The organism is Candidatus Berkiella aquae (genome assembly GCF_001431295.2).
Classification (GTDB): domain Bacteria; phylum Pseudomonadota; class Gammaproteobacteria; order Berkiellales; family Berkiellaceae; genus Berkiella; species Berkiella aquae.
Genome location: NZ_LKAJ02000001.1, coordinates 1383420 through 1844792, shown reverse-complemented (window position 1 = coordinate 1844792; position 461373 = coordinate 1383420). Strand labels below are relative to the sequence as shown.

Here is a 461373-nt window from a genome sequence, read left to right as displayed (position 1 = left end):
AATCCAATATGGTTGCAGTATTCAATCAATTGGAACGACGCTTAAAAACGCACAGTGTCTCTTCAGCCTCACATCTTTCCAGTTCTGCTAAAGCGCAAACCAAAGCAGAAGCATCAGTGCTTCAATTGCTCTCGGAATAAACTTTGTTAACCAACTAATAATTAAAAAATCCTCGAATAAATTAAGCTTGTAAATTGACATTAGTAAGCAAGTAAGATTAAGATTTGGCCAATTTTAATTATCCATCAAAAGGTAAGTTATATGGCTAAGTCTAAAGGACGTAAGCGTACGGCAACAAAGCGTACGGTTCCTGCACCCGTGGCAACCACTTCTGGGGCTTCAACACCTGTCACACCAAATGCTCCCACCCAGGAGGGCCGCATTGCGTGGCTTCGCCAACAATTGGGATTAACCGCTTTAATCAAAGCAACCATTACTTTAGGTATTTTAGGATTTATTCCCGGCGCCTGGATCGTTGGGTTACCTGTATTATGCGTTTATGGTCTTATCAAACGCGAAAAAGTGACACAAAATATTCGTCGCTTTTTTAGTTTTCGCTCTGAACTTGAACAGCAAAATAATGCTGCGCAGAGTTTAGGTGAGAGAACGGCTGATTTCATTATTACTTATTACGCAGGGCTTCTGCGTTGGTTTGCGACTGCAATTATGTTTTTTACCATGCCAATTGGTTTTGGGTTAATAGCAGGTTATGGTTTATTGCGTTTTACTACCACTGAATGGTTAGAGCTTTTTGAAAAGCGTGCTCGTGATATTTACGATTTTATCATTAGAGGGGCCAATCGCTTTTTAGAAGATACCTCTATACGCGCTAAATTTGTTTTAGGCGCGACAGTCGCACTGCTATTAGGCACATCGATTTTGCTATCTGGCTTTGGTGTTTTAGTTACCTATAGTATTACTGTTTGCCAAGTCGCTGCGGTATTAGTGGGCTGCAGCGCGCTTATCAGAGATCTGGACTATGCCATGCATAATCCTGGGCGTGCCTTAACGGCGAATGCAGGAAAAATGGCAGGTACATTTTGGGGATATTCGCTTGCTTCTCAAAGAGTGCTTTTTTCGCGCCTTGCCTTTTTTACGAATATTTTCCTGCCACAAAGTATGCAAATCCAAGGTTATTTTTACGGTATTGCAACGCCGTTACCCATGATTAGCATGATGTTATTAGGTTGTTTAGCGGGTTATGCGGTTGAAAAATTTGTCGATAGCTTATGTAACGAAGTGGCTGCTGATAGTGTGATCGTTACCGATGCTTCAGCACGAAATGCGGCGATGACTAATAATCGATTTTTAGATGCGGTATATCGCTCAAGATGGGGCTTAGCGTTTATTACCGGTGCAACACCAATCATCGTAAACGCTAATGTAACTGGTTCAATCATGTTAGAGTTGGCGGGTGGTAGTTTAGTCGGGGCGAGTGCATTGACGGTTGCTGGGCTAGCCATTGGCATGGTAGCAATGTACGGCGTAGGCATGGGGTTGAGAAGCTTATGGATGAAAGCGAGCAATGCGCCTGAGGCTCCTAAGCAACCAGCGCAACCAAGCGTAGCACCTAGCAAGACACAAAAACCTAAAGCAGTGGATAAGCCTGCTCAAACCTTTACACCTGCCCATACCAAGGCTAAAGCAGCAACCAAAGCTAAAGCTAAAACGGGTGCGAATAAGCCTGCAGATCGACGCACAAGCCCAAGACTACAAAGGGCAGCTGTTGCACGGTAGTGATAAGTAGGGGACGGCCTCTGTGCCGTCCCAAATCTAGTCTATTATGCAGATCAAACAGGACTCATCAATTTCGCTAGCAGTTTATTCAATAACATAGAAAAACTGCTAGTGATTTTCTCCGTTAATTTTTGCTTCTCTTCATAACCAATTTCAAACACATCATGAGTTTTAATTTTCTCTAAAATGTAATCATCACTGGTTCGAACCTCATCGACGAAACCTAAATTCAAGGCCTCTGTGCCTACTCATGTTCGTCGGGCCTAACAAATCATTTCTTCGAACGAAATTTAAATTAAAATAATTTAACAATTAATCTATATAAAAACCGGTTAAGATAATTATTTATTCTTGCAATGAACACTCATAATCATTAGGCTTCCTGATTATTTTTTATAGTGAGCATTTTATGAAACGTGGATCGCCTACTTCTTTAGATCAGATTGATAATATAAAACGTCAAAAAAATAGCGATGATAAAAATAAACATAAATGTTCGACTGTAGAGTTGAATGAAGCCTTATTTAAAGCGATTTCAAGTAATGAAATCGATAGAGTAAACGATTTGCTTAAAGCGGGGGCCGATGTTAATGCTAAAGATAGTGAGGGTAGCACTGCGCTGCATTTTGCGGCTTCGAATGACCAGGTTGCAGCAATGGAGCTGTTACTTGCAAAAGGCGCGGATATTGAGGCTAAAGATATTGATGAAAGAACTGCGTTGCATGATGCTACGATGAATGGTCAGATTTCAGCGATGGGGCTGTTGCTTGCTAATGGCGCTGATATTGATGCGCAAGATATCGATGGTAAGACGCCGCTGCACGATGCTATATCAAATGGTCCAATTGTAACGATGGAGCTCTTAAAGCTCGCAAAGAACATCGATATTCAAACGAAAGATATCAATGGGAAAACGCCATTACACTATGCTGCTGAGTTTGGCTTGATCGATGTGATGAAGATATTGTATGCAAAAGGCGCAACTATTGAGGCGAAAGATGATGATGGCAGCACCCCATTGCATCTTGCTGCTGCAAATGGCCAGATTGAAGCGATGGAGTGGTTGCTTACAAAAGGCGCAGATATTGATGCAAAAGATCATGATGGTAGCACGCTACTGCATCTTGCAGCTATAAATGGCAAGATTGGGGTGATGGAGATGTTGTTTGCAAAAGGCGCAGATATTGAAGCGAATGATATCGATGGGAGAACGCCGCTGCATGATGCTGCTGCAAATGGCCAGATTGCAGCGATGGAATGGTTGCTTGCAAAAGGCGCGGCTATTGATGCAAAAGAAGATGATGGCAGCCTCCCACTGCATCTTGCTGCTGCAAATGTCCAAATTGAAGCGTTGCAGCTATTGCTCGAGAAAGGAGCAGCAATTGATGCGGCTGATAGCAAGCATAGAACTTCATTGCACGATGCGGTTGTAAATGGCTGTGTTGCTTTGACTAAAATCTTGCTAGCAAAGGGAGCCAGAGTGAGTGTTGCCGATGATTTAGGCAATACGCCATTGCATGATGCTGCATCGTGCGGGAACAAAGATATTATTGCAACGCTAGCAACCGAGGCAACAGAGGGTCTTAAAGATAATCGATTTTTTAGTAGAATAGAGCCCAATCGCCATAATAGTTCTGCGCTCAATTTTTTGAAGAGGCATCATGAACTTTTGCGCTTTAATCATGATGCGCGTAACTGGGAAGGCGAATTAGTTTCTGATCGCAGACAAGATTTAAGAAATAATGCTTTATATTATTTGTTAGGCAAACTTGACTCTCGATTACATGCAAAAGGAGAAAGCTTAGTGGAAAAGGCCGAATGGCGTGATGAACCGACAGATGTTGCTTGTAAGAAAGGACTTGGGGTGTTTTTTCAATTAGGTAGAGAAGGATTCCCGGAATTGCAAAAGATGATGATGAAGCATCTTAAATCAGGGCCTCTTACTTACACGACTAAAGAAGATGAAAAAGCACTAAGAATTGCTGAGCGCGCTGTAGGTTCTGAGCAGTTGTTTAATAAGCCTTAGTAATAATCCAATATTTCAAAACTCGCCAAAAGCGATAAAATCCCCAGAAAATTAAATTTTCTGGGGATTCCTCAATTAGGTTAAGGGGTTAATCAGTTTCGCTAATAATTTATTCAATAACATTGAAAAACTGCTAGTGATTTTTTCCGTTAATTTTTGCTTTTCTTCATAACCAATTTCAAACACATCATGCGTCTTTATTTTAGCTAAAATATAATCATCACTGGTTTGTATCTCATCCACCAGACGTAAATTCAGCGCGTCGGTGCCATACCAATGCTCACCGGTTGCCACTTCTTGAATTGGAACAATCGGACGATGTTGTTCAATATAACTTTTGAATAATCGATGGGTTTCTTCCAATTCTTCTTGGAATTTTTGTCGGCCTTTGTCAGTATTTTTACCTAGCATGGTGAGCGTGCGTTTGTATTCGCCAGCGGTATGTTGTTCAATGTCGATATTATGTTTTTCTAACAACCGGTTAAAATTGGGTAATTGTCCCACAACGCCAATCGAACCGACGATGGCAAAAGGAGCTGATAGAATTTTATTCGCCACACAAGCCATCAGGTAGCCACCACTAGCAGCGACTTTATCAATAGCGGCGGTGAGCATAATATTACGTGCTCGCAGCCGTTGTAACTGCGATGCAGCTAAGCCGTAACTATGAACAAAGCCACCGGGGCTTTCTAGCACAACCAATACTTCATCATCCGTTTTCGCAATTTCAACAATGGCAGAAATTGTTTCTCTTAATCCATGTACGGCAGATGCGCGCATGTCTCCTTCAAAACGTACGACAAATAATCTCGGCAGGAACTTTTCTGTTTTAGTATTTTTGTGCTTTTTCTTTTCTGCTTTTTGCAGTTTTTTTTGTTCTTTTTTCCATTGGCTTATTGCATGCTTGGGCAGTGTTTCTTCTTGTAAACTGTCCCGTATATCCGTCATTTTTTCATTCACATTTTCGATGGTAATGGAGCCATCAGCACTTTTTTTAGACCGTGCAAGAATGCCGACGATGCCTGCTAAGGTAACAAGAATAGCGATAACAAAAGTTAGTGTTTTGGCTAAAAACAACCCGTACTGGGCAAGAAATTCCATCATTTAAAGGCACCTTTGGATATTAAACTCATCTACATTTCCGATTATAAAACAAAATCCTTTTGATGGGGGGAGCATTAACCTATAATTAGCGTGCATTCAGCACGTATAAGTTAGAAATAGAGCTATTTTTAAATGACACTAGTGATCAAAAACCTGAGCCAAAGCAAAGGGCAAAGCACCTTGTTTCGCCATCTCTGCTTTGCTTTAGAGAAAGGTCGACAAGTGCTGGTTCAAGGAGCCAATGGTGCTGGTAAATCGACACTACTTAAAATCATTGCCGGATTACAATCACCTGATAAAGGTGAAATCACATGGCAAGGTCATCCGCTGTTCTCTGATAAGGCACAATATTTCTCCCACATGAGCTATCTGGGACATCAAAATGGGCTTAAACGCTCATTAACGCCCAGAGAAAATATCGAAGAATTGCTGTGCTTGGCAAATGCCAATGCAACCTGTGAAAAAATTGAGAGGGTATTTGAGGATTTTGCCTTAACCGAACACGCTAACCAACGCTGCGAAACCTTATCTGCAGGGGAATGTCGTAAAGTGGCTTTGGCAGCAGTTATTTTAAAAAATAAACCGCTTTGGCTTTTAGATGAGCCTTTTAATTCACTCGATAAAGCAAGTTATCAGAGAATGCAAACTTCTTGTCAGCAACATTTGGCCAGTGGTGGCATGATCATCTTATCAACCCATCAAGGCTCGCATCATTACGATAACAGCCAAATAATTTGTCTGTCATAGGAAGAGAGTGTGTTAAAGGTCTTTTTTTCCTGTATCAAGAATGATTTGAAAACTTTACAGCGAAAACGCGCTGATTGGATCCACCCTATTATTTTCTTTTTAGTGTTTATTTCTTTATTTGGGATAGGGCTTGGGTTTGAGAATCAACAATTGATTGCTGCCAGCCCTGCTATTATTTGGATCACCTTTTTACTGATTAGTTTAACGACGATTGATAATTTATTTAAACGCGAACAAGAAGAAGGCACGCTAACCCAATTAGTGTTAAGTCCCTATCCACTTTGGTGGTTATTACTAGCGAAGGCGGTGGTCTTTTGGTTAGTTGCTTGTTTACCTTTAATTCTATTGATGCCTTTATTTGGCTTCATCATGCAATTAGAGGGGAGCGCTATCGGGGGGTTATGGTTGAGCTTGCTGGTGGGCTCACCGGCCTTAACCTTATTAGGGATGGTGGGGGCTACCTTAACCACCGCTATGCCGCGTTCTGGGATTTTTTTAGCCTTATTGTTACTACCCTTATATGTTCCTATTTTGATTCTGGGCGAAAGCGTTGTGGTACAGCTTTTGGCAACAGAAAGTATTTCTTTTCAACTGGCTTTATTAAGCGCACTTTCAGTCTTTGCCTTAATTGGCGCGCCGCATGCGGCGGCTGGGGCATTAAAGGCCGCTTTGGACGAATGATATGATAATACAGTATTTGACCAGTTTGGGAACGCCGCGGCGTTTCTATCAATTTTGCGGTGTGATGCAGCCCTGGTTGTTTATCAGCAGCATTTTGGCACTGGCTTATGGTTTAGTGGCAGGATTGTTTATTGCGCCTGCGGACTATTTGCAGGGTGAAGGTTTTAGAATCATTTATGTCCATGTGCCTTGCGCCATGCTATCCATGCTGCTTTATGTGGTACTTGCGCTTTCAGGGGTGGTTTATCTGATTTGGCGAATTAAAGTTGCCGATTTGATTGCTTATTGTATTGCGCCTATTGGGGCTTTATTTACCTTCTGTGCATTAGTAACCGGCGCTATCTGGGGCAAACCCATGTGGGGAACTTGGTGGATTTGGGATGCGAGGTTAACCTCAGAGCTGATTCTACTTTTCTTATATATCGGTTACATTGGCTTGTATTCAGCGATTAACAATCCAAAATCCGCCGCGAAGATCAGCGCTATTTTTGCCTTAATAGGATTAATTGATATTCCCATTATTCATTATTCGGTTTATTGGTGGAATACGCTTCATCAGGGGGCTACCATTACGCGTTTGGCTAAACCTAGCATTGATAGTTCAATGTTATGGCCATTACTTAGCATGATTGCCGGCATGGCGCTTTATACGGCGGCGATTATGTGTTTGAAATTGCGCACGCAGATTTTAACCAGAGAATCACAGAGCCGTTGGGTTCAATTATTAGTAAGCAATAAGGCATAGCATGGGACAATATACTTGGTATGTTTGGTCATCGGTAGGGCTGGTACTGGCCAGTTTAGCTTGGCTTGCCATCAATGCGCTTTGGCAGCATCGCCAGGTGCGAAAACAGTTGCAACAGGTTAATCCATGTCGCTAGTTCATCAAAAAAGAATTGTCTTAGTCTTAACGATTGTGATTGGGCTAAGTGTCGGGATTGGGTTAGTGCTCTATGCGCTTTCACAAAATATTCATTTATTTTACACACCCAGTCAGTTAGCTACTGATAATGTGTCGCCACAGAAAAAAATCCGGGTAGGCGGCATGGTGATAGTGGGTAGCGTCAAACATCGTGATGACTTGGCAGTTGAATTTACCATTACCGATTTTAAACAAGAAACCAAAATTCGTTATCGCGGCATCATGCCCGATCTGTTTAAAGAAGGTCAGGGGATTGTGGCGCTAGGAAAGTTAAGTACCAATGGGGAATTTGTCGCTGAGCAAGTGTTAGCGAAACACGATGAAAACTATATGCCCCCCGAGATCGCCGATTTGAAAAAGCAAAGTGAAAAAACATGATCCCAGAACTTGGTTTATTTAGTCTGATCTTGGCGCTGGGGTTAGCGTCGATAACCCTGGTTGGGAGTTTTTATCGCCCGTTACAGCTTATGCAGCGGGGCGCAACCCTAGGTTTCATTGCTTTTGTTTTTTTTAGTTTTATTTCATTAGTCTATTGTTTTGTACAAGATGACTTTAGCGTTGCCTACATTGCCCATAATTCGAATACCCATCTGCCCTTTATGTATAAAGTCTGTGCAGTCTGGGGTGGACATGAAGGTTCGCTTTTATTATGGCTCTTTATTTTATCGGCATGGACCTTAGTCGTGACTTTATTGTCGCGTTCTTTACCGGAAAAAGTATTACGTTCACTCCTGGGGGTTTTGGCTGCGATTCATATTGGCTTTTTATTATTATTACTGCATACCTCGAATCCTTTTTTACGATTTTTACCCAATATTCCAACGGATGGGGCCGATCTGAATCCTTTATTACAAGATCCAGGTTTTGTCATGCATCCGCCGTTCTTATATTTGGGATATGTCGGCTTTGCCATCCCCTTTGCCTTTGCGATTGCGGCGATGCTAAATCCACGAGAATCCTTTGCTTGGGCAAAATGGGCAAGACCTTATGCTTTAATGGCATTTAGCTTTTTAACGATTGGTATCAGCCTTGGGAGCTGGTGGGCTTATTATGAACTAGGCTGGGGGGGCTGGTGGTTTTGGGATCCGGTAGAGAATGCTTCTTTTATGCCTTGGTTGGTAGGGGTGGCCTTAGTTCATGCGTTGAAAGTATCCTCGCAAAAACCGTTATTTAGCTCATGGAGCTTATTATTGGCCCTTTGCGCTTTTGCCTTAAGCTTAGTGGGCACGTTCCTGGTTCGCTCAGGCGTCTTATCATCCGTGCATGCGTTTGCTAGCGATCCGGCAAGAGGGGTTTTCATTCTCTACTTTCTTGCGGCCGTGTTGATTAGCTCATTTGGACTCTATCTTTACCATTTACAGCGCAGCGAAGCTGCTGCTCGTATTCAATTCGTTTCCAAAGAATCGTTTATTTTCTTGGGCAATATTATTTTTGTGATTGCCACGGCAACCGTCTTACTGGGCACGTTATATCCGCTGATTATGGAAGTGATTAGCAAAGAAAAAATATCGGTAGGCCCGCCTTATTACACCATGGTTTTTGTGCCTATTATGTTGCCAATGTTAGTGTTAATGAGTTTGGCACCTTATAGTTTTTGGGAGCAAGATCGCTTTAGCCATATCGTAAAGCGAATAAAAACACCCCTGCTATTGGGGGCGACGATATTTGCAGCGGTTTGTTTTTTAGCCTGGCATTCATTACCGGTGATGTCATTGCTGGGGGTGATTTTAGGGATTATGTTGGTTGTTAGCTCTCTTTTTAAATTACGTGGTCCCTGGCAACTTTCCAAGATGGCCATGATTTTGGCACATGTTGGCTTAGGCGTGAGTGTGCTGGGCATTTCCTTAACAACCGCCTTAGAAACCGAGAAAGAGGTGCAATTAGCGGTGGGGCAAACGGTTCACTTGGCACCCTATGATGTGGAGTTTGCAACGCTGCAAGATCAAGAAGGTCCTAACTATTTTGGTAAACAAGGGCACTTTATTATTCAGCAAGATAAAAAAACCTTGGCGCATTTATATCCAGAAAAACGCTTTTTTACGGCCCGTGAAATGATGATGACAGAAACCGCCATTTCAGCGGGGTTGTTCCGAGATTTTTATATTGCGTTAGGTGAACGCTTTCAGGATGGCACCTGGTCGGTGCGGCTTTATATTAAACCTTTTGTTCGTTGGCTATGGCTTGGTGGCTTGATGGTAGCACTAGGCGCTTTTTTAGCAGCGATAACGGCTTTACAGAGGAGAGTGTAAAATGAGTAATCATCGTCGATTTCCTATTACGTTTTGGCAGGCAACCATTGCTGCTTTAGTTGGTGTTTTATTATGGTTTTTATGGAAAGGATTATTTGTTTCTAAAGAAACGATTTTAGTCGACAGTCAAATGGGGCATGCATTCCCTAACTTTACATTACCCACTGTGAATGATGCAGAAAAAACGGTTACGTTAAAAGATCTACGCGGCAAACCGCATATTGTGCATATTTTTGCTTCTTGGTGCGGTGTGTGTGTTGATGAACATAATACCTGGATGAATATTAACAAAAAAATACCTTACCCCATTATTGGCGTGGTTTATCGAGATGAAATCGAACCGGTTAAAGCCTTATTAGAGAAAAAAGGCGATCCCTACAGCATGGTCCTAAATGATGAAGAAGGGAAACTGGGCTTAGATTTAGGCTTGGTTGGTGTTCCTGAAACTTACGTGCTCGATTCCAAAGGCAATATTCGCTTACATCAACTAGGTGCTTTAAGTATGCAGCAATTTGATGCTGAAATATTACCCTTATTAGATAAGTTGAAACAGGACGCTGCGTAGATGATTGGCCGTTTAAAGTTAGGTGCAATGGTACTTTGCTTGTTATTAACAACAGGGCAAGGGATGGCGCAAGAGACACTTACCTTCGAAACCCCGCAGCAAGCGCAAACCTTTCAAGTGCTTGTCAAAGAGTTTCGCTGCGTGACTTGCCCTAACCAAAGTATTGCAGATTCTCATGCCCCGGTTGCAACCGCGATGAGAGAAGATGTTTATCGCAGGCTTCAAGCAGGCGAATCTGCAGATTCGATACGTGCTTATCTTTTAGAGCGTTATGGTGATTATGTGAGTTATCGTCCCAGAATGAAATTGGCAACCTGGTTTTTATGGACCGGGCCATTCATTTTATTGGGGTTTGGGTTGCTGGGATATCGTCAAAGAGTAACCACATCATGATGACATCGCTCACAATAGGTTTAGTGGTTTTAATTATCGTTGCCATTGGTTTTTTGCTATTGCCAATGGCCAAATCAAAAATAAAACCCTCTAAATGGCCTGCGATGGTTGCCATTTTATTGCTGAGCGGTATCAGTATTGGCTTATATTCTTACTGGGGTGCAAGCCAAGGCTTGCGGCATCGACAAGCATTTAATGAGATCGATGATTTTTTCGCTGAATTTGCTAACAATAAAAATCAAACCAAAGAACAAGTTCTGAATAATTTAAGCACCTTAGAAGATAAAGTGGCTTATTCGCATGCGGCGCTGGCCCGATTAGGCAATGTTTACTTGGAATTAGGGATGCATGACAAGGCGATTGATTGTTTTGTGAAAGCGCAAAGCATGGCACCTGAAATTGTTGATTATCAAGTCCAAGCTATTTATAGCTACTCATTGGGTAATCAAGGTCAACTACCCCAAGAATTGCGCTTACAAGCGCAGACTTTGTTAGCGCTGTATCCGCAAAATTTTGTGTTAATGAATTTACTCGCACTAGATTATTATTTCCAGGGTGAATATGCGGATGCCATGTTGTATTGGCAAAAACTGATTGATTATGATCAATCGCTTACCCCTGAACGCAAAACGGTCATCGAAAATGCCATAGCGAAAGCCAAACAATTAGCGCCTGAGCTCAAAGTTGCTAATATTGTGGTTAAAGTAACGGTCTCTCTCGATAAACAGTTGGCAGAGAAAGTCTCGCCAACCGATGTCGTTTATATTTATGTTAAATCCCCCGAGCAGCGTATGCCTTTAGCCGTGCAAAAGCGGATGGCACATGAACTCCCCATAACAGTTGAGCTAACAAACCAACAACAAATGTTACCCAACATGGGGATGAAAGCGGGAGAAAAGGTGGAAGTATTCGCTAAGGTGACGGCATCTGGCGATCCTTTAACGAAAGAGGGCACCTTACGAGGCGAAAGCCAACCGCTCGTGGTAAACTACGGCATTAACCCGGTGGCGATTTGTATTAACCAATCATAGACTAAAAAGAATATTAGAGGGCCTAAAAGTGAGTGATAAATCCAAAAAATCTGATGATAGATTCGACGCTTTCACAGCGGTTTTCTTAATTGCTGTAGCAGTTGGTGGCGTTGTTTATTGGTTATCAGGCTTACCTTCTTAAATCAAAGGGGTCAAGTCCTGATAGGTCCCCACAAAATTTACGAGAACGCATTTGTTATTGCCGTTAGGGTTACGTCATTCGTTGATACAAACCGATGATGAGCGTAGCGAATTAATCGCCCTCTTTGAATAAAAGAGGGCGGCTTGGTGCGACCTGTGGGTCGAGAAGCTTTTTAGAAGAGGGAAGCACCAAGCGGGGGATTTTTATCATAACTCTTATAACTTTAATGATATTTGTCGTTTTATGACATTACAGTTGAATATTAACAATTTGCAACGATGACCAATTTCTTTAGTCCTATTTGTCTTAAGTGCGCGCAGGTAACTATTTAACTTTAGTAATAATGCTTTAGGATAAAAATCCCCCAGAAAGCTTCGCTTTGGGCCCCCTTTTATTCAAAGGGGGCGATTAATTCGCTACGCTCATCTATAGAAAAGATCAACGGAATGACGAAAATATTTCGTGGGGATCCCTCAGGACTCGCCCCCTTCTTAAGAAAACTGACGTAATCTCCCTTTATCTTTACCCAGATTTATCGCAGAACTGCTAGCGGTTAAGCTTCGCTTATGCATCTGATTATTTCGAAGTGGTGTCATCGGTGGCGCCATGGATAATAAATTAAAGCGCTCAACCAAATCATTTACATCATTACCGGTTTTTTTCCCTTCATTTGCTTTTTTCAATAACATAAATTGGGTTTTAAAGGCATCATGCACATCACATTGGATTTTACGCAATAATTCTAAAACCCGATGGAATTGCAAAGGCGATAAAGGATTATGATCGATAAATAATTCACGAAGCTTTGTCAGTTTGTAAAAATCTTCAGGTAATACAGCGATTTGATTGTCGCAAAGGTATAACCAGGTGAGATTTTTTAACTGCTTAATATCAGCAGAAAGCTCTGTTAAATGCATGTGGCTAAAACTAAGCCATTGCAAATTCTTCAGTTTATATAAGGAAGCTGGAATATGCGGCATGCAGCCATTGCTGAAGTATAAAAATTGTATCCCCTGCAATCTTGCAAAACTATCAGGAAGCTTGCGCATTGGATTGTCATATAAATTGAGTGACGTACAGTTTTGGCAAGTATCAATATTGTCAGGAAGTCTCTGCAGTAAATTTTCTTGCAATTCTAGTTTACCGACATTCGCAAAATAATCAGCATGAGCAGCAATCGTTCCCGCAGGTAAGCGAGTAATACATTGTAAACGCAATGAGAACGTACTGGTTGGCAATTGTGCTTCAATAAGCGTTGCATTAATACTTTCAATCAATTCATGAATTGACGCTAAATGTTTGAGATGATCTTCACCCCAAGGATTTAAGCATAATGTTTGTAGCTGTGCGAGTTGTTGGGTGACTTTGCTTTTTTGTTCGGGATGATTTTCTAATAAAGTATTTATTTTTTCAGTATTTTTTGTAAAAAACGCAGTTTCATCTAAGGTGCGCTTAAAAATTTGGCAAAAATGTTGCCTTGTGGGTTCAAGGGTGCAAGAGGGATCTAAGGCTTTAATTCGAGGTAACCAAAAATGGTAATCATTCATGAAATTATTAGCATTTTTGCAAGTACTGCTAAAAATAACTTGATCATAAAGGGGCAGTAAGTCAAGAATTTTAAAGATTAATTCAGCGGGGATCTGAGTTGGGAACATCGTGTTCACCTTTTAGCAGGCAGTTTCCATGTTTTTTTTATACTGCGAAATTGGTACACAATGCAAGGTAGGCAACATTTGTGCCACAAGTGTTAAATTAAGATAGAAATCCCCGCTCGCTTCCGTCTTCGTCCGTCTACGCTAAAAGCTTCGCCGGACTACGCCGGACAAGCCTCCCCTTGTGGGATTTATTCAAATCAATCAGGCCTTTCTTCTCTTTTGCTCGCCAGCATCAAGATACGTGTAACTCCTTAATGATATTTGTTAAAAATAAAAATTATCTTGAAACCTGACTTCTTTTCTTGTATAAAGCAAAACATGTCAGGAAGTTCGAACGATTACTTCAAATAGGCTCCATAGGGCTGATATTGAAAAGTAATAATCGCTTTGCCATTTATGTGTATTTTTAGAGACCACCATTATGCCAAGAAAACCAACGAATCATTTAACGCCAGATCAGTTGCTAAAGAAAATTCGCCAATCAGCTAAGTATGCTGCCAGTGTCGGCCAAACGTGCTATGACAAAGAAATACTCAAGGCGAAAAAGGGTTACACCGATGATCAGGCAGATGTCTATATTGCTGTCTTTAATGAAAATGCAGGAACACCGCAAGAGCAAGCAATCAGAAAAGCGCGTCACGCTGCTCAAATGGCAGCAGGGAAAGGAGCCCTCTGTCTCACAAAAGAAGCGCTTCTAAAAAAGGGTTATTCCGAACAAGCATCAGAGGCTTATTTGGCAGCCTATAAAGAATCCAAAGGTAGTGATGAAGAGCAAGCAATAAGACAAGCGCGCCGTGCCGCTCAATTAGTGGCAATGCATGGAGCTCCCTGTCCGACAAAAGAAGTGCTTCTAAAAAAGGGTTATACGGAGCAAACATCAGAGGCTTATTTGGCTGCTTATAAGAAAACCAACGGAACTGATGAAGATCAAGCAATCAGAAAAGCGCGTCGCGCCGCTCAAGTGGCAGCAGGGCAAGGAACTCCCTGTCCGACAAAAGAAGCGCTTCTAAAAAAAGGTTATTCCGAACAAGCATCAGAGATTTATTTGGCAGCCTATAAAGAGTCCAAAGGTACTGATGAAGAGCAAGCAATAAGAAAAGCGAGTTACGTGGCTCGACTGGCAGTAAGTCGTGGAACTCCCTGTCCAACAAAAGAAGCGCTTCTAAAAAAGGGTTATACGGAGCAAACATCAGAGGCTTATTTGGCAACTTATGAAAAATCAAAAAATGCTAAAAATGCAAGATTAACCAGAGAGCAAGAGCTTCAACAATTGCAAAATCAATTGAATCAAAGCAATGAGAAAAATGATTATTCATGCTTTGCTTCATTGATAGATTCATTGGGCTATCAAGAAGACACATCATCTTCTTTAACAGAGCAAGAAGAGCAATATTTAGCTGAGGTTCTTGAAGAAGAAAGTGCCAATAACCTGTTTTTTAATTTCAATTCAGCAGAAACCACATCACTGACAGCTTCAGGTTTTCTTTCAAGTCTTGATGAAGTGGACAGAAAAGATGCTTCGGTTGAGATATATCATTTGAGGTAACCATTATGCCAAGAAAACCAACGAATCCTTTAACACCAGATCAGTTGCTAAATAAAATTCGCAAATCAGGGAAGCAAGCTGCCCGAGATGGTCGAACATGCCATGACAAAGAAACACTTAAAGTAAAAAGGGGCTACACCGATGAACAGGCAGATGCTTATATTTCAGCTTTTAATGAAACGGCAGGAACTCCGCAAGAGCAAGTTATAAAAAAGGTGCGTAAAGCCGCTCAAGCAGCGGCTGCGCATGGAACCTCTTGTCCGACAAAAGAAGTACTTCTAAAAAAGGGTTACACGGTTCAAGCAGCAGACGCTTATTTATCAGCTTATGAAGCAGCCAAAGGTACTGATGAAAAGCAAACAATAAGAAAGGCTCGTCAAGCTGCTCAAGCAGCGGCAACACACGGAGTTCCCTGTCCGACGAAAGAAGCACTAATAATCAAGGGTTATAATAAACAAACATTAGACACTTATCTATCAGCTTATCAAGCATCAAAAGGTACTGACGAAGAGCAGGCAATAAGAAGAGCTCGTACAGCCGCTCAAGTGGCAGCAGCGAAAGGAGTCTCTTGCATGACAAAAGAAGCGCTAATAAAGAGTGGCTATACTGAGAAAACATCAGACGCTTATTTATCCGCCTATCAAGCAACTAAAGGTACTGATGAGGAGCAAACAATAAGAAAGGCTCGTACAGTTGCTCAAGTGACGGCAGCGCATGGCGCCCCTTGTCTGACAAAAGAAGAACTAATAAAAAAGGGCTACACCGAGCAAGCATCTGAGGTTTATTTCACAACTTATGAAAAATCAAAAAAATCTAAAACAACAAGATTAACCAAAGAGCAAGAGCTTCAATTGCAAAGTCTATTGAATCAAAGCAGTGAGATAAATGATTATTCATGCATTGCTTCATTTTTAGATTCATTAGGATATGAAGAAAGCACATCATTACTTCTAACAGAGCAAGATGAGCAATATTTAGCTGAGCTTCTTGATGAAGAAGTTACAAATAGTAATGGGCTTCTTTTTAATTTCAATTCGGCAGAAACCACATCACTGACAACATCAGGGTTTCTTTCAAGTTTTGATGAAGTAGGCGAAATGGATGCTTCGACTGATATATATAATTTGAGGTAATCATTATGCCAAGAAAGCCAAAGCATTTAACGCCAGAACAGTTACTCAATAAAATTCGCAAATCAGCGAAGGATGCTGCGAGGGTCGGTCAAACGTGCTATGACAAAGAAACACTCAAAGCAAAAAAGGGCTACACCGATAAGCAAGCAGATATCTATATTTCAGTCTTTAATGAAAATGCAGGAACACCGCAAGAGCAAGCAATCAGAAAGGCTCGTAAAGCTGCTCAAACAGCGGCTGCGCATGGAACCGTTTGTCCGACAAAAGAAGTGCTTCTAGAAAGAGGTTATACAGAACAAGCATCAAACGCATATTTATCAGCTTATGAAGCAGCCAAAGGCACTGACGAAAAGCAAGCGATAAGAAAGGCTCGTAAAGTTGCTCAAGTAGCTGCGGGACAAGGAACTCCTTGTCTGACAAAAGAAGCCCTATTAAAAAAGGGCTATACTGAGCAAGCATCAGATGCTTATTTATCAGCCTATCAAGCATCCAAAGGTACTGACGAAGTGCAATCAAAAAGAAAAGCTTGTAAAGCTGCTCAAAAAGCAGCAACACGTGGAACCTCTTGCCCCGCGAAAGAAGTACTAATAGAAAGGGGTTATACGGAGCAGGCATCAGAGGCTTATTTCGCAACTTATAAAAAAACAGAAAAAGCGAAACAAACAAGATTAACTAGCGAGCAAGAGCTTCAATTGCAAAGCCTACTGGATGAAAGCAGTGAGACAAATGATTATTCAAGCATTACTTCCCTTTTTGATTCATTGGGATATCAAGAGGACTCTTCTTTGTCTCTAACAGAGCAAGATGAGCAATATTTAGTTGAGGTTCTTGGAGAAGAAAGTACCAATAGCAATAGGCTGATTTTTAATTTCAATTCGGCAGAAACAACATCGCTTACAACTTCAGGGTTTCTTTCAAGTCTTGATGAATATGAGGTAAAGGATACTGAGGTGGTTTATTCAGCACAGGTATTGAGGTAAGGACTCAAGTCTTTACCTTTTTACTTTACGCTCTTGAGTGTAATTGTAACTTCAGGGCGTGGCCCCCTATGGATAAAAGTTTCCCTCTCATACGTTATCAGCTACCATTTAGAGAGTTTTACAAGTTTTTGTTGGTAGCCGACAAACTAACTATTTATTGGTGCTAAGTTTCATGCTTAAAAAAAAGATTAATTTAAAAACATTTTTGCCAATGGCACTGGCGCCAAACATCGATGAATTATGTCGTCCACTGAAAGAACAACTTAATGTAAAATTTTTCAATTATATTTACTCAGAAAAAAACAACACTCGATTTACTTTGAGTAATCATGAGGCATGGTTTCAACATTATTTTGAAATGAAACATTATGATGATGAAATTATGAATTATTTCAATAAAAAGCCTATCAATTATAATAATATCAGCCTATGGGATGGTTGTCAGAGTAATCACCAATCTTGCAAAATATATAAGACTATTCAAAAAGAGTTAAATATTGGGTATATCTTATTTATTTTTGCCTTTTATAAAAATCATGCAGAATCTTTTGGCTTTGGTTTTGATCATAACATGGAGCATGCTCCCCAATTTATTTTTAATAACTTAGATATTTTAATTCGATTTTCTCAGTATTTTAAAGATGCAGGGCAAAGTGCTATTCAAATTGCTCGTGAGCAAAGTTATCAAGTGATTTTAGAAGAGAAAAAAGAATATTCAAATCCTTTTATTTGGGGACTGGATCATTCTGAAAAGAAAAAAATATTTAAAGATCTTAAAATAGAAAGAATCTACCTTAAAAATGAACATGCCGATGTTTTTATTACCTTACCTGAAGCCGAGGCAGTGCTTTTGACAATACGAGGTTTTACCTATGTCGAAATCGCTAAAATATTAAATGTGTCTCCAAAAACCATTGATTACAGAATGGATAAAGTTCGCAAAAAACTAAATTTGAAGCATCGTAAAGATATTATTAATTTGTTTGTTAAAGAGCGGTATTTAGAGTTAATAGAGTTGTCGATTTGATCTTGCCTATTTGCCGCGGGCAGCTAAAGTGGGTAATCTACATTTGAAGATTCTTTAACTTTTGTGTCAGGGATTTAGCCTTAAAGCTATCGAGTAGGCAACGACAAATTTCTGGTTGATTATTTTGCTGACAGAGGTCCATACACTTTTCATTGAACCAAATCGCTTTGGTATGTTTTGCTCCCTTTGCTTCATTGCCTATCAAACCATTTGATCCAATTCACTACCGCTTTATCCATCCAACGCCAATTACCAAAATCCCCGGTATAGCCTAACCAACCGACATGGCCTCCTCGAGAAGTGATAAGCACATCAAAATCTTTTTTATGCGGTAATTTTAAAAAGGAGCGTCGACTGATAACTGGATCATCTTTGGCATAGAGTAAAAAAGTGGGCAATGTAATATTGTCTATAAAATGTTTAGAGCTTGAGCGCGTGTAATAATCTTTTGCATCGACAAAACCAGAGCGCGGTGCGGTATACAGATCATCAAATTGATAAATATTTAATAATTTGGGAAACGAAGGTTTCGGTAATTCTGGAAAGGTTTCATGTAAGATTTGAATATCCCCTAATAAACCTTTGACGAAAAAATCATTAAATAATCGATTATTTTTATGGATAAGTAATTTAACGCTAGCTTCAAGATCTAAAGGCGGTGAAACCGCAATAACACTATCGAGATTGCCGCTAGGATGTTGGCCATCTTCACCGGCCATTTTTAAGGTAATATTGGCGCCCAGTGAAAAGCCTGCTTGGGTGACTTTGCTGTTGGGAAAGTTGGCTGCTAACCAGCCCAACACCGCACGAGTGTCTTCACTACGCCCACTGTGATAAAGATGTTTTGCGAGCCCATGCCCCAATCCACAACCTCGTAGATTCATCCGCATGACCAGAAATCCTTCGAGGGTCAATTTATGGGCGAGTCTCACCAAATATTTTGAGCGGGCTGAGCCTGTAAGCCCATGAACCAACAAAACAATGCGACCATTATCGGGCCAAACGAGAGGGCGATTTTCAATGAGAACGATTTGATCACCGTCTGGTAATGGCACGGTATGCGTGACATCATCAGAGAGTGTGGGAATATCAGGTAGATACGCTGCTGCAATGGTTTGGCGTTTACCCGTATTGAGTAAAGGCAGTGCTTTAAAGGGCAATAATTGTAGCTTATTAAGGATATTTTGAGGCATTGCACAACATTCAACGACTATAATGTAAGTAATTTAATGATAAAGGGATTGGAGCCATACCAAAAGGGAATTATGATGTTTTAATGTTGGCTGCCCTCTAGCAGATTTATTAATTCAACCTACTACGTACATGGAAGATACAATGAAAGGGAAAAGACTAGGGTTACCGCTATCGACACTGATCTGTCTTACCGGGCTTGTAGGTTGTAATACTGACTATGAAAAGCAATCGCAAACAGCAGCGGATTCACTGGTTGAAGTCAAAGGAAGTCACTTACTTTGTCGCGATTTGATTCAAACCGTTGGCGCAGAATCTGCGTTAGAAATTTGTACCAAAGAAGCGCAATCGGGCGATCCGAATGCGCAAATCGCACTTGCAAATTTGTATCTTGATGGGACGCTTGCCAAAGAAGATTGGCAGCAAGCAATGCCATGGTTTCTCTTAGCCGCAGAACAAGGGCATCCAGAAGCACAAATGCAAGTAGCGCACAGTTTACAGCTGGGTCGTGGCATTGCAAAAAGCGATGAACAGGCTTTCTTCTGGTTACAACAAGCTGCCAAGGGTAATGATCCACAAGCACAGGTAGCTCTAGCTCAATGTTATCTTCAGGGCAAAGGTGTTCCTAAAGATACGGCGCTTGCCATTCAATGGCTAGTTGATTGCGCGAAGAAAGGCAATAATGACGCCATCTATCAATTAGCTCAAATTTACCTAGAGCCCGCTAACCAAAATATCAATGAAGCCCAAAGTCTATTGCATCTTGCTGCACAAAATGGTCATGCATTAGCAATGTTCACGTTGGCAAAGCTTTATCATGAGGGCAATCTCATTGAAAAAGATGATAGCAAAGCACTTTACTGGTATGCCCAGGCCAATGCGAAAGATCATCCTCAAGCGGAATATGAATTAGCGATGTTGCTTTTAAAAGGCACATGGCAAGTGAATGAAAATCCTATTAGCATGCTGCACAAATCCGCTGAGCAAAACTATGCACCCGCACAATTAGCCTTAGCTAAATTGTATCAACAAGGACAAAAAGTAGGTAAAGATGAAAATGCTGCTTTTAATTGGTATTTAGCTGCAGCAAAGGAAGCCGATCCCGAAGCTTATTATCAAATTGGTTTATGCTTCGTTCATGGACAATTAAAGCAACCCAAAAATATTGAACTCGGTATTGATTATTTGAAAAAATCGGCGGAACTAGGTTGGATCCCCGCACAATACACTTTAGCTAGTTTATATTTAGATGGTCATGCAGTATTAGATGATCGCCAACAAGCGATGGATTATTTAATTCAGGCTGCCAATAACGGTTGGATTGATGCCCAGTTAAAATTAGCACAAGCTTTGATTCAATTCTCATTACCACAGTATGATAAAGCGGCTTTTCATTGGGTTCAAAAAGCCTCTAAATATCAACACGCCGATGCTTTATTTCAATTGGCTAGTTGTTACCATGAAGGAATTGGTACTCCCGTCGATTATCAACAAGCATTAACTATTTACCAAGGGTTGGCATCTCGCGATCATTTTCTTGCACAATGCAAATTAGGACAGATGTATTTTGAAGGGCAAGGTGTTGAAAAAAATCCTGACGAAGCAAAAAAATGGCTATTACAAGCCGCAAATCATCGTATTGCAGAAGCATCAGATTGGTTGAAACTCTATTTTAACGAAACAGATGAAACGTTAACCCAACTGAATACCGAGAATGAAATCAATGAATGGTTGTATAGTGAGAGTGGTACTCCTCAAAGTCAATTTGAACATGGAATGAACTATCTCTATGCAAGACAAGGCAAGGAACAAAATATTCCAGCTGGGATAAGTCTTATTCAAGAAGCAGCAGAGAAAGAATATTTACCGGCCCAGCGTGAATTAGCCATTATCTATGAACAAGGGCTTTTTGGGTTACAAAAAGCAGCAAATTACGCTTTGACTTGGTATTTACGCGCTGCCAATAGTGGAGATGAATACTCTCAATATCGGGCAGCGAATATGTATTATACTGGTCAAGGGGCCGCAAAAAATGCAGTACAGGCTTATGCCTTCGCTGATATGGCTGCCGCCAAAGGCTTCAAAGAAGCGGTAATATTGCGCGATGAATTGGCTACTCAGCTAAATGAAAATGAAATGGCTGTCGCAGATATGCTTGCCAGGACACAAAAACCAGAAAACTTATAGTCTTCTGCGAATGGAGATAAAGAGGCAGAATGGGACATTTACTTAGCGTACTGCAGTTTTTGTTTAAATTTTGTTTTTATACTTTCTTAGTAATTTTAGTTTTGTTCGCAATTACTGTGATAATGCTATTTAATTTTGATGTCAACAAACACAAGCTAACGATTGAAGAAACCTTTAAAAATCAAACAGGACTTAAACTTCAGTTAAACGGGGCAATTCAAACAGACCTTTTCCCAACACCTACGGCACATTTTAGTAAAGTAACAATCATCAATGAATCGAACAATACGGTGATGTCATTGTTTGTAAATGATGTGCAAGTCGATCTTGATTTATATTCTATGTTTACTGACGTCGTTAAAATTAATTATTTTAGTGCCAAAGGGGTGAAAATTAAAATTCAAGAAAATAAAAATTCTAAACTTGAATTTAATATTGATTCATTCTCGGGGCAAATATTATCATCCTATCGTGAAATTGTTATGCCCTCATTCTCGCTTAAAGCAAATAATAATGAAGTGACAGGCGATTTTAAACTGATGCTGTTATCGCATATCCCTATTGTGAATGGTAATTTTAATTCTAGGCAGTTTAATTTAAACATTAAAGATGATAAAGAATTATCAACTTTGAAATTGTTTAATAGCGACATCATTGCTTTGGATTGGATTAATGATTTAAATGGACAAATTAATTGGCATTTTAATAATCTCTTTATCGGAAATTTAAGTATTGAAGATAGTGATGTACAAATTTCTTTCAAAGATAAAAAGTTTGAACTGATCCCTCGGGGCAAAATTGCTGGGGGTGATCTTACCGGTAAAATATTCATTCAAAAGCGAGAGAACAATTTACAAGTCAATAGCGAATTTAGCTTAAAAAACAGCATTGCAAGTGGTTTTTTTCAGCTCTTTTGGAAAAATGCAGCTTTGCTCAATGGAAAATTAGATATAACCTTCCAAGGAAAAAGTACGGGAGATAGTTTAGCAGCTTGGATGGCACATCTCTCAGGTCGAAGCGTTATCAGTATTAAAAACATGCAAATTCAAGATAGAGAAATTGATGCTCGTTATATCGATGTTTTTGCAGCGCTTTGGAAGTCTTTGAACCCCTCAAAAACAGGCACCTCATTAGAGTGTGTAGCGATGTTATTAAATGCAACCGATGGACAAGTCACCGCCAAAGAGACCATTGCGATGCAAACAACCGATATCTATGCTTTAGGTGGTGGATCACTTGATTTAAAAAATGAAACGGTTGATTTAACTTTTGATTTTTATCCGCGCAGCCAAATGAATATCGAGATAGGCTCGATGGATCAAGTCATACATGTTAAAGGGAGCTTGTCTCAACCTGAATTAGTGAAAAGTCCTAAAGGTGTTATTAAAGAGGGTGGTACTATTGTTTTAGGCATTGCTACCGGTGGTATCAGTATTTTAGCGGAAAAAATGCTAAAAATAGTCAGTCAAAAGAGCTCGCCTTGTCAGCAAGTTTTGGCCGAAGCTTATGAAGAGACAAATGATTGACTATAGTTAATTGGCCGACCTATAATGAAAGTGATTCAGAGTTATTTGTACTGAAGAGTGCAAACCCTTTAACATTAGGGGAAAATACATGAAACGCACGGTAAGACAAGGTAAAATCCGTCAAGTAAAAGAAGATGGTGTCACCGTAATTGATATCATTGGATTAGACGATCATCCTAAAGCCTTTAAACGTGCTTATCAGCATGTCCAAAAGGACATTCGAAAGAACCGTTATAAATTTATTTCAGCAGGCGAACCTGAGCCGGTTATTAGAGTTACCCATAGTTTCGAAATTCATTGACGTGTTCGGCGTAGCCCGGCGAAGCATCAGCGTAGACGGACGAAGACGGATTACGCTGCCTAGTTTCACTTTGGGCGTTGTTAACTTCGTTCAACTTACAACAGGAGTGTATAGCAATACACTCCTGTTGTTCGTGAACTCGTTGCCTAGCCCAAAAAGAAACTAGTTTGCATAAATTCCTAGCCCAGGCTTGCATGTGGAGACAGGAATAAAATACTTGTTTCTACACCCAATTATTCGAACTTTTTCTGCTTTTTAAGAGTCTATTCCATATAGAGAGGAAATTTATATCCTCCTATAGGAGGACTTATGAAACTCTTGAAAACAGCATCGTTGATGCTCCTATCAGGGTTATTAATCCTGCCTTTTACGGATGCACAAGCACATCGTCACCATCACCATGGACACATCTATTATGGTCCGGGATATCATTATAATTATTATCCAAGACATTATTATAATTACTATCCTCGGCACTATTATGGTGGTTATCGATATTATCCAAGGTACTATAGGCAATATTATCCTGATTATTACTATGGTTATGGCTATTATGGTCAACCTAGAGTGGGGATTTATTTCCGCTTCTAAGATGGCTTAATAGCATTCTACATGCTAATCCTGTGTGATTAGCGTGTAGAATGTTATTAAAGTATTTAATACAAATGTAAAAGGGTATATGTAGGTACAAGCAATTTTAGCCTGTGGGCACAGTTATGCTGTACACCATAATTTAACAGAAGGGTAAATACTCAACTGAGCAATATAAGCATTCTCTAATTTAATGCTTAATATTTCCATGCTCATTTTGATGCCACAGTGTTTTAATGATAGCGAAATAATAGGGATCCCTTCACAGATTTTAGCCAAATCATCAACATCCTTATTGTTGAGTCTCATATTCGATACTTCAACAAGAATGATTGGCAGTCCCTTTAAAGCAAGGCTTAGATGCGACCAATGTACAGCATCTTTATGGATGACTATTTTTTGGGATTCCTTTGCGTTATCGAAATAAGGAATAGCGGTTTGTGAGCCAGAAATTTCTAAATGCGTTATTTTATTTTGTGTGAGATAAGCGCGAAAATTTTGATAGCACCCTTGGTTTACTTCGAGGAGTAATTCATTTTTAACAGATGAACGTAAGCATTCAGCCGATGAATTTGTTTGTATTGGATCACATTTCATGATGATCTTTCCCCAGCGCTTTTTGCAAGCAAACCTTTGGCAACACTAACAGTTGAACAACTCTATGTAAAGAATATCCTTACAATAAGTGATGATTGGTGGTGGTGAACGATTACTGACATAAGTTCGAATATTGCGGTTTATCACCATTGATTAATACATTGCCATAGCCCTAGGCACTTGCTAGACTTATCACGCTATTACACCAACCTGATAGGACGACTTATTGTGATTCTCGCGGTTTAGCTACGCTAACAAGTAAAAATTTTCCCCTTGGGCCTTAGGCTTTCAAAGGGCTTCATCTTTTGTATTACTTGTTTAAAAGAGAGCTAAATCATGAAATCGCGATTACCACATCGATTCTTCCCTATTTTCTTTATTTTATATGAATTTGCCTGCAATCTTTCTAACGATCTCTATTTACCTGCCATGCCTGAAATCGCTGCAACCTTTTCAACCGAGGTTAGCGCGATTGGTTTAACGATTGCTGCTTGGCTAGCCGGAAATGCCTCCTTTCAATGGCTATTGGGGCCATTATCCGATCGCTTTGGTAGACGAACTGTGCTGTTTTCAGGCGGAATATTATTTTTAATGGCCACTTTCTTTTGTGCGATAGCATCGAATCTCGGTTTCATGTTAATTGCACGTTTTGCACAAGGGATTGGGGTTTGCAGCATGATGATTGCAGGTTATGCGAGTATTCATGAATCTTATTCCGATCGCGATGCGGTAAAAATACTCGCTTGGATCACCAGTATTTCCATTATTGCACCCATGGTGGGGCCGTTATTGGGCGGTTTATTGTTACAATGGACAAATTGGCGATGGCTGTTTGGCACCTTGCTTTTGGTGGCAATCATTGCCTTGGCCGGTTTATGGGTTGTGATGCCTTTTTCGCAACACGATGCGGCGGCCTTAAATCCTAAAAGAATGTTTCACGATTATCGGCAACTATTGCAGAATAAGCTTTTTTTATTGCGTTGTGGAACATTAGGACTCATCTATACCTCATTGATTATTTGGATCACTGCATCGCCTGAGATATTAATAGAGCAATACCATTTGTCGACGGTACAATTTGGTTTAAGCCAATGCCCCGTTTTTGGTTGCTATATTATTGGAGCGCAATTAGGGCAAAAGCTTATCGATCGTTATGATGGGCAAATATTAATCCGGCGTGGGATTCAAATCAGTATCTTAGGAGCATTCGGTTTACTCGTCACTGTCATTGGATTTTCATCCTTAGTTTGGGGGATTATTGGTGCAATGAGTATCCTGGTATTGGGGGCAGGCTTGACTTGTGCACCTTTAAATAGAGCTTGTTTTCAAAGTTCTACCTTGAATAAAGGTATTACCTCAGCGATGTTTTATACCATTTTGATGGTGACAGGAACGATGGGAAGCTTGTTAGTCAGCCTTAGTTTCATGGCGAATACATTAAATCTAATGAGCTTGTTAGTGAGTTTCGCAATTGGGATAGCATGGTTCTTTTTTAGAAAGAGCAATGCTTAAAAATGAAGATGACTTGCCAATCTGTCGATTGGCAAGTTTAAAAAGCGCTTAACGTAAAGTAGGGGCTTGAATAGAGAAAGAATCATTAATTAACTTAATAAGAGCTTCCCCTATATCTACCGTGAATATTCTAATCATATTTCAAGAAAAATGGTCAGCATAGTACACAGCATGACCATTTGCTTTTAAGAGGCAGCGATAGCTTGCAAATCATTGGCTAAATTAAGAAACGAATTGATTTGATCTTTCATCGCTTGTTCATCTTGGCTTTCATCGGGTGAGAGATTACTTAAACAAATAACAGAGATTTTGCTTTGTGGCGCATAACTTAACTGCCCTCGAATGCCTTGTATCCAGCCACCATGAAAGTAAATAATGTCATTAGGATTATCATTATTAACAAATAGACCATAACCATACTGAATGGGGCCAAAGAATGACATTTCCCCAGAAATATGTGGGGTTACCATCAATTTAAGTGATTGGGGTGATAATAATTTTCCGCCGAATAATCCTTGAGTCCATTTTAATAAATCTTGTGTCGTTGAAAAGAGAGCGCCACCACCTTGAAGAGGTACTTCTAAATGAAGCTCATTCATTGGTTGGGGTGGGTGTTTAGGGTTGCTGAGATTAGCAATATGGCGAACGATAGGATGTTTACCGGATATCACATTGGCAATATAAGCTCGTTCTTCTTTAAAAGTTGGCAGATACGTATGATTCATCTTTAAAGGTTGAAAAATATGATTGGCTAAAAATAAGCTTAGGCTTTTCTCTGGTGATACCGTTTCGATTATTTCTGATAGTAGCAAATACCCCGTATTATTATATTCAAATTTTTCACCTGCCTTAAAACGAACAGGTTGGTTCTTAATATGAGTGATAATAAATGGAACGAGTTCTTGATCTGAAATAGCAAAGGTGTTTTGCCATTTTTCATCGGAGTAATCGACTAGACCACTGGAATGGGTTAACAGGTGATGAATGGTGATTTCATGTGCCCAATCAGGAACTTTTCCTTGCCAAATCGGATGAGAAGCTTTCAAATAATGGATAATCGGTGTATGTAAATCTAATTTATTTTGTTCTTGTAAGAGTAAAATAGCCGCTGCAGTGAATTGTTTGGTGATGGAGGCAACTGGGAATGGGGTATTGTCTGTAAAAGGTTGTTGAGTGACGTAATTAGCCAAACCGACGTTTTGCTTAAATAAAATATGATCTTCTTTAGCAATTAGAAAAGTAGCACTGGTTAAATAATGTTGATGATAGTCTGAAATCGTTTTTTCAAAATCTGTGGTTGTTGCTGCGTTAATAGATGAAATCATAAAAAGAGATCCTAAAAGTAAAGAGATGATATTCTTCTTCATTTACAAGCTTTTCCTTAAAAAATAGCACATAGAATCTTTCATAAATCCCTTAGAGATATGTTGAATTTCAAAACCCAATTGTTGATAAAACGTGAGTGCTTCCCAGTCCATGGTATTCACCGTTGCAAAAGTGCAGTCTTGGTTTTTACCGTATTCGAGCGCGGCTTGCATCAGCTTCAGACCATAACCTTGGCCTCGTAATGGCTCGCTCACCCATAATTGATCGACATACAGGCAACCATAAAGGCAACTGCCCTTGCAGCCACCGACAAGTTGATTTTCTTCATCACGAATGTAGTAAGCAAATGATTCAATAGGAGGGAGATCTCTTTGCTGCTTAGCATAAGCAGAGATCCCTTGATCGAGGATATCTAAATCAGCTGATTGAGGGTGAGGATCAAAGGTTAATGGGTGGTGCATATAATTCCAAGGTTGTTAACTAAGTTTTAACTATGTAAGCATTTTGCTTATTTTAGCTAAGTCGTAAGCCTAGTTCTATGCTAATTCTGCTATTCGATCACCCCCTTTGAATAAAAGGGGGCAGCTCGCGCTTGTACGGCGTAGTCCGGCGAAGCTTTTAGCGTAGACGGACGAAGACGGGAGCGAGTGGGGGATTTTTATCTTAATTATGCTTAAACAACGCTGCGCTGCTCTTTAATTCCTGGTCACTTTCAATATCGTCTGATGCTTCAATGCTAGGTAAAGCCTGAGCATAGGGTTCTTCAGCTCTTTCAATATGTCTTATAGGCATTAAATACGGATTTCCTTTTATATCTGCAAGCAGTCGTCCAAACAAGAGGGGAGTTGAAGTTAATGTTTGCAATTTCATCGCGTTGGCATATTGATTTTCAATCACAACAGCGGCGTCAGTGTAAGCCTGATCTGTACGCTCCATTACCGCTGTAGCGATATCTTCAATTGTTGTACCTGGAGCCAATGCTAATGCCTCATTCACAAAATCTAACCGTTGAGTTTGGTTTATCTTGTTGAGAATAATGTATAAAATTTCTCTTAGAATGATGGGGTTTATCACTGCTGATAGCTCTATATTTAGCTCGGCACCGTATTCTAAAAGCATTTTGAAATTTTTATAATCGCCATTAAGTGCAGTTTGAGTCAAAGCGGTGAAATCATTAACGTCATATATTTCATTAAGATCAGCTCCATATTTTAATAGCAACTGCAAGAGTTTGGTATTACGCTGTTGCGCAGCCATGTGTAGCGCGTTCGTGCCATACTCTGCTTCATCTTCATATCTTGTAGCATGAACATTGGCTCCTCTCTGTAGTAGCACTTCAACCGCTTTATAACGGGCATTGATCACTGCTAAATGCAGCGGTGTATGATTATCAATATCTTGGGATTCAGTATCTGCATTTTGCTCTACTAGTAATTGTATGATTTCAACATTATCTCTGACAGCTGCCAGATGGAGTGGTGTTCTTTTTCCTTGATTATCTTGAATTTCAATATTTGCTCCATAACTTAATAAAATCTTTGTCATTTGAGGGAGATTATAATATGCAGCAAGGTGTAACGGGGCGTAACCAGTTGAATCTAGTGTATTAAGATCTTCACCTTGCTTTAATAAATAGGGAATAATTTCGCCGTAATTGTGTTTTGTTGCATATCCTAACGGATGTATTTTAGTCAATGGTGCCTTTCCTGCTAACAGATCTTTAACAAAGTTAAAATCTGCTTTTCGGGTTAATAGCTGCGCAATGATATCAGTGAGTCCCATTCTTGCTGCCAAAAAAATAGGCGTTAACCCATCAGCATTTTTAAGATCAGCATGAGCTCCTTTCTCCAATAACAACGAGACGACTGCAGGGTGATTAGCTAAAGTGGCTAAATGTAAAGGCGTATCACCGACATTTGTTTCAACATTGAACGCTGCGCCACGCTCTAATAGTTGCTGAATAATACTAGAATAACCACATGCTGCAGCAATATGTAATGGGGTCATACCACGTTTGTCTCTGGCATGAATATCAATGCCATTTTGAATTAAGCTGGTTAACAGTTCAGCATTTTCTTCCGTGTAAGGTTTTTGGATCAGTTCAAAGAATTTTGTCGTGTTTTCGATTAAATTGGCACCTAAAATCATTGAAGCTCCTTAACCTGTTTAGCAAAAGTGATTCAATAGGTTACGCAATCAGTGTGAGAGAAGTAATAAGAAAATGACTGAGTGATCATCGTCTTGTTAATGATAAGTCGTTGATTTTAGGTGCTTTAATGTTTAAATTGGGAAATAAATTCCGACAAAGATCCTATCACTAGAAGATGAAAGGTGGATTCTCATCCTATTATTCAATAGAAATAATAGATCTATCCCGGCCAAGTGCACGACGTGCACGCAGAGCCAGGGAAAATATGGGATGACAAATTAGTTTATTCTAGCAGTTTTAAGCTTTCGATCAGTGAGTTCATCATCATTATCATCATCTAATGCTGCCACCAGGTCTGAGTCATCTCTTTGCTGTCTTTTCCCCGAAGGTTTTTTTGAAATAAGCAGTGGTGATATTGAATGTGCTAAGAGATCATCATCGGCAACGGGTGACGAGCTAGAGCTAGAGCTAGAGCAGCTATTGGGGTAAGTGATATTTGCGAGTAGTCCTCCAAGCAATGGAGATATATCGGTTTTCTTTAGCGCCATAGCGTTCGCATATTGCCTTTCGAGGATTTTTATTATTGTGTATAGATCATTTCTATGATAGATAGAGTCATCTATTCTATTGAACATATTTCTTGGTGTGTCTATGCCTTCTTTCTTGGCTATTGCTTGACGTTTTTTGTTATCTTTTTTCCAATCATCTTTCAAATCTTCATTCAGTAATGTGATGCAGAAATCCTCTAGTAATTGATCAAAGCATTTTTCTGCCGATATTTTTTTGATGATCAAGTAAAGAAAATCTTTGTATATTTCGAATCTTCTATGAACCTCCGGGAGGGCCTCTATATTACATAGACCTACAAATAGTGGCGTTTTTTCTTCATGATTGGGTGTGTCAATATTGGCACCGTTATTTAATAGCATTTTAATGATTTGGGATTCTAATCGTATAGCAGCCCAATGTAGAGGGGTATCGCCATCCATATTTTGAATATTAACATTCGCTCCATTTTTTAATAGTTCTTGCACAATTTTATTGTAACCATTAATCACAGCGTAATGCAGCGGACTATTTTGACGATAAGGATTTTTTGTTCTTTCTTGAAAAATCTGTAGAGCACCTTCATCTGTAACATGATCTTCTATCCATTTAGCACATTCCTCAGAAAGGAGGACCTGTCCATATTGAGCATCGATATCGATACCTTCATGAATCAAATTGATTAAGAATGCTGTATTTTCCTCAGAATAAGGCTGTTGGACAATCTCAAAAAATTTCAGTGTGTTTTCATGTTTTTTGGCATCAGTTGGCATGGTCGTTCCTACGTTATATTATCTATTGAAAATAACTTCATTCTTTATGACCTTAAAGACAATGCCACGGTGGGTTCGCTGTACTCATCAGTGTCATTTAAATGGCTTAACGGATCTGATGCAATAAGCGTAGGAGTAACCTCAAGGATGTCGTCAGTAAGGGGGGGGCTACCTAAAATACCCAATAAACGTTCAATGCAAGATGATTGTAAGGTGAGTATATTCAGGTATTGATCTTCAATCAGTTTGATTATGGGATGCATTTGATCTTTATCGCATCTCAAAATGCTTCTGATTATTTTGTTGGGACTTGTTCGTGATGTCCAATTTTCGTTTAATAGATCGTAAAAAGCCTCTTGTAGAAAGCTAAATCGCCCTGCTTTATCAATCTTGTTTATGAAGATAGATAAAATTTGTTGTAAGGTATGTCTTCGGTGACGAACCGCTAAGCTAAGTGGCGTCTTGTTATCATTATTTTGAGTATCAATTTTAGCACCATTATCCAATAGTTGCTGAATGATCTCCGTTTCCCCTAATATAACGGCTTTATGTAAAGCAGTTGCATTAGAACTATTTGGCTTATTAATATCAGCCCCTCTTTCTAAGAGCAGCTTAACAATTTCAGGGTTGCCAGATAATACTGCACTATGTAATGGAAACTCACCGTCGTTCGCTTGAGTATGAAAATTGGCTCCTTTTGTTAATAACAGGCGCACAATCTCAGTATTGCCATATAAAACCATCTTATGAAGCAAGGTATAACCATGGGAATCTACAGCATCAGCATCAATACCTTGATGAATTAAATGGATTAATGCTTGTGTCACTTGCTTGGATGGACGATTCAGGAGGATTTCAAAGAATCTTCTTGTATTATCTTCATACCGCTTTGTACCTGAGATCATATCGTACATCCTTTAAACCCTAAGTTAGAGCTTCCAATGTGGCTGCATCTTTATTTTAAAAAAAGCGACACCAAGGCCTAGAAGGAGCTGAATCGGTTTCATCGTCACTGGAATAGGGTGTTTCACTCGATGAAGCCGCAGATGCGCTTGGCGTCTCTGCCTCTTCACATAGGGCGAGTAATTTCCCCAGCAAGGGCGATGGCACTGATGCGTTTAGCGCCACCACATTCGCATATTGTGTTTCAGCAGTTTTAATTGTTTGAAGCATGTCATCATTGTATAACTTGTAATAGAATTCACTGGGCTTTTGTTCTGGTATTCCCAAAGCTTCACATAAGATATCAAAGCGATTAGCCTTATTTATTATTTTTAAAATAGTTCGCAATGTATGAAAGCAATTTGGGTATGCAAATACTAAGGGGCTTTCATTGTTATTATTGAAAATATCAATTTTTGCTCCTTTTGCTAATAGTTGTTGAACAACTTCATAACGGTTATGCTTTGCAGCTAAATGCAATGGAGTATTGCCTTCATTATCTTGAATATCAAGATCTGGCTTTTTATCTAACAATAGCGTAACAATATTCATGTAACCACGTGATGCAGCCCAATGAAGAGGTGTTCTGCCTAGATGATCTTTTATATCAATATTGGTCATGTATGCTAATAATGGCCTAACGATTTTAGCGAAATTCTGTTTTGTCGCTAGATGTAGCGGCGTGTCGCCATTTTCATCACGAAGTTCGCAATTTGCCCCATTTTCTAATAGCAATTGAAGGATCCTCTGATCATGGGATATCTCTCCAATTGGAAAAGATATGAAAAGATCACCAGGACTGCGAAATAATTCACGAATTGGCGAGACTAAATGATGTAACGCAGTTTTGCCATGAATATCTTGCGCATTAATATTGGCGCCGCTCAGTATTAATTGTTGTATAATCTCTCTGTAACCACGTCTGGCTGCCCAGTGAAGTGGGGTATACCCTTCCTCATCTTGCATTTGCATATTGATACCTTCACGCATTAAATACGCTAATGCCTCAGCGTTTTTGCTAGAAGGAGTTTCTTTGACAATTTCAAAAAAGTCTAACGTATTGTAATAATTAGAATATATTTTTTTAAGTCTGTTCACCGCACCTGAAATCATGGGTATTTCCTAATAGGTTCAATATTTTCTTTTGATATGTTACTGAATAACAGATGAGCCCGTAATAAGAAAAAGTCTGAATATTATCGATTGTGCAATAATAACCTATTGGTTCTTAAGGTCTTTGTTTTTTCTACCGGATTAAATCTTCAGATAAAGGCCCTGTAAAATCTTGATGAATGGTATCAGCGCCTGCATCGACACCATGTCCTAAAAGGATTAAAACTGACGTTGTCGCTGCTGCTTTCTTGCTCCCTGCTGGACGAAGCGAAAGAGGGAGTTACGCCGGAAGCAGCAGATGCGCTCGGCATCGTTGCCTCTTCACATAGAGCGAGTAATTGCCCAAGCAAGGGGGAGGGATCCGATGTTCTCAGTGCTATCGTATTAGTATATTGTTCTTCAACGATTTTGATTTTTTTGAGAGCATCTTCACCATAATAACCCATTAATAGATTGAGTAGTTCTTCTGGTGTTTGTGCCGATATTTCTAATGCTTCACACAAATGTTCAAATCGTTGAGCTTCATGTATCTTATTTAATAAGATGCTTAAAATGTCTATTAAACCCCATGGCCAATGCTCATTAGGTTGAAATGAAAATGACATAAACATGAATGGACTTTTACCGTATATATTCAATGTGTCAATTTTAGCTCCTCTTTCTAAAAGCTGCTTTGCGAGAGTATATTTTTGATGGCACATTGTTAAATGAAGCGGCGTGTTGCCATTAAAATCTTGAAGATCAAGTTTTGTCATTTTATTTAATATTTGACTACTGATGGTATGGCGATGCGTGATAGTCATATGCAGCAAAGTCTGTCCGCGATTATTTTGAATATCGGCCGTTTTGACTTGCTCTAATAGTAATAGGAGGGTTGATTCATCAGCTCTATGAAGTGGCGTATCACCATTGTTATTTTGAGTCTCGCAATTAGCACCGTTATGTAATAATAGTTGAATAGCTCGTTGACGGAAAAGCTTTGTGTTTAAAGCAAAGATATTTTGCAGTGAGAACATGGTATTAAAGTTTGCTTCACTATATATTCGCCGTTGCATTTCAGTATCGACGTATGTCGTTGCTAGGTGAAGGGGCGCATTACCTTCATTATTTTGTGCATTAACATTGGCTCCATTGTCTATTAGCAGTTGAATAATTTCAGGATAACCTTGTCTAACTGCCCAATGAAGCGGGGTATTACCTTTATCATCTTGAGCATCGATATCGATGCCATCTGCAATTAAAGTAACTAATGCCTCCATGAATATAGGAGAAGAACGTTTTTTGATTATTTCGAAAAATGCTGAAGTAGTTTTATAATAATATAAACTTTTAAGCTTTTTATAGATACCGGCTAACATATGGCCCCTTCATGTTTCTGCATTTATTTTTGCACCGACTTCAAGACTTTTGTTTATGGCGAAGCGAAGATGTTCGAATGACCATCGCCATACTAGGTTCCATGGAGACATATTGCGTAGCAAGTGGTCTTGCTCTCACTATCTGACTAATTGATCTTGATGCCTTTTTTGCTGGTGGTTGAACAATATAAGGTTTCTCATTGGTGTTGTTTAAATGAGGCGTGTCTAATAACCCTAATAAGCGATCGATTAATGATTGTTGTATAGTTTGAGCATGACGATATTGATCTTCAATTATTTTAATTTTTGCAATTCTCTGTTTTGTACGACTTTTGACAATCATTTTGGCGATTGCCTCTGGCGTTTTTAGTGATTGGTCGCTCTCACCTAACGCTTCACAGAGAATACTAAGCCGATTTTGATGAGCATTGGCTATTTTGTTTATAACAAATGATAACATCTTCTCTAGCATATTTTTAGGATGAAAATCTTTATTATGAGTTACGATTTCTCTCAATGGAGTATGCTTGTCTTTATTTCTAGCATCAAGCTTCGCTCCTTTGTCTATTAACAATGCTGAGGCTTTAATATGACCACTATCCATAGCGAGATGTAGCGGGGTATGCCCAAAAATATCTTGAGCATGAATGTGAATGCCGTCATGAATTAAACCGATTAGCTTATCTTCATCTCTGCCAAGGATCGACTTGTTGGCAATTTTAAAGAATGTATCGGTATTTTTGTTAAGTTTAACTGCACCTGGAATCATTTTATACTCCTAGAATATTCAATTTTATGAAAAAATATGTAATTTATTGGGTTGTTTTATAGCCTGCATTTTGGATGTCGATGTTTTTCTTCGGGTTTAGCGGCGGTCCCTGCTTGAGACGAACTTGAAGGCGAAGAGAATACGATTTGAGAAACGGGGCTTGATAACTCGTGAGCTTCATTAACGGATAGTGTACCCAAATGTTCAGATAAATAACCTAAAGAATAATAGAATTCAATGATGGTGATATAGTGGATTTTTTCTGCTTGGTCGCCACTCATTATTTTTTTTGCGATCATTTTTGGTGTTGGCGCTGATTTTGGGCCTAAATTTTTACGCAAAATTTCGAACTGATCCCATTTTGCTATTTTATCTATCAAGATGAGAAGCAGATTTTCTAAAACGAGATGACTCTCTTTAAGCTTGGGATTATCTGTGATAACACATCCTAACGCTGTTTTGCCAGTATGGTTTTTTATATCTACTTTAGCGCCACCCTGTAACAGTAACGCAGCAATTTCAGGGAGACCTTGTTGCATAGCCAGATGTAGCGCGGTGTCCCCATTGTTATTTCTCTCATCAATCTGTGCTCTTTTTTCAAGTAATAGCGTAACGGTTTTTGGGTGATTCCGCATTGCGGCTATCTGTAGCGGTGTATCACCGCGTCTATTTTTTTCATTAATGTTTATATTTTTGCTTAAAAGTATCTGTATAATTTCAGAATAACCTGAGGCCGCAGCCAAATGCAGTGGCGTCCAACCAGTTGCATCATGTATATTAGGTCGCGCACCGTGATCTAATAACAATCTAACGATGTTAGGTTGATTATATTCTACAGCCCAGTGGAGTAAGGTATAGCCTCTCAGGTAAGGAACATTGATATATTTTTGAATTGAGCCCATTATTGCTTTGGTATGTTCTTCCGAAGGAGCACCTTGGATAATTTCAAAGAGTTTTCGAGGATCCTGCCAGAATCTTGCTGCGTCTGAGATGAAGGGGGAGTGAGAAGCAATATAGTGAGATTCAATCAGTTTAATTAGCTGCAACTGATGGTAGGGATCGCAAGCAATGATTCTTTGCACTATCTGCAAAGGTGTGTCTTCTCGCTTGCATAGCATACCTAAAGATTGGCGTAGCGTATTAAGCTGCCCACCTTCAACAATTTTATTGATGAAAACCAATAAAATTTTATCTACAGCAAAAGGATTATTCATGATCACAGAAAATATTAACGGTGTGTTGCCAACACTATTTTCAATATCAATCCTTGCGCCATGATCTAATAGCAACTGAACGATTGCGGGTGTTTGTTCGGCTGCCAGATGAAGCGGAGTGTCACCACACCAATTTTGACTATCAATCTTTGCATGATGATCGATTAAGAGCTTAACAATGACAGGATGGTTATATCGCACAGCCAGATGCAAAGGCGTCTCGCGATTGTTATTCTCAAGGTCAATCATTGCGCCTTTTGCTAATAGCAACTGCATTACTTCAAGAAGACCTCTTCTTGCAGCCCAATGTAGCAGGGTTTCATTGTTAGTGCTTCGGGCATCGATTGTTGCGCCCAATCCAATTAATAGCTGGATTATTTCAAGGCTACCGTATGTTGCAGCAGCATGCAGTGGCATTATCTGCGAAATAGGAGATGGCTCATTAATATGGATGCCACTGTGAATCAAACGCTTTAATATGGCGGTGTTTTTAGCAGAGTTACCTTGTTGGATTATGTTAAAGAATCGTCTTGTATTTTTAAGTCGGGTTATTTTTGAAGTCATTGTGTTTCTCAATATGTTAGTCTGCGGCAAGTAGGCATTCTCATCGGGGAGGCTATGGTTTGAGTTGTAGTTGAGCGAGGAGTGGGTATCATCATGTTGTGCGAAGTGATGGCTGTTTGCTTAGGTACTTCTATGAATGAATCATCATCAACACACGCCTCATGTGGATCCAAGAGGTTGAGTAAGTGTGTTATGAGTGAAGGCTTGAATAGTTGTGTTTGGCCATACTGGACTTCAACGATTTTGAGCTTTTCATCTTTATCAGTGCAAGCGACAATCTTATCGGTGATTTCTGCGGCAGTTTGCAGTGATTCGTAACCTGCACCTAAGGCGCCACATAAAAGTTCAAGTCGCTGTCCATTGGCTATCGAGTTGATCACTAATAATAAAAATTTCTTAAAAATATCTGGGTTGTTATTAAATCGAGTATGGCAAGTAGCAAATTTTAGAGGGGTATAATCCACAAGATCTTTCTTATCAATCTTTGCGCCTCTTTTTAATAACAATTCTATGATTCTAATACGGCCATAATTAACCGCTTCATGCAATGGGGTTTCGTTAAGACGATTTTGCATATCAATCTTTGCTCTATTGTCCAAGAGCAATTGAACGACTCTCGAACTCCCGTATTTTGCTGCCATATGCAGTGGGGTGAACTTGAAAAGATTTTGAGAATTAATATAGATCCCTTGGCGAATCAAATCGATTAACGCTAAGGTATTTTTATTAGAGCGGGGGTTTTTGATTAGCTTACAAAATTGTTGTGTATTTTGAAGTCGCTGTGCGCCAGAAGTCATGATACTTCCTCAATAGATTCAATTATTGATATGCTACTGAATTACCTTGCGCCAGGTAATCGGAAAAAGTCTTAATGCAGAAAGTCGAGATTGAAAGTTAATCAGATAAATAATGATATTAATAAAGTATGAGTGGCTATAAATCTTGCTTTGACCGCTTTTCAATGTTAATACTCACACCCAAATTGCCAGAAGCAAAGTAGGGTCATATGCAAACAATTAAATGGGTTGATACGCCAGTCCCGCCACCAGCCGCTGCGGCGAGCGTTGAAAAGAAGATTGCTCGTCTTGAAAAGAAGCTCTTACATTATACGGGTAAGGCGATTGGCGATTATGGTATGATTGAACAAGATGACAAAATCTTGGTCTGTGTTTCCGGTGGGAAAGACTCTATCACCATGTTATTGATGCTAGAGGCACTGCGTAAACGAGCGCCCTTAAAGTTTGAAATCATGGCTTTTACGCTTGATCAAGCCCAGCCTGGTTGGAACGATCAAGGTCTTAGGGCCTTCTTTGAAGCCCATGGCATTGCTTATGAAATTATGCGGCAAGATACCTATAGCATTGTCAAAGAAAAAATCCCAGAAAACAGTACTTACTGCAGTTTGTGTTCAAGGCTTAGGCGGGGGATTATCTATCGTTATGCCGAAGAAAAGGGCTTCACGAAAATCGCACTAGGTCATCATCGTGATGACTTAATAACCTCATTATTAATGTCTATTCTTTATAATGGTAATATTCGTTCGATGCCCCCTAAATTGCTGTCAGACAACAAAAAGCATATTGTGATCCGGCCTTTAAGCTACTGCCAGGAAAAAGATATTGCAGAATATGCTAAATTAAAAGAGTTCCCGATTATTCCATGCAACCTATGCGGGTCGCAGGAAAACTTGGCACGTAAGAAGGTGAAACGCCTCATTCATACGTTGGCGCTTGAGAATCCGAAGATCCCAAGCAATATTTTGGGGTCACTGCAGGCAGTTAAAGTCAGCCAGCTAATGGATAAAAGTTTGTGGGATTTTAAAGGGCTCAAAACGGAAACTATGACTGAAGCATAAAATCTGAGTCACATAAGGATCAAGGATGACCACCCTGACTACCGAGCAGGATCTGAAGCTGATTGAAAACCCAGTTCGATTGTCTGAATCGAAATTATGGTTAATCCAACGAAATTATTTTGCGACGATGGGGATCAATGCTTGGAAGGAAGAGGTTCCTTTCTATATCTCTAGTAATGCTTTTATTGGTCATCAATACGCTTTGTTGGTGATTGAATTTATCAAAGATACAAGACGCAATCATCCGCAGACAGAGCACGAAACCTTTTATATTGCAGAATTTGGTTCTGGAACAGGCCTCTTTAGTTTTTACTTTTTAAAGGCCTTTACTGCGCTATTAGAAATCCATGGTATCTCTGAACAAAAATTCTGCTACATTATCACCGATATCGTCGAAAAAAATATTGAGTTTTGCCAAAAGAATAATGATTTTAAACCTTATCTTGACAAGAATCAGCTTGATTTTGCTTCTTTTAACGTAGAAGAAGATCAAGATTTTCATTTACGCATTCGCAAGAAATCGTATTCAGAATTGCAAGGAAATGCACCCTTAGTGCTGATTGCTAATTATGTTTTTGACTGTGTTAAACAAGATGCGTTTGATATTTTCAAAGGGAAATTGCAAGAAGAAAAGATCGGTATACGCAGTCGTTATAAAAATTTCGATATAGAACATGCAAAACATTTAAATGAATTACGTTTTGATTATCAATCTTATGATGTTGATATCGAACATTATTATGAAAATCCGTATATAAAAGAAATTTTACAAGATTATACCGCAAATTTACCCGATGTCTCTATTATGATGCCATTGGGCGCATTTTTGTTTTTCGATCATCTTAAAAAACTCACCAATGGTAATTATTTTATGATCGCTGGTGATAAAGGGTATTCTACGATTAAGCAATTTCCGTTATATCGGAAGAAACAACGCATCAGTTATGATGGCTGTTATTCCTTTTTTGTGAATTTCCATGCTATGGGCGAATATAATAAGAAAATCGGTGGTGATTGTTTATTAACCCAAAACCATAATAATTTTCAAGTTTGTTTATTTAACCATGGTGATTCTTTTACTGAGTTAAAAAATACGACGGCTTGTTTCAAAACCTACCTTGAAAGTCTCGGTCCTGATGAATATTGTTACCTATTTGATGAATATCTGACCAACAGTTATCGATTTTACTTGCGATCGCTGATGTCTTTTTTAAGATTAAGTCACTGGGATCCGATTGCTTATGCTGCTATTCATGAAAGATTAGTTGAATTAGTGCCAGTGTGTGAAAACCATGAATTTGCAGAAGTGCTAACCGATCTAGAGAAAGTACGTAACAATATTTACCATATTAATGTCGGTGAAGATGTTCTTGAACAGTTAGGTGTTTTTTATCAAATAAAAAATATGGATGAAATCGCCTTACAGTTATACGAACAATCCATCCAAACCTTTGGCGATAGAGAGCCATCGTATAATAATTCTGCTCTGATTTATGACAAACAAAAGAACACCTCTAAAGCCTTATACAATTATCAAAAAGCGTATGGAATGAATAAGAAGAATAAGTTCGCTTATAGAAGAATTGCGCAGTTAACCGGTAAGCCCAATTTTTATTCATTTTTGCCGCTTATTAAGCTCACCTTTGTGTTGGCGGTGATGGCAGGTGTGCTTTATTTACTGGGACGGCATTAACCCCTCTAATGACTACATCATTCGATGATAGATATCGTTGATTAAGATAAAAATCCCCCCGCTTGTTTTTCAAACAAGTGGCCCCCTTTTATTCAAAGGGGGCTATGCTGCAAACGCAGCCAGGTGCTATCAAGCCGAACCCTTAAAGCGCTTACGGATCCGAATGTTCAGCATTTCCACCACCACTGAAAACGCCATCGCAAAATAGATATAACCTTTGGGAATATGGAAATTCATCCCTTCGCCCACTAAGGCAACCCCAATTAAGATTAAGAAACTCAGCGCAAGCATTTTGATAGTCGGGTGTTGATCAACAAATTCACCAATCGATTTCGCCGCAAACATCATGACAAAGATTGCAATCACAACGGCAATCACCATGACGGAAACGTTATTAACCATCCCAACTGCAGTAATTACTGAATCTAATGAAAAGACAATATCGATTAAACCAATTTGTACGATTATCCCCAATAGGCTCGATTTGCCAGGCATCACGTTTTCTTCGCTGGGTTTCTCTTCTTCCATACTGTTATGGATTTCATGGGTACTTTTGGCAATTAAAAATAGCCCCCCAACGAACAGGATCACGTCCCTGGCTGAGAAGGTTTTATCCATTAGTGTAAAAAGGGGCGCTGTCAGGTGGGTCAGCCAAACTAACGAGATTAACAGCAATACCCGAGTGGCCAGTGCAAAACCTAGCCCAAGAATACGCCCAAGAGGACGATCTTTAGGAGGAAGGCGCCCAACCAGAATGGTTAAGAAAATAATGTTATCGATACCCAGCACTATCTCAAGTGCGGTCAGTGTTAACAGAGCAATCCATGCTTGAGGATCAGACATCCATGTCATCATCGTTTGAGTCTTCTCTAGGTTAGGTTATTGCCGCTTTAGATTCCTTTGACTCTGGTAGAATAATGTTAAGCAGTAAGCCAACAAGTCCACCAAGACCAATACCACTAATAGCAAAGTTACCATTACCAAGGGTAAGTCCGCCAACTGGAATAATCAGTACGATACCAACGATAGTCATATTACGAGGTGACATTAAATCTTCTTGAGACTGTGTCAATAAATGCAAACCTGTCACGGTAATCGCACCGAATAATAAGATTAAGATCCCGCCCATAACGGGGGTGGGAATACTTTGTAGGAACAGCCCCACTTTACCCACAAACGCTAATGAGATGGCAAACAAGCTTGCCCACGTCATAATGCCTGGGTTGTAAGTTTTGGTAATAGCAACGCCCGCAGTAACCTCGGCGTAAGTGATACTTGGTGGTCCACCGATGCTCGATGCTGCAATACTAGCAAAACCGTCGCCCATTAAGCTGCGATGAATGCCAGGGTAACGTAGATAGTTACGACGCGTAATACCACCGATAGCCATAATGTCGCCAATATGCTCAATCGCAGAAACCGCAGCAATCGGTATCATTAGTAATACTGCATGCCAGTTAACGCTTGGGGTCGTGAAATGAGGAATTTGAAACCAAGGCGCTGCGTCAACTTTGCTTAAATCAACAATGTTCAACCACAAGCTGGCAATATAGCCAAAAGTAATACCGACCAGAATTGGGATAAGCTTTAAACGACCTTTGCCAAAGAGTCGGGTCACAATGGTGGCAACCAGTGAAATGGTTGCGACTAAAAGCGCCGTATTTTGGTTGAATAATTCAATTTCGCCATTGCCGGTTTTACCCATCGCCATATTAATCGCAACAGGCGCTAATACCAGGCCAATATTCATAATGATGGGGCCGGTAATTAACGGTGGAAACATGCGATTGACGAATTCTTGGCCTTTGGTGAGGGTCAGAATGCTCATGAAATGATAGACCAAGCCACAGGCTGCTAAACCAAAGAGGGTGCTGGGTAAGCCCCAAGTTTGTATGCCATAAATTGTGGCAGGGACAAATGCAAAGGAGGAACCTAAGAAAACGGGGATCTGCCCTTTTGTCATTAATTGGAATATTAAAGTACCAATACCTGCGGTAAATAAGGCAACGCTGGGGTCCATGCCGGTGAGCAAAGGAACCATGACGGTTGCACCGATGGCAATAAAGAGGGTTTGGAATCCAAGTAAGCAGTCAGAGATTTTAAAAGAATAGTCTTGAGGATGCTGCTGTTTATTCATAGTAGGTACGATCACCATATATGTATAGTTTGGCGCGTAGCTTATCACGATTATGTGTTAGACACTACCAAACAGTGGGCCAAGCTTAGGTGCGCAATGATAATCGGTAAAGCTGACAAAAGCCAGCGCCCAACAAAAGGGAGGACGTGCAGTGATTAAATTGGCATTCCAACGCTAGGAAAGCTGGAAGAGCATCACAATCAAGCTTAAAAGCCATTGCACCGGAGGAAGCAGAATTTTAGATAAAACCCCCATCACGGCGAGCAAAATCAGGATAATGAAGCCAAAAGGGGTGATTTTATTGAATAAAATATCGAGCTTAGGAGGCAGTAACGCAGATAAAACGCGGCTGCCATCTAAAGGTGGCAAAGGAATGAGATTTAAAACCATTAAAACCAGGTTAATCATAATCCCGGCTTTACCCATTAATGCCATGGGGGTGCCCAGCGTTACTTTATGCGCGATGAGGTAAAGTCCTAATTTCATGACCCCAGCCCAAAAAAGCGCCATTAAAAAGTTTGAAGTAGGGCCAGCCATGGCTACCCATGCAAAGTCGCGACGAGGATGTTTCAGATTTCGACCATCAACGGGGACCGGTTTTGCCCAACCAAAAATAAAATTGGTGGTAAGCATCATGATCAAAGGGATAAGAATGGTCCCTAAGGGATCGATATGTTTTAAAGGATTGGCGCTCACGCGCCCCAGCAGGTAAGCCGTATGATCGCCTAGCTTATGCGCAACATACCCATGAGCTGCCTCATGTAGTGTGATAGCAAACAAAATAGGCAAAGCCCATATACAGATCTGTTGGATGATATCTTGCATGCTCTAATTATATACTCTTTCCATTTTGAATTCATGCTGTGTTGGCTGCATTCACTCAGTCATGCACTATGTGTGCACTCCTTCGTTCACTCACTTACCTGAATTCAAACTGGTTCGAGCAGGATGCTGCGCGGTTTTCTAGAAAAAACGATTTTTGGACGCTGCGATAAATTTATGTTCAAATTCATCATCAAAGTAGAGTTCTTCGGCAGAATCATCTTCAGATTCTTCTTCAGCATCCATTTCATACTTAGTAGCACGATTTTGTAATAGATGATGGTAAACAGTCTCTAACTTTTCGATAGCGCAGTGGAGATATTTTTCTACATGGGGATGTTGTTGTAAATAATGTTGCATGGAAAAGCCCTTGGAGGCTTTCATTTCATTGAGTGCGATTAAAAAGTATGGCATTTCATTACCGAGCACCATCCTAAGTGCCAGCGATGTTGTCAACATGACAGCACAGTCATGTGAATTCTCTCGTCTTTCTAAGAAGTCCGTTAATTCATTATTGTCGGAAAATGACAGTTGAAAGAGCTCAGAGATGTTCATCATAGAATGAACTAATTTGTTGGTAGCTAAAAATTTATTTTTATGAGTTTCTAATCCGGTTAACATCTTGATTCCAGAATTGAAATGTAATTCATGATGTTATCGTATTCTAAAAATAACTAGCATGTCAGACATAAGCTATTTTATGCCGCTTATCACTAACGTGAAATGTTCGAATTATTTCTTTTCATAAATATAAGTGGAACACAGTCCCCAATTCATTTTTTCCATTCCTGCATAATGTTGGATAAAGGCAGTCTCAGGCAGCGTCTTCGAGGTGAGAATAATTTTCGTGGTGGGTTTCAATTGAACAAGCTTAGCCATTAAAGGTTCCCATAAGGCATGAGAAAACCCCGTTGCATTGATAAAAATCAGCGTTGCATCAGAAAAATTAATTTCTAGAAAATCATGGTTGATATAATAGACGTTGGTGATGTCAGGCGGGGTGACAACTTGCGCTAGCCGACACAGTGGTTCTAAACGTTCTATCCCTTTTACCGTTAATGCAGGATACCGTAATTTAGCAGCGATGACGGTTTTACCCGCACCCGAGCCTAAGTCATAAAGAATATCTTGTTGGGTTGGATTGACCTGAGCTAAGAGATCTAAAAAGGCGCAAAGTTCAATTTCACCGTAAGTTAGGTTTTCATCAGCATGCTTAGTTTTTGCGGCTTGCGCAATAAGATAAGGGTTGTGGGGCTGATAAAGCACTGCGATGCGCTGCAAAATTTTACGATAACGGTACTGGCGCAAATATTCTAAAATAAAGGGTCTTAGCAGTTTGTAACCACAAAATAATAAGAGACTTGCGAGTAAAATACCGATAATGAGATGTTGCATCGTATTAACCGTTAAATTGTGACAATTTATAGCCACATAATTCAATCATATTTTGAAAGTTAATGCCTTCAGCATTACTTCTTCCACCTCGAATAAAGACATTTGCGTAAGCACGGACAATATAATTAAACTCTTTGCGCGCTAGAATTTTTAGGATTTTTTGCGCACGTTGCACATCTGTTGGGCTATTGATTTTAAGCGCTTGAAAGAGCACGGCGCCAAGGAGAGCCGCTTTGGTTTTTTGCCGCGCAAAGGTCATGGTCTCAAAATTTTCCATCCAGTCTTCAATGGCACGATCTTTATCCCATTCTAGCCAAGCGCGGTAAAATGTCATGATTTCACCCACTAAGGCGGGGACTTTGGATTGATCAGTGATTTTATCATGCAATAACATATAGAGCATGGTCGGAATCGATGATTCTGCATTGGCCCAAGAACAGTTACCTGTGATTTGGTGCTTTATGGGAAGTTTGGCATAAGGTTCTAGATCTAATATTTTATAAATATCCGATTTCATGCTTTTTTCGGTTTGGCGTTTATAAAGCAAATCAATTAAAAAGTCATGATCTTGTAGTGGACGCTCATTGCCGACAGTATGAATCACAATAGGATCGGTCATTTTAAAGACACCACGGTCGCATTTAGCCAGCATATTGCCATGTTTAATGAAGGTAATCGCGTGTCCTTTATAAGAAACGGGCAGCAGTAATAAGTCGACATCTAATAAGGGATAAATCTCTGATTTTCTGGCCTCAACATCACTGGTAAAATGCTTAAATTCCCTTAATTTATAAGCATTTTTAAACGCCTCAATAATTAATTTGAGCTCAGGCTCATGAATATCCATTCGTCTTGCGACATAACTGTTTATAAATCGTTCTACCGATTCTCGAATGACACTTAAGGTGAGTTCTAAATAAAAACCTTCTAAATCAATAGACAGGTAGAGCCCTGCGGCATTAATAACATCCGTGCTACCCTGCAATTCAAAACGGTGGCCAATTAATTTAGCATTAATAAAATCTTTAGCAAAATCAAGAGAAGCCCCTTTTGCTGTTAAGAGCTTAATTAAAACCGTATTTTTACGTAACAGAGGGTAAAACAGAACCGGTTGGCCATTTTCAGTATAAGCGTTAGGATTGGCACCGTAATAGAGTAATAACTTAGTGATCTCAACGTCATTAACATCAACCGCCCAATGTAAGGGGGTAGAGCCTGTGACATCGACGATATCGACCATGGCATTATTTTTTAGCAATAGTCTTACCACATCAACCCGATGTGTCACAATGGCATGGACGATAGGCGAATAGCCATATTCGTCACTAATGTTGATAGGAGCGCCCGCATTGACGAGCTTTTCTACCTCAGCAAAAGTGCCTTCTAGTATCGTTTTGGAGAGAGACATCGTTTTTATTGTCTCCACTACTGAGAAAGGTAAGCAGCATCCCTGCTATTCCTCAAGCCAGACTTAGTAAGGTCTTGGCTCGATCTTCTTGCCAGGTTTGGGTTGTGGCATTGCTTTGAGTTTCGCTTTAAGGCGATTTTCAACTTCAGCTTTAACTGCATTTTTGAATTGTTCAACAAAAGGTTGTGCCTCTTTTGAATCTGCAGCTTGGGCGCGACGACGTGCATTGTCAACCTTAGGATCCGCTGCTTCGTCGGTGTTTTTCATCCATGATGCTTCTAATAATCGTCTTTGTAGCTCATTACCTACCGCATTTTCCAAACGTTCATCTTTCTTATGAGAAGGTTCCGCTCTTTCTGGATGATGCTTTTGAATAAATTCTTGCACATTGGCATACAAAGTGCTGACTAGCTCATTAATCTGGCCAGAATGCTGCTTCAAACCTTTGCGAATTTGTTTCAATTCATCTTCTGGTTTATTGACGAGCTTTTGTTTAACCACATCATTACCAAAATTCCGAGCAAGATCTAATAAGTTGCTATATTGATCATACGTTTTCTGAGGAAATTGTTTCATCAGTTCATCAAATGCATCTTTTTGTACGTTAGCCATTTTTTGCCTCCAGATAACGCATATTCTTTAATTTGTAGATTAGCTTACTTATAACATATTATACGTTGAATTACCAGGTTTTAGCCGCTAATCGTCGGTAAAATATCGTTATTTGTCAGTAAGTTACAACACGACAGGGTAGTGCTTGGTGCTGATAAAACAAAGGCACTCACCCTGACATTCAATGTCGGTTATTTCTGCGGTTGTACGGTTTCGTACAGCAGCACTTCCTAATTGAGTAATATGGGTATGAGTTAGCGGCCATTCAAGGGCTGGGGCATTTAAAGTGGCTTCATGGAAGGGAAAAAAGGAAATAATGGTTTTGATAGGGGTGTAAATACGCATATTGGCTTTGAGCTTAAAAATCCATTGGTGACCTTCTGGGGTAGGGTTGAGTAAAGTGAGATCGAGCTTATCACTATAACGAGTCACTAAACTTAAATTATAAATAGCATGATCGGCAGAACCACCCAGCGTTCCAAGACAAAGAATTTTTTTGTCAGGAAATCTTAAACAGTATTGTAATGCTTTTTCAAAGTCAGTGGTTTCTTGATCGTCGCTGCGTTGTAATTCGCTATGAGGGAACGAGAGCTCATCCACTCCCAAGGAATCAAAGTCTCCCAAGATAATGTTTGGCGTGATATCAAACTGCCTTAAAGTGATTGCTGCACCATCAGTGCAAACCAAAAGAGAGTAGCCGATATCGCTCCAATCATTTTTGGTTGGAATATTTCCATTGGCAACGATGACGATATCAAACATTTTTTATTTGGCCTGTGAGTCATGTTATGTTGTTAAATGTCATTTTAGCAAAATTCGACCTGTGTCAACATTTCCTTTCTACTCGGACTAGGGTATGTTATTGCATAGCTTTCTTTTCAGAAATGTAAGTTAATTAACTCGAAGGGAGAAAATAATGAAAACTAAACTCGTCGTTGCTGCGCTTGCTTGCTTAGCTTTATCCGCTTGCAATCCATCATCTGATAAAAAGGATGAAAACAAAGCTGCTACTGAACAAACGCAAGGTGCTGCTGAAGGCGTTAAATCAGAAACCATGCAGAAAATTGATCAGCAAGCTAATGAAATGAAACAAGATGTAAACAAAGCTGCTGAAGATTTACATAAAAAGGCCGATGAAGCTGCTCAAGACGCTCATAAAAAAGTAGACGAGATGTCACAAGACGTTACCAAGAAAGTTGATGAGATGAAAAAGGACATGACTGACACTGCATCACAAATGCCTGCAGGTTCAAGCACCGCTCCTGAAAGCACCCCACCAGCGACCCCAGCTCCTGCTGAAGCGCCTAAATCTGAATAAGATTTAGACTCACCGCTTTGACTTTAGAGCGGTGAGTAAGTGACCCCAGGAGTGCACAATCGTGCATGACTGGGGTTAGTGAAAGCTGCGCAGAGTTTAGCCATAGCATTTGGTTAGTAAGTGATATTCATCCGAATCCTTTCTAAGGCGCTTAACCTTTTTCCATTGATTCGCAATATCTTCTATTCCTTTTTGTTCAAGTAGATCACTCAACATATAAAGCGCAACCATATTACCTTGGTCTGCTAAACCTTGAAGGCCGCCTTGTAGACAAAGCTCTAATTGAGAAAGGCCGGAATTGTGATCGCGTTCTGATAATGCGTAGTAATGCGCAAGCAGTAGGCAATGGCCAACAATACGATTTGCTTGCAAGTGAGTCTCGACCTGACATTCTGGATCGCTATCGAAATTGCCTGTATTGAGCGCATCTTCATAATCTTTGGAAATGCCTTGCGCTACCAAATTGTTTTCTTCATTGGCGACGCGATCTAAACCTTGAATAAGGCAATCATCATCAATATTGGTTACTTGGCCACAACTTTCCACGATCCCCAAAACCGTGGCTCGAGAAGGCTCATTGGCTGACTCTGATGTTGCCAGATTGTGAGAATATTTCATCACATTAAAAGCAAAGGCATTTTGCATGCTGCACGCACACAAAAGGGCTAGTCCTGTTAGACGCAATCTATGATACATTAACTCACCTTGCTTAGTTAAAAAACTTTTCTGCCTGGCACCATGGCGCTTATATTCGTTTCCATTGTAAAATGTGCCTAAGAGAAAGTGAGATCCAACATTATAACAACTTCCATGTAAAATTGAATTTCTTTGAGGAGTTGATGCTATGAGTCGTCATGAAACAGAGAATACAAAGCGGGTCGTCATCATTGGGGGCGGGTTTGCGGGTTTAAATGCGGCTAAAGCTTTGCAAAAACATCCTCATCTTAGTATTACCTTAGTGGATAAAACCAATCATCATTTGTTTCAGCCGTTGCTCTATCAGGTGGCAACTGCGGCTTTGTCACCTGGCGATATTGCGATGCCTATCCGTGAAATCTTTCGTGGCCAAAATATCGAAGTTTTGATGGCAACGGTCGAGAAAATTGATAAAGATGACCATAAAGTTATCTTAGACAACCAGCAAGTTTTACCTTTTGATTTTCTTATTATTGCACCGGGCGCAAGGCACGCTTATTTTGGCAAAGATGCATGGGAAACGTATGCGCCGGGTTTAAAGACTCTAAAAGACGCTCTGCATATTCGTGAGCGAGTATTAGCCTCTTTTGAGCTTGCTGAGCGTAAAGAACAGCCTTTCACCGAAGACTTAATGTCTTTTGTGGTGATTGGCGGAGGGCCAACAGGCGTTGAAATGGCTGGCGCCATTGCAGAAATTGCTCACCAAAGTCTAAAAAAGAATTTTAAACATATTGATCCAAGCCATACCAAAATTTATCTGATTGAAGGGGGCAAACAACTGCTTGCGCCTTATCCCGAACATTTGGCAAAAAAAGCCCAAAAAGCATTGGAAAAAATGGGCGTAACAGTGATGTTGAATACACGTGTTACTGATATTAAAGAGGATGAAGTTTTTATTTCTGAAGGCAAAAGTATAAAAGCGCATAATATTATATGGGCAGCAGGAAATCAGGCGGCCCCATTATTACAATCATTACAAGTTCCTTTAGATAAACAAGGTAGAGTGCTTGTTCAAAATGACTTAACCATTGCAGGATATCCTCATATTTTCGTTTTGGGTGATGCAAGCGCTTGCATGGGTAAAAATGAAAATTATTTGCCTGCCATCGCCCCAGTTGCAACGCAGCAAGGGCGATATGTCGGTAAAAGCATCAAAAATGTATTAAAAGGCAAAACGCCTAAGCCATTTCGCTATTGGGATAAAGGGATGATGGCAGCCATTGGACGTTATGATGCGCTAGTGTTATCAGGGCCCTTGCAAGGAAGTGGGTTTATTGCCTGGATTTTGTGGAGTTTTGTCCATATTTATTTCTTGATAGGATTTCGCACCAAATTTATCGTCTTCTTTCAATGGGCTCTTTACTTCTTTAAAGGGCAGCGAAATATTCGCTTGATTTTGAAACCATTAGAATTTTTAAATAAGAAATAGGTTGAAAGTTTCTATGAAATTAAGATTTTTATTCCTTTTTGTCGGCATATTATTTAATGCGCAAGCGAATGCATTGCAAGAGCGGCACATGATTGTGTTAAGGCATGGTGAAAGTGAAGATGTGGTGATGAAGGTTTGTAACTCGAATCCCAAACACGCCCAATATAAGCCTGCATTATTAACCGATAAAGGGCGAGAGCAGGTAAAAAAGGCAGCAGAGCAACTACTTAGTCATGGTTTTGATAATCGTAATATTAAAGCGGTTTATGTTTCAACCTTACCCAGAGCCGTTGAAACAGCCAATCTTTTGGCGCAAATTGGTGTGTTTTCATTAGACAAAATGCATTTAGAAGAAAAATTGAATGAAATTAAAGCAGGAGACAAGGAAGGGCAGCCGCAGTCTGATTTTGTCACAGAAACTTGGTGGGTAGGCGATCAAGATGCCCATGCATTACATGCAGAAAGTAGCACCTTGCTGCGCAAACGTATGCTCGAGCTGTATGATGAAATTGAGAAAAAACATCCAGATGGTCATGTATTGATTGTGACCCACGGCATGCCATCAATGGAATTAATCGATAGTTTAACCAAAACCAAAGTGAAGCTAGAGTTAGCGCAGGCATACATCGTGCCGCTCGCGAATCGTACTGAGCTGGTTTAGTCTTTGCAGCTGGCTCCTGTGCGTTGTTGCCTTCAAAAATCCCCCGCTCGCTTAAAAGCTCGCTGCCCCCTTTTATTCAAAGGGGGCTTTTTTAATTGTGCTATCGATCGCCCCCTTTGAATAAAAGGGGGCAGCTCGTTGTCTGGCGAAGCCAGAACGAGCGGGGGATTTTTCCGTCACAAATAACCTATTGTTTTTACAGTTATTGCTATTCAATTTTGATATTGATACGCTGATTTCACCTTACTTTGAAGGCGGCAATCAAAATGTTGTTAAAAGCAATAAAAGAAGTTGGACGCGTTCTATTCACTTTAGGAAATAGTGCATTATTAGGTACGGTTGCAGGCATTACTTATATTGCTGCAAATGGCTTTAAATGCGTAACATCCAATCTGCAACCGGGTGTCACCTTTGATTTTGGTCAATTAAACTATACCGAACTTTATGAAATGTTTCTGGATCACAACGGTTCTTTTCAGCTACCGATTGAGATTCATCCCTCCTTAAATAATCCAGGTGCTTGCGCAATACCTGTTATTGTTGGCGCAGCGGTTGGTACTGGTACTGGTCTTTTATGGCTCGCTGCACACTATGCAGAAAAACAGCGCAAACAAACGGCTCGCACTCAAGCACATCAATACGATAGCGAGAGAGAAAGGTTTCTTACTATTTGAGTAAAATCACGCGTAGCTGAAGACGGGTAGCCTCTTGCTAACTCGTCCATGGTACAATTCTCCCATCTTAAACCTTACAAATCAGTTTGTAGATGAACTACAAATAGATGTAAACCACTGTCGTAAAGGGATTGTAATGACTGAAAAAGAATCCACTGAACTGCGTGCTGTTGAGAATCAATTGATTGCAATAACCGAGGCTTTTTTAGTAGAACTGGGTAGAGAAAGAGCACAACGTACATTAACTCGAGATGCTTCATTGCAACGTGATTTAACGATCGATAGCTTAGGGAAGGTTGAATTATTTCATCGCATCGAAGCCTTTTACGAAGTTGAGCTTTCCGAAAGTGTGTTAATTCAAGCCGATTCATTAACCGAATTAGCCCAAGCCATTATTGATGCGAAATCAAGTAAGGGACAAGTAAAGCGTAAAGATTTTGTTGCACCAGAGAAAGAAACAGAATTTGATCCTTTGCGAGCCAAAACCTTAGTGGAAGTCTTATTAAAACGAGCCGCAAAAGAGCCTAATCGCGCACATGTTTTTTTACAAGATGATGCCGGCAATGAAAAAACCATTACTTATGGCATGTTATTAGAAAATGCTAAAAAGATAGCGCATGGCTTACAAGAGTGGAATATTGAAGTTGGCGAGACGGTTGCGATTATGCTGCCTACCTCTGAAGATTTCTTTTACACTTTTTTCGGTATTTTATTGATTGGCGCAATTCCCGTTCCTATTTATCCGCCATTTCGACCCGATCGCATTGAAGAATACGCTGTGCGTGCCGCCAATATTTTAAAAAATGCGGAAGTGCGTTTATTAATTACATTTCAAAAAGCGGAAAGATTAAGTGATTTGCTGAAAGTTTTTATTAGTAGTTTGAAAGCTGTGATCACGGTTGATACGCTAAACAAAAACGAAGGTCATTATCACCCCATCCATATTAATGAAAAAATGCCGGGATTAATTCAATATACCTCGGGGAGTACCAGTTTACCGAAAGGGGTTTTGCTCACCCATGAAAATTTATTAGCGAATATTCGTGCCATTGGTCAAGCCATTCATTTAACCTCATCGGATGTTGCAGTAAGTTGGTTACCCTTATACCACGATATGGGGTTGATAGGCTCTTGGCTAAATAGTTTTTATCATGCCAATACCATCGTGATCATGTCACCACTGTCGTTTTTAAGTAGACCTGAGCGTTGGTTGTGGACCATTCATTATCATCGAGCAACGGTAACTGGGGCACCTAATTTTGCCTATGAACTTTGTATCAGGCGCATTTCGGAAAAAAATCTTGCAGGCCTTGATCTCAGTTCATGGCGCTTATCGTTTAATGGCGCAGAAGCCGTTAATCCAAGGACCTTGGAAAACTTCATTAAGAAATTTGCACCCTATGGATTTAAAGAAAAAACGATGTATCCGGTTTATGGGTTAGCAGAATCGAGTGTAGCGTTAACCTTTCCTCCTTTGAATCGTGCACCCAAGATAGATGTGATCGATAGAACACTGTTTCAAACAGAGCAAAAAGCAGTTCCGATAAATGATAAAGGACCTAACAGCTTACAAATTGTTTGTTGTGGCAAGCCCCTTGCGCTGCATGAAGTGAAAATAGTTGATGAAAATTCTCAAGAAGTACCGGAACGAACCGTAGGAAATTTATATTTTAGAGGTCCTTCATCGATGCAGGGTTATTATAATCAGCCTGAAGCAACCAAAGCGATTTATCACGATGGTTGGTGGAATTCAGGTGATTTAGCTTATATAGCGGATGGGGAAGTTTATATTGCTGGCCGTAAGAAAGATGTCATCATCAAAGCAGGTCGCAATTTATATCCCGATGAAATTGAAGAGGCGGCAGGGCAAGTGAACGGCGTTCGCAAAGGTTGTGTGGTTGCTTTTGGTACGCATGATCCCAAATGGGGTACCGAAAAATTAATCATCGTTGCCGAAACCAAAGAGGATTCAAATGCCTTACATAAGAAAATTATTTCAGAGATTACCGATAAAGTGAGCGTTGTTTTAGGTATTTTACCTGATGAAGTATTATTGGTTTCTCCTAAAACCATTGGTAAAACCTCAAGTGGTAAGTTACAGCGTGCAGCTTGTAAACAAGCTTATTTAAATAACGAATTGAAAAAAGCACACTTACCCTTTTCGGTGCAAATTGCCAAACTTTACGTAAAAAGCTTCGCGACAAAATTGTCAAATGGCGTAAAATTTATTTTGAAATCGCTATACAGCTTATACGTTGGCATCTTAGTGGTGTTAAGTGCTTTAGGACTTTGGACGCTCAGTTTAGTAACGAAAGCAAAAACATTTTCTTGGATTTGTCATCATTGGGCTAAAGTTGGCTTAAAATTAATTGGCTGTCCTTTAACCGTTACAGGTGCAGAACATTTAAAAGAACAGGGCACTTGTGTCTATGTCGCCAATCATGCGAGCTACATTGATGCTATTGTTTTGTTAGCCATTTTGCCACCAGGGATTTCTTTTGTTGCAAAAAGAGAATTGCTTAAAGTGGCTTTTTTACGTGGCATCATGAAGAAAACCAATACGATTACGGTAAATCGAACTGATTTTTCTAGCAACGTTTCAGAATCCAACGAAATTGCGGAAATGTTAAGGCAAGGTAAATCGGTTGCGTTATTTCCAGAAGGTGGCTTTAGCTACGCAACGGGATTACGCCCCTTTAAATTGGGGCCTTTTAAAGTGGCTGTAGATGCAAATGCAGCGGTTTGTCCTATTGCATTAGAGGGTACGCGCCATATGATGCGAGGGGATACGCCCTTGCTGACTCCCAAGCACATCAAAGTGACAATTGGTGAAAAATGTTATCCTGAGTCAGGCGAATGGAAGGAAGTGATGCGTCTTCATAATCAAGCAAGGCAAGTGATAGCTGAACATTGTGGAGAGCCGAGTATTGACTATTAAAGTCAAATTGTATGAAGCAACGCATATAGGCAAGCGAGATCAAAATCAAGATTTCTGTGCCTATATGCAAACAGAGCAAGCAAGTTGCTTTGTCGTTGCGGATGGTTTAGGTGGCCATCAACGCGGTGAAATCGCCTCTTCTTTTCTGTGTAAAGCGGTGATGAGTGAAGTACAAGGCTCGTTATCTGTTATTCAGAATAACCCTGAACAGGGCATACAAGATTTTTTATTTAAATCTTATGAGAAGATGCGTAAAAATATTTTAGAAGAATTTGGCCCTTTAGATACGCATACAACCTTCGTTTTGGCGTGGTTCAATGAATCTTTGCTGATTACTGCGCATGTCGGAGATTCGCGTATTTATCGGGTTAATCCTGAAACCATGTTATGGCGAACGCCCGATCATACTCTGGTGCAGGATTTATTTGAACAAGGTTTGATTACCGAAGATGAGATAGGAAAGCATCCTGAACAAAATCAATTACTAAGAACGGTAAATTTACGTGAAAAACCGGATATCGATATCGTTATTCATCCTCCTTTAAACAGGGATGAAACCTTAATATTATGTACCGATGGTTTTTGGACAGATACCTCGATAACAGAGATAGTTAAATTAGCCAACACGCCAGATTTCGAAGCTGCCTTCCAGCAACAAATAGAACGATTGTCGCAAAAACCCTATTCAGATAATATTACCCTACAAGTCATAAAAATAATTTAAAAAACGAGGAGTTTGTCATGCGGGAATTTGTGATAGGCTTGGGAAGCGTTGCGTCTGCTTATGAAGTGGTTATTTCGCTTGTAAAAGCAATGAAAGGTTTTTTCTATCGTTATAATGTCGATGATACTAGCCGATTTGCACCAGATGAGGTTGATAATTATTTTGAAACAAAAGCTGCCGAGCAAGATCATTTGGCCGCTAATGTCGGATTAAATGCTGCTAAAGCACTCACTTATGGCTATTTTGCTTATCGCTTGGTGACAGAGCCTGACATTATGGCTATTAGTGCAGGGTGCATTGCAGCAGCAGATATTGCCAAAGAATATTATGAGAACTCGAAACAAAAGAAGGGTTATTGCTAGCAGAAATCCCCCGCTCGTATTTGCTCGCCGCCCCCTTTTGTTCAAAGGGCGATTGGTTCGCTGCGCTCATCAGGAGTGAGTGGGGAACAAAATCGATTGCCCCCTTTGAATAAAAGGGGGCAGCTTGGTGCGACTTGTCCGGCGAAGCGTTAGCGAAGCCGGGAGCACCAAGCGGGGGATTTTTATCTTAATTCATAAACGAATTACAGAATTTTTAGAAATGACATGGTTTGGGTATTATTTAAAATACCCCTTAACACACTCACCCACATAGGCCACTTGTTCATCCGTCAAATAAGGGTGCATGGGTAAACTTAACACCTGTTCACTGATTCTTTCGGTTACCGCTAATTTTTCACTCGCACGTGGATAATGCGCATAAGCGGGTTGTAAATGAAGTGGTTTGCGGTAGTAAATGTTGCTGGGAACACCACATTCTTGCAAATGTTGCATTAATCCATCTCGTGTTTGCGCTTCACACAAAACAGAGTAAAGTCCCCAAGCATGGGTATAATCCGGTGAAACGCTGGGCGTTTTCACATCGGACGGTAATACTTGAGAATATAAGCAAGCAATGGCTTCTCGGCGCATTCTTTCTTGAGGGAATATCGCTAATTTTTCTAATAAAATAGCGGCTTGCATACTATCTAAACGGCTGTTCATCCCAATATGAATATGATCATAACGGTGTTTACCGCAACCATGGTTACGTAAAGAACGTAGCGTATTGGCGACTTCTTTGTCATTGGTAAAAATCGCACCACCATCGCCATAGCACGCTAAAGGCTTTGATGGAAAGAAGCTCGTTGAGGTCATGACGGCTAAGTTGCCTACTTTTTTATCTTGGTAAGCACCACCAAAACTTTGTGCGGAATCTGCGATGACCCATAAATCATGCTTTTGTGCTATTTCGTGCAACACAGGGTAATTGGCGGGTAAACCAAACAAATCAACCGCAATAATCCCTTTGGGAGTTAATTTTTTATCAAGCGTCTCAATCGCTTGTACTAAACTTTGAGGATCTATATTGAAAGTCGTTGGGCAAACATCAATAAAAACCGGTGTTGCATTGGCTTGTGCGATAACTTCTGCACTGGAAGCAAAGGTAAAAGAAGGAACAAATACTGCGTCACCTGGGCCTACATTTTTTGCCATTAATAGCAAACGAAGCGCATCGGTGCCATCACTACAAGTGATAGTCTCTTGAGCGCCGGTATATTCGGTTAATTGCTGTTCGAGCTGCTGTACTTCTGGACCGAGAATAAAAGCGCCATGTTCAAGAACGCGTTCAAGAACCCCGGGAATGGCATGTTTTAAAGCACGACGTTGTGCATGCAAGTCGATAAACTCAATTTTGGCGATTTTTTCTTTAAGCATAAATTCCTTCAGGGATTGCGGTTCGTTGTTGCTTTTCTTTAAGGGTAATGATTTGCTCGCTGGCAATGGATTGGATTGCTGCAGCTAATACCGTTGTTACATTTAGCGCTTCAGCAGCGCCAGTGAGAGGTTCACTTTGTGTCAATATTGCTTGCAAGAAATGCTCGCATTCATTTTTAAGCGGCTCTGCGGGTAGCAATGGAATTGGGTTTTTTTCAACTTGAAAAGGTTGGGGTAAACCATCGTTCCATGCGCAGGGATAATTCAAAAGTGTCAATTTGTGTTCCCATGGTTGGGTATCGTCTAACATCACTATAGCTTTGCTGCCAGTCACAATGAGTTTTTGCTCTTTAAAAGGGTGTACCCAAGAAGAGATCACACGTGCTTTTTTGTTATCCGCAAAATGTAAATGGATAGTCGTTGTATCTGCTGTTGTATGAGATAAAGGATTCTCTTTGCTAGCGAATACTTTCGTGGGTAATTCCTGCATCAGCCCTAATACCATCGAAATGTCATGTGGCGCATAATCCCACAGGACATTCTGTTCGGTCGGAAACTTGCCAAAATTTAAGCGGGTGGCATGAATAGATTGCAGTTGCCCTAATACACCTTCTGCATTTAATGCTTTCAGTTTCAAAAAGGCAGGGTGATATTGTAAAAGATGGCCCACCATCAAACGAAGGTTGTGTTCAGCAGCAAGTTCTTGCAATTGCAAAATTTGCTCTGGGTGATGTGTTATGGGTTTTTCAATATAAACATGTTTTTTAGCTAATAAGGCTTTACGTGCGAGTTCAAAATGCGTTACCGATGGTGTTGCAATCACAATCGCATCGATTGCTGAATTCAGGAGTTCATCAAAACTGCATGCCCTAATGCGTAAGGATTCTTCAAACTGTGCCATCTTTTGGGGGGATGCATCGCATACTGCATGGAGTGCACCGAGTTCATGATAAACCCGAATAAGATTTTTACCCCAGTTACCGCAGCCAACGACTGCAACCTGGATGGCAGAATAGTTATATTTAACTGACAAAGTTGATCCTATTTTTTTTATTAGATAGGTATTAGTAGCGATTATCGCATATTTTCCTAAGTTGGCTAAGGCCCAAATGCTTGCTTTCGCTAAGCAATTTTCAATATAGGTAGCCAACATACTATTAAAAATTGGCGACATTTTCTTCAAATGCAGTAAAATAGCTCCCTTCGCCTACCAGTCGGGATGATTTTGATTGAAACTTAATAAGCAATATTACTTCATAGTATTGTATTTCATTGGCTTTATGTGTCTTTGCCAATCCTCGATGGCGGCGATTCAAAATTATACAGAGGCTAAATATACAGCCCGTAGAATCTGGCAAGAGCACCGGGAAACATTCTACTGTGGCTGTAAATACAATAAGCACGGGATCATTGATTTTAGTTCTTGCGACTTTAAGCCGAAAAATAGTCGCGGGGCACGTTATATTACGTGGGAGCATGTGGTTCCTGTTTCTTGGTATGGCAAATCGTTACCGTGCTGGCGAGGGGAAGGCTGCACCAAAGGTAAAAGAGGTCGCCAATGTTGTCGGCAAAAAGATAAAAAATTTCGACAAATGGAAGCTGATTTGCATAATTTAGTCCCGGCGGTTGAAGATTTAAATAAAGCGCGACAAAATTACCGATTTACAGATGAAATTGTCAGGCCATCACAACAGTTTCCAGAATGTGGCATGTTAATAGATGATGAATATAAACAGGTCGTACCACCGTTACATCGTAAAGGAATGATAGCGCGTATCCATTTATATATGTCTAAAAAATATGATATTCCCTTAAGCAAAGACGAACGAAAACAATTTTTAGCTTGGCATAAACAATACCCACCCAGCGACTGGGAGAAGAAATGGGATCAAAAAGTAGCTGCCGAGCAAGGTAACCGAAATGAATTTATACGCTACTAACTACAAGGAAATCGCATGAAAATTGGCATTTTATCGCGAGATGCTAAATTGTATTCAACCAAACGTTTAGTTGAAGCAGCTGAACAGCGTGGCCACGAAGTGCAAACGGTCGATGTTTTAAAGTGTTATATGAACATCACAGCGAATCAGCCATCGGTTCATTATAAAAAACAAGTTCTTAAATTTGATGCGATTATTCCGCGTATTGGTGCTTCTGTTACCGCTTACGGGACAGCCGTATTACGGCAATTTGAAGTGGGTGGAGTCTATTCGGTGAATGAATCGATAGCCATATCCCGTTCACGCGATAAATTACGTGCTCATCAATTGCTCGCCCGTAAAGGAGTAGGCATGCCAATTACCGGCTATGCGCACTCAGCTGATGCAACCGATGAATTGATTGCGTTTGTTGGCGGCGCGCCGTTAATTGTAAAATTAATGGAAAGTACCCATGGTCAAGGGATCGTTTTAGCTGAAACTGAAAAAGCCGCAGAAGGGGTTATTAATGCTTTTCGTGGCCTCAATGCCAATTTCTTAGTGCAAGAATACATTAAAGAATCAGGTGGTTCTGATATTCGCTGCTTTGTGGTTGGTGAGCGCGTTGTGGCAGCCATGATGCGTACGGCCAAAGAAGGCGATTTTCGTTCAAACTTACATCGCGGTGGTACTGCCAGCATTGTAAAACTACTACCAGAAGAACGCGCGTTGGCCCTTAAGGCCGCTAAAGTGATGGGCTTGAATGTAGCAGGGGTTGATTTGATTCGTTCTGAACAAGGCCCATTGGTGTTAGAAGTGAATTCATCTCCTGGTTTACAAGGAATTGAACGCGTTACGCGCAAAGATGTCGCCGATATGATTATTGAACATATTGAGAAAGATTGCGTGAAGGGAATTAATAAAACTCGAGGAAAAGGTTAAAAAAGGGGGAAATTGTGATTCCCCCTATTACGTTACTTCATTGCCGATTGAATGGTTTTCTTAATGTCAGCCAAAGTGAAATCATTGTTCATGCTAGATATAACATGAGTAATATTCTCCCTTTGATAATAATTTAAAAAACTAGGTAATTTGCGTTCGCTTCTTAAATCATCCAACGCCTTTGATATTCTTTTATGAACAGTAGAATTAAAATTAGGATGAGAGAATAAAGCAAGTTGCGACATAGGTCGCATGTCCCGATAATCACTAGTAGCTAAGATAGAGGTAAAATCATACGATTTTTTATCTAGGAGATTTTGTAAAGAAGCAGAATCAACATTGCCTTTATCAATTTCAGCTTGCTCTGGTTGGTAATTAAACCGTCCTGAAGTGAGGAGGTACCAAGCAAAGGCTTCTTTTTGTTCATTAGTCCCATCAGTCCCATCAGTCAGGTAATCATTTAATTCTTCGATAATGATATGACAATTTAAGACTTTTACGATATCTTCTGGCAGATCTTTACAGAGGCTATTAAAATGCCATAACTTAGCGGAGAGATTGTTGACGAATAAATTAATTTCTTTTATTAATTTATTCGTTGAATCATTAGAGTTACAATTTGCGAGATTTTTATTGAGTAAGTACAGTTGGCCAGCCAATCTACGAGAAGCTGGAGTTCCATGATTGCATAATAATTCGATTAATGAGTCTGAATCAAGTTCAGGCTCCCACATACCAATGACTCCATGATATTGGCTATTATAGATAAAGTTTTGCAAAAATTCTGGCTTTGCCCGTTCCGCAATCATTACCAACATACACCATGCGGGCAAAGTCATGTTTAACTTAGTATTAAAGGACCAATCTATTTTCAAGTTTGGGTTAGCTATAAACTCATTAAGTACTTTTACTAAAAATATTACATTTTTTTCTGGTAATTTACCTCTAAGCGCATCTTCTAGAAGAACTGGTATCAACATAAACAATGGTAGACCTGAATAAGGATCAAGCGTAAGCGATGTTGTGTGCCAATTAATTTTTTCGATATTTTCCGATATGATCTTTTCAAGTATTTCAAGAACTAAAGTAGCAGATTGAGCACTTACAATCATTTTTTTTGAATTGGTAGCAATAGTTTGTAGAAAATTATTTACATCAAGATGTTCAATGGGCTGTTTTGATAGAAAATGGTTAATTTCATATAGTATTTTATCTCTATTTTCGTCTGTAATGTTTTTTATTGTTGATGCCACTTCATCAAATTGTCGCTGAAGTTCAATTAAATCATATTTTATTTTTTTATGATCATTTTTAAGTTCTGTCGTTGCTCCACGTTTCATAATGCATGCCTTACTCGCGCAAATATGTAGTTATATCGCTTAATTGTTATCCGTTCGAATAGGTTTGTCATGTCAAGAAGTTCTGTGAATGATTAATCACTGCCATTTATCGGGAAGATTCGACGTTGGTGCTGTTGATCATAGTGTTGTAAGGAAAAAACCTATAATATTTGGCGTTTACTGATTTCCAGGTATAGTCAAATTATTGGTGGGCGAGCATATGCACTCAGCGAGTACTTTAAATAAAACCTCATTCTTGCCTGAAAACCATATTTCTTACGAAGCGCAGTCAACGGTTCAAAAGCTTATACAACCCTTACAAGACAAATTAGCCATCACCTACTTTAATTATTCTGTTACCTATCCAGATACTTCTGGATTTACGTTGCACAACAATGCAAAATTTTATGAATCTTGGTTTAAAAATGAATTTCCGATGTGTGAATTGTTTTTTGAACCAGGTTGGTACAGTTGGGAAACCTGTAGCTCAACAAAATTTATTGAAATTTCACAAAAAATGGAACTCTTCAATGGAATCGTTTTGTTCGAACGTCAAAATGATAAAATGATAACAACCGCTTTTGCTACTTCTGTCGAGAATAAGCACGTTTATGACGGCTATTTAAATAATTTGAATTTATTAAAGCGCTTTTCAACTTATTTTGCTGAACAGTGCAAAAGTATAATCGATATTGCACAAAATGAACGGATTATACCATTACCAGAAAAGATTATGCGCGTTGGTGTAACGCCAAACATGCCTAGTACAGAAGAGCTACTCAGCAATGAGCTTTTTTACCCATTTAATTTATTATCAGCGCGCGAACAAGAATGTGTTAAATGGTTAATTAATGGTTATTCAACCGGACTTATCGCTGAAAAGCAGAAGGTCTCAATCAACACGGTTAATGTTTACATTTCGAGAATCAAGCGTAAACTTCAATGCTTTAACAAACAGCAAATTATTAAAAAAGCAAAATCACTTGGTATTATTGATTATTTGCTTGACTAAAAATTTAGCCATATCTCCAAAAATCACGAACCAGGACGTCTTTTACGCTATCTTCAAACGACAGCTTAATGTTTCATTCCGCATTATTTGTGGCTTGGTTACCGTTTGTGTCAGTTCAAATAATCGTTTTAGAGAACTACTGGCTTCGCCATAAATTTCTCGATAACTTGTTGAAACATCAACCATTGTCCCATCTGCTTTGATATCACAGCTCAATCTACCACCATGCGCTTTAATTAACTCAATATTATATCGAATGATTTCATTCAACATGGTTTGCTGAGCTTCCCCAGGTTGAGATAATTCTCGACAAATCTTCATTGCATTATGATATTGATTTGCTGAGTAACAACGCGGCAAATCTATTTTATGTGCGATTGATAGTAATCGATGATAATAATTGCGTATTTTACGTTCATGCTCATTAGGATGGAGGTTGATCTTATCTTCATAATGGGGATTGCCCATATAACGAACGACTTCAGATACTCTCTCTAATTGACGGCTGTCAATATTTGGCTTAGATTTGCTTACAAATTCCATAAAATGTTGACAAGATGCCGCTCTAAATTCATCATATTTTGTTAGGTTTTCACCGGCGCTTATTTCGCTTTCTCTGCCAGTGATACTAAAAGCAGCAGCAACCCGTAACCATTCTATCTCTGTGTCATTCAAAGATTGACAAAAATCTTTAAATTCTTCATCTGCAGCATAGTGAGAGAAGTAATTCGTGATCTGTTCTATGCATAACATAACTCGATAGGTATGTGTTGAATTATGATTAGGGCGTGCTATTTCATAACCCTTTAAATAAATAAGGCAGTTTGCTTCAACATATGCTTTTGACAAATACTTATTAGCTGCAGCGATCGCTAATTCTGACCAATAATTATTTTTGCGCGCTAACATGGGACTGTTTTTAATTTCTGACAGTAAATAAGTAGGTCCTTGTGTGGTTATGACTTGAGTGCCATGTGCAAGAAGCGCCTCTCCTTCGATTTCATTAATGACACATACTCTTGGCGGATTTGCAAGCTTCGTACGAGTTGTTCCTGGCATATTAAAATATGATGCACCTTCTTTATAGACACTAAAGCTCGTTAATGCAGGAAAATGCCAAGGATTTGCCAACCGGGTTGCTATTATTTCTGGCGTTAGTTTTTCACCGCGATCTAAAAGAATTTCTTGAGAGCAATCCATTTTTTCTGGGAAGCTGTCTGCAAGAACGGTAATTTTGTTTGCCGCATCATTTAGGAGGCAGCCTAGAATAAAACAAGCCAACATGTTTTTATCGCTTTCCCTATTTAATATTCTACTATGATCTTGCACAAGTGGCTCGGAACGAAATAATTTATTAATATTGAGGTAGCGTTCAGAAATGTAGTGTTTAATTGCTAGCTGCTGAACCCGAGGAAGCAATTGAACGATGGGATTGTTAAGAGTATCGAGCGTGGTATTCTCTGTTATTAATTCTTTTAACCTCTCACCGAGTCTAGCAATCAGATCTTTCTTGAGAGTAAGCTGGCTCAAATTGGCATTGTTGATTAAAAGGGTTAAATTGATATCACCTTGTTCGGGGAGGGTTAAAATGTAGTGTTCTTGCGCATTAAAAGTAATTAACTGATGACTATCAACCGTTAAGTGACTTATTTGATCGAGGATGGATTCTATCCAAATCGTATTCTCAGATTTAACTAATGGGCCTTCTGTGAATGAGGGCAATGAATTTACCCCTACATCAACGATTGCATTTAATTTTTGACACTGCTCATCGAAACCTTCGGCATTTCTCTCTAATAAATGATTTGTTTTGGCATAACTTGTGACCTGATTAACTGTGTTCAATACCAACTGGTATCGGCAACGTTCTTTACTTAATTCCATTAAAATGACATGAAATAAGTGTTGATGCTGATCAAGCGAAAACCCCGCTTGCTTTAAGGTGCAAAGAGCATAAGTAGCTAATTTGTCATTGGTTATCAATATATTAAAACTAAAATAGTCTGAATAAGGTTTATAATTTATATCGGCTTGAAGAAGAGCAATTAATACTTCGGGAATTTCTTTTGTAATATTAACTTTTGCCAGATAATCTTGATAAGAGAAATTGACTTTCGCGAGTTCGACTATTCCTTCAACTACTTTAATTCCATCGTCGCTTTTAAATGCATTACTCAGCACCTGGTAAAGGGGCTCATTCTTTTCAAAGCCAAATCCAGCATGCTCAAGTTGTATATATGCTTGCGCTAGCTCATTAGCATGAGAGGGGTTACTCATAATCAGCCCCTGGTAAAGTTGTGGATGTTTCCAATAATTAAGCCCAGCATTTGTCAATTGCACAAATGCTTGCACCAGGTTGTTTTGATAATCTTGAGGGTTATCAATAATCACTTGGTAAAGTGATTCATGCCCCAAATATGAGAGGCCAGCATGCTCAAGCTGTATAAATTTGTCCATTAGGTTATCTATATGAAAAGGATTACGACTAAGCGCTTGATAAAGTGGTTCATGATTATCATAAGAAAAATTTGTATTAATAAGTTGCAGAAACCCATGCGCAAGATCCCTGGCTTGAACAGCGTTATTAAATATCGCTTGATAAAGCGGTTTATGACTTTGATAAAAACAATTAGCTTTTGCAAGTGTTACAAAGGCTGACATCAGTTGATTGGCAAAATAAGATTCATCAATAAGCATTTGATAAAGTGGCTCATGAGCCAAATAAGAAAGCCCCTCATTGGCAAGCTCTACAAATCTGTGTGCTAGATTAGTGGCATTGCCGCGTGTATTGATAAGGGCCTGATATAGTGGTTTATGACTCTGATATGAATAATTGTTCTTGGCAAGGATTGCAAATCCTTTTGTTACATCCTCTTTACGGCCAGGTGTATCAATAATCGCCTGATAGAGTGGTTCATGATCTTGAAATGTGAGATTAGCCTTTGCAAGCTTGAGAAAATTGAGGGCTAGATTAGTGGCATTATAAGGTGCATTGATCAGAGCACGATACAGTGGTTTATGGCTTTGATATGCGTAATTGTTCATGGCAAGGATTGTGAATCCTTCGGCTAAATCCTCGTTATCGCCACATGAATCAATTATCGCTTGGTAAAGTGGTTCATGATCTTGAAAAGTAAGATTAGCTTTTGCAAGTTTGACAAATCTTTGCGTGAGTATGTCTGCATAGGATGGCATCTTAAGAATCGATTGATATAGCGCTTTATTTTTCTGATAGAGAAGATTATTCTTAGTGAGTTCTGCAAAATTTCTACATAATTTAACCGCTGCATGGTTTTTACGCAGGATTGTGTGAAGTAGTGTTTTTTCTCGAGAAGTATTGCTACGCAAAAGACTTTTGGTGGCATGATGATACCGACGAAGCGCAAATTTTAATGGTGGCAAGTATCCTTTTTGGGTCGCATCTATAAGTGCTATAATTTGGTATTCATCATTAAACTTATCACCATATACCGATAGTAAACATTCAATAATTTTGGAGTTACCTTTAGCTGCGATTAACAGATTCTGTTGCGCATTTTCTTTGCAAATATCCACCAATTTTGGATGAAAATGACTTTTCGTCATTGTTCTAACCTTGCTTAAATCATTGGATTCAATTGCGGCATAAAGATCATGACCACTATAAGCAAATAATTTTAATAAGTATTCAATCATGTCTATGCCTTCGAACAAGTTACTATTCAAACTATTGAAAAATATGCTAACGTACAAAATCTAGGTGGTCAAATAGAAATGAATATTTTCGAACATTGAATTCAATTTTGTTAAATGTATTTTTGTAAAATTTTCATGCACGATTAAGGGCGATAGTGAGTTTAAACATACCTTTCTGGAAAGATTAAAATAGGTGCATTTCCTTCAAAAAAAATTGATAATTTCACATTTTAAAATGTCTAATTAACAATACCGCTGTTTTGGACAGATAATCATGACTGAACATGTCTCTTTTATTGAAGCATTCGGTAAGATAAAAGAAGCATTTTCTAAGTTTACCCACCTTCAGCTTGCGGATGGATTCAGTAAATTAGCGAGTTTGGGAGGTGATATAATTGCTTTAGGCATTACAGGGTTTGCAGGATTTCTCATCGCTGATGTATTACAAAATGAAAATCTTAAAACGCGGCAGAAAATTTTGCCTGCCTTGGCTTATGGTCTTGGAATGTTCGCAACGATCCCGCTTGCTATTTCAATTATAATTGGTGCTTCTGTTTTAATTCCCCCCTTTATTTTTGCCGCTTCTTGTGTTTCTGCCGTACGCAGCATTGGATTGTATCTTGAAGAACGTGCCGAACGTAAAAATTTACGCAAAGAGATGATTTCAACTGATGACTTGATAAAAAAAATCAATAAAGCAAAGTTGTCGGATGATGATAAGAAAATGTTGGAAGGTTATCTCAAAGCCTGGGATCCTATCTATGATATGCTTTATGCGGCTCGTCAAGATGTCATTACAGACGGTTCATTGAGTGTTAGCAAAAAGAGAGAGAAAGTACTTGCTGTCAACAAAATTATTGAAGATTTTTATTTGGCGAATCAAGCAGAAGGAGAACAACGAGTCTCTCAGTTAGCTGATATTGCAAAAAAAGTTGAGCTTGCAGGTTTGCAGACGGTCAGCAGAAAAATAACTGAATTTAGCGAAATAGGGCAGGCTTTTGAGAAAATGAATTTACCTTCTTCTCTTCGAAAATCGATGTATGCTTATCAATTTACCCATGAAAAAATATTTTCACAAGATCTTCCCGGTGAAATTAAGCAAAAATACATTCAGTTAATTGAAGGAAAGAAAATTGCGGAAGACGATTTGCAATTACTTTATTCCCATATTGGCAATCGTTTTATCAATCAAACGCCATTGCAGCAAGTTGCAATACAAGATGATAATTTTGAAGATAAACTAAAAGCAACGGATCTTAATAAAAACGCCGTTGAGCAGTGTAAAAGGTATTATCTTGAATCTCGTCAGGTTTATGATGAACTCATGAAGTTAAGAGAACAATTACCAACAATATTATTTGCTAATAATGATCGTGAAAAAGTAATGGAGTTGTTTGAGAGTTTCAGAAGATCGTTTATTGAACTTCGTGGTGGCGACGTTGATAAATGGATAGCATTTAAAAATCAAATTCCAGACACGGTATTCTTGAAAGAAATAGAACATGCCATGCAAAAATTAGCAACATCTGAAATTGCTTTTGAGGCAATTAAAATTGACTCGAATCTTAAAAAAATGATTCAAGAATATGACCATGCTACGATGGCGCAATATGCCAATAGTTATCATGCAGAATTTCCGGCTCCTAAGATTAATTTTGATTTCAAAGCAAATGATTTACTCCACCGCAGCGGTCTTAAACCGGGTATAGGTGCTGCGTTTAGCAAGGTAACGGAAGGGGTTAGTAAAATATCTGAAACAATACAAGAAAATGTGATACGCAAAATAGCAGGCGAGAAAACAACAGAAGAAATGGAAGGTCAAGAGCTAAAACAAGAGAAATCGGCCGCCAAAAAAGCGATGCGCAAAGATTTTAAAACAAGGTATGCCGGTGTTTTTAATGTGGTTCAGAAAAAAGAACGACTCAATTTTCTTGAAAAATCGGTTCCAAGGCAACTAGCCAATGTATTTATGAGTATCGGTGTTGCTGCCGCCAGTTTGGTAACGACTATTCTTATTCCTGCTGTTGCTTCTCCTGCTGCACCTGTTGCTGCGGTTGCGGCGACTGTGATTGGTGCATTAAGTGCAACCTTGAGTGTTGCCAGTATTGCTAATAGTGTTGGCTTGGTTTATGAGCAGATTAAAGGAAAAATAAAACTCAGTAAGACCAAAGAAACCGTTTCTAGTGGTGTTGTCCCTGATTTTGAATATGGAAAAAAAGCGAAAGAAAAATATCAAACTGAAATGGAAAAACAAAATAAAAAAGAAGCAAAGCAAGAAGCTAAAATGGCAGCAAAAGAAGAAAAAGCTAAAAATGCGAAAGAACTAAGGGCGAATAAAACGCCTTTTTTTAACCGATTTATGAACGTTCAGTCGGAAGTGAAAAATAATACGCAAGTTAAAGATAAGCCCTCTTCTCAGAATCGTCACAGTAAACCATAATAGGACATCAAGTGAAGTCTTGAATCCATTCTCTTTTTGTTAGAAGGTTTGCTAATCATGCCGCTTCATCCAGTCATCGCTCGCATTGTTCGCCATGCTTATGCCAAAGGGCATGCTTCTTTGCATTTACAATCGCTTGAAGCCGTACGTGAACATTATCGCCAACAATTCCAAGCCCCAAAGGGAACAAGGCAAGGTGAAGAGTTTCAAGCAAAAGGGTGTCGTGTGCGTTTACATAGGCCTTTAGGGCAAGAAAACACAGTTTTACCGTTGATTATCTATTTAAGAGCCAGTGGTTATTCGATTGGGGATCTCAATGATGCGGATTTTTATGCCGAGCGTTTAGCAGATTATACCCAGTGCGCTGTTGCTGCACTTGAACCACGTTTATCACCGGAATATAAGTTTCCGATCCCTATTTTAGATTGTATCGATGGGATAGTTTATTTACATGATAACCATCAAGTTTTGAAAATAAATCCTCAAAAAATAGCCCTTTGGGGAGATAGTTCAGGGGGAACTTATGCTGCAGCCATCGTTCAATTATTGAAAAATGAAAAGATTATTCAGCAACAAATTTTATTTTATCCGATGCTTGATTATTATCACGATTATCCTTCAAAAAAATTATATTCAGAAGGTTATTTATTAGATAAAACGTTATGTGATTGGTTTATTAGCAATTTATGTCATTCAATCAATGATTATCAAGACCCCCGCATTTCGCCCGTATTAGCGGAAGATTTTTCTCATCTGCCACGTACCACCATTATCGGCGCGCAATACGATAGAATGCGTGATGAAGGCATGGCATATTTTGATAAGCTGGTTGCGGCAAAAGTACCGGTCAATGCAGTTTATTTTCCAGGGATGATTCATGGTTTTTTATGGTATAGCGGTGTTATTGATGTACCCAACATGGCATTAAAATATGCAGCGAACCAGGTGGTGGAAGGGTTTAAGTGTTGATGAGCGAAGCGAATCATTCGCCCACTTTGAATAATAGGGGGCCGCAAGCAAAGCTTGCTGGGGGATTTCTATCATAATTCACAAATTGGCGGTTTCGCTTGTTGCAATCCTTGACTAATTTGTTCCTTTGAATGGGAATTAAAATAGGCTTTCCATTGAGTGATGAGGTATTCATTTTGTTGTTTGCTCGGATGAAACGAGGGTTTGAAATAAGCGCAATAAGGTTTCCATAAAGCACGTACTAATCCTTTTTTACCCCAATAATATTGCAACGCACGTTGATAAAAAGATCGACTTTTATGTTTATTATCTTGCTTCATCATAAACCAAATCGGTTTAATATAGAGCAATATAAAAAATAAACTCATGACTAGCATGCCCAATATACGCATAAAATAATTGCCATTAACTGACTGATAAACATCAAAGGCAACCGACTTATGTTCAATTTCTTCAATACAGTGCCAACGCCAAATAGCGCTGTGTTCAGCGGGAACTTGCTCAAACCATTGCGGATCACGCAAGAAAAGATCCGCGGCAATAGCGGTAAAATGTTCTCCTGCAGCAGATAAGGCATAATGAAATGTATTGGAAATTTTATTCAAAATACCGGCTAATCCTCTAAAAAACCACAGTGAATATTGTTTAGGGCAGTCATAATATTGAAAAACCAGTTGTTCACTATAACGATGAAAAGCGCGACCATGGATGGCTTCTTGTGCAACAAGACTTGCTACTTCTGCTCTTAAGGTAGGGCATGTCACGTCACGAAGACCTTTTTTAAGACTGAGTACTAACATTTTTTCAAGTTGCGGTAAAAAAATGGCAAGCGCATTAAAATGATAGGTCTTAACATCAGAACCACTATGCCAATATTTGTCAGGATTTTGAGCAAGCGTAAACTGCAAATGACGTGGTTCAATATTGGGTGAAAACGGTTGCTTCATTTTAATGATAATCCCAGAATGAGAATTGCTTGAGAAATTGATATTCGCTATAGTACGCCAAACCAGATGTACTTCTGTAACTAACTTTTGTGAGACACTTTATGCTAGCGGGTACAACATCAACAGACACTCACTTCACTGACGCTCAAACACTACTTTACATCTTAACCGGACAGCGGCCAGAAAAGACAGTGGGTACGATTGATAAGCTTAGACAAAGAGGTGAGCATCTACGCTTTACTTTTAGCGATCAAAAACAAGATTTTTTTCAGGTTTTGGCAATGCTGAAATTATTAGGAATACCGCATTGTCCAGATTTATATAAAAACGTTGGCAATAAAGAAAACCCCCGTTTTGAATATTATATCTCTGTTGCTCCACAGCAATTTAATATGCTATTCAACTTCGTTAACCCAGACGCCATGCACACTCTGTGCAAAGAGGGAGAGCGTTTACAATTTGATACTTCAGAACTTCCGTTGCTTAATGCTCAATTAAATATTCTTTTCGATAAATCGATTTTAGAAAAAATCAGTGAACGCAATCAAGACAAGTATTCACTAGATGGTTTGATGTATTACATTGCAAAATTAACAATGAATAGCATGCCTTGCTTTGCACATTTAGAAAAGAGTGGCATCCAATTTGAAGCAACGGTCGAACAAAGCGATAATGAAGAAGCTAAAGAGATGTCAGAGCATACGACACCCAAGCTAGTATTGACCCAATTTACGCAAAGCAAAAAACGTCGTGTCACCGAATCATCAGATTCTGCAAATGAGCTTGTTGTTTCTGATGAAGAAGAAGCGGAAGTTGAAGCAAGCAAAGGCGTAAATGCACAACAGGCAAAACGTCCAGTTGCAAAATAATAAGTTAGTAACTAACCCATCTAAAGCTATTTAGATGGGTTGCTTTGCTTGACAATCTCATCGTCGCATGTAACTTTGTAAAGTAACCTGATCGTGAGAGACATCTATGCTAGCAGAGCTTAGTTCCGAGATTGATACCTTTCTTGACTCTTCGAGACAGTACATCGCACCCATGTTGCTGATGATGGCAGGCTTGTGGCTTTTTAATTACATCAATTGGAAAACAGGTGCAAAGCTCAATAAATGGGGCATTCGCCCAAGGCGTGCTAAGGGCTTAATTGGGATCCCAATGGCGCCTTTTTTGCATGGTAATTTTAACCACCTATTATTTAATTCAATGCCTTTATTCGTTTTAGGGCTATTCCTGCTTTCTGAAAACCCTCAAACATTTTTCATTGCTACTATCATCATTACCCTACTAGCTGGTTTGGGGGTATGGCTTGTTGGTCGGCGAGGGATCCATATTGGCGCAAGCGCATTAATTGCAGGGTACTTTGGCTTCATTGTTGTTTCTGCTTATCAACGACCTACTTTTACCACATTTTTCTGTGCTGGGATTGCTATGTATTATTTTGGTGGGATCTTATTCAGCTTGTTTCCAACAGAAGAAACGGTTTCTTGGGAAGGCCATTTATGTGGATTTGTGTCGGGGCTCATCGCCATGTATCTATGCACTTACCATCTCGATTTCTTTACTAAAATGCAGTACCTATTCTAGGTTGCTCCCTTCAAAACATTCTAAGATTTGCTTCAATACAAGCAGGTGTATTTCTACCTTTTTTTATCCTTTTGCCTGATGTGCAACTTCATATGGTTTTACTGTCTAAACTCGTAAGAATAAGCAATTTAATTGCCATTCTAACCAGTGTATATGCCATTTGTTAAGGGCCCATCATGACGCTTTCACACAATACAGTACCCAGTATTGATATTGCTCAACTCGATAGGGTCTGGGGGCAAGCAAAACATCGAACGACTTTATCACGCGAAGAACGTCCCCCTATTGAAAACCTAGTACTAGAAGGGGGTGGGGTAAGAGGGTTTGCCTATCTAGGCGCCTTAGAGGTTTTAGCAGAAAATGGCATTTTACAGAATGTAAAACGCATCGCAGGGAGTTCAGCAGGCGCGATTGTTGGGTTGCTACTCGCACTAGGTTGTGAACCAGCAGAAATAGCAAAAATTATGGAAAAAGATCTGGAACTATCAAAGTTATTAGATCCTAAGTACGCTGTCGATCCCACACGGTTTATTCCGATTGGTGGTATGAAAATTGGATTATCGGATATTGCCAATTTATTCCGAAATAAAGGGTTGTTTAAAGGGGATGCTTTTCTTGAAGTCGCTAAAAAAATCACGGGTCAGATTTTAGCAAGAAAATTAAAAGAAGCGATTAAATCTCGTGATTCAACCATTCTAAGTGAAATGAAAAGCCAAGGTAAAGAACAAGCTCATATTAATCAGTATGTTGAAGAACAATATCAAGAATTGCTTGAACAATACTATTTAGATGAACCAGGTAATATTACTTTTGAACAACTTGAAAAGATAAGAACAGATTTTCCCACATTAGGATTTAGAGAGTTTTTTGTGACAGGAACGCGCTTGTCTAATGGAACCTTGAAGGTATTCAACGCAAGCAGCGATCCCAATATGTCCATTGTTGATGCGGTTAGAATAACAATGAGTTTTCCATTTGCATTTGAGCCTGTGTTATATCAAGGCGAGTATTATGCAGATGGGGGCATCGCTAGTAATTACCCCATGGACATTTTTAACCAAGATCAGTTTCTGACGCATGGGAGAAATGATGCTGGCGTCAATCCATGTACCTTAGGGCTTTTAGTGGATTCTGCAGAAGAAATTGATTCGCGTTGGGGTGTTAAAAAAAGTAAAAAAGCAAAACTAAAAATGGGTGTATTTGTTAAGAATGTAATTGAGGGGTTGCATAATCGGGCAGATGATTTAAAAAATGCTTATAGCATTAATTCTATTCAGATTTATGACCATGATTTACAAACATTAGATTTTAAATTAACAAAAGAAAAAATAAACAAACTCATACTATCTGGGCGCAATGCTTTGCAACAATACATTGATCATTACATGAGTGATGATGTGATCTATAATCAATTGCCAAGCTACGATGGCGTCTATGAAAAATATTATGGTAAAAGACCAGAAGAACTAATAAGAATAATTGAAAAAGATTTATGGCCAACCATTCAAGAAACCAATAATTTTATCGATTTGCTTAAAAAGATAGATTTTCAAAATGAACTATCTGCTCTTGATGAGGCAATGCAAGAATATGCGCAAAATGAAAGAGAGGAGCAGTATAGCCTTTATTTTCAACTCGAGGAAATGGCAGACGAGTTAGATAATTTCAACCAAGAAACGCAGGTGGTGGAAAAGAAACTACGCGCATATCAAATCAAAAAACGTAATCTTATTGCAAGTCTTGATGAGGCTGCTAGAGCAAAAGATAAAAAAAATGTTGCTTCATATCAAAAAACCTTGAATGAAATAATAAAAAAAATAAGCCTTGCAGAGGAGCATAAGCAAAGTATTGAGCATGAAAGAGTCGTGATAAAAGAAAATTATGCGCAAATGAAAAAACTTATTAATCGCGAATTGTTTTTACTTATTGATCAGAAACAAATATTGCAACATGTTTTTGATAATCACATATTGGCTAAGTTAAGAACCACCGAGAGTGCTTTACAAGAACACCTTGATATTGCTTTAGACGCGCTATCGTCTCATCGAAAAGATTATCCTGATCCTCGTGTCAATGAAAAAGTTGAAACACATCTTTTTGAAATAAAAGAAGAATATTTTGCAGCAATGCTCAAGTTTTATCTTGAACAAGAACATCTTGATGAAGAGCAAGCAATTCAAAAGGCTAATGAACGAAGTGAAATATTTGCTGACTTAGTTCAGTTTGGTATAAAAATTCCTAAAGCTCGGGAGTTGATCATTCATTATTTTGATGCTCAACTGTTAATTAAGCGAAATGCTAAACATCCATTATTAGACATGCATGCTGACATGCAAAGACAGCAGTTCCGCCGAAATTTTTTCAAAAGGCTTGTTTATGAGGAGTTAGAGCAACTAAATTTATTAAACCACTTAAATGAACAAGATCTGAATGAAGTAGATGAGTTGTGGAATAGAACGGTTAATGAGTATCTAGCCAAAGATAGTGACATTTCTGAAAGTTATGCTGAATATTTAGCTAAAGAAAAGATACTAAAACGCTGTAAAGAAAAAGTGCTTCGCAAGCAACAACAAGAATATAAAAACTACAAACGTGAGATTAAATCGCAAGTTGATATTGAGTATGCATTGAAATTGCAAGCAATGACTAAAAAATTAGGGCACGGTAAATGGGGGAATGTATTCTTAGCAGAAACACGCAATGATGTAAAACGTAACCTGACAAACACCGATGTGAATGGCACTATTTACGGTTCAAAGTTTTCTGAATTTAATGTCGCAACGATTAACACTAAATCTGGACCTAGAATTCGTCATAAAGCGATAAAAAAATTTTCTAACTTACCTGGAATTGAAGCGCACATCTTAACGCCAGCTAAGGAAAGTTTAAGAAATCCAGTTAAAAAATCCAAAGAATTGATTATCTTATTCAATGAGCCTAAATCTGAAGGTTTTTTAAATAATTTCTCACGTGCTATTAAATATAACGCGCTACGAAGGAAACAGTTTAATCAATACAAAGATGAAATACTTAAAAAAATAATTTGGTCTTTACGACAAATGCAAGAGCAAGATCTAAAACCAGATGATGCAAAGTTTAAAATAACGATTGCAGGTAGAGGCTTGGCAGGGCAGGATGCGCAATATTTGCTAGCAGCAATTATCAATAAGCTTAATAAAAAAGAAATACCTGAATTCAAGAAAGTGAAGAATTTGGAGCTCGTTTTGACCGATCCTGCTAGAGTCAGCGATGTAGTGGCATTAAAAACGGCAAATGATTTACATGAATTAAAAGTAAAAAGACCCGAATTGAAAGTAAGAGGTTATAATGTTGTTCATCAACGCCAGGTCGCTAACCAAAGAGGACGCAAGAAATTAGAAAATTATCTTGGACAAGCCAATGTATTAAGCAAAGTGTCGCCTGACGATGCGCTTGTTATTGCTGATTTTAGAGATACACATGATTCTCGTCATCAACACCGATTGCTGACAAACCAAAATCCAGATTCTGCGCTTGAGAAAGAATTAAACGAAAGTAAATTTATCTATTCTAATTTATTTGTAAGAAATATTAGTGTTTATGCCAAAAAATTGAAAAATGTTGGAAAATTTATTTGCTTTCAGTTTGCACCTAAGTTTTTTAATTTTATAAAGGGAAAAATCATTAATGCACCCAGTATGTTGAAAGATTTGCTGAGTCCTATTTATCGTATTGCCAAGCATTTTAAGAAAAAAGAAATGATAAGCCCTGTGCTACCTAATTGGCAATCTAAAATTCGTTCAAACGAACAGCAACCCATTCAGAAAAAAGAAAGTAATAACCTACCTTTAACCCAATCATTGCAGTCAAAAATTAAATGTTTAATCAATGAGTCTTCGCCTTCCAAAAGATTACAACGAGAGCCGAAACCTCCCATTGAAAATATAGTATTAGAAGGCGGCGGCACCAATGCCTTTGCTTGTTTGGGTGCATTAAAACAGCTTGAGAATGAAGGGTTAATAAATAACTTGCAACGTTTGGCAGGGAGTTCTAGTGGTGGAATAGTGGCTGCATTATATGCAATGGGGTATTCAGCCGATGAATTAATGGATGTTTTTGCCAATAAGATTAATCTTAAAGATTTTTTAGATGAACCTTATCCTATGGCAGGATTAGACACGCTTTTTAAAGTTAACAACATTGACGTTGGAATTGGTGGGATTTTTTCTTTATTTATGAATAAGGGACTTTTTAAAGGGGATAATTTTAAGCGTTTAATTGAAAAATTAATTGATAACAAACTCCAAGCTAATTTGAAGCATATCATTTTTGAACAACTGTCAGCGCAAGAAAAACAATTGTTGCTCAATGTGCCTGCCTTTTTGCCAACCGATGAACGAAATAAGCGGATTGATGATTATTTAGGGTTGAAATTAAATGATCTAAAGAAAAAATACGGCATTTCGCAGTTAGGAAGAATTACGTTCTTACAGGCACAACAACTAGCAAAGGCTTACCCTGCACTCAATATCAAAGAAATTTTTATAACAGGCACAAAGATGTCAGATGCATCACTCAGAGTGTTTTCATCTGAGAGCGAGCCTTCCATGTCCATTGCTGATGCCGTGCGCATTACGATGAGCTTTCCAGGTGGATTCATTCCAGTAAAGTATAAAGATGAATTTTATGTTGATGGAGGGGTGGCGAGTAATTACCCCATGCAGATTTTTGATCAAGAGAAATATTTATCTCATGGCTTGAATGATGCGGCAGTTAATCCCTGTACCTTAGGCATTTTAGTTGATTCAAAAGCGGATATTGAAGCAAGGTGGGGAATGTTACCCACCCAAACAACTGAATTACGATTTTCAACCTTAGTATTTAAAGTATTAGAAGGTATGCATAATCGTCTTGGTATTTTGCGCGACAAATATAGCATTAATTCAGTTCAGGTTTCTGATAATTTAGGCGTCAATGGAACGTACAAATCAAGTCGGAAATTTAATTTCAATTTAACGAAACGTGAAAAGATGCAACTTTATCAAAATGGGCAAGATGCACTGAAATTATATGCAAAACAATATCATGGAACCGATGTGCAATATTCACATCTGGAACATTATAAGAATTTATATGAAAAATATGGCACTAAAACACTACCAGAATTGCAAAGAATTTTAGAATCGGAAGTTGAGCCATTGTTAGCTGAATTTGCCAGGGTGGAACCTTTGCTGCAAGCAGAGCAGTTGCGTTTACAAAGCACGTTACAGCAGGCAGAGATTATATTAGCTAACACAAGCTCTCAAGAAGAGATACTTCAACTGCTGGATAAACAAGAAACGATTCAATACGAACTTGATTTAACGAATAAAAGTAGCTTAGCAAATCAACAAAGTACCCAAGGTGTCGAGGATAAAATAGCAACGATTAATCGGCATAAAAATGAACTATTGCAACCCTATCGACACCATAGCTCACAGGTTCCGCCGGATGTACATGAACGTGTTATGGCTTATGATAAGGAACTTGAAGACCTTGCTGCCAACAGGCGCAGTGAGGCTTTACAGCATGATAGATTAAAATCAAAACAGACCTTTCTGGTAGAAGAACGAAGAAAATTAGAACAACGACTCCATCAATATGATGAATCCATTATTGATAGTGCAATAACGAAAAAACAATGTCAGCAAGAATTAGAAGCCATTGAACAGGCTTTTTGGGGACAAGGTGAGATCTTGCAAGAAAAAAGTATTCTTTTGCGACGAATGCAAGCAAAAGGTGGGAAGCCCCCTTTAGAAGAGGAAGATTATATCTCCAGAGCGAGTCCATTATTGTTGTCTGCAGGAGCTCCCAAGATGATAGCGGCTCCTACATTACAATTAGGAAAAGTGTCCGCAAAGGATATTAAGGATATCGTTTCATATTTCCCATCGCATGAATGGGAACGCTTTAGCAATGGTAATTCACATCATTTTCATCGTAAATCCCATGTCGATGAAATGATTAAAGTAACTTATCAAGCAACTGAACATTTGCAAATTTCAGGTATTCCAACGACTAAACTCGGTCAATTAGCCAATGCTTATGAGGGTAAGCCATGTGCTGTTTTAGTTGAATCTATTGAGCAAGCGAAAGATTTTATCAAAACACTGCATATCAGCGGTTTTGATATTAAACGAATCAATCGGATTGAGGTACAAGGAACGGCCTTAATTGATACTAAAAATTTGATAGCTGAAATTCTTAAAATCTCACTTAAGTCACGCCTTAAACCTCAAAAATAATATTTAAATCATTTTCGTGTATCTCATTTAAGAATGACACTTAGCAAAAGCTTAAAATTTGATTAGAATAACAAGCTTATATTCTATACTATTTTTATTTTATTTAAGCGACTAAATAAGGTTGTTCACATGGCAAGTCTACCGAGTAAAAAAGTAATGGCAATATTGGTTGGCGTTGTGGGGGTAACTTATTTGGTTGCTCGGCAATTTATGTCAGGTCCGCCGCAGGCTCATGGGGCTCCCCATGGCATGGCCATGCCTGTTAGCGTTGCACCTGTCATAACCAAAAATGTTCAACAATGGAATGAATATTCTGGCCGTTTAGTAGCGGTTGATAAAGTGGATGTTCGTCCCAGAGTCTCAGGCATGATTGAGGCCGTTCATTTTAAAAATGGTGTTTTGGTTAAAAAGGGCGATCTGCTATTTACCATCGATCAACGTCCCTACAAAGCAGAAGTTGCACAAGCGCAAGGATTACTGCGCTCTGCGGAAGCTGAGCGCAACTTGGCACAAAGCGAGTTGACCCGCGCTGAAAAATTGATCCAAGAAAAAGTGATCTCGGCGAGCGAGCTTGATAATCGACGAAATAACTTCAGTGTTAACCAAGCACGTTATAAGAGTGCTGAAGCTGCATTTGAAAGTGCAAAGTTAAATTTAGAGTACACCCATATTAAATCGCCAGTCGATGGTCGAATCAGTCGCGCTGAAATCACCGCTGGTAATCTGGTTGAAGCAGGGTTTAATGCGCCTGTTTTAGCTTCTGTGGTTTCCGCTAATCCAATTTATGCTGATTTTGATATTGATGAAAATGCGTTTTTGCAATACATGCAAAAAAACACGCAAGGCAAATTAAGTGTCGATAAAATTCCTGTCTTGATGTCATTGGCAACAGAAGATGCGATGACCCGTAAGGGATATATTGAATCTTTTGATAATCAACTCAATACCCATTCGGGTACGATTCGAGTGCGCGCCGTGTTTCCTAATCCTGAAGGTGTTTTAGTTCCAGGATTATTTGCGCGCATAAAACTGGGCGATCCGCTTAAAACACAAGCATTGCTGATTACTGATCGTGCGGTAGGTACCGATCAAAATAAACGATTCGTTTTTGTTGTCGATAGCGAAAATAAAGTTGTTTATCGTGAAGTGAAGTTAGGTAGTCTCGTTGATGGTATGCGTATTGTTAAAGATGGGTTACAACCCAATGACAATATTATTGTGAATGGTTTGCAACGAGCGAGACCTGGCATAGTAGTAGCCCCTGAATGGGTAGCGATGGACAATAAGGGTTAATATGAATATTTCACGTTTTTTTATCGATAGACCCATTTTTGCTGGTGTACTATCGTTATTGATCTTTATCGCAGGGTTTATTTCCCTTTGGAAGTTACCTGTCTCTGAATATCCTGAGGTTGTGCCACCTTCTATTGTGGTGCATGCAATGTACCCTGGTGCGAACCCCGGCACGATTGCGCAAACGGTTGCTGCACCATTAGAGGAACAGGTTAATGGTGTAGAAGACATGCTTTATATGTTTTCGCAAGGCACCTCCGATGGACAAATGACCTTAACCGTTACCTTTAAAATAGGTACCGATCCGGATAAGGCACAGCAGCTCGTTCAAAATAGGGTTAATCAAGCACTACCCCGATTACCTGATATTGTGCGTCAATTTGGTGTCACCACCATGAAAAGCTCTGCCAATTTGACCATGGTAGTGCATTTAATTTCACCTGATGAACGTTACGATATGTTGTATTTAGGGAATTATGCAGCGCTTAACATTAAAGATCGTTTAAGTCGATTACCAGGTGTTGGCCAAGTGCAAATTTTTGGTGGTAGCGATTATGCCATGCGCTTATGGCTAGATCCCGACAAAATCGCGGCACGTGGTTTGTTGGCCAATGATGTGGTGAATGCAATTCGCGAACAAAATGTTCAAGTTGCCGCAGGCGCTATTGGCGCATCACCTAGCTTGCCTGGTCAAGATATGCAGTTGAACATTACGGCAATGGGTCGTTTGCAAACAGAAGAAGAGTTTGGCGACATCATTATTAAAGCCAGTGATGATGGCAGCATTACCCGTTTGAAAGATGTAGCGAGAATTGAACTCGGCGCATCCCATTATGCTTTACGTTCTTTACTCGATAATAAACCTGCCGTGGCATTAGGGGTTTTCCAGGCGCCTGGCTCAAATACCATCGAAGTTTCTAACGATATTCGCCGCACGATGGATGAAGTGAAGCTCAGCTTCCCTGATGGTGTCGATTATCAAATTGTTTATGATCCTACCACTTTCGTTAAAGATTCGATTGCGGCGGTTATTCATACGCTATTAGAAGCGGTTGCCTTGGTTGTGTTAGTGGTTATCGTCTTTTTACAAACTTGGCGAGCCTCTATCATCCCCTTGTTAGCAGTACCGGTTTCTATTGTAGGAACCTTTGCCTTGCTGTTGTTGTTTGGGTTTTCCATCAATGCACTTTCTTTATTTGGCTTAGTACTAGCCATTGGTATTGTGGTTGACGATGCGATTGTGGTCGTCGAAAACGTTGAGCGGAATATTGCTGCTGGCTTATCGCCCAAGGATGCGACTTACCGCGCGATGCAGGAAGTGAGTGGTCCGATTATTGCGATTAGCTTAACGTTGATAGCCGTTTTCGTTCCCATTGCTTTTATCAATGGTCTTAATGGTGAATTTTATAAACAATTCGCTTTAACCATTGCCATTTCAACGGTGATTTCTGCCATCAATTCGTTAACGTTAAGTCCTGCGATGGCTGCAATATTACTCAAGGGGCATGATGCACCTAAAGATCGTCTGACGCGTTGGATGGATGCAAAGCTGGGTTGGTTCTTTACGCGTTTTAATCATTTCTTCAAGCGAGGCAGTGATAGTTACCACGGTAAAGTTTCAAAAGCGATGAATCGCAAAGCCATGATGATGGGCATTTACCTGCTGCTCATTGGTTTAACCGTGGTTATTTTTAACCGAGTACCCACAGGCTATATTCCGCAGCAAGATAAGCAATATCTTATTGGATTTGCGCAATTGCCAGATGCTTCCTCATTAGAGCGAACGGATGAAGTCGTTCGCCGCATGTCAGACATCATTTTAAAAACACCCGGTGTAGAGCATGCGGTTGAATTTGCAGGTCTATCCATTAATGGTTTTACCGTTTCTTCTAGTGCTGGTATTGTTTTTGTGACCTTAAAACCTTACGCCGAACGTAAAGGCCCAGGTATGTCAGCAGAAGCCATTGCTCAATCCATTAACCAGCAGTTTGGCAGTATTAAAGAAGCTTTCATGATGGTCTTGCCTCCACCGCCGATTATTGGTTTGGGTACGACAGGTGGCTTTAAGCTGCAAATTGAGGATAGAGCCGATTTGGGTGATGAAGCCTTATTTGCTGCGGTTCAAGCTATCCAAGGTAAAGCGTGGCAAACACCACAATTAGCGAATGTTTTTAGTGGCTATCAAATTAACGTGCCACAGTTGTTTGTTGATATTGATAGAACGAAAGTAAAACAATTAGGCATTCCGGTGACAACGGTATTTGATGCATTACAAATTTATTTAGGATCGTTGTACATCAATGATTTCAATAAGTTTGGACGTTTATATCAGGTTATTGCTCAAGCAGATGCTCCATTTCGTGCCAATGCAGAAGATATTGTGAAACTGAAAGTACGCAATAGCAAAGGTGAAATGGTGCCATTGGGTAGTATCCTTGAAGTGACGCAAAGTTATGGTCCTGAACAAGCCATGCGTTATAACGGTTACCGTACCGCCGATATCAATGGTGGTCCTGGGGTGGGCTTTTCTTCGGGACAAGCCCAAGATGCCATTGAAAAAATCGTGAAAGAAATTCTGCCAAAAGGGATGAGTTATGAATGGACAGAATTAACCTACCAACAAATTTTGAGTGGTAATTCTGCTATCTTCGTATTCCCTTTATGTGTGTTGTTAGTATTTTTAGTACTTGCAGCGCAATACGAAAGCTTTACCTTGCCATTAGTGGTGATTTTAATTGTTCCGCTTTGCTTACTTTCTGCGATTACTGGAGTATGGCTAACAGGCGGTGATAACAATATCTTCACGCAAATTGGTTTGTTTGTCTTGATTGGTCTTGCTTGTAAGAATGCGATCTTAATTGTTGAGTTTGCGAGAGAGTTAGAATTTGAAGGTCGAACTCCCTTACAAGCAGCATTAGAATCAGCAAGATTACGCTTACGTCCTATTTTGATGACATCGTTTGCCTTCATTATGGGGGTAATTCCACTTGTCTTCTCAACCGGTGCAGGGGCAGAAATGCGCCATGCAATGGGGATCGCCGTATTCTCAGGCATGTTGGGGGTTACTTTCTTCGGACTGTTCCTAACGCCGGTGTTTTATGTGCTTGTCCGTTCGCTGTTCAGTAAACAGCTAACGCGAGTTAAAGACGAAAAACTGAAAATTGCAGATTCAGCTTCGTTTTAGTTATGATAAAATCCCGAAAGTCTCTTTTATAGAGACTTTCGGAAGGAAACCAAGGTAAGTGATAGTTTACTTAAGCGGCTGCAGCTGCGTGACGTGCTTTAATTTCTGCAATTTTGGCACAATCAGCAGGTGTTAGCAGTTTTTCGTTATGACATTGTTTTACAAAACTTAACAATTGATCTTTAGTTAAATTGCTTTGTTCTTGTTTCAACTTAGCCAATGCAGGGAAGAAACCATTAGGATGTTGATGCATGTAATCCATCGCATTTTTCATCGCTGGCGTAAAGGTTGTAGGAACAGAAACGACCGGCGCTACAGGAGCAGAAACTGCAGGAACGGAATCAAAACCTAATTTATCTTTATTTTGCGTCCATTCTTGTGCTGCTTTAAAGATTTCTTGCCCAATAGGAAGATATTTATTCTTTAAGAGCTCAATATCAGCACTTGAGAAGATTTTGCCAGGTGCCATATCTAACATATGGTGATATTTATCTTCGAGTTTAACCAAATCACGCTTTTTGGCAGCAATAGCGTTTGGATCTTTCTTTGCTAAAGTTTGCATATAAGCAAGGCTATCTTTTGCTAATTGTATTTCTTTTTCAAGATCTTCTTTATCCTCATCAAATTCTGCTTGATCAAAGTAAGCAGCAAAGCCTTGACGCTTAATAACGCTTTGTTCTTTTAAGCGCAAACCAGAAGCAAATTGAATGAAATCAGACATTTTATCCGCTAATGAAGGGCTTAAAATGCCTTTTGCTTTTAACTGTTGAACGATCTCGAGAGAATTTTGCGTTTTGAGGTTGTGATAAAAACCTAAGTTAGTGGCAAACTGTTCAACAAAACGATAGAGCTCACGTTTGATATCGAGCGTTTTACCTAATTCACCGGTGACAAAAATACTTTTGCCTTTTTGAATGTGACTAATAATATCTTCGGACATATAGCTTTTAGCCATATTTTGACGCAATGTTTTACCATTTTGCTCTTTGCGACTAAAATTCTTTTCACGCAAATGAATGAATTTATTATAAAGCGCACGGTTACCATACAAGTAATCCATATTACGACCTAATTTTTTGCCAGCATCATTCGCGGTACGTAATTCGCGTGGACTAAATGGACGATACATTTGGTCGACCCAAAATTGGACTTCATTCGCAATTTTCTTTTTGCCTTCAGCTGTTTTAGCCAATTGTGCATTTTTAGGATCTTTGAGTGCTTTATTAAGTTCGATTTGATATTGCTTTCTTTTGGTATTATTTAATTGCTTTCTATTTTGGGTAAACTTTGCTTGTGAATAGCTAGCAAATTCTTCAGGTGTTGCCAAAAATGGACGACTCCCTTCATAAGGAATTTTATCAAATTCACGATTGGCAATCGCTTGATTTAATAATTCTTGAGCTTGTTCACGCGTTGCATTACGTGCAAAGAAACGTAAATGAGGAGGTGCATTATCTGCTTCGTCCATTCGTAAACCTTTACCACCGATATCAGGATGTTCACCTAATAAGAATAAGCGATCGGAGATGTTTTGCGATAATTGATAAAAATAACTATAATTTTCAACGGTTTTTTCTTCCATTACAATTCCGATTTCTAAATCAGTAATAGGACCTGATTCTTTGCGAGCCAACGAACCTAAGGTGATTACCGTGAACTTACAAGGAGGTTTTCCTAATTTTTTAATTTCATCAGCAATAATGGCATTAACATATTTTTTGGTATCTGTGGAAATATTTTTGGCAACTTGCATATAATCAGGCGAAGCTTTTTGGCTTTCAGCATTGATTTGTAAAAAATGTTGATTGCGCAGTTGATCTAACTTTACTTTATCTGGATTTTCTGCAGATTTAAAGTGGCCTGAAAGGTTATCAAAAGGATTACTAACAAAATTAACAATGCCGGTATAAGCATTATATAAAGCATCTTTAATGGGTTGTACCCAGTTGTTCAGTGTTGAGAGCATGATAATCGTCCCCTATTTTTTGTAAGTGAATAGGGTTGCAAAAAATGCAACCCTATGCGTATTTAAGGTTAAGCTGCGGCAGCGGCACGTCTTGCTTTTATTTGTGCAATTTTCGCGCAATCTTCAGCCGTTAAGAGTTTTTCTTCTTGGCATTTTTTAACAAAGCTAAACAATTGTTCTTTGGTCAAATTGCTTTGCTCTTGTTTCAGTTTTGCCAAAGCAGGGAAAAAGCCTTTAGGATGTTGATGCATGTAATCCATGGCATTCTTCATTGCTGGCGTAAAGCTGGGTGAGGTTGTTGCGACTGCTGCGGTTACAGGCGTGTTTACCGGTGCCACTGTACGCTCAAAGCCCAATTTTTCTTTATTTAAGGTCCAATCTTGTGCTGCTTTAAAAATCTCTTGCGCGATAGGAATGTACTTGGTCTTTAACAATTCAATATCCTTCGCAGAGAAAATTTTACCAGGCGCCATATCTAACATATGGTGATATTTGTCTTCGAGTTTAACGAGATCACGCTTCTTGATAGCAATCAAGCTAGGATCTTGTTTAGCTCTTTCCATATAGGCGATACTGTCTTTCAGCAATTTGATATCTTTTTCCAGATCTTCTTTATCTTCATCAAATTCTGCTTGGTCGAAGTATGAAGCAAAACCCTGGCGTTTAATAACGCTTTGCTCTTTTAAGCGCAATCCAGAAGAAAATTGAATAAAATCGGATAGTTTTTCAGCAAATGCAGGGCTTAAAATGCCTTTTGCTTTTAACTGTTGCACAATATCAAAGGTATTTTGCACTTTGAGCCCATGATAAAAGCCTAAGTTAGTTACGAACTGCTCAACAAAGCGATATAGTTCTCGTTTAATATCGAGTGTTTTACCTAATTCACCTGTGATATAAACGCTTTTACCTTTTTGAATAACATCGCGAACATCTTCTGCCATTTTCGCTTTTGGCATATTTTGTCGTAATGTTTTGCCATTGGCTTCTTTACGTTGGAAGTTCTTTTCACGAAGCGCGATGAATTTATTGTAAAGTGCTTGGTTGCCATTTAGTAATGCCATGTTACGGCCTAAGCGCTTACCTGCATCATTAGCCGTACGTAATTCACGTGCACTAAATGGACGATACATTTGGTTGAGCCAGAAATGGACTTCATTCTCGATTTGCTTGCGACCTTCAGTAGTTTTAGCTAATTTTGCATTTTTAGGATCTTTGAGTGCTTTATTCAGCTCAATTTGATATTGTTCACGACGTGTTTTTGCTAATAGCTTTTTGTTTTGTGTGAAATTAGGATGCGAGTAGCTAGCAAATTCTTCAGGCGTTGCTAAGAAAGGACGGCTACCTTCATAAGGAATTTTGTCAAATTCACGCTTTAAAATAGCTTGGTTTAATAATTCTTGTGCTTGTTCACGGGTTGCATTGCGAGCAAAGAAACGTAGATGCGGTGGTGCATTGTCCGCTTCGTCCATTCGTAAACCTTTGCCACCGATATCAGGATGTTCACCTAATAAGAATAAGCGATCGGAGATGTTTTGCGATAATTGATAAAAATAACAATAATTTTCGATGGTTTTATCTTCCATTAATATGCCGATTTCTAAATCAGTAATAGGACCTGATTCTTTGCGAGCCAACGAACCTAAGGTGATTACCGTGAACTTACAAGGAGGTTTTCCTAATTTTTTAATTTCATCAGCAATAATGGCATTAATGTATTTTTTGGTATCTTCACTAATATTTTTTGCTACTTGCACATAATTAGGATTAACTTTGCTGCCCTCAGAATTGATTTGCGCAAAATGTTGATTGCGTAATTGATCTAATTTTACTTTATCGGGATTCGCTGGCGATTTAAAATAGCCTGTTAAATTTTCAAATGGATTGCGCACAAAATTAAGTACGCCTGTATATGCATTGTATACAGCTTCTTTAATAGGATGTACCCAGCTGCTTAATGTAGATTCTGCCATTTTTATATCCTGAAGTTAGTTGTATAAATATAGAGAGGATAATTTAGGGGATATCCCGGAGGAATTCGAGAAAAATCGAGTTTTTGGAGATAAAAGACCCATTCCTGCTGACTAGGAACAGTGTGGCTTTTATTGTAGCTGCAATTAAGCGTTTGGTTTTACTTCATCTTTTACATTTTTGCCGCAACTGCAACATTTACAGCATTTGCAACATTTAACGCAAAGGTTATAAAAAAACGCGATTAATGCCCCACAAATAAAACCATCAATAAAGGCCCACAAAGCGCCAATGAAAATCCCTTTAAAGGTCACTGCATAGCCTACATAAATAGTACCCGCTAATTTGACCCACTCATGGCCAACATTAAAGTACATTGCTGCAAAGCCAAGTAAGACAACCCAAATTGCACTGAGAAGACCAATTGACAACCCTAATGCACCTACACAGATCCGAGAAGCAGTGCATACCGGTGTGTTTGAACCTTCCATTTTGCACCTCATTTTCAACAGATTACACTTATATTATAGAATTTGCTGATCATGAAGGTAAGCTAGTAAAGTCGTAGGTCATAGAATGAAAATTTCGTTATTCTTTTGTCGTAGAAACACCATCGATTTGATAATTTGCTTTAGATGGGTCTTGTAAAATAGTTATTTGGGTAGGGAAAGGAATATTAACTCTAGATTCAATTAATTTAGCTTGAATTAAATCTAAAATTTCGCTTTTTACACGAAGTACCGTTCTTCTTTCGGGTTTGGTCCACCATCGAAGGCGTACTACCATTGCATTAGGTGCTAAATCCATAAGTAATGCTTCAGGTGCAGGTTGGGCCATGACGCCATCAACACTTTTAATGCCCTCTAAAATTGTCTTACAGGCTGGATGAAGAATTGCATAAGGTCCGATTGTCACATCTTGTTGAGAACGTCTTGAACCATATGTTGTATTAATAACAACAACATTTGTATATATTTCTCCGTTAGGAATGAGAATGCGACGACCGTCAAATGATTTTAAAAATGTATAGCGAGTATCAATGTGCTCAACCTTGCCGTAGTAATCTTTGCTGTGAGTGCTTAAAAAATGTAATTCATCCCCAATTGTAAATGGTTTTTTGAGCAAAATCAGAATACCTGCCAAATAATTATGAAGAATATCCTTAAATGCTAGACCTGCAATAACGCTTACGATTCCCAAACCACCAAGTAAATTTGCAAAGGATAAAGAAGGAAAGATGATAACTAATGTGATAAAAAAGCCAATGAAAATAATTGCCCATTGAGTGAGTCTTGCCAATACTAAGCCCACATTGGCAAAACTTCTTTTAATGGTGATGTGTTTTATAAATTCTTTGACAAGTTTGGCAATGACGAGAAAAATAATAAATACAATACAGGCCAGAATAATCAATGGAAGTATTTGTAATGCCTTTACAAGCATTTCATGAATTTGAGTGACTACAATTTTAAAACTCCCCCCCACGGAAGCAATATCGCCCATATCCTGATTTGGGAGTGAGCTTTTAATGGGAGCATCCAAAGAAGTTATCTTTAATAAATTCACCTATTATTTCCAATCGAAGATTTATAAAGTTTGGTGAGGTACATTATAGACCAGATAACCTAAAGCTGCGATTGTGCGATGCAACTTACACCTAAAAGTGAACATTAAGATGAGCATGTAGTAGGTCATTGAGGCATGGTTAATTAAAGCTTCGAATGTATGATATATATCGCCAAATTCATTAGTATTATCATTTTTTGCTTCAATATATTCAATTTTTCATTCATTCTGCGAAAAAATAATTTTGTATAAGTTTATCAATGTGTATGGGGATGATTTATGAATATATTATCAAACAAAATATTAAATTTTGAACAAACAAGCTTTGCTGAACGTAATATTATTTCTATTCATGGTATGCCATTTTATAAATCATCTGGGCAGAATTCATGCTATTCAGACACATGGTTTCCGTTTTTGGGAGTGCTACAAGAAGATGTTAATATATTTCTTTCTAAAGGCTGGTTTATAAAACCTCAAGAAAGTAACTTGCCTAAAGACGTTAAAGATAAGATGGATGAATTGTTCCCATCATATGGGGCATATCGAGCAGGTCAAGAACTACGTCAAAGGTTTTCTAATATCCCTTGTTTATTACTCTCATCTTATTTAGGTGGTGGATTGTGGGAGAGTAATGAAGGAAAACAATTTAGGCGTTTCTTGTCAGAAAAATACCCTGACTTTTATGAGAAAATGCCTAAGATATCTTTGTTGCCTATTAAAAAATACTGTAGAAATGAAGAAGAAGTAAATCAATGGTTATGTGAAAAGGCTGGAATTTCTAATTATAATGATCTTAAAAATTATATGCCAATGGAGTTGGGCGATATAAAATTTCAAGTGGCACGTCAATCAAATGCAGCGAGAAGAAGAGAAAAAGCACTGGGAACGGTGGTTTTACAACGTCAACAAGAATTAGCCCGTTCACTTGAAAAGACACTTTTAACTAGGTATGCGAAACGTAACACCAAACAAGCCGAAATGGTTGCAATAAGAACTGAGATTGCCATTTATTTTGTATCTAACATTGCACAGCAATTTTTAGCGTATCTAAATACGAAAAACGCATTGGTTGAGCTTATCAATCAATTCACACCCAAGATTGCACAACAATTTGGAGTAGGTATTAAACCTAGCATGCTGGGTGCCTTCGAAAATATGAACTTGCCAACTCAGCGAGCATTTTTGACCAAATTTGCATTACAAAGAGGTCTTTCGCTGAGTTGTGTACCATCTCATGAGCCGGCAAAAATGTGCTGTTAAAAAATAGCTTATGGCTTAGTGATGTTGCGCTGGTTTCAATGCCATATTATTTTGCATTTTTTTGCTATACCAAACCAAGCCTGCGCCTAATAAAGAACAAAGCGGGATCACATAAAGTGCTAAGGTGTAAGCTTCTAACGAATACACTCTAACGCCATCAACCAGTGTGTTGGGATCGAAATAGTCCATGAGCATACCAATTGTGCCATGGAAAAAGGAGCCGCCAAACATATTGATACAATTGAGTAAGGCAATAGTGATCCCCATTAAGTGACTGGGCACCAACTGTGCGCCGGTTGCAAATACCACAACTTGGTAGCAGCATAAAATGCCGGTTAAAAACATCACCGCTTTTATGGCATGGCTTGATAAGTGCGCATTACCCAATAACACGACCATCATTAAGCCTGCCATGCCTAATGCGGCCAATAGAATGACGCTATGATGTGCTTTAAATTTTTCTGCAAAAAATCCTAAAATCGGTCCACCAAAGAGCATACCGATAAAAATATAAGAAGTGATACCCGCTGCTTCGCTTTTGACGATTTGTCTTGCATTCATCAAATAGGAAACACCCCAAACATCGGCGAATCCTTCAAGGGCTCCGACCATCAATAAGTTTGCAAATGCTAAAACAATGAGAGGCTTATAGGTCAGTAGCTGCTTTAAGGAACTGACGACAGGGTAATTATCTTCTTGGGGAGTGCTTTTGCCTCGCACAAAGATAAAGGTCAGGACACCTAACGCTAAAGCCGTGATGCTGAGTAATTTAGCAACTTCTTGCCATCCCATTTGCTCGATCATAAAGCTGATAGGGCGTCCCCCATAAACGGCGCCCATTAAACCAAAGCTAAAGGTTAGCCCAACTAATTGTGCATAGCGATTTTGAGGGAACCACTGAGAAATAATTTTGGATGTCCCAAGAAAGCCGACAACGGATCCAACACCGATGAGCAAGCGGCTGAGCAACGCAACATCCCAAGAGGAGCTTGCGACTAACATCCAATTTGCCAGAGCACACAGGATGGCGCTGACGGTAATAACGATACGAGGTCCAAGTTTGTCGAGCAGCAGTGCAATTGGGATTTGCATGCTGGCATAGCCGAGGTAGTAAAGGGAGGCAAACAACCCATAGTTAGTTGCTGTAATATGATATTTGTCGAAAAACTCAGAAATGACTAACCCTGGAAACAGGCGCAAAATAAACTGAAAGGCAAAGAAAGCAAGTGGAAACACCCACATAAGCCAGGGTAGTAAGCGCGGCATTGAACCTCCTATTTTCATCACACAAAAAAAAACCCCCGGGATTTCTCGCGGGGGTTTTTCTATTACTAAAAAGTTAAGTAAATAGCCCCCGTGCCGTAATAATCGCAATGATAATCACAGAGGCAACGAAATTTTGTTTAAGTTGTGTTACATTTTTCATATTCCCTCAAAGCTAGCACATGGTAGCAAAGTGCACAATAGCTAAAGGACAAACTATATTTAGATAGCGATTATCTAAAAAGTGTATTCACACGGACCCCAAAGGTGGCACAAAGAATGATAACTTACTTATACATTGATCAGAATGGTGTGTTAGTTAAGAATCCAGCCAATGCCACATTAGCTTGGATTGATGTCAATTCCCCAACGTTAGAGGAAAGGACAGCAATCGAAAAGCAAATGAATATTATCTTGCCACAGCATCATGAATTGCATCAATTAGAATACTCTAATCGTTTCTACATGGAGAATGATTCACTGTTTATGTTTGTGAATGTTCTGACGAAAGCGGCTCCTTTACCAGAAACCCACGCTATTACGCTGATTGTGACCCCAAAAGGACTTGTAACACTACGTTACTCTCATCCCAATCCAATTCAATTATTGCTGGATCAGATTGATCAACGTCCTATTGAAGCTAAGAATTATTTAAGTATTTTACCCATGTTGCTGGAAATTTTTGTTGGAAAAATCGCCGATGTGTTCGAATTAGTAGGTGAAACCAGCGATCAAATGGTGATGACATTAATTCGCTCAGTAAATAATAAAATGAAGAAAAATCACAATGAGGCATTAAATAAACTGTTACGTGAAATTAATAGCTTAGAAAACTTATTATCAAAGGGTTACCAAAGCTTATCCAGTATCAATTTATTACTGGGTTTTTATGAACAACATGATAATGAGCATAAAGAAAATTATTATATTGTCAATATGGAAATCATCAAGAAAGACTTAAAATCCTTACTAAAACATGGTGATTATTTAACGCAAAAACTATCATTTCATTTACAATCCACTCTTGGTTTAATCAACATCGAACAAACACAAATTGTTAAAATGTTTACCGTTTTAGCAATGGTATTTTTACCGCCTACCTTGTTAGCTAGTATTTATGGGATGAATTTCAAGTTTATGCCTGAGTTAGATTGGGTTTATGGCTATCCGCTAGCCGTTATTTTAATGATTGGTTCTGCCTTTATTCCTTATCGATATTTCAAGAAGAAAGGATGGATTTAAGGATGAGTGTAGCGAATCAATGTAAGGATGCTTTTAGGATAAAAATCCCCAGAAAGCTGCGCTTTCTGCCCCCTTTTATTCAAAGTGGGTGATTGATTCGCTACGCTCATCTATAGAAAAATACCAACGAATTTCGTAACCCTTACAGCAATGACGATTAAATCCTACTTCTAATCGCTTTTTGAAATGTCTTTGCAGCTTCTTCTATCTTTTGAGATTGCGCCTCTAGTTTAGATTTACCTGAAGGCAACCACGAGAGATCTCCTTTAAGTTGCCCCATAATTTGTTGTTCTGGTTCATCATATTGCGGAAAGCAATCTTGCATACCATTGTTTAATTCACTGGCATTTTCAAAAGCAGCGACGATTCTTTGCAAGTTATTTGGTAACTCCAGCAAAGATTGGGATTCTCGACAAAACAGAATGTCGTCTTTGTATAGCAAAAACCATGCATCAGGTCCTGAGTATTTAACCACACTATCTTTTAAGAGAAGAGGTTTGATTGCATTATATACGTTAGGTAAATTATTCACTAAGGTTCGATACTTAAAGATATCATTGCCACTTTGCTCAAATAATTTTTTAATAAGCTGACCTGCCTGTCTTGCGAAAGGGCTTAGACTTCCAGCACTTTCCAATAACAGCGTTTTAACGTGAGGTTGAAGATAATGTTCGCGTATTGCTTCTTTAACATCTTTTAATTTTTCTTTGGCATCAGGATGCAGATAAAGTTGATATTCTGAAACAACTGCTGCGCCAATAAAATAATTGCTCATAGAGGGGACTTTTAGCCCCCCTGGTAAATTAAAATCGAGTCCTCTACCCGGAAAAATAATGGGTTCTTTAACACGAAGGAACTTAGGCATTTGGCTAAAGTCAAAATCGACATCGCAATCAATATAATTGCTGCAGATATCTAAAAATCTTTCGAGGGAACGAACACAATCGGATGCCGCGGCTAAATTTCCGCCAGTTGTCTTCATTGCATGTGAAAGCTCTTCATCTGCGATTGCATAGATAGCTTCATCGATAGAAGATTTTGCCGCATGTTTTAGATCATTATCAAAATCCACTAAGTAAAGATTCAACTGGGCTGCAAACTTAGCTAATTCTTGATTAGCTTGTTCAGAAAGATAACGAGAGCTATAACCAAAATAAAATGACATTTTAGGGTTACGCTGACGATTTTGAATCAGCCTGAGTTTGTGCGCAGCAGGCATAAATTCATTAGGATTATCACTAAACCAGATAAAACCAATTCGAGAAAGATCGAGTAAATAACCCGATTCACCCAAAAATAATTGACCCATTGCTTCTAGAATGGATTGAATTCCGCTCAGCATAATCACCTACCTATGAATGGTGTTAATTTACTTATTTGGATACTCGCTTTTTCTCTTTATCTTTATCTTTTTCTTTACCCATTGTTTGCGTCTCTAGAGTCTGTATTTTACGAGGAGCGCGTGGGCTTGTGGGGCGTGATGGTAAAAAAGTATTCGACGTTGATAAAACAATTTCTTGACTTTCTTTCTTCGCTTCAAACTCTGCTATTGGTTTGAGTTTTAAGGTCTCGCTTCTTCTTTTTAATTTTTTCTCAGATTTTTCAGAAGGTATTTTTGTTTTTAATTCTAAACTTTTGGTTTTGCCACGCTTTGCCATTTTACGACCAGCCGTTCTTGCCTCTAAAGAGAGGGCAGCTAGTTGTTGAAGCATATCGTCCATTGATTCGGTGCCAAATTGGTCAAGGATATTGCCGCATAAATCACTGACAGTATTGTCTTGACCTAGAAGTTCATAATGATTAGTCATCAACATAGTGCTTGAAAATTCTGCAATGACGGTTTTGGCAAGCAGCCCAGTACACATTTGAAGCCCTTTTTGGGCAACTAAAGGTGCCTTTGAGGCAAAACAGCGTTGGAGTTTATTAAGTAGGTCGTCCTTGGTTAAATTAGCATTGAGCACAATAATAATCGGTGGCTCATAGCAATAAGATTGCCTGTAAGCAGCGGCTTCATCATAGGTTACCTGCTTTAATTTCTCACCAATGGTGACTTGAGAGGAAGCAAGCTTCTGTCTGCCAATCCGTTCTTGTAACTGAATAAAATCATGATTCATTTTGCCATAGAGGAAAATACGCTCGCCAAGACTGTTAAAAGAGATTTTATCTTTATCAGCGGCAATACAATTTATAAAAGGCATGCTTGATGGATTCAATTTAATGTATTGACGAACCTTGGAAAAACCATTAGACATTTGAAATAATTCTTCAAAAGTAGCAAATGTTGCTCGCGATTTTTCATTGATGAGTGTCCATGTTGCTTTTAAACGTGTAACAGGATTTTGGCAAATACCCAGGTAGATAGAATAGGCAGGCGTCAAATGGGGTGTTTTTTCTTTATTATTTAGCAATAAATTAACCGCGGCAATATAAAACTCAATTCTGCGTGCTCTTTCTTCCATATCTTTAACAGAAAGAATATCCAAACAAACCAAATGAGATAATTGACTACTCAGTACAGTGATATTTTTCCACGCGGGTTTATCATCATTGCTTTTCATAATGCTATTGGTCAGCATTGCTTCGGGTGATAGGCTAAGCATAGCTTGACAAAATAAACCGCTTACCTCGGAAACAAAGAATTTAAGTGGTTTTTTCTGTTCCAAGGATTGGCGTTTCAAATCTGGAAGCAGCGCTACCTCATCCACTTCAGAGGCTATGAGTTTATTTGGTAATTTTGACTTATAATATTCAATCAGCGTCGCTTTCAAATGCATCTTCATTTCTGAAGTGACTTCGATTTTATCAAGTAAGTGATAATAAGCATCACTGAATTGATTGGTTACAATCCATTCGCAATGGGTATCTTGATGAATGAATTCTTTTGCCAGATAAAGGCAGGCTAGCTGTTCGTTGGGACCTAGTAAATAATATATTTTTCCTAGTATTTCCAGTACACTGCTTGGGGTGGCTTCTTCAATAATACCGCAGGCAATTTCGCAAAGAAGATTTTGATTAATCGTCATGCCTGTTGGGGAGTCACTGCTTTTAAATAATTGCAACAACCAATCTGAAATCTGCTCTACTGGCTCAATGACAGCAGTATAAGGATGAAAACCACATTCTTTAAAAGCAGTATTTATTTTTTGTTCTTGTGGTTCAGGTTGGATTTTGCTGTCACTCTTGGATTTTTTATAGGTGCCGCTTAGCATGTTATTGAAGCCATCATATTCGAAAAAAAATCAAACCTACTGTATTTTCCTGACTCAGTCAAGAATGTCACCTTACCTGGGTATTTGTTAATGACAATATGTTCGAATGATTTTTGTGATAAATTTTAAATGTTCGAATATGGGTGTTGTTAACACGCGAGAAAAATGATGATGAGCCATATTCATTTGTGTCACCGCTACCGCGGTTTTTTAAGAGGGAGATTTCCTGTTCCCCCCATTACGGCTGACGCCTTCATGGGGGGCTAGCGAATTTCCTCGCTGCCGCGAGGAGAAAATATCTGCGTGGTGGCAGCTGCAAGCCACATTCTTCAATGCTACAAATGTTCGTTTATTTGCTGATATTTTCTCTAGATGAGCGAAGCGAATCAATCGCCCACTTTGTAAAGGGGGCCATTCGTTTGCAAAAACGAATGGGGGGATTTTTTCTGTGGTTCTTGGTCAGATTGCGGCTAACGCCTTCATGGGGGGCTAGCGAATTTCCTCGCTGCCACGAGAAGAAAACATAAAATTCCTGGCTTGATTTCTGAATGGGTAAGCAGCGGTAGCTGCGACATTTGCTAGCCCCCCATGCAAGCATGAAACGGCGTTAGCCGTGAATGCTGAAATGGGGGGGGAATAATCACATAAAATTAAAACTGCGGGAGCAGTGAAACAATCATTGTTCCACTGGAGCCCGTTGGAATAGGGGAAATTCGATAGAGGCTAGCGGATCCCAATATAAATATCGACCACGGCTTGATGAGGATCATGCGCACGTTCATCATAAACTTCAAAATCCGCAAGATAACGGCGTTCACCTCCTAGTGTTTCTTGATTCATTTGCCAAATAGATTGCCAAGCTTGAATGACGACTAGGGGCATAGGGCCAGGCTCAGTCGTAAAACGCTGATATTGACTAGTGGGGATAGAAATTGTTTTTAAATCGTCAGGAACATCTTCCAATGAAGAAACGGCTTCACCGATAAAATAAGTATAGTTCCCATGGTGATCGCTTTCATATTCTGTATAAACAGAATAGGTGATACCGGGGTGAATACGATGTTTAATATGCTGCGCTATTTGGTGGCTAAAGTAATTCGCAACTAGGGGTCCAATTTTAGCTAACGTAGGATCTTGCTCATTAGCATTATTAGTAACAACTGAGAGGCCAACTAACTTAAAATCTGGCTTATGAATGATCTCTTTACGCATAATAAATCCTTTATACCTAATACATCTTGCATATTATATTGAAATAAGTACAACAATCAATAAGAATATTACAATGTTATCTTTTGCTAAAATATGTTTAGCAATTTCACGATGTGAGTTGCTAAGCCTTTTCAGGTCATTGCCATCGAGTCGTTTGCTCAAAATTTTATTTGCTAAAATTTGTTTGGCAATCTCAGTATGTTGTGCGAAAACTCTTGTGTATTCCGCCGGTTGTATTACAACCGACGTATACCTTTTTATATTTGTAGAGGGCTCTAGAAAGGTTTAGGTGTTTTATCTTTTTCTTGCGCTAATTCTTCTTTATGGCGTTGTAAAATAGCGTCATAAATTGAGGCATTTTGAATATGCTCGAGTGTGAGCTCCGCGCTACTGGCACCAATGTACATTTGGGTATCCGTTTCACGTAATATTGTGGCGCATTCTTCATCAGTTAAGGTAATGATGCCACCTGGGCCGTCTGGCATGTCAACTGTAAAGTGAATGTTTGCTCTGGTATAAAAAATAATGGTATGAGCTCTAACGCCAGAACTGCCACTCTCACTGGTTAGAGTAGGTTTATCGGTTTCTCGACTAAGAAAGCAATCATAGGCAGTTAACATTTAGGTTTCCTTATTTGAGTTCTATATTGGCTCTATCAACTTGGCCATTCGCATCAACAACAGTAATGGTATAATAACCGGCTTCTTGCGGTTGCCAGAAAGTTTTTTGTTGCCAGCTGGTGGTTTTAATCGGTTTGCCATCAATTAGCCAGGTATAAGGGCGCTTTCCTCCTGTTACAGTTAAGGGAAGACTCTTATTGTTTTCAAGCTCAATCACGGTATCATCGACCGGAAACATTAAGGTCGGTTGATTTTGATATAAATGCGGCTCTTGATGGTATCGATTCGATAATTTTTTGAGTGACATAGTCACAGGGGCGGGTGATTGAACCTGCGTTGTGTCATCAGGTAACACCTTGATAATTTTTTGTAATAAAGGCACCACCAATTCTCTTGCCGATTGCGCAGCCATCGGTTTGCCATCGGGGATCCCGGTCCAAATGCCAATCACGTAACGCTGATCAAAACCAATCACCCAAACATCTCTATAGCCATAAGACGTGCCGGTTTTAAGTGCAAACGGATGATCTGCATCTAGATTGGCATTTAAAATAGCTGAAACTTGTTTTGCGGCTAATGGTGAAAATAGCGAATGTTCCGTTGCCAGCGACTCATTGGCTAAATACGATAAAGACATGACTTTACCGGTTCGTGCGAGTGAACCATAAAGGGTTACCAATTGCTCTAATGACATACCAAGCCCGCCAAGTGCAATAGCTAGACTTGGGCTTTCAAATGAACGTGGTAATTGTGGTGTCACACCAGCTTCTTTTAGTAAACTTAAAAAGCGCACTACACCGATTTGATTGAGCAAGGTGACCACCGGAATATTCAAAGACATTGCTAGCGCTTCTTCTGCCGTAATCACACCATGAATGTCTTTGTTAAAATTACGCGGATAATAAGCACCAAAGCGTCGACGTTCATCGAGCAAATAAGTATCGGGTTTTAACAAGCCTAAATCAAAACCCAAGCCAAAAATAAATGGTTTTAAGGTCGAACCAGGGGAACGAAAAGCACTAATATAATCGACAAAGCCATTATCATCTTCGGCATAAAAATCACGAGAAGCAATATAAACAACGGGCTTATTCAGTTGATGATCCACAATAAGAATGGCTGAATTGGTTTTTGCTGGCATCGCTGGGCTGTGATTTTTGAGGATCAGCTCGACCTTTTTTTGTAAATCCAAATCAATCGTTGTATCAATTTTGGTGGATTGTGGTAGTTGGCGCTTCAAGCGCCATGCTAAATGGGGAATTTCACGAGGAAATTTGGCTTTATGAGTCGGTAATGGTGCTAAGTGATGAGATTCAGCTAGTTCATCGCTGATTAACTGCTGCTCATGCATAAAGTTTAAAACAGCGGCCCGGGCTCTAGTTGCCTTTTCTGGAAAATGAAAAGGATGAAGGCGAGTGGGGGATTGAACTAAAGCGACCAGTAAGGCAATTTCGCTTGGTTGTAAATATAAGGGCGTTTTTTGAAAATAGCTCATTGCCGCCGCATTGACCCCTTCGATGTTGCCGCCAAAGGGGGCTAAGGTCATGTAGATACTCAAGATGTCATTTTTAGAATAATGCCATTCCAGTTGTAAGGCACGAAAACATTCGATTAATTTTGAAGAAATCTTGCGAGAGCGGGGCTCAAGCAAACGAGCGGTTTGCATGGTAATTGTTGAGCCGCCCGATACCACATGGCCATAGCGCATCCACTGATAGGCTGCTCTTACTAAAGCAAAAGGATTAATTCCAGGATGATAGCGAAAATAGCGATCTTCCTTGGCAATTAAGGTTTTAAGATACAGTGGGTCTACTTCGTCAACATTGGTGCGAATGCGCCATTTTTCATCTTGAGAATGGAAAACATGTACCACTTGCTGCTGCGAATAAATCAATGTTGAATGATCGTTAAAACGCTTCAGGGTTAGCGGATAAAGATTATCCGCTAACAAGAAGCTGGCAAAGGCAACAATGTTAAATGCGACTAGTAACAGCGAAAATCGTAACAACCTTTTCATATCAATCAGAGTGCACTTGTAACTTTTGCTCCTGCGTATAGACAAAAAACCGCGGTTGATACATTGCTTCTATAAAGGAAGCAGGGTAAGTGAAATTGCCGGGAGTGACAGCTCGCACCATGTAAGCAATAGAGAATTCATTCTGTGAAGCGAATTCAAAAGCAGCAACAAAACGATCGTCGCGGCCTTCTTGACGACTGGTACGAGTTCGGGTGTCTAACCAACTTAATGATTCTTCTGCACTGAGTGTCGCTTTCTCGATTTCTAATCCAGCCGGTAATCTATCAACCAGAAGGATATGATGTAATTGATTGTTAAGGCGTCGCCCCTTAATTTGCACCACATAGAGTTCACCGGATTTGAGATTGGCTAAATCAACGGTTTGTCCGTCTAACGTGTAGACACTTTTTTGCAATTCAAATCCACCTTGAGCGAGCTTGGTCACATCTTTGGGCTCTCCGACTAAGGCTCGCGCATAGTAAACAGGCAGATCTCCTTTATTTTCAATCACAGGGGATTTTTTGAGTTCAGAATCGCTAAAGACATGTTCAGTCGGCGCTAAACCAGATATTTCATTGCCATTCACGACTAAATGATAAGCTTTACGTGAATCTTTTAAGGCCGCATCGGCGCGAATTAACCACGCTTTTTCTTGCGTGCTTAAATAAGGCGATAAGCTTGCTTTATCGACTAATTGTTTAGCTAGCGGCAAAATCTTCACGGAATCGTGGGTTGTTTCTGCCATGAGAGCAACTAAAATAGCTTCATCTCTTAAGGCTGAGCCGAATCCGACATAGTATTCACGACTATCGCTGGCCGGTGCTTGAATGGCTTTGTCGAACCATAATGTTGCATTTTGGGCATCACCATAATGCGCAAAGGCCGCAGCAATAAAGGCCAAATCGTCTTTGTCTTTAATGGATTTTGCTTGGTTATCGGTAAAGAATCTTAAAGAACGCAACGACCCCTGGCTTTGTTTCGCCTGCAAATAATGCGCAAAAGCAATGATGCCAACATCAGCAGGTTCACCAATATTGCGTTGTACCGCTTCGCTGGTCCAACGTTTCAGATTAAGGGTGAGTGCTTGCGGCACGGTAAAGCCTTTTTCTTGTGCTATATAGAGCATATCGGCGGCATATAACGTTAACCAAGGCTCGGTGTAACCATTTTGTCCCCATAAAGAAAAGGAACCATCGATTTTTTGTAAGGTTGTTAATTGATTAAAACCTTTTTGCAATGATTCATCGGTTACTTTGTCACTATAAAGCGTGGCAAGCAATCGACTGGTAGTTTGCTCAAGACAATGGTAGGGATACTTCAAGAGATCTTGAATCAACTGTGCACTACCGAGTTCAGGTAAAGAGCCGATAGAAAGCACCACTTGACTATTTTCCCTGAAATTATCGAGTAAATCGCTTGTCAAAGTTAAGGTGCTTTTGGGATCAATTTTGCCATATTGTTGTAAAGAAATAGGCTGTGTCGTTGGCCGTGCATCTAATTCCCATTGACGTTTATATTGGAAATTTTGCGGGCCTTTTAAGAGCACTTCGACCTTTTTTATACCATTATCGTTATATTGCAATGTAAATGGCAGTCTCAACTCTTCGCCTTTCTTCAAGGTTACTTTTTGAATCGATTCTTGTTTATCTGAACGTAGTGTTACCTGATATTCGCCTTCAGGGCCTGAGATATTTTTCAATATCAAAGGAACGGTGGCGGTATCTTGTGGCGCAATAAAGCGAGGCAAAGATAGATAAACATCAATATCGTCACGAACCGTAATATAGCTTTGTGCTTGACCCACGCCATTTTCATTCCAAGCAACTGCCATCACGCGGAGCTTTCCACTATATTCAGGAATGTCAAAGGGGATGCGAATGGGTTGTTTATCTTTTGCTGCTACAATACCCGAAAATAAGGAAACAACTTTATAAGTACGTGCTGGCAGGCGAGTTAAAGCCCCATTTAAAACCGATTCACCGCCGCCAACTTCAAATGAGCCGGGTTTCGCGCCATAAGGATTAATCAGATAGCCATAACTATCACGTAACTCATAAGCCAAGCGCTTTTGTGAAAAGAAATATTCAAACGGATTGGGTGATTCAAACTCCGTTAAGGAAAGTGTGCCTTCATCGACTAATGCAACCGCAACCTGTAATTGCTGTTGTGGTTTTTCAGGTTTTACCACGACTTCAACGGTTTTTGCTCCATTGCTCACTTCAGGATGTTCGAGGATTAGTTTTATTTGATGTTTTTTACTGGTTTGTGGATTCTCAAACCAGGCAACTCCAATCGCTCTTTTGGGAAGCTGTGAAGTTTGTTCATCGCCGGGTCGATAGACGGTGGCGATTAAATAATCTCCTGAAACACTATTTAACGTTTTATTGACGGGAACGGAAATTTTGAGGCCATCTGTTCCGATTTTTCCGGTATAAACAGGTTTAAAGCTGTCTCCTGCCCAGGCAAGAAAAATGTCACCGGCAAATGGACTTTTAATGAAAACAGAAGCTTTGCTTTCTGAAGCAGAAGGTTCTTCTGAAAATGCCATTTCTAACATATCAGGTCTGTCAGGCGCATCGGCTGAATAAAACCAACCTGCTGCAAAACGGACACTTGAAGCAACCCCTGATTTTTCGTCAAGAATTTCAAGGCGGTAAGAGCCGTATTTGACAGGTACTTTAAACGGGGTGGGTGATTTACCTTCTAATTGCAAGGTACCACTGGCAAGCACTTGATCACGCGTAATGACTTCATATTGCCAATTTACCCCTGAACGGAACCAGACATAATCATGTTGTTCCTCATACAAGGTATATCTTAATTTACCCGTGGACTGTAACTCGCCTTGTTGATTGACAGCAATGATGTTAAAGCTAGCATCGCTATTTGAATTAGCAATGTTATCTTTAAATTGTTCTGCTATTCCAATTAAATAAGGCTGATGCCAAAAAGCCGTGATATTTTTACTGGATTGTCCTCGACCACCCACTTCATAGACTGTTGCTGTCGTTTCTAACTGCAAAGGATGGGTTGTTTCTGGTTCGAGATCAATTTTAGTGGTAATGGCCGCTTTACCTTGTTCATCGGTTTGGGTATCCAGATGCTTAAAGCGCTGTTGTGTCCATTGTTCTTCAATGAGGCCAAATTGATAATCTTTCCATTTTGCAAAAGGTGACTGCATGATGGTTAATTGAGATTCAGAGGTCACTTTTAAGTTTGCACCGGGAGGTCCAAAGTAATAAGTTGCTTGCACAGCCAGAGAGTTACTTTGGTGCGGTGCGATTGAAGGTACTGACGATGATGTCTTTACTTCAATACGAGGCGGTACAAAATCATTTACTTCGAATGAAGTGCGTGATAGTTCGTTTGCTTTGGGATCGGTATAAATGGCTGCAGTCCAGACACCCGTTTGTGCTGCGCTATTAATGGTATAATCTAAGGCATAGCTACCATTACCAGCGTCTTGTAGGACGGATTCTTGGGTAATGACACCATCGGGTCTCATGATTTTAAGCGTAATCGGTAATTTGGTGATTGCCTGACCTTTATTATCGCGCAGTAAGCAAAGGTGATGCACCGTTTCACCGGGACGATAAATACCACGTTCGGTATATAAGTAAGCTTCGACAGGGCCTGCGGGAGCGCGACCATCAACACCTCTGTCGCTAAGATCAAAGGCTTCATTCTTTAAGCTAAGCAGGGTGAACTGCTTTCCTTCAATCGAAGCCGTCAAGAAAGCGGGGCGGTTGCCGCCTTTGCCATTAAGTAACTGAGCTGAAAAAGTAGCCTGTCCTTTTTGATCGGTGGTTGTTTTCGCTAATTCACGGTTGTTGCGCGCAATTAAGTGGATAGAGGCGCCAGGAAATACTTTGGCAGTGCTTAATGAGCGAGTAAACACATGTAAACCATCAGGTCCAAGATAAGAACTCATCCCTATATCGCTGATGACTAATGCTTGAGAAGCAAATTCGTTTTCATCGTAGCTTTCTTCATTCATGCGCGCTTCAATCACATAAACGCCAGGTTGTAATTTGCGTCCCATCATTGCATCAATGGGTAAACCTGAGATGGCAGTTTTGTCAGTTTCGATGGGGAAACGATAGGTTCCTTCCCAAACGACTTGACCCTGTTCGTTCTGTAAACGGTCACTATCCCATCTTGTAATTTGGTTGTTAAACCAAATGTTTTCAACGCTTTGAATATTGCGTTCGGGGATATGGATGACCTTAACTTTCACTTGCGCAACATTGACAGCAACAAAAGGAATGACTTGCGGTGCGCCGCTAGCGAGTATGTAACCTTTTTCCCGAAAGCGAATAGCCGCTTTGCGATGGGGAACGTAAATACCTAAAGATTGTGCTTGCGTCAGTTTGGTTCCCGCTTCGCTTGGGAAACCATTTTTAAAGGTTAGTTGATAGTTTTGACCAAAAGTGAGTCCTTCAAGACAAAGTTGCTTACCTTTAGCGATAACGCCCAAATCTTTCACTTTGGGTTCTAAGCTAATAAATTCCTCATAGTGGAAATGACGCGTTTTAACTAAGGAAGCAGTCCATGAAATGCAAGCACTGGCAACATCCGTTCGTTGGGGAATATCGAGGTGGTAAGGGGCAAATTCTTGTGGATAGTTGCTAATCAGTTTATTGACGTGGCTTTCAATGTCATTTTGTGAGGCAAGCTTAAGCGCAGCTTCACGTAATTCTTTAAATGCAAATTTGGTTTGAGAAGCGAGCCAGTCAACCGCTGCTTTATCTAAGGTTGATGTGGCATTTTGATAAGCTTTTGACAGGGCAGCTTGCAGCGCATCATCATAATTTTGATAGGAATCATATTCTTGCAAGGCGATTAAAGTTTTACACAGCAGATACCAAGCTTGAAAATCTTTATCACTATCGGCAAGTACCCGTACGAAACCATAGCGGCTACCATACCAATCTTGCGAATCGAATGCTTGTTTAGCATGCACTTTACGTTCTACCCGCTCAAGCGTGGTTTTTGCAGCAGAAGTATTGGCTTTAATGTTATCGCGATAATAATCATCTGCTAATTTTGTTAATTGTGCCGAAAGAAGAGGATGAGTGGCAGGTGGCTCATCAGCAAGTAGCCCACGATTAAAACAGACTAACAAACCAAGCAAAATAAAGATTTTGGGTATGAATCGAATATGCATATGGGGGACAGCTTTTGATAAAAAGATGGCCCTTTTTTAACACACCTTTTTTTAAAAAAATAGCATTGATGAGGCTTTTTCCTGATTATATTTTTTTATACGCTTCCAAGTACTCTCTCATCCCAGTCATGTACTAAACGTACACTCCTAATTCAATTAGTTTGGGTATAACAGCCTTAATTGAGCAAAAAATAAAGTTTGATAACAAACGTTTTAATGGCGACGAAAGGCAAGATTATCAGGATAAATGAGCAGTGTAATTTGGCGAAGAGTCGGTATGATAGCCCCATCACACAGTCATTGAGATGTGATAAAAATTAGTTAGATAACATATAACGAAGGACGTAATAAAATGATCCGTGAATTAAATCAAAATGAATTATCAACTGTTGCTGGTGGCGCTGATTACACCGAAGGTTATTTTACTTTGCTACAAGGTTATGAAGTTGTAGGTTACTCACAAACGTTGATCGGTTATGACACGGTTTCATGGTCAGAACCTGTTGGTTTGTTCTCAACCAATTTTAGAGAAGTGATGGTTCCACTTTATGATATTCAACCTATTTATGCACCTTTAGTTCCTGTGACAACAACCACAGTAACTTATTACTAATTTTAGATACTTGACCTAGTTCAAACTGGGAAGAGTAGATGACAGGCTCTACTAGAGCCTGTCATAATCTCGCCTATACACCTATTCCTCTTAAGTAAAACTAATGACTTATATTCAGCATTTTGCCCAAAATTCGGGTGATTATCTGCAATACCGACCGGATTATCCTGAGGCATTATTTCAGTTTTTAGCAGACTTATGTGGCGAGCATCAGTTAGCATGGGATTGTGCGACGGGGAATGGTCAAGCGGCATTACCTTTAGCGAAATATTTTAAACAAGTGATTGCGAGCGATATCAATCAGCAACCGTTAAATGTCGCACTCCAGAATGAAAATATTGCTTATTATTGTTGGCCTGCAGAACAAACAGAATTACAACCGCGTTCGGTAGATTTAATTACGGTTGCTCAAGCTTTGCATTGGTTTGATTTGCCCTCATTTTATGAAGAAGTGCGCCGTGTTGCTAAACCCAAGGCAATCATTGCAGCATGGTGTTATTCCCTTGGCAGTGTTTCGCCAGAAGTAGATAGGGTGATCCATAGCTTGTACCATGATATTCTGGGCGACACTTTTTGGCCCAAAGAACGGCGATATATTGACAAAGAGTATAAAACAATCGCTTTCCCATTTAAGAAAAAAGTAACCTCGACATTCCATGCAGAGAAAAATTTTCAATTAGCATCTCTGATTGGCTATTTAAGAACATGGTCAGCGGTTAAAGAATATCAACAGCGCTTAAATCAAGATCCGATTCAGTTGATCTTCAATGATTTAGAACAAGCATGGGGCAAGAGCGAGAAAGTCTATACGATGCAATGGCCTTTACACTTACTGGTTGGACGTATTTAATTAAGAAATCGGAAAATAACATGGCACTCATTAAAATTTTACAGTATCCCGATAAACGTTTAAAACGCCAGAGTGTGCGTGTAGAAACTTTTGACGATACCATTCAAAAAGTCATTGATGATATGTTTGAAACACGTTACACCACAGAAAGTTGTGCCGCATTAGCTGCAACGCAATTAGATTTAGAGATCCCGTGGAGTATTACCGTCATCGATTTGTCTCAAAATAACGATGAGCCGCTTTGCTTGGTGAATCCTGAAATTGTTAGTTATGAAGGCGAACAATTTGAATATGAGGGTTGCATGTCGGTTTACCCTAATTTCATCCAAGAAAAGGTTAAGCGCGCGCAAATCATCACGGTGAAAGCGCAAGATCGCTTTGGTGAGCCTTTTGAATTGAAGGCAGAAGGGTATTTAGCAAAATGTATTCAGCATGAAGTCGATCATTTAAATGGCGGGCTTTATATTGATAGACTGCCTAAAATTAAATTAGAACGTATTTCGCGAAGAGTCAAAAAGCAAGAAAGAATGCAGAAGAAAGGGCCGGGAGAGAAGTAAGATAAAAATCCCCCGCTCGCTTGTGTCTTCGCTACGCTACGCCGGACAAGCGCGAGCTGCCCCCTTTTATTCAAAGGGGGCATATTGAGCCAATAATGAACAGATTCAAGCAGAAAATAGCCCCCTTTGAATAAATGCGGAAGCATTTGATGAGCGGGGGATTTTTATCTTTATTTGCCGTAATTATACATCCCTTGAAAATCCACCACGATAACAGGCTCATCGCCGACAACCCAGGCATCATGTCCTGAGGGTAATAATGAAATATCACCTGCACGACATTCATATTCTTGGCCATCATCCATTTTTACTTTTAAGACACCGGCAATATGGTATTGAAAATGCGGCGCTTCGCAGCTGGTGGTTTTAGCAATCGGCTGCAAAGATTCTGACCAACGCCAACCTGGTTGAAAAGTTGCTCGCCCAATGATAACACCACCAATAGTAATAATTTCCAATTTCCCTTTCGGAAAATCGCGCACTTCGTCTGGACGATTAAAGCTTTTTAATTCTGCTAAATTATGTGGTAAGTGTTGCATGGAACTCATTATGATTCTCTTAAGCTTTTTATTTAAAGCTCAGTATATCTCACTTACCTGCCAATGATCATCCTCATCAAAATTCTCAGTGAGCATTTTAACTTGTGCAATGAAAGACTGATGAGCAAACTATCCTTACCTTGCTCTGTGAGAGTATCGAGTGCGAGGTTCTGTTACACAACGCACTGCTGAGATACTGGCTCTTTTTTTGTTGTATGCGTGAGCGATTGTGCTACTGTAAGCTTCCGGATAAATCGCAAGATTCTCTGGAAAGGCTATCCTGAAAATGGCAGAGTAAGGCAGGCGATAATTCTTGAATTTTACAGGTTCAGCAAGCAAATGTAGTAAAAGTTCATCTGCTTCACTGCGAAAAATATGTTTAATATGTAAAAAAAGCGCCTTTATTATTTTTTCATTATGGAGGCCTTTCGCATTGGTCACCTGATGAAGTGCATGATAGCCAAAATTATTCTCATTCAGTAAATTTTCTCGCAAGATATCTTTATGGATAAGTAATGTCAAAAATTGCTGAACAATTTCAGGGATATTCGTATCTAGCGCCTGCTGTAATGGCATAAAGCCATTGTTCGTTCTATTAAGTAAATTGGCCTTAAAAATATCTTCATTTTTAGTTAAGAATGGGATGAGTTGCAAAAAGATGCTTGGTATGCGTGATTTTAAGGCATCTTGTAGTGGCATAAAACCATCCTCGGTTCTATTCGTTAGATTAGCATTCAGGATGCTTTCATGATCAATCAATAATGTTAGCAGTAGCTCAACTATTTTAGGATTGTTTGTGTTTAGCGCAGTTTGCAGTGGCATAAAGCCAGAGCGTGTTCTATTTTCTAGATTGACAATGAGCGTGGCATCGTCTTGCATTAATGGAATTAACAATTGAACGACTATTAGATTGCCCGTTTTTAGCGCGCAATCTAATGACATAAAACCTGCTTCGGTTCGATTGAGTAAATTAGCCTTAAAAGCTTCTTCATCGTTTTGCAATAGTTGAATGATGAGTTGTACAATTTCAGGATTGCCTGTCGCTAAGGCTTGTTGTAAAGGCATAAAACCATCATGGGTTCTATTGAGTAAATTAGCTTTTAAAGCCTCTCTATTTGCCATCAATAATGGAATTAACTGCTGCACAATTTGAAGGTTACCAGTTGCTAGGGCATGCTGTAATGGCATAAAACCCTCAACCGTTTTATTGGTTAAATTGGTTTGTAAAGCTTCTGTATCTTCAATCAGTAACTCTATTAATGGTGGAATAACTTCTGGATTGCCTGACCTTAAGGCATCTTGTAAGGGCATGAAGCCATCGATAGTTCGATTGGTTAAATTGGCTGTTAAGGCTTTTTTGTTGTTAAGTAGTAAGGGAATCAATTGCTGAACAATAGCAACATCACCTGTCGCTAAAGCTTGCTGAAATGGCATAAAGCCATCGTCGGTTCGACTGTTCAAATTGGCATTGAGAACGTCATTATTGCCAGATATTAAAAGAAGCAATTGCTCTGCCGCTTTTATATTACCAATACTCAGTGCTTGCTGTAGTGGCGTGACACTATCTTTATTTTTTAATTTTAGTAAAGTATTGAGTGCCTCGGGATATTGAACTTGAATACTTGCAACAAAGTTTGATAGTAAGGTTGTCGAAATAACAATTGCCGCCCATTTTTCTCTCTGAATTTTAAAAGGTAAATGCAAGATATCGTGTAGATGGCTAAAATCATTGGTGCTAAGCTCAAGCACAGCGCTGGCGGGTGATTGTTTCAATTGTTCTATAAATTCGCTATTAATCCGTGCTAAATCAGAATCGTTTTTGCTATAGCAAGCCTGCATCACAAGATGATGAATTTTTTTTGCGTGAAAGGAACGATGAAATATCTTCTTAGCGTGTGAGTGACTGGATGTGGATGCCACGCTAGAAGTCGATAATTGAGATGGGCTTGAAGAAGAGGAGCTTCGGTGCATGGCTAACCTTTAAAAAGTGTGTTAGCTTAACACATGAAAACTCCTCTAAAAATAAGAAAAATACTTATAAAACCTGAATTTTACTGAAACTATCACACTCTGGATGCGTATTTTGTTCAATAATCTGATGATCTCGATTTAATAAATACGTGTTTATATGATTCGCTTTTGCCGCATCTAATTCTGCAACTACATCAGATAAAAAAAGCACTTCATTACCTGTTAAGCCAATCGTTTCAAGGATATTTTGATAAGAAGTGGCCTCTTTTTTGCCGCCTATTTCAGTATCAAAATGACCTTTAAACAAATAACGCAGATCACCAAAATCACTGTGACCAAAAAGTAATTGTTGCGCTTTAACCGAGCCTGAAGAATAAATATAAAGCGCAATACCTGCTTGATGCCATTTGACCAAGTTTTCATAAGCATCAGGGTAAACATGACCTGTGAAATGCCCTTGCTCAAAGCCTGTTTGCCAAATATGACCTTGGATCGCTTTTAATGAACCCATTTTAACATCGTGATCAATCCAGCTTAGTAATTGCTGAATAACATCTTCAAGAGTTGCTGTAGGCGTTAATTGCTGGCGAACTTCATTTAAGCTGGGCACAATCATAGGATTATATTCATTTGCCGTGACATATTCTGCCATACGTTCACGAGAGTACGGGAACAGTACCTTATGAACAAAATGAATATCAGTGGTTGTGCCTTCAATATCGGTTACTATTGCTTTAATCATTTTTGATATCGCTTACGAGTGAGTTCGCATTCGACTAGAAATTCTAAGCCTTCCATATGACGCTTAGCTTCATGAACGCTATTTCCCCAGCTATAAAGGCCGTGGCCTCGCACAATTAAGCCTGAAGCTAAATGCGCTTCTTGCCAATTATCCATCAATTGTATAGCCAGCGTGGGAATATGCTGATTATTATCAAACACAAATAAATTGAGTGTTTCTTCGTGTGAATGAAAACCTGCTATCGTTTTTTGCATTTCATAGCCATGAAAACGAATCGCGGATTCATGTGCTTCTAACATAGAAAGCACGGTTACTGGGATAGAGTGGGTATGAAGAACACATTGTGTTTGGGGTGATAGTCGATAAATCATGCCGTGCAATGCAGCTTCTGCACTGGGTTTGCCTTCACCTTCTAACCATTGCGCTTGAAAGTTGCACACTACAAAATCACTGGCTTTTAAGTTTGCTTTATCTTTACCAGAAGCACTCATAAGCATTTTGTCGCCGGATTGGCGAATCGAAAAATTGCCGCCCGTTGCTGGGCAGAGATTGCGTTTAGCAATGTAATCACAGGTTGCCAGTAATTCACTTAGCATAACGCACCACATTCTGATAAGTATTTGGGCGCAAATACGCCAACATCCAGAATAAAACCACTAATAAGTTCAGCAGGGGTCACATCAAAAGAAGGATTGTAAACCTCGCTTTGTGTGGGTGCCCAGGTGATTTTGCCTAAGGCGCCTTTGACCTCATCCGCATTGCGTAATTCAATTTCAATCTCTTTACCGCTGGCACATTTGGGATCAAGTGTGGTGTAAGGGGCAACTACATAAAAAGGGATCCCATGATGCTTGGCTAATACCGCTAAACTATAAGTACCAATTTTATTGGCCGTATCACCATTTTTGGCAATGCGATCGGCTCCCACTAAAATGCCATTGATTTTACCTTGTGCCATCACCATCGCGGCCATGTTGTCACAAATTAAGGTATGGGGAATATTGGCTTTGGATAGTTCCCAAGCGGTTAAACGTCCACCTTGCAGTAAAGGTCGAGTCTCACAAGCGTAAACATGTTTCACATTCTGTTGTAAATAAGCACGCTTTATCACCCCCAAAGCAGTCCCAACGCCAGCGGTTGCTAAGCTGCCTGTATTACAATAAGTCATGATGGTTGCATCACCTGAAATAAGATTTGCACCATGATTTGCAATATTTTCACATAACTCAACATCTTCATGGAACAACGCTTGACCGATTTGTAAGACAACATCAGGATCGGTGGTTAATTGTTGTAAAATTGTATCCATGTAATTTTTGAGATTGACCGCCGTTGGGCGCGTCGCCACTAGTTTTATGGCTGCTGCTTTTACTTCTGCGACAGTTGCACCTTGTTCAACAAATTGCATGAGAGAGAAAACAGCCGCTATCCCAATTAAAGGAGCGCCACGTACTTTTAATGCTTTGATCATGTCACACATGTCATCAATCGTGTGGCAAGCAAGCCATTTTTCTTCTAAAGGCAGTAATTGCTGATCGAGTACAAAGACTTCACCATTTTGATAGCGAAGTGCTAAAGATTCTAAATTTATTTGCATACAACTTTCATCCACGCTTGTACAGTAGGTGATAGGCTCTCAATAGGCGTCATTAAACCGGTTTTAAGACCTTGTTCACTGCATCCTTCAGGGAATAGCATTTGCGTTTGTGGTAATAACTGCTGCATTAAATTAAATGCTTTATGGTTATTATTGCGCATGATTTCAAGAACTTGTTCCAAGGTAACGTGTTCAAGACTATCATTCCAACTATCATAATCGGTCACAAATGACAGTGGGAGGTAGCAAAGTCCCGCTTCGCGCGCTAATGCATATTCAGGATAATTGGTCATGCCGATAATATCGGCTCCTAACATGCGATACATCTTAGATTCTGCTTTAGTAGAAAACGCTGGGCCTTCCATGCAGATATAGGTTTTATCAAAATGCAGCGTAAAATTTTCTGCCGTTAAGAATTCTTTAACGTGTTTTACGAGTTCTAAATCAACCGGGTTAGCCAATGAAACATGGCCGACCGCACCATCGATACAAAAAGTATGGCCACGTAATGATTTGGTTCTATCAATATATTGGGTTGGAATGACACAATCGCCAGGTTTTAATTCTGCTTGCAGGCTGCCTACAGCAGAAAGCGATAGAATTTTAGTTGCACCACATTGCTTTAATGCAAAAATATTAGCACGATAATTGATATTGGAAGGTGTGAACTCATGATGTTTACCATGACGAGAAAGGAATAATACCGTTACATCATTCACTTTGGCTTTAGTAATAGGCGCACTTGGCTTACCAAAGGGGGTAGTAACCTCTATTTCTTCAATAAACTGGAAACTATCAAATTTTTCAAATCCAGAACCACCTAGAACTGCCCACATGATGACACTCTCCCACCGCAACCAAAAAGGTGAGATTATAGCAATGTTAACCATTTATAGTTATAAGTTAATCAACTTATTTTGATGCAGGAGCAACAATGTTAGGGAAGAGAACACTATTCTTGGGCTGTCTTTTAGGTGGGAGTCTTGCTTTCGGCGCAATGGCTGCTGGTACACAGGCGCATTTTCTTTGTGGTAAGACGGAGGTAACAGCCATTTTTCAGGGTGAGAAAGAGTTATCGCTCATGATCCATGGCGTTAAACATGAATTGGTCGCGGTGATGTCAGGTTCTGGCGCAAAATATGAAACCCCTGAAGGAATAAGACCTTCTATTATGTTTTGGAACAAAGGAACGCAAGCGACTATCGAAGTGGCCGGAAAAGCAATGCCACTTTGTCATCAGATGCAAATGGGGATTCTTGAACAAGAATGGCAAGTGGAAGAAATCGAAAATTTCTCTATTAAAAATGCCAAACTAACTATTCGCTTTGATAAAGATGGAAAATTATCAGGTTCTTCAGGTTGTAATCGTTTTGGTGGTAGCTATCAACTAGAAGATGAGAAATTGGCTATCAAAGATTCATTATATTCAACCAGAATGGCTTGCGCGGAAAATGATTTAATGAAACTGGAAACGCATTTCTTATCATTACTGCCAACCATGACTCAGGCTAAATTGAAGAGTAATAGTGAATTATTGTTGTCGAATGAGAAAAAACAAACGATACGATTGGTGCGTTAGGGGTGTTGATTTTTATTTATTAGCGGCGTAGCCGCGTAGGATAATAGCCCCGCGTAAGGAACATTCGCTCTAGCGAATGGGCCGCAACGTGGGGTTTATGAGTCAATCCCCCCCCACACCAAGCCCCGTAGGGGCGCAGGAAAAATTCGACCCCTCGACTTGTAGATACACCTTCCAGACTCGATATATTGCAAGTAAACAAAATAACTTAATTGCTATACAATAATAAGGATAATGACTTGAAATAATCGCTCTGCAGGAGGGTGGATGCTGAACGTTGAGTTCTATAACTATGTGAATGAGCATTGCACCCATAACAAAAAACGAGACGGCACGGTGGTTACGGCGGCGGATGCGCTTGAATATGCGCAAAAAGGCAAAGAATTTTTAAACCGCCTGCAAACCAATTCGCTTACGCAAGAAGATTTAAGGCCACAAGCGCGCGCCGAAAATATGGCGTATCTACAATGGTATTTAATTAAATCTAGCTTTGATGAAGGGAAGCCTTTTGGAAAAGGTACCTTTACGCTTTCATTCGACGATCCTAAGATAACAGAACAACTTTATATCTATTTTAGAAGTGAACGCGATAATTTATTTTCTGCGATCGCCGCGAAAAGTAGTTTGATACGAAGTTTAGAGACTTCTGAAAAAATAGCGTTAGGTGCCTTGTATTCTCCGGTTAATGCCCTACGAAACGCGCTTGATAGAACTGATAAAAATCCAACCTATAGTAGAAGTTCTTCACATTTTAATAAAAAATTGAAATATCCTGAAGATGGTCATTATGGAATTGATGCTAAATTTTCTTCAGTTCCTTTGCCTTGGAAATTCAAAACATCCTGTTTTGGTTTATGTGAGTCTGGGAATGAGACATCATTATATATCAAGCCAGAATCAGAAGGCGCAGATGTGCTGCGAAATTTTGCAGGATCGGTAAAGCATGGATTTAATTTTTTAAAGGTCGTTTTTAGCGAGGCAGACTCGCAAATAGGATTAGAAAGATTTGCAGAGAACAAATTTTCTGATATTGACAAAAAAAGAATTCTCAGAAGGTTAGCGCAAGATGGGATTATATTTGAAAATGAACCAATCAATTTTGATCAAGTAAAAAAGTATTTGGAGAAAAAATGTGCAAACCAAGAAATCAGCAAAGAACAATATCAACAATATAGAAATGAACTACAAGCTTATCTGCTTGAAGAATACCACAATGTAAATCAAGTCGGGAGCGAGCGTAAATTTAATGTTAAAAAAGATGGAGCAATCCATAGCATCATTGCCAACAGAGACAGAAAAAATGCAATGAGCAAGAATCCTTTGAACAAAAAATCTTCAGCGATAAGCAGTGTGGGAACACATCGCTTGAGCAGACTTTCAAAAGAAGAGCAACTAAAAGAAGAACTAATTAAAATTATTGTTAAAACTTTATATACTAAAGACTTTAGCAGCACTCAGGAATTTCTTGACAAATTAAAAAGCAATCATCCAAACCATCCAATGCTAAATGAATTAAAAGTGGATAACAAAGATGATAAATACGGTATTTTAACTTTAACGCTTAAAAATACGCCACCAGCATCTGATGTCGAATTTAGATTAAAGAAAAAGAATGCTTATGGTGGCCCCAAAACCGAAGATTATTTAGATAGAGTTAATTTAAAAATGGATGCGGCGATTGCTCTGGCAAAAGAAAACCCTGTGTTACAATCTAAAATACCTGAATTAGAAGCCCAAAGACGCTATTTTGTTGATCAACTAGAGAAAGATTGTCATCTAGATCATCTTATATTAGGTGAATTGAATAAATATGATCCTCGTGTTAAAGAAGAGTTTGATACAAAACACGAAAAAGCGCTAGCGCATATGGCTGTATTAATGACATTGCTTACAGAAACACTAAAGCAAGAAGATAAATCACCTGAACAAATAAAAGCAGATCTTTACAATAAAGAAAGAAATATGATGTCTCAAAGAAGACCAGAGCGAGTCACTGTACGCAAGCTGGACAGCCAGTATATTGAAGTCAATACCTCTACGCCTGTTAAGAAAGATAAAACCATTTCTAGCGCAAAGAAAGATGAAGTAGGCGTTGCTAATTGGGTGAAGTCAACAAACGAAATTTATTCAAATACTGATGGAGAAATAAATCGTATCCATCAAGATGAGGGATATCGTTCCGCATCGATTATACCTCATGAACTTATTAGCAAAGGTGAATTTACCCGGATATTGGCAATTGAAGTAGCAAGAAGAAATGTTGTAGAAGATATTTTGCCACAACTTGCCGCTGAGCTTATACAAAAAGGAAAAGATGGTAACCCTTTAGTCATTAATTATGAAATGCTTACTTTGTTATCACCTATTCATAAAGTGGTCGATAGGAAGGATACGAATAATCCGGATGCAACACAATTTTCAGCCATTAGAGCCGCTATAAATCATTATGATGGGCGAACATTTAACATCAAATTACCTGATGGCACAACTAAGGAAATAACGTTCAATGGAATATATCATAATTATGGTGCTAATTTAGCTCGTGGCTTTAAAATTGAAAACGCTACTAATAAAAAAGCATATAATCTCATTTTAGATAGAAGTGTGCAAAACTTATTAGCACAGAAGGAATCGGCGCGGTTTCACAATTTTCTCAAGGGTATGCCTGAATTTACTAACAATGAAAAAGAGAAAATAAATGCAAATAAAGCACGACTTAAAGAATTATATGAGCAAATTGAGAGAAAAGAGTTACTACCAGAAGAACATAATAAACTTGTTAGCTTAAATACAAAACGTTTAGAAAGCGGTTTGTCAGAAGCTGAAAATGAAGATTTCGATAAACTATCTGCTCAGTTTAATGAGTACAGAGAGTTTAGAAAATCTTTAATGAAAGAAGCAAGAGCACTGGAAGTAAACACAAGACATATTCATGTTGATCTAGCAAAAAGAAGAGCAAGCCATTGCGAACAAAACTATGAAAACCTTAATGCAAAGCTAAGTGTGATGGAACTAATCAATGATCCAGAGCAAAAGAAAGTTGTTGATCATCTTCGAGCTTTAATTGAGTTCACCCGATTGGCAGAATTAGGCTATGACTCCAAAATTGGCATTACCAAGACACTATTGTCAGGCAAAGATATAAAAGAAACGAATAAACGAAATTATGAAATTCAAAGTTATATTCAGTTGTTGAGTGTTTATAATGATTTCACTTTTCATAAAACGTGTAAAAGTGGAAAAGATCGCACCAATACAGCAGAAGAAAAGTTCAAAGCTAAAACCTATATGCATGTAAAATTGGGTAGAATTCCGAAATATAAAGAGGCGGAGAGTATTAAAAGAGCAGAGCTCAATTCCTATGAGAAAGGCTACTTACAAGGACCTGGCAATGATATTTGTGGCGACAACATGAGGCCAGGTGCGCAGCAAGTGGCGGCTAAAGATGTTGCAACAGATACATTAGATATTAGACCTGTTCAAGCAATGGCTGGTCTACAAAAAGGGATTGATTCACTAAAAGCAAAACCGGAAGATGTTGTAAAAGCCAAATCAGCATTGAAATCATATCGAAATGCCTCAGCAGAAATAGACTCTCGACCAACACAAGAGAAGCCAGCCAGACCACAAAGTCCACGGCCACAACCATTTGTTTCACATTTTAAAGGTCAGACAATTTTACATGCGCCCATGGAGACAGCAAAGCCTACGGTTATTATGAACGTACCACAACTACCTAGCCGGGTGTTGTATGAACAATTAACTTCGTTTAAAGAGATGAATCAATTATCACATTTTGGCATTAAGGACTTTCAATTACTTGATGATCCTAACAAATCAAACTCAGGGTCGCATCATTTAACAATCAACATGTATAGTACAGTGGATAAATCTGCAAATGCCAAAATAACACAAGTGCATGCTGAAGCGGATCTAAATTCAAACGGAATAACTTATAGCATCGATAAAAATCAACCTCCCGATGAAAAGCAACAAACCATTGAGCAAGTATGTAAATTAGCTGTTGCTACCGCAAAGCCGGGCACGGAATTTAAAATCACAACAAAAGAGCCTGAAAGATCGACAACACAAGCCGCGCTAGATATGGCGTTATTAGCTAAATACCCTAATCGTTATGTGCGAGGGGAATTCAAGGTACCCACTACTGAGAACAGTACGCCTAAAGTGGGTATGTAAATCTTACCTTAAAGGGTTAAAAAATAAGTACTTTTACGTGGCTTTACATCCGTGTACACGTAGCTGTATCTCTTAAATATGCCCTCTAAAAGTGCTAAGATATTAAGTAGGGAGTAATAAACAAGAGGAGGGAGAAGAGATGAAACGTTTATTCCTTCTTGTCCCCGACTTAAAAGTAACCAAGGAAATAGTGCATGAATTAGAAGCAATTGGTATTAATGATTCTAATGTGCATGTTATGGGGAATGCTTCAGAAACGTTAAAAAAAGAACATTTACATGAAGCAAATTTAATACAAACAACCGATTTGATCCCATCTTTAAAACGAGGGGCGATGATAGGTATCGCACTCTCCATTGTCATGTGTAGTGTATATGCGTATGCATTAACAACAGACGGCGAGATACACCTTTTAGTTATCGCAATTCTCGTGCTGTTTGGATTACTTTTTGGAGCATGGGCAAGTAGTTTAATTGGTGTGAGTGTCAAAAATCCCATCGTCGAAAAATTTAATGATTACATCAAAAGTGGTCATTACATCATGATGGTTGATACTCCACCCGAGAGAGAAAGCGAATTGAGTTCTCAAATTATCAGCCATCATCATGATGTCAAATTAGTTGCTGTTTAATGGTTGGTAATACATCTTTCCAGCAGAAGCTGGGGATATTGTGTCGTCTTATTCCAACCACTTATCTCTGCTGGGGCATTTAATACAAATAATTTTCACTTAAATCAATAGATTATCCTCTGTGTTGTTCTTTATTTAGGACTTTATCTTATATAAGTTATAAGGCTTATATAATATGATTCCCAAGATATTTTGAAATTGAATGTGACCGGGGATATCTTATGAGCGCAAATGGCGTAACGACTAGACCAGTTGAATTTACCCTTAACGATGAACAAGCCTATTTTAGGTTAACGTTAGAAAGAAATGCAGATGAAACGCTCAAAATTTCCCTTATCACAAAATTCAGTGCCGAAGGATTAGCAGCATTACAGCCCTTCATGAAAGTAAAATGGGGCGGTCAAGAATATTCATTTGAACCCACATCTGATCCTAAAGTGTATGAGATACCTGCATTAACAGCCATCAATGAAACAGAACATAGTGATTTTGAAATTTATTTAAAAGATAAAAATAATGTTTCAAGAACGCTCTATCAGGGGTTAAATTTAGAAGAAATTTCTCGTCCATCCGTTCATGAAATAAAAGCGCTAGCGAATACAGGCGTGCTTCCCGCAGTGACGCAAGATCCATCCAGCATTAGAAGAATACAAGTTGGTGGTAAAGTGGTGGGCAACTTACAAATCAAAACCGATTTGCATAGCCATTTAGCGGCAATTCCTACGGGATTAGAACTACTCAATATTGCAACAGATAATGGAACAAGGCCCTTTTTCTACCCTGCGAGATTATTAACGGATTCGCGGGTAGGAATAAGCAATACCGAACTTAAACAATATGAAGCATTAGCAACAAAGTCTCACGCTTTTCTTCCTGCGAAAATGCATTTAGAAGACGTTAAATCTTTAAAAAAACGGGGGATTGATGCAAATGTAAAAGGTATCGCAAATCAAGAATTTTTGGATACGGCCAAACCAGATGAAGAATATATTGATATTAATTCTCTCACGTCAGAGCATCAAGAAAAGCTGCTTAAATGGCTTTCAATTCCGCCAACGATGCAAATTACTTTTGATGACATGGAAAAGTATTATGATTACCGCGAGCCATTTACAAAAAATTTAGATTTTTTTGCTGATATATTAGAACTAGCCGCTCAAAATTTTGAAAAATCAGGTGTGACCCATGCTTCACTCTCCTTTTCAAAACGAGCTGTTTCACCAGAATGGTTTGCAGTGCTGGATACGGCTCTTCCTCAATTAAAAGCAAAATACGGCGTTACCATGCGATTTCTCGTTGGTATGACACGCTTACTATCAGAAGATGCGCAGCGTGATACCGTAGAAGAATTTAAACGAGTTGCTCATCATCCATATATCGAAGGGATGGACGTATTTGGAAGTGAAATCAATTCAACATGGGCCTTTTATCATGTGCTTGCCGATTTGGCAAAGTGGTGCCATGAAAATAATCTCAGTCATAAAGTTCTGCGAATTCATGCGGGCGAGACTTCCTATCATCCAGAAAACGTAGGTGCAGCCATGCACTTGGCTAAAGAAGGCAATATTCAGGTACGGATTGGGCATGGATTATTTGGAAGCTCAGATGATAAAGAAATCATGGATTTCTATATCCGAAATAATTTATCACACAAAGTTACAATTGAAATCAATCCAGATTCTAACTATGCATTAAATCATATTGATTCACTTCAAAGTTATCAAATGGCTGATCTTGCTCGTCATGGTATTCGCTTAGTTTTGGGTTCAGATGGTCATGGGTTGTATTTAACCGATGCTAAACAACTTTCAGATACGATTGCTCGAATGGATTTGCAAGCCCCATCCCGTGCAGCAGGCTCTCAACATGAATATACTCAAATTAGTGATTTGGTGAGAATATCTGAACGTAGAGAGATTCAAAAAATAAAGAAAGCCATGAGTAAAGATGAGAATGCATTTCATCATCAATTTATAACGTTTATTCAAAACCAATTAGTTACCCTTTTAGGCGAAGAACGTGAGAATGCAGAATGTTTATTAAATGGATACACCATTTCATGTTCATCTTCTAGTTCCTCTTCCAGTAGCGCTTCATCTAGTTCATCATCTTCGCAAGCGTTGGAGAAAATTCGACAACAATGGATCCAAAAGTTTGTCCGGCATCAAGCTACCCAATATCCTGCCTATACGCGATCAAAATCCTATGTTCCAACTGGGAAGCAAGCGCTTGACGAGATAGAGGCAAGAAGAGACGAACTTTATGATTCTTTTGGTGACAATAACACCTATCTTTTAGAAAATGAAGACGATTTTTCAAGATGTATTGCGGGCAAAACACCTATTTTAATCACGGGTGGTTTTGAAAGTGAAGAAGATCTAAGTTTAGCGCAGTTAGAGATAATTCGAGATTCAATTAAGCAATTAATTGAAAATAGTGACCCTGAAAAAGTATGCTTCATTACGACCGGAACTAATTTAGGTCTACAAAAGTACTTACATTCCTTGATTCAGCAACAGACAAAATGGAGAAAACATTTTGATGTGATTGGTCTTGTCGCTAGCAGTGCAAAACCCGATAGTATTTCTCCCGTATTATCGCATGCCATTTTAGGGTACAAAAAGTGGTTTGATATGCATGGATATATTGGAGAAAAGCTAGAACAGAATCCTCATTTAAAAGTCGTTGCTATTGGTGGCAATATGTTAACACGCCATATCATTCAGACTTGTCTAAACGTCAGAAGAAAATGCCAAATGGAAGGAAGGCCTGTAGGTGAGGTGTATTGTGTAAACGATATTCCCGGGGCTTCACAAGATAAGTCTGGCAACTTAGAACCTGGGTTCTCAGTGACTTTGGATGAAATGATTTCTAAGCTTCGATTATTGTCCCCTGAGAATGATGAACATCGTCCTAGAAGATCAAAAAGTTCAGGCACCTTAGGCAGTTCAAGCAGTGCAAGCAGCTCAAGTCATGATTACGAATTATCTGAGAGAATCGTGGATGAACAAGATAAAAAAATAAGAATTTATAGCGAGATCAATGGTCCAATGGGAGCCGTTGACACGGCTGATCAAGCGCTATTTATGGCTCGCTATTTAATTAGTAAGGGTGTGATGGCGGATATTAAGGATTTAGCAGAGACCTTAAAGGAATTTATTGCAAGAAGTCCAGAAATTGCCGCTAAAATGCCTATTATCGACGTGTTTATGCAATTAGAGGTACAAGGCGATATGCATTTCTTAGAAGATTTTAAGAAAAATCTTCTAAGCCTAGGATTTGAGCTTCCTGTAATTTTAGATGATATCCTGAAGGGAAGACGATTTGCTGCTATTGTCGAATCCGCAAAAACATCACAAATTCCTACTGATAGAATGACAGCAGCAGGCAGGGGAGCTAAAGTTGGTCGTGGTGGATCGCTTGACTTAGCGAAGCAAAATCAAGTCGCGAGAAAAGCGCTAGACGAATTTCAAAGTACAAAAGAGAAAATCATCAGTTACGCTGTGATGAGAAGATCCATAGACGAAATGCCATCAACGGTTAGTAAAAATCGTGAAATATTTGAAGCAAAACCTCCTACTACCCCTGTACATGGTCAACGTACCAGATTATTTTCTACGCATGCACAGCTTTCGTCAGAAGACCTTGGTATTCCTTCGCCAAGTCCAGAGATCCGTGACAATGAAGCGACTTCTTTACTACGTGGGCGTAGAAGAAGGACAGGGGTAGGGTAAATTACCGAGAAACGAAGACGCAAGCAGGGTCCGTAGGAAAAGTATGGACATTCTCGTTCTATAATGAGATTTAATCCTAGTTGTTGCACTTTCTTCTAATGATGGTTCGTCTTTGCGAGCAAAAGACGCAGAAAAAGGATGAAAGAAGTGATAAGCATAACGTCTTTTGCGCGGCAATCCATCTTAAAGTCTTTCTTATTGCACGACGTGAACCGGAATTAAAAATAGATTGCTTCGCTACGCTCGCAAAGACGGTAGTGGTCCAGGGCTTGCCCGCGGGATCCAGAATTCCTTACCACCTGTCCTAAACAAAAGTGGGTCGAAAAAGGAAATCATTTAAAAATTGTTCATAATACGGCAAACTGTTAGTTGAGCATAAATAAACCATTAATTTTTTATCGTCCCAAACATCATTAAATAATTGTTCAAAACCATATTCTAATGCTATAAATTTAGTTGCAGGAATATTTGTGGTATTAGGTACAATTACATTTCTTCCAAAAACATGCATTACACCGCCATTAATCGTATCCAATAAATTTTGATCTAATTGATACATTAAACCCCCAATGTTAAAAATATTCATAATCTAAATTATCAAAATAAGTTTCTAAATACATAGTGCATGCATTTTCATTCATAATGAGGAAAAATTGATCAACAGAGCAATTTCCTGTAATGACACGTTGTAGATTGCTATCTATAATATGGTAAGCAATTAAAGGAATATTATCTTGCGGAACAATATAAACCTCACCATTATCAAAAGTGAGGGAGCCACCACTTACTTTCTTCATTTCATTTTGATTTAATATTTTCATAACTTCATTATTTTCCAAAAATTATCTCTGATTTTACCTGTGTCATTTAGAAATCTAACAATATAAATTATGGTAATTATACTGATTAATTCAGGTAAAAAAAATAAGAAGTAAAAATAAAGTTACAATAAGTCAAATTACTGAATGTTCGTATGCAAATGATTGATTTAGAACTTTAGTGTAGGTTTGTGCATGCTCGTCGGTAGGGTTACATCTCATGAGTGACCAATTGCACCTGGTATGATTTGCAAATTCTCAAATCTATCAGGAGGATAGGTTGCGCTTAATCCTCCTGATGCTTCGCTCTTTACAACAATGGCGAAAACTATGCAAATGCCTCAATCGCTGTTAAATATTGCTTCTTTTTATTAGCATCGATAAAACTCGCATGAATGCTATTCTTTGCTAATTGAATAATGTCTTTAGCCGTTAAATCAAGCGCTTTTTGTGCCGCCAAGAAATTATCAACCATATACCCCCCAAAGTAGGCTGGATCATCAGAATTGATGGTCACGCATAATCCCTGTTCGAGTAATTGCTTGAGGTTATGATCTTGCATCTTCTTAAAAACGCATAGTTTGATGTTCGACAATGGGCAAACGGTGAGGGGAATTTGTTTTTCACGTAAAAATGCCACGAGTTCTGCATCTTCAACGCAGCGTACACCATGATCAATGCGTTTAACATCCACTAGATTTAATGCTTGCCAAATATAATCTGCAGGGCCTTCTTCACCGGCATGAGAAACCGTCAGGAAACCTTCTTCGCGTACTTTTTGAAAGACTCGAGCAAATTTTTCAGGGGGATTGCCTGCTTCACCGGAATCTAAGCCAAACGCGCTGATCCAATCACGGTAAGGCAGTGCTTGTTCTAGGGTATTAAAGGCAGATTCTTCACTTAAATGTCGCAAGAAGCAGGGGATCAATTTAAAACTGATACCCAATTTCTTCTCGCCATCTTGCAAGGCGCTATAAATCCCTTGGATAGCAACTTGGAATGGGATCCCGCGGTCGGTATGGGTTTGGGGATCAAAGAAGATTTCCACATGACACACATTATCTGCATGAACACGTTCTAAATAAGCCCAGGTCAAATCATAAAAATCTTGTTCGGTGCAAAGTACATTAGCGCCTTGATAATAGATATCTAAGAAAGATTGTAAATTGGTAAATTCATAAGCTTTCCTAACGGCTTCAGGATCTTTAAAAGGCAATTTTATATTATTGCGCTGCGCCAGTGAAAACATCATTTCAGGTTCAAGGGTACCTTCGATGTGTAAATGTAATTCTGCTTTGGGGATTTCCCGAATAATCTGTTCAATGCTTTTCATAAAATTTTTTGATTACCTGCTATCCTGAATAGTGATGAGGAACGATGTTTTTATATTCAGTTGATTAACATAATTGGATAGTTATGCCACGGACGGCAACACTTAAACAGATAATATTAATTACCTTTAGCTTGTTGCTATCGCATTGTGCTGTGGGCCCCAATTTTCAATCGCCCGATCTGCCACCGGTGGATGATTATACCGAAACCCCCTTACCAAGAGAAACGGTCTCGACGAAGGGAATGCACGGTGGTAAAAAGCAGCATTTTGCTTATGGTGAAGATGTTTGTGCGACTTGGTGGGAACTTTTTCATTCACCTGCCTTAAATGAAATGATTCAGCGAGGCTTTGATAATAGCCCCACTTTAGATGCCGCTAGAGCAGCCTTAGTGCAAGCGCAGCAAAACATGCGCGCGCAGTGGGGCGCATTATTGCTACCCGCATTAAGTGCCCAAGGCAGCGGACAGCGCCAGCAGTTTACCGGCGCATCATTTGGTTCACCGAATAATAATCCTACTATTTTTAATATTTTTAATGCTCAAGTAGATGTCTCTTATACCTTCGATATCTTTGGGGGTTCAAGACGAGAAATTGAAGGGCTATGTGCCCTCATTGATTATCAACGTTTTCAATTAGAAGCAGCCTATTTAACCATTTCAACGAATATTGTTACCTCGGTTATCACCGAGGCATCCTTACGTGATCAAATTCAAGCAACGAAAGATTTAGTCCAGTTTCAAGAGAAAATATTAAATATCACGAAAAAACAATTTGAATTGGGCGCGCAATCACGCACCGCGGTTTTAGCCCAAGAAACACAATTAGCCCAAACCAGTGCCTTATTGCCTCCACTTGAGAAGAGCTTGGCCCAAACACGACATACACTGGCTGTATTGATGGGTGAATTCCCGTGTGAAAACACCGCCCCTTCATTTAATCTAGCCTCATTGACCTTACCTGCAGAACTACCGATAAGCTTACCTTCTGAACTTGTCCGCCAACGCCCGGATATTCGAGCCTCCGAAGCCTTATTACACCAGGCAAGCGCACAAATTGGCGTTGCAACCGCTGCTTTATTTCCGCAAGTGACTTTAACAGGAAATGTAGGCTGGCAAGCGAATCAATTAAACGATCTTATTGGACCACCCACCAATATTTGGAGCATTGCAACCAATATAGTACAACCTATTTTCCAAGGTGGCTCTTTAATTGCAAAACGTCGTTCTGCGATTGCGGCTTACGACCAAGCAGAAGCACAATATAGGCAGGTGGTTTTACAAGCATTCCAAAATGTTGCCGATACGTTACGAGCATTAGAATCCGATGCGCAAGCCTTAAATATCCTAACACAGGCTGAAAATGCGGCACGAGATACTTTAAAACTGACTGAAGAACAGTTTCGTTTAGGTGCCGTTAATTATGTGAATTTATTGGTTGCACAACAGCAAGTACAACAAACGATGCTTAATCGAATTCGAGCACAAGCATTACGCTATTCAGATACAGCAACACTCTATTCCGCATTGGGCGGTGGTTGGTGGAATTTCTAACAAAGAGGACAAACAATGCGTAAGCGCATGTTAATCATGTTAATTGGTCTTGGCATCTTATTCGGTGGTATTTTTGGTTACCATTCGTTTAAAGGCTATATGACTAGAAAATATATGTCATCTATGGGGGCACCACCGGTTGCCGTTGCCACCATGACAGCTAAGAATGAAACTTGGCAGAGTCGAACCCAAGCGACAGGCAGTGTTAGAGCCATTCGCGGCGTTGATGTAACAACCGAAATTGCGGGAATGATTACGTCTATCGAATTTAAACCGGGTACACAAGTTAAAAAGGGTGACTTATTAGTTCGTTTGAACGATGATACAGAGATTGCACAGTTAGAAGCATTACAAGCATCTGAACAACTAGCGCAAATTAATTATGATCGAGATTATGCTCAGCTTGCCTTTCAAGCCGTCAGTCAGTCTACCGTTGATGCCGATATTGCGAATTTAAAGAATTTAAAAGCGCAGGTAGAACAACAAAAAACGATTATTGAAAAGAAACACATTCGTGCTCCTTTTTCTGGAAGATTAGGGATCTGCTATGTTAACCCAGGGCAATATCTGAATCCAGGTGATAAAATTGTCACCTTGCAAACATTAGATCCGATTTATGTTGATTTTTATTTACCTCAACAAACCTTAGTTGCTGTGACAAAAGGACAGAGTATTCAAGCGACATCTGATACTTATCCTGGAAAAACCTTTACCGGCAAAGTGACAACGATTAACCCTTTGATTGATGTGACGACACGTAACGTGCAAATGGAAGCAACAGTTGCTAATCCTAAGAATGAATTAATTCCAGGGATGTTTGCCAATGTTGAGATCACAACGGGTAAACCAACTCCCTATTTAACACTACCCAAAACAGCGATTGCTTTTAATCCTTATGGTGAAATTGCCTATACTATTCAAGAACAAACCGATAAATCAGGTAAAAAAGTCCAAACGGCTCATCAAACCTTTGTGACAGTCGGGCAATCTCGCGGTGATCAAATTGCCGTATTGAGTGGTTTAAAAGAAGGCGATACCGTTGTGGTGAGTGGTCAACATAAGCTGAAAAATGGCAGTGTTGTGATCATTAATAATTCGACCATGCCCAAAAATAATCCTAATCCCAAAACAACCGATGAATAGTTTAAGGACCGTTGCATGCAAATAACGGACATATTTATCAAACGACCTGTGCTAGCAACGGTTGTGAGTTTGATGATTTTGGTTTTGGGCTTACGTTCAATAGGATCATTGCCGATTCGGCAATTTCCCTTTACCGAAAATGCGGTTATTACGGTAACCACCGTTTATACCGGTGCTGATCCGGCGTTAGTGGCGGGGTTTATTTCAACGCCATTAGAGACCTCAATTGCGCAAGCAGAGGGTATCGATTATTTAACCTCCACCAGTACACTTGGGGTTAGTACCATCCAAGCGAACCTGAAATTAAATTACGATCCTAGCAAAGCAATGACGGATATTAATACCAAAGTTAATGCGGTGATTAACCAGCTACCGCAAGAGGCTCAGCAACCGACCATTACCGTTGCGGTGGGTCAAACCATTGATGATATGTATATCGGTTTTTATAGTGATGTTTTACCCGCGAATAAAATAACCGATTATCTCATTCGGGTCGTACAACCAAAATTACAAACCTTAGATGGTGTGCAATTAGCTGAACTTTTAGGACAGCGACAATTTGCATTACGTGCTTGGTTAGATCCCATTAAAATGTCAGCATTGGGGGTTACGGCTGCTGATGTTGCTTTAACGCTCTCGAGAAATGACTTTATCTCTGCAGCAGGGCGCACCGATGGTCAAATGGTGACGGTTAACCTGATTGCTGAAACCGGATTACATTCCGTTGATGAGTTTAAAAATCTAGTCATTAAGGCACAAAATGGCGCCATTGTGCGACTGCAAGACGTTGCCAATGTGACTTTAGGTGCGCAAAATTATGATTCATCGGTTAGTTTTGATGGTAAAGAAGCGGTTTATATCGGTATTAAAGTCGCGCCTGCCGCTAACTTATTAGATGTGACAACGCGGGTAAGAGAAGCCTTTCCTAATATTCAAGCACAATTTCCGGAAGGCTTAAAAGGTAATATTGTTTATGATTCTTCTAAATTTGTGAATAGCTCTATTAATGAAGTGATTCATTCCTTAGCGGAAGCCATTATCATTGTAACGGTCGTTATCTTCTTGTTCTTAGGTTCTTTGCGTTCAGTGCTTATTCCGGTGATAGCGATCCCTTTATCGCTGATTGGTACTTTCTTTATGATGTTAGCATTGGGCTTTTCTATTAACTTGCTAACCCTGCTTGCTTTGGTATTGGCAATTGGCTTGGTAGTCGATGATGCCATTATTGTTGTTGAGAATGTGCAACGGCATATCGAAGAAGGAAAATCTAAACTTGCTGCAGCGATACAGGGAGCTAGAGAACTTGCTAATCCCGTAATAGCGATATCGGTTGTGTTGATTGCTGTTTATGTTCCCATTGGCTTTATGGGAGGATTAACTGGCGCATTATTTACCGAGTTTGCGTTCACGTTAGCAGGATCGGTAGGTATCTCTGCGATTGTGGCGCTCACACTCTCACCCATGATGTGCTCAAAATTTTTAAAATTGCCTGATAAAAATCATGGGGATTTTACGCATTTTATTGATAAGCAATTCGAAAAGCTACAAAAGCGCTATGAAAATCTACTACATGGTAGTTTAAATTATTTACCGGTGGTGGTAGTCTTTGCCGTTGTTATTTTATCAAGTAATTATTTTTTATTTATTACGGCAAAAAGTGAATTAGCACCGCAAGAAGATCAAGGCATTCTGATCTCGATGTTAACAGCAGCTCCTAATGCGAATATTGACCAAACTAAGCTATTTTCTCGTTTGGTTTATGAAGATTTTGCCAAATATCCTGAAACGGATCATATATTCCAACTTGATGGGGTCAATGGTTTAAATTCAAGTATTGCCGGGATGGTATTAAAACCCTGGGATGAACGAAAAAGAACGGCTGATCAATTACAACATTTAGTACAAACCGAATTATCAACCATTGCAGGATTACGCTGTGCGGTATTTCAACCTGCGCCATTGCCTGGCAGCAGTGGTATGCCGGTAGAATTCGTGATTGGGACAACAGAAGATTACAGCTTGTTAAATGAAGTGAAAGAAATGGTGATGGATAAGGCGCTTAAAAGCGGGATGTTTGCCTATCTTGATCCCGATCTGAAAATTGACAAAGCGCAAACCACCATTGAATTAAATCGAGATAAAGCTGCTGAACTAGGTTTAACCATGCAGGATATTGGTAATGTATTAGCCAGTAGTTTAAGTGAAAACTATATCAACTTTTTTAGTCTTTCCGGTCGCTCATATCAAGTGATCCCACAAATGAAGCGCGTTGATAGACTAAATGAAGCACAATTGCTTGATTATTATATCACGGCATCCAATGGTGCTTCTGTGCCACTTTCAACCATTGCCAATATTAAAACCACAGTCGTTCCGGAATCTATTAATCACTTTCAGCAAATTAACTCAACAACCATTTCTGGGGTGCCGATGCCGGGTGTTACGGTGGGTGATGCCTTAGCGATGTTGGAGCGTATTGCAAAAGAAGTTTTACCCAGTGGTTATAATGTGGATTATGCAGGACAATCAAGACAATATAAACAAGAAAGTAGTGCATTAATTGTTACCTTCTTTTTTGCTTTGATTATTATTTTCTTAACACTCGCTGCCTTATTTGAAAGTTTTCGCGATCCACTTATTGTTTTAGTCAGTGTTCCCATGTCAATTTGTGGCGCAATGATCTTTATTAGTTTAGGTGTGGGAGGAGCAAGTCTTAATATTTATACTGAAGTAGGGCTTGTTACCTTGATTGGACTTATCAGTAAACATGGCATTTTAATTGTTCAATTTGCGAATGACTTGCAAATGGAAGGCAAAAAAATGCGTGAAGCCATTGAGTTGGCTGCTGCAATTCGTCTACGTCCGATTCTGATGACGACAGCTGCCATGGTATTAGGTGTTATTCCCTTAATTATTGCAACCGGAGCCGGGGCGGTTAGTCGTTTTAGCATTGGCCTTGTGATTGCCACTGGCATATCCATTGGCACCTTATTTACTTTATTTGTCGTGCCCGCGATGTATTTGCTGATAGCAGAAGATTTGAGTGATAAAGCGGCAGAACTTGCGGCTGAAGGCGTAGCCACGCCGTAGCCTATCAAGGCGAAGGTGGGGAGAGAGTCCAGCGTAAATTTTAAGATCCCCTCACCCTCCGCGCTTTGCGCGTCGACCTCTCCCGGAGGGAGAGGTGATAAGAGATCCCTCGTAACACGGAGTATGACGGGCGAGGGATAGTATTGTGAAAATCCAGCCCTATAAATGAAAAAGGCGGACATCCGGCTTCGCCTAAGGCTACGCCGGACAAGCAAGAATGGAAAAAGTATTAAGCGATGGCGTCGAGATAATATTCAATGATACCTGAATCGTGTGCTTTATGAATTAATGCCTTACGATTTTCGCAATTAAGTTTAGCTTTGATACGATTAATATAAACGTCAACAGTTTTGGTCGATAAGCCTAATTTATGGCTGATCTCAGTATTAGAATACCCTTGAATCAATAAACGATAGCTTTCAGATTCTCTTTCGGATAACAAATTGAAAGGATAACTTAATTCGTTTAAAAACCCTTCAATTAAAGGAAAGCTTTCTTTATTGTAAACGGATTTACGTAATTCAGGATTATCTAAAACCATGCCTGAAGGAGGTAAAATTCTTTGTTTATCCGCAATCTGGATAATATCATCAGCATTTTGTACAAAGTATTGTGAGAAACGCTTTAAGAAATTTAAATTATTCATGTAAAAATCGATAACATGTTTATATTCTGGGCGTGTCGCAAATGAGAATACTTGTGTTCTGTCATGGTGATGTTTTACATGAATGATACCGTTTCCGATATTAAAATCGCGAGCAACATCGATTTGCCCTTGGGGTAAAATGTTATCCCACAGATACCAACCGGTTTCTAAATGGAAACCACAGAATGGAAACTCGTTTTCAAACCAAGATTCATAGAATCCTGAATGTGTATGTAAACTAAAACCTGAGGTATCAGGATAATTTACGCCATAGCAAAAATAGCTAATTGCGCCAAGCTTAGTTAAAGGGGAAAGCAACTTTTTCACATCGGCTTCAGCTTGGTAAGAAATATGATTTTCGTTTAACTGCATATGGCCCTGCTAATTAAGAAATAAAACTGACTCAATTGTATAGAATTACCTATTCCAAAGCAACTGCTTTTAGCTGTTTTTTTGTTATTTTTGGTGTCGTTATACCCCTAAAACCTGGCATATACAACAATAAGGATGTGTTAGCCGATGAATGACGGAATGTATGCAATTTTGAGCGCATTTTAACGCATAAATATGCGTTTTTCTGTCAGGAAAATGATGACGTTGATGAATCATAATAAGCGGAAAAATCACGTTAAGTTACGCATAATTAAGAAACAAATGCATATACAGTAAATACTAGGATTTTTATGGCAGGAAAGTCTTAAGTTATTTGCAATTACATTGTTTTAAATTCATCAAGACAATAGACAATGCTGCAAGTAAATTTGCAGCAAGCTGAAGCGATAGGTGCAATTGAATGAATTACTTTCCGCGAGATTTACGAGGCTTGTCTCGTTGTTCTTTGCGGGTATCACTAACGCGTTTAAGTTCTTCGTCTCTTTTTCTATTTAAGTTGTGGTTATGATCGCCACCCGGTGTATGGTCGCTTTCTTCATGATGTGAATCTGCTGCTTCTTCATGATCAGGTATGTATCGCATAGTAACCCCACTCTAGAAATCTATCACTATGAATATCGGCCAGAAATAAAAGTCCTATATGACAACTTTCTGAGTATATTATCAGTATTTGTGGTAAAAAAAGTAGGAACAGGAAAGCCTACTCGCATCTTTAAGAATAATGTGTATAAATGAGTTTTGGCTGCTGGTGTTGCTAAATATTGAGTTTGGAAACTAATGAAAAAATGGATTTTGTTATTATCTGTTCTTACTAATATCGCAACTGCGGCTCCCGTTGAACGGCCTCCAAAAATTGGTTTGGTGCTCAGTGGTGGTGGTGCAAGAGGTGCTGCTCATATTGGTGTTATTGAAACACTCGAAGAAATGAATGTGCCCATTGATTTTATTGTCGGCACTAGCATGGGAGCCGTGATTGGCGGCCTTTATGCCTCAGGCGTTCCTATCGAACAAATTAAGCGCGATTTTTCAACATTAAAGTGGGATGAAATATTTAGTTACAATATTAGACGGTCGGATTTGTCTTTTCGACGAAAACTCGATACCGATATCTTCTTACTGAAAAATTTTATTAGTTACTCAGACGGAGCAATTCATATCCCAGAAGGCATTATTACCGGGCAAAGTTTATACGAAGTTTTTAATAATTATCTTTTACCTATTCAGCCAATTAACGATTTTAATCAACTTTCTATTCCGTTTAAAGCCGTTGCAACGGATATTGTGACCGGAAAAGCTGTCGTTCTTGAAAATGGCGATATGGCACTTGCTTTATTAGCCAGTATGGCGGTTCCTGGAATCATTTCACCGATTGATCAATGCCAGTATTTATTGGTAGATGGTGGTGTCAGTGCAAACGTTCCGGTTGAAATCGCTAAATCGATGAATCCCGATGTCTTGATTGTGGTCGATGTGAGTACCCCTTTATGGAAAAAATCTGAAATTATTGATTTAGCTGGGGTGTTAGATCAGCTTTCTAATATTCTGACTTATCGTAATATCGAAAAAAGCAAAGCATTATTAACGTCTAAAGATATTCTGATTGAACCGGCGTTAAAAGATATCGATACAACCGATTTTAAAAACTTTGAGCAGGGCGTGATGCCTGGAAGAATTGCGGCTGAAAATCAAGCTTCTCGCTTGCGTCATTTAGCCAGTCTGAGAAGAGAAGGCGTCAAAATGATGCCAGAACGAAATGATTTAGTGACTGTTGATGCCGTTGCTATTAAAAATATCGTTGTCATGGAGCCACAAACGTATTTTGATTATATTTATTTTGATGAAACAATCGTAACGCCTGAAGAAGTCAGCAAAAAAATTGACACACTTTATGGTTTAAGCATTTTCGATAGAATTCATTATACAATCCAAGATATCAGAAATGAGAGAACATTAGTTGTTGAGCCGATTGTTGATCAAGAAAGCCCGATTTATTTTCAGGCAAGTTTACTGTTAGATACCGATTTTCATTTAACCAATACTTTCGGCATTGTGTTTGCGGCGACTAATCCTCGGGCGAATAGCTATTTGGGGGAGTGGCGAATAATAGGGCAAATTGGTCAAGGCGAAGGATTAGCGGCTGAATTTTATCAGCCATTATCAAAAGATTTAGCATGGTTTGTGAATCCGCGAATTAGCATACAACGAACTCCCACCTATTTTTATTATGATTTTGATCTGATTGCAGATTTAGTATCAACAATCGATAAATTTGGTATTTTACTTGGCAGAAATTTTGGGCATTGGGGTCGTTTAAGTGGTTATTGGCAATTCGAATATGACGATATTAAACAAGAGACCGGCTTTCCTATCATTCAAAATCAATATGTCAGAAATGGCGAGGTTGGCTTATTATTTGAGTGGGATACATTAGATAATGTTTTCTTCCCGCGTCATGGTTTAAGAGGAAGAATTTTACTTGCTGATTTTGATCCAGCCTATGGTGGCGATAATAGTTTTTCACAATTCTCTATCCGTAATCTTGCTGCGGTATCAACGGGGAAACATGCGCTTGCTTTAGGGACAACTTATAATCGCACTATCCATAATGTGCCAACCTTTCCTGAAAAATATACATTAGGTGGACTTTTCGAATTAACAGGACTTTCAGCCAATGAACTGCTAGGTGATCAATCGGCATTGGTATCGGCAATTTATTTTTACCAATATAAACAAATTGATTTAATTCCGAATAGACCGGTATCTGTTTATCTTGGCGGTTCGCTTGAAGCCGGTAAAGTTTGGGATAATGTGAATCTTTCAAATGAAAGATGGGTAGGCTCTGGCAGTATCTTTGCAGCAGCGGATACTTTACTGGGGCCTCTGTATCTCGCTTTTGGTATGACGGATAATGGACATCGAGCAGCACACCTTGCATTAAGGCCAGCCTTTAGATAGCCGATATGTACTATAGATAAAAATTTGTATCTTAATAAGGAATATTCGATGTTTAAACCTTTAGGTGTATGTCTGTTAGGGCTGTCAATTTCAGCGGTATCAGTTTTTGCGAAGGAATCAGAAAATCTCACCGAAGAACAAGCTTTAAAATTAGGAACTGAAGTTTATATTTATGGTTATCCTTTGGTGACGATGGATATGACTCGTAAAGTAATGACCAATGTAGAGTCGGTTGAAGCAATGAAAGCTCCCATGGGGCAATTCGTGAACGCAAGAGAATATCCTAATGCTTCTTTTCGTGATGTGACTGCACCAAATGCGGATACCCTGTATTCCTCAGCATGGGTCGATGTCACAGAAGAGCCTTATATTTTGCATGTACCTGAAATGAAAGGGCGTTATTATTTAATGCCAATGTTAACGGGATGGACAGATGTCTTTGCCGATCCGGGTACACGTACAACAGGTGATAAGGCACAAGATTTTGCCATTGTTGGCCCCCATTGGAAAGGCACTTTACCTAAAGGCGTGAAGGAACTTAAATCAGCAACGAATATGGTATGGATCTTAGGTAGAACTTATTGCACTGGTACACCTGAAGATTACAAAGCCGTACATCAGATCCAAGATGAATATAAACTCATGCCATTGAGTGCTTATGGTAAACCTTACACACCTCCTAAAGGCAAGGTTGTCCCCAGCATTAATATGAAAATAGCGGTTCGCGATCAAGTCGATGCCATGACGGCCAATGCATATTTCAATAAGCTGGCAGAACTGATGAAGGATAATCCAGCCAAAAAACAAGATGCTGCAATGGTGGCGAAAATGGCAAAACTCGGTATTACACCGGGAACACCTTATGATTTTAGTAAACAAACTCCTGAAATTAAAAAAGGGTTAGAGCAATCTATTAAAGCAGCGCAAAAAGAGATCTCAGCACATGAAGCAAAAGCGGGTGTATTAAAAAATGGCTGGCTGTTCTCTACTAAAACTGGGGATTATGGTACAGACTATTTGCAACGCGCTTATGTGACCCTCGTAGGACTTGGTGCTAACTTACCCCAAGATGCTATTTATCCTCTAACGACGGTTGATAATAAAGGTGAGCCATTAAATGGCGCACATCGTTACACTATCCATTTTGCAAAAGGGCATCTGCCTCCAGTGAAAGGATTTTGGTCATTGACCATGTATAATGATCAGTATTTCTTTGTAGAGAACCCTCTTAATCGTTATACCGTGAGCCCTCGCAATGATCTTAAGCAAAATAACGATGGTTCTATTGATCTTTATATTCAGCATGAATCACCCGGTAAAGAAAAAGAATCTAATTGGTTACCGGCTCCAAAAGATAAATTTATTTTAATGTTTCGCTTTTACTGGCCAGAAGAAAGTATCATAAAAGGTACTTGGAGCCCACCTGAAGTAACTAAAGTGAATTAGTCAAAGAAAAAGCCGCTTCAAAGCGGCTTTTTTAATTCCCACTTAGATTGGTTGCACAACATACAAGTTTGATAAATAGCAAGACCAAAGATAACGCTTGTCATCAATTCATTGTTGTCGCAAAATTCTCTTTAATCTAAATCAAAGTTTACCCATACAAAGTTTACTATCTAGCTATAAGCGGAGATTATGTTGAAAAGGAAATCAAATATCGTTTTAAACGTGGCTTTAGGCTTGTTAATCGCAGGGCAGGCAAAAGCCGGTGGTGTTATGTTGTACGAAATAGGCTCTGACGATATTGGTCTAGCAGCTGCAGGTTATTCTGCAAGAGCACAAGATCCTTCAACCATTTTGACCAATCCTGCTGGCATGACAAGATTAGAAGGCAATCAGCTCTTTATTGGTGTCCAAGCACTTTATCAAGATGTTCGTTTGACACCCACCAGTGCTTCTCCTTTTTTAGGCACAGAAAATGGCGGTAATCCGGTTGAATGGTTTCCCGGTGGTAGCTTTTTTTATAGCCAAACGATAAATGATTTTATCAAAGCAGGTATCGGTATTTATGGCAATTTTGGCTCTAGTTTATCGTATGATGATGCCTTCGTCGGGCGTTACTCAGTGATTAGCAGCACCTTATTAGGCATGACCGTTCAACCCACAATCGCCTTAGAATTGGAAGGGGGCTTATCGGTTGGTGCAGGCCTTATGATCATGAATGGTTTTTATCGCAATAAAGTTGCCGTTAATAACAGTGCCTTTGCGGGCATACCTTTTCCTGATGGTCTACTTAAATTGTCTGATCATGCTTGGGCTGTTGGAGCAAATGTGGGTTTATTATATGAACCAACCCCTTGCACACGCTTTGGCTTAACTTACCAATCTCCTATTAAATTAGATTTTGCGGCAAGAACACATTACTTAAATACCTATCCTACAGTGAATACCGTGTTATCTAGCGTCGGATTATTAGATGCTAACATTGATATTGGTATTGAAGTGCCGCAAAGTACCATGCTGAGCATGTTCCATCAGATGACGGAACAATGGGCTGTTTTAGTCAGTGCAGGATGGCAAAATTGGAAACGATTTGGTCAAATTGAACTGGGTGTTAGCTCATCCGATGTTACTTCGTTAATCGTCGATCAAAAATATAAAGATAGCTGGCATGGTGCAATTGGTTTACAACATCAATTTCGTGAACGTTGGTTAATCAATATGGGTGTTGGGTATGATAGCAAGTTCCAAAATCCAGATAAAATTCCGGTAAATGTTCCAGTGAATGATGCTTGGCGCTTTGGTTTGGGCACTCGTTATGCCTATCGTAGTGATCTCGATTTTGGCCTTGCTGGAGAATATGTTTATGGTGGTAATTTGAGAGTGGACAACCATGGCTTAATTAAAGGCGATCTGGTTGGTACTTATAAACATGCTGCGGTTTATTTCTTAGGTCTTAATGCGAATTGGAAGTGTGTTTAATGTCAAAAATGGCTGTAGGGGATAAAATCCCCGATCTGACTTTTGAGAGTACAGATCCTAAAATAACCTCTTTTAAAGATCTGAAAGGGCAAAATATTGTTTTGTATTTTTACCCCAAAGACAATACACCTGGGTGTACCTTGGAAGGCAAAGATTTTCGCGATCTGCATGATGCTTTTTTAAAGGAGAATACTCAGGTTATTGGTGTTTCGCGAGATTCCCTAAGCTCTCATGAGAAATTTTGTGGAAAACATAGTCTTCCTTTTACCCTGATATCTGATAAAGATGAAAAAGTATGTAAAGCATTTGGGGTGATTATTGAGAAAAACATGTTTGCTCGGCTTATCTTAGGGATAGAGCGTACGACCTTTTTGATTGATACCCAAGGCGTTATTAAGCAAATTTGGCCCAAAGTAAAAGTGAAAGGGCATGCGCAGGCCGTACTGGATGCAATAAAGGCTGCAAACTAAAGCAGCCTTTTATATTCTATAATTAACATACCCGTGCTAAAGAAGAGCTTGTTAAAAATGGAAATACTGCCTGAAAATGTCAGAAACAACGTAAAGTCTAAAGATCACTGGACAAGAGGGTTTTATCTTGTTTTGTTCTTTTTTATTCTTTATTCCGTTATTTTCTTGCTGTTTTTTATTGGTATCTTTCAGTTCGTCACAAATCTTTTCTTTAACAAATCGAATAAGCATCTGTTAACGTTCGGTCATTCTCTAAGTCTTTATTATCACGATATGATTCAATATATTTCTTATAATTCTGCTAGAAAACCTTTTCCATTTAGCCCGTGGCCTCATGGTGACAAGTAATCACTTATGAATCAAATTGCGTGATCTCATCTCGCATATCATCAATATAAGCATCCAGTGTTTTAAGCCTTTGGGTGCTTGCAATATTAAAAACCGCATCCCCTTCATTTACGACGGGGAGATTGGTTAAGCCAATCACAACCCCATTAAAAGGTGCTTTGATTTTTTGAGGAGGATTTACTTGAAACGGATCATGAATATAAGCTAATGTTTCCCCCTTTTTGACAGCGAATTTTTTAGTAAAATCTTTGCAAAATTGCAGCATACCACTGTCACAAGCACGTACCCAACGAGTATGCTTGGTGATTAATGGCTTTAAAAGCGTCGCTTTACTTAAAAGTGGAGATTCTATCATGCCGAGATAATCAAGTACTTTGGTGATACCGCGTACCCCCATACGAATGCATAATTCATTAAAACGTAGTGCTTCACCTCCTTCATAAACCAAGATCGGAATGTTCATTTCGCTTGCAACCTGACGAAGTGAACCATCTCTGAGTTGTGCATCGATAATGACTGGGGCATCAAAAGCTTTTGCCAGTTTTTTGGTTCCTGGAGTCGATAAATTAACTCTTAACTGAGGAAAATTAATTCTACCATAGGCCCCGGTATGCAAATCGATGCCATATTGACAATGTGAAAAAATCTCGGTTGTTAGCGTATTGGCTAATCTTGCTGCTAAAGAACCTGATTGTGAACCGGGAAAAGAACGATTCAAATCACGTCTATCTGGTAAGTAGCGCGATCGGAGCATAAAACCATAGACATTGATGATGGGAAGGGTAATTAAGGTGCCGTTAATATGTTTCAGCCACCGCTGTGCATGCACACGACGGACAATTTCAACGCTATTGATTTCGTCGCCATGAATGACGCTTGAGATAAAGACTTTTGGGCCCGCACTCTTACCATGAAAAATATGGATGGGAATGCTCATCTCCGTTTGGGTGTAAAGATCGGCTAGAGGAAGCTTAACAATGGCGTGTTTTCCAGGTTCAATATCAACCCCTGCAATGGTAATGGCTTTATTTTTGTTATTCTTCATAACCCACCTATTATGCTTAAGAACAGCTGCATCTATAGGTGGGACAGGTTATTTAAAAAATAGTTTAATCAATAGCTGGGTATATTTTCAGTGATTTGTTTATTTTAATAAAAGCCAGCATTCCGTTACTAATTCTGTTTCAGCCACTTCATGATCAAAGTTGTAATAACAAAATAGACAAGGCATATCACCAAGCTCTTCACCAGAGTGAGGTAGCCATTCACGATATAAGCTATAAATAACCTCGCTAATGTAATCTCGAGATCCTTTATGTTGGATTACCGCATAACGACCCGCCGGTAATCTTTTTTCAATAACAGCACCTTCAAGTTTTAATGATTCAGGAATGGTTATTCCCAGATCAAACCGAAACTCAGCTGCCGGCGTTGTTTTAGGATCATCATAAGCAAAGCCAAAAGCTTCTCCTGCTTTAGGTTTTAAGCTGACTGCTTGTGCCTTAGCCCAAGTGATTAATTGACTCACGCTGCTGCCAATTTTTTGAGGATTGCCGCGATGCTCTATGATGGCCAAACGTCTTGCATTCATGTTTTTAATGGTCACATTCATTTTGAGATTACCTTGTTTAGGCAAACAATAAGGAGGCTTTTCCCATACATGCCAGCTTGCATGGTGGCGGAATTCACTTGGGCTTAAGCCACAGCTTTGTTTAAATGCGCGTGTGAAAGCCTCGTGTGATTCAAATCCTGCATTGATTGCAATGTTAATAATCGATATCTCTTTATCAATAATTAACTGATGTGCCGCACGTTTTAAGCGAAGCCATCGTATATATTGTTGTAAAGATAAACCGGTATAAGCTGTAAACAGGCGATGAAAATGATATTTAGAAAAGCATGAAATATCGCTCAATTGTGCCAGGGTGAGTTTATCATCGAGATGTTTTCCGATAAACTCAATAACCTTATTTAATTGAAGTTCATAATTCATGCTTTCTTGTTACAATCTATCGCCCATTCACTAAAACAAGGTTACCTGATAGATATCTTCTTTATTTGACCATTATTGCTAAGTTTATCAAAAGCTGATTATCTAACTATTAATTACGGCTTCGCAAATATCGTTTTCCAATCGTTTTTCATGCTTATGACAGTCCAATTATTCTTTTTGGCAGCATCTAACGCAACATCAAGCTTGGCTAAGGGGTCATGTCTATCATAGGCCCATTCACGTTCTGCATCATCATGATGAACAATCATGGCAAGAGAGGGTCTATCGCTCCTTAAGGTTGTCCATTCCAGCATTTCAAAATCACCATCTGAATTACCAAAAGCCATAATAGGTTGACGGCCAATATGTCGATGAATACCTTCAGGTTTACCTGTCTTGTCATCAATAAAGAAAATCTCCGGCAAACGCATTAAAATAGGTTTTCCATCTTTCATTTCAAATTTGACTTTAGCACTACTACCAACCACTTGTTGTGGAGGGACACCATAGCTTTTTTCAGTCCAAGCGCGCATGAAATCAACGCCACCACCTGAAACAATAAACGTCACGAACTCGTTTGCACGAAGATATTCAAGTAATTCAATCATGGGTTGATAAACAAGATCTGTATAAGGGACATGCTTTTGCGGATGTTTAGCCGTTTTGATCCATTCTTTAACAATATTATTAAAATCGGTTGTCGTCATGCCAGCATGGGTGACCGCTAAGATCTCTAAAATACCCTTTTGCCCCAGCTTTTCTAAGGTAGCATGATCGTTTTCTAAAATCGCTTTAAAGGGTTGTTGATTATTCCACTCAGGATGCTCTGGAGCCAATGCCTTAATTCTGTCAAAAGCAAAGGCGATTTGAAAGAAGACAGGTTTTTCGGCCCATAAAGTACCATCATTATCAAAAGCCGCGATGCGCTCTTCTGGAGGGACGTAATCGGCGCTATTTTTATCGGTCACTTTTTTTACAAATTGAATAATCCTTTGTTTTGCTTGGGTATCATTCCATGATGGAAGAGGTTCTGTCGCCTGAGAAACGGAAGCAAAGAATAAAATAAAAACGAATATTAAATAATTCAGCTTATATCTCATTGATTAATTCCCTTCAATAAATACAGTTCCATTGGAAACGTTCACATAAATCGTCTAAGTATTTTCTCAATCTCTAATGCAGTTTATGAGATGAAGAGCTAATTCGCTATTTTATTTAGCTTTTTATACTCATGACATGTTGAGCATTGAAAATATAACCAGGTGATATACAGAAAGTAGATTGCAATATTGGTGCGGTGCATGGTTTGTATTTTTCCTGACATAATCAGGCATTGTAAAGCTAAGTTGCCAAACATAACAACTTGTCATTCAAAAAGACAAGTCCTTTCAAATTGTTAATCATTTTGACTGCATTGCAAAATTCAAAAGTGCTGTATATTGCAGTGCATTTTCCACCAAGATTCACGTTTACAAAAGCTGTTATTACCGGTATAAATAAAAGTCATTCAAAATGATTGATTTAAACAGCATCCCAAGGAAGGGTAAGCATGCACGTCATACGTGAAAAAAAAATTCATTTGTCTTCAATGGTCATTGCTTCAACCTTATTTGGTTTCTTCTCAAGTGCAGCTTATTCCTTTACTTCTCTTGATTTATTAGCCAATTTATCAAATTCGAACTTTTACCCACCAACTACCGGGTATAATTATATCTCTCCTTTAGTGACTTTCGATGTGGTTGATGGCGACAATGTGGGCACCACCAATGGCATATCGATTGATAATAACTTTGGTAATAATGCCTTATTATGTTTAGGTACCGGTTGTATCGGAACGGTTTTTAACTTTGATGGTACGACAACTGTAGCAGGCACAGTTGGTGCCACAAACCCCATCGGCACGATAAATTTATTAGGCGCAAGTAAAACCGTCACCTTTCAAGGTGATATTAACGTTAATACTTCTCTGAATTTTGGGGTGGGTTCGAATGCAAGCACAACAATAACACTTGCAAATGGAGTAGATGTTGATGGCGACATTACTACCGCTGTAGCCAATACAGGTACGTTGCAATTGCTAGGCAATAACATCATTACGGAAGGCGTGGGTACGGCCTTACTTCCTTTAAATGCGATTAATCTATCAGGTGGTGCAGGAACTGTTGTTGAGTTCAAAGGCGTAAACAACGAGCCTATTGTCGCAAAAACAATGAATTTTCTGGGAAATGCAACGGTACAAATCGATGCCGCTGTACCCAATCTAACTGCCAATATTGAAACCAATCTTAACAATCAAGGAACGTTAACATATGTTGGAGGGAGTGCACTGAGTGTTTTAAATGGAACAATTGGTGCAAGCTCTGGAAATTCTTTGGCTAATTTGAACCTCAATACAGGTAACGCAGCGATTGCCAATACTTTTGAAGTAACGGGTGCGACATTTAAAGTTGCGAATATCAATCTATTTGATAATGCGGGCGCAGTTCAAACCACCCTCATACTTAATAATCCTAATTTGGCTTTAACCAGTCAAATTACCCCTCAAACAAATAACACCGATATTCTAGATGTCAATAATGCAACGAGCATAACAGGGGGCATAGGGACTGCAACAAATGCCTTTGCTGAAGTTAAAGTAGGCGCGATTAATCCATTGATTATTAATGGTAATATCTATGCAACGAATACCAATTTTTATGGCGATCAAACCTTAACCTTACAAAATGCGAATACTCTGATTAGTGGCAATATTGGTAATGCAACTGGATTGGCAGGAAAGGGAACGCTCTTATTTCAAGGCAGTGGGGAAGTCACTGGAACGATTGGTGCCAATCAATCGCTAAATAGCGTTAATTTAAGCGGTCCTGCTGCGAATGTCATTTTCGATGGGAATGTGACGGCCGTTAATGGTCTCAATTTTGTCGCAGGCGCAACAGCTAACACTACAGCAAGTCTTGCCAATAACGTGACGTTAACAGGGAATATCGATGCGAATGCCGCTAACATTGGTACTTTACAGTTCTTAGGTAATGCCACCGTGACAGGCACGGTAGGTGCTGCGAATACTCTCCATCAAATCAATTTATCTGGCGCAACTGGCCAACAAGTTAATTTTCAAAATGATATAGATACCACCTTGCTAGTTTTTCAAAATAATGCAACAGCAAGCTTAGCGGCAGGCAAAACGCTAACCGGTAATGTTGATTCAACGATGGCTAATTCAGGCGTTTTACAATTCGTTGGTGCGGGTACTGTGACAGGGTCGATTGGTGCCACTAATCCATTAAATTTAATCACTTTAAATTCAGGCGGTGGCGCGAATACGATTGAACTCGATGGTGCAACCATACAGGCATCAACCATTAACATCGAAGGAGCAGGCGGAACAACGTTGCTGCTTAATGATGTGCTAGCCCCCATGCAATTAACTGCTAATATAACAACCAATAATAATGGCATCGATACATTGAATGTATTGAATCCAGGCGGGAATACAACCATAACAGGCAACATTGGTTCTGCAACCAATCTATTTAATTTGGTCAAAATAGGTGCTAATACCGATACAACCGTGGCTGGTGACATTTTTGCTAATAACGTGCAATTTCAAGGTGATCATCTATTAACCATCAACGGTAACATTGATAGCGCTATTACAACGCTTAACAATAATACAGGTTCGTTAATTATTGCTTCATCCAGTACCATCAATTCGCCGATTGGTGGTGTTGGATTTTTGCTAAAAAATGTAACCATTCAAGGCGGGTTAGGGACAACCGTAGACTTAAGCGATAATTTATTCGTTACTGATACCATTGTTAAGTCAGGCAGTAATTTACTAAGTTCTGACAATGTCGCTGTTAACGGCAATTTAACGATACAAGATGCAAACAGTGCCTTGAGTGTAGCCAATAGCACTAATCTTACTGTGAATGGTAATTTTAATTTAGGCGCTGGAACCTTTTACAATTTAGATATGGGAGGTAATAACCTAACAACTGGTTTGTTAACGGTTAATGGGATAGCCACCATTTCACCTAATGCTAAAATTACGATTGCCAATCCTTCGGTTACAGATATAACCCAGACACACACTATTCCTATTATTACAGCAGGATTAGGTAGCAATCTTTCCGTCTTACCAGTGATTAATGCTAGCTTATTTTTTGATATTACATCGCAAGTAACAGGACCTGGAAATACCATATTGCAATTGGTTTTAACACCCAAAGCAAATGCCGGTATGCTGTCTAATCTTCCTGGGGGAACCATTGGTTCAATATTGATTAATATTGGATTAAGTAATCAAGCAACAGGTGAGTTGCAAGCTATCATTGAACAATTATCATCTTACACCACCTTGGCATCACTTAATGCAGCCTTGGCGCAACTTGCTCCTACCGTTGATGGGGGTACTGTGCAAGCAAGCTTTGATGCACAATCATTGGCATTAAATGAGTTTAGCGACCAAATCGATTATAGTACAAGACGTCGAGGTTACGCTGCGGGTGATTGGAATCAATATTCTGGTGCTTGGATCAAACTTTATGGTCAAGAAGCCGATCAGAGCGAGCGTGATTCCGTTGCGGGCTATCATGATGAGATGGTAGGAGTTGCATTAGGCGGCGATGTGTTAATCACCGATGATGCTCTTGCTGGCTTAGGTCTTAGCTTTTCTACTGCAAAAGTTAAGCACGATGTTTCTGCTGGCACCAACACGCAAATTAATAGCTATCAAGCAACCGTTTATGGTCGGTATGAATTTTTCAATCCCCTTTATTTAGATTGGTTTGGTGCAATTACTTATAATACTTATCAGCAACAGAGAAACGTTAGTATTGGTAGTTTCTTTATGTCACCAAGCTCAAACTACGATGGCTGGCAAACGGGTCTTAAAGGTGAGCTGGGTTATGTGTTTGATCAAGATTGTTGGCATATCATTCCTATATTCTCGTTGTATTACTCGCACTTATCATTAGATTCTTATACCGAAACGGGTGGGGGTACTGCGAACCAAAACGTGAATGAACAGTCATATGATTTATTCCAAGCAGGCATTGGCATTAGGGTTGCTTATGATTATTTAACGCCACAAATTACCTGGCAGCCGGAAGTTCATGCAAGAATATTTTATGACTTTGTGGGAGATACGGTAGCAACCACCTCGCAATTTATTGGTGCTGGGCCAAGTTTTGTGACAGAAGGGGCCAAACCTGCTCAAACCAGTTACAACTTAGGCTTAAAATTGACCGCATTTGAGCATGAAAATCTTACTTTAACGGCAAGTTATGACTTCCTGTTCAAAGAAGACTTTACTTCCAATACGGCTTATCTGAAATTCCGTTATGACTGGGACCATTGTGTCAGAATCGTTGATGTCTTGGCACCACTAAAAATGCATAGCCAACGTCCTGAGATCATGGAAGAAAGGGTGGTGAGAACCTTGCCACCATCTTCTGATGCTTACTCGGGGGATTATGATGACAGTGTTTGGCAAGTTCAGGTCGGTGCATTCTCTAATCCTGAGAATGCTAGAGTGATGGTCGACAAACTACGATTGGCAGGATACGCGGTTTATACGGAGCTTAAAAAGCATTCAGGTAGAACGTTAGTTGTGGTATTAGTCGATGATTTACATAGCAGAAATGAAGCTGAAAATGTAAAACAGTTGTTACATAAGCAATTTAATGTGAAAGGGCAAATTGTGCATTAGTTTTCAGCCCCCATGAAGGCGTTAGCTGCACAATGGGGGCAAAGTTTGTCCTTAACAATCAATCATCGAGGTATCAACATAGCCCATTTCATGGGCCCATTGTATAATCTTATTTCTATTAGTAGAACTCAATTGCAGTTTAGATTTGATTCGAGAAATATACGATTCAACTGTTTTAACGGATAGTTTTAATGAATTGCTTATTTCTTCATTAGAAAACCCTTTTAAGATCATACGAAAGCAAGCCGCTTCTCGATCGGAAAAAAAACTAAAAGGCCTGGTGTTTTCTGTGAAAAACTGATTACTTGCAACTGTGTCATGTTGCATTGAGACTCTCATTTCTGGTGTAACAACCATCTTTTTTAAAGGTTTCACCAAGTTCATTTTAGCCTTTGCAATTAACCCTTTTGCATTCTCAATAAAATACATGTTAAATTTTCTCAATAAAACCTGATTATTCATGAAAAAATCGTATACTTCAGCTGTGTTTTCTGAAGTAGTTCCATAGGCAAATATTTCAGTGAAGTTTTCATTCTTTTTAACAAAATAATAGCCATCGCCAATATTTAATTCATCAGCAACTTCCTTTTGTTTTTTAGTGAACGTGTTTTTCCAGCATGTCCATCCATTGGGAAGGTAAAAACCGCATAAAGGAATTTCATAAAAAAACCATGATTCATAATATTTCGCATTTGAATTCAATGTAAAACCGCGCGTGTCCGGATAATTAACACCATAGCAAAAATAGTGAATATCACTGCATCTTGTTAATGGCTTTAGTATCTCTTTAACAATGCTTTCACTTTCATAAATAATATTGTTGGGTTGTAAGCTCATCATGCTCAATTGAATAAAGTAAGTGAGATATGATTTTAAAAGATGTTCTAATAATATGCGAAGGCTTCCATCTTAGGGGTGGTTCATTTTGTCCGGATATTTTTTAAACATACTAGAATTTCCTTACAAAAAACATAAATCCAATAGATTGCATGTAAATGCAACCCTGCATGCTCGAACGCTTGTCAGGATTTGTTATTGAATCATCGCCATTCCATATTAAAAACACTTAAGAAAACGTATAATTTTCACCAGATGCATAACTCAGAGGTTGAATATGTTAAATCCAGAAATTGCCAGTAATTTTAGTGAATCAAATGCAAAACAAGCATTAGATATCATCATGCAATATCCAGAATTAATAGACGTTATTAATCAATATCTGCCAACGATTGCTAAGCAACTAGCAGATGGTTTTAATTTAAACCCACTCACTTTGCCAAGATTTCAAGCACTCAACTTGTCAGAGAAAGCATTATTTTTGACTAAATTTTTAGCAACGCGAGCAGAAATAGCATATAAGCAACAAGCTTTAAGATGGGAATCGGAATTAAAAGAGGATTTAAATAATATACTAGCGATAGATTTTAACGATATTGACCTCAGCAATATGGATTACAATGAAATAAGTACTTTAACAGGAAGCATTCATGGCAAAATCGATAGCTATAACCAAGCTAAAGAATCAAGAAGATATGAATTTAATACTCTTTCAAATGAATTGGATGGTTCAGATGATTCTCCCCCTCAAGCACCGTCATTAGCGCCTGCAACTTCTTCATACGCATTCTATTTAAAAATGGCTGCAGCGACAGCGACCCAACAAGAACAAAGAAGAAAAGAATTGCAAGAACAAAAGCAATTATTTGAATTGGCCTTTGCAAAATGGAACGATTTAATTTATAAAAACCGCAGGTTGCTAGAACGTTGCGAAGAAAAGCAAGCAGCATTAAGACCACGACGAGCCTATGCCTATAGGTAATGCTGACTGCTGAAATAAATAACAGAGTAATATAGAATTGATATTTTATTCTAATCTTATGTATGTAGAAGGTATATTATAAGGTTAGAATAAACACCGCATGCGCCACTCAAAGGGATTTAGCGTGTTTCTACTTATCATGCATGCCGTGAAAATGGGCATCATTGGTGGATTAGGTGCTGTTGTTTATGTCGCTTTGATTGGCATTATTTACAACTTTATCTTCTTAGGCCGCGCTGGACTTGTTTTGCAAGAGTTTGCTTATAGTCCAGCCAGTCGATGGGGAATAGGGATTATCTTAGTCCCCATCCTAGGTGGACTAGCGGTGGTATGGCTTATTAAACACTATGGCGCAAATGAACGTGGCGTCAGAGAGCCCGATATCCTCCATTTTGTTCACCCTGAAGAAGGTAAAAATCGTTACGCGATTGAATTAGCAAAATCTTTAGCTTCTACTATCACGATTGGTACGGGTGGCTCGGCGGGCTGGGAAATTCCCATTACGCAATTAGGAGCCACATTAAGTTATCTATTAGGGGGGATTAAAAACCTTCCAGCGCAACAAAGATTAGTTCTAACCGCGGCGGGCTCTGCGGCGGGTGTTGCTGCCATATTTAATGCACCGTTAACAGGTGTTGTCTTCGCACTCGAAATACTCCTATTTGCTTTTACCCTTTCACATGTTGTGTTGATTGGTATTTCAGCAGTAACTGGCATATTAGTCTGGAAGTTATTTCATGGAGATAAAACTCTATTCCACTTTAAAATATTACCCCCTGACAATATGTTGCTTTATGCTAAACAGCTTCTTTTATATATCCCTTTAGGTATTTTAGTAGGATTAGCTGCCGTGTTATTAATGAGTGGCATAAGCTGGTTTAAAACACTATTTGAGAAAAATATTAAAAATCTCTATTTAAGGCATACCATAGGGCTTGGGTTAGTCGGTATTATGCTGTATTTATTAATGAAGTTCTTTGGGCATTATTATATCGTTGCCATGGGATATGCTGCCATTCAAGACATTATAGATTCTATGCTGCGAAATATAGGGTTAATACTATTGATATTTTTCTGTAAATTATTGGCATTATACTTAACCTTAGGTTCTGGTGCGACAGGCGGCCTTTTTTCTCCTAGCTTGTTTTTAGGGGCAACATTAGGCGGAGCATTTGGGCTTGTTCTTCAATATTGTTTCCCTAGTATGCAAATTAATATCATCTATTTTGTGGTTGGCGGGATGGGGGGTATGCTAGCGAGTGTTACCGGTGCGTTAATTACATCGATTGTTTTCATTCTAGAAATAAGCAAAAATTACTATGTTGCCTTACCTATAATCATAACAACGATTGTTGGAACCTGGATAAGAATCTATTTCTATCCTAAAGGAATTTACACTTTCAAGCTGTATCAGCATGGTTTAATGTTTGAGCGTCACAAGCTGTAGCTTCATATCTAGTTCTTGTTCGAATTAAATTATTCGAACGTCGCTTTGGTAAGATTCATTTTAAAAAAAGTTACTTACCAATATCAGGAATATCTTTATAAAACAACACGTCAGTGTTAGCATGTGTCTACTAGGCATCTAAAACGGTACCCTTCCTAGCAGGAGTAGTAAGATAAGGATTAATAATACCAGACCGATAGTACCGCTAGGATAGTATCCCCATTCTCTGCTATAAGGCCATGCTGGAATGGCTCCTAATAAGAGCAGAACTAATAATATTAATAATAATGTTCCTATCATTTTTTCCTCCTTAACTTATTTATTGAGATTGGCTGTAACACATTTTCGATGACAAAGTAGTCCTAAATGACAACCAATGCTAGAAGCTGCTGCGCCTAAGGTAAATATTAGAAATATTCCAATAATTTCTATGCCCGCCTTTTCTGCAGTTTTAGGTGAAATAGGTACCTCAGCAGTTGCTTTTTGTTGAACTTTAGCTGTATTGGCAGTTTCAGCAACCGCTTGCGGAATACCGAGTGGTATATTAAGAAAGGAAGAATTTAATGAACTCACAGCTGTCGCATGAGATAGAAGAAAGGTAAAAACTAAGCTGATTATAAGATAAAGTGCCCAGGCCAAAAATCCGTGAGTCATCCCATGATAACAACACTTTGTTTTACAAACTTCCATTGGCGCTGAAGCTTGAGCTAAATTTGCATTGAGCTTCTCGTGGCAATATGCAATATCTGAAGGATGTAACTTGATTAATTTCCCTGTTTTCCATCCGGCAATGAATAAAATGATAACGCCTCCAATCAATGACCATATAAAGCCATTAAAAGCAAGATCTCTTACCCCTTGTTCACTGGTGCTGATGATGGTAAGCCCTATGCCTAATGTTAAAAGATTGAACAAAAAAGTTAAACCAAAGGCAATCATTGCTCCTGAAATGACAGCTGACCAATTTATCGTTTTTACCTTATAGTAATGTAAGCAATGATTTTCATAAATAGATCGTTGTGGTTCTTGATTAAGTGACATAATTGTCCTCCTTAAAAACCTACATATTACAATTCGATCGCAATTAGGATTGCAATATTTCAGCACTATATATAAGGAAGATAGTACAATCCAACATCGAAATTGATATTACAAATAACAGTTAACTGTGAAAAATGTCAAATTTACAGACAATATATTTGTCTATACTCATTTAAAACATTCAAAGGAGAGTCTATATGAATGCTATTCAGATTTTACTGACTGATCATAAAAAAATGAAACAACTGTTATTAAAACTTTCTAAAATGAGTGAAAAAAAGGCAGCTGAACGAAAAAAATTATTTAATACGATAAAACACGAGGCTAAATTGCACGAAAAAATGGAAGAACAGCTTTTTTACCCTCATTTAATTGAACTCTCAAAAAGCAGAGCCAATGTACTTGAACATCATGAAGAAGTAGTATTAGTTGAACACATGATTACTAAATTGAGTAGAACTGATCCAAAATCAGAAAAGTGGACTGCTAAATTTACTGTGTTTAAAGAGCTTAATGATCATCATATTGAAGAAGAAGAGGATGAGAAATTCCCTCAAGCCATTAAATTATTGTCACGAAATTTACTCCTTGAAATTGGTGAACAAATGCAAGATTTTAAGAAAAAGCACAAATAACAACTGAATGTCAGATAACCAGTATGTTAATGGTATCAGGCTCATTGCAACACTTTATTAGACTATATTGGTCATTAGGATGAATGTATTTGGGAAGTGCGGTATGAAATATATTATTTTATGGCTCTTAGGTGTGCCACTACCGATATTGTTAGTCATTTATTTGCTTTTTGGTGGGCAATAAACAAGTAGAAGGAAATAAAGCAATGAACGACAATACAATCCCTTTAACCACTGTAAAAGAAAGAACAAAACACATTTATTGGAAAGCCGTTACGGTAGGCACTATCAGCGCTGTTGGTATTACCTTTCTTTTTAATTTTTTAACAATCGCTGTTGGTTTAATACTGTTTAAACGTGGACAAGAAGAAATGCTTGCACTGACTTTTGGTACGGTTGCGTGGATGGTTGTGGGTAGCTACATGACATTGTATGTAGCTGGTTGGATAGGGGGGAGGCAGCTCCATGGAGAGTATTCTTTTAATGTAGCGAATGGTCTATTACATGGCTTTGTGATCTGGTCGCTTTATCTTATTGTCAGCATTGTTTTGCTATCTTTAATGCCTGATGCGGTGGTTTCAACCATTTTAACATTGTTATTTATTCATTTACCGGCAGCGACTGAAGCAGGACAGCATGTATCCACTTCTACCGTTAATAATGCAGGGTATGCAGCCTTGGTGACTTTTTTCATTTTCTTTATGGGGATGGTGGGATGTTGCATTGGTGCCGCATGCGGTATTAAGGAAAGTAAAAAATATTATATACAATAAGCCAATAAAGACAGAGTGCACGCAAACACTCTGTCTTTTATGCTGAAAAAATTCGAACCAAGATAACTCCAATCACATTCGCCTCCTTTCATCTGACAATATCTGCTATTCATATATTTTTGCTACAGCTTCTAAGCTAAAAATAGCTAAAATGATATCAATTTATAAAAATAAAAGATAATTCCTTGCTTAAACAGGAAATTATGAATAATAAAAAATGGGGATAATCATGCTGTTTTCTAATTTCAAAAATGATATCAATATAGATGAACTGCGCAAAAAGCGTGAAGAGATCTTGTCTCAAGGTTCAAATCCTGCCTACCATCAAAGACATATTGCAGCATTGAAACCAGTTGTAGACTGGGATTCAAATACGATTTCAATTCAAAAGCAACATAATAGACTGTTACAAACAAATTATAGTGGATTAAACCCAGACGTTATCATCGATATAGCCAAAACAACTAAAGAAGCTTGGTTAACTGATTTTGTGTGCCCCACGGTCAATAATGCACTAAAACTCAACCTGGCAGCAGATTTGGTTTCGTTTTACAAGATGCCCGTAGAAGATTTAAATGCTGCGGTTCAAATGTTATATCGAAAAATATTAGAAAAAGATACAAGCTTCATAGATAGAATAAATGAGACAATAACGATAAAGCTCATGGAAAAAATTGATTCTGTTTGCGAGTTAGCTACTAATCAATTGAAAAAAGTCTATCCTGATATCAAAGAATCTGATCTTGAATATTCATCTCTTGCAAAAAAATTCATGTTATTAGAAATTTTAAGAGCTAGAAAAGCAATCACGCATGCTGTATTAAAACAAGAACTACAACTTCATTCAGACCTATTTGCCGCACTTGGGATTCAGCCAAAAACTATTTTAGCAAAAGGTGAAAATATTGATTATTCGATTCTTGGCGCGGCAGGAAGCGGAAAGAGTTCAATCACTAAAAAATTAATTCAAGGTGATAAACTCGATTTCGCGATACTCGCAACCGATGATTATCGAGGGGTAATATTAGACGATGCACACGAAAGCATTGTAACTGACCAAGTGCTCACTCGTACACAAGATACAGCCTTTTCAATCAAAGAGCTGGTACAAGATAGGTTAACATCCTTAACGCAGGGTAGACCCAATATTATTTTGGACTGCGTTTCATTAGAAGGGTGGCATCGTACATTATTAGAAAATAATAATAAAACCATTTCGGCGGTAGCCTGTTTGAATGATGCGACGCTTGTTCCTTCTAGAGCTTATAACCGCGCAATTGATCCAACCAGCAGCGTAGCTGATAAAGGACGCCAGGTAAACACTTCTGCTTTATTGAAAGGACATGCTGTCGCAAGTTCACAATTACTAACGAGTATTCCTTATGGTGTTACAACAGATTTATATGACACGAATATTTCTCAAGATCAAGATGCACCAATTCTCGCTCGCGTCATAACCAATAATACTGTACCACAAATTGAAATATTCAACTTAGCAAAGTTAGCAAGTTTTTTATGCAAATCCAATTTAAATCAAGAAGCATTAAAGAATAATGATTTATATTATACCTCTAAAAATGGCTATCAATATGATTCTCAACATCGTGCAGAGCAAATTTTAAAATTGGTTCCTGCCTGTTTGCCCTACAAAAAAGACAATTATGAGTTAATTTTAAGATCAAATAAAAGTGGTATGCCTTATGCAAAGATATACCTAAGTGATAATGGAATAAAATTAGAGATCTTAAACTTAAAAGCACTATTAAAGGTATTAGGTAATCAAAAAATGCATGATGAAGGTTGGATACTAAAAAGTATTATCATGCAGATTCATTATGGTTCAATGGCAGCAGTTAAAGAAAATATTAAAAAATATGGCAGAGAAAAAGTGTTTTACTTAGCTTGCAGGCATATTCTTCCTAAGATTAGAATTGCAAAACCTAAAGATTCCAAGGTTAAACCCCTGACACCTATTTATGACACTCAAATCAGGGTTGGTAAGCGGTGCCCAGGAGTTAATTATAATCATACTGAAAAGTTCCTTGCGAGCTTACATAAAAAAAGGCGATTAGTCTGCTAAATGATTGGCCTTTTTGTTTATATGACAAGTCCTATCGCAATCCCAATCATGATACATCCCATCAGCGTATCCAATATTTGCCAAGCGCGTGGATTTTTAAACAATGGGCTAAGTTTGCTAGCACCATAGGTCAAAGAGAAAAACCAGGTAGCAGAAGCCGCAATCGCACCGATCATAAAAAAGATCTGCTCATGAGGCTCTTGCTCAGCACCAATGGTGCCAAGCAGCAAAAAAGTATCTACATAAGTGTGAGGGTTTAAGAATGTGAAGCCAAGTAATGCAAGCAAAGTTGCCATCTTGGTAGATTTACCCGGTGATTCAAGAGATGCAACTAGAATATGGGGATGAAAAACACTCCAGAATGAACGCAGTCCATAGCCTACCAAAAACAATGCGCCTCCCCATTGTAAAATTTGGGTGAGGACCGGGTAGTCGTTGGTTAAGACTTCAATCCCTAAAACACCCATAACAATCAACAAAGAATCGCATAACGAGCAAGTGAAAGCCGTCAGGAATAAATGTTGGCGTTTTAAGCCTTGTTTAAGGACAAAGGCATTTTGTACGCCAATTGCCATGATTAAACTGATACTTGCTAAATAACCGGTCAGTAAACCGCTCAAATCGATGTTCATGAATGAATGACTTATATAGTAACAAACTAACTTTAAAACTCAGTGGCTCAATAAATAAAAGAGATGCTTATCATAATACTGCCAAGACTATTCAGCTATTAGCATTCGGGTTTCTATTAATAATGGAGCCTGGGCCGATGAGAGACTACATTCTATCACCCATAATTGCATAGAACAGTTATTCTATGCAATTTGATATTTGGGTAAATTTTATTTAAATGCGCATCTTTTCTTTATTTGCGGTTGCCCCAACAGCGGATTGTCTACGCTATTGTCTTTGTCAATGTCACCGAGCTTTATGCGCTTGCTATTCACTTGATTCATACGATGGCTGCGCTTGAATGGATTGTTCGTTTCGTTTGCTCTGATGTTAAATTGAGGTGTAAGCCGTGGGAAAATATTGCAACACCATCTAGTGGCCAACACTAAGTTACACTAAATGTAACCTAGTGTTGACTTAATGCATGTATATACATTTATTAAGGCCAAGTATGCCTTTAGCCACCTTGGCAACCACATGATTTTTTAGACTTGTGATGATGTTTGTGAGATTGTTTTTTATGTTTTTTATGATGGTGTTTATGATGATGTTTGTGATGGTGCTTATGATACGCTTTGTGACGAACATTTTCCTGCTTTGCTTTACAGCATCCTCCATCGCGCGTGGGTTCACCTTCATAGGAGTAATCTGCAAAAGAGGCAGCTAATTGGAGCTGGGTATTTTGTGGCACACTCTCATTGGCATGAGATAAGGGTATAAATGATGATAAGCTTAAAATGGCACTTACACTCATTATTTGGATGTATTTTTTCACAGTTTATTGCTCCCAAACAGATTAACCAATCCAATCTTAGATTAAACTGGAAAAATTTGTGAAACAGAGTTCCGTAAGAAATATATTCACATGGATTGCTTCGCTTCAGCCGTGTAATTTTGGTGTTTTTTCAACCTATTACAGCGGCTTCTGCTCGCAATGACGATACTATCTAGTAATATTTCGTGGGGATACCCCAGCAGGTATACCTGCCCCCTTTTCCTTCACATTCTCATTTTTTCTTTTTTTCCATATTCCATATTTTCCAGCCACGATATCGATTGCTCCCTAACGTTTTTAAAGCCTTCTTGTGCTTTGTAAAGTCCTTTAAACGTATTATACAAAGGTTGTTTTTGATTTTTATCATTAACTAACCAAAAGCCAGCTTGTTGATTTTTTTCAATTTCATTATTGTACATTTGCCAATAGAGTATATAAGGAACACCACTCTTTAAAAATTTGACTGCAATCTTACGGTTAACTTCTTCGTGCTTTATAGGATCAAAGTTAACATCTCTTGCAGGCGCGCCAAATTCACCGACAAATACTCGGGGACCGTTAATCCCAGGTTTGGGGAGTAATTTTTCCTCAATATATTTTATCGACTTATTAATGGTGTTTTGGGATTCATATTGCACGTCATAGCTAGAATATGACACACAATCTACATTGGTCTTTGGTATTACAGAATTTACCAGTCTATTCATCCCTTTATCCATGGCGTCTCTGACACGGTTTACTTCTGTGTAGTGATAAACTTTCGATAAGCTCTTAGAACCAAAATCTCTACGAGCATCATCTACCGCCTTTTGTCTGACATTTAACCAATCAATCATACCTTGAATTCTTTCAGGGCTTGGATTTTTACTTGCATCATAATCTGGCAATAGGTACCAATCCCCTTCCCAATGACCTATATAGAAAGTCTTTTCGTCTTTCGCATTCTTGAGAAGTAATTCTTTTACAAAGTTATAAGTTGCATCATATTCTGCTTTCTTATCATTCTCAGATAAATTGACTTTATTGCTATCGGAACGCCACCACATGAAGTAAGTAGAAAAAGGCATCTCTTGTAATTTTTCTAGCTGCTTTTTATCATCCACAGAAAATTTGACTATCTTAGAGCCCATCTCTAACATTAGTTTTGCTTGTTCAATAACGGGATCATCGTTAGTAAAATGATACTTAGCACCAATAGCTTGAGTGCCTATGATTTGTTGATTTGAAACCGTTTGTGGTGATGGTGTTTTACTACCTATAGAGGATGGTAAATAGTTATTTTGCATGAGTGGTTGAAATGCATGGCTATTTTTGAGTGCTTTAAACACAGAAGCAATATTTTCCAAATCTCCACTACCTGGTCGTGTTAATGTATGTAGATTATTTACAAGCTCATTTAACGTGTCTTTCGACATACCATTAGGGATCTTCTTTAATTCAATTTTACCATCGTTATCGATTGAAAGCGTTCCTTCGCCTAATACTTTTGAAAACATGGTATATAAGGTCATACCTAAACCATATCTATCCGTTTCTTTATTCACTGGAACTATCATAGGATCGCCGCCAGAGGTATTTTTAGGGCGTGCCTTGTCATAGGCTCGTTGTGGCAAAAAGTTTGGTTTTCCCCAAATTTCTAACTCTTGAGTCTCTGGTTCCATATATTTGCATTTTTCAAAGTCAACGAAATGGAGCATTTTGCTTTGAGGACAAATCATGACATTGCCGGCATGTAAATCAGCATGAATAAAATTAGCTTTATGCAATTTTAATAATTTCTCAGTGGCTAGTTGTGCATAGCGCAATGCATCACTGAAATCACCGATTTCATTTGCTTTGGCTTTTTCTAAATCAACACCATCAATATAAGGCATATAAACATGCAATTCATTTGCATTAACTTTATACGTTCCTCGATTCATATCGAGAATATTTAAAACTGTTTGTTCAATTTCGATCTGTTTAGTATCATCGACATGATAGCTTTCTTTAGCACGAGATTTGTCATACTTTTTAACGGCTAAGAATTCACCAGTTGTCAGATTTTGAGCTAAGAAAATGGATGCATTTTGGCCTTCCCCTAGAGGGCATCTTTTTGCATGTGCCATCGTACCCATATTCGTTTTATAAGTATTATCAGCATTGATTATTTTCGAATGTTCTAATGTGTAACCTTTAGATTTCGCTAATTCTTCAGCACGGGCATTTGTCTTTGGGCTTGTAATCATGGTTATTTCCTAACGGTACAAATTATAGAATTGCCGTTAGTGTCTATTTTTTTGCCCCTTAAAGTCTAACCAATCCTTACGCTTGTAGGAATTTTCCTGACATGCGGTATAAGTTCGAACAGAATGGATTCATGCTAAGCGAATTGTTCGAATGATATAAGTATACCGATGGCCGAACTTTAGCCTGAAAGCATTTCAACAATACTATTTTAATACCTGCCCCTGCCCCTTTTCCTTTTAAAGCTTTATTTTAGGCAGGCTCGTATCAACACCGATTCTAGTACTCGTGCTTTTTGGCAACAGCAACGCTCCCCAATCTTTTTGTGTTTCAAGCTTGAATTGAGGTGTTATTGGTTTGGGTGCTTTTGTAGTTGCTTTAGATAGTTTATCGCAAAGCTTGTGCATTGAATCTTTAAAATCTTTGATTTCTTGATAGAGTTCATCTAGCTGGGCTTCTTCCAAAACGTCTTTTGAAAAACGCTTTTCTAGTCTTTTGACATCTTCGGCATAATCTTCTAATTCAAGCAAATGAAAATTATCACCATCAAAAGGTTGCTTTGCTTGAATTTTCTTTTTAGTAGCTTCTAAAAAAGACCGCAGCTCTTTTACTTTCTTTTTAAATACCGCTTTATCGGTAAAATACGTTTTGGGTTGTGTTGGGGTAGTGAATGCCTGATAGAGTGATTTTGCCCAATATAACAGTACTGCCCCAAGTGCGATATTGCCACCTAGGTTTTCAAAAGGTCGCTCTCGGAGCTTGGGAGTCAACACAACGGTGGATTTCTCGCCTGGGCAAACAACAGAAGGTTTACCATAATAATCTACAGGACGACATTGATTAAAATGATAATTATCCCCTGCCATATCAGGATGTTCCCCATTAGGAAACACAAAGGATTGAAAACTATCGCCTTGGCAAAATAAAAAAGGAGGTTCTGCGTCATCGAGCTGTGGTGTACAAAATGCATATAATCGACTTTGTTCTTTTTGATCTTGATCAAAAGCCTGAACAGTCATCTGATTTTGTTTGCTTTCAATCCTGGTAGATATACGCACTAAAGAGGATAATGCTTCTTCTGTTGGTTTATCATGAGATGAAATTAATTTCCCAGCAATATTATATTGTGGTGGAGACATTCGTTGCCAAGCACCTGTATAGGGTATCGATGTTCCATCGGTTGATGAGGTATAATCCATTGAAAATGTTGGTGTAGCTGGTATAGCGTGTTCAACATAACTTCTTTGATGTTGGGCTGTTTTTATCAGTTTCTGATGTGATTGGTCGGCCATTTGAATATAGTCAGTTTCAAGCAATTGAATCAAATCGTCTAAAATGCTTTTTGGATATTCTCCTTGAGCGGCAAGACTTGATGCAGCAACTTTAGCTTTGATCGTGGTTAATTCATTTTTTAGGGTATGATAAGGTTTGCTCACCACCGCATCGCGTGCTAATGCGAGAATACGTTTTACAGTATCATGTATGTTTCCCTGAGGAATATTAGACTTTAACTTAATAATAAGTTTTTTGTTGCTTTGGATAACTCCCATAGAATGGTGCTCAAGGCTAAAATAAACATCGGGGGCGATGATATTGCCATGTTGTTCAACCGCAACATTTACCCCAACAACAGCGTTTGGTTTAGGCGTGACAATCAATTCTTGATCGCGAGTAGGATTTTGGATCTGTTGAATATATTGGTGTACTTTTTTGAATTCAGCAACATTATTAATAATAAGTCGTTCACTACTTAAACGAGGATCTAGTTTTTGTATTGCATTATCAGCACCAATTCCAATCGTAAATATTTTAGGCGGATTGATTTCCCTTTCTTTGAATTTTGTTTGAATAGCCAAAATGTTATCGATTTTATCAGAATAGTTTCTTGAAGACTCTTGCCCATCTGTTACTAAAAGAATAGCGGTGTTGTCCCCTATTGCTGCATCTTTCAATAAGTTATCAAATTCAGCTTTTAAGGCTTGATATAGATAGGTTTGGCCGTTGGGTTTTAAGCTTTTCACAAAGTTTGTAATTGCTGGTAAATCATGGGCTAAAAATGCTTGTCTAGGACCAATGGTATCATCAAAAAATAAAATATTGACTCGCGTATTGGGTTCCAGCTTTTCAATGAACCCCAACACTTTGGTGGTGAGCTCCTCAAAACACCCTTTCATGCTACCGCTGCGATCAATGATGATAGAGACTTTGGTTTGTCGACGCACATGAGTTGTTGTATCTAAGTATAGGGGCGTTGCAACGGGTCCCTGATCTGTTTGAAAAATACGCCATAACATATCACTATGGAGTTCTTGACGAAGATAATCTAATAATTGCGCTTTATGTATGACAATCTGATTGGTTTTAAGCGCAGTATTGATAAGGGGCGCACTCACGACTTTGCTTTTACTCGCAAGTTCAGGAACAAAGAGATCTTGCCATAGTTGACGAAAATTAAAAAAAACGCTTACTTTATTATCTGCACTTTTCTGCAAACCAAAATTTTGTTTTACAATGTCGGTATAGTCTATGTCATCTTGAGTTTTTGCAAGATCAAGGCGAGAAATGGGAGATTTATCTTTCCATTTTTCTCTTAAAGCTTCTTTAGAAATTGGTTTTAAGTCTGCAATCAGTGCATTGATAGCATCAGTCCATACAGAAATGGTTCTTTGACTGTAAGTTGCTTTGGAATAAAGTACTCCATCTTTAACTTGGGCACCTCTTTTTATATTAAAAAGTTCGTCTGGATTAATGGTGAGATCGGTAAAACGCTCATCGCCTAACAGTGCTTTAAAGGTCGACATGGCTTCTGGAACCGTTTCTACCAGTGGAGCTGCCTCAACGGTATAAGGTAGTACGCTACTGAGATCATTAAAAGCTTTTTCTAGTTGACTGTTAATTAACGTTAAATTTTCAGGAGAGGCTTCAATTGCAATATGATTGTCTGAAGCCTCAAGCCTATATTCAACATTAAGTTCGCCAAGTAACGTATCAAGTAGGGAATACCAATTAATATCCTTCATTTGCAGCATCTTTATCTCCCGACAATACAACTGGTAAATAAAATGATGAAAATTTTATCATGAGCTGATGCTTGCACAATAGGATAAATGCTGACTTGGTTAATTAGAACGCTGCTTGTCGCAGCATCGATTGATGAAATATGGATCCCGCAGCCAAGCCGCGGGAAGTAGAAAAGACGATGTGCCACAGACCAAAATGCTACAGCCTGTAATAGGCTACATCAAAATACAAGGAAAAAAACTTCTCTGCGGTATCACAGAATCTGCAACAAACGGCTTGTTTAGCGGAAAATTCACTTCTGATAATTTAAAAATTGCTCTAACGATATTAAGAGATAATTTATTTTCGTATAGCTTCCCTTTTAAATGCACTCGGTTTTCTGGAAGTGCATCGTCTATCATTTGCCGAACAATATGTTTCGTTGTGGGTAAACTAAAAATGTCACATTGTCGTTTAACAAGATTTAAAAAAGCATCATCAGGTAAATCATTAAATGCTTGATTAGCTAAAATATCCTGCAAAATAGACAAAATCACTGCTGGTTGCGCTATAATAATTTCAGTTAGCTCATCCTCATCTAGCAACTCTCTTAATTCTTCATCAGATAAAATTAAATGGGCAACATCTGCATGAGCGACGCCTAATGCTTGCAGTTGACTAGACTCTAATGCATCGATTAATTCATCCGTTTTCATCAGTTTTAATGCAATCGCTTGATGTTTTTCCGCAATTAAAACGATATCTAAGTCCACTTTACCTTGTAAATAACGCTCAAATACCAAATATGCAATTTCAATGTCAGCAATTGCTAAGGTGCAAAGCTGTTCGCCAGATAGTTTTTTGCACAGTGCATTATCGGCAACGATTTCTCTTGCAATCATTATATTATTGTTAGCGATTTCTCTAATTTGTTCATCCGTAGCAGTACTTCGTAATGAATCACTTTGCCAAATACCAAGGGCAATGGCTTCATGGATACTTAATTCAAATAGTTCATCCATGCTTAATTCTTTGATTAATGCTTCATTTTCCCAAATCTGATTGGCAATTTTTTCGTGAGCGATACCTAGGAGAGCAAGAGACTTTTTGCGTAACGCAGGTTTTTCTTTTACAATGGCCTCAGCGATACAGAGGTGTCTTTCACCTAATGCCATTTGCTGTTCATCCGTTAATTGACTCAGCAATTGCTTGTTGTTCCAAACACTTCGTGCAATTCGTTCATGAGATAAACCTAATGAGACCAGGTCGTCAACTTCTAATGTTTCTTGGAAGTAAATATTAGACCAGATTTCTATGTCAATTTCCGGATGAGAATGCATAACGGTACGTAATAATGCACGTTTTTCATCCTTTCCTTCAATAGAACGGACTGTTGCTAACTGTTTTCTCGCAATTTCAATATGCGCTGTTATGAGAGAACTTTGTTGCGCAGCACTAAGGTCAGCGAATAGATCATGAGCAATTTCAGCATGGGCAAGACTAATAGTCATTAAATGTTCATTGCCAAGGCGTTCCTTTAAACTGTGACTTTCCCAAATAGCTCTAGCCGCATCTAAATGAGCAGCTCCGATGATGGCTAACGATTTTCCATTTAGCGTGGCGTTTAAAACAGGATTAGCTAAGACGTATGTTGCAATTTTTGAATGGGCAACACATAATTTTCGTAAAGCTGAGGAAGCGTTGGTTAACGTAAGCATTAAGTGTGGATCGGCCAAAATACGTTTAGTTATTTCAAGATGTGCGCTACCGAGTGCTAATAACTCTTGAGTCGTGAGGTTTTGGCGAACAATATCGTCTTTAAACAGTTTTTTTGCAAGGTGCAAATGGTGAATTGCAGCATAATACATAAATAAAGAATCACTATAATCCTCACCATAACGATAAATTTCTTCTGCAACTTCTTTATGTTCACACAGTAAAGGCAAATATTTTATAATTTCAGTGACGTTGCTCCCATTGATCTGAGCACTTTTCCAAATGGCATGTGCAAATTCTTTATGGCGAAAAGCAACCTTAAATATCTCGGATATTCGCAAATGAGAGCGAGTTTTTTTATCTGATAATATAAAAATGGCATTGGTTAAGTTTTGTTGGCAATCCTTAAGCACACTCGTAGCCTTTCTGCCTTTTCGAGCAAATTTCTCACCCGTAACAGCAAGATTAAAAGCTGGATTCCAAGCCTTGCAGACGGTCATTAAAGAGTGTGAGCCTACAAAGCGGGCTTCACCAACATGTTCGAATATATGCCCTAATATTTCGGGCGGAACTCTGACGCCGTTTAAGATAATGTCGGGTGATTCTTCAATGTCTATACCTGGCTTCATTTAACACTCTTGAGATGAGACTTTACAAAAGGAAAGCAGACTAACAAATAGATAATTCAAAGTAAATCATTCATTTGTTTTAAAACAATAGAAATGGGTGGTATACCCTACAAAACAATGTTAGCATACACGCTTTCGTTGTAACAAATCAGGCAACTTACTTTTGATGTATCGTATACTTAAATTATCAATTGCTAAAAATAAAAGACTATTACAAGAAGCCATTTCAAATGCTGAGGAACTAAAAAAAACGGCTATAGATTTTGATTTAGAGTCTAATTTAGGTGATGAGGAAAATTTAGCTTTTTATACCGATCTATGTGATTTCCTTGTTTCCTTAAAATCAGAACCAAGGATACCTCATTTATCCTTTTTTGAAATTTATGATAAATATGCTGCAGAATTTTCCATTATAAAGGATTTATTAGATCGTTTTTCTGTAGCATATTGCGCGAAGCATGTTAACTACTATGACCAATATAGACGAAAAGCATTAGCAAATACATTTCATTTTAGAGTGCAATCGACAAAACCAAAAGAAATTCTGCCAGAGGAAACAGCGGAAGTTAAAAAAATTACCGTTTCATTTAAATAATATCGCTCGAGTCATTGCTCCAATCCCCCTGCTTACGCAGGGGTAAGTTTTAACGACTAATCTGTTAAGCCGCAGTATAAAGTCATCTTTAAGGATAATTGGTTCGGATCTAAACCGTCATCAATTAATGCTTGCAGAAATTGTGAGGCATCAAACGTACCTTGTTCAATTGAAGTAAGATAATTAAGAAAAATATTTAAATGAACAAGTGGTGCTTGCATTTCGAAAATTTCTTGACATTTCCCACCTGAAACCTGTACGAGCGAATCCAAACTTAATTGTTGCATAATGTTACTTCCATATTGCATCGTGTCAAACACATAATGTATCTGATATAAGTGAGATTCAGCAAGAACTAGATGGTATGTTTCGCATGCGGATCCCATTTGGAAATATATTGCGGAGCAGTTTTTGTTAGTAGCAAAAATTGGAGTCCAATATGTTGCTCCCTATTTATCGCAAATGAATCTTCACGATATTGATGCTCATACGGAAATATCATTATTGCGGTCGATGAAAGAACAATATGGCTTCCAAACTAAGTTAATGATAGCGAGTATCCAAAGCATAAGCGATGTCACTCATGCTGCTAATATCGGCGTCAGTGCTGCTACCCTCTCGCCTTCTTGTTTAAAGGAATGGTTATCAGGACATGAATTAACCCAAAAAATTACAGACATCTTTGCAGAGCATTTTTCTTCATTTGCTCAAAACCATGGCTGCGATTTGTTTGCTACTTTGGCCTAATATGCTTATCTTGATACTCCTCAACCATTTTTTTAACCTTACCGCTCGAAGAGGTGTGACTCGAGGGTTGCGAGGAAGAGGCTTGAGAATGGGTAAATTGAGTCGCAATCGGTGACGGTAGGTTTGATATGGTAGGTTCTTCAATTGGGTGTGCTTCTTGGGTTGAGGTGCTTGCTAATTGATTAAGTCTCTTTAGTAAGGATTTTGCATCCTTTTCGTCTTGTTTCATCTTGCTCTTTAATAAATTTTCAACATCTAATGAGGTATTAACCTGCAATGCTGACGTTTTAAATGCTCGAATAAATCGGGTGTCTGCTAACTGCTCGTCATAAGAAGGTTGAAACCTTTTAACATAAGCTTCATGACAGGCACCTGTCATTTTATAGACAAGAGCTTGGGTTACTTTATTAATAAGTGCATTATCGACACCTTCGGTCCCAACTCTTTTTTGCCAAAATTGAATCCACGCTGGATTACTATCAATATCTTTAACAATCGAATCAATAATGCCGTCAACCTTGGTAATATCTTTGGTTTTTAACATATCAGCAAAATTTTCAAGCATCTCTTCAGAAACGAAATTATATTTTTTAGCATTATTCGTGCTAAATTCCTTGTTAGCTTTTTCCATAATATTTTTGCTTTCATCTTTTTGTACAAAGCAAGAAAGGTTATAAAATAATCTACCTGATATCATGTTGGGTTGGCTGTCATCTTGATAACCATTTAATGCCGCAGCAAGAAGTGGATAGACGGCTGCCTGGTTATGGGATTTTTTCTGGAAAAATTTCTCTATTTCTACGATATGTTGTATGGCACTTTTGACGGCTTGTGATGCGGGAACTAAATCGTAACTTTTTCGTCCCATTTGATGAATTTCTTGTAATCGGCGTTTTTTATCTTCACTACTACCCGTTATCATGTTATGTACACCTACTTCAAATTCAACGATTCAATACTACATATGTAGTCTAAATTACATTGTTGAAGTAATCAGGTGATTGCAAAGCCCTCACCAACAGCTATCCTGAAAAAGTAGATAGTATTAATGAGGGCTTTGTATTAATGAAGTCGTGCAGCTTTTTTAGATTCAATTTTTGAAGCTTCTAAGGCATGTCGTTCACGCCAATATGAACCCTCTTCATTTTTGGGTTCGATTTTCACATCAACCAAATCAATCAAAGCTTTTTTATTAGATGCATTTCTTTTTTGATACCAATAATAACCGCCTGCTAGTGCAGCAGTGGCAGTTACAGCACCTGCAATAGCAGCTGTTGTGGCCAAGAAATAGGGATTAAATTCACTGCCAACTTCTTTATAGCCAGCAAATTCAGAATATTCTTGAAATTGTTGCTTGGCTGTACAACGATTCCCTGTTTCCTTAATGACTTCTTCACAAACCAATCCAAACCAACTACAGTTTTTAATGGTTTCTAAAATGGGCTTACAAACAGTTGTAACAGATGGAATTTGAACAGTCTTATAAATAGGTTCTAGTATAGGAGTAAAAGCAATACTCTTTACAAAATCATAAATTGAATTAAGCATAAAATCATCCTCTCATAAAAAAAATTAATTTTAAAGAGGATGAAAATGAAACTCAAATGAGTTTGTTCTATAGACGACCAAATAGATTTAGATCAAGATGAGTGTCAGTTATTAGAACAAAATAGCTTTATTTAATGTGGATTATTAAATATTATCCAGCTTGAGTTTCGAATAAAAACCAAATGCGACGCTCTGTTTCATCAATGAATACTTCTAAAATACTGGTTGTTGCAACATCATGATGATCGCTGCAAATTTTATGTGTTTGGCGCATATGAGATAATAATGATTTATTATCATTCATTAAGCGTCTAATCATCTCTTTTGCTTCGACAAAGGTATCATCATCATCGTTTATACTGGTTAATTGGTTTATATGCCCAATTGAACGAATGGTAGTACCCCCTAACTTGCGGACACGCTCAGCCAATACATCCGTCATTGCAAAAATTTGCTCTGCGTGTTCATCAAACAGTAAATGGTAATCACGGTAATGACTACCTGATACATGCCAATGGAAATTTTTAGTTTTAACATATAATGCAAAAATATCAGCAATTAAAGGATTCAAACTTTTGGAAATGGCCGTACGTGACTTTTCCCCCAAATCGGTGGGTGTCGCTAAGGCATTACTCTTTTCACTGCGCTTTGCACTTTTAATATGTTTTACATTTCGCATGCTAATGACCCCTTTTATTCTCAATCTGTTTGATAGTCATAGACCTTATTTATAAGCCATTCAAGAAAATCTCTATTTATCTATATTTATATTCAGTTATCATTCAATTTTGTGGTGATGATTATTTTTGACGTCAACGTACGATGCACAGGACATTTATTAGCAATTTCAAGTAATTTTTCACGCTGTTCTTGTGAAAGATTACCCGTTAAGGTAATACTTCGTTCAATATGGTCGATTTTAGCTGTGCTATTCTCACACTCAGCACAATCGGTTGCATACTTTTTTTCGTGTTGTAGTTTGACTGAGACTTTTTCTAGTGGGATTTTCTTAAGATCGGCAAACATTCGTAAAGTCATTGAGGTACAAGTACCCAAGGCGGCAAGTAAATAATCATAGGGAGAGGGGCCTAAATCATTTCCCCCAACTGCAACAGGTTCATCACCTACCAGTAAGTGTTGCCCAATAATGATATCCTGAGCATATTTTCCTTTTTCAGAACTACTCACCGTTATTGTTGCATTATCTGTTTTATTATCCATCTTCAACCCAGAATCAAAGCTTATGTTATATTCATAATAGCATTATGAACGATGGAAAACTGACATGAGCGATCTCTACCTCAAATGCCAACTCTCTGATTCAAAAGATTGTCCGCCATTGCCTCATCAACCCATTGAGCAATTATTGCCAACACGTAATGCAACGCTCGGTGACAATTTAATGATAAGACGTGCCTTGCCTCACAGACAAAGGCGAATGATTGGCGCTTGGTGCTTTATCGACCATTTTGGCCCTTTAAATTTAAATCAGAGTAAAGGAATGAATGTAGGGCCTCATCCTCATATTGGATTGCAAACCGTGACTTGGTTAATTGAAGGAAAAATTACTCATCGAGACAGCCTAGGCAGTGAGCAAATCATTAATCCGGGTCAATTAAATTTAATGACGGCAGGTAACGGTATTGTTCATTCAGAAGAATCGATTATCGATACTCATAAAACCTTGCATGGTGCTCAGCTATGGTTAGCCTTACCAGATATGGTGAGACAAATGGACCCAGGTTTTGCCCATTATGAATTTCTTCCTGTTATGGAACATGATGGAATAACTATTACCGTATTAGCAGGCGAGTTGTTTGGCAAAGTAGCACCAACCAACACTTATTCCCCTACCATGGCACTTGATATCCGCACAGTTGCCGCAGCAAAGACCATCTTACCACTTAACCCCGATTTTGAATATGGCGTTTTAGTGTTAAAAGAAAGCGCCATTATTGAAAATTCGATCATTGATATTAATAATCTTTTATATCTAGGATATGGCAGAGATAAGTTATCTATCAATTTGCCGCAAAATGCGCATTTGCTCATTCTGGGGGGAGAGCCCTTTAAAGAGGAAGTATTGATTTGGTGGAATTTTGTTGCTCGAACGGAAGCTGAAATCAAAGAAGCAGCAGAAAATTGGCAGACATTTAAGTATTTTGGAGAAATTCCAGGTAATTTAATTCCCAGAATGAATGCCCCAGATTTGCCTGCTGCCCATTTCAAATAAGATAAGGCAATCTCTCTTTATCTTTTCTTAGGACTGGTCGGCTTTGCATTTTGCTCCTCTATTTTACGTTCATATTCTTGTGCCATTTGTTTTACACGTCCGATTCTCGTTGGCTTAGTTTCTGGCACGCTAGGTGATTGTGAACGGATAGATGGTTGTGAACTGCTAGTTAACGATGTGGTCCTAGCGGGTAGTGCTAAATAGGCTGGCGCTCGACGTTGCCTTGGTCCCTCTTCATTTTGTGGCTGTATCGCTGGTTCAATAGATGGCACATCAGGTGTTGCAAAACTTGGGACCGACGTTGTTGTTCGTTTTGCTTCTGTAATAGGCGCTAATGGTGTCACTGTTTTCGCAGCTTCATTAAGGGCATTAACAAAATTCCTTGCCGTTCGTTGAGCTTCTACAGGAACATCATTTTTAGCCAGATAGCTTTGATAGCAATCTCCCATCATCTTGTAGACTAAAGACTGAAGTACTTTGGTTTGTAACTCAACATCAACACCTTCTAGTCCTATTCTTTCTTGCCAGAAATGAATCCAAGCAGGGTTATTCTCGATATCATGAACCACCGAGTTAAGTATTTCATCTATTTGTGATGGATCTCTGTTTTTGATCAAAGCATCCATTTTTTTTACGATGCTTTCAGAAACAAAGTTGTACTTTTTTTCGCCATTTGGTTTTTTTTCTCTTGCTGCAACATCTTTTAACTCTCTTTGATCAATACCTTTTTCGAGATCTTGTCTAATGAAACAATTCGTCTCATGAAATAACCTACCTGATATCATCGCTGGTTGACCATCCAGTTGCTTACCTTGCAAATTATGCCAAAGCAAAGGGTAAATCGGGATCTGGCCGTGGGATTTTTCTGAAAAGAAGTTTTCTATTTCTTTCATATAGGCAATAGCACTTTTCACTGCATCACTTGCTGGCAAAAGGTCGCGTCCTTTCCCTTTTGTTTTGCCAATTTCAGCCAGTTTTTTCTTATGTCCACCCATAACTTACCCTTTTATCATGACACTACACAAATTCTTGGAACTTATAGCGCTTAGAGTCTGCTCTAACTTGAAAAAGTTTCATTGCATTTTCAGGAAATAGATGATGTACACTGATGATGAATTAAAAGATAAAATTCAAAAAATAGCCTCCCTTGAAGAACTATTTGAGTTGTTATCATTACCAGAGGCTAGCAGCTTATATATTTCGATTGGCTATCAACGTACAGCTAAGAGACATCTTAACGCGTTTATTGAGGATAAAAGTAAATTATCCGAAGCTGATTTTGTTGATCGATTTATTCCTGAAGAATTTGATATACGTGAGAAATTTTATACCCTGAATCAATCAAGAAAGAATCAAGAGAAATCGCCAGCAAGCTCAAGTATTAAAGAAACCTTCACAATATCCCCAACAGACTCTCTGGAAACCTTGTTGGAACAAATGGATAAATTAAAAGGGCATGGTATCCATGGTGATGATGTAGATTATTATATAGAAATTCTCAAGATTATGATGCGCAATCCTGCAACCATGCAAAAAATAATGAATAAAGACATCAACTTGGCATCCAAATTTGGCCCTGAAAAATATGGATTGCACGCGGCAATTTATCATCTGGCTAGCGTTACTGCCAAAAAAAATCAAGACCGCTTAATGCAAGAGATTGCGAATGCTGAATCGATTGAAGATCTAAAGAATATATTTGATAGAAATGGCTTATTGATAGATGCTTTAGGGAATTTAGGCAGTTCAAATGCAGTGATATCTGAACTGTTTAAATTATCACGAATGCCTGAAGATATCTTAGCAATTTATGAAGGAAAATTTCAAAACTGGGAACAGTATCCATCCTTAGCAGGTCCTTTGTTACAAGATACGATCGTTAAATTAGTCATTAGCGATGAGCATAAACGCCGAGAAGCGTTTCAACGCAGTGTTACTGAAGCCGTTACCCTAGATGAACTATTAAAGGCTATTAGCTTATATCCAGGAATCGCCGATCGCTTTAGTCTCATTGAAAATATCGAAATTTTCTCTAAAAATAAGAAAAATGCTAAATATGTTGCCGAAGGCGGCGAAGTTGACTGGGACAAATTTGGCATTATTGAGGATTATGGCATAAAGGACAAATTGATTGGACTCATCCAATCAACGTATCTCGCCCGACCTGTCCAAGATCCAAATGCTAAAATAATGCAGGTTAGTGCTGCGGAATGGCACAAAGCAGAGGAAATATTTGAACAAAATGCTGATTTATCGAAACTGGATAAAAAGAAATTTGGGCTAGATCATTCCTTTATCAAAATTGGTTCAGAAATCTATGCCATGCAAAATGGTCATTATTTGGGTGAAGGAAATTATGGTCTTGTAAAACTTATCATGAATAAGCAAGGTGAGCACTATGCCGTCAAAATTGAAGGCGTAGGAGCGAATGCAGAAAATAAGGCTGAAACGGAGATTATGAAAATAGTTGGGCACTATATTGGTGAGGCTCAACGTGAGTATGGGAAAGATTTTAAAGGTCGCCCTTCTGAACATAAACTTTATACTGTCATGAAACTCTTAGAAGGTGAAGAACTGCATGATCGTCTTTATTTTGGTCAACGGTTAGTCAAAAAAGAATTAGATAAAACAGAGAGTATTGTCATCGCAATTAAAGCTGCAGAGGCTATCGCTTTTTTGCATGAGAACCGCATACTGCACTGCGACATTAAGCCGGAAAATTTTATGATGAATATTGAAGGAGCTCAGATTACCATTAGCTCCTTTGATTTCGGGTTTTCACTCCAATTACCTCCCGGCGAAACATCAATTACAGCCGATCCAAAAGGAACAGAATTCTATTTAGCACCAGAAATTTTAGCTGCAAAATATAGCGATGATAAAGAAGCGAAAGCAAAATTCTCTTTTGCATCCGATGTATATGCATTAGGAACCATGTTTCAACATGACTTAGAATTAGGAATGCCTTTTATAAACCAAATGTTAGCGGATAAAGCTAAAGATAGAATCTCACTTGCCTCAGCAATTCACCATTTGTATATGTCTTTATCTCAACGTGCCGACAAAACTCCCGAGATGGATGCGATGTTAGCAGATTATTTTAGTCAGCAAAGCAGCAAGAGAGCAAAACCTGTTACGCATACGCATCGTCGTCAACAATCTCAGAATGATATAAAGCTTTCGGATGCTCCAACACCTACCAAGCCAACCACTCAAAAGCAAAAAAAGTTTCGTAGCACGTAGCTTGATCGTTTTTAATATTCACTGAGATCTTATTCAGCAATAGTTAAGAAGTGGAAGGTATTCGTCAAGACTTTAAGCAAAAAACAGAAATGGCTGAATAGAACAATGGCAAATATCCTACAAGCTGGATAGAAAGTGAATGAGGTTGAGGCATAAAAAAACCGCGTTATATCAAAGACATAACGCGGTTTTTAAGAGGAATAATTAAGCAGCTTTCGCTTTCTTAACTGTTCTTCTTTTACGAGCCTTTGCTACCTTTTTCGCTGCTGGTTTCTTTTTAGCAGCTACTTTTCTTTTAGCGGTTTTTCTTTTTGCCGCTGGCTTCTTAGCTGCTACTTTCTTTTTAGCAGTTTTTCTTTTAGCTGCTGGCTTCTTAGCTGCTACTTTCTTCTTCGCACCAGCTGCTTTTTTCACCGTGCGTTTTTTTGCTGTTTTGCGTGCTTTAGGAGCAGCAACTTTAGCAGCAACTTTAGCAGCAACTTTACGCTTTTTGGTGGTTTTAGCCTTGGTAGCCTTCTTCGTTGCAGACTTTTTACGAACTGTCATTTAGGTTCTCCTCAGTACTAGGGTAACTATCCAAAATCTAGCACAGAAGTTTAGAAAAATAAAATAAATATACAGACTGGATCCCTTTTCTACTTTAATTTTCACATCCTTTTGCGCGTCGTCCATGTTTTGCTTTCTTGTTTAAATCGAAAAAATTTTCGATTTTGCAAGGACTTAGCGATACTCATGTGCCGCTTATGCTAAGCGTAACATGAGGCAAAAAATTTTTAATTTTTTTTAAATTTTTTTTTGCAAACATCACTTTTTTAGAAAAATGGTGTCTCTTGCTTAAGAAAAATTGAGTATACCCGACTGTTCTTAATAGTAACAAGACGATTTAAAAAACAAAAATTAGAACCTGCATCGCTTTAGCGAAGATGGGTTAAAGTGCATGCAAAACAGAAAGTAATAACCATGGAAATTGGCTATAAAAAGTGTACAGTTTTCATTATTCATCAATTATCGTATTTTTATCGTTTCAAAAACTGAATTGAAAGCATGAAATCATCGCCGCCGAAGTTGGCGAATCAGAAAATAGGCATTTCATTTGTAAGCATTTGACGATCGTCAGCTCTGATACCGTCATGATTTGAGTTGTTTTATTACGTTTTGTATCTTTCCAACTGAATAATGTTTCAGATAAAAACCACGATATATCATAGGTATATCGTGGCTTGTCTTCTTAGAGGACTTCTCTAAACTCGGTAGGCTTGTTTTTGTTGTTGAGTAGGACCGATCTTTGTATTGTTTTCTAAGGTCGATGAGCTTGAGGTATTTGGACTATATGAAGTTGCCCCCCTCATCCTTAAAACCTGTGTTGGCGTCAGATCAACCTCAGCTTGCGATTCTGCCTTCTGAGCAAGGTTGTTAAGCTTAACAAAATAGGTTTGCTTAAATCGAGGTTCCTTGGTCTCAACCGGGATTGTTTCAATATCCGCATGAGAGGTTAATGTTAATTCATTATTCATAATGATTTTGGCTATCGCGATTTTAAACATGGCTTCAGCAAAACCAAATGAAGCTGGGCAAACCCGCGGCCCCGTTGAAAATGGGGTTAATGGAAACTCATTAAGTCGTCGACTGCCCGCTTCATGCCGACTTGGATCAAAGATCTCTGGATGAGACCATTGTTTTGGATCATGCATGACTCGACGCAGTGGGATAAACAGATATGAACGTGCAGGGATGTGGACGCCATTGATAGTACCCGCTTTTGAAGCATATCGTGCCATTGGAGGCGAGGGTGAATAATAGCGTAAGGTTTCAAGATAAACTTGATGTAACAGTGGCAGTTCTTTGAGCTTTTGATAGCCTTCAGGGCTTCCTATATCGAAATTGATGGATTTGATTTCTTCACGTAATCGATTTTGTAATTCTTGATTGGTCGCAATCTGTAACAAAGCTCCGGTGACAACGGTAGTAATATTACCTTCAACAACAAGTCCTGCTAATGCATTCAGATCAGCAAGCCTTTTTTTACCACGTGCTTCTTGAAGATAGGTAAGATAGCTCTCCCCTTTTCTAATATTTTCTTCTTGCTCTGAAATGACACGATCATTCAAGTCCTTAATTTGCTGGCGCAAGTTTTCAAAGTCTTGGTCGCTGACTTTATCTCGATTAAAAACATAATACTCAGCCGTTTTTAATAAAGGGATTAATTCTTCTGGCACTTCATCAAGATTGTACCAAGCTTTTGCAATAATTTGCGTGCATGCATAGCAGATAATATGGTTAAGTGATTTCTCTTCAGCCCAATTGCTGAGCATTCTATCAAAGACATTTGCCGCCGCACTAACGGCCCTTGCTTGCGACAGATTATTTTTTATTCCAAAACGTTCAGCTTTTACTTCTTTGCCATTCATATTAACGATGGCTGGATCACCTAAAAATTCCTTAACAGGGTCAAACAGAGACCGAGCTTTGGCATCAAATTTTCCTGGAAATTTTTCGCTATATTCCCCATAAGAGACTGCTTCTTTTACAAAATTTTCACCCGTAAAAATATGAAAATGGTAAAGAGATAAAAATGGTAGCCCTAAATAAGTTGAAGAATGTCCTTGTTGACTTGCTACAGCACGATCGGCCAACTCAGTGAACATGAATTTTTCCCCGTCACGTATGATTTTACCAGAATCACCCATATAGTAAGTTAATCCTGTGCCAATTTTGCGTAACGGATTTAAAACCGTTTGTATCATTGATGATAATAACTGCTTGGGTCCTGTGAGCATGTTCTCCTCCGTGTGTATATGCACTAATTACCATATTCACTATAGGTCATCTTTTAAAACGATAGCAAATTTAGAATAAAGATCTAATTATTAGTTATTTAAATACCCTAATAGATGTGTGTTGTTGGCAGCGTTTAACGTTTTGATATAATTACTCAGAATCTATGCGAGATGTTTAAATGAAAAAGCCTTCAATTTACATATTTTTAGAACAATTTTATCAATTGACAGCCACCTGCTTGTCAACACAAGATGCAGCGCTTCTGTCTTATATTGACTCTATTGCTCCTAACAATGAAGTAGCGCGTCATCAATTTTTTAAGGAATTTTTAAATGGTGCTTACGTCTTTATTCCTGACAAAGGCCAAAGTTATGACACCTTTAGCAATCTCGCTCAAGATCATTTAATTAACCGTGACAATTCTTCTAGCCATGCCTCCCTTGATACGCAATATGCTTTTAGAAGCAATGTACTCGGCGAGTGTTTATTTGGAACCCATGAAATCAACTCGCAAAAAGGCAGCTGGATCCAACTTGAAGCTTATCATACCAATTATGCTCAATTACCTGCTCATATGATGACTTATGCATGGTATGTGATGACCGGAGAAAATTCGGGTCCAATGGGAACTTCTGCTTTTACAGAAGCGAAACCCTTAATTTTAACGCACTTGCTTGAAGTGGAAATTCCAGTCGAACTTAACCTACAACCTATTTGCACGGTAGAACCCTTAGTCATTTCAGATATATTATTCGATTCAGATAGTTTATCGCCGATGTATCCATTGCAAATTGATAATGAAAATCACACTCAAACAACATCGACGCCAGAAATAACGCCACCCATGGCTACCTCTGTTGTCATATCCGATCATGCTGTTTTACAGCAAATATTATTGCAAACGACACAAACAATAGAATTTATTTAGATATATGTTTCACAACTAACACACAAAGTAAAGACTTTGTTCGACCATCTGTCTGTTTGTGTTTGCCATTCATCCTGCCATGCGCAAAGTCGCTTGATAGTTTTTCTGAGGCTTGTTACTTTGGCACCGTCTGAACAACTTAGACTTTTGTATTAAAAATTAAGGGGATTAATTATGCGTCAATTAACAACAACTGAATTAAACACCATTTCTGGCGGTAACGATGCATTGTTACTTGGTGTTGGTCTTGGCTTAGGTGCAATGACTCTTGGTATTCTGGCTTCTTACCCTACTTATTACTCTTATCCTTCATACCCAGTGTATGCAGCGCCTGTTTGCCAACAAGTGGTAACACCTGTATTTGACCCCTACACCGGTATGTACATGGGCGATATGGTTGATACCTATTGTTATTAATCTAAACCCTTATTAGGAGAGCGCTATTATGGCAATCAGTAGAACAACACTCGCGGGGATTGGATTAGCCACTTTTGGCGCCTCTTTACTCCTTGCAAGCGGCCCATTTGGGGTTGCTTTTGGCTTAGCTTTTTTATACAGCCTCGTAGCTGCAGCAACGTTTGCTAGCTTGATTCACTTTACAGCCGGATCAAATGTAACTGTTGGTTTTTGGCCAAGTATTTATCGACCCTTTACAGGTCTTTGGCCAACCCACTCACGTACCTTTGTTCCAGGTGGTGTACATCGTCCAACACATACCAGTACGTTTGTACCAGGTGGTGTAAGAACGCCTACTGCGCCATCACATACCAGTACTTTCGTACCAGGTGGTGTCTCTCGTACGTTTACGCCTACAAGAACACATACGGCTGCGCCATCGCATACCCGTACATTTGTTCCTACAAGAACACCTTCTTTTGCGCCAACGCATACTCGTACGTTTATTCCTCGCCGTTAATTCTCCCTTGTGTGCTCAGTTGATTAAAATCACTGAGCACATTTTCACCTCTGCGTAATTACATTATCTGCCGAAAAAACATAAAGACCATTAATGAAACAAGGTTAGTCATTTGAAGACACCTATTACAATGTTATTAATTTGTTTATGTTTTTGCTTATCTAGCTGTGCTGTAAGTGGGGTTGCTTCTTATAGCGAACGTGCAGGATTTGTATCAGGAACACGTTAATTATATTGTTCGTTGTGTATGCACTGAAACTGTTTCATTTTTGTCTATGTTTGTAGATGTCTTTTAAGGAGGGACACGGAATGAAACATTTAATTAAATTGATACCTGTTGTTGCGATGGTTTCACTTGTAGGCTGTTCTAATATGACGCAATCAGAACAAAGCATTTTAAGTGGTGCGGCAATTGGTACCGTTGGTGGTGCTGCTATTGGTGCTATTTCAGGCCATGCAGGTGAAGGCGCTTTAATTGGTGCTGGTGTCGGTGCATTAGGTGGCGCTATTTACGATAGCTCACAACGTGGTTATGACAACTACTAATATGCAATAGCTATTAACTAACGTTACCCATATCGCAGGTTAAATATGGGTAACGAAAGTTTCTAAAGCAGGTTTTTGTAAGCGAAAAGTCATAAATTCGGTTAGCGCACGCGCTCCGATATGTTCATAAAAAGCAAAAGCTTCTTGATTATTTTGTTCAACCCACCATTCCAATCGATTGCAATTGTGTTTCAGGGCGATACTGCCAATATATTGAAACATTCCCTTGCCTATTCCTTGATTGCGATTTTCAGGTAAAACATAAAGCTCATCGATATACATCGCATAACCATCATGATAAAGGCGATTATTTTTCAATAAGGTATACATCGCAAAGGCAACCACTTTTCCTTCTTGTTCCGCAACGATTGTTTGGGTTGCTTCTGTGAGATCGGTAAGCATCGTTTGTAAACTTTGCAGTGTTAAGCAGAAGCGATGAAGCAACTCTTGCATTTTGGCTAGTTCATAAGCCATATCGTAAATTACTTGGCAGTCAGTCAACTTTGCAGATCGGATAGAGATATTATGATTCATTATTACTATGGCCAGTGTTAGTTGATGATTAAATTAAAAAGTAGCTAAACTAAAAAACAGTTTAAAATCAAAAGGCCTATCATCCTTATGTCGCACTCAATCGTCAATAGCCTCTATCTGCCTCATCAAGGTGATAATCCCTCTCTGGATAAAACATTACAAGGTAGCCTGCGTCGTAAAGGGCGATTAGCGGAGCCTCCTTCCTTTGATAGCAGCTTGCCTGCATGGTCTGCCGCCTTATATGGCCTACCGCATAGTAAGCTTTTTCAACAATTAGATGAGACAAAACAACACCAGATTGTAAAATCGTGCAACAATTTTGTCTTAACCGAATCTTATTTTATCGAAAAAGCGGGACTTGCCTATTGTGCTAAGATGATTACCCTGGGAGAAACAACCGAAATCAGGCAAATGTATGGACTGATTGCTAGCGATGAAGCAGTACATTTATCATGGCTTGCCCCCTACCTTGATGTTACGCAACGAGTCACTCCACAAGGCAAGTTTATTCAACATATTTCTAATATGATAGAAGTTTGTGATGTGAATACGCTGTATTTTCTGATTCAAACCGTATTAGAAGGCTGGGGGATCGCATACTACAAAACGCTGGGTAAAAGCTGCCAATGGGGAAGCTTAAAAGCCACTTTATTGAATATTCTGAAAGATGAAGCTATTCATCACAATACGGGTGTGGCTTTATTTTCGCCCGAGCGTTTAACCAAGCAAAGCGAATTGGCTATTTATGATGGCATAAAAAGCTATTTAGATATTTTGCGCGTGGGCGCACAAAATATCGTTGCTTGCTGTGAGCAACAGTTGGGGCCCTTGTCATTTGATGCGCTTGTTGCTTTATTTACCGCCATGGAAACAGAACGTTCTTCTGCGATTAAATTGCATATTTTAAAAAATATTATGCTACAGCCGGCTACCGCCAAATGGCTAGCTCAATTAGAAATAGAAGGTTATTTTGAGCCTTATTCGCCGGTTGAGTGTGCGAAAATATATAGAGAGCAATCACAGCACACAGCAGTGGCATCTTGTGTCGCCGCTACCGCGGCTCTCTAGGGGATAACTTCTTCCCCCCCATGTAAGTATGAAACGGCGTTAGCCGTGAATGCTTACATGGGGGGAGGAAATAATTCACATTACCTAAAACTGCGGAAGCAGTGTAACAAAATAATATATCATTCCGCAAAATACCGATTAATGAACGCTATTTTCTTAGACTTTCTTAAATAATCAAACCCATACGCAATCGCTGCTGCAATAGCAACTGCGGCAAGCATAAAGTAAGGAAGATCAAATAATTCACAAATAGCGTAAATTAAATACCAACAAGTTAAAAAAATAAAATAGGAAAACATTTTGTTAAAAATAACCTTGTTAACATAATAACAAGGCATCAAAACAAAAAATATCATAATCACAAGCAAAGCACCTAATATCGTAACGTACATAGTAAGCCTCTATTGTTTTTGATAGGTACCAATCATTTCAGTTTTAGCAATCACATGATTTTCCATGGCTGCAAGAAGCGCTTCTTTACTCGGATTTTTCAAATCGGGTAACACAATATCAAGCGCATAAAGCTTGTGAAAATAACGATGCCGGCCAATCGGGGGGCAAGGTCCGCCATAGCTGGTTTTGTTCCAATTGGTAAGCCCTGGTGATGCACCATGAGGGATGCTGGTATGTTCATTGAGTCCTTTGCTTTTGGGATCCAGGTTATAAAGTATCCAATGAACCCAGGTTAGCTTAGGAGCAGCAGGATCTGGAGCATCGGGATCGTCCACAATTAAGACTAAGCTTTTAGCTTCATTTGGGATATCTTCCCAACTAAGTGGTGGGGAGATATCATCTCCTTCACAAGTATATTTAGTTGGAATGGGCTCATTATGCTTGAAAACAGGTGAATAAATTTTCACGTAGGCTATCCCTTAATACAAATGATCTGTTTTAGTTGATAGAGCACTTCTACCAAATCACTTTGGTTTTCCATCACCGTATCAATATTCTTATAAGCAGAAGGTATTTCGTCAAGTACTTGTTTGTCTTTGCGACATTCTACGCCCTTTGTTTGGGCAATCAGATCTTTGGTTTGAAAACGCCTTCGTGCCTCATTACGGCTTAAAAGACGCCCTGCCCCATGCGCACAAGAATGAAAAGCCGTTTTATTCCCCTTGCCCCTCACAATATAGGAACAAGCCCCCATGCTACCTGGAATGATACCTAAATCTCCTTTCTCTGCGCGAATAGCCCCTTTGCGAGTCACATAGACCGATTCACCAAAGTGGGTTTCAATGGCAACATAATTGTGGTGGCAATTGATGGCTTCTTTTTCAATCGCAAAGGGAGGCAAATGACCCCGAAGTACCTCTAAAATAATATTCATCATTTCTTGGCGATTAGCATAGGCATAATCTTGTGCCCATTGGACGGCTGTTACATAGTCTTGAAAGTGCTGGGTACCTTCTTGCAAATAAGCCAGATCTTTATCGGGTAGATCTTTTAGGTGAATGCCCATGTCTTTTTTGGCTAAATCGATAAAATAAGTGCCAATGGCATTACCAATACCACGACTGCCTGAATGGAGCATGACCCAGACATGTTGCTGTTCATCTAAGCATAATTCAATGAAGTGGTTCCCGCCGCCCAGCGTACCAAGCTGGTTCATCCATTTTTTATCAATGTTCTTAGCAATTTTGAGCAATTGGGGGTGGGTTTCTAATATGGCATCTATCCCTTTTTTAAACGGCATACACGCGTTAATGCGAATATCATCACTGCCATGAGCATCAAAGCCAACCGGGACTTTTTCTTCAATGGCTAAACGCAGATTTTTTAAATTATTAGGTAATTGATAAGCTTTTAGGGATAAACGAATTGCTTGCATACCACAGCCAATATCAACCCCAACCGCGGCTGGAATAATCGCCTTTTTAGTGGGAATAACGGAACCGACGGTTGCACCAATACCACAATGCACATCAGGCATTGCAGCTACATGAGAATGGATTATATCTAATTGCGAAATATTGCATAATTGCCGGTAGGCTGAATCATCAATCTCATCGGTATAAATTTTAACGGGTACTTTACCCTCGTTTATTATTTTTTTGACTGGCATGGAAATGACCAAAATATAAATTGATTGTTAATAATTAAATTTAAGGTAGAAGTATACCATATAAATATTAGAGGGCACTTACCTATCTTTTAACCCAGTTACTTTTCTTAAAATACTGTCATTGTACATAGTCAACATAAAAAGTTCCTTCTCATTTAAACTTTTTTCAAAACAGTGTCGATTATTTGACATGTAAGGCCGTCATGCCATTTTAAAGGAATTACTATGCGTAGACAGACAACAATAATCGCTTGCTTTCTGGTAGCCATGTTTAGCTTGGTTGGCTCAACCGTCGCTAGCGCGACAGTGAAAGGAATTTATATTAATCAAGGTACGCTAGAAAACACTGCGAAGCTTAATGAGCTGATCCAGCAGTCTAAAGCCGTTGGCATTAATACCTTTGTGGTCGATTTGCAGAAAGTAACACGCAACTATCAAAAAAATATTAACCTCATAAAACAAAATGGCATTCGTTATGTTGTCAGAATTGTTGTTTTTCCAGATGGTGGCCGTGCGCAGCAAATAAAATCTAAAGAGTACTGGCAAAATAGAGCCAAACTCATTGATACCGCGGTGAGTATGGGCGCTGATGAGATTCAATTGGATTATATCCGCTACTCCAGCAAGCAATCACCTTCTGCACAAAATGCCAAAGATGTGAAAGAAGTGATTAAATTCTTTAAACAAAGAGCAGATTCACACAAAGTACCGTTGCAAATCGATATTTTTGGTGAGGTAAGCTTTAAAGAATCACCTCGTATTGGTCAAAATATTGAATTATTTGCGGATACGATTGATGGTGCTTGCCCAATGGTTTATCCATCACACTATCACCCTTATCAAACACACTCTAAACAACCTTATGAGACCGTTTACAAGTCTTTGAAGGCGTTAAAGAGCAAGTTTGACAATAATTCAACACCTTTTAAGCTGATCCCTTATGTTGAAGCTTCAAATTATCACTATCGCATGTCTTCTGCGCAAAAATCACGCTATGTGTTAGCGCAAATCAAAGCAGCTGAAGATGCAAAAGCAGATGGTTGGTATGTCTGGAGCCCAACGAATGCATATGGTAGTTTATTCGATGCATTGAAAGGCCGAGGCAACAGTACAACCGCGTCAACGGTTCCAGCCAAAGCCAAAGAAAAAGCAACGATTGTTAATTAAGATGTTCTCCCCTCGTAGTTAAGTTAAACACACATAAAAAACCCAGCTAATGCTGGGTTTTTTATTATCGGCATGCATGCACTTACACTGTTTTATTTCTCATTCTTTCCTGACACATGACCACTCTCTCTAGAGAAGACTCATTATAAACGATACTATTTAAAGTACATCGCACTGTATTTTTCAGGAGAAATAATGAAGATGAATTTGGCACAAAGATTGCTAATAGCATTATTTCAGTTAAATGTTATCGATAAATACATACAATCAGAAGATGGGGCTCAAGCACTACATGATATCCGGGGAATTATTAGAGAATTACCTGAGTCAAGTCAAGAAATGCTAGAAATAGAATCTCAAATACAAATGGTCGATCGTGAAAATTATCATACTATTGACGAACAAAAACTTGCCGATTACAAGCGTTACAATTTGCAACTTGGCCATTTGCAACAACAAATCGAAAGCATTTTGTTTCATGAAATAGATAAGATAATTAAGAGCGAAACGTTAAGAAATAAATTAAAACACAAATTTATCAAACAACTTTCAAGCATTCAAAAGAGTACAGATTTTGCAGCAGATTTTGCTAATTATCAGCAAAATTTTACTGCTGGCTGCGACAACATTGCCTCATATAGAGAAAGAAATCAAGCTATCATTTCGTTACATAAAGAAAAGTTTGCATTTTATAAAAGCATGATTGCCATTTTTTTTGAACAAGATTTTGAACAAAGTGGTGTCACTATCGATCTTTTCACAAAAATACACAGTGACTTGATTGACATTGATGAAAAAATCAAACTAGCTGAAAATCATGAACAGCAAGGCGATCCCTCTAGATTTATGGAAGTTATCAAAGAACTTTCTAAACAACTTGATTCAGAACTCGCTAATCTTTTAAGAGGAATAGCGTGTTTGAACCCACGAATAAAGCCAACCTTCATCATGAATGAAGTAACCTCGCTTGAACCTGCTGTCACAAAATTGAGCGAATTATCGCAATATCGTCAAGCACTCATTAATGTCACAACCAAAATTCAAAATGATCTTGCGACAGGTATTTACAAGGCTGGCCAGGAATTAGTTGACACTATTTCATCTGAGAAACAAGCTGGTGCAATGTGGTCACTGAGAGATATCCTGAATGATTTTAAAGAAGGCGATTTTATTTATGGTTTGAGTCAAGGGAGATCTCATTTGGTGGGAATTCTTGATCCTAATCACGACAATATGACTATTTCTGATACAGGAGATCTCAATGTTTCACAGTTGTTAATGATTGATGATTTAAATCATGGATTTTTAGGAACAGGACATTATAGAATGTTGCAAGATCATCTTGCAAAAGGGGTTGGAGAATTTTACAACCCCAACATCAGTCAAAGTCAACCGGGTTTAATCAGGCAATTTCATGAATTTCTCGTTTCTCAAAATAGAAATATTGGAGACACTGCTGGCCCAGAATACTCCCAAGATAGAATCAAATTTGCTTGTAAGAAAGGGGTATATTTTGTCACTAAAGAATTAAAAAACAATATTCATTTTATTTTAGATGGCATTGATATGAATATGGTGGCGAATAAAACAGGGCCAAGAGATCGTGTGATTGATCCTGTAACAGGCAAGCCAAACCGCGATATTACAGGCGCCGAACTACGTTTTATTTTTCGTAATCAAAATGATTTTGAGATGATGAGTCATGTTAAATTTTGGCATAAGGGTAAACTTGTGCCGCCACCATGGGAAACTCAACCAGAAATTTGGACAAATTATCGGCTCAAGCATAACATTGGGCCTATAGCTGAAAAAATGATAGACAAACAAATAGAAAAAATCCAACTTCATTTACAAGCATCGGCTCATTCGGCTGCGGCTACCTTGAAGTTAAATTATAAAATAAGACAATATCAAAATTTAAAAATGAAAGTACAAAATGCAGTTAGAAAAAATAAAGATGATGTTGATATATTAAATTTATTTAAAAATTATCCCAAGCTTGCCGCTGAATTAGAGAACAAACTAAATAGAAATCGTGATTTGGCTATTATTGCAAGAAATCAAGAAAATTTGACGCCAGTTAGCATCGAAGATATTAAAACCAGCATAAATTCACTCATAACACCTCCAGCAAAAAAAGAAGAACCACTTGCCTCAAGCATAGCCGCTTCATCATCTGAGCACCGAGCCCGCCCTGTCATTCTAAAACGTGAAAAAAGAAAAATCGTAGAAGAAAAACCAAGAAAATCATCAAGGCAATCCAGGAAACCACGTAGCAATCTATGAGGATTAAGAAAACAATGTTTTCAGCCTTTCTTGCATCAAATTCGAATATCTCTCTTTTAGCGACTGCTTTAAAAAGCTTCTGGCTATTAGCTCATACCACCCGTCGATTGCTTGTTCAATCATTTCAAGTTTTTCATCAATAATGACGGGGGGGAGTTTTAAAAGCTGAACCGCGTAATAATCGATAAAATCTTTACGCCGTAAATTGTTTTTCCTTCCATTTAAAGTCAAAGCTATTTCTTCTTTAGGATTTTTAAGGGCAATGGTCGAGTTAATAAAGTCATACGCTGGCGCTAACGTCGTCATGTTTTCACGAGTAATTAAGGCATAATTTTTAAGATGCATATCTTCATTGCCAATAATATAGTTAAACAATACTCTTAAAAACAATTCTGCTTTTTGAATGGCAGGAAAGGTCGTGTATTGGTCGATGATATTAACCAATTTTTCCATCGAATAACGATACTTGGTTTCTCTATCATGCCCAGAAAGTTGAGCAAAATCCTCTAAGGCAATCTTTTGTTTGCGGCTTTTGCGATCAAAGCGTTTAATAAAATAGGTAAAACTTTCATCTTTAGAATACACCAAACCATGTAATGGCACTTCAATACCCAATCGCTTTGCCATCCTCATGGAAAGATCTTCATTTTCAGGTGCTTGCTCGTATAATGCGCTTTGCGGTTTTAGAATATAAAGCCCCCCATTATCAACGACTTGGAAGGTATTATGGTTTGAATCTAAAATGGCACTTAATTTAGGTTGTACCCCTTGAATCGACATTTTATCCGCCCTAGCTAATGCTTCATTTTGCAGTTCGCTGGCAGAGAACGGTAAATTTTCCAAGGATGTTAATTTAGGAGAAAGCAATTTTAAACCACGCTTTGAATAACGTTCATTGGTTAAAAGCGGTTCATAGGTAATAGGACAATAGGAACTCATACACTCCCCTCCACCGTCACAGAGCCTACTAAATCCTTACCAACGGTAATCAATTGCAAGAAATAATCTTTTCTATCGATTTTCGCACTTTTTAATAGCGCTTCTAATAACATGCCTTCCGGTAATAGCCCATCAAAAAAAGGCGGAAATTGCGAGTAACTAAACTCTTTTTTAGCAACAGGCATTGTCAGTGAAACCGGCGGGCCATTATATTGATCATCATAAACAAACTGGTACTGATTCTGCTCGATTTCAATTAATTTGCCGGCATAGTGTCCATAATTAAACACACGTGCTTCACGCATCATAAGATCCTTTTGCTATTAAAGGACTAATAAATTCAATTTGAATATTTAATACGGATAATACTTTGAGTAAGGTATTTAATTGTATGGTTTCTTTAGCATGTTCAATATCGTAAATAACCGTTTTACCCACTCCAGCATATTTCGCTAAGGTTTGTTGGCTTAAGCCTGCTTGTTTTCGGTGTTGGCGTATGATACTGGCTAAATGGGTAAAGAAGCTTGTTTCCATGAATATGACACCTATTTATTACCGCCATAACAGTAATATAGGCGCAACAATGTCAGAATGTCAATAAAATTACAAATTATTACTGCTTTGGCAGTAATAATTGGTGTTTTTCATAAAAAACTGATGAAAATTGTGTGATATTACTGTTTTAGCAGTAATAAAAGTCTCAACAGTCCCACTAGTCTAATATTTAGGTTTTATTGGCTTAGAAGGCGTTTTAATGTCCTCTGATGGCGCAGTTGTATTATTATTGATTGAAAGATTTGCTTGACCGAAACTGAGAGAATGACGTCTTCTTTCAGGCACACTGGATTGGCTGCTTGATGCTGCGAGCGTGCTTTGTGGTTGTGAAGAAATGAAGTCTTTATAACAATCGTTTGCTGCTGGTAGGTCATAATGCAAGAAAAAGTCTAATAGCGTTTTAGCAAAATTCTCAAATTCAGCAGATTGTCCTATTGCCTTATTATTGGTTAGTGTGACCATATTTTTAACATCGTTGAGCAAATGATGATATGCGTCTGTCAAGTCATCTGCTTGTAAAATATTTGCATCTTTAATCATTTGAGCAATATGTTGCTGATTTGGATGATGCTCGCAACGTAAGTAAACTAATGCCAATGTTTTTGGCTCAAGTCGCAGCTGTGATGATTGCTTAAGCGATAAATACTGCTGAATCAAATATGTTAAATCTTCAGCGATAAAGGCCTGATGGATCTGCATTGAGCCTTCAATAGCTTTAGTTATTGCCAGTTGTTCACTTAGACCTATCTTAAGACCTAACTGGTAGAGTCTTGCGTATACGGTTGATAAGTGCATCATTTCAGCACAACTAGACCAGGTGCAATTTTCAGCAGTTTGCGGAGTCATGGGAATAAAGCCAACATCCACTAAACCTAAATTCTCTGTTACATATTGTTCATATTCATCATCTTTAACGCTCATGTAGTCAGTATTTGATCTGACTAATTCATCGGCGATTTTATCTTTGTTTTCAGGTTTGGTGATTTTGCAGATCCGAACGCCAGAAGGTGAATCAGTACCCGAACGACTACGATCTGCGAGTAAGCAAAAATCATCAAAAAAGCAGCAATTAACAGCATGCCATGGAAATTGAGAGTTATCTACCGTTTCTAGACTAACAGGAACATTAACGATACGGTTTGCCGACTGTGCAAGAGCGATGGTTTGCGCACTATCATTAATGCGTACAGCGTTTAGATCATCATTAATCTCATGAGCGAGCGTTGAGCTATCAATGGGTTGTTGATAAATATTAAAAAGGATCTCATCTAGCTGCGAAGGATTAGCGTAGAATATATTTTGAATAATATTCAATTGACTAATCATGTCAAACTGGAAACCACCTTCGACTCTAATAGGAATTTCTCCCACTAGTCGTTCGCCTGTTAAGCCTAATCTGTGACTAATTTGGTGCTCAAGTTTTAATCCTTTAATCAACTGCGCGGCTTGTATTGTATTTGCTGTACCAAGGATTTCAAGGAAATTAACCGCAGAATCAGCAAAATCGTGAATAGCTAGAACCTTTAGTACATTTTGTGTGTGGGGATCTGTAATATTAATATTGACACCGGTATTTCTTAACCATGATAAGTGTTCAAATGCAATTTCATCACCCATAATTAGTTTAAATGCAGGATAATCCCTGCTGTCTGATATCAAAGATAGTTCATAGGGTGGAATATGTAGGCTTTCATAGATTTTTATACGAAAATCTGGATGATAATGATAACCATTTTTCGCGTTAAAATTTTCTTTGTGAATTCTAAGTAACGCTTCGGTTAAGACTTGGAAAGTACCTATTTTATTGTTCTGCTGGAGATAGTGAAACAATGCATCTCGTTCATTAGCTTTAAAATCAATGTTAGCTAGCAATAGGTTGAAATTACCGACTTGAAATGATTGATGTACTAGATTATTTATAATAGAGATAATTTCTGCAAAATGCTGATGATCAGCGTTTTCGTAAGCATGTTCTAAATGTGCCTCCACATGAGCATTCCATAATTGGTTATCAAGTCGAGAAACCTGTGGTTGCATAATAAGCGCTTCCCCCTGCTCTGCTATCAAAAAAGTCCGACACAGCAGTAAACCTTTAGGAGCTTGTAATAATGTTGCGTGAGCTTGTTGTTTAAACTTTTGGACCTTATCGTTATCTATACCAAATAACAAGCCAAGCAACTCAAGATTTTGACTTTGAATAATCTTGAAAAATTCAAGATTTGTAAAAGCGTTTTGATCAAATGGTAATCCGGGATGGTTTTGTACAAGCTGAATCAATTCGACATAATCTCTGTCGAGATTGAATTGCTCAATAACAAAATCGTTTCTGCGTAACTCTACAGCTTTATGTGCCATACGAGCATAGAGCTTGATCATTTCGACAAACATAGTATGATCATTGTTAATAAAAGCGTTTCTTATCATCATTTTGCATTCATAACATAAGGTTTTTAAAGCTCTTTCATTTTGGTCATTTAATGCATCAAAAATTAGCTTTTCTAATTTATTGGTACTGCTAAATAAATTTTGAGTTTGAACGCTCAAATTAGTTTGAATGTTTGATCTTAAATCAGCTTTAGCGTCTTGGTCTCCGATATGACGAAAGATATTTTCTTGGTTGATATCATTGATATAAGCCAACTTAAGTAAATTAACTCTATCTTCTGCAAAACACTGATTGATAATATCATCATTAACTTCATGTAACTTTAGTATGTTATTTGCCAAATCTAAACGACCAGCTTCATAAGCATGTTGAGCAAGTGAAATAATAGCATCAATTGTTCTTGCCGCACCTAATGAATCGTTTGAATAAATAGCTTGTTTTAACATCCCTTCCAATTCTATAATAAAATATTTCAAATCATCAATTTCTTCAACATCGATTGCCCTTCGTGCATCTGCTATTATTGCTGTTCTGTCACGAAAACACCTTTTTAGCTTTATCTGTAAGTTTTGATAAACTTGATTAATGAATGGCGCTATTTCAGCATGTTTTTTTAGACCTGTTTGGCAGAACTTGTCTAATTCATGTTGTTGAACGGTACGCCATTCTAAATATGGTCGATTGGTACTATTCATCAACTTGATAGATGTTTTAATATCATCATGATCAATGGCTAAAACAACAGACAATCCTCGAATATTATGATATTTAACACATCCATCACGATATTTAATTAATAGCCTAATTACATCGCTATAGCCGATTACATCATTTTCTCTAAAACATTTTTGTAATTTAAGCTTGACTTGATTGTTAAATTCAAGGGTATCTTTAGCGTCAAATGAACGACTTAGATCATCAACTCGAGATAACCAATAGTTGATGAAATTAGGGTGCTCGTGAAATGCTTCACTTTGATTATTGGTTTGAATATTGAGTTCAGGCATTTCATCAATCTTGAGCTTTGCAAATGCTCTTTTCTTAAAGTCACTCAGCTGTTGATGCAATGCGTATTTGAAATTTTGGTGAAATTGCATATCATTTTCAAGCAAGATAGCAACGCATAAATTACGTTCGCCTTGTTGTAAATAATACAAAAATGATTCTCTTTTAGCTTTGGGTAGCTGTAGTGACATCATTAATGTGGAAATATCATTTTCCATAAGCATAGAATAGATATCTACGCTCTTAAAGAGAATGTCTAGATATTCATCAACGTTATTTTGTTGAAATGCGTTTTGCAAGGATTGTGAAATTTTAATCTCAACATAATATAGGTTTTGCGTAGTGGGATTTTGTAAAGCTGTAGCAATAATCTCATTCATTTGTTCTTGATTGACAGTTAATTCATTGGGCTTCGCAAAGTAGGAATATAATGCTTTTCTAAACTCTACAGCACGAGCCGCATCAGAACCATCTAGATGGGTTGAATAATCAAATGCATGATTTTCGATATTTTCATTTTGAATAAGAAAGTATCGAATAGCATTGATATCATTCATCTGTAATAACACAACGAGTTCATCTAAATCCTCATTACCAATATCAAGAAACTTTGTAATGATTTCAAGATCGCCCTGATTATAGAAAAATTTTACTCTCTCACATAGGGTATCTATCCCTTCTGCAAAACTTGCCACATCATTATCTAAATAGCTCTGAACAAGATTGCCAAAACCTTCAACATCAATTCTACGAAGTGCATTCTCATCTTGTCTTGCCATTGATGAATCTAATTCACTGGCTAATTGCCTAATCGGTTTTAATGGTTTTTCATTCCCCATGTTTGTTAAAACTGCTTGCTTAAACGCTTGTACTTCGCTATTTTCATGATGCATTTCTTTAGCATAGGATTCTAGCTTTAGATCATCGACAAGTAACCAACTAATAAGTGCTTTTGCCTTATTTTGATAACAAGCATAAAGATCTTCAATTTCATCTTTGTCTAAATGGAATATAGCTACCATAAGTTCGTATTGGCCCAACTGCAGGCCTTTTTCGATTAAAGGTAATACCCCTTTCAGTAACGCTGCAACACGTTGAGGTTCATTACGTTGAAATGCTTGTTTGATATTAAGCTTAAATAATCTAGAGTATAGGTGTAATTTCCGTAAATCGTTTCTTTGACTACTATCATTTAGATTCATAAGTAGAGATTTTACTTCAGCAAGAGGCTTGTGATTATCAAGACCTATCTCTTGTGCTACGTTATGTAAAAACGGTTGTATTTCTTTGCTGCTTCTTTTGGTTTGGGTTAGATCGTGGTGTTGGAGTATATTCCATATTAACCCATCTCCACCTTCTTCAAGATAATAGCTAGCTACGTCCATATCCGTATTTTTTATCTCAAAAAGACTTGCCAAAATATCTAGACGATTATTTTTTCGTTGTTCTACATAATCCAAGGCAGTTTGAATAACTTTGGCATAGCTTTGAGCGTCATTTATTTCATAGTAATGCTTTAATAAAGATTTAGTTAATTTTTTTATTTCAACTAGCCTTTCAATGTTTTGTTGCTCTGACTCCTTAATGGCTCTGAGGCATAATTGCTGTAACCCACTTATGTCTGGCATAGTATCCTCCCAGGAAGGTATACATATTGTTGTATTTGCAAATTTATTAAATGATTCATCGTAAGCTATATGAATTTTAGCTATTTTCACCATTAGGCAATGGTTTCTAGCGTTAAGTTCATGAATTTGCAAAGTTATGCTGGCCTTTAAAGGGGCTTAAAAATTGGTGAGTGAATTTAATGGTAAAACAGCAAGCAAAGCGCTGCATAAGCATACAGATAACTCATTTCTTACTCTGCAAGTAGTTTATTTATCGGATTATCAGTAAAGCGTTGGCCTTCTTCAATGTAGCCATAGACCGTCCCTTCGTGGCGCCAACGTCCGTGATGCATAATCGCCGTTAATGAAACGCCTTTTTTGCTCGCCATGGTGGCAAAACCGCGACGTAAACTATGGGCACTATAGCGGTCGGGATCGGGCAAATTAGCTTCGCGCGCGACTCTTTTCAGAATATGATTAATGCTTAAGGGCGTTAAACAGTCTTGCTGTATTTGTTGGTGTTTATTGATAGCACGAAATACAGGCCCACTTGATAAGCCCACTGCTTGCTGCCAATGCTGCAATGCATTAACCGGACAAATGTCACCTTTAACATAGGGAATCGCACAAATTTGGCCTTCGCCTGTTTGATCGGTTTTAGAACGTGGGATGAGGATGGTCATCCCCTCCTCTAAAAATTGAATTTGTTCCCATTGAAGCTTTGCTAGTTCACTGCGACGAAATGCGCCAAAGAACCCAATAAGAATTAAAGCAATATCGCGATGATCACGTAAGCTTTTTCTATTATGTAAGAATGACGCCACCGTTTTAAGATCATGAATAGATAAAGCCGCTGCTTTTTCAACGGGTTTGCCATGAATTCGAGCAATACCTCTTAGTGTTTTGCGGATCATGGGGTGCAAGGTGGGATCGGCAAAACCTTGATAAATATGCCAATGTTTAATGGCCGTTAATCTTCGTTGTAAGGTTTCAGATTTCAAAGCACCTGCTTGATTTTGCAAATACTGCAGCAGGTTGCCAGTATTGGACGGAAGCAACCCTCCATTCGCCATAAAATGGCGGATATCTTGCTGATAAGCTTTTCGCGTATTGTCGCTGGTTGCCGCTTTGATATAAACATTGTCCAATGCAATCTTATCTAAGAAAACGTCATTTTTTAATGTTATATCTGTTTTATTGGGCACCATGTTGTCTTGCCTATTTAATCGAATGAATGCAGTATTTTAAAATGCATTCATTCATTTGTCACGACATCCTTGGCTTATTATCTGGGAAAATAAGATAAAATGTAGTTTTTAGCCATTGTTGGAATATCTAAACTTTTTTGACAAAATGCATTAGCCGTTTCTTTGAGATAATGTGTAAAACCAAGAAAGTAAGCACTATTATTCACGGTGGAAGCTGGTGATTTGTAATTAGGATCATACTTTGCTTTTGTTTTATGGATAAATTGTAAAATTTCATCTTCTAAATTCTTTAACGCAGATAATTGATTAATGAGTTTTAAAATAATTTTATCTAAAGTACAGCGTTCTTGCGGGTTAAGACATATCATATCGGCAAATATTTGCTTTGGTAACTTAAAATCAAGAATAAACATCTGACCTAACGCATAAATATCTGAGCTAAATGAAAATTTAGCATTAACCGGTAGCCGAATAGCGGCAGCAATTTCAGGTGCCATATAATCTAATGTTCCTTTCCAACCATCGGTAACATAATCTTTATTTTTAGGTAATATGATTGAAAAATCATAATCAACGGTATCGACATGAATGTTATTACCTTTAACATCAGCAATCATGTTATTCGCTTTTATATCAGCATGGATAACACGTTTATCATGAACCTCTAAGAGTGCCTCACAGGCTTTAATTGCTGTTATTAATTTTTGTTTGTAATTCAACTGTGAAATAACTTGTGAAAGTTCTTTCCCTTTTCGTAAGCTTAGGGCAGTATAGCGTTTAGATGAAATGTCATTTCCTTTGAAATTCTTAATCGTAGGTAAAGTTCTTGAGGTTTCAGCTAAATAATATTGTAGCTTTCTCATTACTTGAATTTCTTGAGTATTCGGCCTTCTTTTGGTGCCTCCTTCAATTTTAATCGCGCAATTTTCTCCTGTCTGACACTGCCCTGCGACAACAACACCAAATGCGCCTTCGCCTAAAGTACCCTCCATTGCTTTATTCGCTAAAGCAATGATTTCATTATCAAATCGAATAAAGGAATGCCCTAGGCTTCGATTTTTTTTCGACATTTTAGTTTCATTACGGTGAGTTTTAAAAAAATGATTTGCCTTATGCCAGTCATTTTGTGTCACATTGAGTAAATTCGATTGTACGCAAGCCCTTTTTGAAATAAAGGAAGACTTGGAAGTTCTCTGTCGTTTTATACTGTCACTATTTTCTGAGGTCAGCTTTCTCTTCTTTGAATTACTATCGGGTCCAGTCATCATAATGATTTCCTCATTTATAATTTCGAACACAGAATACTAACTCACATAAAATGAGTTTCCATTGATTATGGATGAAAGCGATAAGGCAACAGATTAATGGCGGTTTAATGCCAATATTCTATTTTGTGATTACGTGTTTTGTTTTGCTTTGGGTTGTAAAACACTTTTTCTGTCTTTTTTATCAATCATTTCGCTCACGAGGCTCTAGCAATAACAGGAATTCCGTTATGAGCCGCATCAAAATCAAATAATATTTTTCCCCTTTCATGGCTGATTGATTGGGAACGATCAGTGATTTTTATGCTTTAACTATCGATAAGCATCCTTATCGATAGTTAATATTTGTATTTCTATATCGCAAATTTGAATTTTAAAGTAATAGATTACATAATACGTAATATGTTACGAATATAAAAAATACTAAAAAAGGACATCCAAAAATGGGACGAATCGGGGTAAGTTTTGAGGAAGTTGCTAATGCTGCCTTCAAATTACAAGGATCTGGAAAAGCACCTACCGTTGATGCCGTGCGAGAAATACTAGGCACCGGGAGCAAAACAACCATCAATCAACACTTAAAAGAATGGAAAGCAACTCAAACAGAAAATACTCCCTCACTCCCTCCTGCGCTGGCTCAATTGGTAACAGGCTTATGGGAGCGCCTACAGGCTGAAGCAGAAGAAAAAATTGCCGTCCTGAGCGCAACGCATGCTGCTGAATGCGAAACTTTTCAATCAACGATTGTTAGCACGGAACAAGCTCTCAATGGCGCGTTGCAGCAATTAAATGCCATGACAGAGCGCTATCAAACAGAATGTAAGCGTGCTCTGCAGCTTGAAGTGGATTACCGGCAAATAAAGCAGGCTTTTGCTCAGCTTCAAGAGCGCCATGAGGCGGCGAATGCTCAACTCGCTGACAGCAAAGCAGAAAACTCGCGACTGCATCAATTAGCCAATCAGATCCAAACCAATTTAGAGCACTACCAGCAAGCGATTGAACGATTAAGGATTGAGCAACAACTTGAAAATGAAACACGGCAAGCTGAACATCAGCACCAACTCATGATGCTGCGTGAAGAAAATAAGCATTTATTGAATGAGCAAGCCAAACAAAATCTGGCATTGCTTGATTCTCAACAAAGCCTCGCGAACGCCGCTATGCAGCATGAGCAGGCACAGTGTTTATTAACCGAGAAAAACCTGCACCTTGAACAATCGCTACAGGCAAAAATCGAAACTGAGCAAAGGACTGAGAAACGGATGTTTCTGTTAGAGCAGCAAATAGGTGCTCTTCTCCATCAGAATCAGGCTCTTCAACTAAACGGCGAACAAATGACAAAAACCCAAGCAACACTTCAACAAGAAATAAAGGCTTTAATGACAGAAAATCATCAGTTGCAATTGTCACTGAGTCAATGTAAGGCACAAGAGCAACAAACGGTTGAGCAAGCTATATCAAGATAAAGACGCGCTTTTAGATTATCATCGCCCGTAATGCTGTAAATCCTAGTTTTAGACAGGCAACCAAACCAAATAATTTGGTTTGGTTTTTAACATTATTTCTTACTCGAATTTAATTCAATCAACTGCAGTGCTTTTGCTTTAGCGATTGCCTCAACATTCTTTAACTGGGTTTCGTTAATGGCCGTTTTGCCAATAATAGTCATCACGACAATGATAATTTCCCCGTTTACATAAATATGATTGGTTAAATCGGTAATAACCCCCTCGGGTTTTTGATCGTTAATATTCGCATGTTCAATCGTCCTGACAACTAAAACATATGATGGTTCTGCAACAACATCATTTTTGATAACCGTTTTTACTTTACCGTCTTTTTTTTCTACCACATTATCAGGTTTGCTCTTATAATCTTCAATCAAAGCATTTTTAGCAGAATCCCATGCCGCTTGCGTTAAAGATTCGGGTTTGTTTTGATAGGTTGCATAGATAATAATTTGCGGCAACCCAGATGCCACCTGCTCTTTTTCTTTTGCAATAACATAAAAAGCTTGTATCTGTTCTTTATTGGCGCTAGAAAATAGCTCTGAAAACACCTTGAATTGCTTTGATTCTTTATCGCCAACAAAATGATACCCTTCATAATCAGGCAGAATAATTTTTTTCTCGCCGAAGATTATTGTATTATTAGCAAAACTGCTTATACAATAAAAACTAAGTAAAAAAATCCATATTAATTTAGTTTTCATTAAATGCTCTCTCTTATAATTGCAATAGATTGACTGTATGATTTGCAATCACCCATTCTTCATCTGTTGGTATGACCATCACAGAAGGATGCCCAAGCCAATCAAGACTATCAGATACCGCTTCCCGGATAGTTGAGGCATTTTCTCCAATGCCCCCAGTAAAAATAAGTAAATCTAGGCCTTCTAACGCGGCTGCTAGCGATCCTATTTCTCTTTTAATTCGATAAATAAATAATTCAATCGCCTCTTTGGCTTCTTTGGAATGATTTTCGAGCAATACTTGCATATTATTGCTAATGCCAGAGACGCCTAATAAACCAGATTCCTTATAAAGTATTTTTTCAATTGCCGCTGCATCCAATTTTTTAAATTGCATAAGATAAAGTAAAACACCCGGATCAATAGAACCACAACGTGTGCCCATCAGTAATCCTTCGAGGGTAGAAAACCCCATCGTTGAAGCAATGCTGACGCCGTCTTTAATTGCGCAAAGGCTTGCCCCATTTCCCAAATGAGCCACAATAATTCGTTGTCGAAATTTTTCAGGGAAAGTCGTTTTTACTTTGGAAATAATGTACTCATAAGACAAACCATGGAACCCATAACGTCTTACGCCTTCCTCTGTTAAGGCACGGGGGATCCCAAATTGAACAGCCAAATGTCCTTGGGAATGATGAAAAGCGGTATCAAAACAAGCAACCTGTTCTATTTCAGGATGCTTTTTCAGTATGGTTTCAATTGCTGCGACATTATAAGGCTGATGCAATGGCGCAAAAGGAATCAACGATTTTAAATACTCAACAACATCACTTGATATTTTTACAGGCTGATAATACCGTCTTCCACCGTGCACTACGCGATGTCCCACAGCCATAATGGGTGAACCTAACTCTGCCAACTTTGTTAATAGCAGCTCATAAAAAAACTCATAATCGTGCTTAGGATCATAATGTTCTTGAAAAACGATTTGTTTATGGTGATTACGGATCTTAAAAATGGGATCTGTTTTAATATTCTCTATAGAGCCATCATGGATTTTTTGCAGTGAATTTGAAACAGAATAAGTTGCAAATTTAATACTGGATGATCCTGCATTCAGTGTAAGCAACACTTTATTACCCATATTAAGTTACCTTTTGTCCTTTTCTGCCGCTATATAAATAGCATAAGTTGTTTTACAGCATTTTTCTTAGAAGGAAATACGTATGGTATTTAATCCAGTAACCGATAATCGTTGGGTCTATGAAATTGCTGACGCATATCTTAATGCTATACACCCTATTTCAGATTATTCGCACGATCTATCCAAACAATTAATTCGTATATCGGATAGTTTAAATATTCCTTATAAAATTCCTCATATGAATCCTGACTTGATGGCAAAATTATTTAAAAACCACAAATACTTACTACGTGGAATGGCGGGATCTTTATATGTTTATCATATGTTGATTGACACCTATCATAAACCTGAATTTGGAATCAACGGCGTCAAAATAGGTGATGACTATTATGACGTAATAGAAGAAATCGTTAAAAAAAGAAACTTTTGTGATTTATTGCATTTTAAAAAATTAAGATATAACAAAGAACAACCTAAAATGTTACTCGTTGCGCCTATGTCAGGCCATTATGCAACGCTCTTAAGGGGAACAGTAACCGATATGTTACCCCACTATGATATTTATATTACCGACTGGAAAAATGCCAGAGACGTTCCTTTATCTGAAGGGGCATTTGATTTTAACGATTTTGTGCAATATATGATCACTTTCATGCAACATTTAGGTCCTGATCTACATGTTACTGCCGTCTGCCAACCAACCGTGCCAGTTTTGGCTGCTGCAGCTGTCATGTCTGCCAATGAAGAACCCCATTTGCCCAGTTCATTGACACTGATTGGTGGTCCTGTGGATACGAATGAAGCCCCAACAGCCGTCAATGACTTAGCAACTTCACGTAGTGATGAATGGTTTAAGCAAAATGCTATCTCAATCGTTCCAAGTCGCTATCCTGGTTATATGCGTTTAGTCTACCCCGGATTTATGCAGCTTTCAGGTTTTATGAGTATGAACCTTGATCGACATATGAAATCTCTCACCGAAGCAATAAAGCATTACGCTGAAGGTGACAGAGTCAATGCTTTAAAAACCATCAAATTTTATAGTGAATACTTGGCAACCATGGATTTAACAGCTGAGTTTTATATACAAACGATGAATACCGTCTTTCAAGAAAAATTGTTGCAACAAGGCCGAATCAAATTACGCGGGAAATATGCGCAATTAAGAGATATCAAACATATTGCCTTACTCGCGATTGAGGGGGGCAAAGATGATATTACAGGTGTTGGACAAACTAAATCAGCATTGACACTCTGTAAAAATGTCCCAGATTCAATGAAACATTATTACTTAGCCGAAGAAGTTGGGCATTATGGTTTATTTAATGGCAGCAAATTTAGAAAAGCTATCTTGCCTGAAATTTTAAAATTCACCGGCAGTATTAAAAAGCCCTTACACTAAAGGATAAAAGTATGCATAAGAAGTTACTCGATATCCAACAGTTACAAGATGATTATATTGCACGTTGCAATAAAATGGAGAAAATTTCGATTGCCGTTGTGCATCCTTGTAGTGCAGATGCTTTAAATGGCGTCATTGAATCCGTGAATGCAGGCTTAATTGACCCTGTTTTAATAGGGCCGGAACATAAAATAAATGCCGTTGCCAATGAAATCAATGCAGATATTTCTTCTTTTAAATTACTCGATGTTCCACATAGTAATGCTGCCGCTGAAACTGCTGTTAAATTGGTACATCAGGGCAAAGTCGAAGCAATAATGAAAGGAAGTCTTCATACCGATGAGCTGATGAAAGAAGTTGTTAAACGTGACGGTGGTTTACGCACAGAGCGAAGAATTAGTCATATTTTTTTGATGGCACGAGAAACTTATCATAAGCCTTTTATTATCACTGATGCGGCGATAAATATCACGCCTGATTTAATGACCAAAAGAGATATAGTGCAAAATGCCATTGATTTAATGAGAGTCGTTAATCCTGAGATTACACCAAAAGTGGGTATTCTCTCTGCTGTAGAAACTATTACCCCTGCTATTCAATCAACCATCGATGCTGCCTGTTTGTGTAAAATGGCCGATCGCGGGCAAATTACAGGTGCAATTGTCGACGGTCCTTTTGCTTATGATAACGTCATCAGTGCACAAGCGGCAAAAGTAAAGAAGATCAAATCAAAAGTCATTGGTGATGTTGATATTTATCTGGTGCCCAATTTAGAGGCCGGCAACATGCTTGCCAAACAGTTAGCTTTTCTAACGAATGCTTTCAGCGCGGGAATGATTTTAGGCGCTAAAGTACCTATCGTCTTAACCAGTCGCTCTGATGGCGTAAAATCAAGAATCAGTTCTTGTGCGATTGCGGTTATGATGGTTTATGCTAAAAAGCATTGTGTAGAGGAAGAAGAATAGCGCGTATAAAGTGAAGTTATTATTATTTTATGATTAAATGAATTCGCTTTTTATCTAATGTTTCTATGCCACAAAGAAACCAAACCTACAAATCAAAAATCACTCGAACATTAAAACAAACTAATGCAATTTGCGTGTTCTAACTTCCCTGATTTATTATCTCACTATTAAGCTATCCATTCTTTTGCGCGGGCCATATGTGAAGCTTCGCAAACTGCTTTAGCATAATCTGTAGGTGGATACTTTCCTGGAAATCGTTCTTATATTGAGCAGAAATAGTGATGTCAAAAATAGCCTCATATAGGCTGTGTTTTACGTAAAAACGTCGAAAAGATGGCTACAGATATTTTAGAAAATATTAACTATTTAATTGAAAAAAAATATCAGAAAATCCTCGGCGTTACATTAAATTTTGACAAACCAAGGAAGATGGCTGAAAAAGACATTGATTTACTCAAAAAAAAAATAATTTTAATATTTCATCTAATCCATTTGATGCATTATAGTCTGTTCGAGCATGCATAATTATTCAAGTACATTTTTTATTGCTTCAACTCACTTTAAAATATAGAATGTTTACATATTAATTTATATGTAGTTATTTCATTATGCATAAAGGTCCACATTGTTCAAACAAAACCCAGTTTTCATCAACTGAAATTAACCATTTTTATGCGGCACTCAATGATGCCCGCATCAATAACTTAAATGGTTTTAATGATGTTCGAAGAGCTCTTGAGCGTAATCCACAAATAGTTTTTGAAAGAAGCAGAGAGGGAGATACCTCTCTTATTATTGTATTAATCAAATACGAACATGAGAATAAAATAAATTCGTCATTATTTAAGCTGATTCTGTCAGCAATAAAAGAAAATTCTGATTTAAATGCTATTCATACTATCTTAACTCATCCTTCAAAAGCAGGATTTATGCCATTACAATCTGCTTTAAAATCTGGAAATCCTGAAATTACTAATAGATTGTTTGATATATTGGAAAAGCACCCAAAAATTCTTGCTGAGAATTTATCCAATATAACTAAAGATGGATTTATGCCATTACAATCTGCTTTAAAATCTGGAAAACCTGAAATTACTAATGGATTGTTTGATATATTGGAAAAGCACCCAAAAATTCTTGCTGAGAATTTATCCAATATAACTAAAGATGGATTTATGCCATTACAATCTGCTTTAAAATCTGGAAATCCTGAAATTACTAATAGATTGTTTGATATATTGGAAAAGCACCCAAAAACTCTTGCTGAGAATTTATCCAATATAACTAAAGATGGATTTACGTCATTAGAACAAGCCTTAAGATCTGGAAATCTTGAAATTACAAATCGACTGCTTGATATATTAGAAAATCATCCAGGAATTCTTGTTAAGAATTTATTAAATCTAAAAAAAGATGGATTTATGCCATTACAACACGCCTTAAGATCTGGAAATCTTGAAATTACAAATCGACTGCTTGATATATTAGAAATGCATCCAGAAATTCTTATTGCAAATTTACGCAATAGTACAAAAGATGGGTTTATGTCTTTGCAACATGCTTTGGCTTCTAGTAACCCCCTAATTGTAAATCGATTACTCGAAGTCCTAGAAAAAAACCCCAAAGCCCTTGCTGAAAATTTACACAATAGAACAAAAAATGGGTTTATGTCTTTGCAACATGCTTTGGCTTCTAAGAACTTTGAAGTTACTGATAGGTTACTCAAGATATTATCAAAGCACAAAGAAGCCCTCATTGCTAATTTACGCAATAGAACAAAAGATGGATTTATGCTTTTGCAACAAGCTTTAGCTTCCAACAGCTCACCTGAGATGGTTTATACATTAATTGAACTACTTCGCCATGAACCTAAATCATTAAGAGATAACTTGCTTAACATCACAGAACGTAATCATTCCACATTTAGCACGGCAGCAAGAAACGGCCAGCATCAGATTATTCAATTATATCTTTGGGCATTTAAGTTGGCTTTTAACGACGATGCCAAAATTGAATTTAAAAAAATATACAGTTCTAACAGAGCGCCATTCTTACAGTGGTGTCAAGAACTTATTGATAAAGCCTTGCGAGGTGATTTTCCTGACGCTCCGCAATTAGCGCAGCAAGCAGAGAAAGAGAAACAAAAGAAAATATACGAGATTGACGAAAAGGGAGAAGGCGAGATCACCGAAAAAAATAGCTCCGCCTCAAATAACTATAATGAAGGTTTAGATAATTTATCACCAAAAGATACACAGAAAATCACTGAATTCTTTGAGCGCCTCCCATCTGCCTCTAACAATTCGCATGATTTCGATTGGGTCCAAAAAATGATTAATCGAAACCCTGAAATTGTTTTCGCAAGAAATAGAAATCGAGACACATCTCTTCTTACGGTTTTATTAACAAAAGGCAAACATAATAAGCACAAAGATCAATTAGTAGATCTTATTATTTCAATAATAGAAAAAAGTTCTAACACAGATTCAATTTATCAACTGTTAACGCATTCTTCAAATGCTGGTTTTATGCCTTTGCAACATGGTTTGGCTTCTAGTACCCCCCTAATTGCAAATCGATTACTCGAAGTCCTAGAAAAGCACCCCAAAGCCCTTGCTGACAATTTACACAATAGAACAAAAGATGGATTTATGCTTTTGCAAGGTGCTTTGGCTTCTAAGAACTTTGAAGTTACTGATAGATTACTCAAGATATTATCAAAGGACGAAGAAGCCCTCATTGCTAATTTACGCAATAGAACAAAAGATGGATTTATGTCTTTGCAACATGCTTTGTCTTCTAGTAACCCCCTAGTTGTAAATCGATTACTCAAAGTCCTAGAAAAACACCCCAAAGCCCTTGCTGACAATTTACACAATGGAACAAACCATGGGTTTATGTCTTTGCAACATGCTTTGGCTTCTAAGAACTTTGAAGTTACTGATAGATTACTCAAGATATTATCAAAGGACGAAGAAGCCCTCATTGCTAATTTACGCAATATAACAAAAGATGGATTTATGCCTTTGCAACAAGCTTTGGCTTCTAGTAACCCCCTAATTGTAAATCGATTACTCGAAATCCTAGAAAAGCACCCCAAAGCCTTTGCTAACAATTTACAGAATAGAACAAAAGATGGATTTATGCCTTTGCAACAAGCTTTGGCTTCTAGTAACCCCCTAATTGTAAATAGATTACTCGAAGTCCTAAAAAACCACCCCAAAGCCTTTGCTGACAATTTATCCAATGTTACTAAAGACGGATCTATGCCATTACAATCTGCATTAAAATCTGGAAATCTTGAAATTACAAATCGACTGCTTGATATACTAGAAAACCATCCAGAAATTCTTACTGCAAATTTATGCAAAAGAACAAAATATGGATTTATGCCTTTGCAACATCCTTTTGCTTCTAAGAACATTGAAGTTACTGATAGATTACTCAAGATATTATCAAAGCACAAAGAAGCCCTCTTGGCTAATTTACGCAATCGATCAAAAGATGGATTTATGCCTTTGCAACAAGCTTTCGCTTCCAACTGGTCATCTGAGATGGTTTATAAATTAATTGAACTACTTCGCCATGAACCTAAATTATTAAGAGATAACTTGCTTAACATTACAGAACGTAATCATTCCACATTTAGCACCGCAGCAAGAAACGGCCAGCATGAGATTATTCAGTTATATCTTTGGGCATTTAAGTTGGCTTTTAACGACGATGCCAAAATTGAATTTAAAAAAATATACCGCTCTAACAGAGCGCCATTCTTAGACGAGTGTCAAGAACTTATTAATAAAGCCTTGCGAGGTGATTTTCCTGACGCTCCGCAATTAGCGCAGCAAGCAGAGAAAGAGAAACAAAAGAAAATATACGAGATTGATGAAAAGGGAGAAGGCGAGATCACAGAAAAAGATAACTCCGCCTCAAATAGCTGTTTAGATAATTTATCACCAAAAGATACACAGCAAATCACTGAATTATTTGAGCATCTCCGCGATTCATTAAGTAGCAAATTTCCTGAAAGTATCGAACTAGAATCTAAGAATAATGAACATGAGATTGCAGAAGACGGAATAATTGATGCATTCTTGCCAAAGGAAGCTAAAGGAAAAGAAAAAGTCACGATTACTGAAGAAAATAATGCTCCATTAAACAGTAATAGTAAACACCATGCTGCTTCAATGCTATTAAAAGAGTTGCCAGCTAGTAAAAGAATAAAGTCTATTGAATCTGTACTGAGCAAAGAACTTACTCAAGCCAGACCTACAAATACCATTTATGACAAATCTCGAGAAGCTGAGGAAGAAGAAGTAGTAATTGTGCCTCCCACCGCAGGCATTAATCCTAAATATTTAGATCACGACTACCAACAAAGTTTAGATAAAGGATTTCATCCTGGGTATCACGATAGAAAACCTCACAAGCTAAATTTTAGTTTTATCCATCAATTGCCCCCGCTTTCTTCAAAGGATAATAGAAAACCATTTGAGATCCGTACTCCTAATTTAAAAGCGACCTTTTATACTTGTAGTAATAATATTGTTCCCAAAGACGAAGTGACTTTTATTTGTGCTGGCCGTAAACAAAATGCGCTAATACCGCTAGGAAGTCGGTGCATCGTTGTTTGTACTCAATCTGAATTTGAAGAGTTAAAGCGTTACGGCATTCGTAATTTGTTGATGGTAAAAGAAGTTTACGGCCAGGGCGGCGTATTTCCCACAGATAAAATAACTTCGCGACGTTTGGCTATCTTGTTAGCAGCAAATTATTGGCAACTCAATAATTGCATCATGCTGGATGATAATATCCAATGTGTTGAATTTGTAGGGAATGGCAACGATTGGTTGAGTTTCTATCGACTGCTTGAACATAATTTAGGCTCTGAGCCTTGCCTAACCGTATCTAAGCATTATTCTAATCAAATGCAACCTGGACAATTAGGCTCCAAGCTCTTTATGCTTAATATGGCGAGAATCAAAGAGCAGTTTCCACAAGAGCGAGATTTAACCGTATTGCTCCCCTATTTAAAAAATGTCCATTTCTGGGGAGAAGATTATTATTTTCAGTTGATGCTACACTATGCTTTCAAACCGCACGCTCAAGGCTATCGTATTCTAGATAAAACAATAGCCACTTTTACTCGTGCAATTACGCACCGCAACGCTTTTGCGTTGTCGGGTAACAACCAAACGCGTATTTTAGCAAATACATTTGATACACCATTATTCCCTCAACATAATGGGATGCAAGAATCATGGGTAAGACAGACGATTATATGTCTCAATCAAATTATTGATAGCAATCGGCAAAATTATATATCTAAAAAGGCTCTACCCCCACTGCTGCTTTCTCAGAGCACAGAAATAGTTACTGCCAATGCAGCAACCAATATGCAGGTATCACAATCTAAGTCGATCATGAATAGATTTGAGATACGCTTTAAAAAGAAGTCCCATTTATCTTCTGAAACGACAACAACTTTAACAAGAAATTTACCTAAGCATCCAACCAACAATTATGATAACAAAGAGCCATTAATTTATAGAGATGTCACAAAAGAATTAAAAAATGAAATCGACAACATGCCTACTAGATTACTACGTCATTGCCAAATGAAAGCACTGCGCAGTATTGCTAAGCATTGTGTCATAAATACTCAATTGCAAGTTATTATGGCTACTGGCACTGGTAAAACTAGAGTCCAAGGTATGCTCGCAACGTTAATGTATTCTCATTTGCAAGAAAATGAACATATTGTGATTTCCACTGCCAATATACAATTAGTTTCACAGTTTGCTCAGGCTTTAAAACAAGCCTATCCTCAAGTGGCAGATAATATTGTTTGTATATCAAGTGACCCTCATCATATTTCGGTTAATAAAGGTCTAGCACAAGGTATTTTTTATGGCAAACCTAAATTATTTATTTTTTGCATAGATAGCTTATTAAACCTCATTGAACAAAATCCTAGCTTTACATCCCAAGCTCGATTAATGCTTTGTGACGAATACCATGCCTATGCTGTGGATACTATAAAAATAGCCAATATGACAAAAAATATGATGATAGGATTTTCTGCAACGCCACCAAAATCCTCTACATTAAAAACGGTATACACTTATTCTATAAAACAAGCTATTAAACAAAATGTTTTAGCACCTCTTATCATAGATAGTCTGGAGATCGAATATAATTTATCTAATGTTGAAGCTTTTGAGCGTTGTTTGCCGACTATTTTAAAGCAACAATATCACCCAGGATTCACTCAGAATTTGAGAAATCTTTCTGAATGCAAAGGTGTTATCTATTTACCTTCTATTAAAGCAATAGAAAGAACGAAGAAATTATTAGATAAACATAGCATATCAAGTTATGCTATTCATTCTCAAAATAGTAGCTGCTTTCAAGAATTAGAAAAATTCAAGTGCTCACAACACGGGGTGCTACTTGCTTGTGATATGTGCAAGATCGGTTTCGATGATGAAAATTTAAGCTATGTTATCATTGCGCAAAAACCAGGCTCAAGAAATGCAGAACAAATTGTTGGACGTGCACTACGTAAAAATGGTGATAAAATCGGTTATGTTCTTACTTTTTCTGATGTTGCTGAAAAGTTACAGCGATTTATTAAAGGACAAATGATTAAATTCCCCATTTTTAGTGATTATTTAGAAAATAAAACGAATGCTGTCGCACGAAGTAATGAAGAAAATGGCCATGCCATTCGATTTAGTATTACACCATTTATGCAGCATAAACAAAATGAAATAAATGTAAAAAAATCTCTCCAACTTTCTGATGAGGAAACTCAAAAGATGTTAACTTTTCTTCGTTCACAAGCCTCATCTAGGCGTTTAAAAAGCGAACCCTCTTGGGACACTTTAGACAAAGATAGTAAAACCTTCTTTGATCAATTAGAAAGCAAAGGATTTTTTAATTACGCTATGGAGACAGTAAAGAGAAATGAACGTATTGTTCGTGAAAACACTGCAGGATTAAAAAGAAAAACAATGCGGTGATTAGTAAATCAAATCTATTTGTGAATGATTTTCTGCACACGAACGCTCTAATCTATCTAAAATAGCGGTCCATTCTTTTGTTTTGGGCGGACATTCAATTAAAATTGCTCTCGTGGTAGCTTGATCAGCCAGACGCAAGGATTCATATATTATCTTCGCATATTCAAGCGGATTATTCGGTAATTGCACCCCTTGAGAAAAACGAGATTGATATTCAGGTGAGATATAAATTCCAAAGGTTGTTTCATGCTCATCTTGAATAGTTGCGAAATCATTGATATCTTCGAACAAAAATGCAGGTTTATTCGGCGAATAATGTGACTTTAAGGTACCAGACACTTTGCGACTTTGTGTACCAGGCGCATTAATCGCAATGTTGTTTCTTAAAACAGCTTGTATGGCTTCTTTACTTACCATACCTGGACGTAGGATAGTGCAAGCATCATGACAAGTTGCATCAATAATGGTCGATTCAATCCCAACATCACACATCCCACCATCTAAGATGGAAACCTTATCACCAAATTCAGCCATAACATGTTCAGGATGAGTTGGACTGATTTTACCAAATTGATTAGCTGATGGTGCCGCAAGTGGGCTACCCACTCTTTCGATAAGGGCTAAAGCAGTAGGATGATTGGGCATTCTAATACCAACAGTATCTTGCCCACCGGTGACCCAGTCTCCTACTCGCTCTGATTTGTATAAAACAAAGGTTAAAGGGCCTGGCCAGAAATGATTTGCTAATAAATAGACATAATCTGGGATATGAATAGCATAGGTTTCAAGCTGTGTAATTGCACTAATATGAATGATGAGTGGATGATTTTCGGGACGTCCTTTAAGGCTAAAAATCTGTTTTACAGCCGATTGTTGGCTGATATCCGCCGCTAAGCCATAGACAGTTTCCGTTGGAATAGCCACCACAGAGCCCGCTTTTATTAAGCAAACGGCTTCATCAAGTGGAATTAAGGGATTTTTGCTCACGACTAATTGGGACATTCAACTCTATGAAAATTAGAGAGAGTCTAATGCCTTTGGCTTGAAACATCAACATGCTAGTTATCTAAATATATAACAAAATGCTACTTGCCTCGGCTGTCTGCGGCATCTATCATTTTAAATTCAATAATTTCACAATTTCATCGTAGCTTAATGTTTCTTTTTCTAATAACGTTTTTGCAAGCAAATGGAGTTTATCCATATTCTTTTCAAGAATCGCTTTTGCTTCTTTATAATCGCGATTCATGATTTCTTCCGCACTTGCTTGAAACAGTCCCTCATCATGAAAAACATCATTGACAATCAGGACTTGTTTATCTGCCATGCCATATTTACTTACCATATCTCTTGCAATACGATTGGCATTTTTTAAGTCGCTTGAGGCACCCACGCTAATATTATCTTTACCATAAATCAATTCTTCAGCAACATAACCACCAAAGGATGTGGCAATAACCGCTTCAAGTTCTTTTTTGGTGAGTGAATATTCCTCAGATTGCGGCTGAAAATGGGTTACACCCAATGAGTAATCTCTTAAACCAATCGTTAATTTATGTAACATTCTAGGATGATTCGGATGTAATAAACCAACTAAAGCATGCCCTGCTTCATGATAAGCCGTGCGTTTTTTGTCTTCCTCACTATAAGACAGGCTGTCTTGTTTTACGCCTAATGCCAGCTTATCATTAGCCTCTTCAAAAGAAGCCATATCGACTGATTTCTTATTATTTCGAGTGGCATCGATTGCTGCTTCATTTACTAAATTAGCAAGTTCAGCCCCTGAAAAACCAATCGTCATCTTTGCTAAGGTCTTTACCTCAACATCAGGTGCAAGAACAATATTTTGCAAATGCGACTGAAGAATCGAAGCTCTTTCTTCAATAGTGGGCAGTCTAAAGAAAACTTTGCGATCAAAGCGTCCTGGACGCAACAATGCACTATCAATAATATCTAATCGATTTGTTGCTCCAATAAAGATAATCCCTTCATTAATGTTATTTTGAATATTATCCATTTCATTTAAAAACTGATTGATTGTCTGGTCTCGCCCTGAGGCATCCCCTCCCCCCGTGCGCTGAGGAGCTAAGGCATCAATTTCATCGATGAACACAATGCAAGGCTTATATTTTCGAGCCAATTTAAACAGTTCTTTGACTCTTGCTGCCCCAACCCCAACATAACGTTCATCAAAATCAGCACCGGATACCGCAATAAAATTCGCTTTGGCTTCTCCAGCAATTGCTCTTGCCATTAAGGTTTTACCAGTACCCGGAGGTCCATACATTAAGATCCCATTAGGAGGTTTTGCCCCAAGTCGAGTAAATTTTTTGGGATCTTTCAGAAAATCAACGACTTCTGCCACTTCGCGTTTGGCTTCATTCATGCCACCAATTTCAGATAAATTAGTTTTAAGTTGGCTACTTGCTAAAACTTTGGCAGAAAATTGTGGATTAGCATCTTTTTCATAAGTTGAGACTTTTTTGAATGCTAAATCAAACGATTCGTTATCAACCGCAGACTTGTTATTTTCTGCAGCAAAAATAGCCGCTTCATTCACTAAATTGACAATATCAGCCCCGGTAAATCCTGCACTTTGTATGACTAGATTTCCAATATTTAAATCATTACTGACGACAATTTTTTTAAGCGCTTGTTCAAAGATAGCTTTGCGATCATCATCCAATGGCAGTTTCATTTCTATTTGCCAATCAAAGCGACCAGGGCGCAAAATGGCAGGATCTAAGGCTTCAATGCGATTTGTGGCTGCTAATACCGCAATATCCGCATTTTTTTCCTCGTCTAGATTTTGCATCTCTGAAAGCAACTGATTTAAAGTTTGAATGTGGCTAGGTGAAATTTCAGGCGTATTGCGCGCAGGTGCTAAAGCATCAATTTCATCAATAAAAATGATTGCAGGCTTGTTTTTTCGAGCCAGTTCAAAAAGCTCCCGCACTCTTGCAGCGCCCTTACCGACAAACATTTCTTCAAAAGCGGATCCTGAAACTGAAATAAACGTTCGATTGGCCTCTCCTGCAATCGCTCTTGCTAATAAGGTTTTGCCTGTTCCTGGCGGGCCATAAATTAAGATCCCCTTGGGAGGAATCGCGCCCAATTTAGTAAACTTATCGCTGTTTTTCATAAAACCGAGATATTTTTCTATTTCAGGTTTAGCTTGGCTCATGCCAGCAATATCGCTGAGTTTGGTTTTGATCTTATTGGCAGGAATAACATCGACCGATAAATTATTTTTAGTTTCTTGGTATGATTCATCTGTAGGCTTTTTCTCAATTTCATAGCCCAGCATGCGAATGAATTTCTCGGAATCTTTATGTCCTTGTTGCGCTGCCAGTAAAAACCAATTTAAAGCCTGTAAATTGTCCTTTGGTAAATTTTCACCTAAATAGAAGGCTTTACCTATTTTAAATTGTTGTTCAGGATCAAGATAGGATTGCTTGGTATAAACGGTTTGAGAGCCTTGGGTTGTTTGCCCTTGCGGTGCTACGCTAAATTGAATCAGTTGATAAGCCCCAACAAAGGCAAAACTTACAACTAACGTTAAAATGATTTCTTGCGTTGAAAATTTTTGTTCATCGCTTGATTTAAAGAAATGTCTTTTACAAAAAAACAGCAATCCTGCTAGGAGCAACGCGAATAGTACAGTCGTAAAAAACATTATACTTTTTCCATTTTAAATTTGAGCTGTGTTGGCTGCATTTATCTCTCTTATACCTCTTTGCTTATTTCTCTTACACCCTTCCCCTTGGGAGAGGTAAAAAATTTCTGCATGGGTCTACTTATAGACTGTATCGTCCGCGATTCCTTTCTTGCTAAGCTGTAAATATAAGCGTTACTCATATACTATTTTATAGGATATAAAAAATTAATTTGATAATGGTATAAATGATGCAGGGCTTTATCAGACCAATATTTGAGTCAAACGACTCATTTGATTTTGCAAATTTAATCCAGACTTTAAGCGACACGCCTGGATATAATCACAATAAAGGTCCTAATATGCTTAAAGCATCTAGCGATGCTGAAGCATTGCGTTCTTTTTTAATGGGTTATCAAAATACGTCTCTCACTTATCAAACCTATTTAAAAGAATTAGAACGTTTGGTGTTATGGTGTGCTCATGTGCAAAAAATATCCATTTCCGATATTACCTCCGATGATATTACGGCTTATCAACAATTTTTGATGTTGCCAGAGCCTAAAGCATTATGGTGTGGCAATAAACGTTCCAAGCGCTTAAAAAGCGGAGAAGTGAATCCCGATTGGCGTCCTTTTGCCAGTGAGTTAAGCCCTACTTCTATCAAAAAAACCATGAGCATTTTAGATAGTTTTTTTAACTACCTCGTTCAAACTCAATATCTTAAAGGGAATCCTTTAAGCGTCAATAAACGACGCAAAAAAAGAACACAGCCACAAACGATTGAGCGCTGGCTTGAGAAGACAGAAATCAATACGGTGCTTGAAGCCTTATCTGAAATGACAGAGCCGCAAGCCGATGCCTTTTCAATCATTCGAGCAAAATATATTATTCATACGCTCTTTTATACGGGGTTACGTTTATCAGAGCTTACCAATCATCGTATGGGCGATTTTACCCTAATTGAGGGCGCATGGTATCTTAAAGTTATCGGCAAAGGCGAAAAACCACGCAATATCGTAGTGGTCGATGAATATTTAGATGCATTAACAGAGTTTAGAAAAGCCATTGATTGTCCTGGTTTACCTGCTTTTAATGAAAAAATGCCCCTTATTCCCATGCAAGATAAATTAAATCCCATCAAACAACGACGTATCGATCAGATCCTAAAATGGACCTTTGAAGCAGGCGCCAGACGTTATGAGACTTTAGCCAATCAAGAGATCGAAGAGGGCCCTAAACATTTAAGACGTGCCTCAAAATTAAGAAAAGCTTCAGCTCACTGGCTCAGGCATTCTTATGGTACCTACCTGGTAAAATCCGGCTGTCCTATTGAAAAAGTCAAAACCCTCATGGGACATTCCGATATTTCTACCACTATGATATACGTTCATATCGCAACCAATGATTTATTAGATTCTGCTCAAGGCTTAAGTTTACAAGAAGAAGATTAAATGACGACAAAATCTCCTATTATTGTCTGGTTTAGACAAAATTTACGCTTGCACGATAATCCAGTATTACATGCTGCAGCTACCCTTGGGGCTCCATTAGTATTAATTTATATCGATGATAATACCTCTCATCCTTGGCAAGCCGGCGAAGCGAGTCGTTGGTGGCTCCATGAAAGTCTATTAAGCTTTGAATCAGCTCTGGCGAAAAAATATCAAGCACCACTTCTGATTTACCAAGGCTCTCCGCTTATAATTTTACAAACCTTGTGTCAGCAAACACAGGCCGAGCATGTTTTCTGGGATCGCTGTTATGAGCCTTACACAATTAAACGCGACACGGAAATTAAGGCCATGTTAACGAAGCAGAATATCACCATTAAAAGCTTTAATTGTGCTCTTTTGAAAGAGCCATGGGAATCGTTAAATAAAACGAAGCAACCGTTTAAAGTATTTACCCCCTTTTGGCGTAATTTACAGAAACTGCCAATACGCGATATTTTGCCTCTTCCCAAAAAATTTGAGTCTTTATCTTATTCATCGGATTCAACGATTGCAGACTGCATACCACTCCCGACAATTCATTGGTATGAGGAAATGGCCAAGTTATGGCAACCAGGTGAAACAGGGGCCAAAAATCATTTGGCACATTTTCTAAAAAATGCTTTAAATGATTATAAAACGCAGCGCAATCGCCCTGATCTCAAACAGACCTCTCGTTTATCACCCCACTTACATTTTGGCGAAATCAGCCCAGTCCAGATCTGGCACGCCACACAAAGTTGCCAAGCACCTCAATCTGAGCAAACCTGTTTTCTATCTGAAATTGCTTGGCGCGAGTTTTCTTATCATCTGCTGTATCATTTTCCAGATTTACCTTCATCTCCGTTTAAAGCTTATTTTAAGGATTTTCCTTGGAAAAAAAGCAAAACCTTATTGAAACAGTGGCAACAAGGACAAACCGGTTACCCTATTATTGATGCCGGAATGCGCGAATTATGGCATACCGGTTGGATGCATAACCGTGTTCGTATGGTGGTTGCTTCTTTTTTAATTAAACATTTATTACAACCCTGGCAAGAGGGTGAAAAGTGGTTTTGGGATACCTTAGTCGATGCAGATTTAGCGAATAATGCTGCATCATGGCAATGGGTTGCAGGAAGTGGTGCCGATGCTGCGCCCTATTTTCGGATTTTTAATCCCGTACTTCAAGGCGAAAAATTCGATCCTAACGGTGACTATGTAAAGAAATGGGTTCCAGAAATAGCCAAGCTACCTATTCCATATCTTCATGCCCCCTGGGATGCCCCTGAAGATATTTTGACCAAAGCTGGGGTGCAGTTAGGTAAAACCTACCCACTCCCCATCATAGAGCACACTAAAGCCCGAGAACGAGCTTTAGCGGCATATCAGACAATCAAGCAAACACCTTAGAAACATGGGGTGTTTCTTGCTTTATGATTATGAGTAAGTTCAGGTTTAACTAGGGCTGTAGCAGCCGGTGTAGAGTGCAGATTGAAAGCTGACAACAAGGTTTTTCCTGTTGCTACTTCTATTGATTCCTTCGCAGTTGAACTTAAGTGTGAAGTTAATGCTTTGATGCTCTCTTTATCTTTTTGATCTGCTTTCACTTCAGGTTTTTTTGCCCAACGTGATTTCGCAGCATCGATTACTTTACTACCGCCATTAACAATGGCTTGACCTAGTTTTAATGCTAATTCAGGTACTTCAACAGCAAGACGCGCAGCAACCCCAATTGCGACTGGCAAAATAAAGGGGCTGGCCATCAAAGCAGCTGGCACAGTAATCCCTGCGGTTAACAAAGTAGAAGCAATCGCGGGTGCGCCAACATACAAAGCAGCCCCTGTTGATGCTAATGGCAAACCATTTTTAACCGCATTTTTTGCACTAGGAATATATTGACTGAATCGGCTTTTTACCGGTGTCGCTTTTTCTTCTGCTTTGCTTTCTTGCTCTTTCTTATTGTCATCATTCGCTTTTTCGCTTCTTGGCGCTAATGAAACATTTTTATAAGACTCATCAATGTGATCTAAATAGGCATCGGTGACCTTAAGATCATCTGTCGCAAATTCAAGCGCTTCGATCTCTTCGTCTGTCGACAATGTAATAACCGCTTCTCCACCTGTAATGCTTTCATCGATTTCCACTCTATAAATAGGGAAAAAACGGGTTTCATGGTCATTGTCTAGCGCTATTACTTTTGCATCATCAATATTTTTAACAACCGAAATATGTTTCTTTTTTGTTCTTGCAGCAGATTCCAGTTGTTTTGATGTTACTTCCAACCAACCTTCTTTGCCCTTCATTTTGATGTCTTTATTAACTAAAAAATATTCTGTCATAACCGCACCTTTCATAATGAATAAAATATTAGCCGCTTAAAAAAAAACCCTGCTACCAATATCCATCAATAGCAGGGTTTTAACTAGTTCAAGAAAAATGACAATTAAGGCTTAGGAGCTGGCTTTGGCCCATTGCGCATTTCGTCCATCAATTTTTGACGATCTTCAGCTTTAGCTGCTTTAACCGCTTCTAATTGCTTGTGTTCCCATTGAGCTAAAGCGAGTTTATCGCCGTCTTTCTTGGGTTCATCTTTAGCAAATACGCCTTTTTCGTCGAATTTAGCTTCAGGCGCATCGGATAGAAGTTTATCAAGTCTAACAACAAAAGAGCTGTCTTCTTTCAATTCAAGCTGCTTTTCTAAAGATTTGATTGCTTCAACTTCAGCAGTTAAATCATCAGTATATTTTTCTTTGTTGGTACGGTTAAATTTCTTCCAAGCAGAAGAAATACCGTTAACCGCTGCTTTACCAATCGTCCAAGCTGCAAGGCCAACTGCATAGGTAGCTAAACCAACAACGGCAGGAATTGCAATTTGTGTTGCTAATGAAGCAGCTGGTAATGCTAAACCTAATTTAGCTAAAGCAGCTACAGCAGCAGGAACGCCGCCCGCATACCAGAAACCGGTACCAACAGCAGCAGCAGTAACAACAGGCGCAGCAATTCGTTTCAAACCGTTAACGAAAGAGCTTGAAGTTTCAGCTGTAACTTCTTTTGAGTTAGCAGGAGCGTCTACAAAGCTGACATCTTGCGCTTTATCATCAGCATATTTGAAAGAAGCGTTAATCAATGTGAATTGATTAGCAGGAACGGTGTAAACTTCCATTGTCTTCTTGGATTTTTTATCACCTTCAATAACAAGACTCTTTTTAGGTTTATTTAAACCTTCAATTGATTCGAGCTTGCTATCTAATGTCAAAACAGCGTGTTGCGCTTTATCTTTAGCGTCAACGCCGTATGCTGCCCATTCATTTGCTTCTTCTTCGCTAACAAATACATTGGCATTACCTTTGTCATTACCATCAAATTTCAGCGGTTTTTTTGTGCCCTTAGCAGAGATGCTAGCGTAGATTGCGTCTTTGGAGACTTCAATCAATTCATTTTTGTCATTTTTGTATTCAACTGGAACTGTACTTACATAATAAAACTTCATAGTCAACCTCTTTTATCGAACATCTTGAAACAGCAACTACCAAACATAATTCGTTTAATTTCCATTTATTTTCTGAACCAAACCTCCTTTTTTTAGCCTATTTCTAAACTAAGCTTTTTCTAAGGTTCTCTTAGAAGACCAGTCAATTTGAGTTTGTGGTCTTCTTGCATTACTGTTAGTTGACCAAAGTGGTAATAATATAATGAAGATAACTGCGGAGCTTAATAGCATTGCTGTAAAGAAGCCATGCCAACCCCACACTTCAATCATTTTACCAACAGGATAACCTGCAACAGCTGCACCAAAATAACCTAACGTTCCCGCAAATCCATTAGACGTTGCTGCAGCACGCTTATCGACAAATTCGGCAGCAGCTAAACCAACAATCATTTGCGGACCAAAAACAAAGCCGCCAATTAAGGCTAACAATGTCATATCTAAAACAACATGGTTGGCAGGAACATACTTTAACGCTAATAACGAGAAGATAAGTCCAAGTGCACAAACGACCATTGCTGGCACACGGTTACCTTTCCAGAAATAATCAGATCCCCAACCGGCAGCTATCATACCAATAAAGCCACCTACTTCAAACCAAAACACGCCACTACTTGCCAATAAATCATCCATATTCTTGGCTTCAGTTAAATAAAAGAATGTCCAATCATTAATAGCGGTTCTGACAACATAGATGAAAAAATAGGAAAGGGAGAAAATCCAAACATATTTATTGTTTAATACTTGGTTAAATAATATTTCACGAACTGACAATAAGGGATGCTTAGTTGCCTTGCATTCCTCAATATTTTGTAAAGGCTCATTTCGGTATTCTTCAACTGTTGGTAAACCTAATGTTCGAGGAACATCGCGTAAGCGGTTCATCAAGACAAATCCCATTAAGATGCTACACACCGCAGGGATAAACATAGCAAAGCGCCAACCGAATTGAATCGCACAAAACACGGCAATGATAGGAATCAGCGCTCCCCCTAAATTATGAGAAGTGCTACAAATGCTATACCAAAGACCTCGCTCAGATTGCGCAAACCAATAATTAAGTTGCTTACAACATGCAGGCCAGCCCCAAGCTTGAAACCAACCATTCAATCCCCAAAAAATAGCAAACATCCAAAGCGAAGAAGAAAGACCAAATAAAATATTTAAAATCCCAGTGATAATAAGCCCAACAGCCATGAAATAGCGGGGATTGGAGCGATCGGACATCACGCCACTAATAAATTTACTCACACCATAACTGAGATAAAGTATGGAACCTAACATTCCTAATTCAGATTTGGAGAAACCCAGATCGGCACCAATGTAAGGCATCGCAAAAGTAAAGCTCTTGCGTGTGAAATAGAAAAAAGCATAACCAAGAAAGATGGAATAACAGATGCGCATACGCCAATATCGATAATCTGCTTTGATTTTGGCTTCATCATTCATTACAGGCTGATAAGGCGCGGGTTTTAAAAAATCCAAGCTCATCCAGCTCACTATTCATTCTCCTTTGTAAGGTCATTATTATTATTGTCGTGAATTATTGATAGAAGCGGGTATGTATGTGGCATAGGGGATTTAACACAGCAATGAGAATCGCCAAGATTCTCAGCTAGGATAGAATTACCGTTGATTTGGCTACAAATTAAGTTACTCAATCAAATAAATTTCTATCAGTGTTTGATGGCGCAAAAGATATCACGGACACCCCCAAAGAGCCAACACTAAGATTCAATAAAGTTGTTTAAATGACCGCTATAGCCTCTATTTCGACTAAAGCATCACGAGGTAACCTGGAAACTTCGACCGCTGAACGCGCAGGATAAGGAGTCGCAAAATATTTCTGCATCATTTCATTTAAAACCGTGTAGCTCCCTAAATCTTTTAGGAAGACAGTAACTTTAACAATATGAGAAAAATCTCCCCCAACTGAAGCAAGTACGGCTTTCAAATTACGCAAACATTGCTCCAACTCAGCTAAGATCCCTCCCTCGACCATTTGCATGGTTTGTGGATTAAGACCAATTTGACCTGATAAAAAAACCCAATTACCAGAACGAATGCCTTGAGAGTAACAACCAACTGCCTGGGGTGCTTGTTCGGTTTGAATACGATGTTTTGTTACCATGCCCTATACCTATTGCTTTTGCCGACCTGGGAAAGAAAAAATATTATCGGTACTTGTGCCATGCACTTCCGGAAAACTATTATCCTTCAACATAAAAATCAACATAATGGTATCCGCTCGCAAATAAGTATCGCCTGTATATTGAGGCGCACTATCTTCTCCTTTGCCCAACACGTAAACGGCATCATCTAAAAACCAATAAGTTTTTTCTAAACGGATTGCACAATCCGTTAATTCTCCACGAGTCCAAGCCTCAAGATCGGATTTGGCCATTTGACCACGAAAGACGGTGATCCCGTCCGTGTATTTATTGACCTCAACTTCAACCCAAACTTTTTTTTCTGTGCTTTTAGATTTATTTTTCATCTAACGTGGATCCTGATAATAGTTTTTAAAGCTAACTATTAGATAATACTAAATAATGGGAAGAGTATATACCCATTACACTTCAAGATGCGAAGCATGACTTAAACAATGCTTGCGTATAATAAATTTAGAGTCTCGCCCCCAGTATTGGCCCTGGATTGGGGATTGCAGGAAATCCCGGGGCGGGATTTTGCTCATCGCTAGCTAGTTTTCTAAAGTAAGGAACCAAAGCTTTATTGGCGATACACTGCTTTAATCGAGTGTCTATTAACTGTGTTTGCAAATCACAGGCACTACGATAAATTTTTAATGGCGTATCAAAAAAATGCGGTAAGAAATCTCTCTTATGAGTATCGTCATTTAATCCTGCAGCAACAATCTCTCTCACAACCGTCGAACAATTATTAAAAATTTTGTGAAAATCAAAGCCATCGTCAACGATATCACGCATCGCTTTTAGCATTTTGAGGGGCGAAAGTTCATTACCATATGACATAAATACTCTTTGTGGCACACAGCCAGCAGTCGCCACATCATGATAATACTGTCGGCAAAACTCATTATATTCTCTTGCTAAGACTTTATACCTTTTCATTAAAGGTCGCATTTCATTTTCTAATAGGTATAAACTGCCTCTCACCTGCGCGCAACGCTCTGGCTCCGCAGATTCTTGACATGAAAGCAAAAAATTAAGCCGTAATAGCTTTTCTGATCGTTCCATGAGAGGGATTAATCTCTTTTGAATATGTTGTAAAGCCGTTCTTTTTGCTTTTAACATTTCTGTTAATGCTTGCGCATCTTGATCTTGTCTTGTTGGATGAATAATTTCTTCGATAGGTTGAGGGATAGCTGCCGGTTTGCCGAATATCCAATCATAAAAAGTATCACCGAATATTGATCTTAATTTACCACTGTTTGAAATCATCGTCTTCGTAAAAAAGTCTTTCCATTTTTCATCATAGTTAATATGTAAAGTAGCATTGGCAGAAAAACGATCTTGATATTCTTCTGAAAGCTCTCTTCCTGGCCACCAACTAAAATAAACAACCCAACAGGAATTATTTTGAATTCGATAGTGTGGGATAAGGCTTTTTCCTTTTTGATTACAACAATATTGCTGAATGAGAGCCGCATTTTCAGGATTGCATGGTAACGTGAGTTTTAAGGCTGCGTGACCGACACTACCGCCCCCCCATAAATAATGATAAATGGGAGCATAATAGGGATTTCCCCCCTGTTCCGTGCCCCAGGTTAATATTTCCATACCAATCATCATTTTTTCTCTTATCAACAGATAAATTAGCATTGGGTTATACCATAAAATGCTTTGGGAACCATCTTTTTACCTGCCAAGTCTCAAGAGTGACGAAGAGTCATTTTAGAAGGAGTTGTTTACGCTGAATAAAATAATAGTAGCAACAGCAATACTCTTCACGCTAGCCAACCCACCGAGTATCTTTGCTTCACAATTTGGTAGCCATTTATGTACAAATCCTGATAGAGCTTTCTCCTTTACCTCGCCAAGGCTCCCCTTCTTCAGTCATGGGATATGAGCGATTTGGCTTGGGGCGCCTATGATCCCCAAGACAACTGGATGGCTTAATCAAAACTTTGTTCATGTAGGCGCAACTCAAGTCAAAGTTGTTCCTTAAAAGCCATCATTTGCGCAGGGATGCGTGTAAGCTTTACAGCACACATGAGAATGAGTATCATTTGCGTCCATTTAAAAAACCAGAAGATGCAAAAAAATGAAGTTAAATAACACAGAAATGCTTTCTTTATCAAATGAACAGACGCTCGCGGTAGGTGGCGGATTCTCTTTAACCACTTTATTAATGCTCATCGAGATCCCACATGCGATTTTAATCGCCCGAGAAACAACCAATTATGTTGGAAAACTTTGGGTCGAAGGCTGCGAAGGCATTGCGCAAGATGACTACTTTACGCAGTTTTTCTGCCAGGCGTTTTAACCCTGTATTTTGACTAGATTGCTTCGCTATGCCCGCAATGACAAATTAACTTAAGCGTCATTGCGAGGAGTTTACGACGAAGCAATCTAGGGAATCAATTAGCCTCTGCTGGTGCTTCTGATGACCAACGCGTCAACACATCAATAATCTGCTGTGCTTGATCTCTGCTTGAAATATTGAATTTGGATTTTGCGCGATATTCGTTGTTCTTCTTCTGATAACGACGAATGCTATACTTTTCAGGACCGTAAACTTCTTTTTTCTTGTCCCAATCTTGATACTTAAACATAATCGTTGCCCAAGCACCTTTGGTTAGCACAACTTTATCTAATTCTTTGATAGTGGTTACACCGCCGTCAACGTATTCAATCGTGATTTCATCAACTGTTGATGCCATATTCAATCTCCTTAATCATCACGCGTTGCTTGGCTTCGACGCGACACTAAATAGCAAGTTAGTAATCCAGAAAAAACTGCAAATATAAGGCCACCACGTAAAACAAAAAAGATCACCTCTTTAATGCCAACCGCAGTGCCCTGGGAAAAGAGGGTGATAATAGCGAGTATTGCTAATGGAATAAAGGCACCTATTGCGAATAATTTTCTAAAACGCCATGAAACGGCAGATAGCACGATGAGGCTAACTACGATGGCAAGAATGTTAATAATCACTAATATCGGTGGCATTTAAGGTGTTTTTTTCGTATTGCCTGTTGCATCATAATCTTTAGCAAGAATGGTCTGTGTAATTTTCTCAGCTAACTGTTGCCCCTCAGCTAATTCCTGAGGGCTTAACCGTTCCAATTGCTTATCACGAGCATCCATAATTTCCGCACTTCCCCCAATGGAGGCCACTTTTAGCCAAGCATAAGCTCGTGCTTTATCAACTGCAACCCCTTTGCCATCACGATAGCATAAAGCCAGCTGGTATTGTGCTCCACGATCGCCCGCATTCGCCGCTTCTGAGAACAATGCCGCAGCACGCTTTTCATCTTTAGGGAGCAAGACACCTTGCAAATAAATCATGCCCAATTCGTAAGCAGCAGCAGAATGCTTTTGTTCGGCTGCTTTAGAAAAATAGTCAATGGCTTTTTTCTCATCTTTAATGACCCCCTTGCCCACGCGATACGCCATTGCAAGTTGATATTGAGCATCGGCATTCCCTTGTGCCGCCGATTTATCAAACCATTTCATGGCTTCAACATCATTTACTTCTGTGCCCAGCCCATCAAGATAAATATGCCCAAGCTCATATTGAATTTCAGCAACATTTCCCACGGCATTTTCTTCTAATGCTTTAATAAATAAATCTCTTGCTTTGGCATAATTTTGTTCCCCCCCCAAACCGCTTTTATAACAAGTTCCCAAGGGATAATAGCTTTCTTTTATTTTGTTATCTGCTGCTTTTTGTAGCCATTCACATCCTTTCTTAGGATTCATTTCAATTCCTTTTTCGCCTTTTAAATAAGCATTACCTAAATAAATCATTGCTTCGGGATCATTTTGCGCTAATGCAGACTTTAAAAATTCTTGTGTTTTTGATTGTTGCTTGGTGGTACCGTAACCTTCATTGTAATACTGATAAACCTTAAATTGCGCAGCACCATTACTCAGTGCAGCAGCTTTTTCAAACCATTCCAAGGCTTTTAGCCTATTTTGTGGGTATCCCTTACCATGCTCATAACCCATTCCTATTTGATACATAGCGGGAGCATAATTTTTATCCGCCGCTTTTTTCAATAATTCATTCGCTTTGGGGTAGTTCACGGGGACCCCGACGCCATCTCGATAAGCCACGGCTAAGGCAACGATTCCCTTATTGTCATCCAATTTTGCAGCTCGTTCTAGCCATTTTACATACTCAGCGTTATCTTGCTTAACGTTTCTACCCAGCTTATAAGAATCTGCAATAAAGAAAATTGCTTCGATATTATTTAGATCTGCTGCTTTAACGTAATATTCAAGCCCTTTATTGATATCTTTGGGTACGCCTAATCCATTGTAATAAGCCACACCCAATGCAAATAATGCATAATCATTGTTTAGTTTTCCCGCCTTTTCAAATAATTCAATGGCTTTGGCTTCATCAACAGGATAACCTGCTCCCTTGCTATAGTTAACGCCCAAAGCATACATTGCTGGCGCATAATCTTTAGCAGAAGCTTTTTCAAACCAATCATTGGCAACTTTAAAATTTTTATCAACGCCAACCCCTTGGTTATAAATCACCCCTAGATTATACATTGCCGGCACATTCCCCTTTTCAGCCGCTCTTTCAAACCACATAGCGGCTTGCTTCTTATTGCTCGTCATACCGATTCCCTTTAAGAAGCAGATCCCAAGATTATATTGGGCATCGACATTACCCGCTTCCGCTGCTTTTTTAAACCACATCACGGCCCGAGGGATATCCTTATTGACCATTCGCCCTTCGTAATAGAGCATTCCCAAATAAAATTGGGCATCAGGGTTATCCGCATTGGCCTCGTGTTGAACATCTAAAATATCGGTTTTATCAAAGTTACCTGTTTTAGGTGCTTGAGAGCCAGGCTGAGGTGCTGTTGCCTCGGATTGTTGAGCCGCAGCTGGTTGCGAAGCTGTTGCTGGCTGAGCTGCTGCTGGCTGAGCTGCTGCTGGCTGAGCTGCTGCTGGCTGAGCTGCTGCTGGCTGGGGGGGCAATGATGGCGCTGCGGGTTGTTCTGCGGCAGGCGCTGGCGGCGTCGCAGGATTTTGCTGCGGTGAGTTACTGGTCGCAAATAAGGAACTGCTTACCATTAGTGCATTGATAAAAAGCAACCCTTTTTTGGAAATTCGCATAATAACACCTTATAAGCAACTGATAATGGTATAAATAAAAAGGCTTCTTCGCTAATAGCAAAAATCGGCAGTTCGAGCTATTTATTAAGGAATAGATGGAAATAAACGCCACTGTATGGATTATTCAAGGATGAAAAAAATACAGCTTCTTATCCTGTCGCTCATCATGGCGCCCCAGGTGTTTGCTGATTCTTTAATGGTTTTACCCTGTGATAGAGCAATCTGTACCGATTATTTAAAAGTGGATAGCTGTCGTCTTGAACGGTGCACTTTTCATTTACATGGGCTGAAACCTGTCGATAAATATTTTCTCATTGGCGAAGCCCTATTACCCACCCAAAAATATGAAGGGCGAGAATGGCTAAAAAGTGCTGCAGCCCTTGGCTCAGTGGAAGCCATGTTCTTGTTAGCCCAAGACGATGAACAATCTGGCAATATGAGCTCTGCCTGGTATTGGTATGAGCAAGCCGCCCATAATGGGCATATGTTGGCGCAAGCACGCCTGGGTGATCGCTATTTTTATGGTCAGGGAACATCAGTCAATATTCCTGACGCCATCCATTGGTATAGCGAAGCCGGCAATCAAGGTTACCTACCCGCACAAGTCCGATTAGGCGATATTTACTTTGATGGTATCTATTGCGAACAAAATTTCACCCAAGCAGCCTATTGGTATCACCTGGGAGCGCTTCAAGGTGATGCGCATTCTGCTTATCAATATGGTGCGATGCTCGCTGCTGGCAATGGCGTTGCTCACGATGAAAAAGAAGCGATTAAATGGCTCACGGTTGCGGCAGATCAAGATGTCCTTGAAGCGCAATCCTTACTCGGACGGATCTATTACCAACAACGCCAGTTTGCACAAGCTTTATGCTGGCTAAAAAAAGCGGCGACTAAAGGTGATGTGGCAGCTGTCACAACATTAGGTCGTATGTATCGTTATGGTCACGGTGTAGTACAAGATTTTCGCCAATCCGCGGTTTATTATCGCCGCGCAGCAGAATCAGGCCATACCCAAGCACAAGCGATACTTGGCCTTTATTACAATCAAGGACTCGGTCTTCCTAAAAATTATGCCTTAGCAGCAAGATGGTATGAGCAAGCAGCGATGAAAGGCAATGCACTCGCGCAATTTAATCTTTCTACCCTTTATTTTAATGGTAAAGGGGTCGAATGTGATTACATTCATGCTTATGCTTGGGCCAGTATTGCTGCCGATAATGACTTACATAGCGCCATTGAAGCAAGGCGTTTACTGAGCAATCAAATGACCGGCGCCCAAATCCAACGTGCACAATTACTGGCTAGCCAGTTAGTCAGGTAAAGAATAGGATTGATCTTCTTTTTATATCCGCTTAACATGAAGCCTGCATTGACCTTCGGGCAGTGACAATAAATTTTAACCGCGTTAGTCACAGTAGATGGCTACGAAGACTATAAGGACTTGATCGTATGCGACAGGTACCCTTCACACATTACTTAGTCATCGGCGATGGCCGAATGGCACGTCATTTCTGTCACTATTTATCGTTGCTTAATCTTCCTTTTCACACCTGGAATCGCCGTCAACACGATGAATTTTCATTGCAGCAAGCTTTGCTAAGGGCTAGCCATGTCGTGGTACTCATCAAAGATTCGGCCATAGAAAGTTTTGTAGCGCGTTGGCAACGTCCCGAAAGACTTCAAATATGGGTGCATTTTTCAGGTCAAAAAATCATCCCAGAAGTCTTTGGTTGTCATCCTTTAATGACATTTGCCCATCAATTATACGATTTAGCAACCTATCAATCGGTTCCCTTTATACTGACCGATCATTCGGTGTTATTCAGTGATTTATTGCCTCATTTACCTAATCAAGCACAGGTGATCTCTGCTGATTTAAAAACGTTTTATCATGCTTTGTGTGTCATCAGTGGTAATTTTACTTGTTTAGTTTGGCAAAAGTTTTTTCATGAACTGACTGAAACTTTTCAGATCCCTCATACTATTGCTATCCCCTATTTTAAACAGATCATGCAGAACATCCTGACTGATCCTACAAATTGTTTAACGGGGCCGTTGGTAAGAGGTGACAAGCCAACCATTGACGCACACCTTCAAGCCCTACAAAACGATGATTTTTCACCTATTTACCAAGCAGTACTTCACTATTTTAAGGAAAGAGAAACAGCATGAATATTACAGATTTTAGAAAAATGAAAGCATCTAGCCAGAAAATTAGCATGATCGTTTGTTATGATCATTGGTCAGCACAAATTGTCAATCAAAGCAAAGTCGATTGCATTCTAGTTGGCGATAGTGCTGCGATGGTGATTCATGGTCACAATACGACTTTGCCTGCAACAGTGGATATGATGATTCAACATATTCAAGCGGTGGCTAAAGGCGCTCCGCAAAAATTTATTGTTGGTGATATGCCGTTTTGCTCTTACCGCAAAGGACTCACCGATACCATGGAAACCGTGGATAAAATGATGAAAGCCGGTAGCCATGCCATTAAATTAGAAGGAGCCGATGACAATGCCTCTATTATTACCCATATTGTCAAATCAGGGATCCCAGTCATGGGGCATATTGGTCTTACGCCACAATCTGTTCATTCCTTGGGTGGTTTTAAAGTACAAGGCAGACAACAAGACGCTGCTGATAGAATTCTAGAGCAAGCCCTCACGTTACAAGATGCCGGGTGTTTTTCATTGGTCTTAGAATGCATCCCTTATGAGCTTGCTAAAAGAATTTCTGCTGAACTGACTATCCCAACGATTGGCATTGGCGCAGGTCCCTATACCGATGGCCAAGTCTTAGTGTTACAAGATATGTTAGGGCTACAAACACACAAACCTAAGTTTTTAAAAACTTTTATGGAAGGATTTTCGCTCATTAAAACTACGTTAGATCAATACGATAATGAAGTAAAAAGCAGCACTTTTCCAACGATTAATGAACATAGTTACGAGCATTCCGTATGACCGAACTCATTCATTCTATCGAAAAATGGCAAGCTCTACGTCATACATTCCACCCTCATGACTCGGTTGGCTTTGTGCCAACCATGGGGAATCTTCATCAAGGCCATGCCAGTTTACTCTCCTTAGCAAAAGTGCAAAATAACATTAGCGTACTGAGTATTTTTGTTAATCCAACCCAATTTAACGATCCCCAAGATTTGCAAAAATATCCACGTACCCTAGAAGATGACTTGAAGATGGCAACCGCATTAGGTATCGATTATGTGATTTGCCCCCATGCCGATGAACTTTATCCTGATGATTATCACTATCAAGTCCATGAAACCACGATAAGTCATCTATTAGAAGGAGTCAGTCGTCCCGGTCATTTTACCGGCATGTTGACAGTTGTTTTGAAATTACTGTTACTGGTTAAAGCAACACGAGCCTATTTTGGTGAAAAAGATTACCAGCAGCTTCAGTTAGTAAAGGGAATGGTGAAAGCCTTTTTTATTGAAACTGAAATTATTGCATGCCCAACCATTCGTGAAACCACTGCCCTTGCAATGAGTTCTCGCAACCGTCGTTTAAATGAGGCAGAACGAACACTGGCTGATTGCTTTGCGAAAGGAATGTTGCAATGCCAATCCACCGATTCGCTGAAAGACTTCCTTCAACAACATAACATCCCGTTTGATTATGTCGAAATCTGGCAGAACCGTTTATTAGCGGCGGTACAAATTGGTAATATACGCTTAATTGATAACGTTGAAATTAGTTAGATGTTTTACAAATCAACTATGAACGTTCATTTTTGAGACAAGTTTTAATGAAAAAGGTGTCGAAAAAGCACAGCATAAAAGGTATGTGAGCATTTTGAGATGCGTTTTTCATTTATGTGGCCAAAAAGGGACGTTCTGTTAGGAGGCTTAATGCTTTTATGCTTAGATATTGGTAACTCTCATATCTACGGCGGAATTTTCCAAGGGGAACAGCTTTCCTTTCAATTTCGCTATCCAAGTACGAATCGCTGCACCTCGGATGAATTAGGTTTATTTTTAAAAACGTATTTACGTGAAATGCAAATCCCAATCGAACAAATAGCTGCCGTGGCTTACTGCTCTGTCGTTCCTTCTTTAGACTATTCCGTGCGCTCAGCGTTTGTTAAATATTTTTCAAAAGAGCCTTTTGTTTTGCAAGCGGGCGTTAAAACAGGGTTGCAAATTAAGTATAAAAATCCAACGGAAGTTGGCGCAGACCGAATTGCCAATGCTATTGCTGCCCATCACCTATTCCCGCAAAAAAATATCATTATCGTGGATTTGGGCACAGCGACCAATTTTGAAGTGATTTCAGCCAATGGGAGTTTTCTCGGCGGGGCGATTATGCCTGGGTTGCAAATGCAAATGCGCGCACTCAATGAGCATACCGCTAATTTACCACCGGTACGGATTGTCAAAACCACAACGGCTTTAGGACAAACCACAACCGCTAATATCCAAGCAGGACTCTATTATGGTCATCGTGGCGCTATACGGGAAATCTTAGCGGCTATCAGCCTCGAGATGTTTCCAGATTCACCGCCAATTGTGGTTGGCACCGGCGGTTTCTCGCAACTTTTTGAGAACGATCAACTCTTCGATGCCATTTTTTCCGATCTGGTTTTACAAGGGCTGCGTATCGCTTATTTGAAAAACCACTAACCTTTGCGACCTCTGCTCTTGCGTGAGGGATGCGTGTTTGCAATAAACACCGGTTGCTCATCATCTTCTTCCACTACAATGGGCTCATTTGCAGGATTCGATGTCGTGCCAGTGGCAACGATCGTTGGGGGCAGCGCTGTTGTCGATGTGGCAACAGTAGCTACCATCGGTAGCGCTGCTGTCGATAGGGAAATAGCTGCAGTTGGTATTGGCTCTACTGGCACTTTGCTCCTGACATAAGCTTTAAACCCAGCAAGCGTAAACGCATCTCCTGTTGCTTCCTTATCATAATCTCTAAATAAGTCTCGTTGTTTGATGAAATCATCTGGTGCCGCTTTTGTTACGACTTTGCGAAATTTTGCAATCACATTACTGTCGGTGATGCGATGAACATGGCGAAGACTTGTGACTATCACACGCTCAACATTCATTTGTGCAACAGCAGCGTCTTGTTCAGCCGCTAACAGTGTTTGAAAAGCCCCTGCTTCTTGATAAAGCGATAGTAAATAGTCTCGCTGTTCTGTCGCTGCTTTGGCCGCCACTTTTCTGGTTAAACAACGTTTAACCGATTCCTGTTTCTCTGGTGCAACGGTTTCATCAATTTTATCATTCACCGCGGTTAACAATTCTGCTTGATTCAGCGTTAAACCAAAAGATTGCCACACAAGATACTGTTTATTTTCTTGGCAAAGTGCTTCGGTTTTTGCCGTTAACCAGGCTTGTTTATCTTGATTGCTAGTGATGCTTAATAAATGAGCATCAACAAACTGTTTTAGCTCTTCTAAACGTTCTGCATCAAGCAATGCTTCTGCTAAATCTAGCAATAATTGCTTAGCAACTTCCACTTCTCTTTCTTCAATCGCTCTGACAGCTAATGCTTCGCGGCAAGCTGCTAGATCTTGTTCAAAAAAACTTCTCAACTGCGTAATCGCCGTGATTTGATTGATAATGGAAGCAATTTCACGCGCACGCGCAAGTTCATTTTCAATTTTTTCTTTGAACCAATTTTGTTCTTCACCACTTAATTCAATTAAACGCAGAGAGATAGCTTGAGGATCAAGTCGTTTCAAGGTTTTAATGAGCGTATGCTGATCATTTTCAAAATTTTTAAAGGCATCATCCGTAGCAAAAATATGATTAAAGTGAGCAATTGCCTCTTCACTAATATTTAAGTTGTTTGCAATTATTCGCCAATTTCCTAAAATTTGCTGTATTTGTTCGGGGGTACGGGGATAACGGTGGACTGGGCCTTGACCTGACATAAGCTAAACAACTCACTAATTTTAATTAAAATAGGAAGTTAGATTAGCAACATTTTATATGGAAGGAAAGCTACACCCCCCTTCCGTTTATCTGATTTTAGTCTTCTCAGCTGCCCGTCTTCGCTAATACTGTGCCGGGAAAGGAAACTACGCCGGATCAGTCACTGAGAGACTGAGAGCTAGATGCGACTATATTTTTGCTCAATATAGTGTTCAACAATTTCGATGAATTCTTGAGCAATATTATCACCGCGCAGAATCTTATATTTTTGTCCATCAACAAAAACCGGTGCAGCGGGCGACTCCCCGGTACCAGGCAAGCTAATCCCAATATTGGCATGCTTACTTTCACCTGGGCCATTTACCACGCAGCCCATAACGGCTAGGTTCATGTTTTCAACACCACTATATTTTTCACGCCATACTTGCATGTTATCACGTATATGATGTTGAATTTTTTGCGCTAGTTCTTGGAAAACGCTACTGGTGGTGCGACCACAGCCTGGACATGCAGTTACCATGGGTGAAAAAGCTCGTAATTCCATACTTTGCAAAATTTCTTGGCATACTTGCACTTCTTTGGTGCGGTCGCCACCTGGCACCGGCGTTAAAGAAGCACGAATGGTGTCGCCTATCCCTTGTTGCAATAAAATCGAAAACGCAGCGGCGGTTGCAATAATCCCTTTACTATCCATCCCGGCTTCGGTTAAGCCTAAATGCAAAGCATAATCACTGCGGCGGGCTAATTCTAAATAAAGCGCAACCAGCTCTTGAACCTTGCTCACTTTGCAAGCAAGGATAATCTTATCTTTGGTCATTCCTAATTTTAAGGCTTGCTCAGCACTGGCTAAGGCTGAAATCACTAGCGCTTCACGAGTGATATCGGCAACGGGTTTAGGCTCAGCTAGTTTGGCATTTTCATCCATTAAACGCACAACCAAGTCTTGATCTAAACTGCCCCAATTCACACCAATGCGTACGGGTTTATTGTGCTTGAGTGCAACCTCAATCATGGTTGAAAAGTTGCTATCGTGTTTATCACCAAAGCCAACATTACCTGGGTTGATACGATATTTCGCAAGCAGTGCCGCACAATCTGGAAATTGGGTTAAGAGTTGATGGCCAATGTAATGAAAATCACCAATTAATAAAGGCTCATCCCAGCCCATTAATTGTAATTTCTTGTAGATTTCAGGAACCGCTTTGGCGGCTTCTTTATTGTTAACGGTGATCCGAACTAATTCAGAACCTGCGCGATAAAGTTCAAAACATTGTTTTGCGGTTGCATCGGCATCTGCGGTATCGGTGTTTGTCATCGATTGCACTACAATCGGCGCTCCACCCCCAATCACAACCTTACCAACCTTTACGGGCACCGTACGATGACGCTTTTGTAAAAGGGCCCCTGAAAATGCTGATTCAGTCATGAGATACCTCAGAGTTATTTGAATAAGTAAATTAAAAAAAACCACCTTATTCTAGCACTTTGATTCAAACATGACAGTAAAAATAAACCTAGGTGCTACCCCTTGAGGGTATAAATGTAAACTGGTTCGAGTATGTGTTATTAGACTTAAATCGGATTCTAGACCTACTATTTAGTTAATAGCTAAAGGGTGGCATATGAAGATAAGGAATATCCCATGCATTCTGCTGATCAACAAATGTTAGAAATCCTCAAAGTTTACGAACACCATATCACGCAATTTGATCGCCTCATGCACGTTATTGATACACTCAAATTAGAAAATAAGCGCTTACGGGAATGTTTGATGAACCAAGTGTGCGACAAACAACCCGCTAAACCGCGAGTTGTTTGCCGTCCCTTAGTGTAAAAAGGCGTGGTATTTAGGTTTTAATACGCTTACCCTGAGCTTTAGGTTCATCAGAAACCAAACCATCATTTGAAGCCGCAGCTTTTCTTTTTCCTTTTACTGGCAAATCAGACTTTCCTGCCGAAGCTGCGCGCATTCCTCTTAATTGGTGATACTGACTCGTTACTTCTCGTAGACGATCTTCTGTTTGATTAAGCGCTGTTTCATATTCTTGACGTTGTTGATCGCTTGCTGTGGTCAGCTCACCGAGTCGATCCTGTAATGTGTTTTTTTCTTGTTCATGTTGTCTTTTTAAATTATCGCCATGACGTTGCGCATTCGTTGCAATCACTTCTGCTAAGGGAAACAAAAGTGTCCCTCTTAAGATGAAAGAAGTTAGTACCCCGACAGTTGAGGCAATGGCAGTCGTCACTGCGCCAAGCGCAGCAATGGAAGTAAACCCTTCTAAAGTGCTAAAAAATGCGGGACCCCACTTTAACATACCAAAAAAAGCGGGCATCGTGACGGTACCGGTTAACATGAGGCCTGCACCCACCCCTGTACCTATTGCTAGTCCTAGTGGTAATCCCCACTTAACTAAACTGTACCACCAAGGAAACGTTTCTTTCTCTAAAAATCCAAACATACTACTACCACCTTAATTATTTTATCATTCCTTTACGACTGCACATTGCACTTAGTCTCTACTGATCACCAACTGAATGTAACAGCAGCCTGTAGTCTAATAAACCCTTTCTGACTTGTCGATAAACGATTCATCATCCAGTGTGTAATCTGAATTTAAACACAACCAAGTGGTACAAAATGATGAAAAATTTATATGCCTACAATAAATTTTTACAAGCGCTAGAGAAACGCTCTTCGGGTGGGCTGTTTTTTCATCGAATCAATGAACAAATCTACATTACCGATTTCACCCATAAGCTTCTTGGCATTTGGGATCTCATGGAGGGCACCGTTATTGATTGGCGGCCTCCTAAAGCCAGCAATACATCATGCCGACAATGACTATAGTCGAAACAGTTTTGCGGTTCAGCTAGCGATAGAGGCCTTCGTATATGTACGATAAGTGGAATTTTGGCGCAAAAACCAATCTGAAGGCACGCGCATTGCAATCCAAGGCAGTGGAGGAAAATGCCAGCAATGAGCAGCCTGAATCGACTGAACAACCTTATGAATATCAAAGTGAACCTGTTGACTTAATTGAACAATACTACAAAGAAATTCGTAAAGCCCCATTGCTGAGCAAAGAAGAAGAGATCCATTACACCAGACGCTTGCGTCAGGGTGATGAAGCGGCTCGTCAGCAAATGATCAAATCCAATTTAAGACTCGTGGTTAAAATTGCAAAGCGTTATATCAAGAGTGGGATCCCGATTCTCGATCTGATTGAAGAAGGAAATCTGGGTTTAATGCGTGCAGTTGAAAAATTCGATCCTGAAAAAGGGTTTCGTTTTTCAACCTATGGTGCTTGGTGGATTCAACAAACCATTGAACGCGCCATTATGAACCAATCAAGAACAGTGCGCGTCCCCATTCATGTTGTCAAAAAAGTGAACGCTTGTTTGCGCAAAGGGCGTGAATTAACCAAAACACTTGATCACGAAGCAACCCCCAGTGAAATTGCGATGGCAATGAAACGTGATCCCGAAGAAATTGAAAATATTCTTGCGCTCAATGAAAAAACGGTTTCAATTGATTCCCCTATTTCCGATATTTTTGATAAGCCTTTACTTGAAACCTTAACGGATCAGCAAGAACACGATCCACTCGATAATTTTGCGACACAAGATTTGCAGGAAAATGTTGAAAGATGGTTAGGCAATCTTTCTCCAAAATTACGTGAAGTGGTCATTAGACGTTATGGCTTGCAAGGTCATGATGCAACGACACTAGACCAAACCGGAATGGAAATTGGCTTAACACGTGAACGAGTACGCCAACTGCAAGCGGAAGCGCTCAAACAACTCAAACGTCTCATTGAAAAAGATGGTGAAAACGAACAAACGTTATTGAACTAACCATTTATTTTCACTGCCCTTTTTTCATTTCAAAACGCGACAAAAATTGCTACTATGGGTCACCTTCTTGTCCTTGCGGTCTCTCATAAAAACCATGATAAATTCAGACCTTCTGCTCATGTTAGTAGGCGCAATTCCAACGCTATTGCTCCTCATCTTGCTGCTGCAAATGGCACGTCTTGGCCCTAAAAACCAGACTTTTCAGGAGGCCCTTGAAACACAATTAACTAATCAATGTCAGCAAATTATCCAACGCATTTTAAAAGAGCAAGTTGAACAACAGCAGCGTATGAGTGAGTCGCTCATCAAATTTTCACAACAAAATAGCGAAGCGCAACAACTGAGTTTGCACCATTTACAAACAACACTGCGAGATAACTTTTCTGAGTTGGATAAGCAAATTCACAATGTGTTACAACGAACTACAAACCACCTTTCAGAGCAATTTGATAAACTCAATCAAGGTACATCACAACACTTGCTCAAAATTAGTGAAGCGGTCGAAATTAAATTGAGTAAAGGCTTTGAAAAAACCAATGAAACCTTTACTAATATCGTGCAACGTTTAGCTATCATTGACGATGCACAAAAGAAAATCACGGATTTATCGCAAAATGTCGTCGGCTTACAAACGCTGTTATCTGACAAACGTTCACGAGGCGCTTTTGGTGAAGTCCAACTGAACGTACTGATTAATAACGTTTTGCCTGCGCATTGTTATCGTTTACAACATACCTTATCTAACAATGCTCGCGTCGATTGTTTATTACTCTTACCTGAGCCTACTGGAAAAATTGCAGTTGATGCAAAATTCCCCTTAGAAAACTATCAGAAATATCTTGATCTGACGAATGATGAAACCGTTCGTTTAACTGCTAAACAACAATTTAAAATCGATATCAAAAAGCATATCCAAGATATTAGTCAAAAATATATCATCCCGGGTGAAACCAGCGATGGTGCAATCATGTTTATTCCTGCAGAAGCCATTTTTGCCGAGATCCATACACACCATGCCGATTTAGTCGAATATGCATGGCAAATGCGAGTTTGGTTAGCCTCCCCTTCGACCATGATGGCTATTTTAACGACTGCCAGTAGCGTATTGAAAGACTCTGCCACTCGTCAGCAGGTGCATGTTATTCAAGAACATTTGCGACTACTTGCTCAAGATTTCACGCGCTTCGATAAACGTATGAATCATTTATCACAACACTTACGCCAAGCGAATGAAGATGCAGAGCAGGTTCATATCTCTTCGCAAAAAATCACCAAGCGATTCCAGCAAATTGAAAAAGTGGAGCTTGAACCTCTGCTGGAAACCAATCAACCGCTTGTTTTAGAGGAAAAATAATGAAAAAGGGCCCAACGTCCACACTCAATAGCAACGGTCTGTTTGACGTTATTTTCACGGGTCTAAAGTTAAATGGCTTGAACATAGCTTCTTTAGGGTTATTGTCTCAAGTCTCAAATTTTTATCGCAAACGACTTGAGCAGCAGGAGCTTATTTGGAACGCTTTTTTGCCTGAAGATGAAAGGGGAACCCTTGCCTTAAACCCCAAAGATAAAGTCAAAATTCATACGGCGGTTGAAAATTTAGGTTACGAAATCCCTTGTGCTCAACCTACCAGTACACAAGAGTGGGAGCAAGTTAAAGCCCCTGCTCGCATTATCAAAACAATCCTTAGCGATCTCTATCCACGCGTGGGTCCTGACTTACTCGATTATGTTCGCACCTTGTGTGAGCCTTATTCTAAAGAAATTCATGATTTACAATGTTGGCTAGAGGCTCTGCAAGCACTTTATAACAGTGCGAATGATGAATCCTATCATTTTCACGGTTTATTCCTTAACAATCATAATTTTGCCAGACGCGCTCATCAGCTAGCTAAAGCGACATCCCTCAGCTTTAGCACCATGGCCTTAGAAGTCTGTAGCGAATGTCGATTTAGTTCATTAACCATGAGCTCAGTACAACTGGATGATTTTTTCAAACAGCTTGAAGCCTTTTTTAAAGGGCATAATTATCAACTCGGGATGCGAAAAGAACCGATTACCCACGAAGAAATCAAAACGTTCATCAAAAAAACGTTTTACCCTAAATCCCTGTTGTGGCGTTCAAAGACAATAACCCCTCCTCTCTCTCCAGAAGGGAGTAGTCCCCAAAGCGCACCAGCAACTGAAGAGAATAGTCTCTCTCCTTCTCCTTTTAATTAGGGTATTGAGATTTACGTAGTGTCGTTAGACTAAATCCAAGCATGGCGAGGATCAACCAAATAGCCCAAGGGGCCGGTAACTCCATGAAGGCAAGATAACCAATGGTGGCATTCAGCATAAATTGGCAAATATCAAAAGGCGCCAAAAAACTGACTTCTGCATGAACCAATGCATTGCTCACACAGTAAATAGCTAACGCCGTGAGTAAGCCGGCAAAAACTAACCATGGCCAATGCACCAGAGCCGGTGTTACCCAGTTGAGGGAAGCGGGGATCAAAGAGACTGGTACAATAAATAAGAATAAATAATGGGTTAAGGTTTTAGCCGATTCTCCCAAATTAGCCAGCTGTCTTGTTGCTAATTTGGCAACCGCAAAAGCGCTGGTCGCAACGCATAGAGAAAGTAAACCGAGGGTATTCGATTGATTGCTTAACAAAGCAGAGCCTGGTTTGACGATGAAACAAGCACCGCAAAGACTGAGTAGAATAATAATCGTTCTTAACCAACCAAAACGTTCTTTTAAAAACCATTTAGCGCCCAACACTCCAAGCAGTGGACCAATCACACTTAAGGCAACGGCTTGCGCTAAAGGCATGTATTGAATCGTAAAATACCAGGCCATAATGGCAACAGCCGAAGCGATCACGCGAAACAGATGCAATCCCAGATGTTGCGGAAAAAAAGAGGCCTTAGCCTGAGGCAACATCCAAGGGAGTAAAAACAGCAAAGCAATAAAGTCCTGCCAAAAAACGATGACCGGTACAGGTAAATGATCTTGCAACTGGGTATTGGCGCCACCGGTTAAATAACGCGCTATCGCATTCAAGCCTGCATAACAAGCAAAGCCTGCAACCTTCCAAGATGCGCCATACCACGAGCGATGTTGTATATTCATGCAGCTTTTCCTAGCGGTCATTGCCAATCGCTGGGGATTATACGAAGGCATTGTATGTAAAGCTAGCCTTCTTATCTGTTATTCGACATGATTTAACTGACTGAACTACACTTAATGCAAGATAAGCCTTTTCATTGCCATAGGAACCATTTCATTATGTTTCGTAAGTTAACTCAAGGTATTATCAAATGGTTGACCGATGAGAGAGCCAATAACGAAATACCCCTGTGTGACTTTGAGCGCATTCGTTATGAATTGCGTCCTTGTGATGTCTTACTGATCGAAGGTCGCAGCCGTATCAGCGAAGTGATTAAGCAAATCACGCAAAGCTCTTGGTCGCATGCCTGCATCTATATTGGGCGCTTGCATGATGTTGATAATGTGGCTTTACGAAAAAAATTAGAAAAACAATTTAATGGCGATCCTAATATCCAATTGGTCATTGAAGGTTATCTGGGTAAAGGCACCATCGTTAGCCCACTCGAAAATTACAAGCATGATCATATTCGGATCTGCCGTCCTCGAGGGTTATCACGACAAGATGCCCAACAAGTTACCGCCTTTGCGATTCATAAGTTAGGGACCGATTATGATATGCGCCAGATTTTTGATCTTGCGCGCTTTCTCGTTCCTTGGTCGATTTTGCCACGTCGCTGGCGCTCAAGTTTGTTTGTCCATCACGCAGGACAATCAACAAAAACCGTTTGCTCCACCATGATTGCAGAGGCCTTTGCCTGTATCGATTTTCCGATTTTGCCGGTTATTAAACAACATGAAGAAAGTGGTGTTGAACTTTATGCCCGTAACCCACGCCTTTTCACACCAAGGGATTTTGATTATTCCCCTTATTTTGAAATTATTAAATATCCTTTTGTTTCCTTTTTAGAAAGCCCTTATCGCCACTTGCCTTGGAATAGACAAGGGTTAATGAGTCAAGACGGTGTCAATATCATTGATCCGATGATGGATATGGATAAACCGAAGAAAAAACGCAAATTACGTCTTAAAAATAAAAATGTCAGTACCATCGTTGAGAATCCTGAAATTGAACAAGAGATGCAAGCAGAATTAAAGGCACTCGATCAACAAAGTATTTTAATTGAAACCTCACCTGAATCAAGGACCACCAAAACCACGTTATTCAGTATGATTTTGCATCGTTTTTCGATTGGTTAACTATTTTAAGCAATGGGTACATTAGTAAAAGCGCTCTTGCAAATTATCTTGATTGGGTATGTCCTCGTTGCGTTATTATTTTGGACGCTTTCTGATGGCGTTTTATTTCAACCTCCGAACTTTCAGCCACAAACAATCCCGGGAATGATTCAGATCCCTTTAGCAAATCAGCAAAAGCTAGCCGCTATTTATTTACCCCAGCCAAGCGCACGGTATACTATTTTATTTAGCCATGGTAATGCAGAAGATCTTTCCACGCTCTACCCCTTTTTAAAGTTACTAACTGAACATGGTTTTTCGGTATTTGCTTATGACTATCCTGGGTATGGCCAAAGCACGGGTAAACCAAGCGAAGAAAGTACTTATCAAGCCATCAATGCTGCTTATCAATATATGACAACTGAATTAAATATCCCTGCTAATCATATTCTGGTTTATGGGCGTTCACTGGGTGCGGGTCCTAGCATTGAATTAGCAAGCTACTCTCCTTGCGCTGGCCTTATTTTAGAGAATGCTTTTGTCTCAGCTTATCGCGTTTATACACATTGGCCCCTCATCCCCTTCGATAAATACCGCAATTTGCATAAAATCGCTGCTATTACCGTACCAATCTTGCTGATTCATGGAACCCATGATAGTGTTATTCCAATTTGGCACAGCAAAAAACTATTTGCTCATGCAACATCGCCTAAACAAGCTTATTGGGTAGAAGGTGCCTCACATAACAATGTGCTATCTGTTGCCAAAGCCGCTTATTGGCAAGCTATCAACCGCTTTGTCACGAGCCTGACGAAGACTGGAAAGGAATAACACCTCCATGAATCATTGCCCCTGTGGTTATACCAAACCCTACAGCGAATGCTGTGGTCAATATATTGAAAAAGGCCGTGCGGCTCCTACACCTGAAGCACTGATGCGTTCCCGCTATAGTGCCTTTGTCGTTGGTAACCTTGAATACCTTAATCAAACCATGAAAGGCAAAGCGGCTGAAGAATTCGATATGGAAGAAACGAAGCGCTGGTTAACCAATGTAACCTGGTTATCATTGACCGTCACCTCTGCCAAAATTAAAACACCCAAACTGGGTTTTGTGATTTTTGAGGCACGGTATCAAGCGAATGGTCAATTACATGTCATGCGTGAAAAGAGTGAATTTCATTTTGATGAAGGGCACTGGTACTACGTCGCAGGGAAAGCTTTAAATCCGCATATAGGAACTAAATAGGTTATGCAACGCAATACAACCTTTCTTTTTGATTTTGATAGCACTTTTATTCAAGTTGAATCACTTGAGATTCTCGCTGAGATTGCCTTAGCAAACCATCCCGAAAAAGCAGAACGTCTGCAAGCTATTCAAAGCATCACCGAACAAGCGATGGAAGGCCGTTATTCTTACCAAGAAAGTCTTGCTGAGCGAATGAAGTTACTCGATTTGAATCAAAGTCACCTCACGCAAGCAATCGAATTGCTAAAACAAAAAATCACCCCTTCTATTTTAAGAAATCGTGCCTTCTTTCAAACCCATGCCGATAATATTCACGTTATTACTGGGGCTTTTATTGAACTGGTGTGGCCGGTCGTCAGCCCTTTTGGGATTAAACGGGAAAATGTTCATGCCAATCGTTTCATCTACGATTATGAAGGCGATGTTTTAGGCTATGACCATCATCAATTACTCGCACAAGATCAAGGCAAAGTTAAATTAGTGCAAAAATTAGCACTAAAGGACGATGTGATTATGATTGGCGACGGCTATAACGATTATGAAGTGAAAGCAGCAGGCCTTGCGAGTACCTTTGTTGCCTTTACTGAGAATATCACTCGCAATAATGTGGCAGATGCAGCAGATGCGGTGATTCATGAACTCGAAGGGCTGTTTATTACTTGCCAGCTCCCTTTTACCTCACCAAAATCGCCTAAAAAAGTCTTATTGCTTGAAAATATTCATCCCTTTGTTGAACTATATTTTAAAGAAAACGGCTTCTTGGTTGAATCCTTACCAGGAGCATTGAATGCCAAAGAATTACACAGCAAACTCCATGATGTCAGCATACTGGGGATCCGCTCAAAAACCGAAGTCACCGCTAATATCATTGAAGGTGCAGAAAAATTAGAGGCCTTGGGTGCTTTTTGTATTGGCACCAATCAAATTGATATTAATAAAGCTTGCGAACAAGGGATTGCGGTTTTTAATGCACCATTTAGCAATACCCGCAGTGTGGTCGAATTAGCAATTGCTGAAATTATTTTATTAGCGCGAAATGCAGCCGCCCTTAGCGGCAAATTAGCCAAAGGACAATGGCATAAATCAAGTACAGGTGCTCATGAAGTTCGCGGCAAGACATTGGGTATTATTGGTTATGGTAATATTGGTTCCCAACTTTCGATTATTGCCGAAGCCTTAGGGATGCGTGTCATATTTTATGATATTGCTGATAAATTACCGCTGGGTAATGCCAAACGCTGCCATCATATGGATGAAGTATTAACCCAGGCCGATATTGTTTCTATCCATGTGGATGGTCGCAAAGAAAATCATCATCTGATTGATGCAAAATCTTTTGCCTTAATGAAACCCGGTGTTATCTTCTTGAATTTAAGTCGTGATTTTACCGTCGATTATGAAGCACTCAATGAAGTGATGCGCTCAGGTAAAATGAAAGGTTGTGGTATTGATGTTTTTACCAACGAACCCCATGAGTCAAAAAGTGAATATCAAACGCCATTGCAGCAGTTTGAAAATGTCATTTTAACTCCCCATATTGGTGGTAGCACGGAAGAAGCGCAGCAACATATTGGGGAATATGTTTCGAAGAATCTTTGCTCGTATGTCAACGAAGGCAGTTCAACAGGCAGTGTTAATTTCCCACAACTCTCACTCCCCTCAATGAACTACCCACAGCGGATCATTCATATACATAAGAATGTGCCCGGCATCCTCGCGCAAATTAACCGCTTATTTGCGGAGTCAGGCAGTAACATTGAAGGACAATTCCTTAAAACCAATCAAGAGATTGGGTATGTGATTACCGATATTAATCGTCAATGTGATGATAAATTACTACAACAATTGCAGGCCATACCCCATACTATTAAGGTTAGAGTTTTAGATAAATAGCCCAAAGGGGGCGACTGTAGCAGGGTTGATAGCCCAAACAACGATAACGAAATTGGCCAAAAAGGGATGTTTACATGGAGTATAAGGATTTTTTCTACCAAGCGGCTATCTACTTATTAGCAGCAGTCCTTGCGGTTCCCCTTGCTAAGCGACTTGGTTTTGGCTCAGTTTTAGGTTATCTCATTGCGGGTATCATCATTGGTCCCTTTGTGTTAGGCACCGTTGGGAACACTGAGAGCATCATGCATTTTGCAGAATTTGGTGTGACCCTCATGCTCTTTCTGATTGGTTTAGAATTACGTCCTGCCGCCTTATGGCGCTTAAGAAGCCAAATTTTTGGCTTGGGGCTCATTCAAGTATTAGCAACAACCCTTGCCTTCACCGGCGTTTTTATTCTCTTAGATTTTTCCTTTGTCAGTTCATTCGCGATTGGTATGATCTTTTCGTTATCTTCTACTGCGATTGTGTTACAAATTTTTACTGAAAAAGGCTGGAACCGCTCCCCGGTAGGAGAAGCCACACTATCAGTCTTGTTATTTCAAGATTTAGCCATTATCCCCATTTTGGCTATCTTACCACTGCTCGGCTATCAAGTTCTCATTGAAGATCCTCATACCCTTACCGCTAAACTTAGTGGCTGGCACCAAGCCTTATTCACAATAGGCGTTATCGCCGCGCTTATTATCGCAGGTCGATTTTTACTACGCCCCCTATTTCGCTTTATCGCTAACTCCAATTTAAGAGAAATTTTTACGGCAGCCTCTTTGCTGGTGGTCATTGCCAGCGCCCTGGTGATGCAAGCGTTAGGTTTATCAGCTGCATTAGGGACCTTCTTAGCAGGTGCCGTTTTAGCTGAAAGTGAATATCGCCATGAACTAGAGGCAGATATTGAACCTTTTAAAGGGCTCTTATTGGGGATCTTTTTTATTTCAGTTGGGGCTAATATTAATTTTAGCCTTATCTATCACAACCCCATTTTAATATTAAAGATCGTTACGCTATTGCTCGTCTTCAAAGCAATGATCTTATTCGCCGTCGCTAAAGTCTTTAAAATCAATACGCAAAATTCTCTGTTATTTTCTCTCACATTAGCCCAAGGGGGAGAATTTTGCTTTGTTTTGCTCTCTTTCGCCGCCGGCATTAAAATCTTCTCCAATGAAACAGCAGCCCTACTGATTGCAGCGGTGGCGATTAGTATGCTACTTACCCCATTAATGATCATCTTTTACGAAAAGGTATTGGCACCTTATTTTGTGCGTAGCCAAAAAGATACCGATTTCGACAATATTGAACAACAAAAAAGCACGGTTGTGATGGCAGGTTTTGGTCGTTTTGGCCAAATTATTGGCCGCTTATTAATCGCGAATAAAATAAAAACCACCGTTTTAGATTTAGATGCAGAAGCGATTGCTATTCTTCGCCAATTTGGTTTTAAAGTCTATTATGGTGACGCCTCGCGTATGGATTTGCTCGAAATCGCTGGTATTAAAAATGCTTCTTTGTTTATTATTGCCATTGATGATTCAGAAAAAGCGCTGGAAATTGCTAAACAAGTGAGAAAACACTATCCCGATTTAAAAATCCTTGCCAGAGTACATGGACGCACCCAAGCTTATGATTTTCTTAAAAACGATTTTAACCATGTTTACCGCGAAACCTTTGATTCCTCTTTGGCCATGGGCTTAGATGCCTTACAATCATTGGGTTTTGATCAAGAACAAGCAGAAAGAATGGTTAAATTATTCAAAGAACACGATGAAGCATCCCTTGCACACCTCTCCAAACTTTATAATCGACCCGGTCAACCTGATCAGGCCTACATCAATGAAGCCAGAAAAAGCCGCAAAAATCTAGAAGATGCCATGATGGCCGATAGAGAAAAGCATTCTTCTTAACTTTTTAGCTCCCTGAGAGAACGAATGTTTTCGCTTGTCCACGACATCCATTATAAGTCTGGATTTCGCGGACAATTAACTGACTTTGATCAACGGATAAATGTCTAAACAATAAATGACCACTTATCGCAGATAAGTGTTTCATTCAAAATTAAACCATTACAAATCAAACCCTTTCAGCAATAAAACCCTTATTACTCAGTATTTTTCTTATTACTTATCTCGCTCTCATCGAATAACATATTGCAAACAATACATAAAGCCAACTTAAAAGGTTGCTATGATCTCAGGTACTAAAAATAGTAATGGCGAAACTGCGCTGCATTTAGCCGTAATAAACAACCGTCTTGAAATCGTTCTACTACTATTAAAAAACGGCGCCAATATTGAGGCTAAAAATAGTAATGACGAAACTGCGTTGCATTTAGCCACACGGCGAGGTAATTATAAAATTATTCAACAACTATTAAAGCACGGGGCAAACGTTGAGGCTAGAAATGCAAACGGCGAAACTCCTTTTCATCATGCTAAAAATAAACCTCCAATCATTCAATTGCTATTAGCTAATAAAGCCAAGATTAATGCTAAAGATAATGACGGAAACACAGTGCTGCATAAGACCAGAGGCTACCATACTGAGTTTTTATTAGATAACGGTGCAGATATTACTGTTCAAAATAACGACGGCAAAACCCCACTACAATTAGCAGCAGGTAGTGATTTCACAAGTATTTCCGAACAGTTTTTATCTATCATCATCAAAAAAATTTCTGCATTTGGACGCTTTGATTGTTTACAAGAAGATTTTTATCTCAGTTTCTTGAAAAAAACATTGAGTGCCGATAGTAAAAATTGGCAAGAAGAACTTGCTATTGCTGCAAAAGAAGAATCCATCGACACACCAGCAAGCATGATTAGTAAAATATCAACCTACACGAAAAATGAGGATAAACTCCCAATAATAAAAATCATTGAACGACAGTATGCTAATGCGATGGCATTAGCAAAAACATCCTCATTAACCAGTGGAATACTGCTCCCTAATATAGATTACAAAATACCGCTTTCCAGCATAGAAGAGGGTCTAAAAGCGCTATCTCTCAGTACCACATCAAGCTCTTCACTAGCAGAAGATGCTGTCACGCCATCTCCAACATTACTTTTATGGGGGAATCATCAAGCAAATGAGGCGGCAGCTGCATTAGATGCTAATGAATATTGCAGTGATGATGAATTAACTAGCGGAATTAGTAAAAGCGTTAGAAGATAATTCATATTGTTTCACTGCGACCGCAGTTCTTGAGATAGAGGTCAATCTTCCCCCCCATGTAGGCGCAGCCAAAATGGGGGGCTAGCTAATTTCCTCGCTGCCGCGAGGAGAAAATTCTGCGCATGTATTAAGGCATTTGATTATTTGTCTGATGAGCGAAGCGAATCAATCGCCCACTTTGTAAAGGGGGCCATTCGTTTGTAAAAACGAAAGGGGGCATTTTCCGGTGTCTTCTTGATCAGCGGACAAATGTCAAAACAATAAATGACCACTTATCGAAGATAAGCGTTTCATTTAAAATTAAACCATTATAAATCAAGCCATTTTAGCAAACAAACTCCATTCGTTAAGCATTTTTCTTATTACATATCACTCCGTTATTGAATAATATATTGCAAATTATATACAAAATAACTTACAGGAGATTGCTATGATTTCAGGTATCAGTGATTTAGAGAGAGAATTTAATACTAAAAGATTCTTCGAGATTATCGAAAATTTTCCCTATGATGAAAAAAATAAAACAACCTTAAAAAATTTAATTCTAGAAGGCATTCAGCTAGGCAAGCAAGATAAATTTGGCAGAACGCCACTGCGCGTGGCTGTAGTAAAAAAATATATTGAAATCGCTCAACTGTTATTAGATAGAGGCGCTAATCTTGAAATCGATCAAGTGCCATTACATAGATACTGTTATGTACTCAATAAAGATAGAGACGGTAATGTTCAATTCGATCAAGAGTTTTCAGAACTTCAAGAACCAGAAAATTTTACCCTTGATGATCTTGTGCCATCCCCAACATTGCTTTTATCGGGCAATCATCAAGCAAATGAGGCTGCAGCTGCATTAGATGATAATGAATATAGCAGTGAAGATGAATTAACTAGCGGAATTAGTAAAAGCGCTAGAAGATAATTCATATTGTTTCACTGCTCCCGCAGTTCTTAAGAGAGAAATCATAGCTTCCCCCCATGTAGGCGCAGCCTAATGGGGGCTAACGAACTTCCTCGCTACCGCAAGGAAGAAACATCTCCTCAGCTGCTGCGGTGTCACAAATAGGCAAATCTCATTTTATAAATGCCACAATTTATATGGCCTCATATCGAAAATAATCTCTCGAATCAAAATCAAATACTTATAAATCAAACAACTACCGCAACTAAACCCTTATTACTAAGCATTTTTCTTATTACTTATCTCGCTATCATCGAATAATCTATTGCAAACAATACATAAAGCCAACTTAGGAGTTACGATGAATTTAGCTGAAATAAGCATTTATTCTAAAACAATAGACATTTCCATTCGAGCTGGCTTAGACCGTGCTGCGGAATATAGCATTAAAGCCATACTTCTCCAGTTAATCAATGAAATTATTGCCGCTGGTCGCTTTGACTTTTTGCAGGAAGCACTTCAACTCCATTTCCCTGAAGAATCATTTAATACCCAAGAAGACATAGTTAATACAATACTGGCATCTTCTCTAATAGAGAGACTTAAAATAATAGAAATCATTATACAACAGTGTTCTAACGCTAGAATAATGGCAAAAGCTTGCTCATTAACCAGTGGGATACTGCTTCCTAATATAACAGACGACCACATTATCTCTACTCATACTAGAATTTTGGATAATGAACCATCGAGCATATGCCCTAGCCCCTCAGCTTGTTCTTCGCTTATTGACGATGCTCTCACGCCATCCCCAACATTGCTTTTATCGGAAAATCATCAAACAAATGGAGCTATAACTGCATTAGATGATAGCAATGATGAAGAAATAACTGGCAGAAATAGTAAAATTGCTAGAAGAGCATAATTCAGCGTGATACTTATCTAGATCCTGGCTCTGCGTACACTTCGTGTACTTGACTGGGATGACAGAAACCCTAATTTTGTCATCCCGGTCAAGCTTGCAAAGCAAGGTAGTACCAGGATCTCTACATATACTGCCGGACAGATGTCTGAATAATGAATGACCGCCCATCGCAGATAAGCTTTCCATTCAAAATGAAATACTTATAAATCAACCAATTTCCGCAATGAAACCCTTTTTACTAAGCATTTTTCTTATTACTTATCTTGCGCCCATCGAATAACATATTGCAAACAATGCATAAAACCAACTTAGGAGTAGCGATGATTTCTGGTGCCAATATAGATGAAAATACGCAAAAATTCTTTGAGATTATCCAAAAACCCCACTCTGATGAAAATACAGCCATATTAATAAACTTAATTCAGGCAGGCATTCATATTGAGAAACAAGGCCAATACTGTAGAACTCCACTACATTGGGCTGTAATATTTGGCAATACTGAAATCGTTCGATTACTATTAGATAACCGCGCTGATACTGAGGCTAAAGATATTACTAAAAAAACACCACTGCATTGGGCCGTAATACAGAAACGTCCTGAAATAATTCAACTATTATTAAAAAACGGCGCAAACATTGAGGCTAAAGATAATTTAGGAAAAACACCACTCCATCGGGCTATTTATCTTCATCAAAACTTTCAGTTCTTATTAGATAATGGCGCTGATATTGAAGCCAAAGATAATTCAGGCAGAACACCACTACAGTTTGTATCAACCAGATTTAACCCAAATATTTTTGAAAAATTAATAACAGACCTCATTGACAAAATTGATGATTTTGGACGTTTTGACTGTTTGCGAGAAGATTTTTATCTCAATTTCTTAAAAAAAACATTGAATGCTGATAGTGAAAATTGGGAGCAAAAACTAGCCGACGCTGCAAAAGAAGAATCCATTGACACGCCAGTGAATATGATCAATAAAATATTTTCTTATATGCAAAAAGAGGATAAACTCCAAATAATAAAAATCATTGAACGACAGTATACTAACGGTAGAACATTGGCAAAAGCTTACTCATTAACCGGTGGATTATTGCTTCCTAACATAGTAGATCGCCCTTGCACTTCTGCTCGCATTAGGATTCTGGATAACGGGCCAACGAGCATATGTTCTAGCTCCTCATCTAGCTCTTCACTTATTGATGATGCTCTCACGCCATCCCCAACATTATTTTTATCGGGGAATCATCATCAAGCAAATGCGGCGTCAGCTGTATCAGATGATAACGAAGATAGCAATGATGATGCATTAACTAACCGAATTAGCAAAACAGCTAGTATATAATGCAGCATGGCGTCACTGCTTTCGCAGTTCCTGAATGAGAAGCCATATCTTCCCTCCATTCTGGCTGCGACGGTAGTGGTGTCAAAAAGTGGCAAATCTCATTTTATAAATTCCGCAATTTCTAGTTAATATTTGCCATACTCTCGGCTGCACATAACATGTTAACTAAGGATTTTTAATCCAATTGGCATATGAATGCTCTGAATAATGAATGACCGCCCATCGCAGATGGGCTTTCCATTCAAAATGAAATACTTATAAATCAACCAATTTCCGCAATGAAACCCTTTTTACTAAGCATTTTTCTTATTACTTATCTCGTTCTCATCGAATAACCTATTGCACACAATACATAAAGCCAACTTAGGAGTGACGATGATTTCAGGTGCCAACAAAGCGACCAATACGCTTAAATTCTTGGGCATTATCCAAAAATATACACCTAATGAAAGTACAACGGTATTAAGAAGCTTGATTCTTGACGGCATCCATATTGAAAACAAAGATGGCTTAGGCATGACGCCACTTCATTGGGCGGTTTTGAAAAATAATCCAGATATTGTTGAACTTCTATTAGATAACACAGCAAAAATTGATGCTACAGATGACATTTACCACACACCGCTACACCTCGCAGCAAAGGAAAACAAATATGAAATTGCTGAATTACTACTGCGAAACAAAGCTAATATGGAAGCTAGAAGTATTTGTGGCCAAACGCCATTGCATTGGGCAGCAATTATAAAAAATCCTAAAATGATTCAATTGTTTATAAATTACAAAGCGAATATTGAGGCGACAAATATTCGCGGCCACACTACTCTACATTTGGCTGTGGCAGTATCTGATAATCTTGAAGCCATTCGATTGCTCTTAGATAACAATGCTGACATTCAGGCTGAAGACAAAAATGGCAATACTCCACTCAAATTAGCATTAGAGCATACCGTTAGGTTTGAAAATTTTTTATCTATCATTCTCGATAAAATTGCTGCCGTTGGACGCTTTGACTGTTTACAAGAAGACTTTTATATCAACTTTCTAGAAAAAACATTGAAGAAAAATAATGATGACAAAGGCTGGCAGAGTCAACTCGCTGCCGCTGCAGAAGTCGAGTCTATTGACACACCAGAGAATATGATTGCCAAAATATTAACTTATACACCTGAACAGCAATGTCGCATTATAAAAATCATTGAACAGCAATATGTTAATGCAATGCTAATGGCAAAATCATTAATCGGTGGAATACTGCTTCCTAATATAGACGACAACACACGGCTTTCCAGCATAGAAGAGGGTCTAAAAGTGCTATCCATCAGTGCCGCATCTAGCTCTTCACTAGCAGAAGATACTGTCGTTCCATTCCCAACATTGCTTTTATCGGGCAATCATCAAGCAAATGAGGCTGCAGCTGCATTAGATGATAATGAATATAGCAGTGATGATGAATTAACTAGCGGAATTAGTAAAAGCGTTAGAAGATAATTCATATTGTTTCACTGCTTCCGCAGTTCTTAAGATAGAGGTCATATCTTCCCCCCCATGTAGGCGCAGCCAAAATGGGGGGCTAGCTAATTTCCTCGCTGCCGCGAGGAGAAAATTCTGCGCATGTATTAAGGCATTTGATTATTTGTCTGATGAGCGAAGCGAATCAATCGCCCACTTTGTAAAGGGGGCCATTCGTTTGTAAAAACGAATGGGGGGATTTTTCGGTGTGCACTTTATAATGGACTCGCGAATTTCCTCGCACCGGAGGAGGAAGTATCGGCACGGCGGCAACAGTGTCACATAATTAATATACTCAACTCATTTTTTTGTCATACAAAAACCTAGATATCCTGCAAATCATAGCATTGTCATATTTTTCTTGATATTATTCGGGCTCAAATTATTAGTTAGTTTGAATTCTTTTATTTGAGGAAAAATAATGAAAACCATTACAATTCATGAAATGCAACAAGTTAGCGGCGGCGTTGTCTTATCATTCAGTGGCGCAAACATATATGTTGACACCACAGGCATCCCCCACCAATGCGCTAACGAAATTTCAAATATGACAAATGATATGCTCAGATTGGCTGAAAATCCCAATGCCGCCCCAAGCGCCTTCATGATTGGACTTGCTCCTCATATGGATCGAATGATAGCTTCAGGATGTGATGCATACCTTGATACTTTCAATGCACGCCTACAAACCGCTGTTGTTTACTAAAGAGTTGAAGATTCTTCTTACTTCTCTTACTTAGCGGATTCCTTTAAAATCCCGATTGCACATCTGTGTAACCGGGATTTTTTCTACCCTTTTCTAAAAAAATTGTTCACAATAGCTTAAGTTGATTGAAGGATCTCCATTGTGGCAAATATCATCGTTATTGGGGCAGGGATCGCAGGCTTAAAAGCCGCGCTTGATCTTGCAAAAAACAAACAGTGCGTTACCTTATTAGAAGCAAGAGAGCGTTTGGGTGGTCGCATCTATACGGTGAAAGCAAGCGATCATGCCACTGCAATTGAATTAGGTGCTTCTTATTGGGAAGGTTTGGAATCAAGCCCTCTTTACCAAGATTATTTTTCTACCCAAACCAACGATCCTAGTAAACCTTACACGAAACAATATAAAGAAACAGACTCCATTATCGTTGATCTCAAGGATCCTCATAAAACCCCCCTATCATCCGCTGATATTGCAAACTTCTATGATATGGCGAATGATGCATTACAAAAAGCTTATAGGACGCGTTTAGGTAAAACTTTCGAGCAAGTGATAGCCTCATGCGAATTACCTGCCGACCCCACTCAAGCCTATTGGGTCAAAAAAATACTCGAACTACAATGCATTCATCAATCAACGCCCTTATCTGCCATCGGATTTCCTGATTTTCTCATCCCAAATGATGAAGAAAAATTAAATGCATATAATGAAGCAACCGCCAATTTTTGTTTTGTTGGCAATGGCTATGGTTGTGTGATTAACCAAATAGCAGAACAATGTAAGAATGCCGGTGTCAAACTGATTACAAACTGCCCTGTTACTAAAATAACGACCCAAGAAAATGGTGGTATTGAGATAGAGACCAAACAAGGCAATTTCCACGCCGATAAAGTTATCTGCACTATGCCGCTTGGCGTATTAAAAACCCAAGCGCATACACTTTTTAGCCCTCCACTTTCTCCTGAAAAAATAGAGGCGATTAACGCAATGGGAGTCCATACATCTACGAGAGTGGTACTCGAATTTGAGACACCCTTTTGGGACAATCCACTCGCTCCTTATTTATTATTAAGCGATCCAGCGAGTCAAGGCATGAGAGAATTTCGCAATAATTGGGTCTTACATGGTAAAGCGATTTTGCAGACCCCAAGCTATGCCAATGAAGCGCAACACCTTTCTGATCGCGCTTTAATTGAACTGATACTATCTCACTTGCGTTTGGCCTTTGCACAAGCTGACGTTCCTTCGCCCAAATACGCCATTGTGCACCGATGGAGCGATGATCCCTATGCCCAAGGTGCCTATCCCTACCGTACGCTACAAATGAATGAAGAAAATCATCAAGCATTAGAAAAGCCCGAAGGCAATATTTACTTTGCCGGAGCAGATTTCTCACGCCATGGATTTTCAGTGCAGCATGCTTACGCCAAAGGAAAACAAGTTGCGGCAGAAGTAAATAGTGAATACCCCCCATATAAAATGTTATTTAAATGACTTTACATTGGCGATTTTCATCCCTATACTCATCCCTTTAAAACTATTCATCCGTGTAGATAGATATGATCAAAGCGAAAGCACAACAAGCATCGAAGCAGATTGGTAAAGTGTTAAAACGCTTTTCATATTGGGATTATCTATTAGGCTTGTCCACTCTCTCAACCCCCGCATTTTTAGGGTTACCCTATTATTATTTAGTACTTAGCGCAGCGGCGACTTCAGCTTGCCTTCTGATGCCAAGAAATGCAGGCACCTATCAGCAAAAAAGTGAGCAGGAATCACCAGAATATGTGCGTATCAATCAACTGGTTTCGAAGATCTGCGAAGAAAGAAACTTAAGTAAAATCAATCATATTATCCTTAGGCATAAACCAGGCACACCTGTTGATGTCGTTGCCAATATTGATAAAAATAATCAACAGTTCATCGTAATTTACGGGGATATTCAAAGCTTAACTAATCAGGATTTATCGATTTTATTAGAGCATGAAATAGCGCATTTACATTTTAAAGATTCTAAAGCAAAAAGCTATATTGATAGGCTTTATTACGCATCGGTAGGGCTCTCTTTGCTGGCTATTCCCAACAATCTTATTACTACCTTGATTTTAGGGACGTCAGTCACGCTTATTCGACAAGCCTGCATTCGTTATCGAGAACTCAGAGCCGATCGTTTTGCCATCGCAGATGCGCAAACCAATAAGATTAATCCAGAAAAAACCCAAGCGCTAAAAGAGGTGGTGGCTAAAATCAACCATGTTTCTCTTGATGCCCGTGCAAAAGCAGATAATGAATTTTTCTTTACGAAAGTAAAAACCCATCTAATCAACAGTTACACGCATCCTGAAACCATTTCCGAAAGTCTAACCCATAAACTGCTCGAATTGTGCTCCTCTCATCCAACCGTGCATCAGCGTTATTCATTCAAATAAACGTGATAGCACACCTAAATAACGATAAGCGGTAGTCAGTAGCATCTGAGCACACACACACTAATACCTCAATATTTGGTAATATAACCAACATACAAATATCGAACATTTTTGGGGCTTTATTTCATGATGTCATTTTTTAACGATTACCTTATCGCACCGGTTCAATCCGCCACAACTAATTACATCATTAATCCCACAATTAACTGGGTAACCAATAAAGCAAAAGAGATTTTTACCAAACAAGCTGTTTCTACCCTTTCAAAAAAGGCGGTCAAACCGCTCTTAGATAATGAAATCGATCCTATCGATCCTAATGGGAATGCAATGCATTTTAACCAAAATCCGCTTGAGAGGCTTAACGAACTACCCCAAGACATCAAACGCTTTGGTAAAGGCCTTGCGGTAGAACAAGGCGCTAATGTGGCATTTAAAACCTTGAATTACCTAAATCCAACACCTGGCGCAAAAGCATTAACTTATATAGCGCCAAGAGCCATGCGCCTTAGCAGTACAACCAATGTTCAATCTCCAAGCTTCGCTAAAACCATTTTATGTGGCGCAGGTAGCCATGCCCTTAGCACCCTTGCTCAAGAAAGTACTGACGCATTACTGCCTACATGCGCACCTTATGGCGGTTATGTGGCTTATGGCCTCACAAATGGCATCTCACAAATAGGACTGGAAACCATTTATAACAAAGCAACCGCACGTTTAGCTTAAGTCGTTTTTAAAAAAAGCCAATCATGAGTGATTGGCTTTTCTCATTTTATAAGGGTTATATCATGCTCTCAGGAAGTTCATCTTCAATATCAGAAGATTTCACCCCTTCGGTGACGATTTCAAAAGAAGAAATAACCCAAGCTTATCTACAATATCTGATTGAGCAGCATCAGTCTTATTTCCATACCGTACAAGGCTCTAACCCAGGTGATTCAGCACTTGCTATCATTGAAGCCGATTCACAATTTGAAGCAGAACATGTTAATGGCATGCTGCGCTATCTGATTGGCCAAAGACCTCATTTTGCTAATCAGATTGGTATTTTTCCCGTCTTCAATCAAGATGCTTTCTATCGATTAGCACAAGATCAATTAATCAAAAAAATGTTGAACCATCCTGATTACCAATATCTTGTCAAAGATACCACGCCTTTAATTGAGTTAAGCGATTGTTTAGATTTTCCTGAATTATGGGAAAAACGCAATACTGAAGAAGTACATCGCACTTGGCAAGATCAAGAAGCGATACGAGTGGCAGGAGATATTTTAGACCATCAGGGAACAACCGATGAAGTCATGTTAGAATGGTATTTAGAAAGTATCGCCGCCTCACCGCTTGCCTTTTTGGGTAATATGAATCAACAAGATATGGCTTTTAAGAATTGCTCGCAATTTATCATTCCCTTGCGAATCGATGGGGTACATTATACCGTTGCGATCGTTGACTGTACTGCAGAAGATACTGCCCACATAAAATATTATGATTCGATGGGCCATGATCTACAAGATTATTTAAAGCAACAATTAATCAACTTTTTTGAAAATCATTTTGCCGATGTCACTTATGAATGCGTTTCTAAACATGAGCAAAAAGATGGATATAATTGTGGTATTTTTGCTAGTTTCAAAGCGATAGATTTAATCAATATCAACACCCAACGATCAGAACGTTTATTACCTAATCTTAACACGCAAGAGTATCATGCATTATTTAATTACTTTCGCAATCAAGTCGCCGAAATGTTGAGATTATCCGGCTGTAATATTGAATTAGATCACAAATTAGCAAAAATGATCCAAACCGAACACCAGCAAAGAGAAGAAGCCAGCAAAAAAGCAGCGACACCTTCACTATTAGAAAGCTTCTTTAATGGGTTCTACTCAACAGCTACATCAATACTAGGGATCCATAAACCTGTTCAAAAGAAGGCATCGACTCCCCTATTCGATTTGTTAGGCGATTTACCAGAACATACAACTTACCATCCCAAAACGTCCATTGCACATCGACAGTGGAGCGCGCCTTCGGCTCTTTTCTTTGATTTAAAGAAGAAGAAGGATAAGCAAGATAGTTCTGAAGAATATGGCTGGGAACAAAAATCAAGTGACGACAAAATAGATGAAGGATTATCATCTAGTACACAAAAGAAGAAAACAGACGATAAAAAAAGAGCGCGCAGTAATAAAGCAGAATGCCCTGTTATTATCATTGATAACGATTCAGAAGAAGAGAGCTCTGATTCAATGCCATCTCGACCTGTCAAAAAGCAGTGTAGATAAAACACCGAGGATGCTCTGAGTGAGCATCCTCTCTTTTTGCTACAGCACCTTATCTGGCCGTTTGCATAAATCATATTATTTATCAATGTGTTATAATAAATTCCTCTAAAAATAAGCCTTTTTCTGATACTAAATGTTCGAACAATTTATCATACTAGCTTAATTATAATTGGAACATTTAGGAAAATTATCAAATCATGCTGCTATCGCCCATTTTTTCAAGAACATTTTTATCAGACAATCATCATGGTAACGTTGCTGCCATCCACTATGGTTCTAAAGAATGGCTAAAAGTTAACTCAACCATTGATTGGGCAACTCAGGATAATCGACAATGGATATCTGCAGGCTCATCACATAAGCGCGAACATCTGCTCTTTGATGAAAACAGTGAACTGATCCAAGATATTAAAGACTATGCCGTTTTAAAATGTCGGTCGTCACTTACCCATGATATTCCAGCAATTCTCTCTATAGTTAATGCGGTTGTGAATGAATTAACCACAGAGCCTAATAAAACAGTCCGTGAAGTTGAAGCAGAACTTGATAATAAATTACGTGATTATATCTTAAAGCAAAATACGCCCACAGGTGAACCCATCATCATAACCATGGATGAGTTAATCCGAAATAAACTCCTGGTATGCCGACATAAAGCGCTTTTAGTTGCCAGCATTCTTGGTGAACTTGTCAAACGACAAATTTTACCACCCGGTATTGTTAGACAATATCGTTCAACCCTCGTTAATGATGCAGGTAAAGCCATTGGCGCACATACCTGGGCTGTTTTTCGTGATCAAAAAACCAATGACCTTTGGATCTGTGATCCAAGAGCTCGTTACGTCGAAAACGTTACCACCCATCAAGCCGATGTAGAAGAAAGATTTTATGGCAGATTCGTAATTGAAAGAATGATGCAACGCTTGAATCAGTTAGATGTAACAGAAGATAAAAAGCCAAATGATCATTTTATGGGATACTTTCCCAGGCTTGTTGCCCACTTCAATCTCATGAGCATCCCTGCTCCAAGCCCTTTACGTAGATCTGAGCCACCAATCTCATTTCTGCAAGATAATGTACATTTAGAATATCGACAAATAGAGGCTGGCAATAATCGCACAACCCGTTTCTTTAAACACATCGGTAAAAAATGCTCCTCCAAGGCAGAGACGCGTTTTCATCAACTGATTAGAATGAGCGACCTCTTTAAAAAATTAAGCAATAATACCGAATTACCAAACAGTGAAAAAGCCAAAATTTTATATGCTTATTTACAAACGATTCGTATGAATATTGCTGATGAAAATAATACTTTCTACTCTTCTTTGGCAGAACTTTGTAATTACTATATCAATGAATTATGTTCATTTTCACTTGAGATAGGAGATATCGGTCTATTTACAGAAATAGAACTTAATATTGCAACACGTTTAGAATACAATCAACAAGCAAATGATATGATTAGCGGTAAACTCATCGATATAAACAATATGCGTTTTGGTGGTGAGGTCTCTATGGCGTAAAACACCAGCCATTTACCCCGCACCTCAAGCGCCGTAGGGGCGCAGGATAGGTCACCCGAATGAGGTTCACCTGCAAATACAAGCGACGTCTATCGGGCCATTCATCGCGCCATACAAGAATTATTTTATTATTCATCAAAAACTTATGATTTTAATATTTTTTAAATAAGCCTTTTCCTTATATAAAACATTCTTATAATTAATCACAATAACGTATATTGAGTATGATTAAAGGGGAAATGACGTATGCTAGCACTATTTTCATCACCACATCTTTCGCGCTCCTTTATATCCGATAATAAACATGGCAGTGCACCAACCTATCAATACAATGATAAAGAGTGGTACAAAACGAATTCCAACATCAATTGGGCAAATCATCCTAATCAGCAATGGATATCTCTGGGCTCATCCCATAAGCGTGAACATTTACTCTTTGATGAAGATAGTATCATTATTCAAAATATTAAAAGCTTTGCTATTTTTAAATGTCGCCCCCATACTCATGATATTCCCACTATTCTCGCGACAGTGAATGATATTTTAAATCAATTAACCCAACAACCTGGCAAAACTGATAAAGACGTTGAATCTCAACTGAATGAACAAGTCAATCAATTGATTTGTAAAAAAAAATTAGAAACCTCAGATAGTGAATCCCCTGTTATTTCAATTGATGAGTTAATTACTCGTAAACTATTAGTATGTCGACATAAAGCGCCTTTAGCAGCAAGCATTCTAGGCGAACTTGTTAGACAAAATATTTTACCTCCAGGTATTGTTAGACAATACCGAACATCCTTATTTGATGATACGGGGAAAGTGACAGGTGCTCATGCCTGGGCTACGTTTCGCGATCAAGCAACCAATGAACTTTGGATGTGTGATCCAAGATGGAAGTACGTACAAAATGTCTCAAAAAACGCCAGTGAAGTAATGAAAAGAAAATATGGCGAACTGGCGACAACAATGATGCTTCATCGATTAGACGCGTTAGATGACGCGGAATTCCAATCACAATCAAGCGAATCAAGCAGTTCTGAATCTTGTTCAGTAAGCGCGGTTGAACCTCATATCGAATTTTTAGATGATAATGTTCAGGATCAGTATCAACGCCTAAAACGGGATAGCAGTTTAGCAACGCGTTTTTTAAAAGCGACTGGCAAAAAAATCTCTGCCAAATATGAACGTCGTTTAAATGAACTCACTAGAATACAGGATTTATTTGAAAAAATGCGTCATAACTGGGAAATGCAAAGCTCGGAAAAAGCTAATTTACTCTATGCTTATTTACATAACGTTGAAAGAATGATTGCCGCTGAGCAAAATACTTATCATTCCAATTTGACGACGCTATGCGGTCTCTATAAATATCAATTGTATCGATTATTTAAAGATACGCCAGAACAACTTGATAGCTTTAAAGACATCAAAAGACCAGACTCACCTAGGTGTGTTGAACTTATTCAGCGTGCAAATCAGCTTATTCATGATGAGCAGGCACTGCCAATGAGGTTGATACACGGGTAAGTGAAACACTAGGATGGCAAGCGGCTTCTTACCTTTTTTGTCATTCGTTAATGAATTAAGATAAAAATCCCCCGCTCGGTGCGCCGCACCAAGCTGCCCCCTTTTATTCAAAGGGGGCGTCAAATAGTACATCTGATATAGGGTTGCATACTTTGAACTAGATGAAGGATAGATAGCCCCCTTTGAATAAAAGGGGACAGCTCGCACTTGTCCGGCGTAGTCCGGCGAAGCTTTTAGCGTAGACGGACGAGGACGGCAGCGAGCGGGGGATTTTATCTCTAAAGCCCCTCACAATAGTGCTTACATCCTTGTAACTGTCTGTAGCCCCAAAATGGTTAAGCCTGTCTTTAAAACGTGCGCCGTTAATTCACATAATGCCAAACGTTGATTTTGCTCTGGCACCCCTTCGACACGGCAATCCCTGAAGAAAGCATTAAATTTCTCGGCTAATTGATATAAATATTCGCACAAACGATTCATTAATAAATCATCCGCAATCGACAACAAAATTTCGTCAAATTGGGCTAAATGTAAGCCTAAATTGATTTCACTGGGGTGAACCAGATAAATACTTTCTTTGCTGACTTCACCTTGAATTTTGCGCTTAATGCCTTGAATACGCACAAAGGAATACATTAAAAAAGCTGCGGTATTTCCTTCAAAACGAAGCATGCGATCGTAACTAAAGGTGTAATCATGCGTTCTATTACAAACCAAATCGGAATATTTAACCGCATTAATGCCTAATACTTTAGCAATTTGCTTAATCTCATCGCTACTATAACTTTCTTTCGCTTCTTGATTACGCGCTTGTAAAATTTCTTCGGCTTTAGAGACTGCCGCCGTTAATAAATCAATTAAACGCTCTGTTTCACCGGAACGTGTTTTGAATTTTTTACCGTCAGGCCCTAAGACTAAGCCAAAAGGCACATGATCCACTCTGACCTTGCTAGGATCTAAATAACCTGCCTTTTGCGCAGCAGCAAATAACATCGCAAAATGAGTAGCTTGCCCTGCATCGGTGACATAAATAATGCGACTCGCTTTTTCATCTTGAATACGATGGCGTATCGCTGCCATATCGGTTGTCGCATAATTAAAGCCACCATCTGATTTTTGCAGCATAAAGGGCAATGGTTCGCCTTCGCGGTTATTAAATCCTTCTAAGAAGAGACATTTTGCGCCATCAGAGATTTCAATTAAGCCTTTGCTTTCTAAATCAGCCACAATCTCTGCTAATTGCGGATTATAATAGGATTCTCCCCGCTCAATGAGGTGAATATCAAGCAAATCATAAATCTCTTGATAAGCCTTACGTGAAATTTCGCAAATCACTTGCCACGCTTTTAAGGCTTCATTTTCACCTTGCTGCAATTTAACCACTTCCAGTTGTGATTGCTTTTTAAATTCAGCATCTTCATCAAACTGCTTCTTTGCCGCTTTATAAAATTGCACCAGTGTTGTTAAATCAACTTCTTTTTGATGGGTGATAATCCCTGGCTCATATTGCTTGATATACGCAATGAGCATACCAAAAGCGGTGCCCCAATCACCAATATGATTAAGACGTAATACAGGATAACCTAAATATTCTAATAATCTTGCCAGCGAATCCCCAATAATGGTTGAGCGCAAATGCCCAACATGCATTTCTTTAGCGACATTGGGGGATGAAAAATCAATGACGACTTGCTCATCGGTTTTGTCAGAATCCGGCCTTTTCTGTGTCATTTGTTGGCAATATTGGCTTAAAAAATCAGCCGACAAGGTCATATTAATAAACCCTGGCCCCGCAATTTCAATATGGGCGAAAGACCTATCTTGCTCAATGACAGCCGTTATTTTTTCCGCAATTTGTCTTGGCGGCATTTTTAGTAATTTCGTCAGTTTCATTGCACTATTGCATTGATAATGACCAAATCGCTCATGCGTGCTTGGCGTAATATCAATCGGGGTTACGGCCCAATCCATCTCGGTAAAAACTTGCGAAAAGGCCGCATGTAATTTTTTTTCAATATTTTGTTTTAATGTCATATTAAGATTCATATTTTGCTACTTCAAAATTAAAATAAGTGTCAGGGAATGGTTCGTTTTTCAAGGTAAAATGCCACCACTCTTGCGGGATCCCTTCAAAACCAAATTCTGCCATGAGGTTTTTCAAATGCTGGCGGTTCTCATAGGCTGTTTTAGAAACGGCTTGGTTATCAGGATGTGAAAGTTCATCCATAAAATCAAAAGGAGTACCAAAATCAACCGTTTGATTATTCGCCGTATCGATAATGGTGACATCGACTGTGCTACCACGTGAATGGCTAGAACGACGTGCCAGATAGCCAAGTGCAAAAAAATCTTGCTTGGCGATACGGGGATAATAGGCTTGCTTGGTTTTCTGGCAATCAGATTGACCCCAGGCCCAAAAATCATCGCCTGCCATTAAAGGTCGAAATGCTTCTAAAATGACGAGTTTTGGCTCTTTTACCTTAAAAGCTGCTTTAAAATGTGGATCTTGCAAGGTTTCTTGTATTTTTGCTAAGGCTTGGGCGCATTCTTGGGTCACAATGGCATCACCATCTTCGGCATACCCTGCTATTGGGCGTCCCACAAAATTATCGGATCCGGTATATTTCAAATCGATGACTAAACTGGGGACAGCACGGGATAAGACAACAAAGCCTTCAGGTAAAGTTCGCTTAAACATATTTAGTCACCACACTTATTTAATTCAACCTTTAATGCCTATAATAGTGCCTTTTATCGCCTAAAGGGCAGATTTTTATGTCTGAATTCTATACTATTTCTCCATTCGTACCCATGCGTTTTAACTAGCTATATTGAGGAAATACCGTGAGTTTGGATCCTGCTAAACAAGCTGAGATAGAAATGCAAACCTTATTGGACAGCATTCCTCGTTCCAAATATTTCCCTATGGCCCGTGAAGAAATCGTTGATAGTACGATTGACTCTTATGAGACGACTATTAAACGCCTCAAAGCCTTTGTTCGCTTCATGTCATCGCTGAATCCAATGCAGTATTTGAAATGGATGTTAGAAGCTTTTGCACGGTATGTCCCAAGCAAAACAACCAGCAGCAACGCACCTGCTGAAGCTAGCCTAAGCCAGCAAGCTTCGAAATCGGCAAGCCCCCGTAAAAAGGCACAGAAAGACTCATCGCACAAAGCGACCAAATCTACCCGGCGTCGTCATACCGTGTAAATTATTTGGAGGGCAGATCTGTGCGATCCCCTCAAATATTACTATAGTATCGTCATTGCGAGCAGAAGCCGCTGTTTTGTCTTCAGCCAAGGCGCTATATGTTCGAGCAGCACAGTTTACGTGGAGGTAAATGAGCAGCGCAGAACATATAGCAACGAAGGATCAAGGCAAAAGGACATTTTTTTAGTTGATGTAGCCCTTGATTTGGCGCTGTATGACCTCCGGCCCAATAAACATATCATCCACGTACCAACCTGCTCGTTGCTTAGCCGTGTTTTTAGTCGTTTTTACAAATTGGAATTCTAGCGGTATTTTTTGATCGCCAACCGCCACTTCTCCGAGAAGATATCCCGAGGTTTTATTTGGTCTAGTGACGCTCTTGAGCCATTTTACGTCGGAATATTGTTTGAAATTATATTGATCAACTTGTTGCTTAAAACTTTCTAAATCATGTCGCTGTTTATAATCAACACTAAATATGTCATAGGCGACGGGATAACTGCCTTGCTTGATATTTAATAAAAAACTGGTTCCTAGCATTTCAAAGGCGGGTAATGTTCCAATGACTAAGGAGCCAATGAAGCCTACAATCGCACATCCTATAAAAAAGTAGAGTATTTTCTTCATGGTATCCTCTGATTAAACCTTTTCGGATTCATTATAATGGATATTTATCAAGCCTTCCAAACCTATCCGCCTTCGCTAATCTGCCTTCGCTTTCAGCTACGGCGTGATTATGCTTCGGCGTGACTCTGAGCGGCAAGTCACGCCGTAGCTCATGTTTGGGCGAAGACGGATAGCGGAGAGTAATTACCATCGATGATAGGCAGGATGTCCCGCCTTCACCGCCACAAATAACCCTTCACAGGTTGCACAAAGTTCATCATTTGAAAACAACTTGGCTTCGATCAATGCTCTATTTGCGCTGATCTCTTTTACAGTCGCCTGTAAATCAACCACCTGGCGACTATTCGTAGGACGTTTTAATGTCACATTAAAAAAAGCCGTTACGGTGCAAGGTGGTTTCGACTCTTCCGTCATTTTCATTAAATGATAAGCTGCCGTCCAATTTGAATGGCAATCTAATAACGTGCCAATGATGCCACCATTTAAAACGCCAGGGAAAGCTTCATGAAAGGGCAATGGTTGCCAAGTCGCTACCACGATTTCACCTTTGACAAAACTTTGGAGACCAAGACCTTGAGAGTTAGCAGGCCCACAGCCAAAACAGGCATTATGCGGCGCAAATTGCTTTTGCAGGCAAGTATCCATGAAAAAGATCTCTTATTAGCAGATAATTCATCAACAGGCATTATTTTCTGTTAACGATATCATCTTTAATACCCAAATCAACACAATGTCGACGTAATTGTTTGAGAATTTGCAGTTGGATCTGGCGTACGCGCTCGCGCGTTAAATTCGTGCAATCACCGATGTTATCTAAGGTCATTACCTCACAACCATGGATCCCATAACGGCGCTCAATAATTTCAAGTTCGCGCTTGCTAAGCGTTTTAAGCCAAGACTCTACCATTTCATGGAGATCTTCCGTTTGAATGACATCAACCGGATCTTCACTGTTTTGATCAGCTAAGGTTTCCAGTAAATAAACATCTTGCTCATCATTAATCGTTGCATCAACTGAAACTTCCGGTTTATCAAGACTAATTAAATCATTCAGATTTTTTTCTGAAATGCCCATCTCTTTTGCCAGTTCTTCCAGGTTAGGCTCATCGCCTTTTTGCAACTTTTGCTGCAATACTCGTTGATACTTACGTTGCTTTTTCACAAGGTGAACTGGCAAACGAATCATTTTAACTTGATTCATAATTGCCCTTTCAATCGATTGTCTAATCCACCAAGTAGCATAGGTTGAAAATCTTGCACCATTTTCTGGATCAAATTTCTCAACGGCATGAATTAAACCTAAATTACCCTCTTCAATAAGATCAGGCAAAGATAAGCCTCTATTCATATAACGACGTGCAATACAAACAACCAGTCGTAAGTTAGCCTCAATTAGATGATTCTTCGCTTTTTGACTGCCATTTTGTAATTGAACAGCTAGAGATTTCTCTTGTTCTGGAGAAAGTAATGCAATTTGACCAATTTCATGAAGGTATTGATAGATTGGATCAGGGCGTCCATCTGATGCTGAACTAAATGCCATGATTGACCTCTTACTTCTTTTACAATTACCTGTTGGAACAAAAAGAAGACCTCAAAGTTCAACATAAAAATACTGACAATTCACAACCTAGCATTTTGTACAGCGATAAAAAATTAGGTAACCTTAGGTAAAAAAAGTATCGGGTTGACAGGTTGGCCATTTTGACGAATTTCAAAATGCAATTTAACTTGATCGGTATCGGTTTGTCCCATTTCTGCAATCGCTTGTCCTTGTTTAATCGTATCCCCTTCTTTCACAAATAAACGATGATTATGTGCATAAGCTGATAAAAAGGCTTCATTATGTTTGATAATGATCAGCTGCCCATAACCACGCAAGCCACCGCCGCTGTAAACGACTTTGCCTGATTGCGCCGCTAACACGGGAGCTCCAAGATTGCCAGCGATATCAATCCCTTTATTAAACGCATTTTCTTTGGTACTAAAGGTTTTAACAACTTTTCCTTTAGCGGGCCACTGCCACCCTGATAAGGAAGGCGTCATCGTCGCTACTGTTTTGGCAGGTTGTTTTAACACGGGTGCAACTGTAGCCGATGGTATTGCCACAACCGTTTGCCGAGCGCTTTGTTGCGGTGCTCTCTTTTGCACTTTAATCTGGCCATTCAAGGCAATTTTTTGCCCAGGATAGATGCGATAAGGTGGCGCAATATGATTCACAACCGCTAAATCTCGGTAATCATGACCATATTCCCATGCAATGGCATAAAGTGTTTCTCCTGGTAAAACAGTATGATGGCCTTTGGTAATGGGCTGACGGGCTTCTAATGAAACCACCGGGGCTGCTTCTTGACTCTCAAAAAGGGTGCTACAACCAGTAAAACACGGGAGCAGTGCCATCGTGAGCAATCGCAACTTCATCGCCAATTCCTTCCTTGTTAACAAAACAACCAATATGCTAAACCAGCTAAGACGACTAACAATACCGTTGCCCACCCTATTGCATCAATATAGCGAACAATAACAGGTTCTAAACGTTTTCCAACATAAAGCACAATACCAGCAACCACAAAGAAACGTATACCTCTTCCTAAAATGGAAGCAATCACAAAGGGAAAAAGCGCCATTTGGGTTGCACCCGCGGCTAAAGTAAACATTTTATAAGGGATTGGTGTAAATCCGGCTAATAATACCGCCCAAAATCCATAATGTGCAAACCAGCTAACAATTCGAGCATAACTTTCTTCATAACCAAAAGCTTTGACTAAAGGCTCACCCAGCAATTCAAAGCCATAGTAACCAATGAGATAGCCTAAAATTCCACCAAGAATTGAGCTAATCGTGGTAATGGTTGCAAAATTCCACGCTTTTAATGGTTTACTCAGTACCATTGGAATGAGCATTACATCCGGAGGAATAGGAAAAAATGACGATTCGGCGAAACTGACACCCGCTAAATAATAGGGAGCATGCCGATGATGCGACCAATTAAGAACCTTGTCGTATAAGTGTCGGAATATCCTCACCGTTTGCTATCCTTATATACTTAAATGCGAAGTCCACGTGCTAACAGTTTCTAAAGCAGAGTAATCCGTTAAATCTGTTTTAATCGGCGTAATTGAAATATATCCTTGGTTGACAGCATGAAAATCCGTGCCTTCTCCTGCATCTTGTTCCGCACCTGATGGCCCTATCCAATAAACCGTCTTTCCTTTTGCGTCTTTGGCTTCAATAATATTTTCAGCCATATGACGATGTCCTAAACGCGTTACCTTAATTCCTTTGATACTATCAAAGGGAACATCTGGTACATTCACATTCAATATGGTTTCTTTAGGCAAGGGAATGGCTAATAATTTTTCAAATAATAATGCCGCAACGCGTCCTGCCGTTTCAAAATGATTCCCTTCCGGCAGAGATGAGGCTAATGAAATTGCAATGGCAGGATATCCTAAAAATCGACCTTCCATGGCAGCGGCAACAGTGCCAGAGTAAAGAACATCATCACCTAAATTCGCATTAGCATTAATACCTGAAATAATCATTTCAGGTAATGTGGGTAAATAACCTGTTAAAGCTAAATGCACGGCATCTGCTGGCGTACCATTGACCGCAAAAAAACCATTATCTTGCTTGGTAATTCGCAGCGGCATATCCAGTGTTAAGGAATTACTAACAGCACTTCTATCCCTATCTGGAGCAACAACGGTAATATCGGCTAGAGGCTGCAAGCATTTTGCCAACATCGCTAAACCTTTAGCATTAACCCCATCATCGTTACTTAACAATATTCTCATTCTTCACCATCAACAATACAACAGCGTGAGCAGCAATACCAAGCTTTTGACCAATCGCATCTAAATTTTCATGGGTCGTCGCTTTGACATTCACTTGCTTAATAGAAACCTCTAAATCTTCAGCTAAATTTTCACACATTTTGCTTTTATAATGCGCCAATTTAGGGGCTTGTGCGATAATTGAAATATCGGCATTGCCGACTTGATAACCATTTTCCTTAACTAACTGCATGATATTGCGCAAGAACAAACGACTATTGGTATTTTTGTATTGTACATCGGTATCGGGAAAATGTTGCCCAATATCCCCAAGGGCAAGCGCTCCAAGCAAGGCGTCACACAAGGCATGGATAACCAAGTCACCATCTGAATGGGCTAATAAGCGCTTTTCATAAGGTATTGATACCCCACCTAAAATGAGTGTTGCATCGGTTTTCTCTTCTGCAAAGCGATGAATATCATATCCATGGCCAATTCGTATCACAGCAGTACATCCTCCATTAATTTGCCACTGAGTAAAAATTCAACATATTTTAAATCTGCTGCATAAGTTAGTTTAGGATTAGGAAATTGTGCTTCAACCACGCAAGGCGTATAGCCAAGATATTCAATCGCGCTCGCTTCATCTGTTATCGTATAATCTGAAGCTTTCGCCTTTTCTAAGGCTTTTTTTAACAAATGCACCCGAAACATCTGTGGCGTCTGCGCCAACCAAATTTCATTTCGATTGATTGTTTGTACAATCTGATTTTTTCCATCCACTTTTTTAAGCGTATCTGCTGCGGGGCTTGCTAAAATACCACCGACCGTATCATCACGAAGTTCTAGTAATGCGTAAAGATCTCGTTCATCTAGGCAGGCTCTAGCAGCATCATGCACTAAAACCCAATCATTTTGTGCAGACAAAGGCAAATACGTGAGGGCGTTCATCACCGATTGTGAACGTGTTTCGCCCCCAACTACCCACTTAATCTTATGATGGGTTAAGGAAAGTTGTTTGAAATAAGGATCCGACTCTGCGACAGCAACAATAATCTGTTTGACCCAAGGCTGTTCAACAAATAAATTAAGCGTATGTTCTAATATCGTTTTTCCATGTAAAGACCAATATTGCTTTGGTTTTTCTTGGCCAAAACGGGAACCAAAACCTGCAGCAGGGATCACAATCCAGTATCCTTGGCTGATTTGCTGCATGTTGACTATCCCCTTCTTAAATCATCTGCTGTGGGTATCTCCTGAGATGACGCCGAATGTTGGAAAAAGGTTTCGTTCTTACGAATCATCCCTAAATCAGAGCGCGCCCTTTCTTCCAAAGCACCTAAACGATTTTTTAAATCTTGTACTTCTGCTTCCAAAGTTTGATTGCGCTCTTTTAACGTAGTCACTTTTTCTTGCTCAATACTGATTTCTTGGCGTAAATGGTGCACTTGGGCAAGTGAACCATCCCCACGCCACAACCGAAATTGTAACAGCAATAATAAACCAATTAAAAACACCACAAGGTATTTCATGGTTTGATCCAACGCTCATAGACCGTCTTACCTGCGTAAGAAGCGCCAGTTACTTTAGCAATTCGCAGTAATTGATTATATTTTGCGGTTCTATCGCTGCGGCAAGGAGCGCCGGTTTTAATTTGTCCCGCATTGAGCCCTACTGACAAATCAGCAATGAACGTATCTTCTGTTTCACCAGAGCGATGTGAAACAATGGCGTTATAATTTGCTTGCTTTGCCATTTTTACAGCTTCTAACGTTTCCGTTAACGTTCCGATCTGATTCAGTTTAATCAAAATCGCATTGGCTAAAGAAGCAGCAATTCCTTCTTTAAAAATTTGGGGGTTTGTTACAAAAAGATCATCACCCACTAACTGTACGCGTGAGCCTAATTGCTTGGTTAATTGAGCCCAACCATCCCAATCTTTTTCATCTAAGGCATCTTCAATTGATAAGATAGGATATTTATCAACCCATTGCGCTAGCGTATCGATAAATTGCTGAGAGGTCAGTGATTTATTTTCAGAGGCCAATTGATAGTGACCTTCTTTATAGAATTCACTGGCAGCAACATCTAAACCTAAATAAACGTCTTTACCGGGTGTTAAACCTACTTTTTGAATGGCGGCCATGATCATTTCTAATGCGGCTTCATTAGAAGGTAAATCGGGCGCAAATCCACCTTCATCACCCACATTGGTATTCAAGCCTTTTGCTTTTAAGACGGCTTTGAGACTGTGATAAATCTCAACGCCATAGCGCATTGCTTCTTCAAAATTAGGCGCCCCACAAGGCAATATCATAAACTCTTGGATATCGACGCTGTTATCTGCATGAGCGCCACCATTTAAGATATTTAACATGGGAACAGGCAATGATATCGGGCTTTGTGCCATTTCAGAAAGATAATGAAACAGAGGAAAGCCTTTTACACCAGATGCAGCATGCGCACAAGCAAGCGATACCGCTAATGTCGCATTTGCCCCTAGATTTTGCTTATTCGCGGTGCCATCTAAGGCAATCATGGTTTCATCAATTTCTGCTTGATTTAAGGCATCTTTGCCGGCTAGCGCAGGCAAGATTTTTTCTTCGATATTTTGTATTGCCTTTAAAACCCCTTTGCCCATGTAACGATTGGGATCTTTATCTCGTAATTCTAGTGCTTCGCGAGAGCCAGTTGAAGCGCCACTTGGTACGCAAGAACGACCGAAATGTCCTGATTCTAGCAACACGCCAACTTCAACGGTTGGAAAGCCACGAGAATCTAGGATTTCTCTAGCTGCAATTTGTTTAATTTGTGACATTACTCTTTCCATTTTGAGTTTATACTTTGTTACCTTCGCTTCTCACCCCAGTCACATACCAAAGCGTACGCTCCTGGAGATTCGTTCGCTCGGCGCCTACCCGTCAAAATCATCTGCTGTGAGTCAATTTATAATAAAGCCTGTTTTTTAACAGCGAGATCAATCTCTTTTAATGTTATTAATAAGGCTTCCATTTGATCGAGCGGCCAAGCATTCGGGCCATCACTTAAGGCTTTATCAGGATCAGGATGCGTTTCCATAAAGATCCCCGCAATACCTGCTGCAACAGCAGCTCGAGCTAAAGTGGGTACAAATTCTCTTTGCCCACCAGATCGTTCACCTTGCCCACCTGGTAATTGCACTGAATGGGTTGCATCGTAAACAACAGGACACTGCGTGTTACGCATGATGGCTAATGAACGCATATCAGATACTAGATTGTTATAACCAAAAGAAGCACCGCGTTCACATACCATAATCGATTCATTGCCAACGGCTTTGGCTTTTGCAACCACATGCTGCATATCCCAAGGCGCTAAAAATTGCCCTTTTTTAATGTTGATAGGCAACATGGTTTTAGCCACATTTTGAATGAAATTCGTTTGGCGGCATAAAAATGCAGGCGTTTGTAAAACATCAACCACCGCAGCGACTTCATTTAAAGGCGTGTCTTCATGCACATCCGTGATGACCGGAACACCCACTTCTTTTTTTACTTTTTCAAGAATTTTTAAACCCTCGTTTACCCCTAAACCTCTAAAGCTGTTATGAGATGAACGATTCGCTTTATCAAAAGAAGATTTATAAATAAAAGGAATAGCTAATTTTTCGGTAATGGCTTTCAACATTCCCGCGGTTTCAAGCGCTAGACTTTCGCTTTCAATAACACAAGGGCCTGCAATTAAAAATAAAGGCTTGTCTAAACCAACCTCAAAGTGACACAGCTTCATACAGTCGCTCCTTCAAGTGCTCTTGTTTTTTTTTTTGCCTGATACGCATTTGCCGCTTGGATAAAATGCGAGAATAATGGATGGCCGTCACGAGGAGTCGATGTAAATTCAGGATGGAATTGACACCCAACAAACCAAGGATGATCCGGCAACTCTATCATTTCAACGAGTGATTCATCTGCTGAACGACCGCTCACCACAAGACCCGCGGCTTCTAGTTTACCTAATAATTGGTTATTCACTTCGTAACGATGGCGATGTCGTTCGATAATGGTTGCTTGGCCATAACTTTGTGCTGCCTTAGTTCCGGCAACCAACTTACAAGGCTGCGCACCTAAACGCATCGTGCCACCCATGTCAGATTGCTCTGAGCGAAACTCTTTACCACCTTCTTTTGTGGTCCATTCTGTAATCAAAGCCACCACAGGATAAGGCGTTTCTAAATCAAATTCTGTGCTGTTGGCATTGGTCATACCTGCACGGTGACGAGCAAATTCAATTAAGGCCGTTTGCATCCCTAAGCAAATACCTAAAAAGGGAATTTGTTTCTCTCTGGCATATTTGGCTGCGGCAATTTTACCTTCGATACCTCGCGTACCAAATCCACCGGGAATTAAAATTGCGTCAAGCCCTTCAAGTAAACTCACGCCTTTTCGTTCTAATTCTTCTGATTCAATATAAACAATTTTGACTCGGGTACGGGTATGAATACCAGCATGAATAAGCGCTTCATTCAACGATTTATAAGCATCCGCTAAATTGACATATTTACCAATTAAGCCAACACGCACTTGGGTATTAGGATTATTTAATTTTTCAACAACTTCATCCCAATCGCTTAAATTAGCATCGGCAGCGGTTAAACCTAATTTCTCAATAACAATTTGATCTAAATTTTGTTGATGTAATAATTTTGGAATTTCATAAATCGAATCTAAATCAATTGAGGTAATGACTGCTTTTTCTTCCACGTTCGTAAATAAAGCAATCTTAGCGCGCTCAGATTGTGGCAAGTCTTTTTCACTTCGACAAATAAGAATATCGGGTTGGATACCAATAGAGCGTAATTCTTTCACTGAATGTTGGGTCGGTTTGGTTTTAATTTCACCCGCAGCCGATAAATAAGGCACTAGGGTTAAATGAATGAATAAAGAACGTTGCGCTCCCAATTCTACTCGTAATTGACGAATCGCTTCTAAGAACGGTAAGGATTCAATATCACCCACCGTACCACCAATTTCCACCATCACAATATCCGCGCCATTAGCCACTTTGAGAATACGCGATTTAATTTCATCCGTAATATGAGGAATGACTTGCACGGTTGCGCCTAAATAATCTCCACGACGTTCTTTTTGAATCACTTCAGCATAGATACGCCCCGTGGTCACATTGCTTTTTTGTGACATGGTTCTGCGTACAAACCGCTCATAATGCCCAAGATCAAGATCGGTTTCTGCACCATCTTGCGTCACAAAGACTTCACCATGCTGAAATGGGCTCATGGTACCCGGATCCACATTAATATAGGGATCAAGCTTGAGTAGTGTGACCGAAAGACCACGTGATTCGAGGATAGAAGCTAAAGAAGCAGCGGCAATACCTTTTCCCAAAGAGGAAACCACACCACCAGTAACAAATATAAAGCGAGTCATTGCTTGAACCTTCATTTTTATGAGAATTTATTACTCTTCGCATTCGATTTTTAATCGAGTGGGGCGAGCATATGTCAGCGAATTTGATGCTATAGACGGGAGCGTATTCTAACAGATCTAAAGTGAATAACCAAGGCTTCAACATAGCCAACGAACATTAGTTATTTAACTCGCTCAATGACCCAGCCTAACTCACCCGGATTGCTCACTTGCCACCCTTCGCAAATAAACGCATTACCAACACCTACCAAGCAATTTGCCGCATAAAATAGAGGGATTTGCTGGCGTTGCCAATAGGGGATCCCTTGATTTTGCAAAATCTTTTTCAAAGGGCGACTCAGGGTTTCACCGGCTATTTTACACCGCTCCCCTCCTTGGCGTTTCCTGACCGTTAAACTGCCTTGAGTGAGGCCCGATGCTCGAATTCCCTTACCCAAGGTTTGCTTTGCCCGCCATATTTGTTCGCCAAAATACAAATCCGCATGCAATGCCCATTCTTGCGCGGCTAGATCTGGTACTTCTTGGTTATCTAAAATGACGTAAAGCTTATCTCGATAACGTCGTATACTAACGCCACCAAACTGGATGCATAATTTCGCATCTTGTTTCGCATTTAGTGCTTGCTCACACAGCGTCTGTAAACGACGGGTAGAAGGGCTGCGAATGCTTAAATTAGCAAACCACTGCCGCAAAATGGCTGACTGCTTTGCGCAGTTAAAACTTCTGAGCCTCTGCAGATCTAATGCTCCCTCTTCATCTACACAACTTGCCAAATCAACTTTAATGTAATCATCGAGTAATTGTTGGGTTTGGGCAAAATGCGCCGCGCTTCTTGCAATACACGCGCTCATCCCAGGAAAATGGGCTTGTAAGCGTCCAAATACTTCATGGCGCACAAAATTACGAGCAAAGCGATGGTTTTGGTTAGAGGGATCTTCTACCCAGATAAGCTGATGTGCTCTGGCATAATCTGCAATGGCTTTTCGAGGGACGCTCAATAGTGGCCTCATCAGACGAGCCTGTCCTAACTTTGATGACTCTCCCATCCCCGATAATCCCTTAGGGCCTGCCCCACGAAATAATTGCAACAGGATGGTTTCAGCCTGATCATCTTGCGTATGCGCCGTTAGTAACAAATGACCCGGTTTAAGATTATTTTTAAACGCGGCATAACGCTGCTCTCGAGCGAGCTCTTCCACGCTTTGCCCTTTTGCAGGCTGAAGCTGTAATTCGAGTTCACAAAAGGCTGCGCCCAAGGATTGGGCTTGAAGTTTGCAATGCAATGCCCATTGTTTTGCTTGCGCCTGCAGACCATGATTAATGTGAATCGCACGAAGGGAAAAGGGGTATTGGGTACGTAAACTCGCAAGGGCGTGTAATAAAACGTGAGAATCACGCCCCCCACTATAAGCAACTATCAGTTCAAGTGCTGGCAATGGTTGCTCAAGACTTTTTAACCATTTCACCAGCGTTGCTTGAATATCGTTCTCGCCGCTGAATGTTGCTTTAAGTTTCACCCATCGCCATCCAACGTTTATAACGTTGTTCAACCAAACGATCTTTGGGGATCTTTTTCACAAGATGCAGATTATTGATCAAATGCGTTTTTAAAATGTTCGCCATGCGATCAACATCTCGATGTGCCCCCCCCAGTGGCTCAGGGATAATCGCATCAATAAGCCCTAACGATAATAAGCGATCGGCTGTAATACCCATAATTTCAGCTGCTTCAGGCGCTTTCTCAGCACTCTTGAATAAAATAGTGGCACAACCTTCAGGAGAAATGGTCGCATAATAGCTGTATTGCAGCATTAAGACGCGATCGCCCACTGCCATACCTAAAGCACCACCGGAACAACCTTCACCAATCACAACAGAAATAATGGGGGATTGCAGCTTTGCCATATCGAATAAGTTGCGTGCAATGGCTTCACTTTGGCCACGCGCTTCTGCATCGATACCGGGATAAGCACCCGGGGTATCAATCAAGGTGATGACGGGTAAGGAAAATTTTTCTGCTAATTCCATCAACCGCTTCGCACGTCGATAACCTTCAGGATGCAACATGCCAAAATTTCGTCGCAATTTTTCTTTGGTATCACGGCCTTTTTGTTGACCAATAACCATCACAGGTTCGTTTTCTAAACGCGCAATACCGCCAACAACCGCTTGATCATCGGAGAATGCACGATCACCATGCAATTCTTCAAATTCAGTAAAAATACGCGAAATATAATCAAGGGAATAAGGTCTTAAGGGATGGCGTGCAATTTGGGTAATTTGCCATGCGCTTAAGTTACGGAAAACCGCTTCGGTTAAATCGCGGCTTTTCGCTTTAAGCCGTTCGATTTCATCTCCAATGTTGATCTCACTATCTGAGCCAACTAACCTAAGCTCTTCGATTTTGGATTCTAATTCAGCAATGGGTTGCTCAAATTCAAGGTAATTCGGATTCATCTGTACCTATATTCAATGCATATCTAACTTAATCCTGCAAGGCGCGCATTTTAGCACCCCGACAGCAAGCCAACCAATCAATTTTAATCTTTTTTATCAATTTTTAAAAAATTCCTTTAAAACCTTGTAATTACTAAATTATGTTGTCATATTTGATTTAATGGATGCGACAACAACTTGCTATTCATTGGGTATTATGGATGATATCAAGCCCGCGTTCAGGTTTAGTACTAACTTAAACTCACATTTAGGAGTTCTCTAAATGAAACGGACGTCCAAAACAGCTCTCGCTTTAGCCGCTGCTGCTGCAGCATTATTCGCAACAGGTTGTTCCACCATGTGTGGCGACTCACATGAAGCTCTTGTTAAATGCGCTGGTTCAAACGCATGCAAAGGCTCAAGTGAATGCGCTACCCCAGATAACTCTTGCAAAGCTCGTAACTCTTGCAAAGCAACTGGTTGGTCCTACATGACCAAAGGTGATTGCTCAGCTGCTGGTGGTTCCGTTGTTGACTAATCGTCACTAACGAAATCGCTATCTCTAAGGCAGGAAGCTTGATATAGGTTCTCTGCCTTAGTTTTTTCCCCTTTCTACTATCATATGTGAAACCCCATGAGCAGTTCAGCCAATCATTTACAAAAGAAATTTCCTTATTTAGGTTTTGGTTTAGGTCTTCGTACGCCTCATTATGTTGATATATTGGAAACCAATCCTGCGATAGATTGGTTTGAAATTCTAACTGAAAATTATTTAGTGCCTGGCGGAAAACCCCTTTATTATCTTGATCAAATTAAAGAACGCTACCCCGTTGTTATGCATGGCGTTTCAATGTCATTAGGCAGCACACAAGATCTTGATTGGGATTATCTCAAACAAGTCAAAAATTTAGCAAAACGCATTAATGCTCGATGGATTTCTGATCATGTCTGTTGGACGGGTGTGCATCGCACCAACATGCACGACCTATTACCTTTACCTTATACAAATGAGTGTATTGAGCACATTGTCAATCGTATCAAACAAGTGCAAGACTTTCTTGAACAGCCCATGCTGATTGAAAACGTCTCCAGTTACTTAACCTATACACACTCAGCAATGACGGAATGGGAATTTTTGCGCGAAATTACAGAACAAGCTGATTGTTATTTATTATTAGATGTTAACAATATTTATGTAAGCTCCTTTAACCATCATTTTGATCCAGAAGATTACTTAAAAGGGATCCCGCTCAATAGACCCAAACAAATTCATTTAGCAGGTCATTCGAACAACGGCGATCATATCGTCGATACGCATGATGCATCTGTTATTGATCCCGTCTGGAAGCTTTATGGTAGTGCTTTGCAACGATTTGGCCAAATCTCCACCATGATCGAACGAGATGATCACATTCCTCCCTTAGATGAACTGGTAGCAGAATTAGCTAAAGCCAAACATATTGCAGAAAAAGTACATTTTCCACACTCAACGGCACTTGCAGAATTGACAGGCGTGTAATTATGAAGCTCAGTTATCTCCAGGAATCCTTTCAACAGTATTTAATGCATGGCGATGAGTCGTTAATGTTGCCATCGATTGCCAAGGACGATACGTTTAGCGCGCAGCGTCGTTTAAAAGTCTATTTTGATGCATATCGACTGAGGTTGTGTGAAATATTACAGTTAGACTTCCCTAAAACTTATATCTTAATGGGTGATGAACATTTCTCAGAAGCTTTTATCCAATATTTAAATAAGCATCCTTCACAGCATTTTTCGGTGCGCTATTTTGGGCAATATTTTAGTAACTTTCTTCGTCATACTGCTCCTTATTCTCAATATCCTGCCTTAGCTGAAATGGCGGATTTTGAATGGGCCATTGCATTTACTATTGATGCAGAGGATGCCAGTATTGCGAAAACAGAAGATTTCACTAGCATTTCACCTGAAAATTGGCCCGATCTTGTCTTTAATATCCATCCTGCTGTGGTAAGTCAATATTTTCATTTCGATACACCATTGCTTTGGCAAGTGATTGAAAATGAAGAGCCGATGCGTGCGCCTATCAAGCAACTCAGCCCTGTTCGATGGCTATTTTGGCGTAAAGGGATTAAAAGCTACTTTAAATCTTGTAATGCAGCGCAAGATAAAATGTTTCAAGGCGTTTTAGCAAAGCTGCCCTTTGGCGAACTATGTGAAAACTTATTATCATTTTTACCCGAAAATGAAATTGCCGCTTTTGCTGCACAAACATTATATCAATGGGTACAAGATGAGATGATTTCTAGCATTGAGCTTATTAGAGAAGACGTGCTTTCACTATCTTGCTAGGTTCAGATATTACAGATAAAAGTGCAAGAAAATGAGAACTGTTTTATTAGAAAAAGGCTTTGTCTTGATGTGACTTTTCTTATTAGTCGATTTAAAGGTCAGAAATAAAAGGCTAATAAATAGAAATAAATAAAATAAAAGGATCAGGATCACAAAAATATGATTCATACTAGTAGGTATGACATGAAAAAACATATTTATCGATTTGAGATCCCAAGGGGCAAATGCGAAATAGGCGATCATCGGAAAACAAATGAAAAGCAGCCACCAAGGTGAAGCACCGTAGTCTCTCATCCTTTTTGCGCTTAAAACGAGAAACGAATAGATCCAAATGAAATAGCCAAATATGTAACTAAAGATAGTAAGGAATTTTTCCATAAAAGTGAGAGTTTCGCCGTGATGTCCTCGGACAATACGAAACTGTGGGTGAATCTCGTAATAATAACTCTCGCCACCACTTATCCAATAAGCTAATTTGATACTCAATAAACCGAACAAAAAGGCTATTGTGAAACCTATCAGGAATTGTATCCTGCCAATTCTACCTATTGGTGAAAATAATAAAGAGAATAATTTCATGTTTATATTTTTAAGTGTCCTTCCTGCTAGTTCTTAATAACACACTTTACTTCATTACCATTCCCTAAATACTCTATTCGATCAAAACTGAGATTATTCGCAAAAGCAATGCCACGACCATGATTATCTGTAGAACGCTCAGGATCAAATTCTAAATATTTATTAAAATCGAAGCCATTACCTTCGTCTTTAATATGTAACACAATTTCATCATTACTTTTCAGATAAGATATCGTTACAAATTTATCTTTGTTTTCAGGAAGATTCAATCGGGTCTCGATTTCATCTTGCCATTTACAACTCATATTTAATTCGCTTTTTTTGTCATATGAAATTTGTAAATTTCCATGTTCTATAGCATTGATAAGCATTTCTGATATACCTAATACCACTTTATCAGGTTCAGGAAATAAGTTTGCTAGACTCACGCTGATTAAATTAGCATCTTCTATGCTTCTTATTTTAAAAATGGCTTTATCAACATATTTAAATAAGGTTTTAGTATTGCGAACTTCAGCTGTTAATTCGCGTTGTTTGGTATAAAAATCAATCGCTGATTTTACAATAGAATTTAAAACGGTAGGAGAATAGGGTTTCACTAAGTAGTGATAAACTCCTAATCTAAATCCTTCTAACAGATGCTCAGGTTCGTTAGAAGCTGTTTGCATAATAATCGGAATTTTTTTCAACTCAGGATCTTCATTGACTTTATGGATAAAGTCAATGCCAGACATAATCGGCATCATTCTATCTAGTAATATCAGATCGATTAAATCTTTAAATTTAACTAATTCTTCATAAGCTTCTTGACCATTCCTACATTTTATTAATTCATGTGACGAATTATGACCCAATTTTAAAAAACCTTCAATAATTTCAATATTATTGGGTTCATCGTCCACCACCAAAATTATTCTAGACACATGCCCTCTCAATAAACATTGTAAATTTATGAAGTAGAAAATTCATACAATCAATATTAAACGTATAAGGTCTATTCTTTATAGTATACATAAAATTTACCACACCTATCGTGTTGAAGAGTAATAGGAATTTATCATATGCAAGTAAAAACTTTTCATTATAAAAAGGGAACTGGCTGGTCTTTGAATGACTTTCCAGAAATGAACTCTAGTAATACGTTAATACTTGCCTTTTGTGCACCTGAATATTTTAACAATACTAAACCCTTCGATGAATTAAGAAAAGCTTACCCTACTTCACAAATTGCAGGTTGTTCAACTGCCGGCGAAATCTACAATGAAGAGATAAATGATCACAGTATCAGTGTTGCAATTACAAAATTTGAAAAGAGCACTATTCAGGTTATCACTGAACACATTGAAAACCCACTACAATCTGAGGAAATTGGCATAAAACTAGGTATAAAATTAAACAAAGATAATTTAAAAAGCGTCATCATTTTATCAGATGGTTTAACGGTCAATGGCAGCTCCTTGGTTGAAGGATTAAAATCAACGCTAAAATCATCGGTTATTATCACAGGTGGCTTAGCTGGGGACGGCAGCCAATTTAAAAACACTTGGGTCGTGGCAGAGGGTAAGCCTATAACCAAAAGTATTACTGCCATTGGAATTTATGGCGAACATCTTGAGGTTAACTATGGCTCTAAAGGCGGCTGGGATATTTTTGGACCAGAAAGATTAATTACACGTTCTGAAGGTAATGTTTTATACGAAATTGATGGTGAACCTGCATTGGAAATGTATAAAAAATATTTGGGTGAAAAAGCGAAAGAACTCCCTTCTTCAGGATTATTATTCCCCTTAGCTATACGTGAAAAACCGCTTAGCAGTAACCAAGTTGTCAGAACGATTTTAGCAATCGATGAAAATAAGCAAAGTTTAACATTTGCTGGCGACATTCCCCAAGGGTGGTATGCACAATTAATGAAAGCAAATTTTGACAGGCTGATAGAAGGTGCTTCCATTGCTGGGCAATTGGCTGCTAGTCAAATACAAGTTCCTAATTCATTGAATCTAGCGATAAGTTGTGTTGGAAGACGTTTAGTACTCGGTGAAAGATCGGAAGAAGAAATTGAAGCAACTCTTGACTCTATTGGTAGAGATTCTCCCCTTGTCGGATTTTATTCATATGGTGAAATTTCACCGAGTGGTTTACAAAGTTGTGATTTACATAATCAAACAATGACCTTAACAAGCATTAGCGAAAGATAATCATGAATGAGTATGAATACAATAAACTATTATTAAAACAGCTGAAGCGTTCTGACATCTCATTAGAAAACGATGATCTCCCTCAAAATTTTATTAATTTACTACAACGTGTTAGCAATGCCTATAACGAAGCAGAACAAGGACGTTATATCATTGAACGCTCTATGGAAATATCATCTGAAGAAATGCTGAATTTAAGGGAAATATTACAAAAAGAAAAAGAGATCATGCAATCAGTCATGTCAGAAGGACTATTAGTCATTGATCCATTTTGGAAAATTTCAAATATTAACGTAACAGGTTGCAAATTATTAAGCTCATCCTGCGAAAATCTTATCGGCAAATCATTTTATGATGTTTTTACATTATATGAAACTAAAAAAGATGTTCAATATAAAATTGAACTGGATGAATTAAAAGCTAAATGTAGCGAAGGTAAGATATATCACTGCGATAATGGTGCTTTAAAAACGTTTACAGGCATTCTCTTACCAGTGAGATTTTCAATTAACCCTCTACCACTTATTAATCACTCACATTTTGGTGGTGCTGTTATTATTTTGCAGGATATTACAAAGCGTTTAGAAACCGAACAAGTCTTGTTAAGTTCTTTACAGGCAGCAGAACAATCAAATAAAGCTAAAACACAATTTTTAGCTAATATGAGTCATGAAATTCGTACTCCTATGAATGGGGTATTGGGTATGCTTCAACTATTAATGCATACCGATCTAAATGAAAAGCAAAAAAACTATATCGATAAATGTTACGAAAGCGCCAACTTACTATTAAGAATTCTTGGTGATATATTAGATTTCTCAAAAATTGAAGCGGGAAAAGTTGAGGTTGAAGAAATTGATTTCAAAATAAAGGAAGTTTTCGAATCGATGCTAGCCATATTCAAAGCACAATGTAGAGAAAAATCCATAGATATCAGTATGGATTTTGACCCACAGATCCCGCTGATGGTCAGTGGTGACATTTTTAGAATGAAGCAAATTGTCACCAATCTTATCAATAACGCAATTAAGTTTACGGATCATAATGGCGAAATACATATCGACGTCAAAAAAATTCGCGAACAAGATGAACAAATAACCTTAAGCTTTTCTATTACTGATAACGGCATAGGCATCCCTAAAGTGATGCAAGATAAAATATTTGAAATATTTTCACAAGCAGATGAATCTACCACACGTAAACATGGTGGCACAGGATTAGGTTTAGCTATCTGTAAGCATCTTGTTGAGTTATTGGGTGGAGAAATTCATGTTACATCAGAAGTCAACGAAGGTAGTACCTTTGTTTTTACGCTTAAGTTCAAAAAAATTGAGAAGATACAAGAGCATGCGGTTACCACTGAGGCTAAGTTTATTATCCCACAGTTTAATGCGAATATCCTGCTAGTAGAAGACAATCCTCTCAATCAAAAAGTTGTCAACGATATGCTTAATACCTTGGGATGCAAAATTGATATCGTCGACACAGGAAAAGCAGCAGTAAATGCCTATCAACAACAAAAATATGATTTAATTTTCATGGATTGCCACATGCCCGAGATGGACGGTTTTGATGCAACCAAAAAGATAAGAGAAATTGAAAATGAGAAAGCAATTAATGCAAAAACCGTTATTGTGGCATTAACTGCCAATGCCCTCAAAGGAACCAAAGATAAATGCCTTGCCGTAGGCATGAATGACTATTTAAGCAAGCCCGTTAATTACTCGCAATTATGTATGACCTTAATCAAACATTTGCCTAATTTGCAAGGGCCGTCGCATTAGTCCCTTCTTATATCAATGTGAAACAATCCTTGCTTCACTGCTGCCGCAGTTCTAATGAGAGAGCACTTTTACACCGGGTTCCACTCACTTGCCTTACGGCTCGTTCGTTTTACCCGGGGCTATTAAATATCGCAGCTACCGCTGCTAAGATAGCTTTCCAGACCTGAATGCGACTTGCCAAGGCATCCGCCACATCTATGATATGCTCTCGATCCCACGGATAAGTCCTGATTCCTGCGCCCCTACGGGGCTTGGGTGTGGGGAGATGCGCTCATAACCCCACGTTGCGGCCCATTCGCATCCGTCTTCGCTCTTCGAGCTACGCCGGACAAGCGCGAATGGTCCTGACGCGGGGCTATTATCCTACGCGGCTACGCCGCTAATAAATAAACATCAACAGCCCCATCGGGGCCCCGCGCAAAATTGAGGAGCAAAGCTCATCAATTGCAGCGTGGGGAAATTGTGTATTAGAATCAAATATCACCGTGATGATAAAACCAGCAAGGATGCCATAAGAATGAAAAATTTAAGCAAGTTAGCTTTAACATTAGCTTCAACCTGTTACTTTACAATCGGAACTGCGCATACGCCATTAAACAGCCCCTCTTTAGTAACGATTCCGACACTCACTAAAGCATATGAAATAAGCGCTTCAGCACTTTGGTTGCAACCTTCTAGTTCAAGCCTCGATTATGGTATTCATACACGACCTTTACCGATTGAAAATCCTCATTGGGTTATTCGCTCGATTAACCACAATTATAAATTAGGATTTGATGTGGGCCTTGGTTTTATCTTTCCACAATCTGCAAATAATATGGAATTAACCTGGGCTCATTTAAGCCAAAGCAAGTCTTCTGCTGATAGTGATTCATCGCCTGATTTTATGGGTCCTTTTTTCCAAATCGGCCCCGATGCCAATACCATCCATTCTGTAGAGGGCCATTCCAAATTTAAGTACGATGTCATTAATTTTGAGATAGGCCAATTTGTTAACTTTGGTTGCCGTATGCAAAGCCGATTTTTCACCGGTATTAGCGGAACATCCATCCAACAAAATTTAACTTCTATTTTTGCCGGTGATTCAGTAGATCCGCGTTTTAGCCTGAAAACCGATAATATTTCAAAATTTACAGGCGTTGGCCCACGATTTGGTATTTCCAACCTTTATCATTTTACACCCAGCATTGGCTTAGTCGCTGAGATTGCAGGTAGTGCTTATCTGGGAAGAATGCGCTCCAGCTTGGAAAGCGTCGGTACTGCTACCGTGCTTGCTGCTGCAGGCATTAATGCTAACCCTCAATCTATTAATACCGATAATGCAACACGACTGGTACCTGCTGCAGATGGTAAGCTGGGCTTAAATTATCATTTGGAATTTGATAAAGAAACGCTATTCAAGCTTGAAGCAGGTTATAAATTTGCGGCCTACTTTAATGCTATTAGAGAAGTCTATCCAAGTACGCTTGCTGAAGTCGGCGGAATCATCACCCCTATTCAAACAGGTGGGATTTTTGTAGGCACAATGGGACAAAGTCAAAGCAATTTTGCTGTTAACGGACCTTATTTGAATGGCTCCGTGTCATTTAGCTAATTGCTGATAAAAAAGGTGGTCACTCTCTGTGACCACCCCCCCCTTAAGGTAACCAAAAGTATTTTTTGATTACCTTCTTCCCCTTTTTCTCTGTAATCAGACCTTTCTCAGAAAGTATTTCTATTGTTGTATGCATCTTTTTAATCGATGCATCAATATCAATACTGATATCTAATTCTTTCCATTGCTCGTTGAGTTTCTCAAGTTCAGCACGTGCTTTATCTTCATTACCATTAACAAGATAATTAATGGCACTTGCGTAAGCTGAATACCCACGAACGCGTTCACTATCAGCTTTTGATGGTGATGTTAACATATTTCCCCCTTAGTTTTGTAATTACTTTTTTTCTTTTTTCTTCTTCTCTTTCTCTTTCTCTTTCTCTTTCTCTTTCTTCTTATTCTATTTTTATGGCCACTTTCTTCCCTTTATTTGTTAGAAGCGAGGGCGTATTCTTGCAGAATCACTATGTAGTTTTTGTAATAATTGATAATTCTCTTTGCGAGATGCATTCCTACATTGTGGATGCCAAGTAACGCAAATTGGCTTGTGTGCGAGTGCATCTTTAATTATTTTGTTTTCATTGTTTTGCACTTTAATAGGCAATTTCATTAGTTTTTGCTGACTAGGATAAGGCGGCACCCCTGGAATTTGGAATGCCCAATCAATATCAGGGCCCACCTCATTTTCATTGGGTTGCAAAGATCCTTTTGCTACTTTGCCATTAATAGCCATTCGCAAAGACGTATTGTCGACATGGTCAAAATAAGCATCATGAACGGTTATTTCACCTTTAGCTCCTTTAACTAGCACGATGTTATGATCTTCAGGCAAACACTTTGCAAATTCACTCTGAGTTGTACCATGAGCCATTTTTGTATAAAGGATTTTAGCTTGCTTTTTGGAATCTAATCTCGCATAACCTATATTCAACAACGCAGCAAATGTTGCATTGGTTGCTCGACAATCTGCCGTACCAGCTTTAATCAAAGTATCAGTCGAAACACTTGCATCAGCTTGTGTACCATCTTGTGCTGGCTCATTCGAATACATGGCATTGATTAATCCACCAGTCAAGCCAACATGTTTATAATTTCTTCCTCTTATTCTTTTATCAGTAGCTAGCCAATAATCACTTGAAACATCTGTTTTATTTAGCAATGTTTGTGTTAATTGCTTTACTATGTTTTCTAATTTTTTTTCTTTTTCAGAAATACTTAAGCGTGTATCATCCTTAAGTTGTTGAGAAATGCATTTCACAAGCTCAAGTATTGATAAATTTTCAATATTTGCAAGAAAAATATCATTCTGATTCAAAATAGACATAATTTCATTTAATCGCTGGTTTTTACCATGCATTAATGACAAAGGCATAGATAGTTTAATTTTTAAATTTGGCGCATATCCACCATAGGCAACATTATTATATCCAATTGTTATATTACCTTCTTCAATGTCCTTTACACTTAATGGTGTTGCGCCTGAAAATATTTCATCATCACTAAAGCCTGACAACGCATGTGCAGTCGTATTTAAAAGATCCCCCTTGTTAAATACGAATGGCACATTATCAACAAAAACAGTTGATGCAACATTTCCACTTTGTACAGAAGCTACTTTTTTATTAAGAGAATAGTGATTATCGACATAGGCATTTTTTGCCAAGTTATGTTTCTTTTTATACATTCTGTCAAAAACCAAACCATTATCTGCAAGTTGTTTTACTTCGGCATACATCAATTCTAATGTTGCATCAATATCAATATTGATATCAGACTCTTTCCATTTTTCTTTTAACTTTCCTAACTCTACTCGAGCTTCACTCTCGTCACCATTTAAGAGATGGTTAATTGCTCTTGCGTACGCAGAATATGCACGTACTTGTTTTTTTATTGTTTTTGATGGTGATGAAAGCATTAGCTCCCCCTTGTGTTTTTCTAAATTATGAAGCTATTTTAAAAAAAACAAGGAGAAGAAATAATGTAAAAAAGTTACAGGATTAAAGTAGTTTATCGGAAAAAAATGACCGTTTAAGAGGTTATAGAATCAATGAGATTTGTTTTGTAAGTAATGTATTGGGTATTTGATAGTGGTAACCCAAATCTATGGCACGACCAATGAGTTCTGATTTTGAATCGCAATGTAATTTATATTTCAAATTTTCCACGTGTTCAACAATAGCTCTTTGAGAAACTTTTTGTATCTCAGCTATTTCTTTATACGTTTTTCCTTGAATAAGAAAGAAGAGTGTTTCTTTCTCTTTTCTAGATATTTTATCATTTTGGTGTGTGTCGATGATAATGCTAGATTGATTTTGACCTAAAAGCGGTATTTGTTTTTCAAGCGCTTGAGACATTTTAATGCCAAAATTTTGCATTAGTTCATCATACTGAACAATGATGTGAAATAAGATTGAAGCTTTATTTGTTTCAACATTATTCATTGGCGTTTTGATCAGTCTAATAATTTTCCAATCATTATTGGCTAATTTTACAATATTAAGAAATTGCATCTTCTTATTGCTTTCAAAAACTCGATGATCTTCTTGCCAGAAAATTTCTGCACATTCTGCTGCTTCACAAGGCAAATCGGCCACGGTTTTACCAAGCAAAAGTTCAGGTTTTGAAACGCCAACCAGATTACAATATTCTTGGTTTACATAGGTAAACCTAGATTGCTTATCTACCTCACACCAGATGCCAGGTAATTGATCGTAAATTTGTTTTGCCATAATCTGCCTATTTGCCTTTAAATCATTGTATTTACATTAATAAATACACTCTTCATTGGTCAGCATGCGTTTACCTACCCCATTGGGATCAGGGAAAACCCTTATATTAGAAAGCTATTATGTAATAAAGGCTCTTTGAGGAAAATGTTGTTTATCTTTAATTTCGAACCATTTATCAATGATAGCCAAATGGTACTGAGTTCACATTAATTTGTTCGAATAAATATGCTATAAATAAAGGCATTTAAGAACAGGTGTTCAGCGTTTTTTTTAATGTTAATATTTAACGTTATTTTGATAATAGGATGCAATCATGTCTACTCAAGGCCCTAATGACGTCCTTACAGGACTCTATGAAGATGAAAATCCTGCATTTGATAGTTTAGCAACGGATGTACCGCTGTTATTCAATGATTCCGCTCTTTTACCTAGCTCTCTCGGCTTTTATGAAGCGAGTTTCTCCCCCTTTCCTAGCGAGGGCTTGTATGAGCCAGATACGATGGCGCTATTATTCACTCATACCACTTTTGAAGAAAGCGCACCTGAAAAAAAGCCTGAATACACGACTCAAAGTAGTAGTACGACATTTAACCATGCAACCGTCAATAGCAAAGAATCCTCTGAATATTCAGAAAATTCTGAATATTCAGACTCTGATTCTGACTCTGAAGCCATTGATAGTAGTTATGATCTTGTGAAAATTAGGCAGATCAAAAAGAAAATTCTCAGTGCAAAAAAAGCTATATTAGAATATCAAATAGAGAAAAACGACGCTAACACCATTGAAAATCCATCAGGTCGTAGAAAGGAAATCAATAGAATTTCAGCAGGGATCTCACGCCAGAAAAAGACTATCTTCTCATTGAAGCAAGAACTCAAAATCATGCAGTTGATCAAAGAAAATATTGAGTTAAGGGAACGTGTTGCAAAATTAGAACAAGCGATATCTGCCCCGAATGAAACCATGATAAGCCAGTCTTTATTGTTGCCCCAATATCAAGCGTCTCAATCTCCAAAAACATCGAAGAATATTCCTTTAGTTCCCTCCCCAGCTAAAAAAAGACCTCGATATTCTGGTGGCCATTAAATTTAGTCGCGACGACCACCTTTTAATAAACGACGCTTCTCTATGACGGGAGGCGTTTTTTCTTGGTCATTTGTTGGTTGTTCTTCTGCCGGTAAGTTTTCGGTAACAGCAGATTCAGCTAAGGTAATAATGATTTTTCCTCTTGCTCCTTTTTGGCTACTGCTGCCATTGATTGCATAATAATCAAATTCACCTGGCTGATGGGGAGAAAATAGCCAAAGAACTTTGGCATTAGAAGGAACCGTCAAACTATCTTGAGTGACATTGGCTGCACCTTGCAGATATTGCGTTAAGATGCTTTGTGCAAACTCTCCAAAATACCAACTCGTGCCATGAGGATTGTCATTATCAATGACTAATAAGTAGTCAACGCCCGTTGTAAAACGTAATTCAGTGGTGTCATTAACTCGCAAATCAATCAAACTCGGATTCACAGCATTGGCCTGATTAGCCATACCAAGCATTGTGACTAACAGGACAGTGTTAACCCATCGTGAACCCTTTATATAATAAGGTAGCAACAAACGTAGAATAAACTGGCATTTTAACATAAGGAAACCCATACAACTTATAGAGAATATTACAGACTGTTAAAACGATGATCGCAGGATAGCAGACCGACATAATAGGATTTAAAAATGCCATAATTGCTGCAAATCCTAAGTTAGTAAAGATAACAGTTATTACCATGGTAATAAACATCATCCAACCATAGCTGTAAGATAATTTTTTACCTAAGGATGTATTCATCACTTCGACATGAATAACATCGACAACAGCCACCGCTAAGCTCATCACCGTCGTTAAACATGCAAGGACAATCGCAATATTTGCGACCATGGCTAATTTAGAACCTAAAAGATGTATTGCCAAGGTTGCGAGCACTTGTTCAGGTGCTGTATTTTGTAACGCGGCTGAATGAAGTGCAGCACTGAAACTTAATCCAACATAAACCAATCCGAGCAAACCGCCCCCGACGATACTTGCCCATACATAGGTAGGAATTAATTTTGTTTTGATATCTTTATCATCTTTAATACTGAGTTTTTCTTGTAATAAAAGCCAAATGCTGACAGAAAAAATAATGGAGGCTAATAAATCCATTGTATTATAGCCAACAACTATCCCCTCTTTGATTGCCATGAAGGATGAATAAGGTTCAGAGACCATCGGTCCCCCTTTGGCAATCCCGGTAATCATAATGACGACCAAGCTTAATAACAAAACCGGGCTTAAAAAATAGCCTAAAACAGGTAAAATAAGATTTCTTCTGGCAATCAAAACCAATGTCACCAAACCTGCAATAAGACTAAATATGAAAAGACTCAAATCCGGTAGATATGGTTTAACAGCACCATAAGCGACGATAAAACAGCGAGGCATCACCCCTATCGGTCCAAGTAACGCTAAAATTAACATGACAGCCAAATATCCCGGCAATTGGCCAATTCGATAAAAAAATCGTTTGCAATCACCTTCAAATAACACACTACCTAATAAACCAAGCAATGGTGCGCCGACAGCCGTGATAGTGAGTCCCAATAATGCCCAAGTGATCTGATTACCCGTCTGCGCGCCCAATAACAAAGGAAAGACAACGTTGCCGGAACCAAAAAACATGGAGAAGATTGCAATGCCTGTCGACCAAATGATTGCCAGAGAAGATAATCTCATTATGTCACCTTGAACTTTATTTACGTGGCTTTGTAACGGATAAATACAAAGATGGATCGCAATGAGGGGATTTTATATAACCATTACACCCTAACATGATAATTTAGGGGTGACAATGATTTATTGATAGCCATATTTGTTTGATAGCTTCATTATGCTTTAGGCTGTTTCTGCAGCCCACCTAAAGCCATAAAATTACCCTCGTAATCTTCTTGTCCTTGATGAACCAAATTAATACTTAAATCCGCATAAATATGCCCACCAATGCTTTTATAACGACGGCAGAAGCTGTAATCTTCTGAGTAATATTCACCGTTTTTTCCCACACTTAATTCGAATAAACAATACAACTGTTTTTTAACTTCCTCAGGTAAGTCATTGCCAGGATTTTGTATTTTTAATTCTGGAAACGCTCGGTGCAGCTGTTCAACAGCCTGACGTGAAATCAACATAAATGCAGTTGCAATATGCTCAACTTCAATTAATCCACCTCGCGCTTCACGTGAAGGGCCAAAATTAATTGCGTATTCAACGAGATTCGCTTTTATTTTTTCCCGAAAAGCTTCTGGTGAAAGCGTATCATCCATGACAATATCGCGCACAGCAGGCGTACGAAGTTTATCCCAATAATACTGCTTTTTAGGAAACGTTGCACCAATAATCGGCTTATTCGCAGCAAGGAGTTTTTGAATATCGGTGGGTTCCCACTTCATATCAGAATCAATAAATAAAACATGCGTAATTTGGGGATCAGCCATTGCAAAGGCAATAAAGTGATTTCTTGCCCTAGGAACCAGACTTTCATAAAGAACAAACTTATGTGCAAATTTGACCGTTTGCACTGTTTGAAAATACGTCAAGGTTTTTAATAAAGAAAGCGTATAGCCTGCATGACAAACCCCATTGTAACAGGGCGTTGCAATTAATATCTTCTGGGTTTGCTCCTGTGTCATGATATACAGCTTCCATAGAAAAAGTATCTATAAAAAGTATACACCGTATATACCGCTCGTACTTCTCCCCCTGATAACTCCCTTCGCGTAAAGAAACACTTCAAGTCATGCTTCGCATCTTGAAGTGTACTGAGTATATCTTGCCTAGCTGCTGCGCTTATCATCAAGAGGAAAATCATAATTCTCCCCCTGATAACTTCAACTTTTACTTAATATTTTTTTTTCTGCGCGACACTGTTTGCATTTTCAGGATCGAGACACTGGATTGCTGAGAGTGATGTGTTTTGCCATCAGAAAGACGTTTTTTGTCATACCTTGGTGTAAAACATCGGGATAAACTGCCTCTTATTAGCTTTGTCGCCCCATTCATTTTCGCATCAGGTAATATTTTGGATCCTTTAGGCGATTCTCGATTGGATTTTACACTCTTTTTCGGTTGCTTATTTTGAACTTCAACCGCTTCGCTTGCGGCTGTAATACGCACTGTTCCTAACGTACCATTGCGTTTAACCAATTTCATTGCCTGAAATGGCATCAAACCAATTGGAAAGTAGTTTTGTCGATTCATTCTATCAACAACGCTTTCATGCACTAACGGTAATTCGGCAGATATACCCTCTGCTGTTTTAACAATGACTTTTCTTGCTTCGCGGAGTTTAACAGGAATGTCATGTCGACTTTGATTATGTACTGCGCTGACAATATTACATCTTTTCTGTGCTTCAAGTTTGTCAATAAAGCTTTGTTTAAATTCCAAACCATTTTGGCTTGCACGCTGCACAATATATTGCAAAGGATCATCAGAGACAGTGGGAACATTCGCATAAGGGATCATATGACCACCCCCCACCCCTAAATGGTCACCTGCAAACCAAACTTCTTCTGTTTTTCCTGCCACTATATCCAGTAGCGCTGGTCGATTGACACTATGTACATCATCTAAAGCTACCGCATGATAAGCTTTTGTTTCTTGTGGGATATCTAAACGATAATAGCCACGAGGGTAATAATTCCTCAATGAAAAAGGAGATAAAATTGAAACGGTCACTGGGGTTGATAACTGCACGCTATCTAATAAGTATTCCGCATCTAATCTTACTTTAATGCCATATTTTTTTAATTCATTGGGCATGTTATCAATAAGGCGTTTTTTAATAAATTCCATTCCAAAATGTCTTGCTAAAGAAGCACCTTCACTAAAACCAAATAAAGAAATATCAACCGTGCCATCTCGACTAAGATCATTACTGGTGATCGCGGAGCGAATGCGACGAATCACTTGCTCCAAAACAGAATCTAAAAAGAAAGCATAGCTATGCCCTGAAAAATGCATCGCCAAGCGAAATAAAAAAGGACGAGATTCATTAATCGTTTTTAAATTATAATAAAGGATTGATTGATTTTGATTTGATTGTAAACCTGATTCAATCTGTTTTAGGTTGCTCAACTTTTCAAAATAGTCAATACCCTCAGCACCATTTAACATAACCGCAATACGGAAATTCTTCATACTACACCTCACTATACTCATTTCACTTCCAGATAAGAAACATCACTAGAAATGATAACTACATTAATATGCAATCGTTGCAGCTTGTGCCTCTAATGCCGTATTAATATGCAAGACAAGTTCCTGAGAAGGTTTCACATTCCATTGCTGGCCTAATTTAATTTTTACTTTTGCATTTTGATTTTGATATTCAACATAAATAGGGCAATTACCGCGTTCATAAAATGTTAAACATTCTTTCAACATTTCCAAACTGTTTTCCTTAACATCATTCGAAATCTTAACAATAATTGCCTTTGCATACATTTCTCTTGCAGCATCTAATCCATAAAGATTTTGAGCACGGATCTTACGTGACCCACTCGCTGGATCCACGGTGATGTTGCCTTCAATGATTAAGAGTTGATCTTTTACTAATAAATCTCTGCATGTTTGATAGGTTTGAGGAAAAATTGCCACCTCAAATCGTTCATCGCCTTCATCAAAACCAATGATGGCCATTCTTTCACCATTTTTGGTTTGCATTGTTTTAATCGACAAAACAATACCTGCTATAAGCGATTTTTGTTCCTTCTTATTGATGACGACCTTACTAAATTTGGACACACCAAATTTTTGTAATTCATCTTGAACCAATAATATAGGATGACCAGAGAAATACATGCCTAACGATTCATTCTCAGCTTGTAATTTCTCTTCTTGAGTCCAAGGATTAATATTGGTTGGAATATTTATCTCTTTTGTCTCTTCGATATGTTGGAATAAATCATGCTGGCCATGAGTATTATTCTTTGCTTGTTGAACAGCTTGCAACATTGCAGCATCTAATATTGCCATCATTAAAGAACGTTCTTGCAAGAAACAGTCAAAAGCACCCGATTTGATAAGCGCTTCTAAAACGCGTTTATTCACCTTTTTATTATCAACGCGTTCACAAAGTTCAAATATGTTTTTGAAAGCGCCTTGCTCTCTTACTTCAAGAATATGCAAAATAGCAGCTTCCCCAACCCCTTTTATGGCTCCAAGCCCATAAACAATTTCATTTTGGAAATTGACCGTAAATGCGTAAAAACTTTCATTAATATGAGGGGGTAATACTTTAAGCTGACAATGCTTACATTCTTCAATTAATGTGACAATCTTATCCGTATGGCTCATATCTGCAGAAAGCACTGCCGCCATAAATGCACTAGGGTAATGTGCTTTAAGCCACGCTGTTTGATAGGAGACTAGAGCATACGCTGCGGAGTGAGATTTGTTGAAACCGTAACCTGCAAATTTTTCCATTAAATCGAAAATATAGGTAGCTGTTTTTTCATCAACACCATTTGCCACAGAACCTTCTGTAAAAATGGTCCGTTGCTGCGCCATTTCTTCAGGTTTCTTTTTACCCATTGCTCTTCTCAGTAAATCAGCACCCCCTAGCGTATAGCCCGCTAACGTCTGAGCAATTTGCATTACCTGTTCTTGATATAAAATAACACCGTAGGTTGGTTTCAATATGGGTTCAATGGCAGGATGTGGGTACTCTACCTTCTGGCGTTTATGTTTACGGTTAATGAAGTCATCAACCATCCCTGATTGCAAAGGACCTGGTCTAAATAACGCAACCAAAGCGATAATTTCTTCAAATTGATCAGGCTGCAACCGTTTGATCAATTCTTTCATGCCTCTTGACTCTAACTGAAAAACGGCTGTCGTTGCACAGCGCTTCAATAAATCAAAAGTCATTGCATCATCGAGTCTTATCGATTGAATATCAACATTTGGTTCGCCACGTGCTTGTAAAATTGCATTGGCATTTTTTATCGCCCAATCAATGACTGTTAAAGTTCGCAGGCCTAAAAAGTCAAATTTAATCAAACCAATGGTTTCAACGTCATCTTTGTCAAATTGAATAACAACTTGATTGCTGTTTTTTTCACAATAAAGGGGGGCAAAATCGGTTAACGCCGACGGTGCAATGACGACCCCGCCCGCATGTTTACCGACATTTCGGGTTGTTCCCTCTAACTTGCTAGCAAGATCAATTAAGGTTTTTACTTCTTCCTCTTCTTGATAGCGTTTTTGTAAGGTTTGCTCTTGAGCTAGGGCTTTTTCCAAGGTCATGCCAATTTCAAAGGGAATTAACTTGGCAATTTTATCAACGAATCCATAGGGATGACCCAAAACCCGTCCAACATCTCGTATAACCGCTTTTGCTGCCATCGTGCCAAATGTGGCAATCTGAGACACATTATGGCGTCCATAGCGCTTAGCAACGTACTCAATAACGCGATCGCGATTATCCATGCAGAAATCGATATCAAAGTCAGGCATCGAGACCCGTTCTGGATTTAAGAATCTCTCAAATAGCAACTCATACTCAATAGGATCCAAATCAGTGATTGCTAAGGCATACGCCACTAAAGAACCCGCGCCCGAACCTCGTCCTGGTCCAACGGGGATATGATTTAATTTTGCCCATTGAATAAAATCAGAGACAATTAAAAAATAGCCTGGAAATCCCATGGAGTTAATCACTCGCAATTCAAGGTGCAATCGCTCCAAATAGGTTTGCGTCATTTGCGCTTGCTGATCTTCTGGGATTTGTTTTAAGGCAAATATTTGCACTAAACGTTGATGCAAACCATCTACGGATGCCTTTTCTAAATAAGATTCCTCTGACATCTCCTCGGGCACCGGAAATGAGGGTAAAACGGTCTTATCTAGTGTCAGTGCTAAAGAACAACGTTTAGCAATATTAATCGTATTTTCGATCGCTTGTGGCAAATCAGCGAATAATGCCGTCATTTCTTCGGGCGATTTAAAATACTGTTCGTTAGAATAGCGATTGGATTGTGCTGATTGCTCTAAAGTCGTACCTTCTTGAATACAGACACGCGCCGTGTGAGCTTCAACATCATCTGCTGCAAGAAAAACCACATCATTGGTTGCCACAATCGGGCATTGATGTTGTTCTGCTAAGGCTAAAACATGTTTTTCGTAAATTTGTTCATTTGCACGATTGGTTCGTTGTATTTCAAGATAAAAACGACCCGGAAATGCTTTCATCCAATCATTTAAAAAAGCATTTGCTTTAAAAAGAGAATTTTGCAGTATGGCTTGACCAATATCACCGGCTTTAGCACCTGATAAAGCGATTAAGCCGTCTGCATGCTCAATAATCCACTGCTTTTTGGCTAATGGCACAGAAAGCCTTTCTCCTTCTTGATAGGTTAAGCTAATCAAGCGAGTTAGGTTCCAATACCCTTGCATATTTTGACAGAGCAATATCAGTTTATAATATTCGTTTGGTTGTTCCTCATTTTCAATAGCAATTTCAGCGCCGACAATAGGCTTAATGCCCTGCTGCAAACAACCTTTATAGAATTTAACCATGCAAAACAAATTCGCGACATCGGTGACAGCAACCGCTGGCATGCCATATGCTTTTGCTTTTGCACACAATTCCGGGATTTGTACGATACTATCGACAATCGAATATTCGCTATGCAAACTAAGATGGACGAACGATGTCATGATTAACCCACTTCTAAGCAAAGCGCCTTAACGGGGGCAAAACTTTTTCGATGTAATGGTGTTACACCATGCTTTTGTAAAGCTAATAAATGCTTTTGTGTGCCATAACCTTTGTGCTGACCGAACCCAAAATCTGGATAGGATTTATCGAAATAACTCATAATTTTATCCCGCGCAACCTTTGCAATGATAGACGCTGCGCTGATTTCAGCAATGAGATCATCTCCACCTATAATGGCTTCACTTTTGATAATAAGGTTAGGGCAACGATTTCCATCAATCAATGCCAGTTTTGGCGTAAGACTTAAATTTTCTATTGCTCTTTTCATTGCTAACAATGACGCATTTAAAATATTGACGCTATCAATCTCAGGAACACTTGCAATACCAATAGCCCAACATCTAGCTTGTTGCTTAATGAGATGAGCAAGCTCTTCACGCTTTTTATCGGTCAGTTTTTTAGAGTCGCGTAACCCTTCAATCGGTTTGCGGTTATTCAGAATCACTGCCGCCGCTAATACGGGTCCTGCTAACGGACCCCGACCGACTTCATCAACACCTGCAATGATTGTCATCTGTTTTCCTTGATTACATCTACAATAGCATTAGCAGCAGTTAACCCTGCGTTTTTTCTGAGAGATTGATGAAGGGTCAAAAAATGCTGACTCACTTCTTTTGAAAGCTCAGGGTTTTGTAAATATTCTAAAATAGCACTTCCCATTGCCGCTGGCTTAACCTCATCCTGAATAAATTCTTTCATCAGTAATTTGCCTGCGAGCAAATTGGGTAATGCAATATAAGGTACTTTGATCAATCTTTTGGCTAGGGCAAAACCCCATTTCGACATTTTATAAGCAACAATCGTGGGTCTTTTTACCAGCATTGCTTCTAGTGAAGCTGTGCCCGATACAGTTAATACCACATCAGCCGCTGCCATCACAGTACGCGCATTTCCTTGGTATAATTTGATGGTAATATCGTCATAAGCTTGTAGATATTCTTGAAATTGTGCTTGCGTGTTCTCGTTAGCACTAGGGGAAATAAATTCAATATCAGTAATTTTCTTTTTTAACCACCTGGCTGTTTCGATAAAATCTTTAGCTAAATAGACAAGTTCTTGACGGCGACTACCCGGTAATAGTGCAACTATTTTCTTATCCTGTGCTAAATCAAGCTGACTGCGTGCTTGCGCTTGCGAAAAATGCAACGGTATAACATCGGCCAATGGATGCCCCACACAAGTATTGGGCACCAAATGAGTTTGATAAATTTGGGTTTCAAAGGGAAATAGACATAGCATTCGATTAATCGCTTTTTTAATCTTATGAATTCTTCCTTTGCGCCATGCCCATACGGTTGGGCTTACGTAATGTACAGTGCGAATACCCTGTTTTTTTAGAGAATGCTCAAGCGACAAATTAAAATCAGGAGCGTCAATGCCAATAAAGACAGCAGGTGGTTGTTGTATGAAATATTTCTTTAAATGGCTTCTTATTTTAAGCAGCTCAGGAAGTCTCTTCAGGGGCTCAATAAAGCCCATGACCGAGAGTCTTTCAAGTGGATAAAGACTTTCCATTCCTGCTGCAATCATACGCGCACCACCAATGCCAATAAACGTAGCTTGGGGATATATTTTTTTTAAGGCTAAGATTAAATCTGCGCCTAAGATGTCACCTGATTCTTCACCAGCGACCAATCCAAAGCGGAAACTTTCCTCTTTAGCCTCCATTAGCGAGCTATGCCGCGCTTAGATTTCTTAATAAAATCAACAATAACTTGAATATGTCTGCATTCAGGAATCATTGCTTCAATTTTATGTACCGCTTCTTCCAGCGTTAGACCTTGTCGATACAAAATCTTATAAGCACGTTTTAACACGGTTAGATCATCTGGCGTAAAGCCGCGTCTTTTTAACCCTTCAACATTTAATCCATAGGTTTCTGCAGGATGTCCTGAAACCGTAATAAAGGGTAAAACGTCTTTGACGATAATACTGCCACCTGCACAAAAGCAGTGACTGCCAATATTGCAAAATTGATGAACGCCAACAAAACCACCTAAATTGGCATGATCATCAACCGTAACATGGCCTGCTAATGATGCATTATTAGAAAACGTTGTAAAGTTTCCAACATGACAATCATGCGCTATGTGTACATAAGCCATGAATAAGTTGTCATTACCAATTTTAGTAAGCCCGCCTCCAGAGGTCGTTCCTCTTGAAACCGTCGTACATTCGCGAAAGGTATTGTTATCTCCGACTTCCAATCGAGTGGGCTCGCCCGCGTATTTTTTATCTTGCGGATCTTCTCCAATCGATGAAAATTGAAATATTTTATTGTTGCGACCAATCTTGGTCGGGCCATTGATAACTGTGTGAGGGCCTATCCAAGTTCCTTCGCCTATCTCCACATCAGCTCCGATAATGGAAAAAGGAGAAATTTCGACGTTCGCAGCGATTTTTGCACTCTTATCGATAATTGCTTTATCCGAGATCACTGGCCAACTTCCTCATTGCGCTTAAAATATCTACCGAGCAAACAAGTTTTCCATCAACTTTTGCTTCACCATGGATCTTCCAAAAGTTTCCTTTGTTTCCCACTATTTGCACATCCAAGATTAATTGATCTCCTGGAATGACCATTTGCTTAAATTTAGCGTTATCAATTCCTGCAAGGAAAAATAAGTGTTCTTTTGGGCTACTACCTGTTTTAAGGTAAGCTAAAATAGCACCTGCTTGCGCTAATGCTTCTGTAATTAACACCCCTGGCATAACAGGGTTTTCTGGAAAATGTCCCATGAAACAAGGTTCATTCATGGTGACATTCTTTACGCCCACAAGCGACTCTTCTGTATACTCAAGCACCTTATCAATCATTAAAAAAGGATAACGATGCGGTAACATTTTAATCAGTTCATGGATATTGAGTACTCTACTTTCCAATATCACTTAACTACCCTCCTTTTCTTTTAATTTTTTTTCGATTTCTTTTACACGACCCGCTAATTGATCAAGTCGATGAAATCTCAAGAGGTTTTTCTTCCATTGATGGATATCGGTTGTCGTTATAGCAGAAGCGTACGCTCCTGGAGTCGAAATAGATTGGGCAACGTTTGAACAACCAACAATTTGAACAAAGTCGCCAATATGGATGTGACCGTTAAACCGTGTTCCACCGCCAACCATACAATGTTTGCCTAACGTCGTGCTGCCTGCAATACCCACACAAGCTGCAATTGCTGTGCTATCGCCAATTTTAACGTTATGACCAATTTGAATCAGATTATCTAGGATGACATCATTACCAATTTCAGTATCTTCAATTGCACCTCTATCAATGGTGGTATTGGCGCCAATTTCTACTCTATCGCCAATTTTAACACCACCCACTTGCGGTACTCGTACCCAATGCGCTTTATTTTTAACAAAACCAAAGCCATCACTGCCGATAATAACCCCTGAATGGATAGTGCAGTTTTTGCCAATCTGGCAACCATGATAAATGGTGACACGAGGATACAAAATCGTGTTTTCGTCGATGACCGTATCATTACCAATTGAACAGCCTGCTTGCAAAATGACATTGGCACCAATTCTGACACGATCACCAATCACACAATTTGGGCCTATGTAAGATAAAGGATGTATATCGGTCTCATTACCAATAACAGCACTTTCATGGATTGAAGGCAGAACTGATTGATTGGGATACAAACATTCAACGACTTTAGCAAACACCAATTTGGGATCTTGACAGATAAGCGCATGGGTTTTGCATGCCTCAATATCTTTCTCGGTCAAAATGACGGCTGTTGCTTGTGTTTTCTCAAGCATTGCACGATATTTTGCATCCGCTATAAAGGTAATATCACCTTCTTTTGCATTGGATGTCGTGCCTACACCAGTCACTTCAACGTTCGGATCACCCTTTAGGGTTGCGCCTGTTAACTGTGCCAGAGCGCCCAATGTCATCACATTGGGGCGCATCATTTTTGCTTTATGTTCAATACTATTCATGATTATGCGTTAGGTGCTGTCGCTTTTAATACTTTGTCGGTAATGTCCATTTGTTTAGAAGCAAAAGGTGCCGCTTCACGAACAAATATCAAATCGTATTTTTCTTTTTTCGCGATTTCGTCAATGGCAGCGCTCACTTTATCAATGACTTTCTTCATTTCTTCTTGCTGGCGCATTGCTGCATCTTCGCGATATTCATTTTGCAGACGTTGTAATTCACGTTGTCCTGCCATGACTTCTTTTTCTAGTTTAGCTTTTTCAGCTTCACTCATGACAGCGCTATTTCTTTGTAGTTTTTCAGCTTTTTCTTTTACTGATTTTTCTTGCGCCATGATTTTTTCTTCACGAGCTTTAAATTCGCTCTTCAGTTTTTCCATCGCAGCTTTTGCTTGAGGTGAATTGCTAACAATTACTCGCATATCAATCACACCAATTTTAGCTTCAGTTGCTTGTGCAAGTGGTGCTAAACAAGTTAAACCCAATGCTAATAAAATATGTTTTAATTTTTTCACAATGATGCTCCTTGGCATTTAAAAGACGGTTCCAAAAGTAAACGCAAATTTTTGTATTCTATCACCTTCATGTTCGTTAAGCGGTGTAGCTAAACTAAATACTAACGGTGCAATCGGTGACATCCACGTCAAAGATAATCCAGTTGAGTAACGTAATCCCGTAGGATTTCGTGATTGCGTTGGATACAAGAGACTTTCTCTATTTTCTAAATCATAAACTTGGCCGCCATCTAGAAACCACGCTAACCGCACTGATTTCGTATCCGGCATGAAAAAGTTAGGGAAAATTAAAGCCAAGGTTCCTGTTGCTAGGAAGTTACCACCAAATGGATTCCCTAAGGAATCAGTTGGGCCTAAGCTGCTTTCTTCAAATCCCCTAACGGTTCTTGTACCGCCAGCAAAATAGTTTTTATAAAATGGCAATCCATTGGTTTTGCCATAACCATTACCATATCCTAAGGTTGCCGATGTCATACCAATAAAGCCATGTGATAAGCTTTGGTACTTCTGCAAACTGTAACTCAAACGATAATATTCTAAATGCGATCCAGGTACAGAGAAAGTGGCTCCTGCTGCTTGTTGCAAACCATTTTCTGGAAATACCATCCTATCGAATGTGTTATGTATCCAACCGAACGCCATAGTGACTTCATTGCTCTTTGTGCCATTTTCAGCAACAAAGGCTAAAATCTCGATGGGTACTTGAACACCCCCAATCGCAAGCGTCGTTGATTGGAAACCATAACCGAAAGTGAGTCTGTCATGCGGCGAAATAGGCATACCGTAGCTCATGTTTGCGCCATAAGCATCTGTCGTGTAGTTGGTAATGCTGGTGGATTTACCTAAATCTGTTTCGCTATAGAAGATGTTAAAGCCCCTGCTAATACCATCAATGGTATAGTAAGGGTTGTTATACGACATGTTGTAAGTCGTGTAAGCTTTACTTCGATTGAAATTGAAATCAACGCTTTTACCGGTACCAAGAAAGTTACGATTACTGATATTGGCATTAAACAATAAGCCATCAACGTCAGAATAACCAACACCACCACCTAGCTGCCCAGACGAGGCCTCTTCGACGGTAAACACAATATCAACTTCGTCAGTTGTACCTGAAACAGGACGCGTTTCTACTTTAACATCGGTAAAATAGCCTGTTCTATTTAAACGTAACTTGGAGTCTTCGATAAATTTAGTATTAACCGGCGCGCTTTCCATCTGAATAATTTCACGACGGATCACTTCATCTTTGGTTTTCGTATTGCCTTCAAACATGACTTTACGAACATAGATTTTATTACCTGGCTCAATATAGAACGTTAATTTAACGGTTTTATCAGCCTCTTGAATATCCGGTACTGGATTTACTTTTGCAAAGGCATAGCCTTCTTGGCCCAATCTATCAGACAGTTTTTTCACCACATTGGCCACTTTAGCACGTGAAAAAACTTCGCCGTCTTTTAATTCAACCAAGGATAATAATTCAGCTTCAGGTAAAATAGTATTACCTGCTAACTGAAAACCAGATAGGACAAATTCATCGCCTTCTTCCATGTTAATGGTAATGTAGATGTCTTGTTTATCAGGCGTTATAGCAACTTGTGTTGAGATAATCCGAAAATTCAGATATCCCCTATCTAAATAAAATGTGCGTAAGGCTTCTAAGTCTGCGCTAAGCTTTTGTTTATCGTATTGATCTGCTTGTGAGACCCAACTCATGTAATTCGTTGGTGATAAAGTAAACGACTTAAGCAACTCGCTTGTCGTGAAAGCATGATTACCAACCAAGTTAATAGTTTTTATGCGAGCAGCCTGACCTTCCTCAATTGCAATGCTGACATTGACACGATTATTCGGCTGCTCTTCAACTGTCGCATCTACTTTGACAGCATATTTACCATGACTAAAATATAATCGTTCTAATTCATTACGTACTTGTTCCAGCATGGCACGGTCAAATACATAACCTTCCGCTAAGCCTGCAGTCTTCAAGGTGGATAATAAATTTTCTTCAGTGATTTCTTTATTACCGGAAACAGTGATTTTTCCGATGGTCGGTCTTTCTATGACTTGAACGACCAGCACATTTCCATCGCGTTTTAACTCGATGTCTTGAAAAAAACCGGTTTCAAAAAGTGCTCTTAGGATTTCACCTGTTTTTTCGGGCGCAAGTGATTCACCAACATTCACTGGCAAATAGTTATACACCGTTCCTTCGGTAATTCTTTGTAAACCTTCTATACGAATATCTTTGACAACAAATTGCTCAAAGCCTTGAACAGATACCGCATAGTTTGTAAGCAAACCAGCTGCTAGTGCAGTCAACCAACGACTTTTCATATTTATTTTTATTCTCGCATGCAACTCGCGCATGTTAAACAAGTAGAGGCGCCATACTAACACAGCGGGAAATAAATTGAAGTCTCGAGAAGATTTGTATTTGAAAATTAGAGTGAATGTAGTCGACGATAAGCAGGATCATTTTGATTTAATAAATGACCCTGCTCGGTAGAAAGGAGTTTAATTAACTTATTATTCTTATTCTACCAACGTGATTCGCTGCGTCGACCAGCGCCGCCGCCAGCACCACCAGCAGCTTTACGTTCAAGCGCAAACTTAACAACGACTTTGCGACCTGATAATTCTTGGCCATCAAGCTTGAGGGCAGCTTCAGCACTGCTTGCATCATTGAAAGTAATGAAAGCAAAACCACGTGGACGGCCTGTAACGCGATCCTTCGGGAATGCTAAATCAGTGATTTCACCAAATTCAGCAAACGCTGTACGCAGTGAAGATTCATCAAGAGAGTAACTCAGGTTACCAACATAAATTTTGTTTTGCATAAAAATTTCCAAAGATACAAAGTTATAACTAATGCTAATAAGACGATTGGACCTCAAGCCGCCAAAATAGCGTCCCCATTATACCTGAGTTAATTCCTATTGATATACTAATTATGGTGGACACAGCCGCCCGCCACTACAAACTCATCTGTAACTCTGTGTCGTTCCTTCAAAATATACGGGCTAAATCGTTATAAAACGCAACCGACATTAAGAAAATTAACAATAGCATGCCCAGTTTAAAACCATACAGCTGTACTCTTTCAGAGACCGGTTTTCCTTGAATAGCTTCAATGAGAAAATAAAGTAGGTGGCCACCATCTAAAATAGGAATAGGTAATAAATTCAACACCCCTAAGCTAATGCTGATTAGAGCTAAAAATCCTAGGTAATATTGAATACCAAATGAAGCCGATGCTCCCGCCCCTTCTGCAATTGTTAAAGGTCCACTTAGTGTTTTTAGGCCAACATCGCCCGTAATCATTTTGGCAATGACTCGAAATGTAAGCCGGATATACTCCGCTGTCTTTTTATTCGCTTCAACAAATGCCGCAATAGGACCTAAGCGTTCTTTACGTAGTAGTTCAGGCGGCATTTCTACCGATTTAACGACGATTCCCGCATAACCAATCATTTCGCCCGTATCTGATTCACGAGCACGTGGTTTAAAGGTGATGTCTTGGGTCTCATTTTGACGCTTAACGGTTAAAATCATTGGTTTATTAATGCTTTTAACAACAACGCGGGTAAAATCTTGCCAAGCTGAAATAGGTTCACGATTAACAGCAATAATCACATCCCCTGCGCGAATGCCAGCTTTTGCAGCAGGTTCATCTGGAATCACTTCGTGTACTAAAGGTGGAATAGGAGGTTGATAAGGAATAATACCTAATGCATCAACAAGATCAGGTCTATCTCCTTTTAATTGCCAAGTAGCAAGCTTTAATGACAATGTTTCGTGTTGGCCATCTCTTAATACCTCAATAGATAAGGTTTCTTTATCACCTAAGCGAGCCAGTAATTGATTTGTCACACGTTGCCAACTAGAGGTGGTAATACCATCGACTTTCAGGATCTCGTCTTTAGGCTCTAACCCTGCAACGGCAGCGATTGAATGGGGTTTTAACTCCCCCACGATTGGCGCAAGACCTGTGATGCCAATCATATACATCAACCAATAAGCAATGATGGCAAATAAAAAATTAAAGACCGGGCCTGCAAGTACAATAAGAGTACGAGCCCATAGGGGTTTTTGATTAAAAGCTGCGCTTTTTTCGTGTTCAGCAACCGGACCTTCACGTTCATCCAGCATTTTGACATAACCGCCTAAAGGCAAGGCAGCAATCACATACTCTGTTTTATGACGATCTTGAAAACGCCATAAGGTTTTACCAAATCCTATTGAAAAGCGTAGAACTTTTACCCCTAAAAGACGTGCTAGTGAAAAATGCCCCAATTCATGAAATGTGACCAATAAGCCAATAGCAACGATAAAAGCAATAATCGATGTAAATAATCCGCTCAACTAAGCACCTGCTTGAATTAAATCAAAAGTCCTTTCTCTTGCCAATTTATCGGCTAATAAAATCTCTTCAAGTGAGTTTGCCGCCAAATCATAAAATGTTTGCAGTACCGTCTCAATAATAGAAGGTATCTGTGAAAAACACATTTGTTGCTGTAAGAATGATTGCACCGCAACTTCATTACTGGCGTTAAGCACAGTAGGGGCGGCCTTGCCTAGACAGAGGGCGTTATACGCTAACGATAAGCATTTAAATTTATCAACATCGGGTGGTAGGAAGGTTAGCTCTGCTACTTGCGTTAATGAAAGCCGGGTTGCACCCGATGCAATGCGCTCTGGCCACGCTAAACAATTGGCAATGGGGATCCGCATATCTGGTGTTCCTAATTGCGCTAATTGCGACCCATCATGGTATTCTACTAAAGAATGAATAACACTTTGGGGATGAACCACCACATCAATTTCATCATGATTAAAACAAAATAGTTTGCTTGCCTCAATCACTTCCAATCCTTTGTTCATGAGCGTTGCACAATCAACGGTGATCTTCTTACCCATTTTCCAATTAGGGTGCTGGCAAGCCATTTCAGGGGTAATTTCTTTAAACGCCGATTTAGCTGTTTTTAAGAATGGACCACCCGAAGCCGTTAAAATTAATCGGGAAACTCCTTGAGGGCGACTACCGGTTTGATAACCCGGTGGCATACATTGAAATAAGGCATTATGTTCGCTATCAACGGGTAATAACGTTGCTCCGGTACGTGAAGCGGTGGCTAAAAATAAATCGCCCGCCATAATCAACGCTTCTTTATTTGCCAATAAAATCTGCTTGCCTGCCTTGATTGCATTCAATGTGGGTAGCAATCCGGCAGCCCCGACAATTGCGGCAACCACTTTATCGACTTCAGGTAATGACACCACTTCACATAAATCTTGTAAGCCACATAAGACTTTAGTCGATATACCTTGCTGCGTAAGCTTGCTTTGCAAATTTTTAGCAGCTTGCGGTTCCATTAACACGGCAAAAGCAGGTTTAAAAATGCAACATTGCTCATATAATGTATCAACGGAATTATGCGCTGTTAAAGCGATGACTTTAAAACGCTCTGGATGCAATGCAATCACTGCTAACGTATTTTGCCCAATTGAACCGGTTGAGCCTAATATACAAATACCTGATGGTTTCATAGGCTTCTCTGGATCCAAGACATCGCTAAAGCAAAAAAGGGCGCTGCTGCAATTAAACTATCTAATCTGTCCAATACGCCCCCATGGCCAGGCAATAATTTGCCGCTATCTTTCACTCCCGCTAATCTTTTCATCAAACTTTCAAATAGATCACCGACAACCGCCAGCAAAATGGTACCCAGTACAACCGTTAACCAAATACCCAAGGAATGATGACTCGGCAGCATGTTGGTAAAGAAAGCAATAAAGGCAAGCAACAATGCCCCGATTACCCCACCCCAAAAACCCTCTATTGTCTTTTTCGGGCTGATGAAAGGCGCCAACGGGCGTTTGCCAATGATTCTTCCCGTAAAATAAGCGAAGGTATCTGTTGCCCAGATAATCACTAAGCAAATAATTAACCAAACCGGTCCCTCTTCTGCGCGGTGAATGACATTTAAACCATACCAAGCGCTAGGCAATAACAATAAACCAATGGCCCCTTTGATAAGGGGAGCATTTAACCATTTGACAGGTTTATTTGAATAACGACTCAAGCCAATGGCCGCTATTATCCAAAATATCAAAGCAGCAAAGAGAATATAAGGTTGTTTGAAATAAGATAAGAGGCACAATATTGCAATATAACATCCCAGAAACACTGCTTGCTGAGTGTATTTAGGAAATGGACATAATGCTGTCCATTCATGCGCTCCTATCAGCAAAATAATCGCTGATAGTACGGCAAAGGACGTTGCTTGCAGACTCAAAATCCCCCATAACACGAAAGGAATTAAAATGAGTGCTGTTAAAATCCGCCATTTCAGCATAGTTAACCTAACTGATCACCTGTTAATCCAAAGCGACGTTCACACTTTGCGTAACTTGCAAGTGCTCCCGCCAACTCATCAGAAGTAAAATCCGGCCAAAGTGTGGGTGTAAAGAAAAATTCGGTATAAGCAAGTTCCCACAACATAAAATTACTGATTCGCTGTACACCACCGGTTCTTATAAATAAGTCAGGTTCTGGTAAAGCATGTAAACAGAGATGCTCTGTGAAAGCCGCTTCGGTAATTTCCATGGCATTTGCTTGATGGGTATGACAAACCTTTCTAACAGCCTGGAGTAGATCCCAACGACCACTATAATTAACCGCAATATTTAATACGAGTCCCGTATTATGTGCCGTCATTGCTTCTGCGTCGCTTATCGCATTAATTAGCGCAGGTGCAAATATCGTTCTGTCGCCAATGATACGTAAGCGAATATTGTCCTGGTGAATACGGGCAATATCTTTGCGAAGCACCAGGTAAAAGAGTCGAAATAGATTACGAACTTCTTTGCTAGGCCTTTTCCAGTTTTCCATACCAAAAGCAAATAAGGTTAATACTTTAATATTAAATCGCTGACAGGCTGAGATAATCTCCCTAGCACTTTCAACGCCTTTACGATGACCTAAAGTACGGCTGATATGTCTTGCTTTTGCCCAACGGCCATTCCCATCCATAACGACAGCAATATGATTAGGCAAATTGCTGTCGCTTGCTTTTAACCCTGGGTGGTTTGCATACGAAGTATTAATGGATTAAATCTCCATTAAATCTTTTTCTTTGCGTGCTAAAATAGCATCAGCTTGATGAATATATTGATCGGTTAGTTTTTGCATTGCTTCTTCAGCTTTGCGTTGTTCATCTTCACTAATTGCTTTCTCTTTAAGCAGATCTTTGATTTCTTGATTCGCATCACGACGAATATTGCGCACAGCAACTTTCGCATTCTCAACTTCTGCTTTTACTTTCTTAATGAGTTCTTTACGTCTTTCTTCGCTCAAGGGAGGGAAAGGAACACGAATCACATCACCTGAGGTTGCAGGATTAAGACCTAGATCAGCAGCACGTATCGCCTTTTCAATTTCAGGCACTAAACGCTTTTCAAACGGCTTAACCGCTAGCATTAACGCCCCTTCGACCACAATTTGTGCCATTTGGGTTAACGGGGTATCAGTACCATAATAAGAAACAACGACACCTTCTAAAATGCTAGGATTAGCACGCCCTGCGCGTAATTTTGATAATTCTTCTTCAAGAGAATGAAGACTTTTGGTCATTCTTTCTTTTGCATTTTTTTGAACATCATTAATCATTTGGATTTCCTCGCTCCACAACGGTTCCTTCTGGCTCACCTTGCACGATGCGCACTAATGCCCCTGCGTTATTAATATTAAAAACGCGTATTGGCATATCATGATCGCGACATTGACAAAATGCTGATAAATCCATGATACCTAATTCTTTTTCCAATGCTTTTGCATAGGTAATTCGTTGATACAAAGTTGCATGAGGATCAATAGCAGGATCAGCAGAGTAAATACCATCTACATTCGTCGCTTTGAGTAAAACATCGGCTTGGGTTTCAATTGCTCTTAAGCTGGCAGCAGAATCGGTGGTCACTAAGGGGTTACCGGTGCCGGCAGCAAAAATAACCACTCGACCAAATTGCAAATGATGGATGGCTTTGCGTCTGTCATAGTGGTCTACTAACCCCGTCATGGGGATAGCAGACATAATGCGAGTTGCAAGGCCTGCTCGCTCAAGCGCATCACGCATGGCGATGGCATTCATCACGGTTGCCAACATGCCCATTTGGTCGCCAGAAACGCGACCAAGGCCTGCTTTTGATAGTGATTTACCGCGGCAAAGGTTCCCCCCACCAATCACTATCCCAACTTGAACCCCCAACTTAATGAGTTCGCCAACTTCGTCTGCAATCCTATCGAGCACTTTGGGGTCAATCCCAAATGACTCATCGCCCATTAACGCTTCACCACTTAGCTTTAACAGGATCCGTTGATAGATAGGATCTTGACTCATTGTTTACTCCCACGAGCTTGTTCCATCACTTCTTCTTCAAAACTTTTCTTAATCACTTCAATACCTTCACCCACTTCATATCGAAGCATGGAGATGACGGTTGCATTGAGAGGCTTTAATACAGCTTCAATGGTTTGGTCAGGATCTTTGAAGAAGGGTTGACCCAACAAGCAAATTTCAGCTGCAAATTTTTGCAATTGTCCTTGGACAATTTTTTCTAAGATATTATCAGGTTTACCACTTTGTTTAGCGCGTTCCATAAAGATTTCTTTTTCTTTTGCAACAATGGCTTCTGGAATTTCATTAGGCGCAATAAATTGCGGTTTCATTGCCGCGATATGCATTGCTAATTCTTTAGCAATTTCTTCATTGCCACCTTCGATTAATACCAAAGTACCAATGCGGGCATTATGAATGTAACTACCAATACGCTGTTTAGCTTGTGCTTTATAGGAAGTTAAACGTCGAATTTGGATATTTTCACCAATACGAACGATAATCGCTTTTCGCGCTTCTTCAACACTGGTTGCACCTTCAAAAGGAAGTGCTAATAATGACTCAACATCTTGGCAATCTTTGGCTAAAGCCAGATCGGCAACAGCTTGGCAAAATTGAATAAAGCTATCATCGCGTGCCACAAAATCTGTTTCACAGTTAATTTCTATCATCACTGCGTTGGTATGTGAATTTGCAATGGCAATACGACCTTGCGCTGCGGTACGTGAAGCTGATTTATCTGCTTTTTTGTTACCGGATTTTGCGATGAGATCTTCTGCTACAGCCATATCACCTTTAGCTTCAACTAAAGCTTTTTTGCATTCCATCATGCCTGCGCCAGTGCGCTCACGTAATAATTTAACCATTTCAGCGGTAATTTGTTCTGCCATTAGTTTCTCTCCATCTTCAAAATAAAGGGGGCAACGGCCCCCTTTGTGTCAACTGATATCAAATTATTCTTGATCATTCTCAAGTTCAACATACTCACTAGCTTCTGCTTGTGAATGGCTGAGATTACTTCTTGCTTCTAAAATGACATCCGCAACACTGGAAACATAAAGTTCAATAGAGCGTAATGCATCATCGTTACCAGGAATAATGTAATCAATACCCGCTGGATTGTTATTAGTATCGACGACACCTGCGACAGGGATTCTAAGATTATTTGCTTCTTTAATCGCAATTTTCTCATGGCCCACGTCAATGACAAAAATCGCATCTGGTAGGCTATCCATGTTCTTGATACCGCCCAAACTGCGCTCTAATTTGATCATTTCACGCTCACGCATAAGCGCTTCTTTTTTCACGAGCTTTTCAAAGGTGCCATCATCACGCATTGCTTCAAGTTCGTGTAAACGCTTAATGGACTGCTTAACCGTTTTAAAGTTGGTTAACATACCACCTAACCAGCGATAATTAACGAAAGGCATACCACAGCGCTCTGCTTGTTCTTTGATGATATTGCTTGCGCAAGTTTTAGTACCAACGAATAAAATTTTACCATTGCGTGAAGCTACACGACGAATAAAGCTCAAAGCTTCGTTGAATAAGGGTAAGGTTTTATCCAAATTGATGATGTGAATTTTGTTACGAGCACCATAGATATATGGCTTCATTTTGGGGTCCCAGAATCTGGTTTGGTGACCAAAATGTACGCCCGCTTCTAACATATTACGCATTGTAATTGTTGGCATGAGATTTTCTCCTTTGGGGTTAATCCTCCATGCGTCCCATCCTCCGACTCCAAGCAGTACCCTTACCGTAAGGATTCGAGTATTCTTAAAGCACCCCGGACGATGTGTCGACACATGTGTGTGTTTTATACTAATTACATAACTTAAAATTGTGCCATAATTTGCACAACTTCGGCGCGATTTTATACCATATATGAAGGAGATAGGAAACTAAAAATGGCAGTTACGATCAAAACACCACAAGACATAGAAAAAATGCGCAATGCAGGCCGTTTAGCGGGCGAAGTACTTGATATGATAGGTCCTTATGTCAAAGCAGGGATTAGCACCGATGAACTCAATACCCTTTGCCATAATTATATCGTTAATGTTCAGCAGGCCATTCCTGCCCCTTTGAATTATAAAGGCTTCCCTAAATCTATTTGTACCTCAATTAATCACGTCGTCTGCCATGGGATCCCCAATGAGAAAAAGCTCAAAGACGGCGATATTATCAACATCGATATCACCGTTATTAAAGACGGTTATCATGGTGATACCAGTAAAATGTTTACCATTGGCGAACCTTCCGTCAAAGCGGCTCGCTTAATTAAAATTACGCGCGAATGTATGCTACTTGGGATCCAACAAGTCAAAGCAGGTAATTATCTTGGTGATATTGGCGCAGCTATTCAAGAACATGCACATCAACATCATTTTTCAATTGTACGTGAATATTGCGGACATGGTATTGGCAAAATTTTCCATGAAGAACCTCAAGTATTGCACTACGGCAAAGCTAAAACAGGCTTAAGATTAGAAGAAGGCATGATTTTTACCATTGAGCCTATGCTCAACGTTGGTAAGAAAGAAACGCGTTTACTACCTGACAATTGGACCGTCGTCACCAAAGATCATAGCTTATCTGCTCAGTGGGAACATACCGTACTGGTTACCGCTGACGGGTTTGAAGTATTAACCAAACGCAAGGAAGAAACCGATCTCTAATCCTATTGGCAAGGAGCCACCCTTTCTTTCGCTTTTAGCAGCTTTTAAAGCGCACTCATCGTTTGCCTTGCAAGACTTGGTGCGCTCTATTAAGCAAACCCATGAACAGTATTTGCAATCACTCGATAGCCATCTCGCCCCTCATACTGACATCTTATTATTCTTACAACAACGCGCCACCTGGTTAGATGAGATATTACAACTGAGTTGGCAGCGCGTTGGATTAGCAGGTGAATCTCTCACTTTAATTGCACTAGGAGGTTATGGCTTAGGTCGTATTTTTCCAGGCTCAGATGCCGATATTTTACTCCTTTCTCCAACTCCTTTATCAGAACCATTAGAACAGAAAATTTCGCTTTTTATCTCAACTATTTGGGATTGTGGTATCAAAGTAGGTTCAAGTGTCAGAACACTCAATGATTGCCTAACTGATGCAAAAACCGATCTAAATTTTTATACTAATTTGCTTACCCATCGTTTTATCTGCGGCTCTAACCATCTTTATCAATCCTTCACACCCAGTCTTACCTCACTCTATCACTTTGATCACTTTCTGACGGCTAAAATACAAGAACGTCAAGCACGCTATCAACGATTTGACAATACGGAATATGGATTAGAACCCAACATTAAAGAAAGCCCTGGCGGCTTAAGAGACATTGATTTTATCACATGGATAGCACTTAAAAAATATCAACAAGCTGATTGGCAATTATTATTGACTCATGATGATATCAATCAAATGGAATATCGCAGGCTAACACAAGCAAGTCGTTTATTATGGAAAATTCGTTATTATCTACACTTATATTGTGAGCGCAAAAGTGAACGACTTTATTTTGAATATCAAGCAAAGCTAGCCGATGCTTTTGGCTGTATCGGTGATAATTTAAACAATAAAATTAGTCATTTCATGCAACAATATTATCAAACTGTCAGTGAAATTAGAGAAATAACCGATATTTTATGTCAATATCTCACTGAAAAATCAAACCATCTTCATTCATTACCCAAAGTAACATTGACTCCTTATTGTCATTTAATTCAAAAAACGTTAGATATTTCTGATAGCCATTTCTTACAACAACACCCCGCACATTTACTGCATTTATTTGTGTTGTTTGCTGATAATGATGACATTTTATTTTTTTCAGCCAATTCATTAAGATTCATTCGTGAATTTTCTCAATCATTACCAAGAGAAAAGCTTTATACCCCCCAAGGTCGACGTTATTTTATTGAAATAATTTCACGTTATCGCGGTGTCTTTAAAGCATTGTCGTTAATGCATCGTTTAGGGCTTTTGTCATTATATTTACCTGAAATGACTCCTCTTACTGGGCAAATGCAGTATGATCTTTACCATCTTTATACCGTTGATGCTCATACTTTATTTGTACTTCGCAATTGTGAATGCTTATTTGAAAAAAATGGCCTACACAACTTTGCGTTGGTCTTTTCGGCAAAAGAAGCTATCGCTTCTCCTAGCCTTTTATTTTTAGCTGGACTACTCCATGATATTGGTAAAGGGCAAGGCGGTAATCACAGTGGCAAAGGCGCCATTATTGCAAAACAATTTTGTCTAGAGCATGGTCTTTCTCCTGAAAATGCTGAGATGGTGGCTTGGTTGGTGAATGATCATCTTCTCATGTCAGAAGTCGCACAGCATCAAGACATTTGGGATACAACCGTCATTGCGCGATTTTCTACTACCGTTAAAACATTAAATCGTTTGCATTTTCTGTATTTACTCACTATTGCCGATATTTATGCGACCAATCCCTCACTTTGGAACCATTGGCGAAGTGCGCTATTGAGAGATCTTTATCTTTCAACCAAGCAATCACTAACAGAAAAGCTATTTGACTTGCCAAAATCTGATACAGCTAGTAAGCAAGCTCGAGTGTTGGCACAACTCACCCAAGATAGCAGCCTCGATCCACAGAGTGTGCGCGCATTATGGGAAAAATTTGGCAATCATTATTTTCAATTAGAAAGTATCAGCCATATTGCCTGGCATACTCAGGTGATTTTAAAATCCTTACCTTTGCCAGTGAGTTTTGCCATTAAACCACATCGAAATGAAGCAGGGACCGATGTTTTTATCTATGCCCCCGATGATCCTTATTTATTTGCCAGTGTCTGTGCCACTTTCGAAAAGAACTTTCTCAACATTGTCCAGGCTCGAATTAGCAGAACCACTCATCAATATACTTTACAAAGCTATATTGTCCTTGAACAACAAGGTAACCCTATCAGCAATCCCGAACGCTTATCCGCTATTGAAAAAGCACTGAAGGATTTGTTAGCACCCCTGACACAATCACCTGTAGGCTCCATTGAATTACCTACAGTGAGTCGACACATCACGCGTACCTTAAAGTTCTTTGAAGGTCGGCTCAGCATTGAGATGCAACATATCGATTCACTACAACAAACCATGCTCACCTTACATGCGCCCGATTTTCCAGGATTGCTCGCTCGAGTTGCCAAAGCATTTGTGCAGTGCAATGTTAGAGTGAATAGCGCAATGATTAATACACTTGACGCTAAAGTAGAAGATTTGTTTTACATCACTTTTCAAGATCCGGGACAATCTCTCACACAACAAGAGCAGCAACAGGCTTTGAAAACCGCAATTGTGGATGCTATAAAGGTAGACAAAATCACGCCGAAGCTTTAGCGAAGGCGGACGGCAGCTCTCTCATCAGCCCGCCTTCGCTAAAGCTTCGGCGTGGCACTTGTGCATGCACAAGTGGCTAATCAGCAAAGATATTCCTATACTAGGTCTATAGACCTTTGCTCTTTGAGGCTAGGCTTTACCCTCATTTTATGGGGAGTTACACTTTGGTAAATCATGATCATTATAGAGATGGACATTGTGACAGACGATAACCAAACAGTTTATGTTGCGTATTTAATGGCCCCCGCCCGTACGCCTGGGGCAATGCTGTTTTCGCAACAAGTGTTAGCTCAACAAGAAAAAAGGGTTCGAGATTTTATTAGTCAAAAATCCAACGGAAAATTATTAAAAAACTTTATTGAATCCTGTGAACATCCACGTCACCGCTGGCCAGTACTGGAAGATGCGGTCACTTTTTGTTTAGAAAACCGAGCGACCCTCATTATTGCAGAAATTCGTAATTTCACCAGTAACGATGCATTTGCTAAACAAATATTACGGTTATTAGGTGCGCAACGTTCTCGAAGTGATGCGGCCTTTAGCGATTACCAAGGTGATATTTACTGCTGTGATCAGCCTTTTATTACTAAAGAATCTTTTTCCGCTTTAGCAGAACATGCTAAACAACAAAAGAAGCTACATGGTGAATTAATCAAGGCGGGCTTAAGTCGTACGACGGCTAAATCGGGTAACCCACATGCAAGTGATGTTATCAGCAAAGTTAATAAACCAAAAATTGATAATGCGATTGTCTATGCCTTGATGCTTCAGCCCATTATTTCAGAATATACTGCCAAAGGTTTTTCACAACGAAAAATGGTTTCCACCTTAAATGAAGAAGGTTTTACAGCACCAGAAGGTGGTCAGTGGGTACTTAGCCAATTGCAGAAAGTGATTGAACGTATTCGTATGAACGAAGCGGCTTTAACGCTAGAAAAACGGTTTTTAGAGTATCGTGCTCGTCATTATGATAATGCTAAAATTGCTGATATGCTAAATAGTCTTGATCTTGTCTGCCCTAAAGGTAAAAGTTGGGATGCAGAAATCGTTGAGAAAGTAAGTGAGCGCATCAAACAAATTCATGACATCATTCGTTTTAATGAATTTGTTATTGAATTAATGCCAATATTAGAGAAATATCATATCGATGAACTCACGGCTGATGTATTGATGAATGAAATAGAATCGGCGGGTGTCTCAATCCCCGCTTCAAGCGCAATGAATGAGGACGCATTAAATGACAAAGCAAGCTGACAAAGAAGAACTACTTAATCAAGTCATCGCTTACTTGAATTGTGCTGATCTATGTCAGGATGTTTTCAGCAAGAATCCTAAATATACACCCTATTGCGACGCACAGGCCCAATCTTCTTCAGCGCATGGCCCAGCACTACTTTCTAAACAAATTGCAGTAATTAGCCAAACAGCTGAAAACTTTTTAACCGCAAGTTATAGTGTTGAAAGTAGAAAATCTGCACGTCAAAAGCCATAATCCTGCGTTATTAAGTTGACCATTCTGCAGGAATACGTTTAAATAACGCCGAAATAGGCTGTTATATTATATAAAGACAAGGCCAATACAGGGAATCAGTTATTACTAATCGATGGAGCACGTAGTCCCCTCATGTCTGACTGGCTTAAACGGATCACTTCTATTATTTCGCAACAATCTGACCATGTCATCACTCGCGAAATAAAACGAGCATTTACACCCTTACAAAATGAAAATCAGCCTTTATCGCGTTTTACCACCACCTCGGTGCGAACTGATCCAACTTTTGCCAAACGTCTTCCAACCACAGTGCATGAAAAGTCGACTACGTTACCCGTTGAGGAAAAAGAAAACATGCCAAAAGCACCTATAGACAGCGATGATAACTTAAAAGCCTTAAAGCGATTAAGAGATTTGCCACGCGGTACCAATGTCGACTCGCGAATCGCTGCTATTAAAGATCTTTTAGGTGAAACAGAAATCTTCAAAACACTTAAAATGCTACGTTGGCCACAAGGCGTGGTTTGCCCTCGTTGTCGCTCATCGAATGTTGTTAGACGCGATCCCCCTGCAGATGCCATCGATCAACGGCATTTTTATGTTTGTTTAAATTGTAAAGGTGAAGGCGATCCCAGCGACTTTGATGATTTCACAGGTTTACCCATTGGCTCTATTCATGCATTGCGTCAATGGATTCTTTGTTGGTACTTGATTGGATTTTGTTCCGTCAATCAAATTGCTAAAGTGCTTGGTTTAAGTCTTCAAGAAGTATTACAAATTGCGAGTATCGGCAATGATCTTGCTTCTCTTCCCGATTTGGAAGATAAGCAGAAAAAAGAATTATTTGCACAAAAAGAACGTAAAGCCCAAGAAAAAAGAACCGCCAGAGCAAACGTAGAATTAAACGAAGAATATACGCGTAGCGAAAGTCGCTCACCATTAAAGCCCGGGTATAAATCTAAAAAATAGTGAACGACTCAGCACTTTTGAAGAAGAAAGCATTTACATCCTTGCAGATGAACTTCTTTCTTCTTTAACGGTTGCCTCCATGGCAGCACTAACCGTTTCAAGCATGACTCCCATACTTTTTGCTTGTTGTTTTTGTTCTGCGGCAATCGATGTTTTTAAATGCTGGGACATCACTTCGCTGATATTGTCGATAGTGCGATCTTTATAGGCATAATCTTTTAAGGTTCTGCCATCTTCCATTTTGACATCTTTAAACAATTGAAAAGCCGCTGAATTTTCGGCAGAGATGGGATTGCGCCATTTTCCCACATCGAGCTTGGGAACCTGCATTGCAAAATGTTCAAAATAGGCTTTTTCGGCTTCACTAAATTTGGTATCGGGTGTAATTTTAATGCGTTTCCCAGTATCATCTGAGGCAATGAGTTCTCGACCTTCTAAAATGGCTCTTTTTTTAAATTCCATTAAAATCGCGAGCGATAACTCTGCTTGATTTCCTTGAGAAGGTTGTAAAAAAATCGGATTCTCGCGCGTTCCTTTTTGGTACTCATTTAAAGCAACCGTAACAAAATCCGAAACTTGTGCATTCATTTCAGACAATTGATTTTCTCTGCCAGCAAAGTGTTTTTTAATGCCTTGAAACTTACCCGTTTGCACACCAATAACCGCTTTGCGACTATAGTTAAACTTTCCGGTTACCGTGAGTTTAGGTGGATCATCAGATGAAGTACTATGCTCAATTTTAAGACGTTTTTGATGCCCTTTTATTTCTAAAGAGTCTCCCGTTGCATCAAAGGCAGTAGAGCCTTTTTTATGTTGATGAAACATATTAGGTTTATCTGCACTAAGATGAGGTATAATGGTTTCATTCAAAGAATCCATTAATTCATCTTTTACCTCTTGAGGTATTTCTTGCTTGTCTAATAGCTCTATAATTTTTTCTAATCGTGCTTCGTAGTTTTTTTCAGTATAACGACTTTTATTATTAGCTAAAGCACGTAAACTCTTCAACATGCCTTCAATGGCTTCAAAAGTCTCTAATTTTGCTAATATCTCAGCTTTATCTTCTGGATTTTCAGCGTCTGCCCATGCTTTTTTGGTGCCTTCAATGGCAAAAGTCATCAGTGGTAAAACATTATCAAGGTGATTTTTAAAATTATAGGTTCTACCACGATTAGGTTGATCTTCTACTTGATGGTTTAAAGCGCTGATGAAAGAAGCTAAATTGTTATATGGCATTCCACTAAAGAGCTTATCATAGATGTCCATATCAATTTCATGCGGGGGATAACTAAATTTCCTAGCCGGTTCGACAACATTTTCTGCGGTATTGGTAGCTGTATCGGATTGTCGTTGTTGGTTATACAATACACTGCGTTGAGGTTGTGATGCCACAAAGAGAGTTTCTTCCTGATGGGGTGGTGGTGTCTGCAATTCAGCTAAACTTCCTAGCCCCTCTAAATCATCAAGCAAATCATTAATGTTCGTTTCACTAGACAATCTTTGTCCTTCCTCGCGCGGTTGTCGTTGTTCTTGCTGTTGCTCTTCAAGCCCAACCCTCCCTTCTCTCAGATCTTGCACGACTTCCCTGCCCTCTTTAAGCCTCTGAAGCCTTTGCCCCATGCTCATCGTAAAACCAACTGCTCCACTGGGTTGGATATTTTCAAAACCTTCTTTATAGGCCGCAGGCAAGTTCTTAGCTGCTTCGCTCAGTGCCTCCTTCATTTTAGGAACGACATAAATCACGTCATGTTTAGCATTTTGTCCTTGCTTAACCTCATCAATAAATTTCTGTAGACTTTGCTCATCATTAATCAAGGTGCCTGCTTTTGGCTTGACGGATGTATTGAGTTCCACAAATTTGGGCGTTGGTGGATTCTGTTTTGCATAAGCTTCCATAAACGATTGATTTAGCGATTTTAAGAACGACATATTTTTTTCAAAAAAGGCTTTAATATCAGCATTTCCCTTATCTTCAAGTATCGTTTCTAAATGTGCTGTCCCGCTACCCAGATTTCGTATAGCATCCATAAATTCTAGCGCAAGAGGAATTTTGTACGCACCTTGTCCTCCTGGTCTGCCCTGTAACAATTTGCTAAGTTGTTGAGAAAATTCTGCAACCTTTTGCTCGTGTGGTGAATTCTTAATCCATTGATTATAAAAGCTATTGGGATCGGCGCTTTGTGCAAGCATTTTTCCCATTTCACCCATTGCTTGTGTGACCGGTTTTGTTGTCTGAGCCTTAATGACAGGTGAATCCACTTCGGCTTTTTGAGCTTTGTGATTGATTACTTTCACTCTACCGCTAGAAGTCAGTTTCAGGCCATTTTTCTCAATAACTTCTTGCCAATCACGATAACCTTGGGGTGGTAAATATTTTCCCTTAACGTAGTTTCCTTTAATGCCTGTTAGTTTCTCAATTGTGTTAGTCGCTGCTGCTGAAACACCATCATCGGTATTACGATCATTAAGGGCATAGAAATCATTACCTGGCCAGGAAGCATGGTCCCAGGCAACCACTTTAAATAATTTACAATCTTTAAACTGTTCACCATGTACACTAGGATGTGATAATAAAGGGGGGGCTCTCATAGGATCATCCAAGATAAAAGCAGGTGGTCCATCTACTTTAGATTTAGCTTGACCAGGCCCTGGCGTGCAATAATAGCCTTGAATATTTTGTAGTTTATCTTTATTTTCATTGATAATTTCTTGTAAAATTTCGGGAAAAAGTTTTACCACTTGTGCTTTATAATCCCCAGCGAATTCTCCGCAACCCAAACCGGGTATCGCAAAAAATCCTTTTTCATTATTATCACCACATTCTTTATTGGCATTTAATAGCATGGGTAATAATCTTCTTTCATACAGCGCTTTAAGTGCTTGTTTATCGACCTTACCGTCTTTAACCACTTCCTTATAATCAGGGCAATTTTTATTTTTTAGCAATGCGCCTGGCGTATATAAGATCCCTGCATTAAAAGGTTTTGAATGTGCTGTAGGAGAAAACCAATTACCATTATCATACACTTGGACATTCATAGTGACATTAATATCACCCAATATGCTTAATTCATTTTGATTCCAAGAGCGATTATCACCCGTAACCAACTGAGGACTTTCAGCAAATATTTTGGGTTTCTTAGATTGGATCAGATAATCAAGCAAAGTCTCTTTGGTTAAATCTGCTATTTTGATGTTATTGTTATTTAAGGTTTCTTTTAAGTGCTGTCCTATATTCTCAGGATTGCTTTTAAGCTCTTGTAGGTAAGCTTCAACCTTTTGCTGAGTCACTTCACTTATAATGACGTTATACATGCACATTCCCCTTGGCAAGGGTATCTTCTATCTAATATTGGATGAGACTCTTTGATGAAGGGATTAGTTCAGGCTACTTGCGTGTAGGGACACATAAACGAAATAAACCGAAATTAAAACCAATATAAAGGGCATTGATGACCAAAACACCCATTGCTGCGGTCTGTATTTGAATTCCATACCAGCCTGCTGTGGTATGCAAGAAAATGCAGCCGATAATCGTCATCAAGATTTTAGGGCTATACCGATTAATGCCGACGGCTTTGCTGGCATCCGCTAACCACAAACGATTTTGATTTGCTTCTGGTGAGGGGTACAGTGCCCCCGATAGAAAAAGATGGGTATCCTTTATCGATTTAAATGTCATTAGGAATGCAACGAGTGTTATGATAGCCAGCAACAACATCAGTATTGAATTCCATACTGCGGGTAGTTGATACGAAATGGCAAGTGGATGGGACGCGAAATAAAACCAACCCATAACAAGCAGTAAAGGCACTGCATACAAGCCCAACACCATCTCTCTAGCCGTTCTGCCTTTGGAGATCTTGGCAAAATAAGAACCCGCTAGTGGTGTCCATAACAACCACCAACCCCAATATAAAGCAGCTAATCGTGATTCTGCGGGCACATTCGCAAAATAGTTACCACATTGCTTACAAATAACAGCAGATTGCAATTCTGGACGACGTGCTAACATCACAACCCCAGTAAAAGCAGCTAGAACAATAATAGGAACCATTAAGGCAATGCTGAGCATAACAACTCGATTGAGGGTTGCATTAGCACGCCCCGATAATCGTCGAAAAATTTTACGGCCAAAACTGAGCGAGGCCAATGGGCCGATAAATGACAGTAAAATGACCGTCATCACTGGCATCGTAAAATGAAAGCGCTGGACATAAAATTCAACAGAATAAGAAAATAATAAAATAATCGCGAAAACAAGCAATGAAATAACCGTCATGGTTGCTCCAGAGGTTGTCGATTCAACATAGGTTTTTAGCATGGGTTCAATCTTTTTGGGGAAAAAGCGTTTCGCGATTTGATAAAGATAGGGTTCTCCCCGCTGGGTATAGGTGACGTAAGCGATTAGTAGTCCCCAAATGCCAATTGAACTCCAAGGAAAGGGACCCCATTCCCAAGGGCTATAGTGTTCAAGCATCGCTTGGAAATCACTCCAGTCAACAACACCTACCGTATATCCTGGCCCTGCAGCGAACGATCCTACGCCCATCGCAAGCGTAAAAATAAACAGAACCACTTGCATTAAGATAAGCTTGAAAAACCATTTTCCGCCTGATAGACGTTCTTGACGTTCACCAAAAGTTAAGTTTCCAAGTGGGGTAAAAATGAACAAACATAACGCATAACCACAAACCCCCATGAGCATGCCATATTTCAATAGCAAATCAGGCCGCATAAAGGAAAGCCATCCAACAATAATAAAACCAAGGAGGGCAATCACGGATTTGAGGATTTTTTTATGTTTCATTGCAAAAAAAAGGGGCATTCACTGCCCCTCTCTGTCGAATTTGTCTTAGTAAACGTATACAACGAATACTGCTTAATTACAAGCAACTACTGACCAGAGCTACTGCCTGAACTTTGGTTTTGTGCATCTTTAGCTTGTTGTTCTGCAGCTGCTTTTTGATCTTCAAGCTCTTTATTGGCTTTATCGGCTTGTAATTTAGCTTCTGCTTGCGCTTTAGCTAATTCAGCATTCATCTTATCAACGCCTTTATTCATCTTCGCCATAATCGCATTTAAAGACGCTAAAAGTGATACTTGTTGTTCTGCCATTCTAAATTGCTGATATTGTACCCATTGATTGTAAGCCATCATATGCGCAATTTCTCTCAGCAAAGCCGCTTCAGAAGCAGTACCAATTGCCGCATACCAATCTTTACTGGTAAAACGGCTTTCAGACGTTTCTTTCATGATTTGCATCACAGTTTTGCTATCGGTTGAACCACCACCGCTGCCGCTAGTATCAGGTGGCGATCTTCTTGCCACGATATCAGCCCAAGCATTCGCACTGACGCCAATCACCGCATATTGAGCTAACATTTCGCCTAATTGCTCCATTTGGCTACCATCAAGTTTTGAGCCTGATTTAAGTTTTGCCGTGATATCAGGATCGTTAGTTGGGAAAGGATTGACTAACATATTCACTAAACTTTGGCTATCGTCTTTAGTGAAACCTGCATCGGTCAAATTGGTTGCCTGCAATAAGGCACCCGCATTAATATTTTTGAGGTTTGCCGTGTCACCGCCACTAAAAAAGCTCGACATTGAACGATACAACTCTAAAGCACCATAGGCTGGTGTGCTTTCAAAATCAACCGTCACCCCCCCAATAGTAATCTGTTTCTGTCCCGATAAAAGCCCCAAACTATTGATCATCGAACGATTGGTGATATCCAGCGCTAATTTCTCAAAATTTAAGACACCCGCCTCAGCTCCCGCTTTGGAAGCCCATAAGGAGCCCGGTGCAACTTGGAACAATCTCTGTTCATCATATCCATAACGCTGAATGCTCTCTTTAGCCCAATAGTTAATGAGAGCGGTTACCATCTCTTTGTTGCTAATGTCATGCTTATCTAGGATTTTTTGTACAATTTCTTTGGAACTATCTAATCGACCGGAAACATCTGAGTTCATTTGATTAATGGCGTTGACCGTATCCGCATCGGCCATCGATATTCCGGGAATGCAGAGCGCACTTAACAATAGCAAGTTACAGAGCGCTCGTTTTTTGCTTTTTAATGTGTTCATAACTTACCTTCTCCATTGTTAAAGCGCGATTTCTACGCTCTTAAATGTTATTTATTTACCAAGTACCACCTGAATCCTGTTGTTGTTGTTGCGATGAATCAGGATTCGTCAACAGAATGGAACCACCACCGCCACCACCTGATGCACCGCCGCTACTATCGCTACCGGGTGTATAGCTTTGTAATTGGTATTCCAAAAAGGGTTGAGGCGGCTTATAAACATCTAGCACGGCGATGCTTTTTTCAATTTCAGAGCATGCGCTAGGAATGTATGTTGACATTTTCCCACATTCATTACGCCAATTATCAGCCATGGCACTGGTAGCGCACAGCGATAATGCCGCCATCATCAATAAACGGTTGATAGAATTACTCATGATTGGACTCCAATGCCTTTAAGATTAAATTAATCCTTTCCGGAGCGAAAACACGTCCTAATAATTGTAATCGTTCAAAAGCAAGATTTCGCTTTAAGAATAAATCGGCGTAGCGGTTTTTATTGGCAGCATCTTTGGTTTGCTCTTCTGCATAGATTAGTAATTTCGACGCGGTTCCAGGTTTTAACACATCTAAAAACTGCATTAAGCGTAACGCACGGCCTGAACGCAAATTGGCGAGCACTTTAATTAATGAAGCTTCGTCAGTTAATTCAAAATCGCTGATTTCATCTAAGGTCGAACCTATGCGCAGTAATAATTCTTCTACTTCAGGTTCATCATCGGCAGCCCAACTTTCAATGCCTTCCATTGAGGTAACAATTCGGTATAAAGTTCTTTTATCGTAATCGTGCCAAAAGGCATGTACGGCTTCTAGTGACATATCTGGCATGTTTCGTGGCTCTCCAACGCGCCTTGACCGTTATTCAATCTATCGGTTTGTGCTAAGTCATTGATTTTTAGCATCTTCACTAACATATTACCCTTTGCCCTTAGGAATTGCTAGCCATTCATGCAGGTAAAAACTACCTCTTCTCTTAAATCCTCTCGACAAAACACGATAGGTTCTGCAAATTAAGTCCATCATAGCTCACAAAAAGTTCAAAAAAAGATAAACGGACCGCGACCTACCTCGATACACCTCGAGAATAATTTACACAGTTAGAATTGTTACATGATAAAATGGTCTTAAGTGTATGCAGCCACACTGCGATTAAAAGATATATATTATGATAAATAGCAACGATAAAATGTTATGTGCTGCTACAAATAAAGGTGTTTGAACAATGGGTATTTTTAAATCCAGTAAAAAGGCCGCGGGCCATATTGTGGATGTCCGCGTCGATAAATGGGTTAGCTGGGATTATCTTAGCGAGTCTGCTGATAACTTTAAAGTCATTTTACTTGACTCTATCATTCCTAAAAAAGCAACCTATTCTGAAACCTTTGAAGAAGCCCTTGAGCGTTTAGAATTAACAGAAGCGGATATCGCTAAACGACAAAAAGAGTTTACACAACTCTTTTATTTTTTTCTGGTTTTATCCCTGGTTATTATTAGTTATGGCTTATATCTTGCGTTCACAGGTTCCATGATAACGGCACTGATTGCTTTTTGTTTATCTATTTACTCCTTGGCACAATCCTTCCGTTTTCATTTTTGGCTTTTCCAACTGAAAAACCGAAAATTAGGTTGCACGATTAAAGAATGGATGAATGCAGCTGTCACAACCAAACATGAAAAGAATCTTGCTGTCAAGAAAAATAAATCCGAAAAAATGTCGAAAACTGGTCATACAAAGGCAAATGAATGAATGCTTTTACTAAAGCATGTGCGCTTTTACTTATACTTGGGTTTCCGACGCTTGTCTTTGGCGTAGGCGCATTTGAAGTAGAATCAACAGATAAGTCCATGGTTTATTTGGGGATGATTTTTGGCTATGTGCCAGGAACCCCTATTCCCAGTTCAGGCAATTCACTCTTTGCCCAATTAGTCTATATTTTTAACCAAGTGGTATTTGCTTTAGGTATCGTTGTTATTGCTTATACCGCCGCATTTGGTGCGATTAATACCGCCCACCAGGGAGAATTCCTCGGTAAAGATTGGCACCCTGTTTTAGTCCCGCTTCGCGCTGGCGCTGGTATCTTACTCCTTTTACCACAAACCACTGGTTACAATTACATGCAAATTATTGTCATGTGGTTCATTGTCCAAGGCGTTGGTGCCGCCAATGCGATGTGGCGGCAAGTTATTATTTCGAATCAAACCCAAGGTAATCTTCACCAAGATACTCGAAAAGTTGATCTACAAAATGCTTCAGACGCTGTTTCAGATATTTTTAAAGCCAATATCTGCATGGCAGCCCTTAATGGCAATAGTTCAACACTCGAACTAATGGAAGAGCCTGTGCAATTTTATCGCATGGGTGATCAAATGCGTTGGGGACGAGTTTCACAAAACGATGCCATTTGTGGCTCAATTGATCTCGCCGCTATTCAAAATAGTATGGGTGGTAATAATTCTAATGCTGAAAGTGCCAAGAATCGTTTTGCGAATGCTTTGATTGATGCACAACAAGCATTAGAAACCGCGGCAGACGAAGCATTAATGCCAATGGCTTACGGCACTGCACCCACCTATTCTAGCGCTAATCAATTTGTCTCTGCCGCTCGTGCACTACAACAAGCAGCGGTGGATGTTTCTAATTATACGGCATCGCTTAATGATGTGAGTGAGCAAGCCATCGAAAATGGTTGGATTTTAGCCGGCAGTTATTATTTTACTATCGTACAAGAAGGTGTTTATGTCCCTGTTACGGTCACTTTTTCGACAATCACACCCAATGTTTCTCAAATTTCGAAGATTGTTTCCCAACAAAAATATAATGAGACTGTTGGTACCGCTTTAGGATTTGCAAATACTTATCAATCAACGGCCTATTCAAGTATCGTTACCCTGTCAACGGCTGATCGTGCAGGCTCCTCCATTGTGTTAAAAAAAGCAAATATGAGTTCACAGGGATCTTCTATCTTTGCTGCTATCTTTGGTAGCCTCTTTGAAGATATTGTGAAAGATCTCATGGAAGCTATCTCAGGCAGTGGTGAAGATAATGAGCACCAAAATGATCCTGTTATTTCAATGGCAAGCTTTGGTAGCCATTTGGCCGTCACCACGGAAAATGTTTTCTTTGCCGCATTTGCACTGGCTTTTGCGCTTTGGACAATATCAACCCCGCTGAGCTGTTTGCAACCACTTGGGCATGCTTTTGATAAGTTACTCACTATTTTTATGCCGATTGCTGTCTTATTAATTTCCCTCTTATGGGTGGCAGGACTCACTTTAGGGCTATACATTCCCATGATCCCTTATCTTGTCTTTACCTTTAGTGCCCTAACGTGGATCATCTTGGTCATTGAGGCTATGCTTGCGGCACCTCTGATTGCCTTGACGTTAATTGTTCCCTCTGAGGATGAAATCGGTAAAGCAGGTCACGCGATTTCGATCTTATTAGGTATTTTCTTACGTCCTGCCTTAATGATTCTTGGCTTTATTATGGCAATGCAATTGTTGATCGTTGCTATTGGGATGCTCAATGCCGCATTTTGGGCAACCATTTTAAATGCAACCGGTGCATCAAAAGGTGTCGGGGTATTTGGTTTAATCGCTATCTTGCTGATGTATGCCGGGGTTGCAACAGGGATGGTTCATGAAGCATTCAGTTTGATTTATCTTGTCCCTAATAAAGTCATGCGTTGGATTGGCGCCAGTGGCGAACAAGATGACGCCATGTCGAAAGTTCAAGAACTTAAAGGAAGCGTACAAAAAGGCGGAGGAATGGGCGCAGGTTTAATGAAGAGTGGTTTAAAAGCTTTCTCTAAAGATAAGAAGTAGTGAAAAATATGACAAAGCGCAATATTGCATCGACACTCGGGTTACTGATAATGCTATTTGCATTACCCAGTATTGCATGGGCACTGGATTTTTCCTGGTCAAGCCCTGACGAGGATAAATCCCTCTTTTATTTAGGCCAAATTTTTGGGCCGGTCGGTAATGCCTTAGCTGGGACGGGTAATGCTTTAATTGCGAGTTTATTCCGTATTTTTAATATTGCTGTTTTGAGCTTAGGTAGTATTGTTGTCAGTTACACCATTGTTTTATCGACCATCAATACTGCGCAAGAAGGCGAAGTTATGGGGCGCAAATGGTCATCGGTTTGGATCCCCTTAAGAGCTGCCGCCGGTATGGCTTTTTTACTCCCAACGGCTAGCGGATATTCATTGATTCAAGTCATGATGATGCAGATTGTCGTTTATGGTATTGCCGCAGGTAACCAAGTTTGGTCTGTTGCCGTCGGTGCCATATCAACGGGCACAGGCGTAATGGGAAGCGCACAGGTTACAGGCGATCGTAAAGGGCCTATTCGCCAATTATTAAGTTCGATGGTATGTTCTGAAACAATCAATAACAATGATGACTGTAAAACGAGTTTTAGTAATGTTCCTTCTAATTATTATACCAAAGTCTCAGGTGATACTGCTTATTTATATGTGGGTATCCAAGATGACCCTGATTTTGCGACACTGTGTGGAGGCATGCAATCTTCAGCAAACGATAGCCAATATGCAGAACTCGATAATTGGTTAGACATTAATAAAGGTGCCATGAGATCTGCTGCAGGAACATTGCAATATGTGGCAACCCAAATTGTTGCCAACACAGGTATTACAGCAGATGCCGTGGGAGCCGCCCTTGATGGTGCTTCTAATAATGTTTATTTATCACTACTCTCAATGCCACTTAAAGTGCAAAGTGGAGATAAATATGGTGCAGCTGCTTTGGAAAATGGCTGGTTATTTGCAGGCAGTTATTATTTCGAATTGATTAAGAAAGGCAGTAGCAGCCCCAGTTTTTCATTCCCAACGAGAATAGGAGATACGTTTGCTTCATCACAAAAGATTGCTGTCGCGTGTAAGCAGGCTATCGCTGATAACATGGCCAAAGTGAGTGCCTTAACCCCATCCGGTTCAGGCGGTGGTTCTACGTCTTCAACCACCGGTAATAGTGAAATGCTCATCATGCAATCGTCGAATGTCGGTGGCGATGGTGGTCCATTATATGACGCGATTTACAATGCCGTTAAATCCGCCACTGTCGATGTGCTGAATACGCTTACCCAAAGTGAAGATGATCCCGTATCTTCCATGAGAAATTTTGGTTCGAGTATCATGATCACCTGTGAAAACCTGTGGTTCCTTATTATTACCCTCGCGTTTGTGATGCTCATTTTAGGCTGCATCATGTCGGGTATTAACCCATTATGTTGGGCATTAGGCGCGATTGTAACGATATTAACCCCTATCTTAACCTTGATTATTGGACTCTTATGGGGGGCAGGTGCTGCCATTGGTATTTACTTACCGATGGTGCCGTATCTTGTCTTTACCTTTACCGCTTTAGGCTGGATGCTCTTAGTGATTGAAACAATGGCAGCAGCACCGATTGTTGCACTGGGTTTAGTGAGCCCTGCTCAGGAAAATCTAGGTAAAGCATCGGCTTCGGTCATGCTTATCACTAATGTCTTCTTACGCCCAAGCTTAATGGTGATTGGATTTGTAGTTGCGGTTAAACTCGTACAAGCAGCAGTTGCAATGGTAAATTTTGGTTTTTTTGCAACGGTTGATGCTTCAACAGGAACGATTGGTATCTTTGGCTGTATCGCGCTTATCTGCTTATATGGTGGCCTTGTTATTGGCATCATCCACGAGTGCTTTAGCTTAGTCTACGTCTTACCCGATAAAATTACCCGTTGGATTGGTGGTCAAGCTGAACAATCGAATGTGAAACAACAATTGAAAGATGTTAAAGAATCTACCGATAAAGGTGCTGAAGTGGGCGCTGGCCTCATGAAGAGCTCTGCAGGTTGGGCACAAGGCGTTGGTAAGGAATCCATGAAGGGTAAAGGCATTATGGAAGGCATCTCAAGTCCCGGTTCTATCATGCCCGGCGCGGACAAAGGCGGTAGCGGTGGCATAGGCCCTGATAAAGGCTTAGGCGGTATGATGGGCATGGGCGGCAAAGGCAAATAAAATGCATAAAAAACCCGCAATTTGCGGGTTTTTTATATCCCCTCACCCGCTGAGTAAACTCAGCGAGATTGTGGTTTGGTCATTTAAGCTTTAGCGGTTAATCTAGGCGTTGCTATTTGCTTCGTTGCTGCCATTCTAGCGGCATTATCAGAGGCTATGTCTTTTTCATTCTTTTCTTTTTGTTGATTCTCATGCAAAACCTGAACCGTATTATAAAGGCAGGATTTTTGCTCTGCTGTTAACGCACCCGTACCTGACATACGCTCAGTATGACGAGCAAATATCGTTAATAACGATTCTGAGATGGTAGGCACCGGCACATAACCATTCGCACGAATATGAAAGTTGCTTATTTCTGGCGAACCAGGCGTTAGGGGTGGTTTGCTGTAATCAACCTTTCCACTGTCATCAATTGGATAAATTTCAGGATAAACACCATTATCATCAGGTAAATACACTAAACGTTCATTTTCACCAGATTCAATGGATTGAAGTTCTTTCAATAATGCCGCTTCGAACTGTAGTGTTTGGGTCCAAAAAGGCGCATTGACAGAAAGTTCTATTGAAAGAATAATTAAATCAAACATGATTTCACCGGCCACACCTTCTGGTGTTAAGCCTGCAAGATGCTCTGCTTTTTCCATCGCACCTTGGGTTTGATGTGGTTTGGTAAACGCATCAATGGTCCGATCTTTGGTCGCCATTCGTTTTTTTAAGGCTTTTTCTTTGCGTTTTTGAGCATCTTTTAGTGTTTCGCGAGTATTTGCTTCATTTTGATCATTTTCATTATTGATACGAACTTGTTTAGCATTTTCTTGATCTAGCCTTTGCTTTTTAGCATTATTTTGGCGAGTTTGCTCGGCAAGTGTCTCAGACGCTTTTCTTTTGCGTGCAAAATCAGGTGTAACTCCATTGGTAATTGCCATGCAATACTCCCATTTGTGGTTTCATAACGACGAATGGGAGGAATTAGACCATAGATGGTAAGCAAAGTAAAGTTAGATAGCCAAAATGTTCCCTATTTGCCCATCTTCATACCCGCGCCCATGCCTGCATCTTGAGGAGGCGCCTGAGCAGGCGATTCCACTTTAGCAGCATCTTTTAATTTACCGCCTTGTTCTTTTGCCATTTCCATTGCAGGTGCCACAGCTTCTGAGGTTTGGGCTGCAGCTTGTTCACCGACATCGGGTTTACTTTGACCTGGGATCCCTTCTGCAATTTTTTCAATGGCGCCGCCAAGCTTATTCAGCATTTCACCTGGATCCATCTTCTTTTGCATATCATCTAATTTATCCATCACTTCCCCTGCCATTTTGCCTGCCATTTTGCCAAGCATTTTACAAGCAGGTCCGCCTGCTCCACCGGTTGCCGCTTCGCAAGCTGCGGTTGTACCTACCTTAACGGCGGCTTTGGCTTGTCTTTTCTTATCGCCACTCGCCAAATCTTCGGCATCTTTCGGATCAACAGGTGAAGGATTCATCTCTTCCGTCCCACCTTCTTGTGCCATTTCACCGATGCCTTCGGTTGCTTCATTTTCTGCGCCTTCACTTTCGCCAGCGCCACCACCACCAGGCATGCCACCACCCATACCTTGACTGGGCCCTTTTTCGGCATCACCGCCACCGCCCATTGCGCCTTTGATGACTTTCATTATATCTTTGGTCAATTTTTCAATGGCCTTAATGGCTTCATCGGCGCCATTGCCATCTTGTCCTGGGCCACCCTTTCCACCGCCATCTATCCCTTCCGCGATAGAATCCACTAAATTAGTAATTTGGCCCATATGTTCCCCAAAAGCTTTGACTTGTCCTTGCATGCCACCATCCATGCCTTGGGTGAGACCTTTATCCTCTCCTCCTTTCGCTCCTTTACCATTGGCTTTTGGACCTTCTTTTTTATTGCCTTCCTCTTGTTCTTGTTCTTGTCCTTCTTTATCTTGCTTAACCGAGGACATTATTGCTTCAAAACCCTCTTTTAACATATCCATCATGGCAGATTGCGCTTGAGGGAGAGGGCCTGCTTCTACATCATCCCCTTCTTCTGCTCCCTCTTCTGTTCCACCACTACCTTGAGGTGAAGAGGTGCCACCACCACCTGGCATGCCTTGTGTCATCCCTTGTTCTTGGCCACCACCAATACTATCCATGGAAGGAGTACCACCACCACCTGGCATGCCTTGTGTCATCCCTTGTTCTTGGCCACCACCAATACTATCCATGGAAGGAGTGCCACCACCACCTGGCATGCCTTGTGTCATCCCTTGTTCTTGGCCACCACCAATACTATCCATGGAAGGAGTACCACCACCACCTGGCATGCCTTGTGTCATCCCTTGTTCTTGGCCACCACCAATACTATCCATGGAAGGAGTGCCACCACCACCTGGCATGCCTTGTGTCATCCCTTGTTCTTGGCCACCACCAATACTATCCATGGAAGGAGTGCCACCACCACCTGGCATGCCTTGTGTCATCCCTTGTTCTTGGCCACCACCAATACTATCCACGGAAGGAGTACCACCACCTGGGCCGCCTTGCATAGATTCCATTGGGGAACCGCTGCCACCTTGTGGACTCATGCCCTCCATACCTTGTGTTATTTCTTGCTCCTGACCTTCTTCTTCCTCTGAACCACCTAAAGCAGAAGTTGGGCTAGGTGTTTCCCCTTCTTGTTTTAATTCTTGGTCTTCACCTTTTTCTTGATCTTCACTTTCAGTTTGTTCTTGTTCATCACCTTCACCAGCACTTGGGCCATCTGTTTCTTGTGCTAAGACTTGCTCATTCTCATCCTCATTTTCTGCTTTTTCATCTTTGTTAGCTTCTTCTTCATTCTCCTCACCAGGAGAAGCAGTAGCACTGGCTGCTTGTTCATGCTCTTGCTCTTGCTCTTGCTCTTGCTCTCTTGTTTCTTCTTCCTGTTTCAGTTCTGCCTCTTCTTCCTGTTTCTGTCTTGCTTCTTCTTCCTCTTGCTCTCTTGTTTCTTCTTCTTGTTTCAGGCGCGCTTCTTCTTCCTCTTGTTCTCTTGCTTCATCTTCCTGTTTTAGGCGCGCTTCTTCTTCCTGTTTCTTTTGCTCTTCTTCTTGTTTCAGGCGCGCTTCTTCTTCCTGTTTCTTTTGTTCTTCTTCTTGTTTCAGACGCCCTTCTTCTTCCCGTTTCTTTTGCTCTTCTTCTTGTTTCAGGCGTGCTTCTTCTTCCTGTTTCTTTTGCTCTTCTTCTTGTTTCAGGCGCGCTTCTTCTTCCTGTTTCTTTTGCTCTTCTTCTTGTTTCAGGCGTGCTTCTTCTTCCTGTTTCTTTTGCTCTTCTTCTTGTTTCAGGCGTGCTTCTTCTTCCTGTTTCTTTTGCTCTTCTTCTTGTTTCAGACGCCCTTCTTCTTCCTGTTTCTTTTGCTCTTCTTCTTGTTTCAGGCGCGCTTCTTCTTCCTGTTTCTTTTGCTCTTCTTCTTGTTTCAGGCGCGCTTCTTCTTCCTGTTTCTTTTGCTCTTCTTCTTGTTTCAGGCGTGCTTCTTCTTCCTGTTTCTTTTGCTCTTCTTCTTGTTTCAGGCGCGCTTCTTCTTCCTGTTTCTTTTGCTCTTCTTCTTGTTTCAGGCGTGCTTCTTCTTCCTGTTTCTTTTGCTCTTCTTCACGTTTCTTTTGCGCTTCTTCTTCCTGTTTCTTTTGCTCTTCTTCACGTTTCTTTTGCGCTTCTTCTTCCTGTTTCTTTTGCTCTTCTTCACGTTTCTTTTGCGCTTCTTCTTCCTGTTTCTTTTGCTCTTCTTCACGTTTCTTTTGCGCTTCTTCTTCCTGTTTCTTTTGCTCTTCTTCACGTTTCTTTTGCGCTTCTTCTTCCTGTTTCTTTTGCTCTTCTTCACGTTTCTTTTGCGCTTCTTCTTCCTGTTTCTTTTGCTCTTCTTCACGTTTCTTTTGCGCTTCTTCTTCGGCTTTCTTTTGTTGTTCTTGCTGTTGACGTTGTTGCTCTTCTTGCTGACGTTGCTGTTCTTGCTGTTGCTGTTGCTGTTGCTGTTGCTGTTGCTGCTGCTGCTGTTGTTGCTGTTGTTGCTGCTGTTGCTGCTGTTGTTGCTGTTGCTGCTGTTGCTGCTGTTGCTGCTGTTGCTGCTGTTGTTGCTGTTGTTGCTGCTGTTGTCCCTGCTGCTGTTGCTGCTGTTGCGCTTGTTGTTGCTGCTGTTGCTGCTGCAGTTGTTGATCTTCGGGCTTAGGTTGGTTCGGTGCTTGCCCTAAAGTCACTTGATTTTCAGGGCCCGAAGACTCGGCTTTGGGTTTAAATTGTTGTAATTTTGCATCGGTTTTATTCATTTCCTTACCGACGTCTTTTAGGTCCTTATCAACTCCTTTGATTTCCTTTTCGAGACCTTTAATTTCCTTATCCAGACCTTGTAGTATCCGTTTACTCGTTTCATCGGTATTGTTTTTTAGCGCTTCCTTGGTTTTTTCCAATTGATCTTTTTTATTCTCTAACGCAGCTTTTTTATCTTCTAACTCGCCTTGTTTCTCTTCTAAACCTTCTTTCTTCGCTTTTAGTCGATTTTCATCAGCACGAATGGCTTTGCCTGAATCTTTAATCGTCTGTAAATCTTTTTCACAGTTTTCAAGCTGCTCGCCTTTTTTAGCCATTTTGTCTTTAATCTTATCGAGTTTTCCTGTGAGCTTTTCACGCTCTTTAGCATTGGCTGGATCGTTTTTATCTAACCCATCTAATTTTTCTTCTAATCCTTGTCTTTTTTCTTGCAACTCACCCAGTTTATTTTCTAAACCTTCTTTTTGTTTATTTAGGGATTTTTCTTGGCAATTTTTTAAATGTTCTTTGGTTTTATCAATAGAATCGTTGATAACATCCATTTTGGCATTATTGAAATTCTGATCTCGAATCATTCGTTGTAATTTGCCATCTTCATCATTGCTTTTTCCATTTTTCTCATTCTTCGCTTGACGATCGGCAATCTCTTTTCCTAATTTATCGATATCTTTTTGCAAGGCATCGCGTTGATTTTCCATGCCATCTAAAAGTCTTTCTTGCACATCCGGATCATTATGCTTTTCTCCTTGCATTTTCGCTTGATGGTCATAAAATGATTGTTTAAGCTCCCCAACGGCTTTATCAGTCGCCGCTTTTGCAAGGTTACTAGCGGGACTAAATAATAAAGCTAACAGCTCTGCTAATAGTTTTAATAATTGAGCAAAGGCTTCGTTTTCATCTTCTGCCACTTCTTGTTCTGAAAAGGCATCATTGGCATGCTTGAGACTACCCTTCATGTTATCTTTCCACATCTTGCCCAGGGAATCCGTGGGCTTAGCTGTGTCAGCTTTTTCTTGCAATCCTTTTGCTTTGTCTTCATGGGTCTTTAGCCCATTTTCTTCTAAGATACGGCGCCCTGCATCGGCAAATGATTGTAATTGTTCTTTTTGTTGATCGGTCAAACCATGTTTATCAGCCGCTTTATCAACGGATGTTTGTTCTTTGGCTTTTTCATCTTTAGCATCAGACTTGTCAGCATCGTCTACTTCTTCTTCTTCAAGTTCTTCAACTTCTGTATCTTCCGGTTTTTGATCATTTGATTGTGTCAATACCGTTTCAGTGTCATTATCAGTTCTAGCGGTATCTTCAGAAGATTCTCTTGCTTGTAAAATCGCTTCTTGATCATTAATTTCTGTCGGCGTGTCAATCGAGTCGCTATTATCGGCTCGTTCACTGGCATCTTCTCCAGCATCATTGGCTTGATCTAATACAGCATCATTGGTTTGCTCCAATACGGCTTCATCTTCAGATTCCTCTTCTGCTTCACTTCCTGTCGTTTCAGTGGGGGCTTGTTCAAGTCTCACTTCATCATTTGCCGATGGTTTATCGCCCTGCAACTCTTTAATTCTGGCTTCTTTCTCAGCAATTTGATCACTTTCGGGTTTATTTAAAGGCCCCTGTGCATCTTGTCCTAACGCTTTATCCTTAATATCTTGAATTTCACCATTCAAATGTCTGATTTCTTTTGCTTGGTTAATCCCTTGAAGCTTAGAATCTATCTCACTATTTCTTGCTTCTAATTTATCGACATTTTTACTGTCTTTTTCATTGAGAGGACCGAAGCCTTCTCCTAAAGCGCTTTTCTTGGTATCATCTATTTCTTTGTTATTTGCTTTCTTTTCTTTTTCTAAATCCCTTTCTTCTTTTCTAACGGGTTCACCAAACTTTTGTACTTTATCTAAGTTTTCAGTCGCGTCGTTCAACTTTTCTTGCTTTGCGGTAATTTTGTCATCAATTTTACCGATTTTTTCCATAATTTTGTCATTTTTCTTTTGATCTTTAGCGCTTAATTCTTGACCTTCTTCGGGTTGAATCAATTTTGCATTTAATCCGTTGCGTTTTTCTTCTAAATTGCCAATATCATTGTTTAAGCCTTGTATTCTCTGTCCTAATGATTTTTCTTGGCAATCTTTCAAATGCGCATTGGTCTTATTAATGGCACCATTGAGAACATCCATTTTCGCATTATTAAAATCTTGTTCTCGCATCATGCGTTGCAGTTTGCCATCTTCGTCATTGCTTTTTCCATTTTTTTCATTCTTCGCTTGACGATCGGCAATCTCTTTGCCTAATTTATCGATGTCTTTTTGCAATGCATCACGTTGGTTTTCCATCCCATCTAATAAGCGTTCCTGCGTTTTAGGATCGTTATATTTTTCACCTTGTACTTTCGCTTGATGATCATAAAATGATTGTTTAATCTCCCCAACCGCTTTATCAGTCGCCGCTTTTGCAAGGTTACTAGCGGGGCTAAATAGCAAGGCCAACATTTCTAATAACAGTTTAAGTAGTTGCGCAAAAGCTTCATTTTCATCTTTGGCAACTTCTTGATTTGAAAAGGTATCATTGGCATGCTTGAGACTATCCTTCATGTTATCTTTCCACATCTTGCCCAGGGAATCCGTGGGCTTAGCTGTGTCAGCTTTTTCTTGCAGCGCTTTTGCTTTCTCAGCATGATCTTTCAAACCATTTTCTTCTAAGATACGACGACCGGCATTGGCAAAAGATTGTAATTGTTCCTTTTGTGCGTCGCTTAAATTGTGTCTATCTGCTGCTCTATCGACATCGCTACGTTCTTTGGGTTTTTCATCGTTGGTTTTATCTTTTGCATCTTCTGCTTTAGGTTTATCTGACAGAGGTTTAGTTGAAGTTTCAATAGGAGTGAAATTCATTTTCCCACTATTTAATGCTTTAATATTAGAATTGGCTGCATCAAGGTTTTTGCTATTCTGTTTAAAGCGCTCATTAATATTGTCTTGCAAGGCTTTGTTTTCTGCGAGCTTGCCTTCGATTCCTGCCAATTGTTCTCTTAAAGGGCCTAACTCTTTTTCAAGTTGCGCTTTTTGCGCTTTATCTTGCGCACTTAGTTCACCCGGAGGCTGCGCATGTTTTAGCTGGTTTTCTTTATGTTCTAAGCCCCCTATTTCGTGCTCTTTGTCTCGAATGGCACGATCAATGTCACGCATTTGATCATACAGCTTTGTTTCTTCTGCTTGAACTGCTGATTGTTCTTTTTGTAATGCACGATTCTCTGCTGCTAAGGCATCATGTGTTGCAGAAAGAATATGAGCCATTTTGCGTTCATTGGGCTTTTTTCCTTTTTTTCTTTCTTCTTCTTCCTTCTTTCTTTCTTCCTCTAGCATATCAAGGAATTTTTGGTAAGCCTGTGCATCCTTTTGTGCCAAATCGGTTAAATCTTTTTGGAATTTATCCGAAGTTTTTTGATCTCGCATTTTATTAGTTTGTTCGGTCGATAATGTTTGTTGCAATAGTTTATTCAGTTGCGCATCATTTTCTGTTTCTTGTGGTTTAGACTGTGTTGTAGTTGCTTGAGGCTTTGTTGAAGCATTGGTGGTTAAATTGGCTTTCTTTTGCTCTGCTTCAAAGGCAGCCTGAAATTCATTATCGTTAGGGCCTCCGTAATTCCCAAAGGTTAAACTGATTTTTGAATCAGGATTATCTTTCTTGAACTCTTGTATGGCATCAAATGCAGCCTTTGCTGAAACTTCAGGATCATTCCCATAAAGACCAGTCCCTAAGGGAGGAGAGGCAATTCTTAAAGGTTTATCAGGATTTTGTTTCTGTAGCTCATTCGCTTGATCTAATATGCCTCGATAGGCACTCTTTAACTTGGTAGCAAGAGCAGGATCATTGGTATCATTTCCTGCGATGGGCGCACTGGCATGGATTAAATAAGCGCTTTTGCCACCTTTAAAATTTAACTTAGCAGGATCGCCATTTTCATCAGAAACAGTCCTGACTTGGCCGGCGTCCACTTTTTTCCCGTGGTCATTCCAATCATTAGTTAAGGTATTTTGTGATTCTGCGCTGACTGAGTTCCTAACGGCAGCCGCAAACCCTCCCCAACTTTTCACATCAAGTCTTTGCGCACTTGCTGCATTAACATAAACATCTGCTTGGATATCTAAAGCACTTCCAGAAGCAAAATTTCCCAAAGAACTAGAATTGCCGGAACCCCCTTGCATAGATTGGGTACTCCTTGATTAGGTTAATTTGTCGTAATTACACTTTCCTCCTAGCCCATGTAGACTAGGTCTCAAACATATGACAATCCTTATCAGGGAAGAGTTTACTTTATTTGCTGGCTTTGCCACCGCCATGGACATAATGTGCGAACATATCATAAAGTTGTTCAAGCGCATCGAGCACGCCTTTGGTATCGCGTGTAAGGACATCTTTGGGCGGGTAATAAGTCGCTTTTATAATATCATTAATGATATTTTCAGCCGTCTTCGCCGCATCAGCTTCTGGTTGACCGCATAATCGTTCAATATGCGTTAATGCTTCCCGGGTTCTACCGCGTAATAGCAATGGATTAGAGAAGCGTTTAAGATCATCTTCCCCAATAATTTCTACTGCAAAATCAGGTACATGAACTGGCGTAAAGGCATGGACCTCATTGGTAAATTCTTGTGCTTGCTCTGCTTCAATTTCTTCGCGTACTTGTCTCTGCTTATCAACTTCTTTTTCCAGTACCGCAATTAAAGCCGCAATACTACGCTCAAACGGTTTGAGTGCATGATATGACATTAAGGCTTGTGCAATGGTATTGATATCTTCATTACCTGCAGGAGGTTCCATCACAAACGCAGGTGCTGAAAAAACCTGACTAAAACGGCGAATACGTTTATCAGTATTCAATAAGGTATCAGCTGTCGGTTTTTCAACACAAAGATATTGATTAACCTGCATTTTTTTAGCTGGTTTTGGATTCGCATAAAACATTCGGGCACGAATGATTTTGGAACGATAAAAAATATGCGCATCACCTTCACGTTGATCGCGCAAGTCTAATAAGTCAATACGAGAACGTTTTTCAACGGAAGCATTTCGTGTATCTAAATAGTTGTTAGACATACTGCCGGTATTTACCTGAAAACCACTCACACTGGTTGCATAAGTTTCACCGGCAGTTTTATTAAAAAACTCCCAGGTATCGGTTGGATCTTCCATCTTCATACAAATTTTAATGTTAGTATTTGCACCAATGGATGCTGCTTCTTCTTTTGAAGCTTTTTGGAATGCCGGCAAATCTTGCCCTGCAAATATCGCCGAAAACCCTAATGAACGGGCTTGCGCTGGTACTACCGCAAAACCAGGTACCGCGTAGTAACCATACTCGTCCATGATACAAACATAAGGCGTCGGTGAATTCGTCGGTTTGCGTAAAATCACATCACGATAATCACCTTCTACTTCGTCCCCTAAACCAGCGGCCATCATCGCTTTTAATGAGGCAATGATAATCTTACCCAAGTTTGATAATTCTTCCGGTGATTTTTCTAATGCTGGGAGCAACACGACCAAGATACGTCGATTAAGAACCACGTCTTTTAAGTCAACTTCCGCTAAATTGGTACGCACAATATGAGCATAAGTATCGGCTAATGAGCTGAAAGTACGACCCAGCTGCATCGTAATAAACCCATGTTGTTCTCGCACTTCACCAGCCTGGTTCCCTTTTTTAGCCTTGTTGTAGCCTGGCAAGTTGTAAATATAGTTATCGATTGGGTCAAGATAAGCAGATTCAAGAGCATCTAACGGAATTGATTCTCGTTCATTGAGTGGGAATCGTCTATCAACAACGATCTGCTCTAATTTTTCCAACATAAAATAACTACGAATGAGGTTGGCATCTAACAGAATATGGCCTTCATCACGCATACCCACTAAAATCTTCATTAAAGCTTCAACGAAAGAAATCGCACGGCCTTTCCACATATCGCCATCGCCGCCGCCACCGCCTGAATCCATTAAGCTCACTACGAGCTGGGTTAACATACTGGAAGAACCATTAGCAAAAGGATTCATGGTATTGGAAAGACGCGATTTTTGTGCGCCAATTACGTCACGCGCACCGGTCATGAAGTTGATGAGTAACAAATCATCATCTCGTCCCATGCGACGTACCATCCCAAACACTTTTGCATAAAGTGAGTTATCACCTTTACCGTCGATGTAGATGAAGCCGCTACCCTGCGCCAATGAATTAAAAGCTATCGAAACTAATGATTCTGTTTTACCAGAACCGGTTGAACCAAAAATCAAAACGTGGGTTCTCATATCATCATTTGAGAACCAAATCTCTTTTTGTGAATTCTTTTCATTGCCAAAGAAAGCAATCCCTTGGCCTTGACGAGGTTTAGTGGTACCAGGTATGCAATCGTTGTAATCGGGTAATTTAGAAATTAAAGGCATTTTCACCGGCAACGTAATCTTGCGGGTGTAAGCAAAAATGAAAACGCAGGTTGCAAGCACCAAGATCAAATCTGCAATGGCTGGCACTAAAATGATCGTTGCAACGCTGGTTCCCATAATACAAGCAACATAAAGCGGATTCGAAAAAAATTCGGCTAAGCGCTCACCAAGCGTGCGCGTGTCCCGCGCCATCTCCCGGGCGCCGTGCTCATGTTTCTCTTCTAAGCCGCGTACAGTCATGTTCTCGTTCTCTTACAACAAATAGTCGTTAATTCATCTCTGCCTGAGGTATCTCTTCACCTTCTTCAGGCACATAAATGGTATTAATAATGGCTTTTTCTAACGCATTCGTGGCTTCATCTACCATTGGAACGGTTAAGGCACGGGATAGTTCCCTCTCTGCAAAAAAATGGGCAAATACCCCAGCAACTTCTGGTACTGAAACCTGTCTACCAACGCAATTTAAAATATACCAAAGACGTCTATCGATAGGTTTTACCCATAAAAAGTCTGCCGATGCTAATACTCCATCTGTGCGGGCCAATAGTAGCATTTCAGCCATGACCGTTGAGACATAAGCATGTCGTTTTTGGCACATATCGGCTGCTTTACTTTTATATTTTTTGATGTATTCATCGGTATCTGAATAGTCCATGGTACCTTTAGCAGCAGATCGCGCTAATTTGCCCATATAGGCCCGGCAAGCATCGGTATCATGTTCAACGCGGGCTAAAAAAGCCGCATATAACGCTTTGGTATGAGGCGGTAAGGCATCAACGCCCTGCCATAATGGACCTAATTGTCCTGCAAATGCTTGGGTAGCTAAATCGCGAATCAAGGTTGCTTTTGTCATTCCCCCTGTGCGCCAGGCGGCTTTTCTATCGGCAACCATTTCCACTTTTAGCAATTTATAATGTTTTGCAAATTGCATTGGGTTCATCGACATCGCCCAAGGACCTTTATTGATATCCTCACCAATCAAATCTAAGTCAACCACGGGCGCAATCTGAGGCCAGTTATCTTTTTCCTGATGAGCAAGTGTGTCCATGTTATAAGCTTTGGTGAACCTCATGGTTGCGGTTCCTTTGAGCATGACAATCGCCATCACAATTAAAATGAAGCAAATGGGATACATCAAGTATTGCCCAATAAAGGTACTAATTATCTGAGCTTCTTGTGCCCCAATCGTTTGAGGGGTAACGCGATCGGTCCATTGAATGGCTTTTTGAACGTTTTCATTGTTAATAAAAAAGCTAACCGCCAGAATTTCGTATTTCTTGATGGCAATGAAAGCTTGTATTAATTGGTTTTTGAAAAAATACCAAACAACACCAACAACAACGGCAATAACTGCCAATATCCATAACATTGCATAAGCGTTCTCATCTCCTCCAGCGCCGCCGCCACCGCCGCCGCCGCCACCACCTTTTGACATAACTACTTATCTCCGCTTAATTAGTCGTACATCAAATCATCTAAGGGAGTTACATCACGTGAAGGCGCATGCTGCATTAATTCAATCAGCACGTCAGCTACACATAGAATACGTAATGAATTGGGTGTTGCATCATCAAATTTCACCCTAACTCCCAACATGGCACCTTGAGCTTCTTCAAAGCTCACGCCCAACCCATAACCCAAACAAAAAGAGCATAATTGATCGGCACGTCGCAACAAGGCTGGTAATAACCCTGTTTCGGTGAAAACTTGTTCAATTGAAATCGGTTGATCACGAAGTGTAAAATTACAACGAAGCACTCTGGCAACATTAGCAATTTGTAAAGCGATATCAGCTGACATTCATTTACCTCTACGTAGCTAGTCGACCGTATAGTATATTGACACTATTCAATATACAATTACTCTTTCGACCCTGTTTGGTATGCTGTCATCCGTGAAGCATTTTTCTCTATTAATTTAATTTACCACCATTGTATCATAGTTAACCAACACTTTTCTTACCAAGCAAAAATAACTAACAGCAAAAAACCGCTGCATATCCGCCTGAATATCGTTATAATCAAATCCAGTATTTTAATTTACGCTCATTACCTATTGGCTAAGAGGTATTATGGACAAACCACTGGTCATTTTGTCACTGGCCACCATCATGGTTGGCTGCTCACCAAAACCGACATACCAAATTTCTGACGTGGAATATCAACTCATGAAATCGGCTATGTCTGTAGAAGATTCATTGCGTGCATTGGCTGCAACACAGGAAGTGTATGCAAAGAATGCCATTAACACAGACATTCTCATTACTCCGCAAGGTGGTATGGGCGAACTTGCCAGTTTAGATTGGTCGGGCCCTATTGAACCGTTGCTCGAACGAGTCGGCCAAATGACGAATTACCGCGTCAAAGTGCTAGGGCCTATTCCAAACATTCCACTCATTATAAATATATCAGCACGCGAACGAATGCTTGCTGACATTTTGAAAGATGCTGGGCTACAAGCGGGTAAGCGTGCAAACTTGGTAGTGTACCCAACCAGCCGAATTATTGAGTTACGTTACGCGGCTATCGTTTAAACATTTATAGATAGCTGTTTTAACCGAATGAGAGGAAGCTGAACTATCATGAAACAGTCCTTTGGCAGTATGTTACTTGTTGGCACTTTTACTGTTTGTGTTAGTTGCTCTAGCCCTGGCCCTTCTGATGTCCAAGTGGGTCCCGGTAACTCAACACTGAATAAATATCATGCTGCTAATAATATGGGGCGTTCCTCTTCTTCTTTGACCGGTCTTCGTTACCAGTCAATCAGAGAAGCGGCTTTAAGTACCGGTGCACGAGCAGGACTTGCTTGGCGTGCTAAACAGATTAATGCGATTACTTATCGCCATGAAAGACAGCTTGATCTTATTTATAACTTTCATGCCATGTTGCTCGATCATAGCGTTTTGCCGCCAATTCTTATTGAAGGGCGCCACGCACTTGACCAAACATCCGATGAATTGTTACGCGTCTCTGATCGTGCTTACACTATTTTAGCGCAGGCACGTTTTGTAACGATGCCGCCCACCTGGCGAGAATATTTGCTGCTAAGCTATAAAGATCCTGATATTCCTGATCGTTCTTTACTCCCAAGAACAGATTCAGAAAAAGAAGTTTGGGATCGCTATATTGATGAAGGATGGCAAGCGGGTATTACACAAGCCGATGTTATTTTTGCAGAAAATTTAGGTCGTTTAAAACGTGATTATGAAGGTATGGTGAGATATCGCAGTTTACTAGCTCAAAATATGGTAAGCTTGCCCTATGTATCACAAATTAATTTGGGTATTACAGGTGGTGATTCACAGATGGCAATCAATGATCGCGTCCTGAAAATCACTGCATTACCACAATTTAATACCGCGGGTAATGAATGGACAACGCAGATTACCCCCGAAAATAGGTAATTGTATGAATAAAGATTACTTGCTTCCTGATGAGCCTGCACGATTTACGATTCAGGATATGGAACGTCTTATGCTTCACTGCACAAAAAATAATGCATCCGATATAACCATTCAAACCGATTCGCAAATACTCGCAGAAATCTATGGCCGTCTTTATCCTGTCACCACGCGTAAAATGTCGCAAACTGAAGTGGGTGAGATGCTAAATGCCATCTATGGACCCAATGGCACAACCCAAGTTTCATCGGGTCGAGATGTTGATACGCACTTCGAAGTCAGACCTGAACGAGGACAACGTTTTCGATTCCGTATTAATGGCACCGCTTGCCAAGTTGAAGGACATGATGGTATTCAGATCACGTGCCGAACCATTCCTGCAGAGCCCCCCTCTATTAGTACGATGGAGGTTGACCAAAAAATTATCGATAACATGGCACCTATGCAAGGTACCATCGTTGTAACCGGTTCAACCGGTTCAGGTAAAAGCACGCTGCTTGCAGGCATTATTCGAGAAATCATGTCGCAAGAAGAAGCTCATCGTAAAATTCTCACTTACGAAGCACCTATCGAATTCGTTTACGATTCGGTCAATAAACCAACCTCCATTATCAGCCAAACTGAAATTCCAAAACATTTACATTCATTTGCTGATGGGGTTCGTAATGCGTTACGTCGCAAACCAGGTCTTATATTAGTGGGTGAAGCGCGTGATGCCGAAACCATTGCTGCCGTGATAGATGCAGCACTCACCGGTCACCCTGTTTATACCACGTTACATAGTAATGGCGTTGCCGACTGCGTTCGAAGAATGATCTCAACCTTCCCTGCTGAAGAGCGCCATGGTCGAGCCTTAGATATTCTTGAAACCCTTCGTATGGTGATTTGGCAAAAGCTTGTGCCCACCATCGATTTAAAACGCGTTGCATTACGCGAATATCTCGTCTTTGACGAAGAAGTTCGCGATATTTTAGTGAATACTGAAGTTGAAATGCTAGCAAACAAAACGCGTGAATTGCTTAAAGAACGCGGACAAACCATGCTAATGGATGCAAAACGAAAATTTGATGAAGGCCGTATTTCAGAACGTACATATAATTTAATGGCTCAAGGTTCAAAAAATGCTGACCGTGATGCCGGTGTTCATTCTTAAAAGGAGCGTTTGATGCGTCACCCTGACACAGCCCACTGGCGAGATTCCGCCAGAACCCCGATGTTCTTTGTTATTGACGCCTACTCCGCTATTCCTCTGTTTGTATTCTTGCTACATATCCGCTTATGGACATTCATCTTAGCTTGTAGTGTTTGTGCTTTTTTTATGCTTTTAAAACGCTTTGGCTTCTCAATGCCAGTGTTTATCCGCTGGTTCCGATCTTTTTTTGCAGGAAATCATCGCTCTTCTCGCTCTTGGAGCTATACCGAAAAGAAATAGCCTTGAAGTGTAACCACTTTGAATTTCCCCTCAAGGGGGACGCCGTAGACAAGGCGGCAAGTGAGTGAACGAAGGAGTGTACATAAAGTGCATGACTGAGTGAACAAATGCAACCAACACAGCATCCGTTCAAAGTGGAAAGAGTATACTCGAACCAGTTTGAATTTAGGCAAGGCGGCAAGTGAGTGAACGAAGGAGTGCACATAAAGTGCATGACTGAGTGAACAAATGCAACCAACACAGCATCCGTTCAAAGTGGAAAGAGTATACTCGAACCAGTTTGAATTTAGACAAGGCGGCAAGTAAGTGAGCGAAGGAATGCACATAAAGTGCATGACTGAGTGAACAAACGCAGCCAACACAGCATCCGTTCAAAGTGGAAAGAGTATACTCGAACCAGTTTGAATTTAGGCAAGGCGGCAAGTGAGTGAACGAAGGAGTGCACATAAAGTGCATGACTGAGTGAACAAACGCAGCCAACGTAGCATCAATTCAAAATGGAAAGAGTATAGGTACTGTGAATATTCAATGTTATACTCAATTTAGTTTGCCTTAGCTTGTGTGCTCAAGGCATACTAAAACGTATTATCTATACGCAGGAAGAGTAATAGTTGCAAAAGGAAATTGAGACTATGACCAGCGCTTCTGATTCAGGAAACAAACCGATTCCACCTGGACCAAAGTCGCCATTGCCCTCTCACCCCATAAAACACAACATTATTTTCTCGCGTAAAATGCTGCATGGCAGCTCATTTTATTCTTTCTTGCTTTACGCCTCTTTAGGGTTAATATCAACCATTCTGGTTTTATTTACTTGGGATTTTTACGATAGAACACATCACCCCATTCCGCCTTCTTTTGCCGTTAGCGCTGATGATCAATTAATACGTTTACGCACATTATCTCAGCCTAACTTAACTACCGAAGCATTACTGCGCTGGGCAGCAACGGCTGCAACAACCATCTATACCTTTGATTTTTATAATTACAACGAAGTACTTAAAGACGCTCGGGTCTTTTTCACCAAAGCAGGTTATGAAAATTTCCGCTCTGCTATTACTGCAGCAGGTATCATCAATACGATTGTCAGAAAGCGACTGGTTGTCTCTGCGGTTATCACAGATACCCCTGTCGTTTTAAAAGAAGGTCAAATAGCAACCGGTAATTATGCTTGGCAAGTGCAGTTTCCTATGTTATTAACTTATCAAAGCGCATCGGAACAACTGAAATCAAAGATTATTATTACTATGCTAGTTTCTCGGGTTCCCACCGCTGAATCAGTCAATGGAGTAGGCATTGCTTCCTTCATTGTGACCGAATCAGGCCCAGCTCGAAAATAGCATAAAGAATCTCATCATGAATAGAAAACGCGATGAATAAGCGAGGAATTGGCGAAAATGGCAACGGATGATAAAAAATCAACTGGCGTACAAAAAAGCAAATCTCCAACCCCTCCGGCTACAACGCCTGCGGCACCTGCTGCACCTGCAGCAAAAACGAAATACACCGGAGCCTTAGAGCTTGTTGTGCTTCGTAATAATTTCTATCGCGATAATTATCGACGATTAATGCTCGTTTGCCTTGGTTTAATCTGTTTAACCGGTGGGCTCATTTATTGGGGATTATATGAACGTACTCATAAGCCTTTACCTCAATATTTTGCTACAACCTACGATGGTAAGTTAATTCCTCTCATCCCATTGAGCGAACCCGGCATTACACAAAATGCACTATTACAATGGGCAACTGAAGCAGCTACTGCGTGTTACACCTTCAATTTCGTGAATTTCCGCAAAGCATTACAAGACATTCGGATCTATTTCACCAAAACAGGTTATCAATACTTCTTAAAAGCGTTGAAGGACTCTAACAATCTTGATGCAGTGCAAAATAAACAAATGGTTGTTTCAGCTACACCAACCGGTGCTCCTGTCATATTAAAGAAAGGTATTTTCAATGATGGCTCCCCCACTGGGGTTTATAGCTGGACAGTTGAGCTGCCAATGGAGTTAGATTACCGTAGTTCAACCGACAGATTTAAACAAAAGATTGTTCTAACGATGCTGATCACTCGCGTGTCAACTTTAGAATCACCAAAAGGTGTGGGGATTGCTTCTTTCGTTGTTCGTGAAAACCGTTGATGCTAGGCGAATAGATTAGGTATAAAGATGAAACATAAAATAACGCTTTGCACATTATTATTTCTGGTAGGAACACAGCCCATCCAGGCTGCACTACTTGGTGCGGAAGATCAACCATCAAGTTCAGCGCCTCCACCAACGGCTTCTGCACCTAAGCCAGCAACGACAACACCATCCGTAGCACCGACGCCAGCGCCTTCTGTGCCTAGTGTTTCGCCACAACCAGGAATGAATATTCCACAAGATTTATCGAAGCTATCACCTGAGCAATCAAAGCAGTTGCTGCAACAAGCTAAAAGCCTGAATCCCGATCAACTACAGGCTATAGCTAAAAGTTTTCAACAAACACAAGCCGCTCCTGCGCAATCTGAAGCTCCTATTACCGTTCCTTCTGCAACGCCGATGCCATCAGCTTCTGCACCGGATGGAACCCCTGCTGCGCCTAGAGCAAAATCGTTAGAAGAAATCAAACGCGATCAAGCATTTGGTATGTTGGTTGATGAAGTACTCCCCATGAGTCCAGACCAAATCACCAAAATTCACAAATATTACGATATGACGTTGCAAGCAAAGGCAACGCCACCTAATCCAACCGCGCAACCACCAGCGATTCGCTCTGAAAAAGTGGATCTATCGCCTGGCAGTGAGACCCCCGTTATTCGTCTTTCTGCTGGTTTTGTGACCGTGATCAATTTTACCGATCGAATTTGTGGCAGCCCTTGGAAACTTGCTTCTTACAGCATTGGCGATCCACAAACATTCAATATTCAATGGGACCACAAAGGGAATAAGGTTTTTATCCAAAGTCTTAAACCTTATGCGCATGGCAATTTAGCCGTAACATTATGGGGATTAGATACACCCATCATGCTAACCTTAGTTGCAAATCCACGCATGTCAGATTTCCGAGTTGATTTAATTGTTCCGGGCCGAAACCCTGAGTGTGCCGCCCCTACGGTAGAGTCGGGTGGTTTTAGTCCTGAAGCCAGTGTGAATCAAATATTGATTAATATACTAGACGGCGTACCGCCTCGTGGTAGTATTAAATTACATGTAGCAGGCGGACCAGGCGAAGCGTGGTTAGTCGATAATAAGATTTTCTTTAGGAGTAAGTTAACTATTCTATCACCCGCTTGGGTTTCATCTGTGTCAAGCGCTGATGGCACACATGTATACGAGTTGATGCTAACGCCTTCTATCTTAGCATCACAAAATGGCAAAACCATGGATATTAAACTTTCAGGGTTATAGATTTATGGCAAAAAAACCGTCGAACTTGCTCGCAGGATTAACTAACGCCAAAACGCGGACCTTTGTTATTTTGTTCGGAGCTATTATTGTTATTGGTGTTGGCGTTGCAGTCATGCGCGGTGGCCAAGAAAATACTGATGTGCTTTCCAAACAAGGATCTCAAGCCGTTGGTGTTCCCCCACAAATTAAATCAACTCCAGGTAGCGTGGTTTCAGAGCAATATAAAGAACTCCAAGTTGCTGAAAACCAACGCAGGGCTGAAGAAGCTTTAAAGAAAAAAACCAGTGCTATTCCCACCATTATTGGCGCCGTCGCTGATAATGAAAATAAAAATGATGCAAATTCTCTTGAAAATGCACTAAAAAATCAGCAACAAGGCACGCAAAATAAATTGCAATTTGGTCAAGCTGAAGAAGGTGGTTTAACCGGCGCTAATTTTGGTAAATCTCAACGGGAGCGTGAAAGAGAAGAACAAGAAGCCAGGTTAAAAGAACAACGCGACCGCATTGAAAAAATGCGTTTGGAAAAAGAACGTAAAGATGCTTTAGATCGCCAGCGTCGCCAAGCCGAAGCTGAACAAAAAAATTATGATGCAGCGGTACAAAAAACCTCCCAACAGATGAAAAATTATGCGCAAACTGCTTACAACGAGTGGAATAAAGTCACTCCGCAAGCGTTTGTGCAAGGTGAATTGGCTAGTAAACCAGTTACCGCAGCAGCAAGTGGAACCACCGCTAACATCCCTGCAAATAAAGGTGGCCAAGGTCAAAGCCAAGATTCAATCTCCACCACCAAAACCATTGGCAATAAAAATGTTGGTTTTGTTAAGAAACGCAAAGAAGTTATCAAAGCAGGTACGGTACTCTTTGGTGTCTTAGATACAGCTGTTAATAGTGATGAAAAAGGCCCTGTTTTAGCCACTATTGTTAGCGGAAAATATCAAGGCGGCAGATTAGTGGGTGCTTTCACACACCAAGATCAACAAGAAACGGTCATTATTCAATTTAGTACTTTGTCTTTACCAAAACGTACTAAGTCGTTAGCTGTTCAAGCCGTGGCAATTGATCCCGATACCGCGAGAACAGCCTTAGCTTCTGATGTTAATCATCACTACTTGTTGCGATATGGTTCGTTATTCGCCTCTGCATTTGTGTCTGGATACGGTAAAGCAATTACTAACCAAGGAACGACAACAACTTCACCACTAACAGGTACAACCACAACAACAACGCCTCCATTGGATAATCAGGAGAAATTCTATGCTGCGTTAGGTGAAGTGGGTACGGCCTGGGCACAACAAGTTAAACCCATTTTCAATACCCCTTACACAGTTACTGTCGACCAGGGTACGGGACTTGGGCTGTTATTTTTGTCCGATGCAGAAGTTACGGAAGAGGGTTAAGTTAAATGGGCGATAATATGAACGATGACAAAGACAAAAATGCAGATGATCAGCTCGACGAATTTGAAGAAGAGTTTGAGTTTGAAACTGAAGGCGAAGAAGAAGATGCTTTAGCGCCTGAAGAATTCGAAACTGAAGAAGAGGAAGCTGCTGAGCCAGTCGCGAAAGAACCTCGTAAAAACATGTTATTGCCTATTGCAATTGCAGCGGCAGTCGTGGGCTTTATTGGCTGGAAAGTGGTTGGCATGTTCACCGATAAACCAGAACCTGCGCCTGCACCAGCTAAGCCTGCGCCAAAAGTTGAAGAACCGGCTCCTGCACCTGCGCCCGTTGAGAAAGCAGCGCCACAATCTTCCCTCCCTTCTATGATGGACGCACAAAATGTGATTCCACAAGAAGTCACGGCAACAGAAGCTTCTTTAACGAAACTGCAAAAGAAATTAGAAGAGCAAGATACGGCTATTAAACAACGCTTGTCCACTTTAGAAAAAGAGCTGGCAACCGCAAACCAAAATGTTGCTCAATCTAATGTGAATGTTAATAAGCTGCAAAATGATCTTGCTGCTCTCAATGCTGCTGTTCAAGAATTAATGAACCAACTGAAAGTTATTCATGAAGAACGAGAAAAACAACAGCAAGCTAAAGTATCCAAAAAAGCGACCGCTACCCGTAAAGTTGAAAGCGCTAATCCTTCATTGAGCGTTTATGCAATTATCCCTGGGCGAGCTTGGTTACGTTCCGGCAGCGGCAAAACCATCACCGTCTCTGAGGGTGATTCCGTTGGGGAATATGGCAAAGTGATTAAAATTGATGCAGGTAACGGTGTCGTGATCACTTCTTCAGGCGTGACGTTACGTTAATCCAGATCTAGTCGCTGTTGTTGGTTTTGCGAAGCTCTCCTTGAGAGCGAGGACAATGACAGCGAAAAAGTTAACTGCTGTGAGTAACAAACAATAAAAGATATTTCTAAAAATATCTTTTGGGAAAGGATGCCTATGTTTGACTATGAACAATTGGTGGCTATTTTCACCACTGCACGCGTTACGAAAGTAATGTTAATGGCAGCAGGTGTTACTTTGCTAATCCATGGCACGTACCATCAACTTAGAGGTCAGCAAATACTAGGGGGCATTTTAACCCTATTCCCTTTCACGCTGCATTACTCTTTTGCAACCCTATTTGCATTAACCTCAAGTGCTGAATCGTTAGAATTAATTGCTTACTTGCCACTGATTCAATTGGAAAGATGGCAAGAAATGAATGAAATCATCATACAAGGGATGAAATTAATTGGTTATTTAGCAATTGCTGCAAGCATGTATAGCTTTGGCCAATATTACTACAAAGGCAACCAGATACTGCGAACATCGGATTGCATCCTGCTTAATGGTGTTGGTTTCGTTTTTATTTATTTTATTGATATATCACATTTAATATCTCGAATGATTGATAAAATCTCATAATAGAGATAAAGAGAGGAAGAATGAGGACGTTTGTCGATTCATTATTAGATAACATCGATGCTTTCTTGGGTTGGTTAGGTTCTTCCCTTGGTCAAACAGCCGATCATTTTTGTACAATTGAAACCGCTGATAGCCGTCATACTTTAGTTGCAAGAGATGGCTCGTTGGTCTCTATCATTCGGGTGCATGGTGCAACAGAATTAGTCGGACCACAAGAATTCGACAAAATTCATAAAGGATTAATTAATACTTTATCCCCTGCATTATCTCGCCCAGGTCATGCCGTGCAAATGTATTTTCATTATGACAAAGATCTGGTGAAAGATGAGATCCGAGATATTTTTCGACCAGCGATGGCAACCTGTGACCGATTAAAAATGAATCTGCAAGATTTATTTGAAGAGCGCATTAACCATCTTTCAAAATTTTGTGCCACTGAAAATTGCTTTTTGGTACTTTGGACGAGGCCTAATTCTCTTTCTAAAACACAATTAGAACAATCTAATAAAGCAAAATTAGAACGCTCCAAAGACATTAAAATTCCGCCCATCAAGCATGCACAAAATATTTTGTCAGCGGTTCCTGAATTGCGCGAAACGCACGATTCATTTGTCCGTTCTGCGATTAATGATATGCGCGATGTGAATCTGTATGCCGTATTGCTTGATGTTCACCAAGCTGTTTTTGAAATGCGTAAAAGCGTTGATCCTGAATATACCGACCGAGAATGGCGCCCTGTCCTACCGGGTGATAGGATCCCAATGCGAAATCTCAAAGATCCGACCGGACGTGATATTTCTGAAGTCATGTGGCCACCGCTTGTACCGCAAATTATCCCAAGAGATGGCGAAGTAATTAATCTGCGTTCTTGTCGGATTGGTGATAAAATTTATTCAACCCATTACATCGATCTTTTTCCTCAAGAAATTAAGCCATTTTTTGAATTATTCAAAAAAGCGATCCATTCTCGTTTCCCTTGGCGGATTTCATTTTTAATTGAAAGTGATGGCATTCGAACTTTGGGTGTTAAACCAGTCTTAGCTTCTATTTTGAGCTTTGCTTCCTCGCAAAATCCTTTAATTTGCGATGCGGCAGAATTATTGAAGTTTTTAGATTCCAGCACTGACTACGCAATCGTTAAATTCCGTGTCACCGCTAGCACATGGGCTGGCGTTGGCGAAGAGCGTTTATTAAGAACGCGCTCAGCTGAATTAGCAAAAGCAATGCAAAGTTGGGGACATTGTGAAGTCGGCGAAATTTCAGGAGATAGTTACGAAGCCGCATTAACCACGGCTTTAGGGATTAGCACCAACAGCATTGCAACCGCTTCTGCAGCTCCTTTGAATGATGTTTGTTATATGCTGCCCTTTACCCGCCCTGCTTCCCCTTGGGTAACCGGAGCAACCCTATTTCGTTCACCGGATGGTAAACCTTGGCCTTATCAACCCGGTTCAACTCAACAAACCACTTGGATTGACTTAGTTTATGCAAGACCAGGTTCGGGTAAATCGGTACTCTCGAACTCCATCAATCTTGCATTGTGCTTACAAGGTGGTATTGCTCGTTTACCCCGTATCGCAATCGTCGATATTGGACCGTCAAGCTCGGGACTGATTTCTTTGATTAAAGAATCTTTACCTAAAGAACAACGACATTTGGCAGCTTACCATCGTTTACGGATGACTCCACAATATTCCATTAACCCCTTTGATACACAACTGGGTTGTCGCTACCCTACCCCATTAGAGCGTAGCTTCTTGGTCAACTTCATTACCTTGCTTGCAACACCGATTGGTGAAGCAAAAGCCTACGACGGTATTTCTGATATGGCAGGGATGATTGTCGATGAGCTTTTCAAGGCCCTCTCTGATACACAAAACCCCAACAAATATACGCGCGATCTTGAGCCTGGGGTCGATAAAATATTAGATGAGATCAATTTTCAAACCGATGCGCATACTTCCTGGTGGGAAGTGGTTGATGCTCTCTTTAAGTCTGACAAAGTGCATGAAGCTGTTTTAGCACAACGTTACTGCTCTCCTTTGATTGCCGATGCGGTTTCCATCTGCCGAACGAAAGTGGTCGAAGATTTATATGGCAAGATTGTTGCACCAACCGGCGAACCATTAATCACCGCTTTTGGTCGTATGCTTTCTGCTGCGGTACGTGAATATCCTATTTTATCGCGTATTACCCAATTCGATTTAGGGGAATCTCGCGTTATTTCATTAGACTTAGACGAAGTTGCTAAAACCGGTGGTGAGGCAGCTGATCGCCAAACAGCCGTTATGTACATGTTAGCTCGTTATATTATGGCAAAAAGTTTCTATCTCACTGAAGATAATTTAGAAGATTTTCCTAAACAATATCATGATTATCACCGTCAACGTATTCTGCAAATTCGTGAGGATCCTAAGCGACTGGTGATGGATGAATTCCATCGAACGTCTAAAGCGCAAGCTGTACGTGATCAAGTCGTTGTTGACATGCGTGAAGGTCGAAAATGGAAAGTTCAAGTTGCTCTATTATCACAATCTTTAGACGACTTTGACTCTGTGATGGTTGAGTTTGCTACTGCGATTTTCATTATGGATGCAGGCCCTCAACAAGCGATTGATAAGTCGGTGAAAACCTTTGGTCTGTCAGAAACCGCTAAAATTGCTTTAGCAACCCGAGTGCATGGTCCACGTGCCGAAGGTGCAACATTCTTGGCGCAATTTGCTACCAAATTAGGTATGAATACCCAATTATGTACCAGTACTTTAGGACCCATTGAATTATGGGCATTTAACACCACGGCTGAAGATGCCAGAATTCGTAACGCGCTTTATAAAAAGATTGGTGCTAACGAAACGCGAAAGCTGTTGGCAATGTTATATCCGGGCGGTAGTGCGGCTAAAGTGGTTGAAGAGCGTTTAGCAAAACGTAAAGAAGGTGGTGAAAAAATTGATGACGGTGTTTCTAATAGCGTGATTGATGAGTTAATTGATGAAATCTTGAAGATTTATGAAGGAACGACTTCAGGAGCTGCGCAAATTTCATTGCAAGTTTAAGTAGGTATTTGTCGCCCCAGCGTAGGCTGGGGCCCAGGTATCTCAAAGTCTAGATGCGAGCGTTCGCTGGCATGACAAGATTACTCCCAACTACCCTGGCTTTTTACCTTACGCTTCTTCTGGTTGTGCGTCTCGTCCCCTTTTCAACCTCTTGAGTCGCTGATGCTTTCTTTTGTTCGGTCAGCTTTTGCTTATCAAAGATAACTCTATTATCAAACATTCTATTTTTATGCGTTGAATTTACTTTTTCTTCAAGCACTTCATGATCAATATAAATAATGGTCGCTTTAGGTAAACATTTCTTTAATAAGCGCTCGCTCATTTGTCGCGCTTTTCCATCAAGTGCCGAGAAGGGTTCATCCATTAATAACAACTTAGGTGCTTTAAGAATGGCACGAATGAGAGCAATACGTTGAGCTTCACCCCCACTTAAGGTCTTACTCCAATCTTTGGTTTTTTCTGCGTTAGTTAATAAATGCGTTAACTGAAACTCTTTCATTAAAGCATCCATTTTCTTGCGCTGTTCTTGTGTTATGGTTGCAGTTGTGGGATACAAAATAGCTTCATACAAAGAAACATGCATTGGAAAATAAGGCTTTTGCGCCACAATATGCATATTTGATTGATTCTCTGGTAACGTAATTTTACCTTCCACATAAGGCCATAACCCCGCTAAAGTACGAAATAGCGTTGACTTACCAACGCCTGAAGGGCCTTGTATCATGGTGATTTGAGCATTTTTGAAAGCAAATTGCTTTTGTGACAGCAGGTTATTACCATCAGGCTTATGAATGCAAATATTAGAAAATGATAAGATTTTTCCTTGTTGCGTTGTTAACTTGCACTCTTTATCAATGACATCCCATTCTTGCATCTGATTTTCTAAATCACAAATTTTACCTGCCAAAACTTCTAACGTCGTTACATCTTGGTAATAGTCGTGACGCCAAGTAAAAAAACCAATAACTCTTGCAAAATAATCACTAATAATTAATACATTATCAATGCTAATGGCTTTCGCGACAATTTGTGGAACACTTAAGAGAAATCCAATAAAAAACCGCAATTGCTCATTCATGGCGGTACAAAATGCAAATGCTGACTGCAATCGACTCAAGGTTGCTTTATACAGTGCATTTCGTTCTAGTATTTTTATAACGTTACTTTCTTCTTTGTTGCTCGCTCTTAATAATTCAATGCCTTCTGCATTTTTTTCAATATGGTGTAAGGTTGCTTCTAATTCGTTCAGATTGTCATGCTTTTGCTCTGTTGCTCTACGTAAGTTTTTACCTATTTTGGTAATAACATAATTATTGAGTAAAGAGTAAGCAATGGCAGCAATCGCCATATAACCTGGGATCACAAAAGCAAAAGTTGAAATTTGCAAAGTTAATGGCATAGAAAGTTGCCATAATCCATAAAGCCCAACGAGAAAACTAAAAAAAGTATTAAGATAGCTATCGCCCAGCATCACGACCAAACGATTACTTTCTTGAACCGCTTTACCAAGGACAGGCGCGGCATTGGGCACCTTGGGTTTGGGTAAAAAATTAACGCCAAAATAGGCCTTCGATTTAATCCACCGCCCTACATAATGCTTGGTTAATAAATCATCTAAATGAGTTGTCAGTTTATCAACCGTAAACGCGTTCAATGCTGCCGTCAGCGTATAGATACAAACGGAGATCACTAAGGGCATAATCGCGCGAAAAAAAGCATAATAAGTAATAGCAGGTAATCCAAGTACCCCAAAGAATTGATTAAAGGAACTGTTGATCAATATTAACAAAGCTGCCTGACTTGCGTTGCCTGCAATCAACAACCCGGCATAGAACCATTGCCAGAAATCTTTTTTATTAAAGGTAAAGAAGGGTTGGTAGGCTGTTCGTATCGATTGTAGGGCCACAAATCACTTCATATCAATTATTTTGGAAGATAGCTACCATAATAACAAACCCTGTAGTTGTCAACTTAAACAGCATCAGGATATTACGCTTTTTTTAATAAATAGTGTATATTCTGCGCTCTTTTTTATTTTATACATCAACCTATTAACCTATAACGAATTACCCCTTTAACTATTAACAAACAACATCAAAATGAACGGTAAAAAGTGGAACTTTGCGCATACCCCTTAGTCAAAATCGTTAAAAAGACAGCTCACAATCAGTGGCACTTGTAAAAATAAGGAGATGGCGTGATGATAATTGATGTAAGTTTGGTGTTAAACTTATATAGGTAAGGTAGGTGATTTAAATGGACGCATCGGCATTTAGTATCGACATAGCTTTGAGCAATCTATCTGCCGCCTTTGGCAGTATAGAAACTCTGGTTAAAGCTTTATCGTACATTATCGGTCTCACATTGTTTGTGAGAGGGGTTATGATGTATCGCATTTTTGCAACCCAAACGCTAAGTTCCGCGCAAAAAGGTGAAATTGCGGGCCCATTTGTATTTATCATGGTTGGCGCTTTATTAATCTATTTTCCAAGCACATTGAGAGCCTCTTTAACAACTGTTTTTGGAACCGGCGATATTAGTGGTACGCAAGATCTGATTTCCTATTCAGGTTTGTCGGGCTTTGAGAAATGGGACGCCATTAAAGATGTTGTCATTAAATACATGTATTTGATTGGATTAATCGCATTTGTAAGAGGTTGGGTCATTTTATCGAAAATGGGGCACTCTGGTGCGCAACCAGGTAGCCTTGGTAAAGGGCTTATTCACGTGATTGGCGGTATTTTCTTAGTCAATATTGTAGACACATTCAACTTGCTAGCAACGACATTAGGCTATACGGGCGGTACATAAATGGAGCTATTACCCATTACATTAGGCGCACAACGTGGTGCATGGCGGCTTTATTCAGCTCGTAAGCGAAATAATACCTTTCTCGCTTTAAAAAAGCGTATTTTACAACGTGATAATTATACTTGCCGTTTTTGTGGTTTTTTTGCGAAAGAATTTCAAGAAATTATTAACATTGATCAAAATTATAAAAACAACAAAATGGATAATTTAGCGACTGCATGCTGTTTTTGTGCACAATGCTTCTTTATTGATTCCGTGGGTTTAGATAGCAACACCGGTGGCAACGTTGTTCATATTCCTGAAATCAGCCAAGCCGATTTAAATAATTTTTGCAGAGTGCTTTATTGTTCACTTGATAAAGAATCTGCTTATAAAGGAAAACTCCAAGCAGTTTATATGAGTTTAAAGGATAGGAGTAAAGAAGTGATTAATTGCTTCGGCCCAGATTCAAGCGATCCCAGAGTCTTTGGCCAAGGTTTATTGGACGCATCACTTAGCAAGGATGAATTACAACATGAGGTGCTAAAGCACTTACGGTTATTACCTTCCAGAAAATCATTTTCTGTGCAGATTGATTACTGGAAAAAAACTGTTTTTGCGAAGGTTCCTCTTTAAAGATACTTGACTTAAAAACTAACCTCGATAAAGGAGAAAACGTTATGAAAACGACCATGGTAAAAGCGAGTACGTCCTCGTCGAATGCACTGTGGACGCTATGTGCATACTTCGGAACGTTGCTTGCTCTATTTCTTATTTCAAATATTGTGTTTGCCGGCGGCACTTCCTCACAAGAAGGCAGCCTTGGTGATGTTGCAGATACTATAACAACCAGCATGACCGGGGTCGCAAAATTAATCACTGCAACAAGTTATGTCGCAGGGGTAGGTTTTGCATTAATGGGTATGTTAAAACTCAAAGCGCATAAAGATAACCCAACCCAAGTATCCTTAAGCCAACCAATTGTTTTATTAGCAATTGCTGCAGGCTTAGTGTTCTTACCCAGCCTTATCAAAACAGCAGGTTCTACTGTTTGGAAAGGGGGTGGTGACACAGTAGGTGCTACTGGTACGGGTGGTGAAAGTCTTGGTAAAGGTAGCAGTGGCGGTTAAACCACGCAGGGTTACCTGCCAAGGAGATTCTCCTTCATGTTGAGGCAAGCGACCACGATTGTGGTCGCTTTTTTTATACGGCTCGAATGTGAAATAAAAATACTCTCGTCATTGCGACCCAGAGCGTAGCGAAGGGGAAGCAATTTAATGAACTCTTCTTCGTGGAAATTGAAGTTGTTGTTCATCATTTCTAGCCGTTTCACCTTGTGAAACTTGTACGGGGCGAAGACCTGCATTATCTCGCAGGTATTGTGCAAAGCCTAAAAGGTATGGTTTCGCTTCTTCTTCGGTTATAACGCCTGTAGTGACAGGTGCCATGATTTTCTTTTGTTTAGCTGCTAATTGTCCTTCAAATGAAAAATCAGGACGTTGCTCATAACCTCTGCTGTTTAACCAAGCAATCATTTCATCATTTAAAGGCTTCATGGCCGCTTTTGAACCACTTAAGAAAACATCTAAAATCTTATGAAAACCATATTTTTCAATCATTGCTCTTAAACAAGCGGTAAAGGCCCCTTGTGCCTGACCGGAGATGACGGTATCCGCCGAGGTTTGCTTCATTAGGCAACCACTTAATACCACGGCATAACCATGAAGATTGGCCGATAATGAAGGTTTTGAAGACGATGATGACGAAGGATGAAGCCACTGCTGAAGATTCTCTAATAACCCTTTTTCTTCGGTAGAACTTGCAGGTTCTGTTTGCGTTTGATGATGTTGACTATGGCCTTTCTTTTCTTTCTCTTTTTTTACATGCTTATGTTTGTCGTGTTTATCATGTGAGGCTTTTTTCTTCTCTTTTTGGGGAGTAACGGTTTCTACTTGTGACTCTTTAGATGAGCTCGATACAGGATGATGTAATCCTCTGTCAGAATGGGTTACATTTTTCTCGTATAAATTATTTTCAAGATTGAACATATCTCCTGAATGGCAACAATCTAATGCCGAAACAAACCGCGCACCTGGAACCAATTTTTTTATCACATTATGCAATTCATAATCGGCTATTAATTCGATTTCGCTGTTATTGAGGGCGCAAATGGCTTCACCTTCAACTTTACGAAAAAATTGTTGTCCCAAGGAATTGGTGCCATGGCCACTGTAATGGAAGAAGATAATGTCATCCGGCTTTGCCTTCGCAACCAAGCTGTTTAGCGCATTTAAGATATTATCTTTCGTTGGTGCATTAGCAACACCTTCATAATCATCTGATAACACTTGAATGTTTTTTGCAGGTACCCCACCCTTTTGCAAAATTTTTGCCATTTCTTCAATATCTTCAACACAACCGTTTAATTTATTTGATGTGCCAACATAATTAATTCCAACGAGCAATCCATAATAATTAGCCATGTCAATCTCCGTTATCTTATTTTTAGCGAGAGATTGCATTATTTTCATTTAATCTTTTGCAAACAAGTCATAATATTTACAGTTTTTTTTTGCAGCGAGAAACAAAATTTTTAGATTTGTTTGCTAACTTTATTGTTGCTTTTTCATTTACAAAAATGCCCTATCTCTTTATGCTGTTGTCATGAACACATTAGAAGCCACAACCCTTATTGAACAAGCTTTTGCAGCGCGTGAAACTATTACGCCCCAACAAGCCTCCCCTGCTTTACGTCAAGCGATAGCGCTTATTATTGCACAGTTAGAAAGTGGCGAATGTCGCGCGGCGACGTGCATTGCACCCGGTCAATGGGAAGCCAATCAAGTTGCAAAACAAGCTATTTTGTTAAATTTTCGTTTGCAGGAAAACCAGCTAATAGAGGGTGGTTTTACGCGATTTTACGATAAAGTTCCGATGCAGTTTATGCAGCACACCGCAGAGGACTTTAGCAAAATGGGCTCTCGTATTGTGCCCCCTGCTTGCGTGCGCCAAGGCGCTTATATCGGCCCTAATACCATTTTAATGCCATCCTACGTCAATATTGGCGCTTATGTGGGCGAAGGAACGATGATTGATACCTGGGCCACCGTCGGCTCTTGTGCGCAAATTGGTCGTTACGTTCATCTATCCGGTGGGGTTGGCATTGGTGGGGTGTTAGAGCCTTTACAAGCATCACCTACCATTATCGAAGATCATTGCTTTATTGGTGCTCGCTCTGAAATCGTGGAAGGCGTGATTGTCGAAGAAGGCGCTGTGATTTCAATGGGTGTTTACATTGGCCAAAGCACTCGGATTTATGATAGAGAAAATGACACTATTTTATACGGTAAAGTCCCCCAAGATTCCGTGGTGGTACCAGGTACCCTTCCTGCTGCCAATGGCAAATATGGACTTTATTGTGCCGTTATTGTAAAACGGGTCGATGCGAAAACCCGGGCAAAAGTAGGTATTAATAGTATTTTACGTGATGCAGCTGAGAGTGACGCTTGAGATCGAAAACCTTAGAACTGGCTTGTGATTTATTATCACGTCCTTCCGTTACCCCCAAAGATGAAGGCTGCCAACAGCTTCTTGAAAGCTACTTAACGGCAATGGGATTTACTGTTGAACATCATATTATCAATAATGTGAGCAATTTATTTGCCATTCGAGGCACCCAAAAACCCACTTTATGTTTTGCAGGCCATACCGATGTTGTACCCGCAGGTGATTTAAGCAGTTGGCGCACGCCACCTTTTACGCCAACCATTGAAAAAAATAAACTCTATGCTCGCGGTGCAGCAGATATGAAAAGCAGCATTGCGGCAATGATTACTGCTTGCGAACGATTTATTCAGCTTTATCCAGAACACCCTGGCAGCATTGCTTTTTTAATTACCAGCGATGAAGAAGGCCCTGCTTTAGATGGCACTCAAGCTATTTTAAAAATATTAGAAGCGCGCCAACAGATCCCCGAGTGGTGTTTAGTGGGAGAGCCTTCAAGTACCGTGAAACTTGCCGATACAGCAAAAATAGGACGGCGTGGCTCACTAACCGGTTATTTAAAAATCATTGGCAAACAAGGGCATGTGGCTTACCCTCAGCTCGCACTGAACCCTATTCATCAAGCCTTTATTCCTTTAGCAGAAATTGCTGCAATCACGTGGGATCAAGGCACTGAATTTTTCCCTCCTTCCTCGCTGCAATTTGCCAATATTCAAGCAGGAACAGGTGCGGCCAATGTGATTCCCGGGATATTAGAAACCAATTTTAATTTGCGTTTTTCACCTGAAACAACACCTGAACATATTCAAGCAACCGTTGAAGGCATTTTGCAAAAACACGGTTGTGAATACCATATTGATTGGATTTTGGGCGGTAAACCGTTTTATACCGCTCCTGATAATGATTTCATTCGCAAGGTAGCGACTACTATTGAAAAGACCTTAGGCTATGCTCCCCTCTTGTCTACTACAGGGGGTACTTCCGATGGCCGCTTTTTTGCACAATATGGCACGCAAGTGATCGAAGTAGGTCCTGTCAACGCAACGATTCATCAAGTGAATGAGTGTATTGATATTGATGAGTTAGAGCAGCTGTCAGCGCTGTATGAAGCGATATTGGTTAATTTGTTTGTTTCTTAAAATCTCCCCACTCACTTTGTTCGTGACCCTCTTTTATTCAAAGAGGGTGAATTGACGCTTCGCGTCATTTGATGAGCAAAGCGAATCATTCGCCCACTTTGTCAAAAGGGGGCTGCTTGTTTAAAAAACAAGCGGGGGATTTTACTTGTCTATGTGTAATAACTTAACTTTCTTAGACTTCTCCGCCACGTTATCTCGTAAGTAAACCGGTTGCAGTGAATCGGCTCCTACGCCCTTTTTGCCTTGCAGCCACTGCTGATAAGCTAATTCAGCAACCGCTTTTGCATGCGGATATTGGTTCGGTTTGATTTGCCATCCTGCGGGTAAAGGAAAAGTTGGCTCATAGGCCCCCCAACCCGTTCCTGCTAATAAAACGGCTGATTCATCAGCATATTGTAAAGCATGCCCCATCAGCGTAGCGGGTGAACATAATACTTCACACCCCTCGACCGAAATCACATTATGTTGGCGGCAATAGGTTGCGGTATAAACTTCTTGCATTCTGGCATCAATCGCCGCAATAACGCGACCTGGAAAAGCGGTATGCGCCGCTAATGCCTCAAGTGAAGAAATTTCATAAACCGGCTTGTTAAGGCCAAACCCAATCCCCTGGGCAATCCCTACCCCTATTCGTACCCCAGTAAAGCTACCTGGGCCTCGAGTTACCGCGATGGCTGCCATATCAGCCAGTTTCAAACCTGTTTCAGCTAATAATGCTTCAATCATGGGGATTAATAAGGTTGTATGCGCTTTAGGCGTCATTTCATCACGCCAAACGCAACCATTGGCATGCAATATCGCGGCAGAGCAGGCCTCTGTAGAAGTATCAATTGCTAAAAAAGTGGGTTTGGGGTTCATGTCGCTGATATTAAGTCAGCTTATAAGAAGTGTCTAGCCATTTATCTTTTAATTATATCAATAACCTTTCTCACTAATTAAGCTGGCAAACAAATGTAATTTTATTGAGCTTATCCATGGCAACAGACGGCATTACACTTAATTTAGAAGCAATTGCACGCAAAAATGCAGAACATCCAAAGCACATTTTGGAATTTGCCAGTGCCCACTATGCCTGCTGCATGTCTTATTATTTAGCCGAGAAAGGCTTTGCCCATCCCAAAGAAATCTTACAATTGAATGATGATGGCTCCTATTCCTATCACGTGGTTAAACAATTACCAATGGTATTGGGAATGTATGGCTATATCCTCCTGCCTAAAGATCGCAATGATCCTAATATCAAAATCGTTTTTCGCGGTACTGATTTTATTGATGAGAACAGTGCCTTAATTAATTTAGAGTCCGAGGGTCCAAGTAGCGATAGCTTTCCAAAAATAAAGGATGCCGTCATGGCCTACGTAAAAAAGGCTATACAAGATCATTATGGTACGACAGCTAGCAATTTGAAAATTCAGGTCAGTGGTCACAGCCAAGGCTCATCAACAAGTCAACTATTCGTTAACGCATTTTTGAAAGAACGTGCTCAAACAAATGATTTTGATCATATTGATACTTTAACCATGACTAATTTAAATGATCCCGGTGTCTCACCCGAAATTCGGATGGAAACCGATGATCTTGCTACGTGCCAAGCTGAAATTGGCAAACCTATTGAATTGCGAGCCAACTTTGGCATGGTAGGCGGTGATATTGTCCAAACGCTTGCCCAAGATATGAGTTTAGTTCGACTACCTCCTGAAATATGTAGAGTTACATTGCTTAAAATTGATAAAGGTTTAGAAGGAAACTGGCGTAAAAATCTCAATTTACGTAATGGTCTACAATGGCATGAACTTTTCAATATGCTTATAGATGCAAAAGAAGGCGTTGAGGGCTCACATTCTAATATTAATTTTTTCACGTTGAATAAAGCGGATGGGGAAATCAGTACGGTTGAGATTAACGTGCTAAATCCCTATCAACGTTATACCAATAAAGACCCACAAGAGCGTGAAATCCTGCTGAGCGAGTTACTCAATAAAGCCAAGGTGCTCAAGCTTTATGAAGTAGGTTATACCTATCTTGGTATGCCTGCATACTATGGTGCGCAAGCCATTAAATTTGTCGTGAATTCTATTCCATTAACCGCACAAGATTACCTCTATCACATGTTTGGCGAGAATGGATATTGTGCTTATGAACTCTATGAAGCTTATAAAAGGGGCGATCTTAACTGCTTTAGCCCTGTCGCCTTATTCAGCAATGCTGCCAAAAGATTAAAAGACTGGATCAAACCGAAAATTCCTGCACCCTTATTTAAACTCAACGAATTAAGTATTTTGCAAGCGATAACGCGTTCAACCCCCACGAATACTGATGAACCAGCTCAAAGCAGTGCATCCGTATCAAGACGCATTTGACCAAAGCGCATCCCATTCAAGGCCATTTTCGATGGTCCAAATCAGTTCTGACACGCGCTTATATTGTGCTAAAGACATGAGTCCGCGAGCATTATGTGTCGCATTTGTCTTTTGCAACATTGCTTCGGCAATGACAGATTGTGCACCCAGATAAATCGCAAATGGTTGGTAATTGGCTTCATAAAGTACCAGTGCACAAAAATGCCACCCCCCCCCTAGATTTAACTGCCCAATTCGGTGTCCTGATTTTGCTTCATCGAAAATAACGCGACTTTTAACTTGGATCAATTGATTGTCTAAAGGGCCTGACGTTCCAATAAAATCGACACTTTTAATCGGTTTTTGTAAAGGAATAAGCTTTAGCAAACGTGCCGCATCATATTTTGCAAGCTCCGCGCCAATGGGTAAGATTTGACCTGTATTTTGACGATATTCTGCTGCCAGTCGCCGTGTTTCTTGCATCAGTTTATCAATTGAAAAGACTGTCATTACTATTTCCCTAATAAAGAATACCGCTAGTGCATTACTGAACTAGCGGTTTCAAAACCTATATCCTATTAGGCTGCTTTTCGAATGTGCCGGTAATGACGTAAGTGAATTACTTTTTTACCAGCAGTCTTGCGATGACCCGCTTTGTGAGTCTTTCGCGTAGCACCTACTCTTGATTTCGCTTTTGTTTTCGTTTTAGCTTTTGTCCGTGATTTTGCTTTTGTTTTAGCTTTGGTTTTACTTGTCGCCGTTACCTTCGCTAAAGCTTTGGCTTGTTCCTTTTTAAGCTTACGAATAGCTTGCATATGCTTTTTCTGCATTTGCAAACGTAGCTTTTGTGCTTGTTTGGTTTTTTGCGCAAGTTTAGTGCTAAGTGCTTTGCGCATTTTAAGCAACGTTGATTTGTGCTTACGAAGCAATGCAGTGATTTGCTTGATAGCGCGTTTTTCAGCGAGTTTTGCTTGTCGTAGTTTTTGCATCAACTTAGAATGCATAGTGCCTTTCTTCGTTGAATGCTTTGTACGTGTCTTAGCGCGTGTTGTGCGTTTAACACGCGTTTTTGCTTTAGTTTTACGTTTTGTTAATGCCATAATTTGTCTCCCATTAACAGTCCTGCAAAAAGGTGCACATAACTAACATAGCACAAAGTTAGGCTAATTCCACATAAAAATGAGGTTATGCTGATCATATGTTAAGGGGGAAAATGAACAAAATTGGCTGTTTTGGGGAGAAAAACATCCTTCTCCCCATCCGCACACGACCGACTTTAAGCTATATTTCGGAAAATCTCATCGCAAACAACCAGTGGAGGCTGCTCAGCATTGATTTTGATGTATTGCGGGGAATTTTCACTATCTGCCAAGGTTAAGCGCATATAAAATACGGAAACTTGGGAGGTTTGCGCATGATAAATCACCAAACGTTTTCGAATGGTTTCTTCTTTATCATCATCACGTTGAACTAAAGGCTCTCCCGTGACGTCATCATGCCCTGCCCTTGCCGGTGGTTGATATTCAACATGGTAAACCCGCCCTGAGCCCGGATGAACTCTGCGGCCAGATAAACGACGCACAATTTCATCATCGGAGACTTGTAATTCAATGATTTTATCAATTTTCACACCCGATTCCATCAAGGCTTGCGCTTGGCGGACCGTACGAGGAAAACCATCTAATAAAAAACCACTTTTACAATCAGGCTGCTGGATCCGTTCTTTCACTAATTTAATGATAATGTCATCAGAAACTAAATTACCCGCATCCATGGTTGCTTTGATTTGTATTCCCAAAGGCGTTCCATCTGCAACACTCTTTCGCAGCATGTCCCCTGTAGAAATTTGAGGTATTTCATAGCGTTCCATGATGTATTGGGCTTGGGTTCCTTTTCCTGATCCAGGAGGTCCTAGCAGTATTAACCGCATTCTTATGGTTCCTTAGTTTGATGTATGCAAATGATTAATACCCAGAGTTTACAATCCGGCCTACTTTCAAGCAATCAGTTATAGATAATTTGTTTGATAATAAACTAATCGATAATGGTATAATTAGTTGTATAGCTATTTATTATCCCAAGGCTTTTTTGAGAGAATGATACTGTGCAGCATTTTTAATACAGATTATGCACTCACCAATTTAACAGCTACATTTTGTGACCACATTTATCTTAGCTCCTTCACTCGGCTTATTGGCTTTTAAATCCCAACCTTTAGCTTGTTTGGATGCACCAAACAACAAAGGCTTAATGATTATCTGACGATCCATTGCTTTTAATATTGCTAAATCAGCGGGCTCTACTAATTCTCGCAAACTTTGGGTATTGAGAATTTTTCTAACAATGTGAAGATGTTGATTACAAATGTAACGTACGTTAGCTTCGGTCAGTTTTCTACAAAATTTATTGGTCGTCAGGATCATTTTAGCTGCTTTAGGATCATTTGAGGCTAAATACAAAAGGGCTGTACCATGTAATTTTGGATGAAAAGTCTCTGTCTTCAGAATATCTATCGCCAGCTCTTCATTTTGAGTAGAAAAGAAATTGCCATAATAACTCATGCACAGTCGATTGCATAAATGGGGTGTATTTATAACGTACTTAGCGGCAACAGGATGTCTTTTACACAAATCAGCCAGTTCAACATCGTTTACATTGTTAGCCTTAAGAATATGCATCGCAACCGCTTCATGCAGTTTGGCCCAATGATTAATCATGAATTGTGCGTTTGCTCCAAGAAATCTTTGGCAAAGCGTTTCATTTTGCAAAAATTTCATGGCAATTTCAGGATGATAGTCGCCTAATACCTTTACTTCTTGTTCACTTAATCCAAAGGAACATAAAGTTTCAAAGTGATTAATGAAATCTTCTGGTGTATTTATCTCTACATTGAGAGAATATAAAAATGCGAATGATTCATTGGTTTTACTTAACTCTATCAACAATTCAAGATGTTTATAGAGCACTAGCGGTCCTTTCAGATTGGGTTCTGTTAAATCCTCAAAAATGACTGGATCATTGAGAAGCCTTCTGGCAATGATGAGAGAGCTATCTGCAAGCCTCTTTAAGTCCGCTCTGTGATCAAGCTCATCATCGCCAGTGCGTATATTATTATCGAGGATATACTCCGCAATTTCGTGATGTTGGCAACCAAAAAAGCAGACATAATCTCGTATCCTTTGAAGCCATTGTGGATTTGACAAAAGATGCATTGCAACTTGAGGATGATACTTTGTCAGTGTCAATAAATTCTGGCTGTTTACAGATATAACATCATTTTCCAACAAATAAATCGCAAACTCCCTATGACAGCTGATTAATCTCAAAACTTGTCTTTCTGACAAATAAGGGAGCAAAGTGTCGTTTCTTAAAATATGAATCACGCCTTCAGGGCATTTTAAGCAATCTGTAATCAGTTTTTCAAAGGTTGGCTCATCCTGTAAATGACATTCTTTAATCACTTGATGCCAAACCGTGGAAACTGTCGCAAGGTTATTTTGCCCGCGAAGCCCATAACGGGGATAGTGATGTAAAATAGTGGCGACTATTTCAGGCATGCCTAAGGCAATCTGAGCGGAGGATGGGCCGCATTCAGCTATTTTTTCGGAATGTTCAGGACCGAGTTTCATGTTTAACCTACTTTTTAAAAGTAAACTTTGCAACCGCATCGATATCCATTTCTTCGCTCGGCTTATTGGTTTGTAAATCCCAACTTTTAGCTTGTTCGGATACCTTTATTAACAGAGGCTTGATGTGTAACTGAGGATCAATAGATTCTAATTTGTTTAAATGTTCAGGCTCCAACATTTCTCGCAAGCTTTGTGTATTGAGGATTTTTCTTAGAATATGAGGATGTTTATGACAAATGGAATTTATTTTCTCTTCTGATAATTTTGTATAAAAATCCTTTGTCGTCAGAATAACTTTAGCCGCTCGTGGATGATATGCCCCAAATGCTAGAAGGGGTACCTCACATAACATTTCACAAAGAGTGGGGTCTTTCAGAATATGCATCGGGATTTCATCAAGGGAATGAACAACAGATTTGGTAGGATAAATAAAAGCCATGCACACTAGCTCGCATAAATCAGGTGTATTCAAAACGTACTTAACGGCAGCAGGATGTTTTTTACATAACTCAACAACCATATCATCATCTAGATTTTTACAAAGTGGTTCTGTCTTAAGAAAATGCATTGCGACTGTTTCATGATTTTTACCCCACTGAAAACATGACTTTGGATCAAAATATTTTTCGCAAAGTGTTTTACTTTGTAACACTTTCATCGCAATTTCAGAGTGATATTCGCCTAATACCTTTATTTCTTCTGCAGTTAACCCCAAATCGCATAAATTCTCGAATTGATTAATAAAATCATTTGGGGTATTTATCTTTGACGACAAAAATCCAAATGATTCATTAGTTCTAGCTGTTTCTATTAACAATTCAAGATATTGATAGAGAAATTTAGGTCCTTTAAGATTAGGCTCTGTTAATTCTCTAAAAGTGGCAGGATCATTGAGAAGTCTTCTGGCGATGGTAACAAAACTGGCTGCAAGGCTCTTTAAGCCATTACTTCTAATTTCCCCAATATCATTGTCTTGTAAATTATTATCGAGTATATAGTGAGCAATTTCGAGATGTTGGCAACCAAACTTATAAATATGAATATTGAGTAACTTTTGACGCCATTTAGGATTGGTAAAAAAAGTTATCGCAACTTCAGAATGATGCTTTGTCAACGTTAATAACTTCGTTGGATTTAAAATATAATTTCCGTAAATCAACGATATGATATCATTTTTTAGCAAATAAATAGCAAACTCGCTATGACAGCTGATGAGTTTTAAAATTTGCTCTTCAGATAAATAAGGGAGCAAAGTGTCGTCCCTTAAAATTTGAATGACACTTTCAGGGCATTTTAAGCAATCTGCAATCAGTTTTTCAAAAGTTGGTTCTTCCTGCAAATGACATTGTTTAATCGCTTCATGCCATACTTTGGAAACTGTCACGAGGTAATTTTGACCACGAAGGCCATAGCGGGGATAGTGATGCAAAATGTTAGTAACTATTTCAGGTATACCCAATGCAACCTGGACAGGTGATATGTTGCATTCGGGTGTTTTTTCAGAGTGATCGGGACCGCGTTTCATGACTAGCCTCATTATCAAATCAGCAATAAGTGATAGATAAGGAGGAATATCGAGTCTATCACTAAAATATGAACTTTAGTGATGAACCCGTTTAGTCTATTAGTCCTAAGTAATGAAAAACATTACCAGTTCTCCTACGTTCCCTCGGGAGAAGACTCATCATTTTGTTAGAAGAATCATACTGATTGAATAACTAAAAATCAAGGTTTTTCCCGACAAATCTCTAGTTATTCGAACATTAAAGTGACTCAACAAATATTGTTCTAATAATCCGTCTTCGCTTCGGCGTGATAAACCTATTTCTTCAAAGTAAACTTTGCAACCGCATCAACATTCATTTCTTCTTTCGGCTTATTGCTTTGTAAATCCCAACATTTAGCTTTTTCGGATACATCAACCAAAAAGGGTTTTATAACAAACGCACGACCGATTGATTCTAAAATGGATAAATAAGTATGCTCTACTAAGTCTCGCAAGCTTGATGTATTGAGGATTTTTCTAACAATGTGAGGATATTGATTACTAATGGTACGTACATTCGCTTCGGACAGTTTTGTATAAAGTTTTTTTGTTGTCAGAATGTATTTTGCCACTGATGGATTACCTGATGCTAAACGCATGAGAGCATCGATATTTAATTGTTCATCAGCAGTATTACTCTTCAGGATAGCTATCGCCAGTTCAGCATTTTGCAGCAGAAGAGCACCATTGATCAAATTATTAATACACAGTCGATTATATAAATGCGGTGTATTCGAAACATGCGTAGCGACAGCACGATGTATTTTACACAAATCAGACAGTCGAGTATCACTTATATTGTTAGTCTCAAGAACATGCATCGCAATGACTTCATGCCGTAGAACCCAACCCATTATCATTAATAGCCTGTTAATCCCGATATATCTTGCAAAAATTGTTTCATTTTGTAAAACTTTCAGTGCAATTTCAGGATGATAGTCACCTAATACCCCTACCTCTTTTTCGCTTAACCCAAGCTCACATAAAATCTCGAAATGATTAATGAAATCTTCCGGTGTATTTATCTCTACATTGTGAGAGTGTAAAAAGGCGAATGATTCATTGGTTTTACCCAGCTCTATCAGTAATTCGAGATGTTTATAGAGAAATTGAGGTCCTTTAAGAGTAGGTTCTGTTAAATTTCCAAAAGTAACAGAATCGTTGAGAAGCTTTCTGGCAATGACAAGGGAGCTTTCTGCAAGCTTATTTAACCCTTCTCTACGAATAAGATCATTACCGTCAGTCAAATTATTATCGAGTATATATTGAGCAATTTCAGGATGCTGACAACCAAACGCATAGAGATTGTATTTTATTCTTTTAAACCATTGTGGATCATTAAAAAAATACATTGCAACTTGAAGATGATACTTTGTTAGTACCAATAAACTCTGGTGATTGATAGGTAAAACATCATTTTCCAACAAAGAAATGGCAAACTCTCCATGACAGCTAATGAGCCTCAAAATTTGCTCTTCGGATAGATAAGGGAGCAATGTATTGTCTCTTAAAATATGAATGACACTTTCAGGGCATTTTAAGCAATCTGCAATCAGCCTTTCAAAGGTTGGCTCATCCTGTAAATGCCATTGCTTAATCGCTTCATGCCATACTTTGGAAACTGTCACGAGGTTATTTTGACCACGAAGCCCATAACGGGGATAGTGATGTAAAATGGTAGCAACTATTTCAGGAATACCCAATGCAACCTGAGCGAATGATGGGTTGCATTGGGTTACTTTTTCAGAATGATCGGGACCGCGTTTCATAACCAACCTATTTTTTCAAAGTAAACTTTGCAACCGCAACGACATCCATTTCTTCGCTCGGCTTATTGGTTTGTAAATCCCAACCTTTAGCCTGTTCGGATATCTCAGTGATAAAAGGTTGTATGATGAAGTAACGATTCATGACTTCTAATAGTTCTAAATGCATAGGCTCTAATAATTCTCTTAAGCTTTGGGTATTGAGAATTTTTCTAACCATTTGAGGATATTTCTTATGAATCAAAACAATATCAACTGCAGATAGTTTGGTATTAAATTCCTCTGTTGTCAGGATAACTTTAGCCGCTTGAGGGTTAGACAACGCTACATCGATGAGGGCGCCAGCATTTAAATGTGGATGAAAAATATCTAGTTTCAAAATATCCATTGCCAGCTCACCAATACGGGGATGAATACACTTGACAAAATCACCGATGTATAATCGCTCGCATAAATGAGAGGTGCTAAAAACGTGCTTAGCTGCAGCAGAGTGACTTTTACATAAATCAGCAAGTTCAGAATTAGTTAAATTTTTACAAAGTGATTCTGTCTCAAGAATAGTCATCGCAACGATTTCATGTCTGCGGGCCCAAAAATCAATGGTTAATTTTTTGTTAATAGCAGGAAACTTTTCGAAAATTGTTTCACTTTGCAAAGCTTTCAGTGCAATTTCAGTATGATAACCACCTAATACCATTAATTCATACGCGCCTAATCCAAGTTCGCATAAAGCCTCAAAGTGATTGATGAAATCTTCCGATGTATTTATCTTTGGCTGAAAAGATGCAAATGATTCGATGGTTTTACCAAACTCTATCAGCAATTCAAGATATTGATAGATAACGAGGGGTCCTTTAAGATTAGGTTCTGTTAAATATATTAAAGTGGCTGGATCATTGAGAAGCCTTCTGGCGATGATGAGGGAGCTTTCTGCCAGTGTTTTTAAGCCTTCTCTTCTATTTGACTCATTGTCCTCGCTCCCCATATTATTATCGAGTATACATTGAGCAATTTCAGGATGTTGACAACCAATCTTGTAGATATTTATGTTCTGTAACTTTTGACGCCAGCTAGGATTGGTCAAAAGATGCATGGCAACTTGAGCATGATGCTTTGTCAGTATCATTAAATTTTTTTGATTGATGGGTAAAACATCATTCTCCAACAAATAAATCGCAAACTCGCTATGACAGCTAATGAGCCTTAAGATTTTCTCTTCCGATAAATAAGGGAGCAACGTATCGTCCCTTAAAATATGAATAACACCTTCAGGACATTTTAGGCAATCTGTAATCAGTTTTTCAAACGTTGGCTCATCCTGTAAATGACATTGCTTCATCGCTTCATGCCATACCGTGGAAACCGTTGCCAGGTTATTTTGCCCGCGAAGCCCATAACGGGGATAGTGATGTAATATGTTTGCAACTATTTCAGGAATACCCAATGCAATCTGAGCAAATGATGGGTTGCATTCGGTTGCTTTTTCAGAATGATCGGGACCGCGTTTCATAACCAACCTATTTTTTCAAAGTAAACTTTGCAACCGCATCGACATCCATTTCTTTGCTCGGTTTATTGCTTTGTAAATCCCAACCTTTAGCCTGTTTCGATATCTCAACGGCAAAAGGTTCTATGATTACTGCTTCTAATATTGCTAAATGAGCAGGCTTTACTAATTCTCGTAAGCTTTGAGTATTGAGGATTTGTTGAGTAATGTGAGGATATTTATTGCAAATTAAACGAACACTGTTTTCAGATAGTTTGGTATACAATTCTTTTGTCGTCAGAATAAATTTAGCCGCTTCTGGATTATGTGTCCCCAAACTTACAAGAAGTGAGTCATGTGAAATTCTCCTAAAATTGGGGTCTTTCAGACAAGGCATCGCTATTTTATCAAGAGGAAGATTAGGCGAATCACTGTTTAGGAAAACATTCGCGTACATATTAATACGTAAATCTTCTTGATTAAAAAGGAACTCAAGTGCTGCAGGGTGATTTTCACATAAACGACTCATTAGATAATAATCAAAAAATTCACGAAACGCTTCTGTCTTAATAAAGCACATCGCTACGGCTTCATGATTTATGACCCAAGTATTGTATGGGCGTGTTTCACAATATTTTTTGAAAAGCCTTTCACTTTGCATAACTTTCATAGCAATTTCAGAATGATATTCACCTAATACCTTTACCTCTAGTCTGCTTAACTCAAGCTCAGATAAATCTTCAAAGTGATTAATAAAATCTTCAGGCGTATTAATCTGTAATAATACGGATGGTTGATTAGCTTTACTTCTCTCTGCATTACTTCTCTCTATTAACAATTCGATATATTTAAAGAGAAATTTGGGGCCGTTAAGATTATGTTCTGTCAAATCTCTATAAGTAGCGGGATCATTGAAAATCCTTCTGGCGATGATGGGAGAGCTTTCTGCAAGGGTTTTTAAGCCTTCTCTTCTATGTAACAGATCAGATCCCAAATGATTATCAAGTATATATTGAGCTATTTCTAGATGTTGGCAACCAAACAGGTAGATATTCATTTGCTGTAACGTTTGACGCCATTTGGGATTGGTAAAAAGATGCATGGCAACTTGAGGATGATGTTTTGTTAATATCAATAAATTCTCTTGATTGATAGGTATAAAATCATTTTTAAGCAAATAAATAGCAAACTCGCTATGACAGCTGATGAGTTTTAAAATTTGCTCTTCAGATAAATAAGGGAGAAAAGTGTCGTCCCTTAAAATTTGAATGACACTTTCAGGGCATTTTAAGCAATCTGCAATCAGTTTTTCAAAAGTTGGTTCATCTTGTAAATGACATTGTTTAATCGCTTCATGCCATACTTTGGAAACTGTCACGAGGTTATTTTGACCGCGAAGCCCATAGCGGGGATATTGATGTAATATGTTGGCAACTATTTCAGGTATACCTAATGCAACCTGTGCGGATGATGAGTTGCATTCAACTGTTTTTTTAAAATGACGGGGACCGCGTTTCATAACTAACCTCATTATCAAATCAAAAATAAGTGATAGATAAGGAGGAATATCCGGTCTATCACTAAAATATGAACTTTAGTGATGAACCCGTTTAGTCTATTAGTCCTAAGTAATGAAAAACATTACCAGTTCTCCTACGTTCCCTCGGGAGAAGACTCATCATTTTGTTAGAAGCAATATACTCGTCACATGACTAAAATGCAAGGTTTTTCCCGACAAAACCCCTAGGTATTCGAACATTTTAATTATTCGAATAAACGTCAAATCCTCTACAGCATGCGTGTAGCAACGACGCGATCTAAAAAGCTTTAGATTGCTTCGCTACGCTCGTAATTGTAAAGGTTACATAATTCGTTGATAAATTGGTTGCGGCAGCAACCACAGTTGCTAGCCCCGGATGCAAAGCATTTTGCGATAGCAAAACTGCTTGAAATCCGGGGTATAGAATTTACCCCACTCATTCTAACCGGGGGACCGGTGGAACTATCTTTGTTTCACTGCTGCCGCAGTTCAAATGATAGAGTCTCATTTTACCCCGGGTTCCACTCACTTGCCTAACGGCTCGTTCGTTTTACCTGGGGCTATTATCGTAGCTTCCGCTGCTTTAACTGTTTGCAATTTTTATAAACGAATTATGTAACCTTTACAGCAATGACGGAATTTTGAATTGTAGCAGCGCAGTTTACAAACACGTAAATGAGCAGCCCAGCCTTCGCGAATCCGCCTAGGCTTAAGCTTCCGTGTGATTCAGCTACGGCGGGCAAACGCAGAAAGCACTTATTTTAACCGGTATTTTGCATGCCTGCGGCAATACCGGAGATACTCACCATCAACGCATGTTGCAATATTTCTGCTTCTGCTAGAGGTAATGATTGGGTACGAACTCGCCATAATAATTCTGCTTGTAAAGCATGTAACGGATATAAATAAGGTGAACGTAAGTTAATGGTTCTTAGTAACGTTGAATTAGTCGATAAAAGTGTTTCAGAGGATAAAGCAGTTTTTAATAATTTCACTGTTTCAGAAAATTTTTCATGTAAATGAGTGGCTGTTGCTTGTTGATCGGGTGCTAACCGATTTTCATAAAGCGTTGCAATCGTTAAATCGGCTTTCACCAACACCATTTCTATCATATTCAACAATGTGCGAAAAAAAGGCCACTTTTCGACCATTTCTTGTAATAGATCGGTTTTGCCTTGTTGAATAATTGCCATTAATGCTGCATCAACGCCTAACCATGCAGGTAATAATAGTCGATTTTGTGTCCAAGCAAAAACCCAAGGAATGGCACGCAAATTGCCAATATCATGGGTGTGTTGCTGCCGTCTGGCAGGTCTTGAACCTATCATTAAACTGCCAATTTCACGCAAAGGCGTTACCGCTTCAAAATAGGGCATAAAATCTTGATCTTCTTTAACGATGCGACAATATTCTTGGAAGCTTGTTTCACTCATTAACTTCATCATCTCTCGCCAGGAAGGCTCTGGCTCTGCTTGTGGCAATAACATCGCTTCTAAGGTCGCCGTGGTATAAATTTCGAGGGTACGGCGTGCTCTTTTTTGTAAACCATATTTATTGCGAATAACCTCTCCTTGCTCTGTTACCCGCAACCCCCCCATCACCGCTCCCGGCGGTAATGATAAAATTGCCTCATGCGCTGGCGCCCCTCCTCGACCGATTGAACCACCCCGGCCATGAAAAAGCGTTAATTTGATCTGGTGTTGTTTGGCTGTTGCGATTAATTGTTCTTGGGCTTGATATTGTGCCCACCCGGCTGCCAAAATCCCTGCATCTTTCCCTGAATCAGAGTAGCCAATCATCACTTCTTGATAACCTGCGATAAAGGCTTTATACCAAGCATTATTTAATAACGCTTCAAGACAGCTTGAAGCATTGATTAAAGCTGTTTGCGTTTCAAATAAAGGAACTACTCTTAATGGGTTTGCAATACCCGCTTCTCTTTGTAATAAACAAACCGCTAAGACATCACTGGGTTCATGCACCATCGAAATCACATAAGCACCCAATGAATCAGGCAATTGTCTTGCGATCATTTTAAAGGTATCCCACACAATACTTGCCTCATCGCTTAAGGATACATTAGGGGTAAATAATAATTTACTTTGTTCAAGGGTTGTTTGTAAAAAGGCCATTCTTTGTGATTCTGGCCAAGCCGCATAAGAGCCTAATCCTAACGATTGGGTTAGCTCATCAAGCAACAAGGTATGTTTGGCTGCTTCTTGACGAATATCAAGCGGTAACAAGCAGATCCCAAATGCACTCACGCGGCGAATTAAATCGGTTAGCTCGCCCTCTGCTATGGGTCTGGCACGACAGGCGATTAACGATTGATAACAAATCAATAAAGGCTCTAATAGGGTTTGTTTATCAAGGATAATATCTTCAGAACTCGTAGGGCGATTGGCAAGAGAATCTTCTAAGAAACGTTTGGTGAGTGCTAATTGTCGTTTTAAGGGACGTAAAAAGGCACGATAAGGTTCTTGTTCATTACCGACCAACGCTTGCAATGTTTCATCGCATTGCTCCATTGAAAGCGCAGCGCTTAAATCATTAATGTTTTGCTCATAAAGATCAGCCGCTACCCAACGCGCCATCAAGCAGACCTGCTCTGTTATTTTTGCCGTGACATTGGGGTTGCCATCTCTATCCCCACCTATCCACGAACTAAATCGTATAGGTGCGGCAGTTAAAGGTAAACGCTGATTTGCCCATTTTAATAGTGCCTGATCGAACTCTCTTAAAAATTCAGGTAAGGCATGCCATAAACTGCTTTCAATCACCGCAAAGCCCCATTTGGCTTCATCTAACGGTGTGGGCCTTCGGCTTCTGATCTCATCGGTTTGCCAAATAGCGGTTATCTCTCGGTAAATGCCATCAACCGCATTAGCTTTATCTTCGGTTTGTTCCATGTAATGAGCGATGCGATCGAATTTCTGAATAATAGTTCGGCGCATAACTTCTGTGGGGTGCGCTGTTAATACTAAATCTATCTTCAGATCAGCAATCGCACTTTGGATCGCTTCTTGCGATATTTGATGCTTTTGTAAGTTCAAGAAGATGGCTTTAAGTGAGCCAGGTTGAATCGCCGATTGCAAATGCTGCCTATACCATTTTATTCGTCGAATACGGTGGACGTTATCAGCAATATTGGCTAGATTTAAGAAATGGCTAAATGAACGCACCACCCCTAACATGTCATTGGGTGCTAATTGTGCTAAGAGTTCGTTTAGTTGAGGAATATGCTCAGGCTGTCCATCAAAAACCGCTTTCGCTAAGCGCCGAATATTTTCAATTTTTTCATATAGTTCTTCCCCCACTTGTTGCCGCAAGGTTTTACCTAATAATTCACCCAGTAAGCGAATATCTTGGTGAAAATCGGCAGAAGAATCGAGGTCGTTCATGGGCATCTCGGACGGTTAGGGTTTATTAAGAATATATGATGATTGGGTCTTTGCGAGCGTAGCAAAGCAATCTAAGCTTCCCAGACGAGATTTCCTCGCAACAGATTGTTGGCAGGCTAGGCGCCAAGGAGCGAGCAACCGTCCGCCTACGCTTAAGCTACGGCGGGATTCAGCTTCTCAGGACAAGCTGGAAAGTCTTATAGGCTGTGTTATAGTAAAATAAGATCAACAAAAAAGAATATGAGGCCTACCATGAGCAAAGCATCCCGCATTTCTTCCGTTAACGATTCTCTCATGGCTCGCGAATCATGGAAAATATTCCAAGTGATGGCAGAATTTGTTGAAGGGTATGAACGTTTAGTTAAAATCCCTCCGTCTGTCAGTATTTTTGGTTCTGCTCGTTTACAACCTGGACATCGTTGGTACGATTTAACCGTTAAAACGGCAAAAGCCTTATCAGAAGCAGGTTATTCTGTCGTTTCAGGTGGTGGTCCCGGTTTAATGGAAGCGGCAAATAAAGGCGCACAAGAAGGCCCTTCTTTAAGTGTGGGTTTAAATATTGTGTTGCCCAATGAAGAAATCGCGAATGATTATCAAGATATTTCCATTCGTTTTCGCCACTTTTTTACCCGTAAAGTGATGTTTGTGAAATACGCCTCCGCTTATGTTGTCATGCCAGGTGGTTTTGGTACATTAGATGAACTTGCTGAAATTTTAGCCTTAGTACAAACCGGAAAAACACGTAAAATCCCAGTGGTATTAGCGGTTGAGTCTTTCTGGCGCGATTTAATTAAATGGTTTAAATCACAAATGGTTGCAGAAGGCACCATTCGTGAAGAAGATCTTGAACTTTATTCTGTCGCCGATACGCCTGAAGAAATTGTGGAAGCGATTCAAGCTTTTTATCGTGAACGCGAACGATCACCTGAACCTTCATTAACTGAGCGTGAGTTAATGTCCAACCTTTAGTCTTCGCAGATAAATTTTCGCGGTTGTTGGCTGCACGCACTCACCCCAGTCATGCACTTTTTGTGCGCTCCTGGGGGTTCACTCGCTTGCCGCCTACTCGAAAAATCATCTGCTTTGATTATAATACTGCCAATTGCATTTTAGCCGGTTCTTATTTTTTAAACTAAATAAAAACCGGCTCTCCTCTCAACCCGACATAATAATCCATCCTATTCAGATTATTTTTAAATTGCGTAATGACATCCGCTATGACTTCGTGCATGATTGTTTGGTGGTAGTTCAAAACTAAGCTGTAGTTCATAACAAGTCTAAGGAGATTGACATATGAGTATGGATGGTGTTTCTAGTTCCGACGAAAAAGAAGTTGAATCAACCCGCGTATCTGATCCTTTAACCACCCCTGAGAAATTCACAAAACAACGTGTTAGATTAACCGAAGAATTATTAGATTATCATCCCGTCGATAATCGGTTATATCACCTTGAAGCGCTTGCAGAACGACTCAAAAATGGTAACGAAGCACTCGAGGAAGGAGAACAAGCTGAGCTTTATGAAGCGGCAGAACAGCTTGCACGAAATATCTCTAGTTTTGAATTAAAAGATATTGAATTCAAAGAAAAACAAGCCATTATTCAAGGATTCCTTAAGACAATTCGTTCCCATATTTCGGAACCTATTTTAACCCCTGGCTTGGTAATCCAAACCATGCTGAAACTGCAAGCGCAATTTGCAGAAAAAGCAGAAGCAAGAAAGCAAGCCGTTGAACTCGCGGGTACGGTGGAACTAGCCAAACACGACATTGCCAGACTAGAAAAATTATCACAACCTTCAACCAGTAATGCATCAGAAGCTTCAACCAGTAATGCATCAGAGCCAAGTACTTCTCCATTAGCTATTGCTAAAGAATCCTTAGCTGCGCTTGAAAGAACGGCACAAGAAGCAAAAGAGCTCGCTGAAAAACCAACGGCGATACCCCTTCGCTATCAAGGCCTCTATAATGGTTTTGTGAAAGAAATGCTGAATCCTAGACATTCTAAACGCCTCGAAGCCATTACCTATCAACTGCAATTTGCCAATATTCAGGAAGCTGAAACTTTAAAAGAAACCGATATGCTAGCAGCTTCTGCAAGTTGGGATGCTACCATGAAAGGTAGAAAAGCGCGTTTAGCCGATGTTGCAAGCCGAGGCAAAGCATTCACCGGTATTGTTGAACGCGTTGAAGAATGGAATGCCAAAATGCCTAAAGCTTTAAGCTCTGAGGAAATGCTTAGGAGAGATGCGATATTACCTTATGAAGAAGGTGAACTAAAAGAACGAAGAGAGGAACGTCTGCGGCATGTATCAGGCTTTGAACCAAGAAGAGCACAGCTCGAAAAAATGGCCGTTGCCAAAGATAAAGCAACTCGTCGCAGAACCCATCCGATCGCTAAAGATCTTCACGAATTAGACGATCACCTTCGTCAAGAGTTTGAAGATTTAGGGATAAAAAGAATCCCCAATAATAAGCAACATATGGTTGGCGTGCTTTTGCGAGGAGGCGCTGATGTTTGGAATGTAGACTTTGAATACCCTCAGTATCTTGAACATTTGGATCCTAAACCTCATAGAGCAATGCTTGATGATCAAGCTCCAGTTGCTTTTCCTGAACGTAAAGCACACTATAAAAAAGCCTTAGTCCCAGGGCTGGAACGTCATCTACAATTAGGTGCGAAGGAAGGTTATTTCGTGGGTCAAAAAGGCCAATATTGGAAACCCTCTGAAGAAGATCATAGTTTAGATGCACTGACTGAAAAGTTAGGTCATTTAAAACTGCGATAGACTCACCATCAAGTCTATTCACCTCTTGCACAGAGGTGAATAGGCTAAGCTTCACACAATATTCGAACTTTATAATTTAATTCGATCTATCCCTTCTATAATCACAAATATACAACCATTTAGTTATAGACCTGATTCCTAAACAAGGTATAATCCTTACTTTTAGAAGTTAAAAATAAGGACTCTCTGTGAAGTACACCGGCCCTCAACAATTTGTAAAAAGTGATGAAGCCTTAAATAATGTATCCGGTGAAGATTTTGATCATCAAATCGAAATGGGAAATGCATCAGGAGAACACATTCTCCCTAGCTATCAACGGGAACTAGATCAAGCTAGGCACAATGAAGCAATATCTAACGCGCCCATTTGCAAACCTAGCCAAAGACGAAGCAAGATTGAGCCTATAGAAAGCGCAGCTGTTATTGAAACCAAAAGAATAAAAACGCAAGAAGAAAATAATGATTCAAAAAAAGTAAGTAAAAGCAAAAAATATTAACCCAGGCGAAAGGTTATCCTTACGCTATAACCTTTCAATTCCTGATTTTTTCCGTTTTTTTCACAACATGCCAAAAAGTTTCTAGCTCTTCTAAGCTAAATGCATCCCATGCCTTGCCTGATGCTTTCACCTGCTCCTCGACGCCCTGAAAACGTCGGGTAAATTTTTGATTGGCTAAACGTAAGACTTGCTCGGCATCGAGCTTGGCATGTCTTGCTAAATTGGCACAGACAAATAAAATATCGCCTAACTCTTCACTCATAGCGGCTTGATCATGATTAGCAAAGGCTTCTTCAAATTCCTTAATTTCTTCTTGTAGTTTAGCTAAAACGGGGTGCAAATTTGGCCAATCAAAGCCAACTGTTGCGGCACGATTTTGTAATTTTTGTGCCATCGATAACGCAGGAAAATGCGACGGGATAGAACCTAAAAGCGGTGCATCGGGTTTTTCTTGTTTTTTAATCTCATCCCACGCTTTGGGTTGCTCGTTATTAAAGACATGCGGATGCCGGCGGATCAGTTTTTCTTTTAATGCAGCAAGCACTTCAGTTAAAGAAAAACGTTGTTCTTCTTTAGCCATTTGGCAATAAAACAAAATTTGATAAAACAAATCGCCTAATTCGCTTGGCAATTCTGCTAAGGCATTTCGTTCAATCACATCGGCAACTTCATAAGCTTCTTCGATAGTATGAGGGACAATGGTTTTAAAAGTTTGGGCCCTATCCCAGGCACAGCCTTCGTCTTTGGAACGAAGTTTAGCCATGATATCGAGGAGTTCTTGGAGTAAGGTGGTGGGATTGTTGTTCATTATGGGGTACCACTGTTGTTATCATTTTCTGAAATAATCATTATTTCACTGCTACCGCAGTTCTGATTAGAGAGAGCGCTTTTACCCCGGGTTCCACTCACTTGCCTTACGGCTCGTTCGTTTTACCCGGGGCTATTAACTATCGCAGCTACCGCTGCTACTCATTTGAGGGCTTGTCCTGCGTAGCTGAATCACGCCGAAGCTTTAGCGAAGGCGGATTATTTCTTATGCGCCTCATGCACCCTTTCTGCTTCAAGCACATTGGGTAATTGTAATATTTTATTTAAAATATTCATTAAACCACTCAAATCAGAAATTTCAATGGTTAAAACTAAACGCGCCATATTATCATTTTTATTGGTTGTGGTATTCACCGCAATCACATTGACTTTTTCATTGCTTAAAATCGACGTAATATCGCGCAAGAGTCCTTGTCGGTCGTAAGCTGAGATCCGAATATCAACCGGATAAATATTCTTAATGGTTTCGCCCCAATCAACTTGAATGAGACGGCTTTGATCTTCAGGTTTTTCTAAAATATGAATACAATCTTGACGATGAATGGTCACGCCACGACCTAGGGTGATGTAACCCACAATCCGATCGCCAGGCAGCGGCTTACAACACCCACCAAAATGGCAAAGTAAATTCCCCACGCCATGAATAGTCACTTCCGATGCAGAGCTAACAGATTTGCTCACATGAGCAATAATCTCATCATCGTCTGGCACTTCATGACGTTGCAGCAAATTAAAAATCTGCTGCATCCGTAAATCACCGCCCCCAATCGAGGCATATAAATCTTCTAGCGATTTCACACCCAATTTGGGCAACAATTTACCCAGGCCGCCTTGTTCCAAGCCCATTCGCTTAAATTCTTTCTCTATCATTTCTTTACCATAATGCACGTTTTGATCACGTGCTTGGCGTTTAAACCAATTATGGACTTTTGCTCTAGCACGAACGCTTCCTAAATAGCCTAAGCCTGGATTTAACCAATCACGGCTTGGGTTACCTTCTTTGATAGATAAAATCTCAACTTGCTCACCAGAGGATAATTGATAGTTCAAAGGAACAATCGAGCCGTTCACTTTAGCACCTCGGCAGCGATGTCCAAGCTCAGAGTGAATTTGATAAGCAAAATCTAACGGTGTTGAACCATTTGGCAAATCAATGACATCCCCTTGTGGGGTAAAGACATAGACGCGATCTTCCAATACTTCTTGAAGCAAGACTTCTTCACTATTATTGCCTTCTGCTTGCTCACTCCAATCTAAAATTTGTCGCAATGAATTGAGGCGGCGTTGATAATTTTGATCGAGTTTACCACCTTCTTTATAAAGCCAATGCGCGGCAACCCCTAATTCTGCTTCTTGATGCATATCCACGGTGCGAATTTGAATTTCAAGCGTGCGCCCTTCTGGGCCAATGACTGCCGTGTGCAATGAACGGTAATTATTTTCTTTAGGTGTTGCAATATAATCATCAAATTCTTTAGGGATATGTTGCCAAAGCGAGTGGACAATTCCTAAAGCGGCATAACAATCTCTGACTTCAGGCACTAATACCCGTACGGCTCTTACATCATAAATATCTTGAAAATCAAGATTTTTACGCAGCATTTTGCGCCAAATACTATAGATGTGCTTAACCCGACCTGACACTTCTGCTTGGATATCTTCTGCTTCTAATGCGGATTTTATGGTTTGAATGACATTTTTGACGTAAATTTCTCTATCAAGACGTTTTTCGTCCAATAACTTTGCAATATGTTTATAAGCATCGGGCTCCAGATAACGAAACGCAAAATCTTCTAATTCCCACTTTATTTGACCAATCCCTAAGCGGTTCGCTAAGGGAGCATAAATATCTCGGGTTTCAATCGCGAGTTGTTGGCGCGCTTCTTTTTCAAGCGTTGCAGCGGCACGCAATGAAGTAATGCGTTCTGCTAATTTAATTAAGACGACACGGACATCTTCCACCACGGCCAGCAACATTCTGCGTAAATTATCATGTTGAGAGGATTGACCATGTCCTTTGGCTTGGTGAGTATGCGTGGTAATTTGCACAACACCTGCGACCAGCGTTGCGACTTCTTCTCCTAGCGATGACTTAATGTCTTCCATGCTTAAGTCGCCATAGTGCGCCGCAAAATAAACAACGGCAGCTAGCAACGTCGCAATATCAGGTTCTAAAGTGACTAAGGCTTCTGCTGTTAGAAGCCCTTGGCGTAAGCAGGATTCATTGACGCTGGTGAGATGATGCCCTCCATGTTCCAATGACAACATGGCGCTTTGCAACAATAGCTGTTTATCATTTTCTGAGCGATTAACTGCGATACGTGCTGCCCATTGTTCAATATCAATAGTGCCATCGCTAGTTTTGGGCAACTCATCTCTGATTTTAACCATCGTCCATTCCTATTTTTTCGTCGCAACAAACAGCCCCATAGTTTCGATGTGTGCTGTTTGGGGGAACATATCCATTACCCCACATTTTACCAACCGGTACCCATGCTGATGCACCAGTATAGCTGCGTCTCTTACAAAGGTTGCACTATTACAAGAAACGTAGAGTATTTCCTTGGGTGCAAAGTATGCCATTTCCTCAACTATTTTTTGCGCACCGCTTCGTGGCGGATCGAGAATAATTTTATTGTAATTCCCTTTAGCAAAAGGCATGTGTTTAAAATCATCTTCTAAATTACATGCGTAAAATTCAGTATTGGTCAATTGATTGCGAATAGCATTTTCCTTTGCCCGACTGACTGATTGTACACTCCCTTCCACACCAACCACCCTATTCGCATACTTGGCAAAGGGTAGGCTAAAATTGCCCAATCCGCAAAAGAGATCTAGGATAATATCGTCTGATTTTGGATCCAGCAATGCTAAAGCTTGATTAATCATTTGTTGATTCATTTGTGCATTCACTTGCGTGAAATCCATCGGATGAAAAGCAAACGATAAATTTTGTGTCGGTAGTTGATAACTTAAATAAGGGTTACCATCTTCTGGCCATACTTTATGTACTGACTCATTATTGGAAGGCTGTAAAAAAAGCGAAAACTGATTCTGTTGGCAAAAGGTAATGAGTGCTTTTTGATCGCTATCCGATAAGGGTTGCAAATGACGAAAAATCAAAGCAACTTCCTCTTCACTGGCTGCGACCTCAATTTGCGCAATGGATTCTTTCGCTGCTAGTGCATCAATCAATTCGCGTAATGCTTTTATTTTTTTACCAACACGCGGATCGAGGGTTTCACAGGATTCAATAATGGCAATTTTATTATTGCCCTGTTCACGAAAACCCACCAGCAGACTTTGTTTTTGTGGTACATAGCGCACTGCTAAACGCGCTTTTTGTCTATACCCTTGTGATTCACTTAATAAAGGCGGTAGCCATTCAACAGGCGTTACTTTGCCTTGATGGGTTAATTGATCTTGTAACCAAGCTTGTTTTAATTCGACTTGTTGCAAAGGTGCAATGTGCTGCAGACTGCATCCACCGCAAGTCCCAAAATGGGTGCATGCTGGTTTTACCCGCATCAGCGAAGGCTTTAAGACTTCTAAGGTAGTCCCTTCTTGAAAACGGCTATGTATTTTGGTGATTTGCACCCGCACGGTTTCCTGCGGTAATGCACCAAATACAAAGAGAATTTTGTCATTGACGCGCGCAATGCCACGACCATCGTGAGACAACCCAGTAACTTCCACTTCAAACGGAGCGGGAAAAATTTTTCGGCGACGTGACATAGATAGCGACTACTCCTGTTCTAACCAAGCTTCGAGAAAAGCTTGTAAATGGGATTCTTCTGAATCATGCAGCATAGTTTTAGTTAGTAAAATTTCATTTTCATATTGTGACTCAGATAGGTGCCCACGCATCAGCTGAAACCGTAAATAAACCAAATAGGTATTTAATACATCGGTTTCACAGTAATCCCGGATCGTTTTCAATTCGCCCCGGCTAAAGTAGGCCAACACCTCTGAGCCATCAATGCCCATTTTACCCGGGAAGCCTAACATTTTTGAAATATCATCTAAACGCGCATAAGCCTTGGCCTGATAAGCGGCAAGGACATCCATGAGATCTAAGTGACGCAAATGATACCTATTAAGATAGTTATTATACTTAAAATTACTGTCTTGTTCACCCATATCCCAATAACCGCTCGCGCTCACCCCGTGATAGAGCGCTCGATAATGGAGCACGGGTAAATCAAAACCCGTGCCATTCCACGAAACCAACGTGGGTTTATATTTCTCGATGCCTTTAAAAAAGCGTTGAATTAAGTCAGCTTCACTGGAATCTTCATTTCCTAACGACCATACCTTCAGCTGCTCCCCCTGGCGAAAGACGGCGGAAATAGCCACAATCTTTTGTAAATGCAATTTGACAAAGGCTTGCCCTGTCGATTCTTTGGCTAAGCTCTGCATGGCTGACAAAACCGCTTCATCTGACTCATGCATTAACCCTAATAAGCGCCGCCCCGTCTGCACATCGGGCACCGTTTCTATATCAAAGACAAATACATTCATTAATTTTCCTTACTAAATTTTAGTCATAGCAGATGATTATTTGGCCAACAACACCAAAGATTCCGCTGCGAAGACGATGCTTTGCAGGGCACTATGATTGGTGTTAAGGTGCTTGTCAAAGAGATGTGTATGTAAAATACATGACTTCTTGCGTTCAAAACAAAAACGCATCAAAACAAAATGGGAAGAGTATGTCTGAAAGAAGTCTTTGGAGTTCACGCTTTGCCTTTATCATGGTTACCGCTGGCGCTGCCGTAGGCCTTGGCAATATTTGGAAATTTCCTTATGTTGCAGGCAATAACGGTGGTGGCGCATTCGTCCTCATGTATCTGATGTGCACCTTATTGGTTGGGATCCCGGCGATGATTGCCGAGCTCTTGATTGGTCGCCATGGCCGACAAAACGCGGTCAATACACTCGCTGCGGTAGCAAAAGAAGCGCACCACTCTCCACGTTGGGCAGGCCTTGGATGGTTAGGCTGTGTGACACTTCTCATGGTACTTAGCTTTTATAGTGTTGTTTCAGGTTGGTCAATCGCTTATTTGTTTTTTGCCATCAAAGGCATTTTTGTCAACATTAGCTCAGCGGAAGTCGTTAGCATCTGGGATCACCTTTTAGGCTCCCCGATGATCTTGATTGCCTGGCATACCGCTTTTATGTTTTTAACGATGCTCGTTGTCGCGCTAGGGGTTAATGCCGGCATTGAAAAGGCTTCAAAATGGATGATGCCTGCGTTGCTGGTGATCTTACTGTTATTAGTTATTTATGCGGGAATTGTGGGTGACTTTCAAAAAGCCTTACAGTTTTTATTTTCTTTTAAATTAAAAGCCCTGACCTCACAAGCTATCATTGATGCCATGGGGCAAGCCTTCTTTTCACTGGCAACCGGTGCCGGGGCGATTTTAATTTATGGTTCTTATCTTTCCAAAAAAACCAATATGGTTGAAACCGTTTTGATTATTTCCGTCATCAATGTTGCCGTCGCTATTTTAGCGGGCCTTGCGATTTTTCCTATTGTTTTCTCACATGGACTAGAAGCTGCCAGTGGCCCAGGACTCATGTTCCAAGTGTTGCCGATTGCTTTTAGCCAGATCCCCGGTTCTTATTTCATTGCGATTTCATTTTTCACCTTATTACTCTTTGCGGCTTGGACTTCATCCATTTCGATGGGCGAACCTTTAGTAGCGCTTCTTAACGAACGTTGGCACATCTCTAGAAAACGCGGTTCGTTCTATGTCGGCTTGCTGGCCTGGATTGTTGGACTCTTAAGCGTCTTTTCTTTCAACCTCTGGCAAGAGGTTAAGCTCTTTTCTCGCTGGGGGATCTTCCAATGTTTAACCGACATTCCTATTAATCTGCTCCTGCCTATCGGCGCTTTTTTATATTGTGTTTTCGCTGGGTGGATAATGGATGAAAAAGTCGTTCGAGCAGAATTTGGTGAAATGCCCAAAACCTATATTGCTTGGCGCTTCGCCATTCGTTATCTTGCGCCACTTGGTATTTTGACGGTATTTGTGGCAAATTTCTTTTAGCGTTATTCATCATAAAGGAAAAGGTATGTTATTAAGGACAACTTATACACTCGCATTATTAGCCATAAGCCTTACCGCATTGGCAGAGCCCAACACCACGGATATGCAATTTGGCGCTATCCAAATAAGTCAATCTTCCCAAAAGAAATTACATCACTCCGGTGTTTTGCAATTGGATAACGTTAAAGTAGAAGGCGATACCCTCATCAATGGTTATTTGTTAGCAAAAAATTCATCATTTCATGACTTGACCGTGAATGGACAGTGTCAACTCGAAAATACAGAACTGTTAGGCCCTCTCAGTATCAATGGGCAATTACAATTAAAAAATGTGAATGCAGAAGGACCGATTACGGTCTATGGCTTTTTAGGGGCAAGGAACACCCAATTTGCCAAACCCATCACCATTACCAGCGCCAATCTTGATTTAATCGACTCTAATGCGCAAAACATCACCATAGAGCCTGTTAAAGACTTAAAACAAACCTTGAATCTGACGCGTAGCACGGTCAATGGAGACATCACTTTTACCTCGGGTAAAGGCATTGTCAAAGTGGACCCTGCTTCCAGCATCAAAGGTAAAGTGAAAGGTGGAACGATTGAGAAGGTTGCTGCAAAGCCGGAAGAGAAGAGGCAGTAGCTGTTTTTTCACCTCTCCCTCTGGGAGAGGTGTACAGGAAGAAGATGACTTCCTCTAAACCCCTGCTGGGTATTCAGGTACTTCTGGAATCTCAGATCGTCCATCTATGGCTGGCAAGCACGTCTCGCTCTCTTCTATCGCCTCTTCTTCTAAAGGATTACCTTCGTAATCCACTGAGTCAATGTTCAAGGTTGGACGTCTTGGTTGCTCAAGAAGCTCTGGTTGTCGTCTTGTACGAAAGTCATCTTGCCATTTGCAACCTGCAATGACAGCAAAAAATAAGATAGATGACAAAATTATTTTTGATTTATGCACGATCAATCCTCCGTGGAATTGCCTTTAGTTTAGCACCCAACAATTTATTTTGCTTGGGTATTGCCAAGCATCAAAGGGGGAGGTATATAGCATAAGCGATAAGTGTTTTATTTATCGAGGAAAAGTGTATTCAGTCTCGTAAAATATCTCTTGGCAGCGCCAAGAAATTATATTTTTTGTTAGCAAAATTGCTTTCATCTTTGTTTTGGGTTGTCTCTGTACAGGCCTGCGGCTCGGTCATACTCGTCTCAAATAACAGTCATTTCGCCATTGTGCACCGCATTGAAGCTTCTTTATTTGGGAAATTAACGACAAAACCCAAATTGATTCATTTATTATCTGAAAATTTACATGAAAAAGCTGCAATGCAGCAATTATCACAGGCTTGCCTGGTTGTGACCATTGGCTCAGAAAGTTTGCGCCAACTGTTAAACACCAAAACACAAACCCCGATTCTCAGCGTATTATCGCGACGGGCTATTTTTCATCATTTGTTGCAGACACATCAACGCACTTTGAATGATCCTTTGCACCCTATTAGCGCTATCTATCTGGATCAACCGCTTGAAAGACAATTAAATTTAATTACCTGTCTATTCAAGCATCGTCCTCCTAAACAAGTGGGCGTTATTTTGGGTACAGAATCACTTTATCATCAAGAATCATTACAAAAATCTGCTCCCAAGTTCCCTTTTCACTTAAATACGGTGGTCGTTGATAAGTTTGAAAACCCGGCAACCGTTCTAGATATTTTATTAAACGATGCCAAAGTGATCCTCGCTATACCCGATAGCCGTATTTACAACCCCAAAACAGCAAGAGGAATGCTACTGACTGCTTTTCATAAACGAGTCCCTTTAGTTGGCTATTCTAAAACCTTTGTTAACAATGGCGCTATTGCTGCAGTCTATTCCAATACCAAACAATTGGCCGATCAAACGGCGGATGAAATTATTAAGATCGTGAACAGTAAAGACAAAAAGCTTAGTCTCCCTCGATATCCAGATGAATTTACGATTTCAGTTAATCACCAGGTCGCCCGCTCGCTTGGGATCCCGGTTGATAATGAAGTGGTGATTAAGCAAGCAATGAAACAAATGGAATCAACATGAAAGTATACCTGGGTACAATCTCAAAAAATTTAGCTGGGAAGTAAGTGCAGGCAACAATGTATAAATTCAAAATGGAAAACGTCAATACTCGAACCAGTTTGAATTTAGACGAGGCGCCAAGCGAACGCATCCCCAGGCGCGTACGCTTTGGTACGTAACTGGGGTAAGTGAGTGCAGGCAACAATGTATAAATTCAAAATGGAAAACGTCAATACTCGAACCAGTTTGAATTTAGACGAGGCGCCAAGCGAACGCATCCCCAGGCGCGTACGCTTTGGTACGTAACTGGGGTAAGTGAGTGCAGGCAACAATGTATAAATTCAAAATGGAAAACGTCAATACTCGAACCAGTTTGAATTTAGACGAGGCGCCAAGCGAACGCATCCCCAGGCGCGTACGCTTTGGTACGTAACTGGGGTAAGTGAGTGCAGGCAACAATGTATAAATTCAAAATGGGAAGAGTATTTTGTGATTAATGAATGGGGTATTAAAAGCCGGGTTCTATTTCTAACCTTAGTACCAACCATTATTATCTCGTTGTTACTAAGCGCCTATTTTACGAGTACTCGTATTCAAGATTTAGAAAAGGCTTTACGTGACCGAGGGTACGCAATTGCCTTGCAGCTTGCACCTGCGAGCGAATATGGTGTCTTCTCTGGCAATACCCATACCTTGCAACGCCTTGCTAATGATGCCCTATCCGAGCCTGAGGTTCGCTCCGTTTCTATTTTCAATAAAGATGGCAGACTGCTGGCGCATGCAGGCCATGAGCACCAAACGCCTACCAATATCCTTTCGGTAATGGATCAAACCCATGGCATCACCATGGCTGACACCGGTAATTCCTTACTCTTTACCGTCCCTGTCACCATTCGTGACGTTATTATCGAAGATTTTGCCTATGCTGACTCCCCTTTTGAATTAGCTGAAAATCACGACAATGTTTTGGGTTGGATTAGTATTGAGCTTGGGCGTATGACAACAACCATCCGCCAATATCAAGTACTCTTTGCCTGTAGCATTATCGTCTTGATTGGTCTTGGGATCAGTGGGATTTTCGCTTTTCGCATGGGGCGTGACGTCACTCGACCCATTTTGCAGATGGCTGCGGCTGTTGAAAAAATTAAAAATGGGAATTTTGACACCCGCGTTTACACCAATGCTCGCAGCGAATTACGCCACTTAGAAGCAGGCATCAATACCATGGCAGCCTCACTAAAGGCCGCACATGAAGAAATGCAACAAAGCGTTGAACAAGCCACTGCCGACTTGCGACAAACCTTAGAAACCATTGAAATTCAAAATATTGAATTGGAGATGGCACGGAAAGAAGCGGAAACGGCTAGTCGGGTTAAATCGGAATTTTTGGCCAATATGAGCCATGAAATTCGTACGCCTTTAAACGGTGTCATTGGTTTTATCAATCTTCTCATGCGCACCAAGCTTGATCATCGTCAAACGGATTATTTATCAACTATTCATCAATCAGCAGTTAGTTTGTTATCCATTATTAACGATATTCTCGATTTCTCTAAGATTGAAGCAGGCAAACTAACCCTGGATCAACTTGCGATGGATTTAAGAGAATGTGTTGAGGAAGGCTTAACCCTCATGGCACCCAATGCTCATGAAAAAGGGTTAGAGTTAGTACCCATGATCTATTCTGATGTACCTGAAAAAATTATTGGTGATCCGCTCAGATTAAAACAAATTATTACTAACTTGGTGAATAACGCGATAAAGTTTACCGATCATGGCAGCGTTGTGGTACGAATCATGTTGGAAAAAGAAGAATCCGATCATATTGTGCTGTGTGTGAGCATCACTGACTCCGGAATTGGATTGTCAACCGACGAGCAAAAAACTATTTTCCAACCCTTTACGCAAGCCGATTCAACCACAACCCGTCGCTTTGGTGGTACAGGCCTTGGTTTGGTCATCTCTAAACGACTCGTGCAACAAATGGGAGGTGATATTGGTGTTGAATCAGAACATTCCAAAGGTTCAACTTTCTGGTTCACCTTTATTGCTAAGAAATTAAATGAAGCATCTGAATTTAAACATCATCCAGAATTGGCGCGCAGCCGAATACTGGTTTACGAAGCACATCCAACCGCTCGTTTAAGCTTAAACCATTTACTTACCTCATGGGGTATTGATGTTGTTGAGATCGATGAACCCGCTTATATTCAAGATGCCTTAGCCAGTGCGAAATTTGAAAATAACCCCTTTAATATGATTTTAATCGGCGTGAATCAGCCTGATCCCAATAGCGGTTTTATTGAAGATTTAATCAAACTTGCAACGATTGAATTTAATTGTCGCGTTGGTGTTTTGGCAAATACCACCGATCAAAGTATTTATGACGATATTCATCATTCAGGCGCAGCAGTTTGTCTTGCTAAACCCGTACGTAGAAAGAAATTACATGATGCCTTGGTCGATATCTTAATTCCTGAAGATGAAAATACCAAAGCACTGCGCTCAGATAAAAATCACAATGAAGATGCATTCGATATTACGCAAGTGAATGCCATTAAAGTACTGGCGGTTGATGACTATCCCTCTAATTTAAAGTTAGTTGCAGCTTTACTAGAAAATTTAGGCATTGCAGTTGACTGCGCTAATCGCGGCAGTGAAGCATTAGAGCTTCTCAAACAGCATGACTATGATCTGATTTTTATGGATATTCAAATGCCTGGCATGGATGGCATTGAAGTCACCAACCGCATTCGACTCAATGAAGCCCCCGGCTTTCATATCCCCATTATTGCCTTAACCGCTCATGCATTAACGACTGAACGTGAAGCCGTGTTGCGGGCTGGTATGGATGATTATTTAACCAAACCCGTCGATGAAAAAGAACTTTATCGCATTATTCAACAATGGTCCGGCAAAGCTTTACCACAACGTAAAAACACAGCGTTACCCACTAAAGTGCAAGGCGAGATCTCCTTTGAAGAGAGTGTGCAGCCCATTCAATGGGAGCAAAGCATCAAATTAGCCGGTAACAATCCTAACCTTGCCAAAGATATGCTCAAGGGTTTGATTGAAAGTTTAGCACCCGCACAAAATAGTATTAATCAAACATTTACCCAAAAAGATTTCAAAGCGATGAGAGAAGCGGTTCATCGTCTACATGGTGCTTGTTGCTACTGTGGCGTTTCGCCACTTAAAACGGCGGTTGCTCAATTAGAAACCGCTATCAGCAAGAATGAGAATGATAAAGTCAATTTCTTACTGGTTGAGTTTAATAAAGAAGTGAATCGTTTATCACAATATTATAAATCACATGCGGAATATCATGTGACACATGAAACCGCATAACGATGTTAAGGGCAAATAAAAGGGCATTTTACATGCCCTTTTATTTATCGTTATTGAAAACTATTAGTGCGTCTTTGCGCTGCAAAATCCGCTTGACTTTCTTGCGTAAATTCCTCAGCTAATTTTGCTAATTTTTCGCCCAATGTCGCTTTAACATAGCCATTTAAGATGGTGGGCTGAACATTCGAAGGTTCTGATAACGCTGATGCAGTAATCAAATGTTGATGTGCCTTTAATAATTGCTTAACGCGCCCAATCATCATACCAAGTTTAATGCCGGGTTGTTTACTTTCTTCTTCACTTAACGTTGGCTCAGGCGTGGCATACAACATTTCTCCTAATGCTTGATGAGCCTGTGTTTGAAATCTTGCCGTTTTGGTATCACAAACTCTTTTATAATATTTTATAGCTTCTGCATGATTGCCAAAAATTTGATATTCACTTGCTAGATAGGAATAAAACGCGGCCAGCACATCATTCAAACGTTTTTTATCATGAGATTGCATAGCCTGTAATTTTTTCACGAGTTTATAAAATAGTGTTTTATTAACATCTAAGAAGACTGGGGCATCGGTACGCTCTTTTTGCCACTGTGTAAGATGATCTTGCATCTGCACAAAAATAGCATTGTGCTCAAAACGCGATTTTACTTTTTCAGGCAGGGTATTATAAAGTCCCTCAATCGAAGTTAATGAGTGGCTGCGCGTTAAGGCATTTTCAAATTCATTCACATTAGCAAAACGATGTTTAGTCACTTTTAAATGTTCTAATGTTTTACTGGAACTTACTAAGGTTTTGAAGGCGATTTTGACTTCTTTGTTCTCAGGAAGTGCACATTCCACCAAATTGACCCGTTGCACATTTTGATGTTTGGCTAATGTATTAAGTAATTTCACCCAGGATTCAGGAAGCAAGTAAGTTTGAATTAACGTAATAGTTTGTATGGGATTACTATCAATACACGCACATAAACTTGCCATGCTCTTGCTATCAAAATTACACGACAAAAGTGAAAGCGAATGGATTGTCTTATGCTCACACTGTTTATCAAAAATCACTTTTAATTCTGAAGGGGAATACTGACTTGAAAGTGAAAGTTCTTGCTGAAGTTGTATTAAATTAGTATCAAAACCAAGCATCATTCGAACATCCTATAGAGTGTAACTACTAATCTCAAAAATTAGTTAATTTTATAACATTTTTAGGAAATATAAAACCTCTTCCGCCAAATTACACACTTAGTCTGAAAATTTCAGCGAGCATGACGATCCCTATGACTTTGCCGACAAACCTCCCTTCAAAACATGTCATGCGATTAACTTATATATTAGAATAGCCTCCGTTATAAAAAAATATATGTTATATGGGGATATTAAGATGTACATTCCAAAAAACGATCGGCTTAAACAATTAAAAGACTATTTAGATCCAATTGGTAACGATAAAAAGCCTACTAATCTATTATCAAACTCGCTAAGTAATTTCGAACATATTATCGATACTTTTAAGACCCTGTTCAATGATCAAGAGCTAGATCGTGAAGATCAACTAGTCGTTGCTTGGCTCTATATGGCGGTAACCTTTTCCATCCACCAATGGGCAGCTGATCCCCAGATTATACAAGATACTAATATTGGTGAAAAATTGAAGCGCATCCAAGCATTAGATGCAAAAATATATCCAGCATTGGGTAATATATTAAACAATATTAAACGAATTCATCTGGATACTTACACCTCCTTTGATAGGCACTATCACCAGAAATTATTGCAAATTCAATCTAATCTCTTCGCTTATATAAAAATGCTACAATCTAGTGGTCATGATATTAAAGAGATTACCAAGGTTATTCCTTTAAGTTTTGATAAAGATAATATTCGAATTTCACAAAACAAAGCAAAACACAGACCCGCTGCACCAACAAGCGACTCTGAGTTGACAACCAACCTAAAGTTACTGCGTAATCTTGCTCCTGAGCCAGAACAATTCCAACCCATTAAGCAACGCGCCGATCATCCCTATATCGATGAAAAAACCGGGTGCGAATTAGATTTTCCATTACGTGGAGAGAACATAACCATTGAAACGGATGGCATTCACCATTTTTATCCCGAGACGAAAATTCATACGATAACACATAATTTCACCGCATCCACTTTGCATGAACGCGGATGGTCACGGATCCCTGTTCTTTGTGAGCAAGTAGAATTTTTACCTGAGCATATAGCCAAGATGTTACAGTACGAAGCTGTTGGTGATTTCTCAGAAAAAATGAAGCAACTCAATAAGCTACAAGAAGCTATCCAAGCAGAAATCAGGTATGTTCAAGAAAAACTAACCTCATCATTTGAACTGCCAGCTGATAAAAAGCCGCTTTATTTAGAATATCTTGAATCATTAATTAACAAAGAGCATACCCTGCGAACATTCCTCGCCAAAAAACATTTAGAAGTTTTTCTGCGTAATCCCGCCCTTTCTTCTGATATAGACAAATTGCAACATCAGATTAATAATACTTATGTTAAATTGCAGCCTGCTGAAGAAGAGCTTGAAAAAAGTAACTCTCAATTGTTGAGAATTAATCAAGCGATTTCTGCTGGTGAAGAACAACTTAAACAATCAATGGCAAAATCGAGCGCTGTCGTTGAAAAAATTGAGAAATTCAAAAAAATCGAAATTGCACTTCAAGAAGCTTTAAATAAATATGCGCTATCTAAAACCAATGGAGAGTACGAAAAATATCCTGAAAGGCATGAGAAATGCTTTGATGATAATACTCGCAAGATGAGAGACGTTAAAAAAATACTTCGAGAATTAGAATCAAGTGAGCAGGCAGTTGCGATAAAAAAATTAGAAACAAAAGTAAAGCAAGACAATGCTCAACATGCAAGCTTAACGCGTCTTAAAAAGATGAAAGAAGAATTAGTAAACACCTATAAAGCCAATATAGATAGATTTAGATTAAGCCAGAACCAATCTTTCGCACATTATTTACCGGTGGAATGTGCAGATGCCATATTAAATGGGGTGCAATCAGCTTTTGATGTAGCGCGTGCACATTTTAATGAGTCTCGCAAATCAGTTCAACGCGATAACTTTGATAATGTAGCTCGCAGTCGCAATGAAGAACGCAGGCAGGAAAGGCAAGAAGATAGTCGTGTACAGCCACAACAAAGTAAAGCACCCAGTAACAATGCGTTGTATCATAAGCCAAGTCATTCAAGGGAGAGCGAACGTCGCCCATTTCTACCGAGTCTTGAACGTTCCAAAGAAATTCATCGGTCAGAAACAACTCGTTCAGATGATCGTCAACGAGACAGCTATCAACGAAGAAACTCAACCACCACATGGTAAGGTAGCTTTAAGGGAGTAACCACACCAACGTAAGGTGTGCTTACTCCCAAACTTCTCTCAACCAAAAAAATGATAAACGGGCCTTTGCGCCACATAAGCGCTCACCGATATAGGTAATTTACCTGACACAATGTGATACAATAAGCTCTGTTGTTCGAATTTCATGGGGATATTCTTATGTATCAAGGTCCAGAGTCCACGCTAAGAAGCTTAAAAAATCGTTTAGATCCTATGGCGCATGAATCAACTCCCGCGATTGATCTATTAACGATTTCAGCAGATGAATTTGCGAGCATTATGAATGATTTTAGCAATCTCTTTAGCCATGTAAATCATTTATCCCCCAAAGATCAATTAGAAGCCATTTGGCTGTACATGGCAGTGACCTTTTATATACATCACTGGGCATCGGATACTTTAAATAACCAACTCGTCCAAATGCAGGAAAAGCTGAATATTGTAAAAGCACTCGATACTAAAATTTATCCTTTTGTAGGGCAAGTATTAGATACCATCAACCAGACCAATAAACAATATTTTGAACATTTTGCACGAAATTATCATCAAAAATTGTTACAAGTGAATGCCAATCTCTTTGCCTATGTGCAAATGCTTAAAAATGATTCGAATGCGACTAGCGCACTTATCAAGCATATTCCTTTGTCAATCAATCAAGCTATTCTTGAATTATCAGAATCTAAAGCACAAGCAAGAGAAAATAAAGCCCCCAGTTTTACTGAGCGCAGAACCAATGAAACCTTAATGAGCCAACTGCAAAGAGTTCCAGAACCATTCCAACCCATTAAACAGACCGCTGATAGTGTGTATGTTGATAAAACAACGGGGTTAGAATTAGATTTTCCTTTAAAGGGCAAGATTTCAATTGAAACCGATGGCATCCATCATAATACGCAAAGCTCGCAAGCCCATTCTCTGATACATAATTTAAAGGCCTTTGCGATGCGTGAACAAGGTTGGACCCGAGTACCCGTTAATGCTAGTTCCTCTGTCGAAGCGGTTTCTGCTCATATTGCTAATTTATTACATTTTGCGCCAGTGATTGACTTCTTTGAAAAAAATCAACAACTGGCTCAACTGTTAAATGACATCCAAACTGAAATCAAAGATATTCAAACCACCCTGAATACATCAGAACTATCTGAGCTAGAAAGAAGTGCCTACTTAAATCACATTGACTATTTGTTTGGCAGAACATCTGCAATACGAAAGCATCTTGCGGGTAGGCATTTAGAAGTTTTGTTGCGCGATAACATTCAAATACCTCGAGAAATAATGGATTACAGAATGTTTGCTGCAAATGCATTATCTCAAATACAATCTTCAGAACACACTCTTAGTAAAATTCAAACTGAGTATAATCTATGCAACGAGCGTATTGAAGCAATAAAGAGGCAGAGTGAACAATTAAACAATGCTCTAAAGACACAATTAGAAAAAATAGAAAAATATGAAGAAACACAAAATAAATTCAAAAGTGCCATTGCTAAATATCATACTTCTAAAGCAGATGGCACTTATGAACGGAATCCACAAGGACAAGAAAATGCATTCAAAAAAAATACAGCTGATCTAGCATCATTGGAAACATTTCTGGATGGGCTGTATACACAAAAAGATGATACGATGCTAAAAATCTTTCAACTTGGAAATGCTATTAATCAAGAACAGGTAAAATTGAACCCTATTGCTATTAGAAAAGCGCAGCAAGAAAAAGTCATCAACGAACAAAAGGAAGCAATTGAGAAACTGTCTTTACCGATAAAACAATTTTTTGCTCAGTATTTACCTTATGAGTTAACTAACGCGATATTGAATCGAGAGCAATCTGCCTTTAATGTTGCACGTCAATCTTTACAAGGAAATTTGGTAGAAGCAAAATCAAAAGCCTTAGCGCAAGAAAGCGAAAATAAACGCCATCATGCAAGGGCGAAGCAACAGGCAGCTTACGATAACAGCGCAGAAGCATTACGCCATAAAAAGATTGATCGTACTGTTGAGAATCGTCAAACCTTTTTACCTAGCCAATATCGTCACAATAATGAAAGACGAGATTATGATCGTAATGATAGATTTAATGCGCGACGTGAGGACAGAGATAACGAACGACGAAGTGATTATCGACAAGATTATAGATTTAACAGTCGCCACGCTGATAGATCCGACGACCGTCGACATACTAGCTCATATCCACCACGGATATAGGACTAACACTGTTACTTTGAGCACTTCAAGATAGAAGCTAACTTGAAGTGCTCACAAGCTTATTGCTTTAGTGCCACAACAAATGCCAAAGCATATTCTTTTTCATCAGAAAGGCTAATCATGATTTCACCCACTTCCATTGAATGAAAATATTGCTTAGCTTCTCCTAATAACGAAACCACTGGCTTGCCGTTGGCTTGATTGGTAATGCTAATTTGGGTAAACGCCAAATGACTACCAATACCTGTCCCTAATGCTTTAGCAACGGCCTCTTTACCTGCAAAGCGTTTTGCTAAATAAGCAATAGCTTCATTATGTTGTTTAAAAGCGATTTGTTCAGACGCAGATAAAATGCGCTGCGTAAACCGCTCACCATACTTCTCAAATAAATCTCTAATACGACTGATTTGCACCATATCAGTGCCAATGCCATAAACGTTCATTAAAAACCACGCGCTTGTAACATAATCTTTTTCATTTGTGCAACAGCCTCTGCAAACCCAACCACTAAGGCATGCCCAACAATCGCATGACCAATGTTTAATTCTGTCATCTCAGGGATCTTAGCGATATCCCATACGTTATGGTAATGCAAACCATGGCCTGCATTCACCTGCAAACCCAGGCTATAGGCGAAAGCTGCCGCATCTTGTAGTTGTTTCAACTTCGCATGACGTTCCGGGGTATCTTTAGCCGTATGTGCATAGGGTCCCGTATGCAATTCAACAATGGTAGCGCCCGCTTCTTTTGAGGCTAAAATTTGTCGTTCATCCGCATCAATAAAATAAGATACTTTTATATGACGTTCTTTTAACTTCGCGGTTATTTTTTTTAAGTATTCTTTATTCTCTATGACAGCCAAACCACCTTCGGTAGTCACTTCATTGCGCTTTTCTGGCACAATACAACAATAGTCGGGTAATACCTCTAAAGCAAAATTAACCATTTCATCGGTTGCTGCCATTTCAAAATTGAGATGTGTTTTCACTAATTGCTTCAATAAAATAACATCACGCGGTTGAATATGACGCTTATCTTCTCTTAAATGTACCGTAATGCCATCGGCACCATGATCTTCCGCAATCAGTGCACAATGAACGGGATCAGGGTAAATCGCTTGTCTTGCTTGACGTACTGTCGCCACATGATCGACATTGACGCCCAAAAAAATAGGAAGAGAATTTGACATCTTTTTACCTCTACGTTTCTTGTTTTACGATGATAGGTCGTTTGTACTTTTTGACGTGCGTTGCGTATAGAATAATTTTCGACTTTGCAGCGGCTTATTGCCCAAATAGTAGCTTAAAATGCTACGCATTAATTTCTTAGCTTCTAATAATTGTGCGGCGGTAGAAAATTGTTGTTGCTGTAACGCCAAAATGCTAGCACCAGAGACAACCACTTGTTCTGGACCACGCAAGATTTTAGCTTCAACCACTCCAACACCAGGTTCAAACCCATAAAGTAGCTCTGGCATGATCTCTTTTTCCAGGTCAAAACCATAACCTAATTCCGCTAGTAATTGATATTCAAATTCACGCAAACTCATTTCTTGAACCACAGCATCGTCACTTGCCGCTATTTTAGTTAATGTTGCATCATAAATTTGAAATAATTGCGGATGGGGATCCATTTCGGCACACAGACGCACTAACAATTCATTGATATACAGACCTAATTTAATGTTGGGGCCTGTTAATTTGGGATAAAGCGTTTGCGCTTCTACTTGCGTCAGCGTTTTTAATTCGCTTTTCCCTATCCAACCCATTTGCAACAGCATAAAAGGCTGAACATAGCTGTGCCAACGGGAGCGAGGCTTTTTCACCCCCTTGGCAACAACAGACATCAAACCATGCTCTGCGCTTAAGCAATCTAAAATAGCGCTTGAATCCCGAAAAGGACGACTATGGATGATATAAGCTTCATAAAGGACTATATTATTAATATTCGTTTCCCTTAGAACAAAATCAGGATTGCACGTATCCCATTTCCTGCAAGGCCAGCTTGTTATCGGACCAACCTTCTTTGATTTTAACCCACAACTTTAAGCAGACCTTTTTGCCATAGAATCGTTCCATCTCTTGGCGAGCTTTGGTACCAATTTCACGTAACATAGCGCCCTGCTTACCCACAATAATAGGTTTTTGCCCTTCGCGCTCAGCATAGATGAGCCCATGAATATGAATAATTTTCTCTTGATGCTCAAGCGCTTCAATTTGCACATCAATAGAATAAGGCAGCTCTTGTGCTAATTGACGCATTAATTTTTCACGAATAATTTCTGACAAATGAAAACGTTCCGTGTGATTAAACAGCTGATCTTCTGGAAAGTAAAAAGGACTCATAGGAATGTGTTTATCAACCCAGGTTACAATCGTATCAATTTGTTGCTTTTTCTTTGCTGACAAGGGGATCATTTCTGCTTTGGGTAATTTTTCATGAATTTCTTGCATGAAGGCTAACAATTGTGATTTTTCTTTGATCAAATCGATTTTATTAATCGCAATCATTAAGGGCGCACCATGCTCTTGTAACACCCTTGCGACCTTTTCATCTTCCTGGGTCCACTTTAAGGCTTCAATCACAAAAATAACGGCATTTACATCAAGCAGTGCTTGATGGGCAACTTTATTCATTTGTCGATTGAGTGCTTTATGCGCCCCTTGGTGAATACCTGGAGTATCGACGTATACAATTTGAGTTTTATCCGTTGTTTTGATCCCTAAGATTTGATGTCGCGTGGTTTGTGGTTTATAGCTGGTGATGCTGACTTTTTGCCCTAAAATAGCATTGAGCAAAGTTGACTTACCCACGTTAGGTCGTCCAACGATTGCAACAAAACCACATCGAGTATCATATACTGCATCCGCATCTTCAGCAGAAGCTTCACATGATGCGTCCAAATCCTCGAACATCATTTCATCGGTATCCGAATCAAATATCATTTCATCTTCTAATTCAATTTCGTCCACTAATTCAATTTCATCTACTAATTGAGTTTCATCTTGCATTGATTTTCTCCAATATTTTACGGGCTGCCTGCTGCTCAGCTATACGCCGACTGGTTCCTTGCCCTTCAACTAAAAGAGACAATTCCGCTATCTCACAAACCACGGTAAATTCTTGCGCATGAGGTTCACCAACAACCGATACCACGCTATAACGAGGTAAGGGTTTTTGATTGGCTTGTAGCCACTCTTGCAATTGTGTTTTTGGATCTTTTGCTTGCTCATCCGGTTTTAAAATTGCAAGCCGTCCTTCATACCATTGCTGAATGGTTTCATAAGCTTGCAAAAACCCTTTATCAAGGTAAATGGCGCCAACTATCGCTTCTAGGGCATCGGCTAAGATTGAATCTCGCCGAAACCCGCCACTTTTTTGTTCACCAATACCTAAACGTAGGTAATCACCTAATGACATTTCCTGAGCGACCTGCGACAAGGTATTTTGATTGACTAAACTGGCACGCGCTCTGGTTAATTCGCCTTCTGTGGCACTTTCAAACTGTGAAAATAACAAATCTGCAATAACACAATTTAAAATAGAATCCCCTAAAAACTCTAAGCGTTCATTATGCTGAAAATTTGCGCTCTTATGCGTCAAAGCGCGGGTCAACAATGCTTTATCGTTAAAAGAATAGTGCAACGAACGCTCTAATACATCGAGTCTTTCTGCTATTCTCACTCAACTACTACCTGATCATTAAATTTAAATACAAAATCTACATTCGCAACAACGGGAATCCTTCTTTCGTATTTCAACGATAAGTAGGTTTTCCCCTCTTTTTTTTCTACTTCAAGATTATCACCATGAACATAATTGATGCTTTCTACCTGCAGACGACGTTCCAACTTGTCTCTGAGTTTAGCCTTGCTCATTTGTGAGGCATTGGCATCTTTAGCAATATCTTTTAATGCTTCTTGAATGGCCGAATGTTGCATATAAGGAGGCACCACGTCGATTAATAGCATCACCCCAAAGCAAATAATCACAATGGTGATTAACATGCCTAATATGCTAATTCCTTTATTTTTTTTGCTATCTGACTTCATGTCCCATCCTTGACCAACGTATATCCTTGGCATTTGAGTCCCAACTTAACCACAAGAAGAAGGCTTTCCCTAAGATGAGATCTTCAGGTACAAAACCCCATACCCGGCTATCTTCACTGTTATCGCGATTATCACCCATCACGAAATATTTGCCCTCAGGCACCGTCACTTCTTCCAATACCTTTCCATCACCTGGCATCACATAAATATCATGCGGCTTATTGGGTAATTTCTCATTAAAGTGCTTTACTTCACGCGTATACCCATGAACATCGATATCAACGACTTTCCCTTTGAAATCTTGGGCAACCGGCTCGCCGTTTAAATAAAGCGTTTTATCTTTATAAGCTATTTTATCTCCAGGAACCCCAACCACCCGTTTTATAAAATCAATCGATGTGTCTTTAGGATAACGAAAGACTAAAATATCTCCCCGCTTGGGTTCTCCCATTTTAACAAATTTGGTGCCTGTTATCGGTAAACGTAAGCCATAGCAAAATTTATTAACCAAAATAAAGTCACCCTCTAATAAAGTGGGTTTCATTGAACCAGAGGGGATCCGAAAAGGTTCGACAATAAAAGAACGCAAAATAAGCACAATCAGCAAAATGGGGAAAAATGAACGAGCATACTCCACTAATTTAGGTTCATGGGTATCCTGCGCTTCATTGTTTTTTTGTAACCGCTTCTTCTTGAAACAAAAAGCATCTATCGCCCATATCACCCCAGCAATGAAGGTTGCGATGGTTAACATGGCTGAAAAATCCATATACAGCGGCATTATTTTTTGTCCTTATCAACTTGTAAAATAGCTAAAAATGCTTCTTGGGGAATTTCCACTTGCCCCACTTGTTTCATGCGCTTTTTACCTTTCTTTTGCTTATCGAGCAATTTACGTTTACGAGAAACGTCACCCCCATAACATTTGGCAGTCACATTCTTACGTAACGCTTTAACGGTCGTTCTAGCAATAATTTGTCCACCTAATGCAGCTTGAATTGCAACATCAAACATCTGTCTTGGGATCAAATCTTTCATTTTAGCAGTAATATCTCGCCCTTTGTTATAGGCGCTATCTCGGTGCACAATTAAAGCGAGCGCATCAACTGCATCACTATTAATCAATATATCCATTTTAACTAAATTAGCGGCTTGAAAGCGCTTCAAACTGTAATCAAGCGATGCATAGCCTCGACTCACTGATTTTAATTTGTCAAAGAAATCTAGCACGACCTCATTCATTGGAATTTCATAAGTTAATGAGACTTGTGAACCCAAATATAGCATTTTGGTTTGTACCCCGCGCTTTTCAATACAAAGCGTGATCACATTCCCTAAATATTCTTGAGGTACCAAAATATGCGCTTCTACAATAGGCTCTCGCATTTCATCAATACGACTGGGATCAGGCAGTTTAGCAGGATTATCAATCTGTACGGTCTCGCCCCCTTTGGTTACCACCTCATAAATAACGGTAGGTGCCGTAGTAATGAGATCCAGATCGTATTCCCGTTCCAAACGCTCCTGAATAATTTCCATATGGAGCATTCCCAAGAAGCCACAACGAAAACCAAAACCAAGTGCTTGTGAATTTTCAGGCTCATAAAATAAGGACGCATCATTCAGGTTTAATTTAGCCAGTGCTTCACGAAAGGCTTCAAAATCTTCCGAATTAACCGGAAACAAGCCCGCAAACACTTTAGGCTGTACTTTGGTAAAACCAGGCAAAGCTTGCTGCGCCGGATTTTTCACCAAGGTAATCGTATCACCGACGGGTGCGCCATCGATGGCTTTAATACCTGCCACCACAAAACCGACTTCACCGGTCTGCAAGATATCTTTAAATGCTTTCTTAGGCGTAAAAATGCCCACATGATCCACTTGGAATTCGCGACCACTGGACATAATCTTAATTTTATCGCCTTTTCTTAATTCGCCATTTTTGATACGAACCAGTGACACGACCCCTAAGTAACTATCAAACCAAGAATCGATAATAAGCGCTTGTAATGCACCAGCTTTATCGCCCTTCGGTGCAGGAATTCGCTCCACAATTTTTTCTAATAGTTCTGCAATACCGATGCCCGCCTTCGCACTCACCTGTAATGCGTCAGTTGCATCAAGGCCAATGATTTCTTCAATCTCATGGCAGATCCTTTCTGGATCGGCTTGGGGTAAATCGATTTTATTGAGAACCGGAATCACTTCTAGGCCTTGCTCAATCGCCGTATAGCAGTTAGCAACTGTTTGCGCTTCTACGCCTTGAGCGGCATCCACCACTAAAAGTGCCCCTTCACAGGCGGCTAATGAACGTGAGACCTCATAAGAGAAATCGACATGCCCAGGGGTATCAATAAAATTAAGTTGGTATTCTATATTATTTTTAGCTTTGTAAGTCAGGGTAACGCTTTGGGCTTTAATAGTAATGCCCCTTTCGCGCTCGATATCCATCGAATCTAGTACTTGCGCTTGCATCTCACGATCGCTCAAACCACCACAAAACTGAATTAAACGGTCAGAAAGCGTTGATTTACCATGATCAATATGAGCAATGATTGAAAAGTTTCTTATATGCTCCATAGCTACAGCCAGAGGCTCCTTATATCCAGATCAGGCTGTATTTTACGCAACACGCGGGGAATGAGCTAGCAATTCAGTATTAAATTTTATTTTTTTGACAAACTTATTTTTTGAAAGGGTAATATTTAAGGAGAGGATGCCGCGGGGATTACCCGCAGCAAAGTTAACCAACTTTTAAAATTTAACCGCAATGTAATGTTGCATTTCCCCTGGTCTAACAACCAATAGGGGGATACTTTTATCTTTATTGGCTTCTCTCATCAATTGATAAAAGTCCTTCGCGCTATCAATCTTCTTGCTATTAACACTGACGATAATATCCCCGCGTCGTAATCCTGATGTTGCCCAAGGTTTAGCATCGGCATATACAACTGCGACACCGGTTTGATCTTTAGATAAAGCGCTTTGTTCATAATCTTCAAGTTCGCGCACCGTGATCCCTTTTTGCAACTCGTCCATTTTGTTACCGACAGAAACCTTCTTACCTTCTGCTTGGGCAGCCCCTTCTTGTTGCGTATATTTACTCAACAAAATGCTGACCTTCATTTCCTTATGATCACGTATCACGGTCATAGGCACTTTACTATTGATTGGAATAAGCCCTACAATTGGTGGCAAATCGGTTGCTTTAATAATTTCACGACCATTGAATTCGGTAATAACATCCCCTTCTTTAATACCGACTTTAGCAGCCGGACTATTGGGTAATACCTTTGAAATCAATGCGCCTTTGGCTGTTTTTATACCAAAAGAATCGGCCAAACCGCGATCTAAATCTTGGAATGCAAGTCCTAACCAACCTCTGGCAACACTACCACGGGCCTTTAGTTGCTCAACCACATTTTTAACAACATCAGCAGGAACGGCAAACGATAAACCGGCGTAATTGCCAGATTCACTCACGATTTGTGAGTTAATACCTACTAATTCGCCATTTTCATTGAGTAAGGGACCGCCGCTATTTCCAGGGTTAATTGCCGCATCGGTTTGTAAAAATGGGACATAACGTTCTTGTCCTAGACTTCTTCCTAAAGCACTGACAACTCCCACCGTAACAGAATTTTCAAAGCCAAAGGGTGCACCAATCGCAATAACCCATTGTCCCACTTTCGTTGCATTCGTAGCAGCATAAGGTAAATAGGCCAAACGATCCGCATCAATTTTTAATAAAGCCAGATCGGTACCATTATCACTGCCAACCAGTGTGGCAGGATATTCTCTTCTATCTTGTAGACGAATGACAATTTTACTTGCCCCTTCGACAACATGAAAATTAGTAACGATATAACCGTCTTCAGAAATAATCGATCCCGAACCTAAACTAGGCCCTTTGCCGGATAATTTTTCTTCCAATCTATCACCATACATCTGTTTTAACAGATCCATCAATGGCGTTCCTTCTAAGTCTTGTCGGACATTGTCGGGAACCAATTTGGTGGCTTCTTCTTTTGTCGTAATCACATTCACAACGGATTTGCCCGCTTTATCGATAACGGGTGAAAAATCAGGATATCCTGCGATTGCATTTTGAGAGAAGGTAAAACTCACGGCTATCAAAGAGACAGCCATCATTAAATGGTGATGTATACGGGCCATGGTTATCTCCACCTGTGCCCCCGGCACAGCATTTCTAATCGTTGTTTTGTGGATTCCATTCAGATGTGTTCTATATCCAATGACTTAATTGTATCACTAATAAGTTATTTAAATAAAGAAGATGTATATTCAGTTTTAAGGCAAATGCAGGGATATACAACAACAAAACAGGTGTATAACCATTAAATTTAAGAAACTATAAAAGTAACTCACTTTATATTGATTCGAACATTTCATTGTAGTATGTTTGCCAAATTATTTTCTTGGGGATATTCCTGTCATGGCAAATACCAATCCATTTTCTCATTCCATTTTTCCAACCGAATTATTAGCAAAAGTATTGAGCTACCTTAAGCCTCATGAACTTTATGGCAAAGATGGCGCAGCACTCGTTAATAAACGGTTTAGAGACGTCTCTCAAATCGATAGCCAAATCAAAGAAACATTATTGCAGCTCACTCCGAAACCTCTGATTGCATACTGTAAACAACATCCTGACAAAGTGCCTTCCATCTTAAGTGATGAAGCTGTTTTTTCTCGACTCTCTCTGGAAAAAATCATTGAGATAACTGGGCATCACTTACCATTAGCACGAAAATTACTGGGTGATAATGAGATAATGCAACAATTACCCGTTGAACTGTTTGGACTACTTAGCAAAAAGCATCTTGAAATCGCCAAACACATACTCAACGATAGTGATTTAAAGCAAAAATTAGATGGCTATAGCCTTGCACTGCTTGGCAAAAATCATCTTGAAATCGCCAAGCAAATACTCAACGATAGTGATTTAAAGCAAAAATTAGATGGCTATAGCCTTGCACTGCTTGGTGAAAATCATCTTAAAATCACCAAACAAATACTCAACGATAATGATTTAAAGCAAAAATTAGATGGCGAAAACCTTGCACAGCTTGGCAAAAATCATCTTGAAATCACCAAACAAATACTTAACGATAGTGATTTAAAGCAAAAATTCGATGGCGACGACAACTTTGCACAGCTTGGTGCAAATCATCTTGAAATCGCCAAACTAATACTCAACGATAATGATTTAAAGCAAAAGTTAAATGGCTGCGATCTCGCACAGCTTGGCACAAATCACCTTGAAATCGCCAAACAAATACTAAACGATAATGATTTAAAGCAAAAGTTAAATGGCTACGATCTCGCACGTCTTGGCAAAAATCACCTTGAAATCGCCAACCAAATATTCAACGATAATAATTTAAAACTAAAATTAAATATCCACAACCTTGCAAGGCTTGGCACAAATCATCTTAAAATCGCCAAATTTATACTCAACAACAGGCATTTAAAGGAAAAATTATATGGCCACGACCTTGTACAACTTGGCAAAAATCACCTTGAAATCGCCAAGCAAATACTCAATGATAATAATTTGAAACAAAAATTAGATGGCTGGAACCTTGAAGAACTTGGCAAACGTCACCTTGGAATAGTTAAACAAATACTTACCGATGATAATCTAAAACCAAAATTACATGATTGGAACCTTGCAACCTTCGGTAATAATGATCTTGAAATCGCCAAACTAATACTCGACGATAATAATTTAAAGAAAACACTAAGTGGTTGGAAACTTTCAGAAATAGGCGCAAATCATCTTGCAATCGCCAAACAAATTATGAATGACAGTTCATTAGTTAAGATACTAGACAATAGCGAACAATATTACAAAAATTGCATTCTTAATTATATTTCATTAGCAGACAAAATTCAGCAGCTTGCCCTTGAATTATGCCATACCCCCGTAGAGCCTAACAACCAGCGCAAGCGTAAAAGAACTGAAATAGAAGACTTAGCAGATCACGTATTTCCTAGCCCAAAGAAGATTTGCATGGTTGCTCAATACCAACTAAGGGTAACCAGCAATCGCACGAAATTGAACGCTCCACCACTAAATGATTCAAACGTTAACCAAATTGCGCGCCAGGTAAAACCAGCATGACAGATATCAATCCATTTTCACAAGAAACATTTCCAACTGAGTTATTAGCCAAAGTATTGAGTTATCTTGAGCCTCATGAGCTTTATGGCAAAGAGGGTGCAGCTCAGGTTAATAAACGGTTTAGAGATGTCTCTCAAATTGAGAATCAAATCAAAGAAACATTATTGCAGCTCACTCCCAAACAGCTGCTTGCATATGCAAAACAATATCCTGAAAAAATCCCATATATCTTAAGTCATGAGCCTACTTTTTCTCGACTCTCTCTGGATAAAATTATTGAGATAGCTGGATATCACTTGCCATTAGCACAAAAATGCCTAGCTGATAATGAGATAAAACAGCAATTGCCTGTTAAACAGCTTATATCACTTAGCAAAAAATATCTTGAAATAGCAAAAAGCATACTCGCCGATAGTGATTTAAAACAAGAATTGTCTCCTCGAAATCTTGTGACGCTTGGCACAAATCACTTTGAAATTGCTAATCAAATACTCAACAATAGTGATCTAAAAGAACAATTAGATGGCATTAACCTTGCATTGCTTGGCGCAAATCATCTTGACATCGCTAAACATATAATTGACGATAGTGATTTAAGAGAAAAATTAGATAGCGACGACCTTGCAACTCTTAGCACAAATCATCTTGAAATTGCTAAACAAATACTCAACAATAGTGATTTAAAACAAAAATTAAATGGTAACAACCTTGCAATATTGGGCGAAAAACATCTTGAAATCGCTCAATTTATACTTAACAGCAGTGATTTAAAGCAAAAACTAAACGGCAGCAACCTTGCAAGCATTGGCGCAAATCATCTTGAAATCGCTAAATTAATACTCAACGATAGTGAGTTAAATCAAAAATTAATTAGCAACAAACTTAATGATTTAGAACTACAATTACCCGACGAAGATCATGCATGGTTTGTCGCAAACCACTTTGAAATCGCAATACCACTACTCAACGATATTGCTTTAAAGAAAAAAGCAGATGGCAACAACCTGACAACATTGGGCGCAAGTCATCTTGAAATCGCCAAACAAATACTTACTGATGATAATTTAAAGCAAAAATTAGATGGCGACAACCTTGCAACGCTAGGTCAAGAGCATTTCGAAATAGCTAAACAAATACTTGCTAATGATGATTTAAAACAAAAATTAAATGGCGACAACCTTGCAAAGCTTGGCAGTCAGCATCTGGAGATCGCCAAACAAATACTGGCAGATAGTGATTTAAAACAACAATTGAATGGTTTGAACCTTGCAGAGCTTGGTGCACATCATCTTGAAATCGCCAAGAAAATACTCAATGATAGTGACTTAAAACAAAAATTAGATGGCTACCACCTTCCAATACTTGGTGCAAATCACCTTAAAATCGCCAAACAAATACTGGCAGATAGTGATTTAAAACAAAAATTAAATGGCTATAACCTTGAAAGGCTTGGCGAAAATTACTTTGAAATCGCCACTCAAATTATGAATAATGATACGTTAATGAATAAAATAGGCAACAATGATAGCCTTATTTATTTTATTTCACTTGCAACGAAAATTCAGCAGTCTGCTCTTGAGCTATGCCAAGCACCTATAGAGCCTCACAACCAAAGAACTAAAATAGAGTGCTTAGCAGAGACCACATTTCCTTCCCCAGAGAAAGTTTACATGGTTACTCAACAACAACTCAGGGCTACTTGCAATCGCACGATATTGAACGATCCGCCACTAAATGATTCAAACGTTAACCAAATTGCGCGCCAGGTAAAACCAGCATGACAGATATCAATCCATTTTCACAAGAAACATTTCCAACTGAGTTATTAGCCAAAGTATTGAGCTACCTTAAGCCCCACGAGCTTTATGGCAAAGAGGGTGCAGCACTCGTTAATAAACGGTTTAGAGACGTCTCTCAAATTGAGGGACAAATTAATGCTATGCTCTGCCAGCTTACTGCAAAAGAGTTCTATGCTCATTGTAAGCAATATCCCCATAAAATCCCTTTTATCTTAAGCCATGAACCTATTTTTAGTCGTTTATCGGTAAATCTAATCCTTGACATTATTGGATTACATTTACCTTTAGCAAAAAAAATACTCAGTGATGCCAACTTAAAACAAACATTAACTGGGTCCGATCTAGAAAAGCTTGGCTCCCAGCATATTAAAATTGCCCAACACATATTGGCTGATAATGATTTATGGCCCAAATTAAATGAATCTCAGCTTGTCTTGCTTGGAAAGACTTATCTTAAAATTGCCAAGCAAATAATGACTACCCCTCATCTAAGGCAACAACTACAGACGTTTAGCCTGACAACGCTTGGTTCTTCACATCTTGAAATCGCTGAACAAGTATTAATTGACAATCACTTAATGGAACAATTAGAGGGAGAAGATATTGCAAGACTTGGCAATAACCATCTAAAAATTGCCAAGCAAATAATAAACGATCCAAACTTGCTAGATAAATTAGATGAATTTAGCCTCACCTCTCTGGGTATGTTCCATCTTGAAGTCGCTCAAGCAATACTGACGAATAGTAAATTAGTCAAACTACTAGGAGGACACAATCTTTCATGGCTTGGTGCTGGACATCTGGAAATTGCACAAAGCATACTAGCCAATAAAGATTTAAAACAAGAACTCAATTCACACATTGTAAGGCTTGGCATAGCACATCTTAAAATTGCAAAAATAATACTGACTGATAATGACTTGCTGAAACAATTAAAGGGATTTGAACTGGCAAGTCTTGGCTCATCACATCCTAAAATAGCTAAAAAAATAATAAAAAACATTTATTTAAGTCAAAAATTGAACGGGCGAGATCTTTCACTCCTCGCTGCAAACCACCCTGAAATCAAACAAAAAATCTTGACAGACAGTCGCTTATCAATAAAATTAGATGGAAACGATCTTGAACGGCTTGGTATCACATGTATTGAAGTTGCTCAATTAATTCTCGCAGATGATAACTTAAAGCAAAGATTAGATAATAAATCTCTGGCAAGGCTAGCTTCGTGCCATTTTAACATCTTCCAACAAATACTCGCTGACAATAGCGAGTGGTTGCAACAATTAGATGGATGGAGCCTCGCAATGCTGGGTTCAGCGTATTTTTGTGTCGCGAAACAGATACTCAATGATCGTACATTAACGAGCAAACTTGATGACGAACATCTTGTATCGCTTTCATCAGAGAGCTTTTATGCATCACAACACATCGTTAATGAACCTCATATTAGTGAAAAGCTTGAACAACTTGTCAAAGACCAACTCAATACTTCTGTTGCATTTGTCAAAAAAATTCAAGCACTTGCTACTACGTTAAGTCAATCTAAACAAAGAAAGCAAAAAGTAACGGAAATGGAAAGCTTAACGGACACGACGCTGCCTGCTCCTCAAAATTTTAAAATGGTTGCTCAATATCAATTAAGGGTACGTAAAAATCGAGCAAGATTAAATAATGCACCACAAGATAATTTAACCCCGAGCCGAAAATTATCAAAGGTAACTATCCGACGCTAATAAGGTAACCGTCGTGTAGTATTTAATGTTGTTCTGGATGGTGAAGATTCGCTAAATGTGATTCTTCACTTGCATGAATCATCATTTGGCTCGTCAATTCATTGATACTTGCTGGTACTTGCGATTTTTTGCGCATAATCGTTTTAACGATATAAAAATGACGCCATTTTTCTTGCAAAACAGCATCGGCTTTAATTTGTGTTAAAAGATGATTTTTTTCGGCAATCGATAATTCATCATCGATCATCGCAGATAATAATTCTAGGTTATGTTCGCGATTGTCATTGACATCCTTGGCGTCCATTTTACAAACTCCTATGTTTCATTCAATAGCGGTTTGATCCGCCTTTCAATCGCTTCACGTGCTCTGAATATTCTAGATCGAACCGTGCCTACCGGACAAGCCATAATACCGGCTATTTCTTCATAGCTCATCCCTTCTAATTCCCTTAGGGTAATAGCAGTGCGTAGTTCTTTAGGTAAGTGTGCAATCACTTCATAAACAGCATGCTCAATTTCATCATCTAGTAATAATTTTTCTGGAGCTGAATATTCTTTCAGATTAGCTTTAGTTAATGTTTGTTCCATATCAACGGTTTCAACATCCGCTTCAATCATACGGCGACTTTGAGAAACAACGTGATTTTTTGCTGTATTAATTGCAATACGATACAGCCATGTATAAAAAGCACTATCACCACGAAATTTATCTAAAGCACGATAGGCCTTTATAAAAGACTCTTGGGCAACATCCATTGCTTCACTGGGATCATTCACGTAACGATTGACAAGCTTTAAGATTTTAAACTGATATTTAATGACCAATAAATCAAATGCTTGCTTATCTCCTAGACGTACCTGTTCTACGAGTTCGTAATCCACATTGATGCGCTTATTTGGCTCTACACGCTGGCGCATGACACCTCAAAGAAAAGGAAACCATCATTGATACTCATATCGGCAGTAAGCCTGGCTTCTAAAGACGTCTTAAATCCACAGCCAAGCTAATAAATCCGTGTAGTGTTGCGAAGAAACCGCATCCTTGGTAATGACTACCGTGATATTCCTCTTATCCGTTATTTTTTGAAAGGTGACAATCATTAACCACGGACTACGAAATGCCCTTCCCTGATAGCGAACAAGCCATCCTTGTAATGAAGCTGTTTGCAAATACCATGTTGCATGCCTTCTTCGTTGAATAGCAATAATGGCCTGTTTAGAATTACGCCAACCCTGTTGACGTAATAGGCTAAGGCTATAAAAGATAATCAGCGGCAAGATTATTAATGCCAGAAACCAAGGCAAAGCATAGAGTGTGCAAAAGCAGGCAAAAGCGCTTAACAACCAAAGCCAGCAGCTTAATTGTTTAGAACGTCCTAAATCAATTTTGCAGTCTAAATTCACGAATTTTCGTTACGATGGTTTGTATATTAGCAACGGTAGGGGTTTCATGCCCCATCAACCAGCTCAGTAATTCAGGATCGGTATGATGCAACATTTCCTCAAAATTGCCTTGTTCAGCCAGAGGCAAGCTATCATATTTATTTTCAAAGAAAGGAACCAAAAACAAATCGAGCTCAAGCATGCCTCGCCTGCACGCCCAACGAAGTTTTTCACGTTTTACTCTATCTAATTCGTGCACGAAATATTTCCTCTCACTTAAAATGAACTATTGGGTAAACTGAGAAAAACCAGTTCTTCTTGCGTACTTTCTCTGTTTAGAATGGCATTGCGATGTGGGAAACGACCAAATTGTTGAATAACATCATAATGCTTCTGCGCATAGTCAAAGGATTGCTCCATAAGGCTAAGATAATTCGGCGCTAATTCACGCGCTTCTTGCTCTAATTGTTTCATCAACGCTAAACACAGTTTCTGATGCTGAATATCTTCGGAGTGCTCTAATGGCATATAAAAAAACAACCGTTGCACTAAAGGTAAATCTTTATCTAATTTTTGCTCTTTACCATGCTCAAAAGCCGCTAAAGCCAGGTTATCGTAGGCAAAAGCAAGCGGAGTTTCACGGTACATATTTCGTGAAAATTGATCGACTAAAATGATATAGGCTAAGCACGATTGTGGTTGATTTATCCACTCATTCAAGCGGCCACTCACCGCGTATTGATGCACCTGTGAAAATCTTTCGTTTATTTCTTGGTCATACGCTGGGTCTTTTTTCCACCAGCAGGCTGCATTTGCGAGATAATTATTTTTATCGGTTCCAAACCAAAAATGAAGAATTTCATTGACTTTTTCTAACATATTATGTCAGCCAAATAACAGTTTATTTTCATAGATATCATCTCTATCTCAGCATTAATGGTATACTTTGCGTCCCAGAATATTCAACGAGAAGATATTCCGATGCATACTAAATGGCAAGCATTTTCACCCTCCATCGAGGCAAGTCAGATTGGTTTTTGCGAGCTCTCTTCCCTTGGCGCATTGATTGTAAGCGGCCAAGATGCAGAAACATTTTTACAAGGTCAGCTAACCGTTAACCTGAAAACCATTACCGATGATCAAAGTCAGCTTGGCGCTCACTGTAATCTAAAAGGGCGCATGCAATCTTTATTTCGAATTTTCAAATTATCCCAAGGATCAGAGTCTCGTTATCTTTTAATTGCTGCTGCCAGCTTGATCCCCCATGCAATTCAAAATCTAAAAAAGTACGCCCTATTTTCTAAAGTCAAATTAGAGCAAGCGGAAGGCTTGCGATATTTTGGCTTAGTCGGTGAAGCATCCTCTGATTTCTTGACAGCGTTAATGAGCGAGCAAGTCAATGCCGTCGCAGGAGGAGGCACAACTTATTTGCCTCAACCAGAAGGTGACCTCATCATTTGCCGTCTACCAGGAAGCATCCCTCGTTTTATGGTCATCCTCGCAACGTCGCTTGCTGAATCCTTTATCCAAGCCATGCAAAAAACGACACAAGGTTTGTCAACGGAACAGTGGGAAGCTTTAGATATTCAAGCAGGGATCCCAAGTCTGTACCCTAACACCGAGGATTTATTACTACCCCATCATGTGAATTTACCAGAACTCAAAGGTGTTAGTTTTGATAAAGGCTGTTATTTAGGGCAAGAAATTATTGCCCGAATGCACTACAAAGGCAAAATCAAACGCCATATGTACCGTGCCTTGCTGGCTGAAAGCACAGAACCCCCACCCTGCCCAGGCGATCAGGTTATTATTTTAGATGCACCCAATGAAGCGCCTGGTATTGTCGTGCGTAGTGCCAAGGTTAAGCAGGGATTTGAGTTACTGGTTGTACTAGATGAACAGTATGCTGATTTTAGCAAAATTCGCTTCAAGAAAGCTGATGGACCAAAACTTCATCGTCTAGACTTAATGTAAGCCCCCAGTGAGGGGCAACGCATTCAATCGTCTGGTGTCAAGGAGTTATTCATGGATCTATCCCTCAATGCATCCGCTACCTTCTTTATGGATCTTCTTGAGGCCATTGAACGAAATCGACTTCCACTCCCGACCCAACCCGAGATTGCAATGGCTATTCAAGAAGTTAGCCAGAACCCCTATGTTACGATTGAAGAGCTTGAAGGCATTATCGGCAAAGATCCTGCCTTAACCGCACGTATTATTCGACTTGCCAATAGCCCCTTAGTTCGGGGGCGTGTTGCCATTAATAGTTTAGAGAATGCCATTAGCCGTTTAGGAGTGCGCTTTGTTTCAAACATGGCGATTGGTTTAGCCATGGAACAGTTATTCCTTGCCAAACACAAAGTGATTGAGCAAAAACTAAACGATGCCTGGAAACATAGTGGACAAATTGCAGCAACTTCGTATGTGATTGCGAATTATACTAAAAAGTTTGCCCCCGATGAAGCAATGCTTGCGGGCTTGCTACATGAAATTGGCATCTTACCTATTCTTACTTATGCTGAAACACAACCAGAATTATTGAAAAATCTTAATGTGCTCGATGAATTAATCCAAAATCATTATGCAAAACTTGGCGAAGCCATTTTAAACTCATGGCAGTTCCCTCCCAATATTGCCAACATTCCGCAAAACATGACGCAGTATTATCGCAAAATTCCTAAAGCAGATTTAGCTGATGTGATTTTGGTTGCAAAAATCTTCGTTCTAGAAGGAACACCTCATCCTTTAGCCCAAATTGATAGAACTGAAATTCCTGCGTTCAATCGATTGGGTCTTGATCCTAAAGAAAATCTGCTGTTAAAACCTGCTTTGCAAGAGCCATTAATGGCGGCTGAAGCGATTTTTAAATAATTGCGAACTCATCCAAATATAGTATGTTGAAAAATTTCAAATTTTTCTTCAACAGAATATTCTAAATCATTTGCTTCTAGGCCTAAGAAATTTTTATCTTGGCATTCACCATAGTACTGATATCCCGGCATAAAGTTTGGCGTTTCTTCTAAAGAAGCGAATTGACCATCGTACTCATCTGCCAGCATAAAAGTTGGTGTTTCTTCTAAAGAAATGAGTTGTCTATCGTTGTGATGTTGATTTCCCTGCATACAAGTTGGTATTTCATGTAAAGAAGCTGGTTGGCTATAGTGCTGATATTCCGAGATACAAGCTGGCGTTTCTGCTAAAGAAGTGGGGTATTTATCGTTCTGATATTGATTTCCCTGCATATAAGTTGGCGTTTTATGTAAAGAAGCCGGTTGGCAATAATACGCATATCCTGGTATACAAGTTGTCGTTTCAGGTAAAACAGACGGTTGGCGATATCCCGACATATACCTCTGCGTTTGGGGTACAGCAGCAGGTTGGCCATAGTACGAATATCCTAACATAGGGGTCGGTGTTCTATCTAAAGAAGTCGGTAACTCGTTGATGACGACTTCATTTTCACTTAAATATTCGGAAAAGTTGAATAGTAGATTTTCAAGTTGCGGAGGTTGCTCGTTTACCATTACCTCTTTAGTTTTTCGCCTTATATTTCGCTTTTCTGGCTCGGCAGCGCGTTTTGTTTTCTTACATTTAGAGATATTCACATTTATTTCAGGCATTCCTACTGTGCGATCATAGGCAAGAAGATATATGTTTGCTTGATCGGCCGTATAATTTTTTAATAGATTTTCAAGTGCTGGACGTTCTTCACCTCGCAAAGCGCATTCACGTCCCAGGTCAAATATTTTTTTCAATTCACTCTGATCATGTTGCATGGTTACTATTTTGTCATAACTCTCAAGGTATTGTTTCGCTTCATCTGGATGATAACGTTCCAATAATTTCTGATTTTTAGGGCGTTTTCCTGCTCCTCGTCTAGCGCACGCGCTTCCCATTCATTTAATTTTTTGCATTCTTCTACGATCTTGTACCTCAGGCGTTACTGCTGCTGCTTTGTCGTATGCATCAAGGTATAGTTGCGCTTGTTCTGGGCTATAACGTTTTAACAAAGTATGAATATCCGGACGATCACCATCATGATATGCTAAATAACGCCCCGCATTTTTTACTTTGCGCTGGGCTTGTTCTTGTGGTGTTCCCGCAGCAACATCATAAGCGTGAAGATAGTGTTTTGCTTGCTCTAAGCTATAGTTGTTGCGTTTTAGTAGCGTTTCAATCGTTGGGCGGGCATAGCCAACGTGAGCTCCCTCACGGCCTGAATTTCTCGCTCTTTCCAGCAGCTGTTGATTGGCAAAAGGGTTATATAACATAAATAACTCCAAAGCATTTTGTCTTAATCATAACCATCTCAACTAAGTGATGGTGCAACAAGTGCGCAGAGTATATAACACTAAATAACTAATGTCAGGAAATTCACCAATAAAATATTTGTTCGAATAAAAAGACAGAACAAATTTTAAGCAAATGCGTAATACAAAACAAAAAATCATAACATTAAATTTGTTCGTATTTTTCAGCATTTTATTTAATATTCATTAGAACTTATTTTTATAAAATGTTATGTTGCGTTCTTGCAGTAACAGTGGTGAGAATGAATGATGCGTTACAAAAAATTAGTATTAAATGTTGAGCATGATCCTCAATTGCTTCAAATGTTCGAATCACTCGTTAAACTCATCCCCGACATTCCTTTACTCGATTCGTTGATTGAGAATGCCACGCTTTATGGCAAAATCTTCGTTGATTTTGTTAGCCAAAACGAATGCCAAACAAATGGTTCGATGGAGCTTCGAAACAACAAAAAATATAGTAAAATCGTAAAAAGCGCTGACTTTTTACCGATGTTTTCAACTTTATTGACCGTTTTGTATAATGCAAAATGCTGTCATACCATCGCAAATAATCCCCTTAACATCCTAGCCAAGCATTTTGATGATGCAGACAATTTTGCACTAGCTAAAGAATTAGCCGCATATAAAGGTGTTTATCAGCCAACAAGCGTACTATTAAATGATATCGCCAATCATCACAAAGAAGTATTTACAGCAAATGGCTTAGCTATTTTTAATGATGAATTTGATAGGTTAATCAACGAATGCTCATCGTTTGAAGTATTTTGGAAAGCAAAGAATAGCCCACTTGAAGGTCAACTTTTTAGTCATGCTGATATTTATAGACAACAATATCAACAAACAACCTATGTTCCGCTTTCTCAGTTAAAGAAACACCATCAGAAGGATTCGCAAACATTTTCTTATAACCATTTTTCGATTAATACCGATAACGACCCAGAAATGAATCATATCGCTAAAGCACTGATGATATTGCTTGCGCAAATCCCTCTGCTTGATGATCTGATACAACAGGCTACGCAACAAGGAACCAGACGCATTACGGTTGATTTTGTTCAAGCAAATCAATGTGAGGCGAATGCGATATGGATTGATAATGGACTATCTGGCAATATTCAAATTGTCAAAGAAGACAAGCGTTTCTCAGACATGTTTGCTGCATTAATATTTGAACTATGTAATGCAAAAAATACGCACTTTACATCATTGCAAGTTGATGATTTCGAGGATGCAGACGCCTTTGCTAAAGAAAAAGAATCTTTGGAATACCATCATACCTATCTTCCCACCCAGACCATTTTAGAAACAATTCTTAAAGAACACAAAAGCGATTTTGAAAAAGTAGCTCTTCACATTTCAGATGATGGTTTACAGCGAGTCAAAGATAAATTTCAGTCATTCGAAGACTGGTGGAATACAGTTAATACCATAAGTGAAGGCAAATCTTATAGTCATGCTGATGTGTATCGAAACCAATATGACACTCAAGCTAGCTTGCGTCTGTTGAGTTAATTTGATGAAGTCGTACTATAAGCTAGGGAACCCTAGTTTAATCTCTTGAAAATCGTTATCAATATCTTCCTTGTTTAAGGGATCATACTTTCTTTGACAAAGGGATAAACTCGGCACAAGCGAAAAAATAAGCGTTTCATTTTCAAAACCCAGTATTTGTTCATCGCAAAGAAGAGGATTGGCCGCAACGCTATTTTTAACAAAAAATAACTCAGAATAGAGTGTCGACTCAGAACATTTTTGACTATCATCTAAATAGGCTTCTTCAAGCAATTCAAGATAAGATAGCGGCGGACAATCATGAGTAGCGATAACATCTTCACTTACTTGTACCTGAATTTGACTCACAAGCTGGGATTGTTGCCTTTGCCGTTCACAACCTTTGTCAAAACCTATCAAGTACGCTTGCGCTTGTTCTAGCGTATAGTGGTTTCGGTACTGCAAAGTTTCAATCGTTGGGCGTATACAACGTCTCTGCGCTGATTTTCGCCCCGTTTCTCTTGCTTTTAACAAATTGACTGCTTCGCTTGTCCCTGCTTTTTCATCATACGCTTTCAAATACACCGCAATATGTTCCTCGGAATATTTTTTTCGCAGAATCTCATGAGTTGGGCGGGAGCCTCCTGTTCTTGCCCTCTGCCTGCCTGATATTATAGCTTTTCGTCTTGCTTGTTCTTCAGCTGTGCCAATCGTTTTATTATAGGCATGTAAATAAATCGTTATTTGCTCTTGATTGTATTTATTCTGCAATTCTTCAATAGTGGGTCGCGGCATGCCTTGATTGGCTCTCAAAGCACCTGCAATTTTGGCTTTTCGTTGTTCTTGTTCTTCTGGCGTTCCAGCAATTCGATCATATCCCTGAAAATAAGCTTCTATTTGTTCTTGAGTATATTTATTTTGCAAAACTTCAATGCTTGGACGTTGATTTCCTTGACGTGCGCTCTGGCTACCAGATGATTTGGCTTTGCGTAGCGTTAATAACCTTTCTTTTGCTGCAACTTTGTTACTTCCTTTTTTTGCTGGCATGTCACATCCTAGTGGTTTGATAGCACAGGTTATTTGGACAAGTAAATAATACGAAAAAGTAACATAGCTGTTGCTTGCTAACAATAAGAATAATTCTTATTGGAGCATGCTCAAGAATGCTAGATATCTCCTGTCTTCTAGATTATTTTCTGGATGAGAACAGCGTTGTTCAAATGATTCAGTATGGTTTTGACAATAACTAAACCTTGGTACAAATGCAGCAACATAGGCTTCATTTTCAATGCTAAATAAGGGTTCATCCGTTGAAGATGTTAATACACAGTTGTCTTCAGCCAACATTAACTCAGAATACAGTTGCCCATTAAGCTGTTTGCCAATATTCTCCAAATATGCTCTTTCAAGAGATTCACTATAAGATTCTTCTTGTGACTCATTAACAGCAATCGGCTCAAATGAAATGGCAAACAAATCGTCTTTTATCACGTATTCATCGCTTTGCTTGCTAACATTTTCTAGCTCACATGATGCTTTTAATATATTCGCCTCTATTGTCACTTCAGCGCTTTGCGTGTTTACATTTTCAAATTTTAACTGATGAACAGGGACTATCTTAGGCAGAATTGTATATTTATCTTCGCTTTTTTTATTTCTTTGTTCAGTCGTTATATCGAAAGTAAGAAGGTACATCTGTGCTTGTTGTAGGTTATATTGATTTCGCTGCTGTAATATTTCAATGGTGGGGCGCCTCCCTCCCTTGCTAGCCGATTTACGTCCGGACTCTTTTGCTTTACGTAACGCTTTCTCTGTCGGTTCAATGATGACGCTATCATAGCTCCTAAGATACATTTTAGATTCCTCTTTGGTATATCCGCGCATTTGTAATATTTCAATGGTTGGGCGATCGCCACCATTTTTAGCGCAACTATATCCAGATTTTGTGGCTTTTTTTAATCCAATAGGACCAAAACGTAGCTCAGACTTTGTGTTTTTTGCTTTAGGCGAGACATCATCGTTCAATGGCATACCATTCTCTTTTAATATCAATTATCTGGCAAAAATATCAGATGCCTTACTTACTTACAATAAGAAAAGTTCTTAGTAGAAGGGAATGAAAAGCTTGTATAGTGAGAAAAAACAAGAATGAGATAAAAATTGCGGAAAAGATGCTGCGGCACACTGCCTTAACAGTACCGCAGCAAAACAGGTAGATTTAATTCCCTCTCATATGGGGGAATAAAATGACGTCACGAATCGATGGCGCATCTGTAAATAGCATCACTAAGCGATCGATACCAATCCCCTCCCCGGCGGTGGGTGGTAAGCCATGCTCTAATGCCGTAACAAAATCATCGTCATAATGCATTGCTTCGGCATCCCCGGCTTCAAATTGCGCAACTTGTGCTTTAAAGCGAGCCGCTTGATCTTCCGCATCATTTAACTCAGAAAAACCATTCGCAATTTCACGGCCACCGACAAAAAATTCAAATCGATCGGTCACTTCCGGATTATGATTGCTGGCACGTGCCAAAGGTGACACTTCGGTTGGATATTCGGTAATGAAGGTAGGCGCCATTAATCGTGATTCAACCGTTTTTTCAAATATTTCGATTTGAATCTTACCCATTCCGTAATCACTTTTAAGGGGTAAGCCTAATTCTTTGGCATAGCTTTCTAATTTTTGACGATTTTCTAAATCGTCAGCGGTTAACTGAGGATTAAAATGTAAAATAGATTCTTTTACCGTCATGCGGGTAAACGGTTTTGATAAATCGTAACTCTCACCTTGATAAACTAAAGTCGTCGTTCCTAATACGAGTTGTGAAATTGAACGTAACAAATCTTCGGTTAAATCCATCAACTCATGATAATCAGCATAGGCTTGATAAAATTCAAGCATGGTAAATTCAGGGTTATGACGAGTAGAGACCCCTTCATTACGGAAATTGCGATTGATTTCGTAAACGCGTTCAAACCCACCAACCACAAGTCGTTTTAAATAAAGTTCAGGGGCAATTCGTAGGAAAAGCTGCATATCGAGTGCATTATGATGCGTAATAAAAGGTCTTGCTGCAGCTCCCCCTGGGATGGGTTGCATCATAGGCGTTTCCACTTCCAGAAACATTCGATTATTTAAATAATCACGAATTGCTTGAATAATTTTGATACGCGTTTTAAACACTTCTCGCGTTTTTTCATTAGCCAGCAAATCTAAATAACGTTGACGATAACGGGTTTCTTGATCAGTTAAGCCATGATATTTTTCTGGCAACGGACGTAATGCCTTGGTCAGCAACCGTAAGTTCTTTGCTTTAACGGATAATTCACCGGTTTTGGTTTTGAATAAAACACCTTCAACCGCAACAATATCCCCTAAATCCCAATGTTTAAATTGCTCATATACGCCTTCGGGTAGCTCTTCTGATTTAGCATAGACTTGCATGACGCCGGTCATATCCTGCAAGTTAAGAAAGCTCGCCTTACCCATATGACGCCTTGTCATCATGCGCCCTACCATTTTAACTTTAACCGCTTGTGCCTCTAAATCTGCGGTTTCGATAGCATCATATTTAGCATGCATATCGCCAGCAAAAGCATCTCGTCTAAAGTCATTGGGAAAAGGGTTACCAGCGTCGCGCAGTTGTTTCAATTTTTCACGACGGTTCACTAGCTGTTCATTAAGATCTTCTACTTTTTGGCTTTCATCTGTCATGTTTATAACCCATCTTTTAAACTGGCTGTAATAAAGAGTTCAAGTAAATTGCCATCTAATACACCTTGGGTATTAGAAGTTTCTACTCCCGTACGTAAATCTTTTACTCGTGAATCATCAAGCACATAAGAGCGGATTTGATTGCCCCAACCGATATCGGTTTTGGTTTCTTCCATGGCATTTTGCTCTGCTTGGCGTTTGCGCATTTCTAATTCATATAATTTACCACGCAACTGTTCCATGGCTTGTGCACGGTTTTTATGTTGCGAACGATCGCTCTGACATTGCACAACAATGCCTGTCGGAATATGGGTAATACGAATAGCAGAATCGGTTCGATTGACGTGCTGACCGCCTGCGCCACTCGCGCGGTAAGTATCCACTCGCAAATCGGCAGGATTGACTTGGATATCAATCTTTTCATCAATGACGGGTGACACAAAAATAGCGGCAAATGAGGTATGCCGACGGTTGCCTGAATCAAATGGCGATTTACGCACGAGGCGATGAACGCCGGTTTCTGTGCGCAACCAGCCATAGGCATATTCGCCTTCAACTTTAATCGTTGCACTTTTGATGCCTGCAACTTCCCCTGCGGAAGCTTCAAGCAAGGTCATTTTAAAGCCTTTACGCTCACCAAAACGCAAATACATCCGCAATAACATTTCTGCCCAATCTTGTGCTTCGGTGCCACCTGAGCCTGCTTGAACATCAACGTAGGCTTGTGCACCATCCATTTCACCTGAAAACATACGATGAAATTCAAGCTCTTCGATAATCGCTTGTAAGCGCGTTCCTTCTTGTTCTAAATCATGAAAGGTGGCTTCATCGTCATCTTCTTTGGCAATCTGTAATAGATCCAAGGCATCGTCGACATTGCTTTGTGCATTAGCAATGGTCGTGACCAATTTTTCCAGCAGCACGCGCTCTTTGCCCAGGGCTTGGGCCTGTTCTGGATCCTGCCATATAGCGGGGTCTTCTAACATGACTCTGACTTCTTCTAAACGCTCGCGTTTTTCATCAAAGTCAAAGATACCTCCGCAGATCATTAAGACGGTTCGCTAAATCTTTTAGCTGTGATAGTAAAGGTGCAATTTCCACGCCCGGCTCTCTATTACCAATCAAAAACAGCAAATTATACAATATCTTAGCTAAAATGAGTAATTCAAACTGGCTCGAGTATATAATTTTAAGCATTTAACTAAATAACAAATTTTTCGAGATGAATGATCTGACAATTGAGTTTCAATTCTCCACGAAAGGTTTGTATTTTTGGCATATAAACAATTTTAACTTCATCACCAACGTTTACTGGCATCGGTTCATTAGGATCGCAGCTGTTAAACCAAACGGCTTCAAACCATACCTCATTCACCACCAAGCCTACTCTTAAATGTGTTTGAGTCTGCCCCATAACCTTAAGGCTAATAATTTTACCCTCTAATTCAAAGGCTGGTGACTCAAATTCTCGGCCAAAAGGCTCTAAGGATTCGACGAGTTTCTTAATAACCGGAATCGAGATAGCATCAATAGAAAGTTCACCATCTGACCATACTTCAGGCCCAACATCGACTCCATTTAGTTGTTCACAAACGACTTCTTCAAAATACCGGGTAAAATCAGCAACTCTTTCACGATAAATACTGAGCCCTGCTGCTGCTTGGTGCCCACCAAATTTCACTAAAATACCCGGGTATCGATCAGCAATCGTTTGTAAAGCGTGTCTTAAGTGAATACCTTCAATGGAACGTGCAGAGCCGGTTAAGATATTCGAGTCTTCCTGCTTGGGACAAAAAATAATCACAGGTCGCCCAAACCAATCTTTAATTCGGCTAGCGCTAATGCCATGCACGCCTGCATGTCCATCTTCTAAAAAAATGCAAAGGCTATTTTTTTTCTCAGCAAATTGCTTTAATGCCTGTTCTTTTGCTTGCTGCGTGATAGCATCTTGAATACTTTTGCGCTCGGTATTTTGTATTTGTAAATGCTCAACCCATTCTTTAGCTTCTTTATCATTTTTAGCCAGTAAAAAGCTCACTGAGCCAAAAGCACAAGCTAAACGGCCATCACTATTGAGTAGCGGACCAATTTTAAATCCGAGATCCTCAGAAGAAAGGGGTGATGACATAATAGGGATTAAAGCACGCCAGCAGGGACGCACGCCTTGTTGAATCAGTTTCATCCCATAAGAAACAATGGCACGATTATTTTTACTGCGAGCAATACTCACACAATCCGCAATCGTCCCGACAGCAACAAAATCTAAACATTCGGCTAAACTGGGTAATATTTTTGCAGTATTTTGCACAATATGCGAACGCACTGCTGCCATTAATAACCAGGCTACCATGCAACCTGCGATGAGCCTATCAGGATATTGGCTATCTGTACGGGTAGGACTAACCACCGCATAAGCACTTTGTGGGATCCCATCGACGGGGATCTCATGATGATCGGTCACAATCACATCAATCTCGTGGCGCTTTAATAACGCAATTTGTGCTTCATCAGAAGAGCCATTATCAGCTGTAATAATTAAGGTAGGACGAGGCGAATCTGCCAAAATCCGCGCCGCAACCGCTTCTGATAAACCATAACCCTCTTTTAAGCGGTGCCCAATGTAGGAGCGAACTTTTTCTGCCGGATGACCTAAAATATCGACCAAAGCACAATAAAGCACCGCATGACTTGTTTGCCCGTCACAGTCATGATCGGTTTCAATACCTATCACTTCGCCAGCTGCTAATGCATCACAGATCCTAGCAACCGCTCGCTCAATATCAGGTAAATTATGCGGAGAATCCAGGGCCTTTAATTTGGGCGCGAGCATCGTTAAAACAGATTCTTCTAATAGTGTCGGTCTTGAGGCAACGATTCGTGCCAATAGCGGATCAAGCCCTTCTGCTTTTGCTGCGGCTTCGCGCTCAGCATTAATGGTTCTTCGTTTAATTTTTGCTAACGGTAGTGCTGTCATTCGAAATCCTTTTGCTTCGCCAAAAATAATAAAGATGGCGTCTTTTAAGCATATATTCTTTTTGTTCTGTGATTAATTTAAGCGATTTTATCTTGCCTTGACGTAACGCTGACAAAAGTGGTGCCATTAAATCATGGGGTGGTTCAATAAAGAGTTCGTTAGTATTTTGCAACAACATGGGCTCCCAAGCTGTTGGTAAAGGTTTGGCGATAATACCCACGCTTTTTGCTAGCGCTTTTAAAATCAGATCGTCGGTATAAAGTGCATCATAATCCGTTTTCAATTTCGTGGGATTCGCATTTCCCCAAAACCAGACACTGAGGCCATATTCTACCAATAACATTTGGCATTCTGTTAACAAACGATGCCAATAAACCGCATCTTTACCCGTTGGCAGATAAGAAGCCAAACTTTTGCCAACTAGCGTCGCCGGATCATGAAAATGCACATCGGTATGATGTGTCAGCGCAAAAAGCCATATTCCCTTATCTGCACGTCGTAAAGCGATACCATCTTCTGCTAAAAAATGATTGAGTTTTTCAAGTAAGGTGTTTTCATCGGCTTCTGATAATTGAGTCACTCTTTGGACAAAGTAAGCTGTTTTTTGGTCAACATGACATTCAATGGGAGAAGCTAAGCAATAGGATGCCGTTCTTGATTCGCCTAAATAGTCAGCCAACAATGCCGCAGCGGGCACCGCGCCATCCAATCCTTGAAAAAAATTTTGATAAGGATGTGCTACCGATTCGCGGTCAATCTTGTTGGCTTTAGACAAGATCAACGCTAAAGGCCCCTCATTTGCTGCAAAGTCAGTCATTTGCAGATTGGGGAGATACAGGGTTACAGACTTATTCATTTAGTTTGCTTAATGGCTTTTTATGACAACTACTCGAACCAGTTTGATTTTAGGCTAGGCGCCGAGCTCTTGAACAAAAGGAGTGTATAAAAAATACATGACTTTTGCGAGATGAGCGTAGGCAACAACGCCTAAAAGCAAAATGGAAAGAGTATATCGATTGTAAGGGAGTTCTGCTAAGATTCAAGCAAAAGATTATAGTTTGAAGAAATCCCCCGCAGCTTCGCTTGCGGCCCCCTTTTGTCCAAAGGGGGCGATTGATTCGCTTCGCTCATCGAATATGCCTATATTCCTGAGGTAAAAGCAATGAAAAGAATATATACATATTTAGAGAATGAAAATCATCACGATAAACACCTAATTGGAGCCAGAATCATTGCCCCCTTTGAATAAAAGGGGGCGGCTCGTCACCGTAGGTGGACGAGCGGGGGATTTTTATCATTAATCAAATGAGAAGAATATAAATGCATATCCAGCAAGACGAAACCACCGCCACCTACCAAATCAAACGCTACGAACCCGGCAAAATTTGGATCAATGAAGCATGCTATGAGCAAAGTGTCATTATTCGTCCTCATCAGCTCATCGTTCCTTGGGAACCTAACCAATTTGCAGATTTAACCACCCGGCATTTTGAATCGCTTTATGATAATAAGCCCGATATTTTGTTACTTGGCACAGGCGAAATATCTGCGATCCCAAGTGATGATTTGCTTCAAGAGCTATGGCAAAAAGGGATTGGTATTGAATTTATGGATAGTCGACGAGCCTGCTTTACTTATACCGTACTCGCCGCCGAAGAAAGAAATGTTGCTGCTTGTATTATCATCCAATAACAGCTCTGCTTGCCCCAGTATTCACTGGGGCAGAGAGTGTATCTTATGAACTGCTTTATAAAGTAACCTGTTGTCGAGTTCGATCTAAATTTCCACCTTGAAGATCTCTTTCATCATCCTGCTCTAACTGATTCACTTCTTCATTCTCAACTGAATCTTCTTCTTGTTCAGCGGGTGTAGAACTCCATACATAACTCTTGAGAGTACTCAGCCCATTACCAAGTCCACTTCCCATCGATACCACGGTATCTTTAATACCAACAGCAGCATTGACTGTTTTATTTTTGGTCCCTCTCATTAATTGAGCGGTTAATGTCACTGGCGTTGCATACGTGCTGACGACACCCATACCTTCATTGACGTTATCAACTGCAGCATCAACCCGCGCTAAAGTACCTTGGATCTGTGGGGTTAAATCATCTACGGTACTTCTCGTGCTATCTAAAATAGCATTGAGCTTTTGCGTTAATTCCGGCAAAGTTGTTTCATTCACTTGCTTTAACGTAGCTGTCGCTTGCTCGATGGTCGCTGTTGAAGATTTGACTACCGCATCGACTTGGCCCATTACCGCAGGAATATGCGTTTCATTCACATTCTTCAATGTGGCTGCCGTTTGGCCACTGATTTCGTCAATCGCTTTTTGTCCTGAAGCAATCGTTGCCGTGGTAGATTTGACTACCGCGTCCACTTGGCCCATTACCGCAGGAATATGCGTTTCATTGACATTTTTCAAAGTGCTTGCCGCTTGACCGCTGATTTCATCAATCGCTTTTTGTCCTGAAGCAATCGTTGCTGTGGTAGATTTGACTACCGCATCGACTTGACCCATCACTGCAGGAATATGCGTTTCATTCATACTTTTCAAGGTGGCTGCCGTTTGGCCGCTGATCTCATCAATCGCTTTTTGTCCTGACGCAATCGTTGCTGTGGTAGATTTGACTACCGCATCGACTTGACCCATTACCGCAGGAATATGCGTTTCATTCACTTGCTTTAACGTAGCTGTCGCTTGCTCGATGGTCGCTGTTGAAGATTTGACTACCGCATCGACTTGGCCCATTACCGCAGGAATATGCGTTTCATTCACATTCTTCAATGTGGCTGCCGTTTGGCCACTGATTTCGTCAATCGCTTTTTGTCCTGAAGCAATCGTTGCCGTGGTAGATTTGACTACCGCGTCCACTTGGCCCATTACCGCAGGAATATGTGTTTCATTCACATTCTTCAAGGTGCTTGCCGCTTGGCCGCTGATCTCATCAATCGCTTTTTGTCCTGAAGCAATCGTTGCTGTGGTAGATTTGACTACCGCATCGACTTGACCCATTACCGCAGGAATATGCGTTTCATTGACATTTTTCAAAGTGCTTGCCGCTTGACCACTGATTTCATCAATCGCTTTTTGGGTTGAAGCAATGGTTGCTGTGGTGGATTTCACCAATGCATCTACTTGGCCTATTACTGCAGGAATATGCGTTTCATTCACTTGCTTTAACGTAGCTGTCGCTTGCTCAATGGTCGCTGTTGAAGATTTGACTACCGCATCGACTTGACCCATTACCGCAGGAATATGCGTTTCATTCACTTGCTTTAACGTAGCTGTCGCTTGCTCGATGGTCGCTGTTGAAGATTTGACTACCGCATCGACTTGACCCATTACCGCAGGAATATGTGTTTCATTCACATTCTTCAAGGTGCTTGCCGCTTGGCCGCTGATCTCATCAATCGCTTTTTGTCCTGAAGCAATCGTTGCTGTGGTAGATTTGACTACCGCCTCGACTTGACCCATTACCGCAGGAATATGCGTTTCATTGACATTTTTCAAAGTGCTTGCCGCTTGACCACTGATTTCATCAATCGCTTTTTGGGTTGAAGCAATGGTTGCTGTGGTGGATTTCACCAATGCATCTACTTGGCCTATTACTGCAGGAATATGCGTTTCATTCACTTGCTTTAACGTAGCTGTCGCTTGCTCAATGGTCGCTGTTGAAGATTTGACTACCGCATCGACTTGACCCATTACCGCAGGAATATGCGTTTCATTCACATTTTTCAAAGTGCTTGCCGCTTGGCCACTGATTTCATCAATTGCTTTTTGTCCTGAAGCAATCGTTGCTGTGGTAGATTTGACTACCGCATCCACTTGACCCATCACTGCAGGAATATGCGTTTCATTCACTTGCTTTAACGTAGCTGTCGCTTGCTCAATGGTCGCTGTTGAAGATTTGACTACCGCATCGACTTGGCCCATCACTGCAGGAATATGCGTTTCATTCACATTTTTCAAAGTGCTTGCCGCTTGGCCACTGATTTCATCAATTGCTTTTTGTCCTGAAGCAATCGTTGCTGTGGCGGATTTCACCAATGCATCTACTTGGCCTATTACTGCAGGAATATGCGTTTCATTCACTTGCTTTAACGTAGCTGTCGCTTGCTCAATGGTCGCTGTTGAAGATTTGACTACCGCATCGACTTGACCCATTACCGCAGGAATATGCGTTTCATTCACATTTTTCAAAGTGCTTGCCGCTTGGCCACTGATTTCATCAATTGCTTTTTGTCCTGAAGCAATCGTTGCTGTGGTAGATTTGACTACCGCATCCACTTGACCCATCACTGCAGGAATATGCGTTTCATTCACTTGCTTTAATGTAGCTGTCGCTTGCTCAATAGTGGCTGTTGAGGATTTTACCACCGCATCGACTTGGCCCATCACTGCAGGAATATGCGTTTCATTCACTTGCTTTAATGTTTCAGTGACTGTGCCAATGGTTTCATTTGCATGTTCGACCACAGTTCCAACCTGCGCCAACACCGCAGGAATATGCGTTTCATTTACTTGCTTTAACGTAGCTGTTGCTTGCTCGATAGTCGCTGTTGAAGATTTGACTACCGCATCAACTTGACCCAACACCGCAGGAATATGCGTTCCATTAATCTGTTGTAACGTTGTCGTTGCTGCACCAATGGTTCCATTCGTGCGTTCTACCACTGTATCAACATGCGCCATCACCGCAGGAATATGCGTTTCATTGATCTGTTGTAACGTTGCCGTTGCTGCACCAATGGTTTCATTCGCATGTTCTACCACTGCTTCAACCTGCGTCATCACTGCAGGAATATGCGTTTCATCTATATTTTGTAGGGTAGCTGCTGCTTGATTACTGATCTCATCAATTTTTTCTTTGGTTTTATCAATCGCTTTTTCAGCCGCTCTGATTGTCTTATTCAACTGCTTTGTTAATGGCTTTATTTCACTATTAACGGTTTTAACCGTTGTTTTCGCATTTTTAACGACACTGTTCACTTCCTCAAGCGTCGCTTTGCTTTCAATAACCCTTTCATTCACATTTTCAATGGTTTTTTCTAAACCGGCAGCCACATTCTTAATATGTGTAGCTAAACTAATCATATAGTTTGTTAAAGTAACTGCAATAAAAGTAATGGTGGTTGCAGCACTAATTACCGCTAAAGCAGGAAATAAGGCTAAAGAAGTACCCAAAGCAATAATGGAGCTCGATAATGCCGCAGAAAGTAATGAAAATTTAATGGCATTCTTATTGTTTTGATAAAAACTGTTATTTGTTGGCATCGAACCGCCCCTTAATAATTAACTAACAACTGAACTTAGTGAGTAGTTGCTCATCTTAAATAAACAACTAAATCATGTAAATAGTCGCTCATCTTATTTCGTGGTCGGCACATTGTCAACTTTATAACTAACAAATAACTCGCTTATTGAACAATTGAGTTATTCAACTCAGTTAGTTTGAGAGATTACAGAGAAGATTTCATTCTCGTTTTAAGGGAAGTGTCTTTGATTGCATGACGAATTAAATACTCCCGGCCGATAGGATGCTGTCGGCACGCTTTGCGTAATTGTTGTCTTGCAAATTTAGCTTTTTCAAATAAATTCTTTGAACAACGACTTTCACGGTGAGTATTAAAACGGATAGATTCAATGCTGCTGAAAATAAAAGATAATTGATTAAAGACAACTTCTTTATCAGGATTTTGGCTAGCATTATTAAATGCAGCAATTAAATTCTGAATATGATCGCACATTTTATCTAATAACTCTTTAATAACACTTTTTCTAGCAACAACATAGCATTTTTTAAGTATGTCATGCATTTCAACAAATACGGCTAACCATTTCGCATCGTCTAATGGCACCTCTTTCAATTGATTGCGTAGCAATTCGGTTGTTGAATACATCACACCTTGGCTACTATAAACATAATCTGCGGGGGACACCGCAATCGTTTGTTTTAGCGCTTGTTCTAATGCATTTAATTGCGATAATGTTTCTTGTCTAAAACTCATCTGGTTTAACGCACGGATAGTGGTATTCAAATTTGCAGATTCAAGCTCAAGGGCATGAATACAGTTAACCACTTCATCATTATAGATTTGTTTAATGGAAATTTTTCTTAATAAGGCAATCAAATTGACAATCGCAATATAACAGTGAGACTGCGCCTCATGCGCCTGATTAAATTCAATACGATTGATTTGTTCAGGCTGTTCTTTAAATTGTTCTGTTCTATAACGAATCGTTAGCATATTTTCTCTTATTTTTACTAAGATCCGTTCAACATGATATAAATAGGTGCTAGCGGCTAATAGATTTAAATCCCACTGTTGTTCTTGCTCAAGATCAAACTCACTACGCAATTGACTTACCATCGCTTGTAATTCATCGATATAAACAAAAGGGTCAGCTGATAAATCAATTATTGGGGGTAACTGCAAAGATCCCTTGATTTCAGGGTCTCTTTTAAAGATTGATTTAATTTTTTTCCACCAAGATAAGCCGGGATTTAAATTCTCTCTCATGGTTTTTACTTCTTATTTAAACTAATTGAAAGGTGAATTCCTTATCTCATCATGCATCCAGCTTATTTTTAGTTATCATCTTTAGATTTGACCATAAAAGCCCACCCAAAAACAAGTTTGAAATATGACCAACAACCTAACACATGGCCCTGTTTTGAGATCAAAATAAAACTTTTTGCTACAGGAAATTGACTAATAGATGAAGGAATTAACTTAGGGATGAGTGCATATGCTTGTAGCAGGAATACTATGGCAAAACCAATTCAAAAAAAAATAGCAATGGCTCTTATTCAAAAAAAACAACGAGCTACTCATGATTTTGACCCTTCCTATAACACTTGGCAAACTATGTTGCATGAAAGCGATATTGCCGACCTGATACCTTCATTAAATGAATTGCAAATTGATATCCAGAAGCAATCAACCTCTCCGACGCAACTTCAAGAATTATTTCAAACAATGATTCATTATCTAAAAACAAATTATTTTGACAACAAATCAAATGATATTGCATTAAACAACTATTTAAATTCCCTCTCTCACGAAGTTGAATCGACAAAAAATGCTAATGAAACCTTTGAATCTTTCTTTCAAATCAATAAACGCCATATTTCTCTTATTTATATTAATAGCCAACCAACACTCTCTATTTGTTTCTCTAAACTCATTGTCAATGTCTTAAGTAGGCAGATCAAAGATAGCTTAGGGATTCTCCCTAGCCAACACGATAATGATAATATTTGTAATCTTCTCAAAGAATTTTCTGAACTTTGTCCCTATCTTCAAAAAAAGAGTTCACAGTGGCTTGAAGAACAATCAAATGCCTATTCTGAAAAAACAACAACAAGCATTGCAGATATTTCAATTGATGACATCAAAAGCTCCTTGGCAACATTAATGTTAATGCCACCTGATGAAATTGCAGCACTGACGCAGTCAGAAATACTTGGGAAAGATCACTCCTTTAGAAAAGACGTTTTACATTATCATGCCAATAGTGAACCTGCTGTCACTTTGTTAATGCCAGAAATGCTTAACAAAACTGTCATTACTAAAACCTATCGGAAATTACACAATAAACTAACAAAAGAATTACGCCTACAGCCATCAGAACAGCAGCATCTTCAACAATTTATTATTGAAGTGATTTATTGCCGTCTCAATAACATAAGTAAACCACCTTATTATACTTTCAAAAAAGTTCAAAAGCTTTGTAACCGACAATTAAAAGTACAAAAACAAATTATTAAGCTTTGCCAAGAAGTAGAGAGACAACGCTATCTTATCAATACATTTATCGAGCAAATCAATACCTTGCCTGTTTCTAATGAAATAGCCATTTTAAATGAATTTTTTAGAAAGCAGTTACAATCTCCTCTGTATCTAAAAATCAATAACACCTTAAATCGTGTTATAAAATACAAACGCTTTAAATCATATAAAATGTTTGTCATCGATCTCTTGCAATATATCAAAATATTGATTACATACCCTATTTTAGAAAGCAGTTTGATATTGCAACTTTCAATGGAGCATACTTCACTACCGATACCGTTATCAAATGATGATCTTCAGCGCATCACAAAAGCAGTTAAAAAACTTGAAAAAAACTCTTCTGTTCAAGCTATAAAAAGAGAATGTTCATATTTATTACATACAACCGTTTATCATAAGGAACTTATAACTAATTTGCAGCAACTTCAATCGCTGATTGAGACCGATTTTAAAGACACGATTACGTATTTCCTCGAGCCAGTATCAGACCCTGAATTGTTACATTTAGTAAAGGGTGTTAATGAAACAACCTCTTCATTAACACAGATTCAAGAAATAATTGAACACGACGGCATTTCTGAAATAAAAGTCAATCTATTAGCTTATCAGCAATATTTACGCGTTTTAGGTAAAGCGCGCTTACAAGCAATCCAAGATCCCAGCAATGAAACCATTAACCAAAGAATAACAGGTAGTTACCAAGCAATTGAGCTCCTTCATGAACGGCTCAAAGTGATTATTGATCTCATTGATCTAGTAGAGAACATACCTGAAGCTAACTTGATGCCAGGCATAAAAGAGCAACTCTCCAATATAAAAGTCTATTCTACTGATATAAAAGAATACTTCACTTACATCAGCCATATTGCACATGAATTTGGTCATTTAAAAGTAGATCCTAAAGATATTTTCCTACTGCGCATTACAAGGGGAGATTTTTTTAGAAAGAAAGATCACGACATTTTAGAAACAGCAACCATCGCATTACTGTTTAGAATTTCTCCTTTTGCAATTATTGATGGAATCATTGCTCAATTTAATCATTACGATAATGAACAACGTCAAGAATCACTTTATTTTGTGCAAAACTACCTTAAAAGTGACACGCAATCCTTGCTATTTTCTGCCATCAACCCCGATAAAAGTGAATTCTATAACAAATTACTAATTTTTATTAATCTCGCCAAGCAGAATAGTTTTCAAACTGACAAGCTTGATAGTTTGATTAATGCAAAAATTGTTGAAAAACAAAAATATTTTCTTCACATGAGCACTATGCTTGAAGATCAAAGTTTATCGAAAGATTATCTTATAAGACGCATTAATACGATAAGTCAAAAATTAAAAGAAAATGATTTTTACATTACTAAACTTGACGAGTATTTATCTGAAATATCAAAAATTTTAGATAACGAAAATTTCACCAATTTCAATCAAAATGAAAAATTTCAATTACTAGAAACATTTAATAGCCTAAATGAGCAATGTGACACACTTCCTTATTATCAGCAGTCTTTTAACAAATTAAGACAAAAACTACAAACCATTTTAACTAGCAAAAATAATGAATCTACCAAAAAACCAGACACCACCATTAACAAACCAATTGCTTATAGCTTGTTTGAATTAATTAATAATAGTGTTGAAGAAATTAGCAACGAAGCTTTATATGATAAAATGCTTAAAAAATTCATTAAAAATGTTGAGAGTGAATTTACCAAAGCATTCTCTACAATTGACATCAGTGAATTGCGCGAACTGAGTTGGTATGGAGATGAGCAACGAATACAGCAAGGACTTAATCCCAATGCTCCTGCCATTAGAAATTATCAACAACTTCAAGAATTAGCCACCTACTTTATTCGATTTGCCATTTTTTATCAAATATCGTCAGATAATACACCAGTTCCCTACGCTAAGCTTGAGCAGATTAAACCGGTTTACTATTTTTTTCAAAGCGCATTAATAAAAGCGCTAGAATTAAAAGCAATAACGACTGCAAGTATCTTATTTAAAGCAATTCAAACTCCGACCATTAGGCGACTTAAGCTTTCATCAACAGAAGCTGAAACAGTATATCGACAATATTTAAGCAAAACGAAAGAGGCTCAAATTAATCTTGCTAAAATGTTTAGATCTAATAATGTTTTACCCTTACTGAGTTTTATTCAACAAAAGCTAATGTTTATTTACAAAAAAAATTACGGCAGCCAATTTGAACATTTAAGCAATATAGGGCGCACTCTTGTTGAATTTGAAAAAAAGAAAGAATTTATTCAAAATAAAATATTAGATGGCATTGATTACTTTGAACAATTTAAAAGTTTCCTATCGCAACTAGGCGTAATAACGAGTGAAAGCCTGCAAGTCAATGTTGAAAAAGCTAATAAGTTACTGACTGTCCGTTCCCAGGATGTAAAACGCGACCCTACCAAAAAAGTTTCTTTAAATGAATTAAAAACGATTAGTAATCTTAAAAAATATCTCTTTCAATGCCATTCCCACTCTGTTTACTATCAACTGTCTGATACTAATAGTGAAAAAGCAATAATTGAATGGATACACTCGATTATCAAATCTGATACTCGCTTTATGCATTTTGCAGACAGCATAGATGTCATTTTTCTTATCAAGAGTATTAACGAAATTCAAGGAAACAGCTACAAACGATTGCTACCCGATCTCACTGTTATTCTAACTGAATATCATAAAATGATAGCTGATATTTTAAAATTTAATAACATAGAGAAAGCGAAACCACTTGAACATTTTTTCGGTCAATATTTAAAAAATATGAAGCTGAGAGAATTTAAAGATGAAGAAGCAAGTGGCCTATTTTCTCAAAATAATAAAATTAAAGAATTATTATCCAAAATAGATGATCAATATAGAACATATCAGAATATTCAAGCCCAATTAGAAAAGGAAAAATCACAACAAGCCTATTCACAACTTTTAGAAGATGTTTTAGCAGGCGTAAGCAAACGCACTTTACAATTACCAACTGACAATGTTAGCCAAAATACAGGAACGACTAAAAATTTATTACCTGAAAATGAATATGATATCCCAAGTGCAGAGCCTGAGCATCCTGACAGAATTGGCATTAATCGAACCATGTCATTTACCACGAGTGAGCAAAAATCTGTTTTATCTCTTTTCAACACAGATGAACTGAAAAAGGAATTTATTGCAGCATTTCCCTGGGCTTTACAATATGACAATCTTGATAAGCTAGATGAAGCCTCTTTTGATATGACACCTAATTTATTAGGAACGCCTACCCTCTACTCTACACAATTGCAACTTGCCAGCATGGAATTTGTGCTCTTGGCGATGGATGCTTTAGGTAAAATTGCTGGTTTTTCTGGTGATTTAACTATTCAAAATTTTGATCGGATTAGTGATATCATTAATCAGCTTCAATGGCTCACAATACAATTACAATCTGACAATGTGAATGAGTCACAATTGTTATTACAGATTGACGAAAATTTACAAGAAATGAATTTCCGCAATAATGAATTTTTTGATATGCAACAGCTTTACAATCCTCCTTTTAGTGTTGAAAGTAATCCTAATATGAATGGCTTTTGCCACATTAATGAGCATTTGGTACACCAGTTAACCGGCATACCTTACGATATAAGCATGCTTGCGCCTAATACCCCTGATTCTCCTTATATTGAAAAGATTAATGAACTCTTTATTGAAGATAGAAAATCCTAAGAATTCAGTCAGGTACTTACTAACTCAAAATAATCACCATAAACAAAGTCAGGAAATAAGGGTAGGACACCCAAATACTTCACCATTTCGCATTTTCAAATATGAGCGGTATAATTGCACCTTTATTATTTTTCATGGAGTGATTGATGTCTCTCGAAAATACCGCAGAAAAATTTGGGAGTCTAACAAAGTTTTTACATTGGATCATTTTCATGCTTTTCCTCCTGCAATATTTTCTTGTCTATCGTCGTGAATTTTTACCGAATGATACGCAAGAAAAAATGCGCTACCTCTTATTACATAAGTCCATTGGTATTTGCGTTTTAATTCTCGCGGCCATCATGATTTACTGGCGAAGGATTGGTGTGCGACCTAAAAACCCCAGTAGTATGACAAGCAAAGAAAGAATGGCTGCAAAATATACCCATATATTGCTCTATATTGTGATGTTTGTTATGCCAATTAGCGGTATTTTGATGTCACTTTATGCTGGTTATTCTGTTTCATTTTTTGGCTTCTTTAATTTACCAATGTTAGTCAGCAAAAATGAAACTATTGGTGGAGTCTTCTACCAAATACATGTGCTTTGCTCCTATTTTGTTATTGCCCTCGTTGCATTCCATGCTTTCGCTGCGTTGTATCATCACTATGTCAGGAAAGATGATGTGCTTAAGCGCATGATGTAATCTCAATAGGACACCCAAACAAAAGGACACCCAAAAACAAAAATGGCTGTCCTTTTTTGATCATTCGATTTGTTATTGGAGTTTAGAATGTCTCTACACAACACCACGGAAAAATTTGGTAGTCTAACAAAATTATTGCATTGGGCAATCTTTATCTTATTTGTGGTGCAGTATTATCTTGTTTATCGCAGAGAATACTTTCCAAAAGGCTCCTCTGAAAAAATGCAATATATGATGCTACATAAAACTTTTGGATTGTGTGCCATATTCTTAGCTTTAATGATGCTGATTTGGCGCTATGTGGGTACTAGACCTAACATGCCAAGCAATATGTCAGGTTTAGAAAGAGTTTCTGCAAAGTTGGTTCATTTTCTTCTTTATCTAGCCATGTTGGTGATGCCAATTACAGGCATTTTAATGTCGCAGTTTGGGCAAAGACCTATCCCCTTTTTCAACTGGTTCTCTGTTCCCAATTTACTTAGCAAGAATGAAGCTTTAAGCGGTTTTTTCTATAATGCGCATAAAATCAGCTCATATATTGTTATTGGGATTGTAGCGCTTCACATCTTGGCAGCCTTATTTCACCACACCGTGAGAAAAGATACCGTTTTAAAACGCATGTTACCCTTTGGCTGAGCGGATGGGGCGATAGTACGGTTTCCACATATTTTCTTTGATAAACTCAGCAAAATTCATGCTGGGGTTAACCGTCGCTACGCCATCTTTTATGGCTTGCTCTGCTACTGCATGAGCAACATGTGCGGCAAGTTCAGGAATTTCAGTAATATGTGGCAACAGAGGTAATGTCGGATCTTGTAGAATAGGCGCTTTTAAACTGATAGCTTGAGTGGCAGCCCACAACATATTGTCTGTCACTTGGGTTGCTTTCGTTGCTATCACCCCTAAGCCAATCCCTGGAAAAGATAAAGCATTATTACATTGTGTAATGCAATATTTTATTCCTTCATATTCTACCGGTGGAAATGGGCTACCTGTGGCAATTAAAGCCTTACCTTTAGTCCATGCAATTAAATTATTAGGATCGCCTTCGGAATTTTCATTAGGATTTGATAATGGACAGATAATTGGCTTGTTGGTATGTGAAGCCATTGCTTTGACCACCGCTTCGGTAAAGGCATCTTTTACCGTAGAACAACCAATCAAAATGGTTGGATGGATTTTTTCAACGACCGATAACAAATCTCGTTTCTCATTTGGCCAATCATTCGCTTCTTGGCTGGGACGAGCATAAGGTTGTTGGAAGGTATTGAGCTCTGGCATGCCGTCTACCAATAAACCATGACGATCGATTAACCAAAATTGGCGTCTTGCCGCTTCAGGTGGAACACCAAAATGTACCATTGCATTAAATAATTGATCAGCAATACCTAAACCCGCAGTCCCGGCACCATAGACAACAATACGTTGATCTTTAATATCTAAATTAGACGCTTTGATGGCAGATAATAACGCAGCTAAAGTAACAACGGCTGTGCCTTGCATATCATCATTGAACGAGCAATGCTCTAAGCGATAGGTTTCTAGTATACGTCTTGCATTTTGATTACCAAAATCTTCCCAATGAATCATGCTCTTGGGTAATTTGCGTTTTACGGCATCCACAAATGTTTGGATAAAATCATCATATTCTTTGCCACGGATCCGTGCATGACGCCAACCTAAATAGAGTGGATCATTCAGTAACTGCTGGTTATCGGTTCCCACATCTAACAAAATGGGGATCGTACGATATGGGTTTACACCACATAAGCTATAAACCACAAGCTTCGCAATGGGAATGTCCATACCCCCAATCCCTTGATCGCCAATCCCTAAAATACGTTCACCATCGGTGGCAACCAATAAATCAATTTCAGCATGGGTACGGTTATCTAAAATTTCGTCAATTTTGTCTCTATCTGGATAACTGATGTAAAGACCACGGGGTTGTCGAAATTCATGGCTGAATCGTTGGACTGCTGCACTCACACCAGGCGTATAAATCAACGGCAAGGTGATATCTAAGTTATCGAGTAAAAACGTATAGAACAAGGTTTCGTTTTTATCGTGTAAATTATTCAGGTAAATATACTTTTGCAATGTTGTGGTATAACGCCCAAATTGGCTTTCGACACGGAATAACTGTTCCTGCAATGTTTCAATGCGCTGCGGCAATTTTCCCAATAACTTCAAATTATGGCGCTCTTCTTCTGAAAAAGCCGTTCCTTTATTCAGCAACGGCGTTACCAGTAATTCCTTACCGGACAAATCAGTCTCAATCCATTCCTGGCCTAATCCGTGATCGAAGCGCGTGGTATATTTGAGCATAAGTTTATTTCAACCAATTCCTTGCATTCACAAAAAGTGACATCCAGGGCGTATCCTGAGCTTGGGTTTTTGGGTGCCAGGAAAGCTGCCATGTTTTAAACACGCGTTCAGGATGTGGCATCATAATCGTGGCCCTACCATCATCACTTGTAAATCCGGTTATTCCACCTGGCGACCCATTTGGATTAAATGGGAAACGCTCGGTTGGAACGCCATGATTATCCACATAACGCATTGCAACTTTCGTTAAAGGACTCCCCCCTTCAGCATAGCCTTCGCCGTGAGCCACGGCTATAGGGAAAATCATTCCAGCTAGCCCTTCTAATAGTATGGATGGTGACTGACAAATTTCAACTAAACTCAGTCTTGCTTCAAATTGTTGCGAACGATTTCGCTTCATCTGGGGCCAATGTGCTGTACCTGGGATCAGCTCTTTCAATTGAGATAACATTTGGCAGCCATTACAAACCCCTAAGGTAAAGGTATCAGAGCGGCTGAAAAAGCGAGAGAATTCTTCTTTCAATTTAGGGGAATAAAGGATGGATTTTGCCCAGCCAATACCCGCCCCTAAAACGTCACCATAAGAAAAACCGCCACAAGCAGCAATGCCATGAAAATCTTTTAAAGATAAGCCCGCGAATAAATCCGTCATCGTCACATCGATGGCTTCAAAACCTGCTAAGGTAAAAGCCGCTGCCATTTCTTGATGACCATTAACGCCTTGCTCGCGTAAAATAGCCACTTTAGGTTTTGTATGATTAAAGTGTACAACTTGCGGTAAAACTTCAGGCAATTTGACAAAAAAACCGGGATCATTATCTTCAACAATGCGTTCATAATTTTGTTTTGCCGTTGCAGGATTGTCACGCATTTCTTCCAAGGCTGCGCTGGTTTTCGACCATAGCGCATGTAATGCTTTACGCTCTTTCATCCAATGCACTTTACCTTGATGGACGACTGAAATAGGTTGCTCACCATTGATGGTTGCAACCACATGTAATGTATTCGCTAATCCTGCTGCTTCAAACAACTCTCTGCACGTTTGTAAAGCAACTTGCGGGATCTGCAAAATAACCCCTAATTCTTCATTAAAGAGTGCATTAATATGTTGCGACCAATCATTGATATAGGTTGAGAGATCGATAGTTAACCCCACATGACTTGCAAAAGCCATTTCACATAAGGTTACGAATAAACCACCATCGCTCCTGTCGTGGTAAGCAAGAACCAGTTCTTGCGCTTTTAACTGATTAAGGACCTTAACGAAAGTAGGCATTATTTTTTCATCAACATCAGGGGCCATTCCAGCTATCTGATTCGTGATTTGAGCGTAAATACTGCCGCCTAAACGCTGCTTACCTTGTGCTAAATCGACTAAGACTAAAACAGAATCTATGTCTGATACTAATAAAGGTGTGACTGTCTTGCGAATATCATTAACCGGAGCAAAGGCACTAACGACTAAAGTCACTGGGGAAACAACTTCATATTGTCCCCTTTCATCTTGCCAAACACTTCGCATGGAAAGGGAATCTTTGCCCACAGGAACCGTGATATTCCAAGCAGGGCATAATTCTTTGCCAACCGCTTGAACCGCTTCATACAAATCCGCTTCTTCACTGCCATTTCCTGCGGCAGCCATCCAATTGCAAGATAGACGGATATCACTGAGTGCTTTCACATCACTTGCTAAAATATTAAGAACCGCTTCTGCTACTGCCATTTTAGCCGAAGCACTCGGAGAGCTGAGCGCAATAAGTGGTCTTTCACCCATGCTCATCGCCTCACCCGTAAACGTTGTATAACCTGTCGCCGTGACCGCACAATCGGCAACCGGAACTTGCCAAGGACCTACCATTTGATCGCGAGCCACAAGCCCTGTCACTGTTCTGTCACCAATAGTGATTAAAAAGGATTTATCAGCAACTGCGGGTACTTGTAATATCCGAGAGATGGTTTCATCGAGTGATAAACTGTCTGTGTTAATGAGACTTTGTGATTTAGGCTGCTTTTTTACTTTCTTATGTAGTTGCGGTGCATTACCAAAAAGTAATGATTGTGGAATATCAATAGGGTTATTTTTATGTAAGCTATCCTCTAATAATAGATGTGGCTTGTCGGTTGCTTGCCCTAATACCGCATAAGGACAACGCTCGCGTTTCGCAAAACTATCAAACTCTGCCAATTTATCAGCATGAATCGCAAGCACATAACGCTCTTGTGATTCATTACACCATATTTCTAAGGGCGACATCCCTAATTCAGCATTGGGAATATGACGCAGTGCAAGCGCTGCGCCCTTCCCGGCATCATGCACTAATTCTGGAATAGCATTGGCTAATCCGCCAGCGCCTACATCATGAATGGAAATAATGGGATTATTTTCGCTGGCAACACACGCATCAATCACTTGTTGTGCTCGGCGTTGCATCTCTGGATTTTGCCGCTGCACGGAAGCAAAATCGAGCTGTTCATCACTTGCACCTTGCGCCAAGGAAGAAGCGGCACCGCCACCTAAACCAATTTTCATCGCAGGCCCACCCAAGACAATCACAAGGGATTTATCAGGAATGGGAAGCTTTGTAACATGTTTTTCTTGAATATTGCCTAAACCACCTGCAATCATAATAGGCTTGTGATATCCCCTTGCATAGTAAGTCTTATCAGAAGCTAAAGGTTGCTCAAACGTACGAAAGTAACCGGTTAGATTAGGACGACCAAATTCATTATTAAATGCGGCACCACCAATCGGTCCTTTCAACATAATTTCGCAAGCATTCACAATTCTATCAGGATAAAAAGCCTTCCCTTCCCAAGGTTGTGGCAAATTCGGTATACGCAGATTGGAAACGGTAAACCCGCATAAACCGGCTTTAGGTTTAGCACCACGCCCTGTGGCCCCTTCATCACGGATTTCGCCCCCCATCCCAGTACCTGCCCCTGCAAACGGTTCGATTGCTGTCGGATGATTATGGGTTTCGACCTTAATTAAAAAGTGGACGTCTTGTTCATGAAAACGATAGGTTTTATCTTGGGTATCACAATAAAATCGTTCTTTTCCATATCCTTCAACCACAGCGGCATTATCATGATAAGCAGATAAAACACCTTTTGAATTATGTTGATAGGTATTTTTAATCATGCCAAATAATGAATCTGGCTGAGAAACCTGGTCAATTTCAAATTGTGCTTTAAATATTTTATGTCGACAATGTTCTGAATTGGCCTGAGCAAACATCATCAGTTCAACATCGGTAGGATTACGCTTTTGCGTCGTATACGCTTCAAATAAATAATCCATTTCATCTGCTGATAATGCAAGGCCTAATACCTGATTAGCTTGTTCTAGTGCTTGTTTTCCTTCCGTTAAAAGAGGGACAAGCTGCATGGGTGCAGGCTTTTGCTCTACAAATAACGCTTTGACATCTTGCCATGCGGTCACCACCGATTCTGTCATGCGATCGTATAAATGGGGCAAGATCGTGGCGTATTCATGTGGATTAAGCGATAAATTGTCAGAAAAGCTGAGATGATAAACGCAAGCACGCTCTAAGCGCACAATGTTATCTAACCCCGCATGATGCATAATATCAACGGCTTTGCTGCCCCAAGGTGATTGGGTCCCCAAGCGTGGGATCACCCATAAACTTGCGCCGGATGCCGATGCCTCATGATCGTTTTTTGCATCCAACACCTCACATAAGCGTTGTATCATGTCGGATGTTAATTCACCTTGAGCGGTTATAAAATATTCTGTCTTGGCGTTTAAATGCTGTAATCTTGGAAGAATGTGTTGCAATTTTTCAAACAATTGCGCAAGTCTAAAATCAGAATGGAAGTCTTGACCAATGAGTCTTTGCATCTTAGGTTTCCTACTTTATTGCGCTCATGCGTTTTAAACGAAAAAATTGTGATAAAAATTCACTGCATTCATCTGCTAATACACCTTGCGTTAGCGCGACTCGATGATTTAATGCGGGATTTTGTAAAATATTAAAAACACTGCCTGCGGCTCCTGTTTTGGGATCGTTCGCGCCAATCACCACGCGTTCTACTCTGGCTTGAATAATCGCACCGGCGCACATCGCACAAGGCTCTAAGGTGACATACAGAGTTGTTTTGGGAAGTCGATAATTTTTAAGCTTAACGCCTGCGTGACGTAAGGCATTAATTTCGGCGTGTGCGCTGGGATCGTGCTGTTGAATGGGGCTATTATAGCCCTCACCGATGATTTGATTATCGTAGACAAGGATTGCACCAACTGGCACTTCACCTTGCGCTTGCGCTACTTGCGCTAAGACTAGCGCTTGGCGCATCCAATATTCATCGCTTTCTTTCATATCATGTCATCATATTATGCCATGCAAATTTGCAAGCATTTTTTTTGCAACTAGGCGTCGAGCAAATCACACCCGGAATGTACATAAAGTACATGAGGATTGTGATTTGTGATGACAACAACATTGCAGAATAAAAGGCGCCGCAAATGTTATTCCCACTCGATGGTAGCTGGAGGCTTACTTGAAATGTCATAGGTAACACGGGCAATACCGGGAATTTCATTAATAATGCGGCTAGAGGCTAGCCCTAACAATTCATAAGGTAATTCTGCCCAACGCGCGGTCATAAAGTCGGTGGTTTCGACAGCTCTTAGTGCAACCACGTATTCATAACTTCTAGCATCTCCCATCACGCCAACCGCTTTTACCGGTAAAAAGACCGCAAAAGCTTGGCTCACTTTGTGATAGTAATTAAATTGATGTAAACATTCGATAAAAATGGCATCGGCTTGGCGCAATAAATCCGCATAAGATTCTTTGACTTCGCCTAATATGCGCACACCCAAGCCTGGCCCTGGGAAGGGATGGCGATAAACCATTTTTTCAGGCAAGCCTAAGGCTATTCCTATTTTGCGAACTTCATCTTTAAATAACAGACGTAAGGGTTCACAAAGTTTTAAATTCATTTTTTCGGGCAAACCACCCACATTGTGGTGAGATTTGATCACATGTGCTTTACCCGTGTGCGCGCCCGCTGATTCAATAACATCGGGATAAATCGTACCTTGGGCTAACCATTTTACATTCGGTAAACGTTGCGCTTCACGATCGAATATTTCAATAAAGGTTTTACCAATGACTTTACGCTTTGCTTCGGGATCGGCAATGCCTTTTAGCGCTTCATAAAAAACTTCTTTGGCATCAACTTTGATAACTTTAATGCCCATATGTTCAGCGAAGGTAGCCATCACTTGAGAGGCTTCATTTAATCGTAGCAAGCCATTGTCTACAAACACGCAAGTGAGTTTGTCACCAATTGCACGATGCAATAATGCGGCAACAACCGATGAATCAACACCGCCTGACAAACCTAATAAGACTTCATCATTGCCAACTTGTTCACGCACAGCTTGTTCAAGCTTAGGAACGATATTCACAGGCGTCCATTCTGGCTTCGCACCACAAATATCTAAGACAAATCGTTCTATCATGGCTTGTCCATACTCAGAATGGGTTACTTCTGGATGGAATTGAATCCCATAATAACGACGTGTTTCATCAGCCATCGCCGCAATAGGCGCATTGTCACTTGAGGCGATTACCGCAAAACCCGCGGGTAATTCGACGACTTTATCACCATGACTCATCCAAACCGCAAATTGTGATTTTTCACCTATTTTTTCAAATAGCTTGCTGATGGGTGATTGAAGCGTCAGCTGCGCATGGCCATATTCTCTTTTCCCTGAAGCTGCTACTTTGCCACCGAGTTGGTGTGCCATTGCTTGCATGCCGTAGCATATCCCGAGTAATGGGCATTTGAGATCAAAAACAATGTTAGAGATACGCGGTGTATTCTCAAGATGAACAGATTCTGGCCCACCCGATAAAATAATTCCCGCAGGCGCAAACTCACTCACTTTCTCTGCTGACATATCAAAAGGGTGAATTTCACAATAGACGCCCGCTTCGCGGATACGTCTGGCAATGAGCTGTGTATATTGTGAACCAAAATCTAAAATCAGTATTTTATTCATCGGGACCTGCGTTAATCTGCGCGATAATTAGGTGCTTCTTTGGTGATGGTAACATCATGAACGTGGCTTTCTCTCACGCCTGCATTCGTAATACGTACAAACTGAGTTTCTGTTCTCATGGCTTCAATATTAGAAACCCCGGTGTAACCCATGCTGGCACGTAAGCCCCCCATCAATTGGTGAACAACGTTTAGCATGCTTCCCTTGTAAGGAACACGGCCTTCAATGCCTTCAGGGACCAGTTTGTCTTCACCTTGTTCGATGGATTGGAAATAACGATCACTGGAACCTTGGCGTTGTGCCATTGCACCTAATGATCCCATTCCTCGATAGGTTTTATAGGAACGGCCTTGATATAAAATAAGTTCGCCTGGGGCTTCATCGGTACCCGCTAATAAGCTGCCAACCATGACAGAAGATGCGCCAGCGGCAAGCGCTTTTGCAATGTCACCAGAATAACGCAAACCGCCGTCCGCAATGACTGGAACTTGATGTTTGGCAAGTGCTTTAGCCACATTAAAAATAGCGGTAACCTGTGGCACCCCAACACCTGCAACAATACGGGTTGTGCAAATAGAGCCTGGGCCAATACCCACTTTCACCGCATCAGCACCGGCTTCAACTAACGCTAAAGCGCCATCTGCTGTGGCAACATTACCGGCGATAATTTGTACTTGAGGGAAATGCTTTTTAAACCATTTAACGCGTTCAATCACCCCTTGGGAATGACCATGTGCCGTATCGACAACAATCACATCGACCCCTGCTTCAACTAAAGCAGAAGCCCTATCTTCTGTTTCTTTTTGCGTACCGACGGCAGCACCAACGCACAAACGACCGAGATCATCTTTACAGGATAAGGGTTTATCTTTTGCTTTTTGTAAATCTTTAACGGTAATTAAGCCTCTTAATTGGAAACGCTCATTGACCATTAAGATTTTTTCAAGACGATGTTCACGGAACAATGGAATCACTTGTTCCATTTCTGTTCCTTCAGGCACGGTCACTAAACGTTCTTTAGGCGTCATAATACGTGCAACCGGCATATTTAAATCGGTTTCAAAGCGCCAGTCTCTATGGGTAACTATACCAACTAACTCATCTTTGCCGCTAACAACTGGAACCCCAGAAATATCATAGGCTTTGATCAGACGTAATAATTCACCAATGGAAGTGTCCGCGCTGACGGTAATAGGATCTTTAACCACACCGCTTTCATATTTTTTTACTTTGCGGATTTCTTCAGCCTGTGCTTCAATGGACATGTTTTTGTGGATGATACCAATGCCGCCTTCTTGCGCTAGCGCGATGGCCATTTTTGCCTCGGTAACGGTATCCATTGCGGCAGAAACCAGGGGGACATTCAAATGGATACGGCGTGTTAGCTGCGTCTTTAACAAGACGTCTTTGGGCAAGACAGCAGAATGGGCAGGAACCAACAAAACATCATCAAACGTTAACGCTTCTTCAATAATGCGCACGATTACCCCAATTCACGTAAAAAAATAATCGCCACATTTTAACTGTTTTTCGCTTAAAAATAAAGGTCTTACATGTTGACATCGATGGATGTAAAAGAAGAAAAAACCATCTTAACAGTTCAGCAGCTAAACCAAGCCACTCGTACTGTTTTAGAGACCAACTTTGGTACACTTTGGGTTAAGGGGGAGCTTTCTGGCGTAAAACCTCACCACTCTGGACATTTATATTTCACCTTAAAAGATGAACATGCACAGATCCGCTGTGTGATGTTTCGAGGCCAAACTCGATCGCTCGCTTTCAAACCCAAAGATGGGCTTGAGGTTGTCTTACGGGCAAATGTTACCCTTTATGAACAAGGCGGTTCTTATCAACTCACCGTGATGACGATGGAAGAAGCCGGTGAAGGGGTACTTCAACAAGCTTATCTTGCCCTAAAAGCAAAACTCCAAGCCGCAGGTTTTTTCTCACTAGAACATAAGAAAGCACTGCCACGTTTTCCTCAATGTATTGGGATTATTACCTCGAAAACCGCAGCTGCGCTTCAAGATATTTTAGCGGTTTTAAAACGGCGCTACCCCATTGCCCCTATTAAGCTGTATCACACCAGTGTCCAAGGAAAAACGGCAGCTAAAGATATCGTTAATGCCATCACCAAAGCCAACAGCGAAAGCCATGCGGATGTCCTTATCTTAGCGCGAGGGGGCGGCTCTTTAGAAGATCTCTGGTGTTTTAATGAAGAAATCGTGGCCGAGGCCATTTTTGCAAGTCAAATCCCGATTATCAGCGGCATTGGTCATGAAGTCGATTTTACCATTGCCGATTTTGTCGCAGATGTTAGAGCCCCTACGCCATCCGTTGCAGCAGAAACCGCAACACCTGATAGTCAAGATCTCTTTAGGGTGTTTGAACAAAAACGCATTCGACTCGTACAAGCCTGCCAACGACTATTGCAACATTATGCACTAAAGCTCGACAGTCTTGAAAAGCAATTACTGCATCCAGGGCAACGCTTGCAGCAAGCCATTTTGCGCACCCAGCATCTACAAGCCAGAATGCAAGTTTTTATGCAAAATACCTTACAACTTAACCAGCAACGACTGGCCAGTATGGGAGCACATTTAAATAGTGTCAGTCCATTAGGCACACTGAGTCGTGGTTATGCGATTGTGACAGCCGTTGATAGTCAACATGTTATCCAAGATGTGAAAGAGCTCACCGTGGGCCAAGTGGTCAAAACCAAACTCGGCCAAGGTGAATTTACTAGCATTGTTAAGGAAATAATGCCTAACCGTTAAAGAGAAGAAGAGGCTCTTTTTTGAACATAGGCGTTTAAGGCTGTTTTGATCGTATCAACCTCTTGGTTTAACTCAACAATTTTCGTTGCTTTCCAACGTCCCGTTAATTTCATTAAGGAATCAATTTTGGACTGCTGCAGGTGAGCATCTTTTTCATTAATAACCCCTTCTAGGGTTTTAACTAAAAAGAGGCAGGTTCTAGCATTGGTATCCGAAGCCACTTTAAGGGGTTGATCTCCCTCAGTCGACACTGTTGTGCTCAATTGGCTAGATAATAATCCCAAGAAAACCTTCTCTCTTTCTAACCTTTCAGTCAATTCAGTTAACGGTGTCTTTTGCGTAGAAGATTCATCCAATGAAAGACTCGCAATGGTCGCTGTCAGAGAAGCCTCATCCAAGGTGGCAGTCGCAAGCACGTTTGTCACTTGCTGTGATTTTTTGTGAACTTTTGCTGAAGAGCTGCTGCTGCGTGCCCGTTTAACAATATCCGTAGGCATTTCTTCTTTTTTATCTTCCATCTGCGCCGACGTTGACTCTATTTTATTATCAAGACGTCCCAATGATTTTCTGCGCGGGAAAAGAGAGCTTCTTTTTGAAGGCTTCTTTTCCTCAGAAACGTCAGGCTCTTCTATCGATACAGAATGCGTTTTGGTCGGGATTATCATCGCGTCATCATTTAAAAGAGGCAGGGGTGCACTAGAACTTGCATTGGTATTAGGTTGCAAATTTAACAAGGTTTTTTGCCGTTTAAACATTTGATATCGATAACTTGGATCAGCGGCAAGCAACAAGGCATCGACTCGCAAATATTCTGCACGAAGAGCACTTTGCATTGCTTGCAATCTTGCGAGTTTGGGCCTGCTATCTCTATCTTCGTTCATTAATTCATGGACATAAGTGATTAATAGTTTCCTTAATGCCTGTGCAGGATCTTGATGTTTTTCTTCTTTTTTACCCGTTTTTATTTCTGACTGTGGTTTAGATTTTGCAAAAATATCTGGCATCAAGTTATGTATTTGTTCTAAGGTTAAATGTTTTTTAACACTGGTCGCTTTCTGCTCTTTCATGTCAGCTTTTAATGCTGCCTGATAATTTTCACTCGTTAATATTTCAGCAATAACCATTCCTAATTGCCAAATATCGCAATTCTCATCCCAATCAGGTCTGTCTCCAACATCCACTAAATATTCTGGTGGAAAATAACCAAAGGTGCTGGCATCTTCTTTTCTTTTTTCAGTTCCTCGTAATATCGCTGTCCCTAAGTCAATTAAGGTTAATGAACTAAAAGGTTGATAGGCATTACTTTTAATCACAAAATTATCAGATTTAATATCTCGATGTAGCAACCCACCCATATGTAAATCAATGACTTCAGCAATGGCCCCCATGATCATTCGAGTGGCCACTAAAATATCAACCGGTTTCTTTTGGGCAAAATAAGCGGGTGAATTTTTTTTATGAGCGGCATCCAGCACATATAAATAATCAATCAGATTTTGTCCTGGGCAATAGGGCATTAAGGTATAGTAGGTCGTTGCTTTCATCTGCTGCGCTTCAGCAACATCCGGATTTTGATCAGGCACAAAATCAGCATCAATGACTTCGGCAGTTGCTAATAGACGTTGGCGCATGGCTAAATTACGTCTTTCAATCGCTAAATCATCTGTAAATGAGGGAGAATTATTTCTTTGTACCTTCACTGCCGCAAATACTTGTGTTTCAATATTTTCAGCGACTAACACTTCCCCTTGTGAGCCCTTCCCTAAAGATTGGCTATCATCAATCGCATAATAATCAAAGTCCGATTTTTTAACTTTTTTGCCTGATACACCTTCTTTTCTTGCTAACATGATCTGCCAGGTTTTTTCTTCATGTTCAATAGATAAAAAAGCGGGAAATTCAAATGCATCTTTTAATTCTTTTTGTAGGAGTTTTAATTTTTTGGAGATTTTTCTGAAAATTTCGGGGATATACTCAAGAGGGATGACTGAATTAGGAGTATTTTTCGGGCCAGTTTGCATTTTATGCCTACTTCTTCTTTAAAAGGTAAATAGTAGACATCATAACTAAATTGTAATGATTTGCAAGTAAGGTATTTAACACCCAATGTTTGAATGTTCGTAATAATCCAAACATCGGGTGGCTTATTATATTAGGCTTTATCTCGTCTTTTACGCTTTTTTGCCTGTTTTTTAACAAAATCCATTAATCGTTCACGCTTTTTCATTTGTCTTGGCGTTAACGTATTACGTTTACCCTGATAAGGATTTTCACCGGTTTTACAAATAATTTTGACAGGGGTTCCTGTTAAACGCAGGGTTTTCATAAAAAACTTAGCTAGATAACGTTGGTAACTTTGTGGCAGCTCTTCCGTTTGATTACCATGAATAACCACTTTTAAGGGGTTGTGTCCCCCACAATGCGCATATCGTAATTTAATACGACGGCCTTTCACTAAAGGCGGCTCATGGGAACGAATCGCTCTTTGTAAAATATCTGATAAATCCGTCGTTGATAATTCAGTATTAACACTTTCAAAAACCTGATCAATCAATGGAAATAAATTACCAACACCCGAACCATGTAAAGCAGAAATAAAATGACGTGGCGCAAAATGAGCAAATTTCAAACGGTAAACTAATTGCTTTTTAACTTGCTCTTTATCTTCGGTTTGTAAACCATCCCATTTATTGGCGCAGATAATTAAACCGCGACCTTCCTGAATCGCAAAATCTAATAAGGTTAGATCTTGATCGGTTAACCCTAATTTTGCATCAAATACCATGACAACGACATGCGCATCTTTGATAGCTTGGAAGGTTTTGATCACAGAGAATTTTTCTAAGGTATCCGTGATGGTACTTTTTCGACGCACGCCAGCGGTATCGATTAATGTATAATGTTTGCCCATTCGCTCTAAGGGGACATAAATACTATCTCGCGTCGTACCCGGTCTATCACAAACAATAACGCGCTCTTCACCCAATAAACGATTCACTAAAGTGGATTTCCCCACATTCGGACGGCCAATAATCGCAATCTTAGGCCCGTCTTCCAATGCGGGAGCCATTTCAGACTCTTCGCTCATTTCTGGAATTAATGAAAAAGCGGTTTCTATTAATGTAGGAATACCCCGATTATGACTCGCTGCAGTTTCAACTTGATGCTTAAAGCCACTGCGATAAAATTCGGCACTGGCGACATCAATTTGTAAACCATCAACTTTATTGATCACTAAAACAACAGGTTTTGATTGTTTGCGCAATATTTTAGCGAGTTCTGCATCAACTGGCGTAAATCCTTGACGAGCATCAACTACAAACATAATGACGTGTGCTTCTTGCAATGCCTGCAAGGATTGTTGATGCGCGGCTTTATCAATCAGATCTTGCGAATCATCATTTTCACCAATACCTCCAGTATCAACTAGCAAGTACGATTGACCATTCCATTCACCATGGCCACATTGTCTATCTCGAGTAACACCAGGCTGGTCCATCACCAAGGCTTGACGCGATTGCGTTAAACAATTGAATAAAGTGGATTTCCCAACGTTGGGGCGCCCGACAATAGCAATTAACGGTATCATCCCGTACTCCCATCTTTTAACTGAACAGCGGCAATTTTACCATTTTGTGCATGAACCCAAACGCCATTCGCATGGCTAACCGGTTCTTGATAATACTTGCCTTTAACGTTTAAACGATTTAATAAATGCCCATCACGACTATCAACAAAGTGTAAGTAGCCGCCTCTGTCAGCAACCACCACATTCCCCTTTACCACAGCGGGGCCTGTTATGTAGCGATCATGTAATGCATCTTGTTTCCAAGAGGTTTTACCGGTTTCTTGTTCAATGGCCCACAGATTATGGCTTGTATCGGTGACATAAACATAGTGTTGATCGGCTGCAATATTTTGATAAGATGAGAGCTCACGTTCCCATAATAAATTACCTGATTGCACATTCACTGCCGCGAGTTTTCCTTGATAATTGATAGCAAATGCAGTATTTCCAACAATGATAGGATCGGCGCTAATATCGACCATTCGTTGTAATTCGGAACGACCGCGTGGCTGTGTAATGCTTCTTTCCCATTCCATTAAACCACTATTGATATCAAATGCTTGTAATTTGCCGGTGGCAAAACCAACCAATACCGTATTGCCATTGACAACAGGAGAACTGCTGTAACGTAACGTTAAAGAAGGCACGGAGGATTGATCTACCCGCCAGAGTGATTTTCCAGCTTTTGCTTCTAATGCAGTGACTGAACCATCGATAGCATGCACAAGCACAATGTCTTTTCCGCCACTGGGTGGTGCTAATACTTCACTGGACACTTTCGTCTCCCACAAAGTATGACCACTATTAGGATCCAGTGCGACAACCATCGCATCTTTGGTGGTTAACAATAATTGGTTGTTACAAAGTGTTGGGCCCGCTATCCATTTTCTACCGGTATTAACACTCCATAGCTTTTTGCCATTTTGAATGTCTAAAGCAACAACTTTACCACTGTGATCGGCACCATAAAGCGTTTGCTCACTAATAAAAGGCCTTAGCTTTGTAAAGTATTCCTGTTTTGACAGACTCGTATTGGTCCAAGCAATGCTCGCTTCTGGCGCCATTCTTGCTTGTGATAGTTCAGGTAATGCACCTACTTTAGGCTCTTGGCGCCCAGCAAAGGGGTTACGGACAGGGCTTTGACCACACCCTACCGTTTGCAATAAAAGGCTGCTTACTGCAACGACGCTAAACCCTTTTAATATTGCTTTCATCATGATTTCTCTGCCTTCTTATCTTCTACGGAAATCCCCAGATCTTCTAATTTTACTTTTAACAAGGGGCCTACCATGCCTTCTTCTTTTGCGGATTTTAATGCTAATTGATAAGCGCTAACGGCGCCTTTAACATCATTTTTCTTCAATAAAATATCGCCTTTCATTTCTGCCATCAGGGGTAAAAAAGCGCGCGCTTTTTGCTCATCAAATAACGCTAATGCCTCATCCGCTTTATTTTCAGCAATGAGTAACCGCATTAATCTGGCGCGTGCTAATGCTTGAAAATCTGCCTGTTTGCTATAATCGAGCACCCATTTGTAGCCTTCTTGAGCATTTTTAAAATCTCCTTCTTTGACTGCCTGGTGTGCAACAACCAAAGCCGCTAATGAAGCATAGGGAGATTGTGGGTAATCTTTAATTAATAATTCTGCTTTGCTTTTTAACGTGGTTTGATCATTTTGCTCAAGTGCCGATATCATCAAGGCATAATTATCTGAGGCCTGATTGGCAACAACCGATTGATGATGAAACCAGTAACGTCCACCTGCAATCATCCCCAAAACAATAATGAGAGCCCAAGTCAATCGATTGCCATGTTTTTTAAACCACTGTTTAACGGCTTCGAGTTGTTGTTCTTCTGTTGCGTAAGCTTCCATGTTGACTTATCCCCTTTTAATATGTGCTTTAAAAAATTCGATGGCCTGTGCCAAGTTGAGTGTTTGTTGCGGCATTTCTTCACGCAACGCTTTAATACTCAAGGTTTGGTTCTTGACTTCTTCTTCACCTAAAATCAGTGCAAACGATGCACCACTTTTATCTGCTTTTTTAAATTGGCTTTTAAAGCTACCGCCCCCACAATTCATTAAAAAGGATAGCTGTGGTAGCGCATCTCGCAATTGCTCGGCGACAACCATTACTTGTTGCTGTGCTAAATCCCCTTCGGCAACACAATAAACATCAACGGAGTCATGATGAGGGATTAATTGGTTATCGAGCAGTAACATGATGAGGCGTTCCACCCCCATTGCAAAACCCACCCCTTGCGTTGCAGGCCCGCCCATTTGGCTAACCAGATCATTATAACGACCACCTGCACAAACGGTCCCTTGTGAACCGAGTTCCGTTGTAACCCATTCGTAAACCGTATGAGTGTAGTAATCTAATCCCCGAACTAATCGTGGATTCACTTCAAAAGTAATATGGGAGGCTTTTAATAAGCTTTGTAGCTGCGTAAAGTGCGCCAGCGATTCTTCCCCTAGATAGTCTAAAAGGATCGGAGCCTCAGTTATTAAGGGCTGCATTGCAGGATTTTTGCTATCTAAGATTCTCAGTGGATTGCTTTCTAAGCGACGTTTACTGTCTTCATCCAGCATGTCATAACGGGTTCTAAAATAGTCTACCAATGCTTGGCGATAAGTGGCTCTCTCAGAGGCGAGCCCAAGAGAATTTAGTTGCAAAGCTATCTTTTTATCTAATCCCACTTGACGCCAAAGTCTGGCCATCATCAAAATCTGTTCAGCGTCGACATCAGGACCTTCTAAGGCAAAAGCTTCGACTCCAAATTGATGGAATTGGCGATAGCGTCCCTTTTGCGGATTTTCCCGTCTAAACATTGGACCATAATACCATAATCGCTGAGATTGATTACGAATGAGGTTATTTTCTAAGACCGCGCGAACTGTTTGAGCTGTGCTTTCAGGCCGTAAAGTGAGTGTTTCTCCCCCTTTATCTAAAAAGGTGTACATTTCCTTTTCTACAATATCCGTTACTTCACCAATAGCGCGTTTAAAGAGCTCTGTCTGCTCTAAAATGGGCATGCGAATTTCTTGGTAACCGTAAGATTGGACCAGGGAGCGAAATTGGGATTCCACGTAGTGCCAAGCCGCGATTTCTTGCGGCAAAGTATCCTTCATTCCTTTGACGACTTTTAGGCCTAGTGACATGGCAGAACAGCTCCTTGGTAGTTCTTGATAAATCGGGGGCTTTACTTTATCAAGAACCGGTCACAAGTGCGACAACTAAGCCGTTCTGCTGCTAAAAATACCTGCTGAAAACGAATAAATCGCTAAATATATGTTGATTAACTTTCTAATTTAGAGCTCATACCAAGTCCCATTTGGGCGACGGCAAGCCGTTCCATAGACCCTTTCTGAGCGTCCATTGATATTAGCCTTCATGGCAAATTCCCGACAATAGTTGCCATAACGAGAATGACCATCTGCCCGAGGTTGATACCAGCCCCAATGGCCTGTGCGACCATTTTCCCAATAAACGGTTTCACCCACCGGTGCACATGACGCTGCCCGAAAAGCATTCCTCGCTTCTCTATTATCTGACTCATCAAGGTAGCGTCCAATCGCATTACCCGCTACAGCACCGGCAATAAAACCGACGGCTCCGCCTGCCCATCGACCGGCCCCTTGGCCAAATTGCGAGCCAATAAATGCGCCACCCGCCCCACCGATAACGGTCCCTGCTGCTTCCCGATTGCTACCCCCCATCGATTGGCAACCCACCAAAAGACTTGTTGAAACGAGCACAATCAACGGTAAACAATATTTATCTTTCATGACTTTTATACAGTGCTCTTCGCCTCCGCTTCAAGCGCTGTCTCCTTTATCATCCTATCCCACCCGTTTTTTCGGCAAATCAACTACAATCTTTAATAAGGCATTCAGAAAATGCAGTAAAATACGATAAGATAGGTAGTAGGTAATAATTAATAAGGACTTTAGACTAGCAATGTCTCACCGTTTTGATCCAAAGCCTCTCAATGCTTTTTTTCAAGAAGTTAAAGACCAAACTGGAATCAAGCTGGCATATGTGCAGGACAATGAAAAATTTCCTATTCAGCTTGAAAACAAACAAGATGGTATTACTCGCGCACAATGTCATGAAATCTTGAGTGTCATTAAAAGCCAAGTTGATTTGAGAGATAACGAAATTGCCAAAATAACGACGGTACCCATGACCCAGCGAGTCATTGTCGAAATTACGCAACGCGCTGCACATGAATTAGCAGAGGTCTATGCGCTAAGCCTATTTATCGAGCCAGAAGAGGATGAATCTCCTGACTCGAGTAATGGCAATGGAAACGGGCATAAGAAGCGTTAGCTTTAGGAACCATCGTGAGAAGACATTAGTTAGACAGAATGTCTTCTTTTTGTCGGTAATGGCGCCTCTTCGCCAAAGAATTGCGCTGAAATCTCCATTGCCTTTTCGACTAAAAGGTAACTCACACCTGCTTTTAACCCACCGCTGACTAAACGAAAATTGGCGCCATTAGTAAATAATTGTTTAAAAGGGACATTCTTTACCGTTTGAACGAATGTCCATCGATGTGTTTGCATATTGGCTTTCAGTACATCTCCCGGTTGTGACGCCAAGGTACTCAGAAATCCCGCGCCAATTTTAGCGGCTATATTTTTCTGATTGCTTTGTTTATCTTGATTATCCAGCATCTGATTGAACCAGGCAGCACCACCAAATAAGGTAACACCAGCAGGTAAATTCCGGACTAGCCCGGTTACGGCTGCGCCTCGATAATAATCACGCAATGATAAAGCACGAAATGTTTGCGCAATCGATAAGCGATGAACTTGTTGATTAATCACGACAGTGTCTAACGGATGGGTGATACAAGGTTCGAAGATGGCTGTCACGCCCCCCGAAAGGCTCGCACTAGCAACATCCGCATGCTCTCCAAATAATTCACATAATCTTTGCTGATAATGCTCGTTAAAATAAGACTGTGTGGCTCGTTGCATTGGATAGCGATAACTATTTGAGGGCAATTTTTTCATTAATTCAACAATTGAACCGCTGTATAATATACGAACTTTTTGTAACCATTTTGCTTCAGATAATTCTGTTTTAAATTTCAAAAATTTATCTTTGCCAAGCGATGCATTGGTTGCAACAACATCAGGAGGCTGGGAAAGAGTTAATTTAGCGAAGGCCGCTGCAAACGTGCCAATCATATCCGATGTCGTTGTGGCTTTTTTCTCGTGCGGGATAGGGCCTGATGCTCCCATAACACACTCCTTGTTAGTCGTGTATAAACGAGTATATCTATACCACTATTGATTCATTGAATCAAACAATACGCAGAAACGGCCTGCAAAACACAGGAATGCTACTTGCTGCAGCATCGGTGGAATCTCCTCGCGGCAGCGAGGAGATTCGCTAGCCTTACAAACGTTGCGTCAACGTCGATTTCACTGGTGGCTCATCTATCGATAACGTATCTGCTCGTTCATTTTCAGCTACTTGTGCAAGATTAGACACAATAAATGTCGGCGTTTCTTCTTCCAGGTTTAAATCGCTTAACAAATCGGCAACGACATCAACGTCAACTTCAGCAGTCACTTCTTCGCTAATTACCGAAGGCGTCGTTTGATAACCTAATTGACGCAGAGCAAAACATAACGGTGTACGGATTATCCAGTGATTGTTAGCGAAGAGATCGGTCAAATCCAGTCCGGTTGCGGCAAAACCTGGCTCACGCACCATCGCTAATTTGTCAGTTAATCTCAATTTTTCTAAATCCTGTTTAAGCATTTGTTCCACTAATTCACCTTGATTATTAGCAGCCGCTTGTGTCGATATTTCACGCATTAATTCAGCATTTTTCCGGCAATCATCAGTTTGTGCCAATAATGCAACTATAGGCCAGTGTTTATTTGCTAAAGCTACTTTACAAGCATTTTGAATCAAAAGATCACGTGTATGTTGCTTTTTGGTAAGAAGATTTGTTAATAGCAATGTTGCTAATGATGCATTACCCGCTTTACAAGCGCCTTCGAGTGCACTTCCGATATAATGTGGATAATCAAATTCTGCTAGATTTGTCAGCGCAAGTTCTAGGGTTGAAGCATTATTAACCGATACGATACCTGCTAACGCATTACTGAAAAAATTATATTTATCCTTTCGGCGTGGATTTTCTGGATTAAACCAATACTGTGCAATTTTTGTCCATAAGTTAAAGTCTTTGGTCAAAATATTAGGCCACTTTGCAACATGAGCGAAATTCGTTAAATGCTTAAAAAAATCGGGATCGCTAATCAATTGTTCCAGAATATAAAGCTGTATTTCGTTGGGTAATCCATAAAAGGGACTATCTTGGATGATTTCGGTGACAGCGTCTTGTGTTTCTGCCTTTACTTCTGTATTTTCTGTGGAGTTACCGCCTAACATTTCAATTACCCTTGTATTATCTGTTATAAATCATAAATCAAGGAGTAGCTTAACAATCGAATATTCAGTTAACTATATCAAATTGATGGGCGGCGGAAGATATCCGCCTAATGGAAATTTCTTACTAATCTTCTAAAACAAAATCACTTAATAACTCATCAACCGCAGCATGATCAATTTCTTCAGAAGTGAGTGCTTCGTTCGCTGTTACCATGCTATTTAATAGCATATCGATGGTTTCTTCCTCAATATGGATGTCCTTAGCGGCAGGAACCGGGATAGGTGCAACATCACGCTCTAGAATATTCTGTAATGTGTTAAGCAAATCCTGTGACATGTTAAACCTCTGCTTTAGATTAAATCAGGTATTTAACATATCAATGAGGGAGAGTGAGATCGATGCATTTTAGATGGGCGGGCAGAGCTGCCCGCCGAATAAGCGTTAGCCTAAGTTAAAGATAAATTCGTTGAAAATTGACTGCTTAATTTAGCATTCGGGTCTAATTTAGTGCCGACGGCTTCAGGAAATTGCTTATTGAGCAATAATTGATAGCTAGCAATTTTATCTTTATCGCCGCTTCTTTTCGCTAATTCTATGCCTAATAATAAAAATCGTGCATTGGGTTTAGCAATTTGCGCATAACGTTGATGATACTCTTTTGCTTGAGCATATTGTCTTTCTTGATAGCGGATCATCGCTAATTCTAATAAAGCCGTTGCACGATTTTGATCATAACGCAGCGCTTTTTCGAAATACTCGGTTGCTTTAGCAACATCGGGGATCTGATTAACACAAACACCTGCATTTTCTAAAGCTTCTGCCGTATTCGCATAATTCGGATCATCAATCGCTTTTAAGAATTCTTTCTCTGCTTTGCGGTAATGATGTTGGCGGCATAAAAATGTGCCATAGTTATTGTGCTCATTGCCCCCCTTAGAATTCAGGCTCACGGCTTTCTGATAGGCTTTTTCAGCCGCCTCAATCTCGCCCACATATTCTAAAAAATAACCATAAGAGTAATGCACTTCAGGCAAATTAGGCGCTAAGGTTTTAGCACGTAAAAATTTTGCCTTTGCTCGAGCAATTTGTTCTTGTTTTAAGTAATTTAAACCAAGTTCTACATTAAGCTTGGCTGCTTTTATATAATCTACCGTTTCAGGTAAATCATACATGCTTGGTGGCGTTTGGCTATTTTCTGCCAGGGTCTTCTCATCGGTGGTAGAGCAAGCCGCAAGCAAACAGATTGCGGCAATCACGAAACCTTTTCCATGGTTCATCTTAAAGACTCCTAAGAATGTATGACTTCAATCGGAATAGTATTTTTAGCTAATTGTTGCTTAAATTTTGCACTTCGTTGGGTTCTATCGTTAACCTGCCCCGCTAATTGACCACAAGCAGCGTCAATATCATCGCCTCGGGTTTTACGGGTTAAGGTCACAATACCGGCATTCATCAAAATGGATTGAAATCGCACAATGGCTTCATTCGATGAACGTTGATATTTCGTGCCATTAAATGGGTTAAAAGGAATTAAATTCACCTTAGAAGGCACATCTTTTAAAATCTGAATTAATTGTTTAGCATGCTCGGGCTGATCATTCACCCCTTCTAGCATGACATATTCCATGGTAATACGGCGACGTTTGTCATCGCGTAAATAACGCTTACAAGCAGCTAATAATTCAACAATGGGATATTTTTTGTTAATTGGCACTAATTCTGTGCGTAATTCATCATTGGGGGCATGTAAAGAAACCGCCAAAGCAACATCAGTGACTTCACGTAATTTATCAATGGCAGGCACAACACCGGAAGTGCTTAAGGTGACGCGACGTTTAGAGAGGCCATAAGCCAAATCATCTAGCATCAAATCCATTGCCATCACCACATTGTCAAAATTGAGGAGTGGTTCACCCATCCCCATCATCACAACATTAGTAATAGGACGATTAATGGCTTTAAAAACACCTTCTTTACGCAACTGAGTAACGGCATGCCATAACTGACCAATAATTTCACTGGAAGTCAGATTCTTTTGAAATCCCTGCTGTGCCGTATGGCAGAAACTGCAGTTCAAGGCACATCCTACCTGGGAGGAAACACACAGTGTTGCCCGCTCTGGCTCTGGAATATAAACCGTTTCAATCGCTCCACCACCATCGACGCGGAACAACCACTTGCGCGTTCCATCGCTTGCGGTATGTTCACTAATCACTTCAGGGGCACGAACTTCGCAATGCTCGCTAAGCTGCGCGCGCAACGATTTGCTCAAATTGGTCATTTGAGCAAAATCCGTCACGCCCTCAGCGTGAATCCATTTCAACACTTGTTGTGCTCGAAACGATTTTTCACCGAGGGTTGTAAAATATTCAACTAGCGCTTTCTGCGAAAGCCCTAGTAAGTTAACTTTGTCGCTAACTACGATATTATCTGACACGTTCACAGATCTCGTTGTCATTAAAGAAGAAACGAATTTCTCTTGCAGCAGTATCAGCTGCATCTGAACCATGCACTGCATTTTCGTCGATAGATTTAGCAAAATCAGCACGGATAGTGCCAGGCGCTGCATCTTTAGGATTGGTTGCACCCATGATTTCACGATTAGCGGCAATTGCGTTAGTCCCTTCTAATACTTGTACTAATACGGGACCACTTATCATAAATTTAACTAAATCTTTGAAGAAAGGACGTTCTTTATGAACTTCATAAAAGCCTTCCGCTTGTTCGGTGGTTAAATGCATCATTTTTGCAGCAACCACTTTAAGGCCTGATTTTTCAAAACGCGCAATGATTTCACCAATATTGTTGTTAGCGACTGCATCGGGTTTGATAATGGAAAGTGTTCTTTCTGTTGCCATGATTATCTCCGGGTTATTATTCCAACTAATTATTTTTTAAGACTGAACATTATACTAGGGCCTATGCTTAATAGACAACTAAGTAGCCTCGGCTATCCAAGCGGCTTGTATTGCTTCTAAAATTTTTTCATTACTACGCTTAGGATCATCTTGAAAATCCGGTAATTCACAGATCCATCGATGCAAATCGGTAAATCGCACCATTTGCGGATCAACCCCAGGATGCGCCTCTAACAAATCTTCAGCAATTGCCGTAATGTCGGTCCATTGGTATGTCACTTTCGGTTCTCCGAAACTTGATTAATAGAATATTTGGGGATTTCAACAACAAGTTCTTTATCCTCGACAATCGCTTGGCAACTTAACCGAGACTCACTTTCAAGTCCCCATGCTTTATCCAGTAAGTCTTCTTCACGTTCTGAGGCTTCTTCAAGCGAATTAAACCCTTTTCGAACAATGACATGACAGGTAGTACAAGCACATGCCATTTCGCAAGCATGATCGATCTGAATATCATGCGCTAAAGCAGCTTCTAAAATGGATTGCCCAGGCTCAACTTCAATCGTTTTGCCCAGGGGGCAGAGTGTTTCATGCGGTAAGAAGGTCACTTTGGTCATGATAATAAGGTATCCAATTCATTCACTCGTTTGCCTGCAACAACTTGTCGTAATGCGGCATTCAGTCTTAGCTCTGCAAACAACTGTAATAAAGGTTCCATTTCCTTTAATGTTTGTTGTATACGATCACGTTGGCGTGCTTGAATGCTATCTTGTAGCCTTTTGATATCATGACAAAGCGATTCATAATGCTTGGCTGACAACAAGCTCGCATCTTGTTGCAAGGCTTTTTCAAGATTTAACAACACCGCTTGCGCTTCATTGATTTTTTCTTGTACTTTTCTTGCTTGTTTATCTTCATCCATTGAATCAATAGCGGTTTCGACAATGGCATTCACCATATCTTCTGTCAAACCATAACTTGGCTTCACGGTAATTTGGCTTCGTTGTCCAGTGCTTTGTTCTTTTGCTTCCACTTGTAAAAGCCCATCCGCATCGACTCGAAAAATAACTTCAATCCGGGCTTTGCCCGCAGGCATCGCAGGGATCCCCGTCAATTCAAATTTCGCAAGCGAACGACAATCATTAGCCAGCTCACGCTCACCTTGTACGACATGTAACGATAAACCGGTTTGATTATCTTGATAGGTTGTAAATAATTGCGTTGCTTGTGCAGGGATTGAGGTATTACGCAATACGATTTTTTCAACAACGCCTCCCATCATCTCGATACCTAATGACAAGGGCACAACATCCAAGAGTAAAACACTGTTATCACGACGATTGCCTGCCAATTGACTGGCTTGAATCGCAGCACCTATCGCAACCACCCTATCGGGATCAATATTGGTTAACGGTGTTTGAGCAAAAAAATCGGTCACTCTTTCCCGAAGGTGTGGCATGCGGGTTGAGCCACCCACTAAAACCACTTGATCAATATCACTGATTTTGAGGCTCGCATCTTTTAAAACTTGCTGGCATAGCATTAAAGTTCTATCAATAAGAGGTGCTATCCATTCATTTAATAGCGTACGCGATAATTCACCTTGCCAAGTTGCTAAACTTACCGTTACGGCTGATACGGTCGTTAATTGTTCTTTTGCTTTGCGCGCAGCAACGAGCGCTAAAGGATAAGCATCGATTGATAATTGTGCTTGAGCTAACAACCACTTCGCAATCGCAGAATCAACATCATCCCCCCCTAACTGCGTATCCCCTCCTGTTGCCAGGACTTCAAAAACACCTTGAGAGAGTTTTAATAATGATACATCAAAAGTACCACCACCCATGTCATAGACTAAGCAATAACCTTGGGCGCCTTGATCTAAACCATAGGCAATTGCCGCAGCGGTGGGTTCATTTAATAATCGTAATACGTTAATACCAGCAAGACGCGCTGCATCTTTGGTTGCTTGTCTTTGTGCTTCATCAAAATAAGCTGGAACAGTGATAACCGCATCTGTTATCTTCTCATCGACTTTTTTTGCCCGTGCAATTAAGGATTTTAAGATATCTGCTGAGATTTCAACCGGGGAAAATGCACCCGCTACTGTCTCAACTTGTAATGCTTGAGAATTCACCCATTTTAAGGGTAAGGAAATACCACTTGCCTGAATATCTTCTCGGTTTTTTCCCATTAAACGTTTAACCGAAACAATCGTGTTATGGGGATCTTGTGCAAATAATGCCTTGGCCGCAGTACCGACTAACGTTTGACCATCTTGCTGATAATGCACAACCGATGGTAAAAGTTCCTCTGCTGCTTCATCCGTTAATATTTGGACCTCACCTTTAATATCACAAGCTATCAACGAATGCGTAGTACCCAAATCGATACCCACTGCGAGTCGTTCTTGCTGCTTAAGAACTGGCATCTTAATCTCTAACAAAGACATAGCTGTACTTCCTCACGTAAGCGTGCGTAAAATTGCATTTTTCGCACCCATAATCTTGCAGCAGGTAAATCGGTTGGGGTGGCATCGAGTGTTTGTGTTAAACCTTTTTCACAAGCTTGCCACGCATCATTAATCTTATTTTCTAAGGTAATACGTTCTGACTCATCTGAAACATCCATGAGCTGCTCTCGCAATTCCATTTGTTCTGCTAAAAACGCCATCGGCATTTGGGTATCGGTTTCACTTTCCGTGTCAACACCCTTGATTTTGAGTAAATAAATCGCTCGTTGCAAAGGGCATGATAATATTTTGATGGCTTCATTAACAGCAGCAGCATAGCTTATTGCTAGCTGCCTTTCGTGCGCTAAAGCATTGACAAAGTTATCGGGATGCATGGTTTGTTGCAATTCCAGATAACGTGCTTTGAGAGTAGCCAGATCTTGTGTAAAAACAGGCGGTACACCAAAAAGAGCAAAATAATCGAAATCAATCACTTATGATTCATCTTCTAAAGTAAAGCTTTCACCACAACCACATTGATGTGCCACATTGGGGTTTTCAAACTGTAATCCCTGTTTTAGCCCTTCCTTGCGAAAATCTAGTATCGTGCCACCTTTGAAAAATTTCAAATAGATTTCTTTATCAATTAAGATTGAAACATCATCAAAGGAAAAGACATAATCAAGTGATTTCAAGCTATCAGCAAATGCCGCTTCTAGAATGTATTCATAGCCTGAGCAACCCGCTTTTTTGACACCTACACGAATACCAATCGCTTTGGGTGATTCAGATTCTGTTTTGTGCAATGAGCGACGAATATATTGTAATGCCGCTTCAGTCACTGACAAGCCAGGATCGTTGTTGGGTAAACTATTCAGCTTCTGCATAACTGCCTCGCTCAAGTTGCTTGGCCTGATAATCTTTTACAGCGGCTTTAATGGCATCTTCAGCTAATAAAGAACAGTGTATTTTCACTGGCGGCAACTTTAATTCTTGTGCGATATCTGTATTTTTTATTTTATCAGCTTCTTCTAAGGTTCGCCCCTTTAACCATTCGGTTGCAAGAGAGCTTGAAGCAATCGCTGAACCACACCCATAAGTCTTAAAAACGGCATTCTTAATGAGCCCCGTATTTTCATCGACTTCGATTTGTAACTTCATGACATCGCCACAAGCAGGCGCGCCCACCATTCCCGTACCTACATTGGGGCTATTTTTATCTAAATTGCCAACATTACGTGGGTTTTCATAGTGATCTATTACTTTTTCATTGTACGCCATACCTAAAACACCTTGTTATTAGTGAGCTGTCCACTCAATTGTATTTAAATCAATGCCTTCTTGGTGCATATCCCATAAAGGAGACATTTCTCTTAAACGAGAAATGATTTTACGCACAGCCTTAATGGCATAATCGACTTCTTCTTCGGTACTAAAACGCCCCATCGAAAAGCGTAAGCTACTATGGGCTAACTCATCATTTAACCCTAACGCTCGTAGTACGTAAGAAGGCTCCAAGCTAGCCGAAGTGCAGGCTGAACCAGAAGAGAGTGCTAAATCTTTTAGGCCCATCAACAAAGATTCACCTTCGATGAAATTAATGCTCAGATTTAAAATCCCGGGTAATCGCTTGGTTGGATGCCCGTTCAGATGAACTTCCTCAATGTCACTTAGCCCTTGCCATAATCTATCGCGTAATTGCGCAATTCTTTTTCCTTCTTGCTCTAATTCCGCTTTTGCAATTTTACAAGCCTCGCCCATACCGACGATTTGGTGTGTGGGTAATGTGCCTGAACGTAAACCCCTTTCGTGTCCACCACCATGCATTTGTGGATTTAAGCGAATACGCGGTTTACGACGCACAAATAATGCGCCAATCCCCTTCGGCCCATAGAGTTTATGACCTGAAATAGACAGTAAATCAATTTCATTGGCTTGCATATCGATATGAATTTTACCGGCAGTTTGTGCCGCATCGACATGAAAAATAATACCTTTCTCGCGAGTTAATTTGCCAATCGCTTCAATATTTTGAATCACACCAATTTCATTATTGGCATGCATAATAGAGACAACAACGGTATCTTCTCGAATCGCATTTGCGATACTTTCCACTTCAATCAGCCCTTGCTTGTTGGGCTCTAAATAAGTTACTTCAAACCCTTCCCGTTCTAATTGTCGGCAAGTATCAAGAACCGCTTTGTGCTCAATTTTGCTGGTAATAATATGCTTACCTTTGCGTTGATAAAATTGAGCAGCCCCTTTAATCGCAAGATTATTCGATTCGGTAGCGCCTGATGTCCAAATTATTTCGCGGGAATCAGCATTGATTAAAGCAGCAACCGCTTCACGCGCTTCTTCTACTAACTGCTCTGCGCGCCAACCATAAGCATGCGAACGCGATGCTGGGTTACCATAATCTTCTTGCAGACAATCAACCATTTTTTCAATCACACGGGGATCGAGAGGCGTTGTTGCGGCATAATCAAAATAAAGTTGTTTCATTAAAGGTATTCTCTTATCAGACTACTTTTTTTACTATCCATCCTAGGGGGAGTATCTCCATTTTGCACCATTGCTGGCGCATCATCTTGCGAATTACCCTTGAATTTTACGGTTAAAGGGTAATATTGCACAATTTTTGCTAGTCCTTGTCGTAGTAATTGTTGTGCTAATACAAAGCTGCAAGGCTGGCGAATTTCATTATTGCTAGAAAGTAAAACTGCATTATGCATGATTCGCTCCAAGCCATTGTAAGGGGTAAGTATTATTTTTTTGTGCTAATAAATGAGGTTCATTTATCAATTCGCTTAAGGTGATACTTTTTAGGAAATCAAAGATTTCTTGATTGAGCCTGTCCCATAAGTGATGGGTGATGCACATCGTGCCTTCGTGGCAATTACCTTTCCCGTGACAACGGGTTGTATCAATTTTTTCATCGACAGCTTGAATGATATCAGCCACCGTAATTTGTGCAGGAGGCTTGGCTAGGACATAACCGCCTTTGGGCCCACGTACACTTTTAAGCAGCCCTTTTGCACGCATAACCCCTGCTAACCGTTCAAGATAAGCGACAGAAATACGATGCCGTAAAGCAACTTCAGCAATACTGATAGGCTCTGATTGATGACGGCTTGCTAAGTCGACTAATGCTGTGACGGCATAACGACCCTTAGTTGTTAGTTTCATAACACTCAATTCCTGCAAGAATTGAGCGCAGCATGCCTAACCCGACTAAAATAGTCAAGATTAGTCTCCCCTAGAAAGCTAAATTCATAAATTTGAACTTACATAAAGCAAAAACTCTATAGGTTCGAACTTATACGAACAACAGCGACAAGTGGCAACAAGTAGACGATGTTGACAGGTGCATCTTCGAAGAATGTAAGTATAATCACTGACTTTCCACCTTGATAATCTTATTTTGGAGTTACTATGAAACGAGGCCCTACTGAAGAATTAAATAATCCTGCTAAAAAAGCGCGCACTAATAATGAACCAGCTACACAGCAGACAAATTATACCGTACCCGCTGTTGGCGCACTTGCCGGATTAGGCTGGGCAGGATTTACGTTGGGTTTTGGCTCGGCTGTTGTTACTCCCTTAACAGCAATTGCTACCCTCGCAACAACCACAGGGATCGCTACCGCTGGCGCTGCTATGATCAATACAGCTTATAATTATTTAACCCAGCCAGCCGCTGAAGCTAACACTCAGACCAACGTCATTGATTCAGAGAGTTCTGATGAATCTGATCACACTTATCAAGAAGAAAATTCAGTTAGTGCTGAAAATTCAGCTGAGTACTCCGCTGATTCGCTTGAGTCCAAAGAGATAGCAGATTTAGAAATAACAGCTGAAAAATCAGAAAGTTCTGATGAATCTGATCACTCTTTTCAAGAAGAAAACTCCGTTGGTTCTGAAAATTCAGATCAATACTCTGCTGATTCGCTTGATTCCAAAGAATTAGTAGATTTAACAAAATCTGCTGATAGTAAAATAAAGAGCTCAGCTAGCAAAAAATCTTCTAGCATTGAAGACTCTGTAGAAGAAAAGTCATATAAGCAATTAGCACGTGAATTAAATGAACTAATTGGCACAGAAAAGCAAAATAAAACTTCTTTTGGCAACTTTCAAAAATTAGCTAAGGGTACGGAAAAAGGCAATCGTGAACAAGTCTGGCACTACGCATATAAATCATTGCGCAAACTAGAAAATGCGCACACAAGAGGTGAAATTTCTGACGTTAAGAAGCACTACGAAGCAAAAGCTCGAAAATTCGTAAACAAGTAATTAACTTTACTTCGACAACCTACTTTAGGATAGTCATATTTTACATAATTTGACTGTCCTTTATTAAAAAATGGGTGTCCTATCTTGTAGGACATCCATTTTTATTTTTAAAGTTAAGAAATTTGGGTGTCCTTTTTGGAATTCGCTAATTTTAAGAAGCCACGCAGTAAATTAACTTCTTCTTTCTCTAATTGAGCCTTTGCAAAAAGACGTTTTAAACGCGGCAATAGCTTCTTGGGATGTTTAGGATCAAGAAAGCCAATTTCAACTGACACTTTTTCAAAATGCTCTAGTAACCCAGCGATTTCATCATGATTGGCTTTGTGTCCTATTGCTGGGACAGTCATTTCAGATAGTGTCGGCTCTTGCTTATGCTTAAGCCAAGCCTGATAAATTTCATAACAAATAATTTGTACTGCACTCCCTAAATTTAAAGAGCTGTACTCTGGATTAGCAGGGATAGCGATATGAAAATCACATTGCTGTAATTGCTCATTTGATAAACCCGATTGCTCATTACCAAATAAGATCCCAACCGATTGTTGTGTCGCTGTTAACTCTAACATCTTAGCTGCGGCTTCAAATGGCGTGAGTTGCGGCCAAGGAAAAGCACGTGAGCGCGCACTGGTACCAAATAACCATTGGCAATTGGCAACCCCCTCATTTAATGAACCATAAACTTTAG

380 protein-coding genes and 1 pseudogene (2 of these 381 running past the window's edge) are annotated in these 461373 nt (G+C 39.6%); 164 read left to right on the top strand and 217 right to left on the bottom strand.

Going from position 1 to position 461373, the window contains the following annotated elements:
- Both HT99x_RS08160 and HT99x_RS08155 read left to right on the top strand, forming a co-directional pair.
- Positions 1-140, top strand: partial view of a hypothetical protein gene (locus HT99x_RS08160; protein ID WP_075065859.1) — the final stretch only. Its footprint begins 193 nt before the window's first position; only the last 140 of its 333 coding nucleotides appear in the window; its start codon lies off the left edge, out of view; its stop codon occupies positions 138-140.
- A 121-nt stretch (positions 141-261) separates the two neighbouring features.
- Entirely contained in the window at positions 262-1737 is a 1476-nt protein-coding gene (locus HT99x_RS08155) for a hypothetical protein (RefSeq protein WP_075065858.1), read from the top strand.
- 53 nt (positions 1738-1790) lie between these two features.
- On the opposite strand, the gene HT99x_RS08150 is transcribed toward HT99x_RS08155, so the two are convergent.
- Positions 1791-1970, bottom strand: coding sequence for a hypothetical protein (locus tag HT99x_RS08150; RefSeq protein WP_075065857.1), 180 nt, complete (start codon positions 1968-1970; stop codon positions 1791-1793).
- Positions 1971-2146: 176 nt separating this feature from the next.
- Between HT99x_RS08150 and HT99x_RS08145 the strand changes: the two genes are divergently transcribed.
- Positions 2147-3763: an ankyrin repeat domain-containing protein gene (locus HT99x_RS08145; RefSeq protein ID WP_075065856.1), complete on the top strand. Its 1617-nt coding sequence runs from the start codon at positions 2147-2149 to the stop codon at positions 3761-3763.
- A 75-nt stretch (positions 3764-3838) separates the two neighbouring features.
- Here the strand turns inward: HT99x_RS08145 and sohB are convergent, their stop codons facing one another.
- Positions 3839-4867 (bottom strand): protease SohB, encoded by a 1029-nt coding sequence (gene sohB, locus HT99x_RS08140; protein ID WP_235528426.1) that lies wholly within the window; start codon positions 4865-4867, stop codon positions 3839-3841.
- A gap of 132 nt (positions 4868-4999) precedes the next feature.
- Here sohB and ccmA point away from each other — a divergent pair, with 132 nt between their 5' ends.
- From ccmA to HT99x_RS16040, 10 genes are read left to right on the top strand one after another with little or no spacing between them, the layout of a single operon-like run.
- Positions 5000-5614 carry a cytochrome c biogenesis heme-transporting ATPase CcmA gene (gene ccmA / locus HT99x_RS08135; protein ID WP_075065855.1) on the top strand — a complete coding sequence of 205 codons (615 nt, stop codon included), beginning with the start codon at positions 5000-5002 and terminating at the stop codon, positions 5612-5614.
- 9 nt (positions 5615-5623) lie between these two features.
- A complete protein-coding gene (ccmB, locus tag HT99x_RS08130) occupies positions 5624-6295 on the top strand; it encodes a heme exporter protein CcmB (protein ID WP_075065854.1) in 672 nt (223 codons plus the stop codon).
- A 4-nt stretch (positions 6296-6299) separates the two neighbouring features.
- Complete coding sequence (locus HT99x_RS08125) at positions 6300-7040, top strand: heme ABC transporter permease (protein ID WP_445971442.1); 741 nt, start codon at positions 6300-6302, stop codon at positions 7038-7040.
- A 1-nt stretch (position 7041) separates the two neighbouring features.
- Positions 7042-7176 carry a heme exporter protein CcmD gene (ccmD, locus tag HT99x_RS08120; RefSeq protein WP_075065852.1) on the top strand — a complete coding sequence of 45 codons (135 nt, stop codon included), beginning with the start codon at positions 7042-7044 and terminating at the stop codon, positions 7174-7176.
- A complete protein-coding gene (gene ccmE / locus HT99x_RS08115) occupies positions 7167-7595 on the top strand; it encodes a cytochrome c maturation protein CcmE (protein ID WP_075065851.1) in 429 nt (142 codons plus the stop codon). The genes ccmD and ccmE overlap by 10 nt, the downstream gene beginning before the upstream one ends.
- Positions 7592-9466 carry a heme lyase CcmF/NrfE family subunit gene (locus HT99x_RS08110; protein WP_075065850.1) on the top strand — a complete coding sequence of 625 codons (1875 nt, stop codon included), beginning with the start codon at positions 7592-7594 and terminating at the stop codon, positions 9464-9466. The genes ccmE and HT99x_RS08110 overlap by 4 nt, the downstream gene beginning before the upstream one ends.
- A gap of 1 nt (position 9467) precedes the next feature.
- The gene (locus HT99x_RS08105) at positions 9468-10031 is read left to right on the top strand and encodes a redoxin family protein (RefSeq protein ID WP_083482831.1); all 564 of its coding nucleotides are present in this window, start codon (positions 9468-9470) and stop codon (positions 10029-10031) included.
- On the top strand, positions 10032-10424 hold the full coding sequence (locus HT99x_RS08100; RefSeq protein ID WP_075065849.1) for a cytochrome c-type biogenesis protein CcmH: 393 nt from the start codon (positions 10032-10034) through the stop codon (positions 10422-10424).
- The gene (locus tag HT99x_RS08095; protein WP_075065848.1) at positions 10421-11455 is read left to right on the top strand and encodes a c-type cytochrome biogenesis protein CcmI/CycH; all 1035 of its coding nucleotides are present in this window, start codon (positions 10421-10423) and stop codon (positions 11453-11455) included. Before HT99x_RS08100 ends, HT99x_RS08095 begins: the two co-directional genes overlap by 4 nt.
- 28 nt (positions 11456-11483) lie before the next feature.
- The gene (locus HT99x_RS16040; RefSeq protein ID WP_445971435.1) at positions 11484-11597 is read left to right on the top strand and encodes a methionine synthase; all 114 of its coding nucleotides are present in this window, start codon (positions 11484-11486) and stop codon (positions 11595-11597) included.
- Between the two features lie 491 nt (positions 11598-12088).
- Here the strand turns inward: HT99x_RS16040 and HT99x_RS08090 are convergent, their stop codons facing one another.
- A complete protein-coding gene (locus tag HT99x_RS08090; RefSeq protein WP_075065847.1) occupies positions 12089-13252 on the bottom strand; it encodes a leucine-rich repeat domain-containing protein in 1164 nt (387 codons plus the stop codon).
- A 421-nt stretch (positions 13253-13673) separates the two neighbouring features.
- Here HT99x_RS08090 and HT99x_RS08085 point away from each other — a divergent pair, with 421 nt between their 5' ends.
- The 4 genes from HT99x_RS08085 (at position 13674) to HT99x_RS08070 (ending at position 17938) form a co-directional block, all read left to right on the top strand.
- Positions 13674-14798 (top strand): hypothetical protein, encoded by a 1125-nt coding sequence (locus HT99x_RS08085; protein ID WP_075065846.1) that lies wholly within the window; start codon positions 13674-13676, stop codon positions 14796-14798.
- A gap of 5 nt (positions 14799-14803) precedes the next feature.
- On the top strand, positions 14804-15931 hold the full coding sequence (locus tag HT99x_RS08080) for a hypothetical protein (protein WP_075065845.1): 1128 nt from the start codon (positions 14804-14806) through the stop codon (positions 15929-15931).
- 5 nt (positions 15932-15936) lie between these two features.
- Positions 15937-16911 (top strand): hypothetical protein, encoded by a 975-nt coding sequence (locus tag HT99x_RS08075; protein ID WP_075065844.1) that lies wholly within the window; start codon positions 15937-15939, stop codon positions 16909-16911.
- A gap of 172 nt (positions 16912-17083) precedes the next feature.
- Complete coding sequence (locus HT99x_RS08070) at positions 17084-17938, top strand: LuxR C-terminal-related transcriptional regulator (protein ID WP_075065843.1); 855 nt, start codon at positions 17084-17086, stop codon at positions 17936-17938.
- Positions 17939-18129: 191 nt separating this feature from the next.
- Here HT99x_RS08070 and HT99x_RS08065 read toward each other — a convergent pair whose 3' ends face one another.
- Complete coding sequence (locus HT99x_RS08065) at positions 18130-19131, bottom strand: YheT family hydrolase (RefSeq protein WP_075065842.1); 1002 nt, start codon at positions 19129-19131, stop codon at positions 18130-18132.
- Positions 19132-19273: 142 nt separating this feature from the next.
- Between HT99x_RS08065 and HT99x_RS08060 the strand changes: the two genes are divergently transcribed.
- The 4 genes from HT99x_RS08060 (at position 19274) to HT99x_RS08045 (ending at position 23734) form a co-directional block, all read left to right on the top strand.
- Complete coding sequence (locus HT99x_RS08060; RefSeq protein ID WP_259566028.1) at positions 19274-21316, top strand: tetratricopeptide repeat protein; 2043 nt, start codon at positions 19274-19276, stop codon at positions 21314-21316.
- A gap of 29 nt (positions 21317-21345) precedes the next feature.
- On the top strand, positions 21346-22842 hold the full coding sequence (locus HT99x_RS08055) for an AsmA family protein (protein WP_075066748.1): 1497 nt from the start codon (positions 21346-21348) through the stop codon (positions 22840-22842).
- Between the two features lie 88 nt (positions 22843-22930).
- Positions 22931-23143, top strand: a complete 213-nt coding sequence (locus tag HT99x_RS08050; protein WP_075066747.1) for a hypothetical protein — start codon at positions 22931-22933, stop codon at positions 23141-23143.
- Positions 23144-23452: 309 nt separating this feature from the next.
- Positions 23453-23734 carry a hypothetical protein gene (locus HT99x_RS08045; RefSeq protein ID WP_139016616.1) on the top strand — a complete coding sequence of 94 codons (282 nt, stop codon included), beginning with the start codon at positions 23453-23455 and terminating at the stop codon, positions 23732-23734.
- Between the two features lie 123 nt (positions 23735-23857).
- Here HT99x_RS08045 and HT99x_RS08040 read toward each other — a convergent pair whose 3' ends face one another.
- Entirely contained in the window at positions 23858-24331 is a 474-nt protein-coding gene (locus HT99x_RS08040; protein ID WP_075066745.1) for a hypothetical protein, read from the bottom strand.
- Positions 24332-24667: 336 nt separating this feature from the next.
- Here HT99x_RS08040 and HT99x_RS08035 point away from each other — a divergent pair, with 336 nt between their 5' ends.
- Positions 24668-25843, top strand: a complete 1176-nt coding sequence (locus HT99x_RS08035) for an MFS transporter (RefSeq protein WP_075066744.1) — start codon at positions 24668-24670, stop codon at positions 25841-25843.
- A 185-nt stretch (positions 25844-26028) separates the two neighbouring features.
- Here HT99x_RS08035 and HT99x_RS08030 read toward each other — a convergent pair whose 3' ends face one another.
- The 10 genes from HT99x_RS08030 to HT99x_RS07985 form a co-directional block, all read right to left on the bottom strand.
- Positions 26029-27168 carry a serine hydrolase gene (locus tag HT99x_RS08030; RefSeq protein ID WP_158003398.1) on the bottom strand — a complete coding sequence of 380 codons (1140 nt, stop codon included), beginning with the start codon at positions 27166-27168 and terminating at the stop codon, positions 26029-26031.
- A gap of 42 nt (positions 27169-27210) precedes the next feature.
- Complete coding sequence (locus HT99x_RS08025; protein ID WP_075066742.1) at positions 27211-27630, bottom strand: GNAT family N-acetyltransferase; 420 nt, start codon at positions 27628-27630, stop codon at positions 27211-27213.
- A 202-nt stretch (positions 27631-27832) separates the two neighbouring features.
- The gene (locus tag HT99x_RS08020) at positions 27833-29317 is read right to left on the bottom strand and encodes an ankyrin repeat domain-containing protein (RefSeq protein ID WP_075066741.1); all 1485 of its coding nucleotides are present in this window, start codon (positions 29315-29317) and stop codon (positions 27833-27835) included.
- A 279-nt stretch (positions 29318-29596) separates the two neighbouring features.
- Positions 29597-30637, bottom strand: coding sequence for an ankyrin repeat domain-containing protein (locus HT99x_RS08015; protein WP_075066740.1), 1041 nt, complete (start codon positions 30635-30637; stop codon positions 29597-29599).
- 44 nt (positions 30638-30681) lie between these two features.
- Entirely contained in the window at positions 30682-31542 is an 861-nt protein-coding gene (locus HT99x_RS08010) for an ankyrin repeat domain-containing protein (RefSeq protein ID WP_075066739.1), read from the bottom strand.
- A gap of 55 nt (positions 31543-31597) precedes the next feature.
- Positions 31598-32692: an ankyrin repeat domain-containing protein gene (locus HT99x_RS08005; RefSeq protein WP_075066738.1), complete on the bottom strand. Its 1095-nt coding sequence runs from the start codon at positions 32690-32692 to the stop codon at positions 31598-31600.
- Positions 32693-32877: 185 nt separating this feature from the next.
- Complete coding sequence (locus HT99x_RS08000; RefSeq protein WP_075066737.1) at positions 32878-34050, bottom strand: ankyrin repeat domain-containing protein; 1173 nt, start codon at positions 34048-34050, stop codon at positions 32878-32880.
- Between the two features lie 40 nt (positions 34051-34090).
- A complete protein-coding gene (locus HT99x_RS07995; protein ID WP_075066736.1) occupies positions 34091-34819 on the bottom strand; it encodes an ankyrin repeat domain-containing protein in 729 nt (242 codons plus the stop codon).
- A gap of 56 nt (positions 34820-34875) precedes the next feature.
- Positions 34876-36597, bottom strand: coding sequence for an ankyrin repeat domain-containing protein (locus tag HT99x_RS07990; protein WP_075066735.1), 1722 nt, complete (start codon positions 36595-36597; stop codon positions 34876-34878).
- An 8-nt stretch (positions 36598-36605) separates the two neighbouring features.
- The gene (locus tag HT99x_RS07985) at positions 36606-37394 is read right to left on the bottom strand and encodes an ankyrin repeat domain-containing protein (RefSeq protein WP_075066734.1); all 789 of its coding nucleotides are present in this window, start codon (positions 37392-37394) and stop codon (positions 36606-36608) included.
- Positions 37395-37603: 209 nt separating this feature from the next.
- Between HT99x_RS07985 and ttcA the strand changes: the two genes are divergently transcribed.
- Together ttcA and HT99x_RS07975 are read left to right on the top strand one after the other, a co-directional pair.
- On the top strand, positions 37604-38452 hold the full coding sequence (gene ttcA, locus HT99x_RS07980) for a tRNA 2-thiocytidine(32) synthetase TtcA (RefSeq protein WP_083482913.1): 849 nt from the start codon (positions 37604-37606) through the stop codon (positions 38450-38452).
- A 25-nt stretch (positions 38453-38477) separates the two neighbouring features.
- Positions 38478-40145 (top strand): tetratricopeptide repeat protein, encoded by a 1668-nt coding sequence (locus HT99x_RS07975; protein WP_075066733.1) that lies wholly within the window; start codon positions 38478-38480, stop codon positions 40143-40145.
- Positions 40146-40274: 129 nt separating this feature from the next.
- Here HT99x_RS07975 and HT99x_RS07970 read toward each other — a convergent pair whose 3' ends face one another.
- The 8 genes from HT99x_RS07970 to HT99x_RS07935 all read right to left on the bottom strand — a co-directional run bounded on the left by HT99x_RS07970 (position 40275) and on the right by HT99x_RS07935 (position 47281).
- Positions 40275-41000: a TerC family protein gene (locus HT99x_RS07970; RefSeq protein ID WP_075066732.1), complete on the bottom strand. Its 726-nt coding sequence runs from the start codon at positions 40998-41000 to the stop codon at positions 40275-40277.
- A 19-nt stretch (positions 41001-41019) separates the two neighbouring features.
- A complete protein-coding gene (locus HT99x_RS07965) occupies positions 41020-42282 on the bottom strand; it encodes a solute carrier family 23 protein (RefSeq protein ID WP_075066731.1) in 1263 nt (420 codons plus the stop codon).
- A gap of 174 nt (positions 42283-42456) precedes the next feature.
- The gene (locus HT99x_RS07960; protein ID WP_075066730.1) at positions 42457-43107 is read right to left on the bottom strand and encodes a zinc metalloprotease; all 651 of its coding nucleotides are present in this window, start codon (positions 43105-43107) and stop codon (positions 42457-42459) included.
- Positions 43108-43245: 138 nt separating this feature from the next.
- Positions 43246-43725: a hypothetical protein gene (locus HT99x_RS07955; RefSeq protein ID WP_075066729.1), complete on the bottom strand. Its 480-nt coding sequence runs from the start codon at positions 43723-43725 to the stop codon at positions 43246-43248.
- Between the two features lie 111 nt (positions 43726-43836).
- The gene (locus HT99x_RS07950) at positions 43837-44499 is read right to left on the bottom strand and encodes a class I SAM-dependent methyltransferase (RefSeq protein WP_075066728.1); all 663 of its coding nucleotides are present in this window, start codon (positions 44497-44499) and stop codon (positions 43837-43839) included.
- Positions 44500-44503: 4 nt separating this feature from the next.
- A complete protein-coding gene (ankH, locus tag HT99x_RS07945) occupies positions 44504-45907 on the bottom strand; it encodes a Dot/Icm T4SS effector AnkH/LegA3 (protein ID WP_075066727.1) in 1404 nt (467 codons plus the stop codon).
- Positions 45908-45970: 63 nt separating this feature from the next.
- Entirely contained in the window at positions 45971-46519 is a 549-nt protein-coding gene (locus HT99x_RS07940) for a hypothetical protein (protein WP_075066726.1), read from the bottom strand.
- A 123-nt stretch (positions 46520-46642) separates the two neighbouring features.
- Positions 46643-47281 carry a thiamine diphosphokinase gene (locus HT99x_RS07935; RefSeq protein ID WP_075066725.1) on the bottom strand — a complete coding sequence of 213 codons (639 nt, stop codon included), beginning with the start codon at positions 47279-47281 and terminating at the stop codon, positions 46643-46645.
- A 154-nt stretch (positions 47282-47435) separates the two neighbouring features.
- Between HT99x_RS07935 and HT99x_RS07930 the strand changes: the two genes are divergently transcribed.
- The gene (locus HT99x_RS07930; protein ID WP_075066724.1) at positions 47436-47837 is read left to right on the top strand and encodes a YtxH domain-containing protein; all 402 of its coding nucleotides are present in this window, start codon (positions 47436-47438) and stop codon (positions 47835-47837) included.
- Positions 47838-47933: 96 nt separating this feature from the next.
- Here HT99x_RS07930 and HT99x_RS07925 read toward each other — a convergent pair whose 3' ends face one another.
- Entirely contained in the window at positions 47934-48533 is a 600-nt protein-coding gene (locus HT99x_RS07925) for a hypothetical protein (protein WP_075066723.1), read from the bottom strand.
- 148 nt (positions 48534-48681) lie between these two features.
- Here HT99x_RS07925 and HT99x_RS07920 point away from each other — a divergent pair, with 148 nt between their 5' ends.
- The 6 genes from HT99x_RS07920 to HT99x_RS07895 all read left to right on the top strand — a co-directional run bounded on the left by HT99x_RS07920 (position 48682) and on the right by HT99x_RS07895 (position 55321).
- Positions 48682-49962, top strand: a complete 1281-nt coding sequence (locus tag HT99x_RS07920; RefSeq protein WP_075066722.1) for an FAD-dependent oxidoreductase — start codon at positions 48682-48684, stop codon at positions 49960-49962.
- A 13-nt stretch (positions 49963-49975) separates the two neighbouring features.
- Positions 49976-50623 carry a histidine phosphatase family protein gene (locus tag HT99x_RS07915; protein ID WP_075066721.1) on the top strand — a complete coding sequence of 216 codons (648 nt, stop codon included), beginning with the start codon at positions 49976-49978 and terminating at the stop codon, positions 50621-50623.
- 266 nt (positions 50624-50889) lie between these two features.
- Entirely contained in the window at positions 50890-51297 is a 408-nt protein-coding gene (locus tag HT99x_RS07910) for a hypothetical protein (protein ID WP_075066720.1), read from the top strand.
- A gap of 136 nt (positions 51298-51433) precedes the next feature.
- Positions 51434-54235, top strand: coding sequence for an AMP-binding protein (locus HT99x_RS07905; RefSeq protein WP_075066719.1), 2802 nt, complete (start codon positions 51434-51436; stop codon positions 54233-54235).
- Positions 54225-54959: a protein phosphatase 2C domain-containing protein gene (locus HT99x_RS07900; RefSeq protein WP_075066718.1), complete on the top strand. Its 735-nt coding sequence runs from the start codon at positions 54225-54227 to the stop codon at positions 54957-54959. Before HT99x_RS07905 ends, HT99x_RS07900 begins: the two co-directional genes overlap by 11 nt.
- A 17-nt stretch (positions 54960-54976) precedes the next feature.
- Positions 54977-55321 carry a hypothetical protein gene (locus HT99x_RS07895; protein WP_075066717.1) on the top strand — a complete coding sequence of 115 codons (345 nt, stop codon included), beginning with the start codon at positions 54977-54979 and terminating at the stop codon, positions 55319-55321.
- Positions 55322-55558: 237 nt separating this feature from the next.
- Here HT99x_RS07895 and HT99x_RS07890 read toward each other — a convergent pair whose 3' ends face one another.
- Together HT99x_RS07890 and HT99x_RS07885 are read right to left on the bottom strand one after the other, a co-directional pair.
- Entirely contained in the window at positions 55559-56698 is a 1140-nt protein-coding gene (locus HT99x_RS07890) for an aminotransferase class I/II-fold pyridoxal phosphate-dependent enzyme (RefSeq protein ID WP_083482912.1), read from the bottom strand.
- Positions 56691-57872 carry a Gfo/Idh/MocA family oxidoreductase gene (locus tag HT99x_RS07885; protein WP_075066716.1) on the bottom strand — a complete coding sequence of 394 codons (1182 nt, stop codon included), beginning with the start codon at positions 57870-57872 and terminating at the stop codon, positions 56691-56693. Before HT99x_RS07885 ends, HT99x_RS07890 begins: the two co-directional genes overlap by 8 nt.
- Positions 57873-57927: 55 nt before the next feature.
- On the opposite strand from HT99x_RS07885, the gene HT99x_RS07880 reads away from it, so the two are divergent.
- Positions 57928-58638, top strand: coding sequence for an endonuclease (locus HT99x_RS07880; protein ID WP_139016615.1), 711 nt, complete (start codon positions 57928-57930; stop codon positions 58636-58638).
- A gap of 15 nt (positions 58639-58653) precedes the next feature.
- Positions 58654-59556 (top strand): 30S ribosomal protein S6--L-glutamate ligase, encoded by a 903-nt coding sequence (rimK, locus tag HT99x_RS07875; protein WP_075066714.1) that lies wholly within the window; start codon positions 58654-58656, stop codon positions 59554-59556.
- A 32-nt stretch (positions 59557-59588) separates the two neighbouring features.
- Here the strand turns inward: rimK and HT99x_RS07870 are convergent, their stop codons facing one another.
- Entirely contained in the window at positions 59589-60896 is a 1308-nt protein-coding gene (locus HT99x_RS07870; RefSeq protein WP_075066713.1) for a hypothetical protein, read from the bottom strand.
- A 220-nt stretch (positions 60897-61116) separates the two neighbouring features.
- Between HT99x_RS07870 and HT99x_RS07865 the strand changes: the two genes are divergently transcribed.
- The gene (locus tag HT99x_RS07865; RefSeq protein WP_075066712.1) at positions 61117-61908 is read left to right on the top strand and encodes a LuxR C-terminal-related transcriptional regulator; all 792 of its coding nucleotides are present in this window, start codon (positions 61117-61119) and stop codon (positions 61906-61908) included.
- A 42-nt stretch (positions 61909-61950) separates the two neighbouring features.
- Here HT99x_RS07865 and HT99x_RS07860 read toward each other — a convergent pair whose 3' ends face one another.
- Positions 61951-65583 (bottom strand): SidE phosphodiesterase domain-containing protein, encoded by a 3633-nt coding sequence (locus HT99x_RS07860; protein WP_075066711.1) that lies wholly within the window; start codon positions 65581-65583, stop codon positions 61951-61953.
- Positions 65584-65857: 274 nt separating this feature from the next.
- Here HT99x_RS07860 and HT99x_RS07855 point away from each other — a divergent pair, with 274 nt between their 5' ends.
- Together HT99x_RS07855 and HT99x_RS07850 are read left to right on the top strand one after the other, a co-directional pair.
- Entirely contained in the window at positions 65858-68023 is a 2166-nt protein-coding gene (locus HT99x_RS07855; protein WP_075066710.1) for a hypothetical protein, read from the top strand.
- 57 nt (positions 68024-68080) lie between these two features.
- Positions 68081-68992, top strand: a complete 912-nt coding sequence (locus HT99x_RS07850) for an alpha/beta hydrolase fold domain-containing protein (protein WP_075066709.1) — start codon at positions 68081-68083, stop codon at positions 68990-68992.
- Between the two features lie 71 nt (positions 68993-69063).
- Here HT99x_RS07850 and HT99x_RS07845 read toward each other — a convergent pair whose 3' ends face one another.
- Positions 69064-69939, bottom strand: a complete 876-nt coding sequence (locus HT99x_RS07845) for a metal-dependent hydrolase (RefSeq protein ID WP_075066708.1) — start codon at positions 69937-69939, stop codon at positions 69064-69066.
- A 101-nt stretch (positions 69940-70040) separates the two neighbouring features.
- Between HT99x_RS07845 and HT99x_RS07840 the strand changes: the two genes are divergently transcribed.
- From HT99x_RS07840 to HT99x_RS07820, 5 genes are all read left to right on the top strand, one after another.
- The gene (locus HT99x_RS07840) at positions 70041-70808 is read left to right on the top strand and encodes a hypothetical protein (protein WP_075066707.1); all 768 of its coding nucleotides are present in this window, start codon (positions 70041-70043) and stop codon (positions 70806-70808) included.
- Between the two features lie 106 nt (positions 70809-70914).
- Positions 70915-71526 (top strand): rhomboid family intramembrane serine protease, encoded by a 612-nt coding sequence (locus tag HT99x_RS07835; protein WP_075066706.1) that lies wholly within the window; start codon positions 70915-70917, stop codon positions 71524-71526.
- A 176-nt stretch (positions 71527-71702) separates the two neighbouring features.
- Positions 71703-77789: a patatin-like phospholipase family protein gene (locus HT99x_RS07830; RefSeq protein WP_075066705.1), complete on the top strand. Its 6087-nt coding sequence runs from the start codon at positions 71703-71705 to the stop codon at positions 77787-77789.
- A 129-nt stretch (positions 77790-77918) separates the two neighbouring features.
- Entirely contained in the window at positions 77919-79082 is a 1164-nt protein-coding gene (locus HT99x_RS07825; RefSeq protein WP_075066704.1) for an efflux RND transporter periplasmic adaptor subunit, read from the top strand.
- A gap of 1 nt (position 79083) precedes the next feature.
- Positions 79084-82266, top strand: coding sequence for a multidrug efflux RND transporter permease subunit (locus tag HT99x_RS07820; RefSeq protein ID WP_075066703.1), 3183 nt, complete (start codon positions 79084-79086; stop codon positions 82264-82266).
- 70 nt (positions 82267-82336) lie between these two features.
- Here HT99x_RS07820 and HT99x_RS07815 read toward each other — a convergent pair whose 3' ends face one another.
- The 4 genes from HT99x_RS07815 to HT99x_RS07800 all read right to left on the bottom strand — a co-directional run bounded on the left by HT99x_RS07815 (position 82337) and on the right by HT99x_RS07800 (position 87766).
- Positions 82337-84232, bottom strand: a complete 1896-nt coding sequence (locus HT99x_RS07815) for a DUF294 nucleotidyltransferase-like domain-containing protein (RefSeq protein WP_075066702.1) — start codon at positions 84230-84232, stop codon at positions 82337-82339.
- Positions 84233-84300: 68 nt separating this feature from the next.
- On the bottom strand, positions 84301-86202 hold the full coding sequence (locus HT99x_RS07810) for a DUF294 nucleotidyltransferase-like domain-containing protein (RefSeq protein WP_075066701.1): 1902 nt from the start codon (positions 86200-86202) through the stop codon (positions 84301-84303).
- 144 nt (positions 86203-86346) lie between these two features.
- Positions 86347-86691 (bottom strand): bacteriophage holin, encoded by a 345-nt coding sequence (locus tag HT99x_RS07805; RefSeq protein WP_075066700.1) that lies wholly within the window; start codon positions 86689-86691, stop codon positions 86347-86349.
- Positions 86692-86788: 97 nt separating this feature from the next.
- Positions 86789-87766, bottom strand: a complete 978-nt coding sequence (locus HT99x_RS07800) for a mechanosensitive ion channel domain-containing protein (protein WP_083482911.1) — start codon at positions 87764-87766, stop codon at positions 86789-86791.
- A 279-nt stretch (positions 87767-88045) separates the two neighbouring features.
- On the opposite strand from HT99x_RS07800, the gene HT99x_RS07795 reads away from it, so the two are divergent.
- Positions 88046-89029 (top strand): hypothetical protein, encoded by a 984-nt coding sequence (locus HT99x_RS07795; RefSeq protein WP_075066699.1) that lies wholly within the window; start codon positions 88046-88048, stop codon positions 89027-89029.
- A 15-nt stretch (positions 89030-89044) separates the two neighbouring features.
- Here the strand turns inward: HT99x_RS07795 and HT99x_RS07790 are convergent, their stop codons facing one another.
- Complete coding sequence (locus HT99x_RS07790) at positions 89045-90295, bottom strand: MFS transporter (RefSeq protein ID WP_158003397.1); 1251 nt, start codon at positions 90293-90295, stop codon at positions 89045-89047.
- Positions 90296-90571: 276 nt separating this feature from the next.
- Here HT99x_RS07790 and HT99x_RS07785 point away from each other — a divergent pair, with 276 nt between their 5' ends.
- Complete coding sequence (locus tag HT99x_RS07785) at positions 90572-91534, top strand: CorA family divalent cation transporter (protein ID WP_259565988.1); 963 nt, start codon at positions 90572-90574, stop codon at positions 91532-91534.
- Positions 91535-91691: 157 nt separating this feature from the next.
- Here the strand turns inward: HT99x_RS07785 and HT99x_RS07780 are convergent, their stop codons facing one another.
- The 6 genes from HT99x_RS07780 to HT99x_RS07755 all read right to left on the bottom strand — a co-directional run bounded on the left by HT99x_RS07780 (position 91692) and on the right by HT99x_RS07755 (position 103759).
- Positions 91692-92876, bottom strand: coding sequence for a glycosyltransferase family 88 protein (locus tag HT99x_RS07780; protein ID WP_075066696.1), 1185 nt, complete (start codon positions 92874-92876; stop codon positions 91692-91694).
- 31 nt (positions 92877-92907) lie between these two features.
- Complete coding sequence (locus HT99x_RS07775; RefSeq protein WP_075066695.1) at positions 92908-94743, bottom strand: RasGEF domain-containing protein; 1836 nt, start codon at positions 94741-94743, stop codon at positions 92908-92910.
- A gap of 723 nt (positions 94744-95466) precedes the next feature.
- Positions 95467-95955, bottom strand: a complete 489-nt coding sequence (locus HT99x_RS07770; protein WP_075066694.1) for an effector binding domain-containing protein — start codon at positions 95953-95955, stop codon at positions 95467-95469.
- Between the two features lie 275 nt (positions 95956-96230).
- Positions 96231-96575, bottom strand: coding sequence for a hypothetical protein (locus tag HT99x_RS07765; RefSeq protein ID WP_075066693.1), 345 nt, complete (start codon positions 96573-96575; stop codon positions 96231-96233).
- Between the two features lie 10 nt (positions 96576-96585).
- Positions 96586-98592 (bottom strand): penicillin-binding protein 1C, encoded by a 2007-nt coding sequence (gene pbpC, locus HT99x_RS07760; protein ID WP_083482910.1) that lies wholly within the window; start codon positions 98590-98592, stop codon positions 96586-96588.
- 1 nt (position 98593) lies between these two features.
- The gene (locus HT99x_RS07755) at positions 98594-103759 is read right to left on the bottom strand and encodes an alpha-2-macroglobulin family protein (RefSeq protein WP_259565982.1); all 5166 of its coding nucleotides are present in this window, start codon (positions 103757-103759) and stop codon (positions 98594-98596) included.
- Positions 103760-104111: 352 nt separating this feature from the next.
- Here HT99x_RS07755 and HT99x_RS07750 point away from each other — a divergent pair, with 352 nt between their 5' ends.
- From HT99x_RS07750 to def, 3 genes are all read left to right on the top strand, one after another.
- Positions 104112-104372, top strand: coding sequence for a hypothetical protein (locus HT99x_RS07750; RefSeq protein ID WP_075066691.1), 261 nt, complete (start codon positions 104112-104114; stop codon positions 104370-104372).
- 103 nt (positions 104373-104475) lie between these two features.
- Positions 104476-105222: a methyltransferase domain-containing protein gene (locus HT99x_RS07745; protein ID WP_075066690.1), complete on the top strand. Its 747-nt coding sequence runs from the start codon at positions 104476-104478 to the stop codon at positions 105220-105222.
- A gap of 20 nt (positions 105223-105242) precedes the next feature.
- Positions 105243-105779 (top strand): peptide deformylase, encoded by a 537-nt coding sequence (def, locus tag HT99x_RS07740; protein WP_083482909.1) that lies wholly within the window; start codon positions 105243-105245, stop codon positions 105777-105779.
- 170 nt (positions 105780-105949) lie between these two features.
- On the opposite strand, the gene HT99x_RS07735 is transcribed toward def, so the two are convergent.
- The 6 genes from HT99x_RS07735 to mtnP all read right to left on the bottom strand — a co-directional run bounded on the left by HT99x_RS07735 (position 105950) and on the right by mtnP (position 111464).
- Positions 105950-106327: a cupin domain-containing protein gene (locus HT99x_RS07735; RefSeq protein ID WP_075066688.1), complete on the bottom strand. Its 378-nt coding sequence runs from the start codon at positions 106325-106327 to the stop codon at positions 105950-105952.
- A gap of 126 nt (positions 106328-106453) precedes the next feature.
- Positions 106454-108289, bottom strand: a complete 1836-nt coding sequence (locus HT99x_RS07730) for an ankyrin repeat domain-containing protein (RefSeq protein ID WP_139016613.1) — start codon at positions 108287-108289, stop codon at positions 106454-106456.
- Between the two features lie 64 nt (positions 108290-108353).
- On the bottom strand, positions 108354-109031 hold the full coding sequence (gene mtnC / locus HT99x_RS07725; RefSeq protein ID WP_075066686.1) for an acireductone synthase: 678 nt from the start codon (positions 109029-109031) through the stop codon (positions 108354-108356).
- Positions 109028-109627 carry a methylthioribulose 1-phosphate dehydratase gene (locus HT99x_RS07720; RefSeq protein WP_158003396.1) on the bottom strand — a complete coding sequence of 200 codons (600 nt, stop codon included), beginning with the start codon at positions 109625-109627 and terminating at the stop codon, positions 109028-109030. Before HT99x_RS07720 ends, mtnC begins: the two co-directional genes overlap by 4 nt.
- Positions 109621-110628: an S-methyl-5-thioribose-1-phosphate isomerase gene (mtnA, locus tag HT99x_RS07715; RefSeq protein WP_075066684.1), complete on the bottom strand. Its 1008-nt coding sequence runs from the start codon at positions 110626-110628 to the stop codon at positions 109621-109623. The genes HT99x_RS07720 and mtnA overlap by 7 nt, the downstream gene beginning before the upstream one ends.
- Positions 110619-111464: an S-methyl-5'-thioadenosine phosphorylase gene (gene mtnP / locus HT99x_RS07710; protein ID WP_075066683.1), complete on the bottom strand. Its 846-nt coding sequence runs from the start codon at positions 111462-111464 to the stop codon at positions 110619-110621. The genes mtnA and mtnP overlap by 10 nt, the downstream gene beginning before the upstream one ends.
- A 98-nt stretch (positions 111465-111562) precedes the next feature.
- Here mtnP and HT99x_RS07705 point away from each other — a divergent pair, with 98 nt between their 5' ends.
- The 4 genes from HT99x_RS07705 (at position 111563) to HT99x_RS07690 (ending at position 120769) form a co-directional block, all read left to right on the top strand.
- On the top strand, positions 111563-112207 hold the full coding sequence (locus tag HT99x_RS07705) for an META domain-containing protein (RefSeq protein WP_075066682.1): 645 nt from the start codon (positions 111563-111565) through the stop codon (positions 112205-112207).
- Between the two features lie 267 nt (positions 112208-112474).
- Entirely contained in the window at positions 112475-116404 is a 3930-nt protein-coding gene (locus HT99x_RS07700; RefSeq protein ID WP_075066681.1) for a hypothetical protein, read from the top strand.
- Positions 116405-116543: 139 nt separating this feature from the next.
- The gene (locus HT99x_RS07695) at positions 116544-117035 is read left to right on the top strand and encodes a hypothetical protein (RefSeq protein WP_075066680.1); all 492 of its coding nucleotides are present in this window, start codon (positions 116544-116546) and stop codon (positions 117033-117035) included.
- Between the two features lie 221 nt (positions 117036-117256).
- Positions 117257-120769, top strand: a complete 3513-nt coding sequence (locus tag HT99x_RS07690; protein WP_075066679.1) for an amidohydrolase family protein — start codon at positions 117257-117259, stop codon at positions 120767-120769.
- 304 nt (positions 120770-121073) lie between these two features.
- Here HT99x_RS07690 and HT99x_RS07685 read toward each other — a convergent pair whose 3' ends face one another.
- From HT99x_RS07685 to HT99x_RS07675, 3 genes are all read right to left on the bottom strand, one after another.
- Positions 121074-121328 (bottom strand): hypothetical protein, encoded by a 255-nt coding sequence (locus HT99x_RS07685; RefSeq protein ID WP_139016612.1) that lies wholly within the window; start codon positions 121326-121328, stop codon positions 121074-121076.
- Between the two features lie 13 nt (positions 121329-121341).
- A complete protein-coding gene (locus HT99x_RS07680) occupies positions 121342-121608 on the bottom strand; it encodes a hypothetical protein (RefSeq protein WP_139016611.1) in 267 nt (88 codons plus the stop codon).
- Positions 121609-121915: 307 nt separating this feature from the next.
- Positions 121916-122911 carry an adenosine deaminase gene (locus HT99x_RS07675; RefSeq protein WP_075066750.1) on the bottom strand — a complete coding sequence of 332 codons (996 nt, stop codon included), beginning with the start codon at positions 122909-122911 and terminating at the stop codon, positions 121916-121918.
- A 92-nt stretch (positions 122912-123003) separates the two neighbouring features.
- Between HT99x_RS07675 and HT99x_RS07670 the strand changes: the two genes are divergently transcribed.
- From HT99x_RS07670 to HT99x_RS07660, 3 genes are read left to right on the top strand one after another with little or no spacing between them, the layout of a single operon-like run.
- Positions 123004-124470 carry an efflux transporter outer membrane subunit gene (locus HT99x_RS07670; protein ID WP_075066675.1) on the top strand — a complete coding sequence of 489 codons (1467 nt, stop codon included), beginning with the start codon at positions 123004-123006 and terminating at the stop codon, positions 124468-124470.
- A 15-nt stretch (positions 124471-124485) separates the two neighbouring features.
- Positions 124486-125613, top strand: a complete 1128-nt coding sequence (locus HT99x_RS07665; protein WP_075066674.1) for an efflux RND transporter periplasmic adaptor subunit — start codon at positions 124486-124488, stop codon at positions 125611-125613.
- 15 nt (positions 125614-125628) lie between these two features.
- Entirely contained in the window at positions 125629-128703 is a 3075-nt protein-coding gene (locus HT99x_RS07660; RefSeq protein WP_075066673.1) for an efflux RND transporter permease subunit, read from the top strand.
- Between the two features lie 229 nt (positions 128704-128932).
- Here HT99x_RS07660 and HT99x_RS07655 read toward each other — a convergent pair whose 3' ends face one another.
- Together HT99x_RS07655 and HT99x_RS07650 are read right to left on the bottom strand one after the other, a co-directional pair.
- Positions 128933-129721 (bottom strand): LuxR C-terminal-related transcriptional regulator, encoded by a 789-nt coding sequence (locus HT99x_RS07655; RefSeq protein ID WP_075066672.1) that lies wholly within the window; start codon positions 129719-129721, stop codon positions 128933-128935.
- Positions 129722-130147: 426 nt separating this feature from the next.
- On the bottom strand, positions 130148-130324 hold the full coding sequence (locus tag HT99x_RS07650; RefSeq protein WP_158003395.1) for a hypothetical protein: 177 nt from the start codon (positions 130322-130324) through the stop codon (positions 130148-130150).
- A 195-nt stretch (positions 130325-130519) separates the two neighbouring features.
- Here HT99x_RS07650 and HT99x_RS07645 point away from each other — a divergent pair, with 195 nt between their 5' ends.
- The 5 genes from HT99x_RS07645 to HT99x_RS15970 all read left to right on the top strand — a co-directional run bounded on the left by HT99x_RS07645 (position 130520) and on the right by HT99x_RS15970 (position 136437).
- A complete protein-coding gene (locus HT99x_RS07645; protein WP_075066671.1) occupies positions 130520-132697 on the top strand; it encodes a patatin-like phospholipase family protein in 2178 nt (725 codons plus the stop codon).
- Between the two features lie 48 nt (positions 132698-132745).
- A complete protein-coding gene (locus tag HT99x_RS07640; protein WP_075066670.1) occupies positions 132746-134143 on the top strand; it encodes a DUF1254 domain-containing protein in 1398 nt (465 codons plus the stop codon).
- 189 nt (positions 134144-134332) lie between these two features.
- On the top strand, positions 134333-135619 hold the full coding sequence (locus tag HT99x_RS07635) for an OmpP1/FadL family transporter (protein WP_075066669.1): 1287 nt from the start codon (positions 134333-134335) through the stop codon (positions 135617-135619).
- Positions 135619-136089, top strand: a complete 471-nt coding sequence (gene bcp / locus HT99x_RS07630; protein WP_075066668.1) for a thioredoxin-dependent thiol peroxidase — start codon at positions 135619-135621, stop codon at positions 136087-136089. Before HT99x_RS07635 ends, bcp begins: the two co-directional genes overlap by 1 nt.
- A gap of 57 nt (positions 136090-136146) precedes the next feature.
- A complete protein-coding gene (locus HT99x_RS15970; RefSeq protein ID WP_075066667.1) occupies positions 136147-136437 on the top strand; it encodes a DUF4389 domain-containing protein in 291 nt (96 codons plus the stop codon).
- Between the two features lie 4 nt (positions 136438-136441).
- Here the strand turns inward: HT99x_RS15970 and HT99x_RS07625 are convergent, their stop codons facing one another.
- From HT99x_RS07625 to HT99x_RS07615, 3 genes are all read right to left on the bottom strand, one after another.
- On the bottom strand, positions 136442-137482 hold the full coding sequence (locus HT99x_RS07625; RefSeq protein WP_075066666.1) for a succinylglutamate desuccinylase/aspartoacylase domain-containing protein: 1041 nt from the start codon (positions 137480-137482) through the stop codon (positions 136442-136444).
- Positions 137483-137581: 99 nt separating this feature from the next.
- Positions 137582-138430, bottom strand: coding sequence for a GyrI-like domain-containing protein (locus HT99x_RS07620; protein WP_075066665.1), 849 nt, complete (start codon positions 138428-138430; stop codon positions 137582-137584).
- A gap of 113 nt (positions 138431-138543) precedes the next feature.
- On the bottom strand, positions 138544-139530 hold the full coding sequence (locus HT99x_RS07615; protein WP_075066664.1) for a haloacid dehalogenase-like hydrolase: 987 nt from the start codon (positions 139528-139530) through the stop codon (positions 138544-138546).
- 449 nt (positions 139531-139979) lie between these two features.
- On the opposite strand from HT99x_RS07615, the gene HT99x_RS07610 reads away from it, so the two are divergent.
- Positions 139980-144143: an autotransporter domain-containing protein gene (locus HT99x_RS07610; protein ID WP_259565969.1), complete on the top strand. Its 4164-nt coding sequence runs from the start codon at positions 139980-139982 to the stop codon at positions 144141-144143.
- Positions 144144-144194: 51 nt separating this feature from the next.
- Here HT99x_RS07610 and HT99x_RS07605 read toward each other — a convergent pair whose 3' ends face one another.
- The gene (locus HT99x_RS07605; RefSeq protein WP_083482907.1) at positions 144195-144983 is read right to left on the bottom strand and encodes a LuxR C-terminal-related transcriptional regulator; all 789 of its coding nucleotides are present in this window, start codon (positions 144981-144983) and stop codon (positions 144195-144197) included.
- A gap of 274 nt (positions 144984-145257) precedes the next feature.
- Between HT99x_RS07605 and HT99x_RS07600 the strand changes: the two genes are divergently transcribed.
- Both HT99x_RS07600 and HT99x_RS07595 read left to right on the top strand, forming a co-directional pair.
- Complete coding sequence (locus tag HT99x_RS07600; protein ID WP_075066661.1) at positions 145258-145962, top strand: hypothetical protein; 705 nt, start codon at positions 145258-145260, stop codon at positions 145960-145962.
- Between the two features lie 124 nt (positions 145963-146086).
- Entirely contained in the window at positions 146087-147409 is a 1323-nt protein-coding gene (locus HT99x_RS07595) for a chloride channel protein (protein WP_158003394.1), read from the top strand.
- Positions 147410-147547: 138 nt separating this feature from the next.
- Here the strand turns inward: HT99x_RS07595 and HT99x_RS07590 are convergent, their stop codons facing one another.
- Both HT99x_RS07590 and HT99x_RS07585 read right to left on the bottom strand, forming a co-directional pair.
- A complete protein-coding gene (locus HT99x_RS07590) occupies positions 147548-147709 on the bottom strand; it encodes a DUF3309 family protein (RefSeq protein ID WP_075066659.1) in 162 nt (53 codons plus the stop codon).
- Between the two features lie 15 nt (positions 147710-147724).
- Positions 147725-148450 carry a hypothetical protein gene (locus HT99x_RS07585; protein WP_075066658.1) on the bottom strand — a complete coding sequence of 242 codons (726 nt, stop codon included), beginning with the start codon at positions 148448-148450 and terminating at the stop codon, positions 147725-147727.
- Positions 148451-148647: 197 nt separating this feature from the next.
- On the opposite strand from HT99x_RS07585, the gene HT99x_RS07580 reads away from it, so the two are divergent.
- The 3 genes from HT99x_RS07580 (at position 148648) to HT99x_RS07570 (ending at position 151938) form a co-directional block, all read left to right on the top strand.
- On the top strand, positions 148648-149085 hold the full coding sequence (locus tag HT99x_RS07580) for a hemerythrin domain-containing protein (RefSeq protein ID WP_075066657.1): 438 nt from the start codon (positions 148648-148650) through the stop codon (positions 149083-149085).
- Between the two features lie 206 nt (positions 149086-149291).
- The gene (locus HT99x_RS07575) at positions 149292-149858 is read left to right on the top strand and encodes a hypothetical protein (RefSeq protein WP_075066656.1); all 567 of its coding nucleotides are present in this window, start codon (positions 149292-149294) and stop codon (positions 149856-149858) included.
- Positions 149859-150087: 229 nt separating this feature from the next.
- Positions 150088-151938 carry a hypothetical protein gene (locus HT99x_RS07570; RefSeq protein WP_075066655.1) on the top strand — a complete coding sequence of 617 codons (1851 nt, stop codon included), beginning with the start codon at positions 150088-150090 and terminating at the stop codon, positions 151936-151938.
- Positions 151939-151955: 17 nt separating this feature from the next.
- Here HT99x_RS07570 and HT99x_RS07565 read toward each other — a convergent pair whose 3' ends face one another.
- The 5 genes from HT99x_RS07565 to HT99x_RS07545 all read right to left on the bottom strand — a co-directional run bounded on the left by HT99x_RS07565 (position 151956) and on the right by HT99x_RS07545 (position 160956).
- Positions 151956-152570, bottom strand: coding sequence for a LysE family transporter (locus HT99x_RS07565; protein WP_075066654.1), 615 nt, complete (start codon positions 152568-152570; stop codon positions 151956-151958).
- A 497-nt stretch (positions 152571-153067) separates the two neighbouring features.
- Positions 153068-153385: a hypothetical protein gene (locus tag HT99x_RS07560; RefSeq protein ID WP_139016610.1), complete on the bottom strand. Its 318-nt coding sequence runs from the start codon at positions 153383-153385 to the stop codon at positions 153068-153070.
- 224 nt (positions 153386-153609) lie between these two features.
- The gene (locus HT99x_RS07555; RefSeq protein ID WP_075066652.1) at positions 153610-155613 is read right to left on the bottom strand and encodes a protein kinase domain-containing protein; all 2004 of its coding nucleotides are present in this window, start codon (positions 155611-155613) and stop codon (positions 153610-153612) included.
- 237 nt (positions 155614-155850) lie between these two features.
- Positions 155851-158640: a VWA domain-containing protein gene (locus tag HT99x_RS07550; RefSeq protein ID WP_075066651.1), complete on the bottom strand. Its 2790-nt coding sequence runs from the start codon at positions 158638-158640 to the stop codon at positions 155851-155853.
- 207 nt (positions 158641-158847) lie between these two features.
- On the bottom strand, positions 158848-160956 hold the full coding sequence (locus HT99x_RS07545) for a hypothetical protein (RefSeq protein ID WP_075066650.1): 2109 nt from the start codon (positions 160954-160956) through the stop codon (positions 158848-158850).
- Between the two features lie 163 nt (positions 160957-161119).
- On the opposite strand from HT99x_RS07545, the gene HT99x_RS07540 reads away from it, so the two are divergent.
- Entirely contained in the window at positions 161120-161551 is a 432-nt protein-coding gene (locus HT99x_RS07540) for a hypothetical protein (RefSeq protein WP_139016609.1), read from the top strand.
- A gap of 56 nt (positions 161552-161607) precedes the next feature.
- Here HT99x_RS07540 and HT99x_RS07535 read toward each other — a convergent pair whose 3' ends face one another.
- On the bottom strand, positions 161608-161838 hold the full coding sequence (locus tag HT99x_RS07535) for a hypothetical protein (RefSeq protein WP_075066648.1): 231 nt from the start codon (positions 161836-161838) through the stop codon (positions 161608-161610).
- A gap of 124 nt (positions 161839-161962) precedes the next feature.
- Between HT99x_RS07535 and HT99x_RS07530 the strand changes: the two genes are divergently transcribed.
- Positions 161963-162298, top strand: coding sequence for a transaldolase family protein (locus HT99x_RS07530; RefSeq protein ID WP_075066647.1), 336 nt, complete (start codon positions 161963-161965; stop codon positions 162296-162298).
- On the opposite strand, the gene HT99x_RS07525 is transcribed toward HT99x_RS07530, so the two are convergent.
- The 4 genes from HT99x_RS07525 to HT99x_RS07510 form a co-directional block, all read right to left on the bottom strand.
- Positions 162285-163220, bottom strand: coding sequence for a hypothetical protein (locus HT99x_RS07525; protein WP_075066646.1), 936 nt, complete (start codon positions 163218-163220; stop codon positions 162285-162287). The genes HT99x_RS07530 and HT99x_RS07525 overlap by 14 nt on opposite strands.
- 140 nt (positions 163221-163360) lie before the next feature.
- On the bottom strand, positions 163361-163846 hold the full coding sequence (locus tag HT99x_RS07520) for a hypothetical protein (RefSeq protein WP_075066645.1): 486 nt from the start codon (positions 163844-163846) through the stop codon (positions 163361-163363).
- Between the two features lie 151 nt (positions 163847-163997).
- A complete protein-coding gene (locus HT99x_RS07515) occupies positions 163998-164525 on the bottom strand; it encodes a ferritin-like domain-containing protein (protein ID WP_075066644.1) in 528 nt (175 codons plus the stop codon).
- Between the two features lie 92 nt (positions 164526-164617).
- The gene (locus tag HT99x_RS07510) at positions 164618-165067 is read right to left on the bottom strand and encodes an OsmC family protein (protein ID WP_075066643.1); all 450 of its coding nucleotides are present in this window, start codon (positions 165065-165067) and stop codon (positions 164618-164620) included.
- A gap of 64 nt (positions 165068-165131) precedes the next feature.
- Here HT99x_RS07510 and HT99x_RS07505 point away from each other — a divergent pair, with 64 nt between their 5' ends.
- Complete coding sequence (locus HT99x_RS07505; RefSeq protein ID WP_075066642.1) at positions 165132-166079, top strand: pirin family protein; 948 nt, start codon at positions 165132-165134, stop codon at positions 166077-166079.
- Between the two features lie 17 nt (positions 166080-166096).
- Here HT99x_RS07505 and HT99x_RS07500 read toward each other — a convergent pair whose 3' ends face one another.
- Positions 166097-167074, bottom strand: coding sequence for a hypothetical protein (locus HT99x_RS07500; RefSeq protein ID WP_075066641.1), 978 nt, complete (start codon positions 167072-167074; stop codon positions 166097-166099).
- A gap of 100 nt (positions 167075-167174) precedes the next feature.
- Here HT99x_RS07500 and HT99x_RS07495 point away from each other — a divergent pair, with 100 nt between their 5' ends.
- Positions 167175-169322 (top strand): protein kinase domain-containing protein, encoded by a 2148-nt coding sequence (locus tag HT99x_RS07495; protein ID WP_083482905.1) that lies wholly within the window; start codon positions 167175-167177, stop codon positions 169320-169322.
- Positions 169323-169526: 204 nt separating this feature from the next.
- Here the strand turns inward: HT99x_RS07495 and HT99x_RS07490 are convergent, their stop codons facing one another.
- Both HT99x_RS07490 and HT99x_RS07485 read right to left on the bottom strand, forming a co-directional pair.
- The gene (locus tag HT99x_RS07490) at positions 169527-169868 is read right to left on the bottom strand and encodes a hypothetical protein (protein WP_075066639.1); all 342 of its coding nucleotides are present in this window, start codon (positions 169866-169868) and stop codon (positions 169527-169529) included.
- Positions 169869-170563: 695 nt separating this feature from the next.
- Positions 170564-172099, bottom strand: coding sequence for a cytochrome P450 (locus HT99x_RS07485; RefSeq protein ID WP_075066638.1), 1536 nt, complete (start codon positions 172097-172099; stop codon positions 170564-170566).
- A 179-nt stretch (positions 172100-172278) separates the two neighbouring features.
- Between HT99x_RS07485 and HT99x_RS07480 the strand changes: the two genes are divergently transcribed.
- The 4 genes from HT99x_RS07480 to HT99x_RS07465 all read left to right on the top strand — a co-directional run bounded on the left by HT99x_RS07480 (position 172279) and on the right by HT99x_RS07465 (position 174490).
- Positions 172279-173028, top strand: a complete 750-nt coding sequence (locus tag HT99x_RS07480; protein ID WP_075066637.1) for a hypothetical protein — start codon at positions 172279-172281, stop codon at positions 173026-173028.
- A gap of 174 nt (positions 173029-173202) precedes the next feature.
- Entirely contained in the window at positions 173203-173445 is a 243-nt protein-coding gene (locus HT99x_RS07475) for a hypothetical protein (RefSeq protein WP_075066636.1), read from the top strand.
- A 28-nt stretch (positions 173446-173473) separates the two neighbouring features.
- Positions 173474-173944, top strand: coding sequence for a hypothetical protein (locus tag HT99x_RS07470; protein ID WP_075066635.1), 471 nt, complete (start codon positions 173474-173476; stop codon positions 173942-173944).
- Between the two features lie 309 nt (positions 173945-174253).
- The gene (locus HT99x_RS07465) at positions 174254-174490 is read left to right on the top strand and encodes a YMGG-like glycine zipper-containing protein (RefSeq protein WP_075066634.1); all 237 of its coding nucleotides are present in this window, start codon (positions 174254-174256) and stop codon (positions 174488-174490) included.
- A 39-nt stretch (positions 174491-174529) separates the two neighbouring features.
- Here the strand turns inward: HT99x_RS07465 and HT99x_RS07460 are convergent, their stop codons facing one another.
- Positions 174530-174964, bottom strand: coding sequence for a GNAT family N-acetyltransferase (locus tag HT99x_RS07460; RefSeq protein ID WP_075066633.1), 435 nt, complete (start codon positions 174962-174964; stop codon positions 174530-174532).
- A 147-nt stretch (positions 174965-175111) separates the two neighbouring features.
- On the opposite strand from HT99x_RS07460, the gene HT99x_RS07455 reads away from it, so the two are divergent.
- Positions 175112-176092 (top strand): hypothetical protein, encoded by a 981-nt coding sequence (locus HT99x_RS07455; protein ID WP_075066632.1) that lies wholly within the window; start codon positions 175112-175114, stop codon positions 176090-176092.
- A gap of 119 nt (positions 176093-176211) precedes the next feature.
- Here the strand turns inward: HT99x_RS07455 and HT99x_RS07450 are convergent, their stop codons facing one another.
- Genes HT99x_RS07450 through HT99x_RS07440 form a run of 3 tightly spaced genes read right to left on the bottom strand, consistent with a single transcriptional unit; the run spans position 176212 to position 178154 of the window.
- Positions 176212-176484, bottom strand: a complete 273-nt coding sequence (locus HT99x_RS07450; RefSeq protein ID WP_075066631.1) for a hypothetical protein — start codon at positions 176482-176484, stop codon at positions 176212-176214.
- 9 nt (positions 176485-176493) lie between these two features.
- Complete coding sequence (locus HT99x_RS07445; RefSeq protein ID WP_102134653.1) at positions 176494-176952, bottom strand: YbhB/YbcL family Raf kinase inhibitor-like protein; 459 nt, start codon at positions 176950-176952, stop codon at positions 176494-176496.
- 5 nt (positions 176953-176957) lie between these two features.
- Positions 176958-178154: an RtcB family protein gene (locus HT99x_RS07440; RefSeq protein ID WP_075066629.1), complete on the bottom strand. Its 1197-nt coding sequence runs from the start codon at positions 178152-178154 to the stop codon at positions 176958-176960.
- A 225-nt stretch (positions 178155-178379) separates the two neighbouring features.
- Between HT99x_RS07440 and HT99x_RS07435 the strand changes: the two genes are divergently transcribed.
- Together HT99x_RS07435 and HT99x_RS07430 are read left to right on the top strand one after the other, a co-directional pair.
- Positions 178380-179321: a putative glycoside hydrolase gene (locus HT99x_RS07435; RefSeq protein WP_075066628.1), complete on the top strand. Its 942-nt coding sequence runs from the start codon at positions 178380-178382 to the stop codon at positions 179319-179321.
- 195 nt (positions 179322-179516) lie between these two features.
- Positions 179517-181607 carry a hypothetical protein gene (locus tag HT99x_RS07430; protein ID WP_075066627.1) on the top strand — a complete coding sequence of 697 codons (2091 nt, stop codon included), beginning with the start codon at positions 179517-179519 and terminating at the stop codon, positions 181605-181607.
- 3 nt (positions 181608-181610) lie between these two features.
- Here the strand turns inward: HT99x_RS07430 and HT99x_RS07425 are convergent, their stop codons facing one another.
- From HT99x_RS07425 to HT99x_RS07400, 6 genes are all read right to left on the bottom strand, one after another.
- Positions 181611-182546 carry a HipA domain-containing protein gene (locus tag HT99x_RS07425; RefSeq protein ID WP_075066626.1) on the bottom strand — a complete coding sequence of 312 codons (936 nt, stop codon included), beginning with the start codon at positions 182544-182546 and terminating at the stop codon, positions 181611-181613.
- Positions 182543-182854 carry a HipA N-terminal domain-containing protein gene (locus HT99x_RS07420; RefSeq protein WP_235528446.1) on the bottom strand — a complete coding sequence of 104 codons (312 nt, stop codon included), beginning with the start codon at positions 182852-182854 and terminating at the stop codon, positions 182543-182545. Before HT99x_RS07420 ends, HT99x_RS07425 begins: the two co-directional genes overlap by 4 nt.
- Positions 182844-183080: a type II toxin-antitoxin system Y4mF family antitoxin gene (locus HT99x_RS07415; RefSeq protein ID WP_075066624.1), complete on the bottom strand. Its 237-nt coding sequence runs from the start codon at positions 183078-183080 to the stop codon at positions 182844-182846. The genes HT99x_RS07420 and HT99x_RS07415 overlap by 11 nt, the downstream gene beginning before the upstream one ends.
- Positions 183081-183263: 183 nt before the next feature.
- A complete protein-coding gene (locus HT99x_RS07410; protein ID WP_075066261.1) occupies positions 183264-188120 on the bottom strand; it encodes a hypothetical protein in 4857 nt (1618 codons plus the stop codon).
- 230 nt (positions 188121-188350) lie between these two features.
- Positions 188351-189307, bottom strand: coding sequence for a site-specific integrase (locus HT99x_RS07405; RefSeq protein WP_259565940.1), 957 nt, complete (start codon positions 189305-189307; stop codon positions 188351-188353).
- Positions 189308-189384: 77 nt separating this feature from the next.
- A complete protein-coding gene (locus HT99x_RS07400; RefSeq protein ID WP_075066263.1) occupies positions 189385-190575 on the bottom strand; it encodes a protein kinase domain-containing protein in 1191 nt (396 codons plus the stop codon).
- A gap of 440 nt (positions 190576-191015) precedes the next feature.
- Here HT99x_RS07400 and HT99x_RS07395 point away from each other — a divergent pair, with 440 nt between their 5' ends.
- A complete protein-coding gene (locus HT99x_RS07395) occupies positions 191016-192038 on the top strand; it encodes a DNA-binding protein (protein ID WP_075066264.1) in 1023 nt (340 codons plus the stop codon).
- A 92-nt stretch (positions 192039-192130) separates the two neighbouring features.
- Here HT99x_RS07395 and HT99x_RS07390 read toward each other — a convergent pair whose 3' ends face one another.
- Positions 192131-192784: a hypothetical protein gene (locus HT99x_RS07390; protein ID WP_075066265.1), complete on the bottom strand. Its 654-nt coding sequence runs from the start codon at positions 192782-192784 to the stop codon at positions 192131-192133.
- Positions 192785-192797: 13 nt separating this feature from the next.
- Positions 192798-193907, bottom strand: a complete 1110-nt coding sequence (locus HT99x_RS07385; RefSeq protein WP_075066266.1) for an acetate/propionate family kinase — start codon at positions 193905-193907, stop codon at positions 192798-192800.
- 82 nt (positions 193908-193989) lie between these two features.
- On the opposite strand from HT99x_RS07385, the gene phaZ reads away from it, so the two are divergent.
- From phaZ to HT99x_RS07370, 3 genes are all read left to right on the top strand, one after another.
- Positions 193990-195309 (top strand): polyhydroxyalkanoate depolymerase, encoded by a 1320-nt coding sequence (gene phaZ / locus HT99x_RS07380; RefSeq protein ID WP_075066267.1) that lies wholly within the window; start codon positions 193990-193992, stop codon positions 195307-195309.
- 11 nt (positions 195310-195320) lie between these two features.
- Positions 195321-196274 (top strand): bifunctional enoyl-CoA hydratase/phosphate acetyltransferase, encoded by a 954-nt coding sequence (locus HT99x_RS07375; RefSeq protein ID WP_075066268.1) that lies wholly within the window; start codon positions 195321-195323, stop codon positions 196272-196274.
- A gap of 608 nt (positions 196275-196882) precedes the next feature.
- On the top strand, positions 196883-203299 hold the full coding sequence (locus tag HT99x_RS07370; protein ID WP_075066270.1) for a DEAD/DEAH box helicase family protein: 6417 nt from the start codon (positions 196883-196885) through the stop codon (positions 203297-203299).
- Here the strand turns inward: HT99x_RS07370 and HT99x_RS07365 are convergent, their stop codons facing one another.
- Both HT99x_RS07365 and HT99x_RS07360 read right to left on the bottom strand, forming a co-directional pair.
- The gene (locus tag HT99x_RS07365; RefSeq protein ID WP_075066271.1) at positions 203300-204301 is read right to left on the bottom strand and encodes an L-threonylcarbamoyladenylate synthase; all 1002 of its coding nucleotides are present in this window, start codon (positions 204299-204301) and stop codon (positions 203300-203302) included.
- A 112-nt stretch (positions 204302-204413) separates the two neighbouring features.
- Entirely contained in the window at positions 204414-206975 is a 2562-nt protein-coding gene (locus HT99x_RS07360; protein WP_075066272.1) for an AAA family ATPase, read from the bottom strand.
- Between the two features lie 341 nt (positions 206976-207316).
- Between HT99x_RS07360 and HT99x_RS07355 the strand changes: the two genes are divergently transcribed.
- Both HT99x_RS07355 and HT99x_RS07350 read left to right on the top strand, forming a co-directional pair.
- Positions 207317-208408, top strand: coding sequence for a tyrosine-type recombinase/integrase (locus tag HT99x_RS07355; protein WP_158003381.1), 1092 nt, complete (start codon positions 207317-207319; stop codon positions 208406-208408).
- Positions 208409-209839 carry an FAD-binding domain-containing protein gene (locus tag HT99x_RS07350; protein WP_075066274.1) on the top strand — a complete coding sequence of 477 codons (1431 nt, stop codon included), beginning with the start codon at positions 208409-208411 and terminating at the stop codon, positions 209837-209839.
- On the opposite strand, the gene HT99x_RS07345 is transcribed toward HT99x_RS07350, so the two are convergent.
- From HT99x_RS07345 to HT99x_RS07320, 6 genes are all read right to left on the bottom strand, one after another.
- Complete coding sequence (locus HT99x_RS07345) at positions 209836-210768, bottom strand: hypothetical protein (RefSeq protein ID WP_075066275.1); 933 nt, start codon at positions 210766-210768, stop codon at positions 209836-209838. The two genes, HT99x_RS07350 and HT99x_RS07345, sit on opposite strands and share 4 nt — an antisense overlap.
- Positions 210769-210872: 104 nt before the next feature.
- Complete coding sequence (locus tag HT99x_RS07340) at positions 210873-211919, bottom strand: hypothetical protein (protein ID WP_075066276.1); 1047 nt, start codon at positions 211917-211919, stop codon at positions 210873-210875.
- A 108-nt stretch (positions 211920-212027) separates the two neighbouring features.
- Positions 212028-213407, bottom strand: a complete 1380-nt coding sequence (locus tag HT99x_RS07335; RefSeq protein WP_075066277.1) for an MFS transporter — start codon at positions 213405-213407, stop codon at positions 212028-212030.
- Between the two features lie 256 nt (positions 213408-213663).
- On the bottom strand, positions 213664-214047 hold the full coding sequence (locus tag HT99x_RS07330; protein ID WP_075066278.1) for a Rid family detoxifying hydrolase: 384 nt from the start codon (positions 214045-214047) through the stop codon (positions 213664-213666).
- A 9-nt stretch (positions 214048-214056) separates the two neighbouring features.
- Positions 214057-214413: a hypothetical protein gene (locus HT99x_RS07325; RefSeq protein WP_075066279.1), complete on the bottom strand. Its 357-nt coding sequence runs from the start codon at positions 214411-214413 to the stop codon at positions 214057-214059.
- A gap of 127 nt (positions 214414-214540) precedes the next feature.
- Positions 214541-215689 (bottom strand): hypothetical protein, encoded by a 1149-nt coding sequence (locus HT99x_RS07320; protein WP_075066280.1) that lies wholly within the window; start codon positions 215687-215689, stop codon positions 214541-214543.
- A gap of 472 nt (positions 215690-216161) precedes the next feature.
- Between HT99x_RS07320 and HT99x_RS07315 the strand changes: the two genes are divergently transcribed.
- Positions 216162-216383: a hypothetical protein gene (locus HT99x_RS07315; RefSeq protein ID WP_075066281.1), complete on the top strand. Its 222-nt coding sequence runs from the start codon at positions 216162-216164 to the stop codon at positions 216381-216383.
- Between the two features lie 94 nt (positions 216384-216477).
- Here the strand turns inward: HT99x_RS07315 and HT99x_RS07310 are convergent, their stop codons facing one another.
- The 3 genes from HT99x_RS07310 to HT99x_RS07300 are packed head-to-tail and all read right to left on the bottom strand — an operon-like array spanning position 216478 to position 219200.
- Positions 216478-216780, bottom strand: coding sequence for a hypothetical protein (locus HT99x_RS07310; RefSeq protein ID WP_075066282.1), 303 nt, complete (start codon positions 216778-216780; stop codon positions 216478-216480).
- 11 nt (positions 216781-216791) lie between these two features.
- Positions 216792-217070 carry a hypothetical protein gene (locus HT99x_RS07305; RefSeq protein WP_075066283.1) on the bottom strand — a complete coding sequence of 93 codons (279 nt, stop codon included), beginning with the start codon at positions 217068-217070 and terminating at the stop codon, positions 216792-216794.
- On the bottom strand, positions 217071-219200 hold the full coding sequence (locus HT99x_RS07300; protein ID WP_075066284.1) for an SEL1-like repeat protein: 2130 nt from the start codon (positions 219198-219200) through the stop codon (positions 217071-217073).
- A 130-nt stretch (positions 219201-219330) separates the two neighbouring features.
- Here HT99x_RS07300 and HT99x_RS07295 point away from each other — a divergent pair, with 130 nt between their 5' ends.
- From HT99x_RS07295 to HT99x_RS07275, 5 genes are all read left to right on the top strand, one after another.
- Complete coding sequence (locus HT99x_RS07295; RefSeq protein ID WP_075066285.1) at positions 219331-220524, top strand: SEL1-like repeat protein; 1194 nt, start codon at positions 219331-219333, stop codon at positions 220522-220524.
- 128 nt (positions 220525-220652) lie between these two features.
- A complete protein-coding gene (locus HT99x_RS07290; protein WP_075066286.1) occupies positions 220653-221375 on the top strand; it encodes a DUF2520 domain-containing protein in 723 nt (240 codons plus the stop codon).
- Entirely contained in the window at positions 221372-222169 is a 798-nt protein-coding gene (gene panB, locus HT99x_RS07285; protein ID WP_075066287.1) for a 3-methyl-2-oxobutanoate hydroxymethyltransferase, read from the top strand. Before HT99x_RS07290 ends, panB begins: the two co-directional genes overlap by 4 nt.
- Positions 222166-222930: a pantoate--beta-alanine ligase gene (panC, locus tag HT99x_RS07280; RefSeq protein ID WP_075066288.1), complete on the top strand. Its 765-nt coding sequence runs from the start codon at positions 222166-222168 to the stop codon at positions 222928-222930. The genes panB and panC overlap by 4 nt, the downstream gene beginning before the upstream one ends.
- A gap of 150 nt (positions 222931-223080) precedes the next feature.
- Complete coding sequence (locus HT99x_RS07275; RefSeq protein WP_075066289.1) at positions 223081-223851, top strand: type III pantothenate kinase; 771 nt, start codon at positions 223081-223083, stop codon at positions 223849-223851.
- Here the strand turns inward: HT99x_RS07275 and HT99x_RS07270 are convergent.
- Together HT99x_RS07270 and ispG are read right to left on the bottom strand one after the other, a co-directional pair.
- A complete protein-coding gene (locus HT99x_RS07270; RefSeq protein ID WP_075066290.1) occupies positions 223848-225113 on the bottom strand; it encodes a hypothetical protein in 1266 nt (421 codons plus the stop codon). The two genes, HT99x_RS07275 and HT99x_RS07270, sit on opposite strands and share 4 nt — an antisense overlap.
- A gap of 179 nt (positions 225114-225292) precedes the next feature.
- The gene (gene ispG / locus HT99x_RS07265; protein ID WP_075066291.1) at positions 225293-226540 is read right to left on the bottom strand and encodes a flavodoxin-dependent (E)-4-hydroxy-3-methylbut-2-enyl-diphosphate synthase; all 1248 of its coding nucleotides are present in this window, start codon (positions 226538-226540) and stop codon (positions 225293-225295) included.
- Between the two features lie 216 nt (positions 226541-226756).
- Between ispG and HT99x_RS07260 the strand changes: the two genes are divergently transcribed.
- The gene (locus tag HT99x_RS07260; protein WP_075066292.1) at positions 226757-226948 is read left to right on the top strand and encodes a hypothetical protein; all 192 of its coding nucleotides are present in this window, start codon (positions 226757-226759) and stop codon (positions 226946-226948) included.
- A gap of 13 nt (positions 226949-226961) precedes the next feature.
- Here the strand turns inward: HT99x_RS07260 and HT99x_RS07255 are convergent, their stop codons facing one another.
- Entirely contained in the window at positions 226962-227573 is a 612-nt protein-coding gene (locus HT99x_RS07255; protein ID WP_075066293.1) for a hypothetical protein, read from the bottom strand.
- A gap of 179 nt (positions 227574-227752) precedes the next feature.
- Here HT99x_RS07255 and HT99x_RS07250 point away from each other — a divergent pair, with 179 nt between their 5' ends.
- The 4 genes from HT99x_RS07250 (at position 227753) to HT99x_RS07235 (ending at position 231186) form a co-directional block, all read left to right on the top strand.
- Positions 227753-227956 carry a hypothetical protein gene (locus HT99x_RS07250; RefSeq protein WP_075066294.1) on the top strand — a complete coding sequence of 68 codons (204 nt, stop codon included), beginning with the start codon at positions 227753-227755 and terminating at the stop codon, positions 227954-227956.
- Between the two features lie 50 nt (positions 227957-228006).
- Entirely contained in the window at positions 228007-228969 is a 963-nt protein-coding gene (gene rpoS, locus HT99x_RS07245) for an RNA polymerase sigma factor RpoS (protein ID WP_075066295.1), read from the top strand.
- Positions 228970-229087: 118 nt separating this feature from the next.
- The gene (locus HT99x_RS07240; protein WP_075066441.1) at positions 229088-230323 is read left to right on the top strand and encodes a DNA recombination protein RmuC; all 1236 of its coding nucleotides are present in this window, start codon (positions 229088-229090) and stop codon (positions 230321-230323) included.
- Positions 230323-231186, top strand: a complete 864-nt coding sequence (locus tag HT99x_RS07235; protein WP_075066296.1) for a hypothetical protein — start codon at positions 230323-230325, stop codon at positions 231184-231186. The genes HT99x_RS07240 and HT99x_RS07235 overlap by 1 nt, the downstream gene beginning before the upstream one ends.
- Here HT99x_RS07235 and HT99x_RS07230 read toward each other — a convergent pair.
- Positions 231179-232081: an EamA family transporter gene (locus HT99x_RS07230; protein WP_075066297.1), complete on the bottom strand. Its 903-nt coding sequence runs from the start codon at positions 232079-232081 to the stop codon at positions 231179-231181. The two genes, HT99x_RS07235 and HT99x_RS07230, sit on opposite strands and share 8 nt — an antisense overlap.
- Before the next feature lie 156 nt (positions 232082-232237).
- Between HT99x_RS07230 and HT99x_RS07225 the strand changes: the two genes are divergently transcribed.
- The 17 genes from HT99x_RS07225 (at position 232238) to HT99x_RS07145 (ending at position 252685) form a co-directional block, all read left to right on the top strand.
- On the top strand, positions 232238-233257 hold the full coding sequence (locus HT99x_RS07225) for a YiiX/YebB-like N1pC/P60 family cysteine hydrolase (protein WP_075066298.1): 1020 nt from the start codon (positions 232238-232240) through the stop codon (positions 233255-233257).
- Positions 233258-233269: 12 nt separating this feature from the next.
- Positions 233270-234067: an alpha/beta fold hydrolase gene (locus HT99x_RS07220; protein WP_075066299.1), complete on the top strand. Its 798-nt coding sequence runs from the start codon at positions 233270-233272 to the stop codon at positions 234065-234067.
- 7 nt (positions 234068-234074) lie between these two features.
- A complete protein-coding gene (locus HT99x_RS07215; protein WP_075066300.1) occupies positions 234075-234482 on the top strand; it encodes a YchJ family metal-binding protein in 408 nt (135 codons plus the stop codon).
- A 3-nt stretch (positions 234483-234485) separates the two neighbouring features.
- Positions 234486-236375, top strand: a complete 1890-nt coding sequence (gene serA, locus HT99x_RS07210; RefSeq protein ID WP_075066301.1) for a phosphoglycerate dehydrogenase — start codon at positions 234486-234488, stop codon at positions 236373-236375.
- 74 nt (positions 236376-236449) lie between these two features.
- Positions 236450-238270, top strand: a complete 1821-nt coding sequence (locus tag HT99x_RS07205) for a monovalent cation:proton antiporter-2 (CPA2) family protein (RefSeq protein WP_075066302.1) — start codon at positions 236450-236452, stop codon at positions 238268-238270.
- Between the two features lie 280 nt (positions 238271-238550).
- Positions 238551-239540 carry an ankyrin repeat domain-containing protein gene (locus HT99x_RS07200; protein WP_075066303.1) on the top strand — a complete coding sequence of 330 codons (990 nt, stop codon included), beginning with the start codon at positions 238551-238553 and terminating at the stop codon, positions 239538-239540.
- Between the two features lie 430 nt (positions 239541-239970).
- Entirely contained in the window at positions 239971-240456 is a 486-nt protein-coding gene (locus tag HT99x_RS07195; protein ID WP_075066304.1) for an ankyrin repeat domain-containing protein, read from the top strand.
- A 340-nt stretch (positions 240457-240796) separates the two neighbouring features.
- On the top strand, positions 240797-241360 hold the full coding sequence (locus HT99x_RS07190) for a hypothetical protein (RefSeq protein WP_075066305.1): 564 nt from the start codon (positions 240797-240799) through the stop codon (positions 241358-241360).
- Positions 241361-241680: 320 nt separating this feature from the next.
- Complete coding sequence (locus HT99x_RS07185; protein WP_075066306.1) at positions 241681-242709, top strand: ankyrin repeat domain-containing protein; 1029 nt, start codon at positions 241681-241683, stop codon at positions 242707-242709.
- A 375-nt stretch (positions 242710-243084) separates the two neighbouring features.
- Entirely contained in the window at positions 243085-244197 is a 1113-nt protein-coding gene (locus HT99x_RS07180) for an ankyrin repeat domain-containing protein (RefSeq protein ID WP_259565914.1), read from the top strand.
- Between the two features lie 442 nt (positions 244198-244639).
- On the top strand, positions 244640-244924 hold the full coding sequence (locus HT99x_RS07175; RefSeq protein WP_075066308.1) for a bacteriocin: 285 nt from the start codon (positions 244640-244642) through the stop codon (positions 244922-244924).
- A gap of 141 nt (positions 244925-245065) precedes the next feature.
- Positions 245066-246415 carry an FAD-dependent oxidoreductase gene (locus HT99x_RS07170; RefSeq protein ID WP_075066309.1) on the top strand — a complete coding sequence of 450 codons (1350 nt, stop codon included), beginning with the start codon at positions 245066-245068 and terminating at the stop codon, positions 246413-246415.
- A 65-nt stretch (positions 246416-246480) separates the two neighbouring features.
- The gene (locus tag HT99x_RS07165) at positions 246481-247350 is read left to right on the top strand and encodes a M48 family metalloprotease (protein ID WP_075066310.1); all 870 of its coding nucleotides are present in this window, start codon (positions 246481-246483) and stop codon (positions 247348-247350) included.
- A 126-nt stretch (positions 247351-247476) separates the two neighbouring features.
- On the top strand, positions 247477-248073 hold the full coding sequence (locus HT99x_RS07160) for a hypothetical protein (RefSeq protein WP_075066311.1): 597 nt from the start codon (positions 247477-247479) through the stop codon (positions 248071-248073).
- Positions 248074-248135: 62 nt separating this feature from the next.
- Positions 248136-249632, top strand: coding sequence for a hypothetical protein (locus HT99x_RS07155; RefSeq protein ID WP_075066312.1), 1497 nt, complete (start codon positions 248136-248138; stop codon positions 249630-249632).
- Positions 249633-249829: 197 nt separating this feature from the next.
- On the top strand, positions 249830-251155 hold the full coding sequence (locus tag HT99x_RS07150) for a hypothetical protein (RefSeq protein WP_075066313.1): 1326 nt from the start codon (positions 249830-249832) through the stop codon (positions 251153-251155).
- Positions 251156-251401: 246 nt separating this feature from the next.
- The gene (locus HT99x_RS07145; RefSeq protein ID WP_075066314.1) at positions 251402-252685 is read left to right on the top strand and encodes a hypothetical protein; all 1284 of its coding nucleotides are present in this window, start codon (positions 251402-251404) and stop codon (positions 252683-252685) included.
- Between the two features lie 300 nt (positions 252686-252985).
- On the opposite strand, the gene argS is transcribed toward HT99x_RS07145, so the two are convergent.
- Together argS and HT99x_RS07135 are read right to left on the bottom strand one after the other, a co-directional pair.
- Complete coding sequence (gene argS, locus HT99x_RS07140) at positions 252986-254731, bottom strand: arginine--tRNA ligase (protein WP_075066315.1); 1746 nt, start codon at positions 254729-254731, stop codon at positions 252986-252988.
- Positions 254721-255383, bottom strand: coding sequence for a M15 family metallopeptidase (locus HT99x_RS07135; protein ID WP_075066316.1), 663 nt, complete (start codon positions 255381-255383; stop codon positions 254721-254723). Before HT99x_RS07135 ends, argS begins: the two co-directional genes overlap by 11 nt.
- 146 nt (positions 255384-255529) lie before the next feature.
- On the opposite strand from HT99x_RS07135, the gene HT99x_RS07130 reads away from it, so the two are divergent.
- Positions 255530-255898 carry a hypothetical protein gene (locus tag HT99x_RS07130; protein ID WP_075066317.1) on the top strand — a complete coding sequence of 123 codons (369 nt, stop codon included), beginning with the start codon at positions 255530-255532 and terminating at the stop codon, positions 255896-255898.
- Positions 255899-256081: 183 nt separating this feature from the next.
- On the opposite strand, the gene HT99x_RS07125 is transcribed toward HT99x_RS07130, so the two are convergent.
- The 14 genes from HT99x_RS07125 to HT99x_RS07060 form a co-directional block, all read right to left on the bottom strand.
- A complete protein-coding gene (locus HT99x_RS07125; RefSeq protein WP_075066318.1) occupies positions 256082-256525 on the bottom strand; it encodes a hypothetical protein in 444 nt (147 codons plus the stop codon).
- Between the two features lie 183 nt (positions 256526-256708).
- Positions 256709-257170, bottom strand: coding sequence for a hotdog fold domain-containing protein (locus tag HT99x_RS07120; RefSeq protein ID WP_075066319.1), 462 nt, complete (start codon positions 257168-257170; stop codon positions 256709-256711).
- 40 nt (positions 257171-257210) lie between these two features.
- The gene (locus HT99x_RS07115; protein ID WP_075066320.1) at positions 257211-258068 is read right to left on the bottom strand and encodes a sigma-70 family RNA polymerase sigma factor; all 858 of its coding nucleotides are present in this window, start codon (positions 258066-258068) and stop codon (positions 257211-257213) included.
- Between the two features lie 113 nt (positions 258069-258181).
- Positions 258182-258946, bottom strand: a complete 765-nt coding sequence (locus HT99x_RS07110) for a peptidoglycan DD-metalloendopeptidase family protein (RefSeq protein WP_075066321.1) — start codon at positions 258944-258946, stop codon at positions 258182-258184.
- A 17-nt stretch (positions 258947-258963) separates the two neighbouring features.
- Positions 258964-259551 (bottom strand): VTT domain-containing protein, encoded by a 588-nt coding sequence (locus tag HT99x_RS07105; protein WP_075066322.1) that lies wholly within the window; start codon positions 259549-259551, stop codon positions 258964-258966.
- A gap of 12 nt (positions 259552-259563) precedes the next feature.
- Positions 259564-260322 carry a 5'/3'-nucleotidase SurE gene (gene surE / locus HT99x_RS07100; RefSeq protein WP_075066323.1) on the bottom strand — a complete coding sequence of 253 codons (759 nt, stop codon included), beginning with the start codon at positions 260320-260322 and terminating at the stop codon, positions 259564-259566.
- Entirely contained in the window at positions 260303-260803 is a 501-nt protein-coding gene (gene ispF / locus HT99x_RS07095) for a 2-C-methyl-D-erythritol 2,4-cyclodiphosphate synthase (RefSeq protein ID WP_075066442.1), read from the bottom strand. Before ispF ends, surE begins: the two co-directional genes overlap by 20 nt.
- A complete protein-coding gene (gene ispD, locus HT99x_RS07090; RefSeq protein ID WP_075066324.1) occupies positions 260803-261516 on the bottom strand; it encodes a 2-C-methyl-D-erythritol 4-phosphate cytidylyltransferase in 714 nt (237 codons plus the stop codon). Before ispD ends, ispF begins: the two co-directional genes overlap by 1 nt.
- Positions 261517-261521: 5 nt before the next feature.
- Positions 261522-261833 carry a septum formation initiator family protein gene (locus tag HT99x_RS07085; RefSeq protein WP_075066325.1) on the bottom strand — a complete coding sequence of 104 codons (312 nt, stop codon included), beginning with the start codon at positions 261831-261833 and terminating at the stop codon, positions 261522-261524.
- Positions 261830-263119: a phosphopyruvate hydratase gene (gene eno, locus HT99x_RS07080; RefSeq protein ID WP_075066326.1), complete on the bottom strand. Its 1290-nt coding sequence runs from the start codon at positions 263117-263119 to the stop codon at positions 261830-261832. The genes HT99x_RS07085 and eno overlap by 4 nt, the downstream gene beginning before the upstream one ends.
- 128 nt (positions 263120-263247) lie before the next feature.
- Positions 263248-264069 (bottom strand): 3-deoxy-8-phosphooctulonate synthase, encoded by an 822-nt coding sequence (gene kdsA / locus HT99x_RS07075; protein WP_259565897.1) that lies wholly within the window; start codon positions 264067-264069, stop codon positions 263248-263250.
- Positions 264066-265724 (bottom strand): CTP synthase, encoded by a 1659-nt coding sequence (gene pyrG / locus HT99x_RS07070; RefSeq protein WP_075066328.1) that lies wholly within the window; start codon positions 265722-265724, stop codon positions 264066-264068. The genes kdsA and pyrG overlap by 4 nt, the downstream gene beginning before the upstream one ends.
- Positions 265725-265885: 161 nt before the next feature.
- Complete coding sequence (gene tilS / locus HT99x_RS07065) at positions 265886-267241, bottom strand: tRNA lysidine(34) synthetase TilS (protein ID WP_075066329.1); 1356 nt, start codon at positions 267239-267241, stop codon at positions 265886-265888.
- On the bottom strand, positions 267231-268181 hold the full coding sequence (locus HT99x_RS07060; protein WP_075066330.1) for an acetyl-CoA carboxylase carboxyltransferase subunit alpha: 951 nt from the start codon (positions 268179-268181) through the stop codon (positions 267231-267233). Before HT99x_RS07060 ends, tilS begins: the two co-directional genes overlap by 11 nt.
- A gap of 262 nt (positions 268182-268443) precedes the next feature.
- Here HT99x_RS07060 and bufA2 point away from each other — a divergent pair, with 262 nt between their 5' ends.
- The 3 genes from bufA2 to HT99x_RS07045 all read left to right on the top strand — a co-directional run bounded on the left by bufA2 (position 268444) and on the right by HT99x_RS07045 (position 270491).
- Complete coding sequence (gene bufA2, locus HT99x_RS07055; RefSeq protein WP_075066331.1) at positions 268444-268698, top strand: BufA2 family periplasmic bufferin-type metallophore; 255 nt, start codon at positions 268444-268446, stop codon at positions 268696-268698.
- A 96-nt stretch (positions 268699-268794) separates the two neighbouring features.
- Entirely contained in the window at positions 268795-269679 is an 885-nt protein-coding gene (bufB, locus tag HT99x_RS07050) for an MNIO family bufferin maturase (protein WP_075066332.1), read from the top strand.
- Between the two features lie 2 nt (positions 269680-269681).
- A complete protein-coding gene (locus HT99x_RS07045) occupies positions 269682-270491 on the top strand; it encodes an HvfC/BufC family peptide modification chaperone (protein ID WP_075066333.1) in 810 nt (269 codons plus the stop codon).
- A gap of 605 nt (positions 270492-271096) precedes the next feature.
- Here HT99x_RS07045 and HT99x_RS07040 read toward each other — a convergent pair.
- Positions 271097-271993, bottom strand: a complete 897-nt coding sequence (locus HT99x_RS07040; protein ID WP_075066335.1) for a response regulator — start codon at positions 271991-271993, stop codon at positions 271097-271099.
- 138 nt (positions 271994-272131) lie between these two features.
- On the opposite strand from HT99x_RS07040, the gene HT99x_RS07035 reads away from it, so the two are divergent.
- The 3 genes from HT99x_RS07035 to HT99x_RS07025 all read left to right on the top strand — a co-directional run bounded on the left by HT99x_RS07035 (position 272132) and on the right by HT99x_RS07025 (position 276646).
- Positions 272132-273268: an FIST N-terminal domain-containing protein gene (locus HT99x_RS07035; protein ID WP_075066336.1), complete on the top strand. Its 1137-nt coding sequence runs from the start codon at positions 272132-272134 to the stop codon at positions 273266-273268.
- Positions 273269-273270: 2 nt separating this feature from the next.
- A complete protein-coding gene (locus tag HT99x_RS07030; RefSeq protein ID WP_075066337.1) occupies positions 273271-275052 on the top strand; it encodes an ATP-binding protein in 1782 nt (593 codons plus the stop codon).
- A 517-nt stretch (positions 275053-275569) separates the two neighbouring features.
- Positions 275570-276646: an Lpg1974 family pore-forming outer membrane protein gene (locus HT99x_RS07025; RefSeq protein ID WP_075066338.1), complete on the top strand. Its 1077-nt coding sequence runs from the start codon at positions 275570-275572 to the stop codon at positions 276644-276646.
- A 43-nt stretch (positions 276647-276689) separates the two neighbouring features.
- Here the strand turns inward: HT99x_RS07025 and HT99x_RS07020 are convergent, their stop codons facing one another.
- From HT99x_RS07020 to HT99x_RS07010, 3 genes are all read right to left on the bottom strand, one after another.
- The gene (locus tag HT99x_RS07020; RefSeq protein WP_075066339.1) at positions 276690-276962 is read right to left on the bottom strand and encodes a hypothetical protein; all 273 of its coding nucleotides are present in this window, start codon (positions 276960-276962) and stop codon (positions 276690-276692) included.
- 117 nt (positions 276963-277079) lie between these two features.
- On the bottom strand, positions 277080-278561 hold the full coding sequence (locus HT99x_RS07015; RefSeq protein WP_075066340.1) for a hypothetical protein: 1482 nt from the start codon (positions 278559-278561) through the stop codon (positions 277080-277082).
- 121 nt (positions 278562-278682) lie between these two features.
- Positions 278683-279375 (bottom strand): PAS domain-containing protein, encoded by a 693-nt coding sequence (locus HT99x_RS07010; RefSeq protein ID WP_075066341.1) that lies wholly within the window; start codon positions 279373-279375, stop codon positions 278683-278685.
- A 313-nt stretch (positions 279376-279688) separates the two neighbouring features.
- Here HT99x_RS07010 and HT99x_RS07005 point away from each other — a divergent pair, with 313 nt between their 5' ends.
- The gene (locus HT99x_RS07005) at positions 279689-280462 is read left to right on the top strand and encodes a bZIP transcription factor (RefSeq protein WP_075066342.1); all 774 of its coding nucleotides are present in this window, start codon (positions 279689-279691) and stop codon (positions 280460-280462) included.
- A 2-nt stretch (positions 280463-280464) separates the two neighbouring features.
- Here the strand turns inward: HT99x_RS07005 and HT99x_RS07000 are convergent, their stop codons facing one another.
- The 21 genes from HT99x_RS07000 to rpsB form a co-directional block, all read right to left on the bottom strand.
- Entirely contained in the window at positions 280465-280917 is a 453-nt protein-coding gene (locus HT99x_RS07000) for a cupredoxin domain-containing protein (RefSeq protein ID WP_158003382.1), read from the bottom strand.
- 28 nt (positions 280918-280945) lie between these two features.
- Positions 280946-282136, bottom strand: coding sequence for a branched-chain amino acid transport system II carrier protein (locus tag HT99x_RS06995; RefSeq protein ID WP_075066344.1), 1191 nt, complete (start codon positions 282134-282136; stop codon positions 280946-280948).
- Positions 282137-282288: 152 nt separating this feature from the next.
- Positions 282289-283089 carry a glycosyltransferase family protein gene (locus HT99x_RS06990; RefSeq protein WP_075066345.1) on the bottom strand — a complete coding sequence of 267 codons (801 nt, stop codon included), beginning with the start codon at positions 283087-283089 and terminating at the stop codon, positions 282289-282291.
- A gap of 205 nt (positions 283090-283294) precedes the next feature.
- Positions 283295-284599 carry a phospholipase effector Tle1 domain-containing protein gene (locus tag HT99x_RS06985; protein ID WP_075066347.1) on the bottom strand — a complete coding sequence of 435 codons (1305 nt, stop codon included), beginning with the start codon at positions 284597-284599 and terminating at the stop codon, positions 283295-283297.
- Positions 284600-284662: 63 nt separating this feature from the next.
- Positions 284663-288124 carry a DNA polymerase III subunit alpha gene (gene dnaE / locus HT99x_RS06980; RefSeq protein ID WP_102134645.1) on the bottom strand — a complete coding sequence of 1154 codons (3462 nt, stop codon included), beginning with the start codon at positions 288122-288124 and terminating at the stop codon, positions 284663-284665.
- Complete coding sequence (gene rnhB, locus HT99x_RS06975) at positions 288124-288696, bottom strand: ribonuclease HII (protein WP_075066349.1); 573 nt, start codon at positions 288694-288696, stop codon at positions 288124-288126. Before rnhB ends, dnaE begins: the two co-directional genes overlap by 1 nt.
- The gene (gene lpxB, locus HT99x_RS06970) at positions 288693-289850 is read right to left on the bottom strand and encodes a lipid-A-disaccharide synthase (RefSeq protein WP_075066350.1); all 1158 of its coding nucleotides are present in this window, start codon (positions 289848-289850) and stop codon (positions 288693-288695) included. The genes rnhB and lpxB overlap by 4 nt, the downstream gene beginning before the upstream one ends.
- Complete coding sequence (lpxA, locus tag HT99x_RS06965; protein WP_075066351.1) at positions 289850-290620, bottom strand: acyl-ACP--UDP-N-acetylglucosamine O-acyltransferase; 771 nt, start codon at positions 290618-290620, stop codon at positions 289850-289852. The genes lpxB and lpxA overlap by 1 nt, the downstream gene beginning before the upstream one ends.
- Complete coding sequence (fabZ, locus tag HT99x_RS06960; RefSeq protein WP_445971432.1) at positions 290607-291071, bottom strand: 3-hydroxyacyl-ACP dehydratase FabZ; 465 nt, start codon at positions 291069-291071, stop codon at positions 290607-290609. Before fabZ ends, lpxA begins: the two co-directional genes overlap by 14 nt.
- Positions 291072-292139: a UDP-3-O-(3-hydroxymyristoyl)glucosamine N-acyltransferase gene (gene lpxD, locus HT99x_RS06955; protein ID WP_083482870.1), complete on the bottom strand. Its 1068-nt coding sequence runs from the start codon at positions 292137-292139 to the stop codon at positions 291072-291074. It lies immediately after the preceding gene.
- Between the two features lie 2 nt (positions 292140-292141).
- Positions 292142-292651, bottom strand: a complete 510-nt coding sequence (locus HT99x_RS06950) for an OmpH family outer membrane protein (RefSeq protein WP_075066352.1) — start codon at positions 292649-292651, stop codon at positions 292142-292144.
- An 18-nt stretch (positions 292652-292669) separates the two neighbouring features.
- Positions 292670-294991: an outer membrane protein assembly factor BamA gene (bamA, locus tag HT99x_RS06945; RefSeq protein WP_075066445.1), complete on the bottom strand. Its 2322-nt coding sequence runs from the start codon at positions 294989-294991 to the stop codon at positions 292670-292672.
- Between the two features lie 203 nt (positions 294992-295194).
- Positions 295195-295494, bottom strand: coding sequence for a hypothetical protein (locus HT99x_RS06940; RefSeq protein WP_075066353.1), 300 nt, complete (start codon positions 295492-295494; stop codon positions 295195-295197).
- Between the two features lie 169 nt (positions 295495-295663).
- Positions 295664-297019 carry a sigma E protease regulator RseP gene (gene rseP, locus HT99x_RS06935; protein WP_075066354.1) on the bottom strand — a complete coding sequence of 452 codons (1356 nt, stop codon included), beginning with the start codon at positions 297017-297019 and terminating at the stop codon, positions 295664-295666.
- Positions 297020-298204 carry a 1-deoxy-D-xylulose-5-phosphate reductoisomerase gene (gene ispC, locus HT99x_RS06930; RefSeq protein ID WP_075066355.1) on the bottom strand — a complete coding sequence of 395 codons (1185 nt, stop codon included), beginning with the start codon at positions 298202-298204 and terminating at the stop codon, positions 297020-297022. It abuts the gene before it with no gap.
- A complete protein-coding gene (locus HT99x_RS06925) occupies positions 298201-299013 on the bottom strand; it encodes a phosphatidate cytidylyltransferase (protein WP_075066356.1) in 813 nt (270 codons plus the stop codon). Before HT99x_RS06925 ends, ispC begins: the two co-directional genes overlap by 4 nt.
- Positions 299014-299015: 2 nt before the next feature.
- A complete protein-coding gene (gene uppS / locus HT99x_RS06920; protein WP_075066357.1) occupies positions 299016-299714 on the bottom strand; it encodes a polyprenyl diphosphate synthase in 699 nt (232 codons plus the stop codon).
- Between the two features lie 54 nt (positions 299715-299768).
- Positions 299769-300326, bottom strand: coding sequence for a ribosome recycling factor (gene frr, locus HT99x_RS06915; RefSeq protein WP_075066358.1), 558 nt, complete (start codon positions 300324-300326; stop codon positions 299769-299771).
- On the bottom strand, positions 300319-301053 hold the full coding sequence (gene pyrH / locus HT99x_RS06910) for a UMP kinase (protein ID WP_075066359.1): 735 nt from the start codon (positions 301051-301053) through the stop codon (positions 300319-300321). The genes frr and pyrH overlap by 8 nt, the downstream gene beginning before the upstream one ends.
- Positions 301050-301940, bottom strand: a complete 891-nt coding sequence (gene tsf / locus HT99x_RS06905; RefSeq protein ID WP_075066360.1) for a translation elongation factor Ts — start codon at positions 301938-301940, stop codon at positions 301050-301052. The genes pyrH and tsf overlap by 4 nt, the downstream gene beginning before the upstream one ends.
- A gap of 63 nt (positions 301941-302003) precedes the next feature.
- Entirely contained in the window at positions 302004-302744 is a 741-nt protein-coding gene (gene rpsB / locus HT99x_RS06900) for a 30S ribosomal protein S2 (protein WP_083482874.1), read from the bottom strand.
- A gap of 216 nt (positions 302745-302960) precedes the next feature.
- Here rpsB and map point away from each other — a divergent pair, with 216 nt between their 5' ends.
- The 5 genes from map (at position 302961) to HT99x_RS06875 (ending at position 308875) form a co-directional block, all read left to right on the top strand.
- On the top strand, positions 302961-303731 hold the full coding sequence (map, locus tag HT99x_RS06895; RefSeq protein WP_075066361.1) for a type I methionyl aminopeptidase: 771 nt from the start codon (positions 302961-302963) through the stop codon (positions 303729-303731).
- Between the two features lie 79 nt (positions 303732-303810).
- Positions 303811-306414 carry a [protein-PII] uridylyltransferase gene (glnD, locus tag HT99x_RS06890; protein WP_259565872.1) on the top strand — a complete coding sequence of 868 codons (2604 nt, stop codon included), beginning with the start codon at positions 303811-303813 and terminating at the stop codon, positions 306412-306414.
- A 174-nt stretch (positions 306415-306588) separates the two neighbouring features.
- On the top strand, positions 306589-307668 hold the full coding sequence (locus HT99x_RS06885; RefSeq protein ID WP_075066364.1) for a hypothetical protein: 1080 nt from the start codon (positions 306589-306591) through the stop codon (positions 307666-307668).
- A complete protein-coding gene (locus HT99x_RS06880; RefSeq protein WP_075066365.1) occupies positions 307652-307906 on the top strand; it encodes a hypothetical protein in 255 nt (84 codons plus the stop codon). The genes HT99x_RS06885 and HT99x_RS06880 overlap by 17 nt, the downstream gene beginning before the upstream one ends.
- Before the next feature lie 132 nt (positions 307907-308038).
- On the top strand, positions 308039-308875 hold the full coding sequence (locus HT99x_RS06875) for a transposase (RefSeq protein WP_075066366.1): 837 nt from the start codon (positions 308039-308041) through the stop codon (positions 308873-308875).
- A gap of 33 nt (positions 308876-308908) precedes the next feature.
- Here HT99x_RS06875 and HT99x_RS06870 read toward each other — a convergent pair whose 3' ends face one another.
- From HT99x_RS06870 to icmW, 5 genes are all read right to left on the bottom strand, one after another.
- Positions 308909-312190, bottom strand: a complete 3282-nt coding sequence (locus tag HT99x_RS06870) for a hypothetical protein (RefSeq protein ID WP_075066367.1) — start codon at positions 312188-312190, stop codon at positions 308909-308911.
- A gap of 73 nt (positions 312191-312263) precedes the next feature.
- Positions 312264-313703 (bottom strand): BCCT family transporter, encoded by a 1440-nt coding sequence (locus tag HT99x_RS06865; RefSeq protein WP_075066368.1) that lies wholly within the window; start codon positions 313701-313703, stop codon positions 312264-312266.
- A 68-nt stretch (positions 313704-313771) separates the two neighbouring features.
- Positions 313772-314968, bottom strand: a complete 1197-nt coding sequence (locus tag HT99x_RS06860) for a hypothetical protein (RefSeq protein ID WP_075066369.1) — start codon at positions 314966-314968, stop codon at positions 313772-313774.
- Positions 314969-315023: 55 nt separating this feature from the next.
- Positions 315024-315344 (bottom strand): hypothetical protein, encoded by a 321-nt coding sequence (locus HT99x_RS06855; RefSeq protein WP_075066370.1) that lies wholly within the window; start codon positions 315342-315344, stop codon positions 315024-315026.
- Positions 315337-315795 carry a type IVB secretion system protein IcmW gene (icmW, locus tag HT99x_RS06850; RefSeq protein ID WP_075066371.1) on the bottom strand — a complete coding sequence of 153 codons (459 nt, stop codon included), beginning with the start codon at positions 315793-315795 and terminating at the stop codon, positions 315337-315339. The genes HT99x_RS06855 and icmW overlap by 8 nt, the downstream gene beginning before the upstream one ends.
- Positions 315796-316189: 394 nt before the next feature.
- Here icmW and icmV point away from each other — a divergent pair, with 394 nt between their 5' ends.
- The 3 genes from icmV to HT99x_RS06835 are packed head-to-tail and all read left to right on the top strand — an operon-like array spanning position 316190 to position 320987.
- Positions 316190-316714 (top strand): type IVB secretion system protein IcmV, encoded by a 525-nt coding sequence (gene icmV / locus HT99x_RS06845; RefSeq protein WP_075066372.1) that lies wholly within the window; start codon positions 316190-316192, stop codon positions 316712-316714.
- On the top strand, positions 316711-318792 hold the full coding sequence (locus tag HT99x_RS06840; RefSeq protein WP_075066373.1) for a DotA/TraY family protein: 2082 nt from the start codon (positions 316711-316713) through the stop codon (positions 318790-318792). Before icmV ends, HT99x_RS06840 begins: the two co-directional genes overlap by 4 nt.
- Before the next feature lie 8 nt (positions 318793-318800).
- The gene (locus HT99x_RS06835) at positions 318801-320987 is read left to right on the top strand and encodes a DotA/TraY family protein (protein ID WP_139016598.1); all 2187 of its coding nucleotides are present in this window, start codon (positions 318801-318803) and stop codon (positions 320985-320987) included.
- Between the two features lie 83 nt (positions 320988-321070).
- On the opposite strand, the gene HT99x_RS06830 is transcribed toward HT99x_RS06835, so the two are convergent.
- The 5 genes from HT99x_RS06830 to HT99x_RS06810 form a co-directional block, all read right to left on the bottom strand.
- On the bottom strand, positions 321071-321913 hold the full coding sequence (locus HT99x_RS06830; RefSeq protein ID WP_075066375.1) for a hypothetical protein: 843 nt from the start codon (positions 321911-321913) through the stop codon (positions 321071-321073).
- A 92-nt stretch (positions 321914-322005) separates the two neighbouring features.
- Complete coding sequence (locus tag HT99x_RS06825; RefSeq protein ID WP_259565860.1) at positions 322006-329481, bottom strand: macro domain-containing protein; 7476 nt, start codon at positions 329479-329481, stop codon at positions 322006-322008.
- A 109-nt stretch (positions 329482-329590) separates the two neighbouring features.
- Complete coding sequence (locus tag HT99x_RS06820; RefSeq protein ID WP_075066376.1) at positions 329591-331954, bottom strand: type IV secretory system conjugative DNA transfer family protein; 2364 nt, start codon at positions 331952-331954, stop codon at positions 329591-329593.
- A gap of 28 nt (positions 331955-331982) precedes the next feature.
- Entirely contained in the window at positions 331983-333149 is a 1167-nt protein-coding gene (icmP, locus tag HT99x_RS06815) for a type IVB secretion system coupling complex protein DotM/IcmP (RefSeq protein ID WP_075066377.1), read from the bottom strand.
- Positions 333150-333169: 20 nt separating this feature from the next.
- Positions 333170-333514: a type IV secretion IcmS family protein gene (locus HT99x_RS06810; protein ID WP_075066378.1), complete on the bottom strand. Its 345-nt coding sequence runs from the start codon at positions 333512-333514 to the stop codon at positions 333170-333172.
- 271 nt (positions 333515-333785) lie between these two features.
- On the opposite strand from HT99x_RS06810, the gene dotD reads away from it, so the two are divergent.
- From dotD to HT99x_RS06755, 11 genes and pseudogenes are all read left to right on the top strand, one after another.
- Positions 333786-334247, top strand: coding sequence for a type IVB secretion system lipoprotein DotD (dotD, locus tag HT99x_RS06805; RefSeq protein WP_075066379.1), 462 nt, complete (start codon positions 333786-333788; stop codon positions 334245-334247).
- 48 nt (positions 334248-334295) lie between these two features.
- Complete coding sequence (locus tag HT99x_RS06800) at positions 334296-335117, top strand: type IV secretory system conjugative DNA transfer family protein (RefSeq protein WP_075066380.1); 822 nt, start codon at positions 334296-334298, stop codon at positions 335115-335117.
- 4 nt (positions 335118-335121) lie between these two features.
- Positions 335122-336267 (top strand): Dot/Icm type IV secretion system ATPase DotB, encoded by a 1146-nt coding sequence (dotB, locus tag HT99x_RS06795; RefSeq protein ID WP_075066381.1) that lies wholly within the window; start codon positions 335122-335124, stop codon positions 336265-336267.
- Between the two features lie 12 nt (positions 336268-336279).
- Positions 336280-336546 carry an IcmT/TraK family protein gene (gene icmT / locus HT99x_RS06790; RefSeq protein WP_075066382.1) on the top strand — a complete coding sequence of 89 codons (267 nt, stop codon included), beginning with the start codon at positions 336280-336282 and terminating at the stop codon, positions 336544-336546.
- Positions 336547-337178: 632 nt separating this feature from the next.
- Complete coding sequence (locus HT99x_RS06785; protein ID WP_083482875.1) at positions 337179-337886, top strand: DotI/IcmL/TraM family protein; 708 nt, start codon at positions 337179-337181, stop codon at positions 337884-337886.
- A gap of 57 nt (positions 337887-337943) precedes the next feature.
- Positions 337944-338687 carry a type IVB secretion system apparatus protein IcmL/DotI gene (locus tag HT99x_RS06780; RefSeq protein ID WP_083482876.1) on the top strand — a complete coding sequence of 248 codons (744 nt, stop codon included), beginning with the start codon at positions 337944-337946 and terminating at the stop codon, positions 338685-338687.
- Between the two features lie 27 nt (positions 338688-338714).
- Positions 338715-339938 carry a DotH/IcmK family type IV secretion protein gene (locus HT99x_RS06775; RefSeq protein WP_083482877.1) on the top strand — a complete coding sequence of 408 codons (1224 nt, stop codon included), beginning with the start codon at positions 338715-338717 and terminating at the stop codon, positions 339936-339938.
- An 838-nt stretch (positions 339939-340776) separates the two neighbouring features.
- Positions 340777-341340, top strand: a pseudogene (locus tag HT99x_RS15960) (TrbI/VirB10 family protein); the annotation flags it as partial.
- A gap of 5 nt (positions 341341-341345) precedes the next feature.
- A complete protein-coding gene (locus tag HT99x_RS06765) occupies positions 341346-342200 on the top strand; it encodes a hypothetical protein (RefSeq protein WP_075066384.1) in 855 nt (284 codons plus the stop codon).
- A gap of 135 nt (positions 342201-342335) precedes the next feature.
- Positions 342336-342803: a hypothetical protein gene (locus HT99x_RS06760; protein ID WP_075066385.1), complete on the top strand. Its 468-nt coding sequence runs from the start codon at positions 342336-342338 to the stop codon at positions 342801-342803.
- Positions 342804-342823: 20 nt separating this feature from the next.
- Entirely contained in the window at positions 342824-345856 is a 3033-nt protein-coding gene (locus tag HT99x_RS06755) for a putative type IV secretion/conjugal transfer ATPase (RefSeq protein WP_075066386.1), read from the top strand.
- A 103-nt stretch (positions 345857-345959) separates the two neighbouring features.
- Here the strand turns inward: HT99x_RS06755 and HT99x_RS06750 are convergent, their stop codons facing one another.
- On the bottom strand, positions 345960-347762 hold the full coding sequence (locus HT99x_RS06750) for an ATP-binding cassette domain-containing protein (RefSeq protein ID WP_075066387.1): 1803 nt from the start codon (positions 347760-347762) through the stop codon (positions 345960-345962).
- Positions 347763-348112: 350 nt separating this feature from the next.
- On the opposite strand from HT99x_RS06750, the gene HT99x_RS06745 reads away from it, so the two are divergent.
- From HT99x_RS06745 to HT99x_RS06735, 3 genes are read left to right on the top strand one after another with little or no spacing between them, the layout of a single operon-like run.
- Complete coding sequence (locus tag HT99x_RS06745) at positions 348113-348667, top strand: hypothetical protein (RefSeq protein ID WP_075066388.1); 555 nt, start codon at positions 348113-348115, stop codon at positions 348665-348667.
- On the top strand, positions 348668-349282 hold the full coding sequence (gene icmJ / locus HT99x_RS06740) for a type IVB secretion system protein IcmJDotN (protein ID WP_075066389.1): 615 nt from the start codon (positions 348668-348670) through the stop codon (positions 349280-349282).
- 44 nt (positions 349283-349326) lie between these two features.
- The gene (locus tag HT99x_RS06735; RefSeq protein WP_102134643.1) at positions 349327-349776 is read left to right on the top strand and encodes a type IV secretion protein IcmD; all 450 of its coding nucleotides are present in this window, start codon (positions 349327-349329) and stop codon (positions 349774-349776) included.
- Positions 349777-349920: 144 nt separating this feature from the next.
- Here the strand turns inward: HT99x_RS06735 and HT99x_RS06730 are convergent, their stop codons facing one another.
- Complete coding sequence (locus HT99x_RS06730) at positions 349921-351129, bottom strand: caspase family protein (protein ID WP_075066390.1); 1209 nt, start codon at positions 351127-351129, stop codon at positions 349921-349923.
- A gap of 181 nt (positions 351130-351310) precedes the next feature.
- Here HT99x_RS06730 and dapD point away from each other — a divergent pair, with 181 nt between their 5' ends.
- The gene (dapD, locus tag HT99x_RS06725; RefSeq protein WP_075066391.1) at positions 351311-352156 is read left to right on the top strand and encodes a 2,3,4,5-tetrahydropyridine-2,6-dicarboxylate N-succinyltransferase; all 846 of its coding nucleotides are present in this window, start codon (positions 351311-351313) and stop codon (positions 352154-352156) included.
- Positions 352153-353289 carry a succinyl-diaminopimelate desuccinylase gene (gene dapE, locus HT99x_RS06720; protein WP_075066392.1) on the top strand — a complete coding sequence of 379 codons (1137 nt, stop codon included), beginning with the start codon at positions 352153-352155 and terminating at the stop codon, positions 353287-353289. Before dapD ends, dapE begins: the two co-directional genes overlap by 4 nt.
- Positions 353290-353430: 141 nt before the next feature.
- Here dapE and tsaB read toward each other — a convergent pair whose 3' ends face one another.
- Entirely contained in the window at positions 353431-354147 is a 717-nt protein-coding gene (gene tsaB, locus HT99x_RS06715) for a tRNA (adenosine(37)-N6)-threonylcarbamoyltransferase complex dimerization subunit type 1 TsaB (RefSeq protein WP_075066393.1), read from the bottom strand.
- A 116-nt stretch (positions 354148-354263) separates the two neighbouring features.
- Here tsaB and HT99x_RS06710 point away from each other — a divergent pair, with 116 nt between their 5' ends.
- Complete coding sequence (locus HT99x_RS06710) at positions 354264-355649, top strand: alpha/beta hydrolase family protein (protein WP_075066394.1); 1386 nt, start codon at positions 354264-354266, stop codon at positions 355647-355649.
- On the opposite strand, the gene HT99x_RS06705 is transcribed toward HT99x_RS06710, so the two are convergent.
- The 9 genes from HT99x_RS06705 to ppc all read right to left on the bottom strand — a co-directional run bounded on the left by HT99x_RS06705 (position 355635) and on the right by ppc (position 368996).
- Positions 355635-356138, bottom strand: coding sequence for a hypothetical protein (locus HT99x_RS06705; protein ID WP_075066395.1), 504 nt, complete (start codon positions 356136-356138; stop codon positions 355635-355637). The genes HT99x_RS06710 and HT99x_RS06705 overlap by 15 nt on opposite strands.
- 68 nt (positions 356139-356206) lie before the next feature.
- Positions 356207-356728, bottom strand: coding sequence for a hypothetical protein (locus HT99x_RS06700; RefSeq protein WP_075066396.1), 522 nt, complete (start codon positions 356726-356728; stop codon positions 356207-356209).
- Between the two features lie 176 nt (positions 356729-356904).
- A complete protein-coding gene (gene adk, locus HT99x_RS06695; RefSeq protein WP_075066397.1) occupies positions 356905-357558 on the bottom strand; it encodes an adenylate kinase in 654 nt (217 codons plus the stop codon).
- A gap of 211 nt (positions 357559-357769) precedes the next feature.
- Complete coding sequence (locus HT99x_RS06690) at positions 357770-359257, bottom strand: hypothetical protein (protein ID WP_139016600.1); 1488 nt, start codon at positions 359255-359257, stop codon at positions 357770-357772.
- Between the two features lie 7 nt (positions 359258-359264).
- On the bottom strand, positions 359265-360782 hold the full coding sequence (locus tag HT99x_RS06685; RefSeq protein WP_075066399.1) for a hypothetical protein: 1518 nt from the start codon (positions 360780-360782) through the stop codon (positions 359265-359267).
- A gap of 296 nt (positions 360783-361078) precedes the next feature.
- Positions 361079-362572: a hypothetical protein gene (locus HT99x_RS06680; RefSeq protein WP_075066400.1), complete on the bottom strand. Its 1494-nt coding sequence runs from the start codon at positions 362570-362572 to the stop codon at positions 361079-361081.
- 7 nt (positions 362573-362579) lie between these two features.
- Positions 362580-364079, bottom strand: coding sequence for a hypothetical protein (locus HT99x_RS06675; protein WP_075066401.1), 1500 nt, complete (start codon positions 364077-364079; stop codon positions 362580-362582).
- Between the two features lie 7 nt (positions 364080-364086).
- Positions 364087-365574 (bottom strand): hypothetical protein, encoded by a 1488-nt coding sequence (locus HT99x_RS06670; RefSeq protein WP_075066402.1) that lies wholly within the window; start codon positions 365572-365574, stop codon positions 364087-364089.
- 782 nt (positions 365575-366356) lie between these two features.
- Complete coding sequence (ppc, locus tag HT99x_RS06665; protein WP_075066452.1) at positions 366357-368996, bottom strand: phosphoenolpyruvate carboxylase; 2640 nt, start codon at positions 368994-368996, stop codon at positions 366357-366359.
- Between the two features lie 252 nt (positions 368997-369248).
- Here ppc and HT99x_RS06660 point away from each other — a divergent pair, with 252 nt between their 5' ends.
- From HT99x_RS06660 to HT99x_RS06650, 3 genes are all read left to right on the top strand, one after another.
- On the top strand, positions 369249-369965 hold the full coding sequence (locus tag HT99x_RS06660; RefSeq protein ID WP_075066403.1) for a TIGR00730 family Rossman fold protein: 717 nt from the start codon (positions 369249-369251) through the stop codon (positions 369963-369965).
- Positions 369966-370289: 324 nt separating this feature from the next.
- Positions 370290-371783 carry a hypothetical protein gene (locus tag HT99x_RS06655; RefSeq protein WP_075066404.1) on the top strand — a complete coding sequence of 498 codons (1494 nt, stop codon included), beginning with the start codon at positions 370290-370292 and terminating at the stop codon, positions 371781-371783.
- Between the two features lie 188 nt (positions 371784-371971).
- On the top strand, positions 371972-372280 hold the full coding sequence (locus tag HT99x_RS06650; protein WP_075066405.1) for a hypothetical protein: 309 nt from the start codon (positions 371972-371974) through the stop codon (positions 372278-372280).
- Positions 372281-372314: 34 nt separating this feature from the next.
- Here HT99x_RS06650 and mazG read toward each other — a convergent pair whose 3' ends face one another.
- The 4 genes from mazG to HT99x_RS06630 form a co-directional block, all read right to left on the bottom strand.
- The gene (gene mazG, locus HT99x_RS06645; RefSeq protein WP_075066406.1) at positions 372315-373088 is read right to left on the bottom strand and encodes a nucleoside triphosphate pyrophosphohydrolase; all 774 of its coding nucleotides are present in this window, start codon (positions 373086-373088) and stop codon (positions 372315-372317) included.
- A 218-nt stretch (positions 373089-373306) separates the two neighbouring features.
- A complete protein-coding gene (gene relA, locus HT99x_RS06640) occupies positions 373307-375499 on the bottom strand; it encodes a GTP diphosphokinase (protein ID WP_075066407.1) in 2193 nt (730 codons plus the stop codon).
- Positions 375500-375508: 9 nt separating this feature from the next.
- On the bottom strand, positions 375509-376843 hold the full coding sequence (gene rlmD, locus HT99x_RS06635; protein ID WP_075066408.1) for a 23S rRNA (uracil(1939)-C(5))-methyltransferase RlmD: 1335 nt from the start codon (positions 376841-376843) through the stop codon (positions 375509-375511).
- Between the two features lie 9 nt (positions 376844-376852).
- Complete coding sequence (locus HT99x_RS06630) at positions 376853-377629, bottom strand: ribonuclease H-like domain-containing protein (RefSeq protein ID WP_075066409.1); 777 nt, start codon at positions 377627-377629, stop codon at positions 376853-376855.
- A 191-nt stretch (positions 377630-377820) separates the two neighbouring features.
- Here HT99x_RS06630 and HT99x_RS06625 point away from each other — a divergent pair, with 191 nt between their 5' ends.
- Positions 377821-379161, top strand: coding sequence for a sodium-dependent transporter (locus tag HT99x_RS06625; RefSeq protein WP_075066453.1), 1341 nt, complete (start codon positions 377821-377823; stop codon positions 379159-379161).
- A 25-nt stretch (positions 379162-379186) separates the two neighbouring features.
- On the top strand, positions 379187-379801 hold the full coding sequence (locus HT99x_RS06620) for a hypothetical protein (protein WP_075066410.1): 615 nt from the start codon (positions 379187-379189) through the stop codon (positions 379799-379801).
- Between the two features lie 54 nt (positions 379802-379855).
- On the opposite strand, the gene HT99x_RS06615 is transcribed toward HT99x_RS06620, so the two are convergent.
- Positions 379856-380116: a hypothetical protein gene (locus tag HT99x_RS06615; RefSeq protein ID WP_075066411.1), complete on the bottom strand. Its 261-nt coding sequence runs from the start codon at positions 380114-380116 to the stop codon at positions 379856-379858.
- 176 nt (positions 380117-380292) lie between these two features.
- Between HT99x_RS06615 and HT99x_RS06610 the strand changes: the two genes are divergently transcribed.
- Complete coding sequence (locus HT99x_RS06610; RefSeq protein WP_075066412.1) at positions 380293-381228, top strand: ABC transporter substrate binding protein; 936 nt, start codon at positions 380293-380295, stop codon at positions 381226-381228.
- 468 nt (positions 381229-381696) lie between these two features.
- Entirely contained in the window at positions 381697-384555 is a 2859-nt protein-coding gene (barA, locus tag HT99x_RS06605; RefSeq protein ID WP_075066413.1) for a two-component sensor histidine kinase BarA, read from the top strand.
- A 50-nt stretch (positions 384556-384605) separates the two neighbouring features.
- On the opposite strand, the gene HT99x_RS06600 is transcribed toward barA, so the two are convergent.
- Positions 384606-385697, bottom strand: a complete 1092-nt coding sequence (locus tag HT99x_RS06600; RefSeq protein ID WP_075066414.1) for a hypothetical protein — start codon at positions 385695-385697, stop codon at positions 384606-384608.
- Positions 385698-385932: 235 nt separating this feature from the next.
- Between HT99x_RS06600 and HT99x_RS06595 the strand changes: the two genes are divergently transcribed.
- Both HT99x_RS06595 and HT99x_RS06590 read left to right on the top strand, forming a co-directional pair.
- Complete coding sequence (locus tag HT99x_RS06595) at positions 385933-387909, top strand: hypothetical protein (RefSeq protein WP_075066415.1); 1977 nt, start codon at positions 385933-385935, stop codon at positions 387907-387909.
- A 177-nt stretch (positions 387910-388086) separates the two neighbouring features.
- Positions 388087-390132, top strand: a complete 2046-nt coding sequence (locus HT99x_RS06590) for a hypothetical protein (RefSeq protein WP_075066416.1) — start codon at positions 388087-388089, stop codon at positions 390130-390132.
- A 59-nt stretch (positions 390133-390191) separates the two neighbouring features.
- Here the strand turns inward: HT99x_RS06590 and acpS are convergent, their stop codons facing one another.
- The 9 genes from acpS to HT99x_RS06545 all read right to left on the bottom strand — a co-directional run bounded on the left by acpS (position 390192) and on the right by HT99x_RS06545 (position 398360).
- Positions 390192-390575 carry a holo-ACP synthase gene (acpS, locus tag HT99x_RS06585; RefSeq protein WP_075066417.1) on the bottom strand — a complete coding sequence of 128 codons (384 nt, stop codon included), beginning with the start codon at positions 390573-390575 and terminating at the stop codon, positions 390192-390194.
- Entirely contained in the window at positions 390575-391321 is a 747-nt protein-coding gene (pdxJ, locus tag HT99x_RS06580) for a pyridoxine 5'-phosphate synthase (protein WP_075066418.1), read from the bottom strand. Before pdxJ ends, acpS begins: the two co-directional genes overlap by 1 nt.
- A gap of 24 nt (positions 391322-391345) precedes the next feature.
- Complete coding sequence (gene recO, locus HT99x_RS06575) at positions 391346-392047, bottom strand: DNA repair protein RecO (protein ID WP_259567004.1); 702 nt, start codon at positions 392045-392047, stop codon at positions 391346-391348.
- Positions 392048-392099: 52 nt separating this feature from the next.
- Positions 392100-393143: a GTPase Era gene (era, locus tag HT99x_RS06570; protein ID WP_235528439.1), complete on the bottom strand. Its 1044-nt coding sequence runs from the start codon at positions 393141-393143 to the stop codon at positions 392100-392102.
- Positions 393133-393810 (bottom strand): ribonuclease III, encoded by a 678-nt coding sequence (gene rnc, locus HT99x_RS06565; RefSeq protein ID WP_075066455.1) that lies wholly within the window; start codon positions 393808-393810, stop codon positions 393133-393135. Before rnc ends, era begins: the two co-directional genes overlap by 11 nt.
- A 2-nt stretch (positions 393811-393812) precedes the next feature.
- Positions 393813-394184: a DUF4845 domain-containing protein gene (locus tag HT99x_RS06560; RefSeq protein ID WP_075066420.1), complete on the bottom strand. Its 372-nt coding sequence runs from the start codon at positions 394182-394184 to the stop codon at positions 393813-393815.
- The gene (gene lepB, locus HT99x_RS06555; protein WP_235528441.1) at positions 394171-394965 is read right to left on the bottom strand and encodes a signal peptidase I; all 795 of its coding nucleotides are present in this window, start codon (positions 394963-394965) and stop codon (positions 394171-394173) included. The genes HT99x_RS06560 and lepB overlap by 14 nt, the downstream gene beginning before the upstream one ends.
- Positions 394965-396764, bottom strand: a complete 1800-nt coding sequence (lepA, locus tag HT99x_RS06550) for a translation elongation factor 4 (protein WP_075066421.1) — start codon at positions 396762-396764, stop codon at positions 394965-394967. Before lepA ends, lepB begins: the two co-directional genes overlap by 1 nt.
- A 174-nt stretch (positions 396765-396938) precedes the next feature.
- Positions 396939-398360, bottom strand: coding sequence for a Do family serine endopeptidase (locus HT99x_RS06545; protein ID WP_083482883.1), 1422 nt, complete (start codon positions 398358-398360; stop codon positions 396939-396941).
- Positions 398361-398640: 280 nt separating this feature from the next.
- Here HT99x_RS06545 and HT99x_RS06540 point away from each other — a divergent pair, with 280 nt between their 5' ends.
- Genes HT99x_RS06540 through HT99x_RS06530 form a run of 3 tightly spaced genes read left to right on the top strand, consistent with a single transcriptional unit; the run spans position 398641 to position 403864 of the window.
- Complete coding sequence (locus HT99x_RS06540) at positions 398641-400332, top strand: F-box protein (protein ID WP_075066422.1); 1692 nt, start codon at positions 398641-398643, stop codon at positions 400330-400332.
- Positions 400329-402113 (top strand): F-box protein, encoded by a 1785-nt coding sequence (locus tag HT99x_RS06535; RefSeq protein WP_075066423.1) that lies wholly within the window; start codon positions 400329-400331, stop codon positions 402111-402113. Before HT99x_RS06540 ends, HT99x_RS06535 begins: the two co-directional genes overlap by 4 nt.
- A complete protein-coding gene (locus HT99x_RS06530) occupies positions 402110-403864 on the top strand; it encodes an F-box protein (RefSeq protein ID WP_075066424.1) in 1755 nt (584 codons plus the stop codon). The genes HT99x_RS06535 and HT99x_RS06530 overlap by 4 nt, the downstream gene beginning before the upstream one ends.
- A gap of 22 nt (positions 403865-403886) precedes the next feature.
- Here HT99x_RS06530 and HT99x_RS06525 read toward each other — a convergent pair whose 3' ends face one another.
- The 5 genes from HT99x_RS06525 to HT99x_RS06505 form a co-directional block, all read right to left on the bottom strand.
- A complete protein-coding gene (locus HT99x_RS06525) occupies positions 403887-404168 on the bottom strand; it encodes an RseA family anti-sigma factor (protein ID WP_075066425.1) in 282 nt (93 codons plus the stop codon).
- Positions 404169-404179: 11 nt separating this feature from the next.
- Positions 404180-404782 (bottom strand): RNA polymerase sigma factor RpoE, encoded by a 603-nt coding sequence (rpoE, locus tag HT99x_RS06520; protein ID WP_075066426.1) that lies wholly within the window; start codon positions 404780-404782, stop codon positions 404180-404182.
- Between the two features lie 69 nt (positions 404783-404851).
- The gene (locus HT99x_RS06515) at positions 404852-405268 is read right to left on the bottom strand and encodes a protein YgfX (protein WP_075066427.1); all 417 of its coding nucleotides are present in this window, start codon (positions 405266-405268) and stop codon (positions 404852-404854) included.
- Positions 405246-405449 carry an FAD assembly factor SdhE gene (locus HT99x_RS06510; RefSeq protein WP_200957124.1) on the bottom strand — a complete coding sequence of 68 codons (204 nt, stop codon included), beginning with the start codon at positions 405447-405449 and terminating at the stop codon, positions 405246-405248. The genes HT99x_RS06515 and HT99x_RS06510 overlap by 23 nt, the downstream gene beginning before the upstream one ends.
- A 74-nt stretch (positions 405450-405523) precedes the next feature.
- Positions 405524-406126 carry a DUF924 family protein gene (locus HT99x_RS06505; protein ID WP_075066429.1) on the bottom strand — a complete coding sequence of 201 codons (603 nt, stop codon included), beginning with the start codon at positions 406124-406126 and terminating at the stop codon, positions 405524-405526.
- Between the two features lie 102 nt (positions 406127-406228).
- Between HT99x_RS06505 and ygfZ the strand changes: the two genes are divergently transcribed.
- Entirely contained in the window at positions 406229-407221 is a 993-nt protein-coding gene (gene ygfZ, locus HT99x_RS06500) for a CAF17-like 4Fe-4S cluster assembly/insertion protein YgfZ (protein ID WP_075066430.1), read from the top strand.
- A gap of 51 nt (positions 407222-407272) precedes the next feature.
- Positions 407273-408118: an HDOD domain-containing protein gene (locus HT99x_RS06495; RefSeq protein WP_083482885.1), complete on the top strand. Its 846-nt coding sequence runs from the start codon at positions 407273-407275 to the stop codon at positions 408116-408118.
- A gap of 8 nt (positions 408119-408126) precedes the next feature.
- Here HT99x_RS06495 and HT99x_RS06490 read toward each other — a convergent pair whose 3' ends face one another.
- Both HT99x_RS06490 and HT99x_RS06485 read right to left on the bottom strand, forming a co-directional pair.
- Positions 408127-409143, bottom strand: a complete 1017-nt coding sequence (locus HT99x_RS06490) for a hypothetical protein (protein WP_075066431.1) — start codon at positions 409141-409143, stop codon at positions 408127-408129.
- Positions 409144-409518, bottom strand: a complete 375-nt coding sequence (locus HT99x_RS06485; RefSeq protein ID WP_075066432.1) for a hypothetical protein — start codon at positions 409516-409518, stop codon at positions 409144-409146.
- Positions 409519-409803: 285 nt separating this feature from the next.
- Here HT99x_RS06485 and HT99x_RS06480 point away from each other — a divergent pair, with 285 nt between their 5' ends.
- Positions 409804-411072, top strand: coding sequence for a hypothetical protein (locus HT99x_RS06480; RefSeq protein ID WP_075066433.1), 1269 nt, complete (start codon positions 409804-409806; stop codon positions 411070-411072).
- Positions 411073-411087: 15 nt separating this feature from the next.
- Here the strand turns inward: HT99x_RS06480 and HT99x_RS06475 are convergent, their stop codons facing one another.
- The 6 genes from HT99x_RS06475 to HT99x_RS06450 all read right to left on the bottom strand — a co-directional run bounded on the left by HT99x_RS06475 (position 411088) and on the right by HT99x_RS06450 (position 418599).
- Positions 411088-412098, bottom strand: a complete 1011-nt coding sequence (locus tag HT99x_RS06475; protein WP_075066434.1) for a hypothetical protein — start codon at positions 412096-412098, stop codon at positions 411088-411090.
- A gap of 96 nt (positions 412099-412194) precedes the next feature.
- Positions 412195-413082: a hypothetical protein gene (locus tag HT99x_RS06470; RefSeq protein ID WP_075066435.1), complete on the bottom strand. Its 888-nt coding sequence runs from the start codon at positions 413080-413082 to the stop codon at positions 412195-412197.
- A 187-nt stretch (positions 413083-413269) separates the two neighbouring features.
- On the bottom strand, positions 413270-414769 hold the full coding sequence (gene lysS / locus HT99x_RS06465; protein ID WP_075066436.1) for a lysine--tRNA ligase: 1500 nt from the start codon (positions 414767-414769) through the stop codon (positions 413270-413272).
- Positions 414770-414771: 2 nt separating this feature from the next.
- A protein-coding gene (gene prfB, locus HT99x_RS06460) for a peptide chain release factor 2 (protein WP_235528442.1) occupies positions 414772-415870 on the bottom strand; the annotation gives its coding sequence in 2 pieces (ribosomal slippage) (positions 414772-415797 and positions 415799-415870; 1098 coding nt in all).
- Positions 415871-415970: 100 nt separating this feature from the next.
- Positions 415971-417743 carry a single-stranded-DNA-specific exonuclease RecJ gene (gene recJ / locus HT99x_RS06455; protein WP_075066438.1) on the bottom strand — a complete coding sequence of 591 codons (1773 nt, stop codon included), beginning with the start codon at positions 417741-417743 and terminating at the stop codon, positions 415971-415973.
- A complete protein-coding gene (locus tag HT99x_RS06450; RefSeq protein WP_075066439.1) occupies positions 417715-418599 on the bottom strand; it encodes a hypothetical protein in 885 nt (294 codons plus the stop codon). Before HT99x_RS06450 ends, recJ begins: the two co-directional genes overlap by 29 nt.
- 464 nt (positions 418600-419063) lie before the next feature.
- On the opposite strand from HT99x_RS06450, the gene HT99x_RS06445 reads away from it, so the two are divergent.
- Positions 419064-419435, top strand: a complete 372-nt coding sequence (locus HT99x_RS06445) for an MTH938/NDUFAF3 family protein (protein ID WP_075066440.1) — start codon at positions 419064-419066, stop codon at positions 419433-419435.
- 55 nt (positions 419436-419490) lie between these two features.
- Here the strand turns inward: HT99x_RS06445 and HT99x_RS06440 are convergent, their stop codons facing one another.
- Positions 419491-423024 (bottom strand): hypothetical protein, encoded by a 3534-nt coding sequence (locus HT99x_RS06440; RefSeq protein ID WP_259565802.1) that lies wholly within the window; start codon positions 423022-423024, stop codon positions 419491-419493.
- Positions 423025-423209: 185 nt separating this feature from the next.
- Positions 423210-424271 (bottom strand): hypothetical protein, encoded by a 1062-nt coding sequence (locus HT99x_RS06435; RefSeq protein ID WP_075067598.1) that lies wholly within the window; start codon positions 424269-424271, stop codon positions 423210-423212.
- A gap of 249 nt (positions 424272-424520) precedes the next feature.
- Between HT99x_RS06435 and HT99x_RS06430 the strand changes: the two genes are divergently transcribed.
- The 3 genes from HT99x_RS06430 (at position 424521) to HT99x_RS06420 (ending at position 430597) form a co-directional block, all read left to right on the top strand.
- Positions 424521-429275: a hypothetical protein gene (locus tag HT99x_RS06430; protein WP_075067599.1), complete on the top strand. Its 4755-nt coding sequence runs from the start codon at positions 424521-424523 to the stop codon at positions 429273-429275.
- A 146-nt stretch (positions 429276-429421) separates the two neighbouring features.
- The gene (locus HT99x_RS06425) at positions 429422-429961 is read left to right on the top strand and encodes a cytochrome b/b6 domain-containing protein (RefSeq protein WP_075067600.1); all 540 of its coding nucleotides are present in this window, start codon (positions 429422-429424) and stop codon (positions 429959-429961) included.
- 87 nt (positions 429962-430048) lie between these two features.
- Positions 430049-430597: a cytochrome b/b6 domain-containing protein gene (locus HT99x_RS06420; protein ID WP_075067601.1), complete on the top strand. Its 549-nt coding sequence runs from the start codon at positions 430049-430051 to the stop codon at positions 430595-430597.
- On the opposite strand, the gene HT99x_RS06415 is transcribed toward HT99x_RS06420, so the two are convergent.
- From HT99x_RS06415 to guaB, 5 genes are all read right to left on the bottom strand, one after another.
- Positions 430583-432289, bottom strand: coding sequence for an oxaloacetate-decarboxylating malate dehydrogenase (locus tag HT99x_RS06415; RefSeq protein ID WP_075067602.1), 1707 nt, complete (start codon positions 432287-432289; stop codon positions 430583-430585). The two genes, HT99x_RS06420 and HT99x_RS06415, sit on opposite strands and share 15 nt — an antisense overlap.
- A gap of 4 nt (positions 432290-432293) precedes the next feature.
- Positions 432294-436151, bottom strand: a complete 3858-nt coding sequence (gene purL / locus HT99x_RS06410) for a phosphoribosylformylglycinamidine synthase (protein WP_075067603.1) — start codon at positions 436149-436151, stop codon at positions 432294-432296.
- Positions 436152-436161: 10 nt separating this feature from the next.
- On the bottom strand, positions 436162-436629 hold the full coding sequence (gene tadA / locus HT99x_RS06405; protein ID WP_075067604.1) for a tRNA adenosine(34) deaminase TadA: 468 nt from the start codon (positions 436627-436629) through the stop codon (positions 436162-436164).
- 149 nt (positions 436630-436778) lie between these two features.
- On the bottom strand, positions 436779-438323 hold the full coding sequence (guaA, locus tag HT99x_RS06400; protein WP_075067605.1) for a glutamine-hydrolyzing GMP synthase: 1545 nt from the start codon (positions 438321-438323) through the stop codon (positions 436779-436781).
- 11 nt (positions 438324-438334) lie between these two features.
- Positions 438335-439804, bottom strand: coding sequence for an IMP dehydrogenase (gene guaB / locus HT99x_RS06395; RefSeq protein WP_075067606.1), 1470 nt, complete (start codon positions 439802-439804; stop codon positions 438335-438337).
- 72 nt (positions 439805-439876) lie between these two features.
- On the opposite strand from guaB, the gene xseA reads away from it, so the two are divergent.
- Positions 439877-441100: an exodeoxyribonuclease VII large subunit gene (xseA, locus tag HT99x_RS06390; protein WP_200957178.1), complete on the top strand. Its 1224-nt coding sequence runs from the start codon at positions 439877-439879 to the stop codon at positions 441098-441100.
- Here the strand turns inward: xseA and HT99x_RS06385 are convergent.
- The 6 genes from HT99x_RS06385 to HT99x_RS06360 form a co-directional block, all read right to left on the bottom strand.
- On the bottom strand, positions 441097-443121 hold the full coding sequence (locus HT99x_RS06385; RefSeq protein ID WP_075067607.1) for a protein kinase domain-containing protein: 2025 nt from the start codon (positions 443119-443121) through the stop codon (positions 441097-441099). The genes xseA and HT99x_RS06385 overlap by 4 nt on opposite strands.
- 131 nt (positions 443122-443252) lie before the next feature.
- The gene (gene der / locus HT99x_RS06380; protein ID WP_075067608.1) at positions 443253-444689 is read right to left on the bottom strand and encodes a ribosome biogenesis GTPase Der; all 1437 of its coding nucleotides are present in this window, start codon (positions 444687-444689) and stop codon (positions 443253-443255) included.
- Positions 444686-445885, bottom strand: a complete 1200-nt coding sequence (bamB, locus tag HT99x_RS06375; protein ID WP_075067609.1) for an outer membrane protein assembly factor BamB — start codon at positions 445883-445885, stop codon at positions 444686-444688. Before bamB ends, der begins: the two co-directional genes overlap by 4 nt.
- Positions 445882-446541, bottom strand: a complete 660-nt coding sequence (locus HT99x_RS06370) for a tetratricopeptide repeat protein (RefSeq protein WP_075067610.1) — start codon at positions 446539-446541, stop codon at positions 445882-445884. Before HT99x_RS06370 ends, bamB begins: the two co-directional genes overlap by 4 nt.
- 6 nt (positions 446542-446547) lie before the next feature.
- Entirely contained in the window at positions 446548-447828 is a 1281-nt protein-coding gene (hisS, locus tag HT99x_RS06365; RefSeq protein WP_075067611.1) for a histidine--tRNA ligase, read from the bottom strand.
- A 150-nt stretch (positions 447829-447978) separates the two neighbouring features.
- Complete coding sequence (locus HT99x_RS06360) at positions 447979-448455, bottom strand: RT0821/Lpp0805 family surface protein (RefSeq protein WP_075067612.1); 477 nt, start codon at positions 448453-448455, stop codon at positions 447979-447981.
- A 172-nt stretch (positions 448456-448627) separates the two neighbouring features.
- Between HT99x_RS06360 and HT99x_RS06355 the strand changes: the two genes are divergently transcribed.
- Entirely contained in the window at positions 448628-448999 is a 372-nt protein-coding gene (locus HT99x_RS06355; RefSeq protein ID WP_075067613.1) for a hypothetical protein, read from the top strand.
- Positions 449000-449028: 29 nt separating this feature from the next.
- On the opposite strand, the gene HT99x_RS06350 is transcribed toward HT99x_RS06355, so the two are convergent.
- The 15 genes from HT99x_RS06350 to HT99x_RS06280 all read right to left on the bottom strand — a co-directional run bounded on the left by HT99x_RS06350 (position 449029) and on the right by HT99x_RS06280 (position 459584).
- Complete coding sequence (locus tag HT99x_RS06350) at positions 449029-449919, bottom strand: hypothetical protein (RefSeq protein ID WP_075067614.1); 891 nt, start codon at positions 449917-449919, stop codon at positions 449029-449031.
- A gap of 157 nt (positions 449920-450076) precedes the next feature.
- Entirely contained in the window at positions 450077-451084 is a 1008-nt protein-coding gene (locus tag HT99x_RS06345; protein WP_075067615.1) for a hypothetical protein, read from the bottom strand.
- 124 nt (positions 451085-451208) lie between these two features.
- Positions 451209-451421, bottom strand: coding sequence for a hypothetical protein (locus HT99x_RS06340; protein ID WP_075067616.1), 213 nt, complete (start codon positions 451419-451421; stop codon positions 451209-451211).
- A 110-nt stretch (positions 451422-451531) separates the two neighbouring features.
- Positions 451532-452362, bottom strand: a complete 831-nt coding sequence (gene pilW, locus HT99x_RS06335; RefSeq protein WP_075067617.1) for a type IV pilus biogenesis/stability protein PilW — start codon at positions 452360-452362, stop codon at positions 451532-451534.
- An 11-nt stretch (positions 452363-452373) separates the two neighbouring features.
- Positions 452374-453522, bottom strand: coding sequence for a dual-specificity RNA methyltransferase RlmN (gene rlmN / locus HT99x_RS06330; RefSeq protein WP_235528506.1), 1149 nt, complete (start codon positions 453520-453522; stop codon positions 452374-452376).
- Positions 453512-453943 carry a nucleoside-diphosphate kinase gene (gene ndk / locus HT99x_RS06325; protein ID WP_075067619.1) on the bottom strand — a complete coding sequence of 144 codons (432 nt, stop codon included), beginning with the start codon at positions 453941-453943 and terminating at the stop codon, positions 453512-453514. Before ndk ends, rlmN begins: the two co-directional genes overlap by 11 nt.
- A 78-nt stretch (positions 453944-454021) precedes the next feature.
- Positions 454022-454222, bottom strand: a complete 201-nt coding sequence (gene iscX, locus HT99x_RS06320; RefSeq protein WP_075067620.1) for a Fe-S cluster assembly protein IscX — start codon at positions 454220-454222, stop codon at positions 454022-454024.
- Complete coding sequence (gene fdx, locus HT99x_RS06315) at positions 454219-454560, bottom strand: ISC system 2Fe-2S type ferredoxin (protein ID WP_075067621.1); 342 nt, start codon at positions 454558-454560, stop codon at positions 454219-454221. Before fdx ends, iscX begins: the two co-directional genes overlap by 4 nt.
- The gene (hscA, locus tag HT99x_RS06310; RefSeq protein WP_075067622.1) at positions 454557-456395 is read right to left on the bottom strand and encodes a Fe-S protein assembly chaperone HscA; all 1839 of its coding nucleotides are present in this window, start codon (positions 456393-456395) and stop codon (positions 454557-454559) included. The genes fdx and hscA overlap by 4 nt, the downstream gene beginning before the upstream one ends.
- Positions 456383-456889 (bottom strand): Fe-S protein assembly co-chaperone HscB, encoded by a 507-nt coding sequence (gene hscB, locus HT99x_RS06305; RefSeq protein WP_075067623.1) that lies wholly within the window; start codon positions 456887-456889, stop codon positions 456383-456385. Before hscB ends, hscA begins: the two co-directional genes overlap by 13 nt.
- Positions 456890-457282 carry an iron-sulfur cluster assembly accessory protein gene (locus HT99x_RS06300; protein ID WP_075067624.1) on the bottom strand — a complete coding sequence of 131 codons (393 nt, stop codon included), beginning with the start codon at positions 457280-457282 and terminating at the stop codon, positions 456890-456892.
- Positions 457266-457676 carry a Fe-S cluster assembly scaffold IscU gene (gene iscU / locus HT99x_RS06295; RefSeq protein WP_075067625.1) on the bottom strand — a complete coding sequence of 137 codons (411 nt, stop codon included), beginning with the start codon at positions 457674-457676 and terminating at the stop codon, positions 457266-457268. Before iscU ends, HT99x_RS06300 begins: the two co-directional genes overlap by 17 nt.
- 18 nt (positions 457677-457694) lie before the next feature.
- On the bottom strand, positions 457695-458900 hold the full coding sequence (locus HT99x_RS06290) for an IscS subfamily cysteine desulfurase (protein ID WP_075067626.1): 1206 nt from the start codon (positions 458898-458900) through the stop codon (positions 457695-457697).
- Positions 458900-459130: a hypothetical protein gene (locus HT99x_RS06285; RefSeq protein ID WP_075067627.1), complete on the bottom strand. Its 231-nt coding sequence runs from the start codon at positions 459128-459130 to the stop codon at positions 458900-458902. The genes HT99x_RS06290 and HT99x_RS06285 overlap by 1 nt, the downstream gene beginning before the upstream one ends.
- Positions 459123-459584, bottom strand: a complete 462-nt coding sequence (locus HT99x_RS06280) for an Rrf2 family transcriptional regulator (RefSeq protein WP_075067628.1) — start codon at positions 459582-459584, stop codon at positions 459123-459125. The genes HT99x_RS06285 and HT99x_RS06280 overlap by 8 nt, the downstream gene beginning before the upstream one ends.
- A gap of 246 nt (positions 459585-459830) precedes the next feature.
- On the opposite strand from HT99x_RS06280, the gene HT99x_RS06275 reads away from it, so the two are divergent.
- A complete protein-coding gene (locus HT99x_RS06275; RefSeq protein ID WP_075067629.1) occupies positions 459831-460688 on the top strand; it encodes a hypothetical protein in 858 nt (285 codons plus the stop codon).
- A 113-nt stretch (positions 460689-460801) separates the two neighbouring features.
- Here HT99x_RS06275 and HT99x_RS06270 read toward each other — a convergent pair whose 3' ends face one another.
- Positions 460802-461373 carry the 3' portion of an RNA methyltransferase gene (locus HT99x_RS06270; protein WP_235528511.1) on the bottom strand. It continues 211 nt past the right edge of the window, so only the last 572 of its 783 coding nucleotides appear in the window; its start codon lies off the right edge, out of view; its stop codon occupies positions 460802-460804.

Bases quoted from the DNA above. Each gene is read 5' to 3' on its own strand.
- bamA (WP_075066445.1), bottom strand. From the start codon at position 294,991: ATGAAAAGTCGTTGGTTGACTGCACTAGCAGCTGGTTTGCTTACAAAC.
- HT99x_RS07400 (WP_075066263.1), bottom strand. From the start codon at position 190,575: ATGATGACTGGACCCGATAGTAATTCAAAGAAGAGAAAGCTGACCTCA.
- HT99x_RS07745 (WP_075066690.1), top strand. From the start codon at position 104,476: ATGACTTATATTCAGCATTTTGCCCAAAATTCGGGTGATTATCTGCAA.
- HT99x_RS07110 (WP_075066321.1), bottom strand. From the start codon at position 258,946: ATGAAGTTGCGATTGCTCACGATGGCACTGCTCCCGTGTTTTACTGGT.
- HT99x_RS08100 (WP_075065849.1), top strand. From the start codon at position 10,032: ATGATTGGCCGTTTAAAGTTAGGTGCAATGGTACTTTGCTTGTTATTA.
- surE (WP_075066323.1), bottom strand. From the start codon at position 260,322: ATGAGAATATTGTTAAGTAACGATGATGGGGTTAATGCTAAAGGTTTA.
- mtnA (WP_075066684.1), bottom strand. From the start codon at position 110,628: ATGCAAATAAATTTAGAATCTTTAGCACTTCGCTATCAAAATGGTGAA.
- HT99x_RS07785 (WP_259565988.1), top strand. From the start codon at position 90,572: ATGATAACTTACTTATACATTGATCAGAATGGTGTGTTAGTTAAGAAT.
- HT99x_RS07495 (WP_083482905.1), top strand. From the start codon at position 167,175: ATGATGTACACTGATGATGAATTAAAAGATAAAATTCAAAAAATAGCC.
- HT99x_RS06870 (WP_075066367.1), bottom strand. From the start codon at position 312,190: ATGTATAACGTCATTATAAGTGAAGTGACTCAGCAAAAGGTTGAAGCT.
- HT99x_RS07315 (WP_075066281.1), top strand. From the start codon at position 216,162: ATGAAGTTAAATAACACAGAAATGCTTTCTTTATCAAATGAACAGACG.
- HT99x_RS07305 (WP_075066283.1), bottom strand. From the start codon at position 217,070: ATGCCACCGATATTAGTGATTATTAACATTCTTGCCATCGTAGTTAGC.
- HT99x_RS06350 (WP_075067614.1), bottom strand. From the start codon at position 449,919: ATGGGAGCATCAGGCCCTATCCCGCACGAGAAAAAAGCCACAACGACA.
- HT99x_RS07120 (WP_075066319.1), bottom strand. From the start codon at position 257,170: ATGGATACTTGCCTGCAAAAGCAATTTGCGCCGCATAATGCCTGTTTT.
- HT99x_RS07515 (WP_075066644.1), bottom strand. From the start codon at position 164,525: ATGCGAAATGTAAAACATATTAAAAGTGCAAAGCGCAGTGAAAAGAGT.
- HT99x_RS06285 (WP_075067627.1), bottom strand. From the start codon at position 459,130: ATGCATAATGCAGTTTTACTTTCTAGCAATAATGAAATTCGCCAGCCT.
- HT99x_RS07765 (WP_075066693.1), bottom strand. From the start codon at position 96,575: ATGTTAACTGCCTATGATTGCTTTCTTAGTCGAGAAACCGATAAACCT.
- HT99x_RS08045 (WP_139016616.1), top strand. From the start codon at position 23,453: ATGAAACTCTTGAAAACAGCATCGTTGATGCTCCTATCAGGGTTATTA.
- pdxJ (WP_075066418.1), bottom strand. From the start codon at position 391,321: ATGTCAAATTCTCTTCCTATTTTTTTGGGCGTCAATGTCGATCATGTG.
- HT99x_RS07555 (WP_075066652.1), bottom strand. From the start codon at position 155,613: ATGATTACAAGCCCAAAGACAAATGCCCGTGCTGAAGAATTAGCGAAA.
- dotD (WP_075066379.1), top strand. From the start codon at position 333,786: ATGGACAAACCACTGGTCATTTTGTCACTGGCCACCATCATGGTTGGC.
- HT99x_RS07970 (WP_075066732.1), bottom strand. From the start codon at position 41,000: ATGATGACATGGATGTCTGATCCTCAAGCATGGATTGCTCTGTTAACA.
- HT99x_RS07500 (WP_075066641.1), bottom strand. From the start codon at position 167,074: ATGGGTGGACATAAGAAAAAACTGGCTGAAATTGGCAAAACAAAAGGG.
- HT99x_RS07375 (WP_075066268.1), top strand. From the start codon at position 195,321: ATGCATAAGAAGTTACTCGATATCCAACAGTTACAAGATGATTATATT.
- HT99x_RS08075 (WP_075065844.1), top strand. From the start codon at position 15,937: ATGCCAAGAAAGCCAAAGCATTTAACGCCAGAACAGTTACTCAATAAA.
- HT99x_RS07005 (WP_075066342.1), top strand. From the start codon at position 279,689: ATGTCTACTCAAGGCCCTAATGACGTCCTTACAGGACTCTATGAAGAT.
- rlmD (WP_075066408.1), bottom strand. From the start codon at position 376,843: ATGTCACGTCGCCGAAAAATTTTTCCCGCTCCGTTTGAAGTGGAAGTT.
- HT99x_RS07000 (WP_158003382.1), bottom strand. From the start codon at position 280,917: ATGGCTAATCAGGCCAATGCTGTGAATCCGAGTTTGATTGATTTGCGA.
- HT99x_RS07830 (WP_075066705.1), top strand. From the start codon at position 71,703: ATGACGCTTTCACACAATACAGTACCCAGTATTGATATTGCTCAACTC.
- HT99x_RS06355 (WP_075067613.1), top strand. From the start codon at position 448,628: ATGTCTCACCGTTTTGATCCAAAGCCTCTCAATGCTTTTTTTCAAGAA.
- iscU (WP_075067625.1), bottom strand. From the start codon at position 457,676: ATGGCGTACAATGAAAAAGTAATAGATCACTATGAAAACCCACGTAAT.
- HT99x_RS07615 (WP_075066664.1), bottom strand. From the start codon at position 139,530: ATGAGATATAAGCTGAATTATTTAATATTCGTTTTTATTTTATTCTTT.
- HT99x_RS07770 (WP_075066694.1), bottom strand. From the start codon at position 95,955: ATGCGTAAAGAGATCATTCATAAGCCAGATTTTAAGTTAGTTGGCCTC.
- HT99x_RS08015 (WP_075066740.1), bottom strand. From the start codon at position 30,637: ATGCCAACTGATGCCAAAAAACATGAAAACACACTGAAATTTTTTGAG.
- HT99x_RS06705 (WP_075066395.1), bottom strand. From the start codon at position 356,138: ATGACAGTCTTTTCAATTGATAAACTGATGCAAGAAACACGGCGACTG.
- HT99x_RS06370 (WP_075067610.1), bottom strand. From the start codon at position 446,541: ATGGAAGCTTACGCAACAGAAGAACAACAACTCGAAGCCGTTAAACAG.
- HT99x_RS15970 (WP_075066667.1), top strand. From the start codon at position 136,147: ATGGAAATACTGCCTGAAAATGTCAGAAACAACGTAAAGTCTAAAGAT.
- HT99x_RS07035 (WP_075066336.1), top strand. From the start codon at position 272,132: ATGCAAGTAAAAACTTTTCATTATAAAAAGGGAACTGGCTGGTCTTTG.
- HT99x_RS07660 (WP_075066673.1), top strand. From the start codon at position 125,629: ATGCAAATAACGGACATATTTATCAAACGACCTGTGCTAGCAACGGTT.
- HT99x_RS06755 (WP_075066386.1), top strand. From the start codon at position 342,824: ATGAGGACGTTTGTCGATTCATTATTAGATAACATCGATGCTTTCTTG.
- HT99x_RS06290 (WP_075067626.1), bottom strand. From the start codon at position 458,900: ATGAAACAACTTTATTTTGATTATGCCGCAACAACGCCTCTCGATCCC.
- HT99x_RS07295 (WP_075066285.1), top strand. From the start codon at position 219,331: ATGAAAAAAATACAGCTTCTTATCCTGTCGCTCATCATGGCGCCCCAG.
- HT99x_RS07200 (WP_075066303.1), top strand. From the start codon at position 238,551: ATGATCTCAGGTACTAAAAATAGTAATGGCGAAACTGCGCTGCATTTA.
- HT99x_RS07665 (WP_075066674.1), top strand. From the start codon at position 124,486: ATGCGTAAGCGCATGTTAATCATGTTAATTGGTCTTGGCATCTTATTC.
- HT99x_RS07195 (WP_075066304.1), top strand. From the start codon at position 239,971: ATGATTTCAGGTATCAGTGATTTAGAGAGAGAATTTAATACTAAAAGA.
- HT99x_RS07430 (WP_075066627.1), top strand. From the start codon at position 179,517: ATGAAGATGAATTTGGCACAAAGATTGCTAATAGCATTATTTCAGTTA.
- HT99x_RS07015 (WP_075066340.1), bottom strand. From the start codon at position 278,561: ATGCTTTCATCACCATCAAAAACAATAAAAAAACAAGTACGTGCATAT.
- map (WP_075066361.1), top strand. From the start codon at position 302,961: ATGGCAGTTACGATCAAAACACCACAAGACATAGAAAAAATGCGCAAT.
- HT99x_RS07720 (WP_158003396.1), bottom strand. From the start codon at position 109,627: ATGCTAAGTGAATTACTGGCAACCTGTGATTACATTGCTAAACGCAAT.
- HT99x_RS07805 (WP_075066700.1), bottom strand. From the start codon at position 86,691: ATGGAAGGTTCAAACACACCGGTATGCACTGCTTCTCGGATCTGTGTA.
- rpoE (WP_075066426.1), bottom strand. From the start codon at position 404,782: ATGCGCCAGCGTGTAGAGCCAAATAAGCGCATCAATGTGGATTACGAA.
- HT99x_RS07870 (WP_075066713.1), bottom strand. From the start codon at position 60,896: ATGAAACGTGGAGCAACGACAGAACTTAAAAATGATCATAAAAAAATA.
- HT99x_RS07450 (WP_075066631.1), bottom strand. From the start codon at position 176,484: ATGTACGTTACGATATTAGGTGCTTTGCTTGTGATTATGATATTTTTT.
- HT99x_RS07025 (WP_075066338.1), top strand. From the start codon at position 275,570: ATGAAAAATTTAAGCAAGTTAGCTTTAACATTAGCTTCAACCTGTTAC.
- recJ (WP_075066438.1), bottom strand. From the start codon at position 417,743: ATGACAGCACTACCGTTAGCAAAAATTAAACGAAGAACCATTAATGCT.
- HT99x_RS06480 (WP_075066433.1), top strand. From the start codon at position 409,804: ATGATGCGTTACAAAAAATTAGTATTAAATGTTGAGCATGATCCTCAA.
- HT99x_RS07960 (WP_075066730.1), bottom strand. From the start codon at position 43,107: ATGCAAGATATCATCCAACAGATCTGTATATGGGCTTTGCCTATTTTG.
- HT99x_RS07590 (WP_075066659.1), bottom strand. From the start codon at position 147,709: ATGATAGGAACATTATTATTAATATTATTAGTTCTGCTCTTATTAGGA.
- pbpC (WP_083482910.1), bottom strand. From the start codon at position 98,592: ATGAAAAGGTTGTTACGATTTTCGCTGTTACTAGTCGCATTTAACATT.
- HT99x_RS06840 (WP_075066373.1), top strand. From the start codon at position 316,711: ATGAATGCTTTTACTAAAGCATGTGCGCTTTTACTTATACTTGGGTTT.
- HT99x_RS07775 (WP_075066695.1), bottom strand. From the start codon at position 94,743: ATGCTAAGCGGCACCTATAAAAAATCCAAGAGTGACAGCAAAATCCAA.
- bcp (WP_075066668.1), top strand. From the start codon at position 135,619: ATGTCAAAAATGGCTGTAGGGGATAAAATCCCCGATCTGACTTTTGAG.
- HT99x_RS07325 (WP_075066279.1), bottom strand. From the start codon at position 214,413: ATGAAAAATAAATCTAAAAGCACAGAAAAAAAAGTTTGGGTTGAAGTT.
- ppc (WP_075066452.1), bottom strand. From the start codon at position 368,996: ATGAACGACCTCGATTCTTCTGCCGATTTTCACCAAGATATTCGCTTA.
- HT99x_RS07845 (WP_075066708.1), bottom strand. From the start codon at position 69,939: ATGAAGCAACCGTTTTCACCCAATATTGAACCACGTCATTTGCAGTTT.
- HT99x_RS06430 (WP_075067599.1), top strand. From the start codon at position 424,521: ATGGCAAAACCAATTCAAAAAAAAATAGCAATGGCTCTTATTCAAAAA.
- HT99x_RS06855 (WP_075066370.1), bottom strand. From the start codon at position 315,344: ATGAGTAATTCTATCAACCGTTTATTGATGATGGCGGCATTATCGCTG.
- HT99x_RS07155 (WP_075066312.1), top strand. From the start codon at position 248,136: ATGCTCTCAGGAAGTTCATCTTCAATATCAGAAGATTTCACCCCTTCG.
- xseA (WP_200957178.1), top strand. From the start codon at position 439,877: ATGTTGACATCGATGGATGTAAAAGAAGAAAAAACCATCTTAACAGTT.
- HT99x_RS07650 (WP_158003395.1), bottom strand. From the start codon at position 130,324: ATGCGATACATACCTGATCATGAAGAAGCAGCAGATTCACATCATGAA.
- ankH (WP_075066727.1), bottom strand. From the start codon at position 45,907: ATGTCTCTCTCCAAAACGATACTAGAAGGCACTTTTGCTGAGGTAGAA.
- HT99x_RS07420 (WP_235528446.1), bottom strand. From the start codon at position 182,854: ATGATGCGTGAAGCACGTGTGTTTAATTATGGACACTATGCCGGCAAA.
- HT99x_RS07995 (WP_075066736.1), bottom strand. From the start codon at position 34,819: ATGATTCCAGGTGCAGTTAAACTTAACAAAAATACCGATACATTCTTT.
- HT99x_RS06860 (WP_075066369.1), bottom strand. From the start codon at position 314,968: ATGAACACATTAAAAAGCAAAAAACGAGCGCTCTGTAACTTGCTATTG.
- HT99x_RS06300 (WP_075067624.1), bottom strand. From the start codon at position 457,282: ATGCAGAAGCTGAATAGTTTACCCAACAACGATCCTGGCTTGTCAGTG.
- rimK (WP_075066714.1), top strand. From the start codon at position 58,654: ATGAAAATTGGCATTTTATCGCGAGATGCTAAATTGTATTCAACCAAA.
- HT99x_RS07905 (WP_075066719.1), top strand. From the start codon at position 51,434: ATGACTGAAAAAGAATCCACTGAACTGCGTGCTGTTGAGAATCAATTG.
- HT99x_RS06540 (WP_075066422.1), top strand. From the start codon at position 398,641: ATGGCAAATACCAATCCATTTTCTCATTCCATTTTTCCAACCGAATTA.
- HT99x_RS07250 (WP_075066294.1), top strand. From the start codon at position 227,753: ATGATGAAAAATTTATATGCCTACAATAAATTTTTACAAGCGCTAGAG.
- HT99x_RS07260 (WP_075066292.1), top strand. From the start codon at position 226,757: ATGCATTCTGCTGATCAACAAATGTTAGAAATCCTCAAAGTTTACGAA.
- HT99x_RS07180 (WP_259565914.1), top strand. From the start codon at position 243,085: ATGATTTCAGGTGCCAACAAAGCGACCAATACGCTTAAATTCTTGGGC.
- HT99x_RS06545 (WP_083482883.1), bottom strand. From the start codon at position 398,360: ATGGCCCGTATACATCACCATTTAATGATGGCTGTCTCTTTGATAGCC.
- HT99x_RS07240 (WP_075066441.1), top strand. From the start codon at position 229,088: ATGTTAGTAGGCGCAATTCCAACGCTATTGCTCCTCATCTTGCTGCTG.
- HT99x_RS08080 (WP_075065845.1), top strand. From the start codon at position 14,804: ATGCCAAGAAAACCAACGAATCCTTTAACACCAGATCAGTTGCTAAAT.
- icmT (WP_075066382.1), top strand. From the start codon at position 336,280: ATGCGTCACCCTGACACAGCCCACTGGCGAGATTCCGCCAGAACCCCG.
- HT99x_RS07085 (WP_075066325.1), bottom strand. From the start codon at position 261,833: ATGAAATACCTTGTGGTGTTTTTAATTGGTTTATTATTGCTGTTACAA.
- HT99x_RS07550 (WP_075066651.1), bottom strand. From the start codon at position 158,640: ATGCTGCAAATGAAGGATATTAATTGGTATTCCCTACTTGATACGTTA.
- HT99x_RS07030 (WP_075066337.1), top strand. From the start codon at position 273,271: ATGAATGAGTATGAATACAATAAACTATTATTAAAACAGCTGAAGCGT.
- bamB (WP_075067609.1), bottom strand. From the start codon at position 445,885: ATGATGAAAGCAATATTAAAAGGGTTTAGCGTCGTTGCAGTAAGCAGC.
- HT99x_RS08090 (WP_075065847.1), bottom strand. From the start codon at position 13,252: ATGTTCCCAACTCAGATCCCCGCTGAATTAATCTTTAAAATTCTTGAC.
- HT99x_RS07125 (WP_075066318.1), bottom strand. From the start codon at position 256,525: ATGAAGAAAATACTCTACTTTTTTATAGGATGTGCGATTGTAGGCTTC.
- tadA (WP_075067604.1), bottom strand. From the start codon at position 436,629: ATGAAAGAAAGCGATGAATATTGGATGCGCCAAGCGCTAGTCTTAGCG.
- HT99x_RS08055 (WP_075066748.1), top strand. From the start codon at position 21,346: ATGGGACATTTACTTAGCGTACTGCAGTTTTTGTTTAAATTTTGTTTT.
- HT99x_RS07850 (WP_075066709.1), top strand. From the start codon at position 68,081: ATGCCGCTTCATCCAGTCATCGCTCGCATTGTTCGCCATGCTTATGCC.
- HT99x_RS06560 (WP_075066420.1), bottom strand. From the start codon at position 394,184: ATGAAGTCAGATAGCAAAAAAAATAAAGGAATTAGCATATTAGGCATG.
- guaA (WP_075067605.1), bottom strand. From the start codon at position 438,323: ATGAATAAAATACTGATTTTAGATTTTGGTTCACAATATACACAGCTC.
- HT99x_RS06825 (WP_259565860.1), bottom strand. From the start codon at position 329,481: ATGCAAGGGGGTTCCGGCAATTCTAGTTCTTTGGGAAATTTTGCTTCT.
- HT99x_RS06525 (WP_075066425.1), bottom strand. From the start codon at position 404,168: ATGGACGCCAAGGATGTCAATGACAATCGCGAACATAACCTAGAATTA.
- tsaB (WP_075066393.1), bottom strand. From the start codon at position 354,147: ATGAACCCCAAACCCACTTTTTTAGCAATTGATACTTCTACAGAGGCC.
- kdsA (WP_259565897.1), bottom strand. From the start codon at position 264,069: ATGAAGCTGTGTCACTTTGAGGTTGGTTTAGACAAGCCTTTATTTTTA.
- pyrG (WP_075066328.1), bottom strand. From the start codon at position 265,724: ATGACTCGCTTTATATTTGTTACTGGTGGTGTGGTTTCCTCTTTGGGA.
- HT99x_RS07385 (WP_075066266.1), bottom strand. From the start codon at position 193,907: ATGGGTAATAAAGTGTTGCTTACACTGAATGCAGGATCATCCAGTATT.
- HT99x_RS07225 (WP_075066298.1), top strand. From the start codon at position 232,238: ATGTTTCGTAAGTTAACTCAAGGTATTATCAAATGGTTGACCGATGAG.
- HT99x_RS07190 (WP_075066305.1), top strand. From the start codon at position 240,797: ATGAATTTAGCTGAAATAAGCATTTATTCTAAAACAATAGACATTTCC.
- HT99x_RS06730 (WP_075066390.1), bottom strand. From the start codon at position 351,129: ATGGCTAATTATTATGGATTGCTCGTTGGAATTAATTATGTTGGCACA.
- HT99x_RS06620 (WP_075066410.1), top strand. From the start codon at position 379,187: ATGTTATTAAGGACAACTTATACACTCGCATTATTAGCCATAAGCCTT.
- HT99x_RS07695 (WP_075066680.1), top strand. From the start codon at position 116,544: ATGAAACGTTTATTCCTTCTTGTCCCCGACTTAAAAGTAACCAAGGAA.
- HT99x_RS07415 (WP_075066624.1), bottom strand. From the start codon at position 183,080: ATGGAAACAAGCTTCTTTACCCATTTAGCCAGTATCATACGCCAACAC.
- HT99x_RS06275 (WP_075067629.1), top strand. From the start codon at position 459,831: ATGAAACGAGGCCCTACTGAAGAATTAAATAATCCTGCTAAAAAAGCG.
- HT99x_RS07485 (WP_075066638.1), bottom strand. From the start codon at position 172,099: ATGCTCACAGGACCCAAGCAGTTATTATCATCAATGATACAAACGGTT.
- HT99x_RS06450 (WP_075066439.1), bottom strand. From the start codon at position 418,599: ATGAATAAGTCTGTAACCCTGTATCTCCCCAATCTGCAAATGACTGAC.
- HT99x_RS06595 (WP_075066415.1), top strand. From the start codon at position 385,933: ATGTACATTCCAAAAAACGATCGGCTTAAACAATTAAAAGACTATTTA.
- HT99x_RS06775 (WP_083482877.1), top strand. From the start codon at position 338,715: ATGAAACATAAAATAACGCTTTGCACATTATTATTTCTGGTAGGAACA.
- HT99x_RS07435 (WP_075066628.1), top strand. From the start codon at position 178,380: ATGCGTAGACAGACAACAATAATCGCTTGCTTTCTGGTAGCCATGTTT.
- HT99x_RS07700 (WP_075066681.1), top strand. From the start codon at position 112,475: ATGCTGAACGTTGAGTTCTATAACTATGTGAATGAGCATTGCACCCAT.
- HT99x_RS08010 (WP_075066739.1), bottom strand. From the start codon at position 31,542: ATGATCTCAGGTACAAAGCGGTATGAAGATAATACAAGAAGATTCTTT.
- HT99x_RS07690 (WP_075066679.1), top strand. From the start codon at position 117,257: ATGAGCGCAAATGGCGTAACGACTAGACCAGTTGAATTTACCCTTAAC.
- sohB (WP_235528426.1), bottom strand. From the start codon at position 4,867: ATGATGGAATTTCTTGCCCAGTACGGGTTGTTTTTAGCCAAAACACTA.
- HT99x_RS07150 (WP_075066313.1), top strand. From the start codon at position 249,830: ATGCTGCTATCGCCCATTTTTTCAAGAACATTTTTATCAGACAATCAT.
- HT99x_RS07750 (WP_075066691.1), top strand. From the start codon at position 104,112: ATGATCCGTGAATTAAATCAAAATGAATTATCAACTGTTGCTGGTGGC.
- HT99x_RS07355 (WP_158003381.1), top strand. From the start codon at position 207,317: ATGCTTAAAGCATCTAGCGATGCTGAAGCATTGCGTTCTTTTTTAATG.
- HT99x_RS07855 (WP_075066710.1), top strand. From the start codon at position 65,858: ATGACTGAACATGTCTCTTTTATTGAAGCATTCGGTAAGATAAAAGAA.
- HT99x_RS07470 (WP_075066635.1), top strand. From the start codon at position 173,474: ATGGCAATCAGTAGAACAACACTCGCGGGGATTGGATTAGCCACTTTT.
- HT99x_RS08110 (WP_075065850.1), top strand. From the start codon at position 7,592: ATGATCCCAGAACTTGGTTTATTTAGTCTGATCTTGGCGCTGGGGTTA.
- HT99x_RS06800 (WP_075066380.1), top strand. From the start codon at position 334,296: ATGAAACAGTCCTTTGGCAGTATGTTACTTGTTGGCACTTTTACTGTT.
- HT99x_RS06880 (WP_075066365.1), top strand. From the start codon at position 307,652: ATGACAAAGCAAGCTGACAAAGAAGAACTACTTAATCAAGTCATCGCT.
- HT99x_RS07115 (WP_075066320.1), bottom strand. From the start codon at position 258,068: ATGGCATTTAGTTCAGCATCAGATGGACGCCCTGATCCAATCTATCAA.
- HT99x_RS07790 (WP_158003397.1), bottom strand. From the start codon at position 90,295: ATGCCGCGCTTACTACCCTGGCTTATGTGGGTGTTTCCACTTGCTTTC.
- HT99x_RS07370 (WP_075066270.1), top strand. From the start codon at position 196,883: ATGCATAAAGGTCCACATTGTTCAAACAAAACCCAGTTTTCATCAACT.
- HT99x_RS08035 (WP_075066744.1), top strand. From the start codon at position 24,668: ATGAAATCGCGATTACCACATCGATTCTTCCCTATTTTCTTTATTTTA.
- HT99x_RS07910 (WP_075066720.1), top strand. From the start codon at position 50,890: ATGTTGTTAAAAGCAATAAAAGAAGTTGGACGCGTTCTATTCACTTTA.
- tsf (WP_075066360.1), bottom strand. From the start codon at position 301,940: ATGGCAGAACAAATTACCGCTGAAATGGTTAAATTATTACGTGAGCGC.
- ispC (WP_075066355.1), bottom strand. From the start codon at position 298,204: ATGAAACCATCAGGTATTTGTATATTAGGCTCAACCGGTTCAATTGGG.
- lysS (WP_075066436.1), bottom strand. From the start codon at position 414,769: ATGACAGATGAAAGCCAAAAAGTAGAAGATCTTAATGAACAGCTAGTG.
- HT99x_RS07915 (WP_075066721.1), top strand. From the start codon at position 49,976: ATGAAATTAAGATTTTTATTCCTTTTTGTCGGCATATTATTTAATGCG.
- HT99x_RS06600 (WP_075066414.1), bottom strand. From the start codon at position 385,697: ATGATGCTTGGTTTTGATACTAATTTAATACAACTTCAGCAAGAACTT.
- HT99x_RS07655 (WP_075066672.1), bottom strand. From the start codon at position 129,721: ATGCAGTTAAACGAAAATCATATTTCTTACCAAGCTGAAGCCGATGTG.
- HT99x_RS08065 (WP_075065842.1), bottom strand. From the start codon at position 19,131: ATGCCTCAAAATATCCTTAATAAGCTACAATTATTGCCCTTTAAAGCA.
- HT99x_RS06785 (WP_083482875.1), top strand. From the start codon at position 337,179: ATGACCAGCGCTTCTGATTCAGGAAACAAACCGATTCCACCTGGACCA.
- HT99x_RS07670 (WP_075066675.1), top strand. From the start codon at position 123,004: ATGCCACGGACGGCAACACTTAAACAGATAATATTAATTACCTTTAGC.
- HT99x_RS08000 (WP_075066737.1), bottom strand. From the start codon at position 34,050: ATGTTAGCCGGTATCTATAAAAAGCTTAAAAGTTTATATTATTATAAA.
- HT99x_RS07575 (WP_075066656.1), top strand. From the start codon at position 149,292: ATGAACGACAATACAATCCCTTTAACCACTGTAAAAGAAAGAACAAAA.
- HT99x_RS06810 (WP_075066378.1), bottom strand. From the start codon at position 333,514: ATGTCAGCTGATATCGCTTTACAAATTGCTAATGTTGCCAGAGTGCTT.
- HT99x_RS06385 (WP_075067607.1), bottom strand. From the start codon at position 443,121: ATGCAAACTGGCCCGAAAAATACTCCTAATTCAGTCATCCCTCTTGAG.
- HT99x_RS07455 (WP_075066632.1), top strand. From the start codon at position 175,112: ATGTCGCACTCAATCGTCAATAGCCTCTATCTGCCTCATCAAGGTGAT.
- HT99x_RS07275 (WP_075066289.1), top strand. From the start codon at position 223,081: ATGCTTTTATGCTTAGATATTGGTAACTCTCATATCTACGGCGGAATT.
- HT99x_RS08095 (WP_075065848.1), top strand. From the start codon at position 10,421: ATGATGACATCGCTCACAATAGGTTTAGTGGTTTTAATTATCGTTGCC.
- HT99x_RS06835 (WP_139016598.1), top strand. From the start codon at position 318,801: ATGACAAAGCGCAATATTGCATCGACACTCGGGTTACTGATAATGCTA.
- relA (WP_075066407.1), bottom strand. From the start codon at position 375,499: ATGGTTAAAATCAGAGATGAGTTGCCCAAAACTAGCGATGGCACTATT.
- HT99x_RS07885 (WP_075066716.1), bottom strand. From the start codon at position 57,872: ATGTCGCCAATTTTTAATAGTATGTTGGCTACCTATATTGAAAATTGC.
- HT99x_RS07290 (WP_075066286.1), top strand. From the start codon at position 220,653: ATGCGACAGGTACCCTTCACACATTACTTAGTCATCGGCGATGGCCGA.
- ccmD (WP_075065852.1), top strand. From the start codon at position 7,042: ATGGGACAATATACTTGGTATGTTTGGTCATCGGTAGGGCTGGTACTG.
- HT99x_RS06745 (WP_075066388.1), top strand. From the start codon at position 348,113: ATGGACGCATCGGCATTTAGTATCGACATAGCTTTGAGCAATCTATCT.
- HT99x_RS06710 (WP_075066394.1), top strand. From the start codon at position 354,264: ATGGCAACAGACGGCATTACACTTAATTTAGAAGCAATTGCACGCAAA.
- ygfZ (WP_075066430.1), top strand. From the start codon at position 406,229: ATGCATACTAAATGGCAAGCATTTTCACCCTCCATCGAGGCAAGTCAG.
- phaZ (WP_075066267.1), top strand. From the start codon at position 193,990: ATGGTATTTAATCCAGTAACCGATAATCGTTGGGTCTATGAAATTGCT.
- HT99x_RS08020 (WP_075066741.1), bottom strand. From the start codon at position 29,317: ATGATTTTAGGTGCCAATTTAATCGAAAACACGACAAAATTCTTTGAA.
- HT99x_RS07755 (WP_259565982.1), bottom strand. From the start codon at position 103,759: ATGCATATTCGATTCATACCCAAAATCTTTATTTTGCTTGGTTTGTTA.
- HT99x_RS07360 (WP_075066272.1), bottom strand. From the start codon at position 206,975: ATGTTTTTTACGACTGTACTATTCGCGTTGCTCCTAGCAGGATTGCTG.
- HT99x_RS08040 (WP_075066745.1), bottom strand. From the start codon at position 24,331: ATGAAATGTGATCCAATACAAACAAATTCATCGGCTGAATGCTTACGT.
- acpS (WP_075066417.1), bottom strand. From the start codon at position 390,575: ATGAACGTTTATGGCATTGGCACTGATATGGTGCAAATCAGTCGTATT.
- HT99x_RS07350 (WP_075066274.1), top strand. From the start codon at position 208,409: ATGACGACAAAATCTCCTATTATTGTCTGGTTTAGACAAAATTTACGC.
- HT99x_RS08070 (WP_075065843.1), top strand. From the start codon at position 17,084: ATGCTTAAAAAAAAGATTAATTTAAAAACATTTTTGCCAATGGCACTG.
- HT99x_RS07985 (WP_075066734.1), bottom strand. From the start codon at position 37,394: ATGACTTCTGGCGCACAGCGACTTCAAAATACACAACAATTTTGTAAG.
- HT99x_RS07735 (WP_075066688.1), bottom strand. From the start codon at position 106,327: ATGAGTTCCATGCAACACTTACCACATAATTTAGCAGAATTAAAAAGC.
- HT99x_RS07990 (WP_075066735.1), bottom strand. From the start codon at position 36,597: ATGACTTCAAAAATAACCCGACTTAAAAATACAAGACGATTCTTTAAC.
- HT99x_RS07045 (WP_075066333.1), top strand. From the start codon at position 269,682: ATGAAGCTCAGTTATCTCCAGGAATCCTTTCAACAGTATTTAATGCAT.
- HT99x_RS06630 (WP_075066409.1), bottom strand. From the start codon at position 377,629: ATGAATGTATTTGTCTTTGATATAGAAACGGTGCCCGATGTGCAGACG.
- bufA2 (WP_075066331.1), top strand. From the start codon at position 268,444: ATGAAACGGACGTCCAAAACAGCTCTCGCTTTAGCCGCTGCTGCTGCA.
- icmP (WP_075066377.1), bottom strand. From the start codon at position 333,149: ATGTCAAAAGGTGGTGGCGGCGGCGGCGGTGGCGGCGGCGCTGGAGGA.
- rpoS (WP_075066295.1), top strand. From the start codon at position 228,007: ATGTACGATAAGTGGAATTTTGGCGCAAAAACCAATCTGAAGGCACGC.
- HT99x_RS07525 (WP_075066646.1), bottom strand. From the start codon at position 163,220: ATGATAACGGGTAGTAGTGAAGATAAAAAACGCCGATTACAAGAAATT.
- HT99x_RS07895 (WP_075066717.1), top strand. From the start codon at position 54,977: ATGCGGGAATTTGTGATAGGCTTGGGAAGCGTTGCGTCTGCTTATGAA.
- mazG (WP_075066406.1), bottom strand. From the start codon at position 373,088: ATGAACAACAATCCCACCACCTTACTCCAAGAACTCCTCGATATCATG.
- HT99x_RS08145 (WP_075065856.1), top strand. From the start codon at position 2,147: ATGAAACGTGGATCGCCTACTTCTTTAGATCAGATTGATAATATAAAA.
- HT99x_RS07300 (WP_075066284.1), bottom strand. From the start codon at position 219,200: ATGCGAATTTCCAAAAAAGGGTTGCTTTTTATCAATGCACTAATGGTA.
- HT99x_RS06865 (WP_075066368.1), bottom strand. From the start codon at position 313,703: ATGCCCCTTTTTTTTGCAATGAAACATAAAAAAATCCTCAAATCCGTG.
- HT99x_RS06735 (WP_102134643.1), top strand. From the start codon at position 349,327: ATGAAAACGACCATGGTAAAAGCGAGTACGTCCTCGTCGAATGCACTG.
- HT99x_RS06700 (WP_075066396.1), bottom strand. From the start codon at position 356,728: ATGGCATTAACAAAACGTAAAACTAAAGCAAAAACGCGTGTTAAACGC.
- HT99x_RS06590 (WP_075066416.1), top strand. From the start codon at position 388,087: ATGTATCAAGGTCCAGAGTCCACGCTAAGAAGCTTAAAAAATCGTTTA.
- HT99x_RS07825 (WP_075066704.1), top strand. From the start codon at position 77,919: ATGGCAAGTCTACCGAGTAAAAAAGTAATGGCAATATTGGTTGGCGTT.
- HT99x_RS07925 (WP_075066723.1), bottom strand. From the start codon at position 48,533: ATGTATCATAGATTGCGTCTAACAGGACTAGCCCTTTTGTGTGCGTGC.
- HT99x_RS07220 (WP_075066299.1), top strand. From the start codon at position 233,270: ATGGGTACATTAGTAAAAGCGCTCTTGCAAATTATCTTGATTGGGTAT.
- lpxD (WP_083482870.1), bottom strand. From the start codon at position 292,139: ATGAATAGTATTGAACATAAAGCAAAAATGATGCGCCCCAATGTGATG.
- HT99x_RS07820 (WP_075066703.1), top strand. From the start codon at position 79,084: ATGAATATTTCACGTTTTTTTATCGATAGACCCATTTTTGCTGGTGTA.
- HT99x_RS06535 (WP_075066423.1), top strand. From the start codon at position 400,329: ATGACAGATATCAATCCATTTTCACAAGAAACATTTCCAACTGAGTTA.
- HT99x_RS07235 (WP_075066296.1), top strand. From the start codon at position 230,323: ATGAAAAAGGGCCCAACGTCCACACTCAATAGCAACGGTCTGTTTGAC.
- frr (WP_075066358.1), bottom strand. From the start codon at position 300,326: ATGATTAATGATGTTCAAAAAAATGCAAAAGAAAGAATGACCAAAAGT.
- HT99x_RS08025 (WP_075066742.1), bottom strand. From the start codon at position 27,630: ATGCACCACCCATTAACCTTTGATCCTCACCCTCAATCAGCTGATTTA.
- panC (WP_075066288.1), top strand. From the start codon at position 222,166: ATGACCGAACTCATTCATTCTATCGAAAAATGGCAAGCTCTACGTCAT.
- serA (WP_075066301.1), top strand. From the start codon at position 234,486: ATGCAACGCAATACAACCTTTCTTTTTGATTTTGATAGCACTTTTATT.
- ndk (WP_075067619.1), bottom strand. From the start codon at position 453,943: ATGGCAACAGAAAGAACACTTTCCATTATCAAACCCGATGCAGTCGCT.
- HT99x_RS06440 (WP_259565802.1), bottom strand. From the start codon at position 423,024: ATGCCAACAAATAACAGTTTTTATCAAAACAATAAGAATGCCATTAAA.
- HT99x_RS07940 (WP_075066726.1), bottom strand. From the start codon at position 46,519: ATGGCTAACGTACAAAAAGATGCATTTGATGAACTGATGAAACAATTT.
- HT99x_RS07230 (WP_075066297.1), bottom strand. From the start codon at position 232,081: ATGAATATACAACATCGCTCGTGGTATGGCGCATCTTGGAAGGTTGCA.
- HT99x_RS06425 (WP_075067600.1), top strand. From the start codon at position 429,422: ATGTCTCTCGAAAATACCGCAGAAAAATTTGGGAGTCTAACAAAGTTT.
- HT99x_RS06780 (WP_083482876.1), top strand. From the start codon at position 337,944: ATGGCAACGGATGATAAAAAATCAACTGGCGTACAAAAAAGCAAATCT.
- HT99x_RS07460 (WP_075066633.1), bottom strand. From the start codon at position 174,964: ATGGCTTATGAACTAGCCAAAATGCAAGAGTTGCTTCATCGCTTCTGC.
- HT99x_RS06675 (WP_075066401.1), bottom strand. From the start codon at position 364,079: ATGAAACGCGGTCCCGATCATTCTGAAAAAGCAACCGAATGCAACCCA.
- HT99x_RS06670 (WP_075066402.1), bottom strand. From the start codon at position 365,574: ATGAAACGCGGTCCCCGTCATTTTAAAAAAACAGTTGAATGCAACTCA.
- HT99x_RS06530 (WP_075066424.1), top strand. From the start codon at position 402,110: ATGACAGATATCAATCCATTTTCACAAGAAACATTTCCAACTGAGTTA.
- HT99x_RS08050 (WP_075066747.1), top strand. From the start codon at position 22,931: ATGAAACGCACGGTAAGACAAGGTAAAATCCGTCAAGTAAAAGAAGAT.
- lepA (WP_075066421.1), bottom strand. From the start codon at position 396,764: ATGGAGCATATAAGAAACTTTTCAATCATTGCTCATATTGATCATGGT.
- HT99x_RS08105 (WP_083482831.1), top strand. From the start codon at position 9,468: ATGAGTAATCATCGTCGATTTCCTATTACGTTTTGGCAGGCAACCATT.
- HT99x_RS07510 (WP_075066643.1), bottom strand. From the start codon at position 165,067: ATGGATAATAAAACAGATAATGCAACAATAACGGTGAGTAGTTCTGAA.
- HT99x_RS07975 (WP_075066733.1), top strand. From the start codon at position 38,478: ATGACCACCCTGACTACCGAGCAGGATCTGAAGCTGATTGAAAACCCA.
- HT99x_RS07320 (WP_075066280.1), bottom strand. From the start codon at position 215,689: ATGATGATTGGTATGGAAATATTAACCTGGGGCACGGAACAGGGGGGA.
- HT99x_RS06495 (WP_083482885.1), top strand. From the start codon at position 407,273: ATGGATCTATCCCTCAATGCATCCGCTACCTTCTTTATGGATCTTCTT.
- HT99x_RS07840 (WP_075066707.1), top strand. From the start codon at position 70,041: ATGCTAGCGGGTACAACATCAACAGACACTCACTTCACTGACGCTCAA.
- rpsB (WP_083482874.1), bottom strand. From the start codon at position 302,744: ATGCCAACAATTACAATGCGTAATATGTTAGAAGCGGGCGTACATTTT.
- fdx (WP_075067621.1), bottom strand. From the start codon at position 454,560: ATGACCAAAGTGACCTTCTTACCGCATGAAACACTCTGCCCCCTGGGC.
- HT99x_RS07335 (WP_075066277.1), bottom strand. From the start codon at position 213,407: ATGAGCTTGGATTTTTTAAAACCCGCGCCTTATCAGCCTGTAATGAAT.
- ccmE (WP_075065851.1), top strand. From the start codon at position 7,167: ATGTCGCTAGTTCATCAAAAAAGAATTGTCTTAGTCTTAACGATTGTG.
- HT99x_RS07165 (WP_075066310.1), top strand. From the start codon at position 246,481: ATGATCAAAGCGAAAGCACAACAAGCATCGAAGCAGATTGGTAAAGTG.
- HT99x_RS07475 (WP_075066636.1), top strand. From the start codon at position 173,203: ATGCGTCAATTAACAACAACTGAATTAAACACCATTTCTGGCGGTAAC.
- HT99x_RS07535 (WP_075066648.1), bottom strand. From the start codon at position 161,838: ATGCAACAATTAAGTTTGGATTCGCTCGTACAGGTTTCAGGTGGGAAA.
- lpxB (WP_075066350.1), bottom strand. From the start codon at position 289,850: ATGGAGGCTAAAGAGGAAAGTTTCCGCTTTGGATTGGTCGCTGGTGAA.
- HT99x_RS07860 (WP_075066711.1), bottom strand. From the start codon at position 65,583: ATGATTGAATACTTATTAAAATTATTTGCTTATAGTGGTCATGATCTT.
- HT99x_RS08005 (WP_075066738.1), bottom strand. From the start codon at position 32,692: ATGATTTCAGGTGCGGTGAACAGACTTAAAAAAATATATTCTAATTAT.
- HT99x_RS07490 (WP_075066639.1), bottom strand. From the start codon at position 169,868: ATGACAGTTCGTAAAAAGTCTGCAACGAAGAAGGCTACCAAGGCTAAA.
- HT99x_RS06415 (WP_075067602.1), bottom strand. From the start codon at position 432,289: ATGCTCAAATATACCACGCGCTTCGATCACGGATTAGGCCAGGAATGG.
- HT99x_RS07580 (WP_075066657.1), top strand. From the start codon at position 148,648: ATGAATGCTATTCAGATTTTACTGACTGATCATAAAAAAATGAAACAA.
- HT99x_RS06510 (WP_200957124.1), bottom strand. From the start codon at position 405,449: ATGCTTGAGCTCGATTTGTTTTTGGTTCCTTTCTTTGAAAATAAATAT.
- HT99x_RS07160 (WP_075066311.1), top strand. From the start codon at position 247,477: ATGATGTCATTTTTTAACGATTACCTTATCGCACCGGTTCAATCCGCC.
- HT99x_RS06990 (WP_075066345.1), bottom strand. From the start codon at position 283,089: ATGACACAGGAGCAAACCCAGAAGATATTAATTGCAACGCCCTGTTAC.
- HT99x_RS07835 (WP_075066706.1), top strand. From the start codon at position 70,915: ATGCTAGCAGAGCTTAGTTCCGAGATTGATACCTTTCTTGACTCTTCG.
- HT99x_RS07565 (WP_075066654.1), bottom strand. From the start codon at position 152,570: ATGAACATCGATTTGAGCGGTTTACTGACCGGTTATTTAGCAAGTATC.
- rnhB (WP_075066349.1), bottom strand. From the start codon at position 288,696: ATGACAATCATTGCAGGTGTTGATGAAGTCGGTCGGGGTCCGTTAGCA.
- HT99x_RS07505 (WP_075066642.1), top strand. From the start codon at position 165,132: ATGAGCGATCTCTACCTCAAATGCCAACTCTCTGATTCAAAAGATTGT.
- HT99x_RS07815 (WP_075066702.1), bottom strand. From the start codon at position 84,232: ATGCTCTCAACACTGAACAACTGGGTACAACCCATTAAAGATGCTTTA.
- HT99x_RS06830 (WP_075066375.1), bottom strand. From the start codon at position 321,913: ATGGCAATTACCAATGGAGTTACACCTGATTTTGCACGCAAAAGAAAA.
- ispD (WP_075066324.1), bottom strand. From the start codon at position 261,516: ATGCAGCAAATCAGCCAAGGATACTGGATTGTGATCCCTGCTGCAGGT.
- hisS (WP_075067611.1), bottom strand. From the start codon at position 447,828: ATGTCACTAGGCCTAAAAGTCGTCAAAGGAATGAAGGATACTTTGCCG.
- ispG (WP_075066291.1), bottom strand. From the start codon at position 226,540: ATGACTGAATCAGCATTTTCAGGGGCCCTTTTACAAAAGCGTCATCGT.
- HT99x_RS07010 (WP_075066341.1), bottom strand. From the start codon at position 279,375: ATGGCAAAACAAATTTACGATCAATTACCTGGCATCTGGTGTGAGGTA.
- pyrH (WP_075066359.1), bottom strand. From the start codon at position 301,053: ATGAGTCAAGATCCTATCTATCAACGGATCCTGTTAAAGCTAAGTGGT.
- HT99x_RS07480 (WP_075066637.1), top strand. From the start codon at position 172,279: ATGAAAAAGCCTTCAATTTACATATTTTTAGAACAATTTTATCAATTG.
- HT99x_RS07635 (WP_075066669.1), top strand. From the start codon at position 134,333: ATGTTGAAAAGGAAATCAAATATCGTTTTAAACGTGGCTTTAGGCTTG.
- HT99x_RS06655 (WP_075066404.1), top strand. From the start codon at position 370,290: ATGAGTATGGATGGTGTTTCTAGTTCCGACGAAAAAGAAGTTGAATCA.
- HT99x_RS06445 (WP_075066440.1), top strand. From the start codon at position 419,064: ATGCATATCCAGCAAGACGAAACCACCGCCACCTACCAAATCAAACGC.
- HT99x_RS07020 (WP_075066339.1), bottom strand. From the start codon at position 276,962: ATGTTAACATCACCATCAAAAGCTGATAGTGAACGCGTTCGTGGGTAT.
- HT99x_RS07465 (WP_075066634.1), top strand. From the start codon at position 174,254: ATGAAACATTTAATTAAATTGATACCTGTTGTTGCGATGGTTTCACTT.
- HT99x_RS06760 (WP_075066385.1), top strand. From the start codon at position 342,336: ATGTTTGACTATGAACAATTGGTGGCTATTTTCACCACTGCACGCGTT.
- era (WP_235528439.1), bottom strand. From the start codon at position 393,143: ATGCAAGATGAAACTCAATTAGTAGATGAAATTGAATTAGTGGACGAA.
- HT99x_RS06280 (WP_075067628.1), bottom strand. From the start codon at position 459,584: ATGAAACTAACAACTAAGGGTCGTTATGCCGTCACAGCATTAGTCGAC.
- HT99x_RS07410 (WP_075066261.1), bottom strand. From the start codon at position 188,120: ATGCCAGACATAAGTGGGTTACAGCAATTATGCCTCAGAGCCATTAAG.
- HT99x_RS07600 (WP_075066661.1), top strand. From the start codon at position 145,258: ATGTTAAATCCAGAAATTGCCAGTAATTTTAGTGAATCAAATGCAAAA.
- HT99x_RS07060 (WP_075066330.1), bottom strand. From the start codon at position 268,181: ATGAATCCGAATTACCTTGAATTTGAGCAACCCATTGCTGAATTAGAA.
- HT99x_RS07605 (WP_083482907.1), bottom strand. From the start codon at position 144,983: ATGATGAGCTTACAACCCAACAATATTATTTATGAAAGTGAAAGCATT.
- HT99x_RS07390 (WP_075066265.1), bottom strand. From the start codon at position 192,784: ATGAAAACTAAATTAATATGGATTTTTTTACTTAGTTTTTATTGTATA.
- HT99x_RS07545 (WP_075066650.1), bottom strand. From the start codon at position 160,956: ATGAAGCCAGGTATAGACATTGAAGAATCACCCGACATTATCTTAAAC.
- HT99x_RS06690 (WP_139016600.1), bottom strand. From the start codon at position 359,257: ATGAAACTCGGTCCTGAACATTCCGAAAAAATAGCTGAATGCGGCCCA.
- HT99x_RS07330 (WP_075066278.1), bottom strand. From the start codon at position 214,047: ATGGTAACAAAACATCGTATTCAAACCGAACAAGCACCCCAGGCAGTT.
- ccmA (WP_075065855.1), top strand. From the start codon at position 5,000: ATGACACTAGTGATCAAAAACCTGAGCCAAAGCAAAGGGCAAAGCACC.
- HT99x_RS06765 (WP_075066384.1), top strand. From the start codon at position 341,346: ATGGGCGATAATATGAACGATGACAAAGACAAAAATGCAGATGATCAG.
- HT99x_RS07620 (WP_075066665.1), bottom strand. From the start codon at position 138,430: ATGAATTATGAACTTCAATTAAATAAGGTTATTGAGTTTATCGGAAAA.
- icmJ (WP_075066389.1), top strand. From the start codon at position 348,668: ATGGAGCTATTACCCATTACATTAGGCGCACAACGTGGTGCATGGCGG.
- HT99x_RS06435 (WP_075067598.1), bottom strand. From the start codon at position 424,271: ATGAGAGAGAATTTAAATCCCGGCTTATCTTGGTGGAAAAAAATTAAA.
- HT99x_RS07865 (WP_075066712.1), top strand. From the start codon at position 61,117: ATGCACTCAGCGAGTACTTTAAATAAAACCTCATTCTTGCCTGAAAAC.
- HT99x_RS06685 (WP_075066399.1), bottom strand. From the start codon at position 360,782: ATGAAACGCGGTCCCGATCACTCTGAAAAAACACCCGAATGCAACATA.
- HT99x_RS07365 (WP_075066271.1), bottom strand. From the start codon at position 204,301: ATGTCCCAATTAGTCGTGAGCAAAAATCCCTTAATTCCACTTGATGAA.
- HT99x_RS07145 (WP_075066314.1), top strand. From the start codon at position 251,402: ATGCTAGCACTATTTTCATCACCACATCTTTCGCGCTCCTTTATATCC.
- adk (WP_075066397.1), bottom strand. From the start codon at position 357,558: ATGCGGTTAATACTGCTAGGACCTCCTGGATCAGGAAAAGGAACCCAA.
- argS (WP_075066315.1), bottom strand. From the start codon at position 254,731: ATGAATCTTAATATGACATTAAAACAAAATATTGAAAAAAAATTACAT.
- HT99x_RS07795 (WP_075066699.1), top strand. From the start codon at position 88,046: ATGAATATATTATCAAACAAAATATTAAATTTTGAACAAACAAGCTTT.
- HT99x_RS07270 (WP_075066290.1), bottom strand. From the start codon at position 225,113: ATGTCAGGTCAAGGCCCAGTCCACCGTTATCCCCGTACCCCCGAACAA.
- HT99x_RS06360 (WP_075067612.1), bottom strand. From the start codon at position 448,455: ATGAAAGATAAATATTGTTTACCGTTGATTGTGCTCGTTTCAACAAGT.
- HT99x_RS07175 (WP_075066308.1), top strand. From the start codon at position 244,640: ATGAAAACCATTACAATTCATGAAATGCAACAAGTTAGCGGCGGCGTT.
- HT99x_RS07625 (WP_075066666.1), bottom strand. From the start codon at position 137,482: ATGAAGAATAACAAAAATAAAGCCATTACCATTGCAGGGGTTGATATT.
- dapD (WP_075066391.1), top strand. From the start codon at position 351,311: ATGAACACATTAGAAGCCACAACCCTTATTGAACAAGCTTTTGCAGCG.
- HT99x_RS06345 (WP_075067615.1), bottom strand. From the start codon at position 451,084: ATGTTAGGCGGTAACTCCACAGAAAATACAGAAGTAAAGGCAGAAACA.
- HT99x_RS06885 (WP_075066364.1), top strand. From the start codon at position 306,589: ATGATCATTATAGAGATGGACATTGTGACAGACGATAACCAAACAGTT.
- eno (WP_075066326.1), bottom strand. From the start codon at position 263,119: ATGTCACAAATTAAACAAATTGCAGCTAGAGAAATCCTAGATTCTCGT.
- HT99x_RS06505 (WP_075066429.1), bottom strand. From the start codon at position 406,126: ATGTTAGAAAAAGTCAATGAAATTCTTCATTTTTGGTTTGGAACCGAT.
- HT99x_RS07810 (WP_075066701.1), bottom strand. From the start codon at position 86,202: ATGGCAGAATCTACATTAAGCAGCTGGGTACATCCTATTAAAGAAGCT.
- mtnP (WP_075066683.1), bottom strand. From the start codon at position 111,464: ATGTGGGCAGTTCTAGGTGGTTCTGGATTTGAAAAATTTGATAGTTTC.
- der (WP_075067608.1), bottom strand. From the start codon at position 444,689: ATGATACCGTTAATTGCTATTGTCGGGCGCCCCAACGTTGGGAAATCC.
- HT99x_RS07585 (WP_075066658.1), bottom strand. From the start codon at position 148,450: ATGTCACTTAATCAAGAACCACAACGATCTATTTATGAAAATCATTGC.
- purL (WP_075067603.1), bottom strand. From the start codon at position 436,151: ATGCAAAGACTCATTGGTCAAGACTTCCATTCTGATTTTAGACTTGCG.
- icmW (WP_075066371.1), bottom strand. From the start codon at position 315,795: ATGCCAGATATGTCACTAGAAGCCGTACATGCCTTTTGGCACGATTAC.
- HT99x_RS06820 (WP_075066376.1), bottom strand. From the start codon at position 331,954: ATGACTGTACGCGGCTTAGAAGAGAAACATGAGCACGGCGCCCGGGAG.
- HT99x_RS06660 (WP_075066403.1), top strand. From the start codon at position 369,249: ATGAGCAAAGCATCCCGCATTTCTTCCGTTAACGATTCTCTCATGGCT.
- HT99x_RS06470 (WP_075066435.1), bottom strand. From the start codon at position 413,082: ATGCCATTGAACGATGATGTCTCGCCTAAAGCAAAAAACACAAAGTCT.
- HT99x_RS06475 (WP_075066434.1), bottom strand. From the start codon at position 412,098: ATGCCAGCAAAAAAAGGAAGTAACAAAGTTGCAGCAAAAGAAAGGTTA.
- HT99x_RS07520 (WP_075066645.1), bottom strand. From the start codon at position 163,846: ATGCTTAATTCAATTTATGATTTTGTAAAGAGTATTGCTTTTACTCCT.
- mtnC (WP_075066686.1), bottom strand. From the start codon at position 109,031: ATGATTAAAGCAATAGTAACCGATATTGAAGGCACAACCACTGATATT.
- HT99x_RS07570 (WP_075066655.1), top strand. From the start codon at position 150,088: ATGCTGTTTTCTAATTTCAAAAATGATATCAATATAGATGAACTGCGC.
- bufB (WP_075066332.1), top strand. From the start codon at position 268,795: ATGAGCAGTTCAGCCAATCATTTACAAAAGAAATTTCCTTATTTAGGT.
- HT99x_RS07425 (WP_075066626.1), bottom strand. From the start codon at position 182,546: ATGAGTTCCTATTGTCCTATTACCTATGAACCGCTTTTAACCAATGAA.
- HT99x_RS07640 (WP_075066670.1), top strand. From the start codon at position 132,746: ATGTTTAAACCTTTAGGTGTATGTCTGTTAGGGCTGTCAATTTCAGCG.
- HT99x_RS07255 (WP_075066293.1), bottom strand. From the start codon at position 227,573: ATGTTTGGATTTTTAGAGAAAGAAACGTTTCCTTGGTGGTACAGTTTA.
- HT99x_RS07645 (WP_075066671.1), top strand. From the start codon at position 130,520: ATGAAAAAATGGATTTTGTTATTATCTGTTCTTACTAATATCGCAACT.
- HT99x_RS07930 (WP_075066724.1), top strand. From the start codon at position 47,436: ATGAAAACTAAACTCGTCGTTGCTGCGCTTGCTTGCTTAGCTTTATCC.
- HT99x_RS06490 (WP_075066431.1), bottom strand. From the start codon at position 409,143: ATGGGAAGCGCGTGCGCTAGACGAGGAGCAGGAAAACGCCCTAAAAAT.
- HT99x_RS06985 (WP_075066347.1), bottom strand. From the start codon at position 284,599: ATGAAGAATTTCCGTATTGCGGTTATGTTAAATGGTGCTGAGGGTATT.
- HT99x_RS06340 (WP_075067616.1), bottom strand. From the start codon at position 451,421: ATGTCACAGGATTTGCTTAACACATTACAGAATATTCTAGAGCGTGAT.
- HT99x_RS07340 (WP_075066276.1), bottom strand. From the start codon at position 211,919: ATGAAGTTTTATTATGTAAGTACAGTTCCAGTTGAATACAAAAATGAC.
- HT99x_RS08085 (WP_075065846.1), top strand. From the start codon at position 13,674: ATGCCAAGAAAACCAACGAATCATTTAACGCCAGATCAGTTGCTAAAG.
- HT99x_RS07965 (WP_075066731.1), bottom strand. From the start codon at position 42,282: ATGAATAAACAGCAGCATCCTCAAGACTATTCTTTTAAAATCTCTGAC.
- HT99x_RS07440 (WP_075066629.1), bottom strand. From the start codon at position 178,154: ATGCCAGTCAAAAAAATAATAAACGAGGGTAAAGTACCCGTTAAAATT.
- panB (WP_075066287.1), top strand. From the start codon at position 221,372: ATGAATATTACAGATTTTAGAAAAATGAAAGCATCTAGCCAGAAAATT.
- HT99x_RS06925 (WP_075066356.1), bottom strand. From the start codon at position 299,013: ATGCTGAAATGGCGGATTTTAACAGCACTCATTTTAATTCCTTTCGTG.
- HT99x_RS06680 (WP_075066400.1), bottom strand. From the start codon at position 362,572: ATGAAACGCGGTCCCGATCATTCTGAAAAAGTAACCCAATGCAACCCA.
- HT99x_RS07920 (WP_075066722.1), top strand. From the start codon at position 48,682: ATGAGTCGTCATGAAACAGAGAATACAAAGCGGGTCGTCATCATTGGG.
- HT99x_RS06995 (WP_075066344.1), bottom strand. From the start codon at position 282,136: ATGAGATTATCTTCTCTGGCAATCATTTGGTCGACAGGCATTGCAATC.
- pilW (WP_075067617.1), bottom strand. From the start codon at position 452,362: ATGAACCATGGAAAAGGTTTCGTGATTGCCGCAATCTGTTTGCTTGCG.
- ttcA (WP_083482913.1), top strand. From the start codon at position 37,604: ATGCAAACAATTAAATGGGTTGATACGCCAGTCCCGCCACCAGCCGCT.
- HT99x_RS07135 (WP_075066316.1), bottom strand. From the start codon at position 255,383: ATGTTTAAGCGAACTTTACCTGAAGGCTTTGTTGTCTTATCCCGTGCT.
- HT99x_RS08155 (WP_075065858.1), top strand. From the start codon at position 262: ATGGCTAAGTCTAAAGGACGTAAGCGTACGGCAACAAAGCGTACGGTT.
- HT99x_RS07345 (WP_075066275.1), bottom strand. From the start codon at position 210,768: ATGACAGAATATTTTTTAGTTAATAAAGACATCAAAATGAAGGGCAAA.
- HT99x_RS07185 (WP_075066306.1), top strand. From the start codon at position 241,681: ATGATTTCTGGTGCCAATATAGATGAAAATACGCAAAAATTCTTTGAG.
- icmV (WP_075066372.1), top strand. From the start codon at position 316,190: ATGGGTATTTTTAAATCCAGTAAAAAGGCCGCGGGCCATATTGTGGAT.
- def (WP_083482909.1), top strand. From the start codon at position 105,243: ATGGCACTCATTAAAATTTTACAGTATCCCGATAAACGTTTAAAACGC.
- HT99x_RS06485 (WP_075066432.1), bottom strand. From the start codon at position 409,518: ATGTTATATAACCCTTTTGCCAATCAACAGCTGCTGGAAAGAGCGAGA.
- HT99x_RS07950 (WP_075066728.1), bottom strand. From the start codon at position 44,499: ATGCAACATCTCATTATCGGTATTTTACTCGCAAGTCTCTTATTATTT.
- hscA (WP_075067622.1), bottom strand. From the start codon at position 456,395: ATGTCTTTGTTAGAGATTAAGATGCCAGTTCTTAAGCAGCAAGAACGA.
- HT99x_RS07395 (WP_075066264.1), top strand. From the start codon at position 191,016: ATGGGACGAATCGGGGTAAGTTTTGAGGAAGTTGCTAATGCTGCCTTC.
- lepB (WP_235528441.1), bottom strand. From the start codon at position 394,965: ATGCCGCTGTATATGGATTTTTCAGCCATGTTAACCATCGCAACCTTC.
- HT99x_RS07935 (WP_075066725.1), bottom strand. From the start codon at position 47,281: ATGTTTGATATCGTCATCGTTGCCAATGGAAATATTCCAACCAAAAAT.
- HT99x_RS08060 (WP_259566028.1), top strand. From the start codon at position 19,274: ATGAAAGGGAAAAGACTAGGGTTACCGCTATCGACACTGATCTGTCTT.
- HT99x_RS07890 (WP_083482912.1), bottom strand. From the start codon at position 56,698: ATGCTTAAAGAAAAAATCGCCAAAATTGAGTTTATCGACTTGCATGCA.
- HT99x_RS07205 (WP_075066302.1), top strand. From the start codon at position 236,450: ATGGAGTATAAGGATTTTTTCTACCAAGCGGCTATCTACTTATTAGCA.
- dotB (WP_075066381.1), top strand. From the start codon at position 335,122: ATGAATAAAGATTACTTGCTTCCTGATGAGCCTGCACGATTTACGATT.
- HT99x_RS07405 (WP_259565940.1), bottom strand. From the start codon at position 189,307: ATGGTGCCCAATAAAACAGATATAACATTAAAAAATGACGTTTTCTTA.
- HT99x_RS06875 (WP_075066366.1), top strand. From the start codon at position 308,039: ATGTCTGACTGGCTTAAACGGATCACTTCTATTATTTCGCAACAATCT.
- HT99x_RS07685 (WP_139016612.1), bottom strand. From the start codon at position 121,328: ATGTATCAATTAGATCAAAATTTATTGGATACGATTAATGGCGGTGTA.
- HT99x_RS07310 (WP_075066282.1), bottom strand. From the start codon at position 216,780: ATGGCATCAACAGTTGATGAAATCACGATTGAATACGTTGACGGCGGT.
- HT99x_RS06625 (WP_075066453.1), top strand. From the start codon at position 377,821: ATGTCTGAAAGAAGTCTTTGGAGTTCACGCTTTGCCTTTATCATGGTT.
- HT99x_RS07705 (WP_075066682.1), top strand. From the start codon at position 111,563: ATGTTAGGGAAGAGAACACTATTCTTGGGCTGTCTTTTAGGTGGGAGT.
- HT99x_RS07955 (WP_075066729.1), bottom strand. From the start codon at position 43,725: ATGTTAACCGGATTAGAAACTCATAAAAATAAATTTTTAGCTACCAAC.
- HT99x_RS08030 (WP_158003398.1), bottom strand. From the start codon at position 27,168: ATGATTTCATCTATTAACGCAGCAACAACCACAGATTTTGAAAAAACG.
- HT99x_RS06420 (WP_075067601.1), top strand. From the start codon at position 430,049: ATGTCTCTACACAACACCACGGAAAAATTTGGTAGTCTAACAAAATTA.
- HT99x_RS07215 (WP_075066300.1), top strand. From the start codon at position 234,075: ATGAATCATTGCCCCTGTGGTTATACCAAACCCTACAGCGAATGCTGT.
- HT99x_RS06940 (WP_075066353.1), bottom strand. From the start codon at position 295,494: ATGCAAAACAAAATTTATGTTGGTAACCTGAGTTACTCTCTTGATGAA.
- HT99x_RS07610 (WP_259565969.1), top strand. From the start codon at position 139,980: ATGCACGTCATACGTGAAAAAAAAATTCATTTGTCTTCAATGGTCATT.
- HT99x_RS07730 (WP_139016613.1), bottom strand. From the start codon at position 108,289: ATGCACCGAAGCTCCTCTTCTTCAAGCCCATCTCAATTATCGACTTCT.
- HT99x_RS07780 (WP_075066696.1), bottom strand. From the start codon at position 92,876: ATGCTGAGCGGAATTCAATCCATTCTAGAAGCAATGGGTCAATTATTT.